Origin of the sequence: Actinomadura syzygii, from assembly GCF_008085905.1 — a bacterium.
In the GTDB taxonomy this organism is placed as follows: Bacteria; Actinomycetota; Actinomycetes; order Streptosporangiales; family Streptosporangiaceae; genus Spirillospora; species Spirillospora syzygii.
In genome coordinates this window covers 1-461373 of the sequence record NZ_VSFF01000009.1, presented here as the reverse complement: position 1 = coordinate 461373, position 461373 = coordinate 1, and the positions used below count along the sequence as shown (strand labels likewise).

The window sequence follows — 461373 nt, the reverse complement described above, 5'->3', positions numbered from 1 at the left end:
CGTGACCGGACCGGGCGGGACGCCGAGGTCCACCCGCCAGGCTGCGAGCTGAGCCGCCGACAGGACGTAGACGATGCGTCCGAGCCCGACCCAGCCGTGCGCGGCCGAGCACATCGGGCAGTGCTCACCGGAGGTGAACACGGTCGCCGCCGCGCGGTCTTCCACGGACATGTTGTTCGCCGCCCAGCGCGCGGCCTCGAACTCGGGGTGCCGGGTGTGGTCGCCGCCCGCCGTGCGGTTGCGGTCCTCGAACAGGGCCTTCCCGTCCGCCCCCGCGAGGACCGATCCAAAAGGCTCGTCGGACGCGTCCAGCGCCTCGGCGGCCAGCTCAACGCAGCGCTTCAGATGGACGAGCTCGCCGTCGGTCGGTTCGTATGCCATGCCCGGATCATGTCAGGCGGACTCGCGAAGGACCAGGTGAGGGCGCAGGATGACCACCGGGTCGGGGACCGTCTCGCCGCGGATCCGGGACACCAGCAGCCGCGCCATCTCCACGCCCATCTCCTCCGGCGACTGGTGGACGGTCGTCAGCGGCGGGTCGGCGAGCGGCGCGGCGGCCGAGTCGTCGAACCCGATCACCGCCACGTCGTCCGGGACGCCGCGGCCGTGCCGGTGCAGCGCCCGCAGCGCGCCGAGCGCCATCGGGTCGTCGGCGGCGAACACCGCGTCCAGGGCGGGCTCGGCGGCGAGCAGCCGCTCCGCCGCCGCGACCCCGCTGGCCTCGCCGAAGTCGCCGTACTCGACGCGCTCGGGCAGCCCGGCGGCGGCGAGCGCGTCCCGGTAGCCCGCCAGCCGGTCGATGCCGACGCCCATGTCCTGCGGCCCGGCGATGGTCGCGATCCGCCGCCGCCCGCGCGCGACGAGGTGCGCGACGGCCTCCCGGGCGCCGCTGCGGTTGTCGACGTCGACGTAGCTGACCGGGTGCAGGCCGGGCGGCCGCCCGCCGAGCACGGTCGGCACGCCGCCCGCCTCCAGCTTGGCGGGCAGCGGGTCCTCGGCGTGCAGGGACGTGAGGAGCACGCCGTCCACGTGCTGGGCGGTGAGGTAGTCCTCCAGCCGGTCGTACTCGGCGGGGGAGCGGGCGAGCGCGAGCAGCAGCTGCAGCCCGGTGTCGCCGAGCCCGTTGCTGATCCCGCGGATGATCCCGGCGAAGTACGGCTCGTGGAACAGCCGCTGGTCGGACTCGGCGACGACGAGCGCCACCGTGTCGGTGCGGCGGGTGACGAGCTGGCGCGCCGCGCGGTTCGGCACGTAGCCGAGCTCGTCGATCGCCTTCAGCACCGCCTCGCGCGCCTGCGGGCTGACCCGCGGCGAGCCGTTCACCACCCGGGACACCGTGCCGCGGCCGACCCCGGCCCGCGCCGCGACCTCCTCAAGGGTCGGCCGCCCGCCCCTACCCGTCATCTGGCCCCCTCCGTGTGTGCAGTCCGGGCGGTCAGGCCCGTCCGGGCAGCCCGCCGCGCCGGATCACCCCGGCGTACCAGCGAGCGCTCTCCTTGGGCGCGCGGCGCTGCGTCGCGTAGTCGACGTGGACCAGGCCGAAGCGCTTCGAGTAGCCCCAGGCCCACTCGAAATTATCCAGCAGGGACCACGTGAAGTAGCCGCGAAGCGGGACACCGCCGGCGATCGCGTCGTGGCACGCCCGGAGGTGCGCGTCGAGGTAGGCGATGCGCGCGGCGTCCTGGACCGTGCCATTCTCGTCCGGGGCCTCGTCGTAGCCCGCGCCGTTCTCCGTGATGTACAGCGCGACGGACGGGTACTCGCGGTGCACCCGGCTCAGCACCTCGTGCAGCCCGCCCGCGTCGATCTCCCAGCCCATCCCGGTGACCGGGCGCCCGCCCGGCACGAACCGGACGTGCTCGCTGCCCACCCACGGGGAGTGCGCGGCGAACGGCGACGACGCGGTCTGGCTCGCCTCGCCGGGCGTCCCGGCGACGGTGTGCCGCGAGTAGTAGTTGACGCCGAGGTGGTCGAGCGGGCGGCCGATGACGTCCAGGTCGGCGTCGAGGTCCGCGCCTCCCGGGACGAACCCGAGCCGCTCGGTGTCCTCCAGCACGTCCGCCGGGTAGCGGCCGAGGAGCAGCGGGTCGAGGAACAGCCGGTTCTGGAGCCCGTCGACGCGGCGCGCGGCGTCCACGTCGGCGGGATCGTCGGTCGCGGGCGACACGGCGTAGAGGTTCACGGCCGCGCCGACCAGGGTGTCGCCGTTCGCGGCCCGCATGGCGCCCGCGGCGAGGCCGTGGCCGAGCATCAGGTGGTGCGCGGCCGTCAGCGCGGCGGCCGGGTCGCGGCGTCCCGGCGCGTGCTCCCCGGAGGCGTAGCCGAGGAACGCCGCGCACCACGGCTCGTTCACCGTGGTCCAGTGCCGGACGCGGTCGCCGAGCGCGCCGTGGACCAGCGCCGCGTACTCGGCGAACCGGTGCGCGGTGTCCCGTTCCGGCCAGCCGCCCGCGTCCTCCAGCGGCTGCGGCAGGTCCCAGTGGTACAGCGTCGGCCACGGCTCGACGCCCGCCGCGAGCAGCGCGTCCACGAGCCGCCGGTAGAAGTCGAGGCCCTCCTCGTTGACGGCCCCGCTCCCGGACGGCAGCACCCGCGGCCAGGAGATCGAGAACCGGTAGGCGGTGAGGCCGAGGTCCGCCATCAGCGCCACGTCGCCCGCGAACCGGTGGTAGTGGTCGACCGCGACGTCGCCGGTGTCGCCGCCGAGGACCTTGCCCGGGGTGCGGCTGAAGGTGTCCCAGATGGACGGGCCGCGCCCGCCCTCCTTGGCGGCGCCCTCGATCTGGTAGGCGGCGGTGGCGGCGCCCCAACGGAACCCCGCCGGGAAAGCCGCGACGGAAGCCGCGCCGGTGTCGTCCTGTACGGAGTCGTCCTGAACGGAGGTCACGCCTTCACTGCACCTTCCATGATTCCGCCGATGATCTGGCGGCCGAAAACGATGAACACGACGAGCAGCGGCAGGATCGCCACGGACGTCCCGGCGAACATGAGCGTGTAGTCCTTGAAGTAGGCGTTCGCCAGGTTGTTGATCGAGAGCTGCACCGTGGGGTTGTCCGGGCTCAGCACGGCGAGCGGCCACATGAACTCGTTCCAGGTCTGCATGAACGTGAACAGGCCGAGCACGCCCGCGGCGGGACGCAGCGCGGGCAGCACCACGCGCCAGTAGACGCCGAACGTGCTGCACCCGTCGACGCGGGCCGCCTCGATCAGCTCGTCCGGGATGGCCTGGTCGGCGTACTGCCGCATCATGAACACGCCGAACCCGGTGACCAGGAACGGGACGATCACCGCCTGCAGATGGTTCTGCCAGCCCAGCTTCACCATGATCATGTAGAGCGGGATGATGCCCATCTGCACCGGGATCATCATCGTCGCGACGATCGTGAGCAGCAGCGCGTTGCGGCCGCGGAAGCGCAGCTTGGCGAACGCGAACCCGGCGAGCGAGGCGAAGAACACCGTCGAGACCGTCACCGCGGCGGACGCGATGGCCGAGTTCAGCAGGCCCTTCGCGAAGTACGCCTCCGGGTTGTCGAAGAGGCGTCCGACGTTGTCGGCGCCCTGCCCGCCGGGCAGCAGCGGCGGCGGGACGTCGGCGACGACGCTGTTCGTCCGCGTCGCCACGATGATCATCCAGTAGATCGGGAAGACCGACAGCGCCAGCGCGGCGACCAGTGTGAGGTAGGTGAGCGGGCTGGCGTTCCACAGGCCGCGGAACCGGCCAGGGTGCCGGGCGGGGTGCCGGGCGGTGCGCCCGGCGAGGAGCGTGGTCACCTCGTGCCTCCCGCGCGCCGCACGGCCAGGAAGTTGAGCAGCGAGAACACGATGATCATCAGGAACAGCGCCCACGCGACGGTGGCGCCGTAGCCGTACCGGTCGTGGCCGAACGCGTTGTCGTACATGTACATCGTGATCGTCTGGAACTGGTGCATCGGGCCGCCGTCCATCTTGTTGGGGGTGCCGACGCTGAACAGGACGGGCTCGGTGAAGAGCTGCAGCCCGCCGATCGTCGAGATGATCACCGTGAAGAGGATCGTCGGCCGCAGCATCGGCACGGTGATCTGCCAGAACTGCCGGATCCTGGACGCGCCGTCGATCGCCGCGGCCTCGTAGAGGTCCTTCGGGATCGCCTGCATGGCGGCCAGGTAGATGAGCGCGTTGTAGCCGGTCCAGCGCCAGTCGACCATGGTCGCGATGGCGACCCACGACCAGCCGCGGCTGGTCGTCCAGGCGATCGGGTCGATTCCGGCCAGGCCGAGCGCCCAGTTGACCATGCCCCAGTCCCTGTCGAACATCTGGGTGAACACGATCGCGACGGCGGCGGTCGAGGTGACGAGCGGCGCGACCATCCCGATCCGGAACAGCGTCGGCATCCGCATCCGCCGGTTCAGCGCGTTCGCCGCGAGCAGCGCGAGGAGGAGTTGCGGGACGGTCGCGACGACGAAGATCCCGAGCGTGTTGACGGTCGCGTGCCAGAAGTCGGCGTCGGTCAGCAGGTAGTCGTAGTTGTCGAGGCCGACGAACTTCCGCGTCCCGGACGCGAGCTCCCAGTCGTGCAGCGAGACCCAGAGGGTGTAGCCGAGCGGGAACGCGCCGAACACGAGGAAGACGAGGTAGAACGGCGAGATGAAGGCGTAGGGCGCGCCCCGCAGGTCGAGCCTGGCGAGCCGGGCCCGCCAGGCGCGGCGGGGCCCGGACCTGACCGGCGCGGGCGGCGGGCCCTTCCGGTCGGGGCGCAGCTCGATGGTCATCGCGGTGCGCCTCCTTTCCAAGGGACGGTTCGAAGACGGGGGACGGCGGCGGCGCCGGCGCGGCGTGTGCGCCGCCGCCGTCCCGGTTCGCGGACGGCCGCCGGGGTTACCGGGCCGCCTTCTTCGCCTCCTCGACCGACGTGGACCAGGCGTCGGCGGGCTTGCGCCGCCCCTGCCCGACGGAGATCAGGACGTTCTCCACCGCCGCCCGCACGTCCTCGTTCTTCGGCCCGAGGTGCACCGGCTTCACCGCGGACACGAGCCGCCCGAAGATCTGGCCGATCGGCGCGTCGTTGAAGTAGGCGCTCTTCGCCCCGGCGACCGCCGGGTCCTGCGCGGCCTGCGGCGAGGACGGGAAGACGTTCTTCTCCTTGAACGCGCCCACCTGCCCTTCGGGCGAGGTCAGGAACGCGGCCAGCGCGGCGGCGGCCTTGGCGTGCTTCGTCTGCTTCGGGACGGCGAGCCACGACCCGCCCCAGTACCCGGACCCGCCCGGCGTGGTCGCCACGTCCCACTTGCCCTTGCCGTAGGACCCGGAGAAGTCCTCGATGCCGCCGAGCATCCAGGACGGGCACGGCACGGTGGCGAACGAGTCCCGCTTGAGCGCGGTCTGCCACGGCGGCGTGAAGATCGACATGTCGGCGGTGAGCTTGTTCTGCTCGAACTTCAGCGCCGTGTCGAACGCCTGCCGCACGCCCGGGTTGGTGTCGTAGGCGAGGTCGTCGCTCTTGTCGAAGAAGCTGTAGCCGGGACCGTTCCCGGCGTTCTGCAGGACGGTCGCGCGGAACACGGCGGTGGGGCCGTCCAGCCACTTCGTGCCGGGCACCTTGCTCTCGAACTTCTGCCCGGTGGCGAGGAACTCGTCCCACGTCGGCCAGAGCTTGCCGACCTCGTCGCGGCCGGTCGGCAGGCCCGCCTTCTTGAACAGGTCGGTCCGGTAGCACATGGCGAGCGGGCCGACGTCGGTGCCGAGGCCGACGAGCTGCCCGCCGTCCGGGCTGACGCCCATCTGCCACTTCCACGGCAGGAAGTTCTTCTCCAGCGCCCTGCCGCCGTAGTCGAACAGGTTGAGGAACTTCGCGCGCTGCCGCATGTAGAGGGGGAGGATGCCCTCCTCCAGCATGACGACGTCGCCCGCGCCGCTGCCGGTGGCCATCCACTGCTGGATGCGGGGCTTGTACTCGTCCAGGCTGGACACCTTGCGCTGCTTGATCTTGACGTTGGGGTGGGACTGCTCGTACTGCTTGTAGAGCGCGTCGTAGCCGGGCTCGCCGAAGACGTCGACGGTGAGCTCGACCGGCCCGGACTCGGCGCCGCCCTCGTCCGCCTTGTCGTCGCCGCCGCAGCCGACGGCGAGGGCGCCGACGAGCACGGCCGCCATCGCCGTGCCCAGCCCGCGCCGCATGATGGCCCTCATCGCGGGACCCCTCTCAGGTTGTGACTCGGTTGTGGGAGCGCTCCCACGGATGAAAGACCGTGACCGGGTTCACTGTCAATGCGCCGAAATGAAACCGTTACCTGGCGGTCACCTGGTCAGCCGTCCTCGGGGACGTCCCACCACAGTGCGGTGTCGGGGGGAAGTTCGGCGGCGCCGCCGTCCGCTTGGTACGGCCCGCTCGCCAGCAGCGGCGTGCCCGGCAGGGGGACGCGGGCGGCGCGTTCGCCCAGGTTGACGGCGCATCCGAGCCGCCGTCCGCCGCCCGTGCCCGTGTCCGTGCCCGTCCGGACGAAGGACAGCGTGCCGGGCGGGCCGTCCAGCCAGCTCAGCCGCCCGCCGCCGAGCGCCGGATGGTCCCGCCGGACGCGCAGCGCCTCCCGGTAGAGGGCGAGCATCGAGCCGGGGTCGCCGCGCTGCGCCGCCACCGTGAGGTCGCGCCACGCGGTCGGCATCGGCAGCCACGACGCTGGGCCCGCGCCGAAGCCGAACGGCGGCTCCTCGCCGTCCCACGGCAGCGGGACGCGGCAGCCGTCGCGGCCGGTGCCGCCGCCGCGCCGCCGCTGCGGGTCCTGCTGGAACTCCTCCGGCAGGTCGAGCACCTCGGGAAGGCCGAGCTCCTCGCCCTGGTAGACGTAGGACGACCCGGGCAGCGCGAGCGTCAGCAGCGCCGCCGCGCGGGCCCGCCGCAGCCCGGCCTCGCCGCCGCCGTACCGGGTGACGTGCCGTTTCACGTCGTGGTTCGACAGCACCCAGGTGGCGGGCGCGCCGACCGCGTCCGCCGTGCGCAGCGACTCCGCGATCACCTCCCGCATCCGGGACGCGTCCCACGGCGCGGTCAGGTAGTGGAAGTTGAACGCCTGGTGCAGCTCGTCCGGACGGGTGTAGGCGGCGAGCCGCTCGGGCGTCGGCGCCCACGCCTCGGCGACCGCGATCCGCTCCCCGCCGTAGGCGTCGAGGAGGCGGCGCCACTCGCGGTGGATCTCGTGGACGGGGTCCTGGTCGAAGTACGGGAGGACGGCCGTGCCGAGCATCTCCGTCTGGTTCCCGTGCCCGACGTCGGGCAGGCCGGGGGCCTTGGCCATGCCGTGCGCGACGTCGACGCGGAAGCCGTCCGCGCCGAGGTCGAGCCAGAACCGCAGGATGCTCGCGAACTCGTCGTGGACCTCGGGGTTCTCCCAGTTCAGGTCCGGTTGCTCGGCGGCGAACAGGTGCAGGTACCACTGGCCGTCCGGGACGCGCGTCCAGGCGGGGCCGCCGAACACCGACGTCCAGTCGTTCGGCGGCTCGGCGCCGTCCGGGCCGCGGCCGTCCCGGAAGACGTAGCGGGCGCGCTCGGCGGAGCCGGGCGGCGCGGCGAGCGCCGCGCGGAACCAGGCGTGCCGGTCGGAGGTGTGGTTCGGGACGACGTCCACGATGATCCGCAGGCCGCGCGCGTGCGCGTCGGCGATCAGGGCGCGGGCGTCGTCGAGGGTGCCGAACAGGGGGTCGACGTCGCGGTAGTCGGCCACGTCGTAGCCGAAGTCGGCCATCGGGGAGACGTAGAACGGGGTCAGCCACAGCGCGTCCACGCCGAGGGCGGCGAGGTAGGGCAGCCGGGACCGGACGCCCGGCAGGTCGCCGACGCCGTCGCCGTCCGAGTCGGCGAAGCTGCGGACGTACACCTGGTAGATGACGGCGTCGCGCCACCAGCCGCCGGGCTCCGCCGCGCCGCCGGACGAGGGGACGGCCGGGGTGTCCTCGGTCATGAACGTCCTTCCGTGGAGGGCGGGGTCACTTGACGCCGCCCGCGGTGAGCCCGGCGACGATCCGGCGCTGGAACACGAGCACCACCGCGACGAGCGGGACGGTCACGACCGCGCCCGCCGCCATCTGGGTGCCGAACGGCTGGTCGAATCCCGAGACGCCGGTGAACGTGGAGATCGCGACGGTGGCCGTCCGCATGTCCTTGTCGTTGACCATGGAAAGCGCGATGAGGAACTCGTTCCACGTGGCGATGAACGTGACGATCGCCGTGGTGAACACGCCGGGCGCGGCGAGCGGGACGATGATCTTGCGGAATGCCTGGGCGCGGGTGCAGCCGTCCACCATGGCGGCCTGCTCCAGCTCTTCCGGCAATTGCCGGAAGAACGCGGTGAGCAGCCACACCGACAGCGGCAGCGCGAATCCGAGACTGGGCAGCACCATGGCCTGGTAGGTGTTGATCCATCCGATTTCCGTGAACAGTTTCAGCAACGGGACGAGCTGCGAGATTCCCGGGAACATCGTCGCCGCGACGATCAGCCCGAGCACCGCGTTCCTTCCCCGGAAACGGAGCCTGGCCAGCGCGTACGCGGCGCACGTGCCGATCAGGAGCGTCAGCGCGGTGGTGGCGCCCGCGACGACGAGGCTGTTCAGCAGGGCGCGTCCGAACCCCTCGCCGGAGAACACCGCCGAGAAGTTCTCCCACGACCACCGGGTGGGGACGATCGAATTGTCGAACTGGTCCTGCGGGCGGCGGAACGCGGAAATCGTCATCCAGTAGAAGGGCGCGAGGCAATAGGCCACGACGAGCACGCATCCGGAGCAGGAGAGGACGCGCCGGGCCCACGGCCTGCTCATTCCGCCGTCCCTTTCCCGCGCCTCGAATGGCGGTGGGCCTCGCCGATGATGTCGGCGCCGAGCAGTTTCACGAACAGGGACGCGATCAGCGCGACGTAGCCGAACAGGACGGTCGCGTACGCCGCCGCCGACCCGTACCGCAGGTCCGACGCCTCCGTCCACGCGACCATCGTGAGCGTCTGCACGGACCCCTGGTCGGCGCCGACGAGCACGGTGGGCAGGTCGAACATGCGCAGGACGTCCAGCATCCGGAACAGGACGGCGACCAGCAGCGCGGGCCTGACCAGCGGCAGCGTGATCCGCGCGAACCGCTGGAGCGGACCCGCGCCGTCGACCCGCGCCGCCTCGTGGACCTCCGCGGGGATCATCTGGAGCCCGGCGAGGACGAGCAGCCCGATGAACGGCGACGTCTTCCACACCTCGGCGGCGACGACGGCGACCTTGGCGGGGAACCCGTCCGCGGTCCACAGGATCTCCCGGCCGAGGACGGCGTTCGCGGCGCCGTCCGCCTGGAAGATCCACCGCCACAGCAGCCCGGAGATCGCGGTCGGCACCGCCCACGGGACGAGGACGCTCGCGCGCACCACGGCCCGTCCCCGGAACATCCGGTGCATGACCAGCGCCATCGCGACGCCGATCACCGTCTCCAGGGCGACGGTGGTGAACGTGAAGAACGTCGTGTTGCCGAAGGCGTTCCAGAACGCGCCCGCCCGGTCGCCGTGGAAGATCGCCGTGTAGTTGCGGGCCCCGGCGAACCGGTCGCCGCCGACGACGAAGCCGTCCGCGTCCAGGCCCTCGCCGCCCGCGTACAGCGACTCGCGGAACCCGGCGACCGCCGGGTAGCCGACGACCAGCGCGAGCACCAGCAGCGTGGGGGAGAGCAGCAGGGTGGGGGAGAGCGGCAGCGCCGGCCGGGCGATGCGCCGCATGGTTCCTCCGTCCGTCCGGAGAGCAGGGTCGAGCCCGGACGTTATCGAGTCGACACGCCCGGACGCGCTGCGCCAGGCTGCCCGCGTGACGATCTCCGACGGCGAGGGCGCGCTCGACCTCGTCCGCGACCACACGATCCTGGCGGTGGTGGCCGGGTCGCGCGCCTACGGCCTCGCGACGGACGCCAGCGACGTCGACCGGCGCGGCGTCTACGCCGCGCCCGCGCCGCTGTTCTGGCGGTTCGCCAAGCCGCCGACGCACGTGGACGGCCCGCTGCCCGAGCAGTTCTCCTGGGAACTGGAGCGGTTCTGCGAACTGGCGCTGGCGGCGAACCCGACCGTCCTGGAATGCCTGTGGTCGCCGCTGGTCGAGAAGGTCACGCCGGAGGGCGGGGAACTGCTGGCCGTCCGCGAGGCGTTCCTGTCACGCCGCGCGCACCAGAGCTTCCTCCGCTACGCCGACGCCCAGTTCCGCAAGCTCGAAGGCGACCTGCGCAACGGCGGCGCGCCGCGCTGGAAGCACGTCATGCACATGCTGCGGCTGCTGGAGAGCGGGCTGCACCTCGTCCGGCACGGCGAGCCGCGCGTGCACGTCGGCGACCGGCGCGAACGGCTGCTCGCCGTGCGGCGCGGCGAGGTCGGCTGGGACGAGATCGCCGCCTGGCGCGCCGCCCTCACCGCCGACGTGGACGCGGCCCTCGACCGCAGCCCGCTGCCCGCCGAGCCCGACCGCGCGGCGGTCGAGGACCTGCTGATCTCCGTCCGACGAAGGAGCCTTGACCGGTGAACGCGCCCGACCTCCCCGACGGCCTGCTCGACCGCCTCGCCGCCGACCATCCGTACCCGCGCGCGTTCGTCACGGTCAGCGGGGCGCACCTGTACGGCTTCCCGTCCGTGGACTCGGACGTCGATCTGCGCGGCGTCCACCTGCTGCCGCTGGAGGAGGTCGTCGGGCTGGAGACCGGCGAGGAGACCTTCACGCGCATGTGGGACCACGCGGGCGTGGAGGCCGACATCGTCACCCACGACCTGGCCAAGTTCTGCACGCTGCTGCTGCGGCGGAACGGGTATGTGCTGGAGCAGGTCATGTCCCCGCTGGTCGTCGCGACGTCTCCGCTGCACGAGGAGATGAAGGCGCTCGTGCCGGGCTTGGTGACGTCCAACCACGCGCATCACTACCTCGGTTTCGCGCGGACGCAGTGGAAGCAGTTCAGCCAGACGCACGGACTGAAACCGCTGCTCTACACGTTTAGGGTCCTGCTGACGGGGATCCATCTGATGCGGACGGGCCAGGTCGAGGCCGACCTGACGCGCCTCGCCGGGGACGGCCCGTCCTACCTGGCCGAGTTGATCGAGGCGAAGCGGGGCGCCGAGCACGGGGCGCTGCCCGCGGACGCGCCGGAGCCGTCCCGGATCGAGGCCGACGTCGCCGCGCTGACCGTCCGCCTCGATGCCGAGCGCGAACGCTCCGACCTGCCGGAACTCCCGTCGAACCGCCGAGCCGTCAACGATCTGGTGGTGACCGCCCGCCTGCGCTGAACCGAGCGGTGCCTCCCCTCCGTGCCACCGGACATACGAACCGTTCGAACGCAACCGCCCGGTGCGCCCGCCACGTACCAGGGACGACTGCGGAGCCGAGGAAGGGGAGCGATGCGCGATCAGGGCATCGACCGAAACGACATCGCGGAGGCGGATCTGCGGACCCGCCGGGGCGTGTTCCGCGCCGTCGCGTTCCGGGACCCGGTCGACGGGCACGAGCACATGGCGCTCGTGCGCGGCGACATCCGGGAGCGGGACGACGTGCTCGTCCGGACGCACTCCGAATGCATGACCGGCGACATCTTCGCCGCCACGCGCTGCGAGTGCGGGGACCAGCTCGGCGCGGCGCTGGACGCCATCGTCCGCGAGGGCGCCGGTGTCCTCGTCTACCTGCGCGGCCACGAGGGGCGGGGGATCGGCCTCGTCGCGAAGGTCCGCACCCACATCCTCCAGGACGACCAGGGACTCGACACCGTCGACTCGGCCACCGCGATCGGGCTGCCGGTGGACGTCCGCGACTACGGCCCGGCGGCCCGCGTGCTGCGGCACCTCGGCGTCCGGTCGGTGCGGCTGATGTCGAACAACCCGGACAAGGTCAGCGCGCTCGAGGCGTACGGGGTGCGGGTGTCGTCCCGCATGCCGCTGCTCGTGCAGGTCAGCGCCGACAACGTCCGCTACCTGACGGCGAAGCGCGACCGGCTCGGCCACGACCTGCCGCAGCTCGACGGCTCGGTGCGGCTCGGCGAGGCGCCGGTGAGCGAGGTGCGCGGATGACCCGGCCGGTGACCCTGTCGCTGCCGCTGGCGCCGCCGGTGCCGCGCCGCCTTCCCCGGCCGGGACGGGCGGGCGAGCTGGCCGCCGCGGCCGCGGCCCAGGTCGGGCTGGCGGCGGCGGTCCGTCCCGGCCTCGCGGGCCTGGTCGTCGGCGTCGTCTACGCGCTGGCGTCCTGGGCGGTCCTCAGCGCGGCGTTCCGCGCCCGCGCCGCGCTCGGCCCGGCCGACCACGTGACGCTGACCAGGGTCGTGCTCACCGGGGGTGTCACGGCGCTGGTCGCGGGGCATCTCCTCGGCGGCGGGCACACCTGGACGCTGGTCGCGGTCGCGTCCGTCGCGCTCGTCCTGGACGGGGTGGACGGCCGGGTCGCCCGCCGCACCGGGACGGCGTCGCGGCTCGGCGCGCGGTTCGACATGGAGACCGACGCGTTCCTCGTCCTGGTGCTGAGCGTCCAGGTCGCGTGGACCGTCGGGTGGTGGGTGCTCGCGATCGGCGCGATGCGGTACGCGTTCGGCGCGGCGGCCTGGGCGGCGCCGTGGGTGCGCGCCGACCTGCCGCCGAGCATCGCGCGCAAGGCCGTCGCGGTGGTGCAGGGAGTGGCGCTGGTCGCCGCGGCGGCGGGCGTCGTCCCGTACCCGGCGGCGCTGGTCGCGGCGGCGCTCGCGCTGCTGCTGTGGTCGTTCGGACGCGACGTCGTATGGCTGTTCGTCCGCCGGGAGCGGCGGGACGGAAGCGGGAACCGGGGGAGGAGCACGGATGGAGCGCGAGGCCCGCGCCTTCTGGATCCGATCGCCAGGTGAGGGCGAGGTCCGCTACGTCGCCCTGCCCGCGCCGGGACCGGACGACGTCCTGGTCAGGACGCTGTTCTCCGGCGTCAGCCGGGGCACGGAGGCACTCGTGTTCCGCGGCGGCGTCCCGCCGAGCCAGCACGCGATCATGCGCGCGCCCTTCCAGGACGGCGGGTTCCCCGGCCCGGTCAAGTACGGCTACCTGAACGTCGGCGAGGTCGAGCACGGCCCGCCCGACCTCCTCGGCCGCACGGTGTTCTGCCTCTACCCGCACCAGACCCGCTACGTCGTCCCGGCGGGCGCGGTCACGCCCGTCCCGGACGGGGTGCCGCCGGAGCGCGCCGTCCTCGCCGGGACGGTCGAGACCGCCGTCAACGCCCTCTGGGACGCCGCTCCGCTGGTCGGCGACCGGATCGCCGTCGTCGGCGGCGGGATGGTGGGCTGCTCGGTCGCCGGGGTCCTCGCCGGGTTCCCGGGGTGCCGGGTGCAGCTCGTCGACACCGATCCGTCGCGTGCGGACGTCGCCCGCGCGTTCGGCGTCGGCTTCGCCCGCCCCGAGGACGCCGACGACGGCTGCGACATCGTCGTCCACGCGAGCGCCACCGAGGCGGGGCTCGCGCGGTCGCTGGAACTGCTCGCCCCGGACGGCGAGGTCGTCGAGCTGAGCTGGTACGGCGACCGGCAGGTCAGCGTCCCGCTGGGGGAGTTCTTCCACTCGCGGCGGCTGACCGTCCGGAGCAGCCAGGTCGGCGCGGTGGCGCCGGCCCGGCGGTCCCGGCGGACCTTCGCCGACCGGCTGGCGGTCGCGCTGCGACTGCTCGCCGACCCGGCGTTCGACGCGCTGATCACGGGGGAGACCGGCTTCGCCGACCTGCCGCGGGTCATGCCGCGTCTGGCGTCCGGTGAACTTCCCGCGCTCTGCCACCGAATTACCTATTGAGACCCCGACCGACTGGAGCAGGCACGTTGTTCGCGATCACCGTCCGGGACCACATCATGATCGCCCACAGCTTCCGCGGCGAGGTGTTCGGGCCCGCGCAGCGGCTGCACGGCGCCACCTTCGTGGTGGACGCGACGTTCCGCCGCGCCGAACTCGACCCGGACGGCATCGTCGTCGACATCGGCCTCGCCACCCGCGAGCTGGGCGACGTGCTGGCCGCCCTCAACTACCGCAACCTCGACGACGAGCCGGAGTTCGCCGGGGTCAACACCTCGACCGAGTTCCTCGCCAAGGTCGTCGCCGACCGGCTCGCCGACCGGGTGCGCGCGGGCGCGCTGGGCGAGCACGCGCGGGGCCTGTCCGGCATCGCCGTGACCCTGCGCGAGTCCCACGTCGCGTGGGCGACCTACGAACGGGACCTGACGCCATGAGCCCGGTGATGGTCGACGAGGTGTGCGTCGTCGTCCCGGCCGGGATCGACGACGCGGGCACGCCGAGCGGCGGCAACCGGTACGACCGGCGGCTGTGCGAGGCGCTCGCCGCGTCCGGGCGGCCCGTCCGGGAGCTGGCCGCGCCCGGCGGGTGGCCGCGGCCGGACGGGCGGGCCCGCGCAGGGCTCGCCCGGATGCTCGGCTCGCTGCCGGACGGCGCGGTCGTCCTGCTGGACGGCCTCGTAGCGTGCGGCGTCCCGGAGATCGTCGTGCCGGAGGCGGCGCGGCTGCGGGTCGCGGTTCTGGTCCACCTGCCGCTTGCTGACGAGCCCGGCCAGGACGACCTCAACGCGGGCGAGCGCAAGGTGCTGGAGGCGGCCGGGGCCGTCGTCGCGACCAGCCCCTGGGCCCGCGACCACCTGCTCGCCCACCACGGGCTCGAACCGCCGCGCGTCCACGCCGTCCCGCCGGGGACGGACCCGGCGCCGCTCGCCACCGGCACCGACGGGGCGACCGGGCTGCTGTGCGTCGCGTCGGTGACGCCGCGCAAGGGCCACGACGTCCTCGTCGAGGCGCTCGCCGAGCTCGCGCACCTGCCGTGGCGGTGCGAGTGCGCCGGGCCGCTGGAGCGCGACCCGTCCCACGTGACGCGGCTGCGGCGGCAGATCGCCCGGCACCGGCTGGACGACCGCGTCGTGCTGGCCGGGCCGCTCACCGGCAAGCGGCTGGACGACGCCTACGCCGCCGCCGACCTGGTCGTCCTCGCGTCCCGGGCCGAGACGTACGGGATGGTCGTGAGCGAGGCGCTCGCGCGCGGGATCCCCGTCCTCGCCGCGTCGGCGGACGCCGTCCCCGACACGCTCGGCTTCGACGCGACCGGCGCCGTGCCGGGGCTGCTCGTCCCGCCGGACGACCCGGCCGCGCTCGCCGCCGCGCTGCGCCGCTGGCTCGTCGAGCCCGCCGCCCGGACCCGGCTCCGCGAGTCCGCGCGCCTCCGCCGCACCGCCCTGACCGGCTGGGACGATACCGCCCGCCGCATGTCCACCGTCCTTTCGAGACTCCGCCGGGAGACCCGATGATCGTTGATGAGGAGCAGTCCGGGTTCGATCCCGCGTGGCTGGCGCTGCGGGAGGGGGCCGACGCCGCCGCGCGGGCCGCCGAGCTGATCGGGCCGCTGCGCGCCGCGCTGCCGCCGGACGGCCCGCTCGTCATCTGGGACCTCGGCTGCGGCACCGGCGCCCTCGGCCGCTGGCTGTCCGGGCGGCTGCGCGGGCCGCAGCACTGGATCCTGCACGACAGCGACCCCGCGCTGCTCGACCGGGCCCGCGGCAACGCCTACACCTCCGTGGACGACCTGCCCGCGACCGTCGAGACCCGGCTCGGCCGCGTCGGCGCGCTGCGCGCGTCCGACCTCGTCGGGGCGTCGCTCGTCACCGCGTCCGCGCTGCTGGACGTGCTGACCGCCGCCGACGTCGAGGCCGTCGCGGCGGCGGTCGCCTGCCCGGCGCTGCTGACCCTGTCGGTCGTCGGCCGCGTGTGGCTGTCGCCGTCCGACCCGTTCGACGCGGAGATCGCGGCCGCGTTCGACGCCCACCAGCGCCGCGGCGGTCTCCTCGGTCCGGACGCCGGGACCGTCGCGGCTCGGGCCTTCGAACGGCGCGGCGCGTCCGTCCTGACCAGGCCGAGCACCTGGCGGCTCGGTCCCGGGCAGGCCGCGCTGACCCGCGTGTGGCTGCGCGGCTGGGTCGGTGCCGCCGTGGAGCAGCGGCCCGACCTGGCCCCCGCCGCGGACGCCTACCTCGACCGGCGGCTCGCCGACGTCGCGTCCGGGCGCCTCACCGCCGAGGTCCACCACATCGACCTGCTCGCACTCCCCGGAGGCACGTCGTGAAGAAGCTCTGGCCCTGGCTGCGCCTGCTCGCGGGCGTCGGCATCCTCGGCGGGCTGGTCTGGTGGCACAGCACCGGCGCCTTCCTGGACGCCCTCCACGCCATCGACGGACCCTCCCTGCTCATCGCCCTCGGCATAGGGCTGGCGACCACCGTCCTGAGCGCGGCGCGCTGGTGCCTGGTCGCCGGGCGGCTCGGCGTCCGCCTGCCCTTGGGGTGGGCCGTCGCGGACTACTACAAGGCCCAGTTCCTCAACGCTGTGCTGCCCGCCGGGGTCCTCGGGGACGTCCACCGCGCCGTGAACCAGGGGCAGCGGTCGGGCGCCAGCGGCGTGCGCGCGGTGTTCCTCGAACGGGTGATGGGGCAGGCCGTCCCGGTGCTGGTCGGGGTGGTCGTCCTGTTCACGCAGCCCGCCGTGCTGTCGGTGATGACGCCCGTGCTGATCGGGATCGGGGTCGTCCTGAGCCTGCTGCTCGCCCTCACCCGCTGGCGGCACCGCGCGCTCGCCGCGACGCTCGCCGACGCCCGGTCCGTCCTGGACGCCTGGCCCGCCGTCGCCGCGCTGTCGGTCGCGGCGCTGGCCGGGCACCTGACGCTGTTCGTCGTCGCCGCCCGCCTCGCCGGGGCGACCGCGCCGCTCCTCGACCTGCTGCCCCTGCTGCTGCTGGCGCTGCTCGTGATGATGCTGCCGGTGAACGTCGGCGGCTGGGGGCCGCGGGAGGCCGTCCTCGCCGTCGCGTTCGGCGCCGCCGGGCTCGGCTCAGCGCAGGGGCTGACCGTCGCCGTCGTCTACGGCGTGCTGACCTTCGTCGCGTGCCTGCCGGGCGCCGCCGCCCTGCCCTTGAAGCGCCGCCAGGCACCCCCCGAACGCAGCGACGAGACTGCCGAGCGCGTCCCGACCCTTGTCGGCGCTCGCCAGTGACGGACGTCCGATGACCCCGGAGGCGGTGTAGGCGGCCATTCCCAGGGTCAGCAGGGACCGCCGGTCATCGGCCAGGTGATCGGCGGTCTCGTAGCCGTCCCGCACCAACCCGGGATGGGCGTGCAGCAGGATCGACGTCTCCAGCTCACCGGCGTGCATGTCGGCGTCGCCGTCGGTCTCCATGCCCGCCGCCGCGCGGGCCGCCTCCCACTCGTCCAGGCCGGGGAACAGGGCCATGTCGCCGTGCGCCTCCTGCACCACGTTCCCGAGGACGTAGTTGCCGCCGTGCCCGTTCACCAGCACCAGCTTCGGGACCCCGGCCCGGCGCAGCGACTCGGCGACGTCCCGCACCAGCGCGTGCAGGGTCGCCGCCGAGATGCTCACCGTCCCGGGCCAGGCCGCGTGCTCATGCGAGCACGAGATCGTCACGGGCGGGAGCGTCCGCACCGGGTGCGTCTTCGCGATCTCCGCCGCGATCGTGCAGGCGATCACCGTGTCCGTCGCCAGCGGCAGGAACGGGCCGTGCTGCTCGTGGCTCCCGACCGGCAGCACCGCCACCAGGACGTCCGGAACCTCGGAGCTCGTGTGCGTCGGCAGCATGTCCACCACCCTGCCGTACCCGCTCCAGGAGCGCGACCAGCGCCATCGCCCCGGCCAGCAGGACGGCGGCGACGAGGCCGTCCGTCCAGTAGTGGTTCGCCGTCACCACGACCACGAACACCGTGACCGGCGCGTGCAGCGCGACCGCCCACCGCCACCGGCTCCGCGACACCCGCAGCACCGTCACCGCGACCAGGATCGCCCACCCGATGTGCAGCGACGGCATCGCCGCGTACTGGTTCGCGATCCCGTCCGCCGCCGCCGGATACGCCGACGGCCCCACCGTCAGCATCGTGTCCACCGCCCCGACTCCGGCGAGCCGCGGCGGCGCCAGCGGGAACAGCATGTGCACCACGAGCCCCGCCGCCGTCAGCACCACCAACTCGTTCCGCACCCGCCGGTAGGACGACCGGTGCCGCGCGTAGACCCAGATCAGCAGCAGCGCCGTCCCGGGAAAATGCACGCTCACGTAGTACACGTTCGCCAGGAACGCCGTGTGGTCCCACCCGAGCGCCCAGTGCTGGAAGCCGACCTCGTTCGGCAGCCATTCGCGCTCGAACCCCCACAGCCACTTAGCGTTCGACAACGCCTCACCCGGCCCGTGCTGGACGAGCGTCCGCCCCCACTTGTAGAACGAGAACAAGGCCAGCAGCAGCCCCACCTCGGTAAGCAGCGGCCGCGCCCTGCCCGCCCGCATCGCCACGCTCGCCATTCGTCCTCCCCGTACCGGTCGCGTCGTCGTCCATGACAACCTTCGCGTCCGACATTCTTGGAAGCACTGGCCTCAGCCACCCCATCCCCGAAGGGAAAGCCCCCGCTCCAAGGTGGAGCTAACCCCACCCCTAGCGCGTTGGCGCTTAGGGGAGTAGGAGGGTTTTGGCGAGGACGGTGCGGTTCTCGATCGCCGTGTGGGCGTCGGCGGCGCGGTCGAGGGGGAAGGTCTGGCCGATGACCGGGTTGAGGACGCCCTCGGCGGCCTTCACCAGGGCCTTGCTGAGGAGGCGCACTCGTTCGTCCGTGCTGAGTTGCACGTCCATGATGCCGCGGAGCGTGATGCCACGGCGTGCGGCCTCTTTCGGGTCGGTCGCGGTGAAGCCGCCCAAGGTCGCGCCGTGGGCGGAGAACGTGCCGCCTTCGGCGGTCGCCTCGAAAGCCGCGAGGCCGATTCGGTCGCCCACCCCGTCGAAGACGGCGTCGGCCTGCCCGCGGATCTCGTCCGCCCAGCCGGGCTCGGAGTAGTCGAGGACGATCTCCGCGCCCAGTTCGCGGGCCAGTTCCAGCTTGCGCGCGCCGCGCGCCGCTGCGGCGACCCGGGCGCCCTCCGCGTGCGCCAGCTGGACGAGCAGCACCCCCATCCCGCCGGTCGCGCCCACCACGAGGACGGTCTGCCCGGCCTTGACCTCGGCGGTCTCGAAGACGGACAGCGCGGTGACGGCGTCGTGCAGGAGCGCCGCCGCCTCGTTCCGGGCGACCCCGTCCGGGACGGGGACGACGGCGTCCAGCGGCGCCGCCACCTGCTCGGCATAGGCGCCGTTGCCGACGGACACCACGACGCGCCGTCCGACCCAGGCCGGGTCGACGTCCGGACCGGCGGCGGTCACGACCCCCGCCCCGCCGCCTCCCGGCACGTACGGCGGCCGCACGTCGAAGAACTCCTTGGCCAGGCCCGCGCGGATGCGCGTTTCCACCAGCAGGGTGTCCACGGCGTCCAGCCCGACCACGACCTGCCCCGGACCGGCCACCGGGTCCGGCGCGTCCCGGACCTCCAGGACCTCGGGCCCGCCGAACTCCCTGACCTCGATCACCCGCATGCCGGGTCCCCCCTCTCGTCGGACGCCCAGTCTTCTTCCTCAACCAAACTTGAGGTCAACCGCCACCGAACCCCCTGGTCAATGGCGTGAAATTGGCGCGAGACCTTGTTCAGGGCACCGGCGGCGTACGGCGGCTCAGCCCGTGGTGTCGACGGCAGCGGGGGAGAGCAGGTGGGTCAGGGCCATGGTGGCGCAGCCGGTCAGGCCCGCCTCTTCGCCCAGGCGGCTCGGCTCGATGCGGAGGCTGCGGGTGGCGAGGGCCGTGCAGCGCTGGTAGACGACCTCGCGCAGGCCCGCGATCAGCGGCTCGTCCGCGCCGACCAGGTCGCCGCCGAGGACGACGACGGCCGGGTTGAGCAGGTTCACGGCGGTGGCGACCACCTCGCCGATGCGGCGTCCCGCGTCGCGGAGGAGGGCGACCGTCGCCGGGTCGCCGGAGCGGGCCAGCGCGGCGAGGCCGGGCAGGTCGTCGGCGGGGGAGCGGGCGAGCAGCGCGGTGCCCCCGGCGATCGCCTCGACGCAGTTGACGTTGCCGCAGCGGCACGGCGCCGGGACGGGCGCGGAGATCGGCACGTGGCCGAGTTCGCCCGCCGCGCCGAGCGCGCCGCGCTGGATCCGGCCGCCCGCGATCAGCCCCGCGCCGATGCCCGTGGACACCTTGACGAACAGCAGGTCGTCGACGCCCGGGTGGGCGCGGTGCTCGCCGAGGGCGGCGGCGTTGACCTCGTTGTCCAGGTAGGCGGGGACGCCGAAGCGGGCGGCGATCGGGGGGCCGACCTCGACGCCGTCCCAGCGCCCGGGGGCGTGCTCGACGGCGTCGGGGACGCCGAGCCCGACGCCCCGCACGGTCGCCGCGCCGATCCCGGACGCGGCGAGCAGCGCCTCCCACTCGTCCAGCAGGCGGGGGAGCGTCTTGCCGGGGGAGGTGTCGGCCGGGGGCCCGTCGGCGCGGGCGAGGACCGTCCCGGCGAGGTCGCACACGGCGAGCTGGCCGCGCGACTGGCCGAGGTTCGCGACGAGGACGGTCCCGCCCGCCGCGTTGAACTCCAGCCGGGCCGGGGGCCGTCCGCCGGTGGACGGCCCGTCGGCGCGCTCCACCACGAGACCGCGCGCGATGAGCGCGGCGACGCGGGACGCGACCGCCGGGCGCGACAGCCCGGTGATCCGGCCGAGCTCGGCGCGGGTGGCGACGCCGTCCTCCCGGATCAGCCGGAGCAGGTCGCCTGCGGTGGACGGACGCGTGACGGGGCGCGGCATCCGGCCAGTCAAGCACGCCCTCGTTCGGTACGTCCAGACGCCTAACCAGCAGACTTTTGTAAGAGGAAGTTCAAAAGTCAGCTTGTGTCGGTTACGTATGTCTCGGTAGCTTGACCAGTCGGAGAAGGCGAACCCCCTGGTCTGGAGCGTTCCTATGGCTGTCCATCCCGTGGTGGCGGAAGTGACCCGGCGCGTCGCCGAGCGGAGCGCCGGGACGCGCGACGCCTACCTGGCCCGGATCCGGGACGCCCGGACGCACGGCCCGGCGCGCGGCGGCATGGGCTGCGCGAACCTCGCCCACGGCTTCGCGGCCTGCGGCGTCCAGGACAAGCTGTGGCTGCGCGGCGACGTCACGCCCAACATCGCGATCGTGTCTGCCTACAACGACATGCTGTCCGCGCACCAGCCGCTCAAGGACTACCCGGACGTCCTCAAGGGCGCGATCCGCGCGGCGGGCGGGACGGCGCAGTTCGCGGGCGGCGTCCCCGCGATGTGCGACGGGATCACGCAGGGCCGCGCGGGCATGGAGCTGTCGCTGTTCAGCCGGGACGTGGTGGCGATGGCGACGGCGGTGGCGCTGTCCCACGACATGTTCGACGGGGCGCTGCTGCTCGGCGTGTGCGACAAGATCGTCCCTGGGCTGGTGATCGGGGCGCTGTCGTTCGGGCACCTGCCGGTGATCCTGGTGCCCGCCGGGCCGATGGCGTCCGGGCTGCCGAATGGCGAGAAGGCGAAGGTCCGCAAGCGGTTCGCGGCGGGCGAGGTCGGACGCGAGCAGCTGCTCGCGGCGGAGGCGGCGTCCTACCACTCGCCCGGCACCTGCACCTTCTACGGGACGGCCAACTCCAACCAGCTCCTCATGGAGGTCATGGGCCTGCATCTGCCGGGGGCGAGCTTCGTCCCGCCGGACACGAAGCTGCGGGAGGCCCTGACCGAGGCGGCCGGACGGCGCGTCCTGAAGATCACGAACCTGGCCGACGAGTACACGCCGATCGGCGAGCTGCTGGACGAGCGCGCGTTCGTGAACGGCGTCGTCGCGCTGCTCGCCACGGGCGGGTCCACGAACCACACGCTGCACCTCGTCGCGATGGCCGCGGCCGCGGGCATCGAGCTGACCTGGGACGACTTCGACGAGCTGTCCGCCGTGACGCCGCTGCTGACCCGCCTCTACCCGAACGGCACCGCCGACGTGAACCACTTCCACGCGGCGGGCGGCACGGCGTTCCTCATCGGCGAGCTGATCGACGCCGGGCTCCTGCACGAGGACGCCCGCACGGTCGGCGGCGCCACCCTCGCCGCCTACCGCCGGGTGCCGGAGTTCGCGGGCGGCAAGGTCGAATGGCGGGAGGCGCCCGGGGAGTCGGGCGACCGGAACGTCCTGCGCCCGGTCGCGGAGCCGTTCGACACCCACGGCGGCCTGCACACCGTCCGCGGCAACCTCGGCCGGGCGGTCGTCAAGGTGTCGGCGGTGCGTCCCGAGCACCGGACGATCGAGGCCCCGGCCCGCGTGTTCGACTCGCAGGAACTGCTCCAGCGGGCGTTCGCCGCCGGTGAGCTGGACCGGGACGTCGTGGCGGTCGTCCGCAACCAGGGGCCGCGCGCCAACGGGATGCCCGAGCTGCATCGGCTGACGCCGCCGCTGTCCGTCCTGCAGGATCGCGGGCATCGGGTCGCGCTGGTGACGGACGGGCGGATGTCCGGCGCGTCCGGGGCGGTCCCGGCCGCGATCCACGTGTCGCCGGAGGCGGCGGCGGGCGGGCCGCTCGCCCGCGTCCGCGACGGGGACGTCGTCCGGCTCGACGCGGACGCGGGGGTGCTGGAGGTCCTCGTCCCGGACGAGGAGTTCGCCGCCCGCGAGCCCGACGTCGCCGACACAGCGTCCGGGACCTGGGGCACCGGGCGCGAGTTGTTCGGCGCCTTCCGCCACGCCGTCGGCCCGGCGGAGCGCGGCGCGGGAGTGTTCGCGTGACCGGGTCGTGGGGCACCTGGCTGATCGCGGACGTCGGCGGCACGAACGCCCGGTTCGCGCTGGTCGACGGCCCGGACGGCGCCCCCTGCCTGATCAGGTCGCTGCCGACCCGCGAGCACGCCGGGCTCGCCGAGGCGGCCGCCGCCTACCTCGCCCGGTACGCGCCCGACGTCCGGCCGTCCGCCGCGTGCCTCGCGGTCGCCGGACCGGTCACCGACGGGACGTTCCACCTCACCAACGCGGGCTGGCCCAAAGGCACGCCGGAAGAGGTGCGGGCCCGGCTCGGCGTCCCGTACCTGGACGTCCTCAACGACTTCGAGGCGCTCGCCCTCGCCCTGCCACGCCTGGGCGACGACGACCTGATCCCCATCGGCGGCGGGAGCCCGAACCCGGACGCGCCGAGGGCCGTCCTCGGGCCGGGCACCGGGCTGGGCGTCGCCGGGCTCGTCCCGACGCGGTCCGGGTGGGTGCCGCTGGCCGGTGAGGGCGGGCAGGTCGACGCCCCGGCCGCGACCGACCGGGAACTGGACGTCGCGCGGTTGCTCCGCGCGGAGAAGGGCACGGCGACCGCCGAATACCTCCTCTCCGGGGACGGCCTCGTCCGCATCCACCGCTACCTCGCCGCGCTCGACGGCGCGGACGCACCCGGCCTCACCGCCGAGCAGATCACCGAGCGCCGCGACGACCCGCGCTGCGCCGAGGCCCTCGGGATGTTCTGCGCGCTGCTCGGCTCCCTCGCCGGCAACGTCGCGCTCACGCTCGGCGCACGCGGCGGCGTCTACCTCGGCGGCGGGATCCTGCCGCGCATCGCCGACGTGCTCCGCGACAGCGCGTTCCGCGAGCGCTTCGAGGGGAAGCCACCCGTGGAGGAGTACATGCGCGGCATCCCGACCGCGCTGATCGTCCACCCGGGCCCGGCGCTCGCCGGGGCCGCCGTCCGGCTCGCGCAGAGCCTGCCCGAACCGCACCCCGCCGCCGCGAAACCGGCCGACGCGCAGCCGAACGAGCAGGGGCCGAACGAGCAGGGCCCGAACGATCCGCACCCGACCGACCTGGAGCCCGCATGATCGCCGATGAGCTGTTCGACCTCGCGCCCGTGATCCCGGTCGTGGTGCTGGACGACGCGGACGCCGCCGTCCCGCTCGCCCGCGCCCTGCTGGACGGCGGCCTGCCCGCCATCGAGGTGACGCTGCGCACCCCGGCGGCGCTGGAGGCGATCGCGCTGATCGCCGCCGAGGTCCCGGACGCGGTGGTCGGCGCGGGCACGGTCGTCCGGCCCGAGGACGCGGAGCGGTCCGCCGCCGCCGGGGCCCGGTTCCTCGTCAGCCCCGGCTGCACGGAGCGGCTCCGGGCCGCGATGCTCGCGACCCGCCTGCCGTTCCTGCCGGGCACCGCGACCGCGTCCGAGGTGATCGCCCTGCTGGAGGACGGCGTCACCGCGATGAAGTTCTTCCCCGCCGGACCCGCGGGCGGGCCCGCGTACCTGAAGGCGCTCGCCGGGCCGCTGCCGCGCGCGAGGTTCTGCCCGACCGGCGGCGTGACGCCGCGGAACGCCGCCGAGTACCTCGCCCTGGACAACGTCGGCTGCGTCGGCGGGACGTGGCTCACCCCGGCCGACGCGGTCCGCGCGGGCGACTGGGACCGCATCCGCGCCCTCGCCGCCGAGGCCGCCGCCCTGCGCCCGGCCTGATGTCACAAACCATGTCACAAACCGTGGCCCCGGCGGCGTCTCAGGGGCATGACCACCACATCGACGCTAGAGGACCTACGAAAGCGGCGCGCCGTCATGCTGACGTCCTACCGAAGGGACGGGACGCCGGTCGGCACGCCGGTCAGCATCGTCGTGCGCGGCGAGCACGCCTACTTCCGCACCTACGACAAGGCGTTCAAGGCGAAGCGGCTGGCGCGCAATCCCGAAGTGGAGATCGCGCCGAGCACCACCAGGGGAAAGGTGATCGGCCGGGCGACGCGGGGGCGCGTCCGGCTGCTCACCGAGGAGGAGGCGCGCCCGGTCCGGGGGATGCTGGCGCGCAAGCACCCCTTCCTGCAGGGTTTCGCGGTGCCGCTGTTCCACCGGATGAAGCGCTACCGGACGCTCCACTACGAGGTCACGCTCGATCGGGACTGACGGCGCAGTGCGGGCAGGGACCGGCGGTGAGGGGCCGCCCGCCCGCGTTGGGGACGAGGTCCATCCGGAGGCGCCCGCAGGCGCAGCGGATCCAGACGACGACGCCGTCGCTGGTCAGGTGCCGGGAGAGGATCGTGTTCTGCTCGCTCATATGACCAGTCTGCGACCGGCCGACCATTGCCGTCCATTTCAGATTTCCTCATGTGATCGTGCAAGATGGTTACATGATTGATCTGCGGCGGCTGCACATGCTCCGGCTCGTCCACCAGTACGGGACGGTCACGTCGGCGGCGGAGGCGATGCACCTCACCCCGTCGGCGGTCTCCCACCACCTGCGCGAGCTGGCGCGGGAACTGCGGGTGCCGCTGCTGGAGCCGCAGGGCCGCAAGGTGCGGCTGACCCCGGCGGCGCAGATGCTCATCGTCCACGCCGACGGGCTGCTCGCCAAGTGGGAGGAGACCCTCGCCGACCTGGAGTCGCACCGCGCCGGGGTCACCGGGCCGCTGCGCATGTGCGGGTTCACGACGGCCGTCGGCGGGCTGATCGCCCCGGCCGCGGGCGCGCTCCACCGCGCGGACCCCGACCTCGTCATCGAGGTCCGCGAGTGCGACACCGACGTGGCCATGGGCCTGCTCGCCGCCGGGGAGACCGACATCGCGGTCATCGAGCCGACCCCCGACGCGCCCCCGCCCGGCGACCCGCGCTTCGACCGGGAGCCGCTGCTGGAGGAGGCGCTCGACCTGATCGTCCCGGCCGGGCACCCGCTCGCGTCGCGGACCGGCGTCCGGCTGGAGGACGCGGCCGACGAGGCGTGGATCAGCGTCCAGCCGGAGGTCTGCGCCCACCACCAGCAGGTCATGACGTACTGCGCGGCCGCCGGGTTCACGCCGCGGATCGCGCACAACGCCACCACCTGGTCGGTGATCTGGGCGCTGGTCGCGAATGGGCTCGGCGTGTCGCTCGTGCCCCGGCTGGCCGGCGGGCCGTCCGACCAGCCGGTGGTGCGGGTGCCGCTGTCCGGGGACGGCGTCCCGAAGCGGCGGGTGCTGACCTGCGTGCGGCGCGGCAGCCGGGCCAACCCGCTGATCGCGCGCGGGCTGGTCGCGCTGCGCGCCGCCGTCCCGGACCGCTGCACGCTGGTGGCCGCCTGACCTCACTCGGTCCCGATCGCGCGCAGGACGTCCATCCGCGCGGCCCGGCGGGCGGGCCACACGGCGGCGGCGACGCCGAGCACGGCGGCCGCCGCGACGTAGGCGGCGAGCCGCGCGCAGGGGACGTCGAGCACCTCCATGCCGCCGTCGCCCCTGGTCAGCGCCCGCTGCAGGACGACACCCAGCACGATCCCCGTCCCGACGCCGAGGACCCCGCCGAACAGCGAGACGGCGACCGCCTCGTACCGGATCATCCGGCGGAGCTGCGCGCGCCCCATTCCGACGGCGCGGAGCATGCCGATCTCCCGCGTCCGCTCCGACACGGCGAGCGCGAGCGTGTTGACGATCCCGAGCGCGGCGACGAGCACCGACAGCACCAGCAGCCCGAGGACGAGGTCGAGGAACAGGTCGATCTGCCCGGCGGCGTCGGCCCTGACCTGGGCACGGTCCTTCACCTCCAGGTTCGGCCAGGGGGCGAGCGCCCGCTCCAGGGCGGCCCGGTCGGCGCCCGCCGCGTCGATCTCGATGCGGTCGATCGGAGCGTCGGGGTCGTGCGCGCGGTAGCCGTCCCAGTCGATGATCATGCTGGGCGCGGACGGCGTCACGGACGGACGGTCCGCGTACACGCCAGCGACGCGGAAGGTGCGCCCCGTCCCGTCCTGGTATCGGCCGGAGATCGTCGTTCCGACGCGCCAGCCCTGGGCTTTCGCGAGGCTGCGGCCGACGAGCAGTTCGTCTCCGCGCGGGGCGCGCGTGCCCTCCTGGAGAGGGAGGCGGAAGTGGCCGAGCAGTTCGCCGGGCGCGCCCGCCGCCGCCGTCCGCACGGAGCCGTCCAGGTCGAGCCGGGCCGTGCGGATCGGGATCGCCGCCCGTACGCCGCCGACCCGCGCCACCGCGCCGGTCGCCCCCGCGGGGATCGGCGTGATCTGGCTCCGCCCGGTGACCTGGTAGTCGGCGGTGAGCCCGGCGGCGAGCTGCCGGTCCGCCGACGCCGCCATCGACTGGAGGAGCACCGACACCGCCGCGATCAGCGCGAGCCCGATCGTCAGCGCGGACGCGGTCGCCGCCGTCCGGCGCGGGTCGCGCAGCGCGTTCCGCCCGCCGAGCCGGCCCGCGCTCCCGCCGAACCGCGCGGCCGGCCAGGCCAGCGCCCGGACGGCCGGACGGCTCAGCGCCGGCGAGACGACGACCGTCCCGGCGAACACGGCCAGTGACCCCGCCCCCGCGAGGGTCAGCGCGGCCTTGTCGTGCGCGCCCAGCCCCGCCGCGATGAGGCCGCCGCCCACCGCGAGCATGGCCGCGCCCGCGAGCGTCCGGGTGCGCAGCGGGCGGGGCGCGACCGTCCCCTCGCGGAGGGCGGCGACGGGCGGCACCCGCGCCGCGCGGCGCGCCGGGACGACGGCGGCGGCCAGCGTGACGAGCGTCCCCACCGCGTACGAGGCGACGACGGCGGACGGCGGCACGACCAGCGGCCCGAACGGCAGCGGCTCCCCGCCGGTGAGCAGGGACGTCAGCCGCGCCAGCCCGGCCGCGACGCCCGCGCCCGCCGCGAGGCCGAGCGTCGACCCGGCCAGCCCGACCCCGGCCGCCTCGCCGAGCACCGACCGCGTCACCTGCCCGCGCGACGCGCCGACCGCGCGCAGCAGCGCCAGCTCCCGCACCCGCCCGCCGACCAGCATCGCGAACGTGTTGAAGATGATGAACGACCCGACGAACACCGCGATCACCGCGAAGGCCAGCAGGAACGTCCGCAGCGCCTTCAGGATGTCCTTGAAGGAGTCGGACTGCTCGGTGATCGCCTCCCGGCCGGTGATCGCCTCGAACCCGGGCGGGAGCGTCGCGGCGACCGCGTCGCGGACCCGCTCCTGCGGGACGCCGCCGTCCGCGCGGACGACGATCCGCGCGTACGTCCCCGGGTGGTCGGACAGCAGGCGTCCCGCGGCGTCCGGCGCGAACGCGGTCATCGAGAGCTGGTCGCTCAGCGCCGAGTCGCCGACCTCGAACAGGCCGGTGAGCCGGAACGTCCGCGTCCCGGACGCCAGCGCCACCGCGACCCGGTCGCCGACGCGGTACCCGGCGGCGCGGGCGGTGGTGACGTCCACGGCGACCTCGTCGGGCGCGGCGGGCGGCGTCCCGGAGGTGAGGCGCGGCAGCGACAGGTCGGCGTCGCCGTCCCAGGCGACGCCGGTCTGCGGCTCCGCGCCCGCGATCCGCCCGCGCCGGTCGACGACGGCGGCGAACCCGGTGACGACCCCGTGCGCCTTGGCGACGCCGTCCGCCCGCCGGACGGCGTCCAGCACCGCCGCCGGGACGGGACGCTCCGCCGACCGCTCGCCGAGCCCCGGCTCGAACGCCCGGTGCGCCCGGACGACCACGTCCGTGCCGCGGCCGAGGTCGTCGAAGGCCCGGTCGAACGAGCGGTCCAGCGTGGCGGAGAAGATCAGCGTGCCGGCGACGAACGCGACCCCGGCGACCACCGCGACGCCGGACAGCAGCAGCCTGGCGCGGTGCGCGGCCAGGCCGCGCAGGACGAGCTTCAGCATCATGCCGCCGATTCCAGCCCGCGCGGGCCGTGCGGCGGCAGCGCGGAACGTCGCGTCCGCCCGCGACGAACGGCCCGCGGACGCGACTTTCGTAGGGGTGCCCGCGCGGGGACGGGTGCGTACGGTGTGCTCATGCGATCGCCGCGTCCCGTCCTAGCGTGGCTCCCCGTCTGGCTCCGCCCGGACGGCCGTCCCCGCGACCTGGTGGCCGACGCCGCCGTCGTGTTCGCCGGGACCTACCTGACCTGGTGGACGGTCACCGCGCCGGGCTCCGTCGTCCGCTGGCACGGCGGCGCGGCCCTCGCGCTGATGCTGGTCCCGGCGCTGGCGCTGGCGTTCCGCCGCCGCGCCCCGATGACGGTCGCGTGGCTCACCGCCGGACTCGCCGCGCTGTACTGGCTCACCGAACTGGCCGCACCCGGCACGCTGCTGCGCGTCCACGCCGACCATTCCCTCAACGCGGCCGTGTGGTGGCCGCCGACCGCGCCGCTCGCGGCCTACGCGGCGATGGCGTTCCCGCGCGAGGGCGGGCGACCGGTCTGGATGCGGGGACTGCCGATCGCGGCGCTGCTCGTCCCGATCGGCTGCCTGGACGACGTCCTCCCCGACGCGGCGATGCGGCGCTTCGCCGCCGCCGAGACCGGCAGCGTCAACGCCCTCGTCTTCCGCAGCGTCGCCGTCGTCATGGGCGCGGCCCTGCTCGGCATGTACGCGGCGGCGCGCCGCCGCGCCGTGCAGGGCCTCACCGAGCGGGCCGAGCGCGCCGAGCGGGAGCGGCACCTGCTCGCCGAGCGGGCCCGCGCGCAGGAGCGCGCCCGGCTCGCCGCCGAGATGCACGACGTCGTCGCGCACCGGGTGACGCTCATGGTGCTGCAGGCGGGCGCGCTGCGCGTCCACGCCCCGGACGAGACGACCCGCGCGGCGGCCGAGGAGCTCCGCGCCGCCGGGTGCCAGGCGCTGGACGAGCTGCGCGACGTCATCGGCCTGCTGCGGCGCGGCCCCGGCGCGCCGCCCGCCGCCGCACACGGCCCGCTGCCGGACCTGTCCCAGCTGGTCGCGGAGTCGGCGTCGGTCGGCGTCCCGGTCGAGCTGGCCGAGCACGGTGAGCCGCCGGCCGCGTCACCCGCCGTGGGACGCACGGCGTACCGGGTCGTGCAGGAGGCGCTCACCAACGCGCGCAAGCACGCGCCCGGCGCGGCCGTCCGGGTGGACGTCCGCTACCGCGTCGACGGGGTGACGCTGACCGTCCGGAACACGGCGCCCTCCGGCGAACCGGACGCCGACCTGGCCGCCAGCGGCTCCGGGACGGGCCTCGCCGGGCTCCGCGAGCGCGTCGAGCTCATCGGCGGGACGTTCGCGGCGGGCCCCGACAAGGAGGGCTTCCGCGTCGAGGCGTCCCTGCCCGCCTACCTGCCGGTGGGCGCGCCGTGACCCCAGCGAAGCGAGGATCACGGCGTCGTCCTCCCAGGGGTCAGAAAGGTGGGACGCCGTGATCACGGTCCTGCTGGTGGACGACGAGCCCATGGTCTGCGCGCACCTGCGCACGATCCTCGGCGCGGCCGACGACGTCGAGGTCGTCGGGGAGGCGCACGACGGGGCGGCGGGCGTCGAGGCGGTCGTCCGGTACCGCCCGCACGTGGTGCTCATGGACCTGCGCATGCCGGGCGTGGACGGCCTCGCCGCCATCGAGCGCGTCGCCGCGCTGCGCTCCCCGCCCGTCGTGGTCGCGCTGACCACGTTCGACGCGGACGAGTACGTCGTCCGGGCCCTGCGCGCGGGCGCGGCGGGGTTCCTGCTCAAGTCGACGCCGCCGGAGGACCTCGTGAAGCTCGTCCGGGTCGCCGCCGACGGGCACACGGTGCTGTCCGCCGCCGCGACGACGCGGCTGCTCGGCACGGCGGGCGCCCGTGCGGACGGCCGCGCCCGCACCCGCGACCTGCTCGGCGGCCTCACCGGACGCGAGACCGAGGTGCTCGGCTGCCTCGGCGAGGGGCTGTCCAACGCGCAGATCGCCGGACGGCTCCACCTCAGCGAGGCCACTGTGAAGGGCCACGTCTCCCGCCTCCTCGACAAGCTGGGCTGCGCCAACCGGACGCAGGCCGGCCTCCTCGCCCGGGACGCCGGCCTGCGCTGAGCCCGCCCGACGCGGCGGGCGCGGTCACGCGCGGTGCCGCCGCCGCGTCCCGAACGCCAGCACGACCGCCTTCACCACCCAGATCACCAGCGCGATCTGCAGGACGGCGAGGACCCCCGTCCCCGGCCCGACCGTGAGGGCGAGCACCAGGAACACCCCGAGCATCAGCGGGAACACCGGGAAGTGCGGCCCGTGCCGGTGGCGCCGGGACATGTGCCGGTGATGGCGCTTCCACGCGGGGTGCCCCGGCCCGCCGAACATCACCGCCGCGCCCTGCTCCCAGGACACGGCGGGCGCCGGTTCCGGTTCGGGCAGGCCGGTGGGGGACGGCAGATCGCGGACGAGCGCCCGCAGGTCGCCGCGCGTCCGCGCGGACAGCACGGCGTCGAGCCGCTCGTCGAGTTCGGCGCGGTCGAGGCGTCCCGCGGCGAAGTGGTCGTGCAGGGCGAGGGTGACCGCGTCGCGTTCGGCGTCCCCGATCCGGATCTCATCCTGGCGTGCCATGGTCACTCCCCGGTGGTCGGCCCTGCGGTGGTCGGCCCGCCGTCGTCGTCGGCGTCGCCGGGCGCGTCGTCGGCGAGGATGCGGTAGAGGTCGCGGCGCGCCCCCGACAGGACGACGCGCGCCTGCTCGACCTGCTCGGCGGAGCCGGAGTGGACGATCTGCATCACCGCGGCGCCCGTCTGCGCGGCCTGCTTGAACAGCTCGGGAACCCCCTCGCCGAACTCGGGCGTCATCTCCGCCCACGGCTCGGCCAGCCGGTCGGCGTTCTCCTCGACGTAGGCGCGGCCCTCGTCGGTGAGGCGGAACGAGCGGCGCCCGCCGGACTCCTCGCCCGCGATGAGGCCCTCGTCCGCGAGCTGCTGGAGCGCCGGGTAGACCGCGCCCGGACTGGGCTTCCAGGCCCCGTCGCTGCGCTCGTTGATCTCCTGGATGATCTGGTAGCCGTTGCGCGGCTCCTCGGCGAGCAGGACGAGGATCGCCGCCCGCACGTTGCCCTTGCGCGCCTTGGCGCCGCGCCCCCACGGGCCGCCGCGGCCCCGCGCCCACGGCGGGCGCGGCCCGAAGCCGAAGGACGACGGCCCCCACGGCCCGCCGGGGCCGGACCCGCCGGGACCGTGGGCGCCGGGTCCGCCGCCGAACAGGGCGCCGAACGGGAGGTCGCGCCAGGGGCCCCGGCCGTGCATGTGCCCCATGTTCTCCACCTGCCTTCTGAGATCTCTCTATGAGCTCTCGCGATACGACAACGATATATCGAAGACGTACTGTCGCGCCAGATGGTTCCCCGCGGCCCGTCCCTGCCGGATGCTTTGCTGGTAACGGGGTCCGGGGCCGCGCGCCGGATCCGGGCATGATCCGTAAATCCCGTCATCGCCGTCTGATCGCCAGCAATCCTGGGTAACAGCGGTAAAGGGAGGGCCATGGGCACACACGAAGCGGTGACCGCGCGCGACGCGGTGCCCGTCCCGGCGGACGCGGCGCGCCGCCCGCTCCGCGTCCGCCGGGAACTGCTCGCCGGACTGCTGCTGTTCTCGCTGTACGCGCTGGTCACGCGGCTCCCCGAGCAGGGCAGGACGGCGGCGGCCCGCGCCCACGGCGAGGCGATCTTCCACCTGGAGAAGTCGCTGCGCCTGGACGTCGAGCCCGCGCTCAACGGGTGGCTCGCCGACCGGTCGGTGCTCCGCGTCCTAGCGAACTACGAGTACGCGATCACCTACATCGCGAGCGCGCTGGCGCTGCTGGTGTGGCTGTTCCTCCGCCATCCCGAGCGGTACCGGACGGCCCGCAACGGATTCATCCTGCTCAACCTCGGCGGGCTGACCTGCTTCGCGCTGTACCCGGTCATGCCGCCGCGCCTGATGCCCGACCTCGGGTTCGTCGACACGGTCCTGCTGGGCAGGACGTGGGGGTCGTGGGGCTCGCCGATGGTCGAGCACGCCGACAAGTTCGCCGCCGTCCCGTCCCTGCACATGGGCTGGACGCTGTGGGTCGGCGTCGAGCTGGCCCGGGTGAACGCGCGCCGCTGGGTGCAGGTGGTGAACGCGGCGCACGTCCTCGTGACGCTGTACGTGATCCTCGCGACCGCGAACCACTACATCCTGGACGCGGCCGCCGCCGTCCCGTTCGTCGCCGCCGCCGTGTACGCGGCCGACCGCATCGGCCGCGCGCCGTCCGCCCGCGTCCAGGGCCCGGACGCGTTCTTCCTCGCCGTCGAGACGCCCGCCGCGCCGCAGCAGGCGGGCGGCGTGATCATGCTGGACACCGAACGCGGGCCCGTCCACCGCGAAGACCTGGTCCGCGTGATCCAGGAGCGGCTGGACGGCCTGCCCAGGTTCCGGCAGCGGCTCGTCCGGCGGGGGCGCTGGCGCCGTCCCGTCTGGGCCGACCACGACCCGGTCGACTGGGAGTGGCACGTGCCCGAGCGGGACGTCGACGGCATGGCCGGGCTGCGCGCGCTGGTCGCGGAGATCCAGTCCGAGGCGCTGCCGCTCGACCGCCCGCCCTGGCGGATGGTCGTCGTGCAGGGCGCCGAGCCCGGGCGCACGGCCGTCGTCTACCTGATGCACCACGTCGTCGCCGACGGCGTCGGGATCGTCGCGCAGGCGATGTACCTGATGGAGCCCCCGCCCGACAACCTCGGCGCGAAGTTCCCGCGCAGGCCGTTCCAGAAGGCGCTCGCGACCGTGGTCGGGCTCGGGCAGCTCGCCACCGCCGTCACGAAGCCGGAGCCGCTGCCAGCGAGCGGGACGTCCGACCGCCGCTTCGGCACCATGCAGCTCCCGCTCAAGACCGTGCGGGACGTGGGCCGCCGCTACGACGCCCGCGTCACCGACGTCGTGCTGTGCGCGGTCGCGGGCGCGCTGAACCGGGTCGTCAGCGAGGACGACGGCAGGCCGGGAACGTGCCGCGTCGCCGTCCCGCTGATGATGCGGCCGCCGGGCAGCGCGATGGTCGGCAACCACACCACCGCCGTCATGGTCGACCTGCCGATCGGGAAGATGGCCGAGCCCGACCGGCTCGCGCTGATCGCCGAGCGCGGCCGGGTGCTGCGCACCGGCACCCGCGCGCAGGCCGCCTGGTTCGTGATGTGGCAGGCCGGACGGATCATGCCCGCCCCGCTGCACGCCCGCTTCGCGCGCATGTCCTACAGCGGCCGGTTCCTCCAGGGGACGGTGTCGAGCCTCCCCGGACCGGACAGGCAGCTCTGGCTCGCGGGCGCGCCGCTCACCGCCGTGTTCCCGATCGTCCCGCTGGCGCCCGGCGCGCCGCTGGCCATCGCGGGCCTCGGCGTCGACCGCGACCTGTGCTTCGGCCTCTCGCTCGACCCGGGCCTCACCGACGACGCCGACGCGCTGATGGACGCCGTCCGCGACATCATCGAGGAACTGAGGGACGAACCCGAGTGACCCGCGCTGGTCAGAAGGCGGTCAGAGGCTGCGGACGGCGCGCAGCGACTCCTTGAGCGAGCCCATCGTCGCGAACACGGCGGTGGGCTCGTAGCCGCAGTGCGCCATGCAGTTGGCGCAGCGGTCGTCGCGCCCGCGTCCGTAGGAGTCCCAGTCGGTGGTGTCGAGAAGCTCCTGGTAGGTGGCGGTGTAGCCGTCCTCCATCAGGTAGCAGGGACGCTGCCAGCCCTTCAGCGAGTACGACGGGATCGCCCACGCCGTGCAGGGGAAGTCGACCTTCCCCTCCAGGAAGTCCAGGAACAGGGGCGAGTGGTTGAACCGCCACTTCTTGCGGCGGCCGTCGGCGAACGCCTTGCGGAACAGCTCCCGCGTCTCCTGGACGCCGAGGAAGTGCTCCTGGTCGGGCGCCTTCTCGTAGGCGTACGCGGGCGAGATCATCATCTGGTCGACGCGCAGGTCGTCATTGAGGAAGTCGAGCACGTCGATGACGGTCTTCGGGGTGTCGGTGTTGAACACGGTCGTGTTCGTCGTCACCCGGAAGCCGCGCTCGCGGCACGTCCTGATCGCCGCGACGGCCTGGTCGAACACGCCGTCCTTGCAGACGGACGCGTCGTGCCGCTCGCGCAGCCCGTCCAGGTGGACGGCCCACGCGAAGTACCGCGACGGCTCGAACATGTCGATCTTCTTCGGGATCAGCGCCGCGTTCGTGCAGAGGAACACGTACCGCTTCATCTTGACCAGCTCGGCGACCAGCTCCCCGATCCGCGGGTGCATGAGCGGCTCGCCGCCCGCGATCGACACCATCGGCGCGCCGCACTCGCGGATCGCGGCGACGGCCTGCTCCACCGGCATCCGCTGCTTGAGCACGTCCGCCGGGTGCTGGATCTTGCCGCAGCCCGCGCACGCCAGGTTGCAGGCGTACAGCGGCTCCAGCTCGACGAGCAGCGGGAACCGCTTGCGCCCGGCCAGCCGGTTGCGCAGCACGTACCCGCCGATGCGGAGGCTCTGGCGCAGTGGCATCGCCATCTCTCACGACCCCTTCAGGTAGCGGCCCAGCGCGCTGAGGGGGAACACCAGGCGGTACAGGTGGTAGTTGATGTAGAAGTAGCCGGGGAACCCGGTGCCGGTGAAGTGGTCCTCGTCCCAGGTTCCGTCCGGGCGCTGGTGGTCGACGAGCCAGCGGACGCCGCGCTCGGCGGCCTCCCCCCGCTCCCCGGCGGCGAGCAGCGCCAGCAGCGCCCACGCCGTCTGCGACGCCGTCGACGCGCCGTGCCCCACCCACGACCGGTCGCGGTAGGACCGCAGGTCCTCGCCCCAGCCGCCGTCGTCGCGCTGGTGGCGCTCCAGCCAGCCGACCGCGTCCTTGATCACCGGCTTGTCGGGGCGCACCCCGGCCGCGACCAGCGCGGGGACGACGCTGCCCGTCCCGTACACGTGGTTGGCGCCCCACCGGCCGAACCACGAGCCGTCCGGCTCCTGCGCCTTGAGCAGCCACACGACGGCCCGCTTGACGAGCAGCGAGTCGGCCATGCCGCGGTGCGCCATCGCCTCCACGACGTGCGCGGTGACGTCCGCGGACGGCGGGTCGATCACCTCGCCGAAGTCGCAGAACGGCAGCCTGCGGCACAGCGCGCGGGTGTTGTCGGCGTCGAACGCGGCGAACCCGCCGTCCTTCGACGCCATCCCGGCCATCCAGCGCACGCCCCGCTCGATCGCGGGCTCGGCCAGCGGATGCCGGACGCGGTCCAGCGCGATCACCACCTCGGCGGTGTCGTCGACGTCGGGGTACACGTCGTTGTCGAACTCGAACGCCCACCCGCCGGGCGGCAGGCCGGGACGCCGCACCGACCAGTCGCCGGGCCCCCTGACCTCCTCGCCGATCACCCAGTCCGCGGCCCGCTCCAGCGCCGGGTGCCCGGCGGGCAGGCCCGCGTCGGACAGCGCGGTCATCGCGAGGACGGTGTCCCACACGGGCGACTGGCACGCTTCGAGGCGGCGGCCCTCGTCGTCCCTGATCGTGAACCGTTCGAGGCCGTCCAGCCCGCGCTGGACGACGGGATGGTCGACGCCGTAGCCGAGCAGGTTCAGCGCGATCAGCGAGTACACCCACGGGGGCTGGATGCCGCCCCACGAGCCGTCCCGCTCCTGGCGCGCGACGATCCACTCGGCGGCACGGCGCAGCGCGGCCCGCCGCAGCCCCTTCACCGGACGCCGCTCGTACACGTGCAGCGCCCGGTCGAGCGTGCGGAACGCCATGTCCCAGCCGGGCCGGGCGCGGTCGCGCGGGCGCGGCACGTCGTAGCCGGGGTACAGCTCGTCCAGCGCGAACGGCAGCGGCCGGACGGGACGCAGCGCCGCCACCACCGTCAGCGGCACGATCGTCTGCCGCGCCCAGCACGCGAAGTCGTACACGTTCAGCGGGAACCACCGCGGCAGGAAGATCATCTCGGGTGGCACGACGGGCAGCTCGTCCCAGGGCCAGCGGCCGAACATCGCCAGCCAGAACCGGGTGAACACGCGGGTCGCCGGGACCCCGCCCGCGCTCCGGACGTGCGCGGCGGCGCGGAGCATGTGGTCGGCGTCCGGCGGGTCGCCCGCGAGCCGCAGCGCCACGTACGCCTCGACCGTCGTCGACAGGTCGGGCGGGCCGTCGTGGAAGTTGGCCCAGGAACCGTCCGCCGCCTGCTGCGACCTGATCCAGCGGGCCGCCTCGCGGGTGTCGTCGTCGGTGCGGATGCCGAGGAACTCGCGGAGCAGCATGTCCTCGGCGTCCATGGTGACGTTGGTCTGGAGCTCGCCCTTCCACCAGCCCTGCGGGGACTGGAGGAGCAGCAGGTGCTCGCGGGCGGCGTCCAGCGCGTCCGCCGCCGTGCGCGGCTCGATGGTGTCCGTCGATCGAGGTGTCTGCTGGGTGGCTGTCATTCAGTGGTCCCGGCGGGTGATGAAGTCGGCGATGTGCAGGAACTCGGCGCGGACGGCGTCCGGCAGCCGCGCGGTGACGAGGTGCTCGGCGGCCCGCTGGATCCGGCGCTCGGCCTCCAGCTCCGCCCACGCGCGCCCGCCCGCCGCCTCGACCAGCGGCGGGATCGCGGCCAGCTCGTCCTCGGTCCGCTCCGGCTGCGCGTACAGCTCGGCGAGCCGCTTCGCCTCCGGCCCGTCCGCGTTCAGCGCCGCGACGACCGGCAGCGACATCTTGCGGGACCGGACGTCCGACAGCGCGGGCTTGCCCGTCGCCTTCGGGTCGCCCCACAGGCCGAGCAGGTCGTCGACGAGCTGGAACGCGATGCCGAGGTCGGCGCCGAACGCCTCCAGCGCGTCCGACAGCGGCTCGGGCGCGCCGTCCAGGACGGCCCCGATCGAGCAGGAGCAGGCGATCAGCGCGGCCGTCTTGTCGGACGACATCGTGAGGCACTCGTCCACGCCGATCTGCCGGCGCGTCTCGAAGTCCATGTCGAGGGACTGGCCCGCGATGAGCCGCCGGGTCGTCACCGCCACCGACCGCGCCGCGCGCGAGGAGCCCTGGCCCGGTGCTTCGAGCAGCACCTCCAGGGCGAGCGCGAGCAGCGCGTCCCCGGCGAGGATCGCGGACGGCTCGCCAAACACCGTCCACGCGGCGGGCCGGTGCCGCCGCGTCCGGTCGCGGTCCATGATGTCGTCGTGCAGCAGCGAGAACGCGTGCACCAGCTCGACCGCGACCGCGCCGGGCAGCCCGCTCTCCGGCGGCGCCAGCGCGGCCCGCGCGGACAGCAGCGCCAGCGCGGGGCGCAGCGCCTTCCCGGCGGGCGCGTCGCGCGGGCGCCCCTCTTCGTCGGCCCAGCCGAGGTGGTAGGCGGCGACGCGGTAGGTGCGCGGGTCGAGCCGCCCGACGGCGGCGCGCAGCGCCCCGTCGACCAGCTCGCGGACATCGGTCATCGAGACCGGAACGGCTGTCATCGGTCCCTCACCCCTTCCAGGTGGCGACGGACCAGCCGCGCGGCGGTGAGGCCGCTGCGCACTGCTCCCTCCATCGTGTCTGGCCAGCCCGTGTCGGTCCACGCGCCGGCGAGGAACAGTCCGGGCGCCCGCGTCGCCGCGCCGGGGCGGGCCGCGGCCGAGCCGGGACGCTGCCGGAACGTCGCCCGCCGCTCCCGCGTCACGAACACCTCCCGGACGCCCGCGTCCCGCGCGGCGGGCAGCAGCCGCCGCAGCTCCGGCAGGAACCGGGCGCGCAGCTCGGCGGCGGGCATGTCGATCCAGCGGTCCGCCGCCGACAGCGACACCGCGAGGTACTGGCCGGAGCGCAGGCCGCTCACGGCCGTCCGGTCGAACACCCACTGCACGGGGGAGCCGACGGCGGCGGCGAACGGGGCGTGCCGGGGGACGCGGGCGCCGCCGAACGCCGGGCCGTGCAGCACCTTGCGGTCGTAGACGACGTGGACGTTCACGATCGGGCTGGCGTCCAGCTCGTCCCAGCGCAGCGGGTCGGGCAGCGCCTGCGCGGGCAGCAGCCGCGCCGCCGCCTCGTGCGGCACCGCCATCACCACCGCGTCGGCGGCCATCGGGACGCCGTCCACGACGACCTTCGGGTCGGTCGTGACGGCCTCGACCTTCGCCTTGAGGCGGACCGTCCCGCCCATCTCGGCGATGCGGCGCAGCGCGGGCCCGCCGTGCAGCTCGTCCAGCGGGACGAGCGGCACCCCGATGTCGGCGGCGTCCGGACGGCCGAACAGCGCCCGCCGGCACACCATCGCCGACAGGCCGAGCGCGGCGTCGTCCACCTCGGCGTTCAGCGCGGACGTGAGGAACAGCCCCCACAGCGCCTGCCGGGCCCAGGCCCGCTGGCCGCGCCCGGCGAGCCACGTCCCGGCCGCGACGCCGTCGAGGTCCGGGTCGTCCGGGTCGAGCCGCCGCAGCGCCGCCGCCGCGCGGACGGCCCGCGCCCGGTCGGCGACCGGCAGCGGCGCGTACCGGGCGAGGGCGGGCAGCAGGTGCAGCGGGCTCGGCAGGTTGGAGCGGCGCAGCCGTCCCGGCTCCGTCCCGGGGCGCAGCACCGGCACGTCGAACCGGTCCTGCACGTCCACCAGGTGCTCGGCGCGCAGCCTGCGCAGCAGCCCCTGGTAGGCGGTGCAGCACCGCAGGAACACGTGCTGCCCGTTGTCGACGCGCAGGTCGCCGCGCGCGAACGAGTGGGTGGCGCCGCCGAGCCACGGCCGCGACTCCACCAGCGTGACCGGCACGCCCGACTCCTGGAGCGCGACGGCCGCGCTGATCCCGGCGAGGCCGCCGCCGACGACCACGACGCTCACCGCTCCACCCCCGACATCGCCCGCGCCGCCACCACGGCCTTCTGCCACGTCGGCAGCGACAGCCGGGTGTTCAGCGCGGCCGACGGGCGGGCCGCGATGTTCTCCAGCAGCCGCCGGTAGATGCCCGCCATCGCCGCCGTGCAGGCGGCGCTGCGCCGGTCGAGCAGCGGCAGCAGCCGCAGCCCCTCGGCGTACCAGGCGCGCGCCCGGTCCGCCTGGTAGGCGACCAGCTCGTCCAGCCGCCGGGGCGGGTCGGCGAACCGGCCGGAGTCGTCCAGGGCGAGCGTGCAGCCGAACCGCTCCAGGTCCTCGGCGGGCAGGTAGATCCGCCCGGCGAGCCGGTCCTCGCGCAGGTCGCGCAGGATGTTGGTGAGCTGGAGCGCGACGCCGAGCGAGTCGGCGAGGCCCTCCGCGCGCTGCCTGCCGTCCGAGCCGAACACGCCGAGCGAGAGGCGGCCGACCGTCCCGGCGACGCGCTGGCAGTAGCGCAGAAGGTCGTCGAACGTCTTGTAGTCGGCGCCGCGGACGTCGTCCTCGCAGCCGTCGATCAGCTCGTCGAACGCCTCCAGCGGGATCGGGTAGCGGGCCGCCGCGTCCGCGAGCGCCGTCAGCACCGGGTGGCCCTCCAGCGCGCGGGCGTCCGCGCGGGAGCGCAGCACCTCCTGGACGGTCGCGAGCCGCCGCCGCGACCGGTCCAGCAGGTCGAGCCGGACGCACGCGGGCTCGGGGCCGTCCCCGATGTCGTCGACGCCGCGGGCGAACGCGTAGACCGCGCTCATCGCCCGCCGCTTCGGGCCCGGCATCAGCCGGATCCCGTAGGAGAAGTTGCGGGCCTCCTCGCGGACCACCCGCTCGCAGTGCCGATAGGCGTCCTGGACCCCGTCGGCGCCCGTGCGGACCTCCGAAACCGTCATCGCCATCCCCTTCCCAACCCGCGTGCCCATCCGGCGAGGAGTCCGGCCCGGCGGGGCCGGAGCCGGCGCGCGAGGACGTCGTAGCGGCCGCGCTCCAGCGCGTCCAGCGCGGCGTGCCCCCCGGCCACGTAGCCCGCGACGGCGACCCGGGCCCAGCCGGTCAGCCCCGCCGCCAGCGGCGCGGACCCGCCGTCCAGCAGGTCGCGGGCGCGGCGCGCCTCCAGCGCGAGGACGCCGCGCAGCCGCGTCGGCGTCACCGCGCGGGCGAGGTCGTCCTCCGCGCAGCCGAACCGGCGCAGGTCCTCGGCGGGCAGGTAGATCCGCCCGGCCCGGTGGTCCTCGCCGACGTCCTGGCAGTGCTCGATGATCTGTAACGCGGCGCACACGTCGTCGGACGCCGCCACGAGGCCCGGCCGGTCGGCGCCGAACAGCCGCAGCACGACGCGCCCGACCGGGGCGGCCGACAGCGCGCAGTACCCGATCAGGTCCTCGAACGTCTCGTACCGGTGGACGGTCTGGTCCTGCCGGTTGGCGCGGATCAGGTCGCGGAACGGGTCCGCCGGGATCCGGTGCGCCCGCACCACCGGCGCCAGCCGGCGGAGCTGCGGCAGGGCCGGCGTGCGGTCGGCGTACACCCGGTCGAGGTCGTCGTCCACGAGGCCGAGCAGTTTCGCGCGCTGCTCCGGCGGCGCCTCGTCGCCGATGTCGTCGACGAGCCGCGCGAACCCGTAGAGGGCGCGCAGCCCGGCCCGGTGCCGTGCGGGGAGCAGCCGCGCCGCGACCGGGAAGTTCTCCCGCGCCGCCAGCCGGTCGAGCGCGGCGTCGTGGTCGTCGAAGCTCCAGGGCGATTCAATGATCACCCCCAGAAGATCGTCCGGACCGGCACTAAAGAAACTCTGGCCCAGGTATGGAGTTCTTGAAACGCCGCTTGCCCGGGCCGGACCGTTCCAGAGTCCGCGCCGCCCCGGGGGTTGACCTTCGCCCGGTCGTCCCGGGGCGTTTCCTCAGGTCAGCCGGGGGAGAAGGTGGGACGCGACGGCGAGCGGACCGCCGTCCGGGGCGCCGCCGTCCTCGGTCGTCCACACCTCGGACAGGACGGACACGACGAACCCCCACGCCTCGACCCGCTCCCTCGGCATGCCGAGCCCGTCCGCGAGCTGCTCGATCCGGGCCGGGAGCAGCGTGAGCTTCTCCTCGCCGCGGTCGCCGGGCTCGGGGTTGTAGAGGAGCGCGCCGGTGTCGTAGCCGGGGTCGCCGACGTAGCCGTGCGGGTCGATGGCGAGCCACGGCTCGCGCTCGGCCCGCAGCACGTTGTCGTGGTGCAGGTCGCCGTGCAGGACGACCTGCTCGCCGTCCGCGCTCAGCTCGGCGAGGAGGCCCGCCGCCCGCTCGACCAGGCGCCGGGGGAGCGGGTCGTCGCCGGGGAAGCGGTCCAGGTGCCCGGCGAACGACGCGCCCTCCGTCTCCGCCAGGTCGGGGAGGGCGCAGTCAGCGGGCGGCTTCTGGTGCAGGCGGCGGATCACCTCGACGACGGCGGCGGTGGCCTCCTCGTCCCGGTGCGGGACGAGGTCGCGGGCGAGGGTCCCCGGCGTGGCGCGTTCCAGCAGCAGCGCGCCCCGCTCCGCGTCGTGGGCGAGCAGCCGGACCGCGCCGCGCCCGCCGAAGATCCCGAGCGCCGCCGCCTCGTGCGCGAGGTGGCCCGGCTGGGTCGGGCCCAGTTTGAGGACGGCGCTCGTGCCGTCGCTCGTGGTGGCCTCCGCGACCCAGTGGTAGCTCAGCGCGAAGGGCTCGCCGACGCGCAGGTCCCAGTCGCGGGCGACGGCGGCGGCGGTCCGGGGCAGGTCGTCCAGCCAGCGGCGGCCGTCCGCGCCCCAGGCGCCGAGCGCGTTCCGGACCAGGACGGGAGGGGGAACGATCATGGAGTCCACTCTGCCATCCGCCGGTTAGTCTCGGGTGATGCGCGAGACCGAGATCACCGCACCGGTCGACCTGTGCCTGCCGGACGGCCGCCTGAACCCCGGCGCGGTCGGCTGGACGCGCCGCCCGCTGCACCGCGCGAACCTGCGCGGCTGGGGCCGGACGAAGCGCTGGGAGTACTGGGGCGTCGTCACGCCCCGGCACATCGTCGGGCTGGTCGCGTCGTCGCTGGACTACGCGGCCGTCCAGAGCGTCTACGTGCTCGACCGCGCGACCGGCGAGGAGACCGGGAAGGACGCCGTCGTCCCGTTCGCCCGTGGTGCGGTGTTCCCCGACCGGAGCGGCGCGGGGGAGGCGTCCGTGCGGGGCCGGGAGATGGCGGTCGGGGTCAGGCAGGGGCGGTCCGGCTCGCGGGTGCGGGCCGTGGTGCCCGGCGTGCTGGACCTGGACGTCCGCGTCCCGCTGCCGGACGGTCACGAGTCGCTCGGCGTGGTCGTCCCGTGGAGTTCCCGGCGTTTCCAGTACACGGTGAAGGACGTGGGGCGTCCGGTCCACGGTCGGTTGCGGCTGCCGTCCGGTGAGCACGAGATAGGCGAGGGCGCATCCTGGACGATCACCGGTCCCCGCGTCGAAGCGGAATTCCACCCGTTCCACGTCCGGGCCGCGCGCACGGAACTCGGCGTCGTCGGAACCGACACCCACCAGTGCTTCGGCGAGTTCACCGGGCGCGCTCGGGCCGACGACGGGACCTGGATCGCGCTCGACGGCCTGACCGGCTGGGCCGAGGAGTCCCGCCAGCGCTGGTGATCAGGCTTCCCGGCGGCTGAGGATGTAGGCGGCGGTGAGCGCGACGGCCCGGTCGTCGTCGCGCGCCAGTTCCGCGAGGGCACGTGTCGTGGTGCTGCCCGGGACGTCCGCGAGCGCCTCCGTCAGCCGCCGCCGCGCGGACGGCCCGGCGGCGTCGAGCCGGTCGACGAGCCCGGCGGCGACCTGGTCGGTCAGCGCGGGATCACCGGCCAGGACGGCCAGCGCGTCCGCCGCCTCGACGTCGTTCACCTCCTCGACGATCATGTCGATGAGCGTCGTGACCGCGCCGGCGGCCCCGCGTCCGCCGAGCGCCCCGCGCGCCGCGAGGGCCAGGGCGGCGCGCCTGCGGACCGCGAGGTCGGGGCTCGCGAGGGCGTCCCGCAGCAGCGCCGCCGCCCCGTCGCCCGGGACCTCGGCGACGGCCCGGACGGCGCGCTCCCGCACCCCGGCGACCGGCGAGCCGAGCCCCTCCGCCAGCAGCGGCAGCCCGGCGTCGCCCGACCGCGCGAGCGCCCACCGGAGGGCCCCGGCGACGTTCGTGTCCGTCTCGCTCAGCACCGCCTCGACCAGGGCGTCCACCGGCATCGGGGTCTCGTCGGCGGAGGACAGCGCGGCGCGCTGGCGCGTCCCGGCGCTCTCCGAGCCCAGGGCGTGGAGGAGCGCGACGGTCTGCAGGACGTCCGCCCAGTCGGCGGGGTCGGCGGCGCCGATCCGCTGGAGCCGGGTGAGCAGCTCCGTCTCGCTCGCGATGCGCTCCCGCGTCCGGCGGACGAGGTCGTCGACGAGCCCCGAGGGAGTGAAGCCGGGATCGTCCAGCGCGGACCCGACCTCGCGCAGCGACAGCCCCAGCGAGCGCAGGCTCTCGATGTGGAAGATCCGCCGGATGTCCTCGCTGGAGTACTCCCGGTAGCCCGCCTCGGTGCGCCCGGTCGGCCGCACCAGCCCGAGCGACTCGTAGTGCCTGAGCATGCGGGCGCTCACCCCCGACCGCCGCGCCACCTCACCGATCAGCACCGCCTGTCAGCCCTCCCGCCCCGCCGTGCCGAGGGCCACGAAGCGCTTCGCCTCCTCGACCGCCGTCTCGAACCCGACATCGGGGTCATGCCACAGACGCTCCGTCGCAATCGCGTGCCGGCGCGCGGCCGGGTCGGAATGCGCCGCCGCCGCGCCCAGGACCGGCAGGATCGCCTCGCCGAGCGCGATCAGCGCCCGGCTGAGGCTGAGCCGCGTCTCGCGTCCGCCGCGGCCGAGCTGCGTCGCCAGAACCCCGGCCAGCTCGGGTTCCGCGCCCTCGGGCACGAGCGCGACCGCCGCCCGCCAGGCGCTCCGCGCCACCTCGTCGTCGGCGTCGGTCAGCAGCGCCCGGGTGATCGCGGGCCAGGCCCGCCGGTCCCCGATCTTGGACAGCGTGTGCAGCGCCTGGCTCCGCGCCTGCGCGCTCTCCGAGCCGAGCTCCTCGATCAGCCGCGGCACCGTCAGCTCGGACGGATGCCGGTTGAGCGCCCACGTGAGTATCTCGCGCACGAAGAACTCGGGCTCGACCTCGGACCTTTCGATCAGCTTGCCGACGAACCCCGCGTCCGGGTTCGTGCCGACCGCCATCGCCGCCTTCAGCCGCACCTGCGGGTCGTCGCTCTCCAGCGCCCGGAGTGCCCGCCCCACGTCCTGCCCGCTCATCGGACCACCTCCTCGGCACAGTGAAGTCCTTGCCACCGTGTCAAGGTCAAGCGGTGTCAAGGTCAAGCGGTCCTACCCCAGGCGTTCTGTCAGGTGAACGGTGATGTCGTCGCCCTCGTCCTTGCCGAGGACCCGGCGGAGCTCCGCCTTCACGGCCAGTTTGTGGTTGCCGTCGCCGAGCGCCATGAACGAACCCTGGAACGGATGGCCGTCGATCGTCCCCTTGACCTTGACGAGGCCCCGCGTCTGGAAGAACTCCGCCGACTCGGGCCAGATCACATAGGTCCAGCCGCCTTTGGCGGGGCTCTTCCGCAAGGTCGCTGTGAACTTCTTGTCGAGCGCGTGCTGCTTCGTCATTTCGCGTCCCTTCCTCGTGGCTCACGGGTGGAGACCGTCCGGGACGCCGGAACTCATCGGTGCATGGGTCGCCCCCGCGTGGGCGCGCGGGGGCGACCCCGGGTTCTACGGGATCTGGGACACCTTCAGCGCGAACACCTGCCGCGCGTCATTCGTCTCGGTGTGGCACCAGAGCCAGTCCTTGTTGACGTCGTAGGAGACGTCCTCCGGATAGGGAGGCAACGTGATCGGGTACTGGACGTAGCTCCCCGGCTTCCAGGTGAGCAGGTCCCCGGCCGCGTTGTTGGAATTGCTGCGCACCAGGTAGAACTTGCCCTTGATGCACGTCCCGCCCTGCATCCGATCGATGTCGACCACCGCCGCGAACGACGGCTCTGCCACGCCCGAGGTCTCCTTGAGCTTGCGGGTCGTGGCGTCGATGTCCCACTTGAACAGGCGGCTCGCCCTGTCCGCCGTCTCCATGAATTCGCCGATGACGATGCTGTCGGGGGTCGACGTCCGGTCGAGAGAGATCCAGGAGTACTGCACTTCCGGCTGGTTGTGCACGATCGAGTTGTACGAGGACGACTGCGGCAGGACGAAGGCGTAGTTGTGCGCTTGGTACGTTCCGTCGGGCTGCCGTCCGATCTTGTCCTGGTCGCCGTTGGACGTGACCGCCAGCAGATCCTTCATGTCGAACACCCGCAGGCCGTTGTAGGTGTCCGCGACGTACAGCAGGTCGCCGTACCACATGATGCCGCCGGCGTGGATCTTGATGGCCTTGAAGTCGGGCGTGAGCACACTGCCAGTCGGCTCTACCAGCAGGACGTGCCGGTAAGCGGGCTTGGACGGGTCCGTCATGTCGACGAAGCTGACCCGCACGCCCTTGTTCGTCGCGTGCTTGCTGTACCAGGACGCGAGCTGGACCTCCCGTCCGTTGTACTTGCCGTCCTGGTGGTAGTCGGCGCTGGTCGTCAGGCCCTGCGGGATCCAGTTGTCGTCGTTGCGGTCGCCGTCCTGCCAGAACCAGTGGTCGGCGCGGGGCGGGGTGTCCGGGAGCCCCCCGTCCGTGCCGTGCCGGTTGGCGGAGTCGAGGACCTGGTCGACGCTGCGGCTCGGGAGCGTCCGCTTGAGCGCCTTGACCAGGTCGGCCCACTTGATGTCGCGGTCCAAGGGCTTCTCCATGAAGACGAGCCCGAAGTTGTCCTTAGGCGGGTAGGTGACGTCGAGCAGGGACGTCCGGGGGGACGGCCCGGCGAGCGCCCCCGCCCCGTCCAACGCGCTCCCGAGCGCGAACACGGCCGGAGCCGCCGCCATGCCCTTGAGCAGAGTCCTCCTCTTGATCATCATGCCCGCACGGTAAGCATCCCGACATTTCATGATCAATACCCAAGATCACCTCAACTCCGACCAGGCCGGTCAGACCGCCTGTCCACAACCGGCCCCGCCTCCGCCGCGCGGACGCCGCGACGCCGCGACGCCGTGCGCTTTCACTGCCCTCGGCACCCCGAATTCGTCACTTTCCACGGTCGGGTCAGGCGCCTCGAAAATCAGTTTCCCGTGGAGGCGGGCGGCGCTAAATTTCTTGGAAAGCACTTCGCGGGAGGCGATGTGAAACTTCTCAGCAACGTGCGGTCGAATGGCGCCGACCTGGCTCATCTGGCCGCCGAACTCGACATTCCCACGATCGCCGGACTCCAGCACCAGGGCGACGTTTCCGTGATTCCCGCCGCGATGGCGGCGGACGGTCTCGGGCGTCCCACGGCGCAGGTCCCGGCGGCCGGTGTCGCCGTGGTCCGCGGCGAGGCGGGCGGGCACACGCACCTTCTGCTCGCCTCGGGCGACGTCCGGTACGACGTCCACGACGGCGCGGCGGACGACATCACCCTCGGGTCGCTGGAGGTCGGCGAAGGCGCGACCGCGTGGCTCGACCACCCGGAGCACGGAAACACCGGAATCGCTCCCGGCCTGTACGTGCTGCGCCGCAAGCGCGAGATGGCGCCGCGCGTGTTCACTCCCGAGACCCGGCGCAAGCGGGAGCAGGCGCGCAAGCTGGCCCGCAAGCAGGCCGTTCGCGACCAGGCGGCTCGTGAGCAGGAGGCGCGCGAGCAGGCGGAGCGTGAGCAGTTCGCGTCCGTCCGTTTCGTCGCGGACTGATCATGGTCGACCTGCGCCCCGCACACGGCCACGTCCCGCCGCCGACCGCGGAGCAGCAGGCCCTGCTGTCGGCGGTGCGGGACGAATGGGTCGCGCACGGCCTCGCCACGGGCCCGGCCGACCGGGCGGCGGCCGAGGCGGGCGTCCGGGACGTCTACCTCGGCGCCGGCCGGCGGCCGCCGGAGCACGTGATCTGGCTGGGCTCGCCGATGGCGGGCAGCATCGGCGCCGACATCCGCGCGGGCCGCCGCGCGCTCGTCACCCGGCGGGCGTGGCGGACGCTGCCGGAGGCGTCCGCCGACGCCGTCGTCGGCCGGGTGCCGGAGGACGACCCGGAAACCGACCTGATCATGCTGGACCCGCTGCCGTCCGACCTCGACGCCCTGGAACGCGACCCGCGCTGGAGCGGGCCGCTGTCCCGGCTCGGCCGAGAGGTGGCCGCCGCGGTCGAGCCGGGGCTCGACGAGCCAGTCGGCTCGGCTGTCGACCAGGTCGCCGCGACCTGGCAGGACGCGGAGCGGCTCCCCGAGGTGGGCGCCCTGCCCCGACTGGGCGCCCACCGCCCGCGGATGCTGCGGCAGCTCGCCCAGCTCGCCTACCTCGAACGGTGCGGCGTCTGGGAGCCGGACCGCCACGGCCGCGGCCTGCTCCAGGTCGGACGGTCGGCGGGGGAGTGGTGGCCGATGCGGAACAGCGTGATCCTCACCGAACGTCCGACCGAACTGCACCACGACACCGAAGGGAGGCTCCACCATCCGAGCGGACCGGCCGTGCGGTACCCGGACGGCTGGTGCCTGTGGGCCTGGCACGGCGTCCTCGTGCCGCGCGAGATCGTCGAGGACGACGTCCCGATCGCCCGCGCCGTGTCGCTGCGCAACTCCGAGCAGCGCCGCTGCGCCGTGGAGATCCTGGCGGGCCGCGCCGGGTGGCGCCGGGTCGTCACCGAGTCGGGCTGGCCGCGGGTCGGCCGCGAGGCCCCGGACCCGGGCAACCCCGGCCAGGTCCTCAGCCTCTGGTGCGTCGAGGAGCTGTACGACGACCACCTGCACCTGCTGCTGATGACCAACGGAACGCTGGAACGTGACGGCACTCGCCGCGAGTTCGGCGAACTGGTGCCCGGCTGGATCCGCGACCCGATCCAGGCCGCCGCCTGGCAGATCGGCCTGACGTCCGACCAGTACCACGAGACGACCCGCCGAACCTGATCCCGGCCAGTCGTTCGAGAGCGTTCTGGGCACCGTTCGTGACCTGCGCTGACCGGCCCCGTACGAACCCGTACGGGGCCGGGTCGTCCTTCTCGCCGACGGCTGGACGAGATTCGCTCCGTGCCTTCCGGCCGCGGGCCTTTCTCAACATAGAGCCGGGTTAACCTCATGAGCAGACGTGGGGGGCGGCGTCCTGGAGCCCGAAGACCAAGACCTGCTCACCCTGGATCGACAGCGACGGCGCCGATACCGCCGCGATCTTGGTCGCACTCCCGGTCTGCGGCGGCCGTCACCGTCAATGGCAGGGCACGATCGGGCTCTCGTATTCGCAGTTCTTCCAGCCGGCCTGGGCGCCATTCGTGCCGGGTCCGGAACCGGCGGACGGTGTAACCGGCGAATACGGCTCGGGAAGCTCCTGAGCGGGTGTCTCGCCCGGCGGGGGCTTGCGCGGCGCCGCGCCGGACCGGTCGACGGGACGGGAGGTGGGTTTCGGGTCGGAGGCATCGGTCGGCTTGGTCCCGGACGCCCTTCGGGTCGGCTCCGAGCGCGTGGCCGGAGGCGTCGAGCCGGACGGCGCCGAAACGCCCGGCGACGGGGACGTCTTGGGAGGCGCGGCGCTCTCGCCGTCCGGGCCCCCGGCGTTCATGAGAACGACCGCCGTGACCGCGGCCGACAAGGCCATCAGCAGCACGGTGACGGCGGAGTGCCGCCGAACACTCCCGCGCCGCGAAACCGTCCGACCAGCCGCGGGTACTGGCGGTATCCGGGGAGCCGGTGTGAAGATCGGCTCCGTGGGCTCGGTGAGCTCCGGCTCGGACGCGGTCAGGGCATCGTGGTCCTCCCGCGCCGCCCGCGTCAGCTCCGGCTCGACCGGGCCCTCCGACCGGCGAGCGGACTCGACCGCGAGCCGCCGCCGCTCCCCGACCCAGACGGCGACCCCTTCTCCGTCGCACCCGCACGCCTCGGCGAACACGGCGACGAAATCCTCGCGCGGCAGGCACGACTGGTTGAGCACCGTGGCGATCGTGCTGTGCGGAAGGCTTTTCCCCAGGTCACTCGCGCGTTTCGCGAGCGTGCGGTAGGACTGGCCGGACCATGCCTTCAACAACCGCATTTCCTCGACGAAATGCTCGGGCGTGGTCGCGCCCTCCGGGGTCGGCGACGCATGCTCCATGAGGCCCCCTGACAACGACGGAACACGAACCGAATTCGCCGTACCGCGAACGGTAACGACGAATGGCCCGATCGCTCCGATTATGTCGCACAGAGAGGCACCGCAGAAGCGTAAACGAAACACCACACGATGACGCGCCCGCCGGGGCGCCCATGACGTCGGGACGTGCCGCGCGCCGACGCCAGCCCTCAGAGCTGATCATCCACGTGCGGCGACTGCCGTGCCGTGGACGCTCCCTTCACGGCACCGAGCGCGGAGTAGGGCATTTGGGATCGCCCTTCCCCGCGCTCGGTTGACGCCCTTTCCAGTGATCAGGTGGCTTTGCCGCGGGCGACGTAGACGTTCATGTCGGTGAAGTCGAGGGTGATGTTGAACGGCTTGTAGAAGCTGTGCGCGAAGTGGGCCAGGACGTCGAACCCGTAGTCGCCGGGCGCGGCGTTCTGCGCGTCCGCGAGCCGGAAGCCGCCTGCCCCGCCGCCCTTGTCCGTGTAGCAGTAGGCGTGCCTCGCGACGGCGTCGCCGAGGCGGACCTCCTTCGGGTAGCACGGATAGCTGACCACCGGCTGGCCCCCGGCGAAAGCCTCCAGCGGACGGTCGTAGTCGGTGCGGATCCGCAGTCGTTCGGCCGTTTCCGCGGAGATGCCCGCGACCTGCTCACCGGTTCCACCGAGATCCAGAGCGATCACCCGGGACCCGGAGTCGGCGACACTGCCCCGGCTGTGGAGCAGATGCTCACGCGCCAACCACAGCGGCAGAGGCTTGGCCCCCGCCCGCGCGGCGTCGGCACGCGCCCTCCTGGCGGCTTCCGGCGTCCGGCGACGCAGGATCAGCGCCCGCCCCGCGTAGTCGACGGTGGTCAGGAAGTGGTACAGGATCCACGTGCCGATAAGGCCGTCGTTGCTCTGACCGGGTGCCTCCTCGTCCGACTCCGACCACTGCACAGGGAAGTTGCGCAGTTCGATGCCGCCCAGCTTGAAGGAGTCGAGCACCCCGAAGTACATCCAGAGGGTGTGGCCCGCGTACTCGATCTTCTGGCTGGCGACCGCGCTCAGCCCGGCCTCCTTGGCCACTTTCGCGGAGAGCCCCAGCCACGGGACGCGGGTGTAGAACGTGAACCGCTTCGGCGGCCCACCGTTGACCGATGCCTCCAGGATCGGAAAGGGATCCATTTCCGACCACGGCAGCCGCCCGACGTCGCCCTGGACCTGATACGGCTTCCCCTTCACCGCCGCGAACCATTTGGCGGTGACGTCCTCACCGCCCGCCTGCCAGTGCGGCGCGGCGAGGGAGAGCTTGTCCTGCCGGGTGTAGCAGTCGGCCAGAAGCAGGTGGGCGTCCTTGTCGTCGGGCGCCGATCCGAGGGCTATCGAGAGATATTTCTCAGCCTCGGGGAACCTATTGCTCAGCAGCCCCACGTAACCGCGCTGACGTGCCGCATGCACATTCTTGGGGTCTGTCTTCAATATCTCTTCGTAGGCGCGACCGGCCTGCTCGAACTCCCCGGCCCTGAACAGCGCGTCCGCGTCACCGCCTTCGGCTCGCGCGGTGCCCGTCCCGCCCAGCAGCGGCCCGGTCGCGGCGGCCCCGGCCACCACGGCGGCACCCCGGAGCACCGAACGCCGATCCCATCCTCGGTCACCAACCACGCTCTCGCCCTTCTCGCGATCACGTCCCGAAACCGAGGCACGCCCCGGCACGGACCCTGTGGCCCGTGCCAACACCGAAGACGAGAGCCCGTTACACCGGCGTATGCGTTTTCCAATACACCCGCGATACACCGAACCCGCCACCATGCATTCCTGTGCGGTCCCGCAACGAACGCCACTGCCGCTGATCACGACGGAGCCGGCGCCACGGTTCCATCGTGAGCAGCAGGGGAGCTGGGTTTTTGTTGGTGGGAGATCAGTGCGTGAGGGCTGCCAGCAAGGCTGCGAATTCGTCTCGACCCATGGTCAGCGTGGGGCCGTCCGGGTTCTTGCTGTCGCGGACGGCGACGACTCCGGGGGCCGATGCCAGTTCGCCACACTCGCCGCCGTTGGAGGCACTACGGGACGACTTGCGCCAGACAAGATCGTTAACGTCCACTTTTCCACCTATGAGGTCAGCCGAGCGGTTGACGGGTAACGCCAATCGGGAGGTTGAGCGGTCGGCCTCTTGACGGGCGTACTAGCGCTTGAGGGCCGTCATAAGGGCTGCGAATTCGGTGCGTGCTAGGAGTAGTTTGGGGCCGTCGGGGTTTTTGGAGTCCCTAATGGCGGTCAGTCCGTTGGAGAGTGCGGTCAGTTCTACGCACTCGCCTCCGGTCGAGGTCGAGCGGCTGGCCTTTCGCCAGACGATCTTGCCTGTTTCCACGTCGTCGCCTTTCCGCGGATTTCGTCCAACGACTGCGCCACCGGGAGCGCAAGCCCTTGAACCTGCCGTAGTGCTCTGCCGAAGGCTACTAGGTCGGTCGGCTCGGCCATCGTGAACCCGCGTGCCAGCGTCTCGACGTAGGCCACCTGCTGCATGTCTTCGAGTGTGGCGATCGTAAAAGGATGAGTGTTACCCAGATGCGTCCCCTCTGAGGAAACGATCTGGATCTGCATTCCCTCCTCGATCTTCATGGCGAGATGTTCGAGCTGCTCGACCATGACGTCTGGAGTTCCGACAGGGCGGTCGAGTGTCTGCGTATCCAGCAGGAACGTGGCATCCGGCGGAGGCGGGTCCGAGCGGGTGAAGATCGCCTGCCGGGACATTCGGGCCGTCACCGCGTCCTTGTCGCCATGGAGGATCGCTTCGGCATAGGCGGGCACCTGGAGCAGTCCATGGACCACGGACAGGCTGTAGGACGCGAGGACGACCGCATCCCCTTCTACCGCGACCCAGTCGAACCAGGCTGGGAACGTCGCGTCCATCGCCAGGTCGTGCCACAGGGCGAGCAACTCGCCCCCGGCCTCCAACACTTCGTCCATCTCGGCTGCGAACTTCTCAGTGCATCTGGCGCGGCCGTTCTCGATCGCTCCGATGTATTGGGGCTTCACGCCCGCGCCGCCGTGGGCGCGCAGGGCAAGGCCCTCCTGAGTCCAGCCCTTCGCGTCGCGGAAGCGCCGGAAGCGTCTCCCGAATGCGATCAGCGTTGGGCTCGTGCTGCTCCTCGTGCGGCGTGTGGACATGAGTCTCTCCCGGGGGTGTCTCACACAAGCGCGGCTCAACCGGACACAAACCGCAGCGAATTCCGCTGTGGGACTTGAGCCCAGGACGCGCCTGGTTTGTAACGCACGGTACATGACTGATGACTGAATGTCTCAGGTCACAGAGCACATTCAAAGGTCGTGGTCATGGCAGTAACAGCACTGGTCTCGGAGGCTCCGCCGCCGCTGGTTCTTGAGCCGAGTGAGAGGGCGCCGTGGATCGCGCGGCGGTTCTTGGTCGCTCGGTTCTCGGAGTGGGGGATCGCGGACGACTCTCTCGGGCGGGTCGTGGTCAGTGAGCTGGTCACCAACGCTTGGTTGCACGGGGAAGGGGTGATCGTCGTGCGGATCTTTCGGGACGAGCACGACGGCCGTCCGGTCGTGGAGGTGTGGGACGGCGGGGAAGGGCGACCGGTCGTCCAGGAGGAAGACCTCAGCGCTACCTCGGGACGGGGGCTGCGGCTGATGACGGAACTCGTCCACGAGTGGGGTGTTCGGACGCTCAACGAAGGAGGGAAGGTCACGTGGGCCAAGCTTCGCTGACCGGGGTGCGCGCGAAGCTTCGCGTCCGTTATCTGGACTGGCGGACGGCGTACGAGCGCGACACGGTGGTGCGTCATCTGGAGGCGCTCGCGCTCGAGTTGGAGCGGCGCGGGTGGCGGTGCGTGCGCACCTATCAGGAGGTCGTCCCGGTGCGGACGCCGTTGCTGCGGGTCTACGGCGGGAGGATGGCCGTGACGTTGTGCGTCCTCGCCGTGCCGGAGAGACGGTGGGGGATTCACGAGGCGGCGCGTGGGCGGGACGGGTTCGTCTGTCACTGCGGGGGAGACGCGGCGCTGGTCGTCGACCGGTTCCTCCGGCGCGGATGAAGGACGAGGCCGTCGCTTTGCTGCTGCTCGGGCACCTGTTTCCCGGCTGGACGATCGCCAAAGAGCGGGACGGCGGCTGGAGTGCGTCGCGGCGCGTCTCGTCTGGTGACCTGGACGGGCTGCTCGAACGGCTGACCGCCGCCGATCCACGTGCCGCGCGGCGGGCCGTCCGGCTGCTGAGTGCCTGTGAGGTGAGGCCCGACGGCGACAACGATCCTTAGACTCCGCCCCGTGTCGTGGCTTCCTGTGCTTTCGGATATCTGAACGCGCTGCACGGGCGGCCTTCCGGGGCGCCGGTGTGAATCAGGCGCAGGAACGCACCTGGTGCTCATCGCGGCGGAGCAGGCCGTGCGGGCCGCGGTCGAAGCCTCCGCCGCCTCCGCGACCGAATTCGCAAAGGCGAGGACCATTCCGTCGCCGACTATCAGGCCGAGTTCCAGTTGTTCAGGGACCGGCTTCACGAACTCCGGAACGCCATCCGCCAGGATCTCGGCGTGAGCGCCCTCCGCGGACACGTCCCGATCTGACCGGATCCGGGGATGCGGCCTTCGAACTGCCCGGCATTGGGATCGGGTGTGTCCAAAATTGTTCGAGCATGTACCGAACACCATTTTCGACCTGTGCTCTAAATGGTGGAAATGGATTTGATAGGGGTGTTCTTCGTCGCGATGGCCGGTGAGAATCGGCTCACGCCTCCGGCCGGGGCCTGTTCACCGATCAGTTCTCAACGCGAAGGAGTGGCCAGGAATGACGATCAGAGCGATGGGCAAGGCCGCGGTTCTCGTCGGGGCGGCCGCGGCGACGCTCGCCGGGGGCACCGCGCACGCCGCCCAGGCCGGGAGTGTGTCCGCGCCGAAGGCGGGCCCGGCGAAGGTCTTCGGGGGTTCGTCCGGTCCCTACCACCTCACGAAGAACCAGACCACGAAGTACGCGGTGGTGGATCGCAACGTGCAGATCTGTTTCAACATCCGCGGCAGCAGTCTGGGTAAGGGATATGCCGTCTACATCCTGCGTTACATGGGTCCGGGAATTCCCAACCAGGTGATGTGGGAGGCGGAGTACTGGGGCCCGAAGAACAGGACGTGCTCGCCCTGGGTCAGGAGCAACGGCCCGAACGCCGGGGGGATGTTCACCCAGAGCGGCGCGAACCCGACCGGTGATTTCTGGGTGTACTGGAACTAGCCGCCTCCCGCGCTCCGGGGCACGGTCCGATCGGGCCGTGCCCCGGGCGCGTGTCGGCCGGGGATGCAAGTAGCTTGATGTCGAGATAAATTCGAGGTAGCTTGACATCAAGAGAAAAGCTGCCGAAGTTGGGCGGCCCTGGTGCCGTGGCGCGTCCCCGACTAAGGCAGGATCAAGGTAGGCGAGGACCCGCTTCGCCGCGCGGTGAGCGCAGGCCGAAGGGGCGGGCATATCGAAGATCGAGATGAACGCCGCGCGCTCCCGTCAGCCGCGCGGTGCTGACGGAGGAGGAGTCCGTGTCCGCGAACAGCTTCGGCAGCCTTGACAAGCTGCAGGTTGGCGACAGGTCGTACGACATCTACCGGCTGGACGCCGTCGAGGGCTCGGCCCGTCTCCCGTACAGCCTCAAGGTGCTGCTGGAGAACCTGCTGCGCACCGAGGACGGCGCGAACGTCACCGCCGACCACATCCGCGCGCTCGGCCAGTGGGACTCGCAGGCCCAGCCGAGCAAGGAGATCCAGTTCACCCCGGCCCGCGTCATCATGCAGGACTTCACCGGCGTGCCCTGCGTGGTCGACCTCGCCACCATGCGCGAGGCGGTCCGCGACCTGGGCGGGGACGCCAGCAAGATCAACCCGCTGGCACCCGCCGAGATGGTGATCGACCACTCCGTCATCGTCGACTACTTCGGCTCGCCGGACGCGTTCGAGCGCAACGTCCAGCGCGAGTACGAGCGCAACCGGGAGCGCTACCAGTTCCTGCGCTGGGGCCAGACGGCGTTCGACGAGTTCAAGGTCGTCCCGCCCGGTACGGGGATCGTGCACCAGGTGAACATCGAGCACCTCGCCCGCGTGGTGTTCGACCGCGACGGCGTCGCCTACCCCGACACGTGCGTCGGCACCGACTCGCACACGACGATGGAGAACGGCATCGGCGTCCTCGGCTGGGGCGTCGGCGGCATCGAGGCCGAGGCCGCGATGCTCGGCCAGCCGATCTCGATGCTCATCCCGCGCGTGGTCGGCTTCAAGCTGACCGGCGAGCTCCCGGCCGGAACGACCGCGACCGACCTCGTCCTCACCATCACCGAGATGCTGCGGCAGCACGGTGTCGTCGGCAAGTTCGTCGAGTTCTACGGCGAGGGCGTGCACGCGCTGCCGCTGGCGAACCGCGCCACGATCGGCAACATGAGCCCCGAGTTCGGCTCCACCTGCGCCATCTTCCCGATCGACGACGAGACGCTCAGCTACCTCCGCCTGACCGGGCGCAGCGAGGAGCAGATCGCGCTCGTCGAGGCGTACGCGAAGGCACAGGGCCTCTGGCTCGACCCCTCCGTGGAGCCCGAGTTCTCCGAGTACCTGGAGCTCGACCTCGGGACCGTCGTTCCGTCGCTCGCCGGGCCGAAGCGCCCGCAGGACCGCATCTCCCTCGCCGACGCCAAGCAGACCTGGCGGCGGGACGTGCAGAACTACGTCGCCAGCGTCCAGGGCGCGGCGGACGAGGCGTCCAACGAGTCCTTCCCCGCCTCCGACTCCCCGGCGATCAGCCACGACACCAACGGCGACAAGCCCCGGCACGTCGACCTGAACGGCTCGTTCCGGCCGCACAACCGGGTCCCGGTCACGCTGGACGACGGGACGGCCTTCGAGCTCGACCACGGCCACGTCGCCGTCGCCGCCATCACGTCCTGCACGAACACGTCCAACCCGTACGTGATGATCGCCGCGGCGCTGCTGGCGAAGAACGCGGTGGAGCGGGGCCTGACCCGCAAGCCGTGGGTGAAGACGTCGCTCGCGCCCGGGTCCCAGGTTGTCACCGACTACTACGAGCGCTCCGGCCTCGCCCCGTACCTCGACAAGATCGGCTTCAACCTGGTCGGGTACGGCTGCACGACCTGCATCGGCAACACCGGCCCGCTCCAGCCGGAGATCTCCAAGGCCGTCAACGACAACGACCTCGCCGTCACGGCGGTCCTGTCCGGCAACCGCAACTTCGAGGGCCGGATCAGCCCGGACGTGAAGATGAACTACCTCGCGTCCCCGCCGCTGGTCATCGCCTACGCCCTGGCCGGGACGATGGACATCGACATCCTCAACGACCCCATCGCCGAGGGCACGGACGGCCCGGTCCACCTGCGCGACATCTGGCCCGCGCCGGAGGAGGTCGCCTCGATCGTCGAGTCGTCCATCGGGCAGGAGATGTTCGCGGAGAGCTACGCCGACGTCTTCAAGGGCGACCAGCGCTGGGCCGGCCTCGACATCCCGTCCGGCGACCTGTTCGAGTGGGACGCCGCGTCCACCTACGTGCGCAAGGCCCCCTACTTCGACGGCATGACCGCCGAGCCGGAGCCCGTCGCCGACATCCACGGCGCCCGCGTCCTCGCGAAGCTCGGCGACTCGGTCACCACCGACCACATCTCGCCCGCCGGGTCCATCAAGGTCGGGACGCCCGCCGCGCAGTACCTCCAGGACAACGGCGTCGCCGTCAAGGACTTCAACTCCTACGGCTCGCGGCGCGGCAACCACGAGGTCATGATCCGCGGGACGTTCGCCAACATCCGGCTCCGCAACCAGCTCCTGGACGACGTCGAGGGCGGCTACACCCGCGACTTCACCCAGGAGGGGTCGCCCCAGTCGTTCATCTACGACGCCGCGCAGAACTACGCCGCGCAGGGCACGCCGCTCGTCGTGATCGCGGGCAAGGAGTACGGGTCCGGGTCGTCCCGCGACTGGGCGGCCAAGGGCACGGCGCTGCTCGGCGTCCGCGCCGTCATCGCGCAGTCGTACGAGCGCATCCACCGGTCCAACCTGATCGGGCTCGGCGTGCTGCCGCTCCAGTTCAAGGACGGCGAGTCCGCCGAGTCGCTCGGCCTCACCGGCACCGAGACGTTCGACATCACGGGCGTCACCGCGCTGAACGAGGGCGGCGTCCCGGACGAGGTCACCGTCAAGGCCGACGGCAGGGAGTTCACGGCGACCGTCCGCATCGACACGCCGGGCGAGGCCGACTACTACCGCAACGGCGGCATCCTCCAGTACGTCCTGCGCAACCTGATCGGCAAGTAGCCGAAGGGAACGGGCCGCTCCGGACGGAGCGGCCCGTTCGCCATGGTGCGCGCGGCCCGGCGGGGCCACACTGGTGGACATGGTGACGGTCGGTGATCGACTCCATCGGAAGCTGCGCGAGGCGCTGCTCCCCGGCGCCGGGCTGGAGCGGATCGGGGCCGAGCTGTCCCGCGTGATCGCGCCGGTCGTGGCGCACGACGCGCTGCGGTGCGGGGTGATGAACCCGGCGACCGGCTGGGGCGTCACCTCGATGGCGTTCTGGCACGGGTACGACCCCGGCCTCGGCCGCGCGCTGCTCACCGTGGACGGCGTGACGGCCGACGTGCGGGAGCGGACGCGGCCCACGGTGGCCGTGGCCGGTCTCGGGTTACGCCCCCGCGCCCCGTTGCTCGGCCGCGAGCCGATCGGTACGGAACTGCGCCTCGCGCTGCGGGACGCGCGCGGCGTGCGCGGCGTGTGGGGCGTGCTCTGCCTGCTGCGGGCCGCCGACATCCGGCGTCCGTTCGACGACGCCGACGCGGCACGGCTCTCCGCGCTCGCACCCGCGCTCATCGCCGCGCTGCGCGGCTTTGTGACGGCGAGTCCCTGCACGCCCGCCGAACCCGGGCCGCCGCCCGGCATGCTCGTCATCGGCGCCGACGACCGGGTCCGCGCGACGACGCCGCAGGCGCGCCCCTGGCTGGACGCGATGACGGCGCGGCTCGCGGTGCCGGACTGGCTGTCGGAGTCCTCGTTCGCGTCCCTCGCGGTCGCGGCGCGCGAAAGCCCGCGGGCGCCGCGGCTGTGCGTCCCGTCCGTCGGAGTCGGCTGGTGGACGGCGATCGAGGCGCAGCCGCTCGGCGAGGAGGGCGACGTGGCGGTCGTGATCCAGCGCGCGACCGGGGCGCTGCTGCTCCCCTCGTACTGCGACTGGTACGGGATCACCGCCCGCGAACGCCAGGTCATCCAGCAACTCCAGCGGGGCGACGCGCCGAAGCAGATCGCCCGCGCGTTCGACCTGTCCGTCCACACGGTCAACGACCACCTGAAGGCGATCTTCCGCAAGACGGGCGCCGCCGGACGCGACGAGCTGATGGCGGCCGTCAACGCGTAAGACCTGTAGGGCGCTGCCTAGCGCTCGACCGCCAGGCGGATGCCGAAGCCGATGAACGCGAGGCCCGTGACCTGCTGGAGCCGCCGCTTGACGGCCGGACGCGACAGCGCTCGCCGCGCCGCCCGCGCGACGCCCACGATGACCGCGAGCCACAGCAGCGCCTCCGCCGCGTGGATGGCGACGAACAGCATGCTCGTCCAGAACACGGGGGAGCCGTGCGGGATGAACTGCGGTAGCAGGCTCAGGTAGAACACGCCGACCTTGGGGTTCAGCAGGTTCGTGGTGAGACCGGTGCGGAAGGCGGTGAGGCCGGACATGCGGGGCTCGTCCGCGTCGTCCTCCACGGCGGCGCGCCCGCGGCGGGCGGTCCACAGCGCCTGGCCGCCGAGCCACAGCAGGTAGCAGGCGCCCGCGACGCGCAGCACGTCGAACGCGATCCGGGACGCGGCCAGCACCGCCGTCAGCCCCGCCGCGCTCGCCATCGCCCAGCACACCAGCCCGCTGACCACGCCCGCGGCGGCGAGGTGGCCGGTGCGCCGCCCGCCGGTCACGGTCGTGCGGAGGACGAGCATCGTGTCCACGCCGGGGGTGACGGTCAGCAGCGCCGCCACCCCGGCGAACGCGAGACAGGCGGTGAGCATGCCGTCCATTTTGCCAGGAATGTTCCACGGGTCGACGGGAAAGGCGGACCCGAATCACGATTGGATGAAGGCATGACGGACCTGCAGAAGATCGGCGACCTGGACGTGTCCCCGCTGGCGCTCGGCGGCAACGTGTTCGGCTGGACCGCCGACCGGGACGCCTCGTTCCGCATCCTGGACGCCTACGCCGCGGCGGGCGGCAACCTCCTCGACACCGCCGACTCCTACTCGGCCTGGATCGAGGGCAACCGGGGCGGCGAGTCGGAGACGATCATCGGCGACTGGACGGCGGCCCGCGGCAACCGCGACGACATCGTCATCGCGACCAAGGGCGGACGCCACCCGGAGCACACGGGCCTGTCCGCACCGGTGATGCGCGCCGCCGTGGACGACTCGCTCCGCCGCCTCCGCACCGACCGCATCGACCTGTACTTCACGCACTTCGACGACCCGTCCGTCCCGGTCGAGGAGATCATGACGACGCTGGACGGGCTGGTCGCCGCCGGGAAGATCCGGCAGATCGCGGTGTCCAACATCGACCTGGACCGGCTGGCGGCGTCGCTGGAGTTCAGCGAGCGCGAGGGCACCGCGCGCTACGTGGCGATCCAGCCGCAGTACAACCTGGTGTCCCGCGACACCTACGAGGGGCCGCGCCGCGACATCGCCGAACGGCACGGGCTCGTCGCCATGCCGTACTACGGGCTGGCGTCCGGGTTCCTGACCGGCAAGTACCGTCCGGGGACGACCGTCGACAGCGCCCGGTCCGGCCGGGCCGCGCAGTACCTGGACGGCGAGCGCGGCCAGAAGGTGCTCGCCGCGCTCGACATCGTCGCCGAGGAGCAGGGCAAGGCGGTCGCGACCGTCGCGCTGGCCTGGATCGCCGCGCAGCCGACCGTCGTCGCGCCCATCGCGAGCGCCCGCACGCTCGACCAGCTCCCGCCGCTCGTCGACGTCTTCCGCACGACGCTGACCGCCGACCAGCTCGACCGCCTCACCGAGGCGTCCGCCTGATTCGGGCCGCCCGATATTGGGATGAGTCCGGAAAGCGCGACATGTAACGTCACACGGCGTGCCGGAAATCGACTTCCTCCTGTTCGGCGGCCTGGCCGCGCTGATCGGAGCGGTGGTCCAGGGCAGCGTCGGCCTCGGCGTCGGCCTGGTCGCCACCCCGATCGTCACGATGCTGTTCCCGTCGCTGATGCCGGGGTCGATCCTCGTGGTCGCACTGGCCCTGCCGGTCGCGACGCTCGCGCAGGAGGTCGGGCACGCCGACCTGCGCGGGCTCGGCTGGGCGTTCGGCGGACGCCTCGTCGGGACGCCGTTCGGCGTGCTGCTGGTCGCGGCCGTCCCGCAACGCGCGCTCGGGATCGTGATCGGCGGCGTCGTCCTCGCCGCGCTCGCCGTGACGGCCTGGTCCCGGGAGGTGCCGCGCAATCGCCGGACGCTCGCCGCCGCGGGCGTCGTGTCGGGCGCGACCGGCACCGCGTCCGGCATCGGCGGCCCGCCGCTCGCGCTGCTCTACCAGCGGGAGAGCGGCCCACGGGTGCGCGCGACGCTCGCCGTGTTCTTCATCGTCGGCGCGCTGCTGTCGCTCGCCACCCTCGCCGCGGCGGGACGGCTCCCCGTCCAGCAGATCACCGCGGGCGTGGCCCTGGTCCCGTTCGTCCTAGCGGGCTTCGCCGCCGCCGGCCCCCTACGCCGCTACCTGGACGACGGCCGCCTCCGCACCGCCCTCCTGGTCGTCGTAGGCACCTCCGCGATAGCCCTGATCGTGCGCAACCTGCTCTGAAGCGCCGCCCTCCGCGGGCGCCTCAGAACTCGACGAGCGCCCGCGGCTCGAACCGCACGGTGAACGGTTTGTCGGACTGCACTTCGACCTCCAAGGTGTCCGTGGCCTCCACCAAACGGTCGAGGCGGTAGGCGCCGGTCTTGTTGCCGATGGGGTCGGTCTCATAGTCGCTCAGGGAGAAGACTCGGACTCTCGGCCTGGGGGCGTAGTCGACGATCCAGTAATGGGGAATGTTCATCGCAGCGTACTCTCTGAGCTTGCGATGGCGGTCGGTGCGTTCGCTTCTACTGCCCGGCGAGACCACCTCGGCGACGAGTTGCAGGTCGCGGCCCGAGATCACGGCCGGGCCGTCGTCCCTGAACCACTCCTGAGCGACGCTTCTGGGCACCACGAACACGTCGGGTTTGCGAATGCCCGCGGACGTGGTGATCTCCCAGTCTCCACCTCTGTCCACGTAGACGGACGCGCCCGCTTCCACGGCTGCCGCCTCGATGAACTCGTGAAGCCTCCGGTAAGCGAAGTTGTGCACGGGGCTCCGCGCCGACTCGATCAACCAACCGTCTTCGAGTTCCAGACCTCGGCCTTCGTCCGCTTGGGCGTGCAGATCCTCGGCTGTGTAGGGGCCAAGACTGCCCTGGTCAAACGCGACGTCCACGGTCCTGCTCCCGTCGGATGGTGCGACAAATCGATGGAGGGGCAACGTATCCGCCCAACCTTCACCCAGAGTAGTGATGTGAATGCATTTTGGAGTCACTTCATCGAAATGCGACGGCGAGAAGGCGGTCGGGCTGATCGTTCGTAGTCTGGTTCGATGCGTCGTCCGACTAAGGCTGAGCTTGAGGCTGCTCGTGATCGTGTCATTCCGGACGTTCTGCCGTTGGACGGTGGGACGCTCCGTGTCCTGTTCAGCGGCATCAACCCCGGGCTGTACTCCGGTGCTACGGGGCGGCATTTCGCGCGGCCTGGGAACCGGTTCTGGCCCGCGTTGTACCAGTCCGGGTTCACTGACCGGCTGCTGGATCCGTCCGAGCAGGAGCTTCTGCCGTCCTACGGGTTGGGCATCACCAACCTTGCGCACCGGACCACGGCGCGTGCTGATGAGCTGACCGCCGACGAGCTTCGCGAGGGCGGGCGCCGACTTGCCGAGCTCGTGGAGCGGCTGCGGCCGTCGTACCTGGCGGTGGCCGGGGTCACCGCCTATCGGACGGCGTTCGGGCGTCCGCATACCCAGATCGGTCCGCAGGACGAGACGTTCGGCTCCGCCCGGGTGTGGGTGCTGCCGAATCCGAGCGGCCTCAACGCGAGCTGGCCGCTCGACCGGATCGCCGGTGAGTTCCGCCGCCTGCGCGAAGCGGCGGACGCCTAGTGTCAGTTGGCGGCGTCAGGTCGCGTTGTTGAGCGCGGCGGTCGCGGTGAACATGGCGGTCACCTCGGTGACCAGCGTGGCCTTCGGCTCCCAGAGGCCGGGGCGGCCGAGCGCCACGATCGGCCGGGGGAGGGCCCGGACGTCCGCCAGGTGCCAGTGGTGGAGGCCGGGCTCCGACCAGGGGCCGCACTCGCACGCGCGGCCGCCCGCCGAGCACACGTCGGTGAGGTCGGCGACCGCGATGATCGCGCCGATGGTGGCGAGCGGGTCGCGCGGGTCCCAGCCGGCGGCCTGGATGAGCGGCGAGTCGCACGCCTTCAGGTCGACCCGCATCGAGGCGTGGATCAGCAGCGGACCGCGGTAGGCGGTCGGCAGGCTCTGGTTCGAGACGGACTTCCCGCCACGCGCGATCGCGAACGCCCAGGGCTGCTGAACACTCATCGCCTGCACGCGGTCATCTCCCTGCCGTCGACGTCGGACTTTCGCGGCGGGACGATCGGTGACACGTTCGATTCCCACCGCGGAGCTCCCTTTGATCATCCATGTGACGCGCGAGGGACCGGCGGGGTTGACGCGCCCGAGCACCTTCCCCTGCAATTCTCTCGGCGGCCCCGAAAACGGCTTTTCGGCGGGCCTCAGCCCTTCAGCGCTCCCGCCATGAGGCCCCGCATGAAGAACCGTCCGAGCAGGAGGTAGACGAGGACGGTCGGCAGCGACGCCAGTAGCGCCTCGGCCATCTGCTGGTTGTACTGGACGGCCACCGCGCCCGATCCGGCGGTGTTGTTCAGCATAACCGTGACCGGCCAACTGTCGGGAGCGCCGAGGAACACGGCGAACAGGAAGTCGTTCCACATCGAGGTGAACTGCCAGATCAGCGTCACCGCGAACGCGGGTCCGGACACCGGCAGGACGATCGACCGATAGGCGCGCAGCATCCCGGCGCCGTCCACCCGGGACGCCTCGATCAGCTCGTCCGGAATGGTCGCGTAGTAGTTCCGGAAGATCAGCGTGCAGATCGGGATTCCGTACACGACGTGCGCGAGGATCAGCCCGCGGATCGTCCCGGACAGTTCCATGTCCGTCAGCAGCCCGGCCAGCGGGATCATCACCGCCTGGTACGGGATGAACATGCCGAACAGGAAGAGCGTGAACACGACGTCCGCGCCGGGGAACCGCCATTTCGACAGGACGTAGCCGTTCAGCGAGCCGAGCACGGCTGAGATCAGCGACCCGGTCACGGCGATCTTGACGCTGTTCTCCAGGCCGGGGCGCAGCGCGTGCCAAGCCGAGCCCCAGCCGGACGTGCTCCAGTGGTCCGGCAGGCTCCACGCGCTGCTCGGGTCGGCCTCGTCCAGCGGCTTGAAACTGGTGACGACCAGCACGTACACCGGGATCAGGAAAAGCAGGACGAACACCAGCAGCAGGGCGAGCCTCGCCGCCCGCGCCGGGCGCGTCATCGGGGCCGCTCCCTGCGCACCGTCCACACCAGGTACGGGACGACGAGCACCGCCACCGCGACGAGCAGGTAACTGGCGATGGTCGCGCCGTTCGCCGGGTCGTGCCGGTCGAAGATCTCGACGTAGGTCGCGACGGCCGGGACGTAGGCGATGATCTGCTTCCCCGCGATCGCCATGATCAGGTCGAACACCTTCAGCGAGATGTGCCCGAGGATGATCAGCGCGGCCAGCGTCACCGGTCTGAGCTGCGGGAACACCACGTACCGGTACACCTTCCACTCGGACGCGCCGTCCACCCGCGCCGCCTCGCGCAGTTCCTCCGGGACGCTCCGGAACCCGGCCAGGTACAGCGCCATCACGTACCCGGACATCTGCCAGATCGCGGGCAGCGCCATCGCCGCCATGCCCCAGTCCGGGTCCTGCCACCAGTCGTTCGCCAGCGCCCCGAGGTGGAGCTTGTCGAAGAGCTGGTTGAACCCGACCGCGCGCTCCGGCGGGGCGGGGTTCATCAGCCAGCGCCACACGACCCCGCTGGCGATGAACGACACCGCCATCGGGAACAGGTAGACGACGCGGAACGACGCCTCGCCGCGGACGCCCTTGTCCATCAGGAACGCGAGAAACGCGCCGAGTACGAGCGCGCCGACGACGAACACGGCGGTGAACAGAAGGGCGTGCTTGACGGCGCCGGGCCAGCTCGGCTGGTGCCACAGGTCGACGAAGTTCCTGCCTTTGTCGAACCCGTATCCGCTGACCTCGTCATGTTTGCCGCTCAGCGCGACCCGCGTGTTCCAGAAGATGAGCCCGTAGACGAACAGGCCGATCGCGACGATGGACGGCGAGAGGAGCAGCAGACCGGGCAGCCACTTCTTGGCGCGGCGGAGTCTCACCGGTTCACAGGCCGCTGTTCTTGGCGGCGCTCACCAGCCCCTGCTGGAGTTTGCCCGCGTCCTTGTTCTGGAGGAACAGGCCCACCGCCGTGTCGATGTCGGTGTGCCATTTGTTGTTCGCGTTGACGCCGTGCCAGAAGGAACCCGCGAGCTTAGTGCCGGGGTTGTTCCACTGCTCGAACGCGTACTGGAGGTAGCCGGTGTAGAGGCTCTTGTCGGCGTCCTTGCGGGCGGGGATGGAGCCCTTCTTCGGGTTGAAGAGGTCCTGCCCCTCTTTGCTGGACACCTCCTTCAGCCACGCCTGGGCACCCGCCTTGTGGGGCGCGCCCTTGGGAAGGGTGAAACTGTCCGACAGCCACAGGTAGGTGCCGTCCGTGCCGGGCGCCGCCGCGTACTTGAAGTCGGTGTCGAGCTTCTTGCCGAGCCCGTTGGGCGCGCTTCCGGTGAAATAGCCGTACGCCCAGTCGCCCATGATGTTGAACGCGGCCTCGCCGTCCACGACGGCCTTCGCGGCGCCCTGCCAGTCGGTGGACGCGGCCTCCAGCGTCGTGTACCTCATGATCTCGGCGAAGTCGTCGAGCGCCTTCGTGACGGCCGGGGCGCCCCAGTCGGCGCCCGGCTTCCACAGCGCGTTGTAGGCGTCCGTGCCGAGGTCGCCGAGCAGGACGTTCTCCAGTAGGTGGTCGGCCGTCCACTGCGCGCCGAGCGACAGCGGAACCTTCTTCGTCCTGTCCTTGACGGCCTTCAGCGCGGTGACGAACTCCGCGACCGACTTCGGCGCGCCGGACACTCCGGCCTCCTTGAGGACGCCGGGGTTGTACCAGAGGACGTTCGACCGGTGGATGTTCACCGGGACCGAGTACAGGTGTCCCTTGTAGGTGATCTGGTCGAGGAGTTGCTGCGGATACACCGACTTGAGGTTGTTCTGCTTGAAGAAGTCGTCGAGCGGCTCGATCTGACCGGCCTTGATGTAGTCGAGCAGTTCCGCGCCCGCGTGGCCCTGGAACGAATCCGGGGGCTTGCGGTTCTGCAGGCGGCTCGCGAGGACGGCCTTCGCCTGCGTGCCCGACCCGCCGGCGATGGCGGCGTTGACGAACTTCGTCCCGGGGTTCTTCTTCTCGAAGTCGGCCTGCATCGCGGCCAGCCCGTCCGCCTCGCCGGGGCCGGTCCACCAGGAGAACACCTCGACCTTGGACCTGTCGTCGCCGGAACCCGAGTCCTCGTTCGCGCCGCAGCCGGATAAGGCCAGCGCACCGGTCATCGCCACGGCCGCGAACACCGTCCAGCGGCGCCTGGGAGCACGTACTCGCATCGTCCGTCCCTTCGGTTGCCCCGGAAAAGCAAGCGTCCGTTCGGACGCGAGGACCGGTCAACACCGAGGGTCGAAAAGTGATCCAGCGGTGATGCGAGCGCCACGCTCCGTCGGCACGCGGCAAAAGGCGGCCTTCCGCGCGCGGCCGTGGCGAGGGCGCGGCGGCTACCAGGCGAGCGCGGGCGGCAGCTCGGCCGGGCCCGCGTCGGGCCAGTCCGGCGGCGCGCCGAGCGGGGCCAGCTCGGCGAGCTGGAGCCGGTACCAGGGCGACGCCTCGGGCCGCCCGGCCAGCTCCAGGCAGCGCTCCCACGTCCACCACTCGGCGTTCTCGACCTCGTCCGGGTTCGGGTGGACGGCCTCGTCCGCCGGGACGGTGGCCCGCACGACCGGGCAGCGCTCGTTCTCGACGGTGCCGTCGCCGGCGACCGCCCGGTACTGGAACCGCGGCAGGACGGACGTCAGCGCGGCGTCCGACATGCCGAGCTCGTCCTTCAGCCGCCGCAGGACCGCGTCGCGCAGGCCCTCGCCCGGGGCGGGGTGGCCGCAGCAGCTGCCCGTCCAGACTCCGGGGAAGGTCCGCTTGTCGAGGGCGCGCCGAGTGATCAGGACGCGACCCTCCGTGTCCACGACATAGCAGGAAAAGGCCAGGTGGTAGGGCGTGTCCCTATGGTGGCTCGTGTGTTTCGGCGCGGTTCCGACCGCCTCGTCATCCGCGTTGAGCAGCACGATCTCTTCGACGACCATGGACACTTCCTACCCCATCGGGCCCGGTCGGGACCGAATTTCCCGTGCGGGTCAGCCGTTTCGCACCCGTGCGCCAGGGTGCGCCTCTGCGCGGCGCGGGCGAACCGGGATTAAACTCGGAACGGCCCGAGCCAGGGGAACCGGTCCCCGACGGAGGAGTTGAAACGAGTGCGCTTGCTTGAGTCGATCAAGGGTCCCGACGACCTCAAACGACTGGACGCCGCTCAACTGTCCCACCTCGCCGAGGAGATCCGCGAGTTCCTCGTGCAGGCCTGCGCCAAGACCGGCGGGCACCTCGGGCCCAACCTCGGCGCGGTCGAGCTGACGATCGCGCTGCACCGGGTCTTCGACTCGCCGCACGACAAGCTCCTCTTCGACACCGGCCACCAGGCGTACGTGCACAAGCTCCTCACCGGGCGCCACGACTTCGAGCAGCTGAAGAAGCGCGGCGGCCTGTCCGGGTACCCGAGCCGCGCCGAGTCCGAGCACGACATCATCGAGAACTCGCACGCCTCGACCGCGCTGTCGTACGCCGACGGGTTCGCCAAGGCGTTCCAGCTCCGCGGCGAGAGCGACCGGGCCGTCGTCGCGGTCGTCGGCGACGGCGCGCTGACCGGCGGCATGTGCTGGGAGGCGCTCAACAACATCGCCGCGGGCGCCGACCGTCCGGTCATCATCGTCGTCAACGACAACGGCCGCTCCTACTCGCCGACGATCGGCGGGCTGGCCTCGCACCTCGCCCAGCTCCGCGTGACCCAGGGGTACGAGAACGCGCTCGACCTCATCAAGAAGACGGTTCCGCGGGCGCCCGTCGTGGGCAACTTCACCTACGAGGCGCTGCACGGCATCAAGAAGGGCATCAAGGACGTCTTCCAGCCGCAGGCCATGTTCGAGGACCTCGGCATCAAGTACGTGGGCCCGATCGACGGCCACGACGAGGACGCCGTCGAGCGCGCCCTGCGCCGGGCCCGCGGGTTCGGCCGTCCGGTCATCGTGCACTGCATCACCACCAAGGGCCGCGGCTACGCCCCCGCCGAGAACGACACCGAGGACCACATGCACGGTCCCGGCGCGTTCGACCCCGCCACCGGGGAGTTCGTCCGCAAGAAGGGCGTCGGCCCCTCCTGGACGAAGGTCTTCGGCGAGGAGATGGTCGCGATCGGCCGCGAGCGCCGCGACGTGGTGGGCATCACCGCCGCGATGCTCTACCCGGTCGGGCTCGCCCCGTTCGCCGAGGCGTTCCCCGACCGCATCTTCGACGTCGGCATCGCCGAGCAGCACGCCGTCACGTCGGCGACCGCGCTCGCGATGGGCGGGCTGCACCCGGTCGTCGCCCTGTACGCGACGTTCCTGAACCGCGCCTTCGACCAGGTGCTGATGGACGCGGCGCTGCACCGGCAGCCGGTCACCTTCGCCTTGGACCGCTCCGGCGTGACCGGCAACGACGGCCCGAGCCACAACGGCATGTGGGACATGTCGATCCTGCAGCTCGTGCCGGGGCTGCGCGTCGCCGCCCCGCGCGACGGCGCCCGGCTGCGCGAACTGCTGCGCGAGTGCGTGGCCGTGTCCGACGGGCCGACCGCGCTCCGCTACCCGAAGGGCCCCGCCGACGCCGACATCGAGGCGATCGACCGGGTCGGCGGCATGGACGTGCTCGCCCGGCACGACGGCTCCAACGGCACCCGCGTCCTGCTCGTCGCGGCCGGGTCGATGGCGACGCCCGCCGTCGAGGCGGCCGAGCTGGTCGCCGCGCAGGGGATCGGCGTCACCGTCGTCGACCCGCGCTGGGTGAAGCCGCTCGACCCGGCGCTGCTCGACCTCGCCCGCGAGCACGCGCTCGTCGCCGTCGCGGAGGACAACGGCCGCACCGGCGCCCTCGGCGACGCGGTCGCGCGGCTGCTGCGCGACGGCGAGGTCGACGCGCCGATCCGCACCTTCGGCATCCCGCAGGAGTTCCTCGACCACGCGTCCCGCGGCGAGATCCTCGCCGACGTCGGCCTCACCCCGCAGGCGCTCGCGCGCGACCTCACCGAGTACGTCTCCCGCATCACCTCGGTGGACAGCCCGGCGGCGCCGGACGGCGAGCCCTCCGACCACGAGACCTCCGACCGCGACTGACCGCGACCGGGCCCGCCGCGCTCGGTCCCGGGTCGCGGGGAGTCCGCGCCGGAGTCCTTCGTCGCGCTCGGGTCGCCGGGGCCGCGCCGGCGACCTTCGCCGCGTTCAGTCGCGGGTCGCCGGGTCGAGGCGGAGTACGGCGACCCGGCCGGTGTGGCGCTCGATCTCCTCGACCGGCGCGGACGGGTCGAAGGGCAGCTCCGGGTCCCGGTGGCCGGACGCGGCCAGGTAGACCGCCAGCGCCCGCGCCGCCTCGCGTCCCTCGACGAGGACGGCCCGGCGCTCGGTGTCGCGGCCGTCCGGCCCGTCGCGCTCGACGCGGCAGCGCCCGGCGGCGAGCAGGTTGCGCACCCAGTCGCGGGCGCGGGTCGACGAGCACACGTACAGCGCGCCGTCGAGCTCGGTGACGTTGACGCCGAACGGACGCGACACGCCGCTGCGCCGTCCGACGACGTCGATGACGCGGGGAACGGGCGCGCGGTCCCGGTAGGGTTCCGGGTCGCGTGCCCGCAACTGTTCGAGCATCGCCAGGGCGGCCTCCCGCCGACTCGGCGGACGCTCGGCGTCGGGAGTCGCGGTCACGCTCTCGTCCATGATGCCCACCTCAAACGGTCCGCTGGTCCATTTACACCTCGGGATAATATGGTCCGCTGGTCCGTTTCAGCAAGGAGGCGACGGTGGCCGAACGAGCCGACGTCGTGCGCAACCGCGCGGCCGTCCTGGAGGCGGCCGAGGCGCTGTTCGCCCGTGAGGACCTCGACCGCGTGACCCTCGCCCGCGTCGCCGAGGCGGCGGGCGTCGGGAAGGCGACCGTGCTGCGGCGCTTCGGCGACCTCGGCGGCCTGGTCGAGGCCGTGCTCGCGCCGCGGGTGGGCGCGCTGCGGGACGCCCTGCGCACCGGCCCGCCGCCGCTCGGCCCCGGCGCCCAGGAGGGAGAGGCCCTGCACGCCTACCTGGACGCGCTGCTCGACTTCGTCCTGGAGAACCGGACGCTGATCCGCGCGCTCGAACACCGCCGTCCGAACGCCTACTACGCCAACCCCGCGAGCCAGTTCTGGATCGGCGAGCTGGAAAGCCGGATCCACGCCGTCCACCCCGCCGCCGACGCACGCCACCTGGCGCACGTCGTGTTCACGTCCCTGCGCGCCGACGTGATCGACTACCTGCGGGCCGAGGAGGGCATGAGCGTCGAGCGGCTCCGCGCCGGACTCCACGCGCTGCTCCCGCCGCAGCCGCCCGCTTAGACGCCGCCGCTTAGACGCCGTCCGCCGAGACCAACTGCCAGAAGTGGGTGATGGACGCCGCCGCCGTGCCGAGTTCGCGGCCCGAGTACGTCCAGCGGCCGCGCAGCAGCCAGGGGCGTCCCGAGCCGTCGCGGACGAATACCTGGAGCGGGAAGCAGGCGTCGTGCGCGCGGATGACGCCCGCCGGGTCGACCGAGGGGTCGAGCCGCGGCTCGCCCTCGCACCGCACGCCCATCACGGACGTGCGCGGATCCTGGCGCAGGAGCCCCTGCGTCAGGTCGTACACCAGTACGGAAACGTAGTCGGGCCCGAGCCATCTGAGGTCTGGCACCGTCTCGGGTGGGGGGAACCCGTACAGTTCTGGACCGCCGGTCACACGCGGCACCGTAGCGCCAGAGTGACATACCCGTCACTACCTGACGGCCGGGAGATTGTCGGGAATGTGAGTCAGTCGCGGCCGCGGCACGCGGACGTCATGGCCTCCCAGCGGGCCAGTTTGACCCGGTCGCCCCGGTCGAGCGCGCGGGCGAGGGCGATCTCGGCGGCGTCCAGGTTCAGCCAGTCGTCGTAGGTGACGACGCGCAGGCCGCGCGACTCCAGCAGCTCCTCGATCGTGTGCTCGGGCGGCGTGCGCGACCCGTCGGCGAGGACGTCCTCCAGCAGGTTGCGGACGGTCTCCGCCGCGTCCGACTTGTTGGTGCCGACGACCCCGGTCGGCCCCCGCTTGATCCATCCGGCGACGTACTCGCCGGGCGCCGGGGCGCCGTCCGGGCCGACGATCCGCCCGCCCGCGTTCGGGACGGTCGATGACCGCTCGTCGAACGGGACGCCGTCCAGCGGCACGCTCTGGTAGCCGACCGAGCGCAGCACCAGCCCGACGGGCAGGGTCTCGAACTCGCCGGTCCCGGTGACGCGGCCGCTGTCGTCCAGCCGGGTCTTCTCCAGCCGCAGGCCCTCGACCCGGTCCGTGCCGAGGATCTCGACGGGCGCTCGCCAGAACCGGACGTCGATCTGGCGAGCGCGGTCGGCGGGCGGCTCCGCCGTCCAGGTGTTCAGCACCTTGACGTTGCCGCGGACGTGCCGGTCCTTCTCGGCGAGCTCGGCGCTGGCGGGGTCGAGGTCCATGTCCGCCGGGCTGACGTGGATGCCCGCGTTCGGAAGCTCGCCCAGCTCGCGGGCCTCCTTGGTGGTGAACTTGGCCTGCGCGGGGCCGCGCCGTCCGACCATGTGGACGCGCTTCACCCGGCTCTGCGACAGCGCCTCGATGACCTGCTCGGGGACGTCGGTGGCGCGCAGCTCGTCGGCCGACTTGGCGAGGATGCGGACGACGTCCACGGCGACGTTCCCGACGCCGATGACCGCGACCTCCTCGACCGAGAGGTCGAACGTGTGGTCGGCGGCGTCGGGGTGCCCGCAGTACCAGTTGACGAAGTCGGTGGCGGCGATGCTGCCCGGCAGCTCCTCGCCCGGGATCCGCATGTGCCGGTCGACCATCGCGCCGGTCGAGTAGATGACGGCGTCGTAGCAGCCGAGCAGGTCGGCGCGGGTGAGGTCGCGGCCGAGCTCGACGCAGCCGAAGAAGCGGACGGCCGGGTTCTCCAGCACCTTCTGCAGGTAACGGGCGATCGCCTTGATCGACGTGTGGTCGGGCGCGACGCCGTAGCGGACCAGGCCGTACGGCGACGGCAGCCGGTCGAACACGTCCACCCTGACGTCGCCGTCGGTCTGCTTGACGAGAGCCTCGGCCGCGTAGATCCCCGCGGGGCCGGACCCGATCACCGCGACGAGCACTGGAGAAGCCATGGCCGCCATTGTGCCCACCCGGCCGCCAAAAGGACACCGTGAGGCCCATCACGGCGGGCCTCCGATATTTCAGGGGTTTCGGGCGGCGCCCACCCTGCTCCTCCGGTACCCGTACGCGGCGTAGACGACCACCCCGACGACCAGCCACACGGCGAACCGCAGCCACGTCTCCACCGGCAGGTTGATCATGACGAACAGGCAGCCCAGCACGGACAGGGCCGGGACGACGGGCACCCACGGCGTGCGGAACGAGCGGGGCAGGTCCGGGCGCGTCCGGCGCAGGATCACCACGGCGACGGAGACGACGAGGAACGCGAACAGCGTGCCGATGTTGACCAGTTCGGCGAGCTTGGCCAGCGGGATGAACCCGGCGAGCACCGCGACGATCGTGCCCATGAGGATCGTCGACCGGTAGGGCGTGCCGAAGCGCGGGTGGACGACCGACAGCCAGGGCGGCATGAGGCCGTCGCGGCCCATCGCGAAGAAGATCCGGCTCTGCCCGAGCAGCAGGATCAGCACGACGGTGATCAGCCCGGCGACCGCGCCGACGTCGATGATGGTCGCGAACGCCGGATGCCCGACGGCCTTGAACGCGTCCGCGAGCGGCGCCTCCGTGCTGAGGTCCTTGTAGTTCTGCATGCCCGCGACGACCGTCGCCACCGCCGCGTACAGCACGGCCGTGATGACGAGGGAGCCGATCAGCCCGATCGGGACGTCGCGCTGCGGACGGCGGGCCTCCTCGGCGGCCGTGGCGACGACGTCGAAGCCGATGTAGGCGAAGAAGACGATGGCGATGGCGGCGAAGATGCCGAGCCAGCCGTAGCTGGCCGGGGTGAACCCGAACAGCACCTGCATCAGCGGCGCGCCGAGACCGCCCTCGGACGCCGTCGGCTTCGACGGCGGGATGAACGGGTGGTAGTTCGCGCCCTTGACGAAGAACAGCCCGGCGAAGATCACCAGCAGCACGACCACGATCTTGATGGTCACGACGACGGCGTTGACCCGCGACGACACCTTGATGCCGAGGACGAGCAGCGCGGTCACGGCGACGACGAGTCCGATGGCGGGGACGTTGACCGTCCCGCCGTCGCCCGGCGGCGCGGCGATCGCCGCCGGGACGGTGATCCCGACGTCGTCCAGCAGCGAGGCGAAGTAGCCGGACCAGCCGACCGCGACGACGGCCGCGCCGAGCGCCATCTCCAGGATCAGGTCCCAGCCGATGATCCACGCCGGGAACTCGCCGAGCGTCGCGTAGGAGAACGTGTAGGCGGACCCGGCGGCCGGGACCGTGGAGGCGAACTCGGCGTAGCAGAGCGCGGCGAGCCCGCACACCACGGCGGCGAAGATGAACGACAGCGCGACGGCGGGCCCGGCCTTGTCCCGGGCGACCTGGCCGGTCAGGACGAAGATGCCCGTCCCGACGATGACGCCGACGCCGAACACGGTGAGGTCCAACGCCGACAGGGCGCGTCGGAGCCGGTGACCTGGCTCCTCGGTGTCCCTGATCGACTGCTCGACCGTCTTCGTCCGGCGCAGGTCCATCGCGCTTCCTCCGGGTGTTGATCACAGGGGTTTGCCAGCCCTATGCCCGGCAGCGCGCGGCTTATGTGGCGGTGTCGGCCGATGAGCGGACGCCCGGGTCGACGGGTCTCGCGGCGGACTTCCCCCGACCGGGCGGACTATTGTCTGACCGTGGACACGTTGGCGGTCGGTGACAATCTCCGCGTCCAGCAGTGCGGAGGCGGGGGTGGTTCGCAGTGACCGACGTTTCTTCCCGGCTCCGCCTGGTGACCGACACGTCTCCCGCCGCCTGGCTGGAGACGGAGATGGACGACACCGACACCGACTCGGGTGTGCGGGCCTTGCTGCCCGGCGGGTTCGCGGCCTATGCGCGCATCCTTCATCCCGCCGACTCACCGAGCGGGGAGCCGGTCCGCTGGCATGAGGTGGCCGGGTGGACGGGGCGTTCGATTCATCCGCGCGTCCAGTTCAAGGCGCTGTCCCGTCCGGCGTCCGGGGCGGGGGACGGCCCGCCGCCGTGGGACGAGCCGCCCGAGCGCGGCGAACTCTCCCCGCCGCTGCTGAGCGCCCTGTGCGCGGTGCTGGCCCGCCACACCGCCGCCCCGGACCGGTGCTGGTTCTGCCTCTGGAGCGGCTGGGGCTGGATCACGGGCGCCACGTCCCTGATGGTCGCGTTCAAGGCGCCGCCTGACGCGCAGTCGGACGCGCCGCCGGAGCCGTCCCCGCCAGACCCGGAGCCGGGGCCCGCGTTCGACGATGCGCCGCGGGTGCGGCTGCCCTGGCGCGACTACGTGATGTTCGAGGGGCCGCTCGACGCCGCCACGGAGCTGGGTCACCGCGGGGCTGGGTTCTTCTTCCCGCAGTCGCCGAACCTGTTCTGGCCCGACGACCGCTCGTGGTGTGCGGCCACCGACATCGACCTCGACTCGACCTATGTCGGCGGCCCGGCCGGGCTGATCGACGACCTGCTCGGCGAGCCCGCCCTGGAAGTCGTCCGGGTGGAGCCGACCGACCCGATCGACGAGGACAGCGACCAGATCAATCGGTGACGCCGGTCGGCGTCGCCCCGGCCCGCCGACCCGTCCCACCGGTGGAGCACCGGCGGCACGGGTCGGCGAGACGGTCGTGCCCAGGCTGCGTCAGCGCTTCTTGCAACTGGGGATCTTCACGGAATCTCCGTAGATGTGGGTCTTGCCCGACGGCGGCTGGTGACCGGGCGGGGGCTTCACGTACACCCATGCCTCGCCCCTGTACGTCTGCTTCGCGACGCACGGGCCGGCGGCGTTCTGCCGGAGATATGCCTTGCCGGCCTTCGAGACCTGTGCGCTGGTCTTGTAGGCGCGGCCGTTCTTCCAGAGCCGGACCCTGATCGTCAGACGGGCCACCGGCTTGGTGCACGTGATGTCGGCGACCACGTTGACCACGCTCTGGTTCTTCGCGTGGGCGTGGTGCGAGTAGTGCGGGTCGTGCACTTTGAGCTCGCAGATGATGACATCACGGGCCGGGGTCTTCGCCCCCACCGCCGTGAGCTGGGACGCCGGTTCGGGGGAGGGGGCCGCGGAGGCGGCGGGCAGGGCGGTCAGCGTCATGGCGCCGGCGGCGGCCAGCCCGGAGGCCAGTAGCGCTCCGCGGCGCACGGGCGTGGGGATCATCGCGTCTCCTTCAGGTCGGGCCGATCCCCTTGAGGACCGGCCGGTCTGGATCCGCGATCGAGATTTCAGGTCCCGCCGCCCGTCCGGCAACACCTGCGCCGGTCGGGTTCGTTCGAGTTCGTACGTGCAGGTCAGACACCGTTCGAGACGGCCTGGAACGGCCGTCTCGAACGGTGTGCTCGGCTCCGGCGGCTACCCGGCGTCGAGGGAGGCGACGCCCGGCTCCAGGAAGCGGCGGCCGGTGACCCGTTCGGCGACGCCGGACCTGTCCAGGTACGGGGTGATGCCGCCGAGGTGGAACGGCCAGCCCGCGCCGAGGATCATGCAGAGGTCGATGTCCTCCGGGGCGGCGACGACGCCCTCGTCCAGCATCACGCGGATCTCGTCGGCGAGCGCGGCGAGCGCCCGGTCGAGGACCTGCTGCTCGGTGGACGGGCTCGTCCCGCCGCCGAAGATCTCGACGGCCTCCGGGTCGAGGGAGAAGTCCGGCAGGTAGACGCCGGACTTGCCGGACGCGACGAGCTTCGCGAGATTGTCCGACAGCGGGAACCGGTCGGGGAACACGGCGTGCAGGGTCTCGTTGACGTGCAGCGCGATCGCCGGGCCGACGAGTCCCATCAGCACGAACGGCGGCATCGGCAGGCCGAGCGGCTGCGCGGCGCGTTCGGCGACGTCGATGGGCGTGCCCTCGTCCACGGCCTGGACGATCTCCGCCAGCAGCCGCAGCAGCACGCGGTTCACCACGAACGCCGGGGCGTCCTTGACCAGCACGCACGACTTCTTCAGGGCCTTGCCGGTCGCGAACGCGGTGGCGAGCGCCGCGTCGTCGGTCCGCTCGCCCCGGACGATCTCCAGCAGCGGCAGCACCGCGACCGGGTTGAAGAAGTGGAACCCGACGACCCGCCCCGGCCGCCGCAGCCCGTCCGCCATCTCCGACACCGACAGCGACGAGGTGTTCGTCGCGAGGACGCACTCGTCCGAGACGTGCTCCTCCAACTCGGCGAACACCTTCCGCTTGACCGACATCTCCTCGAAGACCGCCTCGATGACGAAGTCGGCGTCGGCGAAGGCGTCCTTGGTCAGCGAGCCGCTGATCAGCGCCTTGAGGCGGCCCGCCTGGTCGGGGGAGAGGCGCCCCTTGCCGTGCAGCTTGTCGATCTCCGCGTGCGCGTGGCCGACGCCCTTGTCCAGGCGCTCCCGGTCGAGGTCGGTCAACACGACCGGGACTTCGAGGCGGCGCGCGAACAGCAGCGCGAGCTGCGACGCCATCAGGCCCGCGCCGACGACGCCGACCTTGGTGACCGGCCGGGCGAGGGCCTTGTCCGGTGCTCCGGCGGGACGCTTCGCGCGCTTCTGGGTCAGGTCGAAGGCGTATAGCCCGGCGCGCAGCTCGTCGCTCATGATGAGGTCGGCGAGTGCCTCGTCCTCAGCCGCGAAGCCCTCGTCGCGGGTGCGGTCCTTGGCGGCGGCGACCAGGTCGAGCGCCCGCGTGTAGGACGGCGCCGCCCCGTGCAGCCTGCCGTCGACGTTCCAGCGGGCCATCGCGACGGCGTCGTCCCACGCCTTGCCCGTGTCGACCTTCGGCCGGTGGACGGTGATCTCGCCGTTCAGGACGCGGGCCGTCCAGGTGAGGGACTCCTCCAGGAAGTCGGCCGAGTCGAAGACCGCGTCCGCGATGCCCAGCTCGTACGCCTGCCGGCCCTTCAGCATCCGGTTCTGCGCGAGCGGGTTCTCGATGACGACCTTGAGCGCCTTCTCCGCGCCGATCAGCCGGGGGAGCAGGTACGTCCCGCCCCAGCCCGGCACCAGGCCGAGGAACGCCTCGGGCAGCGCGAACGCGGGCACGCCGGACGAGATCGTCCGGTAGGCGCAGTGCAGGCCGATCTCGACGCCGCCGCCCATCGCCGCGCCGTTGTAGTAGGCGAACGACGGGACGTCCAGCTCACCGAGCCGCCGGAACACGTCGTGGCCGAGCTTGCCGATGGCGGCCGCGTCCTCCCGCCTGCTGATCAGCGGGACGCCCTTGAGGTCCGCGCCGACCGCGAAGATGAACGGCTTGCCGGTGACGCCGACCGCCGCGAGGTCGTCGCGCGCGGCGACGGCGTCGAGGGCGGCGTTCAGCTCGGCGAGGCCCTTCGGGCCGAACGTGTTGGGCTTGGTGTGGTCATGGCCGTTGTCGAGCGTGATCAGCGCGAGGGTGCCCGCGCCGTTCGGCAGCGTCACGTCCCGCACGTGGGCGTGGGTGACGACCTCGTCAGCGAAGAGTTCCCCAAGCCCGGTCATTTGGTGCCTTCCCAGTTGAGGTTCTCCCACAGAACCGTCCCGCCCATGCCCATTCCCACGCACATCGTCGTCAGTCCGTACCGGACGTCCTGACGCTCCTCGAACTGCCGGGCGAGCTGGTTCATCAGCCGGACCCCGGACGACGCCAGCGGATGCCCGACGGCGATCGCGCCGCCCCACGGGTTCACCCGCGCGTCGTCGTCGGCGATCTTGAAGTGCGCGAGGAACGCGAGCACCTGCACGGCGAACGCCTCGTTGATCTCGATGAGGCCGATGTCGTCCATGGTCAGCGCGTTGCGGGCGAGGAGCCGCTCGGTGGCCGGGACGGGCCCGACGCCCATCACCTCCGGCTCCACCCCGGCGAACGAGAAGTCGATCAGGCGCATCCGCGCGGTGAGGCCGAGCTCGGCGGCGACGTCCTCGGCGGCGAGCAGGCAGGCGGTCGCGCCGTCGTTGAGCCCGGCGGCGTTCCCGGGCGTGACCCTGCCGTGCGGGCGGAACGGCGTCCGCAGGCGGGCGAGGTCGTCCATCGTGGTGCCGGGACGGGGCGGCTCGTCCTCGGTGGCGAGTCCCCATCCCTTCTCGGCGGAGCGGACCGCGGTCGGCACCAGGTCCGGCTGGATCTTCCCGGCCGCGTACGCGGCGGCGACCTTCTGCTGGCTGCGCAGGGCGTAGGCGTCCGCGCGCTCCCTGGTGATCTCCGGGAACCGGTCGTGCAGGTTCTCCGCGGTCGACCCCATCACGAGGGCGGACGGGTCGACGAGCCTGTCGGCGAGGAACCTCGGGTTCGGGTCGACGCCCTCGCCCATCGGATGGCGTCCCATGTGCTCGACGCCGCCCGCGATGGCGACGTCGTAGGACCCGAACGAGATCCCCGCGCCGGATGTGGTCACGGCGGTCATCGCGCCCGCGCACATCCGGTCGATCGCGTAGCCGGGGACGGTCTTCGGCAGCCCGGCCAGCACGGCGGCGGACCGCCCGATGGTGAGGCCCTGGTCGCCGGTCTGGGTGGTGGCGGCGATCGCGACCTCGTCCACCCGCTCGGGCGGGAGGGACGGGTTGCGGCGCAGCAGCTCGCGGATGGCGCGGACGACCATGTCGTCTGCGCGGGTCTCCGCGTACAGGCCCTTCGGGCCCGCCTTGCCGAACGGCGTGCGGACGCCGTCGACGAACACGACGTCGCGTGCGGTGCGTGGCACGGTTCGTCCCTCCCTGCGGATGGGGTCCGGCGGCGCCGCCGGGCCTTTGCTACCAGTCGGTAACCATTCATACTACTCGTCAGTAACCACTGACGCCGGACCGCCCGTCCGGAGCGGCCCCGGCCGGTCTTGTTCCGCAGGTGGCGGCTGGGTAACGTGGCTCGGTACCACCGAGGAGGGCGCGGTGACGCACGCGAGGCCCGCGTACCGGCCGGGGATGCGCCGGCGGATCGGGCATATCCGCGATCTGACCGCCCTCCTGCTCCGCACCGGGCTGCTGTTCGCGGGCGGCCCGCGCCGCGCCGGGCGCCAACTCCGCACGCTGCGCCGCTGGGGAACCACGCTCGCCGGGCTCGTCGCGGGCGCCGCCGCGCGCTCCCCGTCCCGGACCGCGCTGATCGACGACGAGGGCGCCCTCACCTTCGCCGAGCTGGACGAGCGCGCCGCGCGGCTCGCCGCCGGGCTGCCGCTGCGCGGCCCGCGCCCGCGCGTCGGCGTCCTCTGCCGCAACCACCGGGGCATGGTGCTGACGCTCGTCGCGTGCAGCCGCCGCGGCGCGGAGGTCGTCCTGCTCAACACGGGCGCCGGGGCGAGCTGGACGCGGGCCGTCCTCGGCGAGCTGCGGCCCACGCTGATCGTCGCGGACGCCGAGTTCGCGCCGCTGCTCGCCGACATGCCGATCGCGCTCCGCCGGACGGTGCTGTGGGCCGACCGGCGTCCCGGCCCCGATCCCGCTCCGCTCGCGGCGCCCGTTCCGCTCGCCGCGCTGCCGCCGCTGGCGGCGCCCCGGCCGCGTCCCGCGCCGGAGCCGGGCCGTCCGGTGCGGGGCCGGAGCCTGGACGAGGTCATCCGCGCCGTCCCGGAGTCGGAGGCCGTGGCGTCGCCGCCGCAGATCCAGAGCCGGACGATCATGCTCAGCTCGGGCACCACCGGACGTCCGAAGGGCGCCCGCCGCCCGCCGCGTCCCGGGCTGTGGCCGCTCGCGTCGATGACGTCCCGGATCCCGCTGCGCGCCAAGCAAACGATGGTCATCGAGGCGCCGCTGTTCCACACCTGGGGCTACGCCGCCCTGCAGATGGCGTGGGCGCTGCGCGCCCCGGTCGTGCTGCACCGCCGCTTCGACGCCGAGCAGACGCTGCGGGCCGTCGCGTCCCACCGGGACGTGACCGTGTTCGCCGTCCCGGTCATGCTGCAGCGCGTCCTCGACCTCGACCCGGAGGTCCGCGCCCGGCACGACACGTCCTCGCTGCGGATCGCGGCGGTCAGCGGCGCCGCCCTTCCCGGCGACCTCGCCACCCGCTTCATGGACGAGTTCGGCGACCGCCTCTACAACGTCTACGGGTCCACCGAGGCGTCGTGGGTGTCCATCGCCATCCCGCGCGACCTGCGGCTCGACCCGCGCACCGCCGGCCGGCCGCCGCGCAACACCGCGCTCGCCATCCGCGACGCGGGCGGCCGCCGGGTCGGCCGCCCCACCATCGGGCAGATCCACGTCGCGAACGAGCTGCTGTTCGAGGGGTACACGGGCGGCGAGCCGATGGAGGTCCGCGACGGGATGCTCGCCACCGGCGACCTCGGCCACATCGACCACCGGGGCCTGCTGTTCGTGGACGGCCGCCGCGACGGCCTCGTCGTGTCGGGCGGCGAGAACATCGTCCCGCGCGACGTGGAGGACGCGCTGCTCCGCCTCCCCGAGGTCCACGAGGTCGCCGTCGTCGGGGTGCCGGACGACGACTGGGGGCAGCGGCTCGCCGCCTACGTCGTCCTGCGGCCCGGCGCCCGGCTGGACGCCGACGCCGTGCGCGCGTACGTGCACGCCCAGGTCGCCCGGTACGCGGCGCCGCGCGACGTCCACTTCATCGCCGAGCTGCCGCGCAACGCCACCGGCAAGGTCGTGCACCGCTGGCTCGCCGCCCGCCCCGGCCAGACCGTGCCGGAGGGCAGCGTCCGCTGGCCGTCGCCCCGGGACTCGGCCCACTCCCTCGACGCGGAGCAGGCGGGTTAGGTCGCGGCCACGGCGGCGGTCAGGGCGGGTTCCGCCGACAGCGGGAGCAGGACGGTGATCGCCAGCCCGCCCTCCGGGCGCGGGACGGTCTCGATCGTCCCGCCGTGCACGTCCACCACCGCCCGGACGATCGACAGGCCGAGCCCGGCCCCGTCCGCCGACCCCGTCCGCTCCCTCACCGCTGTTGCCCCGTCCGTTGCTCGGTCCGAGCGCGGAGAACGGTCGGGACGCAGGCGGCGGAACGGCTCGAAGATCGTCCCGATCTCGTAGCTCGGCACCGCCCGTCCGGTGTTCACGACCTGGAGGAACGCCGAGCCGTCCCGGACGCCGGTGCGCACCCAGACCTGTCCGTCCCGCACGTTGTGCTTCACCGCGTTCTCCAGCAGGTTCACCGCGCAGCGCTCCAGCAGGACGGGGTCGCCGCTGACCGTCGCGGGCGCGAGCCGGACCTCGACGTCGACGCCCGCCTCGTCCGCCTGCTCGTCGAGATGGTCCAGGGCGCTGCGGACCACGTCCGGCAGCGGCGTCGCGACCCGCGCGGCGAGGTCCCGCTCCGACCGGGCCAGCGTCAGCAGCCCCTCGATCAGCCGCTCGTGCCGGGCGGTGTTGCCGAGCAGGACGTCCGCGAGCGCCTTCGTCTCCGGCGGGTTCCGCCGGCTGGCGAGCGCGACCTCAAGGACGGTGCGGTTGATGGTGAGCGGCGTGCGCAACTCGTGCGATGCGTTCGCGACGAACCGGCGTTGCGCGTCGAACGCGCGGTTCAGCCGGTCCAGCATCCGGTTGAACGTGTCGGCGAGGTCCTTGATCTCGTCCTGCGGGCCGTCCAGGACGATCCGCTCGTGCAGGTTGCTCTCCGACAGCCGCCGCGCCGTCGCGGTGACCGTGTGCAGCGGGCGCAGCATCCGTCCCGCCACCACGTAACCGATCACCACGGCGAGGACGCCGAGGACCAGCATCGTCACCAGCGAGCTCTGCAGGAGCTGTTGGAGGACGTCGTGCTTCTGCTGGGTGAACTGCCGGTCGGCGTCCGCCTTCAGCGCCATGAGCTCGTCGACGTCGCCCTTCACGGCGAGGCCGCGCAGCCGCGTCACGGTCATCGGCGTGACCCTGTCGCTCATCGTGAACCGCTGGTCCATCGACCGGACGGTCAGCAGGTACGTCACCCCGACCAGCACGGCCGACGTGACGAGGAACAGCGACCCGTACACGAGCGTCAGCCGCGCCCGCACGCTCAGCCGCGGCCTGCCCGGCCGCCTCACCGCGCCTCCAGCCGGTACCCGGACCCGGTCACCGTCTCGATCACCGGCGGACCGCCGAGCTTGCGGCGCAGCGTCGCCATCGTGACGCGGACGATGTTGCTGAACGGGTCGATGTTCTCGTCCCACGCCCGCTCCAGCAGCCGTTCGGCGCTCACCACGCCGCCGTCCGCCCGCAGCAGCTCCTCCAGCACGGCGAACTCCTTCTTCGTCAGCCGCAGCTCCCGGCCGTCGCGCGCGGCCCGGCGCCGGTACGGGTCGAGCCGGATGCCGCGCAGCTCCAGGACGGGCGGCACCACCGGCCCCGACCGGCGCGCGAGCGCCCGCACCCGCGCGACCAGCTCGCTGAACACGAAGGGCTTCGGCAGGTAGTCGTCGGCGCCGAGGGACAGGCCGTCCACCCGGTCGTCGACGTCGGCGGCGGCGGTCAGCATGAGGACCCGCGCGGGGCTGCGCCGCGTCACGAGCTCCCGACACACGTCGTCGCCGTGGACGCCCGGCAGGTCCCGGTCGAGGACCACGACGTCGTAGTCGTTGTACGACGTCCGCTCCAGCGCGTCCTCGCCGTCGTACACCACGTCGACCGCCATGGCCTCTTCGCGGAACCCGTCGGCGATGGTGTCCGCGAGCACCCGCTCGTCCTCGACGATCAGCACACGCATGCAGAAGAGCATGACTTGCGAGGGGTTAAGCCCCGATAAAAAGCCTGCTCGCGGGGGTGCCCGGCCGCACGCACTCCCGGGCGGCCGGGCGTCCCCCTCGCTAGTACCGCGTCACGGGGTGACGGCGACCGCGGTGTACGGGGTGTCGGGAGTCGGCGTCGTGTTGAACCGGGCGTTCGGCAGGTACAGCCGGGAGCCGGAGCGCGCGACGCTCGTCGGGACGTCGAACCGCGGGTCGGTCAGCTTCTTGACGACCTTCCCCTCGGTGGCGCCGTCGTTCAGCTCGATCACGGACACGGTGTTGAGGCGGTTCTGCACGGCGTAGACGGTCCGTCCGACCAGCAGGATGCCGTCACCGGCCGTGAGGACCTCGCCGCCCAGGCCGATCGCCTTCGCGACCCCGGTCTCCGGGTCGACCTTGAACAGCTTGCCCGTGTTGGACTGGATGAGGACCAGCGACTTACCGCCGTCCAGCGCCTCGATCCCGTTGGAGTTGAACCCCTCGCCCCACACGATGTCGCCGGTGAGGGGCAGGGTCTTCACCTCTCCGTCCCCGCTCAGCGGGACCCGGTAGAGCTGCTGGTTGGTCGAGTCGCTGAACCACGCCGCGTCCTTGGTGAGGGCGACGTCGTTGATGAAGGCCGCCTTCGTCGTCAGCTTGTACGACTTGACGACCTCACCGTTCTCGGTGTTGACGACGCGCGCGTCCCCCGCCTTCCCGCCGGCCACGTACAGCCGGTCGCCGCGCGTCTCCAGGCCGAGCGACGGCGTGCCCGGCCCCTTGCTGATCAGCTCTCCCTTCCCGGTCCGCAGATCGGCCCGGTAGATCGCCCCGGTGGACCGCGACCCGAAGAACGCCACGGGCCCCGGCCCGGTGGCGATCCCCTCGGGCTGGAACCCGTTGGGCAGCGCGATCTGATCGGGCTCAGGCCCCGTGGCCCCCTGAGCGGAGCCCCCCACGGGAACGAGCAACCCGGCGGACAGGACGGCAATGACAATTCGAGACCACATGGCCCCAAACTCCCCCACCCAACCCCCCGACACCAGCCCCCCGAAATGGACCCGATACACGCTTTCCAAGTTCCCCCTGATCAGCAAGGATCCTCACCCCCAGCCGCCCCGAATTCCGGCAGGCACCGCAAACTCCGGCACTCTCTGCCAACCCACCCGGACGCCCACTAATACGGATTTAACCCTGGGGTCGGTGTCATGGCTCTTCGGTCCGGGGCGTGTGGTTCCGGGGGAGAGGGCGTAATGGGATTCAAGGTGTGGGTTGTCGTGGTGGCGGTGCTGGTCGGGAGTGCGGGGTGCGGTGGTGGTGATGACGGAGGCGGCGTGGCCAGTGCCGGTGGGGCCGCGGGCGGGGTTTCGGCGTCGGCCAGTCCTTCGGTTTCGGCGGAGGATGCTCGGCTCAAGTTCGCGCAGTGCATGCGGGAGAACGGTGTGGACGTCCCCGATCCGGGGTCGGGGGACGCGTCGGCGCTGCGGCTTGGGAAGGGCGCTGGGCGGGAGAAGTTGCAGGCCGCGCTGAAGCAGTGCCAGCAATGGCTTCAGGCGGGCGGGAAATTGCCCGACATGAAGGATCCGAAGAAGCGCGACCAGTACGTCAAGTTCGCGCAGTGCATGCGGGAGCACGGCGTGGACATGCCCGACCCCGGGCCGGACGGGCAGATCAGGCTTCCGTCGAAGGGGGTCGACAAGGCCGCGGTCGAGAAGGCGAGGAAGGCGTGCCAGGGGAGCCTTCCGGGGGCCGGGGAATGAGGCGGCGCGTGGTGGCCGGCGGCGTCGCCGTCGGGGTGGTCGTCGCGGGCGGGAGCGTTCTGGCGTGGACGTGGGACGGCGGGGAGGCGAAGGCCGGGTCTGCGGTGCCGTTGACGACCGCTGTGGTGAGTCGGGGCGATCTCGTTGATACCGAGAAGGTGGACGGGAAGTTGACGTATGCGGGCGTCAGGCAGGTGTGGACGGGGGCGTCGGGTGTGGTGACCTGGGCGCCGGAGGCGGGCGCGACGGTCAAGCGGGGCGGGACGCTGGTGAAGGTCGCGGGAAAGCCCGTGACGTTGATGTACGGCGGGAGCCCGATGTACCGGACCCTCAGACAGGGTGATTCGGGAAATGACGTTCGGGATCTAGAGCGGAATCTGCGGGCGCTTGGATACGGCGGCGTCACGGTTGACGATGAGTTCACGGATTCGACGGCGAGCGCAGTTCGGGAATGGCAGGACGACAAGGGGCTCGACGACACCGGAATGGTCGGTCCCGATCAGGTGGTATTTCTGGACGGCGCTGTCCGCGTCCGCGAGGTCACGGCGCCGGAAGGGAAGCGGACCACGCAGGGGCAGCCCGTCCTGACGGTGGCGGGGACTCGGCGGCTCGTCCACGTCGACCTGGACGCAGACAAGCAGGATCTCGCCAGGAAGGGCACGAAGGTCACGGTGGAACTGCCGGGCGGAAAGACCGTCGACGGGACGATCAGCAAGGTCAGCGGCGTCGCCGAGAGCACGGGAACCGGGCCGGACAAGAAGACCACGGTAGGCGTCGACATCTCGCTCAGCGGCACCGGAACGGGACGCCTCGACGAGGCCCCGGTCAGCGTGGAGCTGGAGAGCGAGCGGCGCGAGGACGTCCTGTCGGTGCCGGTGGAGGCGCTGCTCGCGCTCCGCGAGGGCGGCTTCGGCGTCGAGGTCGTGGCGGCGGACGGGGCGCGGCGGCTCGTGCCCGTCCGGACCGGGGCGTTCGGCGGCGGGCGCGTCGAGGTCACCGGCACCGGGATCGGCGCGGGCGTCAAGGTCGGGGTGCCGGCCAAGTGAACATCGTCGAGCTGGACGGGGTGGCCAAGGAGTACGCGGGCGGCGTGGCGGCGCTGCGCGGCGTCGACCTCGTGATCGCGCCGGGGGAGATGGCCGCGATCGTCGGGCCCTCGGGGTCGGGGAAGTCCACGCTGCTGCACATGATCGGGACGCTGGACCGTCCGACCAGGGGACGCGTGCGGGTCGCCGGACACGAGGTGTCGGAGCTCGGCGACCGGGAGCTGTCGGCGCTGCGGGCGCGGCACATCGGGTTCGTGTTCCAGCAGTTCCACCTGTCCGCCGGGGTGAGCGCGCTCGACAACGTCGCGGAGGGCCTCCTCTACGGCGGCGCCTCCCGCAAGGAGCGGCGGGAGCGGGCGCGGGACGCGCTGGAGCGCGTCGGGCTCGGCCACCGGACGGGGCACCGCCCGCACGAGCTGTCCGGCGGCGAGCAGCAGCGGGTCGCGGTGGCGCGGGCCGTCGTCGGGGAGCCCGACCTGCTGCTCGCCGACGAGCCGACCGGCAACCTCGACTCCGCCGCGGGCGCCGAGGTGCTCGCCCTGCTGGACGAGCTGAACGACGCCGGGACCACCGTCGCGATCATCACCCACGACCTGGACGTGGCCGCCGCGGCGCCGCGCCGGGTCCGGGTCCGGGACGGCCTGATCGTCGCCGACCAGCGGGCGGAGGTGGGCGCGGTATGAGCTCGGCACTGGCGCCCGCGCGGCTCGGCGCGGGGGACGTCCTGCGCGTCGGGCTCGGCGGGCTGCGGTCGCGTCCGACCAGGGTGGTGCTGTCGGCGCTCGGCATCGCGATCGGGATCGCGACGATGGTCGCGGTGATCGGGATCTCGTCGTCCAGCAAGGCGGACCTGCTGCGGCGGCTCGACCGGCTCGGCACGAACCTGCTGACGGCCGCGCCCGGCGACACGCTGTTCGGCGGGAAGGCGGCGCTGCCGGAGACGGCGCCGGAGATGGTCCGCCGGATCGGGCCGGTGACCGCGGTCGGCGCGACCGGCTCGGTGGACGCGACCGTCCGCCGCACCGACAGAATTCCGAAGGAGGTCACGCAGGGCATCGCCGTCCAGGCCGCGACGACGGACCTGCTCGGCACGCTCGACGTCGGCATGGCCGGCGGGCGCTGGCTGAACGCGGGCACCGAGCGCTACCCCGGCGTCGTCCTCGGCGCGGAGGCGGCGCGGCGGCTCGGCGTGGACCGGGCGGGCGGCCAGGTGTGGATCGGCGGGCGGTGGTTCGTCGTCCTCGGCGTGCTGCGGCCCGCCGAACTGGCGCCGGAGATCGACCGCTCCGCCCTGGTCGGCTGGGACGCGGCCCGCCGCCACCTCGGCTTCGACGGCCACCCGACGACGATCTACGAGCGGTCGGCGGACGGGGCGGTGGCGGACGTCCGGGCCGTCCTCGCGCGGACGGTCAACCCCGAGCACCCCGAGGAGGTCGAGGTCAGCCGCCCGTCCGACGCGCTGGAGGCGAAGGCCGCGGCGGCGGGCGCGTTCACCGGGCTGCTGCTCGGGCTCGGCGCGGTCGCGCTGCTGGTCGGCGGCGTCGGCGTCGCCAACACGATGGTGATCTCGGTGCTGGAGCGGCGCCGCGAGATCGGGCTGCGCCGCTCGCTGGGCGCGACGCGCGGCCAGGTCCGGACGCAGTTCCTCACCGAGTCGCTGCTGCTGTCGGCGTTCGGGGGCGCCGCCGGGGTCGTCCTCGGCGCGGTCGTGACCGCCGGGTTCGCGTTGTGGCGGGGATGGCCGCCGGTCATCCCGGTGTGGGCGCTCGGCGGAGCGCTCGCCGCGACCCTCGCGATCGGCACGGCCGCCGGGCTGTACCCGGCGATGCGCGCGGCGCGGCTCCCGCCGACGCTCGCGCTGGCCGCGGTCTGAGTCTGGCGACGTTCCGACGAACCGGTGCATGATTGGGACGGGCCCGCAGAAATTCACCCCGAGGCCCGCCGAAGTTCCACCTGGGGGAGGTGCCTCGTACGCCATGCCGGTGCCACGCCCGCTCCGGGAGCGCTGCCGGGAGTTCCTCGGGATCGACGGGGAGATCCGCTACATCTTCCCCGCGCTGGCCTTCGGCGGCGGCGCGGGTTTCATCTTCGTCGTCACCGACGACCAGGTCGCGGTGATCTCCACCGGCGCGGTGAGCCGCGGCACGCCGCGCAGCGTCTGGGGCAGCTACCCGCGCGGCACCCGGATCGGCCCGGTGGAGACCGGCGTCGGCGCCTCGTTCGAGTTCGGCGGCGCCGTCTTCGAACTGGACGACGAGTACGTCCCGGTCGTCAACGCCGCCGACGCCGAGATCTTCGCCCGCGACAGCCTCCCCCGAGACCCCCTCCCCGACCTTTGAAACACGGGTCGGGCGGCCGGAGGCCGTCCGACCCGCCGACGCGGACGACCGGAGCGACGCAGCAGACGCCCGTGACAGGCAGGACAGACCGCAACGGCGTCGTGAGGATCGTCCGCGTCGCAACGGGGGTTCCAGGGGGTCGCCCCCCTGGGAGTTACTGCGTGACGGGTTCGCTGGTCTTGGCCTTGGCGGGCTTGGAGGTGGACGGGCTGCGGAGGAACAGGGCCATGACCGAGATCAGGTAGGCCGCCCACATGATGAGCTGGAGCCAGGTGACCTGCGGGGTGACGTTCAGGACGCCCTGGAAGACCGTCTGCAACCAGTCGCCCGCGTCGCCGAACTTGGCGAAGAAGGCGTGCGGCTCGATGGCGACGGAGCCGAGGCCGGGGAAGACCTCGGCCTCCTGGAGGTCGTGGAAGCCGTAGCCGAACACGCCCGCGGCGACGACGATCAGGGCCGCGCCCGTCCAGGTGAAGAAGCGCTTGAGGTTGATCTTGAGGCCGCCGCGGTACAGCAGGTAGCCGAGCGCGACGGCGACGGCGAGGCCGAGGAACGCCCCGATGATCGGCTGCGTGGACCCCTCGGACGAGTTGGAGATGTTCGTCCAGAGGAACAGCGCGGTCTCCAGGCCCTCGCGTCCGACCGCGAGGAAGGCGACGGCGGCGAGCGCGATCGGGCCGACGTTCAGCGCGCCCTCCAGCTTGCCCTCCAGCTCGGCCTTCATGAAGCGGGCCGTCTTGCGCATCCAGAAGACCATCCAGGTGACGAGCCCGACCGCGATGATCGACAGGATGCCGCCGAACAGCTCCTGGGTCTTGAACTGCATCTCCGAGGACGCGGCGCTCAGCGCGATACCGAACCCGGTGGCGAGGACGACGGCGAGCGCGATGCCCGTCCAGACGGGCAGGAGGGCGGCGCGGTTGCCGGTCTTCACCAGGTACGCGATCAGGATGCTCACGACCAGGGCGGCCTCGAGCCCTTCTCGCAGCCCGATGAGGAAGTTGCCCAGTAGCATCGCGCGCTCCTCCTGATCACACACCCGTGTTTAGGCAAACCTAACCTAAGCCAGTGTGTTCCTCTCGCCCGCCCCTGACAAGATGTCCGGAACGCGAACCTCAGCCTTCCTTGTGCTCCAAGCGGTGGAAGGCGCGGGCGATCGGTTGAGCGGTCAGCTCTATCTGCCAGCGGCGGGCCCCGAGGTCGTGCAGCACGGCCGCGACGGCGGACGGGGACGCCTCGTCCGGCGGCGTCCAGGCGAGCCGCCGGACGGAGTCGGGCTGCATGAGGTTCTCCGACGGCATGGAGTGCTCCTCGGCGAGCCCGGCCACGACGGCGCGGGCGGCGGTGAGGCGCTTCGCGGCCTCCGGGTCGCGGTCGGCCCAGCGGTGCGCGGGCGGCGGCCCGTCGCCGGGCACGGTCGGCTCCGGCAGCTTGCGGTCCGACAGCGCGCGGGCGCGGGCGACGGCACGCAGCCACGCGGACTGGTGCCGCCGGGCGCCGCGCCCGCGCATGGTCGGCAGGGCCTGCAGCTCGGCGGGCGTGCCGGGGGTCTGCTGCGCCAGCTCGATGATCGCGGCGTCCTGGAGCACCCGGCCGGGGGACAGGTCCCGCTCGCGGGCGATCTTGTCGCGGGCCTCCCACAGCTCGCGGACGGTGGCGAGCGCCCGCCGGTTCCGCACCCGGTGGATGCCGGACGTCCGCCGCCACGGGTCCGGACGGGGCGGCTTCGGCGGCGTGGTGAGGATCGCGGCGAACTCCTCGAGCGCCCAGTCCAGCTTGCCCGCGTCCGCCAGCTCGACCTGGAGGGCGTCGCGCAGCTCGACGAGCAGCTCGACGTCGAGCGCGGCGTAGCGGAGCCAGTCCTCCGGGAGGGGGCGGGTCGACCAGTCGGCGGCCGAGTGCCCCTTCTCCAGCAGGAAGCCGAGGACGTTCTCGACCATGGACCCGAGGCCGACGCGAGGGTAGCCGAGCAGCCGCCCGGCCAGCTCGGTGTCGAACAGCCGGCGCGGCACGAGCCCGACCTCGGCGAGGCAGGGCAGGTCCTGGTTGGCGGCGTGCAGGACCATCTCGGCGTCGGCGAGCGCGGCGTCCAGCCCGGACAGGTCGGGCTGGGCGATCGGGTCGATCAGCGCGGTCCCGGCGCCCGCGCGGCGGAGCTGGATCAGGTAGGCGCGCTGCCCGTACCGGTAACCGGAGGCCCTTTCGGCGTCGACCGCGACGGGGCCGGATCCCGCGGCGAACGCGGCGATGACACGTTCCAGTTCCGCCGCATCGGTGACCACGGGCGGCACGCCCTCGCGCGGCTCCAGCAAGGGGACGGCCGGGGGGCCGTCGCCCGACTCGCCCTCGGGCGGCCGGACGGCCTGCTCTGGAACGGTCCCTGGCCGCGTCGCGGCCGTGTTCTCCGCGCCGGCGTCCCGCTCGGGCCCGGTCGCGCGCGTTTCGGACACTCCCACTGAACCTTTTTCATCCTCGGATCGACGAGCCGTTCGAGGCCCTGCGGAACACCGGCGGACGAAATCGGCAGCCTGCTCGCGTGTGCTCCCCCGCCTCGGTTCCGGACGCTGTGGTCACGCCCCCTACCGTACGTCGCTCAACCGCCCGCGCCGCCAGGGCGGTCCGGCAGGGCGGCGACGCCGGACGGCGGGAGACCCGCCGTGGTGCACATCACCTCGCACCACGCCGCCACGTGCGGGGCGAGGTCGTCGCCGGTCGGGGACCAGGAGGCGCGCAGTTCGAGCTCCGTCGTGGACGGCTCGCCCCGCTTGTCGCCGAAGCTCTCGGACACGGCGCGGGTGATCGTCCCGGAGACGCCGGCGAACCCGGCGGGCTCCAGCGCTTCGAGCAGCCAGTCCCACGCGACGGTGCCGATCAGCTCCTCGGCGGCGATGTCGGGCTCCAGGTCGGCGCGGATGTAGGCGACGACGCGGAAGCCGTTCGTCCAGCCGCCGCGGCCGTCGGGATCGTAGAGGACGATGAGGCGGCCCATGGCGATCTCGGTGTCGTCGTCGCGGTAGACGCTTCCCGACAGGGCCGCCGCGTACGGCGCGAGGCTCTGCGGGGCGGGCATGTCCTCCAGGTCGAGCTCCGGCCGGAGGCCGGGCCCGTCGAGGATCTCGCGCAGCGTGTCGAGCGCCCGCTGGAACGCAGGTGGGTTCATGGGTGGACCGGCCTGGGTGCGGGGGAGTGGTCGGGTGCGGGGGCGGGACTCGGGTCGGTGATGCCGGACATCGGAGCCGCCGCGGGCGACGGCCGGGGGACGCGGAGGGGAAGCAGGCACGGCACAGGTGGTTTCGTCTCGGGGGCCGGGCCGGTCAGGCCACGGCTCGCACGGTGGCGGCGCGGCGGTCGGCCGGGCCGGGCGCTCGGGGGAGGGCGGAGGCGGCGGGCGAGGACTCGGTGACCGGCGCGGTCACCACCGAGCCGACCAGGACGGCCGAACCGCATTCGACGCACGCCCGCTCGGGACATTCCTCGCCATGACCGTCCGGACACGGCGGTGGCTCGAACACACGTTCATCACCGCAGGTGGAACAGTACAAGGGGGACCTCCCTCGGCTATGACACGCATCACGTTCGCACGCGCCGGTGACAGAATGCGGGACTTCGCTCGGCGTGTCCGGAAGTTCGTGCCGCTCAGGGGGGCGACCGGGTGCTTTCCCACCGTCCGTCCATGGGACGATCGCACGGTGACCGCAGACGCATCCCGCACCGACGACGCGAACGCGAGCCCGCCCGAGGGCGGCGGCCTCGCCGAGAGCCCCTTCCTGCTGGCCTGCCGCCGCCGGCCCGTGCCGCACACGCCCGTGTGGTTCATGCGGCAGGCGGGCCGGTCGCTGCCGGAGTACCTGCGGGTCCGCGACGGCGTCCCGATGCTGGAGTCGTGCGCCCGGCCCGACCTGGTCGTCGAGATCACGATGCAGCCGGTGCGCCGCTACGGGGTGGACGCGGCGGTCTTCTACAGCGACATCATGGTGCCGCTCAAGGCCATCGGCGTCGACCTCGACATCAAGCCCGGCGTCGGGCCGGTGATCGCCGACCCGATCCGGGACGCGGCGGGCCTGGCCGGGCTGCGGCCGCTCGTCCCGGACGACGTCCCGTACGTGACTGAGGCCGTCCAGGGCCTGGTCGGGGAGCTGGGCGCGACCCCGCTGATCGGGTTCGCGGGCGGCCCGTTCACGCTCGCCTCGTACCTGATCGAGGGCGGGCCGTCCAAGAACCACGAGCGCACCAAGGCCATGATGTACGGCGAGCCCGAGCTGTGGGCCGACCTCATGTCCCGGCTCGCCGACCTCACGATCGCGTTCCTGAAGGTGCAGGTCGCGGCCGGGGCGAGCGCCGTGCAGGTCTTCGACTCGTGGGTCGGCGCGGTCGCCCCGCAGGACTACCGCGAGTCCGTGCTGCCGCACACCCGCCGGATCTTCGCCGAGATCGAGCCGCTCGGCGTGCCGCGCATCCACTTCGGCGTCGGGACGGGCGAGCTGCTCGGCCCGATGGGCGAGGCGGGCGCGGACGTCGTCGGCGTCGACTGGCGCGTCCCGCTGGACGAGGCCGTCGCCCGCGTCGACCCCGGCAAGGCGCTGCAGGGCAACCTCGACCCGGCGATCCTGTTCGCGCCGTGGGAGACCGTCGAGCGCCGCGCCCGCGACGTGCTCGCCCGCGGGCGCACCGCCGAGGGGCACATCTTCAACCTGGGGCACGGGGTGCTGCCGTCCACGAACCCGGACGTGCTGGCCCGCCTCACGGACCTCGTCCACGAGGCGAGCACAGAGGACGCGCCCTAGCCGGCCGGGCTCTCCGAGGACGAGGGGGCGGGCGGCGAAGGGCGGCGGCGTCCGAACCGGGCGCGCAGGCGGCGCCGGAAGACCAGCGCCGGGACGCCGAGCACCGCCGCCGCGACCAGAAACGGCAGCAGCCAGCCCAGCAGGACGGCGACGCCGCCCGCGAACGCGGTCAGCGCGTGCCAGCCGTCGCCGAGCGCGCCGACGAACCCGCCCCTCTCGTCCTTCTTGCCGGCCGGGACGGACTCGCCCACCAGCAGCACCGTCACGGTCGCGAACTGGGTGCGGTTCTTGAGGGCCTTCTGCCGCGCCTGGAGCGCCTCCAGGTCGGCCTCGCGCCCGGCGATCTCGTTCTCGATGTTCATGATCTCGGTGATCGAGCTCGCGCGTCCGAGCAGCTTGCGGTAGGTGTCCAGGGTCGCCCTGGCGGAGCGCACGCGGGCCTCGACGTCCGCGACCTCGCCCGTGACGTCCTCGGCCTCCTGGGTGAGGGACAGCTTCGAGCCGAGCTGCGTGCCGAGCTGGTCGAGCACCTCGCCGTACCGGGCGACGGGGATCTTCAGCGTGATCTCCGAGCGGGCCGGGTCGGTCGAGCTGGACTCCCGCTCGACGTAGCCTCCGACCGCGCCGACCAACTGCTTCGCCTTGGTCGCCGACGCGTCCACGTCCTTCGCCCGGACCTGGAGCCGCGCTGTGTGGACGACCTCGCGCCCGGCGTCCAGGGGCGCCTGCGGGCGGGGCGAGCCGCCGCGCTCGCCGGTCCGGCCCCCGGCCGTGCCGTTCCCCGTGCCGCCCGCCGTGCCGCCCGCCGGGGCGCGTTCGGCGCTCGGCGCGGCCGGGGCCCCCGCCACGCCGCGGTCGGCGGACTCCGAGCCTCCGCCGGAGTCGCCGCCGCCCCCGCACGCCGCCAGCGTCCCGGCGACCAGCAGGACGGCCACGACGTGGGGGACGCGCGCCCGTCTCATGGTTCCCGATCCGTTCCGCACAAGCCCGACGATCTCCATGGCGCTTGGACGAGGTGGCGCGAACCACCGTTCCCGTGCCCGAGTCGCGATACGGGCACGAACGAGGCGCGCCGCGATCACGGCGGCGAGCGCGCACGCCCTGGCACCCGCTCTGGCGCACGCCCGCCCCGGTGCGAGGTCCGGCGGGTCGTCTGGGAGGCTGGAGGACATGAGCAGCTCCCGCGCCGTCAAGACCGCTCCGGCCGCGCACGCGGTCGTCGTCGGGGGCGGCGTCGCGGGCCTCGCCGCCGCGCGCCTGCTCGCCCGCGACGGCGTCAGGGTCACGGTCCTGGAGGGCTCCCCGCGGATCGGCGGCAAGCTGCGGGTCAGCGAGATCGCCGGGATCCCGGTGGACGAGGGCGCCGAGTCGATGCTCGCCCGCCGTCCCGAGGGCCTCGACCTGGTCGGCGCGCTGGGCCGGGCCGACGACCTCGTGAACCCCGGCACCACGTCCTCGGGGATCTTCAGCCGGGGGGCGTTGCGGCCGATCCCGGCCGGGCAGGTCATGGGCGTCCCGTCCGATCTGCGGGCGCTCGCCGCCGCGCAGGTGCTGTCCCCGGCCGGGCTGGCGCGCGTGCCGCTCGACCTCGTGCTGCCGGAGACTCCGCGCGGCGAGGACGTGTCCGTCGCCGAATTCATCGGCGCTCGGGTGGGTCAGGAGGTCGTCGACCGGCTCGTCGAGCCGCTGCTCGGCGGCGTCTACGCGGGCCGCGCGGAGCTGCTGTCCTTCGACTCGACGCTGCCCGCCGTCGCCGCCGCCGCGCGCGCCCACCGGTCGCTGATCAACGCCGTGCAGGGCATCAGGGCCGCCGCGCCCGCGAACCAGGGCCCGGTGTTCGCGACCCTCCCGGACGGCCTCGGCACCCTCCCGCACCTCGTCGCGGACGACATCGCCGCCGCGGGCGGCACGGTCAGGACCGGCGCCATGGTCCGCGAGCTGCGCCGCCGCGACGGCGGCTGGCGGCTCACCGTCGGCCCCGCCCGCGACCCCGAGTACCTCGACGCCGACGCCGTGGTGATCGCCGTCCCGGCGGCCCCCGCGTCCCGGCTGCTGGAGGCGGACGTCCCCGCCGCGGCCCGCGAGCTGGCCGGTATCGACTACGCCAGCATGGCGATCGTCACGCTCGCCTACCGGGCGGAAGCGTTCCCGCGCCCGCTGGAGGGGAGCGGGTACCTCGTCCCGGCCTTGGAGAGCGATCCCGAGCACGGCGGACGGGGTGTCAAGGCCGTCACGTTCAGCTCGGTAAAATGGCCTCACTTGCGAGACCGCGACCCGGGCATCCTGGCGGTGCGGTGCTCCATCGGACGGTTCGGCGAGGAGCACGTCCTCCAGCGTCCGGACGAGGAGCTGGTCGCCGCCGCGACCGCCGAGCTCGCCGCGACCTGCGGCGTGTCCGGGGCGCCCGTCGAGAGCCGGGTGACCCGGTGGGGCGGCGGCCTCCCGCAGTACAACGTGGGCCACGCCGACCGCGTGGCCAAGGTCCGGGCGGCGGTCGCCGCGGCGCCGGGGCTCGCCGTCGCGGGCGCCGCCTACGACGGGCTCGGCATCCCCGCGTGCGTCGCCTCGGCACGCGCGGCGGCCGCCCGGATGGTCGAGCATGTGCGCAGCCGAGAAGGAGCAGACCATGACGCAGCCGGCGGGCAGGCCGAAGGCACGCGAACTCAATGACGTCATCCGCTACACCATGTGGTCGGTCTTCCGCGTGGCGAAGCCGGGGACGGTCGGCGAGCGCGACGCGGCCGAGGTCCAGGACCTCCTGGACCAGGCCGCCGAGAAGGACGTGACCACCCGCGGCGCCTACGACGTCGCCGGGCTGCGCGCCGACGCCGACTACATGTTCTGGTGGCACGCGCCCACGTCCGACGACCTCCAGGAGGTCTACACCCGGTTCCGCCGGACGGCCCTCGGCCGCGCGAGCGAGCCGGTGTGGTCGCAGATGGCGCTGCACCGCCCGGCGGAGTTCAACAAGAGCCACATCCCGGCGTTCCTCGCGGAGGAGGAGCCCCGCGCCTACGTGTGCGTGTACCCGTTCGTCCGGTCGTACGAGTGGTACCTGCTGCCGGACGAGGAGCGCCGCGCCATGCTCGCCGAGCACGGCAAGATGGCGCGCGAGTACCCGGACGTCCGGGCCAACACGGTCGCGTCGTTCGCGCTCGGCGACTACGAGTGGATGCTGGCGTTCGAGGCCGACGAGCTGCACCGCATCGTCGACCTGATGCGCCACCTGCGGGCCGCGCGGGCGCGCGTGCACACCCGCCTTGAGGTGCCGTTCTACACCGGGCGCCGCAAGCCGGTCGGCGAGCTGGTCGCGAACCTGGCCTAGCCGTCCCGGCGACTCGTTCGGCCGTCTCGGCGGGGACGGGCCGAACGGACGGCTGATCGGCAGTAGGGTGCGGTCCGTGACCGAGTCTCCCGCCCAGTCCTCCGCCAAGCAGCAGTCCCGCGGCCGGCACGCGAAGCCGCCGTCCGCGCTCGCCGTCCGCTGGAAGCGGCTGGTCGCGTCGCGGCGGCGCCGGCTGGTCCTCGCCGGGGCCGGGCTCACCGCGGCGGCGGCGCTCGCGGCGGGCGCCGCGCTGGCACTGCCCGGCGGTGGCGGCGGCCCGGGCTCCGCGTCCAGGACGGCCGCCGAGGCCCGCGCCGCGGCGTCGCCGTCCCCGCACGAGCAGGTGGACGCGGTCGGCGACCCCGACGAGGTCACCGACGCGGTCCCCTACTTCGAGACGAAGGACCCGGGCAAGAAGGTCGTCAAGCACGTCACGGACGTCCGGCGCAGCGGCAGCTTCGTCCGGGTCTACACCGACCTCAAGGAAGAGGACGAGAACTCCAAGCCCGCCCTCGACCTCTGCAAGTGGACGACGCAGTTCCTCAAGGACGGCGGCGACGACGAGCCCCGCGTGTTCGTGCACGGGGAGAGCGACGACAACGGCAGCGTCATCCTCGCCAACAAGCAGAGCGCGAAGGACTCCTGCGAGGTCAGCGAAACCCCGTAGCAGTACCCGCGGCTACTCGGCCGGCTCGAGGGTCAGCGAGATCGAGTTGATGCAGTACCGGTCGTCGGTCGGGGTGGCGTAGCCCTCGCCGTGGAACACGTGCCCGAGGTGCGAGTCGCACACCGCGCACCGGACCTCGGTCCGGACCATGCCGAGCGAGCGGTCCTCGATCAGGGTGACCGCGTCCGAGTCGGACGGCGCGTAGAACGACGGCCAGCCGCAGTGGCTCTCGAACTTGGTCTCCGAGCGGAACAGCTCCGTCCCGCAGGCGCGGCAGCGGTACACCCCGACCGTCTTCGTGTCGGTGTACTCGCCGGTGAACGGCTTCTCGGTGCCCGCCTCCCGCAGCACGCGGAACTCCTCGGGCTTCAGCTCGGCCCGCCACTCTTCCTCGCTCTTGCGGATCTTCTCCATACCTCGAACGTACCCGGCTCCCCGTCCGAGCCGCCTGTCCGACCTGTGGGTTAACGTGCTTGCATGGCCTCGCCCTACATCGAGATCCCGGTCGGGGATCGGCTCGTCAAGGTGTCCAACCCCGACAAGGTCTACTTTCCTGAGCACGGCTACACCAAGCGCCAGCTCGTGGAGTACTACATCGCCGTGGGGGAGGGCATCCTGCGCGCGACCCGGAACCGTCCGACGACGCTGGAGCGCTGGCCCGCCGGCGTCTTCGAGGGCGCCCGCATGGCCACCCGGGAGGACTACGCCCGCGGCCAGGCGGGCTACGGCGCGGGCAAGTCCGACGCGTTCTACCAGAAGCGCGTGCCGAAGGGCGCGCCCGACTGGGTCCGCACGTCGAAGATCGCGTTCCCGAGCGGCCGCTTCGCCGACGAGGTGCGCCCGACCGAGGTCGCCGTGATCGCCTGGGCGGCCAACCTCGGCACGCTGACGTTCCACCCGTGGCCCGTCCGGGACGGCGACGTCGACCACCCGGACGAGCTGCGCGTCGACCTCGACCCGCAGCCGGGCACCGACTTCTCCGACGCGGTGCGGGTGGCGCTCGGCCCGGCCCGCGAGCTGCTGTCCGAACTCGGGCTCACCGGGTTCGTCAAGACGTCCGGCAAGGGCGGCGTGCACATCTACGTGCGGATCGAGCCGCGCTGGACGTTCACCGAGGTCCGCCGGGCCGCGCTCGCGTTCGGCCGCGAGGTGGAGCGCCGCGCCCCCGCCGACGTCACCACCCGCTGGTGGAAGGAGGAGCGGGGCGAGCAGGTGTTCATCGACTACAACCAGAACGCCCGCGACCGGACGATCGCGTCCGCCTACAGCGTCCGCCCGGCCCCGCACGCGCCCGTCTCCGCGCCCGTGACCTGGGACGAGCTGGCCGACGTCGATCCGCACGACTTCACCATCGCGACCATGCCCGCCCGGTTCGCGAAGGTGGGCGACCTGCACGCCGCCATCGACGACGAGGCGTTCTCCCTGGAGGGCCTGCTCGACCTCGCCGACCGCGACGAGCGCGAGCACGGCCTCGGCGACATGCCGTATCCGCCGAACTATCCGAAGATGCCGGGCGAGCCGAAACGCGTCCAGCCGAGCAAGGACACCGACAACCGCTCCTGAGGGGAATTTCCGGCCGGATGCCCGGCTTGACCGGGGAGTACGCATTCGATCGATCAAGAAGAAGGCGGGCCCATGTCCGGCACGGAGTCACTGCTGAACGTCAGGTACCTCGGGGGGCCGAGCGCCGTCGTGCGCATCGGAGGGGTCCGGCTCGTCACCGACCCGACGTTCGACCCGGCGGGCGACTACCCGCTCGGACCGCGCACGCTGGTCAAGACCTCCGACGCCATCACCGGACCGGGCGACATCGGTCCCGTCGACGCCGTGCTGCTCTCCCACGACCAGCACCCCGACAACCTCGACAAGGGCGGCCGCGCGTTCCTCGCCGACGTCCCGCTGACGCTCACGACCGAGACCGCCGCCGGACGGCTCGGCGGCACCGCCCGCGCGCTCCCGAACTGGGAGGACGTCGAGATTCCGCGTCCCGACGGGGGGACTCTCCGCGTGACGGGCGTGCCGGCCCAGCACGGTCCGGACGGCACCGAGCACATCACCGGTCCGGTCACCGGGTTCGTCCTGTCCGGGGACGGGTTGCCCACCGTGTACGTGAGCGGCGACAACGCGTCCCTGGACGTCGTCCGCGCGATCGCCGACCGGTTCGCGCCGGTCGACGTCGCGGTGCTGTTCATGGGCGCCGCGCGGAACCCTGCCCTCGACGGCGACCTCACGCTCGGCAGCGTCGCCGCGGCCGAGGCCGCCGGGATCCTGCGGGCGGGGCAGGTCGTCCCGCTGCACTTCGAGGGCTGGGCGCACTTCACGGAGGGCCGCGACACGATCGCGCCCGCGTTCGCCGCCGCCGGCCTCGACGCCCGGCTCCACCTGCTCAAGCAGGGCGAGGAGATCGGCCTCTGACACCCCGCGGGCCCGCCGCCCCCGGAGGGGTGGGACGGCGGGCCCTTTCCCCTTGAAAAGCGGGGCTCCGGCAATGGCGTGTGTCGAATTTCACTGACCGGTCCTGGCCGGGACGGGTTTCGCTCGATGAGCTGTCGCTGTCGCATCAATTGATCAACTTGGGCATTTTTAGCGTCTGTTAGCGGGCGCTTTTGTCATTTACCGTGCTGTCCGTTCATGTGTCGCCCGTCGACGTCTCCCAGAAGGAGCATGATGGACCAGTCGCACAATGGCTCTTCGCGCCGCAGGTTCCTCGGCATGGCCGCGTCCGCGACTTTGCTGCAGGCCATGACCGGGGTCGCGCCGGCGCACGCGGCGCCCGCGCCCACCGGCGCGGCGGTGCCGCCGCGCAAGGGGGGCCGGCGGGGGACCGTCGCGATCCTCGGCGCCGGTGTCAGCGGGCTGACCGCCGCGCTCAGGTTCATCGAGGCGGGGTACGCGGTGACCGTCCTGGAGGCGCAGGGACGGGTCGGCGGCCGCAGCTTCACCGCCCGCCGCGGCGACCGGATCACCGAGGTGTGGGCGGACGGGTCGGTCCGCACCCAGACGTGCCGGCTGGACCGCGGCCTCTACGCCAACCTCGGTCCGGCCCGGCTCTCCTTCGACGACCAGCGGGTCTTCGGGATGTGCCGGCGCCTCGGCATCCAGCTCGAACCGTTCCTCATGCAGAGCGCCAGGAATCTGTACCAGACCGATTCGGCCTGGGGACGGGCGCCGGTGCCGCGCGCCCGGATCTCCAACGACGTCCGCGGATTCGTCGCCGAGCGCGCGGTGGCGGCCGTCCGAAAAGGGCTGCTCGACGGTGAGCTGAGCGGCCCGCAGCGCGAGAAGCTGCTCGGCCTGCTGGACGAGTTCGGCGACCTTGACGCGACCGACCACGCCTACAAAGGCTCGCTGCGCTCGGGAATCGCGAAACCGCTGAGCGTCACGCAACAACCCGAGAAGCTCGACCCGCTCTCTCTATCGGACGTGTTGGCCAGTGAATTCTGGGACCACTATTTCTACTGGGACCTCGGATTCGGCTACCAGGTCACCATGTTCCAGCCGGTCGGCGGAATGGACGCCATCGTCCGCGGAATAGCCGCGGCGCTGCCCGCCGGAACGGTCACGCTCAACGCGCCCGTCCATGCCGTCAGGGCCGCCGAGGACGGGGTGCGCGTCGCGTGGAAGGACGCCGGCGGCGAGCACGACACGAGGTTCGACTACTGCCTGAGCAGCATTCCCGTCCCGGTGCTGAGGACGTCCGTCGAACTCGGCGGGTTCTCCGCCGAGTTCGGTCGCGCCGTCGCGGGCGTCGAGTTCGCGCCCTCGTGCAAGATCGGCTGGCAGGCGAACCGGCGGTTCTGGGAGTCGGACGAGTACCGGATCTACGGCGGCATCAGCCTCATCGACAACGAGATCACGCAGATCTGGTACCCGTCCTCCGGCTACTTCTCCCGCGCGGACAAGGGCGTCCTGCTCGGCGCGTACGCGTCCTACGGCAACGGGCGCAAACTCGGCGACCGCCCGCACGCCGAGCGGCTGGAGACGGCCCGCGCCGCCGGGGCGCGGCTGCACCCCGAGTTCGCCGACCGGTCCGTGATCCCGGACGGGCCGGGCATCTCCGTCGCCTGGCACAAGGTGCCCTACCAGCTCGGCGCCTGGGCCGACTGGGACCACACCCTCCCCGAGCACCGGGAGCGGTACGAGACCCTGGTCAACGTCCACGGGCACGGCAACTTCATGGTGATCGGCGACCAGGTCAGCCCGCTGCCCGGCTGGCAGGAGGGCGCGATGATGTCCGCCGACTGGGCGTTCGAGTCGCTCACCGGCGGCCGGCCCGCGGACCGCGTGACCGTCCACCGGCCCCCCGACTCGCGGCTGCTGACGACCGGCCGCCAGCGATCCGGCCGCTGACGCGGCGAGGCCGCCGCCCGCGAGCGGGCGGCGGCCTCTTCACTTCTTCACGGGATCAGGAGAACCTGCGCTCCTGGACGGGCAGCGTGACCCCGGACGGGCCCTGCCACGGCGCCAGCGACTTGGGCGCGACCAGCGGGCCCAGGTGCCGGCCGCCCGCGACCACCGGGACGGTGATCGAGCTGCCGCGCAGGTCGACGGTCGCCTTCGCGCCCGTGGCCTTCTCCTGGTTGTAGTCGGCGTCCGTGCCGGCGAGGACGAGGGCCACCCGGTGCCCCTTCTTGAACACGTACTCCTGGCTGAGCGTCGTCCACTTGACGTCGTAGTAGCGGCCGGGCACGAACGGGCTCGGCTTGCTCAGCGAGGTGGCGTTCTGGGCGTCCAGCCAGCCGCGCGCGACCACGTTCACCGCGGATTTCACCGTGGTGACCTGCGTCTGCTTGTAGCAGCCGTCGTCGTCGGCCGTGCTCTCACCGTGGCAGTCCTCGGTGGTCAGCGTCTTGATGCCGGAGCCGGCGCCGAGGTAGTCGACGCGGGTGTCGTCGCCGTAGTCGACGAGCAGCGCGGTCAGGTTGGCGGTCGGCTTGTCCAGCTTGACGCGCAGCGTCGCCTCCGGAGTCCCGGACAGGCGGCCGGTCTGCGGCAGCGGTTCGGACACGAACGCGGTCCGGTACGGCTGCGCCGTCCCCGGGTCGCTGACCAGCGTGCCCTCCGGGTAGCCCGCCCCGGCCGCTCCCGGCGCGTCGGTGAACGTCGCCGTGGCACCCTCCGGGGCCTGCTCCGTGCCGAGCGTCCCGTTCGCCCCGGGACGCAGGGTGAGCGACTGCGCGTTGGGGGCCGGCCAGTCCGCCTGGGTGATCCACTGGTCGGGGCCGACCTCGATGTCGGCGCTCGGCGCCTTCATCACCTTGTTGCGGACGTTCAGCAACTCGTGGTCGAACCACTGGTGCAGGGTGTTGACCCAGTCGTCCCGGCGGATGTCGAACGGGTCGACGTGGCCGCGCTGGGACAGCCACACCTTCCGCTCGACGCCCTGCTTCTTGAGGCCCTCCCACCAGAGCGCGAAGTTGTTGTCCTTCACGTTGAGGTCGTTGACGCCGTGGTAGGCGAAGACGCTGGCGTGGACCTTGCTGAGGTCCGTGATCGTGCCGCTGCGGTAGTCGGTGGTCTTCCAGTAGTCGTTGTAGTTGCCGGTGGCGTCGTCCTCGCCCTGGTCCAGGGCCGCGCGGACGGCGGCGCACTTGGCGGGCGGGTCGGTGTCGACGTAGTCGGCGAGCCAGGGCTGCTCGTCGTCGGTGTACTTCACGCCGTTCATCCGGCTGTAGTCGTACCAGCCGCTGATCGCCGAGATCGGGACGATCGTCTCCAGCCCCTGCACGCCGGTGGCGGCGACGCCGTTCGCGAGCGTCCCGTCGTAGGACTTGCCGATCATGCCGGTGCGGCCGGTGGTCCAGGTGGCCTTCGCCTCGCTGCCGTCCGGCCGGAACGCCTTCGCGCGCCCGTTCAGCCAGTCGACCACGGCCTTGCCGCCGAGCACGTCGGACGGGCCGCCGCTGACCGGGCAGCCGTCGGACTTGGTCGTCCCGATCATGTCGGCGGCGAGGTAGGCGTAGCCGCGCGGGACGAAGTAGTTGTCGAAGAACAGCGGGAACTTGAGCGGGTTCCCGTTCGCGTCGTAGGTCTTGCGCTCGCTCTCGTTGCCGCGTCCCGCGTTGTCGTAGTACGGGCTCTCATCCATGATCACCGGGACCTTGAGACCGCTCTCGGTCTCCTTGGGCCGGATGATGTCGACGTTGACGCGGTCCTTCTTGCCGTCGCCGTCGCTGTCCACGCTCGACTCGACGTAGACGTGCTCGCGGATCGCGTCCTTGTAGGAGAAGACCGCCTGGGTCACGCCGTGCTTCACAACGATCTTGGGGGGCGGCTTGGCGAACGCCGTCGCGCCGCCCCCCGCTCCGGCGAGCGCCGCGCTGGTCAGCACGGCCACCGTCATCGTCCGCCGGGTCCGTCTCAGGGATCGCCTGGCCAAAACCCGCACCTCCCGACTCAGATAATGATCTCTACGGGGGCACAGGGTCCTCGCCCGCGGACGCCGGGTAAAGGGCGGCGCTCGCCTAACTCGGACCGGATTTGGTCATCTCCTGCCCTTGCCATCCGGGCGCCCGGCCCTTCGCGCGGTTGACCGCCGACAGCACGGCCCGCACCGACGCCGCGAGCACGGACGTGTCGCGTCCCGCGCCCCAGGACGTCACGCCGTCCACGCGGCACTCGGCGTAGGCGACGGCCGCCGCGTCGTGGCCCGACTCGGTCGAGTGCTCGACGAACCGGAGGACGTCCGCCTTCACCCCGGCGGCGCGCAGCGCGTCGGTGAGCGCGGCGATCGGGCCGTTGCCGACGCCGGTGTGCTCGCGCTCGTCGCCGTCCACGCGGATCACGCCGGTGAAGTCGTGCCGCGCGGGGCCGGTGTGCGCCGTCCGCCACTGGACGAGCGCCACCGGGCCGGTGCGGTCGAGGTACTCGGCGCGGAACAGGTCCCACAGCTCGGCGGCGGTGATCTCCGCCCCGCTGCCGTCCGCGGCCTTCTGCACGACCTGGGAGAACTCGATCTGCACGCGGCGCGGCAGCTCCAGCCCGTAGCCGGTGCGCAGCAGGTAGGCGATCCCGCCCTTGCCGGACTGGCTGTTCACCCGCACGACCGCCTCGTAGCCGCGCCCGACGTCGGCCGGGTCGATCGGCAGGTACGGGACGTCCCACGGCAGGCTCTCCGGCGGGACGCCCAGCTCCGCCGCCCGCGCGGCGTGCCGCGCCATGCCCTTGCCGATGGCGTCCTGGTGCGTCCCGGAGAACGCGGTGTAGACGAGGTCGCCGCCGTACGGGTGGCGCTCGTGGACGGGCAGCCGGTTGCAGTGCTCGACCGTCCGGCGGATCTCGTCGACGTCGGAGAAGTCCACCATCGGGTCGACGCCCTGCGCGTGCAGGTTCAGCGCCAGCGTGACGAGGTCGACGTTGCCCGTCCGCTCCCCGTTGCCGAACAGGCAGCCCTCGACGCGCTGCGCGCCCGCGAGCACCGCCAGCTCGGCGCACGCGACGCCCGTCCCGCGGTCGTTGTGCGGGTGGACGGACAGGATCACCGCGTCCCGCCGCGTCAGGTTCCGGTGCATGTACTCGATCTGGTCGGCGTAGACGTTCGGCGTGGCGATCTCGACGGTGGCGGGCAGGTTCAGGATCACCGGGCGGTCGGGGGAGGCGTCCCACAGCGCGGTGACGGCGTCGCACACCTCCAGCGCGTAGTCGGGCTCGGTGAGGTTGAACGTCTCGGGGGAGAACTCGAACCGGACGCCGGGGCGGGCGAGCCGGGCCACGTCGGCGGCGCCGTCCAGGATCAGCTTCCGGACGCCGTCGCGGTCGGAGCCGAGCACGACGTCCCGCCAGATCGGGCCCGTCGCCGTGTACAGGTGGACGACCGCCCTGGGCAGCCCCTCGATCGACGCGAACGTCCGCTCGATCAGCTCGGTCCGCGCCGGGGTGAACACGACGGGGGTGACGTCGTCCGGGATCCCGGTCTCCGCCAGGTGCCGGACGAAGCCGAAGTCGGTCTCGCTCGCCGACGGGTAGCCGACCTCGATCTCCTTGAAGCCCATCGCGACGAAGAGGTCGAACATGCGGCGCTTGCGGGCGGTGTCCATCGGCTCGGCCAGCGCCTGGTTGCCGTCGCGCAGGTCGACGGGCACCCACAGCGGCGCGGCGGTGAGCCGCCGGGACGGCCACGTCCGCTCGACGTCGGGCGCGGGCGACGGCACGCGGTCGTGGATCGAGCGGTAGCGGTGGAACGGCATCGAGCTGCCGCGCTGCGGGTTCCAGAAGGGCGTGCCCTCCGGCACGGGACCGGACGGGGTGCGCAGGGTCGGGAAGTTCATGGGGCTCTGTCCTCAAGATCGCCGGACGACCGGCGGCGCCGGACCCCGCGGCGGGGTGCCGGTCCGGATCAGGCCCCGCCGCGGCGGCCGAGAAGAAGGACGCGCCACGCCATGCCCGCCACCCTACTCACACCTCAGCTCCTCAGACAAGCTGAGCGGCGGCTAGACTCGGCGGACACTTACGAGGCACCACCGCACAGCACTCGGCGGAGGAGAAACCGCATGGCGCTCGGCCCGCTCCGTCCCAGCCCGCTCGTCGAGCAGGCCGCCGACCGGCTCCGCGACCAGATCGCCGCCGGAACCTGGCCGGTCGGGACGAAGCTCCCCGGCGAGACGACCCTCGCGAAGGAACTGGGCGTGGGCCGCTCGACCGTCCGCGAGGCGCTGCGGGCGCTGGCGGGGGCGGGGCTCGTCCAGGCCCGGCACGGCTCCGGCGTCTTCGTGACCGCCACCGAGCCGGACGAGGACTGGCCGACCCGGCTGCGCCGCGCGTCCGTCGCCGACGTCTACGAGATCCGCATGATGGTCGAGGTGCGCGCCGCCGGGCTGGCCGCGGACCGGCGGACGCCGTCCGACCTCGCCGCGCTCGACGCCGCCCTCGCCGCCCGCGACGCCGCCCTCGCCGGACCCGCCGTCGAGGCGTTCATCGACGCCGACATCGCGCTGCACACCGCCGTCGTCGCCGCCGCGGGAAACCCGGTGCTCGCCGACCTGTTCGCCGGGTTCGTGCCCGTCCTGCGCGAGGGACTCCTCGACCTCGCCGCCCTGGTGGACGTCCGCGCCGCCGACGCGGCGCACGGCCGCGCCGCCCACGCCGCCCTGGTCGAGGCCGTCCGCGATCGCGACGCCTCCGCCGCCGGGCGCATCATCGAGGCCGAGCTCCGGCAGACCCTCGCCGCCCTCCAGCACACCCCCTGACGCGACGGCCGGTGACCGTAGCACTACCGAAGCGGCCCTCGGGGTGATCCGGAGTGAACGTCCGAATGCGGTCAGTGTGGCGGATGACGCGGTGCCACCCGAAGCTGATCACTCACAATCCGTATGTTCACCGAGCAACAGGGGTGTGAGCGGAGACATCCGCTGAAGGTCGTACGAATACCGAAAACAGGGGCATTTGCGTGACGGTGACACAGGGCCGTGCGGTCGGCCCACCGGACCTTTTCGATCGCGGCGAGACGGTGGAACGGCTCCGGGCCCTGGCGGCGGAGGAACGCCTCGGCGGACGGTCCTCCCAGCTCGGCCGCTTGGCCGACGACATCGACGCCGACCGGGACCTCGAACGCTGGGCCGCCGTCGACCTGTACGCGGCGTTCCTGCGCGAGGACACCGTCGGCGACCGCGCCGAGCCCGCGTTCCGGCGGCGCGCCGGGGCCGTCCTCGACCTGCTGCCCGCCGTGCTGATCTTCCTGCCGATCATGCTGACCTGGATCGGCCTCTACAAGGCGACGAGCGCCTACCGGAAGAGCCGTGGGGACGCCTCCCTCGTGGGCAAGTCGTTCCTCGAACAGTGGCAGACCGGCTTCAACGGCAGGCTCGGCGGCGGGTTCTACTTCGACCGCATCGCGCTGTGGACGCTGCTCGCCATCGGCGTCCTGATCACCATCTCGCTGGCGCAGGCGCTGCTCCGCAGGGCGTCCGACCGGGCCGACGCGCGGGAGCGCGCCCGGCTCGGCCGCGACCTCGCGGGCGCGCTCACCGCCGCCGACTTCCACCTCGGCCGGTTCCGGCTGGACGACGCCTCCCGCGTCGACGGCGCGGCGCGGCGGCTCGAAGACGCGGCCGAGGAGGCGCGGAAGGCGGGCACGGCGGCCGGCGACCTGCAGCGCGAGGCGCAGCGGGCCATGGAGCGCGTCGAGACGCTCGCCGCCGCCCTGCTGAAGAGCGACGACGCCGTCCGGGCCGCCGCCGAGCGGATCGGGGACGCCACCGAGGGCGTCGGCCGCCGCCTGACCGAGGTCTCGGCGGCCAGCGCGTCCGTCGCCGAAGCGGCGGCGGAGCTCGGCCGCTCCGCGGCCGCCGACTCCGAACGGCTGCGCAAGGGCGTCGCGGCGGCCGCCGTCGAACTGCGCACCGCCGCCGACGCCGACCGCGAACGCCTCGGCGAACGCATCGCCGCCGCCCTCGACAGCAGCGGGGCGGCCCTGCGCGCCGCGCTCGACGACTGGCACACCGAGGGCGCCCTGTACTCGCACCGCCACGAGACCACCGCCGACCACCTCGGCCTGATCGTCGGCCGGGTCGAGGAGCTCATGGACCGCACGTCCCGCGCGCTCGGCGGGATGGAGCCCGCCCTTCAGGACTTCGAGGACGGCGTGTCCGCCGCCGTCAAAGGGATGCGGATGGAGCTGGACCGGCTGCTCGACGGCATGCCCCTCGCCGACAAGCGCGCCGACGCCGTCATCGCCGAGTTCGCCGAGCTGCGCCGGTCGATGGACGACCTCGGCGACCGGCTCGCCCGGACGGGCGGGCGAAGGCGCTGGCTCCGGTGAACCTGCGAGTGGCCGTCACCGCCATCGCGGGCTGGCTGTTCGCCGACCTGCTGCTCGCGTTCGCCATCGTCGTGCTCGGCACGCAGGACCCGCCGCCGCGTCCCGTCGCGCAGCCGTCCCCGCCGCCCCGGCAGGCGCTGGAACGCGGCTTCGTCAAGGTCACGCTCTCGGTCGACCCCGACGACGCCCGCGCCGGACGGCAGGGCGCGGTCGAGGCCCTGCGCCGCGCCATCCAGGCGAAGCCCCGCCTGCGCGGCCGCAAGGCGGGCATCGTGCTGACCTTCGGCGCCCAGAACAACGGCGGCGAGGCGTTCGCCCGCGACGTCAACCACCTCCTCGAACGCGCCGACGGCACCCTCTTCGCCAATGTCGCCACCCGCGACTTCCAGCTCCTCGGAGCCTCGGGCGGCGAGGTGATGCTCAACATCTACCTCTTCTACAAGAACTGACCCAGGGAGCCCACGGATGAGCGAACAGGTCCTGCCCTTCTACCTCGTCTGCGACGAATCGTGGTCGATGGAAGGACCGGACGGAGTCGACGCGATCAACGGCTGCCTACCGGATCTGCACAGGGAGATCGGCAGCAATCCCGTGGTCGCGGACAAGACCCGTTTCTGCATCATCAGCTTCAACCACGAAGCCCAAGTGCTGCTGCCGCTCGCGGATCTGAGCGAGCTGACGACGATGCCCGCGATGTCCGCCAACGGCGGGACCGAATACGGCACCGTGTTCAACCTTCTCCGCAGCACCATCGAGCAGGACGTGGCGCGGCTCAAGCAGGACGGACACCAGGTTCTGCGGCCCGCCGTCTTCTTCCTCAGCGACGGCCAGCCCAACGACTCCGCCGACTGGCATGTGGCCTATCAGCGGGTCATCGATCCGTCCTGGAGCGCTCGACCGAACATCCTGGCTTTCGCCTTCAATGAGGCTGACGAGGGAATCATCAAGCAGATCGCCACAGTTCGGGCCTTCTCCTATAACGGCACGCTCAAGCCCGCGCAGGCGTTGCAGGAATTCGCGCAGTCGTTGATTCGGTCGATCGTCAGGTCTGGGACGTCCGGTGGTGCGGATGGCGGAATGACCCTTGCCATGCCGGACACGGTTCCCGGCTTCACGACCATTCCCGCCGATGTCGTCTGAGCGGCTCGTGCCGGATCGTCCCGACGACGAATGGCGGCCGGTGCTCGGGACGGTCGCGCCCGCCCCGCCGCAACTGCCGGGCGAGGTGTTCGAGCACCCGCCGTCGTATCGCAATCCGCATCCGATGGGCGGGGTTCCGCGCGGGCTTCCGCGATCGGACGAGGCCGTCCCCGACACGGTCCTCGACGGCGCCGACTTCGAGCGCCTCGTCGTCCGGGCCGCGTCCCTGCGCGGTGACGAGCACCGCTACTACGGCGAGCCGCGCCAGGACTCGGTGGCCCTCTGGCCGGTGACGCTCGCGGGCGGCGACGCCTTGGTGGCGTGCGTCGCGGACGGCGTGGGCAGCCAGCCGAACTCGCACCGGGGTTCCGCGCTGGCCTGCGCCTACCTCCGCGAGGAGGTCGAAAAGCTGCCCAAGGACTGGACGTGGGATCACGTCGACGGGTTCGCCGCCACCGCCAGATGGATCGCCATGGCGATGGAGAACTGGGCGCACAGGCACGACCTGCCGCCCGCGTCGCTGTCCACCACGCTCGTGGCGGCGGTCGTGGAGGTCGCCCCCGCCGACGGACGCCACCGGTTCGAGGTGCTGCGCGTCGGCGACAGCCCGGCCTACCTCCTGCGCAACGGGGAGCTGACCGAGTTCGCCCCGCCGCGTTCGTCCGAAGGCGGGATCCTGGACACCGCCACCGACGCCCTCCCGAGTCATCCGTCCGCCGTGCGCACGGTGAAAGGTGATCTGGGCAAGGGCGAGGTGCTCATGCTCTGCAGCGACGGCCTGTCGAACCCGATGCGGAGCGACGAGGTGCGGGCTCAGCTCCAGGAGTGGTGGACCCGTTCCGACGAGCCGCCGGGCATCCTGGAATTCGGCTGGCAGCTCGGATTCAGGGCGAAGTCCTTCGGTGACGACCGCTCGGCCGTCTGTGTCTGGGCCAGGTAGCGCGATGTGGCCGAGCGGCGGCGACCTGCGGCTGGCCGACCTCTCGCTGGGCGCGGAGGTCGGCTCGGGCGGGCAGGGGAAGGTCCACGAGCTGCTCGGGGCGGGCGGCGGCCACGTGTTCAAGGAGTACCTGCACCCCGCGACGGTGAACGGCGCCGCCCTGAAACGCCTCGTCGAACTGCCCGCCGACCTGAACCAGACGCACCGTGAAGCGCTGCTGCGGCAGACCGCCTGGCCGCTCGCGCGCGTCCTCGACCGCGGGCACGTCAGGGGCTTCGTGATGCGGCTCGTCCCGGCGGAGTTCTGGGGGAGGGCGGCCCCCGGGCCGAAACTCCGCGAACTCCAGTACCTCCTCTACGAGCCGAAGGCGCTGTGGGGCGACATCGCGCCACCGGACGCGGCGGGACGGCTGGAGATCGCGCGCGGGACCGTGTCCCTGTTCCGGCTGCTGCACGCGAACCGGCTCGTGGTGGGCGACGTGTCGATGAGCAACCTGCTCTGGTCCCCGGCGGGGAACGTGTTCCTGCTCGACTGCGACGGGATCCGCGAGACGGGGGAGAAGCCCGTCATGGCGCAGCCGTCCACCCCGGACTGGGACGACCCGGAGCAGCCGTCCACCGGCCCCGACCTGGACACCGACCGGTACAAGCTGGCCCTGCTCGTGGCGCGCGTCCTCGCGAAGGCGTCGGCGCTGCGTCCGGGTCAGCCGGTGCCGTTCGCGGCGGGCGTCCCGGACCGGATCGCGGGCGAGGTGTCCGAGCGGTTCGCCGAGGCGGCGCGGCCGCGCGGGCTGCGGCCGGACGCGGCGCAGTGGGCCAGGGCGCTCGACGAGCGCGGCGTGATCGAGCTCGACCCGCTGCCGCCGGTCCGGAGGCCGCCGTCGCTGCCGCAGGCGCCGCTGGACGGCCGTCGGGGGCAGCGGCCGATGATCCAGTTGCCCCCGGCGTAGCGGCGCGCGGCAGTCAGCCCAGGCTCGACAGGAGCGCGGGAAGCTCGCCGTCGTGGACGACCGTCAGCCGCCGCGTGGCACGGGTCAGCGCGACGTACAGGTCCTGGCCGCCCTTCGGTGACTCGGCGAGGATCCCGGACGGGTCGGCCACGATGACCGAGTCGAACTCCAGGCCCTTCGCCTCCTCGGCGGTCAGCACCACGGCGGGGGAGTCGAGGGCCTCCGGGGTCGCGCCGACGGCGGCGTCCGGCAGCGCCGCGAGGACGCCGGGGCGCCACGCGGCCGAGGTGACCACGGCGAGCCGCCCCTCGGTGAACACGCCGTCCGAACCGCCCCCGGCGACGAGCGACAGCTCGGACCGCACGAGCGGGCCCAGCTCGTCGACCGGCAGAGCGAGCGCGGCGGGCGGCGGGCCGTCGTCCCGGACGGGCACCGGCGGCGTCTCGCCGGGCGCGACGGCGGCGAGCACGTCCGCGGCGACCCGCATGATGGCGGCGGGCGTCCGGTAGTTGACGAGGAGGCGCTGCTCCCGCCAGCGGCCGGGGACGTACCGGTCGAGCATCTGCCCCCAGGACGCGGCGCCCGCCGCGCTGCCGGTCTGCGCGATGTCGCCGACGACGGTGAGGGACCGGGTCGGGACGCGCTTCATGACCGTCCGCCAGGCCATCGCGGACAGCTCCTGCGCCTCGTCCACGATCACGTGCCCGTACGCCCATTCGCGGTCGGCCAGGGCGCGCTGGGCGGTGGTGAGCGGCGGCCCGCCGTCCTCGTGGCGCTCGGCCAGGTCGCCGCCGGAGATCAGGTCGCTCGCGGTGAGTTTCTCGGCGTCCGTCGAGTCGGTGGTCTCGATGACCTCCTGCGCGTACCGCGCCTCCTCCGCGCGCTTGGCCGCGGCGGCGCGCGCGCGGGCCTTCTCGGCGGAGTCGTCCTTTCCGAGGAGGTCGGCGGCCTCGTCCAGGAGGGGGACGTCGGACACCGTCCACGGGCTCCCGGCGGGACGCCGCAGGAGGTCGGCCTCGGCCTCGGTCAGACCGGCCCGCGCGGCGATCTCGCCGGGGTCGGCGAAGAGGCCGGTCAGGAGCCGTTCGGGGGTCAGCTCCGGCCACAGCGCGTTGATGGCTGTGCGGACGGCGGTGTCGTGCCAGAGGTCCGCCTTGGCGAGACGGAGGTCGGCTTCGTCCAGGAGGGGTTCGTCCTCGGCTTCGTCGATGAGTTCCTGGATCCAGTCGGGCAGCCCGCCGTTCTTGGCGATCTCCTCCAGGGGCTCGTCCATGATGCGGTCGTACTGCTCGGCCCGGTTGAAGGCGAGGGACTCCAGCAGGTCGTGGACGAACCGCCGCCGCTGCATGTTGTGGGGGAGGGGCAGAGAACGCGCGGTGTCCCTGATCCGCTCGCAGTTCTCGGCGTCCACGACCAGGGTGATGCCCTCGTACTCGACGCGCAGGCCCTCGGCGGGCGCGCGCTGCCGGTCGCGCACGGCCGCTTCCACGAGATCCGCCATCCGCAGGTCGCCCTTGACCACGGCGACGTCGGGCCGCTCCGCGGCGGTCGCCTTCAAGCCCGGGTGCAACTCGCCGACCGTGGCCAGCGCGACGTCGGTCTCGCCCAGCCCCGGGAGGACCTGCTCGATGTAGCGAAGGAACGTGGCGTTCGGCCCGACGACGAGCACGCCGCGCCGTTCGAGGACGTCCCGGTGCGTGTACAGCAGGTACGCGGCACGGTGCAGGGCCGCGACCGTCTTGCCGGTGCCCGGACCGCCCTGGACGACGAGCACCCCTTGCAGGCCCGACCGGATGACCTGGTCCTGCTCCTCCTGGATGGTGGCGACGACGTCGCTCATGCGTCCCGTCCGGCCGCGGCGGAGCGTGGCGAGCAGCGCGGCCTCCCCGACGATGCCGCGCCGCTCGGACTCGTCCAGGCCCTCCAGGTCGAAGACCTCGTCGTCGAGCCGCGCCACCTCCCGGCCGCGCAGGTGCAGGTGGCGGCGCCGCGCGAGGGTGCCGGGCGCGCCGGGAGTGGCGGTGTAGAACGGACGGGCGGCGGTGGCCCGCCAGTCGATCAGCAGCGGCTCGTGGTCCTCGTCGCGCAGCCCGATGCGGCCGACGTAGAACGTGTCGCCGGGCCCGCCCGCGTCCGCGCGGTGGTCGATGCGGCCGAAGCACAGGCCGTGCTCGACGCCGCCGAGCCGGGCCAGCCGCCGGGCCGCCTCCTCGGTCGCGACGGCGCTCTCCACCCGGGCCTGCAGCACGCTGCCGCCGCCCGCCGCCGGGCCCGCGCGCAGCGCCCGCTCGGCCCGCGCCCGCTCGACGTCGAGCCGCGCGTACACGCGGGAGACGTACTCCTGCTCGGCGCGCAGCGCGGCCCGGCGCGCGGTCTCCTCGCCGGAGGGGTTGACAGCGTCCGCTTGACGGAGTCCCATGTCTCAGGTACTCTCCTATACAGAGGATGGGTTAGGTCTGTGCGCGATGATGTAGGTCGCCACCTTACCACCCTTTCCGCGCGTCTCGCGCGATCTTTCCGGGCCGCCCAGAAGATCTTTTTTGTTGCGGCGGACGTCACCCGCGCGGTGCTCCGAGGTCACGGTCCTTGGTGAGGATTCCGGCGTTGCATGCCGGAAATCTCCGAAAGGTCGCGACACATGGCCGACTCTCTGGCCGCATCCCCCCGTCCGCTCGACCGGCGATCCTTCCTCGTCACCGGCGGTCTCGCCACCGCCGTCGCCATGGCCGGCGTCCCCGGCACCGCGCAGGCCGCCGCCCCCCGCTCCCGAGCCCTGGCCGGCGATCCGTTCACCCTCGGCGTCGCGTCCGGCGACCCCGACCCCGGCGGCTTCGTCCTCTGGACGAGGCTCGCGCTCGACCCGCTCGCCGACGACGGCCGCGGCGGCATGCCGTCCCGGACGATCCCCGTCGCCTGGGAGGTCGCGTCCGACGAGCGCTTCCGGCGCGTCGAGCGGCGCGGCACCGCCGCCGCGCGCCCCCAGTCCGCGCACTCCGTCCACGTCGAGCTGAACGGCCTGCGGCCGGGCGGCGACTACTGGTACCGCTTCCGCACCGGCGCGTACGTCTCCCCGGCCGGGCGGACCCGCACCGCTCCCCACCCCGCCACGTTCGGACCCGCGCTCGCCATGGCGTTCGTGTCGTGCTCGCAGTACGAGCACGGCTACTTCACCGCCTACCGGCGGCTCGCCGAGCAGCACCCCGACCTGGTCCTGCACCTGGGCGACTACCAGTACGAGTACAAGAAGGGCGTCTACACGATCCCGGGCGGCAACGTCCGCGACCACGAGGGCCCCGAGACCGTCACGCTGGCGGACTACCGGCTCCGCCACGCCCAGTACAAGACCGACCGCGACCTCCAGGCCGCGCACCAGGCCGCGCCGTGGCTCGTCGTCTTCGACGACCACGAGGTGGAGAACAACTGGGCCGACGACGTGCCCGAGGAGGGGTCCGACACCCCGTCCCCGGCGGCGTTCCGCGCCCGCCGCGCCGCCGCGTTCCAGGCGTACTACGAGAACATGCCGCTGCGCCGCGGCTCCATCCCGAACGGCCCCGACATCCAGGTGTACCGGCGCGTCCAGTGGGGCCGGCTCGCGACCTTCCACATGCTCGACACCCGCCAGTTCCGCGACGACCAGGCGTGCGGCGACGGCTACAAGGACTGCCCCGCCGCCCTCGACCCGAAGCGCTCCATCACCGGCGACAAGCAGGAGAAGTGGCTGCTGGACGGCTTCCGCCGCTCCACCGCCCGCTGGGACGTCCTCGGCCAGCAGGTGTTCTTCGCGCAGCGCGACAACACCGCCGGACCGGTCAAGAAGACCTCGATGGACTCCTGGGACGGGTACGCCGCGTCCCGCGACCGGATCACCAAGGGCTGGCTGGACGCGAAGGTCCGCAACCCCGTCGTGCTCACCGGCGACGTCCACGCCCACTGGGCGAGCGACCTCAAGGCCGACTACGACGACCCCGGCTCGAAGGCGGTCGGGTCCGAGCTGGTCGCCACGTCCATCACCAGCACCGGCGACGGCGCGGACTCCAACCCCGCCGACCACCCCTACCTCAAGATCAACCCGCATCTGCGGTTCTACAACAACCAGCGCGGCTACGTCCTGACGAAGATCGGCAAGGACGAGTTCAAGGCCGACTTCACGACGGTCCCGACCGTGCGGGCGCCGGGCGCGAAGGCGTCCGTCAAGGCGACGTACGTCATCGAGGACCGCGTGCCCGGCGTCAAGCAGACCTACCTCCGCCCCTACCAGTCGGCCAAGGCGTCGGCGCGATCGGAGCGGGATCTAATCCGCCAGACCGTGGAGAACGAGACCGAGCGGCCCTGACCGCCGCCTGACGGGGTCCGGCGCGCCGCCGGACCCCGTTCCGGGGCGCCGTCAGCGGTCGGCGCGGGCGTTCGTCGCCCCGCCGGAGAGGATGTCGCCCAGGTCGTAGGCGACCGGGACCTCGAGCTGCTCGTACGTGCACGACTCCGGCGTCCGGTCGGGCCGCCAGTTCCGGAAGCGGGCGGTGTGCCGGATGCGGTCGCCCTCCATCCCCTCGTAGGCCACCTCGACGACCAGCTCGGGACGCAGCGGCACCCAGCTCAGGTCCTTCTTGCCCGTCCAGCGGGAGACGGCGCCGGGCATGCGGTCGGCGGTCGCCTCGCTCTGCCTCGCCCACTCCGACCACGGGTGCTCGGCGAGGTTCTCCAGCCGGTACGGCTGCAGCTCGTCGACCAGCTCGGCGCGGCGCTTCATCGTGAAGGACGCCGCCACCCCGACGTGCTGGAGCTTGCCCTCCGAGTTGTAGAGGCCGAGCAGCAGCGACCCCACGATCGGCCCGGACTTGTGCCAGCGGAACCCCGCCACCACGCAGTCGGCCGTCCGCTCGTGCTTCACCTTGTACAGCACCCGCTTGTCGGGCTCGTAGACGGTGTCGCGCGGCTTGGCGATGACGCCGTCGAGCCCGGCGCCCTCGAACTCGTCGAACCAGCGCAGCGCCAGCTCGTAGGAGTCGGACGCGGGCGTCACGTGGATCGGCGCCTTCGCTCCGGCGAGCGTGTCGACGAGCCGCGCCCGCCGCTCCCCGAGCGGCACTTCGAGCAGCGACTCGTCGCCGAGGGCGAGCAGGTCGAACGCCACGAACGAGGCGGGCGTCTCCTCCGCCAGGAGCTTGACCCGGGACGCGGCCGGGTGGATGCGCTGCTGGAGGGCGTCGAAGTCGAGGCGCGTCCCCTTCGGCAGGACGATCTCGCCGTCCACCACGCACCGCTCCGGCAGCTCGCGCTTCGCCGCCTCGACCAGCTCGGGGAAGTACCGGGTGAGCGGCTTCTCGCCCCGGCTGGACAGCTCCACTTCGTCGCCGTCGCGGAACACGATGCAGCGGAAGCCGTCCCACTTCGGCTCGTAGAGCAGGTCGCCCTTGGGCATGGTCTTGACCGCCTTGGCCAGCATCGGCGGCAGCGGCGGGCTGATCGGCAGGTCCATCCCCCTATAGTGCGCCCTGCCACCGACAGTTCCGCACGTCGGGTCGCCGCGAATCCGTCCGATAACCTGCAGGTCATGCGCCGTCTCCTGCCCGAACCCGCAGCCGGCGGCGTCGACCCGTACGTCGCCTACGGCGACGCGCCGGGCCTGCGGCTCGGCATGGTGATGAGCGCGGACGGCTCCGCCACCGACGCCGACGGCTGGACGGACGGCCTCGGCGGCGCCGCCGACTTCCGCGTCTTCCGCACCCTGCGCGCCCTCGCCGACGCGATCCTCGTCGGAGCCGGGACGGTCCGGACGGGACGCCTCGGCCCCGCCCGCCTCCGCCCCGACCTGCGCGCGCGGCGCGGCGGCCCGCCCGCGCCGATCGCCGTGGTGAGCCGCGCCCCCGACTTCGACTGGACGCTCCCGCTGTTCACCGAGGCCGAGACGCCGACCATCGTCGTCACCTCGCGCGCCGCGCGGCGGAAGGTCCCCGGCGGCGTCCGGGTGGTCGTCGCGGGCGAGGACGACGTCGACCTGCCCGCCGCCGTCCGGACGCTCCGCGAGGACCTCGGGCTCGAACGGCTGCTCTGCGAGGGCGGCCCGGCGCTGGCGTCCGCGCTGATCAGGGCGTCCCTCGTCGACGAGCTGTGCCTCAACATCGCGCCGACCCTGCTGGGCACGGCACGCCACACCCGCCTCCTGGACGGCCTGGACGCCGAGGTCCCGCTCGACCCCGCCGCCCTCTACCTGGACGAGGGCGTGCTGTTCCTCCGCTACCGCCTGCGGGTGTAGCGGAGGAAGAGGAAGTCGTCGTCGCGGAGCGTGTCGGCGAGGGTCAGCTCCTCCGGGACGGGCACCGGCGGCCCGTTCAGGATCCGCGTCGGGGTCCCGCCGAGGAGTTGCGGGCTCAGCGTGAGGCACAGCTCGTCCAGCAGGCCGACCGCCACGAGTTGCGCGAGGATGCTCGGCCCGCCCTCGCACAGGAGCCGCCGGTGGCCCCGCTCGGCGAGCGCGCGGACGGCGCCCTGGAAGTCGAGCACCAGTTCCCCGGCGACGATCACGTCGGCGCGCTCCCGCGCCGCCTTCAGCCGCACCGGGTCGGCGGACGCGGCCGTCAGCACGATCGTCCGCGCGTCCGACCTCGCCTCGGTGAAGACGGGCGCGTCGAAGTCCAGGTCGAGGGACCGCGAGACGATCGCCAGCGGCGGGACGGGCGTGCGCCCGTCGCGGGCGACGCCCCAGTCGTCGTTCGGCCGCACCGGGCCGTAGCCCTCGGTGCGGACCGTCTCGGCGCCGACGACGACGACGTCGGCGAGGCCGCGCAGCAGCAGGAACAGGCGGCGGTCGGCGGGGCCGCCGAGGCCCGCGCTGCGCTCGTCGCGCTGCGCCGCGCCGTCGAGGCTCGCGACCATGTTGGCGCGCAGCCAGGTTCCGTCCGGCGGGTAGGCGTAGCGCTCGGCGAGGTCGACCTCGCCGTCCTCCGGGGTCAGGGCTCGCATGGGAATCCAAGTTACTGCACGGTCCGGCGCGCACCCCGGGTGGACCGACCCGCGTGGGCCGTCGCGGTGACCGTCCGTACGCCAATCTGTACGAATCCGTCATGGCGGAGCCGCCGCCGGGCGACACTGGGGGCGGGGGACGGGGATGAAAATTGCAGTGAAAGGAGCGGGGGGTTGAAATTCGCCGCTTTGGCCGCGTGGGTGGTCGCCGCAGTCGCGGGCGGCTACCTGCTGGTCGGCTGGCTGGCGCACGAGGGGAGGGCGACGAAGGTGACGCGATACCCGATCGCCGTCATGGCGGGCCATCCGCTGGCGGCGGTGGCCGGGCTCGGGGTCTGGATCGGCTACCTGGTCACCGGGCGCGCCGAGTACGCGTGGGTCGCGTTCGCGGCCCTGCTGGTCGTCTTCTTCCAGGGGTTCATGCTGTTCACCCGCTGGCTCGTCGGCGGCGGGGGCCGCCACGCGCGCGGGGCCGAGCGGTCCTTCCCGAGGGCCGCGGTCGTCGTCCACGGGGGTGTGGCCGTGACGACGTTCGTCCTGGTGTTCCTCACCGCGATGGAGGTGACGCGCGGGTAGGGGCGGCCCGCGGCTAGGGGGTCCTGCGGAGCACCGCGAGGGACCGTCCGGCGACGGCGACGACGTCGCGCGCCTTGACGCGCGGCCGGTCGCCGGTCGTCCCGGGCTCCGCCGTGTCGAGCGCGAACTCCCAGCGCTCGCCGTACTCGCCGCCGGGCAGCGTGTACTCGACCGGATCCGCGCCCGCGTTGACCAGCAGCAGGAACGAGTCGTCGCGGACGCGGCGGCCGCGCGGGTCGGGCTCGGTGATGGCGTCGCCGTTCAGGAACACGCCGAGCGACTTGGCGAAGCCGACGTTCCAGTCCTCGTCGGTCATGGCCTCGCCCGCAGGGGTGAGCCAGGCGATGTCGGCGGCGGCGCCGGTGCCCGTCCCGGTGAAGAAGCGGCGGCGGCGGAACACCGGGTGGTCGCGCCGCAGCCGCGACAGCGACCGGACGAACTCGACGTCGTCGGAGTCGTCCCAGTGCACCCAGGCGATCTCGTTGTCCTGGCAGTAGGCGTTGTTGTTGCCGCGCTGGGTGCGGCCCAGTTCGTCCCCGTGCGAGAGCATCGGGACGCCCTGCGACAGGAACAGCGTCGCCAGGAAGTTGCGGCGCTGCCGGGCGCGCAGGTCGAGGACGTCCGGATCGCGGGTGGGGCCCTCCACGCCGCAGTTCCAGGACCGGTTGTCGTCGGTGCCGTCGCGGTTGTCCTCGCCGTTGGCGTCGTTGTGCTTGTGGTCGTAGGAGACGAGGTCGGCCAGCGTGAACCCGTCGTGGCAGGTGACGAAGTTGATGGACGCGAACGGCCGCCGCGCGCTGTGCTCGTACAGGTCCGACGACCCGGTCAGCCGGGACGCGAACTCCGGCATCGTCGCGTACGAGCCGCGCCAGAAGTCGCGGACGGTGTCGCGGTACTTGCCGTTCCACTCCGTCCAGAGCGGGGGGAAGTTGCCGACCTGGTAGCCGCCCTCGCCGACGTCCCACGGCTCGGCGATCAGCTTGACCTGCGAGACGACCGGGTCCTGCTGGACGAGGTCGAAGAACGCCGCGAGCCGGTCGACGTCGTGCAGCTCGCGGGCCAGCGCGGACGCGAGGTCGAAGCGGAACCCGTCGACGTGCATCTCCAGGATCCAGTAGCGCAGCGAGTCCATGATGAGCTGCAGCGCGTGCGGGTTCCGGACGTTCAGCGAGTTGCCGCAGCCCGTGTAGTCGAGGTGGTAGCGCTTGTCGTCGTCGCGGAGCCGGTAGTAGGACGCGTTGTCGATGCCCCGGAACGACAGCGTCGGGCCGAGGTGGTCGCCCTCGGCGGTGTGGTTGTAGACGACGTCGAGGATGACCTCGATGCCCGCCTCGTGCAGCGCGCGGACCATCGCCTTGAACTCCAGCACCTGCTCCCCGAACTGCCCGGACGAGCTGTAGGAGTTGTGCGGGGCGAAGAACCCGATCGTGTTGTAGCCCCAGTAGTTGTCGAGGCCGCGCGCGACGAGGGCGTGCTCCGGGACCGACTGGTGCACCGGCATCAGCTCGACGGCCGTCACGCCGAGGTCGAGCAGGTGGTCGATCATCACCGGGTGGGCGAGGCCCGCGTACGTCCCGCGCTGCTCCTCCGGGATGGCGGGGTGCAGCTTCGTCAGGCCCTTGACGTGCGCCTCGTAGATGACGCTCTCGTGGTACGGGACGCGCGGCGGGCGGTCGTCGCCCCAGTCGAAGAACGGGTTCACGACGACGTTCTTCGGCATGTAGGGGGCGCTGTCGTCCTCGTTCAGCGCGTCGGGGTCGGCGAACCGGTAGGAGAACAGCGACTCGTGCCAGCGGACGCCGCCCTCCACCGCCTTCCCGTACGGGTCGAGCAGCAGCTTGGACGGGTTGCACCGGTGCCCCTCGCCCGGGTCGAACGGGCCGTGCACCCGGTACCCGTAGCGCTGGCCGGGGCCGACGCCGGGCAGGTAGCCGTGCCAGACGAAGCCGTCCACCTCGGGGAGGTCGTGGCGCGTCTCGCGTCCGGAGTCGTCGAACAGGCACAGCTCGACCCGCCGCGCCACCTCGGAGAACAGGGCGAAGTTGGTGCCCGTGCCGTCCCAGGTGGCGCCCAGCGGGTAGGGGTCCCCGGGCCAAACCTCCATGCTCTCCACTCCTCGGCCGGTACGTCCTGGCTTGACGATTCTGGCGTACCCGGCGTCCGTCCGCGCCGCACCGCCCGTCACGCGAGTGTCACGAGTGTCACGCTCCGTGGGGGAGGCGCCAGACGTCCTCGCCGTCGGCCGTGGTCCGGCCGGTGGCCCGCAGCCCGATCCGGGCCGCGACCGAGGCCGACGGGCGGTTGTCCGGGTGGACGGTCGCGACCACGTCCCGGACGCCGTGCGCGACCAGCCAGTCGAGCAGCGCTTGGGCGGCCTCGGTCGCGAACCCGAACCCCTGGTACGGCATCCCGATCACCCAGGCGACGGACGCGAGGGGGCGCGGCGGCCCCGGCGTGACGGTCGACCCGGCGGACGGCGGCGCCACCGTGAACCCGGGCGGCGCCGCGGCGACGGTGGCCTGCACGTAGCCGACCGCCTGCCCGTCCCGGACCCGGCGGACGGCCCAGTTCAGCCAGCCCTCCTGGTGGAAGGGCGCGGGGCCCGCGACGAGCCGCGCGTAGCGGGCGCGCAGTTCGGGCAGGGTCGGCGGCTCGCCGCCGGTGTAGCGGTGCAGCCGCCGGTCGGCGAGGACGGGCGCCAGCTCGTCGGCGTGCTGGACGGCCAGCGGCTCCAGGACGAGGCGCCGGGTCCGGATGGTCTCCGCGAGCGGCCCGTACACCCCGCCGATCGTATGTCCCGGGTGCGGGGCGAGCCCGCTGGAAGGGCCGATCAGAGCCGCTGCGTCCACGCTCCGGCGGGGTGCTGGCTGGGGCTGAGCCACAGCCACGGCTGGGAGTGGCGGAAGGTCAGCTCGGTGCCCGGCTGCCACGGGTACAGGCCCTCCGGGTTGGGCCAGACGACCTGGAGCATCGGCAGCGGCGGGCGGCGGTAGAACGCGACGGCCCCGCCGAACAGCCCGTCGTACCAGCGCGGGTCGACCTCCCGGAACGCGGCGGGCTGGCCGCGGACGACGCCGTCGCGGCGCTCCCCGTCCGCCGCGGCGCGGCCCTCGGCGGCGTGCCGGCCGAGCGCGTTGAGCGACTCCTCCATCTCGTACACGTCGCCGCCGCACATGGCGAGCTCGGGCGCGCGGTGGCTGTGCCACAGCCCGATCGTGTACGCCCAGCCGGGCCCCGCGTCGTCGGGCGGGACGAGGACGACGCTCCACCCGTACTCGGTGATGTGCACGATCGTGCGCAGCTGGAAGTTGTCCAGCTTGTCGCGGTCGCCGTAGTCGCGGCAGATCACGCACGTGCAGGGGGAACGGCCCTCGGACATGACCTTGAGTTTACGATCTATCGACCCTCGGTATCGCTGCGAGCCCGTCTCCGGAATGATTGGACCGCCGGGAGATCGGCCCGGCCCACCCCGCGCGAGGAAGGCCCGCCATGGCCGCAGTCGAGCCCGCCGCCGTCGACTCCGAGATCCCGCACGCGGCGCGGATCTGGAACTACTGGATGGGCGGCAAGGACAACTACGCGTCCGACCGGGCCGCGGGGGACTCCGTCGCCGCCGTGTACCCGGAGATCGTGACGATGGCGAGGGAGTCGCGGCGGTTCCTGATCCGCGCGGTGACGTTCCTCGCGCAGGAGCGCGGCGTCCGCCAGTTCGTCGACGTCGGCACGGGCCTGCCGACGATGGAGAACACCCACGAGGTCGCGCAGTACGTGGCGCCCGAGTCCCGCATCGTCTACGTCGACAACGATCCCACGGTGCTCGTGCACGCCCGCGCGCTGCTCGGCAACACGACGGCGGAGGGCGTGACCACCTACGTCCACGCCGACTACCACGACCCCGACCTGATCCTCGCGGGGGCGCGCGAGGTCCTCGACTTCGACGAGCCGGTGGCGGTCATGTTCATGGGGGTGCTCGGCTACGAGCCCGACCTGGCCGTCGCGCGCGCCATCGTCGGACGGCTGATGGACGCGGTCCCGTCCGGCAGCCACCTCGTCCTCTGGGACGGCACCGACACCGGCTCGGAGGTCGTCGACGGCGCCGAGAAGCTGGTGGAGAGCGGCGGCGTCCCGTACGTGCTGCGCACCCCCGCGCAGCTCGCGCGCTGTTTCGAGGGGCTGGAGCCGGCGGAGCCGGGGCTCGTCCCGATCACTCACTGGCGGCCGGAGGAGGCCGCCGAGCCGATCGACGCCTATGGCGCGGTGGGCCGAAAGGGCTGACCGAAACGCCGGGATATGTCGCGGTGAAATTGATATATTCCGGATGATCTTGCCAGTGTTCACATCCCGTGATCTTCCGGGTAATACGCTGCGCGTGATCGACCGCGTCGTCGGCGTGAAGGGGTAGCGATGGACGACGAAGAATTCACCCCGTACACCCCCGACGTGGACACTCCCAACGCGGCGCGGATGTACGACTACTACCTCGGCGGAAAGGACAACTACCCGGCCGACCGGGCCGCCGCCGAGAAGATCATGGCGCTCGGCCCGAGCCGCGACATCTGCATCGCCAACCGGCGGTTCCTCGGCCGCGCCGTCCGGCTCGCCGCGCGGCAGGGCATCACGCAGTTCCTCGACCTCGGCACCGGGCTGCCGACCCAGGACAACGTGCACGAGGTCGCGAAGCGGATGGCGCCGGGCGCGCGGGTCGTCTACGTCGACAACGACCCGGTGGTGCTCGCGCACGCCCGCGCGCTGCGGGCCATCGACGACACCACGTCGGTCGTGCGGCAGGACGTCCGCGAGCCGCGGCGGATCCTCGGGCACCGCGAGGTGGAGCGGCTGATCGACTTCTCCGAGCCGGTCGCGGTGCTGTTCGTCGCGGTCCTGCACTGCCTGACCGACGAGGAGGACCCGTGGGGCGTGGTCCGGACGTTCGCCGAGCGGATGGCGCCGGGCAGCCACCTGATCGTCTCCCATCTGACCGACGACGCGCATCCGGAGATCGGCGCGGCGGCCAGAGAGGTCTACGACGGCGCGAACGCGCCGCTCATCCATCGCTCCCACGCCGCGATATCCCGGTTCTTCGAGGGCTTCGAGCTGCTGGAACCGGGTGTCACGGCGGTCAACGAATGGCGTCCGGACGACGAGGACGATCGGACTCGTCCCGGCGGCGAATGGTTCTACGTGGGAGTGGGGCGGAAATCATGAAAAGGCAGTTAGCGGTCGCGGCGGCGGGTCTCCTCCTGCTGGCCGGGTGCGCAGACCCGGACGATGACGGCGGTTCCAAGCCGAGCAGCGGTGCCAAGGACGTCGCGTTCTTCGGCTTCGCCAAGGCCAACTCGTTCTCGCAGGCCACCTTCGATGGCGTGAAGGAGCAGGCGGGCAAGGCGGGCGTGAAGGCCGAGTTCTTCGACGCTAACTTTGACGCCCAGGCGCAGATCAGGCAGATGCAGGACGCGATCACGTCGAAGCGGTTCGGGGTGTTCGTCGTCCAGGCCAACGACGGGACGGCCTCCGTGCCCGCCGTGCGGAAGGCCGTCCAGAGCGGGATCGCGGTGGTCGTCCAGTTCACCCCGGTCGGGCCGCGCTACAGCACCGCCGACCCGCAGGTGCCGGGCGCGATCTCGCTGGTGGACGTGCCCGTCCGCAACGGCGAGCGGCTCGGCCGCCTCGGCGCGGGCGCCTGCCGGACGGTCAAGGCCAAGCCCTGCGAGGTCGCCTACCTGGAGGGCCTGAAGGCCCTGCCGCTCGACAACGCGCGCACCAAGGCCGTGGTGAAGACCTTGCGGAGCGCGCCGGACGTGAAGGTCGTCGCGCAGATCGAGGGCGGCTACACCCGCGACTCCGGACGCAAGGCCATGCAGGACCTCCTCCAGGCCCATCCCGGCGTCGACGTGGTCATCGGCTCGTCGCAGGCGCTCTTCGGCGCCGAGGGCGTCGCGAAGGGCAAGGACATCCGGTACGTGGGCAACGGCGCGTCCCGGCAGGCGGTGGCCGCCGTCCGCGAGGGCCGCTGGTACGGCATCCCCTACCTGCCGATCCGGACGGCCGGGGCGAAGGCCGCCGAACTCGGCCTCACCAAGGCGCGCGGCGGGACCGTGGCGGCGTCGACCGACATGTCGACGCTCGTCCCGAACGGCGGCGAGCTGACCAAGGACCTGGTCGCCTCGTCCGGGATCACCGGCGAGTACGACGAGTAGCCGCGGGCCGTAACGGTGGACGTCGCGCTCGACGGGATCGGGAAGGGCTACGGCGGGACCACCGTCCTGGACGGGGTGTCGGTCGCCCTGCGCGGCGGGCGGGTGCACGGCCTCGTCGGCGAGAACGGCGCGGGGAAGAGCACCCTCGCCCGCGTCCTGTGCGGGGCGGTGCGGGCCGACGCCGGGCGCGTCCTCGTCGACGGCGAGCCCGTCGCGCTCCGGTCCCCGCGCGACGCGCTCCGGCACGGGATCGCGCTCGTCACGCAGGAGGGCGCGATCGTCCCCGGCCTCAGCGTCGCCGACAACGTCCTCCTCGGGACGCGCGGCGCGCTGCGCGCCCGGTCGGCGGACCGGGACCGCATCGCCGCCCTCGCGGCGCGGGCGGGCTTCGCGCTCGACCCGTCCGCCCGCGCTGGCGACCTCCCGCTCGTGCACCGCCAGCAGGTCGAGATCCTGCGGGCGCTGGCGCGCGGCGCGCGGGTGATCGCGCTGGACGAGCCGACCGCCCTGCTGCCCGCGCCCGCCGCCCGCCGCCTCCTCCGGCTGGCCCGCGACCTCGCCGAGCGCGACGGGCTCGCGGTCGTCCTCATCTCGCACCGGCTGGAGGAGGTCCTGGACGCCTGCGACACGGTCACCGTCCTGCGGGACGGCCGGCACGTCACCACCGCGCCCGCCGCCGACCTCACGCCGCGGGACCTGCTGCGCGCGATGGTCGGACGTCCCGTCGACGTGCTGTACCCGGAGCCCGAGCCCGTCCCGGACGACGCGCCGGTCGTGCTGTCGGTCCGGGGCCTCGCGCGCGGCACGGCGGTGCGCGGCGTCGGCCTGGACGTGCGGGCGGGGGAGATCGTCGGACTCGCCGGGCTCGTCGGCAGCGGCCGGACCGAGACGCTCCGCCTGATCTTCGGCGCGGACCGGCGCGACGCCGGGGAGGTGACGATCGCGGGCCGCCGGGTCGCCGGACGGTCCCCGTCCCGGGCGATGGCGCTCGGCGCCGGGCTCGTCCCCGAGTCGCGGGCCGAGCAGGGGCTCGTGCTCGTCCGGTCGGCGGCCGAGAACCTGGCGCTGGCGAGCCTGCCGGAGCGGCGGCGGTTCGGCTTCGTCCGCCGCCGCGCCGAACGGTCAGCCATCACCGAGACGGCGGACACGCTCGGCGTCGGCGGCGTCGGCCGTCCCGCCTGGACGCTCTCCGGCGGAAACCAGCAGCGGACGGTCTTCGGCAAGTGGCTCGTCCGCTCGCCCCGCCTCCTCCTCGTGGACGAGCCCACGCGCGGCGTCGACGTGGCCGCCAAGGCGCACGTCCACCGGCTGATCGCCGGGCTGGCCGCGCGCGGCGTCGCGGTGCTCATGGCGTCGTCGGAGGTCGAGGAGGTGCTCGGCCTCGCGCACCGCGTCCTCGTGCTGCGCGACGGCCGCGTCGCGGGCGAGTTCCCGCGCGGCGCGAGCGCCGAGGACGTCCTCACGACGGCGGGCCTGCGATGAGGTACGCGGCGATGAGGTACACGGCGGTCCGCGATCACGGCATCGTCGTCGCGCTCGCCGGGCTGGCCGTCGCGCTGTCCTTGTCGACCAGCACGTTCCTCACCACGGGGAACCTGGTGAACGTCCTCGACCAGGCCGTCGTGGTCGGGCTCCTCGCCTGCGGCATGACGCTCTGCATCGTGTGCGGCGTGTTCGACCTGTCGGTCAGCGCCGTGCTGGCGGTCAGCGCGGTCGTCGCCGTCCTCGTCACACGGTCCGCCGGGGTCCCGGCCGGGTACGCGGCGGGCGTCGCGACCGGCACGCTGATGGGGACCGCGACCGGTTTCGTCGTCGCCCTGTCCCGCGTGCACTCGTTCATCGCGACGCTCGCGCTCAGCATCGTCTACCGGGGACTGGCGGTCGTGATCACGGGCGGCGCGATCGTCTACCCGCGCGCGGCGCAGCTCGACCCGTTCCAGTCGCTGAGCTACCCGACCGTCCTCGGGCGGGTCACCGTGCCGACGCTCGTCCTCGCGGGCGTCGCCGCCGTCTGCTGGCTGCTGCTCGCCGCGACGACGCTCGGCCGCGCCGTCTTCGCGGTCGGCGGGAACGCGGAGGCGGCGCGGCTGTCCGGCGTCCGGATCGCGCCCGTCCGGATCGCGGTGTTCGCGGTCAGCGGCGCCTGCGCCGGGACGGCCGGGCTCGTCCTCGCGTCCCGCGCCGGGTCCGCGCAGGCGGGCCTCGGCAGCCTGCTGGAGCTGACCGCGATCGCCGCCGTCGTCATCGGCGGGACGAGCATCCTCGGCGGCGAGGGCGCCGTCTGGCGGAGCCTCGTCGGCGTGCTGGTGCTGACGCTGATCTCCAACGGCTTCAACCTGCTCGGCTGGGACCCCACCTACAAGCAGGTCATCGAGGGCCTGCTGATCCTGGCGGCGGTCACGCTCGACCGGCTGCTGCGCCGCTCCGCGGGAGCTCCCTAGGCTTCTTCCGGGGCGGCCCGGTCGATGATCGCGCCGACGTCCAGGCCGTCGGGGAGGGTGCCGAACGCCGCGCCCGAGTCGCGGCCGAGGCGGGACGCGCAGAAGGCGTCCGCGACGGCCGGATGGCCGTGCCTGACCAGCAGCGACCCCTGGAGGACGAGCGCGAGCCGCTCCGCGACGCGGCGGGCGCGGTACTCGATCGCGGCCGGGTCGGCGAGGTCGTCCTTGGCCTCCTTCACGGCCGCGTCGAGGCGCGCGTCGGCGCCGCCCGCCCGGCCGACCTCGTCGAAGAAGGCGTCCACCGCCTGCGGCTCGCGGAGCATGGCGCGCAGCAGGTCCAGCGCGGCGACGTTGCCGGAGCCCTCCCAGATCGAGTTCAGCGGCGACTCGCGGAACAGGCGCGGCATGCCCGACTCCTCGACGTAGCCGTTGCCGCCCAGGCACTCCAGGGCCTCGGCCGCGTGCGCGGGCCACCGCTTGCAGATCCAGTACTTGCCCGCCGCGAGGGCGAGCCGCTTGAACGCGCCCTCGGCCTCGTCGCCGCGCACCGACCGGTCGGTGGCGCCCGCGAGCCGCAGCATCGTGATCGTCGCCGCCTCGGACTCGACCGCGAGGTCGGCGAGGACGTTCCGCATCAGCGGCTGCTCGACCAGCGGCCGCCCGAACGCGCTCCGGTGCGTCGCGTGGTGGACGGCCGTCGTCACGCCGAGCCGCATCCCGGACGCCGCGCCGATCACGCAGTCGAGCCGGGTCATGTTCACCATCTCGATGATCGTCCGGACGCCGCGGCCCTCGTCGCCGACCCGCCACGCGACCGCGTCCTCGTACTCCACCTCGGCGGACGCGTTGGACCTGTTGCCGAGCTTGTCCTTGAGGCGCATCAGCCGCAGCGGGTTGAGGGAGCCGTCCGGGAGGACGCGCGGCACGAGGAAGCAGGTGAGCCCGCCGGGCGCCTGCGCCAGCGTCAGGAACACGTCGCACATCGGCGCGCTGGTGAACCACTTGTGCCCGACGAGCCGGTACGTCCCGTCGGGGCTGGGCTCGGCCCGCGTGGTGTTGGCGCGGACGTCCGACCCGCCCTGCTTCTCGGTCATGGACATCCCGGCCAGCAGCCCGCGCTTCGCCGTCGGGGCGCGCAGCCCGAAGTCGTACTCCCGCGCGGCGAGCAGCGGCTCGTACTCCGCCGCCAGCTCCGGCGCCGCCCGCAGCGCCGGGACGGACGCGTACGTCATCGAGATCGGGCAGCCGTGGCCCGCGTCCACCCGCCAGACGTAGAACTTCGCGGCCCGCGCGACGTGGGCGCCGGGACGCTCGTCCGCCCAGGCCGAGCCGTGCAGGCCGTGCGTCACGGCGACGTCCATCAGCTCGTGCCACGCCGGGTGGAACTCGACCTCGTCGATCCGCCGCCCGTACCGGTCGTGCGTCCGCAGGACGGGCGGGTGCTCGTTGGCGAGCCGTCCCCACTCCTGCGCCCGCTCGGTGCCCGCGAGGCGTCCGAGCTCGCGCACCTCGGCCGCGGCCCAGCCCGCGCCCTCGCGCTCCAGCCCGTCCAGCAGGACGGCCTCGGCGGACACGTCGTGCCCGGCGAGCGGGGGGACCTGATTGAACACCTCGTGCGTCACCGCTCTGCTCCTGCCTGCCGCGCTCCCGGCGGGATCGCCGCCGCTGCCCGGCAGGATACAGAACCGCGTTCGGCCGGGGCCGGTCATGCCTGCGGAGGGTGACCGCGTCCATCCTCCTGAAGTGGTGGGACGATCTCGTCCGCGCGGCGGATTGTCCCAGGGCGCCGGGGGCATACCGTCGAACCATGAGTCAGTCCAGTCCGCAGCCGGAGCGGCAGTCCACGTGGCGCCCGCCGGACCTGCGGCCGGGCCCGCGCCCGGTCGAGGTCGCGGCGTCCGACGCCGGGCTCGATGCGGTTCCGGGGCAGGCCCCGGAACCGGGGCCGGAGGTCATCCGCGCCTCGGACGCCGAGCGCGAGGCGGCCGTCGAGCGGCTGCGGATCGCCTCCGTCGAGGGGCGGCTCACCTTCGAGGAGCTCACCGAGCGGACCGAGGCCGCCTACGCCGCCGTCACCCGCGGCGACCTCGACCGCATCACCGCCGACCTTCCCGGCATGGGCGCGCCCGGCGCGAACCCGGCGCCCGTCCAGGTCCAGCGCAAGTTCAGCGCCGTCATGGGCGACTGCAAGGAGCGCATCGTCGGCCGCATCGACGGCCCGCTGGAGGCCGTCTCGGTGATGGGCGACGTCGAGCTCGACCTGCGCGGCGCGCAGGTGCCGAGCGGCGTCGTCGACATCACCGCCACCGCCGTGATGGGCGACGTCAAGATCATCGTCCCGGACGGCGTCACCGTCGAGCTGACCGGCCGCGCCTTCCTCGGCGACCGCAAGGTCAACGTCCGCGACCCGCATCCGGGGGCGCGGGTGCCCGTCGTCCGCGTCACCGCGAACGCCGTGATGGGCGACATCAAGATCGTCGACGACCAGCACCACGCGCCGCTGCGCCGCGCGGTCGCCTCCTGGTGGCGCGACCGCGCCTGACGCCGTTACCCGGCCACGGCCGTTCGAGCCGTCTCCAACGCCTCGGTGTAGCGCCGGACGACCAGGTCCGCGACCTCCGGGGCGGCGCCCAGCGCGGGGGACACCGCCGCCGCACCCGCGGCCAGGGTCTCCGCCCGGACCTTGTCGGCGAAGTAGCCGGGGGCCAGGAAGTACGACGCCACCGCCACCCGCGGGACGCCCGCGTCGAGCAGCGCCGCCACCGCCTCCGCCGGACGGGGACGCGTCGCCGACGCGTAGGCCGGGACGACGCCCCGCCAGCCGCGCGCCCGCCACTCCCGGGCGAGCCGCGCGATGACGGCGTTCGCCGCCGGGTCGCTGGACCCGGCCGACACCAGCACGACGGCCGTGTCCGGGTCGCCGACCTCCACCCCGGCGCCGGACAGGCGGCGCTCCAGGGCGTCGATCAGCAGCGGGTCGGGGCCGAGCGTCCCGGCCGTCCGGAGGCGGAGCCGCGGGTGCAGGGCCCGGACCCGGTTCAGCACGCCCGGGATGTCGGTCTTGCTGTGGTAGGCGGCCGTGAGGAGGAGGGGCAGGACGACCGCCTCGTCCGCGCCGTCGCGGGCCAGGCCGTCCAGGACGCGGTCGGGCGCGGGCGGCGCGTGGTCGAGGAACGAGGCGTGCACGGGCACGTCCGGCCGCCGCGCCCGGACGGCGTCGAGCAGCGCGGCGACGGTCGCGGCGGCGCGCGGGTCGCGGCTGCCGTGCGCGACCGCCACCATCGGACGGCCCGCGCTGTACGGACCCGTGCCGTGTGGACCCGTGCCGTGTGAACCCGTGCCGTGTGAACCCGTGCGGTGCGGGGAACTCACAGGTGGATACCGCACTCGGTCTTGCCCATCCCGGCCCACCGGCCGCTGCGCGGGTCCTCTCCGGCCGCGACCGGACGGGTGCACGGCGCGCACCCGATCGACGGGTATCCGTCGTAGTGCAGCGGGTTGACGAGCACCCCGTTGTCCTCGATGTAGTTGTCGATGTCGTCCTGCGACCAGTCCAGGATCGGGTTGACCTTGACCATGCCGCGCTTGCGGTCCCACTCGACGACCCTGCGGTCGCGGCGGCTCGCCGTCTCGTCCCGGCGGATGCCGCTGAACCACGCCATGTACCCCTCAAGGGCCCGGCCGAGCGGCTCGACCTTGCGCAGGTGGCAGCACAGGTCGGGGTTGCGGCCGAACAGCCGAGGGCCGAGCGCGGCCTCCTGCTCCTCGACGGTCCGGGACGGCGTCACGTTGATCACGTTCACCGGGTACACGGCCTCGACGGCGTCGCGCGTCCCGATCGTCTCGGCGAAGTGGTAGCCGGTGTCGACGAACAGGACGTCGATGCCCGGCTTCACCTTCGACACGAGGTGGATCAGCGCGGCGTCCGACATGGACGAGGTGAGGCAGATGCGGTCGCCGAACGTCGCGGACGCCCAGCGGATGACCTCCAGCGTGGAGGCCCCCTCCAGCGCGGCGGCGGCGGACTCGACGATGTCTTCGAGATCGAGTGCGGGTCTGTCGGTCTCCAGAAGAGTCACCGAGGGACCTCCTTGCTCGCGGTGCGGGGAGCTCCGACACCGAGGAATTTCAACGTGAAGGAACGGACGCAGTCAGGGCAGAACCAGGACCCGTGCTCTTCACGGGGCTCCAGGCTCTCCTCACCGCAGTAGGGGCAGTAGAAGGGCGCCATGCGCTCGCCTCCACCGCCGTGCCGGGGGCCGCCCCCCGGCGCCCCCTGGTTCGCTTCGCTCGTCATTGGAGATCGGCTTCGTCGGCGCGCCGCACCCAGTCGGCGAAGGACTCGCCCTCGCCGCGCTGCTTGTCGTAGGCGCGGACGACCCGCTCGACGTAGTCGGTCAGCCCGGCCGACGTCGTCTTCAGCCCGCGGACCTTCTTGCCGAACGAGGCGCCGAGCTGGCCGCCGAGGTGGATCTGGAAGCCCTCGACCTGGTCGCCGTTCTCGTCCAGGACGAGCTGGCCCTTCAGCCCGATGTCGGCGACCTGGATGCGGGCGCACGCGTTCGGGCAGCCGTTGACGTTGATCGTCAGCGGCTGGTCGAAGTCGGGGAGCCGCTCCTCCAACTCGTCGATCAGGTCCATGGAGCGCTGCTTGGTGTCGGTGATCGCGAGCTTGCAGTACTCGATGCCCGTGCACGCCATCGTCTGCCGCCGGAACGTGGACGGCCGCACCTGGAGGTCGTGCCTGGCCAGCTCGTCGGCCAGCTCCTCGGTCTTCTCCTCCGGGACGTCCAGGATGACCATCTTCTGCTCGATGGTCGTCCGGACCCGGCCGGAGCCGTACCGCTCGGCGAGGTCGCCGATGACGCCGAGCAGCTCGCCGCTCACCCGGCCGACGCGCGGCGCGAACCCGACGTAGAAGTTGCCGTCCCGCTGCGGGTGGATGCCGACGTGGTCGCGGCGGGGGAGCGGCGCGGCGGGCTCGGGGCCGTCGGGCAGCGCGTACCCGAGGTACTCCTTCTCCAGCACCTCGCGGAACTTCTGCGCGCCCCAGTCCTTCATCAGGAACTTCAACCGGGCGCGGCTGCGCAGCCGCCGGTAACCGTAGTCACGGAAGATCGACGTGACGCCGTGCCACACCTCCGTGGCCTGCTCCGGCTTCACGAACACGCCGAGGCTCTGCGCGAACATCGGGTTGGTGGACAGGCCGCCGCCGACGAAGAGCTGGTAGCCGGTCTCGCCCGCCTCGTTCACGACGCCCACGAACGCGATGTCGTTGATCTCGTGGACAGTGCAGTGCGCGGTGCACCCCGACATGGCCGTCTTGAACTTGCGCGGCAGGTTGGAGAACTCGGGCGACCCGATGTAGCGGTCGTGGACGTCGCGGAGCTGCGGCGTCGCGTCGATCACCTCGTCGGCCGCGATCCCGGCGAGCGGGCAGCCGATGATGACGCGCGGGACGTCCCCGCACGCCTCCATGGTGTGCAGCCCGACCGCCTCGAGCGCCTCCCAGATCGCCGGGACGTCCTCGATCCGCACCCAGTGCAGCTGGACGTTCTGCCGGTCGGTGACGTCGGCGGTGCCGCGGGCGTACCGCGTGGAGACGTCGGCGACGGCGCGCAGCTGCGGCCCGCTGAGCTGGCCGCCGTCGATCCGCACCCGGAGCATGAAGTAGCGGTCTTCGAGCTCCTCGTCCTCCAGGGCGCCGGTGCGGCCGCCGTCGATGCCGGGCTTGCGCTGGGTGTAGAGGCCCATCCAGCGGAAGCGGCCGCGCAGGTCGGCGGGGTCGATCGAGTCGAAGCCGGCCTTGGAGTAGATCTCGATGATGCGGCGGCGGACGTTCAGCCCGTCGTCGTTCTTCTTGTTCTCCTCGTTCTTGTTGAGCGGTTCCCGGTAACCGAGGGCCCACTGGCCCTCGGCCTTCTTGCGCTTGATCGCGGGTGGCACGGCGCGCGTCCTCGTCTGAGAGTGGGACGCGTAGCGCACCGGCAGTCAAAGCGGCCGGCTCGACGCTGAGCAGGAGGGGATTCAACGATGACGCCGATGCGCCACGCGCCTGTTGAGCAGGGGCGTGGTCGGAGCGTCACCGACAGATCGCGCTGCGGACGCGGAGGAAGTCGACGTGCCGGCGCTTGGCCAGCAACGGGTCCGCGGCAGTCATACCTGAACTTTGACACGCCCTCTGTCGGGCTGTCCAGTCACGACCGGGAGCCGGGCGGGTGAGATGCGTCATCCCTGCCGCCTCCAGTTGACCGGGGGCTCGGCGTCGTCGCTGGTCGCCCCGGTGGGCGCGGCGCCGTCGGCGGCGCTCCGGGTCGCGCCGTCCGCACCCGGACGGCGCACGTGCTGGCAGTCACACCACGAACCGCCGCGGCACTCCTCGTGGCGGCGGTCACGGCAGGACGGGCAGATCACGCTTCCATTGTCGCCGATGGTGGCGGATGCTCGGAGCACCCGTCGGGCGCCCGCCGCGCCGGGTAAAAGACGATCATGGTCTGCTGGACGTTCCGTCCCGTCAAAGCGGGTATGGGCACAGGGACGTGCAGGGAACGGGCCGCCGACCGGCGAGACGATCGAGCGGGGGAGGCGGTCGGAACGGAACGTGCGAAGCGGATCACCAGGATGAGCGGAGGGGCCCGGGGGACGCGGGGGACGGGCCGGGCGCGGGAGACTCGCGAGGTCGATGCGGCATGTTCCGGACGCGGAACGCTCTACGGTGGGGCGGTGTGACCACCGTCTCCGACGCCGCGGGCGTCCCCCCGGCCGGGGACTCCGAACCCGGACCGGGCGAGGACGCCCAGGACGCCCCCGCCCCGCACGCCCCGGGCGCGGTGGCCGCGCACCCTCCCGGCCCGCGACTGCGCGACCGGCTGCGCGCCCGCGCCGTGGCGGGCGCCCACACGTCCGGGCAGGTGAGCTGGGCGCTCGTGAAGGGCACGGCGGCGGGCGCGTTCCGCTACCGGGTGACGGGCCTCGCGGCCGAGGCCGCGTTCTTCGCGCTGCTGTCCCTGCCGCCGCTCGTGATCGGGCTGATCGGCACGATGGGCCACCTGCGCGGCGCGATCGGCCCCGACGCCGTCGCCGACATCCGCACGTGGGTGATCGGGCACGCCCAGCAGGTGCTGACCGCGGAAGCGGTGAACACCACGGTCGTCCCGCTGCTCAACGACGTGATCAACGGCGGCCGGGTCGACATCGTCTCGGTCAGCTTCCTGATCTCGCTCTGGGCGGGCTCGCGCGCGACGAACGTGTACGTCGACACGATCACCATCGCCTACGGGCTGTCCGGCATCCGCGGCGTGATCCGGACCCGGCTGCGGGCCTTCTTCCTCTACCTCGTCGGGCTGCTGATCCTCGTGGTCGTCATCCCGCTGCTGGTGGCCGGGCCCGCGCTGGTCCGGCAGGCGCTGCCGGAGAGCGCCCAGGCCGTGCAGCTGCTGTACTGGCCGGTCGTGATCACCCTGTCGATCGTGTTCCTGGCGACGCTGTACCACGTGAGCGTCCCGGTCCGGACGGCGTGGTGGCGCGCGGTGCCCGGCGCGGCGCTCGCGCTGCTGATCTGGATCTTCGGGAGCATCACGCTCCGGATCTACCTCACCGGCTCGTTCAGCGGCGTGTCGGTGTACGGGTCGCTCGCCGCCGCCATCGCCGTGCTCGCCTGGCTGTACGTCGCCGCGCTCGCGGTGCTGATCGGGGCGACGCTGAACGCCGAGATCGACCGGCTGTGGCCGAGCGAGGTCACCGCCACGGCGCGGGCCGAACTGGCGGAGCGGCACGCGGCGGCCGCCGCCGAGGCCGACGCCGAGGCCGACGCGGAGGCGGATGCGGAGGCCGAGGCTGACGCGGCGGCCGACGCGGAGGCCGCCTCCGAAAACGGGGCCGAAGCCGCCCCGGAAGGTAAAAAGAGAACCCGTTAGGGGTTTGAAAAGGCCAAACATGTCGTAGCCTCGCGTGACATGACCCCCCGTGCGGAGGCCGGACGGCTGCGGACCGTGACCGGCACGATCCCGACGTCCGACATCACCGGACCCGTGCTGTCCCATGAGCACCTGCAGATGGACCTGCGCTGGCCGGCCCGTCCGAAGCTGGTCGAGTCCGACCCCGGGCGCTGGCTGGACGAGGAGAAGTCCGTCCAGCGGGAGCTGGCCGCGCTGCGCCGCGACCACGGGCTCGGCCTCGTCGTCGACCTGACCTGCTCCGGCATGGGCCGCAACGCGGCCGCGCTCGCCCGGATCAGCTCCGGCGCGCGGGTCGCGGTCGTCGCCGGGACGGGCGTGTTCACCGAGCCGTTCCACCCGTCGTACGTCCGCGAGGCGATCGCCGCGGGCGAGGTGCCGGACGGCCCGTCCGCCGCCGAGCGGCTCGCCGAGCGCTTCCTCGCCGAGGTCGGCTTCGGCATGGACGGCACCAACTCGCTGCCCGGCGTGATCGGCGAGATCGGGACCTGGGGCGAGGCGCCGACGGAGGCGGAGGAGCTGTGCCTGCGCGCCGCCGCCCGCGCGGCCGCGCTCTCCGGGCTGTCGGTGGCGACCTACGGCCGCGCCGGGCTCGCCCAGCTGGAGATCCTCACCGGCGCCGGGCTGGCCCCGCACCGGGTCGCGGTCGGCCAGCAGGACCGGGTGGACGACCCCGGCCAGCACCGCAAGATCGCCGAGACCGGCGGGTACGTCTCGTTCGGCACGCTCGGCCTTGCCGGGGACGAGCACGCCGCGCTCGGCGCCCGCGTCCGCTCCGTGATGGACCTGCTGGAGGCCGGGCACGCGGGCCGGGTGCTGCTGAGCACGGGCGTGTCCCGGATGAGGCAGATCACCCGGTACGGCGGGACGGGCTTCGGCTACCTGTTCGAGACGTTCCTGCCCGCGCTGCGCGCCGCGGGCGCCGACGACGCGACGCTCCAGGGCGTCCTGCGCGACAACCCGCTGCGCTGGCTCACAGGCGCCTGACGCCCCACCCGCCTGGTTCCCCGTTGCACGCGGCGGCGTACCCGCTGTGCTGGCTCAGGGGGCGTCTGACGCGCCGTCCGACTGTTTCCCCATAGGTCGGCCCTTCCGTGCCCTTATGGGACGCTCTGCGCGCCTGTAACGGCGCGGGGAGTGGGTAGGGGTGACCCCGGAAGGGGGTGCGCCGATGTCCTGGAACAGGCCCGCGAACAGATCGGCTCGCGACGACCTGGGGCAGACCGAGACCGTCCGGCTCCCCTACACCGACCGCTCCGAGGCGGGCCGGGTGCTCGCCGAGCGCCTCGTCCCGCTGGGCCTCGACGGCGCCGTCGTGCTGGCGCTGCCGCGCGGCGGGGTCCCCGTCGGCCACGAGGTGGCGCGGCGGCTGGAGTCGCCGCTCGACGTCCTCGTCACGCGCAAGATCGGGTATCCGCCGCAGCCCGAGCTCGGGGTCGGGGCGATCGCCGAGGGCGGCTCCCCGGTCTTCGACGACGGCCTGCTGCGCCGGCTCGGGCTCAGCGCGGACGACCTCGCCGGCACGGTCGCGGCCGAGCGCGCCGAGCTGTCCCGCCGGGTCGCCGCCTACCGGGGCGGGCGGCCGCTGCCGGAGACGGCCGGTCGCCCGGTGATCGTCGTGGACGACGGCCTCGCCACCGGCGGGACGGCCCGCGCCGCGGTGCGGGCGATGCGCGAGCGGGGGCCGTCGCGGCTCGTCCTCGCGGTCCCGGTGGGGGCGGCGGAGACCGTCCACGACCTGGAGCCCGAGGTGGACGACATGGTCGTGCCGGCGGCGCCGTGGGAGTTCAGCGCGGTCGGCCAGTGGTACCGCGACTTCGACCAGCTCAGCGACGCCGACGTGACCGCCTGGCTGGACCGGGCGGCGCGGGGGCGCGGCACGGGCTGAGCCGCGGTGCGGGCGTCCGCGGGATGCCGGAGATGCCCGCGGCGCCGGGAGACGCCGGAATTTAGCGTGGCGAATTTCCGGGAATTGGCCACGTGCGGGGGACGCCTGCGGTAAAAGCCCGACGGTTCCGCGGAAAGGCGTGACCGTTGTGACGCACATGTGACGCACATGTGACGAAGCGGCCCGGGCCCGGCCCCTCGGGAGGGCCGGGCCCGGGCAACGCAAACGGCCCCGCGGGGCGGGGCCGTGTCGTTTCTCGGTGGCGTGCCGGGGTACGCGACAGGGAGCGTTTCTGACGGTCCGCGTCTCGGCTAGGCGGCGTTGGCGCGGCGCATCCGGCGGCGGCGCTCGGACGCGCGCTCGTCTTCGTTCAGACCGCCCCACGTGCCGTACTTCTCGGGCCTGGACACGGCGTAGTCCAGGCAATCCGTGCGGACGGGGCAGCCCATGCAGATCTGCTTCGCCTTGCGTTCGCGGATCTCCCGCTCGGGCTGACGCTCACCGTCGGGACCGAAGAAGAGGACGAGGTCTTCCCCCCGGCACGCCGCGGCGTCCTGCCAGCCCCAGCTGGGACGAGGGAGGTTTGCCTGCCGACGTACCTGAGCCATGGAACACCCACCTTGATTGGTTTCGAACAATTTCTGGACATGGACGCTCGACATGCTTCAGGTGACGCGAAGTCAGAAGCGCCGAATGGTCCAACGTCTGGAGTTGCCGCTCTGTTCCCCGTCCGGTTACTCCGGAAACCTGGGGACGTGCGACAGGGAGACCCACTAATGGGGCCTCAGCGAGATTACACGAGGGCAGCCGCGTTGAGAAGGGTGAGTTCCCTAACAATGTAGGTTCTGAGGTTCTCGCCGCAGTCGGGTGCGCAGGGGGCCGACTGCTGGACGGCCTCGACCACGACCCGGTAACGGCTGTCCTGAACTGAAACAACGGCTTCGTACGGAGATGTTCCCGTTACGGAGTGAACGGTGACGTCGTCCAACCCGAGGTGTCCGGTGTGCGCGCGGACGAAATGCTCGGCGGCCTGCGCGGGTTCCGGCGTCCCGGCGCGTCCGCGCAGCCTGTCGAGCACGACCTCGCCCCGCAGGTAGGCGTGCGCGGCCCGCACCGCCTCGGGCTCGCCGAGGTCGCCGTAGGAGATCGCGTGCGGCAGGCAGACCAGGTTGGCCGCGAACCGGTCGCCGCCGACGTGCGTGGTCTCCCACACCATGCGTCCGAAACGCCTTGTGAGGGCGCGGGCGAGCGGGGCGCCGGTCCGAGCGCAGCAGGCGTTGTGCCGCCCGTGCGCGCAGACGAGGAGGAGCGGGGCCGTCCGCCGCTCGCCGAGGCCGGGGGAGCGCCCGGCGGCGAGCGCGGCGAGGTCGAGGCCGTCCAACTCGGCCGGGTCGGCGAGTTCGCGCGCCTCGATCCAGGCGTCGGGGCCGTTCGAGTAGGCGGCGTAGACCTGGACGGGCGGGGTGGCGCGGCGGCGTCCCGGACGGCGGATGAGCTGGGGCCGCACGCCCGCCCGCTTCGCCGCGCGGACGGCCGCGGCGACCGGTGCGGGATCCGCGAGGTCGGCGACGTGCTCGGGCCAGGGGCCGGGGTGCTCGACCAGCAGCCAGGAGCGCGCCTTCTCCGTCGCGCTCGCCAGGCACGGCCGCTCGCCGGTGTGGCTCCCCGGGCAATGCCCGCAGCCGTTGCCGCGCGTCACATGAACCCCCCGTGGAACAAACGATCAATTAGGTAAGGGTAACCTAAGAGACCGTCGGAGGGCCAGGTCGGGGGAGGTTCGCCGGACCTTTCCCCGCGGACTCGTCGAGCGTTCCCCTCGGACGCTCAGCGCAGGGCGGCGCGCGGCAGCAGCGCCTCCGCGGCGGGCAGCGCGGCGGCCCGGTCGGCGGCGACCAGCCCGATCCGGGTGCGGCGGTCGAGGAGGTCGTCCGCGTCGAGGGCGCCCTCGTGCCGCACCGCCCACGCCAGCTCGACGCCGAGCACCGGCAGCCCCGGGACGACCGGCTCCAGCAGCGCCGGGCCGCCTCCGTCGGCGTCCGCGGCGAGCGCGGTCAGCAGCGGCGCCTCGGTCCCGTACCGCTGGACGAGCCGCGCCGGGGCGTCCAGCGCGTCCAGCCGGTCGCGGGACGCCGCGCCGACGAGCGGCAGCCGGGCCGTCCCGCTCGGCCCGGCGGCGAGGCCGCGGGCGCGGACGGCGGCGTCGACGGCGTCCCGCGCCATCCGCCGGTAGGTGGTGAGCTTGCCGCCGACGATCGTGACGACGCCGTCCCGCGAGGTGAGGACGGCGTGCCGCCGGGAGATGTCGGCCGTGCTCGCCGAGCCGCCGGGACCGGCGTCGAGGAGGGGGCGCAGCCCGGCGAACGCGCCGATCACGTCCGCGCGCCGGACCGGGACGTCGAGCGCCGAGCCGAGGATGTCGAGCAGGAAGCCGATCTCGCCGTCGGTCGGCTCCGGGACGTCGGGGATCGGGCCGTCCGCGGGCTCGTCGGTCAGGCCGACGTAGACGCGGCCGTCGCCCTGCGGCATGACCAGCATGAACCGGCTGGCCGCGCCCGGCACCGGGATCTGGAGCCCGGCGGTCAGGCCGCGCAGCGTCTCGGCCCGCACCACGATGTGGGTGCCGCGCGACGGGCGCAGGCGCACGCCGTCCACGAGCCCGCCCGCCCAGACCCCGGCCGCGTTCACCACCGAGCGCGCCCGGACCGTGTGCTCGCGGCCGGTGAGCTCGTCCCGGACGAGGGCGCCGTCGCCCGCGAGCGCGACCGCGCGGACGCGGGTGAGGATCCGGGCGCCGTGCCCGGCGGCCGTCCGGGCGAGCGCGGTGACCAGCCGCGCGTCGTCGGCGAGCTGGCCGTCCCAGGACAGCAGGCCGCCGCGCAGCCCGTACGGGCGCAGCGCGGGCGCGAGCCGCAGCGTCTCCACCGCCGACAGGCGGCGCGGGCCGGGCAGCACCGAGCGCGGCGTGCGGGCGGCGAGGCGCAGCGCGTCCCCGGCGCGGTAGGCGGCCAGCGTGGCGGCGGCGCGGGTGCGCGGCACGAGCGGGGTCAGCGGCATCACGAACGGCAGCGCCCGGACCAGGTGCGGCGCCGTGAACCGCATCAGCACGCCGCGCTCGACGGCGCTCTCGTGCGCCACGTCCACCTGCCCGGACGCGAGGTAGCGCAGCCCGCCGTGGATCAGCTTGGAGCTCCACCTGGACGTCCCGAACGCCAGGTCGCGGGCGTCGATCGCGGCGACCGACAGGCCGCGGGACGCGGCGTCCAGCGCGGCGCCCGCGCCGGTCGCGCCGAGGCCGACGACGAGGACGTCCACGACCTCGTCGGGGAGGGCGGCGAGCTCGCGCTCCCGGCGCGCCGCGTTGAGCGATGTTCCCGGCGGTGGTGCGGTCATGGCGCGAGCGTCCTCTCCAGGATGTGGCGCAGTTCGGCGTCGAAGGCGTCCGGGCCCAGGTCGGGGTCGGCGTCGTCGATCATCGTCGGGCCCGACAGCACGTAGGACTGGACGATCAGCAGCACCGTCCGCGCCTGCCGGGACGGGTGGTCGCGGCGGATCGTCCCGTCGGCGTGCCCGGCGCGCAGGGCCTCCTCGAAGGCGTCCAGGAAGACGAGCTGGCTGGCGCCGGTCCGGTCCAGGACGTAGGGCAGCAGCAGCTCCGGGTCCACCTCGATGATCTTGCGGAGCAGCGGGTGGTCGCGGAACGCGCGCACCCCGGCGACCAGGCCGTCCACGAACCGGGGCCGGACGGGGCGGCCGTCCTCGGGGGGCTGGATCGAGTCGCCGAGCCCGACCCACTCGCGGGTCATGAGGTCGGCGACGATCGTGCGGACGTCCGGCCAGCGGCGGTACAGCGTCATCCGCGACACGCCCGCCCGCCGGGCGATGTCGGTGAGCGTCGTGCGGCGGACCCCGACGGCGAGCACGCAGGCGCGGGCCGCGTCGAGGACGGCGTCGTCCGCCGTCCGGCGGGGCTTCTTGTGACGATTCGACGTCATGTGTCACAGTGTAAGCACAGGAACGGTCCGGTGGGAGTCCGGTGACGGGGGAGGCGCTGGTGGCGACGCGGGACATGCTCTGGAGCGGCTGGGGCGACCCCGGCCGGGCGGCGGCGCTGCCGGAGCCGGTGGTGAGGCTGCTGCACGACCTGCTCGGAGTGCGTCCCGCCGAGGCGCCGCCGCCCGCGCTCGCCGACGTCGCCATCCCCGCGTCCCGGCTGGGCGCGGACGACCTGGCCGCGCTCGCCCGGATCGTCGGCGACCCGCACGTGGCGGACGACGCCGAGGCGCGCGTCCGGCACACGCGCGGCAAGTCGACGTCCGACCTGCTGCGCATCCGCGCCGGCGACGCCTCCGCCGCGCCCGACGCGATCGTCCTGCCCGCCGCGCACGACGAGGTCCTCGACGTGCTGCGCGCCTGCGCCGGACGGGGCATCGCGGTCGTCCCGTTCGGCGGCGGCACGTCGGTCGTCGGCGGGCTCGCGCCCGAGGGCGGGGGCGCGTTCGTCGCCCTCGACCTGCGCCGCATGGACGCGCTCGTCTCCCTCGACGAGGTGTCGCGGACGGCCGTCCTGCAGCCCGGCCTGCGCGCCCCCGAGGCCGAGGCGCTGCTCGGCGGGCGCGGCTACACCCTCGGCCACTTCCCGCAGTCCTACGAGTGGGCGTCGATCGGCGGGTTCGCGGCGGCGCGGTCCAGCGGGCAGGCGTCCGCCGGGTACGGACGGTTCGACGACCTGGTCGTCGCGCTGACCGTCGCGACGCCGGAGGGGACGCTCGACCTCGGCCGCGCGCCGAAGTCCGCGGCGGGGCCCGACCTGCGGCAGCTCGTCCTCGGCTCGGAGGGCGCGCTCGGCGTGATCACGTCGGTGACCGTCCGGGTGCGGCCGGTGCCGGAGGCGCGCGAGTACGAGGGCTGGCGGTTCGCCTCGTTCGACGCGGGCGCCGCCGCGCTGCGCGGGCTCGCCCAGGACGGCCCCATGCCCACCGTCCTGCGGCTCTCCGACGAGACCGAGACGATGGTCGGCCTGGCCGACCCGGCCGAGATCGGCAGCGGCTCCGCCGCCGGATGCCTGGCGGTGCTCGGCTTCGAGGGCGCGGCCGAGCGGGTCGCGGCGGATCGGGCCCGCGCCGCGGACGCGCTGCGCGCCGCGGGCGGCGAGCCGCTCGGCGCCGATCCCGGCGAGAAGTGGGAGCACGGCCGCTTCGACGCCCCCTACCTGCGCGACTCGCTCCTCGACGCGGGCGCGTTCGTGGAGACGCTGGAGACGGCCGCGTTCTGGTCGGACGTCCCGGCGCTGTACGAGGCCGTCCGGACGGCGCTGATCGGAACGCTGTCCGACCTGGGAACGTCGCCGCTGGTCATGTGCCATATCTCGCACGTGTACGCGACCGGGGCGTCGCTGTACTTCACGATCGTGTCGGCCCAGGGCGCGGACCCGGTCGCCCACTGGGCGCGGGCCAAGCGCGCCGCCTGCGACGCGATCATCGACGCGGGCGGCACGATCAGCCATCATCACGGGGTGGGCACCGACCACCGCGACTGGTACGCCCGGGAGATCGGGCCGCTGGGCGCGGCGGTGCTGCGCGCCGTCAAGGAGCGGGTCGACCCGTCCGGGATCCTCAACCCGGGCGTGCTCGTCCCGCCCGCCGTATAAGCCAGGCGTCTGAGCCTGCTGTGAGGAGCGACCGTATGGGCGAGGCACGTGCGTTCACCGCGATCGTCAACCCGGCGGCGGGCGGCTCCGCGTCCGCCTCGTCGCTGATCGAGCTCGCCCGGCTGCTGCGGGAGGCGGGCGCCGACGTCGCCGTGGAGTACAGCCGGGGCCTGGAGCACGCCGCGGACGTCGCCCGCGCCGCCGCCGGGACCGGGCGCGTCGTCCTCGGCGTCGGCGGCGACGGCATGGCGGGCTGCGTCGGCGGCGCCCTCGCCGGGACCGGCGCGCTGTTCGGCGTCGTCCCCGCGGGCCGGGGCAACGACTTCGCGCGGCAGCTCGGCGTCCCGTCCGACCCGGCGGAGCAGGCGAAGCTGCTGCTGGAGGGCGAGCCGCGCGCCGTGGACGCGATCGACGCGAACGGGACGGCCGTCCTCGGCAGCGTCTACACGGGCGTGGACGCGGTCGCCAACGACAACGCCAACAGGACGCGGCTGCTGCGCGGCTCGGCCGCCTACTACTTCGGCGCGCTGCGCGCGATCGCGACGTGGCGGGCCGCCGACTACCTGATCACCGTGGACGGCGAGGCGCACTCCCGGCAGGGCTACACGGTCGTCGCCGCCAACTCCGGCTACTACGGGTTCGGCAAGCACATCGCCCCGGACGCGCGGGTCGACGACGGCCTGCTCGACGTCGTCCTGATCAAGAAGGCCCCCAAGCGCCTGTTCTTCGCCGTCATGCGCGAGCTGGAGGACGGGACGCACGTGCGCCGCCCCGAGGTCGAGGTGATGCGGGGCAGGGAGGTGCGGATCGAGCTGGCCGGGACGTCCGGCCGGACGCTCCCGTACGGCGCGGACGGCGAGCTGCCGGGAACGCTCCCGGTCACCGCGCGGGTGCTGCCCGGCGCGCTGCGCGTGCTCGCGCCCTGAGCTGGGCGGTCTCCGGATCTTGGCCCGTTGTTTGGGTCGATTTACGTGTCCATTACGGCCCCTCGGGTAGCGTCAGTTACGTCCCGCTTAGGGACCTTGGGTTGTCTGCGGACGACATCATGGGAAGGCGACTGCTCGCCGTTCTGGGGGGACTCATGATGCTCGCGGACACCCGCGTCGTGGTGGCGTCGGCGTCTCTGGGGGTGGCGCCGGCGTCCACCACGGTCATACTCACCGGGAACCCTTCCGTCACCCTCGCGCGACCGCTTCCGGCGCCGTCCCGGCATGTCGCTTGACGCTCCGGAGCGCCTCCGGACAGGCTGTGAGCATCCCCCCTCACGCCCGGAGGCGTCTGTGTTCGCCGAGGTCCCACCCGATCCCGAGAACTCGCGCACGTCCGAGGCGGGTGCGGGCTGGGTGTGCGGCAGGCCGGGGACGTTCACCGAGCTGCTCCCGCCGCGCGTGACCGACTTCTCCTGGCGCCGCCCGAGGGTGCTGTGGCGGTCCCGCAACGACGTGATCGCGCGCTGGTTCGGCGACCCCTCGAACGCGATCCGCCGACGCTGCGTCGCCGCGCTCCGCGAGCGGGGGACGCCCGCCGCGTTCACCGTCCACCGGGCCGAGCCGGAGTTCTCGTTCGTGCTCCTCGGCGACACCGGCGAGGGCGACAAGTCGCAGTACGCGGTCGTGCCGCCGCTGCTGCACGCCGCGGGCGACACCGACTTCATGGTCGTGGCGAGCGACGTGATCTACCCGACCGGGGACGCGGGCCAGTACCCCGACAAGTTCTTCCGGCCCTACAAGGACTATCCGGGGCCGATCTTCGCCGTCCCCGGGAACCACGACTGGTACGACGGCCTGCGCGGGTTCCTGCACGTGTTCTGCGGCCTGGACGCCGACTGCGCGCCGCCGCCGTGGCGCGGGCCGCTGTCGTTCGTCCCGCGCCTGCTGTGGCGGCGCTCGGGCGAGGTCGACGGGCCCGTGCTGGAGGAGGCCAGGGAGCGGTTCCGGGGCGGGGCGGGGCAGCGGTCCCTCCAGCCGGGGCCGTACTGGGCGGTCGACACCCCGGCGCTGCGCGTCATCGGGATCGACACCGGGATCACCGGCGCCCTCGACCGTGACCAGGGCCGCTGGCTCCGGGAAGTGTCCGGGGGACCGAAACCCAAACTGCTCGTGACCGGAAAACCGCTGTACGTGGACGACGACCACCGTCCCGGCACGATCGAGGGCGGCGGGACGGTCGACGAGATCGTCCAGGACCCGGCGCACCACTACGTCGCGGCGATCGGCGGCGACATCCACAACTACCAGCGCTACCCGCGCAAGACCGCCGACGGCCGGACGATCCAGTACATCGTGTCCGGCGGCGGCGGCGCGTTCATGCACGCGACGCACACGATCCCGCGCACGCGCGTCGTCGACGAGGGCGACTTCCGCTGCTACCCGCTGCGCGGCGACTCCCTCTCCCGCTACAGCAAGCTGTACGGACGCTGGCTGCGGCTGCCGAAGCTCTTCGAGCTGACCCCGGAGGAGGCCACCGCCGCCGTCGAGCACCGGCTCGGCATCAAGCCGGGGCGCGGGTACAAGGACCCGGCACCGTCCCGGCGCGCCCGCTTCGTCGCCGCGCTGCTCGGCGTCCCGCGCGGGGAGCGGCGGCGGCCGCGCGCGCTGCGGTTCCCCGTCCACAAGCTGCCGCAGCGCTTCCGCTCCGAGTTCGCCGACTGGGACGACCCGCCGTTCTTCAAGAGCTTCCTGCGGCTGGACGTCACCGAGTCGGAGCTGCGCGTCCGCTGCTACGCGGCGACCGGCTGCGGCGACCACGAGACGGCGCCGCCCTGCGAGGACGACTTCGTCATCCCGCTGCGCTAGCCGACGCGGGGTGTTTCGCCCCGAACTGCCGAAGATTGCGATTAATGTCGGCGATCCTGCCGCGCGACGTGCGCGGATGCCGTTACAGTCTTGGGTCACCGAACGGGTGAACGGTACCGGGCGGTCGGCCGGAGAACGACCGCCTCCCAGGAGAGCGACTTAATGAGTTATCCCCAGCAGGGACAGGGCCAGCACCACCAGCAGCAGGCGGCCCACCAGGGCGGCTACGCGCCCGCCCCCCAGCAGCAGCAGGCTCCCGTCGCCGTCGGCGCGGGCATCAACATGAAGCGCCGCAACCCCGTCGGCGCCTGGCTCGGCCTGCCCATCATCACGCTCGGCATCTACGGCCTCGTGTGGTTCTTCAAGGTGCACAACGAGCTGAGCGAGTACGACCGCCGCATCGACAACGCGGCCGTCAACGCGCTCCTCTCGATGCTGTTCGGCGGCATCACCCTCGGCATCTGGCCGCTGGTCATGTGGGTGAAGCTCGGCGGCCGCATCGCCCAGGCGCAGCGCGCCGCCGGGCTCCAGCCGTCCTGCAGCGGCGGCATCGGCTTCCTGCTCGGCATCTTCGGCTTCGGCGTCCTCTACTACCAGATCCAGCTCAACAAGGTCGTCGACCGCTACGGCGACACCCCGGCCGGGCAGCAGGTCTCCCTGGTCGCCTGACCTTCAGGGGCTACGGCCCTGGCCCCCGCTGCAGGACCGTCCAGAACCCCTCCGCGCCCACCCGTCGCGGAGGGGTTCTGCCGTTTCCATGACCGAGTTCTGTCGGTGGCAGGGGCGAGAATCAGGGGGTGAGGGTCGCGGTCGGGGAGGACGGGCGGGGCGGGGGTGCGCTGCGGGTCCTCACCGAGGACGGCGTGGCGGACGGCCCCGTGCACCGCGTTCCCGATCTCGTCGCGGCCGTCGCGGAGCGGGAGCGGGACGGCGCGCCCCGTTGGGTGTGGCCGTCCACGGCGCGGCTGTACCCGCGGCTGCTGCGCGCGGGCGTGCGGGTCGCGCGCTGCCATGACCTGGAGCTGGTCGAGAGCCTCCTGCTCGGGCACGCCGGACGGTACGGGGAGCCCCGCTCGGTGCGCGCGGCGTGGGCGCGGCTGCGCGGGGAGCCGGTGCCGCCCGACCGTCCGCCCAGGGAGGAGGCGGCGCAGGCGTCGCTGTTCGACGACGACCGAGAGCGGGACGCGGCGGGCGACGACATCGAGCAGGTCGTCGCCGTGCACGCGGCGCAGCGCCGGGCGATCGCGGAACTGGACGGGTTCGCGCTGCTCGCGGCGGCGGAGTCGGCCGGGGCGCTGGTGGCGGCGGAGTTGACGCACGACGGGCTGCCCTGGTCGGCGGACGAGCACGACGCGCTGCTCACCGAGATGCTCGGGCCGCGTCCGTCCGGCGGGCTGCGGCCGCGCAGGCTGCAGGATCTCGCCGACCGCATCAACGCGGCGTTCGGCCCGCGCACGCACGTGAACCCGGATTCGCCGACGCAGATCCTCAAGGCGTTCGCGGCGGCGGGGCTGCCGGTGCCGTCGACGCGGGCGCACGTGCTGAAGCGGCTCGACCATCCGGCGGTGCCGCTGCTGCTGGAGTACAAGGAGCTGGCGCGCCTCCACACGGCGCACGGCTGGGCGTGGCTCGACACGTGGGTCGGCGGCGGCCGGTTCCGGCCGGAGTACGTGGTCGGCGGCGTGGTGTCCGGACGGTGGGCGACGAGCGGCGGCGGCGCGCTGCAGATCCCGCGCGTGCTGCGCCGGGCGGTCGTCGCCGACCCCGGCTGGTCGCTGGTCGTCGCGGACGCGGCCCAGCTCGAACCGCGGGTGCTGGCGGCGCTGGCGGGCGACCGCGCGTTCGCCGACGCGGCGGCGCACGGCGACCTCTACGCCGCGCTGTCGGACGCCTTCCGCGACTCCGGCGAGGTGAGCGCCCGCGACAAGGCGAAGATCGGCCTGCTGTCCGCGATGTACGGCGGGGGGACGGGCGAGGCGGTGCAGTTCCTCGCCGTCCTGAAGAGCCGGTTCCCCGCCGCGTTCGAGTACGTGGAGGCGGCGGCGCGGGCGGGGGAGAGCGGGCGGCTCGTCCGGTCCCGGCTCGGCCGGACGTGCCCGCCCCCGTCCGCGGGGTGGCGCGAGCTGACCTCGGCGGGCGACGACGACGGCCCCGCCGAGCCCGGCCGGGGGACCGCGGCCCAGGCGCTGCGCAGCCGGGGCCGCTTCACCCGCAACTTCGTCGTCCAGGCGACCGCCGCCGACTGGGCACTAGCCCTGCTCGGCTCCCTCCGCCGCCGCCTCACCGCACTCGACGAACCGCGCCTCGTGTTCTTCCAACACGACGAGGTCGTCGTCCACACCCCCGAGGCCCAAGCCGAGGACGTCGCCGACGCCATCCGCGCCGCAGCAGAAGAGGCGCGCCTCCTCCTGTTCGGCGACACCCCCGCAAGGTTCCCAATGGAGATAGCGATCGTCGACCGCTACTCCGACGCCAAGTAGCGCGGACGTTACGCCTATCAGCAGCAGGACCGGGAATCGCGGCGACCGCCGCACTGCGGTCAGGTGCCTTGAGGTAGCGCGGGCTTGGGCGCGGTGGCGGTGAGCACGTTGCGGAAGTCGCGCACGGCCGGGCGTTGCCGCTGGGCGTGGGGAATGGCCTGCAGGATCATGTGACCTGTCTCGGTGGTCAGATGAGTTCGGTAGTCGGCGGGGAGCGTGTCGAGGACGGTCGTGGCCTGCCTCACGCCCCGGTCGGTCCCGCCCTTCACGATGGTGCACAGCGCCTCGTGAAGCTGGACGTTGACGGCGTAGGGAGACGCGCCGCCCTGTCTGCGAGCGGCAGGGTGGCTGAGCACCAGGTCGCGGGCCGTGTCGGCGGCCGCCTCGTTGCCCGCCCCGGCGTGCACCCAGCTCTGGGCGAAGTACGCCTGGTCGTCAACCCACAGGGTCGGCAGGATGCTGGTCGGCGCGTCCGGCCCGCCGTACCCGACGAAACTGGTCAGCGCCCGGTTCGCCTCGTCGTGCTGGCCGAGCATGGTCAGAGCCTTGGCGCGGGTCCCCGCCAGGTCGGCCTTCCAGAACGACGGGCCGTCTCCAGCGATCCGCTGTGCCGTGTGAGTGAGGGCCAGCACCGTCCCCGCGTCGCGCTGCCCATACAGCCCCACCCCGGCCTCTTCACACCGGACCATCAGCCGTAGGTCGAGGTCGGTGGAGGCGTCGGCGGCGGTGCGGGCGGTCCGCCACCAGCGGAGAGCGGCCCCGTGGTCGCCGAGCCGGGACAGCAGGTGTGCGTGGAGCATCGCTAATGCAGCCTCGACCCTGCGTAGTTCGGTCCGGTCTACGGCGGGGGCGGTGCGGAGTTGACGGTTCAGGGCGAGCAGATCGACGAGTAGGTCTTCGCGGGCCTGTGCGGCAGGTCGGGTGCGAAGCGCGTGAAGGTGGTCGACGCACGCTAGGTGCCAGTCGTCCAACCTGCGGGGCTCGGCCGTGAGGGCGAGGTCCACGAGCTGGCGGAGCGGCACGGCGCCGAGGGTCCCCGCGCTGATCCCGAGAGCGGTCAGAAGTTGAAGTGCTGCGCGGCGTTTCACGTCATCGTCATCCCTTGCCTGCGAAGGTGCCGATGACCCCACGCTAACGCCCTGCATCGCGGACATGTCGCCCTCGGCGCCCCCTGTCCCCGCGACCGTTGCCTCATGGAGGGCAACGAGGCGGTCGCCGCTACCGAGGATCGCGTCGAGTCGTTTGGCCATTCCTTCCGATGTGCCCCGCTCGTCCCGGCAGAGCTTGGAGATGGTGCCGGGGTTGCACGGCACCTGCCTGGCCAGGGCGCGGACGCCGATGCCGTGCTCGGCCATGAGTTCGAGAAGTGCCTGACCGAATGACTCGCCGCTCATTGGCTTCCCACCGTTTCACCCCGGTTCCGGGTCGGTCAGATGTTGCCTACGCCGGGCGGCCAACAGGCAACGTCTTCCACGCTAACCCCGGACGCGGTGTCGTTGTGTGCGGAAGGCGTCACATGACGTGAAGACGGCCCCGGCTGGCGGGCGAACGCCAGGTGTTCCGGGGCCTGACCGGACAACGGAGGTCCGGCTGACGATGACGATATCTGAGAAGGTGACCCGTCTTCGCGACGAGAATCCGGGCTGGCGGATCGAGCACGTCGAGAGCAGGCCCGTCCCGTGGCTGGGCGTCCGCGAGCCGTCGGGGAAGTGGATCGGTGGGCACTCGGTCGTCGAGGCCAAGCTCCCCGGTTACCTGGGGCGGCTGATGTCCCAGGCCATTGACCTCGCGGCGTTGGCGTCCGGCAAGGAGGCGTTCCCGTACGCGGAGCGGATGGAGCACCTGACGTCCTTGCGCAGGTGGTTTCCCGAGTGGGCGTTCGAGGTGTGCGACACGCAACCGGTCTGGCACGGACAACGCAGCTACGTCGACTACGCCGAGCGCGCCGCCGCGTTCACCGAGGTACGCGGCAGCGACCCGAGGGAGTTGGCGTTGCTGCTGTTGCGGCTCCCGCGCGCCGAGGCCGGGGTCGGGGAGGACGAGGAGGACGCGCGGTGAGGGGCCCGCGCTACGCGCGTGAGGCTGAGCGGCAGATCCCCGGGTTCGCGGTGTACGAACTGCCGGACGGGTCGTGGCGCGCGGTCTCCGAGCAGGACGGCGTGCGGGTGGTGGAGCACGAGCGATGGTGCGAGTTGGCCTGGGCGTGCGTCTCGTCCCGGATCGCCGAGGACCTGCGCGTCGCGGGCGAGGAACTGGCCGCGCGGATGGCCGAGCCCGGACGCGCCTGGCGCACCGAGCCCGACGAGAAGATCGATGCCCAGCCGCCCGACGTCGCGCGGGAACCGCGCCGCTGAGCCAGGGCGGCGCCGCCGGGGGACCCGCCCCCGGTCCCGGCCGCGCCGCCCCTTCAGCCCTTCCGACGACGAACGAGAGAAGGAAGATCGATGACCCGGCCCTACGGGCGGTTGGACTTGTTGTACGACGCCCGCGTTTACAGCACCCCGGAGAAGCGGCCGGAGATGGAGGGCGAGGCGGAGTTGAGAAAGGAGGCGCGCTGACGTGCGGGTCGGGTGGGTGAAAGGGGCGGTCGACCACGCCGGTGGTGTGTCAATTGCCGGAACGGCGATAGGAGTAGGGCGGCCGAGTTTCTGTCACGCTCAGTGATGTCTGGTTAGCGTTGTGGCATGACGACACCGGCCAGGGCGCTTTCCCTACAGGGTCCCTCCAAGATGTGGGTTCAGACCGGTCCGCTCGACATCAACCAGGCCCTCACGACCTCTTACGCGCAGGTCTACCCGTCGGGTCTGACGATCACGATTCCCTTCCCCGGGGTGTGGGAGGTCGCCTACCAGGCCCGTTCTGTGATCAATTCGGGCGCCGCGAACACCAACTACTGGGCGAGCACCGTCCTGTACAAGGGGCAGAGCCCCATCGACGGCAGTCAGGCCCTCGCCGGGGGCGGCGGCCCCGCGAACCTGATCCTTCAGGCCACCGCCGGGCAGACCGTCCTGGTGGCCTTTGATGTCAACGACGTCGTGAGCCTTTATGCCAAGGGCATCGGCTCGCAGGGCAACAACGCCTCCATCCTCAGCAACGCCGACGGGCGCACCGCTATCGCGGCGCACTGGGTCAGCGCGGTCTGAGCGCGGGCGCGCGGCGTGATGCCCCCTGCCCCGGCGCTCGGGTCAGGGGGCTTCGGCGCAGACCCTCTACCCGCTGCCGGGTGCGGGCACCTACGCGCATGGCGCCACCCGGACTCCTCCAGCCGTTGAGTTTCTACTCCGACGCCAAGTAGCGGGTGGCCAGGGCGCGGACGGTGTTCGCGGCGGCGAACGCGTGGCCGCGGGCGTTGAGGTGCAGGCGGTCGGTGCTGTAGATGCCGGGGTCGGCGGCGGTCGGGTGGTCGTACGGGGTGGCGACGTGGCAGGCGTCGTGCGCGGCGGCGACCTCGGCGGCGATGTCGTTCAGCTGGCGTGTCCGGGCCGACATGACCTCGCGGTAGCGGACGGGGCCGAGCCCGGCGGCGGTGAGGTCGAACAGGCCGATCGTGACGACGTCGGCGCCGGTGGTGCGGAGCGCCGACACGATCGAGGTCAGCTCGCGCCGCACCTCGTCCGCGTTGAAGTGCGGGCGGAGCATGTCGTTCCCGCCCGCCGCGACGATCGCGAGGTCGGGCCCGAAATCGAGCGCGGGGCCGAGCTGCTCGGCCGCGACCTGCGCGGCGACGCGGTCGCGGCGGCCGAGGTTCAGCGCGGCGAGGCCCGGCGTCACGGCGCGCAGCGCCTCCTCGACGCGGTCGGCCCACGACAGGTCGCGGTAGCCGGGGACGGGTTCGCGGACGCCTTCGGCGACGCTGTCCCCGAGCGTCGCCAGCCGCGTCCAGGGCGCGCCCGCGAGCAGCGCGGCGGCCTCGGCGGCGGGCAGGACGTCCGGGTCCGTCCACTCGGAGAGGCTCGTACTGGACAGGCTCGTACCGGACAGGGGCATGTCGACTCCTTCAGGACGCGGTGCGCCGCAGGGTCAGCGGGAGCCCGGCGAGGGCGGCGCCGGCCGAGGCGAGGGTGCAGAACAGGTAGACGTCGGTGTAGTCGCCGCGCGCGGCCTGGGCCGGGAGCAGCGCGGCGAGCACGGCGATGCCGAGCGCGCCGCCGAGCTGGCGGGCCGTCGTGTTGAGGCCGGTGGCCCCGGCGAACCGCAGCGGGTCGACCGACAGCGCGGCGGCGGACGCGGTGCCGGTGGTGACCATCCCCATGCCGGTCCCGACGAGCAGGCCGACGGGCAGCCAGAACGCGGCGAAGTGCGGCTCGGACGGCAGCGCGGCGAGCGTCCAGACGCCGCCCGCGACCATGATCAGCGCGCCGCCGGTCACCGCCGGGCGGACGCCGATGCGGCCGGTCAGCCGTCCCATGATCACGGCGGCGGCGGTGGCGGTGAACGCGCCGGGCGTGGAGGCGAGGCCGGCCTTGAGCACCGAGTAGTCCCACTTGTCGGTCAGGTAGAGGACGCCGAGCAGGAGCCAGGAGTAGAGGGCCGTCCCGTAGAGGAACGAGGCGGCGTTCGCGAGGGCGAACTGGCGGCTGCGCCACAGCGAGATCTCCAGCGCGGGCACCGGGTGCCGCGCCGACCGCCACAGCGCGAGCCCGACGAGGAGGGCGCCGCCGAGCAGCAGGGCGAGGGTGCGGGCGTCCGTCCAGGACCAGTCCCGGGTCTGGGTGACGCCGAGCGCGGCGGCGCCGACGCCCCCGCCGAGCAGGACGGTGCCGATCAGGTCGGGCAGCCGTCCCGTGCCGGCCTCGGCGCGCGGCAGGCGGCGCGCGGCGGCGAGCAGCGCGAGGCCGACCGGCACGTTGATGACGAACAGCGACCGCCAGCCGAACTGGTCGACGAGCACGCCGCCGAGGCTCGGGCCGATCGCGGCGGCGAACGCGCCCGCCGCGCTCCACAGCCCGATGGCGCCCGCGCGGCGCTCGGGCGGGGTGTCGCGCAGCAGCAGCGCGAGCGACGCGGGGATCATCGCGGCCGCGGCGGCGCCCTGGACGGCGCGGGTGCCGAGCAGCACGGGCACGGTCGGCGCGAGCGCGCAGGCGAGCGAGGCCAGCGTGAACAGCCCGACCCCCCACTGGTAGAGGGACCGCCGTCCGACCAGGTCGGCGAGCCGCCCGGCGGGCGCGAGCAGCGCGGCGAACAGCACCGCGTAGAGCGTGATCATCCAGGTCAGCCCGGACAGCGAGGCGGCCGGGAAGTCGGCGTGCAGGTCGGGGACGGCCAGGTTCGCGACCGTGGCGTCGAGCATGGCCAGGAACGTCGCCCCGGCGGCGAGCCAGGGGACGTCGCGCCGTGCGCGGGCGGCGGCGGGCGCCGCGGCGGTCTGGACGGACGACATCGGAAGAGCCTCCAAGAAAAATAAACGAACGGTCGTACACTCTTCTGTCGGAGGCCCTTCCGTCAAGGGGTTTGCCGCGTTGACTTTGCACGAACGGTCGTGCAGATTATTGGGTGTGAGCACCGACGGACGGCTTCTCAAGGGCGCGCAGACGCGCTCCGCCATCCTGTCCCGCGCGGCCGACATCGCGTCCGCCGAGGGGCTGGAGGGCCTGTCGATCGGACGGCTCGCCACCGAGCTGCGGATCAGCAAGAGCGGCGTGTTCACGCACTTCGGCTCCAAGGAGGAGCTGCAGCTCGCGACCGTCCGCAAGGCGGTCGAGGTGTTCCGGGAGCACGTCGTCGAGCCCGCGCTCGCCGTGCCGGGCGGCCTCGGGCGCGTCCGCGCGCTGCTCGCGGCGTGGCGGCGCTACGAGAGCGAGCCGGTCTTCCCCGGCGGCTGCTTCTTCCACTCGACGATGGCCGAGTTCGACGCCCGGCCCGGCCGCGTCCGCGACGCGATCGCGGCCTCGCAGCGCGACTGGCGCGGCTTCCTGGAGCGCTGCCTGCGCGAGGCGCGGGAGCTCGGCGAGCTCGACGCGTCCGCCGACATCCCCCAACTCGCCTTCGAGATGGACGCCGTCTTCCGCGCCGGAGCGGCCTACGCGCTGCTGCTCGACGACCCGTCCGAGTTCGACCGGGGCGCCCGCGCGGCCGAGGCGCGCCTCGCCGCCGTCTCGGCTAGGGGTTGACGGAGTACGACGGGCGCGTGTTCAGCGCCTCCGCGTCGGAGAACGACGTCCGCTGGTACGCCCCGGTGATCGTGCTCAGCTCCTCCGGGGTCAGGACGTCCTCGATCCTGTCGAAGCCGTCCGGGGCGCGCTCGCCGACGGCGTGCAGGACGCGGTCCGCGGGCATGTCGCGGCAGGCCAGCACGATCGCGTTGACCGGTTCGCGGCGCGCCCGCTCGTAGCCGAGCAGCCCCTCCGCCGGATCGGCGGCCTTCACCAGCTCATGCGCCAGGAGGCGCGCGTCGAGCACGGCCTGCGACCCGCCGTTCGACCCGATCGGGTACATCGGGTGGGCGGCGTCGCCGAGGAGCGTGACGCGGCCGGACGTCCAGCGGTCGAGCGGGTCCCGGTCGACCATCGGGTACTCCAGGATCTCCGCCGTGCGGGACAGCATCGCCGGGACGTCGAGCCAGTCGAACGTCCAGTCCGCGTAGTGGGGGAGGACGTCCTCCAGGCGGCCCGTGCGGTTCCAGTCGGCGGTCTGGCCGAGCGGGGTGCCGGAGGGGAGCTTGACCTCGGCGACCCAGTTCAGCAGGGCGCGTCCCGCGCGCTCGGCCTGGATGGAGATCGGGTATACGACGATCTTGCTGGCGGCGTTGCTGCCCGCGACGGCGAGGGTCCGTCCGGACAGGAACGGCTCGCCCTCGGTGACGCCGCGCCACATCCGGATGCCGTTCCACAGCGGCGGCGGCTCGTCCGGGTTCAGTTGCGCGCGGACGGCCGAGTGCAGCCCGTCCGCCCCGACCAGCACGTCGGCGTCGACGGTCCCGGCGGTGCCGGACGCGCGGTCGAGCAGCCGCGCCCGCACCCGCGCCGCGTCCTGCTCGAAGCCCTCGAACAGCGTGCCCGCGCGGACGGCGCCCGCGCCGAGCCGCTCCCGCACCGCGTCGAGCAGCGCCATCTGCAGCTCGCCCCGGTGGATCGAGTACTGCGGCCAGTCGTAGCCGAGTGCGCGGCCGCGCGGCTCGCCCCAGATCCGCCCGCCGTGCCGGTCGAAGTGCACCATCTCGGCGGTCGGGACGCCGAGCTCCGCCAGCGCGCCGCCGAGCCCCAGCTCGGTCAGCTCCCGGACGGCGTGCGGCAGCAGGTTGATGCCGACGCCGAGCGGCCGTAACCGCGCCGACGACTCGACGACGAGCGTGTCCACGCCCGCCTCGTGCAGGCTCAGCGCGGCGGTGAGCCCGCCGATCCCCGCGCCGACGACCACAACGCGCATGAAACGCCCCCTTCGTTCCAGCCTGTCCTGGGCGCGGCCCGTCTAGCCGCGGCCGCCGCTCGCGGGCGCCGCGCCGGGGACCTTCGCGCCGCCCCGCACGAGCCGTCCGACCTCGGCCCTGAGCTGGACGAACTGCGGCAGCCCCCGCGTCTCGATCTGGTCCCGGCCGGACGGCAGCCCGACGGGCAGGTCGGCGTGCACGCGGGCGGGGGACCGGTTCAGCACGACGACCCGGTCGCCGACGTACACGCTCTCGTCGATGTCATGGGTGACGAGCAGGATCGTGATCTTCTGCGTCCGGTGCACCTGGAGGACGAGGTCCTCCAGGTCCTCGCGGGTCTGCGCGTCGACGGAGCCGAACGGCTCGTCCATCAGCAGGAGGGACGGGCGGTAGGCGAGCGCCCGCGCGATCGACACGCGCTGCTGCATGCCGCCCGAGAGCTGCCACGGGTACTTGCGCCCGGCGTCCGGCAGGCCCACCGACGCCAGCGCCTCCTGCGCGGCGGCGCGCCGCTCCTTCCGCGACATGCCGCGGCGGCGCAGCGGCAGCGCCACGTTGTCCCGGACGGTCAGCCACGGGAACAGGGACCTGCTGTAGTCCTGGAACACCACGGCGAGGTCGTCGGGCACCCCGTTGATCGGCGCGCCGTTCAGGGTGAGCGTCCCGGAGGTGGGGCGGAGCAGCCCGGCGATGCAGCGCAGCAGCGTGGACTTCCCGCAGCCGGACGGCCCGACGATGCTGAGGAGCTGCCCGTCCGGGACGGTGAGGTCGAGGCCGTCGATCGCGCGGTGGCCGTCCGCGTAGGAGTGCGTGAGGCCGGTTATCTGGAGCATTTCCTTCGCCTTCTCCGTCTGGGGTCGCTCCATGGGCGGGGGAGTCCGGCGACGGATGATCGTTCACCGCGCGGGGAGCGTAACGCACCACAGATCAACTATGAGTGGTATGGGAGGAATTTCCGATGATTATCGCTCGGTTGCGCTCCAGTACATGGCCTCCTCGTCGGCGGCGACGCTGACGTCCACGATGAAGGGTCCCTCGTGCGCGAACGCCTCGTCGAGCGCGGCGTCGAGGTCGGCGGCGGACGTGACGGTCCGCCCCGGGACGCCGAGCCCGCGCGCGACGGTCGCGTAGTCGATGCCCGCGATGTCCGCGCCGACGACGCCGTCCATGCCGATCCGGCGGCCGAGCGCCCGCACCGCCCCGTAGCCGCCGTTGTTCATGACGATCACCGTCATCGGCAGCCGGTGCCGCGCGGCCGTCCAGAGCGCCTGGACCGAGTACATGATCGCGCCGTCGCCGAGGACGCACACGATCCGCTCCCCGGACCCGGCGAGCGCGCGTCCGACGCCCATCGGCAGGCTCCAGCCGAGCACGCCGCTGCCCATGGTCAGGAACGTTCCAGGCCGTGTGATCGGGAACCGCGCGTGGAACATGTCCCGGTGGCTCGGGATCTCCTCCACCAGGACCGCGTCCGCGGGCATCCGCTCTCGCAGCGCCTCCACGACCAGGGCCGCGTCGATCGGGTCGGTCCGCTGCGGCCGCGCGAGCTCGGGCCGCGGCTCGGGCATCGGACGGTCGGCCTTGTCGACCAGGTCCAGCAGCCCGGACAGCCCCGCCTGGAGAGTGGTGAGAACGCTCGTCCCGACCGGCGCCCACGCGGTCAGCGTGGGATCGCAGTCGAACAGGAACAGCCGCGTGCCCTCGGGGATGAACGGCCCCTCCGTGTGCACGTGGTAGTTGAACACGGGCGCGCCCAGCACGAGCACGACGTCGTGCCCCTCCAGCGCCGCGACGAGCCGGTTCCGGACGGGCGGCAGGAACCCCTTGAACAGCGCGTGGTCCTCAGGGAAGCCGGACCGGCCGGACAGCGGGCTGATCCACACGGGCGCGCCCGTCCGCTCGGCGAGGTTCACCACCAGGTGGCTGACGTTCTCGTCCTCGACGCCGGAGCCGACGACGATGACGGGGTTCGCGGCGCCGTTCAGCGCGTCCGCCGTCTCGCGCAGCGCGGCGGGGTCGGCGGCGAACCCGGCCCGGATCTCGCGGTGCGGGACGGGCTCGGCCGGACGGTCCCAGTCGTCCTCCGGCACGGACAGGAACACCGGCCCGCGCGGCGGCGTCATCGCGACGCGGTACGCCTCGGCGAACGCGGCGGGCACGTCCTCCGCCCGCTCGGGCTGCCTGCTCCACTTCACGTACGGCCGCGGGAACTGGGCGGGCTCCTCCGCGCCGAGGAACGGCCGCGTCGGCAGCATCGCCCGCGTCTGCTGGCCCGCGACGATGACCAGCGGGATCCGGTCCCGGTAGGCGTTGAAGACGCCGCCGAGCGCGTGCCCGACGCCGCCCGCGGAGTGCAGGTTGACGAGGGCCGCGCCGCCGGTGCCGAGGGCGTGGCCCGCCGCCGCGCCCACCACGACGAGCTCCTGCAGCCCGAGCACGTACTCGAAGTCCGCGGGGAAGTCGCGGAGCATCCGCAGCTCGGTGGAGCCGGGGTTGCCGAAGACGGTGGTCATCCCGGCCCGCCGGCAGAAGTCGAACACCGCGTCCCGGACCGTGAACTCCGCCGTCATGAATCCGCCCCGGTCATGAATCCGCCCTGGTCATGAATTCGCCTCCGTCATGAGTTCGCCTTCCGTGCCCCGCGGTGCCAGGAGAGCACGCGCCGCTCCACCGCGAGGAGGATCGTGTTGAACAGGTAGCCGAGGACGCCGAGCAGCACGATCACCGCCCAGATCGTGAGCATGTCGGACTGGCTCTGCGCGTTCGTCAGCTCGAAGCCGAGCCCGTCGGCCGTGCCGGGCAGCAGCTCGGAGAAGACCATCAGGATCAGCGACAGCGACAGCGCGAGCCGCAGCCCCGCGAAGATCTTCGGCAGCGCGGACGGGATGATCAGGTACCGGATCCGCTGCGGCCCGGACAGCCGGAACGCCTCGGCCGTCTGCATCTGCGTCGCGTCCACGCTGCGCGCGCCGTCGGCGGTGTTGAGCAGGATCGGCCACACCGCGCCGAAGACGATCGACGTGATCTGCATCTGCGTGCCGAGGTGCATCAGGGCGACGAACACCGGTACCAGCGTCGGCGGCGGGATCACCCGCGCGAACTGCAGCACGGGCTCCAGGTAGGCGAGGGCGCGCTCCGAGCGCCCGAGCGCCAGCCCGAGGACGATCCCGACCACCGCGGACAGCACCAGCGCGACCGTCATCCGGGCGAGGCTCGGCGCCATCGAGTCGCGCGCGCCGCCGCTGAAGAACAGGTGGCTCGCGGGTCCGGCGAACCACATGTCCCGCATCCGCGGGACGATGTCCGACGGCGGCGGGAAGAACGGGCTCTCGGCGACGCGCGTCGCCACCTCCCAGGCCGCGATGAGGACGGCGAGGGGGAGCAGCCGGTGCGCGAGGCCGCGGACGAGGCGCCAGGCGAGGGCGCCGGGCCGCCACGCGGGACGCCGGGTGGTCACGGCGGCGGCCGTCATGACGCACCACTCCTCTGCGCCAGGTGCCACCGGAACGCGCGGTTCTCGGCCTGCACCAGCACGGTGTCGATGATCAGTCCGATGCAGCCCGCCCAGACGGTGCCGGCGAGCACGTCGCGGGTGCCCTCGGGGACCGTCCCGGCCTGGGCGATGAACATGCCGAGGCCGTCCCCGAAGCCGGACAGGATCTCCGTCCCGACGGCGAGGATCAGCGCGACGGACGCCGACAGCCGCACCCCGGTCGCGATGAAGGGGGCCGCGCTGCGCAGCGAGACCCGGATGAGGACCTGCATGCGGTTGAAGCCGAACGAGCGCAACGTCTCCTTGGCGAGGGGGTCGACGTCGTGCAGCCCGTACATCGTGTTGAACAGGATCGGCCAGCAGCACGCGTAGACGATGAGCGGCACCTCCATGTTCAGCCCGGAGCCGAGGATCAGCCCGGCGAGCGGGATCAGCGCGACCGACGGGATCGGCCGCAGGAACTCCACGATCGCCCGGACCGCGGTGTTGACCGCCGGGACGCTGCCGAGCAGCAGCCCGAGCGGCACCGCGATCGCGACGGCGATGGCGAGCCCGAGCGCCCACGCGGTGAGCGTGACGCGCACGTTGGACAGGAAGTCGGAGTCGCCGAACAGTTCGACGGCGCGGGCGGTGACGCTCGACGCGGGAGGCAGAAAGGAACGGTCCACTATCCCGGCTCTACCGAGCGCCTCGCTCGCCAGGAACAGGACCGCCACCCCTGCGGCCCCGCGCGCCCATTTTCCTGGACGAGAGAGGCCGCGGGGCGGCGTCGTCTTGTCGGACATGAATCGCCTGCGCCTCGCGTCAGGACGCCGGCTGGAACAGGATGGTCTTCAGGTCGGGCTTCTCCTTGAGCAGGCCCGCCGAGATCATGAGGTCCACGACCCGCTGCATCCTCGTGGTGTTGAGGGAGCTCGGGTAGCCGGGGAGCGTGATGACGCCCGCGACCTTCGCGTCGATCTTGGTGTAGGTGGGCAGCACCTGCTCGACGCGCTTGCGGTCGCTGCTGGCGATCTCCTGCGCCTTGAAGATCGCGCGCTGGAACGCGGCGGCGGTCTTCGGGTTGTCCTTCACGAAGTCCTGCGTGCTGAGGTAGCCGGCGATCGGGGTGTTGGTCACCGGCTCCGAGCCCGCGTCGACGGCCACCCGCGCGCCGAGGGACTTCTCGGCGCCGGAGGTGAACGGCTCGACCGCGTGGATGGCGTCGACGTCGCCCTTCTGGAGCGCGGTCGCCATCTGCGGGAACGGCACGGCGCGGTAGGAGACCTTCGAGGCGTCGACGTTGTTCGCCTTGAGGATCGCGTTCAGCGTCAGGGACTGGATGTTGTTCAGAAGGTTGACCGCGACCGTCTTGCCCTCAAGGTCCTTGAGGGTGCGGATCTTCGAGTTCGGCATGACGAGGACGTCCATCATGTGGGACGTCAGCGACGCGCCCTCGGCCAGCACGCTCAGCTTGAGCGTGCCCTTCGCGTCGGCCTGCAGGAAGGACACGTAGTTGCCGCCGGCGATCACGTTGACGTCGCCTTTGACCAGTGCGGGAATGGCCGCGATGCTCTGCTGGACGGGCTTGATCTCGACCTTCAGCCCCTCCTTCTCGAAGAGCTTCTCCTTCTGGGCGATGTAGACCGCCGCGTCGTCGGCGATGGGCAGCGCGGCCACCGTCACGGTGTCCTTCTCAAGGCCGCCGCTACCGGAGGAGTCGTCCGAGTCTCCGCAGCCGACGGCGGTGGACAGGAGGAGGGCGGCAGCGCTCACCAGCGCTGAGAGACGGAGGGATTGCCGCATGGGCACTCCTTAAACTCACGGGGGAAGTTGTATCGGCAGGGCTGTCGGCCGGGACATGCGAGCCAAGGGAACGACTGTAGCCACCACGCCGGACGCCTGAAGATCACGTGCGACCGGAGAGTATCGCGTACTGGGTGACTTGGGTGGTTTGGCTCCGAATTGTGTGACTGTCTTGTGTCCTGGGAGAGTGCCAGGACCGCGTGCGCGCGAAGCCGAGTGGCGCTCGATAAGACGCTCGCGCTGTTTTGTTTCATTGGCCTCTCGTTCGACTTCGGTGGGCTTCGCGGGCTTTCGTCGGCGCAGGTGACGGTGCAGCGCCGCGCTGCTCCGCAGAGTCACGGCCCTCGCGCCATCTGGCGCGGAACCGGTTTCCGCCGTTCGGGGGACGGGTCGGGTCGAGCAGCGCCTGTTACGTTGTGAGAGTTTCCGATCACCTTGGGTTCAACTGCGGAGCGTGATCGCCCGTACTCAGTAAATCGGACATACGGGCATGAAGTCACGATCATGGCATTGGTCAATATCGGCTGGCCTATGGTCCTTTGCGGCCTATCCGTGGATGTGCTGCAATGTCGTGCGCCGAGGGTGAAGAAGATGTCGCAATTACCCTTCGCGTCCGTGTAGCCACGGAGAGTGCGACATCGTGGAGAGGGTGTTAACGGCGGATGCAACCAAGCGACGAAGGTCGCGACGGTCCTCGACCCGGTAACGTCGGGACGCAGTCGGGACGACCGACACGGTCGGGCAGCAGGCTGAGCCTGCGGAACTGGCGGGTGCCCCAGCGGCTCATCGTCCTGATCCTGGTTCCGACGGTCGCCGCCGTCGCGCTGGCCGGGGTGCGCATCTCCAGCTCCCTCAGCGAGGCGGAGGCGTACGGCCGGGTCGAGCGCATGGCGGAGATGGGCGACGGGATCACCCGCTTCGTCCAGCAGTTCACGGCGGAGCGCGACCTCGCGGTCGAGTACAGCGCGACCAACCGCGCCGCCGCCCTCCTGCCCGAGCTGGAGGGCCAGCAGCGCAAGACCGACGCCCAGATCGAGCCGGTGCGCGCCGCCGCCGGCGTGATCAACGGGTCCTACGGAACGGAGGCCGTGCGCGACGCGCGCACCGTGCTGAACCGGCTCGACGGCGTGAAGGCGCTGCGCTCCCTCGTCACCGGCACCAAGGTGCCGGCCTTCACCGTCCTGCAGAAGTACACCGAGGCCACCGACGAGCTCGTCGCCATCCTGGACGGCCTCGCGCAGAACGTCGCCGACGACCGGCTCGCGGAGTCCAGCCGGGCGCTCGGCGCGCTCGCCCGCGCCAAGGAGGCGGTGTCCCGCGAGCGGGCGGTGCTGCTCATCGGCGCGCGCTCGCACCAACTGGCCGCCGACGAGCTGCAGGAGCTCACCGCGGCCCGCTCCCAGGAGGACAGCCAGCTCGCGGCCTTCCGCGACTCGGCGCGGCTCGACCAGATCCAGCTCTTCGAGGACACCGTCGTCGGCCCCAAGGTCGACCAGGCCCGCGAGGTGCGCCAGCGCGTGATCGCGGGCGTCGGCGCGTCCGGCGGGAACCTGCCCCCCTCGCTCGGCACCGCCCGCTCCGCCGCCGTGATCCGCGACTCCATGACCGACATGATCGGGAAGATGCGGCTGGTCGAGGAGCGGCTCGCGAGCGACATCAAGGTGCGCAGCGACGACCAGGGCGCCGCCGCCCGGACCTCCACCATCACCGACTCGATCATCGTCGCGGTGCTGCTCGCCGCCGTCCTGCTGGTCACGATCCTGATGGCCCGCTCGCTGGTGCGGCCGCTGCGCCGGCTGCAGTCCGGCGCGCTGGAGATCGCCGGCACCCGGCTGCCCGGACTGGTCGACCGGCTGCGAGACCCGGAGGCCGCCGCGGGCGGCATCGAGGTGCAGCCGATCGAGGTGGACTCCACCGACGAGATCGGCCAGGTCGCCCGCGCCTTCGACGAGGTTCACCGCGAGGCGGTGCGGCTCGCGGCCGACGAGGCCGTCCTGCGCGGCAACATCAACGCGATGTTCGTCAACCTCTCCCGCCGCAGCCAGTCCCTGATCGAGCGGCAGCTCCGCCTGATCGAGGAACTGGAGCAGAGCGAGCGGGACGAGGAGCAGCTCGGCAACCTGTTCCGCCTCGACCACCTCGCCACCCGCATGCGCCGCAACTGCGAGAACCTCCTCGTCCTCGGAGGGCAGGAGCAGGTGCGGCGCTGGAACCAGGCCGTCCCGCTCATCGACGTCGTCCGCGCGTCGCTGTCCGAGGTGGAGCAGTACGAGCGGGTGGCGCTCCGGGTTCAAGGCGACATGACGGTCGCCGGACCCGTCGTCAACGACCTCGTCCACCTGCTGGCCGAGCTGGTGGAGAACGCGACGGTGTTCTCGTCCGAGCACACCAAGGTGACCGTCTCCGGACAGACGCTCAGCGGCGGCGGCGCCATGCTGCAGATCACCGACAACGGCGTCGGGATGTCGACCGAGGACCTGGAGCAGGCGAACTGGCGGCTCGCGAACCCGCCCGTCATCGACTTCTCCGCGGCCCGCCGCATGGGCCTGTTCGTGGTCGGCCGCCTCGCCGTCCGGCACGGGATCCGGGTGGAGCTGCGCGCCGCGCAGGGCGGCGGGCTCACCGCGTTCGTGGTCCTGCCGGACGCCGTGATCACCCCCGGCGACACCGCCGGGATCGGCACCCGCGGCCTCGGCCCGCGCGAGGCGGGCGCGCACGGCCAGCTCGCCGCGCTCACCACCTCGCCCGAGCCGCCCGCGCTCGGCGCGAGCGGCGCGTTCCAGCAGCCCGGCGAGCGCGGCCCGGTCGGGCCGCCGACCGGTCCGCTGACCGGCGGGACCGGCTCGCACCCCATGGTCGGCGGCACCGGGCCGCTGCGCCCGATCCGGCGCGGCACCGGCCCCCAGCCCGCCCTGAACGAGACCGGCCCGATCCCGACCGGAACCGGCCCGATCCCGACCGGCCCCATTCCCACCGGGACCGGGGCGCATCCGACAGTGCCGGGCACCGGGCCGCAGCCCGCCGTCCCGCCCGCCGACGACCCCTACCAGCCGGGCGACCGGCGTCCGCCGCGGCGGCCGGGCGAGCTGCCCGTCCGGCGGCCGGGCGCGCACCTGCCCGGCGGCGGGGCGGCCGCGAACCCGCCCGACGACGGACCGAACGGACTGTTCCAGCCGCGCAGCGAGCGGCGGGACGACACCGGGTCCAACGGCGTCCACCGTCCCGGCGGCCACAGTCCCGGCGGCCACCGTCCCGACATGGGCCGGACCGGGCCGCAGTCGGTCGTCCCGGAGGCGCAGCCGATCGTGCCGGACCCCGGCTCCGGGCGGCAGATCCCCTGGGAGACCGGGCCGCTGGACCAGGTCGGCGCCGAGCAGAGCCCGTTCGGCGACACCCCGCAGACCGGTTCGCCGCCCGACCCGCGGGCCGGACGGCAGACCGGGGCGCACGGCACCCGGTGGACGGACGCCGCCGAGCGGACGGGGGAGCGCCCCGTCCCGGCCCCGCCCGCCCCGCCGGCGAGCGCCGCGCCGGAACCCCCGGCGCCCGCCCCGCCGCAGGCGCCGCCCGAGCCGAAGCAGCCGCACCGCCTCCCCGAACGCTCGCCGATCTTCGACGCGATGCAGTCGGAGTGGTTCCAGCGCCGGTCGGCCGACGCCGGGTCCGGCGAGGACCCGGTGCGCGGCTGGGAGTCCCCGGCGGACGCCGGGTTCCGGGCCGCCGAGGCCGCCCGCCGGCCGGTGGCGGCGAGCCGTACCAGCGTCGGGCTCCCGAAGCGGGTGCCCGGTAAGAACCGCATTCCCGGCGCGGTCGGGCACGCGGCGGCGCCGGCCGCCGTGCAGCCGCCGCCGGAACCGCCGCCGGGGGCGGCCGAGCGGGAGGCGCCCGCGCAGGGGCAGCCCGCCCAGGCCCGCCAGAGTCACGGCCAGACGGCCGACGTCGTACGCAACCGTTTCGCGAGTCTCCAGCGGGGCGTCCACCGCGGGCGCCACGAGATCCGCGATACAGGCACGTCAGGTGAGGCGCCGTCGCAGCGCGACGACGAGACAGGAGGCACCCGGTGAGCGGGCAGGATCTCAACTGGTTGGTGACGAACTTCGCCGACCGTGTCGCGAAGGTCGCGCACGCCGTCGTGGTCTCCTCGGACGGCCTGCCGATGGCCTACTCGTCGGGCTTCCCGCCCGAGCGGGCGGACCAGCTGTCGGCGATCGCCTCGGGGCTGATGAGCCTGACCCAGGGCGCGGCGAAGATCTTCGACGCGGGGGGCGTGAACCAGACCGTCGTCGAGATGGACCGCGGGCTGCTGTTCGTCATGTCCATCACGAACGGGTCGGTGTTCGCGGTGCTGGCCGCGCCGGACTGCGACCTCGGCCTCGTCGCCTACGAGATGACGCTCCTGGTGGAGCGCGTCGGCCGGGTGCTCACGCCCGCGCTGCGCGCCCAGGACCAGCAGCAGCCGCCGTTCTCGGGGCCTCCCGTGACCGAGCTGGGCGCCGGGCCCGCCCGCTACTGATCGTGACTGACTAGGCCGGAGGTCGGCGACATGGATCGAGGCAGTCCCTTCGGAGGCGGTCCCGGAGGGCCCGGACGCTGGCCGGGCGACCCCCAGGGGAGGACGCCGGCGCAGGGACGTCCGCCCGAGCGCGACGATGACCCGGGCGCGAGCTCGTCGCTGGTGCGCCCCTACGCGGTGACCGGCGGCCGGACCAAGCCGCGCTACGACCTGGCCATCGAGGCCCTGGTCACCGCCGCGCCGTACCCGCCGCGGGACGTGGCCGTGCTGACCCCGGAGTACCGGGCGATCATGGACCTGTGCCGGTCCGCCCGCTCGGTGGCCGAGGTCTCCGCCCTGCTGCGCCTGCCGCTCGGCGTCGCGCGGGTCCTCATCGCCGACATGGCCGTCGAGGGGCTGCTGCGGCTGCACCAGTCCCAGCCCGCCACCACCACCGGCGGACAGCCGGACCTTCGCTTGCTAGAAAGGGTGCTCAGTGGCCTTCGGAAGCTCTGACCAGATCCCGGGCCCGCCCGGCGGCGAGGCCGAGCTGACCTCGGTCAAGATCGTCGTCGGCGGCGGCTTCGGCGTCGGCAAGACCACGTTCGTCGGCTCCGTCTCGGAGATCATGCCGCTCACCACCGAGGCGGTGATGACCGCCGCGAGCGCCGACGTGGACGACCTGTCCGCCGTCCCGGACAAGACGACCACCACCGTCGCGATGGACTTCGGGCGCGTGTCGCTCGACAGCGAGCTGATCCTGTACCTGTTCGGCACGCCGGGCCAGCACCGCTTCTGGTTCATGTGGGACGACCTGGTCCGCGGCGCGATCGGCGCCGTCGTCCTCGTCGACACCCGCCGGCTGGAGGACTGCTTCGCCGCCGTGGACTACTTCGAGGAGCTCGGCCTGCCGTTCGTGGTCGGCGTCAACGGGTTCCACGGCGAGTTCCAGTACGCCGTCGAGGACATCCGCGACGCCCTGTCGATCAGCGCGCACGTGCCGATCGTGCAGTGCGACGCGCGGAGCCGCGAGTCCACGAAGCAGGTGCTGATCACGCTCGTCCAGCACGCGATGACGGTGCACGCCACGACCCCCGCCGCCGCGTCCGCGCCGCCCGCCGGACCCGGCGCGCAGCCGCCGGGCATCCAGCCGGGGACGACGTCGCCGAGCTGGACCTGACGCCCGGCGGCTGACGCCCAGCGCCCCCGACCCGGCCGGAATGCGGTCGCGTAAGTCGTGTGCACGATGCATGATCTACGTGATCTACCATGAACCGGTGTTGGGGGTTGCGATGCATGAAATGAGGCGGATCAGGACGTACGTGGCCATCGGCGACAGCTTCACCGAGGGCCTGGACGACCCCTACCCCGGCGGGCACGACCGCTTCCGCGGCTGGGCCGACCGCCTCGCCGAACACCTCTCCGCGCGCCACCCCGGCCTCCGCTACGCCAACCTCGCCGTGCGCGGGAAACTCGTCCGGCAGATCGTCGACGACCAGGTCCCCCTCGCCGTCGACCTCGCGCCCGACCTCGTCACGTTCTGCGCCGGCGGCAACGACATGATCCGCCCCGGCGCCGACCCCGACGCGCTCGCCGTCGTCTTCGACGACGCCGTCCGCAGACTCCGCGCCGCCGGCGCCGACGTTGTCGTCTTCACCGGCTTCGACACCCGCGGCCTCCGCACCGGCGGCCGCATCCGCGGCCGGGCCGCCACCTACAACATGCACCTGCGCGCCATCGCCGACCGGCGCGGCTGCACCGTCGTCGACCTGTGGCCCCTCCGCGTCTTCAACGACCCCCGCGCCTGGTCCGAGGACCGCCTCCACCTCTCACCCGAAGGCCACCGCCGCATGGCCCTCCTCGTCGCCGACGTCGTCGGCGCCCCCGGCGACGACGACTGGCGCGCCCCCTGGCCCCCCGCCGACCCCGCCGACTGGCTCACCCTCCGCCGCGAGGACGTCCGCTGGGCCCGCACCTACCTCCTCCCCTGGATCGGCCGCCGCGCCACCGGCCGCTCCACGGGTGACGGGCGGGCACCGAAGAGGCCGACGGCTACGCCCCTGTAGCCCAGGGGGGACGACCCCCCTGGAACCCCCCGTTGCGAGCCGGTCGATCCTCACGCCACCGTGCCGGTTGTTGTGACCGTGCGGGTTTGTGCGTGGCGCTGCGGTCGACCGGCTCGGCGGGTCGGGCGGCCTCCGGCGCTGGGGCGCCTCCGGCCGCCCGACCCGTGGCACGGGGCTGGGGCTGGCTGCGGAGGGTTCTTGCCGGGTGTCCTCCGGTCGTCCGACCTGCGACGCCGGTTTGAGGCTGGTCTGCGGAGGGTTCTTGCTGGCCGCCTTCGGTCGCTTGGAGTGTGGGGGCGGGTTGGGGCTTGTTCGGGGGGTTTTCGCGGGATCTTGGGTGGGGTGTGAATTGTCTTGGATGTGTTGATTTGGGGTGGTTGGGGGGTTGGCGAGTTGGTTATGGGGTGGTCGCGGGGTGGGGAGCGGAAATGTGCGGGGCGCATGGGGCGGGGCTAGATTGGCCGTCGGTTCCGCGCGAATGTTCGTGCGCGGGCTCGAATGACGCGGAAAGGAATCTCAGGTGGGTTCTCCTCGGTTGCCTGATCATCTTGAAGTGCTGCTCACCGAGGAGCCCGTGCTGGATGTGTACGCGTTCGGGCCCTGGCGGGTGCCGGACGGGTTGTACGACGAGATGCGCGAGCGCGCGCTGGAGTACAACCGGGACCAGCGGGCCGTGGTGCTGACGCGGCATCTCAGCGACTTCTACGGGGGCGACACCAGCGCGGCCGGGGCGGAGCAGTGGTCGCTGCTGACGTTCCTGCTCGGCGCGTCCGCCGTGCGCGGCGGGTCGCGGGGGGACGTCGACTACGAGCTGCTGTCGGCGTTCCTCGCGACGCCGGAGTCGGCCGTCCGGGAGCCGACCGCGTGGTTCACGCAGGGCGGGCGGTGGCGGCCGCCGGGACTGTGGCTGCCCGAGCCCGCCGGGAACGACCGCGAGCGGCGCGCGGTGATGTTCGAGCTGGCGCGCGCGGGGCTGGACGTGTTCGACGGACTCGAACCCGTCCAGCGTCGGCGGCAGGCGCTGATCGATCTGTTCGATCGGCGGGCCGCTGATGCTGAGCTGCGGGAGCTCGACATGAGCGTCCCGAACGGGCGGCTTGAGGATGTGTGGGTGTCCGGGCTGACCGAGGAGGAGTTGTCGATCCTTCCTGAGTTGGCGGGGCCGGTCGCGTATCTGGGGTGGGCCTGCTCTGGGCTGGACGCGGCGCATGGGCGTCTGGCCGGGGCCGTCGCTGACGGTGACGAGCCCGACGTCTCGCTCGCGCGGCTGCTGCTCGCCGCCGAGGCGAAGGTCGTCCCGGCGGAGCTCGCGGTGGTGCTCGGGACGACCCGCTACGAGAACGTCGAGGAGCGGCTCCGCGCGGCGCGCGAGGGATTCTCGGCCGACGCCTGGCAGCAGGACGTGCGGGCGTGGCTGGCGCGCGGTCTGGTCGCGGGCGAGGCGGACGCCGCTCGGGCTTGGCTCGACATGGCGGTGCGGATCACCGGGTCCGTGCAGGGGCTGCCCGAGGCGCCGGTGAGCCCGCGCTGCCGGGTGCCGGTGCGGATGTTCCAGGCGGACCTGCGGCGGCTGTTCAGCGTGCGGCGCGTCCTCAACACGTTGACGTTCGGCGGGCGGGACGTCGCCGAGGAGGAGGTCGTTGAGGAGGCGTCGAGTGTCGTCGTTGGTGGCGCCCTCGTCGGGCAGCCTGAGTTGGCGGGGGCGGTCGGGGAGGCGGTGGTCGCGCGGCTCGCGGGGGAGCGGCCCGTCCGGCTGCTGGTCGCGGGGCCCGAGGGCACCGGGAAGGGGACGGCGGCGGAGCTCGTCGAGGCCCGGCTCGCCGCGGGCGGCGCGGTGCGCGAGGCGATGTGGATATCCGACCAGGTGTTCGCGTCGCTCGGCGTGAGCGACGCCGTCCTGTGGCTGCAGACCCGGGTCCGCGAGTGCCTGGACGCGCGGATGCTCCTCGTCGTCGACGACCTGGAGAAGCTCGCCGCGCACGAGCGGTGCGGCGCGGCGGCGGCCGAGGAACTGCGGCGGCTGATGGCGCGGTCGCCCTCGCTGAACGTCGTGGCGCTGTGCCGCCCCGGCGGCGACCGGCGGCTGTTCGACGCCAACCCGGCCCTGGTTCGGGCGTTCGACGTGGCGCGGACGCGCGACTTCGGCGAGGACGACTTCGCCGAGCTGTTCGCGCTCGCCGCCGCCCGGCGCGGGGCGCGCGTCGCCCCGGAGGTCGCCGCGACCGCGGGCGGCATGCTCCGCCGCACCCCGCCGCTGCGGAACCTGCGCGGCGCGCGGCTGGTCGAGCACATGGCCGCCGAGGCGGTCGCCGCCGCCTACCGGCGTGACGGAGAGGGCGCGCTCGAGGTGACTGCGGCGGACCTGCCGCAGCGGCTCGTGCCGGGGCGTCCGGCGGAGGCCGACCCGCTCGCCGAGCTGGCCGCCTGCGCGGGCATCGAGCCCGTCAAGCGGGAGGTGGACGCGCTGGTCGCCGAGGCGAAGGCGGCACGGCTGCGGCGGGAGGCGGGCATGACCGCGCGGACCCGGCCCCGGCACCTCGTCTTCACCGGCAACCCGGGCACCGGCAAGAGCAAGGTCGCCGGGATCCTCGGCCGGATCTACGCCGATCTCGGCGTGCTGACGTCCGGGCACCTCGTCCAGGTGGAGCGGGCCGACCTGCTGGGGGAGTACGCGAGCGAGAGCGTGCTGCGGGTCCGGCGGGCGGTCGAGCAGGCGCACGGCGGCGTGCTCCTCGTCCGCGACGCGCACGCGCTGGTGTCCGCCGCGTCGGACGCGGCGCGCGGCCGCGAAGTACTGGACGTGCTCCTCACCGGCGTCCAGGCGTACACCGAGGACCTCCTCGTCGTGCTGACCGGTCCCGAGGCCGAGCTGAACGGGCTGCTCAAGTCGCATCCCGACCTCGCCGCGCTGTTCCCGCGCACCGTCCGGTTCCCCGACCTCACCGTGGCCGAGCTGGTCGAGGTGTTCGCGGCCAAGACCGCCGACTCCGGCTTCGCGCTCGCCCCCGGCGTCCTCGACCGGGTGCGGGAGCTCGCCGAGTCCGCGCCGCGCGACCGCGGGTTCGGCAACGCCCGCGCGATGATCAACCTGCTGGACCGGGCGGTCGCGCTGCAGGGCCGCCGCGTCCTCGCCGACGGCATCGTCGACGAGACCGAGTCGCTCGACGAGATCCTCCTCGACGACGTCCCCGGCACGCTCAGCCGGGGCCGCGACGACGTCCCCGGCGACCCGCTCGCCGAGATCGAGCGGCTGATCGGGCTCGCCGACATCAAGCGCGAGGTGGCCGCGCTGGTCGCCGAGGTCCGCGCCGAGCAGATGCGGCGGGACGCCAAGCTGTCCCCGGCGTCGCCGTCCCGGCACATGGTGTTCATGGGCAACCCGGGCACCGCGAAGACGACGATCGCCCGGCTGATCGCCGCCGTGTACGCGCGGCTCGGCCTGCTGTCGTCCGGCCACCTGGTGGAGGTCGCCCGCGCCGACCTCGTCGGCGAGTTCATCGGGCAGACCGCGCCCCGGGTGCGCGGCGCGGTCGAGCGGGCGCTCGGCGGAGTCCTGTTCGTGGACGAGGCGTACTCCCTGTCGTCCGCCGCGGGCGACAGCCGCGACTTCGGCCACGAGGCGATCGCCGAGCTGCTCCGGCTGATGGAAGAGCACCGCGGCGACCTCGTCGTCATCGTCGCCGGGTACGACGCGGAGATGGAGCAGTTCCTGAACGTCAACCCGGGCCTGAAGTCCCGGTTCCCGAAGGTGCTGCGGTTCCCCGACTACACCGACGACGAGCTCGTCGCGATATTCGAGTTCATGGCGGCGGAGGCCGGGTTCGCGCTCGCCCCCGGCGTGCTGGACGCGCTGCGCGTCCTCGTCGGCGCCCAGCCGCGCGGCGCGTCGTTCGGCAACGCGCGGCTCGTCCGGAACCTGCTGGAGGAGTCCATCTCCCGGCAGGCGCGCCGGATCACCGCCGCCGACGACGCCGCCCCCGGCGGCATCGCGCACGACGAGATCGTGACGCTCCGCCCGGACGACCTCCCCGACGTCCCGGCCCGCGAGCGGAGCATCGGCTTCGGCCCCTACATCTAGCCCGCGTGCGCCTGCGGGTCGGCGACCTGCGGGGCGGCGGCACCGTAGGCGGCGGCCTGGAGGGAGTACAGCTCGGCGTAGAGGCCGGCGCGCGCCATCAGCGCGGCGTGGTCGCCCTCCTCGACGACCAGGCCCCGCTCCAGGACGTAGATCCGGTCGGCGTACCGGACGCTGGCCAGCCGGTGCGTGATCAGCAGCACCGTCCGGCCGTCGGCGTGCGTGCGGATCCGCTCGAACAGCAGGTGCTCGGCCCGCGCGTCCAGCGCGGCGGTCGGCTCGTCGCAGATCAGCAGCGGCGCGTCCCGGTAGAAGCCGCGGCCGACCGCGAGCCGCTGCCACTGCCCGCCGGACAGCTCCGCGCCGCCCTTGAACCGGCGGTCGAGGAGCGTGTCGTAGCCCGCCGCCAGACCGTCCACGACCTCGTCCGCCCCGGACGCGCGGGCGGCGGCGAGCAGCGCCGGGTCCTCGTCCTCGCCGCGGACGTGCTCGCTTCCCCGCCCCATCGTGATGTTGTGCCGGGCGCTCATCGGCCAGTGCGTGTACTCCTGCGCGATGACGGCGACGCGCTGCCAGACGTCCTGCGGGGCGACCCGCGTCAGCGGGACGTCGTCCCAGCGGACCTCGCCGTCGTCCGGGTCGTACAGGCCCGCCATGATCTTCGCGAGCGTCGTCTTGCCGGACCCGTTCTCGCCGACGAGCGCGACCACCTCGCCCTGGCGCAGGTCGACCGAGACGCCGCGCAGGGACGGCTCGTCCGCGCCCGGGTAGGTGAACGCGACGTCCTCGACGCGGATGCGCGCGAAGTCGTCGGGGAGGCGCGAGGTCCGCTCCGCCGCGGCGGCGGGCAGGGCGCGGCGCGGGATGCGCTCCTCGGCGGCGTCGCAGAAGGCCACGTAGTCGCCGAAGTACAGGCCCTCCTCGTAGCACCGGTTGACCGCGTAGACGAGGTTGGCCAGGGACGTCTGGCCCGTCCTGATCGCCAGCACGGCCGTGCCCGCGACGGCCAGCGGCACGGCCCCCTTCCACAGCATGACGCCGAGCGCGATGTACACGGCGGCCGTCGCGACGCCCTTCAGCATGTCGCCGGTGATCTTCACGACGGTCTGCTTGCGCGCCACGTCCAACTCGACGTGCCGCTGGTAGGACGCCGCCCGGTCGTACTGGCCGAGCAGGAACGCCCGCATCGTGAACGACCGCACCTCGGGGGCATGGCGCCGCTCCACCATCAGGTCGGACAGGATCCACTTGCGCCGCGTCACGCCGACCAGGGAGAGCAGCATCAGGTACCGCATCCGCGCGCTGCGGACCGACGCCCACCCCTCCGGCACGGCCGTCAGCAGGAGCAGCGGCAGCAGCAGCGGGTGCAGGACGCCGAGCGTGCCCGCCGCGGCGACCATGCCGACGGCGCCGGTCAGCACGTCCACCGCGTACTGGACGACCATGGGCGCCGACACCATGCCGCGGCCCTGGGCGCGTTTCAGCTCGTCCAGGAAGTCGGAGTCGTCCAGCGCGGTGAGGTCGACGGCGGTCGTGGCCTCGAAAAGCCGCAGCTCCACGAGTCGCTCGACCTGCGGCTGCAGCCGGGCCTGCGACCAGCCCGCGCCCGCCTGCAGCGCGGCCCGCAGCCCGACCGCGCCCGCGACCAGTGCCAGCGAGGGCAGCGCGTCCCGGACCCGGGACGGCGTCGGCGCCTCGCTGAACAGCGCGGTGAGCACCCCGGTCGTGGCCAGCAGCCAGAACGCGGTGAAGAACCCGGCGGCGAGGTTCAGGCCGACGGTGACGAGCGTGTCCTTCCTGCTCGCCCGCCAGGCGAGGCCCGCCGCCTGCGCGATCACGGCCGGCAGCCGCTGCGCCATCGTGCGCATGCCCGTCTCGGTGAGTTCCTTGTCCCGCGCGTGCCAGTTGAGAATCACCTCGGGAAGGCCGGGGTCGGGGGGCGGTTCCCGGCGGCGACGGCTGCGCCGATTCGTCCCATTCTGGTGGTTACCTCGGGAGAAACGCCGTCCTGTTCCCATACGCCGCCCTTCGTGCATCCTGACCGGCCCAGGGCAGTGTGCACCTTGAGGAGGACGGTGTCCGCTTCATGTGTCACATAGAGAGGTGATTCGCCTTATTGGACAATCATGCGCCGGATGGACGCGCCGAGTGCTCCCGGTTGTCTATGGTCTACGGGACGACAGACGGCCGGCCCAGTGCCGGACAGGCTGAGGAGGGCGACCGGGTGGCGCGCAGCAGGGACCGTTCCGTACGCGCGGAGCACCACCACGCGGCCTACGGGCGGGAGGCGTACGACGACCCGTACGCCGACCCCCACGCGGGCGACCAGCTCGCCGGGCACCGCGCCGGGAAGGGCGGCGGCCCCTACGACGGGTACGACGCGCCGCCGCGGCGGCGGCGCCGCAAGCGGTGGCCGAGGGTGCTCGGAGCCCTCGTCGTCGTGCTGCTGCTGATCATCGTCGGCGGCTACTTCTACCTCGACTCGCGGCTCAAGCGGGAGTCCGTGCTCGTCGACTACCCGGGCCGGGTCGGCGACACCCCGGGGACGAACTGGCTGATCGTCGGCTCCGACAGCCGCGAGGGCCTGTCCAAGGCCGACCAGCGGCGGCTCCGCACCGGGTTCGCCTCGGGCCGCCGCACCGACTCGATGATGCTGCTGCACTACGGCTCGGGCGGGACGTCCCTGATCAGCCTCCCGCGCGACTCCTACGTCCCGATCCAGGGGCACGGGTCGAACAAGCTGAACGCGGCGTTCGCCTACGGCGGGCCGAAGCTGCTCGCCCAGACCGTGGAGAAGGCGACCGGCATCCACATCGACCACTACGCCGAGATCGGCTTCAACGGCTTCGTCGGCGTGGTCGACGCGGTCGGCGGCGTGGACATCTGCGTCAAGGACGACATCAACGACCCGAAGGCCGGGTTGAACCTCAAGGCGGGCTGCCAGACGCTGAACGGCGGGCAGGCGCTCGGCTACGTCCGGACCCGCAAGTTCGCCCGCGCCGACCTGGAGCGGGTCGAGCACCAGCGGCAGTTCTTCGCCGCGCTGATGAAGAAGGCGACGAGCCCGGGGACGCTGTTCAACCCGTTCCGCGGCGTCCCGCTCGCCCTGAACTCCACCAGCAACTTCCTCGTGGACGACGGCGACCACCTGTACGACCTCGTCCGGATGATGTGGGCGATGAAGGGCGTCAGCGGGGGCGGCGGCGTGACGACGACCGTCCCGATCGGCGGCACCGGCAGCTCGGTCGCGGCGGGCTCGTACATCACCTGGGATCGGACCAAGGCGGCCCGCCTGTTCGACGCGCTCAAGCAGGACCAGAAGATCCCCGAGGACGTCATCACGAAGTGACCCCTTTTCGGGTGCGCGGTCCGTCCGGTTAGAGTCGGGGCATGTCGGATGTGACGCCGGACGGGGCAGCCGAGCTTGAGGCGCTGCCGTCCAAGGAGCTGCACGACCGCGCGCTGGGCCTCGCCAGGGAGCGGCGCGACGTCGGCTTCCTGTGGGACCTGCTGCGCGCCATCCCCGCCGCCGCGGCGGCCACCGGGGAGGTCGGCCGCGCGAAGTTCGACCTGCTCCACGGGCTCTCGCTGCTCGAGGAGTTCACGCACGCGGGCGAGGGGGAGATGGCGGACGCGCTCCGTCCCCTCTACATCGACTACCTCACCGAGCACGCCAAAGGGACCTGACGCTCTCTTTCCGCTCTCTTGATCTCCGTCGCGCGGCCCGGGGGAATCACTCTGCGTAGTCTGTAGACCGCAGAGGGTGGTTGAATTGAATAAGAAGCACTTCAAGATCGCCGCGATCGCCTTCGTGGCGTGGTACGTCATCAGCAGGCCGGAGGGAGCGGCGCATCTCGTCAACAACGCCCTGAGCGGACTCGGCACCGCAGCCGAGTCGTTGTCGCAGTTCATGAGCGCCATCCCGAGCTGACGGACGGCTCGAGGGCCCCGTACCGCCGGCGGTACGGGGCTTCTTAGCGTCCGACACCAAGCGGTTGCCCCCGCGTCACAGTAAAATCGCGCTTTGCGGGCAGACGCGCGTGGGCACAATTGAATCGGGTCAGTTGTTGTCGTTGCGCTACAACCAGGGACGGCGTACGGATGAAGAAGAACCTCCGCTATGTGGCGATCGCCTTCGTCATCTTCTACTTGCTGAGCTCACCGACCGACGCGGCTGGGGTGGTCAACAACGCCTTCAGCCAGCTCGGCAAGGCGGGCAACCAGCTTGCCTCCTTCGTGAACGCGTTGGGGACGTAAGGGCGCGCCGGCGGCGCGGGCCCGCCGTCCCCGGGGGCGTACGGGGGTTCTCCTCCACACGGGGCGGGCGCGGCCCGGCGGTGCCGGTGAACGAGACGAACGACACGGCCGATCGGGGGGACGATCTCCTAGGATCGGCCTCATGTCTGTCTTCGACGTAGAGATCGAGGGTCTGCGGGGCGGTTCCGCCGACCTCGACCAGTACCGGGGCAAGGCCGTGCTCGTCGTCAACGTCGCGTCCCGGTGCGGCCTCACCCCTCAGTACTCCGGTCTGGAGCGGCTGCAGGAGAGGTTCGCCGGGCGCGGCTTCACCGTCCTCGGCGTCCCCTGCAACCAGTTCATGGGCCAGGAGCCCGGCACCGCCGACGAGATCGCCGAGTTCTGCTCGACGACCTACGGCGTCACGTTCCCGCTGACCGAGAAGATCGAGGTCAACGGCGACGGGCGGCATCCGCTGTACCAGGGCCTCGTCGGCTCGCCGGACGCCGAGGGGCACACCGGCGACATCCGCTGGAACTTCGAGAAGTTCCTCATCGCCCCGGACGGCGCGGTCGCGGCACGGTTCGCGCCGCAGACCGAGCCCGAGGCGGACGAGGTCGTCGCCGCCATCGAGAAGAGCCTTCCGTCCTGACCGCGGACGCGCCCTCCGGGTCCCTCGGAGGGCGCGCCCCTGTGAGCCGCGCTGTGAACCCGCCGTGTGAAGCGCGGCACATCGCACCCCGGTTGCCCTCTATTCGAGTCGGCGTCTAACTTGGGAACCGCGATGTGACCTGCGTGGAGGTGCGGCATGGGCGGTTGGACGGTGCGCGACATCGGCGGCCTGCGCGGCCGCCGGGCCGTCGTCACCGGGGCGAACAGCGGCATCGGCTACCACACGGCGCTCCAGCTCGCCCGGCACGGCGCGGCCGTCGTGCTCGCCTGCCGCAGCGCCGAGCGCGGGCAGGCCGCGTTCGACCGGATGCGGGCCGCCGCGCCGGACGCCGACCTCGTCCTCGGCTCGCTCGACCTCGCCGACCTCGCATCCGTCCGGACGTTCGCGGACCGGCACGGCGGCGAGCCCCTCGACATCCTCGTCAACAACGCGGGCGTGATGGCGCTGCCCCGGCGCTCCACCGCCGACGGGTTCGAGATGCAGTTCGGCACCAACCATCTCGGCCACTTCGCGCTCACGGGGCTGCTGCTGGACGCGCTGCGGTCCGCGGCGTCCCTTCGCGGGCCGGCCCGCGTGGTGACCGTGACGTCCGCCTTCGCCTGGACGGGGCGGCTGAGCTTCGACGACCTCCAGGGCGAGCGCCGCTACCGCAAGTGGTCCGCCTACAGCCAGGCCAAGCTCGCCAACCTGATCTTCGCGAAGGAGCTCGACCGGCGCGTCGGCGAGCTGACCAGCGTCGCCGCCCATCCCGGTTATGCGGCCACGAACCTCCAGCAGGCCGGGCCCAGGATGCAGGGCAGCTCCCTCATGGAGAAGGCGACCGGGCTGGGCAACGCGCTGATGGCCCAGTCCGCGGCTGAGGGGGCGCTGCCGTCGCTGTACGCGGCGACGTCCCCGGACGTGGAAGGCGGTGCCTGCTACGGGCCTCGCCTGCTCCAGTACCGCGGCTCGCCGGTCAAGGTCGTCACGCCGCCGCAGGCCGACCGTCCGGGCCTCGGCGAGCGGCTGTGGGACGTCTCCGAGGCGCTCACCGGCGTCGCCTACGCGCCCGCGTCCGCCTGACGTCCGAGCCCGTGGACGGCCTGGGCCACCGTCGCCGCGATGACGTTCTCCGCCTCGGACGGCGTGCGCTGCGCGAGCCTCGCGGCCGCGTCGACCAGCCCTTGGATCAGCTCCGCGCGCAGCGCGGGCTCCGGGACGCCGCCGTCGTCGAGCGCCGCGACCAGGGGGCGGAGCAGCTGCGCGTGCCCGTCGCGGATGCGGTCGAGGGCCGGTTCGGCGAGGGCGTGCTCGACGAGCGCGACGGCGGCGGCGTGCCGCCCGTCCGTCATGACCTCGAGTTGCGCCCGGACGTAGGACTCGATCTTCGCGTTCAGCCCGGCCGCTCCGGCGAGCGCCGCCTCCACGACGGACGCCCACCGGGGCAGCTCGTCCTCGACGATCGCGGCGACCAGGTCGTCCTTCGACCGGAAGTACTCGTACAGGCTCGGCCGGGACAGCCCGACCCGCCGTGCCAGCGCGGCGAGCGACAGCGCCTCGATGCCCTCCTCGGCGACGAGCGTCCGCGCGGCGTCGAGGAGGGTGCGCAGCTGCCGCGCCCGGTGCTCGGCGACGGTCGCCTCGCTGATCTTCGGCACCCACCCATCCTAGGTCGCCCCCGACCCCGGGCCCGGCGGGGTCAGGGAGCGCGGGTGATGTCCCAGTCGAGGGTGGCGGGGATCGCGCCCTCCAGGGTGAGCAGCCAGCGCTTGACCTCGACGCCGGTGCCGCCGCTGTAGCCGCCGAGCCCGTTCGAGGCGACGACCCGGTGGCACGGGACGATCAGCGGGATCGGGTTGCTGCCCATCACCTGCCCGATCACCTGGGCGGGCACCTCCGTGCCGCTGCGGTCTCCGAGCCCGCCGTACGTGACGACCTCCCCGTACGGGACGGTCTCGTACAGCGTCGTCAGCACCTGCCGCTGCAGGTCGGACGTGAGCCGCCAGTCGATCGGCGTCTCGAAGCTCTTCAGATCCCCCGCGAAGAAGTCGCGGAGGGCGGACAGGGCCGGGGCGAGCCGGTCGGGCGCGTCCACCACCGGCAGCCCGACCGCCTTCGCCGTGCGGGCGCGGTTGGCGGGCGTGTCGCGGAAGTGCAGGGCGGCGACGCCCGTCTCGGTCTCCGCGACGAGCAGGCGGCCGAGCACGGTGTCGACCGTGCCGAACGCGAGTGTCTCGGTCATCGTTCAGCGCTCCTTCCCGGGCGGGGGTCCAGCGTGTCACGCCGGACCGACATTCCGTAGAACACCGCGGGACGCCGTCACGTTGCGAGGGTCCGGTGCAGCCGCGCGGACTCCTTGACCAGGCGGGACGAGCCGCCGCGTCCGGCGACCTCCGCCACCTCGGCGATGGCGCCCCTCGCCCCGGTGGACTCGGCCGTCCGGGTGGCGAGGGCCAGCAGGTCGGGGACGCCCGACGCCGCGCGCTCGCCCGGTGCGGGGAGCACGTCCGGGAGGGCGGCGGCGAGGACCGTCCAGACGCCGGTCTCCGCGCCCGCGTCGGCGGCGGCCGTGAGCGCCTTCACGGCGCGCGGGAGGGTGACGCGGCCGAGGGCGGTGAGACGGCCGAGCGCCGTGCCCGTCTCGGCGGCGGGGAGGGCGCCGCGGGCGGCGAGGGCGAGGAGCGCCTCGGTGGCGTCCGCGCGCCCGCGCTCGTGCCGGTTGGCGAGGCCGCAGGCCAGGAGCGTCCCGGTGGCGGCGCCCGCCGGGCCGTCGGCCTCCGCCAGGTCGAGCAGGACGGAGCCCTGGCCCCAGTCCTCGTCCTCGCCGCCCGCCAGTTCGGGGACGAGGTGCGCCGCCGCGATCTCGCGGTGCGACGGCAGCACGGACGGCCAGTAGGCGGCGGACTCGATGTACCGGCCCCGTACCGGCGCGCTCCGGCCCTTCTCGGGGAAGCGGCACAGCCGCGCGATGTCGGTGTCGCCGGGGACGTCCACCGTGGTCACCATCCGGATCGGCTGCCGGACGTTCCGGTCGGACGTCTTCTCGGCGGGCCTGCCGAGCACCCGGCATTCGACGGCCGGGTCGGCGAGCCCGCCGGTGGCCAGCCACGACGCGACCGTCCGCCCGGCCTCGGACGCCAGGCCCTTCGCCCGCGCCGCCGCGGCCTCGTCGACGTCGCGGGGGACGCGGAGCAGCGCCTGCGTGAGGTCGGCCCGGCCGGGCTCGGCGCCCGCCTCCTCCAGCCGCTCCAGGCGCCGGACGAGCACGCCGGGGTCGACGTGTCCGCTGCCCTCGGTCGGCGTCGCGAGCAGCACCGGGACCTTCCCGACCGCGGCCGCCGCCTCGTGCCGCCGCCACCAGAGGAACCGCTCGAACTGACCGTCGGGCGTCGTCGGGTCCGGCTCGGGCGCGTGCTCGGTCGGGCGGGGCTGTCTCCTCAAGAACTCGGCGAACGCCCTCATCTGCCGCGACGGCGTCCGCGGCGCGATCAGCCTCTGCACCGGGAGGAACACCCAGCTCTTGTCGATGTAGCGCCGCAGGTACTGGTCCGGCTCGATCATCCATCGCGCGTGCGCGGAGACGGCGTCCCGCATCGCCTCCCGCGTCGCGTCGGGGTCGAGGTAGGCGAACTCGACGAGCGCGCCGAGGAAGCGCTCGGCCGCCGCCCACGGCGTCCGGGACCGCGCGAGCACCGCGAACTCCTCGGTCAGCTCGGCGAGCGAGCCGATCGGGACGGGCGCCGGACGCGGGACGAACGGCGGCGGCCCCGCGGGCGGCTCCGGCGCGGCGAGCGGCCCGGCCCCGGCGTCCGCGGGCTCGACCTCGCCGAACGCAGCCGCGATCGTCTCGCGGAGGTCGGCGGGCAACCCGGCGGCGGCGTCCCGGACCGCGGCGCGGACCGCGTCGTCCGCCCGCGCCGCGTGCTTCGTCGCACTCTTTACAGCGCGTTCGCGCAGGTCGAGGGCGTCCGAGGCGAAGACCGGGAGGAGGGCGCGCAGGGTGGCGTCGACGCGGTCGCGCTTGCGGGCCGTGCGGTCGAGCCAGGTCAGCCCCGCGCGGACGAGCTTCTTCTCCGGACGGAACAGCAGCGCGCCCGCCGCGTCCTCGAACAGCGCCGCGTCGAGCCGCCCTCCGTCGTCGGCGCGCCGCACCTCCCGCAGGGCCAGGTCGGTGACGGTCGACGGCGCGGCCGGGAGGAGGTGGACGTAGTCGCGCACGCGGTCGGCGGCCTCGGCGTCGGTCGGCTCCAGCGCGTCGTGCAGCCGGCCGAACCAGCGCAGCTCGCGGGCCGTCCCGCCGCGCAGGAAGCGGCTGACGCAGCCGTCCAGGAGGGCCGCGCGGTCGAGCCGTCCGGCGCGGGCCAGGGCGGCGAGGGCGTGGGCCCAGGGGCTCGCCACGGACGGGTCGGGCCGCACCTCTTCGGCGAGGGCCGCGCCGACGCCGTTCGCCTCGAACAGCGCGGGGACGAGCGTGTCCAGGAACGGGTCGCCGGCGAGGGCCTCCGGGTCGGGGGACCGGCCGACCACCCACCCGACGACGAAGCCGTCCGACACCGGCGGGGTCGCCCCGGCCGACGTGATCAGGGCGGCCGCCATGTCCCAGCGCGCCCGGTCGCCGTCGGCCGGGCGGATGCGGGCGGCGAGGCGCCGCCCGACGTCCGCGCGCCACTCGTCCGAACGCCCGGCCGTGACCGCGCGCAGCGCCGCGCGGAGCTCTGGGAAGTCGTCCCAGGCCCACCACCAGATTCGCAGGTCGCGGCGGCCCAGCCAGGCGGCGGCCGCGGCCGGTCCGGCGATCGTGCCCGCGCCCGCGACCAGCAGCGCGCCGGTCACCTGCTGCCCGCGGACTCCGATCCCCGCCTGGCCCCGCGCGGACGTCAGCAGCTCCGGAAGCTCCTTGGCGACGGCGCGGCGGGCGTCGCCGTCGAGCGCGCCGACGAGGGCGACCGTCCGGGACACGTCACCGGCGGAGATCGCCTTCTGGATGTCGTCCCGCTCGCTCATCGCGCGACCTCCACGGCGGCCTCGCGGCGGACCATCCGGGCGGCGAGGACGTGCTTGCACGGCCCGCGCTCGCCTCTATGGTCGAACCACCACGGGCAGGTGCAGGTGGCGCGGTCTCCGTCGAAGCGGACCTGGCGGTCGCCGCCGTCCGTTCGGACGATCGCGGTGTCGTCGGACGTGAACCGCACGGCCTCCCCTTCGACGAGCGCCTGCGCCGACCGCAGGCGAGGGTTGAGCGCCGCCACCCGCGCGGGGTCGTAGGGCAGCTCGCGGTGGAAGAACCCCGCCTCGGCGGCGTCGAACCCCACGCGGCCGGACGTCCCGAGCTGGGTCAGCGCGGCCTTCGTCCGCGCCAGGGTGAGGCCGGACCGCTCGGACAGCAGATCGGGGTCGACGCGGGGCTCGAACGACAGCAGCGCGCCGATCAGGTCGGCGTCGCCCGCGACCTCGTCCGTCGCGAGGGCGTCGAGCACGGCGCCCTCACCGGAGAACCCGCGCGAGTTCTGCGGGGACAGGGTCAGGACGTAGCGCATGCCCGGCAGTTCCAGTTCCCACACGCTCGACACGGGCCCGCTGCCGTTCGCGACGGACGGCCCGTACACGCGAAGAGCACTCGCGAAGCGCAGCAGCGGCAGCATCGTCCGCAACCGGTCGGGACCCGCCAGGCACACCGCACCAGGCACCGGACGGGACGAGACCCGCAGCGTCCGTCCGGCGGGCACCACCCAGAGGACGTCCCGCGCGCGCTTGGGCAGCGACCGCAGGAAACGGACCGCGTCCAACCCGGTCAGTTCGGCGCGCGGGTCGAACCCGGCCGTGATGACCTGGACCTCGGCGAAGCCCCGCAGCCACCGGTCCGGGAGCGGGACCTTCTTCTCCACGACGGCGCCGTCCATCGTCGTCACGGCCATTTCCTCGGCGCCGACCGCCAGGTGCAGCGGGTCGGAGCCGCCCACCCTGGCCAGGGCCTCGCGCAGCGGTCCGTTCACGTCGACGTTGGTCGTGCCGCGCTCGTGGACGTCGCCGTCCATCCCGGGCTCCAGCACGTCCAGCCGGGCGTAGACGCCGCCGCACGCCGAGAACGACTCCATCCGCAGCCGGTCGCCGTTGCACGTGACGACCGGGTCGCGGAACGACGTGGGACGCGGCTGGTAGTAGCGGGTCTGCGCGACGTCCGCCAGCGCGATCAGCCCCGCCGCGGCGGGCGCCGCCTGGGTGAGGACGCCGCTGAAGAAGTGCGGGTGCGGGCGAGGCCCGGCGCTGGTCGTCCCGCCCGAGGTGGACAGGCCGAGGAGCCCGCCGTCGAGGCCGGACGGCCGCGTGTACGTGTATGCCTGGGCGGCTCCTGCCGCCACGGTGCTGCTCGCCATGCCGAGAACGTACGGCCACGCACCGACAAAGCGCGGCGCATTGGAAGATCAGCCGAGTTGACCGGGGAAGAGAAGGGCGAGTTCACGCGGATGGGTGCCGATCAGACGCAGTTCGTCGTCGGTGAGCGGACGCCCCGTCTGCGCGTTGCAGAGCTGGACGAGCTTGAACGCGAGGTCCTCGTCGACGGAGTCGATGCCCAGTCCGTCCATGACGTGCCGGAACCCGGCCTTGCCGCCGTACTCGCCGGTGAGGACGACCCGTCCCGGACGGGTGTGCCAGTCCTCCGGGAACGGGCCGAGCGTCTCCTCGTCGTAGAGCTCGTAGTTGCCGTGGTCTTTCAGCGCGCCGTCCGCGTGGATGCCGGACTCGTGCGCGAACGCGTTCCGTCCGACACCGACCTGGTTGTAGGGGAGCGGTTGGCCGAAGGCGTAGCTCGCCCACAGCGCGAAGCGCCGCGCCCAGGACAGGTCGATCGGGTCCCCGATCCCGGCGCCGTGCTTCTCCAGCCCGAACCCGTGCCGGAAGGCGAGGATGGTCGAAAGGAGGTCGGCGTTGCCCGACCGTTCGCCGATCCCGTTGACGCACGTGTTGATCCAGGCGTCCTGCCCGGCCTCCAGGTCGCCGAGCGCGCCGCTGATGGAGTTCGCCACGGCCAGGCCGAGGTCGTTGTGGCAGTGGGTCTCGACCGGCATCCCCACGGCGGACGCCAGCCTGGCGAAGCGCTCCCTGACGCGCTCCGGCGTGTCGCCGCCGATCGTGTCGCAGTACCGGACGCGGTCGGCCCCGGCCTCCTTCGCGGCGAGCGCGAACTCGGTGAGGAAGCCGTCGTCGGTGCGGGAGCCGTCCTCGGCGTTGACCCCGACCGTCAGCGCCCCGGCCGCCTTCGCCGTCCGGACGGCCGCGACCATCTCGCGGACGATCGCGTCCCGGTCCAGCCGGCCGCGGAACTTGTTCGCGATCATGTAGTCGGACGTGGAGATCGACAGGTTGTAGTGCGCGAGCCCGGTGCCGCCCGCCCGCACCTCGGCGGCCTTCTCCACGTCCCGCGCGACGCCCCGGCACCAGCCGGACAGCCGCAGCCCGCCGAACGCGCCCGCCTCCGCCAGCGCGAGCTGCGCCCGGACGTAGGGGACCTCGTGGAACAGGAACGGGAAGCCGATCTCCGACTGCGCCGCGCCCAGCCGTCCCAGGTAGAAGTTCACCATCGTCTTGCCGAACTTCGAGAGCCCGGTCCGGGCCGTCTGAACGCCGTCGCGGTTGGTGACGTCAAGGAAGTGAATCTGTGGCATGCCTTCAGATTGACACTGGAATCCATGTGTATCAATATTGACGAAAATCAATACTGGGACGTTGACATGAGCGAGAACGACCAGCTCGACGGCTGGATCGACGCGCGGGCGGCGGCCGAGCGGCTCGGTGTGAAGCCCGCCACGCTGTACGCCTACGTGAGCCGGGGCGTGCTGCGCCGCCGGCACGCCGCCGACGGCCGCCGCAGCCTCTTCGACGCCGCCCAGGTCGAGGAGCTGGCCCGGCGCGGCAGGCCGCGCCGTCCGCCCGGCCCCGGCGAGCTGGCGATCGAGTCGGCGATCACCGCGCTCGGCCCCGACCGCCCGTACTACCGGGGACGCGACGTCCTGGCCCTGACCGAAGACGCCACTTTCGAGGACGTCGCGACCTGGCTCTGGACGTCCAGCGAAACCAATGAACACGTCTGGCAGGCGCAGGCGGACGGCGTCGATAGGGCCGTCGCCGCCCAGTCCGGCCTCCCCGCGGACCTTCTCCCGCTCGACCGGCTCCAGCTCATCGCCACCGCCCTCGCCACCGCCGACCCGCTGCGCCACCACCTCGACCCCGAGGGCGTCGTCGTCACCGGACGAGCCCTCGTCGCGGGCCTGGTCGAAGCCCTCCCGCCGTCGCGCCCGTCCGCCCGCGAGGGCCGCCTGGCCGAGCGCCTCTGGGACCGGCTGTGCCCGCACGCCCCCGAGCCGGGCCTGCTGCGCGCGTTCGAGTCCGCCATGATCCTGCTGGCCGACCACGAGCTGGCCGCGTCCACGGTCGCCGCGCGGGTGGCGGCCTCGGTGCGCGCCGACCCGTACGCCGTCGTCGCGTCCGGCCTCGGCGTCGCGAGCGGCCCGCTGCACGGCGGCGCGTCGTACGGCGCGGAACGCCTGCTGGCCGAGGTCGCCGATCCCACGTCCGCCGGACGGGCGCTGGGGGAGCGGCTGCGCGGCGGCGAGCGCGTCCCCGGGTTCGGACACGCGGTCTACAAGGCGGGCGACGGCCGCGCGACGGCGCTGCTGGACCTCGTCCGAGCCGCCGCCCCGGGGAACGACCGCGTCGCCGCCGCGGACGCCGTCCTCGCCGAGGCCGCGCGCCGCCGGCTGCCCGCGCCCAACGTCGACTTCGCGCTGGCCACGCTGGGCGCGGTGGCCGGGCTCGTCCCCGGCGCGGGCGAGGCGATCTTCGCGGTGGCGCGCACCGCCGGGTGGCTGGCGCACGCGCTGGAGGAGTACGGACGGGGCGGTCCGCTGCGTCCGCGCGCCGTCTACACGGGCCCGCCGCTGCCGTCGGCCTGACGATCACCGGGGTCGGGGCGGCTCTCCGCGGGACCGGGGGTACGCTCGTTGACGTGCGACGGTTTCTCACCCCTGGCTGGATAGGGCTGCACGCGATCGCGATCACGCTGTGCGGCGCCTTCCTCGGCTTCGGCTGGTGGCAGTACGACCGCGCCCAGAGCGGCAACGACCGGAGCTGGGCCTACACCTTCGAATGGCCGATCTTCGCGATCTTCGTGATCGTGATGTGGGTCAAGATGATCCGCGACGAGCGGTCCGGCACGGCTCCCGCGCCCGCCGTCCTGGAGGAGCCCGCCGAGGACGAGGTCAAGCGCGAGATCATCCGTCGCCAGGAGGAAGAGGACCCGGCCCTCGCGGCCTACAACCGCTACCTGGCCCGCCTGAACTCCGAAACCAACGGCACCCCCCGCTGACGAAGCGGCCAGCCGGGCGCGGGCGCACCCACCCCAAGGGACAATCCCAAGGGCAACCGAACCAACAACCTCAACCGATAACCCCAACAGCAAACCCGGAGCGGCAAACCCGGACCCGACGAGCCCAGCGCGGCAGAAGCGGAAGCGGCAAGCCCGGAACGGCAAGCGCGGAGGCGGCGAGCTTGGAAGCGGCAAGCCCAATGCGGCAAGCCTGAACCGGCGAACCTGCCTTAACCGGGAACCTCAACCGGGGCCACGGGTCGGGCGGCCGCAGGCCGCCAAGGCCGGAGGCCGCCCGACCCGCCGAGCGAGGGGCCGTTTTCCCGAGCCGCGAACGCGGACTCGGGGAAACGGCCCCTCGCGAGCAACGGGGGTTCCAGGGGGTCGCCCCCCTGGGTAAAGAGAGAGAAGGCTTTAGTGGAAGGCGCGGTAACCAGGTACCGGATCCTGGCTCTGGTGGTCGGCACGTTGCTCGTGCTGCTGGCGATCGGGATGGTCTTGAAGTACGGGCCGACCGACATGCCCGCGATGGCGGGCATCGTGGCGCAGATCCACGGTGTGGTCTACATGGTCTACCTGGTGGCGGCGTACGACATGTGGCGGCGGACGGGGTGGCCGCTGAGCCGGATGGCGCTGATCGTGGTGGGCGGTTTCGTTCCGCTGATGACGTTCTATGTCGAGCGCAAGGTCGTGCGCGAGGCGCGTGGGCTGCGGCAGGACGCGAAGGCCGAGGTGAACGCCTGATCCGTCGGCCGGAAGGGCTGGCGAATCGGGTGCCCCGTCGACTAACGTTTGACTGAGTCAAACGTTTGGAGGGGTGCGGATGGAGGCCACCGAGGGGGACGTCGGAACGGTCCGCGCGTTCAACCGGTTCTACACCGGCGTCATCGGAGTGCTCGGCGAAGGGCTCGTCAAGACCCCGTACTCCCTGACCGAGGCGAGGGTGATCTTCGAGCTGGCCCAGCGCGAGGACACCGAGGTCCTCGCGCTGCGCCGCGTCCTCGACCTGGACGCGGGCTACCTCAGCCGGATGCTCGCGCGGTTCGAGACCGACGGGCTGGTCGCCCGCGAGCGCGCGGCGGGCGACGCGCGCCGCCAGATCGTCCGGCTCACGCCGCGCGGCAGGGAGGTGTTCGCGATGCTGGACGAGCGGTCCGTGGCCGAGATCCGCGACCTGCTGGACGGGCTGCCCGCCGCCGACCGACGCCGCCTCGTCGCCGCGATGAGCACCATCCACGGCATCCTCGGGGACCGCCCGCGCCCGGACGACTTCGTGCTGCGCCCGCTCCGTCCCGGCGACCTCGGCTGGGTGGTCGAGCGCAACGGCGCCCTCTACGACCAGGAGGTCGGCTGGGACCGCACCTACGAGGCCCTCGTCGCGAAGGTCGTCGCGGAGTACGTCCAGGACCACGACCCGGAGCGGGAGAACGCCTGGATCGCCGAGAGCGGCGGGGAGCGGGTCGGCGGCGTGTTCTGCGTCCGCCGGACCGACGACGTCGCCCAGCTCCGGCTGCTGCACGTCGAGCCGGGCGCCCGCGGGACGGGCGTCGGCGCCGCGCTGGTCGGCGAGTGCGTCCGCTTCGCGGCCGAGACCGGATACAAGGAGATCATGCTCTGGACCACGGCGCTCCAACGCGCGGCGCACCGCGTCTACGAGCGGGAGGGTTTCGTCCTGGACGAGGAGGAGCCGCCCGTCGAGCGCTTCGGAGACGTGGTCCACGGCCAAATCTGGCGCAAACGCCTGTGATCCCAGCCCTCGAATCCGGTCGCCCGTGAGCCAAGCGGCCATGAACCGGGCCGACATGAACCGGGCCGACATGAACCGGGCCGACATGAACCGGGCCGACATGAACCAAGCGGCCACGAGCCAAGCGGCCATGAACCGGGCGACATGAAGCAGGGCGCTATGAACCCGCTGCCAAGGACCCGGCGGCCATGAACCGTGGCCCGTGGGGCTTCGTTGGCTCCACGGGCCCGGCTCCGCAGCGATCCCTTACTGCGCGGGCGGCCGGGACGGGGGTCGGACGGAGTTCCGGCCGCCTGTGTTCACCGGCGTAGCGCCGGTTCTGCTGGGGACTGGCTCCCACCTCCTCTCCGCTCCGGGCCGGCCGGACGGGCCGGTCGGCGTGTCGGAGCGGGCGCCGCCGCGGCGCCCGGATGCCTGCGGCCGGGTCGGCGGCACGGCTGGAGGATGCCGCCGGCCCGGCCGGTGGGGGACGCCGGCGCCGCGGGGGCATGCGGTACCGGGGTCCGGGGATGGTCGATCGCGCGAGCCGCGCCGCCGGGGAGGTGCGCCGGTCCGGTACGGCCGAGGACCCGAGGTGTGCCGCCGCGCGTTCGCGCGGCGGCACCCGTCCGGGTACGGTGCCTGCCGCGGGGAACCAGGCCGCGGACGCCCTCGGCCGTACGGACCGGGCCCTGCGGGAAGGCGCGCGGCGTGACACGCGCGCCCGTACGCCGAGCACCGCGCGGGCGGGGCCGTTCCGGGAAATACCGCATGCCGACCCCTCCCGCCGCTGGACCTGGGACTTTGCCGTCCCGATGATCTTTCGTTCACCCAGTGTCACGATCTCGTTGCGGTAGGTACCCGCGCGTCATGGGCGCGTAAACCGGCACCGGCGCAAAGAATCGCCGCCGAGGGCCGGACTTTGCCATCGCATTGCCTTGCCGTCCCGAACTGCCAAGACGGGCAGATTTCGCGATTTTCGGGGAAGAGGCCACCGTGTGCGACCCGAAAACGGGTCCGGACCATCGACGACGCTTTGGGGGAGGCAACGATGGGCTTCGTCAAGACGCGTGACGGCAACGAGATCCACTACAAGGACTGGGGCAGGGGGCAGCCCGTCCTGTTCATCCACGGCTGGCCGCTGAACGCGGACGCCTGGGACGACCAGATGATGGCGGTCGCCGACGCCGGGTACCGGGGCATCGCCCACGACCGGCGCGGGCACGGGCGGTCCAGCCAGCCCTGGGAGGGCTACGACTTCGACACGTTCGCCGACGACCTCAACGACCTGATCGACGCGCTCGGCCTGTGGGACGTCGTGCTCGTCGCCCACTCGATGGGCGGCGGCGAACTGGCCCGCTACATCGGCCGCCACGGGACGAGCCGCGTGTCCAAGGCCGTCCTGCTGTCGGCGATCCCGCCGCTGATGATGCGGACGCCCGACAATCCCGAGGGCGTGCCGCCGGAGGTGTTCGACGACATCAAGGACGGCATCCTGGCGGAGCGGTCCCAGTACTGGAGGGACGCCTCGGCGCCGTTCTTCGGCGCGAACCGTCCGGGGACGAAGGCGACCCAGGGGAACCAGGACGCGTTCTGGTTCATGGCGATGCAGGAGAGCGTCAAGGCGGGCGTGGACTGCGTGACGGCCTTCGCCGAGACCGACTTCCACGAGGATCTGCGGGCGTTCGACGTCCCGACCCTGATCGTGCACGGCGACGACGACCAGATCGTGCCGATCGACGCCACCGGCCGCAAGGCCGCGCAGATCATTCCGAACGCGACGTTCAAGGTGTACGAGGGCTCGTCGCACGGAATCGCGCTCGTCCCCGGCGACAAGGAGCGCTTCATCGCCGACCTGCTGGAGTTCATGGCGATCTGAGAGCTCCCGGGCGCCAGGGGCGCCTGGCGGGCGGGCGGCGACGGGGCCCGCCGCCCGCCCGGGTCTCGGGCCCCGGCCGCCGGCCGTCAGCGGAAGTGGTTCTCCTTCAGTTCGATCACCCACGCGCGCCGCTCGGCGATCTTGCCGTCCCGCATGACGAACACCTCGGCCATGGACATGCGCATCTCGCCGCCCTCGGCGCGCCGGGCCACGCCGTTGATCTCCGCCATGACGACGTCGTCCTGCTCAACCATGCGCACGACCTCCAGCTCGGGCGGGTCGATGAAGTGGGGCGCGCCGTCGATCGCCTTGTCGTAGGCGTCCTTGCCGGTCAGGTGGAAGCCGCCGAAGACCGTCCACTCGATGTCGTCGGTCAGGCAGGACAGGATCTGCGCGTGGTCGTTCTTCCGGAAGCCGTCGAGGTAGGCGTTGACGGTGTCGGTGTTCCGCGACATGGCCGCTCGTCCTCCAGGTGGGATGTGAAGAGTGCTTGCTAAGTGCAAGCGCCCAGCGTAGCAGGGTGCGTGATCGCTGAGAGCGAACGTTGCTGCGGAAACAAATTGCTGCTCCGTTTTCTTGAGTGTGTATGACTCAACTTGACGGGTTGGGTCCTCTAGACGGACTTGGAGCTGAGCATGAGCGAGACCCTGACGCTGCCGGTGCTGCCCCTGGACGACGGGGTCGTTCTGCCCGGCATGGTGGTTCCCCTCGACCTGTCGGAGAGCGAGGTCCGCGCGGCCATCGAGGCGGCGCGGGCGGTGGCGCAGGCCAAGGGGCCGGGCATCCGGTCGGCGGGCAAGCCGCGCGTGCTGCTCGTCCCCAGGCTGGACGGGCGGTACGCCGGAGTCGGCACCCTCGGCGTGATCGAGCAGGAGGGACGGCTGCCCGGCGGCGAGCCGGGCGCGGTCGTCCGCGGCGTGTCGCGGGTGCGGATCGGCACCGGGACGACCGGTCCCGGCGCGGCGCTGTGGGTCGAGGGCACGGTGCTCGACGCGCCGCCCGCCTCCGGCCGGGAGCAGGAGCTGGCGAAGGAGTACAAGGGCCTGGTCAGCGCGATCCTGCAGAAGCGGGGCGCCTGGCAGGTCGTGGACGTCGTCCAGCAGATCGACGACCCGTCCACCCTGGCGGACAACGCCGGGTACGCGCCCTACCTGTCCGACGAGCAGAAGATCGAGCTGCTGGAGACCCCGGACGTGGTCGAGCGGCTCACGCTGGTGATCGGCTGGGCGCGCGACCACCTCGCCGAGCTGGACGTGGCGGAGACGATCCGCAAGGACGTCCAGGAGGGGATGGAGAAGACGCAGCGCGAGTTCCTGCTGCGCCAGCAGCAGGAGGCCATCCGCAAGGAGCTGGCCGAGCTGAACGGCGACCCCGCCGACGAGGAGGACGACTACCGCGCCCGGATCGAGGCCGCGAACCTCCCCGAGAAGGTGCGCGAGGCGGCGCTGAAGGAGGTCGACAAGCTGGAGCGGTCGTCCGACGCCTCGCCCGAGGGCGGCTGGATCCGCACGTGGCTGGACACCGTCCTCGACATCCCGTGGAACGAGCGCACCGAGGACGCCTACGACATCGCGGGCGCCCGCGAGATCCTCGACGCCGACCACGCGGGGCTGGACGACGTCAAGGAGCGCATCGTCGAGTACCTGGCCGTGCGCAAGCGCCGCGAGGAGCGGGGCCTGGGCGTCGTCGGCGGACGCAGGAGCGGCGCCGTCCTCGCCCTGACCGGCCCTCCCGGCGTGGGCAAGACCTCGCTGGGCGAGTCCGTCGCGCGGGCCATGGGACGTGAGTTCGTCCGGGTCGCGCTGGGCGGGGTGCGCGACGAGGCCGAGATCCGCGGACACCGCCGCACGTACGTCGGCGCGCTTCCGGGACGGATCGTCCGCGCCATCCGCGAGGCGGGCTCGATGAACCCGGTCGTCCTGCTGGACGAGGTCGACAAGGTCGGCGCCGACTACCGCGGCGACCCGACCGCGGCGCTGCTGGAGGTCCTCGACCCCGAGCAGAACCACACCTTCCGCGACCACTACCTGGAGGTCGAGCTTGACCTGAGCGACGTGCTGTTCCTCGCCACCGCGAACGTGGTGGAGGCGATCCCCGGCCCGCTGCTCGACCGGATGGAGCTCGTGGAGCTGGACGGCTACACCGAGCACGAGAAGGTCACCATCGCCCGCGACCACCTGCTGCCGCGCCAGCTCGACAAGGCGGGCCTGGAGGCGGCCGAGGTGGGCTTCGGCGACGACGCGCTGCGGCTGCTCGCGGCCGAGTACACCCGGGAGGCCGGCGTCCGGTCCCTGGACCGCTCGATCGCGCGGGTGCTGCGGAAGGTCGCGGCGAACGTGGCCCTCGGCAAGGCGTCGCTGCCGGTCTCGATCGGCGCGGACGACCTGAAGGGCTACCTCGGACGCCCGAGGTTCACCCCGGAGGTCGAGCTGAGCCGGAACGAGCGGCGGACCGGCGTGCCGGGCGTCGCGACCGGGCTCGCGGTCACCGGCGCGGGCGGCGACGTCCTCTACATCGAGGCGTCGCTGGCCGACAGGGAGACCGGCGACACGGGCGTGACGCTGACGGGGCAGCTCGGCGACGTCATGAAGGAGTCGGCCCGGATCGCGCTCAGCTACCTGCGCTCGCGCGGCGCGGAGCTGGAGCTGCCGGTCGGCGACCTGAAGGACCGCGGCGTCCACGTCCACGTTCCGGCGGGCGCGATCCCGAAGGACGGCCCGAGTGCGGGCATCACGATGACGACGGCCCTGGCGTCGCTGCTGTCGGGCCGTCCGGTCCGCGCGGACGTGGCGATGACCGGCGAGGTGTCGCTGACCGGGCGGGTGCTGCCGATCGGCGGGCTCAAGCAGAAGCTGCTGGCCGCGTCCCGGCTCGGCATCACGACCGCGATCGTGCCGAAGCGCAACGAGCCGGACCTGGAGGACGTCCCGGACGAGGTGCTCGACAACCTGACGGTCTTCACCGTCAGCGACGTGCGCGAGGTGCTGGACCTCGCGCTCGAACCGGCCACCACCACCGCTGTGGCGGCCTGACCAGCGAGGACGCCCGCGCCGGGTTCGCGCCCGGCGCGGGCGTCGCGTCGTCTATGGGGGATTCGGTCGTCCCTTATTCCGGTGCCTCGCATGAGCGACGCCACGGCGGGGATCGAACGTCGGGTGTTGGTGGAAATGTGGCAGCGTGCGGTACCTGGCGAAAAGGCGGCCTGGTACGTGGTGGTCCTGCGCGTGGTCGTGGTGGCGATCGCGCTCGGCTTTCTCGGCGTCTTCTTCTATTTCGCGTTCAGGCTGACCCTGACGCCCGTCCATGACCGGGGGCAGGCGGGCGGGAACACCGATCCGGGACGTTCACTGCGGTTCTATCTGGACCGTCCTACCAAGGAGGCCGTTCTCCAGTTGGGCGGCAATCTCGTCCTGCTGGCGCCCTTGGGCGTGCTTCTCCCGGTGATCTGGAAGTCCCTTCGCGGGCCGGTGCGGCTGGCCCTCGTCACGGGGGTCATGTCGCTGGCGATCGAGACGATCCAGGGGGCCTTCGTGGTCGGCCGGGCCTTCGACGTCGACGACGTCATCCTCAACGTCGCGGGGGTGGTGGTCGCTTATGTTCTGTTCGGGCGGCGACTTTCCCGAACTCTGCGCGGCGCTTGAGGGGGTCAGCGCGGGGTCAGGTGGAAGACCCTTAGCTGGCGTGGGTTCGTTCCACGTAGCGGTCGTAGACGGGCCAGACGGCGGTGAGGCGGGGCCAGACCTCCGTGCGTTCGCCGTCGTCCAGGAGGTGGGCCGTGACCGGGGTTGTGCGGCCCTGGAAACTGACCTCGGCCTCCGGGTTCTTGAGGAGGTTGCCCGTCCAGGCGGGGTGTTTCTCGCGTCCGAAGTTGGAGCCGACTACGTACCAGCCGCCCTTGGGGTCGGTGTCCGGCAGGCAGGCGAGCGGCGTCTGGCGGGACAGGCCGCTGACGGCTCCGGTCGTCGTCAGGACTAGGGATGGGACGAGGAGCTGCCCTAGGAGAAAGCGGCCTCCGGTGACCCTGTGAAGCGCCCGGTCGATCGGAGGCACGACCTTGGGGCCGACCTTGGCGAACCACGCCGCACCGGAGATCCGCTGGAACAGTGGACCGAACGCGCGCTGGACGAGGGTCGGCATCGGTTTCCCTCCGGGTGTGTTCGGGCGGGGCGCGAGGCGTCCCGCCCGGCGCGGGTTCAGATGGCCGCTGTCGGCCAGCCACCGCACCGAGTCGGTGACCGTTTCCTCGACGGGACGCAGGATCAGGCCGAGCGCGTCCAGGGCGGGACGGTCGTCGGTCGGCACCAGCGTCACCATGAACTCGGCGGCGTCGCGGGTGAGCGGGTAGTCGAAGGTGCGGACGCGTTTGGCCGCGTCCAGGGCGGAGCCGAGTCCGAGCATGACGGCGCTGGGGACGCGTATGCGGCGGCACCTCACGCCGGTGAGGCGGTCGCACAGGTCCGCGTACTGCGGCCATGTCAGGTAGTGGCCGCCAAGGAGCCATCGGCTGGGCCCCTGCCTCGCTTCGACGGAACGTGCCAAAGCCTCACCCACGTCGCGGACGTCGACGACCGACACACCGCCTCCGGGTAGGGGCCACACCTTTCCGAGCGCGGCGGCGAGACCCTCCATCAGGGCGTCCAGTGAAGGTTGATGGGGGCCGCAAATACCGCCCGGGTACAGGATCGTGACCGGTGCGCCTTCGTCCTGGAGACTGCGCACGTAGTGTTCGGCCTCCAACTTGGAGCGTCCGTAGGCGGTGCGAGGATTCGCCAGAGCACCCTGAGCGGTGATGACCCGGGCGGACGGCGGGACGAACACGGCGACGGTCGACACATGGATGACCGGGCTCAGCCCCTTGGCGACGGCGCCGCCGACCACGTTTCGCGTACCGCGCACGTTGATGTCGACCAGGTCGCCCGAAGCGCCGGTCACGCCGATCGCGGCGGCTGTGTGGATGGCGGCGTCGCAACCGTCGAGCGCCTCGGTCACGGCATCCGCGTCGAGCATGTCTCCTGGGACGAGTTCCACGTCCTCGGCGGCGACACCGATGGTCTGTAGCACTTTCGTCGTCTTCCCCGGGTCGCGGACAAGCGCGCGCGGGCGATGTCCCGCCGCCAGGAGGGCGCGGACGGTATGGGACCCGACGAACCCGGAGGCGCCGGTGACGAAAACCCGCATGACGGACAAACCTAGCGCTTGGTTCGAACTGGCTGACAGCCACCGCGCTGCGCCTTTCAGACTAGCCGCCGGTTTTTCGGACATCTTCCGGCCGATAAGACCGCCTCCGCTCGTTGACGGAGCCGGAGAGCGCCAGCCACACTCGTGGCCCACCTGACCGCCGACCGGGAGGGAATCGATGAGGATCGGACTGGCCGGCGCGGGGCGCATCGGTGCGCGCCACGCCGCCGCCCTCTGCGCACTGCCCGAGGTGGACGCCCTGGTCATCGCGGACGTTGACGCGGTCCGCGCGCGCGACCTCGTCGCCCGCCTGCCTTCGGAGCCGCGCGCCTTCGTGCCGGACACCGTCGAGGGCCTGTTCTCCGCCGGGCTCGACGGGCTCGTCGTCGCGGCCGCCACGGACGCGCACGCGGACCTCGTCGCGCGCGCGATGGCCGCCCGGATGCCGGTGTTCTGCGAGAAGCCGCTCGCCCCAGATCTTGATGGAACGTTCCAGGCCGTGGCCGCGTCCGCCGCCGCCGGGGTGCCGGTGCAGGTGGGGTTCCAGCGCCGGTTCGACGCCGGGAACGCGGCCGCGCGCGAGGCCGTGGCGTCGGGACGGCTCGGCTGGCTGCACACCGTCCGGTCGTGCAGCTTCGACCCCGCGCCGCCGCCCGCCGGGTACGTCCGGGCGTCCGGCGGGCTGTTCCGCGACTGCGTCATCCACGACCTGGACCTGATCCGGTTCGTGACCGGGCGCGAGGTCGTCCGGGTGATGGCCGCCGGAGCGAACCGCGGGGACGAGTTCTTCCGCGAGTGCGGCGACGTCGACACCGGCTCGGCCCTGCTCTTCCTGGACGACGGGACGCTCGGGGTCGTCTCCGCCACCCGCTACAACGCGGCGGGGTACGACTCGCGCCTCGAACTTTTCGGATCCAAGGACAGTGTCGTCACGGGACAGGACGCGCGTACGCCCGTGACCGCGCTACCGGAGCGAGGCAACGGGGCGAGGCATGTCTACAGCGGTTTCATGGAGCGGTTCGCCGACGCCTACGACGCGGAACTCCGTGCCTTCGTGGATGTGATTGCCGGTCGGCGAGGCAACCCATGTCCACCGGAAGAGGCACTTGAAGCGTTCTATCTCGCTGAGGCATGCGAGCTGTCCTTGAAGGAGGGACGGGTCGTCGGCACCGAGGAGGTGCGGCGATGACGGTCGCCGGAGTACCTCGCTGAGCCTCGACAGGACGGGCTGGGGCGCGATGGCCGCGGTCTGAATGGCTTGATCATGCGCCGTGTAACCACAGGTCGAAGGGCCTCTTCCGGAGCGCGCGATGATCATGTTTTGGTGTGTCACGGCGCGCAGGGAGCGCCGCTCGGCGGGGTTATCCACATTCTCGCGGACCCCTTGGAGACGCCCCCGGCGGTGGGGCATCGTGTGGGACGTCCCGGTCACGGAGGCGTCGGCGTCCAGCGGGGCGGTCGCCCACGAGCGGCTGCCGCGCCGAAGTCGGAACACCGGTGCCTGCCGCCGCCTTCTGTGATCAACTCCTCTGACCGATCATTCGGGGAGAAACGGAGAGCAGCCGATGAGAGGCGTTTTCGCGGGTGGAGCGTCCAGGGTCCTCGCGGTCCTGGCGGTGGCGGGGCTGCTGGCACTGGCCGCCTGCAGCAGCGAGGGCGGCAAGAAGGCGGAGAAGAGCACCGGGGGCGCCGGGCCCCGGCTGAAGATCGCCATGGTCACCCACTCCGGCCCCGGCGACACTTTTTGGGACATCATCCAAAAGGGCGCTCGGGCCGCCGCCGCGAAGGACAACACCGAGTTCCTCTACTCCGCCGACCCGGACGGCGGCAGACAGGCGCAGCTCGTCCAGGCCGCGATCGACAAGAAGGTCGACGGCATCATCGTCACCCTCGCCAAGCCCGACGCGATGAAGGACGCGCTGGCGCGCGCCGCCGCCGCGAAGATCCCGGTCGTGTCGATCAACTCCGGCGCGGGGGAGTCGGCGAAGCTCGGCGCGGTCGCCCACTTCGGGCAGGACGAGGCGATCGCCGGTGAGGCCGCTGGCGCCGAGATGGCGCGGATCGGCGCGAAGAAGGCGCTGTGCGTCGTCCACGAGCAGGGCAACGTCGGCCTCGAAGACCGCTGCGCCGGGGCGAAGAAGACGTTCGGCGGCGATCTGCAGAACCTGTTCGTGCCGGGCACGAACATGCCGGAGGTCAAGTCGTCCATCACGGCCAAGCTGCAGGCCGACAAGAGCATCGACGGCATCCTGACGCTGGGCGCGCCGTTCGCCGCGACGGCCGTCGACTCGGTCGAGGAGACCAACGCCAAGGCCAAGATCGGCACGTTCGACATGAACAAGGACCTCATCGCCTCGATCAAGTCGGGCGACATCCAGTTCGCCGTCGACCAGCAGCCCTACCTCCAGGGATACGAGGCGGTCGACCAGCTCTGGCTGCTGAAGAACAACGGCAACGTCCTCGGCGGCGGCCGCCCGGTGCTGACCGGCCCGGCCATCGTCACGAAGGCGAACGCCGCCGCGCTGGAGGCGTTCGCCACCCGGGGGACCCGATGACCCACGCGGTGGCGGAGCCGCCCGCGACCCGGCCCCCCGGCCCCGACGAGCGCCTGGCCCGGCAGTCGCCGCTGCGGCGGCTGCTCGGCCGCCCCGAACTCGGCGCGCTCCTCGGCGCGATCGCGTTGTTCGCGTTCTTCTCGCTCGTCGCCGACTCGTTCCTCCAGACCGACTCGTTCTCGACCGTGCTGTACGCGAGCTCCACGTTCGGGATCATGGCGGTCGGGGTTTCGCTGCTGATGATCGGCGGCGAGTTCGACCTGTCCGCCGGGGTGATGGTGACGTCCGCGGCGCTGATCGCCGCGCTCACCGCCTACCAGTTCACGCTGAACGTGTGGGCGGGCGTCGTGATCTCCCTCGTCCTGACGCTCGGTCTCGGCATGGTGAACGGCCTGCTCTACGTCCGGACGCGGCTGCCGAGCTTCATCATCACGCTCGCCACGTTCTTCATGCTGGCGGGCCTGAACCTCGGTGTGACGAAGGCGCTGACCGGCAACGTCGCGAGCGACTCCGTCCGCGACATGGACGGCTTCGACAGCGCTCGCACCGTGTTCGCGTCCGACGTCGACGTCCTCGGCGTCAACGTCAAGGTCACGGTGTTCTGGTGGCTGCTGTTCGTCGCGGTCGCGACCTGGATCCTGCTGCGCGCCCGCGTCGGCAACTGGATCTTCGCGGCGGGCGGCGCGGCGGGCAGCGCCCGCGCGGTCGGCGTCCCGGTCGACCGCGTCAAGATCGGCCTGTTCATGGGCGTCGCGTTCTGCGCCTGGTTCTCCGGGATGCACCTGGTGTTCGCGTTCGCGACCGTCCAGTCGGGTGAGGGCGTCGGCAACGAGTTCCTCTACATCATCTGCGCCGTCATCGGCGGCTGCCTGCTGACCGGCGGCTACGGGTCGGCGATCGGCGCGGCGATCGGCGCGTTCATCTTCGGCATGACGAACAAGGGCATCGTCTACGCCGAATGGAACCCCGACTGGTTCCGCTTCTTCCTCGGCGCGATGCTCCTCATCGCCACCGTGGTGAACCTGATCGTGCGGCGCAGAGTGGAGCGGTCGTCATGACGGAGAAGACGTCCGGGGCGGCGGCGCCGCTCCTCAGGCTGACCGGCGTCGGCAAGAACTACGGCAACGTCATCGCGCTGCGGGACGTCAGCTTGGAGGCGTCCGAGGGCGAGGTCACCTGCGTGCTCGGCGACAACGGCGCGGGCAAGTCGACGCTCATCAAGGTCGTCGCCGGACTGCACCGCCACGACACCGGCACCTACGAGGTCCAGGGCGAGAAGGTCGCGTTCGGGTCGCCCCGCGACGCGCTCGACCGTGGCATCGCCACGGTCTACCAAGACCTCGCCGTCGTCCCGCTGATGCCGGTGTGGCGCAACTTCTTCCTAGGCTCAGAGAAGCGCAAGCGCTTCGCTGTCATGGACGTCGAGTTCATGCGCGAGACCACCCACCGCGAAATGGCCGCGATGGGCATCGACCTGCGGGACGTCAACCAGCCCATCGGCACCCTCTCCGGAGGCGAACGGCAGTGCGTGGCGATCGCCCGCGCGGTCTACTTCGGCGCCAAGGCCCTCGTCCTGGACGAACCCACCGCCGCGCTCGGCGTCAAGCAGGCCGGGGTGGTGCTCCGGTACGTCGTCCAGGCGCGCGAACGCGGCCTCGCGGTCATCTTCATCACGCACAACCCGCACCACGCCTACCCGGTCGGCGACCGCTTCCTGATCCTCAACCGCGGACAGAGCATCGGCTACCACGCCAAGAACGACATCACCCGCGACGAACTGACCGCTCTCATGGCGGGAGGCAGCGAACTGGAGGAACTCGCACACGAACTGGACACCACCGCCGCAGGCACGGCAGCCGCCAAAGAACTGAGAAAGGAGACCCTCAACCCCTAATCCTCCGGGCGGTCGCGCGGGTTCAGGTCCACTCGGCGCTGCGACACCTCCTGCTAGCCCAGCGCCGAGAACGCAGGTCCCGCAGGGTCAGGCCCACTCGGCGTGTTGGAGCATGCGGGCCAGGTTCGGCGTGTTCCAGATGTCCACGATGAGGACCTTGGAGACCGGGAGGTACCAGAGGCGCTCGGTGTAGGTGAACCGGGTCCTGCGGTTGGGGCCGTACCCGCTGGGGTCGTCGCGCGTGTAGCAGGGGACGACCCATTCCCGGTACTCGGCCTTCTTGGAACCGACGTCCGCGAGGCGGTTCACCGTCAGCCGGGCCCCGTCCTGGACGCCGACCGCGCGCAGATCCTCGTGCTCGGGGCAGCTCATGCCCTCGTCCTGGCTGAACATCGAGGCATAGGTGTCGGACGCCGAGTACCTGTTCGCGACGTAGGCGTAACTGTCATCGAGGAAGGAGCGTCCGAGGACATGGACACCGGGGCACCACGCCTGGCCGGGAGAGAGCGACGCCCTTACCGGTTCGCCCTTGGAGCATGTTCTCCAGGTGCTCACGTAGAAGCTGTCGCTCGGCGGCCTTTCCTCTTCCCCGTTGGGCTTCGTCCAGGTGAACGGGATCCCGTAGGTCTTCCAGAACGCCGGGGTCTTGAGCGTGATCTGGCCGATCCGCAGCGGGACGCCCGGCAGGGGCTGATCGGCCCGCACCGCGGCGGGCGGCCGGTCCTCCTTGGTCGCCTCGTAGACGCCGATCCCGCCCGCGGTCGCGCCGACGACGGCCGTGCCCGCGACCGCGACCGCGGCCTTGGCGCCGACGGCGGCGAGGATCCCGGACGACCCGGCGGCCGCGCCGGCTCCCGCTCCCGCACCGGCGGCCGGGGCGAGCCCGGCGGCGAGCGGGAACAGCGCGGCCAGGGCGACGGCCGTCCCGGCGAGGGCGCGCACGCCGCGGGCCTCCCAGTCCGGCCCGTAGGCGGTCCGGGCGAGCTCGTCCAGTTCGGCGACGAACGCCGCCGCGCTCGCGGGCCGGTCCGCCGGGTCCTTCGCCATGCCCTGCGCCACGAGCGGTCGCAGCGGCTCGGGCGCGTCCTCCGCCGGGACGTCCCCGGACAGGTGCCCCGCCATGATCGACGCGCGGTCCCCGGCCCCGTACGGGCGGCGCCCCGTCAGCGCCTCGAAGAACACGCAGGTGGCCGCGTAGACGTCGGCGGCGGGCGTGGCCGGTTCGCCGCGCCACTGCTCGGGCGCCATGTAGAGCGGAGTGCCGCCGCCCGGCGCGGCGCCCTCGGGCGCGGCGATGCCGAAGTCGATGAGCTTGCTGCGCCCGTCCGCGGGGACGATCACGTTCGCGGGCTTGTAGTCCCGGTGCACGACGCCGACCGCGTGTGCGGCGGCGAGGCCGAGCAGCGACCCTCTGAGCACGGTCAGCGCCGCCTCCGGCTCCAGCCGCCCGTACCGGCCGAGGATCTCCTTGAACGAGACGCCGTCCACGGCCTCCATCACGATGGCGAGGTCGTCGTCGTGCTCGACGAGCCGGAAGAGCCGCGCCACATGCGGGTCGTCGACCTGCCCGAGCATCCGCGCCTCGTCCCGGAACCGCGCCCGCGCGTCCGGGTCGGCGTCCGCGGGCAGGTACTTGATCGCGACGGGTGTGCCGCTCCCGGCATGCCGCGCGAGCACGACCCGCCCCTGGCCGCCGCGTCCCAGCTCGCGGACCTCATCGAACCCCGCCACCCGCCATTCCGCCACGGGCCCGCTCCTCAAGCTAGGTCTGCGATCTCCCCCATTCTGACGCCGCCCCGGCACGACGGGTTGGCCCCACGACCGCTACTCCGGTTCAACCGCCGCGGTGGCAGGGTACGTGCTCGGCGAGCGGGCGATCTGGTCGGCGAGTTTGCGGACGCGGGGCTCGTGGTCGTCGTAGCCGACGACGACCGGGGGCTCGTTGTAGGGCATCGTGTCGGACGAACGGCGCAGCTTCACGTACTGTCCGCAGGCGTCGATCGCGTACGGCTCCATGTCGTCCTGGAGCGCGCCGATCACCGTGATGCCGTGCGTCTCGCCGATCTTGCGGAACAGCGCGACGGCCTCCTTGCGGTGCTCCTTGCCGAGGTTCCGGCCGAGCTCGTCGAGGACGAGGCAGAGGCGTCCGCCGCCGGAGCTCGCGAGCGCCGCCGCGCACACCAGCTTGACGGCCTTCTCGTCCATGAGCGCCGTGTTGGCGCGCCGGTTGTAGGGGACGTAGCGCTGCCCTTCCGAGCGCCGCCATTTCGGCGTGACCCGCCAGCGCCATTCCTGCTCCGGGTCGCCGGGCTGCTCGGGCGTGGGGAACTCCAGCGTCGCGCCATAGCCGCCGTACGCGACGTCGAGCTTCTCGAACTCGTCCGACACCCGCTGGAGACGCGCCCGGATCGCGGCCGTCAGCGCGGTGCGGTGCGCTTCCGCCGCGCCTGCCGCCTCCGCCGCGCCCTTCTGCGCCTTCTCCAAGTCGGTGCGACGTGCGGACAACTGCACTTCGATCTGGCGCCGTTGGTGCTTCTCGTAGTCGTCCTGCTGGCGCAGATACGCCTCAAGGGATTTCGCCAGGCGTGGGAACGTCGCCTGTTCGCGGTCGGTGCGCCGCCCCTCGCCCTCGGCGCGTTCGCGCAGGAGGAAGCGCGTCTCCTCGGGCATGTCCTCGTCGGACGGCCCGTCCGGGAAGACTCGGCGGAGCGCCTCCGAAAGGTGTTTCTCAGCGGTGTGCCACCATTCGGCGGGCGTCCATGTCGCCTCGTCGTCGTCCAGCCCGGACAGCCATTCGGCCGCACCCTCGCGGGTGCCGCCCCACTCCTTCTCCAGGGCGTCGAGGCCGAGCACGGCCCGCTTGTCGGCCAGCTCGGCCGACGCCCGCCGGACCTTGTCCCGCTCGCGTTCGTGCGCCTCCCGGCGGCCGCGGAGCCGGTCGATCTCCAGCGCGCGCGTGTCGGCCTTCGCCTGCAGCCGCCGCAGCGTCTGCTCCGCCGCGCCGAGCCGCGGGCCCAGCCGGGACTCGCCCGCCGCCAGCTCCTCCAGGCGTTCGCGCAGCTCCGTCATCGTGTCGCGGACGGCGTCCAGCTCGTCGGCCGCGCCGGCGCCCGCGAGTCGCCGCCCGGCGAGGGCCACGTCGGCGGCGGCGTCGGACGTGGCCCGCCGCGCCCGTTCCAGGGTCTCCCGCGCGGTCTCAAGCGCGGCGTGCGCCGCCCGCACGCGCGCCACGCGCCCGGTGACCGGCTCCGCGAATCCGCCCACGACGACGACTCCGGCACCGCCCTCCGCCATGCCGCCGGAGTGGACGGGATCGCCCGCAAGAGCGGCGAAGAACCGTCCAAGCGACGGCTCGCAACGCACCCCGTCCGGCAGCCCTCCGCCCCCGGAACGGCTGCTGCTCTCGGAAATGCCGCAGCCCTCGGAGACGGGGGTGCCGTCAGGCTCGGCGGCGTCGTTGGGTTGGGCAGCGCTCTCAGGTGGGGCGGCGCTGTCGGGTTGGGCGGCGCTCTCGGGATGCGGTGGTTCGGTGGGCTGGGTCCTGCTGGCGGGGTGGGAGTCTGCGGGGACGATCATGGAGCCGGGCATGTTCCTGAGGGCGGTGACGGCGGCGGGGAGGTCGTCCGCGCTGACGACGACGGCCTCCCGGTACGGCCACAGCGCGGCCTCCCAGCGTTCCCGGACGTCGTCCGCCAGCTCCACCGCGTCCAGCAGGCCGACCGCGGTGATCCCCTCGGCGGCGAGCGCGCGGATCTGCGCGGGCGCGCTGCCCTCGCCCGCCTCCGCCTCGGCGAGGGACCGCTCCGCGCGGGCGACCGCGCCCTTCGCCATGCCCAGTTCCTGCTGCGCCTCGTCCCGGCGCGCCTCCGCGGCGGCCAGCTCGGCGCGGGCGGCGGCGCCGTCGCGGCCGTCCGCCTCGCGCCGCCGCTCCTCCAGCGCGGACACCTGGCGGCGCAGCTCGTCCAGCCGGTCGCGGGCGACGGCCTTGTCCGCGGCGAGCTTGCCCGCCTGGCCCTTCAGCTCGGCGAGGGCCGCCCCGGCCTCCTGCGACTGCGCGTCCAGGGCCCCGCCGGTGAGCTGCTCGATCTCGCGTTCGGCGGCCTTCGCGGCGGCGGCCAGCTCCGCGCCCTCCGCGCGCAGCCGCTCCTGCTCGGCGGCGTGCGCGGCGTCGGCGGCGGACGCGTCCGCGAGCAGCCGCGCCTGCCGCGTCCGCCAGTGCCGCAGCGCCGCCGCGACCTCGTCCCGCGCTCGGTCGCGGCGGTCGAACGTCTTCAGCAGGGACGCCGCGTCGCGCTCCCAGTCGGCGAGCCGCTCGGAGGCCTCCGCCGCCTTGGCGCGCTCGCGGTGCTCCTCCGCCCGCGACTTGCGCTCCGCCTCGAGCTCCCGGTCGAGCCCGGTCAGCGCGGCGATCGCGCTGAAGATCCGCTCCGGGCTGATCTCGTTCAGCGGCTGCGACAGCAGGTTCGTCGCGACCTTCGACCTCACCGACGTGGACAGGAACGACACGCAACGCACCTGGCCCCCGTACAGGACGCGGGACAGGTCCTTCGCGACGAGGTCGCGCCGCCCGGCGCTGCGCGGCAGCCCGGCCCACAGCCGGTCCGCCAGCGAGACCCGCTCGGCCTCCGACGGCGCCGCCGCCAGGTGGACGCCGTCCCGCCAGCGGATCTCCAGGTGCGGCGCGTCCACGTTCACGCGCAGCCAGACGGTGACGGCGGTCTCCCCGTCGTCCTCCACGCGGTCGGCGTGGTCGAAGACGCCGACGATGTAACCGTGGTCCGCGCTCGCCCACTGGCTGTCGCCCTGCGCGGCGAGTTCCGCGTTGAAAAGCAGCTCCGCCACCGCGCGCGCTCCGGACGCGAACCGCCACTGCTCGTCCCCGAGCAGTGCGGTGATGGCGGCGATGAAGGACGACTTGCCCGCGCCGTTGGAGTCCTTCGGGCCCTGCCCGGCGACCACGATCAGCGTCCCCGGGACGGTCGGGACAGGGTGCGTGGACAGCCGCGAGATGTTCACCGCCTGCACGGCGACCAGCGTCCGGTCGCCTACCACGTTCTCCGCGTCGCCGCGCGCCGGGACCGGCACCAGCGGTTCGAGGACGGCCGTCATGCGCTCTCCCCCTGCTCGCGTTCCCGGCCCCTGCGGCGCGCCCGGATCGCCGCGGCGAGCGGCGAGTCGGGGCCCGCGGCCAGGATCAGCTCTTCTTGCAGCCGCCGCCGCGCGGCGACGGTCAGCCGGTGGAACTGCGGGCCGGGGACGAAGCCGCCGGCGTCGTCCGCGCCCGCCTTGACCTGCGAGACCAGTCCGGCGAGGCGGAGCCTGCGCAGCGCCGAGTCCAGCTCCCCGACGGGCAGTTGGGTGCGTCGGCGCAGCTCGTCCAGCGGGGTCGGATGGGGCGACAGCCACGTGTCGTCGGCGAGCTGTCCCGCCGCCCGCGGGATCGCCACCGAGTGGATCAGGACGAGCGTCAGCACGGCCCGCTCCCGCACCGGTGGGACGCACTCGGGGTCTTTCGCCAGTTCGGCGGCGACGTCGTCCCGGTATCCGGACGTCCAGCTCGTCTGCTCGTGGCGCACGAGCGTGCGGCCGCCGAGCGCGAGCATCTCCTCGACCGTCCGGCGGAGCGCGGGCTCCCGCAACGCTGCGAACCGGACCTCCGGGACGGGCTCGGCCGCGTGCTCGACCGCCATGTACGCGGCGACGAGCTCGGCCCGGCGCCGCTCGTCGTACGACCGCAGCAGGCCATCGAACGGGTCACTCATCGCCGTCCTGCCCGAATTTCCCTGGGGTCCCCGGGAGTTCGCCGGACGAGCCGACCGGCGGCGCGGCTGGCCGCGCGGCGGGCGAGTTATCCACAGGCGCAAGTTTTTCGTCGGTAGAGGCGGACGGTGCGTAAGGATCTGATGACAGAGGGGAATCAAGGTCGTTCGGAGGTGCTGATGAGCCGCTCGGTTCGGTGGCGGGCCGGGGCTCCGTCTGCGCGGGTTCCGGCTGTGCGGGCTCTGCCTGCGGGGGTTCGGGCAGGCGGTGGAGGAGGTCCCGGAGGGAGGCGAGGGAGCCCTCCGACCAGAGCGCGACCCGGGGGCCCAGGCGGACGCTCCCGGAGGGCTCGTCGAGCAGCAGCCAGCCGGTGTCCGACAGGCGGCGCAGCTCGCCGGTGGCCCAGCGCCGGGCCAGGTCGGTGTCGCTGCGCGTCATGTTCGCGTACACGTCCAGGACGTCCGCGACCGTGGCGGCCGTGCCCGGCCAGGGCGCGTCGTCGAGCCGCCGCCAGCAGCAGCGGAGCGCCGCGGCGAGGACGCGGCGGGCCAGTCCCGCGCGGTCCAGCGGCATGGGCGCGGTGTCGTACTCCTCCAGCAGCGCGGGCGTGGCGCCGTCCGGCCAGACGGGGAGGAGCCAGACGCGGGCGCCGTCCGTCGCCGCGGCCGTGCCCGGCGGGACGGGGTCGGCCGCCGGGATCGACGGCGCGCCCAGCGCGCGGGCGCGTGCGCGGGCCAGTACGTGCGGGTCCACGGCCGGAGCGGCGGCCGGAGCGACACGCGAGCCAGCACGCGGGGCGGCGGAGGAGGCGACATGCCGCGCGCCGGACGGGACGCCGGAGACGTCCCGTGGTGGGGGAGCGGTCACGTGCCCGTCCTCTCGAACCAGCCCGGGGACACCCAGGTCGGGGTGCCCGCGGGCCGCACGGTCAGATCGTCCGACCAGACGAGCCGGTAGGGGAGTTCGGGATGCAGATGTACGGACGACAGGTCGGCGAGGATGCGGCGCGCCGTCGGCCAGTCCTGGGCGAGGACGTCCTCGACGGCGACCCGGTCGCGCCCCCGGAGGACCTGCTCGGCGATGTCGCGGAGCCGGTCGGCCGCGGCCGTGTCGGAGCCCGTGTCGCCCGACAGGCCAGTGTCCGGGACGGCCGGGCGCGGCGGTGCGGGACGCGGCGGCGTCGCGCGCGGGCCGTCCTCCACGGCGGTCACCACCGCCGACGGCTCGTGCCACGGCGCGGCGGCGTCGAAGACGAATCCGTCCAGGACGGCGGCGAGGTCCTCGCGGGACGCGGTGCGCGTGAACGTCCGCCACGTCTCGGGCGGCAGGAGGGTCAGGTTCCGGGTCGTGCCCGCGGAGTCCGACAGGCGGGCGGCGGCGCGGCGCGACGCGTCGCCGTAGGCGTAGATCGCGGCGCGCAGGTCGGTGCACGTCCGGTCGAGCTGCGGCCACCGGCGCAGGATCGCGCCGTGCAGCCGCTCCGCGCGCACCAGGATCTCCTCGGTGCCCCACAGCTTCGGCGCCTGCTCGCGAAGCTCCTCGATCGTCCCGTTCGTCAGCGTGACCAGCTCGACGCTCCACAGCCGGAACGCGCGCGCCAGGCCGTCCGCGCCGTCGCGCGCCTGCTCCGGCGTCATCCGCGGGTCGGCGACGTTGAGCTGCTCGAGGGCGAGCAGGCGGTGCATCTCGCTCTGGCCGCCGTCCAGCATCATCCGCCGGACGAACATCAGCCCGACCACGCTCGTGAACGACGCCCGGTAGCGGAGCTGGTTCGGCTTCGGGAACACCTCCCGGACGGCGCCGAGCCCCTTCAGCACCCGCAGCCGGTTCTCGAACACCTCCGGCGGGTAGCGGCGGCACACGTACCGCATCTGCTCGCGGCTCAGCCCGTCCTCGCCCGCGTCGGCGAACGCGGCGAGCAGCGTCTCGGCGACGTCCACGAGCTCCGGGTCGTCCACGACGGCGCCGCTGTCGCGGGCCAGCGCGGCGAACATCTGCCGGTAGACGCCCAGCACCGCCTCGCCGACCAGCACGTCGTCGAGGCTGGCGGCCGCGTTCTCGGAGGCGGTGGACACGGCGCACTACGGTACGGCCCGCACGCCGCCAGGGTGGAATCGGCGGCCTCCTCCGGGGACAATCGAGAACGCGAAAGCGTGGCGGTGCACGGAGAGCGATGCCACACTCACGCCATGACGGATGTCCCGGCCGCGGGGCGCACCGGGCACGGAACGGCAGGGAACATGGCCACGCCGCACACCCCCGTGAAGACGAACCTCCCCGCCGAGCCCAACGCCTTCGTCGGCCGCGAGCGCGACGTCGCCGACCTCGGCCGCCTGCTGGAGGGCATGCGCGCCGTGACGCTGTGCGGCGCGGGCGGCATCGGCAAGACCAGGCTCGCGCTGCACGTCGCGCACACCCTGCTCGCCGCGCACCCCGACGGCGTGTGGTTCGTGGAACTGGCCGACGTCCGCCCGGACGGCGCGCCGGAGCCGGTCGCGCGCCGCGTCGCCGCGGTCCTCGACGTCGCCGAGGAGGACGGTCGCCCCCTCACCGAGACGCTCGCCGACGCCTTACGTGCCCCCGCCGCGCTGATCGTCCTCGACAACTGCGAGCACGTCGTCGAGGAGTGCGCCAAGCTCACCGGCATGCTGCTCGCCCGCTGCCCGCGGCTGCGGGTGCTCGCCACCAGCCGGGAGCCGCTGCGCATGGCGGGCGAGAACGTCTGGCGGGTGCCGCCGCTGGAGCCGGACGAGGCCGAGCGGCTGTTCGTCGAGCGCGCGAGGGCCGCCCGGCCCGGTTTCGCCGGGACGGACGCCGTCCACGAGGTCATCCGCGCCCTCGACGGGATGCCGCTCGCGCTGGAGCTCGCCGCCGCCCGCGTCCGAGTCCTGTCGGTGGACCAGATCGCCCGCCGCCTCGCCGACCGGTTCCGGCTGCTCAGCGCCGGGGAGCGCACCGCCCCCGCCCGGCAGCGCACGCTGCGCGCCGCGATCGACTGGAGTCACGGCCTGCTCGACGAGCCCGAACGCACCCTCCTGCGCCGCCTCTCCGTCTTCGCGGGCTGGACGCTGGAGCAGGCCGAGCTCGTCTGCGCCGACGCCGCGCTGCCCGCCGACGACGTCCTCGACCTGCTCACCGCGCTGGTCGACAAGTCCCTCGTCGCGGTGGCCGGCGAGCTGGCGGGCGAGGTGCGGTTCCGGCAGCTCGACAGCATCCGCGAGTACGCCGCCGAGCGGCTCGCCGACGCCGGGGAGGAGCCGTTCCGCGCGCGGCACCGCGACGCCGTCCTCGACGCGGCCGAACGGGACGGCCGCATGGCCGTCGCCTACGACCCCGCTCCCTGGGCCGCGCGGGTCGCGCTGTTCAACCGGTACGACGTCGAGCTCGGCAACGTCGTCGCCGCGCTGACCTGGTCGTTCGACCACGGCGACATCGCCGAGGGCCTGCGGATCTGCACCGCGCTCCGCACCTTCTGGATCGTGCGCGGCCGGGTCGCCGAATGGGCCGACTGGACCGACCGCTTCCTCTCCGCCGCGCACGGTCTCGACCCGGACGTCCTCGGCCCGGCCCTCGCCGGACGCGCCCAGCTCGCCGTCGGCGGCCGCGACTTCGCCCAGGCGGCCCGCTACGCGGAGGAGGCGCTCGCGCCCTGCCGCCGCTGCGGGGACGACTTCATGACCGCGACCGCGCTGATCACGAGCGCCGAATGCCTGGTCCGCGCCGGACGGTTCGCGGAGGCCGCCGAACGCCTCGACGAGGCCGACGCGATCGCCGCCGGACCGCGCCAGGAGTGGAACCGCGGCTACGCCTCCGCCGCCCGCGGCTACCTGCTGATCCGCGGCTCCCGGCTGCGCGAGGCCCGCGAGCACCTGGACGCCGCCGCGTCCGTCATGCGCGACATCGGCCAGCTCTGGGGCGCCTCGCACGCGATGATCGGCCTCGGCCGCCTCGCCGAGCTGCGCGGCGACGCGGCGTCCGCGCGCGGCCACTACGCCGAGGTCCTGCCGATCCTGGCGGAGATCGGAGCCCGTCCCGAGATGGCCCGCGCGCTCGCCGGGCTCGGCCGCGTGGCGCTGGAACAAGGGGACCCGTACTCGGCCCGCGACTCGCTCTCGCAGAGCCTCACGCTGAGCCGGTCGTCCGGCATCCGGCTCGACATCGCCCGCGCCCTGGACGCCTTCGCGGAACTGGTCGCCGTCGAGGGCGACGCCCGTGGCGCCGTGATGCTGGCGGGCTCCGCGTCCGCCCTGCGCGAGGCGACCGGCCGCGAGCCGGGCTCGGGCGCCCGCCGCGAACGCACCCTGGAGCCCATCCGCCGCAAGCTGGGTGAGCCCTTGGTGGCCCAGTTCTGGGGCGAGGGCCGCGCAATGCCCGCCGACGACGCCGTTGCCTACGCCCTCCGTGCTCCGGACGAAGCCTCCAACGGTGCGACCTCGCCCGCTGACGTCCTTCCCAACGGAGTGGCGCGGGTGTCCGTCCCGTTGCCGCGCGCCGCCGGAGTCGCGGAGCCGTCGACGCCACCGAGCACGCTCACCCCGCGGGAACGCGAGATCGCCCGGCTCATCGCCCGCGGCCTCAGCAATCGCGGCGTCGCCGACGAACTCGTCATCAGCCCCGCTACCGTGGCGCGCCACGTCACGAACATTCTGACGAAGCTCGGCTTCTCGTCCCGCGCCCAGATAGCCGCCTGGGCCGTGGACAACATCCGCGCGGAAGGCCCGTCCCCGCCGTCTCCCTGACCACGATGCGAGGGCGAGCGGAGCGGGCTCTGCCACCGCTGCCACTCCCAATGGTCCTGAGGATGTGTACACAGAGCGGCTCACCATCGCCGGCGCGAATACGACGGTGGTTGCACATTTCGGAGCATGTGCGGCCGCGACCACCGATCTAGCTTCGGCGACATGCTTTCCAGAGGTGTAGACCCGGCGCCCGCCTACCCCGCGGTGACGGTGACGCGGGCCGTACTGGGCGCGGCGGGCGCCGGCTCTGCACGGCCTGCGGTCATTGATGCCGTGTCCGGGAACGCGATCTCGTACGCAGAACTGACCATCAAGGTCGAGGCCGCTGCGGCGGGCCTCGTCCGCGAGGGGCTCGGACCGGGCGATGTCGTAGCGCTGCACCTGCTGGACGGTCCGGAGTTCGCCATCGCCCTCCACGCTGTCATCGCGATGGGCGCGGCACCATTCCCGACCGACGCCGCCGAACCCGTCGATGCCGGGCTCGTGCACGCAGTCATCACACAACCCGGTCGGGGCACGGATGCGGGAGAGGGGGCGCGCCTACTTCATCTCGATGACCTCTTGCTCAGTGATGCCCTCTTGGTAAGTGACGACGGGCTAGACGACGCCCAACCGGCATCCGCCCAGTCCGCAACACCCCCGCCTTCCTCATCGCGTAGAGACCCCACGCCCCCCGACGATCGTCCGATACCCGCCGACCCCGGAGCACCCGAGGATCCCGCGTGGGCTGCCGGCCGTGCACCGTCTACCGATCCTGGAGCATTCGGGGGTTCCGCGTCGCCTGGTGGTCGTTCGGTGCTCGGCGGTCCCGAAGCAGCCGAGAGCCCCGCGTCGCCTGGTGGTCGTCTGGTGCCTGGCGATCCTGGATCCGCCCTGGGTTCTGCCTCGTCTGGTGGTCGTTCGGTGCCCGTCGATCTCGGAGGACTCCGGGGTTCTACGGCGGCCAGCGTCGTTCCGAGTAGTCGGCCTCCGGGGCCTGGTGAACAGGCGATTGCTGGTGGGCTTGCTGAGGGTGGTCGTCCTGCGGGGGCTCGTGAGGATGACGTTGTTGGTGGCTCTGGTGTCGGTGGGGGCTCGGGTTCGGGTGTAGGTCTATCGCCTACTGGTGAGCGTTCGGGAGTTGCTCGGTTCGAGGTGGGCGAAGGGGCGGTTGGAGGGGGTGAGCGTCCCTCGGCGGAGGATGGCGATGCGTCGCATAGAGGGGGTGTCGGGGGTGACTCGGAGAAAGCTCGCGGGGATTCTTGGGTGCTTGGTGGGAGTGAAGGGTTCTCGGGGCGCGATCGTCTTGCGGTAGGCGGGCCGTCTGGGGGTGCGGCGGGAGTCGGTCAAGGGACGAGCGGGGATCCTGATCGGGATGTCGCGTTGGTCGTTTGGGGGCGGGGGGAGCAGGGACGGGCTGGCGACGTCGTTCGGTTGACGCATGCCGAGGTCGTCGCTGGGCTGGTGCGGGTCGCGGATTCCGGGCTGCTCGGTGGGTCCGATGTCGTGCTGAGCGCGCTGCCGTTCAGCGATGTGCTCGGCGTCAACGGGGTGCTCAATCCGGTATTGCGGCTCGGGGCCACGGTCGTCGCGTGCGCGGGGACGAGACGGCCTGATCTCCTGCGTGCCCTGCGCGACCACCGGGTGACCGTCGCGGTGCTGCCGCCCCGGCTCGTGGAGGCGCTCGCCTACGACCGTGCGGTGTCGCGGTACGAGCTCGGGGCGCTGCGGGCGGTCGTCGCCGCGGGCGGCCCGCTCGCGGCGGAGGACGCGCGGGCCGCCGCCGCGCGGCTCGGGTGCCCCGTCCGGCAGGCGTACGGCCTGGCCGAGGCCGCCGGGCTCACGCACCTCAACCTGCGGGCCGTCGAGGAGGGCACGCTCGACTCCGTCGGACGGGGACTGCCCGGCGTGACGTGGCGGATCGTCCATCCGCGGAGGGGGACGGCGCAGCCGTCCTACCAGCCGGGGGAGCTGTGCGTGCGGCTGCCGGTCGCGCGGACCGCGGCGGTGCCCGTCCGGTGGCTGCCCACGGGCGACTCGGCGTTCGCCGACGACCACGAGCGCGTGTTCATCCTCGGGCGGCTCCCGGCCGTCCGGTCCGAGCCGCCCGGCGAACCGGAGCCGGTGCTGGCGGCGCATCCCGCCGTCGAGGACGCCGTCGTCGCCCCCGCCCCGGACGACGACCTCGGGCTCGCGCCGCACGCCTTCGTCGTCCTGGCGGAGCGGGCGTCCGAGGGCGATCTGCTCGCGTACGTCAACAAGCACGTCCACCGGACGCGGATGGTGTCCGCCGTGCACGTCGTCGACGAGATCCCGCGCGCGCCGGACGGGCAGGTGCGGCGGCGGGCGCTGCTCGAACGCGCCGGGCTCGCCCCGTGATCTACACACCCGCCTACACAGTTCTTCGGATGTGGCGCGGGGTGCGCGCGGCATACGTTCGGCGCATGCCCGAGGGAACCAGCGCCCCGGTCACGCTCGCCGGGACGACGATCACCGAGGCCGTCCTGGACGCGGCCGGGGCCGACGCGGTCCGGCGCGGCGACCGGGTCGCCCTCGTCGACCCCGGGAAGCGGCTCGGTCACGCGGAGTTCGCCGAGACGGTCGCGGCCGCGGCGCACGGCCTGCGGCAGCACGGCGTCCGGCGCGGCGACGTGGGCGCGATCCATGTCTCGGGCGTCTGCGACCTCGCGCTCGCCGTCCACGCGGTGGGCGCGGCGGGGGCGGTCCCGGCGCCGCTGCCGCCGGACGCGGAGCCCGCCGAGGTCGCCCACCTGATGAACGCCTCGGGCGCCCGGTTCCTGCTGACCGGCGAGGGCACGGCGGCGCGGGCCCTCGCGGGGGCGGAGCGGTCGTATGTCCGGCAGGTCTTCGCGTTCGGGGACGTCCCGGGCACGACGCCCTTCGCCCGCCTCCTGGAGAAGGGGCCCGGCGCCGCCCCGCCGCCGCCCGACCCGCTCCGCGACCCGGCGCTGCGGCTGTGCGTCCCGCCGGAGGAGATCACGCACGCCGACCGGCTCGCCGACCTGTACCGGCTCGGCGGCGCGCTGGGCCTGGGCGACGGCGACGTGCTGGTCCTCCCCGGCCAGGACGTCACCGTTCCCACCTGGGTCGGTCTCGTCGACCTGTGCCTCAGCCAAGGCGTCACCCTGGTCGGCGTCCCCGGCCCAGAACCTCGCGACGTGCTGGAGGCGATCCGCGAACACGAGGCGACCGCGGCCGTCGTCACGCCCGCCAAGCTCCGCGCCATCGCGTTCGACCACGCCCGCGCCCTCGTGCCGGACGTCCGCCTGCTCGTCACCGCCGCACCCGCCGCCGAGGCCGTCCGCGCCTGCCGGACCCGCCACGGCTGGACGGTCGCCCCCCTGCCCTGACCGGGGGCCCAAGAGCCCGCCCCAGCGCATCCGCCGCCCCGCGGCGGATGCTCTGGGGCGCGCGGCGGACCCTCGAAATGCCGCGACCTGGGGTGGTGGTGGGTTCAGGCGGATGCTCCGGGACGCCGGGGCGGGCCCGCGGCTTCGCAATGCCGTAACGCGGGGCGGGATTAGCGGGTTGGGCGGGGGATCGACTTGTGTTCCAGGTAGGCGTGGAGGCCCTCGGGGCCCAGTTCGCGGCCCAGGCCGCTGTTCTTGTAGCCGCCGAACGGGGTGTTCGGGTCGAGCGTGTAGAGGTTCACGCCGCAGCTTCCCGTGCGGATGCGGCGGGCTACGTCTACGCCGTGGTCGACGTCGGACGTCCAGACGGAGCCGCCTAGGCCGTAGTCGCTGTCGTTGGCGATCCTCACCGCGTCGTCCTCGTCCTCGTAGGGGATGAGGACGAGGACCGGGCCGAAGATCTCCTCGCGGGCGATGCGCATGTCGTTGCCGACGCCGCCGAACACGGTCGGCGCGACGTACCAGCCGCGGTCGTGCGGACGGTCCAGCCCGCCCGTGATCAGCTTGGCGCCCTCGTCCTGCCCGATCCGGACGTAGTTCTCCACCCGCTCCTGCTGCCGCTGGGCGACCAGCGGGCCGATCTCGGTGCCGTAGTCGGACGGGTCGCCGACCGCGAGGCCGCCGACCATGGCCGCGAGCGCGTCCGCGACCTCGTCGTAGCGGCGGCGGGACGCGAGGATCCGGGTCTGCGCGGCGCACGCCTCCCCGTTGTTCATCAGAGACGCCAGCTTGAACCCCTCGACCGTGCTCGCGAGGTCGGCGTCGTCCAGGACGATCGCGGCGGACTTGCCGCCAAGCTCCAGCGTGACGCGCTTGAGCTGCTCCCCGCAGACCGCGCCGATCTTGCGTCCGGCGGCGGTGGAGCCGGTGAAGGAGACCTTGTCCACGTCCGGGTGCGCGACGAGGTAGGCGCCGACCTCGCGGCCCGCCGGGACGATGTTGACGACGCCGTCCGGGATCCCCGCCTCCTGGATCCACTCGGCGAGCAGGTAGCTGTCGAGCGGCGTCTCCGGGGACGGCTTCGCCACCACCGTGCAGCCCGCGATCAGCGCGGGGGCGAGCTTCAGCATGAGCGTGAACTGCGGCACGTTCCACGGGACGATCGCGGCCACCACCCCCACCGGCTCCTGCGTCACGGTCACCGGGCCGAGCATGCCGGGACGCTCGTCCTCCCAGGTATAGGTGGAGGCGAGGTCGACGTAGTACTGGAGCACCATCTGCGGGATCGCGGCCTGCCCGAACACCGAGAACATGATCGGCGAGCCCATCTCGGCGGTGACGAGGTCGGCCATCTCCTGCTGCCGCTCGGCGTAGATCGCGGACAGCCGTCCGACGATCTCGGCGCGCTCGGCGGGCGCCATCCGCGGCCAGGGGCCGTGGTCGAACGCGCGCCGGGCGGCCGCGACCGCCGCGTCCATGTCGGCCTGCGTGCCCTCGGGGACGCGTCCGATGACCTCCTCGGTGTGCGGGGAGACGACGTCGATCGTCGCGGTGCCTGCCGGGGCGGTCCACCCGCCGCCGATGAACAGCCGATCGTGCTCGCGCATGCTGCCGTGCCTCCCTGCCCGACGGGGCCGAACCCGGGTAACCGAATGCTTGCTTGGGCACAGCATCGCACGGCGTCCCCAGGCGTTGGCAAGGGGAATGAGACTCGCGTCTCATCCGCCGGGCGTCAGAGCAGGTGCGCGTTCGGCTCGCGGGCGCGTCCGGCCAGCTCGGGCAGCTCGACGAGCTCGACGCCCGCTGCGGTGAGGACGTCCGCGCCCGTCCCGGCGACGAACAGGGACGGCTCGCGCCAGGCGAACACCACCCGCCGGACGCCCGCCGCGACGATCAGCTCGGCGCACGTCCGCGGCCGCGACGCCCGCTTCCCGCACGGTTCGAGCGAGCTGTACACCGTCGCCCCCGCGAGGTCTCCGGCCGGGAGGGACGCGGTCTTAGCGAGGGCGGCCTCTTCGGCATGGTCGTGCGGATCGGACTCGCGGGAGTGGGCGCGGGCGATCTCGCGCCCGTCCGCGCCGACGATCACCGAGCCGACCGAGAACGCGGTGCGGGACGGCGGGCACAGCGCCGCGAGGTCGCAGGCCAGGGACAGCCAGCCCAGGTCATCCACGCCCGGCCCCGACGAGGTAGCGCAGCAGCGCGAGGTCGCCGATGCGGGTGACCTCCGCGAGCCGCATCGGACGCTCCGTCGACTGCGGGAACACCCCGGACTGGACGAACCGCGGCGCGGACGGGTCGCCGACGAAGAACGGCGCGACGACGAGCTGCAGCTCGTCCACGAGCCCGCTCGTCAGGAACAGCGTGTGGACGGCGCCGCCGCCCTCCACCATCAGCCGCCGGACGCCGCGTCCCGCGAGGTCGGCGAGCAGCGCGTCGAGGGAGAGCGGGTCTCCGGCGTCGACGACCTCGGCCACGCCGTCGAGCCTCGGCGCCAGGTCGGCGGCCGTCCCGGACGGCGCGTACACCAGCTTCGGCGACTCGCCCGTCGTGAAGAACCGCGCGCCCGGGTCGAGGTCGCCGCTCCAGGTCAGCGTCACCTTCGTCAGGTCGGCGGGGAGCCCGCGCGCGACCCGCTTGTCGCGCCGCGCGGCCGACCTGACCAGCAGCCGCGGGTCGTCGGCGCGGATCGTCCCGGCGCCCACGAGGATGGCGTCGCAGCTCGCGCGCACGCCGTCCACCCGGTCCCAGTCGGCGGCGCTGGACAGCCGCAGCCGCTCCGGGGTCGCGTCGTCGATGTAGCCGTCCGCGGACATCGCGCAGCTCAGCAGGACGTAGGGTCGCGCGCTCATGCGTCCGTCCCGCGCGGGACGAGCCCGCCGCGCCGGACCCCCGGGCTCACTCCGCTCACGCCGTCACCCTACGCGAGCCCCACCCGCGTCCCTCACGCGAGCGCCCGCCCCCGCGCCGCGCGCGGGAGCTCGCCCGCGCAGTGCCGTCGGGCGGGATCGAAGATTCGTTCGGGGCTGCGCGGCGTTTCTGCGCGGGATGTGTCGGACGGGGTGCCTATGGTTGCTGCGACATGCGAATCCTGCACACCTCCGACTGGCATCTCGGCAGATCGTTCCACCGTGAGGATCTGCTGGCCGCGCAGGCGGCGTTCGTCGATCACCTGGTCGAGACCGTGAAGGCGGAGCGGGTCGAGTGCGTGCTGGTGTCCGGGGACGTGTACGACCGGGCGCTGCCCGCCGTCGACGCCGTCCGGCTGTGCGACGAGACGCTGAGGCGGATCGCCGAGCACGCCCGGGTCGTGCTCATCGCGGGCAACCACGACTCCGCCCGCCGCCTGGGGTTCGGGTCGGCGCTGATGGACGCCTCGGGAGTGCACGTCCGCACCGACTTCGCGACGGTGGGGGAGCCCGTCGTGGTCGGGGACTCGGCGATCTACGGCGTCCCGTATATGGAGCCCGAGCTGGTCCGGCACGAGTGGGAGCTGGACGACCGCAGCCACGCCGCCGCGCTCCAGGAGGCGATGCGCCGCGTCCGCGCCGACGCCGTCCGGCGCCCTGAAATGCGCACGGTCGTGCTGGCGCACGCGTTCGTCACCGGCGGGGAGGCCAGCGAGAGCGAGCGCGACATCTCCGTCGGCGGTTCCGCGCACGTGCCCGCGTCGGTGTTCGACGGCGTCGACTACGCGGCGCTCGGCCATCTGCACGGCAGATGGCAGATCACCGACCGCGTCCGCTACTCGGGATCGCCGCTCGCCTACTCGTTCTCGGAAGAGAAGCACGTCAAGGGGTCCTGGCTGGTCGACCTTCGCGCGGACGGCATCGCGTCGGAGTTCGTGGAGGCGCCCGTCCCGCGCCGTCTCGCCCGCGTCCGCGGACGGCTCGACGACCTGCTCGCCGACCCGGCGCTCGACCGCTGCGAGGACCGCTGGCTCCAGGTGACGCTGACCGACGCGCGCCGTCCGTCCGCGGCGATGGAGCGGCTGCGCCGCCGGTTCCCGCACACGCTCGTCCTCGGGTTCGAGCCGGAGGGCGGCGCGGCGGACGCCGTCCGCACCTGGTCCGGCCGCGTCCGCGAGCGCTCCCCGCAGGACATCGCGGGCGACTTCGTCGCCGAGGTCGCCGACGGGCCCGCGACCGGCGCCGAGCGCGCCCTGCTCGACGAGGCGTTCCAGGCGTGCCGCCGCAAGGAGGCGATGGCGTGAGGCTCCACCGGCTGGAGATCACCGCGTTCGGTCCCTTCCCCGGCACCGAGGAGATCGACTTCGACGCGCTGTCGGACGCCGGGCTGTTCCTCATCCAGGGCCGGACGGGCGCCGGGAAGACGAGCGTCCTCGACGCGGTGTGCTTCGCGCTGTACGGGCAGGTGCCGGGCGTCCGCAACGCGGTGAAGGGCCTGCGCAGCGACCACGCCGCGCCCGGCGCCGTGCCGCGCGTGGTGCTGGAGACGACGATCCGGGGCCGCCGCCTGCGCGTGTCCCGCTCGCCCGCGTGGGAGCGGCCGAAGCTGCGCGGCTCGGGCACGACCGTCGAGCACGCGAAGGTCGTCGTGGAGGAGTTCGAGCACGGCGGCTGGACGGGCCTCACCACGCGGCTGGACGAGGCGGGCGACCTCGTGTCCCGGATGCTCGGGATGACGGCCGTCCAGTTCTGCCAGGTCGCGCTGCTGCCGCAGGGCGAGTTCGCGGGGTTCCTGCGGTCCGGGGCGGACGAGCGCCGCCGCGTGCTGGAGCGCCTGTTCGCCACCGAGGTGTTCACCCAGGTCGAGAAGTGGCTCGCGGAGCGGCGCGCCGGCACCGGGCGGGAGGCCGCCGACCTCGCCGCGCGGGCCGCCGCGCTCGCCGACCGTGTCGCCGAGGCGACCGGGGCGCCGGCGCCGCGCGGGGACGGGCCGCTCGTCCCGCGCCCCCGCCCGGCCGACCGCGGGGCGTCCTCGCGGGACGCCGCGGAGACCGGGCCGCTGGACGAGGTCGAGACGCTGCCCGCCTGGGCGGCCGAGCTTGCGCGTGGCCACGAGGACATCCGCGCGGCCGTCGAGACGCTGCGCGACGAGGCCGCCGCGACGCTGGCCGGGGCCCGCGCCGCCTTAGACGAAGGCCGCGCGCTCGCCGAACGGCGGGACCGCCACGCGCGGGCCGCCGCGCGGCGCGACGCGCTGGCGGAGCGCGCGGAGGAGAAGTCGGCGCTGGCGTCCCGGCTCGACGCCGCCGCGCGTGCCGACCGGGTCGTCCCGCTGGTCAGGGACGTGAGAGCCCGGCACGACGAGGCCGTGCGGGCGCGCCGCTGGGCCGACGAGACCCGGGCCGGGGCGTCCGCGCTGGTGCCGCCGAAGGCGCCGGAGGACGTCCTCGCCAAGGCCGAGCGCGACCGCCGCGACGAGGTCGCCGCGCTGGAGGGCCGCCGTGCCAGCGCCGCCCGGCTCCGCCGGGTCGAGAGCGAACGCGCCGGGCTGGAGAAGGAGCTGCGCCGGTTGGAGCCCGCCGACGCGCGCGTCGCGGCTGCCCTGAACGACCTGCCCGTCGTCGTCGCGGCCCGCCGCGCCGAGCGGGACGAGACCGTGCTCGCCGCCGCCGCGCGTCCCGGGGCGGCGGCCGCCGTCCAGGACGCGGGCCGCCGCCTCGACGCCGCGCAGCGCCGCGACCAGGTCGAACAGGCCCTCACCGAGGCGGAGGCGGCGTACCGGACGGCGGTCGACGCGGCGCAGGACACCCGGCAGCGCGTCCTCGACCTCCGCCAGGCGCGGCTGGACGGGATGGCCGCCGTCCTCGCCGGTGAGCTGGCAGCCGGGGAGCCCTGCCGCGTCTGCGGATCGTCCGACCACCCGGACCCGGCCGTCGCGCCGGGCCCCGTCCCGTCCGAGGACGAGGTGGACGCCGCCCAGGACACCGCCGACGAGGCGCAGCACGTCCGCGAGCAGGCCGGGACGGCGCTCGGCGAGCTGCGCACCGAACGCGACAAGCTGATGGAGATCGCGGGGGAGACGCCTGCGTCCGCCCTCGCCGCCGAACTGGCCGAGGCGCACCGCGCGCTCGACGCGGCCGACGCGCGGGCGGCCGACGCCGAACGCCTGGAGGAGATCCTGCACCGGCACGAGCAGGAGCTCGAGCGCGTCCGCGTCGAACGCGACGAGGTCTCCCGCGCCCTCACCGAGCACCGCACCGAGGACGCGAAGCTCGCCGACGAGCAGGCGAGGCTGTCCGCCGAGCTGGCGGAGGCGCGCGGCGGCGACGCGACGCTGGAGGCGCGGATCGCCCGGCTCGGCCGCGAGGCGGGCGCGCTGGCCGAGGCGGTCGAGGCGCTGCGCGCGTCCGGCCGCGCCGAGGCCGAGCTCACCGCCGCCCGCGCGCGGGCCGGGCAGGAGGCGGCCGCGCAGGGGTTCCGCACCCCGGACGAGGTCCTCGCGGCGGAGCTGGCCGACGAGGATCAGGGCGTCCTCCGCGACCGGATCCGGCGGCTCGACGACGCCGAGGCCGAGGTCCGCGCCCAGCTCACGGACCCGGCGCTCGTCGCGGCGGCGGCCGAGCCCGCACCCGACCTGCCCGCGCTTGAGGCCATGCTGCACGCGGCCGACAGCGTGCACGCCCACGCCGTCAGCGCCGCCGACCGCGCCGCGCACCGCTGCGACCGGCTCGCCGAGCTGCGGGAACGGCTCGGCACGGCCGTCCGCGACTGGCGCCCGGCGGCGGAACGGCACGCGGTGGCCGAGCGGCTCGCGGGGCTCACGTCCGGGAAGCACCCGGCGAACCGGCACGCGATGTCGCTGTCCGCCTACGTGCTCGCGGCACGCCTCGAACAGGTCGTCGACGCGGCGAACGAGCGGCTGCGCCGCATGTCCGGCGGACGGTACGCGCTCGTCCACACGACGGAGAAGGCGGCGGGCGACCGCACGAAGGGCGCGGGCGGGCTCGGCCTCCGCGTCGCCGACGCATGGACGGGCCTCGACCGCGACCCCGTGACACTGTCCGGCGGCGAGTCGTTCATCACGTCGCTGTCGCTCGCGCTGGGCCTCGCCGACGTCGTCACCGCCGAGGCGGGCGGCGCCGAGATCGGCACCCTGTTCGTCGACGAGGGCTTCGGCACCCTCGACGAGGACACGCTCGACGAGGTGATGGACGTCCTCGACGGGCTCCGCGACGGCGGCCGCGCGGTCGGCGTGGTCAGCCACGTCGCGGAACTGCGCGCCCGCATCCCCGCGCAGCTCCGCGTAACCAAGGACCGCACCGGCTCCACCGTCTCCATCACCGTCTGACCACACCACTCGGCCCGCCGCCCGTTACCGCGTCCACTACGAGCGCAGTGCCGTCGGCTGCGCGGGTGCCGTGTCGGTGCGGGCGGCGGCAGGGGAGGGGACGCGGCGGCCGGATGTGCCGAGGCCGGCCAGGGCGGCGGTCGCCGCCAGTGCGGCCATCACCCAGGTCGCGGGGACGAAGCCGGCCGCGAAGTCGTCCGGCGAGCCGTAGCCGCCGGACGCGGCGAACACGGCGGCGGTCACCGCGATCCCGAACGCGCCGCCGAACTGGCGCAGCGTGTTGAACGTCCCGGACGCGACGCCGATTGCGGGCACCGCGCCGATCACCGCGTTCTGCGCGGCGGGCATCGCCAGGGACACCCCGACCCCGGCCAGCATCAGCGGCGCGACCATCTCCGCGTACGCCATGTCAGGCGACGCGACGACCGCGATCCAGGCGAACCCGGCCGCCTCCAGCAGCAGCCCGCCGGTGATCAGCGGACGCTCCCCGACCCGCGCTACGAGCCGTCCGGCGAGCGGCGCGACGAGGAACAGCGTGACCGTCCAGGGGGCGAGCCGCAGCCCCGTGCCGAGCGGCCCGTACCCGAGCCCGTTCTGCAGGAACTGCGCGAGGAAGAACGCCGCCCCGAAGATCGCGGCGTACAGCAGGAACCCGGCCGCGTTCCCGGCCGCGAAGGCGCGGACGCGGAAGAACCCCATCGGCAGCATCGGCTCGGCGGCGCGCCGCTCCCACGCGGCGAACGCCGCGAGCAGCACGGCGCCCGCCACCAGGGCTCCGGCGACCTCCGGCGAGTCCCAGCCCGCCGTGTTCCCGCGGACGAGCCCCCACACGAGCCCGACCGCCGCCAGCGTGACGAGGACGACGCCGCCCGGATCCATCCGCCGCGCCGCGCCCCTGCTCTCCGGGACGCCCGCCCGGACGAGCGGGATCAGCGCGAGCCCCAGCGGCACGTTCAGCCAGAAGATCCACTGCCAGGCGAGCCCCTGCACGACCGCGCCGCCGACGAGCGGTCCGCCGAGCGTGGCGAGCCCGGTCACCCCGCTGAAGACGCCGAGCGCGCGGGCCCGCCGCGCGGCCGGGTACGCGGCGGCGAGCAGCGCCATGGCGTGCGGCATGACCAGCGCGGACCCGGCGCCCTGCACGGCCCGCGCGGCGATCAGCGCGCCGACGCTCGGCGCGAGCGCGCACGCCGCGGACGCGAGCGTGAACACCGCGAGCCCGGCGACGAGCATCCGGCGGCGGCCGTACCGCTCGCCGAGCGCGGACGCCGTCATCAGCAGCGCCGCGAACGGCAGCGCGAAGGCGGCGACCGTCCATTCGAGGGTCTCGACGGACGCGCCGAGATCGGTTCTGATCGTGCTCAGCGCGGTGGTCACGACCAGCGCGTCCAGCAGGATCATCAAAGCGGACACCGAGGTCAGGGCGAGTACCCGGCCCTCGGGGGACATCCTGCGCATGTGGCCTCCCGGCCGTCCGGTGACGGTGAGGGCGGTGCGCCCTCGCCGTTGGTACCGGGCGGACGGCCGGAACTCATCGGCCGCGCGGGAATCGGCGCGAGAATCCGCGCGAAGATCAGCGCGAGATGAAGTCCAGGATCACGTTGTGGACGTGGTGGCTCTTGTCGCTGCCCCGGAACTCGATCTCGTAGGTCTGCGCGCCGACGTTGATCGCGATCGACCCGGTGGAGAAGTAGGACCCGGCCCACGACTTGTTGCTGACCACGCTCACCGAGGTGATCTTCGAGTAGGGCACGCTCGTGATGGCGTACTTCTTGCCCGCGAAGCTCTTGTCCTGGATGATCACGCGCCGGTCGGTGAGGCCGATGAACCCGGTGCCGGTGCCGACCGCGTCGTAGACGGCGACGATCTGCTCGCCGGGCAGCAGTCCGCTCTCGATCTGCTTGAGCTGTCCCGACCTGTCGTGCTGGATGTCCTCGCCCATGCGTCCTCCCTCGGTCCCGTGCGTCCGTCTTGGACGGTCTGGCCGGTCATGCCGGTTCCGTACCGGCCGTCCGCAGGGAGTGTCTCAGGTGCCGCGCGCGGACCGCGACGCTTCGAGGAACCCGACGCAGCGGCCGAGCAGCTCGACCAGCGTCGCGCGCTCGTCCTCGGTGAACTCGGCGGCGAGGCCGCGCTCGACCCGCACGGCGCCGACGTCGGCGACGGTCAGCACCCGTTCGCCCTCGGCGGTGAGCCGCGTCTCCAGGATGTTGCGGTGCCACTCGTGCGGGGTCCGCTCGATCAGGCCGCGCTCCGCGAGGTTCTTCAGGACGGTGTTCATCGTCGGCGGGGTGACCGCGCAGGCGCGGGCGAGCGCGGCGGCCGACATGCCGGGGTTGTCGGCGAGGTGGAGCAGCGCGGCGTACTGCGGCACGGTGAGCCCGCTCGGCTTGACCGCCGCGTGCTTCGCCCCGCTGAGCGCCTGCTCGGCGCGCTTGAGGTGCGAGCCGAGCCGCTCATGGAGGGGCATCTCAGTCATCTCCGCATGTTATCGCCGGTCATCGGAAAAGGCGTTGACGTCTATTAGGACTCTAACTAGCGTATGTGTGCGTTCTAAGCATTCACCTCGAACGGAGATGTGATGTCTCGCTTTGTGATCTCGGCGCGGCTGCGCCGTCCCGCCGCCGTCGCCGCCGCCGTCGCCGTCGCGGTGGCCTTACTGCCCGCGTCGGTCGCCACGGCTCCGGCGGCGAGCGCGGCCGTCCACGCGACGGCGGCGTCCGAGGCGCGGATCTCCCCGGCCTTCGTGCTGCCGGGCGACCGCGTCTACCCGGAGGGCATCGCCGCCGATCCGCGCCGCGGGGACCTGTACGCCGGGTCGTTCCAGGACGGCACCGTCTACCGCATGCACCCCGGCCACCGCGTGGCCGAGGTGTTCCTCCCCGCGGGCGCGGACGGACGGAACACGGCCAACGGGCTGAAGGTCGACCGCGCCGGACGGCTGTGGGTGACCAGCTCCGCGTCCGGGGTCGCCGTGTACGACACGCGCACGCGGCGGCTCCTGGCCCGTTTCGACGTCCCCGGCACGGAAGCCCGGTTCGTCAACGACCTGGCCATGACTCCCGACGGGACCGCCTACCTGACCGACAGCTTCCGGTCGGTCGTGTACCGCGTCACGCCCCGCGACCTCGCGCGGGCACAGGGCGGACGCGGCACGCTGTCCGTCGCCTTCGACCTGGACGACGTCCTCGACCCGCACAGGACCGGCGACTTCACCCTGAACGGCATCGTCGCCGACCCCGGCGGGCGCTTCCTGCTGGCGGCGGACGCGCACGGCGGCGACCTGTACCGGCTCGACCTCGCCACCGGCGGGAACGGCAGGACCGTCCTGCAAGGGGCCGACATGCTCAACGCCGACGGCCTCGAACTCCAGCACGGACGCCTGTGGACGGTCCACAACGTGGACAACCGCATCGTCCGCTGGAGGGTCGCGCCGGACGGCCGCACCGCCCGCCGGGAGGCGAGCCTGACCGACACGTCCCTCCAGCTCCCGACGACCCTCGCCCGCCTGCGCGGGACGCTCTACGTCGTGCGCTCGCAGTTCGACAAGGGCGGTCCGCTCGGCGACGGGACGCCGGAGCTGCCGTTCACCGTCGCCGCCGTCCGGGGCCTCTGATCCCGGCGGCTCACTCCACGGTGTAGCGGAACGCCGCGGCCGCCCGGCCCTGCGCCGCGCGCAGGGCCGGGAGGTCGGGGGCGCTGAGCGGCACCTCCGCGTAGAAGTTCTCCCGGTTCAGGCTCGTGACCTCGAAAGAACGGGTTGAGCAGTGGGCCCGTGAGAGGTAGCGGCCCCGTCAGAGGTAGAGGCCGGTGCCGTGCTCGGGACGTTCGCTCGCGACGGCGTGCAGGTCCCGCTCGCGCATGACGAGGTAGTTCTCGCCCTGGATCTCGACCTCGTACTGGTCGCCCGGATGGAACAGCACGCGGTCGCCCGGCTTCACGGCGCGGACGTGGTGGCCGACGCCGCAGACCTCGCCCCAGACGAGGCGGTTGGCCTGTTCGACCGTCGCGGGTATCACGATCCCGCCGGTGCTGCGGCGCTCGCCGCTGTCCTTCTCGACCTTGATCATGACGCGGTCGGTGAGCATCTGGACTTCGAACTTCGGCTGGGACACGGTGGGGAGTTTATCCGTCTTCGCGGGTCAGGGCGTTCCAGGCGGCGGCGATGATCTCCGGCAGCGCGGACCGCTCCGGCCGCCAGCCGAGTTCGGCGCGGATCGCGCCCGCGTCGCAGACCAGGACCGGCGCCTCCGGCGCGGCCGGGCGGCGCAGCGCCGGGACGCGGCGCCCGGTCACCGCCTCCACGGCCGCGACCACCTCGCGGACGGCGACGCCCGCGCCGCTGCCGACGTTGTAGACGCGGTCCTCGCCGGGCCGGACGTCGGCCAGGGCCAGGACGTAGGCGGCGGCGAGGTCGTCCACGTGCAGGTACTCGCGGACGGCCCGCCCGTCCCCGTTGATCTCCAGGTGCGGGGCGTGCCCGGCGGCGACGGCGAGCGCCTTCGGGATCAGCCGGGTCCCGTCCGGGTCGGGCCTGCCGTCCACCGACCCGGCGACGTTGAACGTGCGCAGCACGACGGCGCCGGCCGCGCCCGTCCGCGCGTGGTACCGGACGGCCTGCTCGGCGGCGAGCTTGGACGCCCCGTACGGGCTGCCGGGCGCGGTGTGCTCGGTCTCCGGGATCGGCTGGAGCTCCGGCGTCCCGTAGACGGCGGCCGTGGAGCCGAACACGACCCGGGGCGCGTCCACCGCCTCCAGGAGGTTCACGGTGCCCTGCACGTTGGCGGTGAAGTAGCGCAGCGGCGCGTCGAACGACTCGCGGACCCGCGTCAGCGCCGCGAGGTGGCACACCCCGTCGTAGGGGCCGCGCGGCAGCCCGCCGGGATCGAGGAGGTCGCCGCGGACGGGACGGACCCCGTCCGGTAGCGCCGCGTCCCGCCGCACCAGCCCGTCCACGTCGTGCCCGGCCGCCGCGAGGCGCCGTCCGACCGCGTATCCGATGTAACCCGCCGCACCCGTCACCAAGACCCGCACCGTCCAAGCATCGCGGCAGGGGGAGCGGCGCGGCAACGCCGCCTAGGGCAGCGACCCGAGCCGCGCGTAGACGCCGGGGTAGCCCGGACGCGCGCAGCCGTACCCCCAGGAGGTCAGCGCGACGACCCGGCCGCGCACGAGCAGCGGCCCGCCGCTGTCGAACTCGCACGAGTCGAACGTGGCCGATCCCGCGCACAGCATGTCCGCCCCGTCGAACGAGTCGCCGTACGCGCGCTCGCACACCGCGTTCCCGTGGACGGGCACGTTCGCGGCCCGCAACCGCGTGTTGAACAGGTCGTTCGCGGACGTCCCGCCCCATCCGGCGATCTCCCCGGTGCGCGCGGAGCCGGGCCGGTCGAGGACGGCGACGCCCCGCCGCACCGGACGCGCCAGCGTCAGCACGGCGAGGTCGTGGTGGCCGACCGTCTCGCCCTTGAACGAGGTCTCCCGGTAGCCGGGATGGACCCGCACGGCCTTCACCTGGACGGTCTCGCCGCCCGTCCCGCCGAGGTCGTCGCGGCCGAAGGTGGCCGTCAGCAGCCACGGCACGGCCCGGAACAGGTCGACGCAGTGCGCGGCGGTGAGCAGCCGGTCGGGCGCGGTCAGGACCCCGCCGCAGAACTGCCCGGACGCCCGGACGAGGAACACCGGCGATCCGACGGCGGCGAGCCACGGATACCGCGCCGCGGGCACGGGAGTCCCGCCGACGACGGCGGACGCGGGCGTGGGAAGCGCCCCGACCAGGGAGAACAGGAGGGTGAGAAGCAGGGAGAGGAGCATGGCGGCGGCGAGCGGGGCCGAGCCGAGGGCCCGGCGGACGGGGAGGGCCATCACGGCAATGTACGTGATCATGACGTGGCGCGCACGCCCTTCCCGGGCGGCATTTCCGGGACCCCGCGCCGGGCTCCCCGGCCGCCCCCCCCGCCGGGCCGTGCCCCTTGACAGTCCGCCTACTCGTACTTACGGCCGGTGCTGGACGACATCCGGGAGACCAGCGCGCGCGGCAGCACCCGGGTGAGCCCGACGATCGCCTTGTACTGCGGGCCCGGAATGCTGACCTGCACCCCGCGCCGCAGGTCGCGCAGGGCGGCGTCGACGACGTCGTCCTTGTCGAGCCACATGAAGCCGGGGACGTCCGACATGTCCATCCCGGCGCGGTCGTGGAACTCGGTGTGCACGAAGCCGGGGCACAGCGCCATCACCCGGACGCGGCCGCCGGACCGCCGCGCGATGTCGGCCGCGACGCCCTGGCTGAAGTTCACCACCCACGCCTTCGACGCCCCGTACGTGCCGCGCGTCGCGAACGCCGCCGCCGACGACACGTTCACGACGCCGCCCCGGCCGCGCTCCAGCATGCCGGGCAGGGCGGCGTGGGTGAGCCGCAGGACGGCCTCGCAGTGCACCCTCAGCATGGTCAGCTCGTCCGACACGGGCACGTCGAGGAACACGCCCTTGTTGCCGAACCCGGCGTTGTTGACCAGCAGGTCGACGCCCGTGCGGACGCGGTCCTCGGCCGCCGCGAGCCCGTCCTCGGCGGACAGGTCGGCGGGCAGCGGCTCGGCGCGGACGGCGTACCGGTCGCGCAGCTCGGCGGCGGCGCGCTCCAGCCGCGGGGCGTCGCGGGCCAGCAGGACGAGGTCGAACCCGTCGGAGGCGAGGCGGCGGGCGAACGCGGCGCCGATCCCCGCGGTCGCGCCGGTGATGAAGGCGGTCGGCATGGGACCGAGCCTAGATCGCGCGGGCTACCCGGCGGTAGCACGCCGCGCGCGGAAATGCCGCGGGTCGGGGCGGCGGGTCGCGCGCCGGTAGGCGAACGTGAACCCCGGCCAGTTGTTCACGACCTTGCCGTCCGCCGTCATGTACCAGCTCCGGCAGCCCTTCTCCCACACCGTGGAGCGGAGCCGCTCGCGCATGTCGCGGGTGAAGGCGTCCTGCACGTCGGGGCGGACGTCGATCCAGGCGAGCCCGGCGCGGCGCAGCGCGTCCACGCAGCCGAGGACGTACCGGAACTGCGACTCCAGCATGTAGATGATCGAGTTGTGCCCGAGGTTGGTGTACGGGCCGTAGAGCAGGAACAGGTTCGGGAACCCGCTGACCGTGATGCCGAGGTGGGCGTGCGCGCCGTCCCGCCACGCCTCGTTCAGCTCCCGGCCGTCCCGCCCGACGATCTTCATGGGGGAGAGGAACTCGGTGCTGCGGAACCCGGTCGCGTAGACGATCACGTCCACGTCGTAGTCGCGGCGCGCCGTCCGGACGCCGGTCGGCGTGACGCCGGTGATCGGGTCGGTGACCAGGTCGACGTTCGGCCGGGCGAGCGCCGGATAGTAGTCGCTGGAGATCAGGATCCGCTTGCAGCCCATCGGGTAGCCGGGGATCAGCGCGTCCCGCAGGCGCGGGTCGTCGACGCCGTCCCGAAGCGTGTTCTTGAACCGCTTCTCCAGCAGCGCCAGGAGCCGCGGGTACTTGATGAAGCCGAGCGCCCGCGCCTCGTACAGCGCGTAGATCCGCGCGCGGCTCAGCCCGTACAGCCCCGGCACGTGCCGCAGGACGGCGCCCTCCCACCGCCGGTACGCCCGGTCCGGCTTGTCGATCACGTACGGCGCGGACCGCTGGAACAGCCGCAGCTCCGCCGCCTCCGCCGCGACCTCCGGGACGAACTGGACCGCGCTCGCGCCCGTCCCGACCACCGCGACCCGGCGGCCGCGCAAGTCGACGCCGTGGTCCCAGCGGGCGGAGTGGAAGCTCGGCCCGGCGAACGCCTCCCGGCCCTCGATCGGCGGGAGGGCCGGGCGGTTGAGCTGCCCGCACGCCGACACGAGCACCCGCGCCTCCAGCCCGCCGGACGTCGTGGAGATCCGCCAGAGCGCGGCGTCCTCGTCGAAGCGGGCCTCGGTCACCTCCGTCCCGAACCGGACGCACTCCAGCACGCCGTACTCGCGGGCGCAGTGCCGCAGGTAGTCGAGGATCTCCGGCTGCGGCGGGAAGCGGCGCGACCAGTCGGTCTTGGGCTCGAACGAGAACGAGTACAGGTGGGACGGGACGTCGCAGGCCGCGCCGGGGTAGGTGTTGTCCCGCCAGGTGCCGCCGAGGCCGTCCGCCTTCTCCAGCACGACGACGTCGCGGATTCCCGCCTGACGGAGCCGGATCGCCATCCCGATCCCGCCGAACCCGCTTCCGATGATCACCACGCTGTGCGCCATGGCCGCCCCGAACCTCGTTCTGCCGCGGTACGTCCGAGCGTAGGCGGCCGGGCGCGCGCTGACCAGGACGCCCCCGGTTCTGTCGGCGACGCCTGCCACCATCCGGACATGCTGCACGACACCCTCGCCGCCGAGGCCCGCGCGGACGACGGCCTGGACGACATCCGCCTCGCCGCCCTCGACCGGTCGCGCCCGCTCCTGTCCGTCCTCGAACGACAGTGGGCGAACGTCTGGACCACCGAAGCCGCCGCCCGCGCCGGAGGGTACGAGGAGTACCTGCGCGTGAAGGAGGCGCTCCAGGACGAGTTCGACCGGCTGCTGGCGGCCTGCGCGGAGGCCGACGCGCGCGCCGCCGTCCTCGCCCTCACACTGGCGGCCCGGCACAACGAGGCCGTCTTCTGGACGCACGGCGACGCCATGCGCGACACGGCGGCCAAGGCCGTGGGATGGACGCCGGGCGAGAGCGCCGTCCTGCTGGACTGCGTCACCGAGGGCTCCTGGCACGCGGGCTCCCTCGGCATCGCCCTGTCCGCCGCCGAGCGGCTCGACGGCGACGGCCTGCTCGAGGTCGCGGACAGGGTGCGCGCCGCCGAACGTGCGCTGGAGGGGGCCTCCGTCCCGATCGCGGAGCGCACCGGCGTCGAGGGGCGCCTGCGGGCGCTGGCCGCACGCCTGGACGAGGCGCGCATCCCGGACGGGTTGATCCCGCCGTACGACCCGTGGGGCGCTGCGCTGCGCGACCTCGCGGAGCGCGGACCGGAGGTCGAGGTCGCGCGCCTCCTGCGCCATCTGGCGAGCCTGTCGTCGCCGCGCCCGTCGCAGAAGTGGCGGAGGGCGTGCGTCGCGCTGACCGACGCGGCGGACGCCCGGGACGCCGTGGCCGAGACCCTGCGCGCCCTGGCCGAGGACCCGCCCCTGTCCTACCAAGAGCACGGCAGCCACGCCGACTACTACTACCTCGTGCATCAGCGGCACGGGAACCTCGCGCGGGGCCTCCTGTGGGCGGCGGCGCTGACCGGCGGGCCGGAGGCGGTGCGGCGGCTCGGCGCGCTCGCCCTGCGCGCCGGGGCGCCCGGCGGCGACGTCGACGACGGCCTCAAGGTCGCGGGCGCCGCGATCAACGCGCTCGCCGCGTGCGGCGACGGCGCGCTGGAGGCGCTGTGGCCGCTCCAGACGAAGATCAAGAACAGGGCGCTGCGCAAACAGGTCGAGACCGCGCTCCAGGCGGCGGCCGAACGGCAGGGGATCACCAAGGCGCAGCTCGTGGAGCGCAGCGTGCCGTCCCACGGCCTCGGCGTCCACGGCGCGGTTGAGCGGACGCTCGGCGAGCACACCGCGCGGATCGCGGTACAGGACGCGGCGACCGTCCGGCTCACCTTCACCGCTGCGAGCGGCCGCACGTCGCGCACCGCTCCCGCCGCCGTCAAGGCCGGGTTTCCGGACGAGCTGAAGGAGTTGAAGGCCCTCGCGAAGGAGGTGCGGGCGACGCTCTCCACCGAGCGGGCCCGCGTCGAGTCCCTGATGTCCGAAGACCGCGCCTGGCCCTACGGCGAATGGCGCAAGCACTACCGCGACCACCCGGTCACCGGCGTCCTCGTCCGCGGCCTCATCTGGGAGTTCGAGGACGCCCGAGGCGATTGGCACGCCGTGCTGGGCGCCCCCGAGGGTGATTTCGCGCGGGTGCGGCTCTGGCATCCCATCCGCGCCGCCGTGGACGAGGTACGCGCCTGGCGGGAGCGAGTCGCCGAGGAGCAGGTCCGGCAGCCGTTCAAGCAGGCGTTCCGCGAGATATACCTGCTCACCCCCGCCGAGGAGGAGACCGCGACGTACTCCAACCGGTTCGCCGCGCACGTCGTCCGGTACCGGCGCCTGTACGCGCTGTTCAAGGAGCGCGGCTGGCAGTCCAACTTCCTCGGCGGGTACGAGGGCGGGTACGACGGCGAGGCGCGCGGCGAGTTCGGCGGCGGCGGATGGCGGGCGTGCTTCCACCACGAACCGGTCGAGAACGCCGACTGGGGCCCGGAGCACGCCACCACCGACCAGGTCAGGTTCGAGCGCCGCACCGGCCGCACCGCCCGCTCCTGGCGCGAGGTCCCCCTCGCCGATGTGCCGCCCCTGGTGTTCAGCGAGGCGATGCGCGACGTCGACCTGTTCGTCGGCGTCACCTCGATCGCCGCCGACCCCGAGTGGGTCGACCGCGGGGAGGACCGCTTCGCCGCGTACTGGCGCGAGACGACGTTCGGCGAGCTGACCGCGAGCGCCGAGGTCCGCCGGGAGGCGCTGGAGCGCGTCCTGCCGCGGACGAGGATCGCCGCCCGCTGCGCGCTCGACGGCCGCTACCTGGTGGTCAGGGGCGAGCTGCGCACCTACAGGATCCACCTGGGTTCGGCGAACGTGCTCATGGAGCCGGACGACGCCTACCTCTGCATCGTCCAGGGGCGGGGCGGCCAGGGCAAGGTCTTCCTGCCGTTCGAGGACGAGCGGCTCTCCCTCATCCTCAGCAAGGCGTTCCTCCTCGCGGCCGACGACCGCATCGAGGACGAGTCCATCCTCCGCCAGATCAAGCGAGGCGCCTGATGCCTGCGGTGACGTTCCGGGACGAGACCGCCACCGGAAAGCCGGTCGCGGAGGTCACGGTGGCGGGCCTGCCGGACCGGATGACCGTGCGGGAGCTGATCAGGCTCCGCGTCCGCGAGGAGGTGGCGCGGCACAACGTCCGGCCGTCCGAGCGGTTCCACGGCCTGGTCCGCCCGGACGGCGCCGAGGCCGAGCTGAACGGCTACCGGCTCCCGGAGCCGCGCCGCCTCGACTGGGAGCGACAGGCGGAGATCGCCGAACGCGCGTTCCTCGGCAACGGGTTCTTCGTCCTCGCGGGCGACCGCCAGGTCGACGACCTTGACGAGGAGGTCGACCTCACCGCCGACCCCGACCTCGTGTTCATCAAGCTCGTCCCGCTTGTCGGCGGGTGACGGGCGGCGTCAGGTGAGGAGGCCGAACTCGTGGGCGCGGAGCCCGGCCTGGAAGCGGGAGTCGGCGTCCAGCAGGACGAGGATCTCCGCGACGCGGCGCCGGTAGGTGCGCAGCGACATGCCGAGCCGCCGCGCCGCCGCCTCGTCCTTCAGCCCGCCGCCGAGCAGCGCCAGGATGCGGCGGCTCTCCTCCGACAGCGCGGGCGGGCGGTCGCGCCGGTGGTCGGCCAGTTCGGTGGACGTCTCCCAGGTCGCGCGGAACAGCGACACGACGCCCCGCACGACGCCCGGCGACCGGACGACCGTGTACTCGCGGGCGTCGCCGGGGACGGCCGGTCCGGCGAGGATCGCGACCCGCCCGTCCACGATGATCGTCTCGTGCGGCAGCGGCGTCGGGCAGATCCGCACCCGCGCCCCGGCGTTGGCGAGTTCCACGAGGTGCCGCTCGGACTCCTCGTCCGCGAGCGCCGCCGGGCCGTACAGCTTGCGGACGGCGGGCCCCGGCCGCGTCCGGCGCCGCTCGGCGACGATGCGCTCCCGCGCCCCGGGCAGCGCCCAGGTGCGCGTGTCGGCCGCCGCGCAGGCGAACTCCTCGCTCGCGAGGAACAGCGGCCCGGCGCGCTCGACCAGCTCCGCCTCGCCGCGGAGCACGACGTTCCGGTCCAGGTCGACGCTCATCGCACCCCAGTCTGCCACCTGGCAGCAAGCTGCCAGCCGGTCGTCCCGGACGTCCCGCAGCAGCACAGTGGGGCCCATGACACAGGATTTCGGCGCAAGCGGTGCGGAACACGCCCCGGGACGGTTCGACCTCGGCGGCGGCCGGTCGGTCTCCCGGCTCGGCTTCGGCGCGATGCGGCTGCCCGCGAGCCGCCGCGGCGTCCCGCCGAACGACCGGGAGACCGGCCTGAAGGTCCTGCGCCGGGCGGTCGAGCTCGGCGTGGACCACATCGACACCGCCGCGTTCTACTACCACCAGGACGGCCCGGCGGCGAACGAGATGATCCGCGCGGCGCTCGCCCCCTACCCGGACGACCTGGTGATCGCCACGAAGGTCGGCCCGTACCGGGGGCCGGGCGACCCGTTCCCGTCCGGCCAGCTCGACGCATCGGGGCTGCGCGCCGAGGTGGAGCGGAACCTGACCGAGCTCGGGCTCGACCGGCTCGACCTCGTCTACCTGCGTCCCGGCGGGCTGGAGACGCCGCGGGACGAGCCGGTCGGGGAGCGGTTCGCCGTCCTCGCCGGGCTCCAGGAGGAGGGCCTGATCCGGCATCTCGGGCTCAGCCACGTGAGCCCGGCCCAGCTCGAAGAGGCGCGGCGGATCGCGCCGGTCGCGGCGATCCAGAACCGGTTCGACATCACCCGGCCGCAGGACGCGGAGCTGCTCGCGATCTGCGAGCGCGACCGCATCGCCTACGCGCCCTACTTCCCGCTCGGCGGGTTCGGCATCCCGGACGACGCGCGGGTGAGCGCGGTCGCGGCCCGGCACGGGGCGACCGTCCCGCAGGTGCTGCTCGCCGGGCTGCTGGCCCTCTCGCCGGTGATGCTCGCCATCCCCGGCACCGGCTCCCCGGACCACCTGGCCGAGAACATGGCCGCCGGGCGCCTCGCGCTCACCGGGGCCGACCTCGCCGAGCTGCGACAATAGCCGTACTTCGCCGCTTGTCCCCGGCACGGCCTACGCTGAGGCGCACGTTGCGATCAGGGGGAGCGGTCAGGGGGAGTGAGATGTCGGCTACGCGGCTGCTGGTGCTCGGCGGCGTGCGGCGGGCCGGGCGGGCCCACGGGTACGAGGTCCGCCGCGATCTGATCTCGTGGGGATCGGACGAGTGGGCCCACGTCAACCCGGGTTCGATCTACCACGCGCTCAGGCAGCTCGCCAAGGAGGGCATGCTGCTGGCACACGACGTGGAGGAGAGCGACGCCGGGCCGCCGCACACCGACTACGAGATCACGGAGGAGGGCCGGGAGGAGTTCCTCCGGCTGCTGCGCTGCGCCCTCGCTACCGTCGACATCCGGCACCCGGAGATGCTGACCGCCGGGCTCGGCTTCCTCACCGAGCTGCCGCGCGCCGAGGCGATCGCGCTGCTGTGCAGGCGGCTGGACGGCCTCGCGGGCTGGCGCTCGTCCGTCGCCCCCCACCTCGCCGAGCAGGACACGGACGACCATCACCGTGAACTGCTCGGCTGGTGGGTGCACTCGGCCGACGCGGCCACGGCGTGGACGCTCCGGCTGATCGAGCGGTTGGAGTCCGGCGCCTACGTGATGGCCGACGACCGCGGCTCCTCGCCGTCCGGCTCGCCGCCGGAGTCGACCGGGTCGGCGGCCGGGTCGGCGGCCGGGTCGGCGGCCGGGTCGGCGGGGTCGCCGGTGAGCTTCCAGCCGCCGCGGCGGCGCAGGACGAGCATGAAGTAGGCCGCCGCCACGACCACCACCGAGATGGTGACGTAGAGGCTCGGCCGCCCGATCTCCGGGTCCTTCGCGTTCTGGTAGATCACGTAGACGAGCGCGAGGAGCGCGGCGACCGGCGCGATCGGGAACCACGGCATCCGGTACCCGGCGTGGGCGGTGGTGCCGTTCCGGCGGCCGGCGATCACCGCGACGCACAACGCGCCGTACACGACGACGAGGGACGTCCCGGTGACGACGAGCAGGAACTTCTCGTCCAGGAAGCAGGCCGCGGCGCTGAGCACGCCGGTCAGCAGCGTCGCGATCCACGGCGTGCCGAAGCGCGGGTGGATCGAGGTGAGCGCCCGGTCGACCTTCGGGAGCCAGGTGCCGTCCCGGCCCGAGCTGAAGATCAGCCGCGCGGTGAGCAGCATGATCGCGATGACCGCGTTCAGGATGGCGAGCGCGATGGCGAGGCTCAGCACGGTGTTGAGGGTGTCGCCGCCGCGCTCGGTGACGAAGTACTCCAGCATGTTCTCCGAGTGGAACAGCTTGTCGAGGTCGGGCGCGCCGAGCAGGACGGCGGTGACCGGGATCAGCTCGGCGGCGACCGTGATGCCGAGCGCCCACAGGACCGTCCGCGCGACGGCCTTGTGCGCGTCGTGCGTCTCCTCGCCGAAGTACACGGCGGAGCCGTAGCCGTTGTAGGCGAAGATCGCGACCGCGGTGGCGGCCGCGATCAGCCCGGCGGACGCCGCGGTGACGCCGCCGCCGTCCATCCCGACGACCGGATTGCCGATCAGGTCGGTGATCGGGCGCTCGACGTGCAGGAAGCCGAGCGCGGAAAGCACCACCAGCGCGATCATCTCGATCGCGAGGAAGACGCCGGTGACCACCGCGTTGACCTTGATGTCGAGGATCGCGATGACGGTGGCGACGGCGACCGTGACGGCGGCGATCACCGGCCCGTTCAGGCCGTCGATGATCACCCCGAGGTAGGTGCCGACGCCGAGCGCGATCACCGCGAGGATCAGCAGCTGGGTGATGAGGATCAGGCCGAGCACCACGAAGCCGGGCAGCCGGCCGAGGGTGCGGCCGACGATCGCGTACTCGCCGCCGGTCAGCGGGTACGCCGACGCCAGCTCGGCGTAGACGAAGGCCATGAACACCCCGACGACGCCCGCCGCGGCGAAGCTCAGGAAGGCGCCGGTGCCCGCCTGCGAGATCACCCCCGGCGCGATGATGAAGACCGACGACGCGGGCGTGATCGCGGACAGCACGATGAGCAGCGCGCCGATCGTGCGGAGCCCGCGGTGCAGTGCGGGCGGACGGCCTGCGGCGGCCGGTTCGCGGACCTCTGGAGCGGCCATGACGGGCACCTCCTGGGCTGGAAATTCCTTGAATGAGTATCAAAGAACGCCCCGATGCCAGGTCAAGGACCAGGTGTGTTACAAGTTGGTTTCGAGTTTTCCTGCGAAGACTCTGACTTGCATTGTCTGAACGATCTTCGGAGAATGTCGGCATGGCACGACCCAGCAGGGCCCACGAGCGGCGCGCCGACCTCGTCGCGGCCGCGCGCCGCGCGGTCCTCGACCGCGGCATGCTCGACCTGCGGCTGCGGGACGTCGCCGCGGCGGCCGAGATGTCGCCGGGATCCGTCCTGTACTACTACCCGACGCTCACCGACCTGCTGCGGGACGTGCAGCGCGAGGCCGTCGACCGGTTCTGCGCCGCGCGGGAGGAGGCCGTCCGCGACGAGCCCGACCCGCGCCGCCGGCTGGTCGCGATGGTCCGCAGCGGGCTGCCGTCCGGGCCGGGGGACGAACTGTGCGTGCTGCTGTACGAGCTCGGCACGATCGCCAGGCGGGACGCCTCCTACGCCGCCGAGCACATCCGGCTGTACGAGCGGCAGGTCGGCATCTACTCCGGGATCCTGGAGGTCGGCGCCGCCACGGGCGCGTTCTCCCTCACCCGCGACGCGGGCGGCATCGCCCGCAACCTCGTCGCGCTGGAGGACGGCTACGGCCTGCACATCGTCATGGCCGTGCCCACCGTCGACACCGCGCGGGCCGAGGCGCTGCTGCTCGCCGCCGCGTCCGACGCGACCGGCTGCGACCTCACCGCGCCCGAGGCCCCCGAAGCCTTGTCACAGCCCGAAGACCCGTTGGACGAACTCGCCTAGCCGGAGGGAAGCGATGACCCGTGCCCGCTCGTTCGGACTGCCGCTGCCAGGCACGCCCGGACCGCACAACGCGATCACCGACGTCCCCGGCGTCGAGGTCGGCTACACCACGCTGATCAGCGGCGACGGTCCGCTCCGGCCCGGCGCCGGGCCCGTCCGCACGGGCGTGACCGCGCTGCTGCCGCGCGGCCGGGACGGCGTCCTCGACCCGTGCGCCGCCGGGATCCACGCGCTCAACGGCAACGGCGAGATGACCGGCTCGCACTGGATCGCCGAGACCGGCGCGCTGAGCCTGCCCGTCCTCGTCACCAACACGCACGCGGTCGGCGCCTGCCACCGCGGCGCGATCGACTGGACGCGCCGCGAGCACCCCGAGCACCGCGAGTGGATGCTGCCCGTCGTCGCCGAGACCTGGGACGGCTACCTCAACGACGTCGGCGGCGACCACGTCCGGCCCGAGCACGCCGTCGCCGCGATCGACGCGGCACGCCCGGGTCCCGTCGAGGAGGGCTCCGTCGGCGGCGGGACGGGCATGAACTGCTACTCGTACAAGGGCGGCAGCGGGACGTCCTCGCGCGTCGTCGCCTACGGCTCGGACGCCTACACGGTCGGGGCGTTCGTCCAGGCCAACTTCGGGTCGCGCGGCCAGCTCGCGGTGTGCGGCGTCCCGCTCGGCACCGACCTGGCGGACGACAACCCGATCGAGGACACCGACTGGCTCGCCCCCGCCGGAGCGGGCTCGGTCATCGTCGTCATCGGGACGGACGCGCCGCTGCTCCCCGGCCAGTGCGCCGCCCTCGCCCGCCGCGTCCCGCTGGGCCTCGCCCGGACGGGCACCTACGGGCAGCACTCGTCCGGCGACGTCTTCCTCGCCTTCTCCAACGCCAACCCGGGCGCGATCAGCGGCGGCTTCCCCGACCCCGAGCCGGGCTACGACACGATGACGTTCGTCCAGTGGAACCAGATCGACCCGTTCTTCGAGGCCGTCGTGCAGACCGTCGAGGAGGCCGTACTGAACGCGCTGCTCGTCGCCCGCGCCATGACCGGGCGGGACGGCCACCGCTCCCCGGCCCTCCCGCACGACCGGCTCCGCGACCTGCTGACCGCCCGCGGCGTCCTGAAGTAGGGCTCGAAGCGGGGCTCAGGTGTCGACGAACGTACGCGGGACGATCACGCGCAGCGCGTTGCCGCGGATCTTGATCGACACCGGGGTCCGGCCGCGGACCTCGCCGTCCACGTCCACCCGCATCGGCGGGTCGGTCTCGATCTCCACGTGGTCGGTGGTGAGGAACGCGTCCTCCTCGAGCGACCGCCACGGGCCGGTGAGGACGTGCCGCGCCGTCGCCGACGCCAGCCGCAGCCGCCGCTCGTCGCCCAGCCGGTAGACGGCGAGGAGCCGGTCGTCGGGGCTCGCGTCGCGGGCGATGCGCTGCCCGCTGTGGTGCGCGCCGTTCGCGACGTTGAGCTGGTGCGTGACGAGCTCGTGGGTCTCGCCGTCGATCGTGATCCGGGCGGTGAACGCGCTGTGCCGGGGCAGGATGCGGGCCGCCGTCAGCGCGTACGCGGGACGTCCGACGATCCGCTTCAGCGCGTGCGGGACGTGCTCGGCGACCTGCACCGACACGCCCAGGCTCACCATGTTGGCGAAGATGTGCTCGCGGTCGGCGCCCGGCCCCTCGCCCTGCGGGTCGCCGGTGCTCTCGAACCAGCCGACGTCGACGTCCGCGACCTTGCCGCCGTCGGGCGTGCCGACCGCGAGGGTGCGGATCGCGCCGGGCAGGTCGAGCGGCAGCTCCAGGCTCCGCGCGAAGTTGTTGGTGGTGCCGAGCGGCAGCACGCCGAGCGCGATGTCGCGGTGCGCGAGGTGCCCGACCGCCTCGGCGACCGTGCCGTCCCCGCCGCCGACGACGACGAGGTCGGGCTCCAGGGCGAGGACGTCAGCGAACAGCTCGCGCAGCCGGGACGGGTCGGTCACCGGGAACACGTGCACGAAGTCGATCCCCGACTCGCGCAGCAGGCGGCGCGCCCGGCCGTACAGCTTGCGCCCCCGCCGGGACCGCGAGTTGATCACCAGCGCGGCGCGCCCGCCGGCCGCGATCGCCGACTCCAGTTCCGGCTTGCTCCGCATCTCACCGCTCCGTGTTCCGGGCCGCACTGCCCTCCCCGTCCAGCCGTCTCGCCCGGCCACCTCGTCCGCGTCACCCTACAAGGGAGGTGAACGAGGATCTCCAGACCGATATTTCATAAACCCGATACGCGCCGTTGAAACACGGCCCTAAGCGGGGAGCATTACCGGTGACGCACTTTCCATGAGCCACCGGGACGGGACGATGCGGCTGCGCGCCTTGGCGGAAGCGGGACTCATGATGGGGGTGGCCGGGCTCACCGCCTGCGTGGCCGCGTCCCTGACCACCTCGATGGCCACCTCGATCGCACCGGGCGGCGCGCCGCTGTGGCCCGCGCCCGCCGACGACGGCGCGGCCGTGGTCGGCGAGCGGCGGCCGCGGCGCCGCGTCCTCGACCTGGCGGTGCGCTCGCCCGCGCTGGGCAGGGTCGCGCACGTCCGGCTGCTGCTGCCCCGGCACTGGTCGCGGGACGCGGCCCGCACCTGGCCGGTCCTCTGGCTGCTGCACGGCGCCCTCGCCGGGCCGGACCGCCACACCGCCTGGAGCGACCACACCGACATCGAGGAGCTGACCGAGGACGCCGACGTGATCGTCGTCATGCCGGACGGCGGCCCGTCCGGCACCTACACCGACTGGTGGAACGGCGGCGACGGCGGCGGCCCGCGCTGGGAGACGTTCCACCTCGCCGAGCTCAGGCAGATCCTGGAGCGCGGCTACCGCGCCGGGCCCGACCGCGCCGTCGCCGGGAACGCGATGGGCGGGCTCGGCGCCCTCGCCTACGCGGCCCGGCACCGCGGCCTGTTCCGAGCGGCGGCCTCGTTCAGCGGGCCCCTCCACACGCTGTACCGCGACCCGTCCGGGCTCGACGTCGCCGACCTCGTCGAGCTGGGCGTCGCGACCGGCGCGCCGTCCCTCGACTGGACGGACGTCTGGGGCGACCCCGGCGAGCAGCGCGTCGTCTGGCGGCAGCACAACCCGTACGACCTGGCCGACCGGCTGACGGGCGTCCGCGTCCACGTGAGCGCGGGCGACGGCGTGCCCGGCGCGTACGATCGCGCGCGCGGGCGCTCGGGCGGCGATCCGGTGGAGCGGCTCGTCCACACCGTGTCGCAGGAGTTCGCGGGCAAGCTGCGGAAGATCGGCCTCCCGGTCTCGACGCACTTCTACCGCGGCACCCACACGTGGCCGTACTGGCGGCGCGAGCTGCGCGCCGCGCTGCCCGCCCTGCTGGCGGAGATCGTCTGACTTGTCCGCTCGGCGGCTAGGGTCGGGGGCGTGGTAGAACCTCGTTCTGATTCGGCCGTCCCGGCATTCTGGCAGGGGCTCGGGCTGCCGGGCCTCATCGACGCGCACGTCCACTTCATGCCGCAGCGGCTGATGAGCGCGGTGTGGGGCTACTTCGACGAGGCCGGTCCGCTGATCGGCACCGAGTGGCCCATCCGCTACCGCGACTCGGAGGAGGAGCGGCTCGCGTTGCTGCGCGGCCTCGGCGTCCGCGCGTTCCCGTCGCTGCTGTACCCGCACCGGCCGGGGATGGCGGAGTCGCTGAACGAGTGGGCGGCCGGGTTCGCCGCCCGCGTCCCGGAGTGCGTCCAGACGGCGACGTTCTTCCCCGAGCCCGGCGTCGAGGACTACGCCGCGCGGGCCGTCGACGCGGGCGCCCGCGTCTTCAAGGTCCACCTCCAGGTCGGCGGGTTCGACCCGCGCGCCAAGGAACTGGACCCGGTGTGGGGGACGCTCGCCGACGCCGGGGTGCCCGCCCTCGTCCACGCCGGGTCGGGGCCGGTCGCCAACGGGTACACCGGGCCAGGGCCGTTCGGCGAGGTCCTCGCCCGGCATCCGCGGCTCACCGCGATCGTCGCGCACCTCGGCGCGCCCGAGTTCGAGGGGTTCTTCGCGCTCGCCGACCGGTACGAGCGCGTCTGTCTCGACACGACGATGATCTTCACGAGGTTCGCCGCGCTGGCGCCGTTCCCGGACGCGCTGATGCCCCGGCTCCGCGACCTCGGCCTGGCCGGGCGCGTCCTGCTCGGCACCGACTTCCCGAACATCCCGTACGAGTACGCGCACCAACTGGAGTCGCTGGCCGCGCTCGGCCTCGGCGACGACTGGCTCCGCGCCGTCTGCTGGCACGGCCCCGCCCGCCTGTTCGGCCTGGCCTGACCACCCGGCCGCTCAGTGGCCGCTCAGTGGTCGCGGGGCATGTCGGCGGGGTGGGTCAGTGGTCGCAGGGCGCGCCGCCCGCGTGCTCGTGCGGGTCGTCGCCGTCCGCCACGTGGCGCGGGCCGTGCGCGTCGTCGCAGTGGACGTGCCCGCCGCCCGCCGCCGCGCCGACGTGGTCGACCTCCAGCGTGGTGTGGGTGATCCCGTACGAGGCGCGCAGCAGCTCCTGGAGGTCGCGCCGGACGGCGTGGCAGTCGCCCCCGGCGTCGACGAGCACGTGCGCCGACAGCGCCGGATAGCCGGAGCTGACCTCCCACACGTGCAGGTCGTGCACCTCCTCGACGCAGGGCCGTCCGGCGAGCCTGCCGCCGAGCTCGGACGGGTCGATCCCGGCGGGCGCGGCCTCCATCAGGACGCGGCCCGCGTCCCGGAGCAGCCCGTACCCGGCCTTGAGCATCAGCGCCGCCACCACCAACGAGGCGATCGCGTCGGCGCGGGCGAAGCCGGTCGTCCACACGACGAGCCCGGCCACCGCCGTGGAGATGAACGCGAACAGGTCGTTCAGGATGTGCTGGAACGCGCCCTCGACGTTCAGGCTGCGCCGGTCGGCCCGGCTGATCAGCATGGTCGCAGCGACGTTGACGGCGATGCCGGCGAGGGCCGTCCAGAACACGAACTGGCCGTGCACCTCGGGCGGCTCGATCAGCCGCCGGACGCCCTCGTACAGGAAGTAGACGGTGAGCAGGATCAGCGTCAGCCCGTTGAGCTGCGCGGACAGGATCTCGGCGCGGCGCAGGCCGTAGGTGTAGCCGCCCTTCGGCGGGCGCGCCGCGATGCGCATCGCGACCAGCGCCAGCGCGATCGCGAACGCGTCGGTCATCATGTGCGCCGAGTCGGTGATCAGCGCCAGCGACCCGGCGACGACGCCGATCACGACCTCGCCCGCCATGTAGACGACGATCAGCGCGAGCGCGCCGCCGAGCAGCCGCCGGTCGGCGGTCGGCGAGACGGCATGCCCATGGCCGTGACCATGCCCGTGGCCATGGCCCTGGCCGTGCTGCCCGGCTTCGGCCTGCCGCGCCCCGGTCACGAGGCCCCGCCCTTCCGGGGGACGGCCCTCGTGAAGGCCGCCGGTGACCGCCGCCTCGCTCCGGTCATCGGGAGTCCTCCCCGTGGCCGACGTGGGTGAGGGCGAGGTCGAGCAGCATCCGGACGTGCGAGTCGTCCAGCCGGTAGTAGGCCATCCGGCCGGACCGGCGGACCCGCACGACCCGGTTGGCGCGCAGCAGCCGCAGCGCGTGCGAGACCGCCGACTCCGAGTGCCCGCAGGACGCGGCGATGTCGCACACGCACATCTCGCCGCCTTCGAGCAGCGCGATGATCACCCGGAGCCGCCCGGGGTCGGACAGCAGCCCGAACACCTGCGCCAGCTCGTTGATCGTCTCCCCGGCCGGGAGCGCGGCCGTGACCAGGGCGACCTTCGCGGGGTCGACGACGCGGACCGCGCACGCGTCCGCCGCGACGGCCTCCGGCGCCGCCGCGGCGGTGACGCCCGAGGCGTCGGGGGCGATATCTGAAGCACTGCTCATACGAGCAAATATACTCCAGGCTCGCTCAGGAGACCGTCGGGGCGGGCTCCTCGGACGGCGGCAGCGACATCGGGCCCTGCGTGGTGCCGCCGGGCTGCTCGATCCCGCCGCCCGTGCCCGGGTCCCCGCCGCCCGTACCCGGATTCTCGGACGGGACGCCCGGCGAGCCCGACGACACCTCGGGGCTCGGCGTCTCCGTGCCCGGCGACTCGGTCCCGGGCGACTCCGGACCCGGCGAATCGACGGTCGGCGAGTCCAGTCCGGAGTCGGTCGGCGCGGGCGAGTCGCTCGTCGGGACCTCGGTCTCCGTGGCCGGCAGCTCGGTGGGCGGCCCGTCCGACTCGCCCTCGGTGGCGCGCGGCCGCTCGAACCCCATCGTCGCCTCCGGGTCGACGAGGACGAAGCTCTCGATCGTGCCCTTCCGCGAATCCCGGGGCTGGATCTCCGTCACATTCCGCTTCGTGAATCCCGACCAGGATCGGCCAGTATAGGACACCTTGCCGGAAGAGATCTTTTCCTTCGGACGGGTCAGCGGATTTCCGCAATTGCACTTGACCGTGGGCACTCCGTAACCATTGATCAAAACGCCCATTCCGGCCTGGAGGACGGCGGGCGCGGCCGTCGCCCTCCCGTCGTGGTACCCGTGGTTCGTGACCAGCGTGTCGGTGCGCAGCAGGACCGGCGTCAGCCGCGACACGTACCGCGGGATGTCGCTCACCGGGATGCCCTGCACGGCCGCCCACGCTTTCGCCTTGTCCGGGTTGGCCTGCAGGAACGCGACCAGCTTCTGCTGGTCGCAGGTGGACGTCTGGCGCGTCCCGCCGTAGAGGCCGGGGGAGTCGCCGGTCTTCGTCCCGCCCGCCTGGGGCCGGTGCTTGACGTCCGTCTTGTCGGTGTTGGCCACCAGCGTGTACGGGTCGGGGCCCGGCGTTCCCACGGTCAGCCTGGTGATGGTGGCGCCCGCGTCCCCGCACGCGGACAGCGCGGTCGCCACCAGCGCCAGGGCCGTCGCGGCCACCGCCGCCGACCGGACCCGGCTCCGGCGCCGCGCAATTCTCGAATGGATCTCAGGCATGCGTCATGTCTCCCGCTGTCTCCCGCCTCGGGCCAGCCGAACCTATACTCTTTGATGCCGGGCGGAGCGGATTTGTGCTCGGCGGAATGCTCGAATTTCCACGGCCGGCCGCGGAGCCGGTGTCGGGGACCCGACGGGGGTGCGAATGGCGGGTCCGATTCCCCTCTCCGCCGCCGATCCCGTCCGGCTCGGCGGCTGGGAGCTGCTCGGCAAGATCGGCACCGGCGGGCAGGGCGCGGTCTACCTCGGCCGCCCCGTCGAGCCGGGGACGGGGCCGTCCCGCGTCGCGGTCAAGCTGCTGCACGCGCAGCTGCTCGCCGACGCGGGCGCGCGGGAGCGGTTCGTCCGCGAGCTGGCGCTGCTCCAGCGCGTCGCCGGGTTCTGCACGGCGCAGATGCTCGCCGCCGACATGGCGGGCGACCGGCCCTACATCGTCAGCGAGTACGTCCCCGGGCTGTCGCTGCGGGCGCTCGTCCACGAGGAGGGGCCGCGCACCGGCGCCGACCTCGACCGGCTCGCGATCAGCTCGGTCACGGCGCTCACCGCGATCCACCGCGCGAACGTCGTGCACCGCGACTTCAAGCCGCAGAACGTCCTGATGGGCCCGGACGGCCCGCGCGTGATCGACTTCGGCATCGCCCGCGCGTTCGACGCGGGCGCCACCATGACCAGCCAGGTCGTCGGCACCCCCGCCTACATGGCGCCCGAGCAGTTCGCCGGGCGCGTCGGGCCCGGCACCGACCTGTTCGCCTGGGCGAGCACCCTGCTGTTCGCCGCCACCGGCCGCGACCCGTTCGCCGGGGGCGCGCTGCCCGCCGTGATGTACCGGATCATGCACGAGACGCCCGACCTGAGCGTCCTGCCCGCTCCGCTCGCCGACGTCGCGGCCGCCTGCCTCGCCAAGGACCCGAAGGCCCGCCCGACCTCGGAGGACGTCCTCCTCTGGCTCCTGGGCGAACGCGAACGCCACGCCCGCCTCGACACCGCCACCCTGGACGGCGCCCGCCCCGGCACCGCCCGCCTGGACACGGCGACCGAGCACATGCCCGCCCCGTCCCAGCACCCCACCGCCCGCCTCCCCCAAGACACCCCTGGCACCCGCCCATGGGAACACCCCGGCACCACCCCGCCCCAGCCCCACCCCGGCGCGCCCGGCAGCGCGGCCCCCGGACAGAACTCCCTGCAACTCCAACCGAACTCGCGCCCAAGCCACCCAGCCCCTCCCACCGGCGCGCCCGGTAACGCGGCACCCGGGCAAGACGCCTGGTCGACCCACCCGGAACCGCACCCCATCCGCCCAGCCCCTTCGCCCGAACCACCGAGCGCCGCAGGCTCGGGGCAGGCGGGAGCCTGGGGTGGGACCGGGCAGGTGCCGGTGGCGGTCAGGAGGGTGCGGCGGGGGCCCGCGCTGCTGGTCGGGCTGCTGCTCGCCGCGCTGCTGGCCGCGGTGGACGTCCTCACACTCGCCATGCTCATCGCCCGGCCGTCGCTGACCTACGGGCACCGGGGCGGTCTGCTGCTGGTGGTGGCCTCCTCGTTCGTCCTGGTGGCGATCGTCACGCTGGTCGCGGCCATCCTGGCCTGGCGGGGCAGCCGCGCCGCCGTCTTGACGGTCATGGCCGCGCGCGTCGCCCGGGTCGCGATGTTCGCGGCGTGGGGCACGGTGGTCAGGGTCGAGGCGCCCGTGCTGACCGGGCACGCCGTGCTGACCGCCGTGGTCGTCCTCCTGCTGGCCATGGGGCTGACGCGGTCACCTCGCTGACTCGTGGCGCTCCGTCCACCGCTTGAGGTCTCGGCGCTCGATCGCGGCGGCCATCAGGTCGGGGAACGCGTCCGGGGTGCAGGCGAAGGCGGGCACGCCCATCGCCGCCAGCGCCGCCGCGTTCTCGTGGTCGTAGGCGGGGGTGCCCTCGTCCGACAGGGCGAGCAGCACCACGACCTGGACGCCCGCACCCGTCAGCGTCGCCACGCGGCTCAGCAGCTCCTCGCGCACCCCGCCCTCGTACAGGTCGCTGATCAGCACGAGGACCGTGTCGTTCGGACGTGTCACGAGACCCTGGCAGTAGGCGACGGCGCGGTTGATGTCGGTGCCGCCGCCGAGTTGCGTGCCGAACAGCACCTCCACCGGGTCGTGGAGCTGGTCGGTCAGGTCGACGACGCTGGTGTCGAAGACCACGAGCGACGTGCGCAGGGACCGCATCGAGGCGAGCACCGCGCCGAACACGCTCGCGTACACCACCGACGCCGCCATCGAGCCGCTCTGGTCGATGGCGAGGACGACGTCCCGCTTGACGGCCTGCTGCCGCCGCCCGTACCCGATCAGCCGCTCCGGGACGAGCGTGCCGTGCTCGGGCAGGTAGTGCCGCAGGTTCGCGCGGATCGTCCGGTTCCAGTCGACGTCGGCGAGGCGGCGCGGCCGGGACGTGCGGGCGGCGCGGTCGAGGGCGCCGCCGACCGCCGAACGGGTCCGCTGGGCGAGCCTGCGCTCCAGGTCGCGGACGACGCCGCGCACCACCGCCCGCGCCGACTCGCGGGCCCGGTCGGGCAGCACCTTGTTCAGCGAGAGCAGGGTGCCGACGAGGTGGACGTCCGGTTCGACGGCGTCGAGCATCTCCGGCTCCAGCAGCAGCCGGGTGAGGTCGAGGCGCTCGATCGCGTCCTTCTGCATGACCTGGACGACGCTCGACGGGAAGTAGTCGCGGATGTCGCCGAGCCACCGCGCGACCGAGGGCGCGGAGTCGCCGAGCCCGGCGCTGCGCCGCCCCGGCCGGGGACGTCCCTCCTCGCCCGCGCCGTAGAGCTTCTCCAGGGCGCCGTCCATGCGGACGTCGTCGCCGGTCAGCGTCACGCCGGTGCCGTCGGCGTGCTCCCCGCCGAGCACCAGCCGCCAGCGCCGCAACCGCTCGTCGGTCATCGGGTCTCCGTCCAGCCGAGGATGTGCAGGGTCGTGGCGACGGCTGCGGCCGCGCGGGCGTCGTCGACGTCGTCCGCCGGGCGGGACGGCCCGGACGGCGACCGGCCCCGGCGGCGGAGCCGCTCGCCGATGGCGCGCCGCTCGGCGGCGGCGTAGGCGCCGAAGGTGCGCCGCAGCAGCGGCAGGACGTCGGTGAACGAGTCGGCGGGCAGCCCCGAGACCCACTGGTCGACGAGGCGGAGCAGGTCGTCGTCATGGACGAGCAGCAGCGCCCCGCCCGACAGGAAGCCCTCCACCCACGCGGCCGCCCGCGCGGGCGCGGCCCCGACCGACACCGCCCGCGCCATCCGGTCGGGGACGTCGTCGAGGCGGCCCGCGTCCAGCAGCAGGCGGGTGAGGCGGCCCTCGATCAGGCCGTGCAGGATGTCGGGACGCGCGAGCAGGCCCTCCAGCGTCCGCCGCCAGCCCTCGGTGTGCCCGTCGTCGCCGAGGAGGGCCAGCGCGCCGTGCACGGCGTCGATGTGGGACAGGAATTCGCGGGCCGCGTCGTCGTCGAGGTTCGCCACGGCAGGGGGCAGGCCCACGCAGACGCGGACGATCAGCCCGTCGACCACCGTGCGGAGCGGTCCCGTCGACGTGCCGCGGACGTCGCCGTAGCGCAGCGCCCGCACGAGTGCGGGCAGCGCGGACATCAGCCGCGCGACGTCGGTGTCGACGGCCGCCCGGTCGGCGAGGGCGCGCATCACGTCGGGCAGCGCGTCGCCGAGGTCGGCGAGCAGGCACCGCTCCGCCACGGACGTGAGGTCGGCGAGCGCGGTGGCGTGCGCGGCGACCGCCTTCGCGCGCGCCGTCGACGCGCCGCGCACGGTCGTGCCCCACGCGCCCGCCTCGATCAGCTCGACGTCGAACTCGGGACGCCACATCAGCGTCCACGTCTCGCGGAACGTGCCCTTCGACCGGCCCGTGTCGGACGGGACGCCCCAGTTCACGTCCAGCAGGCGCAGGCGGTGCAGCAGGCGGCTGCGCTCCAGGTCGGTGGGCTTGCGGAGGTCGAGGTCCTGCTCCTTGTCGAGCGCGGACGGCTTGAGCCGCAGCCGCCGCTGCTCGGCCTGGAGGTCGCGCTGGAGCGGCACCATCGGCGTCCGCTCCGGGACGGCGCCGAGCCGCTCCCCGACGACCATCCGCCGCTGGATCAGCTCGACCGGCAGGTCGGCGCCCTCGCACAGCACCGCCCGGGTCGCCTCGGTGACCTCGTCCAGCCCGGCGAGCGGGCGGCCGCGCAGCGCGGCGAGCGCCTCCGCCAGCCGGACGGCCTCGATCACGTGCGCGGACGAGACGTGCAGGTCCTCCTCGCGGAGCACCCGCGCGGCGGCGGTCAGCCAGCGCTCGATCGGCCGGTCGGCGGCCGCGAACAGGTGGCTGTACCAGCCGGGGGAGCGGACGCCCGCGCCGTATCCGGAGCGCCCGGCGAGGCGGCCGTGCGTCCACGGGACCCAGGTCATCGCGACCTTGGCCTTGGGCAGGCCGCGCAGCGTCCGGTCGTCGTGGGCGGCGGGGACCTTCGCCGTCAGCGCCGGGACGTGCCACGCCCCGCACACGACCGCGACCCGCTCGTGGCCCTCCTTGAGGGTGCGGCGGAGCGTCCGGCGCATGTGCGCCTCGCGCTGATCCTCGCGCCGCGGGTGGCGGGACCCGTCCATTCGTTCGCGCAGCTCGGCCATCGCCTCCGCGATGGCGGGGAACGGCGACGGGCCCGCGCCGCGGTGCTCGACGACGTCGTCCCACCAGCGCTCGGCGTCGTCGTACCCGGCGGCCTCCGCGAGGCGGCCGAGCGGGTCGAGCCGGACGTCCGCCTCGTCCGGCGGGGGCTCCGCCTCCTCGGACGGGACGAGCTGCTGCGCCGCCGGCAGGTCGCAGAACCGGACCGGGACGCCCGCCCCCAGCCCGTACTTGATCGCCTGCCATTCGGGGCTGAACTCGGCGAACGGCCAGAACGCGGCCTTGCGGCCGTCCTCGCCCTCCTCCGAGCCCTGCCCCGACGCGCCGGACGGGCCGGACGCGGACGAGGCGGGGGCGTAGGCGAGCAGCGCGACCGGCGGCGCCATCCCCGGGTCGCCCGCGAGCTCCACGATCGGGTCGGCCTCGGGCGGGCCCTCGATCAGCACCGCGTCCGGCTTGAACTCCTCCAGGGCGCCGCGCAGCGCCCGCGCCGAGCCGGGACCGTGGTGCCGGATCCCGTAGACCTCGACTCGGCTCAAGACACCTCCCGGCACGCGCGGTAGAAGTCGCGCCACTCGGGCCGGTCGCGGACGACGGCCTCCAGGTACTCCTGCCACACGACGCCGTCGGAGACCGGGTCCTGGACGACGGCGCCGACGATCCCGCCCGCGACGTCGGCGGCGCGCAGCACCCCGTCGCCGAAGTGCGCGGCGAGCGCGAGCCCGCTGGTCACGACCGAGATCGCCTCGGCGGTGCTGAGCGTCCCGCTCGGGGACTTGAGCTTGGTGCGCCCGTCGCCCGTCACGCCCGACCGCAGCTCGCGGAACACGGTCACGACGCGGCGGATCTCCTCCAGCCCGGCCGGGGACTCGGGCAGCTCCAGGCCCGCGCCGATCTGGTCGACGCGGCGGGAGACGATGTCGACCTCGTCCTCGACGGTCTCCGGCAGCGGCAGCACGACCGTGTTGAACCGGCGGCGCAGCGCGCTGGACAGCTCGTTCACGCCCCGGTCGCGGTCGTTCGCGGTGGCGATCACGGTGAAGCCCTTGCGCGCCTGGACCTCGGTGTTCAGCTCCGGGACGGGCAGCGTCTTCTCCGACAGGACGGTGATCAGGCTGTCCTGCACGTCGGACGGCATCCGGGTCAGCTCCTCGACCCGGACGACCGCGCCGCTCCGCATCGCCCGCATCACCGGGCTCTCGACCAGGGCCTTCTCCGACGGCCCCTCGGCGAGCAGCCGCGCGTAGTTCCACCCGTAGCGGATCGCCTCCTCGGCGGTGCCCGCCGTTCCCTGGACGAGGAGCGTCGAGTCGCCGCTGACGGCCGCCGCGAGGTGCTCCGACACCCACGTCTTCGCCGTGCCGGGCACGCCGAGCAGCAGCAGCGCCCGGTCGGTGGCGAGCGTCGCGACCGCCACCTCCATCAGCCGTCGCGGCCCCACGTACTTCGGGCTGATCGCGGTGCCGTCCGGCAGTTCGCCGCCGAGCAGGTACGTCGTGACGGCCCACGGCGACAGCCGCCAGCCGGGCGGGCGGGGTCGGTCGTCGTGCTCGGCCAGCCGCGCCAGTTCACCGGCGTGCTCCTGCTCGGCGTGCGGCCGCAGGACGGCGTCTTCGGTCACGTGCTCAGCTCCTTCAGCATCTCGTCGCGAAAGCGCAGGGTGGCGATCAGTTCGGGGACGGCGCGCGGCACCGCCGCGTCGGGCTCGGCGGCGAGGCCGTCGAGCCGGGGCGCGGCGGACGGGTCGAGCCGCAGGTCGGCGAGGCGGCAGAGTTGGGTGACGAGGTGCTCGTCGCGCCGCGTCGGCCGCTCGGCCGACGCGGCGAGCGCCGCCAGCACCGCCGCCGCGAGCGGGCCCGTCCAGGGGCCCGGCACGTGTTCGAGGACGCGCAGCAGGTCGGGCTGCCCCTCCACCCAGCGGATCAGGTCGGCCGCCGCCGCGTCGCGCTCGCTTTCCGGCAGGACGGACAGCAGGTCGGCGAGGGCCTCCGGCTCGTCCACCATCACGCCGCCCTTGAGCAGCGCGCGGGCCCAGTCGGCGTCGCGCTGGGCGAGGGCGGCGCGGGCCCACCCGATGTGGACGTCCCGCGCGTCCGACGCCCACTCGTTCTGCGCGGACGACCCGCCGGACCCTCCGGGACCGCCGCCGAGGGGCAGGCAGACGATCTCCATGGGCGGGAGGCCGAACAGGTCCGTCCAGGTGGAGAGCGGGGTGCGGGCGAGGATCTCGCGCAGCCACGCCGCCCGCGTGCCCACCGGACGCCCGCCGCCGCGCGGCGCGAACGACCCGCTCGGATGGAACGGGACGCCGTCGCGCGCCATGTCCTCGTCGTGGGCCCGCGGCGGCTCGACCCGGATCCACGTCTGCCGCCGCCCGCGCGCCGAGCGCCGCTCCGGGACGAGGCAGGCGCGCGCCCGCGCGGCCATCCGCTCCCCGTAGGCGGAGGCGGGCACGCGGGCGAGCAGGTCGGACGCGATCTGCCTGACGTCCTTGCCGCGGTCCTCCAGCGCGGCTTCGAGGAACTCCTCGTCGTCGAGCGACAGGCCGTGCGCGAACGTCGCGAGGAACGCGGCCCGGTCGGGCGCGGGCTCGGCGGTCCACGTGCCGCGCAGCAGGTCGCGCGCCCGCGCCGGGTCGGACCCGCGGAGCATGGTCAGGTAGGCGACGCGCCTGTTCCGCGTCCCCGTCTCCCACACCTCGGCGCCGCCGCCGGGGTCGTCGCCCGCGCCGACCAGGTAGGCCCAGTCGGTGTTCTGCAGCGCGAGCCAGACGCCCCGCCGTCCCGCCGCGCGCGCGATCGGCGGCCGCAGCATCCGGTCGGTGCGGCCGCGTTCGAGCAGGTCGGGCAGCGACTGCGCGGGAACCCGGAAGCCGCGGGAGGCGGCGGCGTCGAGCCATTCGGGCAGGACGCGGATCTGCTCGCCCGCGAGGATCCGCCGCAGCCGCGCCGCCGCCGGGCCCGGCACGACGGGGACGTCCTCCTCCGGAGCGAGCGCGATCGGCTCCGGCACCGCGCCGGACGGAACGAGCCCGGCCCGCCGCCGCACCGCCAGCACCGCCGCCGCGTCGAGCAACCGCCCCGCCTTGTCGGGCACCCCGCCCCCCGTCGCGCCGGTCGCCCCGCCGGACGTCCGACCGCCGGTCTCGTCGGCAGCCTCGGCGGACGTCCGAGCAGCCGCCTCGCCGGGGGCCTGGGGGAGGGGCGGCGGGTCGCGGCGTTCGGTGCCCAGCAGGGCGGCGGTGACGAGTTCGTTCCACGTGCTCTCGTTCAGCGCGGTCACAGGACCACCGTCCCCTCGTCGTCGTGCCAGGCGGCGAGTGGGCGCAGGCCGCGCGGGCCCCATTCCCCGGCGAGCGTGACCGGTCCGCCGCCGGACAGCGCGAGCAGCCGCCACGGGTCGCCCAGCCGGAGCGGCAGCGCGTCGCCGGACGGGTCGGACGCGAACAGCTCGCCCCGCTCACCCCGCGCCAGCCGGACGCCCGCCAGCACGGCGGGCCAGCGGTCGAGCCACGGGTCGTCGGCGATGGCGGCGGCGTGCTCGTCCAGGAAGCCCCGCACGGACGTCCCGGCGGGACGGCCCGGAGCGGCGGCCCCGTGCCGCTCGGCGACCAGCGCCCGCAGCGGCGGCGACCCCGGATAGAAGGCCAGCTCGGCGTCGACCTCCGTGCCCACCACGAGGGACGCGTCGAGCGACGTGCCCGGCGCGGCGAACGACAGCACCAGCGCGGGACGCCCCGTCCGCCGACCGAGAAGCCAGACCCGGCGCGTCGTCAGCAGGTCCTGCGCGGTGTCGCGGGCGCCCGTGACGCACCACAGGTCGCGGACGTGCTCGCCGCCGGCGAGCACCTCCTCCTGCGGCACCGTGAACCCGACCCGGGAGCGGACGGTGCCGCGCAGCCCCGCTGGCAGCTCGTCGCGCCGCCGGTAGGCTCGGACGAGCAGCCGCAGCAGCGCGTACTCCTCCAGCAGCAGGCCGGGCCAGCCCGGCTGCCGGGTGATCGCCGCGCAGCCCCGCACCTGGCCCGCGAGCGCGCCCGCCTGCGCGTCGACGAGCCGCCTGGCCGCGTCGTCCCACATCCGGTAGGGGGCCTTCTCGGCCTGCGCGAGCCCGTGCGCGACCTGGTCGCGGAGCCACTGGTCGAGCTCGGCGAGCCCGTCGTCGACGCGCCGCTCGCGGCGCTCGACCGTGCGCGGGTCGCGGGCCTTGGCGGCGGACGCGACGCGCCGCTCGGCCGCCTTGTCGGCGCGGGCGCGGCGCTCCTCCAGCCACTCGGCGGCCCATCCGGGACGCGGCCCTTCATCGATGGTGCCGTCGCTCCACAGCAACAGCAGGCCGAGGGCGTGCTTGCAGGGGAACTTGCGGCTCGGGCAGGAGCACCGGAAGGCGGGCTCGGTCCGGTCGGCGCACGTCCGGTAGACGGACGAGCCGCTGCCCCGGCACTCGCCCCACACCGCCTCGCCGTCACAGCCCGTCGCGCTCCACTTGGCGGGCCTGGCGACGCCGCCCGCCGCCTTCGCGGACGCGGCGTCGGACGCGAGGCCGAGCACGTGCTCCCGCTCCCATCGATCGCTCACACGTCCGAAACTATCCGCCCCCTCGGACATTCCCCGCGTGACGATCCACCACGGCGCCGGCCAGGCGGGATCAGGGGGTGGGAAGCCCGGGGAGGTCGGGGAGCGAGACGTCCGGGACGAGCAGCGCCCCGCCGGTCACCAGCGCGACCAGCGCGACCGCCCCGAACAGGCTCACCCAGGCCAGGCCGGGGACGCCGGTGAGGTGCGCGAGCTGGTCGGCGTCGGAGCTCGGCGCCATGTGCCGGGCGCGCATCCGCTGCAGCTCGACCACCGGCCGGACCGCGGCGAGCAGCAGGAACGACGCGGCGAGGTAGGCGAACCCGGCCTGCACCTCGGCGCTGCCCAGCCACGACACGGCGAAGATGACCGCGCCGGTGGCGATCACCGACAGCGCGCCGTAGGCGTTGCGGATCATGACGAGCATCCCGCCGAGCAGCGCGAGCGAGAACCACAGCATCAGCGTGATCCGCCCGCCCGCGAGCAGCAGCGCGAAGAACAGGCCGAGCAGCGGCGGGGTGAGGTACCCGGCCAGCGCCGTGAAGATCATGCCGGGGCCGTGCGGCTTGCCGCGCGACACGGTCACGCCCGAGGTGTCGGAGTGCAGCTTGATGCCGTCCAGCTTGCGGCCGGTGAGCAGGGCGACGAGCGCGTGCCCGCCCTCGTGCGCGATCGTCACCGTGTTGCGCGCGACCCGCCAGGTGGGGCCGTGCGCCACCGCGCCGAGCGCCACGACGCCGACGAGCAGGACGAGCCACCACGGCGGGTCCGGCTGCGTCCCCGTCACGCGGTCCCACAGGTCGGCGATGCTCACGTTTTCCACGTCCACCTCGGAGGTCGTCCTCGCGCTGCCCGATTCGCGCTGCCCAACCTTAGGACGCCGGGGATAACGTTCGCGTTCGGTTCACCACGGTCGTAACGCATACGGGACCGGAGACCGGACGCGCGGGGCGGTGTCCGGAGATGTGATCAATGTCATTCCGGTCCGCCCGTAACCGGCGGTGTCACAGTGGATCACCAGGTGGGATCTTCGCGGATCTCGATACGGCGCGCCCCGCACACCCGTTATGGTGCCCTTCGCACCGGGGATCGCGGCTCCCGATCCCGGCGCGATCGAGAGGGTGTGACGGGGATTGAACGGGGATCGATCCTCCGCGCGGGCCAGGGGGCGGCGCGGAGTCATGGGGTGTTTCCGGCGTGACCGGCTGACGGGGCAGGTCGCGGCGGGGCTCGTCGGCGTGCTCTGCGTGGGCGCGCTCGTCTACGGGGTGGGCACGGCGAGCGCCAGGTACAAGTTGTCGGACGTCGGCGCCTGGCTCAGCGCGGGTGCGAAGGGCCTGGTCGTCCACGCGAACGGGCTGGCGGGCAAGGTCGACGGCAAGGCGGCCGTCCCGGCGCAGCTGCGCGGTCACCATATCAAGATCGTTCAGGACGGCACGACCGTCCTGCTCGTGGACGAGGACACCGGCGTCGTCAGCCGGATCGACCCGTCCCAGCTCACGATCACGGGCAGCCGCCCGGTCGGCGGGCCGGGCCTCCAGGTGCTCGCCGGGGCGGGGGCCGCGTACACGGTCGACCTGGTCAAGGGACTCGTCCAGCAGATCGACCCGCTGCGGCTCACGCCGCTCGGCGCGGCCACGACGCTGACCGCGCCGCTCGGCCAGGCGGGCATCGACGCCGACGGGATCCTGTGGGTGCCCGAGCCGCGGACGGGGAAGGTCGTCCCGTTCCGCGGCTCCGGGCAGGGCGCGCCGGTCGGCGTGGGCGAGCCCGGCGACCGGCTGGCGCTCACCATCGCGGCCGGACGTCCCGTGATCGTCGACGGCACGTCCGCGACCGCGCTGGTCGTCCGGCCGGAGGGCACGCAGCGGATCAACCTGCCCGCGCCGGTCGCGCGGGCGCGCGACGGGGTCAAGGTCCCGGCGGTGGCGGACGGGCAGATCGTCCCGATGCTCGGCGACGGCGGCGCCCTGTACCTGCTGAACACCGGCGTCGGGCGCGTCGACTCGGTCGCGCTGCGCATGCCCGCCCACGCGTTCGAGCCGCCGCACGTCCTCGGCTCGCGCGTGTACCTGCCCGACCGCACGTCCGGACGCCTGCTGGTCTTCAACGTCGACGGCAACACCTGGGAGCGGCCGATCGCCGCGACCCGGCCCGGCGGGACGATCGAGATCCTCGTCCGCGACCACATGCTCTGGGTGAACGACCCGAACGGCGCGATCGCCCTCGCGTTCGACCCGAGCGGCGGCGTCAAGCGCATCAAGAAGTACGACGACCGGATCCCGGGCGGCGCGCGGCGGCCGCTGCCCGTCCAGGCGGAGCCGGGCGGCGGGCGCGGCAACCGCAACGGCGCGGGCGGCGGGCCCGGCGGGTCCAACGGCGTCCCACCGCAGGGCAGGCCGCCGAAGGCGCCGGTGAAGAAGGACCCGACCGCGCCCGATCCGCCGACGCCCGCCGCGTCCGGCGACGGCGGGTCGGTCAAGGTGCGGTTCACGCCCGCCGCCCAGCCGCCCGGCGTGTACCCGGTGACGCGGTTCGTCCTGCTCGACCAGGCGGGCGCGCCGGTCGCCGGGGCGAGCCCGGCGCGGTTCCCCGCGAACACCCGCGGCGGGACGTTCACGGTCGGCGGCCTCACCTGCGACACGACGACCCACATCTACAAGGTCGCCGCCCAGTACCGGGGCAAGGACGGCAAGGCCGCCTACAGCGAGTCCGGCGACGTCGGCGCGACCGCGTGCACGGCCCCCGGCCCGGCGACGGCGCTCGCCGCGACCGGCGTCAACCACGGCGCGAACCTCACCTGGGGCGCGTCGTCCGGCTACGACGTCACCTACGACATCGCCTGGGACGGCGGCACGGCCACGGCCGCGGGCACCTCGAAGTCGGTCACGGGCCTGGCCAACGGACGCACCCACACGTTCACCGTGACCGCCCGCAACGGCGCCGGGTCGTCCACGCCGGTGAGCGTCTCGGAGACTCTCGACCCCGCCGCCCACGCCCGGACCTACAACGGGCACCACAACGAGACCACGAACACCTACCTGCACACCGGCCCGGCCACCACGACGCCGCGCGACGGCTCGTTCCCCAAGGGCTTCACGGGAGCGGTGAAGGTGATCTGCCAGGAGACCGGCGACCGGGTCCAGGACCAGCAGGACGGCAGCCTCGTCAGCACCGTCTGGGACAAGATCGAGTACGGGGGCCGGGTGCGCTGGGTCAGCGACATCTACGTGACCACCCCCGGCTCGGACTCGGGGACCTTCTCCTCGACGCTCTGGGGGTGCGGCTGATGACCGAGAACGGGTCGATGGACGCGGAGGCCCTGGTAGCGCGGTTCGCGCAGATGTTCGCGGCGCTCGCGGGCAACGTCGAGCGGGTGGTGCGCGGCAAGCGGGAGAAGGTGGAGCTGGCGCTCGTCTGCCTGCTCGCCGAGGGGCACCTGCTCGTGGAGGACGTCCCCGGCGTCGGCAAGACGACGCTCGCCCGCGCGATGTCGGCGTCCGTGGACGCCAAGTGGACCCGCATCCAGTTCACCCCCGACCTCCTGCCGAGCGACATCACCGGCGTGTCGATCTTCAACCAGGGGACGAGCGCGTTCGAGTTCCACCCCGGTCCGATCTTCGCGAACATCGCCGTCGCGGACGAGATCAACCGCGGCTCCCCGAAGACGCAGTCGGCGCTGCTGGAGGTCATGGAGGAGCGCCGGGTCAGCGTGGAGGGCGCGCCGCACCCGGTGCCGCGCCCGTTCATGGTGATCGCGACGCAGAACCCGGTCGACATGGACGGCACCTACCCGCTGCCGGAGGCGCAGCTCGACCGGTTCCTGATGCGGATCTCGATGGGCTACCCCGACCACCAGGCCGAGGTGGCGCTGCTCGCGGGCGCGCCGACCGGCGCGACGCTCGACCAGATGCCGCCGGTGATGGCCCGCGAGGACCTCGCCCGCATGATCGACTTCGCGCAGCGGCTGCACGTCGCGCCGCCGCTGTTCGACTACCTGGTGCGGGTCGTCGCGGCCACCCGCGAGCATCCCGACCTGCGGCTCGGCGCGTCGCCGCGGGCGAGCATCGCGCTGCTGCGCGCGGCGCGGGTGCGGGCGGCGGCGGCCGGGCGGTCCTACATCGTCCCGGAGGACGTGAAGGCGCTCGCCGTCCCGGTGATCGCGCACCGGCTGATCGTCACGCCGGAGGCGGAGCTGCGCGGCCGCACCGGCGCGGACGTCGTCGGCGAGGCGCTGCGGAACGTGCCGACGCCGCAGGCCGCCGGTGTCTAGCGGCGGAGTCTGAGGTGCTGACGCCGCTCGGATGGGGGACGGCGGCCGGGTCGGTCCTGCTCTACGCGGCGGGCTGGTGGCTCGGGTACCCGGAGCCCGCGATGCTCGCGGTCGCCGGGCTGGCCGCGGTGGGGGCCGCCGCGCTGTGGACGCTGCCGCGCCCGAAGCTGGACGTCCGCCGGGACATCGCGCCCGCGAAGGTGGAGCGCGGCGAACCGGCGGTCGGCGTCGTGCACGTCACTAACAGGGGGCGTGCTGCGCGCGGAGTGAGCGCGCATGACGCGGCCGGGGCGGAGTCGGTGGCGGTGGACGTTCCGCGCCTGCGCCCAGGCGGCACCCGCTCGGTGACCTACCGGCTCCCGACCGACCGGCGCGGCGAGATCCCGGTCGGCCCGCTGCGGCTGGTGCGCGCCGACCCGCTGCGGCTGGCGCGGCGCGTCCGCGAGTACGGGGAGCCGAGGGTGCTGCTCGTCCGGCCGAAGACGGTGCGGCTGCCGCTGCTGCCGTCCGGCCGCGCGCACCACCTGGAAGGGCCGACGAGCGACCGGTCCCCGGCGGGGACGGCGACGTTCCACGCGCTCCGCGAGTACGTGATCGGGGACGAGCTGCGCCACATCCACTGGAAGTCCTCGGCGCGGACGGGCACGCTCATGGTCCGCCAGCTCGTCGACGCGAGCCTGCCGACGACCACGGTCGTGCTGGAGGCGCGTCCCGACGCCTGGGCGGAGCCGGACGACTTCGAGCTGGCCGTCGACGCCGCCGCGTCGGTCGCGGTGGGCGCGGCTGCGGCGAACTTCCCGGTCCGCGTCCTGACCGGCGACGGGCCGCTCGCCGACACGCGCGGCGGGCCCGACGACGTGGAGGCGCTCCTCGACCGGCTCACGGCCGTCGCGCCGAAGGAGGGGCCCCGGTCGGCGGTGGACGCGCTGCGCCGCGTCCGCGCGGGCGGGTCGCTCGTCGTGGTCGCGTCGGGCACGGCGGAGCTGGGGCGGATCGCGTCCGTCCGGAGCCGGTTCGACCGGGTCGTGGTGCTGCGGGTGCGGCCGTCCGGGCCCGCGTCCGCGCCGCCCGGCGTGCACGTGATCGACCTCGCCGACCTGGACGGGCTGGCCGAGTCGTGGCGGCGCCTCGGGAGCGTCCGGTGACCCGCTACGCCTCCCTCGCCGTGACCGCCTGCCTGGCGGCGGTCGCCGGGCTCGCGTTCCAGCGGGTGTTCGGGTTCGGCCCGGTGGCGCCGGTCGCGGCCGTGGCGGCGGTCGTGCCGACGGTGCTGTGCGCGCTGCTGTCCGGCCCTCGCGGGAAGCCGTGGCCGCTGTGGATCTCGGTGGTGCTGACGGTCGTGGCGTGGGCGGCGACGGTCACCCTCACGGTGCTGCGTCCCGCGCTCGGCGACGGAACGCTCCCGCGGACGCTGCGCGAAGGCGTCCTCGGCTCGTGGAAGACGATCCTGACCACGCTGCTGCCCGCCCCGGCCGAGCCGGAACTGCTCGTCCTGGTCAGCCTGGTGGTGTGGCTGGCGGCGTTCGCGTCCGCCGAGCTGGCGCTGCGGACGGCGCTGCGCGCCGTGCCGTGCGTGCCGTCCCTCGCGGCGTGGGCGGTCGCGCTGCTGCTCGGCGTGGACGGCCCCGGCTCCAACGTCCCCCTCGCAGCCGCGACCGTCGTTCTCATCGCGATGCTCGTCATGCTGCGCGCGGACGTGTCCGCCTCGGGGATGGCGTGGCGTCCGCTGGTCGTCGGCGTCCCGGCCGCCGCCGTGCTCGGCGGGCTGGCGTTCGCGTCCGGGCCGGTCGTCCCGGTCGGCGCCGAGCCGTACAACCCGCGCGAGCAGGTGCGGGCGCCGCCGCCGCAGCAGCGCGACAGCGTCAGCCCGCTCGACCGGGTCGGCGGGTGGCTGCTGAGCCCCGACCAGGTGATGTTCACCGTCCAGTCCAGGCGGAGCGAGATCGAGCGGCTCGCCGTGCTCGACCGCTTCGACGGGGTGACGTGGTCGTCGACGGCGCGGTTCGTCCCGACCGGGCGGCGCGTGCCGGAGGGGCCGAAGCCGGAGCGCGAGCACCAGGTCGGGCAGCGGATCACGATCCGCGACCTGCCCGGCGTGTGGGTTCCGGCGGCGGACCGTCCGCGCCAGGTGGACGGGCTGCCCGTCGTCGTCGACCCAGCCAGCGGGGCCCTCGCGGCGGCGCAGCCGCTGCGTCCGGGCCAGGCGTACCGGGTCGACTCGGTCGTCCCCGAGTGGACGGCCGACGACCTCGCGGACGCCGCCGTCGCGACCGACGCCGAGGCGCGGGCGGCGCGGGAACTGCCGTGGGGGCCGGGCGCGAAGGAGCCGCCCGTCCAGATCGCGGAGTTCCGGCGGTTCGCGCAGGCGGCGACGCGGGGTGCGGTGTCGCCGATCCAGAAGGCCGCGATGCTCGCCCAGTACCTCAAGCGGTACGCCAGGTACGACGTGACGGCCCCGCCCGGCCACAGCTATCGGCAGCTCGACTATTTCCTCGGCGAGGGCAGGCGCGGGACGCCGGAGCACTTCGCGACCGCCTACGCGCTGCTCGCCCGGACGGCCGGCCTGCCGTCCCGCGTCGTGGTGGGCTTCGACGGCGGGAACCGGGTGGGCGACACCGTCCAGGTCCGCTCCGGGGACGTGATGGTCTGGCCCGAGGTCAAGTTCGACGGTCTCGGCTGGATCCGCTTCAACCCGATGCCCGACAGCGCACGCCGTTCCAAGAACAACGACTCGGTCGCGGCGGGGGAGACGGAGCAGAAGCTGGAGGAGGCGCAGAAGAACGCGGCGTCCCAGCAGCGCGGGCAGGGGCCGGGGAACACGCCCCAAAAGAAGGCTCAGAAGACGGCCCTGTCCGAAGAGGGCTCGCCGATGCCGTGGTGGGTGTTCGCGTCGATCGGGGTCGCCGTCCTGCTGATCGGCTATGTGCTCGCCGTCCTGCTCGCCCCGGCCCTGCGCAGGCGGCGGCGCCGGACGGGCACGCCCGCCGCGCGCGTCACCGGCGCCTGGCACCAGGCCCTCGACGACCTCGCGGACGTCGGCCTGTCCTCCGTCCGGACGCTGACCGCGCACGAGGTCGCGCAGTTCGGCGCGTCCAGCGTCGGCACGGACGCCCACGGCCACCTGCGCCCGCTCGCCGACCTCGTCAACCGCAGCCGGTTCGCCGCGTCCGGTCCCGCCCCGGACGCCGCCGACCTCGCCTGGCGGCACACCGACGAACTCGGACGCCTCGTCACCGCGAAGGCCGGGCGGCTGCGCCGACTCCGCCGCCGCCTCCACCCGCGCTCTTTGAGGGACCGGCGGGACGTCACTTCGCGGGGAGGCTGACGGCGATCTCGCCGCCGAGCGCCGCGCCCGCCTCCAGCTCCAGGTCGTCGCCGCTCCAGAACCGCCCCGGGTCGAACCAGTTCGGGCGGCGGCCCTTCCGCAGCAGCCCCATCGCCTGGTACGTCACGGCGACGATCTCCGCGCAGAACGCCGTCTCCAGGGCCTGCTCCCGCTCGGCCGGACGCCGGATCGGCACGCGCCCGCGCACCCACCGCGTCGCCAGCCGGGACGTGGAGGGGAACGGCGTGCCGTCCAGCCGGGCCACCGCGCGGAGCGCCGCGTCCTCCATCTCCCGGGTCGGCGGCGGGTCGAGCTGCCGCAGCCACGCCCGCTGCCCGTACCGGTTCCCCCAGACCAGGACGGCGTCGCGCAGGTCGTGGAGCTGCGCGCCGCGGTGCCGCCCGCCCGACCACATGTCGGGGAGGGAGCGGCCCAGCTCGGCGTGCCACATGAGCGGCGGCAGGTCGTCGATGACCACCGCCATCCCGACGTGGTTGACCGGGCTGTTCGTTGAGAACTGGATGGCGCGGTCGGCGACCGTCCGGCCGCGGAAGAGCCACACGTCACCGGTGCGGGTCAGCTCGGCGGCCTCGTCGAGTGGGATGCTCGTACCAGGCATGATCGATACGGTATCCGTATGCGTCTGCTCAAATCCCCTGGTCTGTGGAAGGCACTGGGCGTCGCCGGGTTCCTCGGCGTCGCGGCGACCGGCGCCGTGGTGGTGCGGGCCGAGCGGCGGCGCCGCTCCTACACGCCCGACGAGATCCGGTCGCGCCTGCACGAGCGGCTGGGGGAGGAGCTCGACGAGACGTCCGCCGGAGGGCGCGGGTGAACGTCCGCGACGTCCGCCCACCCGACCTGGACGACCTCGACCGCGCCTGGCGCACCGTGTCCGCCGCGCTCGCGCCGACGCCCGTGGCGCCGACCGCCCTCGCCCCGGACGCGCTGCTCAAGCTGGAGACGTTCCAGCCCATGGGCGCGTTCAAGGTGCGCGGCGCGCTCGCCGCCGTCGCCGCCCTGCCGGACGGCGTGCCCGCCGTGACGGCGAGCGCGGGCAACCACGGGCTCGGCATGGGCCACGCGGCGGCCCGGTCCGGCGCGGACGTCACCGTCGTCGTGTCGACCCGCGCGTCGCGGGCGAAGGTCGAGAAGATCGGCGCGTTCCCGGTGCGGCTCGTCCGGCACGGGACGACCTACGACGAGGCCGAGGCGTACGCGCGGACGCTGCCCGGCCACTACGTCTCGCCCTACAACGACCCGGCGGTCATCGCGGGCCAGGGCACCATCGGACGCGAACTGGACGAGCAGGCCGGCGACGGTCCGCTCACCGTCGTCGCGCCGGTCGGCGGCGGCGGGCTGCTCGCCGGGCTGGCCCTGTGGGCGCGCGAACGCGACGGCGTGCGCCTCGTCGGCGTGGAGTCGGCCGTGTCGCGCGGCGTGTCCGCCTCGGTCGAGGCCGGACGGGTCGTCGCGGTCGAGGTCGGCGACACGTTCGCCGACGGCCTGCCCGGCAACCTCGAACCGGGCTGCGTCACCCCGTCCGTGATCGGCCGGGACGCCGTGCTGACCGCCGTCGACGACGACCGGATCCGCGCGGCGATGCGCTGGCTGTTCCGCGAGCACGGCCTCGTCGCGGAGGGCGCGGGCGCGGCCGGGATCGCCGCCGTCCTCGCCGGGGCGGTCGAGGTCACGGGCCGTCTCGTGGTCGTCGTCTCGGGGCGGAACATCACCGTCCCGACGTTCACCGCGGCGATCGCCGAAGACTGATCCGCGCCCTATCTCCCCAAATACCGGTTATTTCGGAACGGTTGCCGCTACGGTATCCCGTCATACGGGGACGGTGATCAAGGACAGTGCGGGCGGGCCTTCGGCGGCTGCTCCGGCGCGACCGGCTGACGGGCCAGGTCGCCGCCGGCCTCGTCGGCGCGCTCGCGATCGCCGCCGCCGCGTACGGGGTGGGCGCGGCGAGCGCCAGGTACCGCCTCGCCGACGTCGGCGCCTGGCTGAGCGCGGGGAGCCGCGGCCTCGTCGTCCACGCCAACGGCCCGGCGGCCAAGGTGGACGGCAAGACGAGCGTGATCCCGCAGATGCGCGGCCACGAGATCCAGGTCGTCCAGGACGGCGCCACCGTGCTGATCGTCGACCTCATCACCGGGGTGGTCAGCAGGCTGGACCCGGCGCAGCTCGACATCGGGCAGAGCCGCCCGCTCGGCCAGGGCATCCAGGTGCTCGCCGGGGCGGGCAGGGCGTACACGGTCGACTCGATCAAGGGCGTCGTGCAGCAGATCGACCCGGTCGCGCTGTCCCCGGTCGGACCGGCGGCGACGCTGCCGCCGCTGCTCGGCCAGGCCGGGATCGACGCCCGGGGCGCGCTGTGGGTGCCGGTGTCGCGGAACGGCGAGGTGTCGGCGTTCGCGGACGGCCGCCTCCAGCCGCCCGTCAAGGTCGGCGGCGCGGGCGACAGCCTGGCCCTGACCATCGCGGGCGGGGACCCCGTCGTGACCGACTCGACCGCCGCGACCGCGACCGTGCTGAAATCGTCCGGGGCGCGGCTGACCGTCAGCCTGCCGACGACCGTCCGGCGGTCCGGGCGCGGCGGCGTGCTCGCCCCCGCCCGCACCGAGGGGACGACCGTCCCGCTGCTCGTGCCCGGGACCGGCTCGCTGGTCACCGTCGACACCGGCACCGGACGGTACTCCAGCACCCGCCTCACGATGCCGAGGCACCGTTACCGGCCGCCGCAGATGCTCGGCCCGAAGGTCTACATCCCGGACGAGACCGCGGGCGCGCTCGTCGTGTACGACGCGGCCGCCAACCGGTTCGAGGCGCCGGTCCCGGTGTCGGGACGCCCGTCCCGGCTGGACGTCTTCGTCCGGGACGGCCTGCTCTGGGCCAACGACCCGGGCGGCCCGCACGCCGTCGTGATCGACCGGGGCGGCGCGTCCAAGGGGATCGACAAGTACCGGGACCGGGTCGCGGGCGGCCCGAGGCGCACCGAGATCCCGCTGCCCGGCGGGGTCGGCGACCCGACGCCGCCGCAGCGGCCGTCTACGCCGCCGCGCCCGCCGCGACCCGGGCAGCCGCCCGCCGCGCCGACGAACGTGACGGTCACACCGGGCGCCGGGACGATGCGCGTCGACTACCAGCCCTCGCGTGGCGACGGTGTGCTCGGGTTCGTGCTCAAGGACGTCCCGTCCGGGCTCAGGGCCGCTCCGGCCGCCGCCGGGCCGGGCGGCGGGCCGTTCACGGTGACCGGCGGCGACTGCGCGCGCGAGTACCGGTTCCGCGTCGCCGTCCGCTACCGGGACGCCCGCGGCCGGACGCGCGAGACGGCGTCCGCGCCGAGCGACCCCGTCCGGCCGTGCGTGACGCCGGGCGCGCCGACCGGCCTCACCGCGCAGGCGACGTCGTCCGGGACGAAGGTCGCCTGGACGCCCCCGCCGGGCGCGGACGCGCCCGCCGCCTACAAGCTGAGCTGGGACGGCCCCGTCAAGGGCAGCCGGACGGTCTCCGCCGCGTCCGCGTCCCTCGGCGACGTGTGGACGAACGGCCTCTACACCTTCACCGTGTCCGCCGTGAACGGCGCGGGCAGCAGCTCCGCCGCGAAGCTGAACACGAGGCTCACCGGCCCCATCGGCCGATACCCGATCGAGCGCAACGGGAAGTCCACCTCCTACGTCAGGGACATTCCCGACGTCGAGAACGGCAAGACCATCGTCACCATGAACGACAACAACGGCGAGATGGTCGACGTGCACTGCCAGGTGAAAGGCGCGTACTTCGACCGCAACGCCACGCTCAAGGGCGACAAGTACGCCTACATCACGTATCAAGGCAAACTCGGCTACGTGATCGGCTACCTGGTCGACACTCCGGGCGACTGGAACAGTTTCGCCGGGCCCGCGGTGTGGACGTGCGAGCCGTAGGGCCGTCCCGCTCAGACCTTCTGCTTCTTCTGCTTGCCCTTCGGGACGCACGCGGGCGCCGACCACGCTACGTCCGGCGCCCGGCCCTGGTTGAGGCGCAGCACCGCGCCGACCTTGAAGCAGTAGACGGTGTTCGGGCGCAGTCCCGGCATCGTCGCCGAGCGGGACCCGGCCTTCACCGTCACGATCGGGGTCGTCCCGGCGGGCTGCTGCTGGATGAGCAGGGGAAGGTCGTGCGCGGCGGGCGGGAGCGTCCAGATCAGGGCGGCGGCCCGGCCGACCGGCCTGGCGACGACCTTGCGCGGGCGCGCCGCGGCGAGCTGCGCGGGCGTGACCGGCTGGGCCGGGACGTCCGTGGCCTGCCCCTGCGGGGCGGGTTCGGAGGCCGCCGGGGTGCCCCCGTTCGGCGACGTCCCCTGCGGGTCTCCGTTCCCGGTCAGCGCGAGCGCCCCGACGCCGAGCCCGAGGCCGCCGACGAGCGCGACGCCCGCCGCGATGATGAGGCCCCGGCGCGGACCGTCGTCCGGACGGTGGTCCTGGCCGAGCCGCCGCGGGTCGGCGTGCGGCGTCGTATGGGGATTCGTGTGCGGGTCGGTGTGCGGCGCGGTGTGCGGGGTCGTGTACGAGCCGCTCGCGCGCGGGTCGCCCAGGGCGGGCGGCGCCTGCCGGAGCGCGGCCGCGTGCCGCATCGGGGCGTCTTGGGGGAGGAGGGCGTCCGGCGAGCGCGGCGGGGCGGCGTCCGGATGCCACGGGGACGGCGGCGCGGGCGCGGACGGCCCCTGCGCGGTCGGCGCCCACTCCGGGACGCGCGGCGGCCCCGTCCCGGCCGACGACGGCGGCGACGGCGACGGCTGAGAGGTGTCGGGGAACGTCAGCCGGGGCGTGCGCGCCCCCGACGAGGAGAACCCGCCGGACGGGAACCCGCCGGACGAGGAGCCCGGCCCGCCGTCCACCGGCGCGACCGGCAGGACGGCGCCGCTGCTGTGCGCGACGTCCGTGACCGGGAGCCCGAGCTCGGCCTGCACCCGCTGGAGGTCCCGCGCGAACTCCACGGCGGTCGCGAACCGCTGCTCGGGGGTCTTCGCCATGGCGCGTCCGATGACGTCCGCGACCTGCGGCGGGACGTCCCCGCGCGGGATCGGCGGCGGCGCGTCGTGCAGGATCCGCAGCATCAGCAGGGCGATGCCCTCGCCCGGCGGGCCCTTGAACGCGGGCCGCCCGGCGAGGAGCTGGTACAGCGTCGAGCCGAGCGAGTAGATGTCGCCGCCGACCCCGGGCTGCCTGCCCTCCAGGATCTCGGGCGCCGCGTGGTGCGGGGTGAACGCCTGCGTGTGGGTGGCGTCGAAGCTGTCGACCAGGCGGGCGATGCCGAAGTCGGCGAGCGCGGGCTCCCCGTACCGGGACAGCAGCACGTTCTGCGGCTTGACGTCGCGGTGCAGGACGTCGGTCTCGTGCGTGGCGGCGAGCGCGCCCGCCATCTTCACGCCGATGCGCAGGACGTCCGCGACGGGCAGCGGCCCCTCCCGCGCGAGCCGGTCGGTGAGCGCGCCGTGCTCGAAGTACTCCATCGCGATGTAGGGGCGCCCGGACCGGGTGGTGCCGGTGTCCAGCACGGTCACGATGTTCGGGTGGCCGGACAACCGCCCGGTGATCTTGCTCTCCCGCTGGAAGCGCCGCATCGCCGCGTCGTCCACCGAGCCGATGGACAGCACCTTCAGCGCGACCATCCGGTCGAGGCGCTCCTGGTGCGCCCGGTAGACGACGCTGAAGCCGCCCTCGCCGACCTGCTCCAGCACCCGGTAGCCGGGGACGTCCTCGGTCATGGGCAGGAAGATCCCTCTCGGTGGCTCGGTCCGGGTCGCGGCGGGGGGCGCGATCTTTCGATGTCCTGCGGCCCGGGGAGGTTCCCCGGCGCTCGACAGCGTAGTACGGGGACGAAACGGGCGCGGCTGATCCGGGCGCGCCATCAGCCGCCGGGCCGCCCGTCCGCGTCCGCTTCGTCCAAGGGAAATGGGCGGCAATTCCAAGGGCTGATTAATCAGTGTCCCAATTCCGTTCCGGGCGCCGCCGGGCGCGGCCTAGCCTCTGGTTTCGCGACGAAGGAACGGCCCGGAGGGAGCGGCCCGCCGTGACGGAGGACGTCCTGACGCATTCGGCGACGGAAACGCCGGCGGCGAAATCGGCTTATGGAGATCTTGTCCGGATGGCCTATTTCGTGCTGCCGGGACGGGGAAAGCGCGTCTACCGCCTCGCGGTCGCGCGCCGGATCGTGGACGGCACCGCGCGCGGCGCCCGCGACCGCTCGCCCGCCGGGTACGCGCGCCGCCGCACCCGGGTGCTGCGCCGGGCGATGCGGCCGTCCCGGCGGCTGCGCGTCGGGCTCGGCCCGTGGCTGCGGGCGCTGCCCCCGCGGCTGCCCGACCCGGCGCTGACCGCCGCGCTGGCGCGGCTCGACCCCGAGGTCCGGGTCGCCTACGTCCTGCGGCACGTGGAGGGGCTGCCGCGGTACGCCGTCCGGGACCAGCTCATCGAGCTGCGGGTGCGCGACCCGTGGGCGGCGATCCGGGCGGCCGACGCGACCCGGCCGCCGGGCGGACGGCGCCCCGAGCGGTTCGAGCCGGTGCTCCGCCCGGTCCGGACCCGCTCGGCGCTGCCGCTCGTGACCGCCGTCCTCCTCACCGCGGGCCTGGTCGCCGTGCTGGTCTCGACCGAGCACCACGCGCCCCGGCCGCGCGGCCCGCGCGTCGTGGCGGCCGCGCCGGACGCCTGGCGGCACGTCCGCGCGCTCGACGCCTGGCCCGCGCGCGGCGACCTCGTCCGCGACCGGGCGTTCACCGCCCGCGCCGCCCGCGCGTGGGCGGCCCCCGGCGACCGGCGCGACGTCCGGCTCCTCTACGCGGGACACGTGGACGGGGTGCCCCTCGCCGTGCTGCGGCGCGGCGACCGGCTGGCCCGGTACGCGCGCGACGACCTGGACGCCGTCGCCGCGCCCGCCGACCCGTCCGCGCCGATCCCGCTCGGCGGCGGACGCTACCTCCTCGCGCCCTGGGACCCGCGTCCCGAGGCCCTGACCGGCGGCCCGCTCCCGGTCGCCGACGGCGTGACCGCCGCCGCCCGCGCCGCCACCGGCTGCGGGCGCGGCCCGCTCTTCCATCTCGGCGCGCGGACGGTCGGCGACCTCGGCGGCCCGGACCCCGCCGTCCTCGCCTACCACGGGCCCGATCACCGGCCGGGCGGCGCGGAGCGCCCCGCCCGGCTGGGCGCGAACGGCCGCCGGGTCTGGAACCGCCTCGCCTGCCTCGTCCGTCCGGACGCGCGGGCGGTCACCGAGGCGACGGCCTGGAACTTCTGGACGGGCCAGCTCCCCGACGGCGGGAAGCGGGCCGACTGGGTGTGCACCCGCCTGGCCTACTCCGGCGGGGCCGCCACCGCCCGCGCGACGCTGCTCGGCGCGGGCGACCGGGACACCGGGCCCTGCGACGCGCGGCGCCCGGTGAGCGGGACGCGGTGGCGGTCCCCGGCCGGCCGCTGGTACTACCTGGCCGCGGCGGGGCGTGGCCTGGTCCCGCACGCGAAGGGCGTCGTCCGCCCGGACACGCGGAACCGGCTGCTCGTCGCGCCGGGCCCGCGCGGCGTCCGCGTCACCCTGACCGCCCGCTGACGGGACCCCCTTTCCGGCGCGGCCCCGGATCAGGGCGCGCTTACCGGGATCGGGCACACTAGGGGGAACCGAACGAGATTCAGGGAGTCGCAGATGGGCAACGGGCCCCTCGCCGGAGTACGGGTGATCGAGCTGGCCGGGATCGGGCCGGGCCCGTTCGCCGCGATGCTGCTGGCCGACCTCGGCGCCGACGTGATCCGCGTGGACCGGGCGTCCGCCGTCCGGGACGGGGCGGCGTCCGGCGGCACCGACTTCACCAACCGCGGCAAGCGGTCGATCGCGGTCGACCTGAAGAACGACCTCGGCCGGGACGTCGTGCTCCGCCTCGTCGAGAAGTCCGACGTCCTGCTGGAGGGGTTCCGGCCCGGCGTCACCGAGCGGCTCGGCGTCGGCCCGGACGCCTGCCTCGCCCGCAACCCCCGCCTCGTCTACGGCCGGATGACCGGCTGGGGGCAGGACGGCCCCCTCGCCTCCACCGCGGGCCACGACGTCGCCTACATCGCGATCAGCGGCGCCCTGCACGCGATCGGCCGCGCCGGGGGACCGCCGCAGATCCCGATCAACCTGCTCGGCGACTTCGCCGGGGGCAGCATGTACCTGGTCGTCGGCGTGCTCTCCGCCCTGCTCGAGGCGAAGCTCAGCGGGCGCGGCCAGGTCGTGGACGCCGCCATCGTCGACGGCGCGGCGCACCTGTCGACCTTCGTCCACGGCTTCCTCGCGGGCGGCCTCTGGGAGGACCGGCGCGGCGTGAACATGCTCGACACCGGCGCCCCCTGGTACGACGTCTACGAGACGGCGGACGGCGGGCACATGGCGGTCGGCGCCATCGAGCCCCAGTTCTACGCCGAGTTCCTCCGCCTCGTCGGCCTCGCCGGCGAGGACCTCCCCGCCCAGCACGACCGCGACGGATGGCCCGTCCTGCGCGACCGGTTCGCCGCCGAGTTCCGGACGAGGACCCGCGACGAGTGGACGGAGGTCTTCGTCCCGAGCGACGCCTGCGTGGCGCCCGTCCTGTCGATGACCGAGGCGGCGGAGCACCCGTACAACACGTCCCGGGACGTCTTCCCCGAGCTCGCCGGGCACCGCCAGCCCGCCCCGGCCCCGCGCTTCTCCCGCACGCCCGCCGGTACGGACGGGGTCCCCGTCCTGCCCGGCGGGCAGACCCGCGCCGTCTTGGAGGACCTGGGCTTCGAGGACGCCGAGACCCTCCTCAAGGAAGGCGCCGTGGCCCAAGCCTGATCCGCGTCAGGCCGCTCAGCGTGTTCTTTCCAGTCGAGGTTCCGCGACCGCGGCGGACGAGCCCCCGGCGGCGCGCCGGGGGAGCGCCACGGCGACGAGCGCGGCCGGCACGAACAGGCCCGCGCCGACCGCGAGGCTCAGGGCGAAGCCGTCGTTGAGCGCCGCCGGGGACGTGCCCGTCCCGGTGCGGTGCGCGGCGACGGTGGCGAGCGCGGCGACGCCGACGCACCCGCCGAGCTGCCGGGAGCTGTTCAGCAGGCCGGACGCCATGCCCCCCTCGCGCGCCGCGACGCCGGTCGTCGCGGCGGCGGCGACCGTCCCGAGCACGACCCCGGCGGAGAACGGGAGGAAGGCGGCGCCGGTCGCGGCGGCGCCCATCCCGAGCACCTCCTGCATGTACAGCGACACGAAGTAGAACCCGGCGAACTGGCCCGCCGCCGCGAGGAAGACGATCACGTTCGCGCCGCCCACCCAGCGGCTCCGCAGCAGGCCGAGCCGGACGAGCGGCGACCGCACGCGCGCCTCGACCGCGACGAACGCGGCCAGCAGGGCGAACGCGGCGGCGAGCGTCCCGAGGGTCGCGGCGGACGTCCACCCCCGGACGTCGGTGCGGACGACCCCGAACACCAGCAGCCCGATCCCGGACGTCGCGAGCACCGCGCCGAGGACGTCCATCCGCTCCCGGGGCCCGGGGTTCCGCGACTCGCGCACGCCCGCCGGGACGAGCGCCAGCGCGACCGCCACGATCGGCAGGTTGACGAACATCACCCACCGCCAGCCCGCGTACTCGGTGAGCACGCCGCCCGCGAGGACGCCGAGCGCCCCGCCCGCCGCGTTCACCCCGGACGGCGGGCAGCGCGACGTTGACCACGGCCATGTCCAGCGCGACGACGAACTGGGCGGCGGACGCGGCCGCCAGCACCGCCGCGGGCCGTTCTCCATTATTTTTGTACATGCAAGAAAAGTAGCCCGGCCCACCGCCGGATTTCGAGCGGGAATGATGGACCGCATGCCGCAGCCGCCCGCCCAGCCGCCGTCCGCCCCGCGCGGCAGGCCGCCGCGCATCTCCCGCGCGGAGATCGTCGAGGCCGCCCGCCGGATCGTGGACGAGGAGGGCGTGGACCGCCTGACCATGCGCCGGCTGGCCCGGGACGTCGGCAGCACGCCCATGGCCATCTACCACCACGTCCGCGACAAGGAGGAGCTGCTCGTCCTGCTGCTGGACGACTACGCCGCCCGGTCGCTGCGCAGGCCCGAGCTGCCCGCCGACCCGCGCGAGCGCGTCGTCGTCCTCGCCGCCGCGATCCGCGACGTCCTCGCCGCGTACCCGTGGGTCGTGGAGCTGCTCTCCGCCGACGACCTGATGGCGGAGTCGGCGCTCTGGTACGTCGAGCGGATCATCGACGGGCTGGTGGAGTGCGGGCTCGGCGTCGAGCGGGCCGTCTACGCCTACCGGGCGATCTGGTACCACATGGCGGGGGAGCTGATGATCCGCGCGTCGTCCGGCCGCAGGCGCGACCGCGACGGCCGGCCCACCTACCGCGACCGCCTGTTCGCCGACCTCGACCCGGACGAACTGCCCAGGCTGGCCTCGCTCGGCGAGCGCTGGGCGTCCCTCACCGCCGAGGACACCTACCTCGACGGCCTGCGCGCCCTCGTCGACGGGCTGGTCCGGGCGGGCTAGAGCCCGGTTCCACGCCGGAAAAGGCGGACGCCGCCTCCCCGGCCCGTGCTCACAGTCGTGACACGGAGTCCAAAGGAGGCGGCGTCGCGCCCTCGGGCGGTGTCAGCCGACCGCGTCGGCGACCGCCGCGGACCACAGCCCGAGAGCCTCGTCGACCTGCTCCGCCGTGACGATCAGCGGCGGGATCATCCGCACGACGTTCCCGTACGCGCCGCAGGTCAGGAGCAGGAGGCCGCGCTCGGTGGCGGCCTTGTGCGCGCGCTGCGCGGCGGCCGCGTCGGGCTCGCCGTCCGCGCCGGTGAACTCGCTCGCCTGCATCAGCCCGAGCCCGCGCACGTCGCCGATCACGGGGTGGTCGGCGGCGACCTTGCGGAGCCCGTCGCCCAACCGCGCGCCCTGGCGCTCGGAGTTGCCGACGAGGTCCTCGTCCTGGACGACCCGCAGCGTCGCGAGCGCGGCGGCGCAGGACACCGCGTTGCCGCCGTAGGTGCCGCCCTGCGAGCCGGGCCACGCCTGCTCCATCAGCGCCGCCGGGGCCGCGATCGCCGACAGCGGGAACCCGCTGGCCAGCCCCTTCGCGGTGATCAGGACGTCGGGACGCGCGGCCGAGTGCTCGTGGCCCCAGAAGCGCCCGGTGCGGCCGAAGCCGGTCTGGACCTCGTCCACGATCAGGAGGATCCCGTGCCGGTCGGCACGCTCGCGCAGCCCCTCAAGGAACGCGGGAGGCGCCGGGATGTAGCCGCCCTCCCCGAGCACCGGCTCGACCATGAACGCGGCCGTGTCGGACGCGGGGCTCACCGTCGCGAGCAGGTAGTCGAGTTCGCGGAGGGCGAACCGGACGGCCTCGTCCTCGGACCAGCCGTACCGGTACGCCTGCGGGAACGGCGCGACGGCGACGCCCGGCATCAGCGGGCCGATCCCGGCGCGGAACTTGGTGCCCGCCGTGGTGAGCGCGGCGGCGCCCATCGTCCGGCCGTGGAAGGAGCCGTGGAAGACGACGATGTTCTGCCGTCCGGTGGCGTGCCGGGCGAGCCGGATGGACGCCTCGACCGCCTCGCTGCCGCTGTTGAGGAAGAACAGCGAGTCGAGGCCGTCCGGGAGCACCTCGCCGAGCGCGTCGACGAGCCGCAGCAGCGGCTCGTGCATGACCGTCGTGTACTGGCCGTGGATCAGCGTCGCGACCTGCTTCTGCGCCGCCTCGACCACGCGCGGGTGGCAGTGCCCGGTGTTGGTGACTCCGATGCCCGCCGTGAAGTCCAGGTGGCGGTTGCCGGCGGTGTCGTAGAGGTACACGCCCTCGCCGCGCTCGGCCAGGACGGGGGTCGCCTGCTTGAGCAGGGGTGAGAGCGTCGCCATGCGTCCCTCCGATGATCAGGTCTGGCGGTAGATTGTCGACAATCTGCAATGTAGGTGGTCGGTCGGCCGACTGTCCAGTGGCCCGCGCGCTAGGTGACGCGGAGCCGGTCGATGGAGTCGGTCATGTGCTCCTCGATGAGCTTCAGCAGCCGCTCCTCCTCGCCGTCGCCGATCGCGTCGACCAGCCTGCGGTGCTCCTCGACCAGCTCGGACGGCTCGGGGTAGGTGTTCTGCAGCGCGTTCAGGCACATCCGCGTCTCGACCAGCAGCGTGTGCGCCATCCGCTCCAGCCGCGGGCTCCCGGACGAGCTGACCAGCACCTCGTGGAACGCCTGGTCGGCGTCGCTCATCGCGACGCGGTCGCGCTGGCTCGCCGCGTCGACGAGGGCGTCGAGGGCGTCGGTGAGCCGGGCCACCGCCTCGCCCCGGTTCCGCTCCATGATCAGGCGGCACGCCTCCCGCTCGATCGCGAGCCGGGCGAGGTAGACGTCCTCGACGTCGCCCTCGTCCAGCGTGATCACGAACAGGCCGCGGTGCGGTTCGCTGACCAGCAGCCCCTCCTGGACGAGCCGCTGCATCGCCTCGCGCAGCGGGCCCCGGCTGATGCCGAGCCGGCCGGCGAGCTCGGCCTCGCCGAGCTGGGCGCCGGGCGCGAGCGAGCCGTACATGATCGCCGAGCGCAGCTCGTCCGAGACGATCTCGACGGTGGACTTCCGGGGGACAGGTTCCAGCTCACCCAACTGGCCCATTGCGGGCCCCTTTCGTTTTATCGCTGCGGGGTACTGCTTCCCCGCTCGTCATCAGGCGCGGTGCCGGGGACGGGGGCGGGCACCGCGAACAGCTTGCCGAGCCCGGTGCGCGGCGCGAGGCCCGCCGGGCCCGCCGCGAGGCGCAGCCCCTCCCACACGCTCACCTGGTTCGCGGTCAGCACGGGCTTGCCGACCCGCGCCTCCAACTCGTCGAGCCAGGACACGGTGTGCAGCGCGGTGTCGGGCACCAGCACCGCCTCGGCGTCCGGGTGGTCGTTGGCCGCGACGAACGCGAGGACCTCGTCCCGGCCGAGGGTGCCGACCTCGGCGGCGGTGACGATGCCGCGGCAGGACAGCGCCACGACCTCGATCCCGGCGTGGCCGAGGAAGGCGACGAACCGCTCCGCGACGTCGGCCGGGTAGGTCGCGGCGACCGCGACCCTCGTCAGGCCGAGCGCCCGCGCGGCGTGCACGAACGCGAACGACGTGCTGGACGCGGGCACCCCCGCGGCCTCCGCGACGCCCGCGACCTGCTGGGCCGCGCCGTCCCAGCCGAAGACGAAGCTCCCGCTGGTGCACGCCCACACGGCGGCCTGGACGCCGGTGCCGCGCAGCGTCCGCGCCCCGTCGCCGAGGACGTCGGCGCCGCCGATGTCGAGCAGCGCGTCGACGCGGTGGGCGTCCTCGCGCATCAGCGTGTGGACGACCGGCAGGCTCACCCCGCCGAGGGCGCGCTCGATGGCCGGATAGTCGTCCTCGGCGCTGAAGCCGGGGTAGAGGAAACCGGCGCTCAAGGAGTTCTGACGCATGGGATCGCTCATCCTAACGCTCGTGTCGATCATGCCGCGGTGGACGGGGCGAGCCGCACCAGCGACTGCCCGGGACCGGCCGCCGAGCGGCCCATCGCGCGCAGCGCGGTGCACATCGTCACCTGGTTGGCGGTGAGGACCGGCTTCCCGATCATCTGCTCCAGCGGCGCGATGATGTCGTAGGTCGGGACGTTCGTGCAGCTGATGTAGACCGCGTCGGCCTCCGGCCGGTCGACCGACGACACCGCCGAGACGATCTCGCCGTAGCCGACCTTCCAGATGTGGCTGAGCAGCCCCATCCCGACGGACGACACCACCTCGATGCCGTACTCGCCGAGGAACGTCACCAGCCGCTCGGTGACGGCGTCGATGTAGGGGGTGACGACCGCGATCCGCCGGACGTCGAGCAGCCGCAGCGACTCGACGAGCGCGCCGGACGTGGTCGTCGACACGGGCGCGCCCGCGGACATCATGGCCTGGTTGAGCTGCAGCTCGCCCGCCTTGCCGCGGATGAAGCTGCCGGACGCGCAGGCGTAGGCGACGGCGAGCGGCTCGGGGGCGAGCACGTCCCGGGTCGCCTGCCGGACGATGGACTGGTCCGACAGCGCGGACGCCATCTCCACCGTGACCGGCACCGGCACGTACGGGAGCCGGGTCATGAACAGGGACACGTCGTCGGGGGTCCACCGCCACAGCTCGCGGTCGAGGGCGAAGTCGAAGGGCGCGACCACGCCGATGCCGTGCTGGGCGAGCAGCTCGGGGCCGACGACCAGCGTGGGGTCGAATGCCATCTGCGAGGCCACCGCTCTAGGACTCGGCGCGGCTGTAGACCAGCCGCTCGCCGACGCCGCCGGACCGCCACACGTCGTTGCACGCCTCGGCCATCCGGTCGAGACCGTCCACGATCGTCGCGTAGACGTTGCCGGGAACCCAGCCGACGTCCCCGTTGAGCAGCAGGTTGTTGCGCCCGTAGAAGATCGCGAGATCGATGACGCCGGGCAGCCCGTGGATGCCCTTCTCCTCCTTGAACCGCCGGTCGAGCATGCCGCCGGCGAACGAGAAGAAGACGACGTCGCCGGGGATCGGCGTGACGGTGGGGTTCTCGAGGCCGACTTCGTCCTCGGTGAACCGTTCGACCATCGTGTAGACCTCGTTGCGGGCGTACTTGGCGTGGTAGGCGTCGCCGCCGAGGGGCAGGGAGCGCCATACGGCCTCACACGTCCGCGGCGCGTCCTTCTCCAGCAGTTCCGCGACGCATGAGACGCCGCGGTGCTCCAGAGTGATGGTCATGAGCTTGGGCATGCTGGGACCTCCCCGTGCACAGGGGTGGGCGAGAGCGTCGCCACCCGAAGGACTCTCCGTGTTTCGGTGGGGGAGACCCCCCACGGCAGTTAGAGCGCTCTGGGATCCGTCCTGGCCTCATGGCAGCGGTTGCGACGGTCTTACAGCACACGATCTCTTTGCGGTGACCGGGGCTGGCGGGGCACCGCGCTGATTGTTGACAATCCTACGAACGCTTCCTAGCGTGTCAATGCCTCCCCGAGTTGCCTTCACGTAAATTCACCACTCCCTGAAAGTGGCGCCGATGGAGCATGTCCTGCCCACACCCGCCGCGCCGCCCCGCGTGGTGGTGCTCACGGGGGACGTTCAGCCCCGCGAGATGGCCGAGGCCGAGCGGCTCGGCCGCGTCCGGTACGTCCACGAACCGCAGCTCGCGGACGCCCTCCCGGACGCCGACGTGTTCTTCATGTGGGATTTCCTGTCCGACGCGGTGGCCGGTTCCTGGCCGTCCGCGGGCGGCCCGTCCTGGGTCCACATCGCGAGCGCGGGGGTCGACCGGCTGGCCTTCCCCGCCCTCGCGGAAAGCGATGTGGTCGTCACCAACTCGCGAGGCGTGTTCGACGAGCCGATCGCAGAATACGTCCTCGGGCTGGTGCTCGCGTTCGCCAAGGACTTCGGCACGACCGTCCGGCTCCAGGGCGAGCGGCGCTGGCGGCACCGCGAGACCGAGCGGATCACCGGCGCCCGCGCGCTCGTCGTCGGCACCGGGCCGATCGGCCGCGCGATCGCCCGCCGACTGTCGGCGGCGGGCCTCGCCGTCTGCGGCGCGGGCCGGACCGCCCGCGACGGCGACCCCGACTTCGGGGTCGTGAAGTCGGTGGCGGCGCTCGGCGAGGCGCTCGCCGAGGCCGACTACGTCGTGCTGGCGGCGCCCCTCACCGCGCAGACCCGCGGCATGATCGACGCCGCCGCGCTGGACCGGATGCGGCCGTCCGCCCGGCTGATCAACGTCGGGCGCGGCGGGCTGGTCGCCGAGCCCGACCTCGTCAAGGCCCTGTCCGCGGGGCGCATCGCGGGCGCGGCGCTCGACGTGTTCGAGGACGAGCCGCTCCCGCCGTCCTCGCCGCTGTGGGACATGCCGAACGTGATCGTCTCCCCGCACATGTCCGGCGACGTCGTCGGCTGGCGGGACGAGCTGGTCCACCTGTTCACCGAGAACCTCGGCCGCTACGTGTCCGGCCGTCCGCTGCGCAACGTCGTCGACAAGCGGCTCGGCTACGTCGGCTCGGACGCCGGACAGAACCAGAGGGGGTAGCCATGACCGACGCGGCCGACCTGACCGCGACCGAACTGCTGGCGGCGTACGAGGCGGGGACGCTGTCCCCGGTCGAGGCGGCCGCGGCCGTCCTCGCCAGGATCGAGCGCGACGATCCGGAGCTCAACGCGTTCTGCCTGGTCGACCCGGACACCACCCTCGACATGGCCCGCGCGGCGGCCGACCGGAGGCGGCGCGGCGCGCCGCTCGGCGCGCTGGACGGCGTGCCCGTCTCGATCAAGGACGTCTTCCTCACCCGCGGCTGGCCGACGCTGCGCGGCTCCACGACGATCGACCCGGCGGGCCCCTGGGACGAGGACTCGCCCGCCGTCGCCCGCCTCCGCGAGCAGGGCGCGGTGTTCGTCGGCAAGACCACCACGCCCGAGTTCGCGTGGAAGGGCGTCACCGACGGCCCGCTGACCGGCGTCACCCGCAACCCGTGGGACGCCTCGCGCACGCCCGGCGGGTCGAGCGGCGGCGCGGCGGCGGCCGTCGCGGCGGGCATGGCGCCGCTCGCGCTCGGCACGGACGGCGGCGGCTCGGTCCGCATCCCGGCCGCGTTCACCGGCACGTTCACGATCAAGCCGACGTACGGGCGCGTCCCGCACTACCCGGCGAGCCCGTTCGGCACCCTCGCGCACACCGGCCCGATGACCAACACCGTCGCGGACGCGGCGCTGTTCCTCGACGCGATCTGCGGCGCGGACGGCCGGGACTGGTCGGCGCTGCCGCCGCCGGACGTCCTGTTCGCCGAGGGCGGACCCGACGACCTGACCGGCCTGCGCGTCGCGTTCAGCCCCGACCTCGGGTTCGCGCGGGTCGATCCCGAGGTCGCGGCGTCCATCGCGGCGGCGGCCGAGGCGTTCGCGGCGCTGGGCGCGAAGGTCGAGCAGGCCGATCCGGGCTTCGCCGACCCGGTCGAGGCGTTCGAGGTGCTCTGGTTCGCGGGCGCGGCGAAGGTCGTCGAGCACCTGTCCGCGGCCGAGCGCGGGCGGCTCGACCCGGGGCTGCGGGAGATCTGCGAGCAGGGCGCGCGGTACTCGGCCGTCGACTACCTGACGGCGACGGCCCGCCGGATGGACCTCGGCCGCCTGATGGGCCTGTTCCACGAGCGCTACGACCTGCTGCTCACCCCGACGATGCCGATCGCCGCGTTCGAGGCGGGCGCGGAGGTCCCGGCGGGCTCGCCGTCCCCGCGCTGGACGAGCTGGACCCCGTTCACCTACCCGTTCAACATGACGCAGCAGCCCGCCGCGAGCGTGCCCTGCGGCCTCACCTCCGGGGGCCTGCCGATCGGCCTCCAGGTCGTCGGCGCCCGGCACGCCGACGCCCTGGTCATGGCCGCCTGCGCGGCCTACGAGCGGGCCTGCCCGTGGAAGCGGTTCAGCCGAACGTGAGCACGGCGCGGCCGCCGCGGTGGGTGCCCTCGTCCATCGCGGCGAGGACGCGCGGCGCGTCGTCCAGCGTGACCGGGACGACCTCGGGCACGATCCCGTGCGCCACCGCGAACGCGAGCGCGTCCCGCAGGTCGTGCGGCGAGCCGGACGGGACGCCCATGACCCGCTGCCGGTTCATCACCAGCGCGACCGGCGGGACGCTGATGTTCTCGGCGCCCACGCCCAGGTAGAGCAACGTGCCGCCGGGGCGCAGGCCGCCGAACGCGGCGAGCCCGGCGGCGGTGTCGGGCGTGGTGTTGACCACCACGTCGGCGCCGCCGCCCCAGCCGTTCAGCGCGTCGGCCGGGTCCCGCTCGGCGGTCGCGACGAACAGCTCGGCGCCCGCGTCCAGCGCGGCCTTCTCGGCGCGGTCGGAGCGCGACACGACCGCGACCCGCGCGCCCATCGCGGCGGCGAAGCGGAGGGCCATCGTCCCGACGCCGCCGGTGCCGACGACGGCGACCTTCGATCCGGCCGTGACGCCCGCCTGCCGCAGGCCGTTGAAACCGGTGATCCCCGCGCACATCAAAGGCGCGCCCGCGACCGGGTCGAGGCCCTCCGGGAGCGGGGTGACGAAACCGGCGCGGCCGACGAAGTACTCGGCGTAGCCGCCGTCCGTGGTGACGCCGGTGATCTGCTTCGGCGCGCCCGTGCACAGGATCTGGTCGCCGCGGACGCACTGGTCGCAATGCCCGCAGGACCCGTGGATCCAGGCGGCGCCCACGGGGGTGCCGACCTCGGGCCACTCGACGCCCGCGCCGAGCGCGGCGACGACGCCGCTGATCTCGTGCCCGGGGACGGCGGGGAAGGCCGCGAACGGGTAGTGGCCCTGGAACTGGCTCACCTCGGAGTAGCACATCCCGCAGGCGATGACCTCGACCAGGATCTCGCCGGGGCCGGGCTCTGGGACGTCCCGCTCGACGATCTCAAGCGGCTTGCCGGGGGCGGAAAGCACGGCGCTGCGCATGGCGCATCCCTCTCAGTCGTCAGGTGTGGCGCCGCCGTCTGTAACGGCGGTATAGTGATGACTATAACCTTGCTACTCAAGATTGCAAACGGCGCTCGACAGAACTCTGTAACATTGATTTCGTGACCGCTCCGAAGGACCCCGACACGCGCGCCCGGATCGTCCGCGCCGCCGCGCGGCTGCTCGCCGAGGCGGGCGGCGGGGACGTCTCGACCCGCGCCGTGTGCGCCGCCGCGGGCGTCGGCGCGCCGACCCTCTACCACCACTTCGGCGACAAGGCCGGGCTGCTCGACGCGGTCGCCGCCCACGGGTTCGAGCGGTACCTGGCGAGCAAGCGCGCCCAGGCCCCGACCGGCGACCCGGTCGACGACCTGCGCCAGGGCTGGGACGTCCACGTCGAGTTCGGCCGGACGCACCCCGAGCTCTACACGCTGATGTACGGGACGCCCCGCCACCCGCCCATCGCGAAGGAGGCGCACGCCATCCTGCTCGGCCTGGTCGAGGCCGTCGCCCGCGCCGGGCGGCTGCGCGTGCCGGTCGGCGCCGCCGCCGGGATGATCGGCGCGGCCGGGGCCGGGGTCACGCTCCTGATCATCTCCGGCGAGGGCGGCGCGGACCTCTCCGAGCGGACCCGCGAGGCGGTCCTCGCGGCGATCACCGTCCCGGCGGGGGAGGCCGGGGAGGAGGCGGTCTCGTCGGCGGCCCAGCGCGCCGTCGCGCTGCGGGCCGCGCTGCGGGCCGACCCGCCGGCGCGGCTCAGCGGCCCCGAGGCGGCGCTGCTCGGCGAATGGCTCGACCGGATCGCCGCGGGCGGGCGCTAGCGGACGTCCGGGGCGCTACTCCTCGTCGGAGTCGCGCCCCAGCTCCTTCTGCCGCTTCGCCAGCTCCTTCTGCTGCCTCGTCCGGCGGCGCTTCACCCCGACGCCGCCCCAGAACGCGAAGCCCCGGACGACGACCGTGGGCGCGCCGGGCACGCCGGGGCCGCTCGCCCGCTGGTCGAAGCCGCCCATGATGCCGATGCCGTTGACGTGCACGGTCACGTCGTCCGGCACGATGATCTCGAACCCGCCCATCAGCGCGAGCGCGGTGATCGTGGTCACCGGCTCGGTGAACCGCGCCTCCCGCAGGTCGATCTTGCCGCCGCCCCAGAACGCGAACGCGCGGAACCGCCGGGGCACGTTCCACACGCCCGACCTGCGGAAACCGCTCATGACCCCGATCCCGGTCGACCAGGACGGGGCGCCCTCGACCGGCCGCCGGTCCGGGGCGCCGGACACCGGGGCGGACGGCGGCGGGGCCGCGTCGCCCGGCGACGGCAGGTCGCGGGTGATCGGCGCCAGGTCCGCGTAGGTCTTGGCCGCGTACACCGCGTCCAGCCGCTCGTCGAGCTCGGCGAGGGTCAGCCGCCCGTCGCCCGCCGCGTCCCGCAGCACCTGGGCGACCCGCTCGCGGTCGGCGTCACCGGCCCGCATCTCCGGCGTCCCGGACGCGCCGGACGGCTCGGGGAGGTTCGTCATGCGCCGAGCCTAGACCGCCCCCGCACCCCCCGGCGAGCCGCTCTCCAGGCGGACGACGACCGACTTCGACGTCGGCGTGTTGCTGACGTCGGCGGTGCTGTCGAGCGGGACGAGGACGTTCGTCTCCGGGAAGTACGCCGCCGCGCAGCCCCGCGCGGTCGGGTACGACACGACGCGGAAGGACGGCGCCCGCCGCTCCACGCCGTCCGACCACTCGGAGACGAGGTCGACCACGGCGCCGTCGTCCACGCCGAGGGCGGACAGGTCGTCCGGGTTGACGAACACGACGCGGCGCCCTGCCTTGATGCCGCGGTACCGGTCGTCCAGGCCGTAGATCGTGGTGTTGTACTGGTCGTGGCTCCGGACGGTCTGGAGCAGCAGCCGCCCCTCCGGGACGCGCAGCACCTCCAGCTCGTTCACCGTCATGTTCGCCTTGCCGGTCGCGGTCGGGAAGCGGCGCTCGTCGCGCGGCGCGTGCGGCAGCGTGAACCCGGCCTTCCCGCGGACGCGGGCGTTGAAGCGCTCGAAGCCCGGCACCACCCGGGAGACGTGGTCGCGGATCACGTCGTAGTCGCGTTCCATCGCGTCCCAGTCGATGCCCGAGTCCGGCAGCGCGGCCCTCGCCAGGCGGCAGACGATCGACACCTCCGACAGCAGGTCGGCGGACGCGGGCGCGAGCCGTCCCCTGGACGCGTGCACCATGCCCATCGAGTCCTCGACGGAGACGAACTGCGTCCCGGACCCCTGCTCGTCGCGCTCGGTCCGGCCGAGCGTCGGCAGGATCAGCGCCGTGTCCCCGGTGACGGCGTGCGACCGGTTGAGCTTCGTCGACACCTGCGCGGTCAGCTGGCAGGAGCGCAGCGCCGCCTCGGTCACGGCCGAGTCGGGGGTCGCGCGGACGAAGTTGCCGCCCATCCCGAGGAACACCGTCGCCCGGCCGTCGCGCATGGCGCGGATCGCGTCCACGGTGTCGAGGCCGTGCTCGCGCGGCGGCTCGAACCCGAACTCGGCGGCGAGCGCGTCCAGGAACTCGGGCCTGGGCTTCTCCCAGATGCCCATCGTCCGGTCGCCCTGGACGTTGGAGTGCCCGCGCACCGGGCAGACGCCCGCGCCGGGGCGCCCGATGTTGCCGCGCAGCAGCAGGAAGTTGACGATCTCCCGGATCGTCGGGACGGAGTTGCGGTGCTGGGTGAGGCCCATCGCCCAGCACACGATGATCCGCTTCGCGCCGAGCACGTCGCCGAGCGCCGCCGCGATCTCGCCGCGGGTGAGTCCGGTCGCCTCCAGCACGTCGTCCCAGTCCAGGCCGAGGACGTGCTCCCGGAACGCCTCGAACCCGTGGGAGTGCTCGTCGAGGAACTCGCGGTCGACCGCGTCCGGCGCGTCCGACTCCAGGAGCAGCCGGTTGAGGGCCTGGAACAGCGCGAGGTCGCCGTTCAGCCGGATCTGCAGGAACCGGTCGGCGAGCGACGTGCCGCGCCCGGTCACCCCGGACGGGCGCTGCGGGTTCTTGAACCGCATCAGCCCGGCCTCGGGCAGCGGGTTCACGGCGATGATCCGCGTCCCGGCCTTCTTCGCCTGCTCCAGCGCCGACAGCATGCGCGGGTGGTTCGTCCCCGGGTTCTGGCCCACGACGAAGATCAGGTCGGCCTTGTCCAGGTCTTCGAGCAGGACCGAGCCTTTGCCGATGCCGATCGTCTCGCTGAGCGCCGACCCGGACGACTCGTGGCACATGTTGCTGCAGTCCGGGAGGTTGTTCGTGCCGAACGCCCGGACGAAGAGCTGGTAGGCGAACGCGGCCTCGTTGCTCGTCCGGCCGGAGGTGTAGAAGACGGCCTCGTCGGGCGAGTCGAGCGCCGTCAGCTCGGACGCCAGCAGGCGGAACGCCTCGTCCCACGGCACCGGCTCGTAGTGCTCGGACCCGGCCCGCTTGAGCATCGGCTCGGTCAACCGGCCCTGCTGCCCGAGCCAGTGGTCGGACCGCTCCGCCAGCTCCGCGACGGTGTGCCGGGCGAAGAACTCGGGGGTGATCCGCCGGGTCGTCGCCTCCTCCGCGACGGCCTTCGCGCCGTTCTCGCAGAACTCGGCGACGTGCCGGCGCTCGCCCTCCGGCCACGCGCAGCCGGGGCAGTCGAAACCCTGCTTCTGGTTGACGCGCAGCAGCGCGAGCGCGGTGCGCCTCACGCCCATCTGGTCGTAGGACTGGCGCAGCGCGGCCGTGACGCCGGGCACGCCCGCGGCCCACTCCTTCGGCCGGGAGACCCGGAGACCGGTGTCGTCGAAGTCGTCGTCGGGCGCCTTGCGGCTCATCGCACACATCCTCGCGGTCGGCTGGGCATGCCCTACTTTCGCATGCCGCCGCACGTCACTGCGGGGGGCCTTCCGTCAGACGGACGGGGGCGACCGCCCGGACGCCCTGCCGGTCGGCCCATTCCAGTTGGACGACGTCCCCCGGATGGCGCGCGAGCATCAGCCCGGTGAGCGTGCCGGGCGAGTCGACGACCTGCCCGCCGAGCCCGAGGATGACCCCGCCGACCGGCACGCCCGCGGCGTACGCGGGCGTGCCCGGGACCACCTCGGCGACCAGCGCGCCGGACGACCGCCCGTTGGAGCGGACCTTCACGCCGAGCAGCGCCGTCGGCCCGATGTGCACGGTCGCCGACGCCTCCCCGCGCTCGATCCGCCGCGCGATGGCCAGGGCCCGGTCGGACGGGATGGCGTAGCCGCGGTGGTCCTTCCTGCGCTCGCCGCCGTCCATCGTGAACCCGGACGACGCGGCGGTGTTGATCCCGATGACCTTCCCGGACGTGTCCAGCAGCGGCCCGCCCGAGTCGCCCGGCTTGATCGGCGCGTTCGTCTCGATCAGGCCGGTGAGCCGCTCGGACGTCCCGGTGCTGTCGTCGCGCGCGGTGACGGACTGCTCCAGCGCCGTCACCAGCCCGGTGACGACGGTGGGCGTCCCGCCCTTGCCGCCCGCGTTGCCCACCGCGGTGACCGGGTCGCCGACCGCCACGTCCGCCGCCGAGGTGAACGCGGCGGGCTTCAACCGGACCGCGCCGGTCAGCCGGATCACCGCGATGTCCCCGGCGCGGTCGTAGCCGACGACCTTCGCGGCGTAGCCCCGGCGGTTGTCGGTGTCGGTGCCCTTGATCTGGGTGGCGCCCTGGATGACGTGGTTGTTGGTCAGCACGAGGCCGTCCGCGCTGAGGACGAGGCCCGTCCCGGCGGCGCGGGTGCCGTCCAGGGACTGCTCGGTCTCGATGTTCACGACGCCCGGACGGCGGCCGCTGGGCTTGCCGTGCTTGGTGGCGGACGCGGTGCCGGGCGGCGGCGCGTCCGCCGGGCCGGCGCCCTCGGTCAGCCGGCAGCCCGGGACGAGCAGGGCCAGCAGCGCGAGCAGGAGCATCGGGATCGCGGCCCGGGCCGCGCGGCGCACGGGGTCCTCGCTCACCTCGACCTCCTCCTGGTTTCCCCCAATGATTCCCGATTCCCCGGGATTAGTCCGGACGACGGCGCGTCCCGGTTCGATGGCCGAACCGGCAGGCCGCGATCCTCCCCGGCCGAAGCCCATACCGACCGGTCGGTTCCTGGCAAGCTAGGGAGGACAAACGGGTATGAGGAGGCGGCGATGAGCGAGCGGGCGGTTCCGGAGTCCGTGGCGCCCGTCCGGCGGAGCGCGGTGGAGCGGCGGATCCTCGCCGCCGCGCTGCGGCTGTTCGCCGAACGGGGCTTCGACGGGACGTCCGTGCAGGGCATCGTGGACGCCGCCGAGGTCACCAAGGGCGCGCTCTACCACTACTTCGACTCCAAGCACGACCTCCTGTACGAGATCCACCACTCGCTGATCGCCCGGCAGCTCGCCGACCTCGGCACCGTCCTCGACCGGGGGCTGCCGCCGCGCGAGGCGCTCCGCGCCGCGCTGACCGGGCTGATCGTCAGCACCGCCGAGCACATCGACGAGGCGAAGGTGTTCACCCGCGAGATGCACCGGCTGGACGACGCCCGCATGCGCTCCGTCCGCGAGGACCGCCGCCGCTACCACCTGACGTTCCGGACGCTCGTCGAGCGGGGCCGGCGCGAAGGCGCGTTCGGCCGCGGCACGCCCGCCGACACCGTCACGATCGTCGCGCTCGGCATGGTGAACCAGATGCCCGCCTGGTACCGGGCGGACGGCCCGAAGTCCGCCGAGCGGCTCGCGGAGGAGGTCGCCGACTTCGTCCTCGCCGGGCTGGGCTAGGCGCGCGCCGTTTTCGGCCGCCGGGGCGCGCGTCCGGCGGACACGGTGGCGACGCCCGCGAGCAGCGCCACGACGGCGATCGTCAGGGCCATCGGGACGGCGGTGTCCGGCCCCGCGATCCCGGCGAGCGGCGCGGCGGCCCCGCCGAGCGCGAACGTCGCGACGCCGAGCAGCGCGGAGGCGCTCCCGGCGACGCGCGGCGGACGTCCGGACAGCGCCAGCGCCGTCGCGTTCGGCCCGATGAGCCCCTCCCCGAACGCGACGAGGAACAGCGCGGGCAGCACCCCGCGAAGGCCGATGTCCGCGAGCACCGCGACGAGCAGCGCGGCCCCGCCGAGCGCCACGACGACGAGCCCGGCGGCGAGCAGCTTGCGCAGCGCCACCCGTCCGGCGAGCGTGCCGCTGAGCTGCCCGGCCGCGACGATCCCGAGGGAGTTGACGCCGAAGACGACGCTGAACTGCTGCGGGGACAGCCCGTAGATGTCCTGCAGCACGAACGGCGACCCGGAGATGTAGGTGAACAGCGCGGCGAACGCCATGCCGAGCGTGAGCGCGTACCCGACGAACGCGCGGTCGGCGGCCAGTTCGCGGAACGTCCGCGCGGTCGCGCGCAGCCCGCCCGTCTCGCGCTCCCCGGGCGGCAGCGTCTCGCGCAGCCCGAGCAGCGCGCCGAGGAACAGCGCCACGCCGATCCCGGCGAGGACGGCGAACACGCCCGGCCACGGCATCAGCCGCAGCAGCTGCCCGCCGATGACCGGCGCGAGGATCGGCGCCAGCCCGTTCACCAGCATCAGCGCGGCGAAGAACTTGGCCGCCGCGACGCCGTCGTAGAGGTCCTGGACGATCGCCCGCGCGATCACGATCCCGGCCGCGCCCGCGAAGCCCTGCACCAGCCGGAGCGCGATCAGCGTCTCCACGGTCGGCGCGGCGGCGCACAGCAGCGACGCGGCGGCGTAGGCGGCGAGCCCGATCAGCAGCGGGCGGCGGCGGCCGAACGTGTCGCTCAGCGGCCCCGCGACGGCCTGCCCGGCGGCCAGCCCGACGATGCACGCCGTCAGCGTGAGCTGCGTCTGCGCCGCGCCGGTCGACAGGTCCGAGGTCAGCCGGGGCAGCGCGGGCAGGTACATGTCGATCGACAGCGGCGCGAGCGCGGTCAGCGCCCCGAGCACGCCGATCAGCACCAGCCGCCGATCCGCCGGACGGCCCTGCGAGGTCTCGGACACCGATCCGGCGGTCTGCGTCATGGGGGATCTCCAGATGTGGGCGAGCGCGCTACAAACCAGTAATCCAATGACACACCGTTATCTTCCACGTCAGGAAGTGAACTACATCACATCGACCATCAGCACGGGTCGTGGGGCCGGAGGCGCCCCAGCGCCGGAGGCCGCACGACCCGCCGAGCGAGGGGCCGTTTCCCGAGCCGCGAACGCGGACTCGGGAAACGGCCCCTCGCGAGCAACGGGGGTTCCAGGGGGTCGCCCCCCTGGGAAAACACAGCCCCCCTGGGTCAGAAGGGGAATCGCTGGGCCGCCGCGACGACCGCGCCCGTCAGGGTGGCTGCTGTCAGTACTGACAGGCCGGAGAGGACGGCCCAGCGGCCTACCGTGTAGCCGACCGGGACTCGGGACGAGTCTCGGCCGCGTACCGGCCAGGGGGCGCGCAGGGGGGCCGTTCCCGGTGGGTCGGGCGGGACTTCGGCGACCGTTCCGGCGCCGTTCGCGGTCAGGCCGGTCACCCAGCCGAGCAGCTCGGCGACGTCGGCGGGCTCGGAGCCGAGGCCGGACGCGAAGTACCGGACCTGCCCGGCGACCTGGTCGAGCGTCCGGACGGTGTTGCCGAGCCCGACGCGGCCGAGCCATTCGCGCAGGTCGGCGTCGCCCGCGAGGCCGCGGCCGATCTCGGTGCGGGCGAGCAGGTCGGTCTTGGTGACGATGACCGCGACGCGCTTCTGCCGTCCCTGGTCGGGACGCGACCGCAGCTCGTTCAGCACCCGCTGCAGGGTGTCGGCCGGGTCCTCCTCCGACGACCCGGCGGACCGCTCGACGAACCGCCGCTCGTCGCCGGTCAGCGCCCGGCGGAGCTGGGGGAGCGCGAACGGGTCGACGACGAACAGCAGCGCCTCGCCGTGGTCGAGGTAGCGCAGCGACTCGACCTCCGTCGCGCCCGTGTAGTGCTCCCCGGCCGGGTCGAACAGGTAGAGGATGCGGCGGGCGCGGCCGGGCAGCTCGACGTCCACCATGGTGGCGAGCGGCAGCTCGGGGCCGGTCTTGGCGAGCCGCCCGCCGCGCTGGAACTCGCGGATCGCGCCCGCGTAGGCCTGCGCGTGCCGCCGCTCGACGAACGCGAGCCGCCCCTCGACGGCGCGGACCCGCGCGTGCAGGGCCCGGATGCCGAGGACCATGAACGTGGTCTTCCCGGCGGCCGGGCCGCCGACGAACGGCAGCGGCTCCACGCGGACCCGCCCGATCCGGTCGGGGAGGCGCCCGCCGCAGTGCGGGCAGTAGGCGGCGAGGCGGAACCGTCCGAGCGGGACGGTCGTCGGCAGCCGCGCCCCGCACCGGCACACGTGCCGGAACGCGCCGCCGGAACCGGGCGTGAGGCGCGGATGCCGCGCGCCGCAGCCGGGGCACTCGTACTCGGGCAGCCCGATCCGCTCGTAGCAGAACGGGTGCGGGCAGGTCTGCAGGATGCGGCCGTACATCATGAACAGGCGCTCCACGGCGGCGAGGACGAGCACGCACGCCAGCCACACGGCGAGCCCGATCGCGGCGGCCACCCCGTACAGGACGGTCAGCGCCAGCACGAACACCGTGGCGGGGACGGCGGCCGCGACGATCCCCGCGCACAGGCCGAGCCAGACGGGGAAGAGGAAGAACCCCCAGAAACCGCCGAGCAGGACCCGCGTCAGCTTGACGACGACGCCCCGCGCCGTCCGGTACACCTGCGGGACGACGGTGCGGCTGATCGTCCACCAGTCGCGCCACACCTGGCCGAGCAGGTAGTGCCGGTAGGAGATCGTCGGCTCCGCGACCGGCGACGGGCCGTCGAGCGTGGACGGCGCGAGCGTCCGGCAGGCGTGCAGGTAGTACAGGCCGAGGGCGGCGGCTCCGGCGGCGACGATCGTCCCGGCGAACAGCACCGGGAACACGTACATGAACCCGAGCCACATGGCGGCGGCCCACACGACGATCAGCAGGACGACGATGACGGGGTTCACCGGCTCACCCCCCGCCTTCGGCGAGGAGGTCGCGGAGTTCGGCGCGCAGTTCGGGGCTGCGCGCGAGGTGCGCGTCGAGCTGCTTCGCGGCGAGCCAGCGTCCGGCGGCGGCGCGCGTCCACGCCTCCAGGCCGGGGTCGCGCGCGCCGCGCGCCCGCAGCCGCAGGACGACCTCGACCAGCTCGTTGCGCCGCTCGACGTCGGCGGAGCGCAGCGGGGCGCGGCCCGCGCGGGCGCGGCCGGGCAGGTCGGCGGTCCACCGCGCGCCGAGCCGGGCGCGGACGGGCGCGGGCAGGGCGGCGAGCAGCTCCGCCCGGAACGCCGGGGGCCGCTCCGCCAGCCGCCGCGCGGCGCCGATGAACGCCTCCCCGGCGAGCTGGGGGGTGGCGCCCGCGTCCGCGATCTCCGCCAGGGCGCGCGCGGCGCGTCCCGGGCCCGCGGTGATCGCCGCCGCGTACGCCTGGACGGCGGCGGCGTCGCGTCCGGCCCGGCCGTCCGGCAGCAGCTCGCGGACGCGTCCGGCGAGCCGCAGCGCGGCGGGCTCGGCGAGCCGGTCGCCGCCGGGGAAGGCGAGCCTGGTCAGCGCCCGGGACGGCAGCCCGGCGAGCGCGGGATGCGCGGCGAGGGCGGCGCCGTGCGCGTCCAGCAGCGCGGCGCACTCGTCGGCGGTCGGCGGCGACGCCCACACCTCGCGGAGGGGACGGTCGAGGTCGGCGCCGTCCAGCCGGAGCAGCTCGCCGGTGACGGGGACGCGGCGTGCCGGGTCGCGGCGTCCGACGGACGCGAGCACGGCGCACGCCACGCCGGGCGCGGCGCGGGCGAGCCCGGCGCGCTCGTACAGCAGGTCGCAGTTCGCGGGGGTGAGCACCGCCGCCCGCTCGCGCTCCCCGGCGCCCGCGAGGCCGGCGAGCACGCCGCCGAGGAGGGCGCCGCGCAGCCCGTCCGGGCAGCCGGACAGCGCCGCGCCGACGTCGGCCGCGCCGCGCCGCGCGCAGTGCGCCGCCCCGGCCGCGACCCGCGCGGCGTCCAGCGGCAGCCCGGCCCGGTCCGCGACACGTGCGGCGGCGGCCACCGCCGCGAGGTCGCAGGCCGTGGACAGCGCGTCCGAGAGCCGGTCGGCGACGCGCACCGCGCACTGCCGCGCGACCTCCGCCGCGCCCGCCTCCCGCGCCCGCTCGTGCACGGCGAGCGCCAGGTCGAGCCCCATGGACGGGACGCCCGGCACGAGGTCGCGCCACACCCACTCCGGGATGCCGGACCCGCGCCGCGACAGCAGCTCCGCCGCCGCGCCCTCCTCGCCCGGCGTGACGGTCGCGTCGCCCCGGCACAGCGCGAGCAGCGCGCCCGCGCCCTCCCGCGCCGGATCGCTCGGCGGGGCCAGCTCGCCGAGAGCGTCCAGGCCGCCGAAGTCGGCGTCGCGCCAGCACCCGGCGACGGTGCGGGCGAAGCGGCTCGGCGCCCCGTCCGGGACGCGCCCGCCGAGCCGGAACGCGCGGGCGTGCGACGCGCGGTGCCGCACCGCCGCCCAGATCGCCGGGGTGGTGCCGACGAGGCGCTGCGCGGCGCCGTCCGGGTCGCCGGTGTAGGTGACGAACGACAGCCGCGCCGCCGCCGCGACCGGCAGCGAGTACGACACGACCGCGATCCACCGGGCGATCAGCTCGACGTCGTCGGCGACCAGCACGACCCGGCCGTGGCCCCGGCCGAGGACGTCCGCGACCGCGTCCACCAGGTGCGCGAGCAGCGCGTACGGGTCACCCGGACCCGACGAGGAGAGCCACGCCGCGAGGGCCTCCGGGTCGAGCGCCGCGCCGGGCGTCAGCTCGTCCAGGGCGTCGAGGACGCTCTCCGGCGCGGGACGCTGCGTCCAGTGCGGGGCGTGCCACAGCTCCGCGGGCCGCAGTCCCTCCAGTTCGTCGGGCTCGGCGACGACCGCGTGGGCGAAGAAGTTGCCGAACCGGCCCGAGTAGTCGCGGCCGAGGTAGCGGCAGCGCAGCAGCAGCGGACGGCCGTCCACCCGGTCGTAGAGCAGCGACACCGGGAACTCGCCCAGCTCCGCGTCGCCCGGCGACGACGGCGCGTCCGGCGGCGGACGGTACGACAGGTACGGCGTCACCCCGGCCCGGACGCCGTCCGGCAGCCCCGGCGTCTCGGCGACGAACTGGAACCCGGCCCGCCCGGTCGGGCCGCGCCGCGCCGACGTGTAGTGCAGCTGCCAGGCCATCGCTAGGCGTCCCCAGAGCGGACGCCGTCGAGCATCCCGAACCGGTGCAGCAGCCACAGCAGCGGGTCTTCGGCCCGGTAGGGGCGGACGCCGCCCGCGCCGACGCGGTCGCCGTCCGGGACGCCGCCGAGCGCCGACAGCCCGAACAGCGCGTGGTCGGCGTACTGCTGCCCGAGGTAGGTGTCGAGCTGCCCGGCCTGCCAGTCGTGCAGCAGCGCGCGGACCTGCTCGTTCACCGCGTCCCTGTCGTCCAGGTCGAGGACTCCCCGCCCGGCGCGGGACCGGTGCAGCGCCGACTGCTTGAGCAGCCCCGGACGCAGCACGTCGATCTTGGTGAGCGCGACCGCGACCGGGACGGGCAGCGGCTCGCCGGGCCGCGTCCCGTGCCGCTGCCGCAGCGCGTCCGTCACGCGCGCGATGACGTTGAGCGGCTCGCTGTCGGGGTCCTCCCCGGCGCCGCGCGGCGCGGGCACGGCCTCGCGGACGCCCGCCCGCGCGCCGGGCAGCTCCAGCGGGTCGACGAGGAACACGACGGCGTCGGCCGCCTCCAGATACCGCAGGTGCAGGTCGGTGACCTCGCGGCTGCGCAGGTCCTCGCCCGCGGTATCGAACAGGACGAGCGCGAGCGAGTCGTTGCGGGCCCGCGCGAAGCGCCCCCGGCGGGTGCGGGTCAGCAGGTAGACGAGGGGCTCGCGGGGCCCGGTGGCCGCGCTCGCCGTCGTCGGCAGCAGCCGCCGCTCCTCCAGCAGCGGCCGCGCGAAGTCGCGCTTGTACCGCTCGATGGTGCGGTCGTCGCAGGCGACGAGGGAGGCGTCCAGCTCCGTCCCGACCCGGTTCATCAGCTCGTGCAGCAGGACGGCGATGTAGGTGCTCTTGCCCGCGTTCTTCGCGCCGACGAGCGCGACGATCCGGCCCGGCGAGTCGCAGTACGCGGACGGCAGCGGGTTGTGGCACTCCGGGCAGGCCCGGTTGCCGGTCGGCACCCCGCAGCCGGGGCAGTCCGCACGGCCCCGCCGGCCGGACGAGCGTCCGGGCGCGGCGAACACCGGCGGCAGCGACGCGCCCGCCGTCGAGCCCGTGTAGTCGGCGAGGGCCTCGTCCAGGACGGACGCGCAGCCCTTCCGCCGCCCGGCCTGCCCCCGGCAGCGGAACAGGATCCGCGAAGGCGCGACCGACGCGAAGCAGTACGGGCACGTCACGCCCTGCCGGGACGCTCCCCGTCCGGACGCGCGCTGTCCGGACGCGATGCGCGGGATCGCCACGCGGGCGAGCGGCCTCGTCATCACGGCACCCGCAGTCGGCGGACGGGCGGGTCGCTCAGCTCGACGACGTCGTCGTCGGCGAAGCAGCGCAGCCAGTAGGGGCCGGACGCGTCCGGAGCCGCGAGGGACAGCTCGCCCGGCACGGGCACCTGCTCCCACGCGCCGAGCGTCTCCCCGTCGGCGGCGCGGTGCGGCATGACCCGCCCGGCGCGCAGCACCAACGACAGCCGCGCCACCCGCAGCGGGCGGGACGAGGTGAGCCGCACCGTCAGCGACCGCCGCCACGGCGGGCCCGCCCGCAGCACGTCGTACCGGACGATCGCGCGGGCCGCGACCGCGGCGCTCACCGGCGGCCCGGTCACCCGGGCACCGCCGACGGTCCCGGCCGCGGCGACGGTCAGCTCGACCGGCGCGTCCTCCGGGGCGGGCACCCGGATGCCGCCCTGCGTGTCGTAGGCGGCGCGGGTCACCACCGCCTCCGCCGGCGGCTCGCCCATCCGGATCGCCTCCCCGCCGACCCGGTAGGCGAGCGCGACCTCGGCGACGTCCGGCGGCCAGTCGAACCCGACGTGCACGTGGTCGCCGCGCCGCTCCGCGACGAGGCGGCGCGGCGGCGGCAGGTTCACGTGGTGGTGGTAGCCGCCGATGGCGGCCGTGTCCTCGGCGACCGACACCGCGAGCAGCCAGCCGCTCGCCCCCGGCCGGACGTCCAGCCCGCCCGGGACCGGCGCGCACGCCAGCCGCCGCGTCTCGCGCCGCACCTCCGCCAGCGGGACGAGCGCGCTGCGCGGCCACGGCGGCGGCGTCTCGGACAGCACCAGCTCGGCCGTCCCGTTCCCCGGCGGCACGAACCGGACCCGGACGAGGCCCGGGTCGTCCGGCGCGGTCTCGGCGGTCAGCTCGAACACCGGCTCGGGCGGCGCGGTCGGCGTCACCGAGGCGGGCACGCCGTCCGTCACGGTCTCGGCTCCCGCGCCGTCGGCGTAGACGGCGGAGATCCGGTAGTGCAGGGTGCGGCCGTTCGGGACGCGCTCGCGGAACCCGTCGCGCCCGCCGGGCACGGCCGTCCCGTCCCGGACGACGACGACCCTGGCGGCCTCGGGCGGGCACCGCCACCGGCCGGTGACCTGGCCGTCCCCGGCGACGAGCACGACCTCGGCGGGCTCGGGCCGCACGACCACCGGCTCCGCGACGGTGGGCGCGGCGGCGGCGTCGCCGCGCGCCGCCACGACCGCGTAGTACAGCGGGACGTTCACCGGCGGCCGCCCGTCGCGCGTCCCGGCGACGGGCGCGCCGTCCCGCGCGTCGCGCGGCGGCCGCCCCTCCCGCCGCACCGCGTGGTAGGCCACCTCGCCCTCGGCGGACGGCGACGGCTCCCACGACAGCCGCACGGCGGGCCCGTCCGCGTCCGCGTCGACGTCGGCGCGCACCGCCGGGACGGGGCGCGGCGGCAGCCGCCGCTGGTGCGCCCGCGCCCCCGGCAGGTCGCGGACGAGCCGCAGCGCGTCGTCGAGCAGCCGGTACGCGCGGTCGGGGTCGGGCTCGGCGGCGGCGGACTCGCGCAGCCGCAGCGCCGTGTCGAGGCGGTGCCGCGCCTCGGCGGCGAGCACCTCCTCCTCGGGCGGGCCGGCGTCCCCGGCGGGCCGGGGCGCGGCCGGGCGGGGGACGCTCGCCGCGTCGGCCAGCTCCGCCGCCGCGTACACCTCGCCCGCGTCGAGCAGGGCGCGCAGGCGCCCGGCGAGGCCGCCGCCGCCCGCGGGCCCCGTCTCGCGGACGACCGCGAACACCATGCGCCGCGCGTCGCCCTCGTCGACGCCGAGGTCCTCGGTCGCGAACCGGAGCAGCGCCCGCTCCGACGCGCGCTGTCGGAGCCGCTCGCGGAGCCGGTCGACCACGTCGAACAGCGCCAGCGCCGACAGGTCGGCCCCGGACCGCAGCGCGGCGAGGACCGTGTCGGCGTGCGTGGTGCTCGTGTCGCGTCCCCGCCGCGCCCACTCGGCGCCGACGGCGGCGACCGCGTCCGCGTCGAGCCGGGGCCCGCCGCCGGGCGCGGCGAAGCCGTCCAGCAGCCGGACCGGGCCGGCGAGCCGGCCGCCGAACACGAACGCCGCGAGGTGCCGGTCGCCGAGGACGTCCAGCGACTCCCGCACCTTCCGGTACGCCGGGTAGGGCGCGGCGGCGGGCAGCGGGTCGGGCTCGCGGACCTCGACGCCGTCGGCGGCGGCGACCCGCTCCAGCTCGGCGCGCGTCACCCCGCAGGTGCGGGCGATGCCCTCGATCTCGGCGGGCGTCGCCATCCGCGGCGCGCCCGCGGCGTCGGCGAGCCGCGCGCGGGCCTCCGCCGCCCGCTTCTCGGCGCGCTCCCGGCCGCCGCGCAGCCGCGCGGACAGCGGCCGCAGGTCGCCGCGCTCGGCGGCGGCGAACAGCGCCGCCAGCTCGCGGTGCTCGGCCTCCAGCCGGTCGATCAGCTTGCGGTACTTCAACTGGCCGCGGGCCCGCCGCCAGCACTGCCGCACCTGCCTGACCCGCGCGGCGACCGACTCCGCGGTGAGCGGGTCGGCCAGCGCGTACCGGGCGCGCAGGTCCTCGGGAGGCTGGTCGCCCGCGGCCCGCGCGGGCTCCAGTACCTCCCGCCGGTAGTCGTCGTCGAACGCCACGGGCGCCTCCCGGCTCAGCTCACCTGGACCCGGGAGAGGGTCTTCCGGGAGCGCTCGACCTCCTCCTCGGACATGCCGCCGACGTCCACCTTCAGTTCGAGCCGCTCGCCGGTCTCCTTCTCCACGGCCGTGACGTTCAGCAGCCCGGACGAGTCGAGCTCGAACGTCACCCGGATCGGCCAGCCCGCCTTCTTGCCGTGCGGGACGCGGATCTCCCCGGTCGCGATCTCGGTGTTGTCGGGCAGCTCGGCGGACTCCACCACCCCGGCCTGCTCCATGACCCGGATGTCGGCGGACGCCTGGTCGTCGTAGACGGTGAAGAAGTCCTCGGTCCGCGCGGCGGGCAGCGCGTCGTTGGTGTGGACGAGGTGCGCGACGCCCTCCGCGCCGCTCTCCCGGTCGACCACCACGATCCCGAACGCGTGCGACGCGACCGTCTTGATCTGCCGCGCGGCGATCTGCTTCTGCTGCTCGGCCGACAGCCCCGCCCGGTTCGCCATCTCCACGGCCCGCTCGGCCGCGCCCTCCCGGACGAACCGCCGGTACGTCTCCTCGAACGCGTACAGCGCCGCGCCCTTCGCGACCGCGAGGTCGGGGTCCTGGAGGCGGGGCGCGAGGCCGAGCTCGGTCTCCAGCCGCGCCGCGACCACCGGCATCTTCGTGGACCCGCCGACGAGGACGAGGTCGTCGTAGTCGACCACGCCCTTCTCCGCGGCGGTGGACAGCGTCCGGCCGGTGATCTCCACCGTCCGGTCGAGGAGGTCCTTGGTCAGCTCCTCCAGCTTCTCGCGCGTCACCTCGACGGCCGCGACCCGCCCGGCGTGCATGACCCGGACGGTGTGCGAGGTCCGCGTGGTGAGGGCCTTCTTCGCGTCCTCGGCGTCGCGGCGGAGCTGCTGCTCGGTCTGCTTGTCGTCCAGCGGGTCGCCCGCGTCCGGGTGCTCGGCGCGGAACCGCTCGGCGAGGTGCTCGACGAGCCGCGCGTCCCAGTCGGCGCCGCCGAGCTCGTGGTCGCCGTCGGTGCACACCACCTCGATGTGGCCGCCGCGCAGCGAGATGACGGTGGTGTCGAACGTCCCGCCGCCGAGGTCGTAGACGAGGATCGTCCGGTCGGCGTCGGGGTTCAGCACGCCGTAGGTGATCGCGGCGGCGATCGGCTCGGACACGATGTCGATGACGTTCAGCCCCGCGATCCGCCCGGCCTTGCGGGTGGCGTCGCGCTCGGCCGCGCCGAAGTACGCCGGGACGGTGATCACCACGTCCCTGGCCTCCTCGCCGGTCGTGGTGCGGGCGTCGGTCGCGAGCTTCAGCAGGATGAACGCCGACAGCTCCTCGGGCGTGAAGTCGATCCCGTGGATGGGACGGGTCACGTCCCGGCCCATGTCGCGTTTGACGAGGCTGACGACGTTGTCGGGCTCCAGGACCGCGGTGTCCTTCGCGGTGGCGCCGACGACGACGTTCTCACCGCTCTCGAAGTACACGACGGACGGGGTGGTGTCGGTGCCCTCCATGTTGCGCAGGACCGCCGGGCGCCCCACGTCGTCGATGGAGGCAATGCAGGAGTACGTGGTTCCCAGGTCGATCCCGTAGACAGCCATGTCCCTCTCACCCATCGGTGTTCGTCGTCGTCTCGCCGCCGCCCGTCCGGCGGCGGGCGTGACCCGAGCCGTTCGCGGCGTGCTCCGCCGCCGCGTCCTCCTCCGCGTTCCCGCCGGTGCGCCGCGCCCCGCCCGCGGGGAGCCGCCCGACGCCGACCTCCGCCTTGCGGAGCACCTTCCCGCCCTGCTCGAACCCGTCCGACTCGACGGCCGTGACCGTGTCGGCCCGCAGCGGGTCGTCGACGGGCGTGACCGCGACCGGACGGTGCCGGGACGCGTCGTACGGCTGCCCCGGCTCCACGGTGAAGCGCTCGACGCCGAGCCGAGCCAGCGCGTCCGCGACGTCGTCGGCGACCGCCGCGAGCAGCAGCGCCGTCCGGTGCCGATCGGGCGGATCCGGCGGGTCGGCGGGCTCGGGCGCGGCGAGCCGGCGGGACTCGCGGCGCGTCCGGTCGTGCAGCCGGTACAGCGCGGCGCGGACCGGCTCCAGCATCGCGTCCAGCTCGCCGCGCCGCAGCCGCTGGTTCTCCGCGTGCAGCCGATCGATGACGGCCTCGCGGTGCGCGGCCCGCTCGTGCTCGCGGTCCAGGCGCGCGGCGAGCCCGGCGAGGGCGTCCAGCACCCCCTGCCGGGAGGCGCGGGCGGGCTGCGCGGACGTCTCCGGCACGGACTCCGGCTCGGCCGCGGAGTCCTCGCTGACTCGGGGTTCCCCGTCCCTCGACACGTGCAGTCACCTTAATGCTGGGCGGCAAGAGGCGATAGGTCGGCTGATGACCTTCACTGGACTCTAGTTTGACTCCCGCCCCCCGTTCCAGCACCGACGCAGGCAGCGTTTTCTCCGTCCGACACCATTGCGTAACACGACGGAAACGGTTTTCGCCGACCCTGGGGGAAACGTGGGGGAACCGGAGGTGGCGATGTTGTTGCGGATTCGCGTCCGGCTGGCGGACCGTCCCGGCTCGCTGGGACGGGTGGCGCGGACGATGGGCGCGGCCGGCGCGGACGTCGTGCAGATGGCGGTGCTGGAGCGCGGCCACGGCCGGGCGCTGGACGACTTCACCGTCGAGTGGCCCGCGGGCGCGGCCGTGGACCGGCTGGCGGACGGCCTCGGCTCGGTGCCCGGCGTGGAGCTCGTCGGGGTCTGGCCGACCGCCGAACCGCTCGGCGCCCACCCGGACGCCGCCGTGATCGGGCAGGTCGCGGCCGTGCCGGAGCGCGGCGCGGAGACCCTCGCGGACGCCGTCCCGGCGATCCTCAGCGCCGACTGGGCGTGCCTCGCCCAGCCGGGCCCCGCCGGGGAGGCGGTGGTCGTCCACGCGAGCGCGTCCGCCGCGCGGGCCGTCCCGCCGGAGCTGCTGCCGCTGCGCCCGCGCGCCTTCACCGGCCCGGACGGCGCGCACTACGCGATCTGCCCGCTGGCGAAGGGCGCGCTCGCGCTCGTGGTGGCGCGGACGTCCGCGCCGCCGTTCCACCGGTCGGAGGTGTCGCGGCTGGAGCAGCTCGCGGGCGCGGCCGACGCCGTCCTCGCCGGGAGGGCGCGCGTGCCGACCGGGGACCGGGCGGTCTGACGCGCCGGGTCAGTTGAGGAGGGCGAGCACGGCGTCCAGGTCGGTGAGGCAGGCGTCGGAGCCGAGGCCCTGCGCGACGGTCGCGGCGGCGGCCGTGCCCCAGCGCGCCGCCTCCAGGACGTCGCGCCCGTGCGCGAGGCCCGTGATGAACCCGGCGCAGTAGGCGTCGCCGCAGCCGGTGGTGTCGACGACCTCGACGGGCAGGGCGGGCAGCCGGTGCACGCCCGCGGCGGTCGCGACGATGCTGCCGTCCCCGCCGAGCGTCACGACGACGGTGGACGGGCCGCGCGCGAGGAGGGCGCGGGCGGCCTTCTCGGGGTCGTCCTCGCCGGTCATCGCCGCCGCCTGCTCCTCGTTCGGCAGGAAGTGGTCGACGTGCGGCAGGAACGAGGCGGCGCTCTGGAGCAGGTCGGGGAGGTTGGACAGGAGGTCCAGGGTGACCACGGTGCCGGTCTCGCGGGCCGCCGCGAGCATCGCGAAGAACGCGGGGTCGTTGAGCCCGGCCGTGACGTCCGGCCCGCCGACGTGGACGACGCGCGCCGCGCCGAGCAGGCCGGACCCGACCGAGCCCGCGGTGAGCGTGAGGTTCGCGCCGGGCAGGTGGAGGCTCGGCCGCCCGCCGTCCGGCCGGATCGGCAGCACGGAGGCGCTCGTCGGGTCGGCGGTGCGGCGGACGAGCCCGCGCACGTCCACCCCGTTCCGGGTCATGATGGCGACGAGCAGGTCGCCGAGGTCGTCGTCGCCGATCGCGCCGACCGAGATCACGTCGTTGCCGAGCCGGGCGAGCGCCACGGCGGTCCCGGCGGCGGCGCCCGCCGCGGTGACCCTGATCTCGTCCACCACGACGGCGTCCTGCCCGTCCGGGATGCCCCGCACGGGGCGGGCGAGCACGTCGAGGATGTGCGCGCCCACTGTCACGACCGTCATGACCAGACCTCTCGAAGATCGTCAGGGCCGTAGCCTAACCGGCGGGTAAGTTGAACGTGAAAGGCATTCGTATGCTCTTGGCGCAGGAAAGGGACGAAATAGTCGCGACCGGGAGGCGGCTGGCCGAAACCGGTCTGGTCGCGGGGACGTCCGGCAACGTCAGCGTCCGCGTCGGCGACCTCGTCGCGGTCACGCCGGGCGGGATGATGCTCGACCGGATGGAGCCCGCCGACTGCCCCGTCGTGTCGATGTCCGGACGCCGGGTCGAGGGGGAGCGGGCGCCGTCGTCCGAGACGCCCATGCACCTCGCCCTGTACGAGGCGACCCCGGCGGCGGCCGTCGTCCACACCCACTCGACCTACGGGGCGGTCGTCGCGACGACGATGACCGAGCTGCCGCCGATCCACTACAACACGCTCCTGCTGGGCGGCGTGGTGAAGGTCGCCGAGTACGCCACCTACGGGACGCCGGAGCTGGCGGAGAACGTCCGCGCGGCCATGGCCGGGGGCAGGCGGGCCGCGCTGATGGCCAACCACGGCGGCGTCGCGATCGGCCGCGACCTGGAGGAGGCGTTCGAGAACGCGCGCCTCCTGGAGTGGTTGTGCGGCGTGTACGTGCGGGCGAAGGCGATCGGGGAGCCGCGCGTCCTGACGGACGAGGAGCTGGCGAAGGTGGTGGAGCGCGGCCTGACCCCGCCCGAACCGTGGTGATCGCCCGTGCTGATCATCAGGGCCGGGCGTGGGACGCTGGGGACGTGCCGAAGCTGTCGTCCGGCGAGGCGCGCCGGCTGCTGACGACGGTCCCGGTCGCGCGCCTCGCGACCGTGGCGGAGGACGGGCGGCCGCACCTCGTCCCGGTGACGTTCGCCGTCCACCGCGGGGCCGTCTACACGGCGGTCGACCACAAGCCGAAGGGCACGCGGGACCTGCGGAGGCTCGCCAACGTCCGCGCCAACCCGCGCGTCGCGCTGCTCGCCGACCACTACGAGGACGACTGGGACCGCCTCTGGTGGGTCCGCGTCGACGGGCACGCCGCCGTCGTCGACGACCCCGCGCGGACGGCCGAGCCCGTCCGCCTGCTGGCCGACCGCTACGCGCAGTACCGGGAGCGCCCGCCGGAGGGCCCGGTCATCGCCATCACGATCGACGCCTGGACGGGCTGGACGGCGTCCCTGTGACCGTCAGTCCCAGGCCGCGCCGATCCTCGCGAGGTCGTCGGCGTACTCGATGCGGGACGCCCACTCGTCCGGCCAGGCGGCGAGGCCGAGGCGCGCGCCCGCGAACGCGCCCGCCAGGCACGCGATCGAGTCGGAGTCGCCGGAGCTCGCCGCGCCGCGCCGGATCGCCTCGACCGGCTCGTCCGGGAAGAGGAGGAAGCAGAGCAGGCCGGTGGCGAGGGCCTCGTCCGCCGTCCAGCCCGCCCCGGTGATCTCGCATGGGTCGGACGACCGGTCGGCGCGGGCGAGGGCCGCGTCCAGGGCGTCGAGGCGGCCGAGGCACTCGTCCCAGCCGCGCGCGACGAACGCCTCGGGGGAGCCCGCGCCGGATCGCCGCCACAGGCCGCCGAGCCACCGCTCGTGGTAGACCGCGCGCTGGTCGTGGCAGCGTTCGCGGAGCGCGCCCGGCAGGTCGGACGGGTCCATGCCGTCCGCCAGCCACCGCACGGCGAACGCGGTCAGCTCGCTGGCGGCGAGCCCGGTCGGATGCCCGTGGGTCAGCGCCGCCTGGAGCTGGGACGCGCCCGCCCGCGTCTCGTCCGAAAGCCCGGGGGCGAGGCCGACCGGCGCGACCCGCATGTTCGCGCCGCAGCCCTTCGACCCCGCCACGGTGGCGTCCACCCACGGCTTCCCGGCGGCCAGCCCGCGGCACGCGCGCAGGCAGGTGTTGCCGGGGGCGCGGTCGTTGTCCGGGCTGTTCAGCCAGTCGACGAACCGCCGCCGCCACATCGGCGTGATCAGGTCCGGGGTGAACGGCGGGTTCTCCAGGGCGTCGAGGAGCGCGAGGCCCACCGCGATCGTCATCTGCGTGTCGTCGGTGACGAGCGCCGGGTCGCCGTTGAGCTGGGTCGGGCCGTGCTCGCCGAAACGCCTCCGGATCTGCTTCATGTCGAGGAATTCCGTCGGCGCGCCCAGGGAGTCGCCGTACGCCAGCCCGAAGATCGCCCCGCTCGCCCGTCTCATGGGCGGCATTCTTCCCTAATCGCCCACTCGCCTAGTCGGTGCGAGCGCCCCGGAACCCGCCGGGCGTCATGCCGTAGCAGCGGACGAACCACCGCGTCAGATGGGCCTGGTCGGCGAACCCCGTCGCGGCGGCCACGTCCCCGATCGCGTCGCCGCGCGCCAGCCGCCGCCGCGCCGCGCGGAGGCGGAGCTGGCGCCGATAGTCGCTCGGCGCCATCCCGTACGCGCGGCGGAAGCCCCGGTACAGCGCGAACCGGCTGCATCCCGCCGCCCGCGCGAGGTCGTCGGCGCCGACGTCGTCCAGGTAGGAGTCCTCCAGGCGCCGCCGCGCCCGCTCCACCGCGCCGGTCGCGGTGGACGCGCGCAGCCGCCGCGTCGATGCCCGCGTCGACGCCCGCGCCGCCATCGCGCCGACCGCCGCGGTGAGCAGTTCGTCCCTGCGCAGGGCGGACGCGCCGTCCAGCAGCGCCGCGTGCAGCCCGCGCAGGTTCCGCGCCAGGACGGGATCGGCCACGACGGGCGAGTCGAACAGCGGCAGCCCGGTCGGACGGTCGGCGATGTCGGCCAGCACGTCGGCCACCAGCTCAGGGCCGATGTGCACGATCCGGTAGGTGAAGCCCAGCTCGTCTGCGGGATGGCCGTCGTGCGGGTCGTCCGGGTTGAACGCGATGACCATCCCGGCCGCGCTGGTGTGCGCGCCGCCCCGGCAGCGGAACGCCTGGTAGCCGTCCTCGGTGACGCCGAACGAGTACGTCTCGTGGCTGTGCCGGTGGTAGGCGTGCCGCTCGAAGCGCGCGTGCATCGCCTCAAGCGGACGGTCGGCCGACCGCCAGTACCTGCTCCACTCCACTACCTGCTCCACTCCACGCCGTCCAGTCTGGCGCACGAGTCGCGCGCACGAGCGTTCAAGACGGCCCGGCGGGCGCGGCGCGATCCTGGACGGCATGCGTTTCGACACCAAGATCGGGATCGTCGTCCGGGACGACCTGGCCGCCTGGCAGCGCCTCAACGTGACGGCGTTCCTGGCGAGCGCGGTCGCCGGGGGCGTTCCCGGGATCATCGGCGAGCCGTACAAGGACGCCTCCGGCAACGCCTATCTCGCGATGTTCCGGCAGCCCGTCCTGGTCTACGAGGGGGCCGCCGACGCGATCGCGGCGGCCCACGCGCGGGCCCGCGCCCGCGAGCTGCCGACCGCCGTCTACATCGAGGACATGTTCAAGACCGGGCACGACGCGGCGAACCGGGAGACCGTCCGCGCCGTCCCGGGGGACGCGCTGCCGCTCGTCGGGTTCGCCGTGCACGGCCCGAAGAACGGCGTGGACAAGGTGCTCAAGGGGCTGCGGCTGCACCCGTGAGCCCGGCCAGCGCGGCGAGGCGCTCCCGGTGCTTCGCGGGCGCGCCGAACAGCTGCCGGGACGCCTGCGCCCGCTTGAAGTACAGGTGCGCGTCGTGCTCCCAGGTGAAGCCGATGCCGCCGTGCAGCTGGATCGCCTCGCCCGCCGTGTGGAAGAAGGCGTCCGAGCAGTACGCCTTGGCGAGCGCGGCGGCGGCGGGCAGGCCGTCCGGGTTCTCGTCGGCCACGGTCGCCGCGTTCAGCACCGCCGAGCGGGCTGACTCGACCTGCACGAACATGTCCGCGCAGCGGTGCTTCACCGCCTGGAACGACCCGATGGGACGTCCGAACTGATGCCGCACCTTTACGTACTCGACGGTCATGTCGAGGGTCTTCTGCGCGCCGCCGAGCTGCTCGGCGGCGAGCGCCACGGCCGCGACGTCCAGGGCCCGCCGGACGGCGTCGCGCGTCCCGACCTTGCGGGCCGGGACGCCGTCGAACGCGACCTGGGCGAGCTTGCGCGTCTGGTCGACGGTCGGCAGCAGGCTCCGCGTCACCCCGGCCGTCTCGCCGTGGACGGCGTAGAGCCCGACGCTGTCCCCGTCGCCGTCGCCGTCCCCGTCGCCGTCTTCGTCACGGGCCGCGACGAGGAGCAGGTCGGCGGTGTGGCCGTCGAGGACGAAGTCCTTGGCGCCGCGCAGGCGGCCGTCCTCGACCCTCGTCGCGAGACCGTCCAGGTCCCAGGAGCCGTTCTCGGCGACGGCGAGGGTGGCGATCGTCGTCCCGTCCGCGATGCCGGGGAGCAGGTCGCGGCCGCCGTCCCCGGCCTCCAGCGCCGCCGCCGCCGTGACCGCCGCGAGGAACGGGGCGCACACGACGGCCCGCCCCATCTCCTCGAACACGACCGCCAGCTCCCGCATCCCGTACCCGGCGCCGCCGTGCGCCTCGGAGATCGCGAGCCCCTGGAGCCCGAGCTGGTCGGCCATCAGCGACCACAGCGCGGGGTCGTACCCGGCGCGCGTACCCATGAGCCGCCGCACCTCGGCGGACGGCGACCGCTCCGCGAACAGGCGCCGCAGCGCGTCCCGCAGCTCTCGCTGCTCCTCGGTGGGCTTCATACCGGGACATCCTGCCGCACGCCCGTGGCCCCACCGGGGGACTCCCACCCAGCGGGACGGCTCAGGGCGCCCAGTCGTGCGGCCCCAGCACGTACCCGTCGCCGGTCGAATGGACGTGGTTGATCGACACGAGGTGCCCGAGCGCGGCCCACAGGTCCTCTTCGGGCCCGCCTACCAGCCGTCCGATCGTCTCGAAGTCCGCGGCCCCGCCCTCCTTGTCGATCTCGGCCACGGTCTCGTACACGACCAGCTCGAAGTCCGACAGCTCCTGGACGTCCCCGCGCCGTTCCTCTCGCTCCTCCATACAGCGAACGTGCCCGCTCCAGAACGTCTCTATCTGCCTGAGCCGGACACGTCGAGGCTCGGCCGAGGTGTCACGCGGAGTGAATGGTGCATCGTCTTCCTAGAGGCTGTGCACCTACGTATGAACGGATACTCCATGAGAGCTGTACGGATTCATGAGCGCGGCGGAAGCGACGGCCTCGTGCTGGAGGACGCGCCGACGCCCTTCGTCGCGACCGGTGAGGTGCTCGTGCGGGTGCGGGCGGCGGGGTTCGTCCCGGACGAGCTCGACTGGCCCGGCACGTGGGTCGACCGGGCGGGACGCGACCGGACGCCGTCGATCCCCGCCCACGACGTGGCCGGGGAGGTCGCCGAGGTCGCGTACGGCACGACCGGGTTCGCCGTGGGCGACCGCGTCTTCGGGCTGACCGACTGGCACCGGGACGGGGCGGCGGCCGAGTACGCGGCGATCGAGGCGCGCGACCTCGCGCCGATTCCCTCGTCCCTGTCGTTCACGGCGGCGGCCGCGCTGCCGCTCGCCGGGCTGACCGCCTGGCAGGCGCTGTTCACGCACGGCGGCCTGACCGCCGGGCAGACCGTCGTCGTGCACGGCGCGGGCGGCGGGGTGGGCGTCCTCGCCGTCCAGTTGGCGCGGGAGGCCGGGGCGCACGTCATCGGCACCGGACGGGGCCGCGCCGCCGACGTCGCGCGGGAGATGGGCGCGCACGCCTTCGTCGACCTCGAACGGGAGGCGTTCGAGGACGTCGAGCCCGTCGACCTCGTCTTCGACACCATCGGCGGCGAGCTGCTCGCCCGGTCGGCGGGCCGGGTCAAGCCGGGCGGCGCGCTCGTGTCCGTCACCGCGCCGCCCCCGGTCGAGCCCGAGGGCGGACGCGCCGTCTTCTTCATCGTCGAGCCCGACCGGGCCCAGCTCGCCGAACTCGCGGAGCGCGCCGAGTCGGGCGCCCTCCGCGCCCACGTCGGCGCGGTCTACCCCCTGGCCGAGACGCGCGAGGCGTTTCAGGCCAAGCACAAGGGCATCCCCGGCAAGGTCATCCTGGAGACCTGAATGTGAACTCGTTTAGGAGATGGGGATGCACACGGCATAGACCGTGTAGGAACCCGTCGTGCCCGCTGAATTGTTGAAGGACACGGTCCACGTGCTCTCAGTGGACGGGAAGGACTCGTACTGCTGCGCGGTGAGGTTGTTGCCTCCGAGGGGCGTCACCACGCCACCGCCCGTGATGACGGTTCTGGCCGGGCAGGTCGCGGTTCCCGTGTTGAGCCCGGACGTCAACGTGTAGGTCTGCCGGACGATCTCGGTCGGCTGGGTCGGTCCCGCAGGACCCGTCGCCCCTGTAGCCCCTGTCAGCCCTTGCGGACCGGTGGCTCCCGTTGCCCCTGTCAGCCCTTCCGGACCCGTGGGGCCTGTCGCGCCTGTCAGCCCTTCCGGGCCGGTGGGGCCCGTTGCACCCGCCTGCCCTTCCGGACCGGTGGGGCCCGTTGCACCCGCGGGGCCCGTCGGTCCGGGCTTTCCCGGCGGGCAGGCGTGCTTGCAGGGGTGCTCTCCGTCGCCGCCCCCGACCACCGCCGCGTGGGCCGTCGACGCGGCTCCCGCCAGCAGCGCCGCGGTCACCGCCGGTACGGCGACACGTCTCAGAAGGGCTGTGGGCTTCCGTCTCATTTCCGTCCCCCGTGAATTGTTCGGCTGAATACGGACGAACCCCCTCGTCCGCATGCGGGCGAGGGGGTGCGTCGTTGATCGACACGGTACGGATCCAGCCGACCTATGTCACGGACGGTGACGACGGATTGACGTATTGAGCGAAGAGATGACCAAAGATTCGGCGCGTGTTGGCCCGTCGGGGGCGCGGCCCGGTGGTCATTGGGCCGTCCAGCCGCCGTCCACCGCCAGCAGGGCGCCGGTGATGAAACTGGACGCGTCCGAGGCCAGGAAGGCGACCGTCTCGGCGACCTCGTCCGGGCGGCCGATGCGGCCGATCGGGTGGGCGGGGCCGAAGGAGGCGAGCATCTCGCGGCCGTTCTCCACGACGCCCTCCATGATGTCGGTGTCGATCACGCCGGGCAGGACGGCGTTGGAGCGGATGCCCTTCGGGCCGCCCTCGATCGCGAGGACGCGGGTCATCTGGACGAGCGCCCCCTTCGACGCGGCGTAGGCGGTCTGCGTCTCGAAGGCGACGACCGACGAGACGGACGCGATCGAGACGATCGAGCCGCCGCCGCCCTCCGCCATGACGCGGAACGCCTCGCGGGCCTGGACGAAGTTGCCGCCCGCATTGACGCGCAGGATGCCCTCGAAGTCGTCGACGCTCGTCTCGGTGATCGGCTTGTTCAGGGTGCGCCCGGCGTTGTTGACCAGGATGTCGAGGCGTCCGAAGCGGTCGCGGGCGAGGCGCATGGTGGCGCGGGCGAGGTCCTCGTCGGCGACGTCGCCGACGAGGACGGCCACGTCGTCCGCGGCGAGGTCCTCGACGGCGGGGGAGCGGTCGGTGACGACGAGGCGGGCGCCGCGGGCGCGCAGCAGTTCGGCGGTGGCGCGGCCGATGCCGCGGGCGGCGCCGGTGACGACCGCGACGCGGCCGGTGAGGTCCCAGGCGGCGGGCGGGTTCATGGCGGGCGGGTTCATGGCTTCTCCGGTGAGTCGGCGTCCTGCCCTCGACGGTGGCCGACCCGGCGCGGACATGGCAGGCCGCCCTCGTCCTGGGAGCGCCGCACCCACCCTGCGCGGAGCGCCGCGACCTACGATGGCGGCATGACGCGCACCGATCTCGGCGGCTACCTCAGGGCGCGGCGCGGGCAGATCGCACCCGGCGACGTCGGCCTTCCCTCGGTGGGGCACCGGCGGGTCCCCGGCCTGCGGCGCGAGGAGGTCGCGATGCTCGCCGGGGTCAGCGCCGACTACTACGTCCGCCTCGAACAGGGCCGGGAGCGGAACCCGTCCGCGCAGGTCGTCGAGGCCCTCGCCGTCGCGCTGCGGCTCGGCGACGACGCCCGCGGCCACCTGTTCCGGCTGGCCGGGCTCAGCCCCCGCGTCCGCACCGCCGCCGCGGACGACCGCGTCGACCCGAGCCTCCTCCAGCTCATGGACGCCTGGCCCGACAACCCGGCGATCGTCTACAACCGGGCCTACGACGTGCTGGCGTCCAACGCGATCGCCGACGCGCTCTTCCACGACTGGGCGCACTCCCGCAACCTGATGCACGTCGTGTTCACCGACCCGGCGGCCCGGACGTTCTACCGCGACTGGCACGAGGTCGCCCGCAACAGCGTCGCCGGGTTCCGGCTCGGGCACGGCGAGGCGCCCGGCGATCCGCGGATCCGGCGGGTGCTGGCCGGCCTGCTGGAGGAGAGCCCCGAGTTCGCGGAGCTGTGGGCGCGGCACGACGCGCGCGGCAAGGCGCTCGAACACAAGCGGTTCCGGCACCGCGAGGCCGGTGACGTCACGCTGACGATGCAGACGTTCGACGTCCGGTCGAGCCCGGGGCAGGAACTGGTCGTCTACCACGCGGAACCGGGCTCCGCGAGCGCCGAGGCCCTCGCCCTCCTCGGCGCCCTCGCCGCGACCGCGCGTCAGCCGTAGCGGGTCATGTCGTGGAAGAAGCCGGGGACGGTCTGGAGTTCGCCCGAGGCCGAGACCTCGTCGTAGACGTGGCGGGCCACGGCCAGGTCCAGAACGCCCAGGCCGAACGGTGAGAACACGACCGGGCGGTCAGCGGGCGGGGACGTCTTTCCGGTGAGGACGTCGTAGAGCGTCCCGGCGACGAAGCCGCGGTGTCCGACCCGCTGCTCGGCCAGGTGCGGGGACGTGTTCGCCTTCAGGCAGTGCTCGACGTCGTCCACGATGTTGTACGCGGACAGGATGACCTCGGGGGACAGGTCGCGCAGGGACACGTGCAGCACCAGCGGGGCGTGCGCGAACCAGCCCGGGTCGGTGACGTGCGGCTCCCCGGCGACCGTCGCGAACACGACCAGGTCGGACGACCGGATCAGCGACTCCGCCGACCCGTGCACGGTGACCGGCCCGTTCTCCGTGCGCTCCAGGTATCCCTTGAAGCCGCCGGCGTGCTCGGCGGACAGGTCGTGCACGCCCAGCTCGTCGAACGCGAACCCGTTCGCCGCCAGGTAGGTGTGGACGTAGCGGGCGATCAGCCCGGCGCCGACGAACCCGACCCGGCGCGGACGGTCCCCGCGCCGGTCGGCGAGGGCGGCGGCGGCGAGCGACGCGGACGCGGCCGTCCGGGCGGCGGAGATGATCGAGCTCTCCAGGCACGCGAACGGGTACCCGGTCCCGGCGTCGTTGAGGATCAGCACGGCGGACGCGCGCGGGATCCCGGCCGCGACGTTGCCCGGGAAGCTGGAGATCCACTTGACGCCGTGCACGCCGACGCCCCCCTTGCCGCCGCCTTCGACCGAGGCGGGCAGCGCGATGATCCGGTCGGCCGGACGGTCCGGGAACCGCAGGAAGTAGGAGTCCGGGTTGACGGTCAGCCCCTCGCCGTGGAGCCGGTAGGCCGCCTCGACGATCCGGACGACGCGCGCCTCCCGTCCGGCGAGCGCCGCGTGGACCTGGGCTCCGGGGATCACGGCGAATGCGGGGGCCTGGCTCATGACGGGACGCTCCGGATGATCAGTGGCGGTGGATTTCGGCGAGGCCGGGCAGCAGTTCGGGGAACATCTCGCGGAGCCAGCCGTCCTCGTAGATGGAGTCCAGATAGCGCTCGCCGAGGTCGGGCGCGATCGCCACGGCGACCGGGTCCTCGCCGGGGTACTTCGCCTCCAGCCAGCGGGACGCGCCCGACACGACGGTGCCGGTGGAGCCGCCGAACAGGAACCCGCGCGCGGACAGCGCGTGCGCGGCGCGGATCGTGTCGGGCTCGGTGACGTGGACGACGTCGTCGACGAGCGACTCGTCCACCATGTCGGGCCTGCTGCTCGTGCCGAGGCCGGGCACCATCCGGCGCTCCGGGAGGCCGCCGAACGTGACCGACCCGACCGCGTCGACCGCCACGATCGTCACCGGGCGGCGCCGCTCCCGGAAGTACCGCGCGCAGCCCATCAGCGTGCCGGTCGTGCCCGCCCCGACGAAGAGGACCTCCAGGTCGGGGAAGGCGCGGTCGATCGCGGGGGCCGTCTCCCGGTAGTGGGCGAGCCAGTTGTTCCGGTTGGCGTACTGGTTCAGCCACACGTACCCGGGGTCCGACGCGCACAGTTCCCGGACGTACCGGACGCGGGCGCCGAGGTGGCCGCCGTTCGCGTCCGTCTCCGCCACGACGCGGACGTCCGCGCCGAGCGCCCGCATCACCCGCGCCGACGCCGGGTTGCAGCGCGGGTCGGTGACGCACACGAACCGCAGCCCGCGGCTCGCCGCGATCAGGCTGAGCGCGATCCCGAGGTTGCCGGACGACGACTCGACGAGGGTCGAGCCGGGGGTGAGGACGCCGTCCGCGGCGGCCGCCTCGACCATCGCGGCGGCCGCCTTCAGCTTCACCGAGCCGGCGAAGTTGAAGCCCTCGCATTTCAGGTAGAGCGGCCGGTCGACAACCTGCCTGAGATCGACGTAAAGGTCGTCGACATTGAATTCCTGCGGCGAGGTGATTATCGGCACGCTGGCATCCTGAAAGGAAGAATCAATTCCCTCAACGTCTCCCGGGCATCGTCCCACGAGTTGTCCGCGGGCTGCGCGCCGGAGCCGTGGCGGAGCCTCACCGTACCCGCGGGCATCTGCGAGCCGCAACCCCCCGACTTACCGTCTGGTAGCGAAGAATGCGAGAAGGCTCGGCAAGGCGCTGTATAAGCTATGCGGTCCGCTTGTTTCGGTGATGACAGCGGATAAGTCTCACCTCACGGAGAGTAATGATGGACGCTCGCGGCCCCGCCGCCGACCGGCTGCTCCCGCCCGCCGGACTGCCCGCCCTGGACGTGCCGCCGGAGCAGGCGGCGCGGGCCCGGGAGCTGGCCGCCCGGCACGGGATGCTCCGCGAGCACCCCGTCGACCTGGACGATCCGGTCATCGCGCGGGTGGAGCGGTTCGCCGCCGAGCGGGACCGTCCGGCCGTCACGGACGCGGACCGGACGCTCAGCTACGCCGGGCTGGCGGCGGAGGCCCGGCGGATCGCCGCGCTGCTGGACGTCGAGGGCGTCGAGCCGGGCGAGGTCGTCGGCGTCGGCGGCAGGCGGAGCGCGTCGGTGATCGCCGCGTTCCTCGCGATCGAGCTGGTCGGGGCGCTGTACGTGCCCGCCGACGAGGGCTGGCCGGCGGGGCGCGTCCGGGACGTGCTCGCGCAGGCGGGGGCGTCGGTCCTGCTCACGGCGGGCGCGCCGGGTCCGGCGCTGGCGGCGGGCGCCGCCGAGGCCGGGTGCCGCGTCGTCGACGCCGCGCGGGCCGGCGACCTCGCGCCCCGGACCGGCGCGCCCCGCCTCGACTCCCTCGACCAGCCCCGGTACGTGCTGTTCACGTCGGGCTCGACGGGACGTCCGAAGGGCGCGGTCGTCGAGCACCGGGGCATGCTCAACCACCTCTGGGCCAAGATCGTCGACCTGGGCCTGACCGGCGGCGACGTCCTCGCGTTCACCGCCCCGCTCGGCTTCGACATCTCCATCTGGCAGATGCTGTGCCCGCTGCTGGTCGGCGGCCGGGTGGACGTCGTCGGCGACGACGCGGCGCACGACCCGGCGGCCTTCGCGCGGCGCTGCGACGCGACCGGGACCACGGTCGTGGAGCTCGTCCCGGCCATGGTCGCGCACCTGCTGGACGGCCTGCCGCCCGGCGCGCTGCCCCGGCTCCGCTGGATGATCGCGACCGGCGAGGAGCTGCCCGCCGAACTCGCCCGCCGCTGGCTGGACGCGATGCCGCACGCCCGCCTCCTCAACGCCTACGGCCCGACCGAATGCTCCGACGACGTCACGCACCACGTCGTCACCTCGGGCGACCTGCGGCTCACGCGGCTGCCGATCGGGACGCCGGTCGTCAACGCGTGCCTGTACGTGCTCCGCGAGGAGGACGACGGGACGTGGTCCGCGTGCGAGGCGGGCGAGGCGGGCGAGCTGTTCGTCGGCGGCGTGGCCGTCGGCCGCGGCTACCTCGGCGACGCCGAGCGCACCCGCCTGGCCTTCTACCGCGACCCGTTCGCCGCGTCCCCGACCGGGCGCCTCTACCGGACGGGCGACGCGGTGCGCCTGCTGCCCGGCGACGCGGGCGGCGAGGACCGCCCGGTGCTCCAGTACCTCGGACGGGTCGACCGGCAGGTCAAGATCTCCGGGGTGCGGATGGAGCCGGGCGAGGTCGAGGCCGTCCTGCGGCGGCACCCGGGGGTGCGGGCGGCGGCGGTCGTGGTGCACGAGTACCCGGCCCGCTAGACGGTCACCCTGCGTAATTGCACGAACAGAATGCGTCGCCGTTTTTTGTCGTGCGGCGCGCGTCCCGCCCTGCGAACGGCTGAGGACCGACCGATGGTTTTGTCACTTCCGTGAGCAATGCCGCGGTCCAAGTTCTGCTTTTGAGGGGATTGCGGGCCCCTGGGCGGGCTGGTTGACTGTGGCTTCGCTACTCCCGAGTAGAACATGGTGAGTCCCGGGTGCGCGCGGGCCGATCGCGGTCCCGGTCGGAACTGAGGGCGAAAGGGGACGGGGAACGGCCCGATTCGCTGTGGCGGTCCGTTTTTCGGACGTCGTGGCCGGGCGTGCAGGAGACCATCTTCGACCGGGAAAGTGCCGTTTGATGTCCACCGAGTTCGTTCCTCTTTCGGCCGCGCAGCGGAGCGTCTGGTACGCGCAGCAGCTCGCCCCGGAAACGCCGATCCACATGGCGCAGTTCATCGAGATCGAGGGCCCGGTCGACCACGGGCTGCTCGACCGGGTGGCGCGGATCGCCGCGCACGAGGCGCTCGGCATGAACGCCCGGCTGGCCGAGCGGGACGGCGTCCCCGGCCAGCTCCTCGACCCGGCCGCGACCGCGACGATCCCGCTGGTCGACCTGTCCGGCGCGGCCGACCCGGACGCCGCGTCCCGCGCGTGGATGCGGGAGCGGACGGCGGCGCCGCTGCCCCTGGACGCCGACCCGCTGTACGTCACGGCCCTGCTGCGGCTGTCGCCCGTCCTGCACCGCTGGTTCATCCGCGCGCACCACGTGATCCAGGACGCCTACAGCGGCTCGCTGATCAGCCGCCGCGCCGCCGAGGTCTACACCCTGCTGGCGGGCGGCGGCGAGTACGAGCCCACTGAGCTGGGCGACTACCGCGCGGTCCTCGCCGACGAGGAGGCGTACCGCGCGTCGGAGCGGTTCGAGCGCGACCGCGCCTACTGGACGGAGCGGTTCGCCGACCGCCCCCTCGCCGTGTCCCTTTCCGACGGGATGGCGGAGCCGACCGCCGACTACCTGAGCCTCGGCACGGTCGTCCCGCCCGGGGAGGCCGCCGCGCTCGCGACCGGCGCCCGCCGCCTGCGCACCGCCACGCCGGGCCTCGCGATCGCCGCGACCGCCGCCTACGTCGCGCGGATGACCGGGAACGGCGACGTGATCCTCGGCCTCGCCGTCTCCGGCCGGACGACGCAGGTCGCGCTCGGCACCCCGGCGATGCTCGCGACGGTCCTGCCGCTGCGCGTCCAGATCAGCCCGGACATGACGGTGCACGACCTCGTCCGCGCCGCGACCCGGGCGAGCGCGCGGGCGCTGCGCCACCAGCGCTACCGGCGCGACGACCTGGTGCGCGACCTGCGCCTGCTCGGCGAGCCGCGCCGCCTGTACGGGCCGGTCATCAACATCATGGCGTTCGACTACCGGCTCGACTTCGCGGGCCTGCCCGCGCGGATGCACCCCCTCACGACCGGTCCCATCGACGACCTGTCGATCAACATCTACGACAACTTCGACGGCGCCGGGATGCGGGTCGACTTCGACGCGCACCCCGACCTCTACACCGAAGGCCGGGTGGGCGCGCATCTCGACCGGTACGTCCGCTTCCTGCGGGCGCTCGGGGACGCCGACCCGTCCACGCCGCTCCGCGACGTGGAGTTGCTGGACGACGCCGAACGCGCCCTCGTCTTGGAGAGGTGGAACGACACGGCGTCGCCGGTCGACCCGGCCGCCGTCGTTCCTGAACTGGTCGAGGCCCAGGTCGCGCGCACTCCGGACGCGCCCGCCGTCACGCACGACGGTTCGACGCTCACCTACCGGGAGTTGAACGAGCGGGCCAACCGGCTCGCGCGCCACCTCGTCGGGCTCGGCGTCGGCGCGGAGGACTTCGTCGCGCTCGCCCTGCCGCGCGACGCCGGGTTGGTCGTCGCCGCGCTGGCCGTGCTGAAGGCGGGCGCGGGATACCTGCCGCTCGACCTGGCGTATCCGTCCGACCGCGTCGCCTACATGCTGGAGGACGCGGCTCCAGCCTGCGTCATCACCACTCGGGCCGCCGTCCTGCCCGGCGAGACGCCCCGCGTCGAACTCGACGGGTCGTCGCTGGACGGGTTGAGCGGCGCGGACGTCACCGACGCGGAGCGCGTCCGGCCGCTGCGTCCCGGCAACCCGGCGTACGTGATCTACACGTCCGGGTCGACGGGACGGCCCAAGGGCGTCGTGGTCTCGCACGCGAACGTCGTCGACTTCTGCGCCCAGTCGATGGCGGACTACGGGCCCGCGCGGCTCGCCCGCGTGCTGTTCTCCACGTCGCTGAACTTCGACGTGTCGCTGTTCGAATGGCTGGCGCCGCTGACGGCGGGCGGCGAGATCGAGATCGTCCGCGACCTGCTGGAGGTCGCCGAACGGGGCGGCTGGTCCGGGACGCTGGTCAGCGGCGTCCCGTCCGCCGTGTCGGCGCTGCTCGCGCGGGGCGGGCCGCGCCTCGACGTCGGGGACGTGGCGCTCGGCGGGGAGGCGCTGCCGCCGCAGCTCGTCCGGGACGTCCGCGCGCTGCTCCCGGACGCGCGGATCTCCAACATCTACGGCCCCACCGAGGCGACGGTCTTCGTCACCGGCTGGTACGACGACGGCAACGCCGAAGGGCACGCGCCGATCGGCCGCCCGATGGCCAACACGCGCGCCTACGTGCTCGACGGCGCGCTCAAGCCCGTCCCTGTCGGCGTGCCCGGCGAGTTGTACCTCGCGGGGGACGGCCTCGCGCGCGGCTACCTGAACCGCCCGTCGCTGACCGCCGAACGGTTCGCGGCCTGCCCGTACGGCGGTCCGGGTGAGCGCATGTACCGGACGGGCGACCTCGTCCGCTGGAACCAGGACGGGCACATCGAGTACCTCGGCCGCCTCGACCACCAGGTCAAGGTGCGCGGCTTCCGGATCGAGCTAGGCGAGATCGAGGCGGCCCTGGCCGAGCACCCGGACGTGGCGCAGAGCGTCGTCGTCGCCCGCCGCGACGCCGCCGGGGACACCGTCCTCGCCGGGTACGTCGTCGGGTCCGCCTCCGCTTCCGCCGACCCGGCCGCGTTGCGCGCGTTCGCGGCGCGGACGCTGCCCGCCCACATGGTGCCGTCCGCGATCGTCGTGCTGGACGCGATGCCGCTCACCCCCAACGGAAAGCTCGACCGGGACGCGCTGCCCGAGCCGGAGTTCACCGCGCCGCCCGCCGCCCGCGCCCCGCGCGACGCCCGCGAGGAGATCCTCTGCGGGATCGTCGCGGACGTCCTCGGCCTGGACCGGGTCGGCGTCGACGACGGCTTCTTCGACCTCGGCGGCGACTCCCTCAAGGCGACCCGCGTCGCCGCCCGCGCCCGCGCCGCGCTGGGCGTGGAGCTGCCCGTCCGCGCGCTGTTCGAGACGCCGACCGTCGCGGGGCTCGCCGGGTTCGCCGCGTCGGCGGGCGGCGCCGCGCGTCCCGCGCTGCGGGCGGGGAAGCGGCCGTCGCCGCTGCCGGTGTCGTCGGCGCAGGAGCGGCTCTGGTTCCTGAACCGGCTCGAAGGGCCCACCGCGACCTACAACATGCCCATCCCGCTTCGCCTCACCGGCGCGCTCGACCTGGACGCGATGCGTTCCGCCTTGCGGGACGTCGTCGTCCGGCACGAGTCGCTGCGGACGCTGTTCGCCGACGCCGACGGGGAGGCGCGCCAGGTCGTCCTCCCGCCGGACGAGGCCGACCCGGTCCTCACCGTCGGCGAGACCGACGACGTGCGGGGCGCGCTGTTCGCCGACGCGACGCGCGGCTTCGACCTGGCGCGCGAACTGCCCGTCCGCGCGCACCTCTACCGGCTCGGGCCGGACGAGCACCTGCTGCTGATCGTCCTGCACCACATCGCCGGGGACGGCTGGTCGATGGCGCCGCTCGCCCGCGACGTCATCAGCGCCTACCTCGCGCGCCGCGACGGGCGGGAGCCGGAGTGGGCGCCGCTGCCCGTCCAGTACGCCGACTACGCGCTCTGGCAGCGGGAACTGCTCGGCTCCGAGGACGACCACGGCAGCCTCACCGCCCGCCAGCTCGCCCACTGGACGGACGCCCTCGCCGGGCTGCCCGACGAGATCCGGCTGCCGTCCGACCGGCCGCGCCCGGACCGCGCGTCCTACCGGGGCGGCCAGGTCGCGTTCGACGTCCCGGCCGGGGTCGCGGCCGGGCTGCGGGCCCTGGCCCGCGACCACCAGGTCAGCGTGTTCATGGTGCTCCAGGCCGCGCTGGCCGCGCTGCTGACCAGGCTCGGCGGCGGCACGGACGTGCCGATCGGGTCGCCCGTCGCGGGCCGCACGGACGCGGCGCTCGACGACCTCGTCGGCGTGTTCGTCAACACGCTGGTGCTGCGCACGGACACGTCCGGCGACCCGGCGTTCGCCGAGCTGCTCGCCCGCGTCCGGGAGGCCGACCTCGCCGCCTACGCGCACCAGGACGTGCCGTTCGAGCGGGTCGTGGAGGCGCTCAACCCGGCGCGGTCCCTCGCGCGGCACCCGCTGTTCCAGGTCATGCTGACTTTGCAGAACAACCCGGAGGCGTCCGTCGAGCTGCCGGGGCTGGACGTCGCCGTCGAGCCGGTGGACGCGGGCGTCGCCAAGTTCGACCTGGAATTCCTGCTGGAGGACGCCCGCGACGGCGGGTTCCCGGGGACGCTCGAATACGCCCTCGACCTGTTCGACCGGGAGACCGCCGAGCGGCTCGCCGGGTGGTACCGGGGGACGCTTGAGGCGGTCGTCGCGTCCGGCGGGTCCGTCAGTGTCGAGGGACTCGACCTGCCCGGCCTGCCCGAGGTCGTGGACGGGCCGGCGGAGAAGCGGCTCATCGCGTACGTCGTCGCCGCGCCCGGCGAGACCCTTGATCCGGAGGAGTTGCGCGCCCACGTCCGGGACAGCCTGCCCGAGGCGATGGTGCCCGCCGCCGTCGTCGTCCTGGACGCGCTGCCGCTCACCCCGAACGGGAAGGTCGACGTCAACGCCCTGCCGAAGCCGGACCTGGCGGCCGTCCCGGCCGCCGCGTACCGGGCGCCGTCCGGGGCGGCGGAGGAGGCCGTCGCCGCCGTCTTCGCCGACCTGCTCGGCGCGGACCGGGTCGGCGCCGACGACGACTTCTTCGCCCTCGGCGGCAACTCGCTGATCGCGATGCGGGTGGTCAGCCGCGTCCGGCGGGTGCTGGACGCGGAACTGCCCGTCCGCGCGCTGTTCGAGGCGCCGACCGTGGCGGGCCTCGCCGCGCTGGTCGGCGGCGCGCGGCCGGGGCGTCCCGCGCTGGCGCGGCGGGAGCGGCCCGGCGCGGTCCCGCCGTCGCATGCGCAGCAGCGGCTGTGGTTCCTCAACCGGTTCGAGGGGCCGTCCGCCACGTACAACATGCCCGCGGCGCTGCGCATCCGAGGCGCGCTGGACGTCGCCGCCGTGCGAGCCGCCGTCGGGGACGTCGTCGCCCGGCACGAGTCGCTCCGCACGATCCTGCCGGACGACGGGGGAGTCCCGAAGCAGGTCGTGCTGGACCCGGCCGCCGCCCGTCCGGAACTGGAGGTCACGGAGACGACGGAGGCGGAGCTTCCGGCGCGGCTCGCCACGGCCGCCGGGTACGCGTTCGACATCTCCGTTGAGCCGCCGCTGCGCGCCCACCTGTTCCGCATCGCGCCGGACGAGCACGTCGCGCTGCTGCTCATGCACCACGTCGGCGGCGACGGCTGGTCGATGGCGCCGCTCGCCCGCGACTTCATCACCGCCTACACGGCGCGTGCTGTGGGGCGGGCTCCTGGGTGGGCGCAGCTGCCTGTGCAGTACGCCGATTACACGCTTTGGCAGCGGGAGTTGCTGGGGTCGGAGGGTGATCCGGAGAGTGTGATCTCGCGGCAGATCGCGTATTGGCGGGGCGCTTTGGACGGGGTGCCGGAGGAGCTTCGGCTTCCGGCGGACCGGCCGCGTCCGGCGCAGGCGTCCTACCGGGGCGGGACCGCGCGGTTCCAGCTCGGCCCGGACACCCGCACGGCCCTGAACGACCTCGCGCGCGCTACAGGGGCGAGCCCGTTCATGGTCGCTCAGGCCGCGTTCGCCGCCTTGCTTTCCCGTTTGGGTGCCGGGACGGATGTGCCCATTGGTTCCCCGATCGCCGGTCGGACGGACGAGGCGCTCGACGATCTGGTCGGCATGTTCGTGAACATGCTCGTCTTCCGCACGGACACTTCCGGGGACCCGTCGTTCCGGGAACTGGTGGGGCGGGTGAAGGAGACCGACCTCGCTGCTTATGCCCACCAGGATGTTCCGTTCGAGAGGCTCGTGGAGGTTCTGAATCCGCCGCGTCATCTGGGACGGCATCCGCTCTTCCAGGTCGGCCTGACGTTCCAGAACAATCCGGAAGCGCGACTGGACATGCCTGGGTTCAGTGCGGAATTGGAGCCGCTGAGCGTCGGGGTTTCGCGTTTCGATCTGCTGATGGTCCTCACCGAGCGGGAGGACGGGCTCGACGGCGAACTGGAATACGCGCTCGACCTTTACGACTCGTCCACGGCCCGGCAGTTGGTCGGACGCTTTGAGCGATTCCTCGCTGCACTCCTCGCCGCCCCGGACGCACCCATCGGCAGCACTGAGATTCTTTCTCTCGACGAGCGCTCGAAGGTTCTCGAAGAATGGGCTGGAGGGCGTGCGGCTCCGGTGGGGCGGGCGACGATTCCAGCGTTGTTCGAGGCGCAGGTGGCGGCGTGTCCGGGTGCGTTGGCGGTGACGTTTGAGGGTGTGTCGTGGACGTATGCGGAGGTGAACGCTAGGGCGAATCGGTTGGCGCGGCGGTTGGTGTTTGAGGGGGTTGGTCCGGAGCGGTTTGTGGCGTTGGCGTTGCCGCGTTCGGTTGATCTTGTGGTGGCGGTGCTGGCGGTGTTGAAGGCGGGCGCGGCGTATGTGCCGGTCGATCCGGATTATCCGGTGGACCGGGTGGCGCAAATGGTGGAGGACGCCAAGCCCGTCTTGACGGTGGGCCCGGATGATCTGGATGCCTGCGGCTACGACGATTCCAATCTGGGTGTTGAGGTGTCGCCCGATAATCCGGCGTATGTGATCTACACGTCTGGGTCGACGGGGCGGCCGAAGGGTGTGGTGGTGCCGCATCAGAACGTGGTGCGGTTGCTGCGCTCGACGGAAGGCTGGTTCGGTTTCGGCCCGGATGATGTCTGGACGCTGTTCCACTCCTATGCCTTCGACTTCTCCGTCTGGGAGTTGTGGGGATCGCTGCTTTATGGCGGTCGCCTCGTCGTCGTGCCTTACTTGACGTCTCGGTCGCCTGCCGAATTCCTCCGGCTGCTGGAGGCGGAACGGGTCACGGTCCTGAACCAGACGCCATCGGCCTTCTATCAATTGATGGCCGCGGACAAGGACAATCCGGGGTCTGATCTGGCGCTGCGGTATGTCGTGTTCGGTGGCGAGGCGCTCGACCTTGGGCGGCTTGAGGATTGGTATTCGCGGCATCCTGAGAACGCGCCGACGCTTGTCAACATGTACGGCATCACTGAAACCACGGTGCACGTCTCCCATCTGGCGCTGGATCGCGCGTATGCCGCGAGTGCATCTGGCAGCGTCATCGGTGCCGGAATTCCGGATCTGCGCGTGTACGTGTTGGATTCGCGTTTGCAGCCTGTCCCGCCAGGTGTGGTGGGTGAGTTGTTCGTGGCGGGTGCGGGGTTGGCGCGCGGGTATTTGAACCGTCCGGCCTTGTCGGCTGAGCGGTTCGTCGCCGATCCGTTCGGCGCGCCTGGAACGCGCATGTACCGGACCGGGGACCTTGGGCGCTGGCTGAACGACGACACGCTCGAATACCTCGGACGCGCTGACCAGCAGGTCCAGTTGCGCGGGTTCCGGATCGAGTTGGGTGAGGTCGAAGCGGCCTTGGCCAGGAACGACACCGTCCAGGACGCCGCCGTCATCGTCCGCGACGAGCGCCTGATCGCCTACGTCACGGGTTCCGAGATCGACCCGGCGGAACTGCGCCGCAGCGCTGCCAATGTCCTCCCCGATTACATGGTCCCGGCAGCCGTCGTGGAACTGGACGCCCTCCCGCTGACCGTCAACGGCAAGCTCGACCGCAACGCCCTACCCGACCCCCGCAAGACCGCGAAAGTGTCGTCCCGCGAGCCTCGCACCACCGAAGAAGAAATACTGGCAAACCTGTTCGCTGAGGTTCTCGGTCTGGAACGAGTCGGCGTCGACGACGGATTCTTCGACCTCGGTGGCGACTCCATCATCGCGATCCAACTCGTCTCCCGCGCCCGCCAATCGGGCTTGGTCATCACCCCACGCGACGTCTTCCAACACCAAACAGTCGAAGAACTCGCCGCAACAGCCAAACCCATCGGCGAAGCGAACACGATCGAAACGGAATCGCCGGGCACGGGGATCGGGCCCGTGCCGGTGACGCCGATCGTCGCGTGGCTGCGCGACCGGACGGGCGGCGACGCCTCGCTGATCCGCGGCTTCCACCAGGCGATGCTTCTCCGCACCCCGCCCGACCTCGGCTTGGAGAAACTGACGGCGGCGCTCCAGACCGTCCTGGACCACCACGACATGCTCCGCCTCCGCCTGGACGTGGATGCGAACGACTGGCGTCCCGTCGTCCGGCCGCGCGGGTCGTGCGACGCCGCCGCCCTGGTCACCAGGGTGGACGTCGCCGGGCTCGACACCGACAAGCTCCGCGCTGTGATCGCCGAGCAGGCCGCGAACGCCCGCGACCGGCTCGACCCGTCCGCCGGGACGACGGCGCAGCTCGTCTGGTTCGACGCGGGCCGCGAGCAGGGGCGCGTCCTCGTCGTCCTGCACCACCTCGTCGTGGACGGCGTCTCGTGGCGGATCCTCCTGCCCGACCTGGTGACGGCCTGGGCCGGGGGAGACCTCGACCCCGTCCCGACGTCGTTCCGGCGCTGGGCACAGAAACTCACCGCCACCGCCATGGACGACACCGAGCTGGACGAATGGCTCGACATCGTCGAAGGCCCCGCCCCCGACCTCGGAAGCCGCCCGCTCGACCCGCGCATGGACATCGCGGCCCGCGCCCGCTCCGTCACCCTCGAACTCCCGGCCGACGTCACGAAACCGCTGCTCGCCGACGTTCCTGCCGCGTTCCACGGGCGCTTCAACGACGTCCTCCTCACCGGCCTGGCGCTCGCGGTCGCGGCGTGGCGGCGCAGGCGCGGCGGACGCGGCACCGGCGTCCTGATCGACCTGGAGGGCCACGGCCGGGACGCAGGGGTCGCGGGCGCCGACACCTCCCGGACGGTCGGCTGGTTCACCTCGATCCACCCCGTCCGGCTGGACGCGGGCAACGCGACCGGAGGCGCGGCCATCAAGAAGGTGAAGGAGCAGCTCAGAGCGGTGCCCGGCACCGGCATCGGCTACGGCCTGCTCCGCTGCGGCGGCGACGGCGCGGCGGCCGCCGAACTGGCCGAGCCGTCACCACCGCAGATCGCGTTCAACTACCTCGGCCGGATCGACCCGGGCGGAGAAGGCGGCGACTGGACGGTCGCCCCCGAGGAACTCCCCGCGGGCGAGGACCCGCGGATGCCGATGGCACACGTCCTGGAGATCAACGCGGTGACCCGCGACCTGCCGCACGGGCCCGTCCTCTCCGCGACCTGGACATGGCCGGGCGACGTCCTCGACCCGGACGACGTCCGGGAGCTGGCCGAGGGCTGGTTCACGGCGCTGCGCGGACTCGCCGCGACGGGCGCCGCCGGGACGGACGCCGGGTTCACCCCGTCCGACCTGCTCGTCGACCTGGACCAGAGCGAGATCGACGGGTTGCAGGACGCCTGGAGGCGGCGGTGAATCGGGGGGACATCGACGACATCCTCCCGCTGTCCCCGCTCCAGCAGGGGTTCTTCTTCCACGCGGTCGTCGACGCCGGGGACTCCGACGTGTACACGGCGCAGCTCGTCCTCGACCTGGACGGGCCGCTGGACGCCGCCGCGCTGCGCGCCGCCGCTGAGACGCTGCTGCGCCGCCACGCCAACCTGCGTGCCGCGTTCTGGCACGAGGACCTGTCGCGTCCCGTGCAGGTCGTCCCGCGCACGGTCGAACTGCCGTGGGAGGAGATCGACGCGGACGAGGCGGACGCGGACGCGATCGTCGAGCGGGAGCGGGCGCGCGGGTTCGACCTCACCTCTCCGCCGCTGCTGCGGTTCGTGCTCGTCCGGACGGCCCCCGGCCGCCACCGGCTGATCTTCACGAACCACCACATCCTGCTGGACGGCTGGTCCACGCCGCTCCTCGCGACCGAACTGTTCCTGCTGTACGTGCAGGGCGGCCACGACACGGGGATGCCGCGCGTCACCCCGTACAAGACCTACCTGGCCTGGCTCGCAAAGCAGGACCGCGGCGCCGCCGAGGACGCCTGGCACCGCGCCCTCCACGACCTGGACGGGCCGAGCCTCGTCGCCCCGCAGGCGGCCGGACGTCCCCCGTGCCCACCGGAACGCACCGCCGCCGAGCTGGACGAACGCGCTACCCGGCGCGTCACACGCGCGGCACGCCGCCACGGCGTCACGCTGAGCACCGTCCTGCAAGGCGCGTGGGGCCTGGTCGTCGGACGGCTGCTCGGCTCGGACGACGTCGTGTTCGGCGCGACCGTGTCCGGACGCCCGCCGGAGCTGCCCGGCATCGAAGAGATGATCGGGCTGTTCATCAACACGCTGCCGGTCCGCGTCCGGTACCGGCTGGACGAGCCGCTCGCCGCGCTGATGGAACGGCTCCAGGACGAGCAGACCGAACTCCTCGCCCACCACCATCTGGGCCTCACCGACATCCAGCGAGTGGCGGGCCATGGCGGCGGGCTGTTCGACACGATGACCGTTCTGGAGAACTACCCGTTCGACCCGTCGTCAATGGACGGCTCCCTTAACGGTGTCCGCATCGCCGCGGCCGACTCTTACGACGCGACCCACTTCCCTTTGTCCTTCGTGGCCGTGCCTGGGGAGAGGTTGTCGCTGCGTCTGCATTACCGGCCGGACTTGTATGAGCGTCCTGTCGTGGAGGCCCTGCTCGGGCGTCTCCGCCGTTTCCTGGAGGCGTTCGCCGACGACTCCGAAAGCCTGATCGGCGCCGTCGACCTCGCTAGCGACGCCGAACGGACCGCCCTCGCCGCCTGGAACGACACCGGCAGGGGCGAACCGTCCGGCACCATTCCCGAGCTGTTCGAGGCGCAGGCCGCCCGCACCCCGGACGACGTCGCGCTCGTCTGCGGCGACGCCCGCCTCACCTACGCCGATCTGGACGAACGTGCCGACCGGCTCGCGCGCGAGTTGACCGCGCGGGGGATCGGCCCGGAGGACCGTGTAGCGCTCGTCCTGCCGCGCACGCCGGAGATCGTCGTCGCGATCCTCGGCGTGCTGAAGGCGGGCGCCGCGTACGTGCCGATCGACCCGGAGCATCCGGCCGAGCGCGTCCAATTCATGCTGGACGACTGCCGGCCCGCACTGACCATCACGGAGGGCGGCTTCCCGGCCGGCGTCGGAGGGTACGCACACGGCCCGTCCGGCGCCGACCGGGTTCCCCCGTCCCGCCCGCCCCATTCGGGGAATGCCGCCTACGTCATTTACACGTCCGGTTCCACCGGGCGACCGAAGGGCGTGACCATTCCGCACGGCGGCGTCCTGAACTATTTCGAGGCGCACCGAGAACGGTTCTTCGATCCCGTGATCGAAGCCGCCGGTGGACGCCGCCTGCGCTTCGCGCACCTCGCGTCGTTCTCGTTCGACACGTCCTGGATGGGCCTGCTCTGGATGATGTACGGCCACGAGCTGCACCTCATCGACGACGAGACCCGCCGCGACGCCGCCGCGTACACCGCGTACGTCGCGCGGGCCCGGATCGACCTGGTCAACACCACGCCGTCGCATTTCGCGTCCCTTCTCGAAGCCGGTCTCCTGGACGACGACGGACGGCACCACCCGGCACAACTGCTCCTCGGCGGCGAGGCGATTCCCGACGCACTGTGGGACAAGCTCCGCGCCTTTCCCGGTGTCACCGCACGCAATTTCTACGGCCCCACCGAATCCACGATCGACACCATGAACCAGGTGGTCGCGCACCGCGATCGGCCGTCCGTCGGCGGGCCGTACCGGAACGTCCGCGCCCACGTGCTGGACGCCGCGCTCCAGCCCGTCCCGGTCGGCGTCCCCGGCGAGCTGTACCTCGCGGGCGCACAGCTCGCCCGCGGCTACCACGACCGGCCGGGGCTCACCGCCGAGCGGTTCGTCGCCGACCCGTCCGGCGCGCCCGGCGACCGCATGTACCGCACCGGCGACCTCGCCCGACGGCTCCCGGACGGGACGATCGAGCACCTCGGCCGCGCCGACGACCAGGTCAAGATCCGCGGCTTCCGGGTCGAACCCGGCGAGATCGAGCACGTGCTCGCCGGATGCCCGGACGTCGCGCGGGCCGCCGTGGTCGTCCGCGAGGACCGTCCCGGCGACCGGCGCCTCGCCGCCTACGTCGTCGGCGGCCCCGGACTCGACGCGGCGGCGGTCCGGCGGTTCGCGGCCGAGCGGCTGCCCGGCCACATGGTCCCGGCGGTCACCGTCCTGGACGCGCTGCCGCTCACCGTCAACGGCAAGCTCGACCGGGCCGCGCTGCCCACCCCCGGCGGCACCGCATCGGAGGCTTCGCGGTCGGCGCGGTCGCCCCGGGAGGAGATCCTCTGCGGGCTGTTCGCGGAGGTGCTGGGCGTGCCGCGGGTCGGCGTCGACGACGGGTTCTTCGCACTCGGCGGCGACTCGCTCACCGCCACCCGCCTCGCCGCCCGCGTCCGGTCCGCGCTGGGCGTCGAGATGACCGTCCGCACGCTGTTCGAGGCACCGACCGTCGCGGGACTCGCCGCACGGCTCGCGGACGCGTCCGGGGACGTGCGGCCGCCGCTCGTCCGCGCCGAGCGACGTCCCGCCGTGGTCCCGCCGTCGTACGCGCAGCGGCGGCTGTGGTTCCTCAACCGGTTCGAGCGCGCGGCGCCGACGTTCAACATGCCGGTCGCGCTGCGGCTCACCGGCGCGCTCGACCTGGACGCGCTGCGCGACGCCCTCGGCGACGTCGCCGCCCGGCACGAGTCGCTCCGCACGATCTTCCCGGACGCGTCGGGGAACCCGCGGCAGCTCGTCCTCGGACCGGGCGACGCGCGTCCCCGCCTCGACGTCGCCGAGATCGGCGAGGCGGAGCTGCCGATGGCGCTGGCCGCGATGGCGGGGGAGGGCTTCGACCTGTCCGTCGAACCGCCGGTCCGGGCGCGGCTGTTCGCGCTCGGCGGCGGCGTTCACGTGCTGATGCTCGTCCTGCACCACATCGCGGCGGACGGCTGGTCGATGGCGCCGCTCGCCCGCGACGTGATCGCCGCCTATGCGGCGCGTTCCGAGGGGCGGGAGCCGGGGTGGGCGGAGCTGCCTGTGCAGTACGCCGATTACACGCTTTGGCAGCGGGAGTTGCTGGGTTCGGAGGGCGATCCGGGGAGTGTGATCTCGCGGCAGATCGCGTATTGGCGGGACGCGTTGGAGGGGTTGCCGGAGGAGCTTCGGCTTCCGGCGGACCGGCCGCGTCCTGTCGAGGCGTCCTACCGGGGGCGCACCCAGGTCTTCGAGTTGGACGCCGACCTGCACGCCGGACTGCTCGCCGTCGCCCGGCAGAGCGGCGCGACCCTCTTCATGGTCATGCAGGCCGCGTTCGCCGCGCTGTTGTCGCGCTTGGGTGCCGGGACGGACGTGCCGATCGGTTCCCCGATCGCCGGTCGGACGGACGAGGCGCTCGACGATCTGGTCGGCATGTTCGTGAACATGCTCGTCCTGCGCACGGACACGTCCGGGGACCCGTCGTTCCGGGAACTGGTGGGGCGGGTGAAGGAGACCGACCTCGCTGTCTATGCGCATCAGGATGTTCCGTTCGAGCGGCTTGTCGACGTTCTCAACCCGGCCCGATCCATGGCACGGCATCCGCTGTTCCAGGTCGTCCTTTCGTTCCAGAACAATCCAGAGGCGCGGCTGGAACTTGCCGGGCTCAGCGGTGGTGCCGAGCCACTTGGATCCGGGGTCGCGAAATACGACCTTTCTCTTTATCTAGAAGAACGGCACGGCGGCGACGGAACGCCGGACGGGATACAGGCGGGGCTCGAATACGCCCTCGACCTGTTCGATCCCGGCACGGCGGAATCGATCGCGAAGCGGTTCGAGCATCTCGTCCGCGAACTCGTCACTGATCCGGATGCGCCCATCGGCGCTGTCGACATCCTCGACCGTCGAGAACGCCGCACCATCCTGCGCCAATGGGCTGGAGGGCGTGCGGCTCCGGTGGGGCGGGCGACGATTCCGGCGTTGTTCGAGGCGCAGGTGGCGGCGCGTCCTGGTGCGTTGGCGGTGACGTTTGAGGGTGTGTCGTGGACGTATGCGGAGGTGAACGCTAGGGCGAATCGGTTGGCGCGGCGGTTGGTGGCTGAGGGGGTTGGTCCGGAGCGGTTTGTGGCGTTGGCGTTGCCGCGTTCGGTTGATCTGGTGGTGGCGGTGCTGGCGGTGTTGAAGGCGGGCGCGGCGTATGTGCCGGTCGATCCGGACTATCCGGTGGATCGGGTGGCGTACATGGTGGAGGACGCCAAGCCCGTCTTGACGTTGGGCCCGGATGATCTGGACGCCTGCGGCTACGACGATTCCAATCTGGGTGTGGCGGTCTCTCCGGATAATCCGGCGTATGTGATCTACACGTCCGGGTCGACGGGGCGGCCGAAGGGTGTGGTGGTGCCGCATCAGAACGTGGTGCGGTTGCTGCGCTCGACCGAAGGCTGGTTCGGTTTCGGCCCGGACGATGTCTGGACGCTGTTCCACTCCTATGCCTTCGACTTCACCGTCTGGGAGTTGTGGGGATCGCTGCTGTATGGCGGTCGCCTCGTCGTCGTGCCCTATCTGACGTCCCGGTCGCCCACCGACTTCCTTCAACTCTTGGCGGCCGAGCGGGTCACAGTCCTGAACCAGACGCCCTCGGCGTTCTACCAATTGATGGCTGCGGACAAGGACAGTCCCGAAGCAGAGCTGGCACTGCGGTACATCATCTTTGGTGGCGAAGCGCTCGACCTTGGGCGGCTTGAGGATTGGTATTCGCGGCATCCCGAGAACGCGCCGACGCTTGTCAACATGTACGGCATCACCGAAACCACCGTGCACGTCTCCTATCAGATGCTGGATCGCGCTTATGCGGCAACTGCGGCCGGAAGTGTCATCGGTGTCGGCATTCCCGACCTGCGGGTTTATGTTGTGGATTCACGGCTTCAGCCCGTTCCGCCCGGTGTGGTCGGTGAGCTGTTCGTGGCGCGTGCGGGGTTGGCGCGCGGGTATTTGAACCGTCCGGCCTTGTCGGCTGAGCGGTTCGTCGCCGATCCGTTCGGCGCGCCCGGCACCCGCATGTACCGGACCGGCGACCTGGGACGTTGGCTGAACGACGGCACGCTCGAATACCTCGGACGGGCTGACCAGCAGGTCCAGTTGCGCGGCTTCCGGATCGAACTGGGCGAAGTCCAAGCCGCCCTGACCAAGCACGAATCCGTCCGGGACGCCGCCGTCATCGTCCGCGACGAGCGCCTGATCGCCTACGTCACGGGTTCCGATATGGACCCGGCGGAACTGCGCCGCAGCGCTGCCAAAGTCCTCCCCGATTACATGGTCCCGGCAGCCGTCGTGGAACTGGACGCCCTCCCGCTGACCGTCAACGGCAAGCTCGACCGAAACGCCCTACCCGACCCCCGCAAGACCGCGAAAGTGTCGTCCCGCGAGCCTCGCACCACCGAAGAAGAAATACTGGCAAACCTGTTCGCTGAGGTTCTCGGTCTGGAAGGAGTCGGCGTCGATGACGGATTCTTCGACCTCGGCGGCGACTCCATCATCGCGATTCAACTCGTCTCCCGCGCCCGCCAATCCGGCTTGGTCATCACCCCACGCGACGTCTTCCAACACCAAACAGTCGAAGAACTCGCCGCAACAGCCAAACCCATCGGCGAAGCGAACGCGATCGAACCAGAGCCGCCAGGCGCGGGCATAGGCAGGATCCCGGCCACGCCCATCATGCGCTGGTTCCAGAACCTGAACGGCCCGACGTCGGGCTACAGCCAGCGGATGCTCCTCCAAGTCCCGCCCGACCTCGGCTTGGAGAAGCTGACGGCGGCGTTCCAGACCGTCCTGGACCACCACGACATGCTCCGCCTCCGCGCCACCGACGACGCCGAATTCGAGGTACTGGAACCCGGCGCGATCGACGCCGCCCCACTCGTCCGCCGCGTCGACGTGACAGCGCTCGACACCACGGCACTCCGCGACGTCCTCGCCGAAGGGGCGGAGCAGGCCCGCCGCCGACTTGACCCGTCCGCCGGGACAATGGCGCAGCTCGTCTGGTTCGACGCGGGCCCGCACCGCTCGGGACGCCTCCTCCTCACCGTCCACCACCTCGCCGTGGACGCCGTGACCTGGCGCGTCATCGTCCCGGACCTCGTCACGGCGTGGGCCGGGGGAGGGCTCGACCCCGTCCCGACCTCGTACCGGCGGTGGGCGCAGCGCCTCGCCGCCGCGGCCTCAGACCCGGCCCGGACGGCCGAACTGCCGTTCTGGGAGGACGTCCTCGCCACCTCCGACCCGCTCCTCGGCGCACGCCCCCTGAACCCAGCCGCCGACACGTTCGGGACGGCCCGCCACCTCACCCTCGACCTGCCCGCCGACGTCACGGAACCGCTGCTCACCGACGTCCCGGCCGCGTTCCACGGGCGCGTCAACGACGTGCTCCTCACCGGCTTGGCCCTCGCCGTCGCCGAATGGCGCCGTGACCGCGGGATCACCGACGACACGGCCGTCCTCATCGACCTCGAAGGGCACGGCCGGGAGGAGATCGTCCCGGGCGTCGACCTCTCCCGCACGGCGGGCTGGTTCACGTCGATCTTCCCGGTGCGGCTGGACGCCGGACGGGTCGAGCCCGCCGACGTCCGCGACGGCGGGCAGGCCGTCGGCACCGCGCTCAAGCGGGTCAAGGAGCAGCTCCGCGAGATCCCGGACAACGGCATCGGCCACGGCGTCCTCCGCCACCTCGCCCATGCGACGTCCCTCGACGCCCAGCACCCGCAGATCGCGTTCAACTACCTCGGCCGCGCCGCCGCGCCCGAGGCCGCCGACTGGGCGCCCGCCGACCGGGCCGACGCCGCCGCACTCGGCCCCGGCCAGGACGGCGCGCTCGCGCTCGTCCACGTGATCGAGGTCAACGCGCACACCCGCGACCTCCCGGACGGGCCCGAACTGTCCGCGACCTGGACGTGGGCGGGCACCCTGTTCGACGACGCGGCGGTCGACGACCTCGCCGGACGCTGGTTCGCCGCCCTCCGCGGCCTTGGCGCGCACGTCGCCGGTGGCGCGTCCGGCGGCCCGGTGGGCGGGTTCACACCGTCCGACCTGCCCCTCGTGGACGTCGGCCAGGACGAGATCGACGAGCTCGCCGCCGAGCTCGACGGCGAATGGGAGCCGGAGTGAGCGCGTCGCAGCTTGAGGACATCCTGCCCTTGTCCCCGTTGCAGCAGGGCCTGTTCTTCCACGCGCTGTACGACTCGGGCCGCGACGCCTACACCGCGCAGATCGTGTTCGACCTGCGCGGTCCCCTCGACGCGGACGCGCTGCGCGCCGCCGCCGCGACGCTCCTGCGACGGCACGCCAACCTGCGCGCCGGGTTCCGGCAGCGGAAGGAGGGCTCGCCGGTCCAGGTCGTCCACCGGAGGGTCGGGCTGCCATGGCAGGACGCCGACCTCTCCGACCTCCCGTCGGACGAGCGCGAGGCCAAGGCCCGCGAAATGGCGGACGCCGAACGCGCCCGCCCGTTCGACATGGCGAAACCGCCGCTCCTCCGCTTCCTGCTCCTCAAACTGGCGGACGACCTGCACCGCATGGTCTTCACCAACCACCACATCCTCCTGGACGGCTGGTCCACGCCCGTCCTCCAGACCGAGCTGTTCGCCCTGTACCTGGCCAAGGGCGACGACACCGGGATGCCGCGTGTCACCCCGTACAAGACCTACCTGGCATGGCTCGCCCAACAGGACCGCGCCGCCGCCGAGGACGCCTGGCGTCGCGCTCTCGACGGCGTCCACGAACCCACCCTCGTGGCCCCGGCCGCACCCGAGCCCGGCAAGGAACCTCCCGGACGGGTCAGGACCCGCCTCACGGAAGAACTCACCTCCGCGCTCAGCACGCGCGCCCGCGCCCATGGCGTCACCCTCAACACGGTGTTGCAGCTCGCCTGGGGCGTCATGGTCGGCGGCCTCACCGGTTCGGCGGACGTGGTGTTCGGCGCGGCCGTGTCCGGGCGCCCGCCGGAGCTGCCCGGCGTGGAGCAGATGATCGGGCTGTTCATCAACACGCTGCCGGTCCGGGTGCGGGTCCGTCCGGCCGACACCGTCGCCGCCGCGCTGACCCGGCTCCAGGGCGAGCAGGCCGCGCTGCTGCCGCACCACCACCTCGGCCTGTCCGACATCCAGCGCCTCATCGGCGGCGGGACGCTGTTCGACACCATGACCGTCCTGGAGAACTACCCGTTCGACCAAGGGACGGCGGGCGTCGACCTCGGCGGCCTCACCCTCCACGCCGTGGACGGCTACGACGCCTCGCACTACCCGCTGACGCTCGCCGCCGTCCCCGGCCCGCGCCTCTCCCTCCGCATCGACCACCGCATCGACCACCGCGCCGACCACCGCGCCGACCACCGCGCCGACCACCGCGCCGACCACCGCGCCGACCACCGCGCCGACCTCCGCACCGAGCACGACGCGCACCGCCTGACGCGCCGCCTCGTCCGCGTCCTGGCGGCGATCGCCCACCACCCCGACCTGCCGCTCGGCCGCATCGACACCCTGGACGACGACGAGCGCGCCCTCGTCCTCGACGCCTGGCAGGGACCGGCCGACCACCGCCGTCCCGGTACCCTCACGGGGCGCTTCGCCGAGCAGGCCGCGAGGACCCCGCACGCCACCGCCGTCCGCGCCGCCGGGGAGTCGACGACCTACGCCGAACTCGACGCGCGGGCCAACCGCATCGCGCACCGCCTCATCGGGCTCGGCGTCGGACGCGAGACCCCGGTCGCCGTCCTCCTCGAAAGATCTGCCGACACGGTGGCGGTATCGCTGGCAATTCTTAAGTCAGGCGGGGCCTACGCGCCAATTCATCACGGCCACCCGCCCGAAAGAATGGCGTGGGCGGTCGCGGAGATCGGCGCGCCCGTCCTCGTCACCGACACGACGATGCGCGACCGCCTGCCCGGCGGCCTGAACACCCACGTCCTAATGGTGGACGACGACCCGGAGACCGCCGCCCAGCCCAACACGGCGCCAGACGTCCCCTGTCATCCCGAGCAGCTCGCCTGCGTGCTGTTCACGTCCGGTTCTACGGGCGTGCCGAAGGGCGTCATGCTCCGGCACCGCGACGCCGTCGACCTCGCCACCGACGGGCGGCTCACGGGCGGCGCGCACGACCGGGTCCTCGTCCACTCCCCGCACGCCTTCGACGCCTCCCTCTACGAGCTGTGGACGCCTCTCCTGCGCGGCGGCACCGCCGTCGTCGCGCCGCCCGGCCCGCTCGACGGCGCGGCCCTCGAAAAGATCATCGCGGCCGAGGAGCTCACCGGCCTGTTCCTCACGACCACCCTGTTCAACCTCGTCGCGGACGAGCGCCCGCACGCCTTCGGGCGGCTCCGCGAGGTGCTGACCGGCGGGGAGACGGGCTCGCCCGCCGCGATCCGCAAGGTCCTCGCCGCGTGCCCGGACACCGAGGTCGGCAACGCCTACGGCCCCACCGAGGCCGCCACGTACACGACCGTCGCCGCGCAGCGGGCGAGGCTCGCCGACCCGGACGAGACGTCCGCCGTCCTCGGCCGCCCCCTCGACGGCATGCGCGTCTACGTGCTGGACGGCGCCCTGCGTCCCGTCCCGCCGGGCACGGTCGGCGAGGCGTACCTCGCTGGCGCCGGGGTCGGGCGCGGCTACCTGGGCCGCCCCGGCACGACCGGGGAGCGCTACGTCGCCGACCCGTTCGGCGCGCCCGGCGCCCGCATGTACCGGACGGGCGACCTCGTCCGGTGGCGCCCGGACGGCGTCCTCGACTACGTCGACCGCGCCGACTCCCAGGTCAAGGTCCGCGGGTTCCGGATCGAGCCGGACGAGGTCGAGGCCGCCGTCGCCGCCTGTCCAACCGTCGCGAACGTCGCCGTCGTCGCCCGCGACGATGCCCCCGGCGGCAAGGCCCTCGTCGCCTACGTCATCGCCCCGTCGCTGGACGGCCTTCGCGACTTCGTCAGGGAACGGCTGCCCGAGTACATGGTCCCGGCCGCGTTCGTCCGGCTCGACACGTTCCCGGTCGGCCCGAACGGGAAGCTCGACCGGCGCGCCCTGCCCGCGCCCGACTACGGCGGCGCCGCCGGGCGCGCCCCCCGCACCCCCGACGAGGAGCGGCTCTGCGCGATCGTCGCGGACGTCCTCGGGCTCGACCGCGTCGGCGCCGACGCCGGGTTCTTCGACATCGGCGGCGACAGCATCGCCGCGCTGAGGCTCGCCGCCCGCGCGCGGCGGGAGGGCTTCGACCTCACCCCCCGGGACGTGTTCACCCGCCAGACCGTCGAGGCGCTGGCCGGGACGACGGAGCCTGATGGCGACCGGCCCGGGTTCGAGGTGCTGCTCCCGATCCGGACGTCCGGGACGCGGCCGCCCCTGTTCTTCGTCCACCCGGCGGGCGGGCTGGCGTGGAGCTACCTCCAGTTCCAGCGCCACCTAGGCCCGGACCAGCCGATCTACGGGCTCCAGGCCCGCGCGTTCACCCGGTCCGAGCTGCCGGGGTCGGTGGAGGAGATGGCCGCCGACTACCTGGAGCAGATCCGGAGCGTCCGGCCGTCCGGGCCCTACCACCTCGCGGGATGGTCGCTCGGCGGGCTCATCGCCTACGAGATGGCCGTCCGGCTCCAGGACGCGGGCGAGTGCGTCGGCCTGCTCGCCCTCATCGACGCCTACCACGGCCAGGACCTCGGCTCCGAGCGCCGCGACGTCCTCCCTGAGCTGCTGGAGTCGATCGGCATCGACGCGACCATGCTCGACCCGGACGGCCACCCCGACCTCCCGAAGATCATGGCGGTCCTCGCCGAACGCGACGACGCCCTCGCCACCCTGGGCGAGGACGACCTCGTCAACGTCTACCGCAACTACGAGAACGGCGTCCGCCACGCCGAGCGGTACCGGCCGGGACGCTTCCGCGGCGACGTCGACTTCTTCACCGCGCTGCGGGGACGCGCCCCCGGCTCGCCCAGCGGGCCGTCCAACTGGGGATCGCTCGTCGACGGCGCGGTCTCCGACCATCCGGTCGACGCCGACCACCACCTGCTCATGGAGCCCGCCCCGGCGGCCGTGCTCGGCGCCGTCCTCGCCTCCCGCCTCGACGCACTGCACCGCGACCACCACAGCAACCGCGACGACGGAAAGGGACGCTGATGACCAACCCGTTCGAGGACCCCGACGGCACGTACCTCGTCCTCGTCAACGCCGAGGGCCAGTACTCGCTGTGGCCGTCGTTCGCCGACGTCCCCGCCGGATGGACGGTCGCCAAGGACGCCGCCCCACGCCAGGACTGCCTCGACCACATCGAGGAGAACTGGACGGACATGCGGCCGAACAGCCTCATCGAGGCAATGGGCGGCTGAAGGTGGCCGACCCCGCCGGGGCGGCCGACCCCGCCGGGGCGGCCGACCTCGTCGTCCCGGCGGTCACCGAGTGGACGATGGAGATGACGGACGCGGCCGACCTGCGTCCCGCGCCGCTGCCCGGCGTCGAGATGACGTTCACGCTCGCCCGGCGCCCCTCGGCGGACGTGAACCGCGCCCTGTACGCGGCGGTCGGCGCCCGCGTCTGCTGGACCGACCGCTTCCCCTGGACGCACGCCGACTGGCGCGCCTGGGTCGAGCGTCCCGAACTGAGCACGTGGCTCGCGCTGGCCGAGGGGACGGTCGCCGGGTTCTTCGAGATCGAGGCGCAGCCCGGCGGGGACACCGAGGTCTGCCTCGTCGGCCTCACGCCCCCGTTCGTCGGCCGCGGCTGCGGCGGGTACCTCGTCGAGCAGTGCGCCCGGCGGGCTTGGCGGCGCGGCACGCTGTGGGCGGCGGGGGCCGGGCCCGCGTCGCGGGTGTGGCTGCGGACGAGCAGCCTCGACCACCCGAACGCGCTCGCCAACTACCGGCGCCGGGGCTTTAGGGTGGCGGCGGAGAGCACAGCGCCGAAGCCCGTCCCGGACCCGCGGATCGCGCCGTGGCCGCTGCCGCACGATCCGCGCGGCCCGGCCGCCCGGCGCGCGGAGGAGGAGTTGATCCCGTGACCTGGTTCCGCTGCCCCGAGAGCCGTCCGTGGGCCCCGCTGCGGCTGTTCTGCCTGCCGCACGCGGGCGGGTCCGCGGTGTTCTACCGGCCGTGGGCGGAGGCGGTCGGCCCGGCCGTCGAGGTGCAGGCCGTCCAGTATCCGGGGCGCGCCGACCGGCTGGCGGACGCGCTCGTCTCCGACGCGCATCAGCTCGCGCGCATGGTCGCCGGGGCGATGGCCCCGCTGGCGGACCGTCCGGCCGCGCTGTTCGGGCACAGCATGGGCGCGATCCTGGCGTACGAGGTGGCGCGGCTGCTCCAGGAGCGGGGCGTCCCGCCGGTGCACCTGTTCGTGTCGGGCGCCCGTCCGCCGCACGACCGCCCCGACGACCGGGTCGCGGCGCGGGACGACGACGGCGTGGTCGCGGAGATGGTGCGGCTCGGCGGCACCGACGCCGAGGCGCTGCGGGACCCGGAGCTGCGCGAGATCGTGCTGCCCTACGTCCGTAACGACTTCGGGCTCATCGAGGGCTACGCCGAGCGGCCGGGGCCGCGGCTCGGCGTCCCGGTCACCGCGATCATCGGGGACGCCGACCCGCACGTGACCGAGCGGCAGGCCGCCGGATGGGCGCGGGCCACGGACGGCCCGTTCGCGCTCCGCGTCCTGCCCGGCGGCCACTTCTACCTGACGGACCGGCGGCCGGAGGTCGTCGCCGAGGTGCTCCGCACGCTCGGGGTCCCCACCGCGCCCTGACCGGGCGCGGACGGAGACGAAGCCTGCGAAGAGAACGCGGCGGGCCGCCCCGAGGGAGTCCACGAAAGGGGCGGCCCGCCTTGTCCCGGTGTCACCGGGTCAGTAGATCGACACTCCGTACACCTGCATGGCCTCGGTGACGGGCTGGAAGTACGTCGTCCCGCCCGAGCTGCAGTTGCCGCTGCCGCCCGAGGTCATGCCGAGCGCGACCGCCCCGGCGAACAGCGAGCCGCCGCTGTCGCCCGGCTCGGCGCACACGTTGGTGCGGATCAGGCCGGTGACGCTGCCCTCCTGGTAGTTCACCGTCGCGTTCAGCTGGTTGACCGAACCGCCGTGCACCTGGGTGGTGCTGCCGCTGCGCTGCACCTGCTGGCCGACGGTGGCGTTGCCGGCGGAGGTGATGTCACGGCTGCCCTGGCCGTACAGGCTGACGGCGCCCTGCGTGTCGGCGGGCGTCGAGGTGTACTTGACGAGCCCGTAGTCGTTGCCGGGGAAGCTGCTCCCGGCGGTGGTGCCGAGCGTCCGACCCGAGGTGTCGGTCCAGGTCGAGCCGATGTTCGTGCAGTGCCCGGCGGTGATGAAGTAGTACTCGTTTCCCTTCTTGACGTTGAAGCCCAGCGAGCAGCGCGACCCGCCGGTCTTGATGGCCTCGCCGCCGAGCGTGAACTTGCGGAACGATCCCGCGACGTGCTCGGTGCGGATCGCGGAGCCCTGCTTGGCCGCGGCGGCCTTGACCTTGGCGAGCTTGGCGCCGGTGACCGTGTCGTCCACGGACAGGACCACCTGGTTGCTCGCCGGGTCGACGGCCCACGCCGTGCCGGGGACGGTCGCGTCGCGCTTCAGCCCGTCCATGACCTTGGTCAGGTAGGAGCCGCTGCGGCCGACGACGGCGGGGACGGCGCCCGCCGCGCGGACGGTCCGCGCGGCCTCGGCGTCGGTGACCGTGACGACCAGCTTGCCGCCCTTCAGGTAGGAGCCCGCGGTGCGGGCGCCGAGCTGGTGGGCGAGCGCCGTCGAGACCTCGCCGGGAGCTGGCGGGGCGACGGACGCCGTGCGGGTCGCGGACGCGCTGGGAGCGGTGGCGAGGGTCGCGGCCACCAGCCCGGCGGACGCCGTGGTGACGGCGGCGACGAGCACGCGCCTTTGACGTTTCTTCACTTGTGCCTCCACGGGGGGTTGGGCGCACCCGTCTGGTGCACCGGAGGTGCTCGACATGGTGTGTGAACGGTCAAGGAACACGTAAGACGCAGAAAGTGACCAATTCAGGACGGAGGGCTTGGCACCCTGGTATTGGATCCGTGGTCAGCGTGCGGACACGCGCCGTCACCGGCCCAATGGAACGGGCCTTCGCCCGGCGCGGACCGGCCCGCGTCCAGGCCAGGGATTGGGACCCTCCAGCCGTGTCGCGGCGGGCGGTTCCGGTGGACCAATCGCCTCACCAGGCGCGATCACATCACCGGTTTCGGTCACGGGATGGTGACGGCGGCGCTCTGATGACGTGAGAATGGTCCGGTGACGCTCCTTTTGACCCGTTCTGACCTAGAGACGCTCCTCGATCCGTCCGAGTGTCTCGACGCCCTCCGCCGCGGCTTCGGCGCGGCGGAGGGCGCGCCCACCGCCCGCCGGGTGATCGGCCGGCTGCCCGGCCAGGGCACCGCGACCGCGCTGCTGCCCGGCCTGGTGGCGGGCCTCCCCGCCTACACGGTGAAGGTGAACGCCAAGTTCCCGGGCAGCCGCCCGGCGCTGCGCGGCGTCGTCTGCCTGCACGACCTCGGCACCGGCGAGCTGCTCGCCCAGCTCGACTCGGCCACGGTGACCGCGTGGCGCACCGGCCTCGCCGCCGCGCTCGGCACGCACGCGCTGGCCCGCCGCGACGCCCGCTCCGTCGCGGTCATCGGCGCGGGCGCGCAGGCCGAGCTGGTCATGCTCGGCCTGTCCGAGCTGCGCGAGGTGGCCGCCCTCACCGTCTGCGACCTGGACGCGGGCCGCGCCGCCGCGTTCGCCGACCGGCACGGCGCCCGGCTCGGGATCGCCGCCGAGGTGGCGGCCGACCCGCGGGACGCCGTCCGGGACGCGGGCATCGTCGTCATGGCGACGTGGGCGCGCCGTCCGATCCTGCACGCCGCGGACGTGCCGCGCGGGACGCACCTCACCTCGCTCGGCGCCGACGAGCCCGGCAAGGCTGAACTCGGCGCCGACCTGCTGGAGGGCGCCCGGGTGGTGGTCGACGACGTGCCGCTCGCGGTCGAGATGGGCGTCCTCGCCGAGGCCGGGCTGGACGTGAAGCACGCCGCCGGAACGCTCCGCGACGTGCTCTGCGGCCAGGTGCCCGGCCGGGTCAGGGGCGACGAGATCACCGTGTACGCGCCGGTCGGCCTGCCCTGGCAGGACCTCGCGGTGAGCTGGGCCGCCTACCGGGCGGCGCGCGCCGCGGGAACCGGAACCGAGTTCGATTTCCTTGCCTGACGTGCTCGAACACGCCATTCCCGAAATATGTATGGGACCGGATACCGGGTTTCGTCCTGCCTTTGCAATGACGCCATGAATAGTGTTGACTCCACGCGGTAGGGAATCCCCCTGACTCGACGTCAAGGTGGTTCTATGAGTGATCATTTTCGTTCGGTGCGAAGTTCGGGGCGACCGCCTCGGTACACCGCCTTACTTTCATCTTCAGAATGGCGTTCGGTAATTACTCCGGCCGGTCACGCCGCCGTGCCGGAGTCGCCGGGTCCCATTGTCAAGGAGACGAAGATGATTCGTATTCTCCTCGCGGAGCGGGCTCCCCTGCTCCGCAGCGGACTCGTCGCCTTGTTCGAGCGGGTGACCGACCTCGACGTCGTCGGCGCGGTCGGATCGGGGGAGCAGGTGCTGCGGGCCGCGCGCCGGCACCGTCCCGACGTCGCGCTGATCGACGTGAGCCTGCCCGGCCTGGACGGCTTCGCCGCGACGTGCGCGCTGGGCGAGGCCGTGCCGGAATGCCGGACCGTGCTAATGGCGGGCCGCTCCCGGGCCGGCGACCTGCGCCGCGCCGTGGCCGCCCGCGCGGCCGGACTCGTGTTGAAGGACACCTCGCCGGGCGACCTCTTCGAGGCGATCCGGCGCGCCGCGGACGGCGCGCGCGTCATCGACCCCGACATGGCTTTCACCGAGCTGGGCTCCACCGAGAGCCCGCTGACCGAACGCGAGATGGAGGTGCTCGCGCTCGCGTCACGAGGAGCGACCGCGGCGCAGATCGCCGAGGATCTCGTCCTCACGATCGGCACCGTCCGCAACCACCTCTCCCGCATCAACCGGAAGATCGGCGCGCAGAACCGGGTCCAGGCCATCCGGATGGCCGAGGACGCCGGATGGCTCTGAGCCCGAGCCGCCGGACGGCTCCGCCGGCCCCGCGCCGGAGCCGTCCGACCAGCGCCCGCTGAGGTCGCGGTAGAGGGGCGACACGGCGGGCAGGTCCGCGTGCCGCCCGAGGTGCGCGGACGTCCCGTCCAGCACGAGCACCCGGCGGGCCCGCGCGGCGGAGCTGATCCGGTGCGCGATGACGATCAGCGTGCCGGGACGGCGCGCGAACGCCGCCTCGGCCCGCGCCTCGGCGGCGGCGTCGAGCCGGTGCGCCGCCTCGTCCAGGATGACGACGGGCTGCGGCGCGAGGTAGGCGCGGCAGAGCGCGACGCGCTGCCGGTCCGCCTCGGTGAGCTCCGCCGGGTCGAGGTCCGCGTCGAGCCCGCCGAGGCCGCGGACGAACCCCGCCAGCCCCAGCTCGGCCACCGCCCGCGACACCCGCTCGGGCGGCGCGTCCGGCGCGTAGTAGGTCAGGTTGTCGCGCAGCGTGCCGCCGAAGACGTACGCCTCCTGCGGGATGAGGACGCGCCGCGCCGGGTCGCCCGCCGGGCGACCCTCCACCCGCACCTCGCCGGCGTCCGGCTCGGCGAGCCCCGCGATCAGCGCGGCGAGCGTCGACTTCCCGATCCCGCTCGGCCCGACGACGGCGAGGTGGTCGCCGCGCGGGACGACGAGGTCCAGGTCCTTGATCACCGGCCGCGCGCCGGTGCCGTAGGCGAACGACACCCCGCGCAGCTCGACCGCCGGGGCGTCTTCGACGTCCCCGTCCGGCTCCGCGCGGACGGGCTCGTCCGGCGCGCTCGTCTCCAGGATGCGGCCGAGCGTCACCGCCAGCCGCAGCCCGCTGCCGCCCATGCCGTGCACGAGCGTCCGCAGCGCCGGCTGCAGCCCGTGCAGCACGTAGGCGAGCGCGCCGATCAGCGTCCCCGGCGTCGCGCCGCGCTCCATCAGCCACGGCGCCGCCGCGAGGACGAGCAGCAGCGGCGTCCAGCCGCCGACCGCGAGCGCCAGCGCGCGGACCGCGGCGAACCGGGCGACCGCGCGGCCCGCCGCCGCCTGCGCCTCGACCGCCGCGCCCAGCTCCGCGCGCAGCGCGTCCTCGCCCCCGCAGGCGACCGCGTCGCGCAGGCCGGACGCGAGCGCCGTCGTGCGCGCGGCGACGTCCTCCTCGCCGACGACGAGGTCCCGCTGCCGGACGGCCGCCGCGCCGAACACCGCGCCGAACAGCAGCAGCCCGAGCACGAGCGGCGGCACCACCAGCAGCGCGACCTCGGGCATCAGCGTCAGCAGCCCGAGCAGCGCGGCCCCGGCGGTGAACAGGAAGCCGCGGGCGATGACGAGCAGCCCGCCGAACGTGTCCCGGACGATCTCCACCTGGTGCGTGAGCCGGGCGACCGCGCCGGTGTCGGGACGCCCGCGCGTCGACCGGTACAGCGCGCCCCGCACCACCCGCCGGACGAGGTCGTCGCGGAACGGCTCCACGATCGCCGCGAGCGCCGGGTAGAGGCGGCGGCTCCCGAACGCGCCCGCGAACGCCGCGACCGTCAGGACGCCGAGCCAGACGACGGCCGTCGGCGTCCGGCCGGTGCGGAACGCGTCGGTCGCCTCGGCGACGGCCCGCCCGAACAGGGCGGTGGGCACGGCCTCGACGACCGACCACGCGGCGGCCCTCGCCACGGCGCGCGGCCGGGCGCGGATCGCGTCGGCCGCCGTGCGGCGCAGCAGCCGCGCGGCGTCCCGCCTGCTCCTCATTCCATACCTCTCATCCCGCACCTCTCATCCGGTGCCTCCGAAGAGCGCGCGGTAGTCCGGGTCCGCCCAGAGCGCGCGGTGGGGGGCGAGGGCGCGGAGCCGTCCGTCCTCCAGCCAGGCGACGAGGTCGGCGCGGGCGGCGGTCGACGCCCGGTTCGTGACGATCAGCCGGGTGCGGTCCGCGAACCGCTCCAGCAGCGCGTCGGTGATCTGCAGTTCGGTGACGGTGTCGAGGCTTGACGTCGCGTCGTCCAGCACGAGCACCCGCCCCACGTGCGCGAACGCCCGCGCGAGGCCGAGCCGCTGGAGTTCGCCGCCGGACATCGGCGCGTCCGCGAGCGGCGTCTCGTACCCGCGCGGCAGCCGCCGGACGAAGTCGTCGGCGCGCGCCGCCCGCGCCGCCTCCCGCAGCCAGCCCTCCGGCGGACGGGTCGGGCCGAACGCGAGTGCGTCCAGCACCGTGCCGCCGAACAGCGCGGGCCGGGCGAAGGCGTAGCCGACCTCGCGGCGCAGCGCGTCCCGGGCGAGGCGGGGGAGGGGGACGCCGTCCAGGACGACCTCCCCCCGGTCCGGGTCGGTGAGCCGGCCGGCGAGCGCGGCCAGCTCCGACGCGCCGGAGCGCCCGGCGACCGCCACGGCCGCGCCGCCGGGGACCGTCAGCGTCAGCCCGGCGAGCGCCGCGCCGGACGCGACGTCGCGGAACTCCAGCTCGCCGGGGCCGGGCGGGAGCGCGTCCGCGCCGTGCGCCGGGGCGGGCAGGACGAGGATCTCGTCGGCGCGGGCCGCCCCCGCGCGGGCCCGGCCGAGTCGCAGCAGTTCCGTCAGCACCGGCCCGAACCCGGCGGCGAGCCCCGCGTACTGGACGGCCGCGACCAGCTCGCCGGGCGTGACGCGGCCCGCCGCGAGCTCGACCCCGGCGACCGCGACGGCCGCGATCTGGAGCAGCAGCAGGGCGAGCAGGCCGCGCGCCGCGACGCCGCCCTGCACCCGCCACATCGTCTCGCCCTCGGCGCGCAGCCCGGGCAGCGGTTCCAGGACGCGGCCGCACTCGCGGTCGGCGGTGCCCGCGGCGGCGATCGTCCGGGACCCGCCGAGCGCCTCGGCGAGGCGGCCCGCGATCGTCCCCTGGACGGTGAGGTAGCGGTGCGCGGTCTGGCCGATGTCCCGGACGAACGCGCGCAGCAGCAGCGCGACCGCCGGGAACGCGACCGCGATCGCCGCCGCGATCCGCCAGTCGAGCAGGCAGAGCGCGACGAGCGCCCCGGCGGCGGGCAGCAGCCCGGCCGCGGCCTGCGGCGCGGCGGCGGGCGCGACCCCGGCCTCGGCGGCGCCGCCGACGACCCGCCCGGCCACGTCGCCCGGCGGGACGCGCAGCGCCGGGCCGACCGCGAGCAGGTGCCGCACGAGCGCGTGCCGCAGCCAGGCCGTCGCGCGCGCGGCGGCGCAGCCGGTCGCGAGCTCCGTCAGCACCTCCGCGGTCGCGGACAGGGCGACGAGCGCGACGCACGGCCACACCGCGGCGGCGGCCGGGGCCCCGCCCGGCGGGGCCGCGTCGATCGCGCGGGCCACCGCGTACGGGAGCAGGACGGTCGCGGCCGCGTCCGCGAGGGCGGCCGCGCCGACCAGCGAGGTCCAGCCGCGGGCGCGGGCCGTGGCGCGCAGCAGGAGGCGGTCGGGGCCGGAGACGGCGGGAACGATGTTCATGCGGAAACCGCGTTCATCCGGGAACGGTGTTCATGGGGTCTCCAAAAGGGGGCGGCCGTGGCCCCACGTGGGGACCACGGCCGCTAGCACGATCGTCACAGGCAGATCGTGACACTGTGGGAGCTGTGGCAGAGCAGGCTCAGGCTGCTGTTGCCGCCGCCGCCGCCGTTCTCGCTCACCATCCCCTGAAGGTCGAGAAGCGCCATGTTCGTCACCTCCTTTCGGGCTGGATAGAGGTGGCCGCCGTGGGGGTTCCCACGGGGAGCTCGGTATCCGCGGCGGGCTCGGCCCGCGCGGGTGCCTCGGACGCCGTCCGGAAGAACGGCAGGCCGGGCGGGGGCTTGTGCGGCGCCGTGCCGCGCAGGGCCGTGCCGAGCGCGAGCAGCACCCCGGCCGTGCCCGTCGCGAGGTCCATGGAGAGCCGGTACATGTGCTCGCCCGGCATCCCGAGGCCGCCGCCGTACGGGAGCGCGTGCCACGCCAGGTCGCGGACGTGGCCCGCCGCCCTGGGATCGTCGCGGTCGTGCCGCGCGAGGTAGAGGAGCATCCCGGCGCGCCCGCCGAACAGGCTCGGCTGCGCGTAGTACCGGGACATCGCCGCGGTCCGGACCTTCTCGCGGGCCAGCTCGAACTCCTCGTCCGCGCGGTGCCAGAGGTACTCGTCCAGGACCAGGCCGATCCCGACGCTGCCGCGGGCGAGGTAGGGCAGCACCCGGCTGCCCTGGTCGACGTGCAGCGCGCCGTTGTGGTCGGTGACGCAGCTCGCGAGGTCGCGGCGCAGCGCGGCGGCGGCGAGGTCGAGCAGGACGGAGTTGCCGGTCCGCTCGTACAGCCGGACGAACATCAGCGCGGCTCCGGCGCCGCCGTGCATCAGGCCGGGACGCGGGGTCGGCCCGTCCGCGGCGCGGTTCGCCACGATCGTGGCGGCGCGGCCCGCGGCCTCGCGCAGCTCCACCTTGCCGGTCACGGCGGCGAGGTCGTCCAGGGCGAGGGCGATGCCGGGCAACCCGCCGTACAGGTCGTCGCCGAGGCGTTCCCACCGTTCGTTCAGGACGTGTCCTGCGGCGGCGAGCGCGGCGTCGCCGCGGCCGAGCCTGGCGAGCACATAGGCCGCGCCCATCAGCCCGTCGTACAGGCCGATCCCGGTGCCGCGCCGGGGGTCGGCGACGCGGGCGGCGAGCCACTCCTCGTGCGCGGGGAAGCGTCCCGCGCCGGTCACGTCGAGCGCGTACAGGACGCCCGCGGCGCCGTGCGCGAGCCCGAGGGAGGCGCCGTTGAACTGCTCGACGTCGCCGGGGAACAGCCGGTCGGCGCGCTCCGGGGTGGCGCTCGCGAGGATCGCGCGGGACAGTTCGTCCCTGGCGCGGGTCCAGCCGGGCGGATCAGGGTCGAAGGCGGGCGCGGGCATCGCCGGGGCGCCTCGCGCGATCACCTCGACGGCCTCGTCCAGGAACTCGCGGGGGACGGGGAAGTTCGCGGCGACGAGGTCGGCGAGCTGCCGCGCCTTGCCGCGGTCGATGACGAACAGCGTGGTCAGCGGGACGAACAGGGCGATCCGCAGACAGGCGAGGCTGTACTCGTCGACCTCGACGCCGCGCCGGTCGGGCGGGGCGAGGAACGCCGGGTTCGCGAGCGTCTGCCGGCCCCCGGCGGACGCCGGCGCCGCCGTCTCGAAGTCGATCAGCGCGGCGGTGTCGTCCGGGCGGACCATGATGTTGAACATGTGCAGGTCGTTGAAGACGACGCCGCGCTCGTGGATGGCGGCGACCACCCGCTCGACGCCCGCGTGAACCCGCAGCGCCCATTCGGTGTATTCCGCCGCTTTCTGGGGATCAGGGTCCGGATCGAGCATCGGATGGCGCTCGGCGAAGAACGTGTTGAGCGTGCGCCCCTCGATGAACTCCTGGACGAGGAAACTGTGCTCGCCGAGCGTGAACCAGTCGAGCGCTGCCGGGACGCCGTCGATTCCGTCGAGCTTGCGCAGAACGTCGCGTTCGCGTTCGATGCGCTTTACCGCGTCCGCACCGTCGGCGGCGAGGCCGGCAAAGGGGCGACCTTCTTTAAGGACGACCTTCCGGCCCGTCCTCGTGTCGATCGCCTGGTAAACGCCGCCGCCGTTGGAGAAGTGGAGCGCCTTCTCGATGTGGTACGGAAGGTCCGTCGTGGTCGTCGCCCCGCGCGCTTTGAAATGCGGTTCGAGGCAGTCCGGAAGGGTCACCCATTCGGGGACGGTGAAGACCGGCTCGCGGCGGTCGGGGACCAGTTCGCCAGCGCCGTTCGCCAGCGCGGCGACGAGCTTGCCCTGCTCGTCCAGACATCGCCGCTCCGCGAACCCGCCGTACCGCACGTGCAGCGGGCCGTCGCCGATCCGCAGGTCACTGAGGATGTAGGGGCCGGGGAGGCCGTCCAGGCGGGTGCCGAGCTCGGTCAGCACGCGCTCCAGCTCGGCCTCGTCGGCGGGGTAGACGGTGACGAGCTTCCCGCTCGCTCCGCGCGGGGCGTACTTGGCGTTCCGCATGCGGAGGGTGCCGGGGCCGCGCAGGTGCTTGAACTCGATGCCGTTGCCGACGCAGTAGTCGAAGCTCGCTTCCAGCGCCTTCTCGGCGTTCTCCGGGCAGCCCGCGATGTGCACTTTCCAGCCCTGCAAAGGGGTACGGCTCTGCGGCGGGTTGTAGACAACCCACTCGTCCCCGAAAATCCGCTCCCAGCCTTCCGGCAGATCACGTTGCGTGATTTCGAAGTCGGTTTGACGAGTGCGGGGAGGTGTGTCGTAGAACACCTTATCCGCGAGGCAGTAAAGCTCGTACCCCTTGTCCACGGTCCTTTTCCCTTCCGTGTGCGCCGTTGTCGGCGCCGCACGGAGAAAAGATTCGCAGGAAAGGACGAAATGGGCCAGTCCCGGAAATAACGAATGGCCCGTGAAGATATAACGGCTGCTGCCGTGCACCGATCACGCACCGGGTACGCTCCGTGACCCCGGCGGCCTCCGCCCCAGCTAGAGGCCCATCTCGTCGAGCAGTGGAACGAGCCGCTCCTCCTCGCGGTCCAGGTGTCCGAGCAGCGCGGCGGTCAGCCGGTCGACCTCGGCGAGCAGTGAGGCGGGGTCGCCGCCGTCGAGGACGCCGCGCAGCTCGTCCAGGAGTTCGGCGATGGCGGCGTGGTCGTCCCGCAGCCCGTCCAGCACCGGAGCCAGCCCGGGACGGCGGCCCTCCAGCGACGGGAACATGAGCTGGTCCTCACCCGCGTGATGGTTGCCGAGGCCCTGGCACAGCGTGAGGCAGTTGATCCGGAGCTGCGCGCCCAGGCCCGCGCCCGTCGCGGCCACCTCGCGGCGGATCAGCTCCAGCTCATGGCGGAACGCGTCGTGCACCGCGACGAGCATCGCGCTCGGCGACGCGGGCCCGCCGGGCGGGCCCGCGGCCGCCTGGACCAGCGCGACCACGGGGAGCCGCCGTCCGGCCGCGGCCTCGTAGCGGGCCCATCCCGGGTCGGCTTCTGCGGCTCGGGCGAAGGCGCGGTCACGTTCGGCGCCGGTCAGCACGACGGCGTCCGCCTCGTACGTGAACGCGTCGCTCTCGACCGTGACGCGCGGGTTCGCGACCAGGTTGTGGAACCAGGCCGGGTGCTTCGGCGCGCCCCCGGCCGACGCGATGACGAGGACGCGCCCGACGCCGTCCGGCAGGTAACCGAGCGGGGTGGTGTGCGGCGCGCCGGACCGCGCGCCGACGGTCGTCAGCAGGAGCAGCCGCCCGCCCTCGAACGGGCCGCCGACCCGTCCGCCGCCGGCGCGGAACTCCTCGATGATCTCCGTGTTGAAATCCATGTTTCTCCAATGGCTGTTTTCGGGCATGGCGAATCGACCCGCGAAAAGGGCATGCGGCAGCCGCCCGGGAAAGGTGGTGTGAAGGCGCGCGAAAGGCGTCGGTCATGCCGATGACGTCGCATGACGCGCGTAAGGAGGTGCGTGTGAAAGAAGAGGAAACGGAGCGGAGAAGGGCGGGGCTCGCGCCCGCCTCGGGCTCACGTGGAGGCCGGGTGCCTCACTCGCTCTTGGCCCATGGCCGACCCGGCAGTCACGAAAGAAAGGATATATGCGCCACTGATTCGCCGCAAGATCGTCAGAGGCCCGCGCGGTGCGCGACGGCCGCGGCCTGGGTGCGGCTCGTCACGTCCAGCTTCGCGAGGATGTTGGAGACGTGGACGCTCGCCGTCTTCGGGGAGATGAACAGCTTCGCCGCGATCTCCCGGTTGCCGAGACCCTCCGCGACCAGCTTCAGCACCTCGCGCTCGCGCCCGGTCAGGGCCGCCAGCGGCCCGGACCCGGCGGGCTCCCGCCCGCGTTCCGGACCGAGCCGCGCCCGCGTCCCGAGGTCGCGCAGCGCGCCGAGCAGCGGCCCCGCGCCGAGCCGCGTCGCGCTCCGCAGGGCGCCCCGCCACTCGGCGGCGGCCGCGTCCCGGTCGCCGTGCTCGGCGAGCGCCTCGGCGAGCCGCCAGCGCGACCGCGCCACCTCGTACACGAAGCCGCCGTCCGGGTCGCCGTAGGTGAACCGCTCGGTGGCCTCGCGCCACAGGTCGACGTCGTGGACGCCGTCCACCCGGCGGCGCTCGGCCTCGGCCCGCGCCAGCCACGCCTGCCCCTCCAGCCCGACCCAGGCGCGCGGCAGTCCCGCCTCGGTGAACGCGACCGCGCGCCGCGCCAGCCGGAGCAGCTCGTCCCCGGCCTCGGCCGCCCGCCGCGCCGCCGCGTCGTCGCCCGCCGCGCGGGCGCGGGCGGCGAGCTCGGCATGCGCCCACAGTCCCGTCGCGGCGATCCGGATGACGCCGACGTCCGGGCCGGTCATCGCCCCGACGACGCGCCCGACGTGCTCGATCGCCGTCTCCGGGTCGCCGCGCCACATGGCCTGCTCGGCGGCGAGGCCCCGCGCGATGTAGGTGACGAGGAGGTCCTCGTGCCACAGCGGGGCGATCCAGCGCAGCCGCTCGTCCGCGCCGGGCTCGCCCTTCGCGACCTCGACGAACAGCGCGTACGCCGACACCTGCGCCTCGTAGGGCCGGACGACCTGCACCGCGAACTCGTCGGCGAGCCGGTCCGCCTCCGCCCAGTCGCCGGTCGTGTAGTGGATCAGGTAGCGCAGGCACCGCATGACGATGCCGTACGCGCTCCAGCCGAGCCCGTTGTCGAGCGCGAACCGCACGCCCTCGTCGGCGGCTTGGGCCGCGCCCGCGAGGTCGCCGCGGTCGAACTTCGTCCGGGCGTGGTGGAACCGGGCGCGCATCGCCGCGTCCGGGCTGTCCCCGGCCGCGTCGGCGAGGTCGCGGGCCCGCGCGAACACCTCCGCCACCTCCGAGTCGGCCTCCCGCGACTCCCGGTACAGCCCGAGCGTGACGAGCAGGCCCGCCTCCGCGCCCGGCGCCCGCGCCGCGCGGGCCTCGGCGGCGGCCCGCTCGGCGAACTCCGGCAGCTCCCCGGCCGGGTCGAGGTAGAGCAGGGACCGGGCGTAGGTGGCGAGGGCCCAGGCGCGCTCGCGGGTGGGCGGGTCGGCGTCGAGCATCGTCACCGCCTCCCGCGCGGTGTCCCGCGCCACCTTCAGCTCGTCGATCTCGCCGAGGTAGGTCGCGAGGTGCTCGCGGATCGCAGAGCGGAGCGCCCGGTCCGCGGGGACGGCGGCGTCGGCCACCTCCATCAGCCGGCGCAGCCGGTGCACGGCGCGGCGCGGCCGCCCGGCCCGCGCCGACTCCTGCGCGGCCGTCAGCGACAGCCGGAACCGGTCGGTGCCCGCGGCCTCCGCCGCGTCCGGGACGGCGTCCCACAGCTCCAGCGCCCGCTCGTAGTGCTCGAGGGCCTCCGCGGGCGCGCCGAGCCGCGCGGCCTCCCGGCCCGCCCGGACGGACGCGGCGAACGCCGCCGGCAGGTCGTGCGCGGCGAGGCTGTGGTGCGCGAGCTCGGCGGCGGAGCCGCGCGTCCCGGCGGGCAGCTCGGCGAGGCGGCGGGCGAAGTCGGCGTGCAGCCGGGTCCGCTCGCCGGGCAGCAGGTCGGCGTAGACGGCCTCGCGCAGCAGCGCGTGCCGGAACGTGTAGCCCGTCCCGGACGGGACGAGCAGCTGGTGCGACACGACCTCGCGCAGCGCCTCGCCGACCGCCGTCTCGTCCAGCCCGGACACGCGGCGGACCAGCTCGTCGTCGACGCGGCGCCCGGCGACCGCCGCGACCCGCACCACCCGCTGCCCGGCGTCCGACAGCCGCTCGACGCGGGACAGCAGCAGGTCGGCGAGCCCGGACGGCAGCTCGGTCGGCCCCTCCTCGGCGGGGGATTCGAGCCCGGCCGAGTACAGCTCGCCCGCGTAGAACGGGTTGCCCTCCGAACGGACGTGGACGCGCTCGACGATGTCCGCCGTCACGGGCGCGGACCCGCGCGACAGCTCCGCCAGGTACTCGGCGGTCTCGCCGGGCCCGAACGGGCTGACCTCGACGCCGGTCACGTTCGGCAGCCGCAGCAGCTCAGCCACGACTGGCCGCAGCGGATGCCGCCGGTGCAGGTCGTCCGACCGGTAGGTGCCGACCAGGCAGACCCGCTCGCGCTGCAGGACGCGGCACAGGAACGTCAGCAGATGCCGGGTCGAACGGTCGGCCCAGTGCAGGTCCTCCAGGATGAGTAGGACGGTCCGCTCCCGCCCCAGCTCCCCGAGGAGCCCGAGCACGGCCCCGAACAACTGCTGCTGGCCGAGCTCGGCGACCGCGCCGGGGTCGCCGCCGCTGTCGGGCAGCAGGCGGCCGAGGATCGGGCGGGCGTCGAGCGCGGCCTGGACGGCGTCGGCCTCCGCCCCGCCCGCGTGCGCGGCGGTCCACAGCGCGTCCGCGAGCGGCAGGTACGGCATGCTCTCGCCGAGCTCGGCGCACTGCCCGACGAGGACGGCGCCGCCCCGCGCGCGGGCCTCGCGGCACAGCGCGGACACGAGGTGGGTCTTGCCGACGCCGGCGTCCCCGCTGACCAGCACGGCCCCGGCGCCGCCCGCGGCGGCCCGGTCCAGCGCGGCGGTCAGCTCCGCGAGCTCGGCCGTCCTGCCGATCAGCACCAAGGGTCCCTTCCGGTCATCTCCGAAAGTATCCCACCTGGGCCGACATGCCGGATACGGGAACGTGCGCGGGCCCCGGATCCAGGGGATGGGGAGGGATCCGGGGCCCGCGGGCCGGGGTCAGCCGTGTTCAGACCCGCCGTGTTCAGACCGGTCGGGCTCAGCCGACGAGCGCGGGGGTGCGGTCGCGCTCGGTCTCTGCCTCGTCCTCGACGACCGGCTCCGGCTCGGGCTCCTCGAACGGCAGGACGCGCTCGTACGCGCGGAGCGTCTCGGCGGCGACCCGCTCCAGCGAGTACCGGGAGCGGGCGCGGTCGGCGGCGGCGATCGAGTAGCCGTGCAGCGTCGTCTCCTCGGCGAGGAGTTGCCGGATCGCGCGGCCGATCACGACCGGCCGCCCGGCCGGGACGTGCAGCCCGGTGATGTGGTCGAGCACCTCGTCGGTGTTGCCGCCCGCGGTGGCCGCGACGACGGGCACGCCGCACGCCATGGCCTCCAGCGGGGTCGCCGGGGACGGCTGGTGCGGGGTGAGGCAGAGCGCGAGGCTCGCCGTCCGCAGCAGCTTCGGCAGCGACTTGCGCGGCAGCCGGCCGAGGAAGATCACCCGGTCGTTGACGTGCAGTTCCTTCGCGAGCAGGATCAGCCGGTGCACGTCCGGGTCGGCTTCGAGGTCCTCGCGGGCCGGGCCGCCCGCGACGGCCAGCTCGGCGTTCGGGACGTGCACGAGCGCGCGCAGCGCCGTGTCGACGCCGCCGGTCGCGAGGTCGTCGCAGACCAGCACGAGCCGCCGCCGGTCGCCGCGCGGCATCGCCGGTCCGGCCTGGGCGAACTGGTCGCCGTCCACGCCGTAGGGGACGACGGCCACGCTCGGCCGCGGCACGCCCATCCGGACGAGCGCCCCGGCCTCCTCGGCGTGCCCGGCGAGGACGAGGTCGGCGTCCCGCCCGATGGCCTTCTCCAGCCGGTCGCGGTGCGGGTGGACGCGGCGTCCGGCGCGCCGCTCGGCGACGCCGACGCCGTGGTAGCTCTGCGCGAACGGGATGCCCAGCTCGCGGGCGACGGCGCAGGCGGCGAGCCCGCCGATCCAGCCGTGCGCGTGGACGATGTCGGGGCGCCCCGACCCGGACCAGCGGCGCCGCAGCCCGTCCGCGAAGTCGCGGACGTGCTCCAGCATCTCGTCGTCGGTGAGGGGGCGGGCGGGGCCGGCGTCGAGGTTGACCAGCGCCGCGCCGGGCGCGAGCCGGACTCGGCCGCGGGCGTCCGCGGACTGTCGCCGGGAGTACACGGTCACCTGGTTCGGCTTCCCGTCGGCGGTGAGCGGACGGGTGAGCGAACGGGCCAGATCCCGGACGTGAAAAGCCTGCAGGTGTTCGCCGTCGAGGTCGGAGGCGGACACAAGTGCGATGTTAAGCGAGCGACGCATGACGGATCCTCCGGGACAACACAGGGGAAGCTCGGAGGTATCTGCGTCGTAGACACCTGCTCGGCCAGTTTCATATCCGGTGGCGCCTTCCGTCAAACCTCGCGAATCGGAACTCTGTCCCCCGCGCCCCACGGATCGGCGTCCCACCAGGGGTGATACTGGTTCTGATGGACGCCGAAAGAGTCTGGTACGTCGCGTACGGATCGAACCTCTACCGGGAGAGGTTCCGCTGCTACCTGTCCGGGGGACGTCCGGCGGGCGGGGCCCGGCACTACACCGGCTGCCGCGATCCGCGCCCGGCCCTGGACGAGCGGCCGGTGACGGTTCCCGGCGGGATCTACTTCGGTTACACGTCCCTGGTCTGGGGCGGCGGGATGGCGTTCTACGACCCGGCCCTGCCCGGACGCGCCGCCGCCCGCGCCTACCTGCTGACCCGCCGCCAGTTCTGCGACGTCCTGTCCCAGGAGATGCGCCGCGACGTCGGGACCGACCACGACCTGGCGGAGGCGGTCGAGCGCGGGCGGCAGCGGCTCGGGCCGGGGCGGTACGAGACCGTCCTGCGGGTGGGGGAGCGCGGCGGGCACCCGATGCTGACCTTCACCGCGCCCGCTCCGATCGAGCCGAACGCGCCGACCGCCCCGTACCTGACGATGCTCGGCAACGGGCTGCGCGAGGCGCACGGCTGGTCCGCCGGGCGCGCCGCCGCCTACCTGGCCGGACGCCCCGGCGCCGCGGGCGCCTGGACGGCCCCGGACGTCGCCGCCCTGCTCAGCCCTCCGGACCGGGGACGACCGGCAGGTTGACCGTCGACGGGTGCGCCGGGTCGTGCAGGATCTCCTGGTCCGCGGTCACCATCTCGGTGGCGGTGCCGATCGGCTCGCCGGTGCCCGTGTTGCGCGCCACCCGCGGGTAGGCGCCGCTCGCGACCTGGACGCGGACCCGGTGCCCCCGCCGGAACCGGTGCCCGGCGGGCCACAGCTCGATCGCGACGTGCCGGACGCCGTCCTCGCCGGGCTCCGGGGTGCCGGGCACGAGCCGCCGCATCCCCTCGCACAGGTTCAGCGACTCGCCCTCCGGCGTGACGTCGCACAGCCGGACGACGAAGTCGGTGTGCTCCCGGTTCGACCGGACGTACAGGTCGGCGGTGACCGGGCCGATGATCTCCAGGTCGTCGTCGAGGACGTCGGAGGTGTAGGTCAGCACGTCCCGCCGCCGCTCCAGCCGCCGCTGGTCCGTGGACGGGTGCGTCTCGCCGAGCAGCGTCGGCCCGCCGAGGAACGGGGTCGGATGCTCCGGGTCGTAGCGGTAGGTGTCCGGCTCGGACTCGGGCGGCGCGCCGGGGGAGAGGGCCCCGTCCGGCTGGAGGTGCCAGCGCTCCTCCCGCATCCCGGGGACGGGCCAGTCGGGGAACTCGCGCCACTCGTCCGCCCCGGTGATGAACAGCCGCACGGCGAGTTCGCGCAGCTCGGACGGGTCGTCCAGCAGGTGGGCGCGGAACCACTTGACCGACTCGCCGACCGATCCGCGCATCATCCGCTGGTCGGCGTGGAACCACGGCCCGATCGTCAGGTACGGCCGCCGCCCGGCGGCGCGCAGGGCCGCGTAGTCCTTGATCTGCCAGGGCAGGAAGATGTCGTACCAGCCGCCCGTCATGTTCACCGGGGCCGTGACCTGCGAGACCGTCGGGCTGAAGTCGCGCTTGTCCCAGAACGGGGTGTCGGGGCCGTTGACGAGCAGCTCCTGGAAGAAGCGCTGCTGCTCGCCGGTCGCGAGCCGGTCCAGCTCGGCGAGCGGGCGGCCGGACAGCGTCGCCCGGCGGGCCCGGCGCGGCGACATCACCGCCGTCGTGATGCCGGACAGGGAGTTCTTCATCCGCGCGGTCAGATCGACCCAGATCAGCGCCGACTCCAGCGCGAACGTCCCGCCGACGTGCACCGCGTCGCGGAACGTCGAGGCCGTGACCTGCATCGACAGGGCCCGCAGTTCGGGCCCGGCCTCCGCCGCGACCGCCCACTGGACGTACCCGAGGTAGCTCGGGCCGTGCATCGCGAACGTTCCACCGAACCACGGCTGTGATTTCAGCCACGCGACGGTGGCGAGGCCGTCCTCGCGTTCGTCCAGCGCCTCGAACACGCCGCCCGACCCGAACCCGCCGCGCACGCTCTGCACGACCACCTGGAACCCGTACGACGCGAACCCCTGCCCGCACATCAGCCCGAACGGGCCGCGCCGCCCGTAGGGCGACCGGACGAGGACCGTCGGCGCCCGCTCGACGTCGGCCGGGGCGTAATGGTCGGCGAGGAGCGTGACGCCGTCGCCGGCGGGCACCTCCAGGTCTCGCTCGACCATGACCCGGTGGGGGCCGTTCCGCAGTCCCAGCGCCGTGGCCCCGAGCCGGCGCATCATTCCCACGCCTACCACTTGATCGATCGTAACCGCCCCGCCCGTCGACCCACGTCACCGGTGTCCGCGATGTGTCTCGCGGGGGCGGCGGCTTCACTACGATCGGGACGCGCAACACCGCAAACCAGGATTTCACGGACAGGCCGCGGGCCGTCCGGCGGAAGGGGAGACGCACGCGTCATGGACCATGTCCAGTTGACCTGGGGGCGGGTCGCCAGCGCGGCGATCGTGCTGGCGGCCGCCCTGCTGATCGCGATCGTGCTGCGCTGGCTGACCGCACGGCTGTTCCGCCGGGCCGGGGACACCCGCTGGACCTGGGACGACCTCCTCGCCCGGCTGATCCGCGACCTCGCGGTGCCCGTCTCGCTCATCCTCGGGGTGTGGATCGCGGCCTGGGTGCTGGAACTGCCGTCCCGCACGCTGGACGTGACCGCGAAGGTGCTCACCGCCGTGGCGATCCTCGCGGTGTCGCTGGCGTCGGCGCGGCTGCTCGCGGGCGGCGTGACCGCGTACGCGAAGGCCCGGCAGGGCGTCGCCGCCAACGTGACGATCTTCGCCAACATCTCGCGGGTGATCGTGCTCGGCATCGGCGTGCTCGTGATGCTGCAGAGCCTCGGGATCTCGATCTCGCCGCTGCTCGGCGCCCTCGGCGTCGGCGGCCTCGCCGTCGCGCTCGCCCTCCAGGACACGCTCGCCAACCTGTTCGCGGGGGTGCACGTCCTCGCGTCCAAGACGATCGAGCCGGGCGACTACATCAGGCTGTCGACGGGCCAGGAGGGGTACGTCGTCGACATCAACTGGCGAAACACCTCCATCCGGACGCTGTCGGACAACATCGAGGTCATCCCGAACCAGCGGTTCTCGGACACGATCCTGACCAACTTCCACCGCCCCGCCCAGGACATGTCGATCATGGTCTACGCGAAGGTCGCGTACGAGGTCGACCTGGACCGGGTGGAGGAGCTGCTCACCGCGGTCGGGCACCAGGTCATGAAGGACGTGCAGGGCGGCGTGGAGGACGCGAGCGTCCTCGTCCGGTTCGACGACTTCAACGACGCGACGGTCGGCTTCCACGTGATCCTGCGGTCCACGGAGTTCGGCGACCAGTTCCTGATCAAGCACGAGTTCCTGAAGCGGCTGCACCGGACGCTGCGCGAGGAGGGCATCGCGCCGCCCTACTGGCACCACCGCGTCGTCGTCGACGAGGTCGCCCGCAGGGACGAGGCAGCCCGCAAGGACGGGCTCGCCCTCTGAACCCGGACCCTCCGCCCCTGGCGAGAACCGTCAGGGGCGGAGGATCGGCATCATCACCTCGTCGACGACCGACTCCAGGAAGGCGTCGTCGATCGGGCCGCCCTCGGTGAGGCTGTGGTGCACGATCACGGCCTGCCCGACGGCCGCGATCTGCCGGGTCGCCGCCTCCGGGCGGATCTCGCCGCGCTCGGCGGCCTGCCGCAGCGCCTCGAACGCCGCCTCCCGGACGGGCTGGGACAGCCGCTGCCGGACGACGTCGTGCATCAGCCCCTTGCCCTGCTCCGACTCCTCCTTCAGGACCTTGAACGCGGCGCCGCGGCAGGTCAGCAGCGTGTCGCGCAGGACGGTGAGGGTGGCGAGCAGGTCCTCGCGGACCCGGCCGGTGCAGGGCGGGTGCGGCGGTTCGGGCAGCGCGTGCCGCAGCGCGTCGGCGATGAGCGCGTCCTTGGACGGCCAGCGCCGGTAGAGCGCGGCCTTGCCGGTGCGGGCGGCGGTCGCGACGCCCTCCATGGTCAGCCGCCGGTACCCGACCTCCTCCAGCTGCGCGAACACGGCGTCGAAGATCGCCGTCTCCAGGGCTCCGCCGCGCCGGCGGGTGGCCGGGGTCACGATCCGCTCCTCAAAATAGTGAACGCTAGCGTTCTCTTTCGCGCCGATCGGTGATACGTTCCGCACATAGTGTACTTCGCCGTTCCTTAAAAACTCGTTCCCCGTATCTCGAAAGGTACGCCGTGCCCGCACCTGACGGGCGAACGGTCGCGACCGAGGACTCCACTCCTTCGGCCGCGCCGTCGTCCCATCATCGTCCAGGCGTCGTCCTCGCCGTCCTGGTCGGCTGCCAGCTCATGATCGGGCTGGACACGTCCGTCGTCACCATCGCGCTGCCCCAGGTCCGGGACGGGCTCGGGATGACGACCGGGGGCCTCGCCTGGGTCCAGAACTCCTACATGCTCGCATTCGGCGGGCTGCTGCTCCTCGGCGGCCGGGCCGGGGACGTCTTCGGCCGCCGCCGCGCGTTCACCGCCGGGGTCGTCCTGTTCACCGCCGCGTCGCTGCTCGGCGGGTTCGCCACGGCCGGCTGGTGGCTGCTGGCCGCCCGCACCGCGCAGGGCGCCGCCGCCGCGATCGCCGCGCCGAGCGCGCTGGCCCTGATCGCCGCCAGCTTCCAGGGCGCCGAGCGCGTCCGCGCGCTGAGCGTCTTCTCCGCGGTCACCGGCGCGGGCGCCGCCATCGGCATGCTCGCCGGGGGAGCGCTCACCGAGGCCGGGTCCTGGCGGTGGGTGTTCTTCGTGAACGTCCCGGCGGGCGTCGTGCTGGCGCTCGCCGCGCGGCGGGTCCTCACCGAGACCGGGCGCCGTCCCGGCCGGTTCGACGCGGGCGGCGCCGTCGCGTCCACGGCCGGGATGACCGCGCTCGTCTACGCGCTGATCCGGGCCGGGTCGGACGGCTGGGGCGACGCCCGCGCCCTCGCCGCGTTCGGCGCCGCGGGCGTCCTGCTCGCCGCGTTCACGGCGATCGAATGGCGGGCGCGCCAGCCGGTCATGCCGCTCTGGCTGCTCACCGGACGCGACCGCGCCGCGTCCTACCTGATCCTGCTGCTGATGGCCGGGGCGATGTTCGGGGCGTTCTTCTTCCTGACCCAGTACCTCCAGCAGGCGCTCGGCTACGGGCCGCTGCGCGCGGGCGCGGCGTTCCTGCCGATGGTCGGCACGCAGTTCGCGACGGTCCGGACCGTCCCGCGGATCCTGCCGCGGGTCGGCGCCCGGCGGCTCGTCACGGCCGGGACCCTGTCCATCGCGCTCGCGATGCTGTGGCTGACCCGGCTCTCCCCGGGGGACGGCTACGCCGCGGGGCTGCTCGGGCCGTTCGTGCTGGTGGGCCTCGGCGGCGGGATGGCGGCCCTGCCGCTGAACGTGACGATCCTCGGCAGCGTCGGACCCGAGCACTCGGGCGCCGCGTCCGGCGTCGCGCAGGCGATGCTCTGGACCGGCGGGTCGCTCGGGGCGGCCGCCATGGTCACCGCGTACGGCTCGGCGCACTCCGGGCACGGCGTCGTGCCCGGCATGGACGCGGCCTACGCGACCGGCGCGGTCTTCGCGGGCGCCGCGCTGCTGGTCACGCTGTTGGTGCTGCGGGTCAGGCGCTGACCGTCCCGTCGGCCGGGCGGTCAGCCGGTCGGGCGGGGCGCGTAGTCGTCCACGTACTCCTGGCCGGACAGCTGCTGGATCGCCTCCATGATCTCGTCGGTGACGTCCCGCGCGGCCTTGCCGCGCGGGACGCCCGCGTCCCGGCCGCGGAAGGTCAGCGGCGCGCCGATGCGCAGCCCGATCCGGCCCGGCCGCGGGACGGCCTGGCCGAGCGGCTGCACCCGGTCGGTGCCCTCGATCGCCACCGGGACGACGGGCGCCCCGGTCCGCAGCGCGAGCCGCGCGACGCCCGTCCGGCCCCGGTAGAGCCGCCCGTCCGGGGAGCGGGTGCCCTCCGGGTGGATCGCGAACACGCCGCCGCGCTCCAGCACCGCCGCCGACGTGTCGAGCGCGTCGAGCGCGGCGCGCCCGCCCGACCGGTCGACCGCGATCGCGCCGACGCCGCGGAACAGCGCCGCGATCGCCCGGCCCCGCACGCCCGGCCCCGTGAAGTACTCGTGCTTGCCGAGGAAGTGCACCCGGCGCGGCACCATCAGCGGCAGGACGAAGGAGTCCAGGAACGCGAGGTGGTTCGCGGCGAGGATCACCGGCCCGATCCGCGGGACGTGCGCGAGCCCGCTCACCCGGGGCAGGAACGCGACCCGCATCGCGGGCCCCATCACGACGTGCTTCAGCAGGGGGTAGACCAGGCGCTCGGGTTCCATGTCCGAAAGTTATGTTCCGGTGTTCCGCCGCCGCCCGTCGCGCCCGATACAAGATCGCACCCGTGGACCTTGTAGGGGGCCGCACTTGCCACCCGCCCGGGAGCCGGGCTATCCGCCCGCGGCGGCGTTCTGCTGCCGGATGACCTTGCGGACCGCCGGGGCCGCGGGCCCCGACCGCGCCGTCAGCTCCGCGATCCGCCGCTTGTGCCGCCGCCGGTCCGCGCCCGGCAGGACGGTCTTCAGCTCGCCCGCCGCCGCGAGCGCCACCGCCGCCGCGTCGTAGCTGTTCACGTGCGCCACCGGGCGCCCGCGCAGCGCCGACGACGCCCCGCCCCACAGCGACTTCACGACCCGGTGGTCGCGCACGGTGACCTCGTGCCGGGGGAACAGCCCGAGCACCCGGCGGCTGCGCACCCGGACGAACCCGTCGCGGGCCAGCTCGTCGCGGACGGCGCCGACGATCGCCCGCGCGTCCCTGCGCACCCAGTGCTGCCACGACCGCGGACGGGACGCCGCGATCTGCGCCAGCACCCCGTACGGGTCGTCGCCCGGCGTCCCCGGGACGGGCCGCCGCCGCTCCTCGCCGAGCCTGCCGTCCAGGTACAGCTCGGTCAGCGCGGCGGCGCGCAGCACGTAGCCGAGCCGCGCGCCGCCCCTGCTCATCCGCTGTCTGCGCACGTCGTAGGCCAGCAGGAACATCCGCGCCGGCAGCGTCTCCGGAACCTTGACCATCGTCAGTCCTCGCCCCCGCCGCGCGGCGGGTCATGCTCGTCGTACTCGTCCTCGGTTTGTCTGTCGGTGTCGGTGTCGGTGTTGGCGTCGGGGTCGGGCCCGGCCTTGCGGGGGCGGCCGCGGCCGCGCATCCGGCCCGCCGTGCCGGGCATCCGGCCCGCGTCGGCGAGCGCCCGCCGCAGCAGGAACTCGATCTGCGCGTTGGTGCTGCGCAGCTCGTCCCCGGCCCAGCGGACCAGCGCGTCGTGGACCGCCGGGTCGAGCCGCAGCAGGATCTTCTTCCGCTCAGCCACGGGTCACTGGTAGAGGCTGCCGGCGTTGACCACCGGCTGGGCGTCCCGGTCGGCGCACAGGACGACCAGCAGGTTGCTGACCATGGCCGCCTTGCGCTCCTCGTCCAGCTCGACCACGTTCTCCTCGTCCAGCCGTTCGAGGGCGAGCTGCACCATGCCGACCGCGCCCTCGACGATCCGCTGCCGCGCCGCGACCACCGCGCCCGCCTGCTGGCGGCGCAGCATCGCCTGCGCGATCTCCGGCGCGTAGGCCAGCCGGGTGATCCGCGACTCGATGATGTCCACCCCGGCGGACGCGACCCGCTGCGCCAGCTCCTCGGAGAGCTGCGCGGTGATCTCGTCGGCGTTGTCGCGCAGGGACGTGCGGTCGTGCGCGTCGTAGGGGAAGCTGCCCGCGATGTGCCGGACGGCCGCCTCCGTCTGGAACGCGACGAACTCGACGAAGTCGTCCACCTCGAACACGGCGCGGGCGGTGTCGGCGACCTGCCACACGACCACGGCCGAGATCTCGATCGGGTTGCCGTCCAGGTCGTTGACCTTGGCGAGGCCCGTCTCGTGGTTGCGGATCCGCGTGGACACCTTGCTCCGCTCGGTCAGCGGGTTCACCCACCGCAGGCCGTCGGTGCGGACCGTCCCCCTGTACCGGCCGAGCAGTTGCAGCACCCGCGCCTCGTTCGGCGCGACCGGCGTGAGCCCGGCGAACAGCACGAACCCGGCCAGCCCGAGCAGCGACCCGACCACGATGCCCGTCGCGAGCGCGGCGGGCCCGCCGACCGCGACGCCCGCGAGCACCGCGGCGGCGGCCAGCGCGAGCAGCACGAGCGCGAGCACGAGCATCGTCCAGCCGCCGCGGTCCCCGGCGGGCCGCTCGCCGATCTTGGGTCGGGGCATGTCCACCGTCGTCGTCACGTCCATCATGTCCCCCCTCGTCTTGAGTTATCGTGAATCTAGCAAAGTGATATCACTTTTTGCAATCGGAGGGGGTCGCCCGCCCGGCCCGGAGCGGGCCGGGACGGGTCGCGGCGGTCGCGGCGGTCACGGTGCCGGTACGAGGCCGGGCTCCTCCGGCTCCTGCGCCTCCGGGATGACCTTCGGCACGTTCCGCAGCGTGACCAGCGCGAACACGGCCACCAGGGCGGCGAGCCCGGCGCTGCACGCGAGGGCGGCGTGCATCCCGTCCACGAAGGCGTTCCGGGCGGCGTCCGCGAGTTGGCCGCCGAGCGTTCCGGGCAGCCGCGCCGCGGTCTGGAGCGCCGCGCCGAGCGAGTCGCGGGCGGCGGACGCGGCGGGCGCGGGCGTCCCGGCGGGCAGGTCGAGCACGTTCCGGTACACCGCGTTCAGGACGCTGCCGAGCACCGCCATCCCGAGCGCGCCGCCGAGCTCGGTCGCGGTCTCGGAGATCGCCGACGCGGCGCCGGAGCGGGCCTTCGGCACGGACGCGAGCACGGTGTCCGCGGTGACGGTCATCGCGAGGCCCATCCCGATCCCGGCGAGGACCATCGCGGGGAGCATCACCGTCCAGTAGGAGGGGTGGAGCCCGATGGTCAGGTAGATCGCGAACCCGGTCGCAGAGATCAGCATCCCGGCCGCGACGACCCGGGCCCGGCCCAGCGCGGAGATCAGCGGCGGGGCCAGCAGCGCACCGCCGACCATCGCCCCGGCCGCGCCGGGCAGCCCCGCGAGCCCCGCCTTCAGCGGCGACCAGCCGAGCGCGAGCTGGAAGTACAGCGAGAAGATCAGCGACTGGGCGACCAGCGTGAACATCGCGAACATGTTGGTGCCGATCGAGCCGCTGAACGCCGCGTTGCGGAACAGCCGCACGTCGATCAGCGGCTCGTCCAGCCGGGTCTGCCGGACGAAAAACGCCGCCAGCGCCACCGCGCCCGCCACCGCCGACACGTAGATCTGGACGTGGCCCGGCCCGTGCGCCGCGGCCTCCTTGATCGCGTACACCAGGCCGAGGACGCCCACCGCCGACAGCGGCACGCTCACGAGGTCCAGCCGTCCCGGCACCGGGTTGCGCGACTCGACCAGCACGAGCGCGCCCGCGACCAGCGCCACCGCCATGATCGGCACGTTGATCAGGAAGACCGAGCCCCACCAGAAGTGGTCCAGCAGCGCGCCGCCGATGACCGGCCCGAGCCCGACCGCGAGCCCGGCGACGCCGGAGAACGCGCCGACCGCCATCGTCCGCTCCTTGCCGTCGGTGAACGCCCGGCGGATCAGCGACAGGCACGACGGCATCAGCGTCGCGCCCGCGACGCCGAGCACCGCGCGGGCCGCGATCAGCAGCTCCGCGCTCGGCGCGTACGCGGTCACGGCGGACGCGGCGGCGAACAGCGCCGTCCCCATCAGCAGCAGCTTCTTGTGCCCGATCCGGTCGCCGATGCCGCCCATGGTGATCAGCAGCCCGGCGAGCGCGAAGCCGTAGGCGTCCGCGATCCACAGGATCTGGGTGGACGACGGGTCCAGGTCGGCGCTCAGGTGCGGCACGGCCTGGTTGAGCGCGGTGAGGTCGATGTTCGGCACCAGCGCGATCAGGAGGCAGATCGCGAAGGTGCCCCACTTGCGGGCTGAGGTGTTCATGCGGCAAATGTCGCGGGCCGCGCTGACCGTCCACGCACCGTCCGCTGACCGTCCGCCCGTCAGCGCCCCGCCCGCCGGTCAGGCGGTTCAGGCGGTTCAGGTGGTCAGGCGGGGAGGCCGTCGGCGCGGGCCAGGGCGAGCGCGTCGCCGAGCGGGAGCGCTGCGCCGCGGCCGAACTCCGTGTCCCAGGCGTCATCCGTGAGGGCGTCCCTGACCTGCGACGACACGGGCGCGACGGCGGGGTCGGCGGGGAGGCGCCCGCCGTTCCCGGCGGCCGCGGTGCCGAGCAGCAGAGCGGCCCGGCGCGCGTCGCCCTCGGCGAGCGCCACGGCCGCCAGCCCGGCCGCCGCGAACGCGCGGTGCCGGAAGACCGGATGGTCGAACGCCGTGTCCAGCGACTCGTGCAGCAGTTCGCGCGCCCGCTCCACGTCGCCCTCGGCGAGCGCGACCCAGCCGAGCCCGGTCAGCGCCGTCCCGCGGACCGCGACCGCGATGAACCGCTCGGACGCGTACCCGGTCAGCGCCGTCTCGTACAGCCGTCGCGCGCCGGGCAGGTCGCCGCCGAGCCGCGCGACGTCGCCGAGCCCCTGGTACCCGCCCGCGACCTTGTCCGGCGTCCCGGCCCGCCGGGCCAGCTCGACGCCCCGCTCGAACGCGGCCCGCGCCTCGTCCAGCTCACCGCCGTGCAGGTGGACGTAGGCGCGCTGGTAGAGCAGGTCGGCGGTGTCCTCCAGCGCGCCGAGCAGCTCCATCTGCGCCAGCGCCTCGTCCAGCAGGGCGAGCGCCCGCTCCCGGTCGCCGCGCCAGTCGGCGATCTGGGCGAGCGTGTCGAGCGAGTTCGCCGCGCCCCACCGGTCGCCGCACGCGCGGAACCCGCGCGCCGCCTCCGCGCAGGCGCGTTCCGCCCCGGCCATGTCCCCGGCGAACTGGGCGACGAAGCCGTCGCTCATCTTCACGAGGGCCCGCGACCACGGGTCGTCCCCGATCTGCTGGGCGAACACCGCGTTGTCGGTGCGCTCGGGCCCGGCCGCGAGCGCCCACATGACGATCGCCACCGGGTAACGGAGATGGCGCCGGATGCCGAGCACGACCGTCTCGGCCCGGTCCAGCCACGCCACCGCCTGCTCGCCGGACACGCCGCCCGACACGGCGTTCGTGACGCAGAGGACGTACTCCTCCTCCAGCCCGTCCGGGGGGTCGGCGCCGACCGCGTCCAGCAGCGCGGCCGCCAGTGGCGCCCCCTCCACCCGGCCGCGCAGCCACCAGTACCACGACAGCGCCGCGTTCAGCCGCAGCGCGAGCACCGGGTCCGACCGGATCGAACGGCGCAGCGCCGCGTGGAGGTTCCCGTGGTCGGCCGCGAGCAGCGTCAGCCACTCCAGCTGCTCGCCGCTCCGCAGCAGCGGATCGGCGCGCCCGGCCAGTGCGAGGAAGTACTCCGCGTGCGCCCGCTCGAACCGCTCCTTCTCCCCGGCCTCGGCGAGCCGCTCCGCGCAGAACGCGCGGACCGTGTCCAGCATCCGGTACCGGACGCCGTCGCTCTGCAGCAGCGACTTGTCGGCGAGGCTCGCGACCGCGTCGGCCGCGTCGTCGTCCCGGCACACCCCGGCCGCCGCCGCCAGCGTGAACCCGCCGGAGAACACGGTCAGGCGGCGGGCGAGGGTCTGCTCGGCCGCGTCCAGCAGGTCCCAGCTCCACTCGACGACGGCGCGCAGCGTCTGGTGCCGGGGCGCGGCGGTCCGGTCGCCGCGCGACAGCAGCCGGAACCGGTCGTCCAGCCTGGTCGCGACGTCCCGCACCGGCAGCGACCGCAGCCGCGCCGCGGCCAGCTCGATCGCGAGCGGCAGGCCGTCCAGGGCCCGGCAGATCCGCAGGACGTCGCGCACGTTGCCCTCGTCCACCGCGAACCCGGGGCGCACCGCCTCCGCCCGGTCGAGGAACAGCCGCACCGCCGGGTACGCCGCGACCTCCCGAGCGGGCGCGCCCTCCGGCGGCAGCTCCAGCGGCGGCAGCGGGCGCAGCGCCTCGCCGGTGATCCCGAGCGCCTCCCGGCTGGTCGCGAGGACCCGCAGGTCCGGGCAGGCGCTCAGCAGCCGGTGCGCGAGGCCCGCGACGGACGCGACGACGTGCTCGCAGTTGTCCAGGACGAGCAGGACCCGCCGCCCGTCCAGCGCCGTCCGGACCCGCTCCACCGCGTCCGGCGCCCGCCCGCCCGGCGCCGGGCGCATCCCGCCCTCGCGCAGCCCGAGCGCGCCGAGCAGCGCCTTCGGCACCTCGTCCGGCGCGACCGGGGCCAGGTCGACGAAGCACACGTCGCCGCGCTCCCGCCCGGCCGCCTCGACCGCGAGCCGCGTCTTGCCCGCGCCGCCCGGGCCGAGCAGCGTGACGAGCCGCCCGTCCGCGAGCATCTTGCCGACCCGGCGGAGCTCCTCGTCGCGCCCGACGAAGCTGGTGAGCTGCGCCGGAAGGTGGGCCCGCGGCATCCCGCCCTGGTCGTCCCTGTCACCCCGGAGGATCGCGAGGTGCACGTCCGCGAGCTCCTTGGACGGGTCGGCGCCCAGCTCTTCCGCGAGGATCCGCCGCCCGTCCTCGAACACCGCGAGCGCCTCCGCCTGCCGCCCGCAGCCGTGCAGCGCCCGCATCAGCAGCGCCCGCGCCCGCTCCCGCAGCGGCTGCGCGTCCACCAGGTCGCGCAGCGGCGTGACCACCGCCTCGGCGTCCCCGGTCGCGAGCCGCGCCGCGCCGTACTCCTCGACGACCGACGCCCGCTCCTCCTCCAGCCGCGCCGCCTGCGCCTCCGCGAACGGCGCGCTCACGTCCGCCAGCGCGGCCCCCCGCCACAGCCCGAGCGCCTCCGCGAACAGCTCGGCCGCCACGTCATGCCGCCCGGCCGCCAGCTCCCGCCGCCCGTCCCGCGCCAGCCGCTCGAACCGGAGGGCGTCGACGTCGTCCTCCCCGGCCACGATCCGGTACCCGGCCGGACGCCCCTCGACCAGCGCCGCGTCCCCGAGCCCCCGCCGCAGCCGCGACACCTGCGACTGGAGCGCGTTCGCCGCCCCGCTCGGCGGCTCCGCCCCGTACAGCCCGTCGATCAGCCGCTCGACCGGCACGACCCGCCCCGCGTCCAGCAGCAGCATGGCGAGCAACGCCCGCACCGTAGGCCCGCCCACACCGGCGACCACCCCGCCGACCCGAGCCTCAACAGGCCCCAAGACCCCGAACCGCATCCCCCAATCCTCCCGCACGATCCCGGTATGTGCGGCTTCCACTCTCGCGTCGACGCGACATGGGCGTCACCGAAGGAGGATGCGATCCGGCACACCCTCGATCAGACCTTCGTCCTGGAGTCTCAGCAGGTCGTCCACAAAAGCGAGTGAGATGTCGGAGCCGCGACGGTTCCACCCGAGGAAGCGAGCCGTATGCGTGGCCAGCTCAGCCTCCGCCATCCCCGGAGACTCCCCAATATCCCCGACCAGAGCAGCCCGCCGCTCCCAGGGGCTGCCGTGCAACCGCCGGACGCTGCTGCGGCTGATCGCGCGCTCCGCGGGGCTGTTCGGCGACCTTTGCGAGGACTCCGCAGCCGGGCTCTCGGGGGATGACAGGACGTCCGCGCATCGCGCCTCATTCTGCCCACCTCCCACTTCAACGCCCGTTCCACGACGGACGGTCGTAGCGAGACCTTCTCCCTCGCTCAGGTCCCTTCTCGCTCAGGTCCCTTCGTGTCCGGGTTCTCCCTCGTCCGTGTCAGCTCCTACGGCACGCCCAGGAGCTACGTGCTGCAGTTGTGGTGCGACGATTCGCGCCTGCGTCGCGAGGCGGTCAACTCTGCTCCGCGGTGCTGGAACGAGTCCTGTGCTATTGGAGGGACGTTCAAGCCGGTCAGCCCGTTGACCAGATTGATCAGCCGCCCTTGGTCGGCGGGACCTCCGGGCCGAACGGTGTGGACTGTCAAGCGCAGCCAACCATACAGCTAGCTGTGAATACAATCAACCTGGATTTTCACTACAGTACTGTGATCGTATACTCGGCAGTATGAACGGCGTGAACTGAGTCAACCGGAGGATCGAGGCTGGTGGGCGCTAGGGTGAGATCGTTCGGTCGGCGGAGGGAGTGCTGTGTCGAGCGATGCGACGGTGACCGCGGCCGATATCGCCCGGCTGGCCGCGGTGGGGCGGGCCGCGGTGAGCAACTGGCGCCGCCGCCATGACGACTTTCCCCAGCCCGTGGGCGGGACGGCGGCCAGCCCGACGTTCTCCCTCGCCGAGGTCGAGGACTGGCTTCGCGGTCAGGGCAAGCTGGCCGACTCGCCCGTCCGGGAGCGCGTCTGGCAGACGCTCCGGCAGGCGGCGGCCGGGGACGTCGAACTCGCCGACGTGCTCACTTTCGCGGGTGCGTTCCTGCTCCATCTCCGCGCGCACCCCGAATTCGAGGTGGCGGACGTTCCAGACCAGCAGGTAGAGCGCTCCCTACGCGAACACCTTGACGAGGTGCCGCCGTCTGCGGTCCCCATTGCGCGCGCCCTTTCGCCGCTTGTGGACGAACTGGGTGTCGCCGACACGTTCGACTTCCTCCGCACCCGTTATCTGGAGCACCACAGTCGCCGCGTCTATCTCACCCCTGAGCCGGTCATACGGCTGATGCTCGAACTCGGGGGACCGGCCAGGACCGTCCTGGATCCGGCGTGCGGCACCGGTGCGTACCTCAACCTGGCGAACGATCTGTTCAAGGACGTGGAACTGCTCCTCGGTCAGGAGATCGACGAGACGACCGCGCGTATGTCCGCCATCCAGTTGGCGTTGCGCGGTGCCCCGGCCGAGGTTCGCCCAGGCGACTCGCTCCTGGACGACGCGTTCCCTGGGCAGACGGTCGATCTGGTCGCGACCAACCCGCCCTTCAACGATCGGGGTTGGGGCTACGAGCGGTTGACCGGGGACCCGCGCTGGGAGTACGGGCTGCCTCCGCGTATGGAATCGGAGTTGGCGTGGCTTCAACACGGGCTCGCTCATACGCGCCCTGGCGGGACGGTCGTCATCCTCATGCCCCCGGCCGTCGCGAACCGCCGTTCGGGACGTCGTGTCCGCGCAAAACTGCTTCGCCGTGGCGCGTTGCGTGCCGTCATAGGGCTACCCTCCGGCGCGGTGCCGAATATGGCCGTCGCACTGACCGTGTGGGTTCTTCGCCGTCCGTCCTCTGGAGACCAGCCCGCGGACGACGTTCTGATGGTCGACACTTCGTCCGACCCGGAGAACTTCGGGAAAATCGCGCTCGACGCCTACCGCCGCTACCTCAAGGGCAAGGACGAGCGGACGGGTTCCAGTGTCGTCGTCCGCATCATCGACCTACTGGACGACGAGGTCGATCTCACACCCGCCCGCTACCTTCCCCAACGGACAACGCCCGCGACGGAGGGCTCGTTCGACGCCGCCCGCGAACTCCTCCAGAAGAAGGCCACGGAACTGCCCCAGACCATCGCCGAACTGTCCTCGCTCAAGCGCGCCCCAATGCGCGCTGACATTCCCATGACGACTTTCGGTGAACTCGCCAAGGCTGGTGTGCTGCAGATACTGCGCCCCCCACCCCGGATACGGATGGGCAGGACGGGCACGGTGCCCATGCTGACCATCGACGACCTCGCGCAGCGTAGGGACGCCACCGGGAGGGCCGCGCCCGACGACGGCCACGTTTGGATCGCCCCGGGGGACATCGTCGTTTCCCTGGCCGCGCGCCGTCCGGCCGCGCGCGTGATGACGGCGGAGGGGCCGATCCTCGGCCCCGGACTGGCGCTCGTCCGGGTCGACCCCTCCCGGACGGATCCCGACTTCGTCGCCGGCTGGCTGCTCCTCGGTGCACAGGGCGCGCGGCTCCGCAGCTCCACCTCGTCCGCCCGGTTCGATCTCCGCCGAGCCCGCCTGCCCCGCCTCACCCTCGTCGAGCAGACCGTGCTGGGGTCGGCGTTCCGCGCGCTCACCGAACTGGAAGCAGCCCTCCGCGAGACCCACGAACTGGGTGTGGACGTGCTGCGCCTCGGCCTCGAAGGACTGGGCGCCGGAGCCCTCCGCCCGCCCGGCTGACGCGGGTACGCTGCGTCCACGGGCCGGAGGAGGTGCGAGTTGCAGCGGGGCGATCTCCTCGGGGAGCGCGAGCGCTACGAGCTAGACCAGGCGATCGGGCGCGGCGGCATGGGTGAGGTGTGGCGCGCCTACGACCGGTTCCTCGACCGGCGCCTCGCGGTCAAGTTCACCCGCGTCATGGACGACGCCCTTGTCGGGCGCTTTGAGCAAGAGGCCCGCAGCACGGCCTGGTTCGAGCATCCCGGTGTCCCCACCGTGTACGACTTCGGGAGCCATGACGGCTGCTTCTACCTGGTGATGCAGTACGTCGAGGGCATGACGGTCGACCATGTCCTGGACGCGCAAGAACGACTCTCCGTTTCGTGGGCCGCGCTCATAGCGGCCCAAGTGTGCGCGGTGCTGAACGTGGCGCATCGCCGTCCGCTCGTGCACCGCGACCTCAAACCGAGCAATCTGATGCTCTGCCCTGACGGCTCGGTGAAAGTCCTCGATTTCGGTGCCGCTGTGGGGCTCGGGCCAGGCGACGTGCGGCGAACGACCACCGGATTGGGTGCGCCCTACACGCCGGGCTACACGGCGATAGAGCAGGTGTACGGAAGCCCAGGCCCGCAGAGCGATCTGTACTCCCTCGGCTGCGTCTTGTACGAGATGCTCACCGGCCGCAAGGTCTTCCTTGGAACGACGCCTTACGAGGTGATGCGCCGCCACGAGGACGAGGACCCGACCCCAGTGCGCGATCTGCGTCCCGACGTTCCGCGTGGGCTGGACACGCTCGTCCTGCACCTCCTGGCCAAGCAACCGGGCGACCGGCCGGGGAACGCCGACGAGGTATACACCCGACTCTTGAAATTCGTCTCGGCACTGGATCCCTTGCCGGGAATCATCGACACGATCGCCCTGCAACACCATTACGCCCATGCGATCAGCCGGATCAAGGTAACCGGTACGGCCCCCTTGGCTCGCCCTAAAGAACCTGCCGGATTGCCCACCATTGACGAGGTCGTCCGAGCGCGCGCGGAAGCGGCCCACCTGGCCGGTGAGGGCCGCTACACGCAGGCCGCGGAACTCCTCTCCGACCTGACCGGACCGGCGGGCCTGGCATTGGGCGACGAAGACCCCGAATACATGGGGATGTGCCTTGACCTGGCCGAGGTCCTGTTCCAGGGCGGTGACTACCGCCGGGCCGTCCACGCCTACCGCGCCGCCGCCGTGACCCTGGCCGAGTGGTACGGCCCGGACGACCCGCACGTCTTGATCTGCCGGGAGCAAGAAGCCGTCTGCCAAGCCCACCTGGGAGCCACAGCCGTCGCCCTCAGCCATTTGCAGGAACTTCTGGACGACCTTTCAGGCGGCAGCCCGCATGACGCACTGACTCTCCGCGTCCGCGAACGGGTAGGACGTCTCAAACTCGCGGCGGGCCGGACGGGCGAGGCACGCAAGGAACTCGCCGAACTCCTGGCCGACCTGACCGCCAGCTTCGGCGACGGCCACGTCCAGATCCCCGGCCTTCGCGCACTGCTCGACGACCTGGCCCAGGACTAGGGCACCCCGGGCAAGAATGGGCTCGGCGAACCCGCGAACGACACGTACAAATTGTCGCGCGCCCGTGTCGAAGCCACGAAGAGCAGGCACCGCTCCTTCTGGACGTCCTGCGCGTGCGCCTTGGCGTCCTCGTCCTCCGGTGTGATCGCATGGGACGACGGCATCGCGTTCTCGTCCGCCCCGATTACCGCGATGCACCGGAACTCAAGACCTTTCATCTTGTGCATCGTTCCGACCTGAACACCCGGTGACTTACTGGGCACCTGATAGGCGGTGACGCCGTCTTCCTTCAACCGCTTGACGGCTTTCCGAACCATCCACACGTACCGGGTGGCGACGCCGATCGAACCGATCTCCACACCGTCATCGACCCAGGCGCGCACTTGCTCGACGAGACCGTCCAATTCGGCGTCCAGGTCCGGATACCCCCTCACCGCGGGGCGTCGCCCGTGCATCGGTGACCGATAGCCGTCCAGTGTGTCCGCTGAATCATCGAGACCCTGTGCGGGAGAGTGCCCCAGCAAAGGCACCGACCAGGCCAGGATCTCCTGCGTGGTCCGATAATTGAGTCTCAGTTTGGTGCTGCGCCCGCGCACATTGATGCCGAGGCTGGTCAGCGACACGTGACTTTCGTAGATGCGCTGATGCGGGTCCCCGACGACGAACAGGTCATCGGGCCCCTCCGGGACGAGACGCCTCAGCAGTCGCCATTGCGTCGTGTGGATGTCCTGCGCCTCATCGATGATCACATGGTCGTATTCGGGTCCCGACACCAGATCAGCGGCCTCATTGGCGAGCTGGTGGAAGGTCGACCTGCCTTCGGCCGCCAGCCCGTCCGCCACGTGCTGGAGGGCCCGCCACACCACCGCACGCTGCGCCTTTCCGAGCGGGACACCGCGTCCGGCACGGGTACACGCCAGGTAATCGTCCTCGGTCTGCAGGCCCTGCGCGAGGATGATCTGCTCCCATTCCCGTTCCAGGAACGTCCGCGAGAAAGGCGTGCCTTCCGCCGCTTCGTCCCAGAGCGGATCGAGAACGTCCGGCCCGGCGATTCCCGGCTTGTGATGTCGTCCGACGATCCCGTAGGACACGGCATCGACGTTCTTCACCTGAATCCGCGCCCTGATCTCGGCATTCTCCACGAGCAGGGCGAGTTGCCTCTCCAACGCCTCCGCGAGGTTCCGCGTGAACGTCGTCAGCAGGACGCGCCCGCCCTTGGACGCAAGAAACTTCGCCCGATGAAGCGCGGTGACCGTCTTCCCCGTCCCGGCCCCGCCCGTCACCTGCGCGGGCCCCGAATAGGACGGACGGAGCGCGACCCGCCGCTGTACCGGATGCAGGAATACCCGCCACATGTCGAACGGGTGGGCGAGGATGTCCCGAAGTTCCTCCGGCCCGTTGACGAAGACGACCTTTCCCGGCGTCCGCCGCATCGCCGTCACCAGGTCGTCGGGGTCGACCGCGGCCGGCTTCTCCTCGACCGTCAGGTATTTCGCGACCTCTTCCCACGTCTGCTGGACGTTCATTCCCTGCGCCAGCGCGAGCAGCGCCATGTACTGCGGCTCCGGCAGGAACTTCTCCAAGGCCAGCAGATGCGAATCCTCGGTCAGCAGCCGGACGATCGGAATCAGCTCCCGGTCGATCCCCAGCCGCAGCAGATCCTTCTCGAAGACGTGCCCGAGCAGCCGGAAGACGGTCCCTTCCGCTGCCTTCGCCAACGCCGGGGACATCTCCTCCAGTGCCTGCTGGTCCCGAACCTCCAGTACGCCGATCGCCTGGTTCACTGAGAACTTCCTGCTTCTGGCCCACGCGATCGCGTCATCATGCGGCATCACCGCGAGCAGGCAGTAAACGTCCCCTTTATCCGGTGCCAGCACCACACCGCGCCAGAACTGGTCGATCCTTATCGTGCGGATCCGCGGATCCTTGGCATTGTTGAGTTTCTCCAGATGCAGCCCGGCGTGCGTGTGCTCGGCGAACTTGGCGATGGCCGCGTCCACGCCCTTCCGCACCTTCGGCTCCAACTTCGCGTACTGCGGCATGAACGAATCCGCAATAGCAAGCTGAGCCACCCCACACCACCCCTTTAACCACCGCCAAGCCCAATCATCTTAGGAGCGCCTCGTCCCGCCGATGCCGGAATACCGCCCGACGACCCCGGCCACCTCCGGACACAGCCCTCCGCCAGAGCGCAGCTCCGCGCCCCAGGTCGCCGCGCCGGTCCCTCAGATCCTCGCGGCGGACGCGAAGACCTCGGCATAAAGCACGGCCCGCACATCCTGCGTCGAATAATCCATCATTCCAGGAGTTGTCGGCGAGCGCGCGGGCATCGCGCAGGAAGTCGTCGAGTTCCGCGCCGGTGGGTCAGGCCCAGGTGGAGGATTCGGCGTGGCGGGCGGCGAGCCATTCTTTCGCGCAGATGGCGGCGTCCTGGATGAAGTCGTCCAGGTCCGCGTCGTCGAAGTTCGCTTCGCTCACCAGGTAGAGCAGGATGAAGACCTCGGCGTACAGGACGGATTCCACGTCGTCCAGGGCCGTGTCTTCGGGCGGTGGGGTGCCGACGACGCGGCGGATCATGTCCTCGGCCGCAAGGGTGTTGATCAGCCGTGCGTCTGGTCCGGCAGTGATGCGCAGGTCGGCCACGAAACGGATGATCTCTCCGTCTGTGTAGAACGGTGTGAACCTTCGGCGCACCGCGACGCAGAACGCTCCGTAAAGCAGCGACATGTAGCCGGCGGCCGCTTCGTCCGTGTGCATCTCGCTTCGCAGCGGTTCCCAGGCGGGCGGTCCTTCCAGGAGGAATGACCGCAGCGCCGAGATGTTCTCCGCGCCGATCTCAACGGCCGAGTAGTCCATTGGTCAAGAGTTCCCTCTGCGTCGACTGGACGATCTGATGGCGGAGGGCGGCACCGTCGTCGATCCCCGCGGTCGAGCCCTCTTCCGGGGCGTGGAGGACGATTCGTTGGGCAGCTTTGGAGTTCACGGTGTCTCGGGCACCGTTCTGGTCCGCTGCGTGCGTTGGAGGGGCGAGCCGCCCCGAGGGACGGTCGTCTGTTCCTCTACTGGTGGCATGTTCTCTTTCCGGGAATCGTCTCTCGGCGGTTCGATCGGCTGCCGAACCAGTTGTGGGGCCGCGCCGAACGCCGGGAGCCTCGCCCGGTCGGCTGATGTGCCGGGGGCGGTTTCCGTCCCGCTGGTGTGCTGCACGCCCACGCTCAAGCCCTTTCGCCGGGAACACGGATCCGTCCCGCCAAGGGCGCTGCGCGGACGGACCCGCCGGACGCGGCCCCGTGCCATCGGTGCCGAGTCACGTCGGGCCCTATGTAATCGCGCAAGTGAAGGATTCGCACGTTCGGATTCTGAATGCCAGAGCGCCCTGCGTGCGGATCGGTGGCCAGTTCATGATCGATCCGTTATATCGGGTGTCGCGGACGAAGTCATGGGACGATCACGAGCTGAACTGAATGGTAATCAATCGATACGCCGTTCCTCTATTCGAGTGAATTGAGAGACGTGTGTGTGACGCAGGTGGCTGGACGGGTGCTGCCGGCGGCGAGGCGGGCGCGTGAATCCCGCGAAAAACTTCGTCCGGGCGGGGTGGCGGCGTGAGCATTTCCCCTGGAACGGTCTCGGTCGCTCGTACTTGTCGTGGCGGCGCAGACTTGGATCGTTCTCCGGCCGCAATGAGGCGCCGATACCCGTGCGTCGACCGCCCTTCGTGAATGCTCGGGTCACCTGACTGATCTGTCTCGCGGGCTAGGGGACGGTCCGCTTGGTCATGCCGTCGGCGGCCGGATCGATGCCCCAACTGAAGATTGTGCGCGGGTGAATGCGGATGAGGTCGGCTCCGAAGTGGGAGCCTTCCGGGACGTCCTCGACCAGGGTCTCCGCCTGGCCGCGCACCTCGATGCCGCGCACGCGCCAGGGCTGCACCGAGGCGAGGTCGTCGATGACGAGCGCGACCTGGCCGTTCCGCTGGACGTTCCGGTATTTCCGCGATTGGGCGAGGTTGAAGCCGCGGATGTCGAAAGTCCCGGTCTCGGCGTCGTAGCGGAATCCGACGGGGTTGTTCTGCGGGTCGCCGTTCGGGCCGACCGTGGCCAGACGGCCCAGGCGCTGCGTGGCGATGTATTCGCGTTCGATGTCGGTGAGGCTCATCGTTCCAGTATGGGACCTCGAGTTGGCTTGAGGTCAAGCACCTTGATCATTTGCGGTCGCTGCGGCGGAAGAGTGTTTACGGACGGGACTAGGGCGCGGTCAGTTAGCCCGGCGAAGTGGTGAGTGGCCGCGCCGTCGTCGTCGCCGAGCTCGACGGTGCCGGGTGGCTCAGCCTGTCGCGGGGACGAGGGTGCGGATAAGGGCTCTGAGGCGAGGAGACATCTCGTCCGGCAATGCGTCCAGCGCGTACCAGCGCGCCTCAAGGATCTCCGTCGGGTCGATTTCGAGGCGTCCGCCCACCATCAGGGCCTCGTAATACGCCTCGATCCGGTGCTGGAAACCGCTGTCGAGCCGTAGCGGAGGTCCCGTGACCGCGACTACGAGGGACGTCTCCTCCCGCACTTCACGCACGACCCCGTCTTCGAGGCGCTCCCCGGCGTTCATGTATCCGCCAGGGAGGCCCCAGGCGCGATATGCGGGCCACATGCGGTGCCGGAGCAGCAGAATGCGGCCCTTCTCGTCCCGGACGATTCCACCCGCGTAAACCAGGAAGGTCTGGTGCCGGAACCGGGCGAGACGCCATTGCGCCCGCCCGCCGAGCCGCAGCCAGATCCGCGCGGCCAGCGATCCGTAGCGCCCGCGCACGTTCTGCGGCACGCCGAACGGGATCTTCATATTGGAATGCTAGTCCGTTGTGGGGCGGCGGCCGTCAGGTGGCGTGGTGTGCCTGTGGCGCTGACCACATCGGCGGCGGATCGGGATCTTCACGTGCGCTTTGGTTCGTCCCTACCTGCAAGGGGAGCCGACGGGGAGGCGACGTGACCTTGATGGACCGATCCGAGACACAAGCCGGGACGGCGCTGGAAAAGCGGCGCCGGGCGCCCGTCCGGCTGCTGCGCAAGGTGGCCGTCGCGGCCGCCGGCTCCGCGCTGATCGTGGCGGGTGTCGCGATGCTCGTGCTGCCCGGGCCCGGAGTCGTCGCGATCCTCGCCGGTCTGGGGCTCCTCGGCACCGAGTTCCCCACGGCTCGTCGCATCAGCCACCGCGTGAACGGCTACATCCGGGCGGCTTGGCAGGTGGTCAGAAAGAGGCTCGGACGCGCCGGCTGACTCGCGCGCGGGGCGACGGCGCCAGGTCGCGGCCCGCGATCGTCCGCTGAACCCCGGTGAGGGGCGTCGCCGTACCGGTCAGCGCGGGCCTGTCCGTCGACGAGGTGCGTGTCGCTACCGCATGCCGTGGTGGTGTGAACTCGATCAACATCAACTTTGCCGTTTGATGGACCGAGCAATGACTCTGCGTTATGCTCGCGTCACGGGCGTCCCCGCGACGGGGCGCGTGCGGCGCGGCGGCGGACGTGGAGGGCGGGTCGGAGACGGATGAGTCAGGGTTCTCGGTGTGAAGGGTGCCATGACGGACGCGCGCCTTTCGGGTCTCTGCGCGAATGGGTCGGTGAGCCCACGGATGCGGCGGAGCTGGAGGAAAGGGCACTGGCGGGAGTGTCCGCCGCGGACGTGCGGGAATTCCTGCGGCTGAGCCCGCCCGAGATGCTGCGGGCCGTGCTGGAGACCGTTCGTCTGCGCGACGCGAAGCGGCTCCCGCCCGGCGCGGACAGGCTCATCCTGCGCACGATGCGGCAGGGGGAGTCGAAGCGGCGGGCCCCGCTGCGATTCCTGATGGGCGGCCTCTGGCTCCACGGCCTCCGCAACTCCGACGAGCTCGACGCGGCCGACTGCGCCGCGCTGCTGGACGCTGGAGCGGCCGCGGATGTGCTCGCGCGGGCGCCCGGCGTCCGGATGCTGGTGGAGTTCGAGGCACCCGAGGCGCTCATGCGCTGGGGGCTCGTCCGGGCCGTGCTGGAGGACCGTCCGCTCGCCGTGGTCGCGCTCGGGCTGCTCGCGGCCGAGCCCGACGACCGGGCGCTGCCCGCGGTGCGCGACATGTGGACGGCCTTTCGGGACGCGCACCCGGAGCTGCCCGCCCGTCCGGCCGGGCTCGGGGAGCTGCGGGAGGCGATCCGGCGGGGGCCGTCGCCGCGTCCCGAGGACCTGGTCACCGAGCTGGACGGCCTGCGCGACCGGTTCACCGCGGGGGCGGACGCGGCCGACCGCGCCGCCGGACGACTGCGCGAAGGCCGCCGCCCGGACGACGCCGACCTGACATTGATCAAGGGCGCGGTCGCGGACTACGACGGCGTCCGCAGGAAGATCGGGGCCCTCCTCCCGGGGGAGCACCCGGCGGACCTGCCCGCCCTCGCGTCCTCCGTGCAGGACGCGCTGAGCGCCCTCCGCGCCGGGGACCGGTTACGCGCGCTCCGCGGCGTCCAGGGCCCGGAGTTCGTGGCGGAGTTGCTGGAGGAGGTCCGCCATGCCGCCGCCGACGGCGACGCGGACGACGGCGCGGGGCTGGCCGTCCTCGCCGAGCTGATCGAGGCGATGGGCGTCGAGGAGGACCGGTCCGAAGTCCCCGCCCTGGCCGGACGGGCCCGCGCCGAACTGCCCGACCGCTGGCACCCCCTCGTCGACGTCGCGCTGATGGGCGGCCTCACGGTCGGGGACGTCCCCGCCGACGCCACACCCCCGCCCGTCGCGCCACCATCCTCTGAGCAGTCGCCTGCAGCACCGCCGCTTCCTGAGTCGTCACCAGCCGAGCAGCCGTCCGCTGCGCCGCCGCCCGCCGAGCCGTCGTCCTCCAAACCGTCCGCCTCCGGGCAGACGGCTGCCGCGCCGTCTGAGGAGGCCGTGGACGTTCCCGCGCCACGGAAGGCGCCCGATGACGAGCCGCCCGGCGAGGACGTCGAGGAGATGTCCGCGCTGGACGCATTCATAGAACAGACGATCCCCGTCGCCCGGGCGCGGCCTGAAAAGCCGAAAGCAACCCGTCCCGAGTCCGAGGCTAGTCAGGCTGAACTAACTGAGCGGCAACCCTCCGAGCCCATTCATGACGATTCGCGCGAGCTAGTCAGGCCAGGCTCGGTTGAAGGTGCCGAAGACGAATCGCCGCGCCGCCAAGCCCGCATCCCCGCACAGGACGACGTCCTACAGGAGGCAGACCCGCTCGCGGCAGAGGGAGCCGCTCTGCTGGCGGGACGATTCGGGCTCGCCGGGTGGATCCGCAAAGCCGCCGGGCGTCCCGATGCCGAGGTGCACGCGCGCTGGTGCGCGGCGCTTGCCTCCCGGATGGCGGTGTTCGCCGGGCCGCTGACCGCCGAGTTCTCCGCGCTGGCGGCGGGGCTGGACGCGAAGGCGCTTGCTGACGACCCGGCGGGCGGTGTGCTGGCGTGGGCCGCCGCGATCCGGGCCGGGTTGGTGTATCCGGATGCGACGCGGCTGGTGGAGGGCCTGAACGTGGTGGTGTCCGCGCACCCCGTCCTGAAGGAGTGCGGGGAGGCGTTCGCGCTGGCGGCGAGGGCCGGGGTGTACCTGAGTCCGGGTATGGACGGCTGGATCCGCGGCGCGGTGGGGCTGGCGGAGGCCCGCCGCACTGCCTCCCAGGACGCGGCCCGGTTGCTGGAGGAGGCCCCGCACCGCACCGTCAAGCTCGCCCGTGCCACCGAGGTATGGAAGGCGCTGGTCCTCAAGGACGGGGAGATCGGTCGGCTGCTGACGCTCGCGGCAGGCGACGACCCGGCGGGTGCGGACGCGGCGGCCGCCGAGGTGGTCCGGTTGCGCGCGGGGGCGGGCGTCGACCGGCTGATCGACGAGACCGACGCCCGGGTGAACGGCCGCAAGAAGAGCAAACCGATCATCGCGGGAGCGCGGGCCACGCTGCACAAATGGATCGACGGCGCCCTCGGCGCCGCCGGGGCGTGGGCCGCCGCGGTGAAGGAGCACGGCGACGGCGGTCCGGACGACTCCGACTGGCGGACCGGCCCGCTGCGGCAGCTCCGCGAGACGATCGAGGGCCACCGCGCCGCCGTTGACGACGCCCTTGCCGCCATGGCGGACGCATACCGTCCATCAACCGACGCGGACCGTCTCCCGTCCGACGCCCAGCGCCAACCAACCGACGCGCATCGTTCATCCGCTGAAGCGAACCGTCCACCGTCCGACGCGCATCGGATACCAGCCGATGCGCGCGCGAGGTGGCAGCCCGCCGCGGCCGCGGTGGAGGCCGCGCGCGAGCTCCTCGCCGAGTCGTTCGCGCTGCTGGACGGTCGGCCGCTGCCGACCGTCGAACCGCCCGCCGCCCGCCTGCTGAACCTCGACTTGCTGGCCGTCGTCGACGTCCCCCTTGACCCGCGCACCCTGCTCCCCCTGGGCGAGGTGTCCGCCGAAAGGCTGGCGGAGGTCGCGATTGCCGGGCCGCCCGACTGGGCCGCCGTGTTCGAGGCGCGGGCCGCGCGACTCGACCACGAGGGCACCGAGGCCGTCGTCGCCGCCTTGGAGTCCGCCGATCCGGAGGCGGCGGCGCGGCTGCGGGCGCGGCGGGAGGAGCTGGTCCGGGAGGCGCGGGCCGTCCGGGACGGGCGCGTAGAGCGGGTCCGCGACCGGATCGCGACGTCCCGGCGGGACGGCCTGCTCACCGAGGGCGAGGAACCCGCGGCCGAGGAGACGCTGAACCGGCTCACCGACGCCCGCCACGACTTCGACCGCGTCCAGGACGTGTCAAACGACCTCCTCACCCAGCTGTTTGAGGAGCCTGACCACCACGACGCCCACTCCTACCGCATGGCGTACCGGGACGGTCCCGACCGCGCCCCGCTCAGCATCGGCCAGATCACCGGACTGCTGCGTGCTGAGCGGCTCGTCCACGTGGTGACCGGGTCTGCCGCCATGCACGCCGAACGGGTGGTCAGGTCGCTGGAGGACATGCCCGCCGGGCTGCCGGGGCTGGCGCTTTGGTCCGTCCGACCGGAGGACGGGACGCTGGAGGCCGCGCTGCGCCGCGCCCGCGGGCGCGGCGGTCACGACGTGATCCTCCTCGACCTGCCCGCCCCGCACCACGCCGACCAGTTCGAGCGGCGACTCGCGGAGGCGCGGGCGGCGGTCGCCGACGAGTCGGGGGAGGGGACGCTCTCGGTGGTGCTCGTCGCGGGGCCCGCGTCCGCTCCGGCCTGGCTGCGCTGCGCGTCCGCCGACGACGTCGAGCTGGTGCCGCTGCGGCGGTTCGACCCGCCCGCCGTCCGGCAGTGGATGCTGGAGGACTCCCTCGGCTTCCCCGACGACGCCGGGCAACGCGAGCTCGTCCGCCGCACCGGCGGCTGGCCAGCGCTGGTTGGACGCGTCGTCACCGGCATCGCCGAACGTGGCGGCGACCGCGACCACGCGCTCGATGCCGTCCTGCGGCAGGTGCGCGCCAGACCTGCCGCCCTGCTGGACGACACCGGCGTCCACGCCGACGAATGCCTCGCCGCAGCCTGGCGGGAACTCGTCAACTGGGACGGCCGCGAAACACCCGAGGACTTCGCCGCCCTCCTCGCCCTGTCCGAAGAACAGGGCGCCTCCGCGCTGGCCCCCGACGCGCTACACGCCCGCGGCTACACCGGCACCCGCGACCTCGTGGACGCGCTCCGAACACTCGGCGCGCTCGACAGCGCGGGCGGCCTCCTCGCCTGCGAACCGGTCCTGGCCGAGGCGACCCGATGGGCGGACCAGGGATGACGTCCGCCCCAGGACCCGCCGCCCGGGTCGCCCCAGACGGCGCGGCGCTCGCCGCGGTGCTGCGCGCGGTGGCGGTCGCGGTGCTGGAGCGGCCGCCGGCGTCCCGCCTGCCGCCCGACCCGGACATGCTGGTCGCGGGGCGGACGCCGATGCTGCTGGCGGCGCTCGTTCGCTTCCCGGTCCTGCGCCGCCGCGCCGCCGTCCTGCTGGCGGAGGCAGCCCCCGCCGCCGACGTTCGTGCGCTGGCCGCAGTGCTCCTGCACCCCGACGACGCCGTGGCACGCGCCGCCCAAGCCTGGCTCGCGCCCGTCCCCGCCCCGGCCGTCGAGCGGGCCGCGGACCGGGCGGACCGACGCGCCGACCGGGCCATCCGGCGCGCCGACGAATTACGGAAACGGCTCCGGGAGGCACGCGGGCGTCTGGAATACGCGAAGCGCGACGCCGTCACCGCCACCCGCCGCCTTACGGAAACCCGCGACGCCCTCACCGAAGCCCGTGCCGCGCTCGCCGAACAGAAGGAGCGGGCGGACGGCCTGGACCGACGCCTCGCCGCCGAACGCCGCCGCTGGACGTCCCCGCGCGCCCTAGCCGCCGCCCTCCTAACCGCACTCGAACACCCCACACCTGAAAACGCCCCCGCTACCGCGCAAAACGCATCCACTGCGCCGAAGATCGCCCCCGTGGCCCCGAAGGGCGCACCTCCGACGAAAGGCGCGCCCACCGCGTCGAAGGACATACCCACGGCGTTGAAGGAAGCGTCCGCCAGGTCGGAGAGGGTGCCCGCCGCGTTGAAGGGCGCGCCCGCCCGGGCAGGGAACGCACCCAGGGCGGAGGGGGCGCTCGCCACGCTGGACGGTGTGTCCGCAGCGTCGAAAGGCGTGCCCGCGGCGTTGGAGGACGTGCCCGCGGCGTCGAAGAGGGTGCCCGCCGGGGCAGGGGACATGCCTGCCGTATCGGGGGACGGGGATGGCGCGTGTGTCGCTTCGGAGTGGGCCGCGGCTGGGGTGGAGGGCGGGGTGCTGGGCGTTGTGGCGCGTGCTGTGGGGGTGAGGCCAGGGGAGGTGCTCGGTGTTCTTCGGGCGCTTGCCGAGCCGGTGCCGCCGCAGGTCGTCGTTAACGCCGAGCTTGGGCTGCGGGTCGTGCCGCTTGGCGGGGACGACCACATTGGCGGGTCGTGCTTGCTTGTTGAGGCGGGCGGCACCCGGATTCTGATCGATGCGGGGCTGCGGCCGGGCGACCGCGCCGCCCCGCCCCGCGACATCGACCGCGCCCTCGAAGGCCCCCTGGACGCGGTCGTCGTCACGCACGCCCATAACGACCACTGCGGGCATATCCCGGCGCTGGTGGCGCGGCGGCCGGGGCTGCGCGTCCTCGCCACCCCGGAGACCGCGGCGCTGATGCCGGTGATGTGGGCCGACACCGCGAAGGTGATGGCGGCGCGGGAGCGCGGCCGGGCTCGGTGGGGTGCGGAGGCGGCCGTCCTCTACGGTCCGCGCGAGGTCGACGCCGCGACCCGGCGGCGCGAGGCACTGTCGCTTGGCGTGCCGCGCCGGATCGGGGCGCTGACCGTCGAGCTGTTCCCGGCCGGGCACGTCCTCGGCGCAGCCGGGGTCGTGGTCCGCGCCGGGGACCGCCGCGTCGTCGTCACCGGCGACATCTCCGGCTTCCGGCAGGAGACCGTCGGCGGGTACGCGCTTCCGGAGTCGGCGCGCGGCGCGGACCTGCTGGTCATGGAGTCCACCTGCTGTGCCGAGGAGCACGATGCCCGCGATCTGCGGGTGGACCAGTTGGTGCGGGCTGTCGCCGAGGTGCACGGGCGCGGAGGTCGGGTGCTCATTCCCGCGTTCGCGCTCGGCCGCGCGCAGGAGATCGCGCTGATCATGCGGCGGCGGCTGCCGGACGTGCCCGTCCGGGTGGATGGCATGGCTGCCGACCTCGCGACCGTGTTCGAGTCCCTCGACCCGGGAATCCGGATCTTCACGGGCGGCACGGCGGCGGCAGACCGTCCAGCCGAGTTGGACGGGTTCCGGACGGGCGTCGTCATCTCCACGTCCGGCATGCTGACCGGCGGTCCCGTCGTGGAATGGGCGCGGCGGGTTCTGCCGGAGCCGGGCAGCGCGCTGTTCATTTCCGGCTATCAGGACGAGGAGTCGCCGGGGCGGGCGCTGCTGGACCTCGCCTCGTCCGGCGGCGCGGTCACGCTCCCGGACCGGGACGGAGAGATCACCATCCCGGTCCGGGCCCGGGTGGAGACGATGCGGCTGTCCGCGCACGCCGACCGCCGGGGGCTGCTCGACATCGCGGGCGAGGTCGCTGCGGACGAGACGATGCTCGTGCACGGCGTCCCGAAGCGGCAGCGCACGTTCGCCACGACCCTCGGCGTCCGCGGCCACCGTGTGGCGGAGACCGCTGCATGGCAACCCGCCGGAACGACATGACCCCCCAAGCCGCCGCCCTCGTGATCCGCCGCCCTCGTGATCCGCCGCCCTCGTGATCCGCCGCCCTCGTGATCCGCCGCCCTCGTGATCCGCCGCCCTCGTGATCCGCCGCCCTCGTGATCCGCCGCCCTCGTGATCCGCCGCCCTCGTGATCCGTCGGCGTCGTGATCCGTCGGCGTCGTGATCCGCCGGTCCTCGGAGCCGCTGCCCACCGATCCACCGGAGTGCCGGTCCGCGGAGCAACCGATCCCCTTGGGTGCCGAGCCGCCGGGATAGCCGGGGCGCCGAGCTGCCGGGGTAGCGGGGGCGGGGGTGATCGTTGAATTGGTTGGCATGGGTTGTGGGGTGGGGGTCCGTTTTTGGGTGGGTTTCCCGTTTTCAAGGTCTAACTCTGACGAACTTTGTTGATCAGATCGTGAGCTTGGGAGAATGGCGTCACGGGTATAAGGCGGGCGACACAATTCGATACCTCGCTCCGGAGTGCAGATGCGTTTCTCCCGCCCCCTTCTGGTCGCTTTCGGTGCGGTGTCCGTAGCCGCCGGTTCAGTCGCACTTCCCGGCTCGGCCTCGGCGGCCGGCCCGAACTACGTCGCCCTCGGCGACTCCTACTCGTCCGGTACCGGGGCCGGGAGCTACGACCCCGCCAGCGGGTCGTGCAACCGCAGCGCCAACGCCTACCCGAACCTGTGGGCCGCCGCGCACGCCACCTCGTCCTACAAGTTCGTCGCGTGCTCGGGCGCGACGACCGCGACCGTCGCGAGCGGGCAGCTCGGCGCGCTCAGCTCGTCGACGAACCTCGTCAGCATCTCGATCGGCGGCAACGACGCCGGGTTCGCCGACGTCATGCAGACCTGCGTGCTCCAGTCGACGGCGAACTGCCAGAGCCGGGTCAAGCAGGCCGAGACGTTCATGCACAACACCCTGCCCGGACGCCTCGACTCGATCTACGGGCAGATCCGCGCGAAGGCGCCGTCCGCCCGCGTCGTCGTGCTCGGCTACCCCCGCCTCTACAAGATCGTCGACGTGTGCGTGGGGCTGAGCAACACCAAGCGCACCGCGCTGAACCACGCCGCCGACACCCTCGACGGCGTGATCTCCAGCGCGGTCGGGCGGGCCGGGTTCACCTGGTCGGACGTCCGGGACGAGTTCGGCGGCCACGAGCTGTGCTCCGGCGACGACTGGCTCAACGCGGTCACGATCCCGTTCGACTCGTCCTACCACCCCACCGCGCGCGGCCATAAGCTCGGCTACCTGCCCGCGCTGAACGGGTCCGCCAAGGTGGCGTCCCTGCAGAAGTCGCTGCAAGGGTGACGGCGAGCGCCATGAGCACCGCGCTCGCCCACACCGGCGAGCGGTAGCCGAGGCCCGCGCCGATCGCGGCGCCGCCGAGCCAGGGGCCGACCGCGCCGCCGACGTTGAACGCGGCGGTCGCGTACCCGCCGGCCAGCGTCGGCGCGGCGGCGCCCCGCGCGAGGACGCGCGCGATCAGCGCGGGCCCGGTGCCGAACGCCAGCATGCCCTGCGCGAACACGAGCGCGACGGTCGCCGCGACGTTCCCGGCGGCCAGCGCGAGGACGGCCCAGCCGATCGCCGACGACGTCATCCCGGCGGCGATGAGCGCGCCGGGACGGCGGTCGGCGACCCGTCCGGCGATCACGACGCCCGCGAACGAGCCGGCGCCGAACAGGGCGAGCATGCCCGGCACCCACCCCGGGGCGAGCCCGGTGACCTCGGTGACGAGCGTCGCGAGGTAGGTGAAGGAGCAGAACGTCGCGCCCTGGAACAGCGCGTTGACGGCGAGGATGCGCAGCAGGCCGCGGTCGGCGAGCGCGCGGAGCTCGCCGCGGGCGCTCGGCGCGGCCGGCCGGTCGTCCGGGATCGTCCGCGCGACGGCGACGACGGCGGGCACCGAGACGACGGCGACCGCCCAGAACGCGGCCCGCCAGCCGAACTGCCCGCCGAGCAGCGCGCCCGCGGGCACCCCGGCGACGCAGGCGACGGTGACGCCGCCGACCACCACGGACGTGGCGCGGGCGCGCGACTCCGGCGGCACAAGCGCGGTCGCGGCGGCGAGCGCCACGGCCCAGAACCCGGCGTTGGCGAGCGCGGCGGCGACGCGGGTGGCGAGCAGCACCGCATAGCTGCCGGTGAGCGCGCCCGCGACATGGACGGCGACGAACGCGCACAGGAAGACGAGCAGGGTACGGCGGCGGGGCCAGCGCCGGGCGGCGAGCGTCATCGACGGCGCGCCGACCACCATCCCGACGGCGAACGCGGACGTGAGCAGCCCGGCGGCGGGCACGGACACGCCGAGGTCGGCGGCGATGCCGGGGACGAGCCCGGACAGCATGAACTCCGAAGTCCCCTGGGCGAACACGGCGAGCCCGAGGACGTAGACGGCGAATGGCAAAAGAGACTCCCGAGGCGGCGAACGGACGACCGATCGTCAAGAAATGGGGGCTGCCGCCGGGACTGCCGTCCGGCATCGGCGCGGACGGCGCTGGCGATAAACGAAGAACCCTCGTAAAAGCACGGCGCGGAAAACGTGAATGCGCGATGAACGATCAAGGGTGGGAAAACAGCCCCGCATCGGGCGGCCCGCGCGAAGGGCGGCCGCCCGGGAGTCAGCGTCTGTCGGCTTCGGGACTCGTCACGACGACGAGAGTAGCACCTCTACGTGATCTACAATGTAAAGACGCTCACCGGCGGAGCGTCCGGCAGGTCAGCAGCCCGATCGGCACCGGCGCCCAGAAGGTGATCGCCCGGAACACCAGCACGGCGTGCAGGGCGGGCGCGGTGGCGACGCCGAGCGCGGCGAGCCCGGCGACCAGCGCGGCCTCCGTCGAGCCGACCCCGCCCGGCGCCGGCACCGCCGCGCCCGCGGTGGCGCCCACCAGGTAGGCGGCCAGCAGCGCGAGGACGTCCCCCGGTCCGGCGCCGGTGTCCGGCACGGCGAGCACGCTGAGCGCGAACGCCAGCCCGAGCGCGAGCGTGGTCGACGCGGACGCGGCGAACGCGACCGCCACGTCGCGCGGCCTGCGGCGCAGCTCGGCCAGCCCAGCGGCAGCGCGGTCGGCGGCGCTGCGGACGGCGCGGCGGGTGGTGGGGGAGCGCAGCGCATGGAGTCCGTAAAGCAACGCCGCGGGCAGCAGCAGCCCGGCGGCGACGAGCAGCGGCACGGCCGGGACGAGCCCGGCGGCCCGCGCGACGTGCCGTCCGAGGGCGTCGAGGACGCGGTCGTCGCCGCCGCTCGCGCCGAACACCGCGGCCATCAGCGTCAGGTCCGCGGGGAGGCCCGTGAGCTGCAGCAGCGTGACGGCGAGCGCCGCCCGCGACAGCGGCAGCCCCCTGCAGACGAGGTAGCGGGTGTTGACGGCGACCGCGCCGAGCCCGCTCGGCGTCACGCGGTTGGCCGCCGCCGCGGTGAACTGCGCCAGCGTCGTCTCGAAAAGGGGGAGGGGCCGTCCGGCCGCGCCGCGCAGCGCGACCGCGGAGAGCACGAAGTGCAGCACCGACAGCAGGACGAGCGGCGGCAGGTAGGTCCAGCGCGTGCGGGTGAGTGTGGACACGGCCGCGCCCGGCGCCCCGGTCGTGAGCGCCACCGCGGCGGCGAGTGCGACGGCCAGGGCCCAGAGGACGGCCCAGCGGCCCCGGCGGGCCCTTGCAGGGGTCGCGGCGGGCCCGCCGGAGTTCGTCGGGAGCCCGGCGGGGGCCGCGGGATCGGCCCCGGCGGTGATGGTCTCCACACCCTAGTGATCGGCCGTTTGTCTGAAGGGCGTGCGACGCCCAGGCCGGTTCGACGCGAACGGCGCCTGACGATTACCGCCGCCCCCCGGACGCCCGCCGTCGGGGCAGCTCACCGGGCGGCTGAATTTCTGGACCGGTCCGCGGCTTTTGGTCCACCCCATGGATTCATTTCACCCTATGATTAGGGACCGTTACGAGCCGTGACGATTGCATGACGGGGGAGAGTGACGAGCATGACCAGCGCGCACCAGCGACTGGGCGAACGCATCAGGCACTTCCGGGGCACCAGGGGCGGCCGCCGGGCGGCCTCGCCCACCGTGCCGCCCGGCACCCGGACGATCGTCCTGACCTGCAGCGACTACCTCGCCATCGCCGAGCACCCGGCGATCGCCGACGCCATGATCGCGAGTCTGCGCGCGGCGGACGGCGCGGCCTCGGCGCCGGTCCCCGGCCCGTGCCTGCCCGACGACCACCCGCAGATCGCCCTCGGCGCGGAGTTCGCGCGGCACCTCGGCGCGCGGGCCGCGGTGCTGTGCCCGTCCGGCTGGGTGGCGAACACGGGGCTGCTCCAGGTGGTCGCCGGTCCGGACGTGCCCGTCTACCTGGACGTCCTGGCCCACATGTCGCTGTGGGAGGGGGCGCGCGGCGCGGGGGCCGAGCTGTCCTACTTCCGCCACAACGACCTCGACCACCTGCGCCGCCGGATCGAGGTGGGCGGCTCCGGGGTGATCGCGGTGGACGCCGTCTACAGCACCGACGGGACGGTGTGCCCGCTGCCCGGCCTGGTGGAGATCGCCGAGGAGCACGACTGCCTCCTCGTGGTGGACGAGTCGCACTCCCTCGGCACGCACGGCGAGCGCGGCGAGGGCCTGGTCGCGGAGCTCGGGCTGACCGGCCGCGTCGACTTCCGCACCGCGAGCCTGGCGAAGGCCCTGCCGGGGCGGGCCGGGCTGATCGCCTGCGACCGTCCCGGATTCGCGGACTACTTCACCCACACCGCGCTCCCTGCCGTGTTCAGCTCGACGCTGCTGCCGCACGACATCGCGGGGATCGCGGCGGCGCTGCGGGTCGTCCGGGACGAGGGGCCCCGCCGCGACCGGCTGCGCGCCGTCACCCGGCGGCTGCGCGACGGCCTGGCCGAGCTCGGCTACCGCCTCGTCGACTCCGACACGCCGATCATCGCGGTGGAGACGGGGTCGGAGGCCGACGCGACGACGCTGCGGGACGCGCTGGTCACCCGGGACATCCTCAGCGCCGCCCTGTTCCCGCCGACCGCGTCGGTGGGGCGGACGCTGGTGCGGTTGTCGGCGCACGCGGCCCTGTCGGACGACGACGTCCAGCGGATCCTGGCGGCGTGCCGCGACCTCCGGCCGCGCCTGGCGGTGTCCGCGCGCGCCGGGTCCGCGGTCCCGCGGCCCGGCCGCCGCTCGTCGCGGCTCGGCGCCCGGCTCTCGTGACCGTTCACGCGACGGCTCGATAGCGGTCCCGGACGAGCCGCGACGGTGCACCGGACGCTTGCCGCCGTCCGCGCTCGTCCGGGCCCGAGGTTCGGTCGAGGCCCCGGCGCGCGGGTCAGGCGGTCGCGGGCTTGTAGACGGCGACGGCGCAGGCGCTGCCCAGGCCGATGTTGTGCTGGAGGGCGACGCGGGCGCCGTCGACCTGGCGGGCTCCGGCCTCGCCGCGGAGTTGCCAGGTCAGCTCGGCGCACTGGGCGAGGCCGGTGGCGCCGAGCGGGTGGCCCTTGGAGATCAGGCCGCCGGACGGGTTGACGACCCACGTCCCGCCGTAGGTGGTGGCCGCGTCGTCGACGAGCTTGTGGCCCTCGCCGATCTCGGCCATGCCGAGCGCCTCGTAGGTGATGAGCTCGTTGGCGCTGAAGCAGTCGTGCAGTTCGATGACGTCGACGTCGCCGATGGAGACCTGCGCCTCGTCCATGGCGGCGCGGGCGGCGCGCTGCGAGCAGCCGAACCCGACGACCTGGATGGACGAGTGGTCGGCGAAGCTCTCGGGGGTGTCGGTGGCGATGTGGTGCCCGGCGATCTCGACGGCGCGGTCCCAGAGGTCGTGCTCGTCCACGAAGCGCTCGCTGGCGACGATGGCGGCGCCCGCCCCGTCGGACGTGGGGGAGCACTGGAGCTTGGTCAGCGGGTCGAAGATCATCGTGGCGTTCTTGACGTCGTCGAGCGAGTACTCGGTCTGGAACTGGGCGTAGGGGTTGTTGACCGAGTGCTTGTGGTTCTTCCAGCCGATCCAGGCGTAGTGGTCGGCGGTGGAGCCGTACTTCTCCATGTGCTCGCGTCCGGCGTTGCCGAACATCTGCGGCATGGGCGCCTTGTCGAGCTCCCATTCGCGTCCGGCGGCCATGGACGTGAGGTGGTGGTCGATGATGGTGACCTTCGACTCGCCGACGCCCGCGCCGAGCGAGCCCTTCTTCATCTTCTCCATGCCGAGCGCGAGCGCGCAGTCGGCGAGGCCGCCGCGGATCGCCTGCCGGGCGAGGAACAGCGCGCTGGACCCGGTCGCGCACGCGTTCATGACGGTCATCACCGGGATGCCGGTCATGCCGGTCTCGTAGAGGGCGCGCTGGCCCATCGACCCGTACATGGACCCGGCGTAGGCCATCTCGACCTTGCCGTACTCGACGCCGGCGTCGGCGAGGGCGTTGCCGACGGCCTCCTTGGCCATGTCGGGGTACTCCCAGTCGCGGGAGCCGGGCTTCTCGAACTTGGTCATGCCCACGCCGACGACGAAGGTGCGGATGGCCATCGGTTCGCCTCCTGTACCGAATGCTGTTCGGGACACGATAGCCCGGCGGGCCTGGAGCGTTCCGGGCGCGGCCCGATGTCCGGTATGCCCGCTGGTCAGGACGGCGTCTCGGCGGCGAGCGCGGCGGCGAAGGCGTCGACGTCGGCGGCGGTGGTGTCGAAGGAGCAGACCCAGCGGACCTCGCCGGTCCGCTCGTCCCAGGTGTAGAAGGGGAACCGCTTGCGCAGCCGGTCCGCCGCGTCCTTCGGGACGATCGCGAACACGGTGTTCGCCTGCACCGCCTGCGTGATCCGGACGCCGGGGACGGCCCGTGCCGCCGCCTCCAGCCGCGCCGCCATCGCGTTGGCGTGCGTCGCGTTGCGCAGCCACAGGTTCCCGTCGAGCAGCGCGACGAGCTGCGCGGACACGTACCGCATCTTCGACGCGAGCTGCATGCTCGACTTGCGCAGGTAGACGAGGCCGCGCACGGCGTCCGGGTTCAGGACGACGATCGCCTCGCCGAGCAGCAGCCCGTTCTTGGTGCCGCCGAACGACAGGACGTCCACGCCCGCGTCGGTGGTGAGGGCGCGCAGCGGGACGCCGAGGGACGCGGCGGCGTTGGCGATGCGCGCGCCGTCCATGTGCACCGCGAGGCCGCGCTCGTGCGCCGCGACCGCGACGGCCGCCGTCTCCTCCGGCGTGTAGACGGTGCCGAGCTCGGTGCTCTGCGTGATCGACACGACGGCGGGCTCGCGCCGCTGGATGTTCCCGAACCCCGTCGCGTACTCCGCGACGAGCTCGGGCGTCAGCTTGCCGTCCGGCGTCGGGACGGTGACGAGCTTCAACCCGGCGATCTTCTCGGACGCGCCGCACTCGTCGGTGTTGACGTGCGCCGACTCCGGGCAGACCACCGAGCTCCACCGCTCCGACATCGCCTGCAGCGACACGACGTTCGCGCCCGTCCCGTTGAACACGGGGAACACCTCGGCGCGCGGCCCGAAGTGCTGCCGGACGACCTCGCGGAGCCGCGCGGTGACGGCGTCGTCGCCGTAGGCGGGCTGGTGCCCGTCGTTGACGGCGGCGAGCGCGGCGAGCACGTCCGGGTGGACGCTCGCCTGGTTGTCGCTGGCGAAGCCCCGCGCGGCGGGCAGCGGTCCGACGGCGGCGGCGCCGGTGTCGTCGGTGCCGGTGTTCTCGGTGGGCGGCTGCGTCATGCGTCCATTCTCATGGACGGAGCGAACCGCCCCGCACGAACCGCCCCGCACGGTGCGTACCGCCGAGAACAGCGTCAGGCCGGGCGGTCGGTGATGTTCTGCACCGCCGCGGCGTCGGCCGGGGGCTCGGCGGCGCGCAGCGCCATCCGGGCGCGCATCGCGTCGAGGTCGTCGCCGAGGCGGGCCACGTTGGCCTGGAGGTCGCGCCACAGCCCGGTCCGCTGCTCCAGTTGCGCGATCTTGGTGCGCAGGTCGCCGAGGCGGTGCTCGGCGGTCTCCAGCCGGGCGCCGTTGCCCGCGGTGTCGCGGCCGGTGCGGATCAGGCTGGTCGCGACGGCGGCGAGGTCGCGTTCGGTGTCGTCCATCCGCTCGTCGATGCGCGGCAGCAGCCGGTCGTTGAGCTGCCCGACCAGCGAGTCGAGCTCGGTGCGCAGGGTGCGCAGCTCGGCGTCCTGGTCCCGGACGGTCTGCTCCAGTATCGTCAGGCGCTGGACGAGGGCGGGCAGGAGCCGTCCGAGTTCCGCCGACCGTTCCAGGTCCCGTCCGAGTCTGACGAGAAGGCCGACGCCCTCCCGCAACCGGTGCTCCGCCTCGGCGGTGGCACGGCGGACGAGACCCAGGATCACGGTCATGGCGCTCCCTCCAGGGGCCGTGATGGACGCTCCCTAAACTCTAGGCGAACCGGCCGTGAACCCCGCCTTCACTCAGATCATTATTTCGGTGAACCGGCCGGTTTTCGGACGGGCGCCAGATGGGCGGGTCGCGGCGCCGCCGGGTTCGGCGTGCCGCACGTGCACAGCCCGCGACGGACGATGAGCCAGGCGCGTTCGGCGGTGTAGTCCGCGCGGTCGAGCGCCGGCCGGACGCGGTGGCAGGTCAAGCAGAGCATGGTGTCCAGTCCTCCCCGTTGCGCCGGGAGGCGGTGCACGTCAGATGCGCTTCACCTGCGTGTCAACCGCCGGACCGGGCGGCCGCGGCCCGTCGTCCCGCACGCGTTCCCCCCGGACGCGCAACGGGACGACGGGACTCCTGGACGGCCTTCCGGCTCCCAGCGGTCGTAACGGTAAGCGGCCCGAGGTTGCATGCACGTTGCGACCGGGAGATCACTCACCGTGCCGGATCCGGCCGCGCTCGAATCCCGGGAAACGGTTGCGCCGCTCCGCCGATGGGCCGATCCTCGGACGAGCCAGGTTCTCTCCGGGGGAAAGGACTGCTGGTGGTGCGCAAACCGGTGGCGGTCCGGCCGCCGATCTCCGAGTCGTGGCGCCGCTCCCGGGACGCGGGAGTCGACGTGGACGTGCGGGCCGCGCCCCTGGTCTACGACCGCGACGTGATCGCCGACGCGCGCGGCGCCCACCCCCTCGACCGGCACGTCCCCATGCTGGAGGAGCTGCTGCGTGGGGTCGCCGACGAGACCGAGCACCTCATGGTGATCACCGACGACGCCGGGCACGTGCTGTGGACGCAGGGCCCGCCCGCGGCCCGCCGCGCCGCCGACGCGATCGGGCTGACCGACGGGTTCCGCTGGTCCGAGGACGCCGTCGGGACGAACGGCATCGGCACCGCGCTCGCGTCCGGGCGGGCCGAGTTCGTGTACGCCGCCGAGCACGTCGCGCACATCCTGCACGGCTGGTCGTGCGCGGGCGCGCCGATCACCGACCCCGACTCGGGGCGGGTGATCGGCTGCATCGACGTCAGCGCGACCGTCGACGCGCTGCACCCGGCGACCGTCGCGCTCGTCGCCGCCGCGGCCAGGCTCGCCGAGGCGCGGTTGGAGAACGAGATGCGGCAGCGCGACGAGCGGCTCCGCGACCGGCTGCTCCCGCACCTGCGGGGGCTCGGCGGGTCCGGCGTCCTCATCACCGCCACCGGCCGGGTGCTCGCCGCCGGGCCGGACGCGGCCGTGCCGGGCCCGGCGGGGTGGCGGGGGCTGCGGCTCGCCGTCCCCGAGGCGGGCGGCACGGTGAAGCTGCCCGACGGCCGCACCGCCGTCGCCGAGCCGCTCGGCGAGGCGTTCCTGCTGCGGCCGGCCGCCGTCCCCGGCCGCGCCGCCGGGGGCGAGCCGCTCCGCTCGGCGCTGCGGCCCGGCGGGCGGCGGGCCGCGGCCGCGGCGCCCGCGCGGCGGCTGCTGACGCTGTCGTTCCTCGGCGACGGCCGCCCGCAGGCCCGGCTGGACGGCCGGCCCGTCCCGCTGACGCTGCGGCACGCCGAGATCCTCGCGCTGCTCGCGCTGCACCCGCGCGGGCTGAGCGGCGACCGGCTCGCGCTGTACCTGTACGGCGACGACGGCAGCCCGGCGACCGTCCGGCCGGAGATCCACCGGCTGCGGGAGCGGCTCGACGGCGTCGTCCGCGCCCGGCCCTACCGGCTCGGCTGCGCGGTGGAGGCCGACTTCCTCACCGTCCGGCGGCTGCTGGACGACGGCGACGTCGCGGGCGTCGTCCGGCTCTACACCGGCGAGCTGCTGCCGGGCTCGGACGCGCCCGCGATCCGCGACGAGCGCGACGAGCTGGCCGTGCTGGTCCGGCGGCAGGCGCTCGACCGGGGCGGCGCCGACGCGCTGTGGACCTACGCGCAGACCGAGCCGGGCCGCGACGACCTGGAGGCGCTGGAACGGCTGCGGGCCGTGCTGCCGCCGGACGATCCGCGGCTGCCCGCCGTCGCGTCCCGCAGCGACCGCCTGCTGCACGGTCGGCTCTAGGGCGGCCGTTCTCTAGGGGCGCGGGCCCTGCGGCTCGGGCCGCCACGGCGCGACGCCCGCCTCGATGAGGTGCGCGCATTCGTTGTAGCAGACGGCGCGCAGGCCGGTGCCGTCCCGCCGCCAGCGGGTGAGGGACGCGTTGGCGACCGGCTCCTTCTCGATCTCCAGGATCTCCCGCTCGGACAGGCCCTCCACCACGTAGCGGGTCATCACCACGATCGCGTCGTGCGTGACGACGAGGATCCGCCCTCCTGGGGCGTCGGCCTCCAGGTCGCGGTAGAAGCTGCGCAGCCGCAGCGCGAGGTCGGCCCACGACTCCCCGCCCGGCGGCCGGTAGTAGAACTTGCCGAGGCGGTCGAGCTGCGCGGCCTCGGCGGGGAACCGGCGGCGGACGCCGAGCGCGGTCAGCCCCTGCAGCACGCCCTGCTCGCGGTCGCGGAGCCGCTCGTCCACGCGCAGCGGCGGGACGTCCGGGTCGTCCGGCCGGTCGCCGAACGCGGCCGCGAGCGCGATCTTGGCGGTGTCCAGGGCGCGCAGGTACGGAGACGCGACGACCAGCGTCGGGCGCTCGTCCGGGGGCAGCGCGGCGAGCCTGCGGCCGAGCGCCGCCGCCTGGGCGCGACCGGTGTCCGACAGGGGGACGTCGGCGTCCCGCTCGGGGATGCCCGCCTCCTCCGCGTCGGTGCCGAGCACCGCCTCGTAGGCGACGTTGCCGGTGCTCTCACCGTGCCGGGTCAGGATCAGCCACTGCAGCGCGTCCACGCCCGCCATGCTGCCATGACCGGCGCGGCGGCGTCCTCTACACGGCGTAGTAGTAGCCTGGTGCGCGTGTCGAACGTCCTGGCCACAGTGATCATCGTGGTGGCGCTGCTGGCCGCCGCGTACGCCCTGGTGACGGCGCTGCGCGACCGTCCGATGGGCACCGGGCACCTCGTCGCGCTCGGCGTGCTGGAGGCGCTGCTCGTGGCGCAGGCCGTCGTCGGGTTCGTGAAGCTGTCCGGCGACGGCGGCCCCGACAGCCCGGCGACGTTCGTCGGCTACCTGCTCGGCGTGCTGCTCATCCCGGCCGCGGGCGCGGGGTGGGGGCTGCTGGAGCGCACCCGGTGGGGGCCCGGCGTGATCGTCGTCGCCGCCCTCGCCGTCGCTGTCATGATCGTCCGGCTCGACCAGTTGTGGAGCGGCACCGTTGCCTGAACCCGAGGGAATCCGGACCGGCGGCCCGACCGGCGCCGAGGTCGGCGCTGAGGCCGCCGCCGAGGTCGGCGGCGAGGCCCGCGCGGGCGGCGACGCCCGCGCCGGCGCCGTGGACGCCCGCGCGGGCGGCACGTCCCGTCCCGGGACCGGCAGCGGTCCGGGACGGCTGCTCGTCGCCGTCTACGCGATCTTCGCGCTGGCGGCGGGCGCGCGGGCGGGCGTGCAGATCGCCACGAAGTTCTCCGAGGCGCCCGTCGCCTACGCGCTGTCGGCGTTCGCCGCGGCCGTCTACGTCCTCGCGACGGTCGCGCTCGCGCGGGGCGGGCGGACGTCGCTGCGGGTCGCCGTCGCCGCCTGCGGCACCGAGCTCGCCGGGGTGCTCGTGGTGGGGACGCTCAGCGTCGCCGACTCCGCGGCGTTCCCCGACGAGACCGTCTGGTCCGGGTACGGGCGCGGCTACGGGTTCGTCCCGCTGGTGCTCCCGGTCGTGGGTCTGCTCTGGTTGCGCCGCACCGCCCGCCAGGGTGGCGGGCCCGAAGCGGGCGGTGGGCGCCCTGTGGGCGGCGGCGTGTGAGCCCTCCGGCCACAGGTGTCGGGTGATCATCGGGGTGGTCAGCTCGCGTGCGGGGTGAGGCGGCCGCCGATCGGCAGCGCGTGGACCGCGGCCCTGGCGATCGCCTCGACCTCCTCCTGCGACCGGTCGGCGGACGGGTTGCGGAGCATCCAGCGGACGAGCCTGAGCGGCGGGGCGAACACGATCCCGTCCGCCCGGAAGGGCGGGCGGACGATCCTGCCGCCGTGCACGGCCAGCACCGGCGTGACCTTCACGGGCACCTCCGCGACCCGTGAGATCAGCTCGGCGGCGGCGTCCGCCCGCGCGGTCAGGCCGCGCACGAGCTTGGTCTGGGTCCGCCCGTCGACGAACAGCCGCTCGCCGTGGCGGGAGATCTCCGCGTCGGGGTGCCATGCCTCGTTGTGCACGAGCCAGATCCCGCCCGGTCCCACCACGAGCTCGTCGGCCGTCCCGTGACCGGGGACCGTCCGCTCGTACAACACCCGGTGCCCGCGCCTCTCCAGCGTGTGGCGCAGCACCCGGTTCATCCGCTCCTCGCCCCGCAGCCCGCGCCGCCACACGCTGGAGGCGTGGTAGACGCGCCAATGGACCAGCGCGTCCGCCGCCGCCACCAGCACGGCCATCACGAAACCGAATATGGCGTTGACCAGCAGTCCGCACAGGATGAGCGTCGCGCCCGCCAGAATTGCGCGGGTCCGCAATCTGGCTTTTCGGCCGCGCTGCCACAGCTCCGCGTAAACCGCCTGCGGTGAACCGCCGGTGAACGCGGCGCGGTCTCTCAGGTAGATGGAGCTGCCGATCACAACGAACCTCCCAACAGCCTGCTACAACGCTTATATTATGCAGAAGCGCGGGATTTCAAAGCTACGGTTCGCAAGGTGACGTAAATCAAACTGAAAGGCAACTCTCCGGCTCGAAAAGCGTCGCCTACCTGGTCTTTCGATGGTTGGGACGCGGAATCCGGGGAAAAACTCCCGATGCGGGAGGCGCTGTTAATGAAAGGCGCGGTGCAACTATCACCGTAAGCTTCACGGCCTTTTTCATTTCGGGTCACATTCCTTGTCGGATCGGCCCTCGCCCGATCGGGCGGTGGTCGTTGTCCGGCCAGGTCGCGGCACCCGGCAGACTGGGCGGGTGGACCCGAGCGCCGTGGAGAACCTGCCCGTCCGGCACGTCGTGCCCGCGCTGCGCGCCGCCCTGGCCGACCGCGGCGCGGCCGTCCTCGCGGCGCCGCCCGGCACCGGTAAGACGACGCTCGTCCCGCTCGCGCTCGCCGGGCTCGCCCTCGGCGGGCCGCCCGCCGCCGAGGGGAAGGTGCTGGTGCTGGAGCCGCGGCGGCTCGCCGCCCGCGCCGCCGCCCGCCGGATGGCGCGCACGCTCGGCGGCCGCGTCGGCGGCCAGGTCGGGGTCACGGTGCGCGGCGAGTCGCGCCCGGGTGAGCGCGTCGAGGTCGTCACCACGGGCGTCGTCCTGCAACGCGTCCAGGACGACCCGGAGCTGTCCGGCGTCGGCACCGTGATCCTGGACGAGTGCCACGAGCGGCACCTCGACGCCGACACCGCGCTGGCGTTCCTGCTCGACGTCCGCGACACGCTGCGTCCCGACCTGCGGCTCGTCGCCGCGTCCGCGACCGCCGACACCGGGCCCTGGGCGCGGCTCCTCGGCGGCGCCGCCGGGCCCGCCCCCGTCGTGGAGACCGAGGCCGCGCTGCACCCCGTCGAGACGGTCTGGTGCCCGCCGCCGCGCCCGGTCGCGCCGCCGCACGGGATGCGCGTCGACCCGGCGTTCCTCGCGCACGTCGCCGCCACCGTCCGCCGCGCGCTGGCCGAACGCGACGGCGACGTCCTGTGCTTCCTGCCGGGCGTCGGGGAGATCGCGCGGGTCGCCGGGCAGCTCGGCGACGTGGCCGCCGACGTCCTCCAGGTGCACGGGCAGGCGCCGCAGGCCGTGCAGGACGCGGTGCTCGCACCGGCGTCCCGCCGCCGGGTCGTGCTCGCCACGTCGGTAGCCGAGTCGAGCCTGACCGTCCCCGGCGTCCGCGTCGTCGTCGACTCCGGGCTGGCCCGCGAGCCGCGCACCGACCACGCGCGCGGGCTGGGCGCGCTGACGACCGTCCGCGCATCCCGCGCCACCGCCGACCAGCGCGCCGGCCGCGCCGGACGCGAGGCCCCCGGCGCCGTCCACCGCTGCTGGACGGAGGCCGAGCACGCCCGGCTGCCCGCGCGTCCCCGCCCGGAGATCGAGCTGGCCGACCTGACCGGCTTCGCGCTGCAGGCCGCGTGCTGGGGCGACCCGGACGCGACCGGCCTCGCCCTGCCCGACCCGCCCCCGCCCGCCGCGCTGGACGCCGCCCGCGCCACCCTCCGCGCCCTCGGCGCCGTGGACGACGGGCGGGTCACCGACCGGGGACGCGCGCTCGCGCGGGTCGGGCTGCATCCCCGGCTCGCCCGCGCCCTGCTCGACGGCGCGCCCCGGGTCGGCGGGCGGCGCGCCGCCGAGATCGTCGCGCTGCTGTCCGAGCCGCCGCCGCGCTCCGCCGGGGACGACCTGACCGCCGCGTGGCGCGCGGTGCGGCGTCCCGGCCGTCCCGCCGACGCGCACGCCGCCCGCTGGCGCGACGAGGCCGCCCGCCTCAACCGCGCCCTCCCCGCAGGCGAAGGCCGCGCGACGCCAGGGGACGACCTCGCGGCGGGCACCGTGGTGGCGCTGGCGTTCCCGGAGCGGGTCGCGCGGGCGCGGCGGGGGAGCGGGTACCTGATGGCGTCCGGGACGGGCGCGGTCCTCGCGGACGGGTCGCCCCTCGCCGCCGCCTCGGCGGAATGGCTGGCCGTCGCGGCGGCGGACCGTCCCGCCGGGTCGGCGTCGGCCCGGATCCGGCAGGCCGTGGTGATCGACGAGGACGTCGCGCGGCTCGCCGCCGCCCCGCTGCTCGCCACCGCCGACGAGGTCGCCTGGCTCGACGCAGACGGGCGGGGCGGCGACGTCGTGGCCCGCCGCGTCGAGCGCCTCGGCGCGATCGAGCTGGGCGAGCGGCCGCTCCGCGACCCCGAACCCGGCGCGGTGCGGGCCGCGCTGCTCGACGGCGTCCGCGCCGAAGGTCTCGGCCTCCTGACCTGGACGCCCGGAGCCGTCGCCCTCCGCGAGCGGCTCGCGTTCCTGCGCGCCGCGCTCGGCGACCCGTGGCCCGCCGTCAACGACGCGGCACTGCTGGAACACCTTCCCGACCGGCTGGCGGGCGCGCGGCGGCGCGCAGACCTGGCCCGGCTCGACGTCGCGTCGCTGCTGCGCGGCCTGCTGCCGTGGGAGCAGGCCGCGCAGCTCGACGAGTACGCCCCCGAGCGGGTTGAGGTGCCGTCCGGGTCCCGGATCCGCGTCGACTACGCGCAGGAGCGGCCCGTCCTCGCGGTGAAGCTGCAGGAGCTGTTCGGCTGGGACGCCGCGCCGCGGCTCGCGGGCGGGCGGGTGCCGCTGGTCGTGCACCTGCTGTCCCCGGCCGGACGTCCCGCCGCGGTCACCGCCGACCTCGCCTCGTTCTGGCGCGAGGGGTACCGGGCCGTGCGGGCGGAGCTGCGCGGACGCTACCCCAAGCACCCCTGGCCGGAGGACCCGGCGACCGCCGTCCCCACGCGACGCACGAAGCGGGCTAGCGGGAGCCGATGAGGACGGCGACGCCGTCCAGGATGCGGGCGAGGCCGAACTCGAACGCGCGCGCCGGGGCGACCGCCGCGTTGTACTCCTGCCCCGCGGCGGTGCCGACGCGGGTGCCGAGCGGGTAGTCGGTCTCGTCCACGAGCGTTTCGAGGAGCGGCGCGGTCGCCGCCCACCACTGCTCGTCGCTGATCCCGCTGCGCCGCTCGGCCTCGGCGGCGTTGACCGAGACGCGGGCGGCGCTCTCGGCGAAGCCGGTGACGAGCGCGACGACCGAGTCCATCTCCAGGTCGGTGAGGCCGAGGCCGTCCACGGCGCGCAGCTCGTACTCGTACTTGCCGAGCATGTTCGGGCCCATCGGCGGGCGCACGAGCGTGACCTGCAACAGCCACGGATGGCGGTGGAACAGGTCCCAGGTGCCGCGCGCGATGTGCTCCAGCCGTTCGCGCCAGGCGTCCTGGACGGGCGGCGTCAGCTCGGCGACGGCGCGGTCGACCATGACGTCGATCAGCTCGGCCTTGCCGGGCACGTAGGTGTAGATCGACATGGGGGAGACGTCCAGCTCGTCGGCGATCCGGCGCATGGACAGGGCGTCCAGGCCGGCGGCGTCGGCCACCTTCACCGCGGTCCGGACGATCTGCTCGGGCGTCAGCCGCGGCTTCGGCCCGCGCCTGGGCTTGCCCCGCACCCCCCACAGCAGCTCCAGGCTGCGCCTCGGGTCGCCGCCCCCGCTGTACTCGGTCGTCACACCGCCGATCCTCTCAGGGATGAAACTCTGTACGTCGTACGTTATATTGGCCGCGATGGAAAATCCGTACTGCGTACATAGTTTGGAGGACGGGGTGACGGAACCACGGCTCGCGGTCCTCGCCGAGGGACTGCGCAAGCGCTACGGCGGCACCGCCGCGCTCGACGGGCTCGACCTGCGCGTCCCCGCCGGGACCGTGCACGGGCTGCTCGGCCCGAACGGCGCGGGCAAGACCACCGCCGTCCGCGTCCTCGCGACCCTCACCGCGCCGGACGCCGGGACGGCCCGCGTCGCCGGGCACGACGTCGTCCGGGACGCGGCGCGGGTGCGGCGGCGGATCGGCCTCGTCGGGCAGCACGCCGCCGTCGACGAGGTGCTCGGCGGACGGCAGAACCTCGTCATGTTCGGCCGCCTCTACCACCTCGGCGCGACGGAGGCGCGCCGCCGGGCCGACGAGCTGCTCGACCGGTTCCGGCTCGCGGACGCCGCCGACCGGCCCGCCGGGACGTACTCCGGCGGCATGCGCCGCCGCCTCGACCTGGCCGCGTCCATGATCCTCGCGCCGCCGGTCCTGTTCCTGGACGAGCCGACCACCGGCCTCGACCCGCGCGGCCGGAGCGAGGTGTGGGACGCGATCCGCGCCCTGGTGGACGGCGGCACGACCGTCCTGCTGACCACCCAGTACCTGGAGGAGGCCGACCGGCTCGCGGCCGGGATCTCGGTGATCGACCACGGCCGCGTCATCGCCGGGGGCACCCCGGAGGAACTGAAGTCGAGGCTCGGCGGCGACCGGATCGAGGTCGTCCTGGACGACCCCGGACGCCTCACCGCCGCGGCGGAGATCGTCGGGCGTGTCGCGTCCGGCGAGGTCGACGTCGACGCCGAGGCCCTGCGCGTCGGGGCGGCGGTGACCGGACGGGCCGCCGCGCTCACCGAGGCGGTCCGCGCGCTCGACGACGCGGGCGTCCGGGTGGCCGACATCGGGCTTCGCCGCCCCACCCTCGACGAGGTGTTCCTGCACCTCACCGACAAGGAAACGGAGGTGGCGTCGTGACCGCAGCGAAGCGAGGATCATGGCGCCGCCCCCCTGGGGATCTGGGGGTCGCTCCCCAGAAAGGCAGGGCGCGGTGAGCGTGCAGGATCTGCGCTGGGCCGTCGCCGACGGCCGGACCCTGACCGTGCGGGCCCTCGCGCACTGGGCGCGGCGGCCCGGCGACGTCGCCGTCGCGCTGCTGTTCCCGGTCATGGTCGTGCTGATGATGGGCTACCTGTTCGGCGGCCAGATGGACGTCCCCGGCGGCGGGAGCTACCGGGAGTTCATCGTCCCCGGCATGTTCGCGCTGACGATGGCGTTCGGCGTCGAGACGACGTTCGCCGCCGTCGCGAGCGACGCCGCCAAGGGCGTGACGGACCGGTTCCGCGCCATGCCGATGTCGCCGTCCGCCGTCGTCACCGGACGCGCCGCCGCCGACATGCTCCACTCGGCCGTCGGGCTCGCCGTGATGGCGGTGTGCGGCGTGCTGATCGGGTGGCGCGTCCACGACGGCGCGGCGCGGGCGCTCGCCGGGCTCGGCCTCCTGCTGCTCCTGCGGTTCGCGCTGGTCTGGCTCGGCGTCTACCTCGGGTTGCTCGCGAAGGGACCGGAGTCGGTGGCGGTCGTCCAGATCCTGGTGTGGCCGATCGGGTTCCTGTCCAGCGCGCTGGTCGCGCCGAGCACGATGCCCGGCTGGCTCGGCGCGATCGCCGAATGGAACCCGATGTCGGCGACCGTGACCGCGTGCCGCGAGCTGTTCGGCGCGCCGGTGACGGACGGGTCGTGGGCGGCGGAGCACAGCGTCCTCATGGCGGTGGTGTGGCCGCTGGCGATCGCGGCGGTGTTCGCGCCGCTGTCGGTCCGCCGGTACCGCTCCCTCGGCCGCTAGGGCAGCAGCTCGGCGCGGTGCCGGGCCAGCGCCATCACCGGGTAGCAGTCCTGGGGCAGGGGCTCCGTGCCGCCTCCCCCGAGGGGGGACGACCCCCCGCGCCCCCCGGGAACCGCGGGGGAGAGCGCGGCGCGGAGCCGCCGCCCGGCCGTCGCCGCGTCGTAGGGCTGGACGACGCACAGCTCGGCCTGCATCGCCTGCCGCGCCGCCGCCATCAGCGCCGGGACGTCCCCGACCAGCACCACCTCGGACGGCACGTCGCCGTGCGAGAGCCGGACGGCCAGCGCGTGCAGGCCCCGCGTCCCCTCGTCGGCGTAGCGGAACTCGCAGATCAGGCGGTCGCCGTCGAGCGGGCCCTCCTGGATCAGCCACGCCTGGCCGGGGACGACCCGGCCGAGCGACCCCTCCCAGGGCGCCGCCGGGACGGCGTCCAGATCGTCGGCGGCCCGGCCCGCGCCCCTGCGCGCCTCGGCCGGGCCGATCGCGGCGAGCGCGCGCAGGAACCCGCGCGCGCCCGGCGTCGCGGCGGCCCGCAGGCTGGTGATCAGGTCGGCGAGCGCGGCGCGCCGGGTCCGGGAGTCCGGGGCCGCGGCCTCCAGCGCCCCGAGCCGCGCGAACGTCCACGCCTCCGCCTCCAGCGGGCCGGGCAGCGCGGGCAGGGCGTCCGCCTCCCGGACGTAGGCCGCGTACACCTCGCGCAGACCCGGCAGCATCAGCGCGGGTCCGGCGGACGATCGGGGCGCGTTCACACCTCTCAGCCTAGGAGATGGGCCAGCCGGGGGACGGGGCGGGCGGCGCGTCCCGCCGCCGGTGCGGCCGGACGGCGGGACGCGCCGCGCGCCCCTACGCGGGGACGGCGAGCAGTGTGCGCCCCTCGCGGATCGTGCGGACCTCGAACCGGGTGATCTGCTCCGGCCGCAGCGCGGTCGCGCCCTGCAGCGTGAGCCGCGGCTGCGCCGACCCGGGCAGCCCGTACCCGGCGGCGGGCACCGTCCAGCCGATGACGGTGTGCCGGCGGCCCGCCCGGTCCACCGCGACCAGCTCGCATTCCTCGGGCCCGTCGACCTTGGTGAGCCGCAGGCCGAGCCGGCTGCCCCACGGCTTGCGCTGCATGACGACCGTCCCGGCGACGCCGGTCGCGGGGTCGGCGGCCGAGAACGCGGTGCCGTCCCGCATGAGCGCGGCCGTGCCGTCGTCCTGCCGGGACGCGGAGTCGCCGCGGTCGGCGCCGAGCGTGAACCCGGCGCCGAGCGCCCCGCCGATCAGCACGACCCCGGCGGCGGCCGCGGCGACGGCCCGCGCCGCGCGCCGCCGCCGCTCCCGGCGGATCCGCCGCCGCAGCAGGTCGGAGACCACCGCGGGCTCCGGCGGCGCGGCCGCGGCGTCCACCGGCTCGGCGATCGGGCCGATGCCGTCGAGCTGCTCGGCGATGCCGCGCAGCTCGTCGAGCTCGGCGCGGCAGGCGACGCAGCTCGCGAGGTGCGCCTCGAACGCCCGCCGGTCGGGCTCCTCCAGCAGGCCGAGGGCGTAGGCGCCGACGTCCACGTGCAGCATGTCCGCGCTCATGGCGTCACGCCCCTCTCCTCCAGGGCGACGCGAAGCGCCCTGAGCGCGTAGTAGACCCGGGACTTCACGGTGCCCACGGGGATGCCGAGCCGCCGGGCCGCCTCGTTCACCGAGCTGTCCCGGAAGAAGGTCTCGTTGAGGATCTCGCGGTGGGCGGGGGACAGCGCGAGGAGGGCTTCGGACACGACGACGGAGCGCAGCAGATCCTCCAACCCGTCGGGGACGCGCATGTTCTCCAGCGGGCCCTCGCCCGCCTCCTGCGGCCTGGCGTTCTTGCGGCGCTGGTCGTCGATGACGATCCGGCGGGCGACCGTCGCGAGCCACGGCAGCAGCGACGTCGCGTTCTCGTCGAGCTGGTGGGCGCTGCGCCACGCGCGGATCATCGTCTCCTGGACGACGTCCTCCGCCCAGTGCCGGTCGCCGCCGGTGAGCCGCAGCACGAACGACAGCAGCGGGCGGCCGTACACGCGGTACAGCTCGGTCACGATCACCTGGTCGTCCACGCCGCCCGCGGGCCGGGGGCCGCGGAACCAGCTCCACGGGCCCGCGGGGCGTTCTCGCGGGGCGGGCACTGCGGTCGACGATCGATGGGCCATCGGGGGTCTCCGGCTGGTGCGAGGGCGGGGCGACGCGGTGGCCGTGAGCCTGGTGTCACGTCGGGAGGCAGTACGGGCGCCGCCGACCCCCGGGTTCAACCGGCCCCGGGCGGTTTTCCGCCCCGTTCCTTACTAGTTCGACACCTTTCCCTTACCGTGGGCGCGGGGTCCGGCCCCGCCGCGTCGTAGTTGCCGGACACGCCCCGGACCGGCCGCGACGGCGCGGTGCACCGGCCCCGGGGGACCCGCCGACACGATCCTCAGCCGGGCACGCTCACTCCACGCATTGGAGCGAATGCGGGCACCGGGCCCATTCGCCCAGAAGAGGACCGAGGGGCGGGATCGGCACAGTGAAAGGGCACGGCGAAACACAACTCAGCTACCGCCTGCTGCTGGCGGTGGACATCCAGGGGTACAGCAAGCGCGACACGCGCGAGCAGCTGGCCGCGCAGCAGTCCCTGTCGGACGCGCTCGACCGCGCCGCCACCGGCGCCGGTCTCGACCGCGCCCGCTGGGACAAGCAGGTCGGCGGCGACGGCGAACTCGCCACGCTGCCGGACGGCACCGACCCCGCGACCGTGGCCGGAGACTTCGTCATCGGCCTCGCCGCGGAGCTGCGCGACCTCAACGCCGCGGTGGACGCCGGGAGCGCGGACGCCGGAAGCGGGAACGTCGCAGGCGCGGGCGCCGGGGGCGCGGGCGGGCGGCGGTTGCGGGTGCGGCTCTCGCTGCACCACGGCACGCTGACCGCCGGGCCGTTCGGGCCCGCGGGCGACGCGCCGATCGTCGTCCAGCGGCTGCTGGACGCCGCGCCGCTGCGCCGCCTCCTGGTGGACGACCCGGACCGCGACCTGGCCTACGCCGTCTCGGACTCCCTGTTCGAGGACGTCGTGCGCACCGGCTTCTGCGCGCTGCCGCCCGAGGCGTTCCAGCCGATCAAGGTCACCGCGAAGGGCGCGGCGTTCCGCGGCCACATCCTCACCGGCCGCGCGGCCCGCCGGGGCCGCCGCACCGGCGGCACGGCCGGGGACCCCGGCGGGCCGGGCGACCGGCCCGCCGCGGGCGCCCGCGTCCTCGACTTCCCGGCGCTCGCCGCCCGCTGACCGCGCCGCGCCGCCGCCGTCCGGTGCACGCCCCGCCACCGGACGGCGGCCGCGCCCCCGCCGCCCCAGGGCGCGGGCCAAGGGCGGTGCGCGCCGACCGGGAAGCGATCGGCGTCCCGCGCGGTTGTCGCCTGCATCACAGGACCCTTAGGGAGGCGGAACATGGCGGACGACGCCGCGCTCGCGAAACTGGTGGCCGGGCAGGACCTCGGGGTGCTCGTCACCCTCAAACGGGACGGGCGGCCCCAGCTCTCCAACGTCAACTACCACTTCGACGAGGGACGCCGGCTCATCCGGATCTCCATCACCGCGAACCGGGCCAAGGCCCGCAACCTCGCCCGCGACCCGCGCGCGTCCCTGCACGTCAGCACCCCGGACGGCAGCTCGTACGCGGTCGCCGAGGGCACCGCCGAGCTGTCCGCCGTCGCCGCCGACCCCGGCGACGCCGCCGTCGAGGAGCTCGTCGAGGTGTACCGGGACATCCGCGGCGACCACCCCGACTGGGACGAGTACCGCCGCGTCATGGTCGAGGACGGGCGGCTCGTCGTCCGCCTCCACGTCGAACGCCTCTACGGCATGGCCCGCGCCTGAGCCCGCGCCGCCCGCCCGCGCAGGGCCGTCGTACACGATTCTTCTACCGCGTCGAACGTTCCGCCTCCCGGGGCGGACGTTCGTCCTCCTGGGGCTAAGGTGCCGCACCCCGCCGGCCGGGTGTCCGCTGGGCGGCGTGCGGGTTCCGTGTCACCCTGGCGGCGGTCCGTGCCGACCCGGCCCCGGGAGGGACGCATGCGCGAGTCCGGCGAGCCGCTCCCGCCCGCCGTGGCGCGGGCGCTGGAGGAGTACGGGGAGCTGCTCCGCGAGCACGGCCCCACCTGGGGCGAGGACCCGGTCGGATACGTGCGGCAGATCGAGGCCAGCGCGTTCCTCCCGGACGAGCGCGACTACCGGGCCGCGTGCCTGCGCCTGGTCGCCGCGGAGCACCCCGGGGCGACGGACGAGGAGATCGAGGCCCTGATCCCGGCCCTCGACCTGCACGAGGTCGTCCGGGACGCGCTCAGGGGCCGCGTCCTGGACAACCTCGCGGCGCTGCGCGTCCTGCCGGACGGCGCGACGCTGGAGGCCGTGCCGCGCGCCGTGCTGGACGGGCGGCCCGTCCCCACCACCCTGCTGGTCGACTCGTCCCGGGACGTCCCGGTCGTCGTCCGCGTGGACGGCACGGCGCACGACGTCCCGGCCGGGGGCGCGCGGCTCCTCCCGGTCACGTCGTGGAGCAGCGTGTTCGTCGACCAGATCCTCGTCCCGCTCGGCTCGCTCACCCGGCGGGCCGCCGCCGCGCGGCTCCGGCTGCGCGCCGGGTCCCCCTGCCGCTGGACGGTCGTCGGCGCCGACGGGCGCGGCTGGTACCCGCCGGACGCGCCGCAGCGGATCGACGCGCACCGCGTCCCCTACTTCCACGGCGACGACGTCGTCCTGGACGTGCCCGCCGAGCCGCTCACCGTCCGCGTCACCCGCGGCATGGAGCACGGCTCCGCCGAGACCCGCGCCGTCCCGTGCGCCGGGGCGGAGACGCTCGTCGAGTTGGCCCCGCCGCGCCTCTACGACGCCGCCGCGAAGGGCTGGTACGGCGGCGACATGCATGTCCACATGAACTGGGCGGGCGACACCGTCGGCACGCCCGCGCACGCCGCCGCCGCGCAGCACGGCGAGGACCTGCACGTCCTCAACCTCGTCGCGGGGAACGTCGCGTCCCGGCGCGTCTACGACCGGGAGGCCCTCGAACACTGGGCCGGGCGCGACCTGCCCTGGTCCGACGCCTCCCACGTCGCCCGCCTCGGCGTCGAATACCGCAACGACCTGCTCGGACACCTCTACGCCTTCGGCGTGACCGGCCCGCCCGCACGGTTCCACACCGGCTTCGCCGGCGACCCGGACTGGCCGCCGAACGCCGAAGGGTGCCGCGAACTGCGCGGCCTCGGCGCCGTCCTCGGGTACAGCCACCCGTTCCACCTGCCCGCCGCCGAGGACGCCCCGCCCGCCGCGCTGCTCGCGGGCGGCCGGAACTGCTCGTCCCGCGAGATCGTCGCGGACGCCGCGCTCGGCCTCGTCGACTCGCTCGACGTCCTGAACCACTCCTCGATCCACGCCACCGCGGTCATGTACCGGCGGCTGCTCGGCGCGGGCAACGCCCTCGCCGCCACCGCCGGGACGGACGCGATGCTGTCGTTCCAGCGGCGCGGCAGCCAGTCCGGCCCGCCCGGCTGGGCCCGCGTCTACGCCCGGGTGGACGGCCCGCTCACCGCCGTGTCGTTCGGCGACGCGATCCGCCGCGGCCGCACGTTCGCCACCACCGGCCCCTGGCTCGAACTGGACGTCGACGGCCACGGCCCGGGGGACGTCCTCGACGCCGCCCCCGGCGACCGCGTCACCGTCACCGCCCGGACGATCGGCCCCGAGGTCGGCCGCGTCGAACTGCGCACCGCCGACGGCGTCCTCGCCGCTGGCCCGCCGGGGGAGGTCGGCGCGGAGTTCACCGTCACCGGGCCGACCTACGTCGTCGCCGTCGCGACCGGGCCGCCGCACGAGCGGTCCATGCACCACTCCGGCGCGTTCGCGCACACCAGCCCCGTCCGGCTGCGCGTGGCCGGACGGCACGTCGCCCGCGAGGCGGACCTGCGCTGGTGCCTGGACTACCTCGACCGCCTCGGCGACCTGCTCCGCCGCGCCGCCCGGCTGGAGACGCCCGAGCAGCTCGCCGCGCACCTCGACCTGCTGGGCGCGGCCCGCGCCGTCTACACCGGCCGCCTCGCCGGGGCCTGACCGCACCCGGAACGTGCCGTCAAGGCGCTTGTGCCCGCCGCCCGCGGCTGGCTAGCGTTCGGGGATGCTCCAGGCCACCGCCACGACCACCGCCACGCCCGAAGACCTGTTCCGGCACCTCGTCGTCCCCGAGGCGTGGGGCGCGTGGTGCAAGCTGCCCATCCCGGCGAAGCAGGGCCGCAAGGGCGACACCAGCGCCTACGGCGTCGGCACGGTCAGGAAGCTCTGGCCCGCCGTCGAGCAGACCGTCGTCTACGAGCCGTACGGGCACTACGCCTACATCGCCCTTTCCGGGCTGCCCGTCCGCCGCTACCGGTGCGACGTGTACCTGGAGGCCCGCGACAACGGCACGCACCTTCGCTGGAAGGCCGAGTTCGAGCCGCTCGTCCCCGGCACCGGGCCGCTGCTGCGGGTCTGGTTCCGGCTGGTGGTGTCGTCGCTGACCCGCTGGCTGCCCGCGCACACCGAGCACTGCCCGCCCGACTGCCCCGCCCGCAGCGCGGGCGACATCTGACCCCCGCCAAAAGGGCCGGAGGCCGCGCGACCCCCCGCGCGACCCCCGGCGAAAAGGGTGCAGGCCGAGAGCACCCCGCAGTTCCCTCGGCCTGCACGTTCGCGGCCCCCCGCGACGCCGCGGCCCCGGATCACCCGGAGCCGGGCCCGTACACCTCCCACAGCTCCCCGGCGAAGAACCTCCCGAAGCCGAGCAGCTTCTCCGCCCCGTCCGGACCGGACGTCCGGAACGTGGTGAGCTGGCGCGCGAAGTCCGTCAGCTTGATCTGCAGCACCCCCGCCGCGACCACCCGCGCGCCGTCCTCCTCGTCCGCGCCGACGTGGCCGTCCAGCACCCGCACGTACAGCGTGGACGTGTCCGGCCAGATCCGCGTCGGCGGCCCGTGCAGGACGTTCTTCACCCCGCTGAGCGTCCGCGCGTTCCCGTCGCCGTCGGTGTAGAAGAGGCGGTACTTCATCAACCGCCGGTCCTCAGCCCCGCCGGTCGGATCGACGAAGAGGTTGAACGTTCCCACCTCGACCGCGCGGCGGCCCCCGTGGCCGGTCGCGTCGACCCACCCCTCGGCCCGCGCCTCGTGGTCCGAGTCGGCCAGGAAGAGGTCGGTGTCGTCCGTCGTGATCGTCAGCCGGAAGGACAGCGGCAGCCGCCCGTCAGCCAGCTCGCCGACCCGCGAGTCGGACTCGCCGTAGGTGACGTACCCCTTCATCTCCTCGGTGAAGGACAGCGACGTACGGCCCGGCGCCGCGACGAGTCCCCGCGACTCACTGCGACCCCCCGACGCCAGAACGGGCTCCCCGTGGGGGGACGACCCCCCAAGCCCTCCGGCAACCGGGACGGGCTCCTTGTGGGGGGACGACCCCCCACGCCCCCCGGCAACCGGGCCGTACGCCTCGCCATTCACCCCGTCCAGCGGGCCGGTTCCCCCGACCGGCCCGGCCCCCGTGGCAGACGGGGCGGTGGCGGTGGATCCGCCCGTGCCCCCCGACACGCCCCCCGACACGCCCCCTGACACGCCCCCTGACACGGACGCCCCGTTCAGCAGCCGCGTCGCCAACCGGTCGGCGTGCGCGGCGATGGTCAGCGAAGGATTCGGGCCCACCGGCCCCGGCATCGCCGCCCCGTCGGCGATGTAAAGGCCCGGGAACCCGAACACCTCGCCGAAGGCGTCGCAGACGCCCTCGCCCTCATGCGCGCCCATGGGAGCCCCGCCAAGCGGATGGACGGTGACGATGCGCTTGCGGAACCACATCGGATTGTCGGCGTAGTCGGCGCCGAGCACGTCCGCGATGCCCTGCATCGTCTTGCGGACGCGGGAGAACAGCTCCTTGCTGGTCTCGCTCGTCCAGTCGGCGGAGAGCCGCCCGTCGCGCAGCCGCAGCCGCCCGTCCGGGGTGTCGCGGCCCATGCCGAGCAGCGGCAGCGAGCTGACCGTGAGCGCGCCGTCCCCGATCAGCTCGGAGATCTCCTTGGACAGGTTCGTGTCCGGCGCGTCGCGGAACAGGTCGGTGAACCGGTCCCACATGAACTTCACCGCGCGCTCGAAGTCGTTGCGGATGTCGAACCCGTCGACGATCCAGTCGGTGAACCCGGGGTAGCCGCCGTCCTCGATGTAGGCGCCGCGACCCGCGCCGGGGACGCCGTCCAGCTCGTCCGGCAGCCGGATCGCCGTCGTGATCACCGGCCCGCGGCTCGCGTTCAGCGGCCGGACCCGGTTGCGGTCGGTGGCCCGCAGCAGGAACGTCAGCAGGTCGCCGTTGCCGCTGAACCGCGTGCCGAGCGCGTCGCTCAGCCCCGGGAACGCCTTCGCCGACTTCAGCAGCAGGAACGTCGTGCCGAACGTGCCCGCGCCGAGGATCAGCCGGTCGCAGGAGATCGTCTGGACGGGCAGCCGGCGCCGCTTGCGCAGCGACAGCGCGGGCGGCGGCTCGTGCTGGACGTAGTCGATCTCGTACCCGCCGCCCGGCCGCGGCCGCAGCGCCTTCACCTCGTGGGACGTGCGGATGTCCGCGCCGTGGTGCGCCGCCGCCGACAGGTAGGTGTGGTCGAGGCTGTTCTTCGAGCCCTCGTTGCAGCCGATGTCGCACTCGCCGCACAGCCGGCACGTCCGCCGCGGGGCGCCGTGTATGTTCCCGTACCCGGCGTCCACGATCGGCAGGCTCAGCCCCGGAGTGCCGCCCGGCCGGGGCGCGAAGCTCACCGCGAGCGGCGGCAGCGTGCAGTCCAGGCCGAGCTCGGCCGCCGCGTCCTGCATCGCGTGCGTCTTCGGGGTGTCGTCGAACGGGACGCGGTCCAGCGGGTACGGCGCGACGCCGATCATCTTCTCGACCGCGTCGTAGTGCGGGTCGAGGTCGGCGCGCGAGACCGGCCACCGCCGCTTCGTCCCGTCCGGGCCGTCGTCGACGAACCAGTGCTCGTCCTTGCGGAGCAGCACGTTCGCGTAGATCAGCGAGCCGCCGCCGAGCCCGGACGACACGACAGAGTCGCAGCCCTTGAAGCTCCAGACGTCGAACATCCCGTACAGCCCGGCGTTCGGGTCCCAGAAGGCGCGCCCCATCTCGGACGGCGACCGCGGGAAGCTCCCCGGCGGGTACCGCTGCCCGCGCTCCAGCAGGACGACCGACTTCCCGGCCTCCGCCAACCGGTAGGCGGCGACGGATCCGCCGAACCCGGACCCGACCACGACTGCGTCGACGTGCTCCATGGCGCTAGCCCGCCTTCCTCTTCAAGAAGTCGAGTACCTGCGGGAACACCTCGGTGTCGACGTACGCGCCCATGAAGGCGTCCTGGTGGCCGTACCCGGGCAGGACCGCCAGCTCGTGCAGGCCCGGCGTGACCCTTTCGAGCCGTCGGTAGCAGACGATGTTGGAGTCGGTGAACACGTGGTTGCGGTCTCCGGTGAGGAACAGGATCGGCGTCGTGACGTCCGCGGCGTTCGCGAGGTAGTCGTCCGGCAGGTCCTTGTGCCGCGGGTCGCGGCGGTCGTACTTCACCGCGCGTCCGGCCCGCACCATCTTGAGGATGTGCCGGTAGTAGTTGACGTTGCATGCCCCGAACAGGTCGGGCAGCCGGCCGTGGGTGACCGGCGACATCTTCTCGTGGGAGAAGATCGGTTTTCCGCCGCCCCACATGAAGCTCAGCATGTGGCACGCGGGCTCGTCGCACGTGCGGTGGAACGGCCCGACGGACTTGGCGAGCAGCCAGCCGCGGGTCAGCAGCGGCGCCATCCCGTAGCGCGGGTCGAGGTGGCACGGTCCGACGAGGTACTCCATCAGCGGCGGCCCGTAGCCGAGCTTCATCTTCGACCAGAGCGGCGTGCGCGGCACCAGCGAGACGCTGTTGCACGTCAGGCTGGCGATGCCGGTGACCGTCCCGGCGAACACCGCCATCGAGAACGACACCGCGCCGAGGCAGTGCGTGATCACGTGGATCCGCCGGTCGCCGACGTGGCGGCGCAGCTCCGCGAGCGCCGCCGGATGGTCGTAGAGGGCGATGTCGTCGAGGGTGTGGCGCTGCGTCTCGGCGTTGTAGGGGTACCGGCCGCTCATCCGGTAGTCGAGCGTCCACACGTCGCCGAACCCGGCGTCGTGCAGGACGTTCACCAGGTTGGCGTGCTCCGGCATGATGTACATGTCGCTGGACGTCGTCAGGCCGTGCACCAGCAGGACCACGTCGTCGCAGTCGGCGCGGCGGTAGCGGGTCAGGTTCAGGCCGAGCCCGTCCTCGGTCGCGAAGGGGTGCGAGGACATGTCGGCGTCGGTGACGCCCGCGTGTGTGAAACGCGCGATCCCCCGTTGCTGTCCCATGGTCATCCCCTCCGGCCCTCTCTGACGCCCTAACCTTGCCAAACGCGGATATCAGCGCGGCATCGTGGAGAACCCGTACTTACGAGAACATCAGGACGGCACGTAAGTACGGGACCTACGTGAGATGAGAGTCGGAATCAGCCCAGGTGGTTCACGGTGTCCGGTTCATCGCCGTCGCGACGCCCACCCGGGACGTGACGCCGATCTTCGCGAACACCCGTGAGAGGTGGGTTTCGACGGTGCGGACGCTGAGGTAGAGCCGCTCGGCGATCTGCTGGTTGCTGCACCCTTCGGCGACGAGCTGAGCGATCTCGTGCTCGCGCGGGGACAGCCCGTACGGCGTCTCCTGCCGGATCGTTTTCGCACGTGAGCCGCCCGGTGGCGCGACGCGGACGCCGAGCCGGCGCTGCTCCCGGACGGTCTGGGCGAGCAGCCCGCGCATCCCGCAGGCCTCGAAGACCTCGGCGGCGGCGCGGACGCGTTCGCGTGCGGCGGTGCGGTCGCCGGTCGCGGCGTGCGCGAGCCCGGCGGCGAGTTCGGCGCGTCCGGCGTCCGGGCGGCGGCCGGTTTTGGCCAGCAGTTCGGCGGCCTCGGCGGCTGCCGCGGCGGACGCGGCCGGGTCGGCGGCGCGCAGCGCGTGCGCGTGGGCGAGCCGCGCGAGGCCGACGTCGCCGGGCAGGGCGGGGTTGGCGATGGCGTCGGCGATGCCGGCCCAGTAGGCGGCGTCGCGGCCGTCTGCGGGCGGGTCGTCCTCGGCGGCGCGGACCGACGCGAGGGTCTCGGCGCAGATGACCAGGGTGCCGAAGTCGAGCCCGAGGGTGCCGTCGCCGCACGCGGCGATCAGCGCCTCCGCGCCCTCCGCGGACCGGCCCGCGTTGATCATCGCCATGGCGCGGGCGACGTGGGCCATGTGGGTCCACCACTCGCCCGAGCCGGTGTCGTTGGCGACGGCCTCCTCGCCCGCGCGCAGCGCGCGGTCGTGGTCGCCGGTCCAGCTCGCGGTCAGGCACTGCTGGATCAGCCCGTAGGCCAGGACCTCCTGCGAGCGCAGCTCGCGGCCCACGGCGGCGGCCTCGTCGGCGACGGCGGCGGCCTCGGCCATCCGCCCCACCGAGGCCAGGATCCGGGACTGCCCGGCCAGCATGTAGCCGAGCGTGTAGGTCTGGCCGGTCTTGCGGGTGATCGACACCAGCCGCTCGGCGTGCCGCAGCGCGCTGTCGTACATGCCGAGGAACGACTCGGCGAAGATCAGCCACGCGAAGCTGTCGAGGCAGTCGGCGAAGTCGGTGTCGGCGGCGGCGGAGAACAGCTGGTCGGCCTTGGTCGCGTGGCCGATCGCCTCCTCCACCTCGCCGCGCCCGTAGGACACCATCGGGCGCATCGCCACGACCGCCGCCGTCAGACCCGGGCCCCAGCCGGGGGCGCTGTCGGGGATGGTGTCGAGGACGGCCTGCGAGCCCCGGGTGTCGATCCGCTGCATCCGGTCGTTGACCAGCCGGATGCGCAGCAGCACGGCTTCGGGGGTCTGGCGGTCGGTGATGCGGCGCAGCTCGTCCAGGACGAGGGCGCGGGCCTCGTGGATGCGGCCGACCTGGCGTTCGACGATGGCGCAGAGCACGACGGCGCGGGCGCGGCGGACGGTGTCGTCCAGCGGCAGCAGCCCGAGCAGCGTGCGGGCGGTCTCGCGGCCCGCCTCGGCGTGCCCAGAGACGGTCTGCACGTGCGCCAGTTCGAGAAGCAGCTCGACCCGGTCGGGATGCGAGCCGTTGGCGGCGGGGTCGGCGCCGTCGGGCATCAGGTCGAGCGCGGCCTCCAGCCAGTACGCGGCGGTGCCCGGCGCCTGGTAGGCGACGACCCGCGCCGCCTCCACCAGCGTGCGGATCGCCTCCCGGTCGCCGAACCGCGCAGACCGCACCACGTGGTGGGCGCGGACGGCCGCGGGCGCGCCCAGCTCGGCCAGCCGCGACGACACCCGCGAGTGCGCGGCGATCCGCCAGCCCGCCGCCGTGGAGGCGTAGGCGACGTGCCGCACCAGCGGATGTCGGAACCTGAACCGTCCGCCCGGCGCCGGACGTACCACGTCATGACCGGTCAGCACGTCCAGGGCGGTGAGCGCGGCGCCCTGCTCCATCTCGGCGGCGACGGCGGCGAGCGCGGGCTCGAACACGTCGGCGGCGACGGCGGCGCCGCGCGCCATCCGCAGCGCCTCGGCCGGGAGTGCGCTCAGTTCCACCTGCAGCGCGGCGCGCACGGCGGGCGGCAGCTCGGTCAGGTTCGCCACGCCCCGGCCCCAGCCCTGCCGGTCGGGGCCCGCGCCCGCGGGCATGCCCCCGTCGCCCATCTTCGACAGGGCCTCCAGGTAGAACGGGTTGCCGCCGCTGGCCTTGAACAGCGCCTCGCAGCGGGCCGGGGTCACCTCCGGGCCGAGGAACTCCTCCACCTCGCTCTGCGTGAGCGGGTCGACCGTCACCCGCACGCCCTGCGGCCCGGCCGCATCCACCAGCGCCGCCAGCCGCGGCGACGCCTGCGCGGGCCGGTAGGCCACCGAGATCAGCACGCGGGCGCGCGGCGGGTGCCGGACGAGGTGGTCCAGCAGCTCGATCGTCGCGTCGTCTGCCCAGTGCAGGTCGTCCAGGATCAACACGAGGCCGTGCGGGTCGGCCAGTTCCTCCAGCGCGTGCCGGACGGTCCGGTGCAACTGGTAGCGGGCCACCCCCGAGTCGGGCGACGCGGCGGCCGGGGGATGGTCGGTGAGGTCGGCGAGCGCGGGGAACACGGTGCCGAGCAGCCGCAGCGCGGCGGGCGACAACTCGGGCGTGTGCTCTTCGAGGTGGTCGTCCAGCGCGTCGACCACGGCGCCGAACGGCATCTCCTGCTCGAACTCGGCGGCCCGGCCCGCGACGTAGGTCAGCTTGCGCGCGGTCGCGGCGTCCGCCAGCTCGTTCAGCAGCCGCGTCTTGCCCGCGCCCGGCTCACCGACGACCGCGAGGAAGCCGTAGCCGTCCTCGGCGGCGTCCAGGACGCGGCCGATCTCCTCCAGCGCGTCCCGTCGCCCGACGAGCGGAGCGTTGCCGGGACGGGTCCCGGCGTCGCGGGCCGCACGACCCTCCATGTCCACACCCCAACAGTGACAGGCGGCCGATACGCCGTGATCATGCTTCTGTGTAGATGTTCATGAGACTTTTGGCGAAATTCACCCTATCGGGTCGAACGTCAATAGGGCGGGGGCAACACGCCCCGCGCCGTGCGTCACTCCGACGGGCGGTCTCTCCGGCACCGTGCTGACTCACCGTGTTGTTCCCTGTTATCAAGCGTCGTCGCACGCCCCATGTCAACCTCAAGAAGGTAAACCGTCCCCGAGCCGTAACATGCGTCCGCTGACCTGCGGACGCGCCTTCTCCCTCGCCAGCGCGGGGGCCGCCGGGCCCCGCCGCCGACCTCGGAGCGCGCCGATACGGCCACAGGTGGACACATGGCCGAGTGGTCGCCCCCGGTCCGCTTCACCGCGCCGGGGAGGCGAGGAGGGCGGCGGCCCCGTCCCAGCGGTCCGCGTCGCCGGACGGGACGAAGCGGCGCAGCGGCTGCGTCGCGGCGACCAGCGCCCGCGACTCCGCGAGGCCGCCCGCCGCGCCGTGCGCGCGGGCCTGGGCCAGCACGTTTCCGAGCGCGGTCGCCTCGACCGGCCCGGCCACGACGGGGAGGCCGCACGCGTCGGCGGTGAGCCGGCAGAGCAGGTCGTTGCGGCTGCCGCCGCCCACCAGGTGGACGACGTCGACGTCCCGTCCGGACAGCGCCGACGCCTGCCGGATCGCGGCGCGGTGCGCGAGGGCGAGGCTGTCCAGGACGCACCGGACGGTCGCGGCGCGTCCCTCCGGCGCGGGGAGGCCGCGGCGGCGGCAGTGCGCGGCGATGCGGGCGGGCGAACCGGTCGGTGGCGGCGGGGACGGCGGCGACCGCCGACGCCGTGTCGTGCGACCCGACGGCGACGACCGGCAGGCCGGGGCGGCCGGTCTCGGCGGCGACGTCCGGGCGCAGGACGCCGACCGGGGAGCCCGGCTCGCGCAGCGGCGGCAGGATCCCGGCGGGGAGGCCGAGGCGGGACAGGAGGTCGCTCGACCACGTGCCGGTGCGGACGTCGAGGAGCCCCGTCGTGGACGCGTTCGTCCGCTCGGCGCCGATCTCCCCGGTGAGCCAGTCCGCGATCAGGTCGGGGATGAGGAGAAGGGTGCGCGCTCGCGACAGGTCGTCCGCGGCGAGCTGGTAGATCGTGTTGAACGGGAGGAACTGCATGCCCGACGCCTGGTAGAGGAGGTCGTCGCCCACCTCCGCGCGGATCCGCTCCAGCACGCCGTCGGTGCGCGGGTCGCGGTAGTGGACGGGGTTGCCGAGCAGCGCGCCGTCCCCGTCCAGCAGCCCGTAGTCGACGGCCCACGAGTCGACGCCGACCGAGGCGAGGCCGGACGGCGCGGAGCGCAGCCCGTCCAGCACGTTCCCGTACAGGCCGAGGACGTCCCAGTACAGGGTGCCGTTCACCCGCACCGGACGGTTCGGGAAGCGGCGGACCTCCGCCAGCTCCAGCGTGCCGGGCCCGACGCGCGCCGTCATCACCCGCCCGCTGGACGCGCCGAGGTCGACGGCCGCGAAACTCGCCTCGCTCACGCGACGACCAGCACTTCGAGCGTGCGCGGGCCGTGCACGCCCTCCACCCGCGACAGTTCGATGTCGCTCGTCGCGGACGGCCCGGACACGAACGTCAGCGGCCGGACCGGGGCGAGCCGCGCCAGCGCGTCCGGCACGTCCGGGGCGATCTGCTCCGCCCGCACCACGATCAGGTGGTAGTCGGGGACGAGCGACAGCGCGCGCGGGCCCTGCGCGGCGCCGTGGTCCAGGACGATCGTCCCCGTCTCGGCGATCGCGACCGCGCAGCCGGTGACCGCGCCCGCGAGGCCGTCCAGAGCGGCGACCGAAGGGTCGCGGACGAGCGGCGCGCTCACCTCGGACACCCACTCCGGCGGCAGGTCGGACGGGACCCCGTACGAACCGGGCCGCGCGGCGAGCCGCTCCGCGACCGCCCCCGGCAAGCCGGACGGCGCGACGCGCAGCACGGTCGCGCGGTAGTCGGCGACCCGCTCCGCGAACAGGCCGATGACGTCGCCCTCGTGGTGCCGCCGCCGGTACGCGCGGTCGATCCGCTCGTAGGCCGCGGCGACCTCGGCGGCCGGACGTGTCGGCGTCACCCGCTCGATCCGGCGGAGGATCTCGTCGCGCGCGCTCACCGGGCCCTGCCTTTCTGGGAGGCGCCCCCTTGGTCCCCGGGGTGGCGGCCGCCGTCGGTTCGGGCCCACCAGGCGCGGAACGACTCGGGCGGCGGGGCGGGCGCGTCCCGCGTCTCGGTCCACGCGGACAGCGGGCCGGGCAGCCGCCGGATCCGTCCGCCGCGCGCCACCACGCGCCGCGACGCCGACGCCCCGCGCTGCGCGAGCGCGAGGCGGGTGGGGGAGCGCAGCGTCCATCCGGCCGCCGCCATCGCGACCCTTTCGAGGGGATGGCGCGGCCCCTTCTCCACCGCCCGCGCCCGCAGGTGGACGAGCACCTCCGGGATGTCGATCGCGACCGGGCAGGCGTCGAAGCACGCCCCGCACAGCGACGACGCGTACGGGAGGGAGGCGTCTACGTCCGACCCGATGCCCCTGATCTGCGGGGACAGGATCGCGCCGATCGGCCCCGGATACGGCGACCCGTAGGCGTGGCCGCCCGCGCGCCGGTAGACCGGGCACACGTTCAGGCACGCGGAGCAGCGGATGCAGCGCAGCGCCTGCCGCCCCACCTCGTCGGCCAGGGTGGCGGTCCTGCCGTTGTCCAGCAGGACGAGGTGGAAGTCGCGGGGGCCGTCGCCGGGGTGCACGCCCGTCCAGGCGGAGGTGTAGGGGTTCATCCGCTCAGCCGTGGACGAGCGCGGCAGCAGTTGCAGAAACACCTCGAGGTCGCGCCACGACGGGACGACCTTCTCCACGCCCATCACCGAGATGAGCGTCTCGGGGAGCGTGAGGCACATCCGGCCGTTGCCCTCCGACTCCAGGACGACGAGCGTCCCGGTGTCGGCGACGGCGAAGTTCACCCCCGACACCGCGACCTTCGCCGACAGGAACTTCGCGCGCAGATGCCGCCGCGCCGCCTCCGCGAGCGCGGCGGGGGAGTCGGTCAGTCCCTCCGGCACGTCGTCCATCGCGCGCAGGAAGATGTCGCGGATGTCGGACCGGTTGCGGTGGATCGCCGGGACGAGGATGTGCGACGGGCGGTCGTCCCCGAGCTGGACGATCAGCTCCGCCAGGTCGGTCTCGTGGGCGGTGATCCCCTCCCCGGCGAGGAACTCGTTCAGCCCGATCTCCTGCGTCGCCATCGACTTGACCTTGACGACCTCGGTCTCGCCGGTCGCCTTCACCAGGCCCGCGACGATCCGGTTCGCCTCGGCGGCGTCGCGCGCCCAGTGCACCCTTCCACCCGCGTCCGTGACCTTCTCCTCCAGGACGCGCAGGTAGTGGCCGAGGTTCTCCAGGACGTGGTCCTTGATCTGTTTGCCCGCCTCGCGGAGCGCGGGCCAGTCGTCCAGCTCGGCGACCGCGTCCGCGCGCCGCGCCCGGATCGTGGTGGTCGCGTGCGCCAGGTTGGCGCGCAGCCGCGGGTCGGCCACCGCGCGGCGCGCCGCGTCCGGGAACGACGGCATCCCGACGTAGGTCGGCATCGTCACAGCGGGTCCTCCTCCGTCGACGCGAGGATCTCGGCCAGGTGGACGGTGCGGACACCGGCGCGTGTGCGGGTGAGCGCGCCGCCGATGTGCATCAGGCACGAGTTGTCGGCCGCGCACAGCGCCTCGGCCCGCGTCTCCCGGACGGCGGTGACCTTGTCCGCGCACATCGCCGCCGAGACCTCGGGGTTCTTCAGCGCGAACGTCCCGCCGAACCCGCAGCACTCGGCCGCGTCCGGCAGCTCGGCCAGGTCGATGCCGCGGACCTCGCGCAGCAGCCGCAGCGGACGGTCCCCGACCCGCAGCATCCGCAGCGAGTGGCACGTCGGGTGGTAGGTGACGCGGTGCGGGAAGTACGCGCCGACGTCGGTGACGCCGAGCACGTCCACCAGGAACTCCGACAGTTCGTACACGCGGGAGGCGACCCCGGCGGCGCGCGGCGCGAGGCGCGGATGCCAGTCGCGGACCATCGCCCCGCACGACGCGGACGGCGTCACGACCGCGTCATAGGGCCCGAACGTCTCCGCGAACCCCTTCACCAGGGGCAGGGCCTGCCGCCGGTAGCCGGTGTTGAGGTGCATCTGCCCGCAGCACGTCTGCCCGGACGGGAACTCCACGTCGTGGCCGAGCCGCCGCAGCAGCCGGACGACCGCCTTCCCCGTCCCCGGATAGAGGGTGTCGTTCACGCAGGTCAGGAACAACGCGACTCTCACGGCGCCACCCTCACGACGCGCCTCCCGCCTCGGACCGGCTCGACTCGCGGACGATCAGCTCGGGCTGGAACATCACCTGCTGGTGGGCGTGCCCCGCCGGGTCGTCGCACTCCTCCAGCAGGAGTTCGGTCGCGATCCGGCCGAGCTGGTAGGTGGGCTGCCGCACCGAGCTCAGCGGGACGGCGGCCGCCGCCGAGAACTCGATGTCGTCGTACCCGATCAGCGCGATGTCAGCCGGGACGCGGATCCCGGCCTGCAGCAGCACCCGCAGGACGCCGAGCGCGAGCAGGTCGTTCGCGCAGAAGACCGCGTCCGGCAGCGGCGGCCCGGCGTCCAGCAGCCGCCGCGCCGCCGAGGGCGCGTGCGTCGTCGTCGCCGACCGGGACGCCGGGGCCGCGCAGAAGGTCGCGGCGGTGATCGGCGCGTCCGCCGCGCGGCCCGCCGACGCGGCCGTGGCCGCCGCCGCCGACGTGACGTCCGAGGACGAGGTCGCCGCCGCCGTCCGGGCCGCCGTCCTCGCGTTCGGCGGCGTCGACCTCGTCGTCAACAACGCCGGGCTGTCGATCTCCCGGCCGCTGCTGGAGACCAGCGCGCGGGACTGGGACGTCCAGCACGACGTCATGGCGCGCGGCTCGTTCCTCGTCTCCCGCGAGACCGCCCGCGTCATGGTCGAGCAGGCGACGGGCGGCGACATCGTCTACATCGCGTCGAAGAACGGCGTCTTCGCGGGGCCGAACAACATCGCCTACGGCGCGGCCAAGGCAGACCAGGCGCACCAGGTGCGGCTGCTGGCCGCCGAGCCGGGCGAGCACGGGATCCGCGTCAACGGCGTCAACCCGGACGGCGTCGTGCGCGGCTCCGGGATCTTCGCGCTCACCGGCGGGGACCTGACCCGCACGACCGGCCTGCACGTCCCCGTCGACGCGGGCGTCGCCGCCGCGTTCCTGCGCTGACCGCGTTGGAGGGAGGCCGGTCGCCGCGGGAAGACCGGTCGGCGGCCCGGACCGCGAGGCCGCGGCGCTCACATCGCCGCGTCCGCACCGTCCCCACCCGGGCCGCCGGCCGTCCCTGAAGGGCCCGCTCGACCAAAAGGAACCCGACCCGACAACGAAGGGCCGGGTCCAGAAGTTTCCCCGATTCGACGATCTCGTCCACGTGAACCCCTGACGGACGGCCCCGCTCCCGTCCCCGCACCGCTCCCACCTCCCGACCTTCGTGCCAACCAGCGCTGAGGAGCACGTTCATGAGCGAGTTGTCCAGGAGAAGGTTCGTCCAGGCGGGCGGGGTCGCCGCCGCGGCGGTCACGGCGGGCGGCGTGGTCGCCGCGCCCGCGTCCGCCGCTCCCGGCGGCCCGGACGCCGCGTCCGGTCGACCTGCGCGTCGACCACCTGCGGTCGCCGCTCGGCATCGACGCGGCGCGGCCGACGCTGAGTTGGCGGTTCGCCGCCGGACCGCGGAACGCGCTGCAGACCGCGTACCAGGTGCGGGTGGCGAGCGCGGACGACCGGCTCGCCCGTCCCGACCTGTGGGACTCGGGCAAGGTCGCGGGCGGCGCCGTGTCCGCCGGCTACGCCGGAGGGGCACTGCGGTCGCGCGAGCGGGCGTCCTGGCAGGTGAGGGTGTGGGACGGGCAGGGCCGCGCGTCCGCGTGGAGCGAGCCGTCCCACTTCGAGATGGGCCTGCTGGCCGCCGCGGACTGGACGGCCCGCTGGGTCGGCCATCCGGCGTGGTCGGGCGAGCCGCGGCCGCGGTCCGCGACGGTCGCGTTCCCGGCCCGGACGGCGCGGTACGTACGGCTGAACGTGACCCGGCTCGGCCTGCCGATCAAGGAGGGCTGGCCGTACGAGGTGTCGCGGCTCCAGCTCGCCGAGGTGGAGGTCCGGGACGGCGCGTCCGGCGCGAACGTGGCCCTCAAGGCCGCGGTGGTCGCGTCAGAGAGCTACACCGTCGGCGGCCAGTGGGAGCCGAAGGCCGTCAGGGACAGCTCGCTGACCAGCGACGACGCCCCGTTCGGCTACACGAGCATGGAGCGCCGGGACCAGGATCTCGCGAGCCCGATCTGGCTCAGGATCGACCTGGGGGAGGAGCGGCGGTTCGACCGCGTGGTGCTGTATCCGCGCACCGACGCCATGACCGCCGACGAGAGGACGCCGAACTTTTCCGAGGACTTCACCGTCGAGACGTCCAACGACGGCACGGCCTTCGACACGGCCGCCGCGGTCAGGGGGCAGGAGGCGCCGCCGCCGCTGCACCGCCTCCCCGAGGCGCTGCCCGTCTTCGAGCGCGGCTTCAAGCTGGGGAAGCGGGTGCGGGCGGCCCGCCTCTACGCGACCGCGCTCGGCGTCCTGGACGTCACCGTGAACGGGCGCCCCGTCAGCGACGCCGTCCTGGAACCGCCGTACAGCACGTACAAGAAGCGGCTCGTCTACTCCACCTACGATGTCACCGAGCTGCTGCGCCGCGGCGGCAACACGGTGCGGGTCGAGCTGGGCATGGGGATGGCGCACGTCCCGCCGACCCCCGGACGCTACGAGAAGCTGACCCGCTCGGACGGCAAGCCCGCCTGGGCTCGTCCCCGACATCGCGCCCGAGTTCACCGTCTTCGGCGGCGGCTTCAGGGACGACCCGAACTGGGGCAACGTCATCGTGTTCGCGCCCTGGCAGATGTACCGCGCCTACGGCGACACCGCGACGCTGCGCGCCTACTACCCGAACATGGTCCGCTACGTGGACCACCTGTCGCGCAAGGCGAGCGGGCACCTGCTCGACTACGGCCTCGGCGACTGGATCGCGTTCGACACCAGCACACCGACCGGCATCACCGCGACCTTCGGCTACCACCGGGCGGTCTCCGCGCTCGCCCGCATCGCGAAGGTCGTCGGCCAGGACGCGGACGCCGCGAAGTACGAGGCGCTCGCCAAGGACATCGGCGAGGCGTTCAACGTCAAGTACGCCACCGGCGACACCTACGGGTCGGGCAGCCAGGCGTGCGACGCGTTCGCGCTGGACATGGGCGTCGTCCCGGCGGCGAAGCGGGACGCCGTCCTCGGCCACCTCGTCGACTCGATCAAGGCGAAGGGCTACCACCTCACCGTCGGCGAGATCGCGCTGCCGTCGGTGTTCCACGTGCTGTCCGCGGCGGGACGCGACGACGTCGTGCACGCCTTCGCCACGCAGACCGGCAACCCCAGCTACGGGTACCAGGTCGTCCACGGCGCGACGTCGCTGACCGAGAACTGGGACGGGCCCACGTCCGGCCTCTCGCAGAACCACTTCATGCTCGGCGCGATCGACGAGTGGTTCCACGCCGGGCTCGCGGGCCTCGGGCAGACCGACGACTCGATCGGGTTCGGGACGCTGCTCGTCCGGCCCGCCGTCGTCGGCGACGTCACCCGCGCCGCCGCGACCTACGAGACGCCGCGCGGCCGGGCCGCGTCCTCGTGGCGGCGCACCGGCCGGAGGCTGAGGCTGGACGTGACCGTCCCGCCCGGCGCGAAGGCCCGCGTGGAGTTCCCGCTCCTCGGCGGGAACTCCAGGCCGGGCGCGCCCGCGGACGCCCGCCTGCTCGGCGTCCAGGACGGCCGCGCCCTCTTCGAGATCGGCTCCGGCGACTGGAGGTTCGAGAACACCGCGTCCTGACGGGGCGGGCCCGGGTCACCACGCGGCTCGTCCGTCATGAGAGGTGGGACAGGGCGAGATGGGCGGAGACGATCCAGTTCGGGACGTCCACGACCTCGGAGATCTTCAGGTCGGCGGCGACGCTGGCGAGCAGGTAGGCGTCCGCGGGCGCGATCCCGGTGCGGACGGCGACCTCGGTCACGAGGGCGCGCGTCGCGTCCTTCGCCGCCTCCATCAGGTCGGGGCCGATGCCGGTGGTGGCGAGCGCCGCGCCGGTGCGCTGGGCGGCCGCGGCCGTCTCGATGATCGGCGTGACCGGGGCGCCGCCGCGCCGGACGTCCACCCGGAGCCGGACGGTCGCCTCGGTCTCGATGCCGGTGCCGCACACCTCGCCGTCGCCCATCGCGGCGTGCGCGTCGCCGAGGGAGAGGAGCGCGCCGTCCACGCCGACCGGCAGGATGAGCCGCGCGCCGGGCCCGATGTGCCGGACGTCCATGTTCCCGCCCCAGCGCCGCGGCGGGACGATCGAGTGCTCGCCCGGCTCGGGGGGCGCCACCCCGATCGTCCCGATCATCGGCAGCACCGGCACGGCGAGCCCGGGCAGCAGCTCCGCCGTCCCGCCGGAGATCTTTGAGATCCGCAGGTGCGGCTCGGGGAAGTCGTCGGCGAGCAGCCCGAAGCCGGGGATGCTGGCCGTCCAGCCCCACTCGCCGGTCTCCATGCCGAGGACGTCGATGACGAGCGCGTCGCCGGGCTCGGCGCCGTCCACCAGGAACGGGCCGGTCACCGGGTTGACGCGGCCGAAGTCGAGGGCGGCGACCGCGGCCGTGCCGGAGTCCGGGCCGAGCTGCCCGCCGCTCGCGTCGGCGGTCTCCACGGTGAGCTCGTCGCCGGGCGCGATGGTCGCGATGGGCGGGATCGCGTTGTCCCAGGTGTTGTGCACACTGGTGCGGCGGATGTGCATCGCTCCTCCAACGGGGGTCGGGAATCCGAGACGAGCCTATGATCAACGCCGCCTCCGCGGCGCCCCGCGCCGCCCGTGATGTTCCGGCGGCGGTTTCCCGGGCACGATCGCCCGAATGGAGCGACCGGAAGGGGGACACGTGAGCGTACCGAACGTTGATCTCATCGACGGGACCGCGATGCCGCAGCTCGGCTTCGGGGTCTTCCAGGCGTCGGACGCGGAGGCGGAGCGGGCGGTGCGGACCGCGCTGGAGCAGGGGTACCGCAGCGTCGACACCGCGTCCGCCTACGGCAACGAGGAGGGCGTCGGACGCGCCCTGCGAGCCTCCGGCGTCCCGCGCGAGGACCTGTTCATCACGACCAAGCTGTGGAACGACGAGCAGGGCCGCGACAACGCGCTGCGGGCGTGCGACGCGAGCCTGTCCCGCCTCGGCCTGGACTACCTGGACCTGTACCTGATCCACTGGCCGATGCCGAGCCGCGGCACCTACCTCGACACGTGGCGGGCGCTCGAAGAGCTCAAGCGGGACGGCCGCGTCCGCGCGATCGGCGTCTCCAACTTCACCGTGGAGACGCTGGGCCGGATCATCGAGGAGGCGGACGCCGTCCCGGCCGTCAACCAGATCGAGCTGCACCCCTACTTCCAGCAGGACGGCCTGCGCGCCTTCCACGGGGACCACGGCATCCGCACCGAGGCGTGGGCGCCGCTCGGCCAGGGCCACGGGCTGCTGGACGACCCGGCGCTCGCCGGCATCGGCCGCAAGCACGGCCGCACCCCGGCGCAGGTCGTGCTGCGGTGGCACCTCCAGATCGGGAACGTCGTCATCCCGAAGTCGGTGACGCCGTCCAGGATCGCCGAGAACATCGACGTGTTCGGCTTCGAGCTGTCCCCGGACGACATGAAGACGATCGGGGAGCTCGACCAGAACACCCGCTTCGGCCCCGACCCGGCGACCTTCGAGACGGCCTGACCGCGGACCCCGCCTCCATGCACGGAGAGTAACTGAGCGTAACGTTCCGTGCGTGGGGGATGATCAAGAGAGCTGGAGCGGGCCGGACGGCCTGCGCGTCACGGCCGTGCGCCTCAGCGGGGCGCACCGAGTGTGGGCCGAGTACGCCGGGGTGCGCGGCGAGAGCGCCTTCCTGGTGACGCGGAACGGGGCGTTCGTCGGCCGCGGCTACTACCTCTCCGTGGCCGACCTGTCCGACGTGGTCGACCTGGCCGAGCTGCGCGCCCGCTGACCGGGCATACGGCGGGGCTTGCGACGAGGCTTGCGCGGACGGCCCGCCGCATGTAGTCGGTTGAAGCGTGCAGACCTGCAGCGGACGGCCGGACGGCCACGACGTGGTCGTCGTCGGATCGGTCAACGCCGACCTGGTGGTCGGCGTCGAGCGGCGGCCAGGGCCGGGGGAGACCGTCCTCGGCGCGGACCTCGCCACGCATCCCGGCGGGAAGGGCGCCAACCAGGCGGTCGCGGCGGCCCGGCTCGGCGCCCGCGCCGCGCTCGTCGGGCGCGTCGGCGACGACGGCCACGGCCGGCTGCTCCGCGCCGCCCTCGGCGCCGCCGGCGTCGACCTCGCCCACCTCGCCACCACGCCCGGCGCGCCGACCGGCGTCGCCCTCATCACCGTCGGGCCGGACGGCGACAACAGCATCATCGTCTCGCCCGGCGCGAACGCCCGCGTCGGCCCGGCCGACGTCGCCGCCGCCCGCGCCGCGATCGCCGCCGCGTCCGTGGTGTCGTGCCAGCTCGAGGTGCCGCTGCCCGCCGTGGCGGCCGCGGCCCGGATCGGCGCGGAGGAGGGGACGCGGGTCGTGCTGAACCTGTCGCCGCCCGCGCCCGTCCCGGACGACCTGCTCGCCCGCTGCGACCCGCTCGTCGTCAACGAGCACGAGGCCGCGTTCCTGCTGGGCCGGGACGGCCCGGGCGACCCGGCGGCCATGGCCGAGGCCCTCCGGCGGCGCGGCCCCCGCTCGGTCGTCGTCACGCTCGGCGCGGACGGGGCCCTCGTCGCCGCCGGGCCGGAGCCGGTGCGGGTGCCGTCGCCGCGGGTGGCGGCCGTGGACACCACGGGCGCGGGCGACGCCTTCACCGCCGCGCTCTGCCTGCGCCTCGCCCGCGGCGACGCGCTCCCGGACGCCGCCCGCTACGCGGCCCGCGCGGGCGCCGCCGCCGTCCGCGCGCCGGGCGCGCAGGGCTCGTTCTCCGCGCCGGGCGACCTGCCCGGCCCCTAGCCGCGGGTGCGGGAGCGGATCCGGTACAGCTCGTCGGCCACGTCGTGGACGTCCTCGCCCAGGTCGAACGCGCTGAGCAGGTGCAGGTCGTCGGTCGTCTCGATCTCCAGCATCCGGGTGTGCAGCAGGAGGCGGCGGCGCTCGTCCACCCGGATGACCGACACCTCGTCCCAGGGGACGCGGCGGCGCCCCGCGTAGCCGGTCACGACCGTGAGGCCGGCGCCGTCGGCGGCGAGCCGCACCGGCGCGACCAGGTCGCGCAGCGCGAGCGCGTTCAGCCCGACCGCCGCGGCGATCGCGAGGAACATGAACTGCGGGTCGTGGCTGTACAGGACGACGAGCGCCGTCACGGCAGCGGCCCCGGCGCACTTCACCGCGACCTGGCCCGGCGGCACCCGCCAGCGCCGCCCCCGCTCCGCGTCCATGCCCTGCTCTCCCCTCATGCCCGACACCGTAGCCGCAGCGGTGACTGCCCAGGCCGGTGGTACGTCCGATAGCGTCATATATATGCGACTCGGCGTTCTGGACGTGGGATCGAACACCGTTCACCTTCTGGTCGTGGACGCCCACGAGGGGGCCAGGCCGCTTCCCGCGTTCTCCCACAAGGCCGACATGCGGCTCGCCGCCCATCTGGAGGACGGCGACCGGCTGTCGGAGGAGGGCGAGGGGCTGCTCCGCGACTTCGTCGACGACGCGCTCCAGATCGCCGAGGACAAGGGCGTCGAGGACCTCGTCGCGTTCGCCACGTCCGCCGTCCGGGACGCCGCCAACGGCGAGGCGATCCTGGCCCGGATCCGCAGCGACAAGGCGATCGACATCCGCGCGCTGTCCGGCGAGGAGGAGGCGCGGCTGACGTTCCTCGCGGTGCGGCGCTGGTTCGGCTGGTCGTCCGGGCGGCTGCTCGTGGTGGACATCGGCGGCGGCTCGCTGGAGATCGCGTCCGGGCTGGACGAGGAGCCGGACGCGGCGTTCTCGCTGCCGCTCGGCGCGGGCCGCCTCACCCGCGACTGGTTCAGCGCCGACCCGCCGCCGCCGGACGAGGTCCGCCGGCTGCGCCGGCACGTCCGGGCGGAGATCGCCCGCCGGGTCGGGGACGTCGCCCGCTACGGGCCGCCCGACCACGCGGTCGCCACGTCCAAGACGTTCAAGCAGCTCGCCCGCATCGGCGGCGCGGCGCCCACGACGGATGGACCGTACCAACGGCGGATCCTGGCGAGCGACGCGCTGACCGAGTGGGCCGACAAGCTCGCCGCGATGCCGTCCGCCGGACGGGCCGAGCTGCCCGGCGTGTCGGAGCGGCGCGCCCCCCAGCTGCTCGCGGGCGCGATCGTCGCGGACGCCGCCATGGACCTGTTCGAGCTGACCGAGCTGGAAGTGTGCCCCTGGGCGCTGCGCGAGGGCGTCATCCTGCGCCGCCTCGACATGATCACCGACCGGCGGGCGCCGGACTTCGCTCGATGACAACTGTCACGCACTGACCAGATCTGGCCCGCAAGACGCGATATGTCTTGCCGAGCCGGATTCGGCGGCGTAAAAGCGAACATCGGGCGGTCTCATCACTGGGGGTCTGATGTCGCGCGCGTACAGATTCGCGTCCCTGCCCTGCGGACGCTGGGGCAAATGGATCGTGCTGGTGCTGTGGATCGTCATCCTCGGCATCTCCATGCCGCTCGCCGGGAAGCTCACCGGCGCGCAGACCAACGAGGCGTCGGCGTGGCTGCCGAAGGACGCCGAGTCGACCCGGGTCGTCGACGCGTCCGAGCGGTTCGTGCCGTCCGACACGTTCCCGGCCGTGGTCGTCTACCACCGGAACGGCGGCGCGCTCACCGCCGCCGACCGGGCCAAGGCCGCCGCCGACGTGCCGCGACTCCAGGCCGTCATGGGCGACCCGAAGGGCTCGGCGCCGCCGCGGAAGCTCGCCGTCAGCGTGCAGGGGCCGATCCCGGCGAAGGACGGCACCGCGCTGGAGACGATCGTCAACATCCGCGTGGGCAACGACGGCTGGGACCTGCTCGGACCCGCCGTCGACGACTACCGCGACATCGTCCAGAAGGGCGCTCCGGGCCTGGACGCGCACGTCACCGGGCCCGCCGGGTACGGCGGCGACTTCAGCAACGTGTTCTCCGGGTTCGACGCGACGCTGCTGTACGTCACCGCCGCCATCGTCATCGGGATCCTGCTGCTCACCTACCGCAGCCCGATCCTGTGGCTCGCGCCGCTGCTCTGCGTCGGGTTCGCGCTGATGGCGGCCGAGGCGGTGATCTACCTGCTGGCCGAGCACGCCGGGCTGACCGTGAACGGGCAGGCCGCCTTCATCCTCACGGTGCTCGTGTTCGGCGCGGGCACCGACTACGCGCTGCTGCTCATCGCCCGGTACCGGGAGGAACTGCGGCGGCACGAGGACCGGCACGAGGCGATGGCGGTCGCGCTGCACCGCGCGGGCCCCGCGATCGTCGCCAGCGGCTCGACGGTGGCGCTGAGCATGCTGTGCCTGCTCGTCGCCACCCTCAACTCGACCAAGAGCATGGGCCCGGTCATGGCCATCGGCGTCGCGGTCGCGCTGCTCGCGATGGTGACGCTGCTGCCCGCGCTGCTGGTGATCTGCGGCCGCTGGGTGTTCTGGCCGCGCCGCCCGAGGTTCGGGACGGACGAGCCGACCGAGCGCGGCGTGTGGGCGCGGGTCGGCGGCGTCGTCGCCGTGCGCCCCCGGGTGACCTGGCTGGTCACGGCCGTGGTGCTCGGCGCGCTCGCCGCCGGGCTGTTCGGCCTGAAGACCGGTTCGCTGCCCAACAAGGACGCGTTCAGCACCGGCAAGCCCGACTCGGTCACCGGCGAGGAGGTGCTCGGGAAGCACTTCCCGGCGGGCAGCGGGTCGCCCGTCCAGGTCGTCGCGAAGGCGGGGACGCAGGACGCCGTCGCCGCCGCGCTCGCCCGCGTCCCGGACATCTCCGACGTCAAGCTCGCCGGGCGGAACCCGGGGCAGCCGTCCGGCGGGCTCGTCTACCTGGAGGGGACGCTCACCGCGCCGCCCGACAGCGCCCGCGGGTTCACCGCCGTCCAGCGGGCCCGCGACGCCGTGCACGCCGTCCCCGGCGCGGACGCGGAGGTCGGCGGCGGGACGGCGGTCACGCTCGACATCAACCACGCGTCCCACCGCGACCAGAACGTCGTGATCCCGATCGTGCTGGTCGTCGTGCTCGTCATCCTCGCGCTGCTGCTGCGCGCCGTCGTCGCGCCGGTGCTCCTCGTCGCGACCGTCGTGCTGTCGTACGCGGCGGCGCTCGGCGTCAGCGCGCTGATGTTCCACCACGTGTTCGGGTTCGCGGCGGCCGACCCGTCGTTCCCGCTGTGGTCGTTCGTGTTCCTCGTGGCGCTCGGCACCGACTACAACATCTTCCTCATGACCCGCGTGCACGAGGAGTCGAAGCGCGTCGGGATGCGGCGCGGCGCGCTGGTCGGGCTCGCCGCGACCGGCGGGGTGATCACCTCGGCGGGCGCGGTGCTCGCCGGGACGTTCGCCGCGCTCGGCTCGCTGCCGCTCGTGTTCGTCGCCGAACTCGGCTTCACGGTCGCGTTCGGGGTGCTGCTGGACACGTTCGTCGTCCGGTCGGTGCTGGTCACCGCCCTGAACCTGGACGTCGGACGGCACATGTGGTGGCCGAGCGCGCTGAGCCGCGCCGAGCCCGCGCCCGCCGCCGCCGCGCCGGAGGCGCCCGAGCCGGCGGGCAGCCGCGACTAGCCCCAGCTCGGGTGCCCGAACGTGCTGCCGGTCGGGGTGACGACCTGGTCGCCGGTGCCGTCCGCGCGGACCGCGCGGACCACCGGCGACCCGACCGCGCCGCGCACGTAGCAGATCCAGCGGCCGTCGGCGGACCACCCCGGGTCCATGTCGTCACCGCCGCTGGTCACGCGCACGGGCGCATACCCCCCGTCGGAGTCCACCGTCCAGATCTCGCTGCCGTCGGGGCCGCCCCGCGTGTAGGCGACCCTGCGCCCGCCGGGCGACCACTCCGGGTCGACCGAGCGGACGCCGTCCTTGGTCAGCCTCTTCCAGGTGCCGGGATCGCCCGGGTCGAGGCTGTAGATCTGCTCGGGGCCGTTCCGCTTGCTCCAGAACACGATCCGCTTCGAGGGCGCCCACATCGGGTCGTCCTTGTCCGAGCCGTCGTCGGTGAGCTGCTCGACCCCGCTCCCGTCCAGGGTGACCGTGAAGATCTGCCGGACGCCGTCCTTGCGGCCCATGTAGGCGAGGCGCGTGCCGTTCGGCGACCAGGCGACCCGTCCGCCCGCGATGTCGGTGACCTTCCTGGCGCCGGTTCCGTCGGCGTTCATCACCCATGCCTCGTTCCTCCCGTCCTCCAGCCGCCGCGTGAACGCGATGCGGCGGTGGTCGGGGGACGGCTCGGGCAGGATGGCGCACGGCTGCCCGCGGTAGAGGGTCGTCAGCTTCCGGTCCGCCAGCTCGTACCGGCCGATGTCGGCGTGGCACGACTTCGGCCAGCCGGACGCGGTGTCGACCCGGACGAGCATCGACCCCGCCGGGAACCCCGCCACCGCGCCGCCGCCGGTGTTGGCGCGGTTCTGCGGCTCGGACGCGTGGTCGAGGTAGTAGTAGACACCCGCCGCGACGAGCGCGGCGACGAGGAGGCCCGCCGCCGACGACAGGATGAGCGTCTTTCGGCGGGACGGCCCGTCCGGCGCCATGGTCGGCGCCTGCCCGATCTGCTCGCGCTGCCACTCCGCCGCCATCTGGGTGACCGGGCCGGGCGCGGGCGGAGCGGGCGCGGGCATCGGCATGGGGGCGGGCGCGGTCACGTCGCGGTGCGTGACGCTCGGATCCCCGCCGGGCGGCACCGTCGGCGTCTCGACGGGCGGCGCGACGGGCGGTGCGGTGGATGGCGTGACGGGCGGCGCGACCGGAGGTACGACGGGGGCGGCGACGCGGGTCTCGGCGGGCGGGGACGTCCACATCTCGCCGAGCTCGGAGGTGACCGCCGCCTCCCCGGCCCCGCCGACCAGGGAGAGCAGCAGGTCGCGGGCGCTCGGCCGCTGCAGCGGGTCCTTGCGCAGCGCCGCCTGGACGATCCCCGCCAGCGAGGGCGGCAGGTCCCCGATCTCGGGCTCGGCGTGCACCGCCCGCGCCGCCATGACCTGGAACGAGCCCTGCCCGAACGGGTTGCGGCCGCTCGCCGCGTACGCCACGAGGCAGCCCCAGGCGAACACGTCCACGGCCGGGGTGACCTGCTGCGTCATGATCTGCTCGGGCGCGATCCAGCCGGGGGTGCCGACGACCACGCCGGTCCGGGTGTGCGCGGACGCCATGTCCAGCGCGCGGGCGATGCCGAAGTCGATCACGCGGGGCCCGGAGATGGACAGCAGCACGTTGCTCGGCTTCAGGTCGCGGTGCACCAGGCCCGCGCTGTGGATCGCGACGAGCGCGGCCGCCACTCCCACCGCGACGCCGTGCAGCATCCCCGGCGACAGCGCGCCGTTCTCGCCGACGTGGTCGAGCAGGGACGGCCCGTCGATGTACTCGGTGACCATGTAGGCGAGGCCCTGGTCCTCGCCGTGCTCCAGCACCTGCGCCGTGCAGAACGACGCGACGCGCTGCGCGTTGGCCGCCTCGTCGTGGAACCGGGCGAGGAACGTCTGGTCGCCCGCGAGCACGGACCGCACGACCTTCACCGCGACGGCCCGGCCGTCCGGGTCGCGGCCGAGGTACACCGCGCCCATCCCGCCCTCGCCGACCTTGGCCTCGATCCGGTACCGGCCGATCCGCGTGGGCTCGTCCGGGCGCAGTTCGCTCAGCGAGGCTCGCGGCCCGTCCATGGAGTTCACCTCTCCGCCCGCGAGCCGCGTCTTGGCGGCCGCCCACACGAGCGGCACGCGGCCCCGTTTCGTCCCCCATACGATGGCAGAGGAGGCGATCAGGTTCTAGCGAGTCCCTGACGTCCCGCGATCAGTGGAAGTTGCGGGCCCGCACCCGGCCGGGGACGGGCAGCCGCCGCAGCCGCGTCGCGCGGACGTTCGCGACCCCGTCGGCGCGCTCCAGCCGCCCGCTCACCAGCAGCGCCTGCGCGTCGACGGCGAGGCCGCGGTGCCGCTCGAACACCTGCGGCGGGCACACCACGTTGACGATGCCGGTCTCGTCCTCCAGGGTCATGAACACGATGCCGCCCGCGGTCGGCGGCCGCTGCCGGTGCGTGACCAGGCCCGCGACGACGACGTTCGTCTCGCCGGGCGTCGCGGCCAGCCGGGTGGACGAGAGCGCGCCGAGCTCGTCGAGCGCGTCCCGGACGTGCGTGACGGGATGCGTGCTCGACACCCCGGTCGCCCACAGGTCGGCGAGCGTCTCCTCGATCGGCGTCATCGCGGGCAGCGCCGGTGCGGACGCGCCGGGCGTCACACCCTCCAGGCGTCCCGGACCGGAACCGGCCAGCGCGCCAGCCGCCCACAGCGCTTCGCGGCGGGTCAGCCCGAACCCGTCGAACGCGCCCGCCGTGGCGAGCGCCTCCAGCGCCCCGGCCGACAGCGGGACGCGCCGGGCCAGGTCCTCCATGCTCCCGTAGGGGCGTCCGGCGGCGATCGCCTCCGCCGCGTCGCCGCCCAGGTTGCGGATGCCGGACAGCCCGAGCCTGATCGCGGGCTGCGGCTCGGCGGGCGCGTGCGGGTGGTCGGACTCGACCTCGACCGCCTCCTCCAGCGTCGGGTGGACGCCGCTGGCGTTGACGTCCACGCCCCGGACGACCACGCCGTGCCGCCGCGCGTCGTTGAGGAGGCTCTGCGGGCTGTAGAAGCCCATCGGCTGGTTCCGCACCAGCGCGGCCGTGAACGCGGCCGGGAAGTGCCGTTTCAGCCAGGCGCTCGCGTACACCAGGTGCGCGAAGCTCTGCGCGTGCGACTCGGGGAACCCGAACCCGGTGAAGCCGAGGATCTTCTCGTACACGCTCTCGGCGACGTCGGGCGGGATGTCGCGCTCGGCCATCCCGTCCAGCAGGCGGCGGCGCAGCCGCTCCACCCGCTCGGGCGCCCGCTTCGCGCCCATCGCCTGCCGGAGCGCGTCGGACTCGGCGGGCGTGAACCCGGCGCAGTCGACGGCGAGCTGCATCATCTGCTCCTGGAACAGCGGGACGCCGAGCGTCCGCGACAGCGCGGGCTCCATCAGCGGGTGCGGGCAGTCGGCCGGTTCGAGCCCCTTGCGGCGCCGCAGGTACGGGTGCACGGACCCGCCCTGGATCGGCCCGGGACGGATCAGCGCCACCTCCACCACCAGGTCGTAGAACTCGCGGGGCCGCAGCCGGGGCAGCGTCGCCATCTGCGCCCGCGACTCGACCTGGAACACCCCGACCGTGTCGGCGTCGCACAGCATGTCGTAGACGAGCGGGTCGTCCGGCGGGATCGACTGGAGGTCGTGGCGGCGGCCGTGGTGCTCGTCCACCAGGTCGAAGCAGTCGTGCAGGGCGGCGAGCATGCCGAGGCCGAGCAGGTCGAACTTCACGAGCCCGGCCGCCGCGCAGTCGTCCTTGTCCCATTGCAGGACGCTGCGCTTCGGCATCGTCGCCCACTCGATCGGGCAGATCTCGCCGACCGGACGGTCCGCGATGACCATGCCGCCGGAGTGGATGCCGAGGTGCCGGGGGAGCCGCAGCATCCGGTTCGCCAGCTCCATGACCGGGCCGGGGACGTCGGCCTCCGAGCCGACCGGGTCGCGCGGGTCGATGCCCTTGGACCAGGCGTCCTGCTGGCCGGGGGAGAAGCCGAGCGCGCGGGCCGCGTCCCGGACGGCCATCCGCGGCCGGTAGCTGATCACGTTCGCGACCTGCGCGGTGCACTCGCGCCCGTACTTGTCGTAGACGTACTGGATGGCCTCCTCGCGGCGGCGGTGCTCGATGTCGAGGTCGATGTCGGGCGGGCCGTCGCGGCCGGGGGACAGGAACCGCTCGAACAGCAGGCCGTGGTGGACGGCGTCCACGCCGGTGATGCCGAGCGCGTAGCAGACCGCCGAGTTGGCCGCCGAGCCGCGCCCCTGGCACAGGATCTTCTTCTCGCGGCAGAACTCCACGATGTCGTGGACGATCAGGAAGTAGCCGGGGAAGCGGAGCTGCTCGATGACGTCCAGTTCCCTCGCGATCTGCTCGTACGCGCCGGACATCCGCTCCCGCTCCGGCGGCCCGTACCGTTTCAGTGCGCCCTCCGCGACCAGGCGACGCAGCCAGGTCGCCTCGGTGTACCCGTCCGGGACGGGCCAGTCGGGCAGGCGGGGCGCGACGACGTCGAAGTCGAACAGGCACTCCCGCGCCAGCGCGACCGTCCGCTCCAGGACGCCGGGGAACCGGGCGAGCCGCCGCGCCATCTCCGCGCCGCTGCGGACGTGCGCGGTGCCGCCCGCCGGGAGCCAGCCGACCATGTCGTCCAGGCCGCGGCGGGCGCGGACGGCCGCCATCGCCTGCGCCAGCCGCGCGTCCGGGCCGGGGGCGGCGAAGTGCACGTTGTTGGACGCCACGGCGTCCACGCCGACCCTGCGTGCCAACTCGAACAGGACGTCGTTGCGGTGGTCGTCGCCCGGCTGGTCGTGGTCGACCAGCTCGACGAACACGTCGTCGCGGCCGAACATGGCGACCAGGTTCCGCAGCTCGCGTTCGGCGGCGCCCGGCCCGCCCGCCTCCAGTGCGGCGGGGACGGGGCCCTTCCGGCAGCCGGTCAGCACCGCCCAGTGCCCGCCGTGCGCGCCCGCCAGCGCGTCGAGGTCGTAGACGGGACGGCCCTTCCGCCCGCCCGCGAGCTGCGCCGCCGTGATCGCCGAGCACAGCCGCGCGTAGCCGGGCGCGCCGCGCGCGAGGACGAGCAGGTGCCGTCCGGCCGGGTCGGGCTCGCCGGTCTGCGGGCCCGGCAGGCCGAGGCTCAGCTCCGCGCCGAACACCGTCCCGATGCCCGCGTCGCCCGCCGCCTGCGCGAACTGGACCGCGCCGTACATGCCGTCGTGGTCGGTGATCGCCATCGTCCGGACGCCGAGCCGCGCGGCCTCGGTGACGAGCGACGCCGGGTCGCTGGCGCCGTCCAGGAAGCTGAACGAGGAGTGGACGTGCAGCTCCGCCCACGGCACGTCCTCGTCGGGCGGCTCGGGGCGGGGCGGGACGGCGGGCGCCTCCGGCCCGTCCGGCGCCGGGCCGGACGGGCGCCACGACAGCCGCTCCTCGAACTCCCGCCACGGGATCGGCGGGTTGTGCCAGCCGGTCATGGACGGCCCCCAGCCCTGGTCATGGCCCTAGTCATAGACGGCCTCGATGTGCCAGCGCCCGCCCTCGACGGCGAGCAGGTAGGCGGCGCCGTCGTCGGTGGTGACCTGGAAGCGGGCGCGGCGGCGCGCGCGGTCGGCGTCCCACCAGCGCTCGTCGGCGGGCCACGGCCCCGTCCACCCGGTGACCGCGGCCGGGCGGCCGCGGAACGCCAGCGTCGCGGGCGGCGCGGACACCTCGCACCGCGCCGACACCACCACCGCCGCGCCGGAGGCGTCGGCCAGCTCCACGTCCGGCGGCACCGGCGGGACGACGGCGGGCGCGGGGCCGGTGATCCGTCCCGGCCAGGGCCCCTCCGGCAGGCCGCCGGGGGCGAGGTCGCCGACCGGCACCCGGACGACCCGCTCGCCCGGCCCGCGCCCGCCGACCAGCACCGGGCGGGTGACCCCGTGGTGGCCGAGCAGCGCCTGGATCCGGTCGGCGGCCCGCGCGATCCGGTCGGTGACGGACGTGCGGCCCCACAGCCCCTCCTGCCGCCCCTCGTCCGGGACGAGCTGGTCGGGCGCCAGCTCCAGCCACGTCACGCCGCCCCACACGGCCTCGGCGTCGGCGGGCTGATGGGCCGAGAGCTGCCAGCGCACCCGCTCCGCCACCGCCAGCGCGGACAGCCCGTCGTGACGCCACAGCCGCCGCAGGACGCGGCCGTCCGCGAAGCCCACCGCCGCCTCCAGCCGGACGCACGCCAGCCCGCCCGCCGCCAGCCCCTCGTGCAGCTCGCCCGCCAGCCGCTTCGCGGCGAACACGACCTGCTCGGCCCGCTCGGCGGGCGGCTCGAACCCGGAGCGGACCGACAGGTCGGCGGCCGCGCGGGCGGGCGCGAGCGGGCGCGGCTCCTCGCCGCGCGCCAGCCGGTGGGCGAGCGCGCCGTCCGCCCCGAACCGGCCCGCGACGTGCCCGGACGGCAGCGCCGCGAAGTCGCCGAGCGTCTTGATCCCGAGCCTGCGCAGCAGGTCGGCGAGCTCCGGGCGGTCCAGCACCGACAGCGGGTACCGGGCGAGGAACGCCGCCGCGCCGCCCGCCGGGACGACGCCGCCGCCGTCCCCGGCCCGCGCCGCCAGCTCGGCGGCGAACAGGCCGTCCGCGACGCCGGTGCCGCAGTCGTGCCCGGCCTCGACCACCGTGTCCTGGACGAGGACGCGCAGCGCCTCCTCGCCGCCGTAGAACCGGGCCGGGCCGCGCGCCGCGAGCGCGCACAGCCCCGGCCGCACCACCTCGACCCGGGGCGTCAGCGCCGCGACGGCCTCGGCGACGGGCTCGAACAGCCGTCCCTCCGCGTCGGCGTCGCGCTCGCGCACCACCAGCCCGGGGCAGCGGCGCTGCGCGTCGCGGAGCCGCTGCCCGCGCCGCACGCCCGCCGCCCGCGCCGCCGCCGTGCACGCCGCGACCTGCCCTTGTACGACCGCCGCGCCGGGCGTCGCGGCGTCGATCCCGACCGCCGTCGCGGGCCAGTCGGGGCACCACGCCACGAGGACGCGCGTCACGCGATCCCCTCCTCGATCCGGTCGCCGATCCGTTCGCCGACCGCCGCCCGCACGGGACGCGGCCCTCTCGGCGGGTGGACGGGCGCGCCGTCCGCGACCGCGCCGGGCACCAGCTCCAGCGGCGGCCGGACGGCCTCGTCCGGCCGGACCGTGCCGTCGGGCGCGGGCAGCCACAGCGCGGCGCGCCGCCCGGCGCCCGGCGCGTCCCGGCCCTCGGCGACGACCTGGACGCGGCGGCCGGTGAGCCGCCCGTGCCCGGCGGCGAGGCCGTCCCAGGCGGCGTCCGCCACGTGCAGGCGGAGCCGGACGCCGGGCCACTCGCGGGCGAACGCGCCGGTCAGCGTGAGGACGCAGCCGTGCCTGCGGGCGAGCGCCGACAGCCGCCGCACGGCCGCCGCCCCCGGCCGCTCCGGCGGGCACAGCAGGACCAGCTCGACGGCCTCGCAGAGCGCGGCGACCACGTCGGGCCAGCGGTCGCCCGGCTCGTCGACGAGCAGGAGCCGCTCGGGCTCCGCGCCCATCCCGGCGGCGGCGGCGACGCCGAACCCGGGGACGCCGACCACCCCGCACCAGCCGCCCTCGCCGTCCTCGCCGCCGTGCCGGGACACGCCCGCGACGAGCGCCAGGCCGAGCGACGCCGCGCCCGGCCCGCCGAGCCCGACGACCGAGCCGGGCCGCAGCCCGCCGCCGGGGACGACGGTCCGCAGCGCGGGCAGCACCGGCACCGTCGCGGTGCTCGGGGCCGCGACGAGCGCGGCCGCCAGGTCCCGCGGCGCGGCCTCCGGCACGGTCGTCCCTCCCCTCTCACGCCCCACCGCACAATCTCGAACACAGGTTCGACTGTTGTCAAGTTCTCGCAGGTCACGCAGCGGAGTGTGAGCCGCCGGAAAGCCCGATGGCATCGGGCTTTCCGGACTTGCCAGGCATTCCGCCGGGCATCATGGGAGGTATGACGACCGATGTGCGGACCATCGAGTGGACCGGCGACGGGCTCCGCCTGCTCGACCAGACCGTCCTGCCGGGCCGGGTGGAGTACCTGACCGTCCGGGACGTGGACGCGCTCGTCGACGCGATCCGCCGGCTGGCCGTCCGCGGCGCGCCCGCGCTCGGCGTGGCGGGCGCGTTCGGCGTCGCGCTCGCCGTCCGGCAGGCCGCCCGGGAGGGCTGGGACGACGCCCGCCGCGACGCCGCGATCGCCCGCGTCCGGACGGCCCGCCCGACGGCGGTGAACCTCGCCGCCGGGGTCGACCGCGTCCTGCCGTTCGCCGCGAAGGGCGCGGACGCGGTCGCGGTGGAGGCCCAGGCCGTCCTGGACGAGGACGTGCGCGGCAACCGGGCCATCGGCGTCCTCGGCGCCGACTGGATCCTCGGCCGGACCGGCGGCGACCGGCCGCTGCGCGTCCTCACGCACTGCAACGCCGGGGCCCTCGCCACGGCCGGATGGGGGACGGCGCTCGGCGTCGTCCGGGAGCTGCACGGGCGGGGCCGCGTCGAGACCGTCTACGCCGACGAGACGCGCCCCCTGCTCCAGGGCTCCCGGCTCACCGCGTGGGAGCTGCGCCAGGCCGGGATCCCGTGCGTCGTCCAGGCGGACGCGGCGGCCCCGAGCACGATCCTGCGCGGCCTCGTCGACGTCGCGGTCATCGGCGCGGACCGCGTCGCCGCCAACGGCGACACCGCCAACAAGATCGGCTCACTCGGGGTGGCGCTCGCCTGCCGGGCCGCCGGGATCCCGTTCGTCGTCGCCGCGCCGTGGAGCACCGTCGACCTGGCCCTCCCGGACGGGACGGGCGTGCCGATCGAGCAGCGCCCCGCCGAGGAGATCCTCGCCTGGAACGGAGCGCCGACCGTCCCGGACGGGGTGGAGGCCTTCAACCCCGCGTTCGACGTGACGCCCGCCCGCCTCGTGACCGCGCTGGTCACCGAGACGGGCGTGCTGGAGGTGTCGTCGGGTGACACCCCCGGTCACGTCAGGAGCGGAGCCTAGGAGCCGAGCGTGCGGGTGGCCGCGCGCAGGCTCTCGTAGAGCAGCCCCTCGTACTTCTTCGCGGTCGGGACGTCCTTGTCGACGAACAGCGCGTCGTACAGGGCGGGCAGCCGCTGGGTCGCGTAGCCGGTGTCGATGCCGGGCGCGTAGATCTGGTGCTTGTACCAGGGGCGTCCTGGCAGGCCCGCTTCGGTCAGCAGGTCACGCTCGGCCTGCATCAGCTTGGCGTTCAACGTGCGGAACGCGGCCGTGTCGCCCTTGCGGAGCGCCTCGTCCGCGCGTGCCTGGAGCGCCTGCGCTGCGTCCTCCCACTTCTTCGCCTGCGCGACGCTGCGGGACACGTCCACGACGACCGAGCCGAGCCGCTTGCGCTGCTCGTCGGTGAAGTCGGCGAGGTACTTCGCCGTCTCCTCCGCGTAGGGCCGGTACCCGAGCTGGACCACGTCGGCGTTGGCCAGCCGCAGCGTCGTGATGCCGACCAGCCGCGACATCGCCGCGTGGTACTCCCAGGTCGGGTCGCCGAAGTGCGACATCCAGTAGAAGTCGTCGCAGGAGCAGTGGTACTGGCCGGAGCTTCCCGTCGAGGACGCGCTCAGGTCGAGGGCGGGCACGCCGTACCGCTGGAAGAACGCCTGGAAGTCGGAGCCGCCGCCGATGCGCCCGATCGGCGTCTTGCCGTTGTTCTGCGCCTTCCACGCGTCGTAGAGGGTGCCGTCCGTGCCGGGCCAGCGCACCTCCTTGGTCGCGTCGATGACGGACTGGTCGAGCGCGGGCGTCGTCGCCGGGCCGAAGTTCCAGCCCCCGGCGCCGTCCATGTTCACGTAGGCGACCGCGTTGCGGAGCCGTCCGGCCTGCTGCTCGGCGTACTCGGTGGAGCCGAACAGGCCGTACTCCTCACCGTCCCAGGTCGCGAGGACGATGGTGCGCTTCGGCCGCCACCCCTTCTTGAGGAGCGCGCCCAGGCCGCGTCCGATCTGGAGCACGTTCTCCGCGCCGGACAGGTTGTCGCTGCTGCCGTACGCCCACGAGTCGTGGTGCCCGCCGAGGACGACCTCCTGCTCGGGGTGCTCGCTGCCGGGAATGCGGACGGTCACGTCCCACAGCGGACGCACCTCGAACTTGTTCTCCAGATTCACGTGGACCTTCGTCCCGCCCGGCCCGAACCGGTACGCGAACGGCAGGCCGCCCTGCCATTCCTTCGGCACTTCCGCGCCTTTCAGCGCGCGCAGCAGCGGTTCGGCCGCGCCGTAGGAGATCGGCGTCGTCGGAATGAGGCCCTTCGTCATCGGGGCCTTCGACGCCGGAATGCGGCGCGCGCCCTTCACCGACGGCCAGCCGGGCGTCTGCGGGTCGCCCGCCGCGAGCTGGATCTGCGCGATGCTGCCGCGCTGGATGCCGTCCGAGGCGCGCCACGGACCTTCCGGATACACCTTTCCCTTGGTGAATCCGTCGTCGGCGGGGTCGGAGTAGATGAGCACGCCCTTCGCGCCGTGCCGTGCCGCCTCGCGCGGCTTGATGCCGCGGAACGTCGCGCCGTACCGGATCAGCGCGATCTTCCCCTTGACGGAGATTCCCTTCTCCTCAAGGAGCGCGAAATCCTGCGGGCGGCCGTAGTTGGCGTACACGACCTCGCCCCGGACGTCCCCGGACGGCGACATGCCGTTGTGCCCGGGAATGACGTCCTCGAAATGCTTCTGCCAGGGCCGCTTCTTCTCCTTGACCGGCAGTGCAAGCCGTTCCGGCGCGGTCATCTCGACCTGCACGCGCTTCGGCATCGACAGGTAGACGTAATAGGTCTTGATCTCGGGCTTGAGGCCGTACGACCGGAAATGCCGGACGATGCGCTGGACGCGCCGCCAGTCACCGGTCGTCGTCGTGAGCCCCGGCTCGGCCGACAGTTCGGCGTCGAGACCGCGGGCCACCTCGGGCGACGGGACGGAGCTGAACGCCTTCTCGTACTGCCGCTGCCATTTCGCTCCGGCGTCGGTGAAGCCGGGGATTGGATCGTTCCCGTCCGATGGGCCGGACGGGGACGCGGCGGCGGGCAGCGCGGACAGGGCGAGGGCGAGGGACACGGCCGAGGCGGACAGCGCCGCCAGGGCCGGGGTGCGGGAGCGGAGCACCAGGGATACCTCCGGGTACGCTCGGTACGGGTGCGCCCGGAACGTACGTCGCGCCCGGCCCAAGATCTAGATCACCTGCCGGATCCGGCCATCCTGTCGGCCCGATCGGACATCATGGTGATCGTGCCGACCTCCCCGCCGCCCGCCGCCACGCCGCGTCCGGCGGAGCTTGACGCGGTCTTGGAGCGGATCACGTACGCCAACGAGGACACCGGCTACACCGTGGCGCGCGTCGCGACCGCCAAGACCGGGAGCGACCTGCTGACCGTCGTCGGCGCGCTGCTCGGCGCGCAGGTCGGGGAGAGCCTGCGGCTCGTCGGCCGGTGGCGCTCGCACCCGAAGTACGGGCGGCAGTTCGAGGTCGACTCGTACACGACCGTCCTGCCGGCGACGATCCAGGGCATCCGCCGCTACCTCGGCTCCGGCATGATCAAGGGCATCGGCCCGGTGATGGCCGACCGGATGGTCGGCCATTTCGGCACCGACATCCTGCGGGTCATCGAGGAGGAGCCGGAGCGGCTCGTCGAGGTCCCCGGCCTCGGCCCCAAGCGGACGAGGCGCATCGGCGAGGCGTGGGAGGAGCAGAAGGCCATCAAGGAGGTGATGGTCTTCCTCCAGGGCGTCGGGGTGTCGACGTCCCTGGCCGTCCGCATCTACAAGAAGTACGGGGACGCGTCCATCGACACCGTCCGCAAGGAGCCGTACCGGCTCGCGTCGGACGTGTGGGGCATCGGGTTCAAGACCGCCGACACCATCGCGCAGGCCGTCGGCATCCCGCACGACAGCCCGGAGCGGATCAAGGCGGGCCTCCAGTACACGCTGTCCGAGGCGGCCGACGACGGGCACTGCTTCCTGCCGGAGCCGAACCTCGTCACGGCGGCGGAGAAGATCCTCGGCGTCGCCCGCGAGCTGATCGTCCCGGCGCTGGACGAGCTGGCCCGCGACGAGGGCGTCGTCCGCGAGCCCATCCCCGGCGAAGGGGACGACGCCGCCACGATCCCGGCCGTGTACCTCGTCCCGTTCCACCGCGCGGAGCGGTCCCTCGCGCGCGGCCTGCTCGACCTCCTCAACGCGAAGGACGACCGGCTCAAGGCGTTCGCCGACGTCGACTGGGGCCGCGCGCTGCCGTGGCTCAAGAAGCGCACCGGGCAGGAGCTCGCGCCCGAGCAGGAGGAGGCCGTCAAGCTGGCGCTGACGTCCAAGGTCGCGGTGCTGACCGGCGGGCCGGGCTGCGGCAAGAGCTTCACCGTCCGGTCGGTGGTCGAGCTGGCCGCCGCGAAGCACGCGAAGATCGTCCTGGTGGCGCCGACCGGGCGGGCCGCCAAGCGGCTCGCCGAGCTGACCGGGCACGAGGCGGCGACCGTCCACCGGCTGCTCCAGCTCCAGCCGGGCGGCGACCCGAAGTTCGACCAGGACCACCCGCTCGACGCCGACCTCGTCGTGGTGGACGAGAGCTCCATGGTCGACCTGATCCTCGCGAACAAGCTGGTGAAGGCGATCCCGCGCGGCGCGCACCTGCTGCTCGTCGGGGACGTCGACCAGCTCCCGTCCGTCGGCGCGGGCGAGGTGCTCGCCGACCTGCTCGGCGCGGAGCCGATCCCGCGCGTCCGGCTGACGAGGATCTTCCGGCAGGCGCAGCGGTCCGGGATCGTCGTGAACGCGCACCGCGTCAACTCCGGCGAGCATCCGCGGACCCACGGCTTCCCCGACTTCTTCCTGTTCCCGTGCGAGGAGCAGGACGAGGCCGCCGAGCTGACCGTGGACGTCGTCGCGAACCGCATCCCGCGCAAGTTCGGCCTCGACCCGCGCCGCGACGTCCAGGTCCTCGCGCCCATGCACCGGGGCACGGCCGGGGCGGGCGCGCTGAACGCGCTGCTCCAGGAGGCTCTGACCCCGCACGACGAGGCGCGTCCCGAGCGCCGCTACGGCGGCCGGGTCTTCCGCGTCGGCGACAAGGTCACCCAGCTCCGCAACAACTACGACAAGGGCGAGGCGGGCGTGTTCAACGGGACGGTCGGCGTCGTGTCGTCGGTGTCCCTGGAGGAGCAGTCGCTGACCGTCGTGACCGACGAGGACGAGAGCATCGACTACGCCTTCGACGAACTGGACGAGCTGGCCCACGCCTACGCCATCACCATCCACCGGTCGCAGGGCAGCGAGTACCCGGCGGTCGTCGTCCCGCTGACGACCGGGGCCTGGATGATGCTGCGCCGCAACCTCCTCTACACGGGGATCACGCGGGCGAAGAAGCTGGTCGTGCTGGTGGGGTCGCGGCGGGCGCTCGCCGCCGCCGTCCGCACGGCCGGCGCGGGCCGCCGCCACACCGCCCTCGCCCACCGCCTGACGCGGCCCGCGTAGCGTTCGGCGCGAAAGTCGAATTCGCGGTATTGACAGTTCATCGATCATTTTCAGAATGGGGAGAATGATCATTGAAGCTCCCTCCCGCCGGGTCCGGCTGGCCGCCGCCGCGCTCGGGACCGTCCTCGCCGCGTCCGGCACGACCGGGTTCGCCGCCGCCCCCGCCTCCCCGTCCGCCTCCGCCGCCTCCGGCGCCCGTGACTGCCAGGGGTACGTGGGCCTGACCTACGACGACGGGCCCACGACGGGGTTCACCGCGACCCTGCTGTCGGCGCTGCGGAAGAACCGCCTCCAGGCGACGCTGTTCAACATCGGGCAGAACGCGCAGAACAATCCGGCGCTGGTCACGGCGGAGAGGAATGCCGGAATGTGGATCGGCAACCACAGTTGGACGCATCCGCACCTGACCCAGATGACGCAGGACCAAATGCTGTCGGAACTGCAACGCACACAGGACGCCGTCAAGCAGATCACCGGGAGGGCGCCGAAACTCTTCCGGCCCCCGTACGGCGAGACCAACGAGACGTTGAAGGCGGTCGAGAAGCAGCTCGGCCTCACCGAGGTCATCTGGGACGTCGACACGCAGGACTGGAACGGAGCGACCGCCGAGCAGATCGTCGAGCGGGCGAGCACGCTCAAGGACGGCCAGACCGTGCTCATGCACGACGGCTATCCGGCGACGATCGAGGCCGTTCCGGGGATCGCCGCGAACCTCAGGAGCCGCGGCATGTGCGCCGTCATGCTCTCGCCGAGGACCGGACGGCCCGGCCCCCCGGAGCCGCCGGTCAGTCCTTGACGCGGAGGGCGGCGAGGCGGAGGCCGGTGAACGCGTCGGCGGTGACGCCGCGGACGCGCTCGCCCCACACCAGGTGGTCGTGCCGCGACCACAGCGGCACCGCGGGCAGGTCGCGCAGCATCGCGCTCTCCGCGAGCCGCGCGGAGATCACGCCGTCCGCGGGGACGGCGGCCCGCTCCGCGTCGCGGACGAGATCGGCGGTGTAGTCGTCGTCGAAGCCCGTCCCGGCGTCCAGCAGCGGGGCCAGCGCGGCGACGGGAGCCGGGTAGGCGGCGGTGGTGTGGACGGCGAACGGCCCGTCCACCCGCCCGTCGTCCAGAGCCTCGCGCAGGTCGGGGACGGGATGCGGGCGCGCGTCGAGTTTGAGCTCGGCGCGGAGCTGGTCCGCGACCGCCCTCACCCACGCGTCGTCGCCCCGGCCCGCCTCGTACCAGAGGTTCAGCGGCCCGGTCAGCCCGCCCGCGTCGGCGAGCGCGGACACGGCGGCCTTCGAGTCGTGGACGCAGACCCGGCACTGCCCGTCGCGGTGCCCGGGACGGATGCCCGGCGCGACGAGCGCGTCGGCGGGGGAGTACTGGCGGCCGAGCGGCCCGTCCGTCACGGCGGCCCGGTCGATCGCCATCGACAGCGCGTGCCGGACGGTCGGCGACGCGAGCCGCGTCACCCGCTCCGGGAACGCCAGGTAGGCGACGTCGCGCCCGGGGACGACGCGGTGCCGGTCGCCGAAGTCGGCCTCCATCGACTGGTGGCGCCGCGACGGCACCTGCGTCGCGACGTCCAGGTCGCCGGACTCGGCGGCGGCGTACTGCGCGGCCGCGTCCGGCATCGCCTTCACGACGACGGAGCGCCCGCCCGCACGCGGCGCGAGGACGACCTCCCGCGCCGTCCGCGCCGTGACGCGCAACGGGCCGTTGCCGACCGGGGCGCGCCCGTACGACGCCCAGTCCCGCGAGGCGAGGACGCGCTCCGGCAGCGGGAAGAACGCCGGGTCGCCGAGCAGCGCAGGGAACCCGCCGAGCGGACTGTCGAGCGTGACGCGGAACGTCCGGTCGTCCTCGACCTTCAGGCCGGGCACCGACGCCTCTCCCTTGCGCGCGCCCTCGACGCGCGCGACGTCGGTGAACAGCCGGGACCCGGCCCAGCCCTCGCGCAGGACGGCCGTCCACGCGCCGGTGAACGAGCGGGACGTGACGGGCGTCCCGTCCTGGAACGTCGCGCCGGGGCGCAGCCGCACCGTCCAGACCTTCCGGTCCGGCGTGGTGACGGACTCGGCGGCGGCGTTCACGGGCGCGCCGGTCGCCGGGTCGTAGCCGACGAGGCCCGTCCACACCGCGTTCGCGATCATCCGGCCGGTGTCGTCGCGGACGTCGCCGGGCAGCAGCGTCGCCGGGGCGGGCGCGCCGACCGAGATGCGCGGGTCGGCGTCCCCGCTCCACGCCTGGAACGCGGCGACCGGCGCGAGCAGGACCACTACGGCGCCGGTGACCAGGGCCGCGGTGCGCGTGGAGCTCTTCAACTGCCTCTCCCGGGAGCCGAGCGGTCGACCTTCGGGGAGAGTAGATCAGCTCGACAGGTCCCACCAGTCCTTACGCTCCTGAGTCCATTTCGTGACCCGGCGTCCTGTTGATCAGTCCCGGCGGCGCGGTCACACTGGCGCACGAAGATCCTTTTCCGTGGAGGGTGCGATGTTCCCCCGCACATCCGGTCCGGCCAGACGGCTGCTCCAAGGGGGCGGCGCGGTCGCGGCGTCCCTGTCCCTGATGGCGGGCGCCGCCTGGGCCTGCCCGCCCGAGCCAGAGAACGCCCAGTCCAAGCAGGCGTCCCCCCAGGCGGACGGCGGCGAGGGCACGAGCGGCGGCCCGCACTCCGGGCACTACCGCAAGGCGGCCCCGGCGAGCACCGAGTCGGAGGCGATCAAGGGCGTCCGGCGGGTCGGCGGCGTGTCCGACGCCAAGGGCGCCATCTCGCTGATGTTCATCGACTACGGGCACGGCCGGCACAAGCGGACGATCATGTACGCGACCGGGACGTTCGGCCTGAAGGCGTACGACGTCAGCGCCGACCCCCGCGTCCCGAAGCTGGTCGGTCAGCTCAACATGCCGGGCATGTGGGAGACCGAGGACACCGACTTCGACCCCGAACGCAAGATCATCTATCTGTCCCGGGACCCGCGCGCGTTCGGCGGCAACACCCGGACCGGCGAGTCCGGCATCTACGTCGTGGACGCGGCCAAGCCGGAGAGCCTCAAGCAGATCACCTACGTCAAGGTCCCGGCCGGGCACACCACCACCTGCGTCAACGACTGCCGGTACCTGTGGACGGGCGGCCCCGCCAAGGCCGACTGGATGCCCGCCGACTGGGGCGGCCGCCCCGTCTGGGTCACCGACGTCCGCAACCCGGCCAAGCCGAAGGTGTTCGCGGACCCGATCGACACCGGCCGCAACGACGGCAAGACCGACTACACGCACGACATCCAGGTCGACTCCGAGGGCGTCGCGTGGGCGTCCGGACGCGGCGGCGTGCGCGGCTACTACACCGAGGGCCGGCACTACGACCCGCTGGCGAAGCGGTGGCGCACGGCGTCGGCGCACGACCCCGTCCCGTACGCGGGCGGCGGACTGGACGAGGCCACCACCAACTCCACGTTCATGCACAACAGCTACCGCGCGGCCGGGCGCACCCGGAACCAGGCCGCCGACCCGCGCAGGTGGGGCAACGGCAAGCTGCTGTACGTCACCGAGGAGACGTTCAACGACGGCTGCGCCAACGACGGGCTGCTCGTCATCGCGTCGCTGAAGGGCTCCTACGGCGGTGAGGGCTGGCGGTCCACGCCGCAGGACCCGTTCCGCCTGCACACCGTCGCCACGTGGGGCGTCGCGGGCAAGGAGGGCAGCGACCCGGCGAGCGACGACTGCTCGGCGCACTACTTCGACGTCCGCGACGGGATCATCGCCCAGTCGTTCTACTCGCAGGGCACCCGCTTCCTGGACGTCCGGGATCCGACCAACCCCCGGCAGGTCGCCTACTACCGGCCCGCGGACGCCGCTTCCTGGCAGCCGTACTGGCACGGCCGGTACGTCTACGTCGCCGACAACACGCGCGGCGTGGACGTCCTGGAGCCGACCTTCCGCTGACCAACCGCCCCACCCGCAGAGGCCCGTCTTCCCCCCAGGACGGGCCTCTGCCCCTGTTCTGACGCTGCCCCTGTTCTGACGCTGCCCCTGTTCTTGCGCTGCCCCTGGCTACGGCCGGTGGTAGGGGTCGCCGGACTCGCGGGCGTGGCGCTCGGCCGCGTCCACGGCGGACTCGGCGGCCGACCGGGCGGCCCGCCGCAGCTGGTGCCCGGCCCGCTGCACCGCGCGGACCGGACGCGCGGGCAGGTGCCGCGTCGCGCCCCGGCTGCGCCGCCAGTGCTCGCGGGCGCGGGCCCGGTGCTCGACGCGCAGGTTCTCGATGAGCCGGTCGATGTCCATGGACACCTCGCCGTACAGCGGCCACAGGTCCCCGGACGCGGCCCGGTCGTGCAGCCGCCGGGCGAGCCGGGCGCGGCGCTCGCGCGCCACGTCCACGCGGACCTCCAGGTCGTGCTCGGCGCGGAACGGGCGGGCGTCGCGGGCGAGGTCGGCGCGGGCCAGCCGCCCGTAGGCCGAGATGCTCGCGGCGATCCCGGCGAGCGCGTCGCCGAGCTCGGCGCGCAGCGTCGGGTCGGTCATCAGCCGGCCGCGCGGGCCGAGCCGCTCGTCGTCGGCGAGCGACCGGGTGAGGCCGCGCAGCGACAGCGTGAAGTGCTCCATCGTCTCCATCGCGTTGCGCAGCGCGACCCCGGCGTCGATGAGCCGCCGCGCCCGCGTCCGCGGGTTCAGCCGGACGCTCTCCTCCGCCGCGCCGAGCTCCCGGTCGGTGCGGCCGATCTCCCGGGACAGCCGCTCGGCCTTCTCCTGCCAGCCCGCCGCCTCCCGCTCGCGCGGCTCGCCGCGCAGGCCGTCCGCGATCTCGGCGATCAGCTCGCGGAGCCGTTCGGCGACGTCCTGCACGGCCTCCTCGGCGGGACGGACCCGCACCGACGGCACGAGCAACGTCGCCGCCAGCCCGGTCGCCGCGCCGAGCAGCGTCTCCAGGACGCGCTCGGCCGCGCCGCTCTCGCTCGCCGCGCCCAGCGCGAAGATCAGCATCGCGGAGATCGGCACCTCCAGCACGTGCTCGCCGAGGCGCAGCACGTGCCCGATGACGAGCGCGGCGAGGATGGTGAGGCCGAGCGTCCACCAGGAGAACCCGATCGTGCTCGCCGCCATGACGGCGACCAGCACGCCCGAGGTGACGGCGGCCACCCGCAGGATGCCCGCCTTGATCGTCTGGTACACGGAGAACTGGACGACGAGCAGCGCGGTCAGCGGCGCGAGCAGCGGCCGCGGCACGCCCCCGGGCAGCACGGCGAGGGCCAGCACGTACGCGAGGACGGCGGTGACCGTCAGCCGCGCGATGCGGTACCCGGCGGACCGCACCTCCGTCGCCACCCGCAGCGGCGACCGTCCCGGCCGGTCGGAACGGTCGGCGCTGTCGCGGAGGAAGGGCATGTACGGCATGCCTGTGTCCTTCCCCCGTGGCGGCAATATCCCGGCAAAGCCGTGGATCAGGTGCGGCGGCGCGCCCGGAAGGCGGCGACGTTCGTCCGGTTCGCGCAGGACTCGGAGCAGAAGCGGCGCCGTCCGGCCCGGGACGTGTCGGCGTACACCCGGTCGCAGCCGTCCGCCGCGCACACCCCGGTCCGGCCGAGGCCGTGCTCGACGATCAGCTCGGCGAGGTTCATCAGCGTCGTCGCGCGGAACCGGTGCGGGAGCGCCGACGACGGCGGCGCGTAGTGCATGTGCAGCCCGTGCGGCTCGTGGTCGGCGAGGTGCGGGTGCATGGGGATCTCCAGCATGAGCCGGTTCAGCATGGTCATCGCGTCCTCGACCCGGGCGCACTCGAAGAACGCGCGCAGGGTGCGCCCCCAGTCGCGGAACTCGGCGGCGTCGGCGTCCTCGAACTCGTGCCAGAAGAACTCGTTGTCACGCAGGATGCGGCGCAGCGCGTCGGCCGAGTCGTCCCCGCCGGTGCTGGTGACGGCGTTGACCAGCGCGGCCGCGGCGGCGACCCCGTGGCTCTTGTATCCGGTGATCCGCATTGCCCCCGCCTCCGATGCCATGACATGCTGTAAATGACGTACTAGATATAACCATTACACGACACACTGCCCGGGGGATGCGCGGTGGACGAATGCCCACGCTGTGGCTGGCCCGAGTCCGAGGTGTACGACGTGCTGTCGCGGCACCTGACGTCCGAGGGCGTGGTGACCTACACCCGCTGCGCCTGCGGCGAGGTGCAGGTCCGCGTCCGGCCGTTCGCGCCGGACGCCGTCGTCTCGTCCGGGCCCGTCGTCTCGTCCGGTCCGGCCGAGCCGGACCCGTCGTAACGCCATCGGCTAATGCCGCCACCGCGTCACCGCGGCGACCTCCTCGGGGGTCGCGCCGTCCAGCAGGTCGATCTCGCCGCGCCGGACGGCGGACACGGTGTCCGTCACGGCCTCGCCGAGCGCGTCCCGCAGCACGTCGTCGGCCTCGAACGCGGCGACCGCCTCCTTCAGCGACGCGGGCAGCGGCCGGATGCCGCGGTCCGCGCGCTCGGCCTCCGACAGTCCGGCCGGATCGACCCCGACCGGCTCCGGCAGCCGCAGCTCGGCGCCGATGCCGTCGCGTCCGGCGGCGAGCAGCGCGGCCAGCAGCAGGTACGGGTTGGCGGCCGCGTCCACGCACTTGACCTCCAGGTTCGCCGCGTCCGCCTGCTCGCCCTCCGCGCCGGTGACGAACCGCAGCGCCGCCTCCCGGTTCTCCGGCCCCCAGCACGCGAACGCGCCCGCCCAGTGCGACGGGACGAGCCGCAGGTAGCTCGCCACCGACGGCGCCCCGACCGCGAGCAGCGCGGGCAGCCGGGCGAGGATCCCCGCCGCGAACGCCTCCCCGGCGGCCGCCATCCCGCACGGGCCGTCCCCGCCCGCCATCGCGTTCTCGGACGTGTCCTCCCGCCACAGGCTCAGGTGGACGTGCGCGCCGTTCCCGACCGAGTCGGCCTCCACCTTCGGGGAGAACGTGGCGGCGAGCCCGTGGCTCATCGACACCGCGCGGATCGTCTCGCGCACGAGGACGGCGGTGTCGGCCGCGGCGACCGGCCCCTCGGCGGCCACCGACACCTCGTACTGCCCGGCCGCGTACTCCGGGTGCAGCTGGACGACCTTCACGCCGGTCGCCTTCAGCGCGACGAGGAGGTCGCGCAGGTACCCGGCCAGCTCGGTGACCCGCGTCATCCCGTACGCCGGGCCGCGGCAGGCGGGCGTGAAGTCGTCGCCGTCGCCCTTGGACACGGCCCACTCGATCTCGAAGGCGGCCTTGACCGTCCAGCCGGCGGAGGCGAGGCGCTCGGTCTCGCGGCGCAGCAGCGCCCGCGCGTCGAGCGGGTGGACGGACCCGTCCTGCGCGTACCGGAGCGCGGGCGCGTGCGCCCAGCCGGGCAGCGCCGCCAGCGTGACGAGCCGGTCCAGGTCCGGGTGGAGCCGCAGGTCGCCGGACGGGCCGCCGATGTGCCGCCCGGACGTGATCGAGTCGTCCAGCAGGAACACGTCGAACACCGGGGACATCCCGACGCCCCACGTCGCCGCGTGTTCGAGCCGCTCCACCGGGACGGTCTTCGTGCGCGTGATCCCGCTGACGTCCACCCAGGTGAGGGCGACGGCCACGATGTCCTCGCCGGCCAGCCGGCGCGCCGTCTCGGCGGCGCGGGCGCCGAGCCGCGCGCGGGCGCGCGCGTCGAGCCGGTGCCCGACGGGGACGGTGTCAGGGATCTGTTCCACGTTGTTCGCTCCCGATCAGTGCTGGCTCCGGTAGGAGTGGGTGAGGACGCGGGCGCGGCCCGTAAGGGCATCGTAGGGAGCGGCCGCTCGTTTCAGGGAGGAGGCGGGCCGTGCTCGGGTACCTGGAGTCGCTGCCGCTGCTCGACCACCACTGCCACGGCGTGCTCGGCCGGGACGTCGGCCGTGGCGAGTTCGAGGCGCTGCTGACGGAGGCGGACACCGTTCCGCCGGGCGTGAGCCTGTTCGACACGCAGGTGGGCTTCGCGCTGCGGCGCTGGTGCCCGCCCGTCCTCGGGCTGGACGCGCACGCCGCGCCGGACGACTACCTGGCCCGCCGCGCCGAGCTCGGCGCGGCGGAGGTGAACCGCCGCTTCCTGGAGGCCGCCGGGCTGGCCGCGCTGTGCGTGGACACCGGCTTCGCCCCCGAGGCGATCCTCGACCCGCCGGAGCTCGGCCGGCTCGCCGGGGCGCCCGCGCACGAGATCCTCCGGCTGGAGGCGGTGGCGGAGGAGGTCGCGGCGGGCGGCGGGGACGCCGCGCGGTTCGCCGCCGACGTGCGCGCCCGGATCGACGCGCGGCACGCGGGCGTCGTCGGCGCGAAGTCGATCGCGGCGTACCGGGTCGGGCTGGAGCTGGAGGGGGCGCGGCCGTCCGCCGCGGAGCTCGCCTCGGCGGCCGGGCGGCTGATGCGGCAGAAGGAGCCGCGCGTCTGCGACGAGGTCCTGCACCGCTACCTCGTGTGGTGCGCGGTGGACGCGGGGCTGCCCGTCCAGTTCCACGTCGGGTACGGGGACGCGGACGCCGACCTGCGCCGCGGCGACCCGCTGCTGCTCGCCGGGCTGCTGCGCGCCATGGACCCCGTCCCCGCGCTGCTGCTGCACAACTACCCGTTCCACCGGAACGCCGGGTACCTCGCGCAGGTGCTCCCGAACGTGTACGTCGACGTGGGCCTCGCCACCCACAACCTCGGGCACCGCGCGCCCGCGCTCGTCGCCGAACTCCTGGAGCTGGCCCCGTTCGGGAAGGTGCTTTACTCGTCTGACGCGTTCGGGCTGGCCGAGCTGTACTACCTGGGCGCGGTGCTGTTCCGGCGCGGCCTCGCCGCGTTCCTGGGCGGCGGCGCGGCGGACGGCGCGTGGACGTCCGCGGACGCCGAGCGCGTCGCGCGCCTTGTCGCGTCCGCGAACGCGCGCCGCGTCTACGGGATCTGAGAACGATGGGGGGACCGCGTGGCGGGACGTGAACGGCTGCTGGTCATCGGGGGCGACGCGGCGGGGATGAGCGCCGCGTCGCAGGCCCGCAGGCGGCGCGGCCCGGACGAGTTGGAGATCCTCGTCCTGGAGCGCGGCAACTACGCGTCCTACTCCGCCTGCGGCATCCCCTACTACGTCGGCGGCGACGTCGAGGAACTCGACAAGCTCATCGCCCGCACCCCGGCCGAGTTCCAGGACCGCGACATCGACCTGCGGATCCGCGCGGAGGCCGTCGAGATCGACCTGGACGGCGGCCGGGTCCGCGTCCGCGACGCCGACGGGGGCGGCGAGCGCTGGGAGCACTACGACGACCTGATGGTCGCGACCGGCGCGGTGCCGAAGCGGCCGAGGCTGCCCGGCGCGGACGCGAAGGGCGTCCACGGCGTGCAGATCCTGGACGACGGCGTCGCCGTCCGGCGCGCCCTCGAACGCGACGAGCCGCGCCGCGCGGTCGTCGTGGGCGGCGGCTACATCGGCCTGGAGATGGCCGAGGCGATGGTGAAGCGCGGCCTGGAGGTGTCCATCGTGGACGCCGCCGACCAGCCGATGAGCACCCTCGACCCCGACATGGGCGCGCTCATCGCCGACGCGATCCGCGGCATCGGCGTCGACCTGCACCTGGGCGAGGGCGTCGAGGGGTTCGACACGGCGGCGGACGGGAGCGTCACCGCCGTCCGCACCGCGGGCCGGACGCTGCCCGCCGACCTCGTCGTCCTCGGGCTGGGCGTGCGTCCGAACACCGAGCTGGCACGGGCGGCCGGGATCGAGACCGGGCCGACCGGCGGGATCGTGACCGACCGGCGGATGCGCACCCGCGCCGACCGGGTCTGGGCGGCTGGCGACTGCGTGGAGACGCGGCACCTCGTGTCCGGCGGGCCGGTCGCGATCGCGCTCGGCACGCACGCGAACAAGCAGGGCCGGGTCGCCGGGGTCAACCTCGGCGGCGGCTACGCGACGTTCCCCGGCGTGGTCGGCACCGCCGTGTCCAAGATCTGCCGGGTGGAGGTCGCGCGGACCGGGCTGAACGAGCGGGAGGCCGCGGCGGCCGGGTTCGACGCGCTGAGCGTGGCGGTCGAGTCGACGACCCGCGCCGGATACCACCCGGGCGCGACCGTGATGACGACCAAGCTGATCGCCGAGCGCCGGTCCGGGCGGCTGCTCGGCGCGCAGATCGTCGGCGAGGAGAACGCGGCCAAGCGCGTGGACGGCCTCGCCATCGCGCTGTGGAACGGCATGACGGTCGAGGAGATGACCGGGCTCGACCTCGGCTACGCCCCGCCGTTCGCGCCCGTCTGGGACCCCGTCCTGATCGCCGCCCGCAAGGCCGCCGACGCCGTCGAGGCCGACATGCGACGAGAGAATTAGGCGAAGCGGTTGCTCGGGACCGGGCCGGGGGAGCGGAGGGCGTCCCTGGGCCCGGTCGGCCACCGGTCCGCGACCGCGCGGACGAACCCCGCGAGCGCGTCGTCGGGGTCGGGCGGGGCGCCGTCGGATGCGTCCTCGTCCGGCTCCGGGACGGCGCGGACGATCTCCTCGGCCAGCTCCTCGGCGGGCCGCCCGTCCGGCGGGACGGTCTCCGGCCCGCCGCCCGGCGACACCTGGAGCCGCTCGCCCCACGGCGACTTCGCGACCTGGTGCAGCAGGCCGCTGACGTCGGCGGTCACGGCCGGGGGATCGGTCCAGCAGGTGGCGCGCTCGAACAGGACCTGCCCCTCGGCGCGCTCCCACAGCCCGTCGGGATCGGCGGCCTCGTTCAGGTCGTAGGCGACGACGAGCGCGTCCGGGCGGGCCGGGTCGAACGGCTCGGCGGGCAGCCCGAACAGCCGCGCGGCCGCCAGCCCGAGGACGCGGCTCGACCGGTCGGGCAGCAGGCCCACGGACGCGGGCCGCCGTCCCGCCGCGTCCAGGACGAGCCGCAGCCGGTCCAGCGTCCGACGGCACGTCTCGAAGGTGTCGGAGGTGTAGGCGAACCGTCCCGTCATGCCGTCGTCGAATCCGTACGGGGAGATCGTGAGGAGGACGCCGCCGCCCAGCGTGAACTGCCAGCCGCGCAGGTCCCTGCGGTCGAGCGGTCCGGCGGCCCGTGCCGCGCGGGCCCGGTCGAGCATCAGGGCGAGCCGGTCGAGGGCGGGCGCCCAGTCGGCGTCGTCCGGCGGCGGGACGCGCGCGGCCTCCCGCTCGGCGCGGTCGACGTCCCCGGCGAGCAGCGCGTTGTGGGCCAGCAGGTACCGCGCGGGCCACGGGTCGAGCGCGTCCATCCGGGGCTCCAGCGCCTGGACGGCCTCCGCGTGCCGGTTCTCCCGTTCCAGTGCGGCGACCAGCTCCATCAGCAGGGCGGGCTCGTCCGGGAGGAGGGCGATCGCCGCGCGCAACGCCGGGATCGCGAGGAACGCGACACCGCGCTCGATGCACGCGTAGCCGAAGTCGTACAGCTCCTGCGGGCCCTGCCGGGCCGCCATCGCCTCGGCGGCCGCGCGCAGGTCGTCGAACCCGGACCGCTCGGCCGCGCCCGCCATCAGCCGGGCGACCTCGGCCAGGTCCATCGTCTCCGCGTTGAACCGCAGATGCCGGATCAGCCCGGCGATGTCGCCGTTCTCCAGAAGTGCCCGAGCGTCGGTCATGGGCGGCCACGTTACCGCCGGCGCCGCCCGCGGATCATGGCGTTCTCCCCAGTGCCGCGTCGGCGGCGTGAAGGACGTCGGCGACCAGATCCTCGGTGTTCTCGATTCCGGCGGAGAAACGGACGAAACCCGGTGGGACGGCGTCGCCGCCCCACCGTTCCCGCCGTTCCGCGGAACTGTGCACGCCGCCGAAACTGGTGGCCTGCATGACGAGGCGCAGCGAACCGAGGAACGTCTCGGCGGCCGTTTCGTCCGGCAGCGCGAACGACAGGACGCCGCCGAACCGCCGCATCTGCCGGACGGCGGTCCCGTGCGACGGGTCGCCGGGAAGCCCGGGATAGCGGAGCCCCGAGATCCCGGGGCGCTCGCGCAGCGCCTCGGCGAGCGCGAGCGCGTTCGCGGCCTGCCGTTCCAGCCGCAGTTCCAGGGTCGCGAGGGACCGGTGCGCGAGCCACGCCTCCATCGGCCCCGGAATGGCGCCCACGGTCTTGCGCCACACCCGGATCCGCTCGGCGAATTCGGGGTTCCGCGTGGCGACGTGGCCGAGCAGCAGGTCGCCGTGCCCGGTCATCGCCTTCGTGTCGCTCGCGACGGAGAAGTCGGCGCCGAGGTTGAGCGGACGCTGCCCGAGCGGCGTCGCGAACGTGTTGTCGACCGCGACGAGCGCGCCCGCGGCGTGCGCGGCCTCGGCGATCCGCGCGATGTCGCACACGTCGAGGTTCGGGTTGGACGGCGTCTCCAGCCACACCAGGCGGGCCCCCGCCAGCAGGCGGAGCTGCGCCTCGCCCGCCGTGGGCGCCGTCCGGACGGTGACCCCGTACGACTCCAGCCGCTCTTTCAGCGCCCGCGTCGTGTGGTAGCAGTCGTCGGGCATGACGACGACGTCCCCGGTCCGCGCCTGCGACAGCAGCACGCTCGCGACGGCCGCCATCCCGGACGAGAACGCCACGGCCTCGGCGCCGCCTTCGAGCTCGCCGATGGCGCGTTCCAGGAGCGTCCAGGTCGGATTGCCGTCGCGGCCGTAGGTGTACGGGCCGCTCGCCTCCCCGGCCAGGTGGTAGTGCGCGGCGAACACCGGGCCCGGCAGCCCCGGTGCGTGGTTCTCCGGCGCGGGCCGCCCCGCGCCGACGGCCAGCGTCCCGTCCCCGACCCTCACCCGGCGTCCCTTCCTCGAACCAGCAGGTCACCCCCAGTTTCGCAGGTCAGGCTTCGCGGAGTGAATCGGAGATGCCCCGGGCGAGGTCCGCCTCCTCGGTGCGGCCGAGGCGGTCCAGCGCGTACGCCTTGTTGTAATAGTCGTTCCACGAGTCGAGGCCGTTGTCGATGGCGTAGTCGATGAAGGGGAGCGCCTCGGCGAAACGGCCGAGTTTCACGAGCGCCGCGCCTTTGATGCTGTGCGCGCTCGCGGCGTCGTAGGTGCTGCCGCCCCGGGTTCGGCCGGCGGTGAGAAGGGCGAGGACGTGGTCGGCGGCGGCCAGCGCCTCCGCGTCGCGGTCCTGGTCGAGAACGAGCACGGCCCGGTTGAGGTGCGCGGCCGGAAATCCGGGCTGGAGCGCGATCGTCCGGTCATAGGCGTCGATCGCGTCTTCGATGCGTTCCATGCGCGCGAATGCCCCGGCCTTTTCGTAGAGCGCGTCCACGTTCGACGGGTTGTGCCGGAGCGCGTTCTCGAACGCGTCGACAGCTTCGGCGCCCCGGTCGAGTTGGACGAGCGCGCCGCCCCGCCAGTAATGCGCCGCCGCGTATTCGGGACGCAGCCGGATCGCCTCGCCGAGTTCGGCCAGCGCGTCCTCCGGCCGCTCGGACTCGACGAGTTCGACGCCGCGCCGGAGATGCTCCACCGCGGGCGGGCGCGGCCGTCCGCTGAGCTGTTCCAGCCGTTTCCCCGGCGCGAGCCTCCCGCCGCAGGACGCGCAACGAGGCGCGCGGAACCGTGTGCCCGGCGCGTGGCAGAGGTCGCAGAAATTGTCGCCGCAGTCCTCGCAGATCATGAACTCGATCGCGAAGTGCTCAGGGTCGTTCACCGCGACGGGATTGCCGCCGCGCGCCTTCGACACCGAGATGAGCCGCATGCACGCCCAGCCCGAGCATTTGAGGAGCATGGTCGCCGTCCTTTCCCGCTTACGTGTGATCCGCGAATTCGTAGTCCCAGTCGATGTCCCAGGCGCGCATCGTGCCGTCCTTGGCCTGCGACACCGCGACGGTGGCGTCGGCGCTCAGCCGCACCCGCTGGACGGGCGCGGTGTGCGCGTCGACGGTGAGCAGGCGGCGGCCGGTCGGGACGTCCCACATCCGGAGCGTCCCGTCGTCCTCGCCCGACAGCGCGAACCGGTCGTCGTCCGCGCACCGCGCCAGGCAGGCGGACGACCCGGACAGCGTGTGCAGCAGGCGCCCGCCCGGCACGTCCCAGACGCGGAGTTCGCCGCGCGGCCCGAGCGTGGTGGCGAGCCCGCCGTCGCCGGTCACCTCGATCGCGGCCATCTCCTCGGACGGTCCCGGCACGTAGCCGTCCGCCTCGCCGGTCGCGCCGTCGGCCGTCCACAGCGTCCCGACCGTGTGGCCGCAGGTGACGATCCGCCGGCCGTCCGCGCTCGGCGCGGCGGGCGGACAGCCGGGCAGCACGTGCCGCCGCTTGCGGTCCAGGTCCCACATCGTCGCGACCCGCTGGAAGTCGCCGACGAGGAGGGTCCGCCCGCCGGGCCCGAACCGCACCGACAGGACGAACCCGCCGTGCCCCTTCAGGACGTGCCTGCACCTGCCCTTGCGGAGGTCCCACACCCGGACGGTGCCGCGCTGGTCGCCGGTCGCGGCGAGGAGGCCGTCCGGGCTGACCGCGATCGTCCGCACCTCGGCCCGGTGCCCGGCGAGCACGCGGACGCATTCGCCGGACGCCGCGTCCCACACCCTGACCTTCTCGTCGCTGGCCCCGGTGAGCAGGCGGCGGCCGTCCGGCGTGAAGGCGGCGCACCCCACGGACACGCCGCCGACCCGCAACGTGTGCCGGACGTCGCCGGACGCCACGTCCACCAGCCGCACGATCGGCCACCCGCCGAACGTGACCGCGAGGAGGTCGCCGCCGGGCGCGAGGTCGCAGTCCTGCACGGACATGCCGTCCGGGCCCGGCAGCTCCCGCGCCTGCCAGGCCGCGGCGGGCGCCGTCCGGCGGCCGTGCCGCCCGGTCCGCCGCCACAGGTCGAGCAGGTCGCGGTTGCGGGCGTGGCCGGGGACGTTCCGCGCGGCGCGCAGCTCGGCCGCCGCCCGCGCCCACCGTCCGGCGTCGGCGAGCCCGCGCGCCCGCGCGAGGGCGAGGTCCACGGTTCCCGCGTCGCGGGTCAGCTCGGCGGCGGCGCGCGGCCTGGCGTGGCTCCACGGCGAGCGCGGGCCCGCGTGCGCGAGCCGCCACGCCCGGACCTCCGGCCCGCCGGACGCGGTGAGCGCGAGCCGTCCGTCCGCACTGAGGACGGCCGTCCCGGCGGCGGTCCCCTCGCCCGGCAGCGTGCGGAGGCAGCGGCCTTCCCGCAGGTCCCAGAGCTGGGGGCCGTCCGGTCCGGTGGCGAGCGCCCAGGCTCCGTCGCCGCTGACGGCGAACCCCGTGCCGCGCGCGGCCGGGACCTCGGCGGTGCGGAGGACGCGGCCCGCGACCGCGTCCCACACGCGCAGCTCCGTCTCGACCGCGGCCAGCGCGGCGCGCCCGTCCGCGCTGAACGTGACGCGGGCGCGGGGGAGCGGCGTCGAGCGGACGAGCGCGCCCGTCCCGAGGTCCCAGGCGCGCAGGCGCATGGTCGTCGGCTCCCACCGCACGACGTGCCGCCCGTCGCCCGTCACCGCGACGGCCCCGCCGATCCGCGACGGGAGATCCTGCTCCCGTTGCAGGGTGCGGACGCAGTGCCCGGTCGCGACGTCCCATACCCGGACGGCGCCGCCCTCGGTGGCCGACACGAGCAGGGCGCCGTCCGGCGTGAAGGCCAGCGCGTCGACCCGGCTCGCGTGGTCGTCGATGCGGTGCAGAAGGCGGCCGTCGCGGACGTCCCAGACGAGCATGACGCGGTCGCCGCCGCCCGAGGCGACGTGCCGCGCGCTCGCCGCGACCGCCCGCACGCCGCCGTCCGGACCGGCGGCGTGCGCGGGGAGGAGGGTGTGCCGGCAGCGGCCGGTGGCGAGGTCCCAGACGCGGACGGCGCCGCCCTCCGATCCCGGCTCGGGCGGCGACGAGGCGTCCGCGCTCCCGCTCACCGCGAACGCGCCGCCGGGGTCGAGCGCGATCGCCCGCACCGCGTTCGCGTGCCCCGCGAGGACCAGCGGGGGCGGCGGGACGTCCGCGCGCCCGGCACGTTCCAGCGCGGCGGCGGGCTCCGGCGCGTCCGGCGCGCGCCCGGCGGCGGACCGCAGCAGCGGCACCGCCTCGGCCGGGTCGCCGCGCTCCAGCAGGACGAGCCCGAGCAGGTGGTCGCAGGCCCACACGTCCGGATGCGTCTCCCGGACCCGCCGCAGCTCCGCGACGAGCTGCGCGTCCGTCAGCCGGGCCGCGCGCCAGCGGTGCAGGCCCCGGTTGTAGACGGCGTGCGGGTTGTGCGGGTCGGCCGCCAGCGCCCGCTCCCACAGCGCCTCCGCGCGCTCGGCGTGGCCGAGGTCGAGCATGGACAGCGCCTGGTTCGACAGGCCGTCCGCGAGCAGCGTCGCCCGCGCCGGACGGTCCCGCGGATACGGCTCGCCGGCCGCCTCCGCGTAGACGGTGACCAGCGCGTCGGCGATCTCGCCCATCCCGCCGGGACGCGCCGCCGGATCCGGCCGGAAGCAAGCCCGCAGCAGGTCGACGAGGCCGGGCGGCGGCACGGGCAGCTCGTCCCGCGTCGCGCGGGAGAGGAACTCCTCGAACGCCTCGCGCGCCGTCTCCCCGGACCGGGTCGGCGCGCCGCCGGCGAACATCGACAGGACGCTCAGCGCCCACGACCACATGTCCGTCGCGCGGGTCAGCGCGACGTGCTCGCCCGCCGCCGCCCGCGCCTGCTCCGGCGAGCAGTACGCGGGCGTCAGGCCCGCGAAGCTGACCAGCGGATCGGGGTCGGGGCGCGGCTCGCCGCCCTCGCCCGCCCGGATCCGCGCCTTCGCCAGCCCGAAGTCGGTGACCTTGACCGTGCCGTCCGCGGCGAGCATCACGTTGGCGGGCTTCACGTCCTGGTGGACGAGCCCGGCGCCGTGCGCGTGCTCCAGCCCCCACGCGAACTGGATCGCGACGTCCAGGAACCGGGCGACCGCGCGCCGCTCGTCGGGCCCGCGTAACCGTCCCTCGCGGACCGCGTCGGCGAGGCTGCCGCCGTCCACCCACTCGGCGAACACGCCCGGCACCTGCCCGATCCGGCGCACGTACGCGCATTCCACGGTGTTCGGATGCGGCCCGAGCCCGACCCACGTCTCCGCCTCGGTCGCGAACTCGCGGACGCCCCACTCGGTGCCGACCAGTTCGGGTCGCGGCACCTTCACGGCGAGCTCGGCGTCCCAGCCGCGGTGCCGCACCCGGTACACGAGACCCATCCCGCCGGTCACGATGACGTCGAGCACGTCGTAGAGGTCGAGGAGGACGTCGCCGCGCCGCCACGTCCGGGAGGCGTTCGCGTCGATCACCCAGCCGATCCTACGGGCGACGCGGCCCGGCGGGGATCACGCGCGGCAGGTCAGCGGTCGCCCTCCGTTGAACTCGATCATGTCGTTGAGCGCCGCGACCAGGTCGATCCGCCCGCCGGGTTCGAGGCCGTCCAGCTCGGCGTAGGCGCGGTGCAGGTTGCCGACGAGCCGCTCGGCGTCGGTCAGCTCGGCGAACGGCCCGAGGTCGGCCTCCCGCGCCGCCTCCAGCGGGGTCAGCCCGGCCGGTTTCGCGGCGGCGGCCGTCGTCTGCACGAACCGCGCGTACTCGACGACGCGGTCGATCAGCTCGGGGCCGCCGACCGGGCCGTGCCCGGGGACGATCGTCTCCGCGTCCAGCGGCGCGACGACCTCCTCCAGGACCTTGAGCGCGCCCGCGACCGACCCCATCATGAGGAACGGCGTGCCGCCGTTGAACAGCAGGTCGCCGCAGAACAGCACCCGCCGCTCCGGGATCCACACGATGGAGTCGTTGGTGGTGTGCGCGGGCGTCCCGACGTGCCGGACGTCGCAGCGCAGGTCGTCCACCCAGAGGGTCACGCCCTCGGTGTAGGTGAGGAACGGCGGTTCGATCTCGACGTCGCCCCAGTCGACCTTCGTCCAGAACGGCTCGTCGAACGGCTTGCCCCAGGCGAGCGCGCCCTCGCGCGTCCCCTCGTGGCCGACGACGGTCGCGCCGGGGAACAGGTAGTTGCCGAACGTGTGGTCGCCGTGGTGGTGCGTGTTGACCAGCGTCCGGACGGGACGGCTCGTCACCGACCCGATCGCGTCCAGGTAGGCGCGCGTCCTGCGCTCGGTGGAGCAGGAGTCGACGCTCGTCACGCCGCGCGAGCCGACGAGGAACCCGGTGTTGTTGATCCACCAGGTGCCGTCCGGCTGGACGTAGGCGAACACCCCGTCCGAGACCTCTTCCAGGTGTGGGCTGCCGGGCCCCTCGCGGCCGGGTGCGTCGCTCATGAAACCCGGATCCTAGTCCGCTCCGGCGGCCGGGTCAGTGCTCGAACTCCGGGATCGTCGTCAGCACCTGCGGGCGCGGCGAGGTCTGCCGCGCGGGCGGCTCCTGCGAGCGCGCCGACCGAAGCACCTCGCCGGCGCCGAGGACGGCGGCGTCGCCGGTGTCGTCCCCGATCCGCGCGGCGAGGCCCGTCCGCTCCCGGATCAGCCGCTCAAGGCCGGGCAGCCTGGCGCACCCGCCGGTAAGGGTGACGCCGACGCCGAGCAGGTCTCCGGAGATCTCCGGGGAGCAGCCCGCGAGCCCGGCCTGCACCGCGTCGACGATCTCCGCGACCGGCCCGGCGATCGCCCGGCCGACGTCCACGGTGGTGAGGACGATCTCGCGCGGCATCCCGGTCGCGACGTCCCGGCCGTGCACCACGGTCTGCCGGACCGGCCGCCGCCCGAGCGGCGGCACCGCCCCGACCTCCAGCTTCGCCTGCTCCGCCGTGGACACCGACAGCGTCACGTTGTGCTCCCGGCGCACCATCGCGACGATCGCCCGGTCCAGCGCCGACCCGCCGACGTGCGCGGTGTGGGACGTGACGAGCCCGCCGAACGAGATCACCCCGACGTCGGTGACGTCCGCGCCGATGTCGGCGACGACCGCGACCTCGGGCCGCGCGGACGAGGTCAGCCCCATCCCGATCGCGGCGGCGATCGGCGTCGGCACGAGCGTGAGCCGCCGCGCGCCCGCCTGGTACGCGGAGAACTGCAGCGCCCGGTAGTGGACGGACGTCAGCCCGCTCGGCACCGTCACGACCAGCCGGGGGCGCGCCGTGTAGTGCCTCCTGTGGTGCTTGCGGACGAGGTAGCGCATCAGGTACTCGGCCTCGTCGGTCTCGGTGGGCGCGCCCTCTCTGATCGGGCGGACGAGCGTGACGTCGGGGTTGCGGCCCGCCATGTCCCGGGCGGGGGAGCCGAGGGCGAGGATGCGCCCGGTGCGGCGGCACCGGGCGAGCACGGACGGTTCGCGGCAGACGACGCCGCGGTCCCGCACGTGCATGCGGACGGTGGCGCTGCCCAGGTCGATTGCGGTGTCACGGCCCGCGAAGTCCCACATCGCGTCCCTCCCAGATCGCCCCGAAAGTCGCAAGAGCCCTCTTGATGCCCTCCCGTCCCGGGGCCGATGCCCATGGCCCGGTAAGCGAATAGCAAGGTCATGGCGATCACCGATCCGGCATGTCCGGAAGGTGAACGGGGACTCGGCGCCCGCCCGGGGCCCAGGGCCGGGCGGGCGTCAAGAGATCATGTGAAAACGGTGTGGGGCGGCGGCTCGTGGTGTCGGGGCGCCGTGTCGGGGCTTCGTGCGGGGGCTTCGTGCGGGGGCTTCGTGCGGGGGCTTCGTGTCGGGGGCGGCGCGGACCCGCTGGAGCTCGCCGCCCGACAGAGCTCCAGCGGGACGTCCGCGAACGGCGCGGCCGCCGGCGTCGGCGCGGCACCGCGTGCCCCGGCCGCGCGGGCGCCGCGCGGCGTGCGGGACGTTTCACCTCAGAACAATGAAAACGGTTATCGTCGCAAGATAGCACGACTCGTCCGGAACGTCCCTGGCACGATCCGGCCACGGCCGTCAGCGCGGGAGCGCGGCGACTACCAGGCGAACGCCTCCGGCGACTCGCCGGGGCCGGGGAAGATCTCGTCCAGCCCGGCGAGGAACTCCTCGGACAGGTCGAGCTCCGCCGCGCGCAGCGCCGAGTCGAGCTGCTCGCGGGTGCGGGGGCCGACGATCGGGCCGGTCACGCCGGGACGGGTGAGCAGCCAGGCGAGGCCGACCTCGCCGGGCTCCGCGCCGTGCTCGGCGCACAGGTCCTCGTACGCCTGGATGCGGGCGCGCGTCGCCGGGTCGGCGAGCATCTGCTGCGCGTGCCCCGACCGGGACCGCGCCGCGCCGCCCTCGCGCTCCTTGCGCAGCGCGCCGCCGAGCGCCCCGCCGTGCAGCGGCGACCACGGGACCACGCCGAGCCCGTACTCGCGCGCGGCCGGGATCACCTCCATCTCGGCGCGCCGCTCGGCCAGGTTGTACAGGCACTGTTCGCTGACCAGCCCGAGCGAGCCGCGCCGCGCGGCCGTCTCGTTGGCCCGCGCGATGCCCCAGCCGGGGAAGTTCGACGACCCCGCGTACAGCACCTTGCCCTGCTGGACGAGCACGTCGATCGCCTGCCAGATCTCGTCCCAGGGCGTCGTCCGGTCGATGTGGTGGAACTGGTAGAGGTCGATGTGGTCGGTGCCGAGCCGCCGCAGGGACGCCTCGGCCGCCCGCCGGATGTTCAGCGCGGACAGCCGGCCCTGGTTCGGCCAGGGGTCGCCCTCCGTCCCCATGTCGCCGTACACCTTCGTGGCGAGGACGGTCTTGTCGCGGCGCCCGCCGCCCTTGGCGAACCAGCTCCCGATGATCTCCTCGGTGCGGCCCTTGTCGGCGCCCCAGCCGTAGACGTTCGCGGTGTCGAAGAGGTTGACGCCGGCGTCGAGCGCGGCGTCCATGATGGCGTGGGCGTCGGGCTCTTCGGTGTGGGGGCCGAAGTTCATCGTGCCGAGCACCACGCGGCCGACCTTGAGGCCGGTCCGGCCGAGACGGATGTAGTCCATGGAGCACCAGTCGAGCATCTGGACCGCGCTCCAGGTCAAGCGCGCCGCCCGTGGCGCGGGCGGCGCGCGCCGCCCGGATCAGTTCGGGACGTGGCCGGGCGCCGTCAGGTCGCCCGCCGGGCCGACGTACTTCGCCCAGGTGCGCCGGCCCGGGTCGGCCTTGTACCTGGGCCTCGGCGCCGGGTTGGTGTCCTCCGGCGGCGTGTCCGGGTCGGCCGCCGTGGCGGCCGCCTTCACACCGGTGTGGCCGGGAGCGGGATCGGGGGCGTGTTCCGATGGTTTATCGGGTGATTTGGGCAATGTATCGGTAGGTGGCGGAATATGGGGGCTCCGCTGATTATCTGGCGGTTTTTGATCGGCATCCTCCTCTTGGGCGCTCATCCGGTCGATCTTCCGGACGAGCTCCTTCACCGAAGCCGACCATTCCCTGTACGCGGGGGCCCCCGGACGTACGGCGCCCGCGAACTGCCTTTTACGGGTGCCGCCGAGCTTGTCGATCCGGACCCGCGCGCCCGCGTGCGGGGCGTGCAGGAAACGTCCGTTCCCGACGTACATTCCGACATGGCTGCGGCCGTGGAAGAAGATGAGGTCGCCCGGCTTGAGGTCGCTCAGGCCCACCTTCCGCTTCACTCCCCGGTACTGCGCGTACGTGACGCGGGGCAGGTGGACGCCCCCCTTCCGCCACGCGGCCATCGCGAGCCCCGAGCAGTCGTAGCCGTTGGGACCGTCGGCCCCCCACCGGTACGGCTTGCCGATCTGCTTGCGCGCGAACGAGATCGCCCGCTTCGCCCGATGCCGCTGGCCCGCCTCGCGCGTCCGGTAGGCGTCGTAGGCCCTGACCTTCCTCAACGTGGCCGAGTCCAGATGCAGGCTTCTCAGCACGGTGGGGTTGAGCTCCGCCAGCGCGTGCGAACTCAGCGGCGCGGCGAGCGCGAACCCGGTCGCCGCCGCGGTGACGGCGGCGCGGACCGCCCTCCGTTTTCGGACGGCCGCCCGGGCTTGGCCGGTATCGCCTTCGGACACCGTGTCCGCGGCCGTGTCCGCGGCCGTGTCCCGGGTGCCTGTCCCGTTGCTGCGAGGTGCGATGGACATTCGCGTGCTCTCCGTTCCGGATCGTTCGGGTTTCCGGCGGCAGGTGATCTCCCGCCGTGGATTCGGATACCCGTTGAACGCTCCGGAATTTTGCGACCGCGCCGATTTTGCATGATCATGACGTCGAATTAAGGTCGGCCTTTCGTGTCTTTGGTCAAGCGGTCAGATGGGCGAGCGATGTCAGCGGAACGGGCAGCCACGCGGGCCGGTTCCGCGCCTCGTACCGGACCTCGTAAACGGCCTTCTCGAATTCGAAGGCGCGGATGAGCACCGAGTGCGCCGCCGGGTCGGCGCCGCCCGCGGCCGCGTAGCCGCGGCAGAACGCCGCCCGGTTCCGCGCCGCCCAGGCGTGCGCCCTGGTCTCCGGCCGGCCGCCCGGCTCGGGCGGTTTCGTCCCCGGCTTGGCGATGAGGAAGCGGGCCGCGTACTCGAAGGAGCGGAGCATTCCGGCGACGTCGCGGAGCGGGTGGGCGAGGGCGCGGCGCTCGGCGGGCGGCCGGGCGGGCTCGCCCTCGAAGTCGAGCAGCGTCCAGCCGCCCTCGGTGCGCAGCACCTGGCCGAGGTGGTAGTCGCCGTGCACGCGCTGCACCGGCAGCGGCTCCGCCCGCGCCGCCAGGTCCAGGAACGCGCCGGTCAGCGCCTTCGCGTGCGGGGCGAGGCCGGGCACGTCCCGGCAGGTGCCGGTCAGCTCGGCGTTCATCCGCGCCGCCATCGCGCCCACCTCGGCGGCGGGCAGGACGGTCACGCCGAACGCGTCCGCGAGCGCCCGGTGCACCTCGGCGGTCGCCGCGCCGAGCCGCTCCGCCTCGGCCGCGAAGTCGCCGCCCGCGGCGCTCGCGTCCAGCTCGGCCCACTCGCCGTCGCCGGGCCGCGGCGTGTGCGCGAACCAGTCGCGGACGCTCGCGATCGCGAGGCTCCAGCCGTTCGCGCCGGTGTGCAGGTAGTCGGAGAGCAGCCCAAGGGTGACGGGCCCCGCGTCGGGACCGCCCGCCCGCGCGTCCGGGCCGGGCTCCAGCTCGATCCAGCCGTGGACGGACGGGACGTGCGCGCACCCGCGGCGGGACAGCGCGAGGTTCACCTCCAGATCGAGGTTGACGCCCCGGCTGAGCCGCCGGAACAGCTTGCAGATGTAGACGTCGCCGAACAGCAGCGAGGTGTTGCTCTGCTCGGCGGTGATGGGCAGGCTCGCGAGGTCGGTCCGGATGGCGGCGCCCGGCGCGTGGTGGAACCGCAGCGGGCCGCTGGACGACCCGGCGGCCAGCTCGGCGAGCAGGACCCGCGTCAGGTCGGGGTCGTGCGCCGCGTCGTACAGGCGCACGTCTCGGCGGGCGGTGCGCCCGCCGATCTCGACGTGCCGCAACCGGTCCGGCAGGTCGCTCCGGACGCCGAGCAGCAGTTGGTAATGGTCGGTGACGCCGTTCTGGTGGACGTCCAGGACGAGGTGGTGAAGCGCGGGATCGCCGGAGCGGAGTTGGGTGGCGGTGCCGATGGAGAGGTCGTCGATGGGGCCGTCCTTGCCGCCGAACCACCGCTGCCTCGGCAGCCATTCCGCGAGGTCCCGCGTGAGAGCGGGGCGCGAGGGCAGCACGGTCACAGGGCCTTGGCCGAGGCCGCCGGGGCGGGCTCCAATTCGTCGTCCGGCGGGATGAGCTGGAACCAGTAGAAGCCGTGCCCGGGAAGCGTCAGCAGATACGGCAGTTCACCGATGGCCGGGAATTGGACGCCGCCCATGCATTCCACGGGGGAGTACCCCTCGAAGCGGCGTAGGTCGAGTTCGACCGGTTGCGGGAACCGGGAAAGGTTGCTGACGCACAGGACCGCGTCCATCTCGCCCCAGGGGCTTTCGTCCTCGGTGATCTCTCGTGTGAAGGCGAGGACGGAGGGGTTGGAGGCGGAGAGTTCGACGTAGGAGCCGACGCCGAAGACGGGGTGGCGTTGGCGGATTTCGATCATTTTGCGGGTCCAGTGGAGCAGGGATCCGGGGTTGTTGG

Annotated in this window: 376 protein-coding genes and 10 pseudogenes (1 of these 386 only partly in view); 178 read left to right on the top strand and 208 right to left on the bottom strand. The window is 73.7% G+C overall.

Going from position 1 to position 461373, the window contains the following annotated elements:
• From FXF65_RS24915 to FXF65_RS24875, 9 genes are all read right to left on the bottom strand, one after another.
• Positions 1 to 381 carry the 5' portion of a nucleoside deaminase gene (locus tag FXF65_RS24915; RefSeq protein ID WP_148352426.1) on the bottom strand. 108 nt of this gene lie to the left of the window's left edge, so the window shows 381 of its 489 coding nt (coding positions 1–381); the start codon lies at positions 379 to 381; the stop codon falls past the left edge of the window.
• Positions 382 to 393: 12 nt separating this feature from the next.
• Positions 394 to 1404, bottom strand: coding sequence for a LacI family DNA-binding transcriptional regulator (locus FXF65_RS24910; RefSeq protein WP_148352425.1), 1011 nt, complete (start codon positions 1402 to 1404; stop codon positions 394 to 396).
• Between the two features lie 31 nt (positions 1405 to 1435).
• Positions 1436 to 2887, bottom strand: coding sequence for a GH1 family beta-glucosidase (locus FXF65_RS24905; protein ID WP_148352424.1), 1452 nt, complete (start codon positions 2885 to 2887; stop codon positions 1436 to 1438).
• Positions 2884 to 3456 (bottom strand): carbohydrate ABC transporter permease, encoded by a 573-nt coding sequence (locus FXF65_RS46285; RefSeq protein ID WP_425458753.1) that lies wholly within the window; start codon positions 3454 to 3456, stop codon positions 2884 to 2886. The genes FXF65_RS24905 and FXF65_RS46285 overlap by 4 nt, the downstream gene beginning before the upstream one ends.
• 311 nt (positions 3457 to 3767) lie before the next feature.
• Complete coding sequence (locus FXF65_RS24895) at positions 3768 to 4748, bottom strand: carbohydrate ABC transporter permease (protein ID WP_148352423.1); 981 nt, start codon at positions 4746 to 4748, stop codon at positions 3768 to 3770.
• A 106-nt stretch (positions 4749 to 4854) separates the two neighbouring features.
• Positions 4855 to 6165, bottom strand: coding sequence for an ABC transporter substrate-binding protein (locus tag FXF65_RS24890; RefSeq protein ID WP_148352422.1), 1311 nt, complete (start codon positions 6163 to 6165; stop codon positions 4855 to 4857).
• Between the two features lie 116 nt (positions 6166 to 6281).
• Positions 6282 to 7931, bottom strand: a complete 1650-nt coding sequence (locus FXF65_RS24885) for a glycoside hydrolase family 13 protein (RefSeq protein ID WP_148352421.1) — start codon at positions 7929 to 7931, stop codon at positions 6282 to 6284.
• 25 nt (positions 7932 to 7956) lie between these two features.
• Positions 7957 to 8784 carry a carbohydrate ABC transporter permease gene (locus FXF65_RS24880; RefSeq protein WP_148352420.1) on the bottom strand — a complete coding sequence of 276 codons (828 nt, stop codon included), beginning with the start codon at positions 8782 to 8784 and terminating at the stop codon, positions 7957 to 7959.
• Positions 8781 to 9713 (bottom strand): carbohydrate ABC transporter permease, encoded by a 933-nt coding sequence (locus FXF65_RS24875; RefSeq protein WP_148352419.1) that lies wholly within the window; start codon positions 9711 to 9713, stop codon positions 8781 to 8783. Before FXF65_RS24875 ends, FXF65_RS24880 begins: the two co-directional genes overlap by 4 nt.
• A gap of 85 nt (positions 9714 to 9798) precedes the next feature.
• Here FXF65_RS24875 and FXF65_RS24870 point away from each other — a divergent pair, with 85 nt between their 5' ends.
• From FXF65_RS24870 to FXF65_RS24830, 9 genes and pseudogenes are all read left to right on the top strand, one after another.
• Positions 9799 to 10500, top strand: coding sequence for a nucleotidyltransferase domain-containing protein (locus tag FXF65_RS24870; RefSeq protein WP_246199067.1), 702 nt, complete (start codon positions 9799 to 9801; stop codon positions 10498 to 10500).
• Complete coding sequence (locus FXF65_RS24865) at positions 10497 to 11252, top strand: nucleotidyltransferase domain-containing protein (RefSeq protein WP_187412486.1); 756 nt, start codon at positions 10497 to 10499, stop codon at positions 11250 to 11252. The genes FXF65_RS24870 and FXF65_RS24865 overlap by 4 nt, the downstream gene beginning before the upstream one ends.
• A 111-nt stretch (positions 11253 to 11363) precedes the next feature.
• Complete coding sequence (locus tag FXF65_RS24860) at positions 11364 to 12026, top strand: GTP cyclohydrolase II (RefSeq protein ID WP_148352417.1); 663 nt, start codon at positions 11364 to 11366, stop codon at positions 12024 to 12026.
• Positions 12023 to 12826 carry a CDP-alcohol phosphatidyltransferase family protein gene (locus tag FXF65_RS24855; protein WP_148352416.1) on the top strand — a complete coding sequence of 268 codons (804 nt, stop codon included), beginning with the start codon at positions 12023 to 12025 and terminating at the stop codon, positions 12824 to 12826. Before FXF65_RS24860 ends, FXF65_RS24855 begins: the two co-directional genes overlap by 4 nt.
• Positions 12783 to 13754, top strand: coding sequence for a zinc-dependent alcohol dehydrogenase (locus FXF65_RS24850; RefSeq protein ID WP_148352415.1), 972 nt, complete (start codon positions 12783 to 12785; stop codon positions 13752 to 13754). The genes FXF65_RS24855 and FXF65_RS24850 overlap by 44 nt, the downstream gene beginning before the upstream one ends.
• Before the next feature lie 26 nt (positions 13755 to 13780).
• Positions 13781 to 14185 carry a 6-pyruvoyl trahydropterin synthase family protein gene (locus FXF65_RS24845; RefSeq protein WP_148352414.1) on the top strand — a complete coding sequence of 135 codons (405 nt, stop codon included), beginning with the start codon at positions 13781 to 13783 and terminating at the stop codon, positions 14183 to 14185.
• Positions 14182 to 15264 carry a glycosyltransferase family 4 protein gene (locus FXF65_RS24840; RefSeq protein WP_148352413.1) on the top strand — a complete coding sequence of 361 codons (1083 nt, stop codon included), beginning with the start codon at positions 14182 to 14184 and terminating at the stop codon, positions 15262 to 15264. Before FXF65_RS24845 ends, FXF65_RS24840 begins: the two co-directional genes overlap by 4 nt.
• Positions 15261 to 16076 carry a class I SAM-dependent methyltransferase gene (locus FXF65_RS24835; protein WP_148352412.1) on the top strand — a complete coding sequence of 272 codons (816 nt, stop codon included), beginning with the start codon at positions 15261 to 15263 and terminating at the stop codon, positions 16074 to 16076. Before FXF65_RS24840 ends, FXF65_RS24835 begins: the two co-directional genes overlap by 4 nt.
• Positions 16073 to 16831, top strand: a pseudogene (locus FXF65_RS24830) (lysylphosphatidylglycerol synthase transmembrane domain-containing protein); the annotation flags it as partial. The gene FXF65_RS24835 and the pseudogene FXF65_RS24830, both read left to right, overlap by 4 nt.
• Before the next feature lie 3 nt (positions 16832 to 16834).
• Here the strand turns inward: FXF65_RS24830 and FXF65_RS24825 are convergent.
• From FXF65_RS24825 to FXF65_RS24810, 4 genes and pseudogenes are all read right to left on the bottom strand, one after another.
• Positions 16835 to 17596: a creatininase family protein gene (locus FXF65_RS24825; RefSeq protein ID WP_148352411.1), complete on the bottom strand. Its 762-nt coding sequence runs from the start codon at positions 17594 to 17596 to the stop codon at positions 16835 to 16837.
• Positions 17597 to 17648: 52 nt separating this feature from the next.
• Positions 17649 to 18293, bottom strand: a pseudogene (locus FXF65_RS45415) (phosphatase PAP2 family protein); the annotation flags it as partial.
• 160 nt (positions 18294 to 18453) lie between these two features.
• Positions 18454 to 19407: a zinc-binding dehydrogenase gene (locus FXF65_RS24815; RefSeq protein ID WP_148352409.1), complete on the bottom strand. Its 954-nt coding sequence runs from the start codon at positions 19405 to 19407 to the stop codon at positions 18454 to 18456.
• 135 nt (positions 19408 to 19542) lie between these two features.
• A complete protein-coding gene (locus FXF65_RS24810) occupies positions 19543 to 20664 on the bottom strand; it encodes an ROK family transcriptional regulator (protein WP_148352408.1) in 1122 nt (373 codons plus the stop codon).
• A 154-nt stretch (positions 20665 to 20818) separates the two neighbouring features.
• Here FXF65_RS24810 and edd point away from each other — a divergent pair, with 154 nt between their 5' ends.
• Genes edd through FXF65_RS24790 form a run of 4 tightly spaced genes read left to right on the top strand, consistent with a single transcriptional unit; the run spans position 20819 to position 24761 of the window.
• On the top strand, positions 20819 to 22633 hold the full coding sequence (gene edd, locus FXF65_RS24805) for a phosphogluconate dehydratase (RefSeq protein ID WP_148352407.1): 1815 nt from the start codon (positions 20819 to 20821) through the stop codon (positions 22631 to 22633).
• Positions 22630 to 23700, top strand: coding sequence for a glucokinase (gene glk, locus FXF65_RS24800; RefSeq protein ID WP_148352406.1), 1071 nt, complete (start codon positions 22630 to 22632; stop codon positions 23698 to 23700). Before edd ends, glk begins: the two co-directional genes overlap by 4 nt.
• Complete coding sequence (gene eda / locus FXF65_RS24795) at positions 23697 to 24323, top strand: bifunctional 4-hydroxy-2-oxoglutarate aldolase/2-dehydro-3-deoxy-phosphogluconate aldolase (protein ID WP_148352405.1); 627 nt, start codon at positions 23697 to 23699, stop codon at positions 24321 to 24323. The genes glk and eda overlap by 4 nt, the downstream gene beginning before the upstream one ends.
• Positions 24324 to 24371: 48 nt before the next feature.
• Positions 24372 to 24761 carry a PPOX class F420-dependent oxidoreductase gene (locus tag FXF65_RS24790; protein WP_148352404.1) on the top strand — a complete coding sequence of 130 codons (390 nt, stop codon included), beginning with the start codon at positions 24372 to 24374 and terminating at the stop codon, positions 24759 to 24761.
• Here FXF65_RS24790 and FXF65_RS43920 read toward each other — a convergent pair.
• A complete protein-coding gene (locus FXF65_RS43920; protein WP_187412485.1) occupies positions 24742 to 24912 on the bottom strand; it encodes a hypothetical protein in 171 nt (56 codons plus the stop codon). The two genes, FXF65_RS24790 and FXF65_RS43920, sit on opposite strands and share 20 nt — an antisense overlap.
• 73 nt (positions 24913 to 24985) lie before the next feature.
• Here FXF65_RS43920 and FXF65_RS24785 point away from each other — a divergent pair, with 73 nt between their 5' ends.
• Positions 24986 to 25912 carry a LysR family transcriptional regulator gene (locus FXF65_RS24785; RefSeq protein WP_246199066.1) on the top strand — a complete coding sequence of 309 codons (927 nt, stop codon included), beginning with the start codon at positions 24986 to 24988 and terminating at the stop codon, positions 25910 to 25912.
• A 2-nt stretch (positions 25913 to 25914) separates the two neighbouring features.
• On the opposite strand, the gene FXF65_RS24780 is transcribed toward FXF65_RS24785, so the two are convergent.
• Complete coding sequence (locus tag FXF65_RS24780) at positions 25915 to 28458, bottom strand: ABC transporter permease (protein WP_148352403.1); 2544 nt, start codon at positions 28456 to 28458, stop codon at positions 25915 to 25917.
• A 129-nt stretch (positions 28459 to 28587) separates the two neighbouring features.
• Between FXF65_RS24780 and FXF65_RS24775 the strand changes: the two genes are divergently transcribed.
• Together FXF65_RS24775 and FXF65_RS24770 are read left to right on the top strand one after the other, a co-directional pair.
• On the top strand, positions 28588 to 29886 hold the full coding sequence (locus FXF65_RS24775) for a sensor histidine kinase (protein ID WP_222868721.1): 1299 nt from the start codon (positions 28588 to 28590) through the stop codon (positions 29884 to 29886).
• 58 nt (positions 29887 to 29944) lie between these two features.
• Positions 29945 to 30589: a response regulator gene (locus FXF65_RS24770; RefSeq protein ID WP_148352402.1), complete on the top strand. Its 645-nt coding sequence runs from the start codon at positions 29945 to 29947 to the stop codon at positions 30587 to 30589.
• A 24-nt stretch (positions 30590 to 30613) separates the two neighbouring features.
• On the opposite strand, the gene FXF65_RS45955 is transcribed toward FXF65_RS24770, so the two are convergent.
• On the bottom strand, positions 30614 to 31093 hold the full coding sequence (locus FXF65_RS45955; RefSeq protein WP_148352401.1) for a DUF1707 SHOCT-like domain-containing protein: 480 nt from the start codon (positions 31091 to 31093) through the stop codon (positions 30614 to 30616).
• Between the two features lie 2 nt (positions 31094 to 31095).
• Positions 31096 to 31785, bottom strand: coding sequence for a PadR family transcriptional regulator (locus FXF65_RS24760; RefSeq protein ID WP_148352400.1), 690 nt, complete (start codon positions 31783 to 31785; stop codon positions 31096 to 31098).
• Positions 31786 to 32010: 225 nt separating this feature from the next.
• Between FXF65_RS24760 and FXF65_RS24755 the strand changes: the two genes are divergently transcribed.
• The gene (locus tag FXF65_RS24755; protein ID WP_148352399.1) at positions 32011 to 33996 is read left to right on the top strand and encodes a bifunctional phosphatase PAP2/O-acyltransferase family protein; all 1986 of its coding nucleotides are present in this window, start codon (positions 32011 to 32013) and stop codon (positions 33994 to 33996) included.
• 21 nt (positions 33997 to 34017) lie between these two features.
• Here the strand turns inward: FXF65_RS24755 and hpnH are convergent, their stop codons facing one another.
• The 7 genes from hpnH to FXF65_RS24720 form a co-directional block, all read right to left on the bottom strand.
• Positions 34018 to 35022 (bottom strand): adenosyl-hopene transferase HpnH, encoded by a 1005-nt coding sequence (gene hpnH / locus FXF65_RS24750; protein WP_148352398.1) that lies wholly within the window; start codon positions 35020 to 35022, stop codon positions 34018 to 34020.
• Positions 35023 to 35025: 3 nt separating this feature from the next.
• Complete coding sequence (shc, locus tag FXF65_RS24745; protein WP_148352397.1) at positions 35026 to 36918, bottom strand: squalene--hopene cyclase; 1893 nt, start codon at positions 36916 to 36918, stop codon at positions 35026 to 35028.
• On the bottom strand, positions 36919 to 37929 hold the full coding sequence (locus FXF65_RS24740; RefSeq protein WP_148352396.1) for a polyprenyl synthetase family protein: 1011 nt from the start codon (positions 37927 to 37929) through the stop codon (positions 36919 to 36921).
• A complete protein-coding gene (hpnE, locus tag FXF65_RS24735; protein WP_246199065.1) occupies positions 37926 to 39281 on the bottom strand; it encodes a hydroxysqualene dehydroxylase HpnE in 1356 nt (451 codons plus the stop codon). The genes FXF65_RS24740 and hpnE overlap by 4 nt, the downstream gene beginning before the upstream one ends.
• Complete coding sequence (hpnD, locus tag FXF65_RS24730; RefSeq protein WP_148352395.1) at positions 39278 to 40195, bottom strand: presqualene diphosphate synthase HpnD; 918 nt, start codon at positions 40193 to 40195, stop codon at positions 39278 to 39280. The genes hpnE and hpnD overlap by 4 nt, the downstream gene beginning before the upstream one ends.
• Positions 40192 to 41055 (bottom strand): squalene synthase HpnC, encoded by an 864-nt coding sequence (hpnC, locus tag FXF65_RS24725; protein WP_148352394.1) that lies wholly within the window; start codon positions 41053 to 41055, stop codon positions 40192 to 40194. Before hpnC ends, hpnD begins: the two co-directional genes overlap by 4 nt.
• 144 nt (positions 41056 to 41199) lie before the next feature.
• Entirely contained in the window at positions 41200 to 42114 is a 915-nt protein-coding gene (locus FXF65_RS24720) for an aminoglycoside phosphotransferase family protein (RefSeq protein WP_148352393.1), read from the bottom strand.
• Positions 42115 to 42151: 37 nt separating this feature from the next.
• On the opposite strand from FXF65_RS24720, the gene FXF65_RS24715 reads away from it, so the two are divergent.
• Positions 42152 to 42919, top strand: a complete 768-nt coding sequence (locus FXF65_RS24715; RefSeq protein ID WP_148352392.1) for a DUF2804 domain-containing protein — start codon at positions 42152 to 42154, stop codon at positions 42917 to 42919.
• Here the strand turns inward: FXF65_RS24715 and FXF65_RS24710 are convergent, their stop codons facing one another.
• The 4 genes from FXF65_RS24710 to FXF65_RS24695 form a co-directional block, all read right to left on the bottom strand.
• Positions 42920 to 43933 (bottom strand): MerR family transcriptional regulator, encoded by a 1014-nt coding sequence (locus tag FXF65_RS24710; RefSeq protein ID WP_148352391.1) that lies wholly within the window; start codon positions 43931 to 43933, stop codon positions 42920 to 42922.
• Positions 43934 to 43939: 6 nt separating this feature from the next.
• On the bottom strand, positions 43940 to 44596 hold the full coding sequence (locus tag FXF65_RS24705; protein WP_148352390.1) for a HEAT repeat domain-containing protein: 657 nt from the start codon (positions 44594 to 44596) through the stop codon (positions 43940 to 43942).
• Positions 44597 to 44668: 72 nt separating this feature from the next.
• A complete protein-coding gene (locus FXF65_RS24700) occupies positions 44669 to 44953 on the bottom strand; it encodes a DUF1905 domain-containing protein (RefSeq protein WP_148352389.1) in 285 nt (94 codons plus the stop codon).
• 105 nt (positions 44954 to 45058) lie between these two features.
• Positions 45059 to 46282, bottom strand: a complete 1224-nt coding sequence (locus FXF65_RS24695; protein WP_148352388.1) for an LVIVD repeat-containing protein — start codon at positions 46280 to 46282, stop codon at positions 45059 to 45061.
• 261 nt (positions 46283 to 46543) lie between these two features.
• On the opposite strand from FXF65_RS24695, the gene FXF65_RS24690 reads away from it, so the two are divergent.
• Both FXF65_RS24690 and FXF65_RS24685 read left to right on the top strand, forming a co-directional pair.
• Positions 46544 to 47089 (top strand): hypothetical protein, encoded by a 546-nt coding sequence (locus FXF65_RS24690; protein ID WP_187412484.1) that lies wholly within the window; start codon positions 46544 to 46546, stop codon positions 47087 to 47089.
• 2 nt (positions 47090 to 47091) lie between these two features.
• Positions 47092 to 48294 carry a DUF6745 domain-containing protein gene (locus FXF65_RS24685; protein WP_148352387.1) on the top strand — a complete coding sequence of 401 codons (1203 nt, stop codon included), beginning with the start codon at positions 47092 to 47094 and terminating at the stop codon, positions 48292 to 48294.
• A gap of 295 nt (positions 48295 to 48589) precedes the next feature.
• Here the strand turns inward: FXF65_RS24685 and FXF65_RS24680 are convergent, their stop codons facing one another.
• From FXF65_RS24680 to FXF65_RS24660, 5 genes are all read right to left on the bottom strand, one after another.
• Positions 48590 to 49468, bottom strand: coding sequence for a helix-turn-helix domain-containing protein (locus tag FXF65_RS24680; protein ID WP_148352386.1), 879 nt, complete (start codon positions 49466 to 49468; stop codon positions 48590 to 48592).
• Between the two features lie 311 nt (positions 49469 to 49779).
• Positions 49780 to 51081: a tetratricopeptide repeat protein gene (locus FXF65_RS24675; protein WP_187412483.1), complete on the bottom strand. Its 1302-nt coding sequence runs from the start codon at positions 51079 to 51081 to the stop codon at positions 49780 to 49782.
• 289 nt (positions 51082 to 51370) lie between these two features.
• Positions 51371 to 51553, bottom strand: coding sequence for a DUF397 domain-containing protein (locus FXF65_RS24670; protein ID WP_148352384.1), 183 nt, complete (start codon positions 51551 to 51553; stop codon positions 51371 to 51373).
• An 81-nt stretch (positions 51554 to 51634) separates the two neighbouring features.
• Entirely contained in the window at positions 51635 to 51820 is a 186-nt protein-coding gene (locus FXF65_RS24665; protein ID WP_148352383.1) for a DUF397 domain-containing protein, read from the bottom strand.
• Positions 51754 to 52620, bottom strand: a complete 867-nt coding sequence (locus FXF65_RS24660; RefSeq protein ID WP_148352382.1) for a helix-turn-helix domain-containing protein — start codon at positions 52618 to 52620, stop codon at positions 51754 to 51756. The genes FXF65_RS24665 and FXF65_RS24660 overlap by 67 nt, the downstream gene beginning before the upstream one ends.
• Before the next feature lie 165 nt (positions 52621 to 52785).
• Between FXF65_RS24660 and FXF65_RS24655 the strand changes: the two genes are divergently transcribed.
• The 6 genes from FXF65_RS24655 (at position 52786) to FXF65_RS24630 (ending at position 58844) form a co-directional block, all read left to right on the top strand.
• Entirely contained in the window at positions 52786 to 53181 is a 396-nt protein-coding gene (locus tag FXF65_RS24655; protein WP_148352381.1) for an ATP-binding protein, read from the top strand.
• Positions 53163 to 53507, top strand: coding sequence for a hypothetical protein (locus FXF65_RS24650; RefSeq protein WP_148352380.1), 345 nt, complete (start codon positions 53163 to 53165; stop codon positions 53505 to 53507). Before FXF65_RS24655 ends, FXF65_RS24650 begins: the two co-directional genes overlap by 19 nt.
• Positions 53504 to 53728: a hypothetical protein gene (locus FXF65_RS24645; protein ID WP_148352379.1), complete on the top strand. Its 225-nt coding sequence runs from the start codon at positions 53504 to 53506 to the stop codon at positions 53726 to 53728. The genes FXF65_RS24650 and FXF65_RS24645 overlap by 4 nt, the downstream gene beginning before the upstream one ends.
• 526 nt (positions 53729 to 54254) lie before the next feature.
• Positions 54255 to 54689: a hypothetical protein gene (locus FXF65_RS24640; RefSeq protein ID WP_148352378.1), complete on the top strand. Its 435-nt coding sequence runs from the start codon at positions 54255 to 54257 to the stop codon at positions 54687 to 54689.
• 296 nt (positions 54690 to 54985) lie between these two features.
• Positions 54986 to 57751: an aconitate hydratase AcnA gene (acnA, locus tag FXF65_RS24635; RefSeq protein ID WP_148352377.1), complete on the top strand. Its 2766-nt coding sequence runs from the start codon at positions 54986 to 54988 to the stop codon at positions 57749 to 57751.
• A 79-nt stretch (positions 57752 to 57830) separates the two neighbouring features.
• On the top strand, positions 57831 to 58844 hold the full coding sequence (locus FXF65_RS24630; protein ID WP_148352376.1) for a helix-turn-helix transcriptional regulator: 1014 nt from the start codon (positions 57831 to 57833) through the stop codon (positions 58842 to 58844).
• Between the two features lie 17 nt (positions 58845 to 58861).
• On the opposite strand, the gene FXF65_RS24625 is transcribed toward FXF65_RS24630, so the two are convergent.
• Positions 58862 to 59485 (bottom strand): LysE family translocator, encoded by a 624-nt coding sequence (locus FXF65_RS24625; protein WP_148352375.1) that lies wholly within the window; start codon positions 59483 to 59485, stop codon positions 58862 to 58864.
• Between the two features lie 72 nt (positions 59486 to 59557).
• Here FXF65_RS24625 and FXF65_RS24620 point away from each other — a divergent pair, with 72 nt between their 5' ends.
• Positions 59558 to 60496 carry an aldo/keto reductase gene (locus FXF65_RS24620; protein ID WP_148352374.1) on the top strand — a complete coding sequence of 313 codons (939 nt, stop codon included), beginning with the start codon at positions 59558 to 59560 and terminating at the stop codon, positions 60494 to 60496.
• Positions 60497 to 60554: 58 nt separating this feature from the next.
• Positions 60555 to 61274, top strand: coding sequence for a sulfite exporter TauE/SafE family protein (locus FXF65_RS24615; RefSeq protein WP_148352373.1), 720 nt, complete (start codon positions 60555 to 60557; stop codon positions 61272 to 61274).
• A gap of 22 nt (positions 61275 to 61296) precedes the next feature.
• On the opposite strand, the gene FXF65_RS24610 is transcribed toward FXF65_RS24615, so the two are convergent.
• On the bottom strand, positions 61297 to 61929 hold the full coding sequence (locus FXF65_RS24610; RefSeq protein ID WP_187412482.1) for a Uma2 family endonuclease: 633 nt from the start codon (positions 61927 to 61929) through the stop codon (positions 61297 to 61299).
• Positions 61930 to 62085: 156 nt separating this feature from the next.
• On the opposite strand from FXF65_RS24610, the gene mug reads away from it, so the two are divergent.
• Positions 62086 to 62640: a G/U mismatch-specific DNA glycosylase gene (gene mug / locus FXF65_RS24605; protein ID WP_148352371.1), complete on the top strand. Its 555-nt coding sequence runs from the start codon at positions 62086 to 62088 to the stop codon at positions 62638 to 62640.
• Between the two features lie 15 nt (positions 62641 to 62655).
• Here the strand turns inward: mug and FXF65_RS24600 are convergent, their stop codons facing one another.
• From FXF65_RS24600 to idi, 5 genes are all read right to left on the bottom strand, one after another.
• Positions 62656 to 63081 carry an ASCH domain-containing protein gene (locus FXF65_RS24600; RefSeq protein WP_246199086.1) on the bottom strand — a complete coding sequence of 142 codons (426 nt, stop codon included), beginning with the start codon at positions 63079 to 63081 and terminating at the stop codon, positions 62656 to 62658.
• Positions 63082 to 63275: 194 nt separating this feature from the next.
• On the bottom strand, positions 63276 to 64097 hold the full coding sequence (locus FXF65_RS24595; protein WP_148352369.1) for a carbohydrate ABC transporter permease: 822 nt from the start codon (positions 64095 to 64097) through the stop codon (positions 63276 to 63278).
• Positions 64094 to 64987 carry a carbohydrate ABC transporter permease gene (locus FXF65_RS24590; RefSeq protein WP_246199064.1) on the bottom strand — a complete coding sequence of 298 codons (894 nt, stop codon included), beginning with the start codon at positions 64985 to 64987 and terminating at the stop codon, positions 64094 to 64096. Before FXF65_RS24590 ends, FXF65_RS24595 begins: the two co-directional genes overlap by 4 nt.
• A gap of 4 nt (positions 64988 to 64991) precedes the next feature.
• Positions 64992 to 66299, bottom strand: a complete 1308-nt coding sequence (locus tag FXF65_RS24585; RefSeq protein ID WP_246199063.1) for an ABC transporter substrate-binding protein — start codon at positions 66297 to 66299, stop codon at positions 64992 to 64994.
• Between the two features lie 165 nt (positions 66300 to 66464).
• Positions 66465 to 67043 carry an isopentenyl-diphosphate Delta-isomerase gene (idi, locus tag FXF65_RS24580; RefSeq protein ID WP_148352368.1) on the bottom strand — a complete coding sequence of 193 codons (579 nt, stop codon included), beginning with the start codon at positions 67041 to 67043 and terminating at the stop codon, positions 66465 to 66467.
• A 168-nt stretch (positions 67044 to 67211) separates the two neighbouring features.
• Between idi and dxs the strand changes: the two genes are divergently transcribed.
• Entirely contained in the window at positions 67212 to 69161 is a 1950-nt protein-coding gene (dxs, locus tag FXF65_RS24575; protein WP_148352367.1) for a 1-deoxy-D-xylulose-5-phosphate synthase, read from the top strand.
• 105 nt (positions 69162 to 69266) lie between these two features.
• Here dxs and FXF65_RS24570 read toward each other — a convergent pair whose 3' ends face one another.
• The gene (locus tag FXF65_RS24570) at positions 69267 to 69755 is read right to left on the bottom strand and encodes a PNPOx family protein (RefSeq protein ID WP_148352366.1); all 489 of its coding nucleotides are present in this window, start codon (positions 69753 to 69755) and stop codon (positions 69267 to 69269) included.
• An 83-nt stretch (positions 69756 to 69838) separates the two neighbouring features.
• Between FXF65_RS24570 and FXF65_RS24565 the strand changes: the two genes are divergently transcribed.
• The gene (locus tag FXF65_RS24565) at positions 69839 to 70405 is read left to right on the top strand and encodes a TetR/AcrR family transcriptional regulator (protein WP_222868720.1); all 567 of its coding nucleotides are present in this window, start codon (positions 69839 to 69841) and stop codon (positions 70403 to 70405) included.
• A gap of 10 nt (positions 70406 to 70415) precedes the next feature.
• On the opposite strand, the gene FXF65_RS24560 is transcribed toward FXF65_RS24565, so the two are convergent.
• The 3 genes from FXF65_RS24560 to FXF65_RS24550 all read right to left on the bottom strand — a co-directional run bounded on the left by FXF65_RS24560 (position 70416) and on the right by FXF65_RS24550 (position 73750).
• The gene (locus FXF65_RS24560) at positions 70416 to 70781 is read right to left on the bottom strand and encodes a hypothetical protein (RefSeq protein WP_148352364.1); all 366 of its coding nucleotides are present in this window, start codon (positions 70779 to 70781) and stop codon (positions 70416 to 70418) included.
• Between the two features lie 71 nt (positions 70782 to 70852).
• Positions 70853 to 72208, bottom strand: a complete 1356-nt coding sequence (locus tag FXF65_RS24555; protein ID WP_148352363.1) for an FAD-dependent oxidoreductase — start codon at positions 72206 to 72208, stop codon at positions 70853 to 70855.
• 69 nt (positions 72209 to 72277) lie between these two features.
• Positions 72278 to 73750 carry an amino acid permease gene (locus FXF65_RS24550; protein WP_148352362.1) on the bottom strand — a complete coding sequence of 491 codons (1473 nt, stop codon included), beginning with the start codon at positions 73748 to 73750 and terminating at the stop codon, positions 72278 to 72280.
• Positions 73751 to 73965: 215 nt separating this feature from the next.
• Here FXF65_RS24550 and FXF65_RS24545 point away from each other — a divergent pair, with 215 nt between their 5' ends.
• Entirely contained in the window at positions 73966 to 74778 is an 813-nt protein-coding gene (locus FXF65_RS24545) for a hypothetical protein (protein ID WP_148352361.1), read from the top strand.
• Between the two features lie 90 nt (positions 74779 to 74868).
• On the opposite strand, the gene FXF65_RS43915 is transcribed toward FXF65_RS24545, so the two are convergent.
• From FXF65_RS43915 to FXF65_RS24530, 3 genes are all read right to left on the bottom strand, one after another.
• The gene (locus FXF65_RS43915) at positions 74869 to 75381 is read right to left on the bottom strand and encodes a hypothetical protein (protein ID WP_187412481.1); all 513 of its coding nucleotides are present in this window, start codon (positions 75379 to 75381) and stop codon (positions 74869 to 74871) included.
• Positions 75382 to 75573: 192 nt separating this feature from the next.
• Positions 75574 to 77664 (bottom strand): 3-hydroxyacyl-CoA dehydrogenase NAD-binding domain-containing protein, encoded by a 2091-nt coding sequence (locus FXF65_RS24535; protein WP_148352359.1) that lies wholly within the window; start codon positions 77662 to 77664, stop codon positions 75574 to 75576.
• Positions 77661 to 78863 carry a thiolase family protein gene (locus FXF65_RS24530; protein ID WP_148352358.1) on the bottom strand — a complete coding sequence of 401 codons (1203 nt, stop codon included), beginning with the start codon at positions 78861 to 78863 and terminating at the stop codon, positions 77661 to 77663. Before FXF65_RS24530 ends, FXF65_RS24535 begins: the two co-directional genes overlap by 4 nt.
• 184 nt (positions 78864 to 79047) lie before the next feature.
• On the opposite strand from FXF65_RS24530, the gene FXF65_RS24525 reads away from it, so the two are divergent.
• On the top strand, positions 79048 to 80868 hold the full coding sequence (locus FXF65_RS24525; protein WP_246199061.1) for an AMP-binding protein: 1821 nt from the start codon (positions 79048 to 79050) through the stop codon (positions 80866 to 80868).
• Here the strand turns inward: FXF65_RS24525 and FXF65_RS24520 are convergent.
• The 3 genes from FXF65_RS24520 to FXF65_RS24510 all read right to left on the bottom strand — a co-directional run bounded on the left by FXF65_RS24520 (position 80865) and on the right by FXF65_RS24510 (position 83746).
• The gene (locus FXF65_RS24520) at positions 80865 to 82127 is read right to left on the bottom strand and encodes a sensor histidine kinase (RefSeq protein ID WP_246199059.1); all 1263 of its coding nucleotides are present in this window, start codon (positions 82125 to 82127) and stop codon (positions 80865 to 80867) included. The genes FXF65_RS24525 and FXF65_RS24520 overlap by 4 nt on opposite strands.
• Complete coding sequence (locus FXF65_RS24515; RefSeq protein WP_148352357.1) at positions 82124 to 82786, bottom strand: response regulator transcription factor; 663 nt, start codon at positions 82784 to 82786, stop codon at positions 82124 to 82126. The genes FXF65_RS24520 and FXF65_RS24515 overlap by 4 nt, the downstream gene beginning before the upstream one ends.
• 111 nt (positions 82787 to 82897) lie before the next feature.
• The gene (locus tag FXF65_RS24510) at positions 82898 to 83746 is read right to left on the bottom strand and encodes an NHL repeat-containing protein (RefSeq protein WP_222868719.1); all 849 of its coding nucleotides are present in this window, start codon (positions 83744 to 83746) and stop codon (positions 82898 to 82900) included.
• A gap of 294 nt (positions 83747 to 84040) precedes the next feature.
• Here FXF65_RS24510 and FXF65_RS24505 point away from each other — a divergent pair, with 294 nt between their 5' ends.
• The 5 genes from FXF65_RS24505 to FXF65_RS24485 all read left to right on the top strand — a co-directional run bounded on the left by FXF65_RS24505 (position 84041) and on the right by FXF65_RS24485 (position 87932).
• Positions 84041 to 84547: a hypothetical protein gene (locus FXF65_RS24505; RefSeq protein WP_148352355.1), complete on the top strand. Its 507-nt coding sequence runs from the start codon at positions 84041 to 84043 to the stop codon at positions 84545 to 84547.
• Positions 84548 to 84555: 8 nt separating this feature from the next.
• Positions 84556 to 85593: a peptidoglycan-binding protein gene (locus FXF65_RS24500; protein ID WP_246199058.1), complete on the top strand. Its 1038-nt coding sequence runs from the start codon at positions 84556 to 84558 to the stop codon at positions 85591 to 85593.
• Positions 85590 to 86276, top strand: coding sequence for an ABC transporter ATP-binding protein (locus FXF65_RS24495; protein ID WP_148352353.1), 687 nt, complete (start codon positions 85590 to 85592; stop codon positions 86274 to 86276). The genes FXF65_RS24500 and FXF65_RS24495 overlap by 4 nt, the downstream gene beginning before the upstream one ends.
• Positions 86273 to 87466: an ABC transporter permease gene (locus tag FXF65_RS24490; protein ID WP_148352352.1), complete on the top strand. Its 1194-nt coding sequence runs from the start codon at positions 86273 to 86275 to the stop codon at positions 87464 to 87466. Before FXF65_RS24495 ends, FXF65_RS24490 begins: the two co-directional genes overlap by 4 nt.
• Positions 87467 to 87569: 103 nt before the next feature.
• Positions 87570 to 87932 carry a hypothetical protein gene (locus FXF65_RS24485; RefSeq protein WP_148352351.1) on the top strand — a complete coding sequence of 121 codons (363 nt, stop codon included), beginning with the start codon at positions 87570 to 87572 and terminating at the stop codon, positions 87930 to 87932.
• 154 nt (positions 87933 to 88086) lie between these two features.
• Here FXF65_RS24485 and efeU read toward each other — a convergent pair whose 3' ends face one another.
• From efeU to FXF65_RS24465, 4 genes are all read right to left on the bottom strand, one after another.
• A complete protein-coding gene (gene efeU / locus FXF65_RS24480; RefSeq protein WP_148352350.1) occupies positions 88087 to 88947 on the bottom strand; it encodes an iron uptake transporter permease EfeU in 861 nt (286 codons plus the stop codon).
• Between the two features lie 100 nt (positions 88948 to 89047).
• Positions 89048 to 90244, bottom strand: coding sequence for a ribonuclease D (locus FXF65_RS24475; RefSeq protein ID WP_222868741.1), 1197 nt, complete (start codon positions 90242 to 90244; stop codon positions 89048 to 89050).
• A 281-nt stretch (positions 90245 to 90525) separates the two neighbouring features.
• Complete coding sequence (locus FXF65_RS24470; RefSeq protein ID WP_148352348.1) at positions 90526 to 91092, bottom strand: DUF3000 domain-containing protein; 567 nt, start codon at positions 91090 to 91092, stop codon at positions 90526 to 90528.
• Positions 91093 to 91246: 154 nt separating this feature from the next.
• Complete coding sequence (locus FXF65_RS24465; protein WP_148352347.1) at positions 91247 to 91444, bottom strand: hypothetical protein; 198 nt, start codon at positions 91442 to 91444, stop codon at positions 91247 to 91249.
• Between the two features lie 255 nt (positions 91445 to 91699).
• On the opposite strand from FXF65_RS24465, the gene hemE reads away from it, so the two are divergent.
• Complete coding sequence (hemE, locus tag FXF65_RS24460) at positions 91700 to 92716, top strand: uroporphyrinogen decarboxylase (protein ID WP_378232779.1); 1017 nt, start codon at positions 91700 to 91702, stop codon at positions 92714 to 92716.
• Here the strand turns inward: hemE and FXF65_RS24455 are convergent.
• The gene (locus FXF65_RS24455) at positions 92713 to 93678 is read right to left on the bottom strand and encodes a DUF4349 domain-containing protein (protein WP_187412480.1); all 966 of its coding nucleotides are present in this window, start codon (positions 93676 to 93678) and stop codon (positions 92713 to 92715) included. The two genes, hemE and FXF65_RS24455, sit on opposite strands and share 4 nt — an antisense overlap.
• Positions 93679 to 93886: 208 nt before the next feature.
• On the opposite strand from FXF65_RS24455, the gene hemG reads away from it, so the two are divergent.
• The 3 genes from hemG (at position 93887) to FXF65_RS24440 (ending at position 96708) form a co-directional block, all read left to right on the top strand.
• Positions 93887 to 95386: a protoporphyrinogen oxidase gene (gene hemG, locus FXF65_RS24450; protein WP_148352344.1), complete on the top strand. Its 1500-nt coding sequence runs from the start codon at positions 93887 to 93889 to the stop codon at positions 95384 to 95386.
• Entirely contained in the window at positions 95343 to 96041 is a 699-nt protein-coding gene (gene hemQ / locus FXF65_RS24445) for a hydrogen peroxide-dependent heme synthase (RefSeq protein WP_222868718.1), read from the top strand. The genes hemG and hemQ overlap by 44 nt, the downstream gene beginning before the upstream one ends.
• Before the next feature lie 76 nt (positions 96042 to 96117).
• A complete protein-coding gene (locus FXF65_RS24440; protein ID WP_148352342.1) occupies positions 96118 to 96708 on the top strand; it encodes a hypothetical protein in 591 nt (196 codons plus the stop codon).
• A 12-nt stretch (positions 96709 to 96720) separates the two neighbouring features.
• Here FXF65_RS24440 and msrB read toward each other — a convergent pair whose 3' ends face one another.
• Positions 96721 to 97122, bottom strand: coding sequence for a peptide-methionine (R)-S-oxide reductase MsrB (gene msrB, locus FXF65_RS24435; RefSeq protein ID WP_148352341.1), 402 nt, complete (start codon positions 97120 to 97122; stop codon positions 96721 to 96723).
• A gap of 63 nt (positions 97123 to 97185) precedes the next feature.
• On the opposite strand from msrB, the gene FXF65_RS24430 reads away from it, so the two are divergent.
• The 3 genes from FXF65_RS24430 (at position 97186) to FXF65_RS24420 (ending at position 101058) form a co-directional block, all read left to right on the top strand.
• Entirely contained in the window at positions 97186 to 98271 is a 1086-nt protein-coding gene (locus FXF65_RS24430; protein WP_148352340.1) for a DNA polymerase domain-containing protein, read from the top strand.
• Between the two features lie 72 nt (positions 98272 to 98343).
• A complete protein-coding gene (locus FXF65_RS24425) occupies positions 98344 to 99123 on the top strand; it encodes an MBL fold metallo-hydrolase (protein ID WP_148352339.1) in 780 nt (259 codons plus the stop codon).
• A 327-nt stretch (positions 99124 to 99450) separates the two neighbouring features.
• Positions 99451 to 101058 carry a flavin monoamine oxidase family protein gene (locus FXF65_RS24420; RefSeq protein WP_187412479.1) on the top strand — a complete coding sequence of 536 codons (1608 nt, stop codon included), beginning with the start codon at positions 99451 to 99453 and terminating at the stop codon, positions 101056 to 101058.
• 55 nt (positions 101059 to 101113) lie between these two features.
• Here the strand turns inward: FXF65_RS24420 and FXF65_RS24415 are convergent, their stop codons facing one another.
• Positions 101114 to 103051, bottom strand: coding sequence for a Xaa-Pro dipeptidyl-peptidase (locus tag FXF65_RS24415; protein ID WP_148352337.1), 1938 nt, complete (start codon positions 103049 to 103051; stop codon positions 101114 to 101116).
• A gap of 121 nt (positions 103052 to 103172) precedes the next feature.
• Positions 103173 to 104894 (bottom strand): 2-isopropylmalate synthase, encoded by a 1722-nt coding sequence (gene leuA / locus FXF65_RS24410; RefSeq protein WP_148352529.1) that lies wholly within the window; start codon positions 104892 to 104894, stop codon positions 103173 to 103175.
• Between the two features lie 303 nt (positions 104895 to 105197).
• On the opposite strand from leuA, the gene FXF65_RS24405 reads away from it, so the two are divergent.
• From FXF65_RS24405 to FXF65_RS24380, 6 genes are all read left to right on the top strand, one after another.
• Positions 105198 to 105893 (top strand): FadR/GntR family transcriptional regulator, encoded by a 696-nt coding sequence (locus FXF65_RS24405; protein ID WP_148352336.1) that lies wholly within the window; start codon positions 105198 to 105200, stop codon positions 105891 to 105893.
• A 200-nt stretch (positions 105894 to 106093) separates the two neighbouring features.
• Positions 106094 to 107464 carry a coiled-coil domain-containing protein gene (locus tag FXF65_RS24400; RefSeq protein WP_148352335.1) on the top strand — a complete coding sequence of 457 codons (1371 nt, stop codon included), beginning with the start codon at positions 106094 to 106096 and terminating at the stop codon, positions 107462 to 107464.
• On the top strand, positions 107461 to 107913 hold the full coding sequence (locus tag FXF65_RS24395) for a hypothetical protein (RefSeq protein ID WP_148352334.1): 453 nt from the start codon (positions 107461 to 107463) through the stop codon (positions 107911 to 107913). The genes FXF65_RS24400 and FXF65_RS24395 overlap by 4 nt, the downstream gene beginning before the upstream one ends.
• A gap of 16 nt (positions 107914 to 107929) precedes the next feature.
• The gene (locus FXF65_RS24390) at positions 107930 to 108604 is read left to right on the top strand and encodes a vWA domain-containing protein (RefSeq protein WP_148352333.1); all 675 of its coding nucleotides are present in this window, start codon (positions 107930 to 107932) and stop codon (positions 108602 to 108604) included.
• Positions 108594 to 109544 (top strand): protein phosphatase 2C domain-containing protein, encoded by a 951-nt coding sequence (locus tag FXF65_RS24385; RefSeq protein WP_148352332.1) that lies wholly within the window; start codon positions 108594 to 108596, stop codon positions 109542 to 109544. The genes FXF65_RS24390 and FXF65_RS24385 overlap by 11 nt, the downstream gene beginning before the upstream one ends.
• Positions 109545 to 109548: 4 nt before the next feature.
• Complete coding sequence (locus FXF65_RS24380) at positions 109549 to 110493, top strand: hypothetical protein (RefSeq protein WP_148352331.1); 945 nt, start codon at positions 109549 to 109551, stop codon at positions 110491 to 110493.
• Positions 110494 to 110506: 13 nt separating this feature from the next.
• Here the strand turns inward: FXF65_RS24380 and FXF65_RS24375 are convergent, their stop codons facing one another.
• Positions 110507 to 112912: a HelD family protein gene (locus tag FXF65_RS24375; protein WP_148352330.1), complete on the bottom strand. Its 2406-nt coding sequence runs from the start codon at positions 112910 to 112912 to the stop codon at positions 110507 to 110509.
• Between the two features lie 219 nt (positions 112913 to 113131).
• Between FXF65_RS24375 and FXF65_RS24370 the strand changes: the two genes are divergently transcribed.
• Entirely contained in the window at positions 113132 to 114826 is a 1695-nt protein-coding gene (locus FXF65_RS24370; RefSeq protein WP_148352329.1) for an alkaline phosphatase D family protein, read from the top strand.
• A 51-nt stretch (positions 114827 to 114877) separates the two neighbouring features.
• Here FXF65_RS24370 and FXF65_RS24365 read toward each other — a convergent pair whose 3' ends face one another.
• Positions 114878 to 115969: an ATP-dependent DNA ligase gene (locus tag FXF65_RS24365; protein WP_148352328.1), complete on the bottom strand. Its 1092-nt coding sequence runs from the start codon at positions 115967 to 115969 to the stop codon at positions 114878 to 114880.
• A 75-nt stretch (positions 115970 to 116044) separates the two neighbouring features.
• Between FXF65_RS24365 and FXF65_RS24360 the strand changes: the two genes are divergently transcribed.
• Positions 116045 to 116746, top strand: coding sequence for a dihydrofolate reductase family protein (locus tag FXF65_RS24360; protein ID WP_148352327.1), 702 nt, complete (start codon positions 116045 to 116047; stop codon positions 116744 to 116746).
• Here FXF65_RS24360 and FXF65_RS24355 read toward each other — a convergent pair.
• Positions 116728 to 117453, bottom strand: a complete 726-nt coding sequence (locus tag FXF65_RS24355) for a pyrimidine reductase family protein (protein ID WP_148352326.1) — start codon at positions 117451 to 117453, stop codon at positions 116728 to 116730. The two genes, FXF65_RS24360 and FXF65_RS24355, sit on opposite strands and share 19 nt — an antisense overlap.
• 174 nt (positions 117454 to 117627) lie before the next feature.
• Between FXF65_RS24355 and FXF65_RS24350 the strand changes: the two genes are divergently transcribed.
• On the top strand, positions 117628 to 118029 hold the full coding sequence (locus FXF65_RS24350; protein WP_148352325.1) for a hypothetical protein: 402 nt from the start codon (positions 117628 to 117630) through the stop codon (positions 118027 to 118029).
• A gap of 13 nt (positions 118030 to 118042) precedes the next feature.
• On the opposite strand, the gene glgX is transcribed toward FXF65_RS24350, so the two are convergent.
• The 3 genes from glgX to FXF65_RS24335 all read right to left on the bottom strand — a co-directional run bounded on the left by glgX (position 118043) and on the right by FXF65_RS24335 (position 121408).
• Positions 118043 to 120133 carry a glycogen debranching protein GlgX gene (glgX, locus tag FXF65_RS24345; RefSeq protein ID WP_148352324.1) on the bottom strand — a complete coding sequence of 697 codons (2091 nt, stop codon included), beginning with the start codon at positions 120131 to 120133 and terminating at the stop codon, positions 118043 to 118045.
• A 97-nt stretch (positions 120134 to 120230) separates the two neighbouring features.
• Positions 120231 to 120809 (bottom strand): GNAT family N-acetyltransferase, encoded by a 579-nt coding sequence (locus FXF65_RS24340; RefSeq protein WP_148352323.1) that lies wholly within the window; start codon positions 120807 to 120809, stop codon positions 120231 to 120233.
• Between the two features lie 50 nt (positions 120810 to 120859).
• The gene (locus tag FXF65_RS24335; protein WP_148352322.1) at positions 120860 to 121408 is read right to left on the bottom strand and encodes a DUF4262 domain-containing protein; all 549 of its coding nucleotides are present in this window, start codon (positions 121406 to 121408) and stop codon (positions 120860 to 120862) included.
• Between the two features lie 110 nt (positions 121409 to 121518).
• Between FXF65_RS24335 and FXF65_RS24330 the strand changes: the two genes are divergently transcribed.
• The 5 genes from FXF65_RS24330 to FXF65_RS24310 all read left to right on the top strand — a co-directional run bounded on the left by FXF65_RS24330 (position 121519) and on the right by FXF65_RS24310 (position 126667).
• Complete coding sequence (locus FXF65_RS24330; RefSeq protein WP_148352321.1) at positions 121519 to 122304, top strand: SAM-dependent methyltransferase; 786 nt, start codon at positions 121519 to 121521, stop codon at positions 122302 to 122304.
• A 129-nt stretch (positions 122305 to 122433) separates the two neighbouring features.
• Positions 122434 to 123234, top strand: coding sequence for an SAM-dependent methyltransferase (locus FXF65_RS24325; RefSeq protein WP_148352320.1), 801 nt, complete (start codon positions 122434 to 122436; stop codon positions 123232 to 123234).
• Complete coding sequence (locus FXF65_RS24320) at positions 123231 to 124226, top strand: sugar ABC transporter substrate-binding protein (RefSeq protein WP_222868716.1); 996 nt, start codon at positions 123231 to 123233, stop codon at positions 124224 to 124226. The genes FXF65_RS24325 and FXF65_RS24320 overlap by 4 nt, the downstream gene beginning before the upstream one ends.
• A gap of 15 nt (positions 124227 to 124241) precedes the next feature.
• Positions 124242 to 125708 carry a sugar ABC transporter ATP-binding protein gene (locus tag FXF65_RS24315; protein WP_148352319.1) on the top strand — a complete coding sequence of 489 codons (1467 nt, stop codon included), beginning with the start codon at positions 124242 to 124244 and terminating at the stop codon, positions 125706 to 125708.
• An 11-nt stretch (positions 125709 to 125719) separates the two neighbouring features.
• A complete protein-coding gene (locus tag FXF65_RS24310; RefSeq protein WP_246199057.1) occupies positions 125720 to 126667 on the top strand; it encodes an ABC transporter permease in 948 nt (315 codons plus the stop codon).
• Here the strand turns inward: FXF65_RS24310 and FXF65_RS24305 are convergent.
• Positions 126664 to 128289, bottom strand: a complete 1626-nt coding sequence (locus FXF65_RS24305; RefSeq protein ID WP_246199056.1) for an isovaleryl-CoA dehydrogenase — start codon at positions 128287 to 128289, stop codon at positions 126664 to 126666. The genes FXF65_RS24310 and FXF65_RS24305 overlap by 4 nt on opposite strands.
• 185 nt (positions 128290 to 128474) lie before the next feature.
• Between FXF65_RS24305 and FXF65_RS24300 the strand changes: the two genes are divergently transcribed.
• Complete coding sequence (locus FXF65_RS24300; RefSeq protein ID WP_246199055.1) at positions 128475 to 129209, top strand: DUF1707 SHOCT-like domain-containing protein; 735 nt, start codon at positions 128475 to 128477, stop codon at positions 129207 to 129209.
• Positions 129210 to 129214: 5 nt separating this feature from the next.
• Here the strand turns inward: FXF65_RS24300 and FXF65_RS24295 are convergent, their stop codons facing one another.
• The 4 genes from FXF65_RS24295 to FXF65_RS24275 form a co-directional block, all read right to left on the bottom strand.
• Complete coding sequence (locus tag FXF65_RS24295; RefSeq protein ID WP_148352316.1) at positions 129215 to 129949, bottom strand: sirohydrochlorin chelatase; 735 nt, start codon at positions 129947 to 129949, stop codon at positions 129215 to 129217.
• Between the two features lie 86 nt (positions 129950 to 130035).
• Positions 130036 to 130746 (bottom strand): phosphoadenylyl-sulfate reductase, encoded by a 711-nt coding sequence (locus FXF65_RS24290; protein WP_148352315.1) that lies wholly within the window; start codon positions 130744 to 130746, stop codon positions 130036 to 130038.
• 214 nt (positions 130747 to 130960) lie between these two features.
• Entirely contained in the window at positions 130961 to 132613 is a 1653-nt protein-coding gene (locus FXF65_RS24280) for a nitrite/sulfite reductase (protein WP_148352313.1), read from the bottom strand.
• Between the two features lie 282 nt (positions 132614 to 132895).
• On the bottom strand, positions 132896 to 133081 hold the full coding sequence (locus tag FXF65_RS24275; RefSeq protein WP_148352312.1) for a hypothetical protein: 186 nt from the start codon (positions 133079 to 133081) through the stop codon (positions 132896 to 132898).
• A gap of 311 nt (positions 133082 to 133392) precedes the next feature.
• Between FXF65_RS24275 and FXF65_RS24270 the strand changes: the two genes are divergently transcribed.
• From FXF65_RS24270 to FXF65_RS24260, 3 genes are all read left to right on the top strand, one after another.
• On the top strand, positions 133393 to 134583 hold the full coding sequence (locus FXF65_RS24270; RefSeq protein WP_148352311.1) for a YihY/virulence factor BrkB family protein: 1191 nt from the start codon (positions 133393 to 133395) through the stop codon (positions 134581 to 134583).
• 39 nt (positions 134584 to 134622) lie between these two features.
• Entirely contained in the window at positions 134623 to 135609 is a 987-nt protein-coding gene (locus FXF65_RS24265; RefSeq protein ID WP_148352310.1) for a phosphotriesterase family protein, read from the top strand.
• A 184-nt stretch (positions 135610 to 135793) separates the two neighbouring features.
• Complete coding sequence (locus FXF65_RS24260; RefSeq protein WP_148352309.1) at positions 135794 to 136510, top strand: phosphoribosyltransferase; 717 nt, start codon at positions 135794 to 135796, stop codon at positions 136508 to 136510.
• Positions 136511 to 136821: 311 nt separating this feature from the next.
• Here the strand turns inward: FXF65_RS24260 and FXF65_RS24255 are convergent, their stop codons facing one another.
• From FXF65_RS24255 to FXF65_RS24240, 4 genes are all read right to left on the bottom strand, one after another.
• A complete protein-coding gene (locus FXF65_RS24255; protein WP_075901375.1) occupies positions 136822 to 137118 on the bottom strand; it encodes a WhiB family transcriptional regulator in 297 nt (98 codons plus the stop codon).
• Between the two features lie 185 nt (positions 137119 to 137303).
• Positions 137304 to 138209, bottom strand: a complete 906-nt coding sequence (locus FXF65_RS24250) for a ferredoxin family protein (RefSeq protein WP_148352308.1) — start codon at positions 138207 to 138209, stop codon at positions 137304 to 137306.
• A 125-nt stretch (positions 138210 to 138334) separates the two neighbouring features.
• Positions 138335 to 139900 carry a glycerol-3-phosphate dehydrogenase/oxidase gene (locus tag FXF65_RS24245; protein WP_148352307.1) on the bottom strand — a complete coding sequence of 522 codons (1566 nt, stop codon included), beginning with the start codon at positions 139898 to 139900 and terminating at the stop codon, positions 138335 to 138337.
• Positions 139897 to 140502, bottom strand: a complete 606-nt coding sequence (locus FXF65_RS24240) for a TetR/AcrR family transcriptional regulator (RefSeq protein ID WP_148352306.1) — start codon at positions 140500 to 140502, stop codon at positions 139897 to 139899. The genes FXF65_RS24245 and FXF65_RS24240 overlap by 4 nt, the downstream gene beginning before the upstream one ends.
• Positions 140503 to 140576: 74 nt before the next feature.
• On the opposite strand from FXF65_RS24240, the gene FXF65_RS24235 reads away from it, so the two are divergent.
• The 5 genes from FXF65_RS24235 to FXF65_RS24215 all read left to right on the top strand — a co-directional run bounded on the left by FXF65_RS24235 (position 140577) and on the right by FXF65_RS24215 (position 147432).
• Positions 140577 to 142157, top strand: a complete 1581-nt coding sequence (locus FXF65_RS24235) for an FAD-binding oxidoreductase (RefSeq protein WP_148352526.1) — start codon at positions 140577 to 140579, stop codon at positions 142155 to 142157.
• Between the two features lie 35 nt (positions 142158 to 142192).
• Complete coding sequence (locus FXF65_RS24230; protein WP_148352305.1) at positions 142193 to 143083, top strand: diacylglycerol/lipid kinase family protein; 891 nt, start codon at positions 142193 to 142195, stop codon at positions 143081 to 143083.
• A gap of 354 nt (positions 143084 to 143437) precedes the next feature.
• Positions 143438 to 144952 carry a metallophosphoesterase family protein gene (locus FXF65_RS24225; RefSeq protein ID WP_246199054.1) on the top strand — a complete coding sequence of 505 codons (1515 nt, stop codon included), beginning with the start codon at positions 143438 to 143440 and terminating at the stop codon, positions 144950 to 144952.
• A gap of 162 nt (positions 144953 to 145114) precedes the next feature.
• A complete protein-coding gene (locus FXF65_RS24220; protein WP_148352303.1) occupies positions 145115 to 145621 on the top strand; it encodes a DUF4234 domain-containing protein in 507 nt (168 codons plus the stop codon).
• 128 nt (positions 145622 to 145749) lie between these two features.
• Entirely contained in the window at positions 145750 to 147432 is a 1683-nt protein-coding gene (locus FXF65_RS24215) for a bifunctional 3'-5' exonuclease/DNA polymerase (RefSeq protein ID WP_148352302.1), read from the top strand.
• Positions 147433 to 147491: 59 nt separating this feature from the next.
• On the opposite strand, the gene FXF65_RS24210 is transcribed toward FXF65_RS24215, so the two are convergent.
• The gene (locus tag FXF65_RS24210) at positions 147492 to 148520 is read right to left on the bottom strand and encodes a hypothetical protein (RefSeq protein ID WP_148352301.1); all 1029 of its coding nucleotides are present in this window, start codon (positions 148518 to 148520) and stop codon (positions 147492 to 147494) included.
• Positions 148521 to 148625: 105 nt separating this feature from the next.
• Here FXF65_RS24210 and FXF65_RS24205 point away from each other — a divergent pair, with 105 nt between their 5' ends.
• From FXF65_RS24205 to FXF65_RS24190, 4 genes are all read left to right on the top strand, one after another.
• Complete coding sequence (locus FXF65_RS24205; protein ID WP_148352300.1) at positions 148626 to 148814, top strand: hypothetical protein; 189 nt, start codon at positions 148626 to 148628, stop codon at positions 148812 to 148814.
• A 214-nt stretch (positions 148815 to 149028) separates the two neighbouring features.
• On the top strand, positions 149029 to 149490 hold the full coding sequence (locus tag FXF65_RS24200; RefSeq protein WP_148352299.1) for a hypothetical protein: 462 nt from the start codon (positions 149029 to 149031) through the stop codon (positions 149488 to 149490).
• Positions 149487 to 149786, top strand: coding sequence for a hypothetical protein (locus FXF65_RS24195; protein ID WP_148352298.1), 300 nt, complete (start codon positions 149487 to 149489; stop codon positions 149784 to 149786). The genes FXF65_RS24200 and FXF65_RS24195 overlap by 4 nt, the downstream gene beginning before the upstream one ends.
• 330 nt (positions 149787 to 150116) lie before the next feature.
• A complete protein-coding gene (locus FXF65_RS24190; RefSeq protein ID WP_148352297.1) occupies positions 150117 to 150575 on the top strand; it encodes a hypothetical protein in 459 nt (152 codons plus the stop codon).
• A 133-nt stretch (positions 150576 to 150708) separates the two neighbouring features.
• On the opposite strand, the gene FXF65_RS24185 is transcribed toward FXF65_RS24190, so the two are convergent.
• Complete coding sequence (locus FXF65_RS24185) at positions 150709 to 151419, bottom strand: SGNH/GDSL hydrolase family protein (protein ID WP_148352296.1); 711 nt, start codon at positions 151417 to 151419, stop codon at positions 150709 to 150711.
• 10 nt (positions 151420 to 151429) lie between these two features.
• Positions 151430 to 152815, bottom strand: coding sequence for an MFS transporter (locus FXF65_RS24180; RefSeq protein WP_222868714.1), 1386 nt, complete (start codon positions 152813 to 152815; stop codon positions 151430 to 151432).
• Between the two features lie 115 nt (positions 152816 to 152930).
• Between FXF65_RS24180 and FXF65_RS24175 the strand changes: the two genes are divergently transcribed.
• On the top strand, positions 152931 to 153545 hold the full coding sequence (locus FXF65_RS24175; RefSeq protein ID WP_246199053.1) for a TetR/AcrR family transcriptional regulator: 615 nt from the start codon (positions 152931 to 152933) through the stop codon (positions 153543 to 153545).
• Here FXF65_RS24175 and FXF65_RS24170 read toward each other — a convergent pair.
• From FXF65_RS24170 to FXF65_RS24145, 6 genes are all read right to left on the bottom strand, one after another.
• A complete protein-coding gene (locus FXF65_RS24170; protein WP_148352293.1) occupies positions 153535 to 154800 on the bottom strand; it encodes a flavin-dependent oxidoreductase in 1266 nt (421 codons plus the stop codon). The genes FXF65_RS24175 and FXF65_RS24170 overlap by 11 nt on opposite strands.
• 42 nt (positions 154801 to 154842) lie before the next feature.
• A complete protein-coding gene (locus tag FXF65_RS24165) occupies positions 154843 to 155667 on the bottom strand; it encodes an ABC transporter ATP-binding protein (RefSeq protein ID WP_246199051.1) in 825 nt (274 codons plus the stop codon).
• 96 nt (positions 155668 to 155763) lie between these two features.
• Positions 155764 to 157371, bottom strand: a complete 1608-nt coding sequence (gene mdlC / locus FXF65_RS24160) for a benzoylformate decarboxylase (RefSeq protein WP_148352292.1) — start codon at positions 157369 to 157371, stop codon at positions 155764 to 155766.
• A gap of 47 nt (positions 157372 to 157418) precedes the next feature.
• The gene (locus FXF65_RS24155; protein ID WP_148352291.1) at positions 157419 to 158273 is read right to left on the bottom strand and encodes an ABC transporter permease; all 855 of its coding nucleotides are present in this window, start codon (positions 158271 to 158273) and stop codon (positions 157419 to 157421) included.
• Entirely contained in the window at positions 158270 to 158962 is a 693-nt protein-coding gene (locus FXF65_RS24150; RefSeq protein ID WP_246199050.1) for an ABC transporter permease, read from the bottom strand. Before FXF65_RS24150 ends, FXF65_RS24155 begins: the two co-directional genes overlap by 4 nt.
• 136 nt (positions 158963 to 159098) lie before the next feature.
• Complete coding sequence (locus FXF65_RS24145; RefSeq protein ID WP_148352289.1) at positions 159099 to 160079, bottom strand: ABC transporter substrate-binding protein; 981 nt, start codon at positions 160077 to 160079, stop codon at positions 159099 to 159101.
• 770 nt (positions 160080 to 160849) lie between these two features.
• On the opposite strand from FXF65_RS24145, the gene FXF65_RS45950 reads away from it, so the two are divergent.
• The 6 genes from FXF65_RS45950 (at position 160850) to FXF65_RS24115 (ending at position 170715) form a co-directional block, all read left to right on the top strand.
• A complete protein-coding gene (locus FXF65_RS45950) occupies positions 160850 to 164143 on the top strand; it encodes a nitrate- and nitrite sensing domain-containing protein (RefSeq protein ID WP_187412477.1) in 3294 nt (1097 codons plus the stop codon).
• Positions 164140 to 164592, top strand: coding sequence for a roadblock/LC7 domain-containing protein (locus tag FXF65_RS24135; protein WP_148352287.1), 453 nt, complete (start codon positions 164140 to 164142; stop codon positions 164590 to 164592). Before FXF65_RS45950 ends, FXF65_RS24135 begins: the two co-directional genes overlap by 4 nt.
• 30 nt (positions 164593 to 164622) lie before the next feature.
• Positions 164623 to 165087 carry a DUF742 domain-containing protein gene (locus FXF65_RS24130; RefSeq protein ID WP_148352286.1) on the top strand — a complete coding sequence of 155 codons (465 nt, stop codon included), beginning with the start codon at positions 164623 to 164625 and terminating at the stop codon, positions 165085 to 165087.
• A 34-nt stretch (positions 165088 to 165121) separates the two neighbouring features.
• On the top strand, positions 165122 to 165751 hold the full coding sequence (locus FXF65_RS24125; RefSeq protein ID WP_246199084.1) for a GTP-binding protein: 630 nt from the start codon (positions 165122 to 165124) through the stop codon (positions 165749 to 165751).
• Positions 165752 to 165863: 112 nt separating this feature from the next.
• Positions 165864 to 166637 carry an SGNH/GDSL hydrolase family protein gene (locus FXF65_RS24120; RefSeq protein WP_148352285.1) on the top strand — a complete coding sequence of 258 codons (774 nt, stop codon included), beginning with the start codon at positions 165864 to 165866 and terminating at the stop codon, positions 166635 to 166637.
• A gap of 553 nt (positions 166638 to 167190) precedes the next feature.
• Positions 167191 to 170715, top strand: a complete 3525-nt coding sequence (locus FXF65_RS24115) for an AAA family ATPase (RefSeq protein ID WP_148352284.1) — start codon at positions 167191 to 167193, stop codon at positions 170713 to 170715.
• Here the strand turns inward: FXF65_RS24115 and FXF65_RS24110 are convergent.
• Complete coding sequence (locus tag FXF65_RS24110; protein ID WP_342787498.1) at positions 170712 to 172628, bottom strand: ABC transporter ATP-binding protein; 1917 nt, start codon at positions 172626 to 172628, stop codon at positions 170712 to 170714. The two genes, FXF65_RS24115 and FXF65_RS24110, sit on opposite strands and share 4 nt — an antisense overlap.
• Before the next feature lie 308 nt (positions 172629 to 172936).
• Here FXF65_RS24110 and FXF65_RS24105 point away from each other — a divergent pair, with 308 nt between their 5' ends.
• The 6 genes from FXF65_RS24105 (at position 172937) to FXF65_RS24090 (ending at position 176683) form a co-directional block, all read left to right on the top strand.
• Entirely contained in the window at positions 172937 to 174061 is a 1125-nt protein-coding gene (locus FXF65_RS24105; RefSeq protein WP_246199049.1) for an LCP family protein, read from the top strand.
• A gap of 41 nt (positions 174062 to 174102) precedes the next feature.
• Entirely contained in the window at positions 174103 to 174399 is a 297-nt protein-coding gene (locus tag FXF65_RS24100; protein ID WP_148352281.1) for a hypothetical protein, read from the top strand.
• Between the two features lie 85 nt (positions 174400 to 174484).
• Positions 174485 to 174643, top strand: a complete 159-nt coding sequence (locus tag FXF65_RS43910) for a hypothetical protein (RefSeq protein WP_187412476.1) — start codon at positions 174485 to 174487, stop codon at positions 174641 to 174643.
• A 170-nt stretch (positions 174644 to 174813) separates the two neighbouring features.
• Positions 174814 to 174969 carry a hypothetical protein gene (locus tag FXF65_RS43905; protein WP_169809316.1) on the top strand — a complete coding sequence of 52 codons (156 nt, stop codon included), beginning with the start codon at positions 174814 to 174816 and terminating at the stop codon, positions 174967 to 174969.
• A 142-nt stretch (positions 174970 to 175111) separates the two neighbouring features.
• Positions 175112 to 175600 carry a glutathione peroxidase gene (locus FXF65_RS24095; protein WP_148352280.1) on the top strand — a complete coding sequence of 163 codons (489 nt, stop codon included), beginning with the start codon at positions 175112 to 175114 and terminating at the stop codon, positions 175598 to 175600.
• A 156-nt stretch (positions 175601 to 175756) separates the two neighbouring features.
• Positions 175757 to 176683, top strand: coding sequence for an oxidoreductase (locus FXF65_RS24090; RefSeq protein WP_148352279.1), 927 nt, complete (start codon positions 175757 to 175759; stop codon positions 176681 to 176683).
• On the opposite strand, the gene FXF65_RS24085 is transcribed toward FXF65_RS24090, so the two are convergent.
• From FXF65_RS24085 to FXF65_RS24065, 5 genes are all read right to left on the bottom strand, one after another.
• Complete coding sequence (locus FXF65_RS24085) at positions 176662 to 177258, bottom strand: TetR/AcrR family transcriptional regulator (RefSeq protein ID WP_148352278.1); 597 nt, start codon at positions 177256 to 177258, stop codon at positions 176662 to 176664. The genes FXF65_RS24090 and FXF65_RS24085 overlap by 22 nt on opposite strands.
• A gap of 41 nt (positions 177259 to 177299) precedes the next feature.
• The gene (locus tag FXF65_RS24080; RefSeq protein ID WP_148352277.1) at positions 177300 to 177842 is read right to left on the bottom strand and encodes a methylated-DNA--[protein]-cysteine S-methyltransferase; all 543 of its coding nucleotides are present in this window, start codon (positions 177840 to 177842) and stop codon (positions 177300 to 177302) included.
• A 77-nt stretch (positions 177843 to 177919) separates the two neighbouring features.
• Positions 177920 to 180604 (bottom strand): DUF7824 domain-containing protein, encoded by a 2685-nt coding sequence (locus FXF65_RS43900; protein WP_187412475.1) that lies wholly within the window; start codon positions 180602 to 180604, stop codon positions 177920 to 177922.
• Positions 180601 to 181974, bottom strand: coding sequence for an SWIM zinc finger family protein (locus FXF65_RS24070; RefSeq protein WP_148352276.1), 1374 nt, complete (start codon positions 181972 to 181974; stop codon positions 180601 to 180603). The genes FXF65_RS43900 and FXF65_RS24070 overlap by 4 nt, the downstream gene beginning before the upstream one ends.
• Positions 181975 to 182022: 48 nt before the next feature.
• A complete protein-coding gene (locus FXF65_RS24065; protein WP_148352275.1) occupies positions 182023 to 183264 on the bottom strand; it encodes a LeuA family protein in 1242 nt (413 codons plus the stop codon).
• A gap of 66 nt (positions 183265 to 183330) precedes the next feature.
• Here FXF65_RS24065 and FXF65_RS24060 point away from each other — a divergent pair, with 66 nt between their 5' ends.
• The 6 genes from FXF65_RS24060 to FXF65_RS24035 all read left to right on the top strand — a co-directional run bounded on the left by FXF65_RS24060 (position 183331) and on the right by FXF65_RS24035 (position 188569).
• Positions 183331 to 184551 (top strand): citrate synthase, encoded by a 1221-nt coding sequence (locus FXF65_RS24060; RefSeq protein ID WP_148352274.1) that lies wholly within the window; start codon positions 183331 to 183333, stop codon positions 184549 to 184551.
• Positions 184552 to 184604: 53 nt separating this feature from the next.
• Positions 184605 to 184964, top strand: coding sequence for a hypothetical protein (locus FXF65_RS24055; protein WP_148352273.1), 360 nt, complete (start codon positions 184605 to 184607; stop codon positions 184962 to 184964).
• Positions 184965 to 185381: 417 nt separating this feature from the next.
• Positions 185382 to 185708, top strand: a complete 327-nt coding sequence (locus FXF65_RS24050; protein ID WP_148352272.1) for a DUF3817 domain-containing protein — start codon at positions 185382 to 185384, stop codon at positions 185706 to 185708.
• Positions 185709 to 185787: 79 nt separating this feature from the next.
• Positions 185788 to 186711 carry a bifunctional helix-turn-helix transcriptional regulator/GNAT family N-acetyltransferase gene (locus tag FXF65_RS24045; protein WP_148352271.1) on the top strand — a complete coding sequence of 308 codons (924 nt, stop codon included), beginning with the start codon at positions 185788 to 185790 and terminating at the stop codon, positions 186709 to 186711.
• 40 nt (positions 186712 to 186751) lie between these two features.
• Positions 186752 to 186859 (top strand): pentapeptide repeat-containing protein, encoded by a 108-nt coding sequence (locus tag FXF65_RS46280; RefSeq protein WP_148352270.1) that lies wholly within the window; start codon positions 186752 to 186754, stop codon positions 186857 to 186859.
• A gap of 882 nt (positions 186860 to 187741) precedes the next feature.
• Positions 187742 to 188569: an alpha/beta fold hydrolase gene (locus FXF65_RS24035; protein WP_148352269.1), complete on the top strand. Its 828-nt coding sequence runs from the start codon at positions 187742 to 187744 to the stop codon at positions 188567 to 188569.
• Between the two features lie 86 nt (positions 188570 to 188655).
• Here the strand turns inward: FXF65_RS24035 and FXF65_RS24030 are convergent, their stop codons facing one another.
• Entirely contained in the window at positions 188656 to 189024 is a 369-nt protein-coding gene (locus tag FXF65_RS24030) for a nuclear transport factor 2 family protein (RefSeq protein ID WP_148352268.1), read from the bottom strand.
• A gap of 180 nt (positions 189025 to 189204) precedes the next feature.
• On the opposite strand from FXF65_RS24030, the gene lon reads away from it, so the two are divergent.
• Positions 189205 to 191601 carry an endopeptidase La gene (gene lon, locus FXF65_RS24025; protein ID WP_148352267.1) on the top strand — a complete coding sequence of 799 codons (2397 nt, stop codon included), beginning with the start codon at positions 189205 to 189207 and terminating at the stop codon, positions 191599 to 191601.
• A gap of 90 nt (positions 191602 to 191691) precedes the next feature.
• The gene (locus tag FXF65_RS24020) at positions 191692 to 192210 is read left to right on the top strand and encodes a VanZ family protein (protein WP_148352266.1); all 519 of its coding nucleotides are present in this window, start codon (positions 191692 to 191694) and stop codon (positions 192208 to 192210) included.
• Positions 192211 to 192241: 31 nt separating this feature from the next.
• On the opposite strand, the gene FXF65_RS24015 is transcribed toward FXF65_RS24020, so the two are convergent.
• Entirely contained in the window at positions 192242 to 193747 is a 1506-nt protein-coding gene (locus FXF65_RS24015; protein ID WP_246199047.1) for a nitroreductase family deazaflavin-dependent oxidoreductase, read from the bottom strand.
• Positions 193748 to 193925: 178 nt separating this feature from the next.
• Here FXF65_RS24015 and FXF65_RS24010 point away from each other — a divergent pair, with 178 nt between their 5' ends.
• From FXF65_RS24010 to FXF65_RS23995, 4 genes are all read left to right on the top strand, one after another.
• On the top strand, positions 193926 to 194936 hold the full coding sequence (locus tag FXF65_RS24010; protein ID WP_148352265.1) for a Gfo/Idh/MocA family protein: 1011 nt from the start codon (positions 193926 to 193928) through the stop codon (positions 194934 to 194936).
• A gap of 376 nt (positions 194937 to 195312) precedes the next feature.
• Complete coding sequence (locus FXF65_RS24005) at positions 195313 to 196302, top strand: substrate-binding domain-containing protein (protein WP_148352264.1); 990 nt, start codon at positions 195313 to 195315, stop codon at positions 196300 to 196302.
• On the top strand, positions 196299 to 197360 hold the full coding sequence (locus tag FXF65_RS24000) for an ABC transporter permease (RefSeq protein ID WP_148352263.1): 1062 nt from the start codon (positions 196299 to 196301) through the stop codon (positions 197358 to 197360). The genes FXF65_RS24005 and FXF65_RS24000 overlap by 4 nt, the downstream gene beginning before the upstream one ends.
• Positions 197357 to 198196 (top strand): ATP-binding cassette domain-containing protein, encoded by an 840-nt coding sequence (locus FXF65_RS23995; protein WP_148352262.1) that lies wholly within the window; start codon positions 197357 to 197359, stop codon positions 198194 to 198196. Before FXF65_RS24000 ends, FXF65_RS23995 begins: the two co-directional genes overlap by 4 nt.
• A gap of 87 nt (positions 198197 to 198283) precedes the next feature.
• Here the strand turns inward: FXF65_RS23995 and FXF65_RS23990 are convergent, their stop codons facing one another.
• The 5 genes from FXF65_RS23990 to FXF65_RS23970 form a co-directional block, all read right to left on the bottom strand.
• Positions 198284 to 199942: a serine/threonine-protein kinase gene (locus tag FXF65_RS23990; protein WP_148352261.1), complete on the bottom strand. Its 1659-nt coding sequence runs from the start codon at positions 199940 to 199942 to the stop codon at positions 198284 to 198286.
• A gap of 78 nt (positions 199943 to 200020) precedes the next feature.
• Complete coding sequence (locus FXF65_RS23985) at positions 200021 to 203305, bottom strand: coiled-coil domain-containing protein (RefSeq protein ID WP_148352260.1); 3285 nt, start codon at positions 203303 to 203305, stop codon at positions 200021 to 200023.
• On the bottom strand, positions 203302 to 203958 hold the full coding sequence (locus FXF65_RS23980; RefSeq protein ID WP_148352259.1) for a DprA-like winged helix domain-containing protein: 657 nt from the start codon (positions 203956 to 203958) through the stop codon (positions 203302 to 203304). The genes FXF65_RS23985 and FXF65_RS23980 overlap by 4 nt, the downstream gene beginning before the upstream one ends.
• Positions 203951 to 204823 (bottom strand): hypothetical protein, encoded by an 873-nt coding sequence (locus FXF65_RS45395; RefSeq protein WP_246199046.1) that lies wholly within the window; start codon positions 204821 to 204823, stop codon positions 203951 to 203953. Before FXF65_RS45395 ends, FXF65_RS23980 begins: the two co-directional genes overlap by 8 nt.
• Complete coding sequence (locus FXF65_RS23970) at positions 204820 to 206031, bottom strand: hypothetical protein (protein ID WP_148352258.1); 1212 nt, start codon at positions 206029 to 206031, stop codon at positions 204820 to 204822. The genes FXF65_RS45395 and FXF65_RS23970 overlap by 4 nt, the downstream gene beginning before the upstream one ends.
• Before the next feature lie 114 nt (positions 206032 to 206145).
• Here FXF65_RS23970 and FXF65_RS23965 point away from each other — a divergent pair, with 114 nt between their 5' ends.
• The 4 genes and pseudogenes from FXF65_RS23965 to FXF65_RS23955 all read left to right on the top strand — a co-directional run bounded on the left by FXF65_RS23965 (position 206146) and on the right by FXF65_RS23955 (position 212045).
• The gene (locus tag FXF65_RS23965) at positions 206146 to 208695 is read left to right on the top strand and encodes a helix-turn-helix transcriptional regulator (RefSeq protein WP_246199045.1); all 2550 of its coding nucleotides are present in this window, start codon (positions 206146 to 206148) and stop codon (positions 208693 to 208695) included.
• A gap of 126 nt (positions 208696 to 208821) precedes the next feature.
• Positions 208822 to 209145: pseudogene (locus FXF65_RS46275) on the top strand (AMP-binding protein); the annotation flags it as partial.
• 963 nt (positions 209146 to 210108) lie between these two features.
• Entirely contained in the window at positions 210109 to 211053 is a 945-nt protein-coding gene (locus FXF65_RS45390; protein ID WP_246199044.1) for a class I adenylate-forming enzyme family protein, read from the top strand.
• A 65-nt stretch (positions 211054 to 211118) separates the two neighbouring features.
• On the top strand, positions 211119 to 212045 hold the full coding sequence (locus FXF65_RS23955; RefSeq protein WP_246199043.1) for an AMP-binding protein: 927 nt from the start codon (positions 211119 to 211121) through the stop codon (positions 212043 to 212045).
• A 170-nt stretch (positions 212046 to 212215) separates the two neighbouring features.
• Here FXF65_RS23955 and FXF65_RS23950 read toward each other — a convergent pair whose 3' ends face one another.
• From FXF65_RS23950 to FXF65_RS44770, 3 genes are all read right to left on the bottom strand, one after another.
• Complete coding sequence (locus FXF65_RS23950; protein WP_148352255.1) at positions 212216 to 213652, bottom strand: aldehyde dehydrogenase; 1437 nt, start codon at positions 213650 to 213652, stop codon at positions 212216 to 212218.
• Positions 213653 to 213777: 125 nt separating this feature from the next.
• A complete protein-coding gene (locus tag FXF65_RS44775; protein ID WP_222868712.1) occupies positions 213778 to 214218 on the bottom strand; it encodes a deaminase in 441 nt (146 codons plus the stop codon).
• Positions 214211 to 214897 carry a RibD family protein gene (locus FXF65_RS44770; RefSeq protein ID WP_222868711.1) on the bottom strand — a complete coding sequence of 229 codons (687 nt, stop codon included), beginning with the start codon at positions 214895 to 214897 and terminating at the stop codon, positions 214211 to 214213. The genes FXF65_RS44775 and FXF65_RS44770 overlap by 8 nt, the downstream gene beginning before the upstream one ends.
• A 230-nt stretch (positions 214898 to 215127) precedes the next feature.
• On the opposite strand from FXF65_RS44770, the gene FXF65_RS23940 reads away from it, so the two are divergent.
• Together FXF65_RS23940 and FXF65_RS23935 are read left to right on the top strand one after the other, a co-directional pair.
• On the top strand, positions 215128 to 216258 hold the full coding sequence (locus FXF65_RS23940; RefSeq protein ID WP_148352254.1) for an exonuclease SbcCD subunit D: 1131 nt from the start codon (positions 215128 to 215130) through the stop codon (positions 216256 to 216258).
• Positions 216255 to 219302, top strand: a complete 3048-nt coding sequence (locus FXF65_RS23935; RefSeq protein ID WP_148352253.1) for an AAA family ATPase — start codon at positions 216255 to 216257, stop codon at positions 219300 to 219302. Before FXF65_RS23940 ends, FXF65_RS23935 begins: the two co-directional genes overlap by 4 nt.
• A 36-nt stretch (positions 219303 to 219338) precedes the next feature.
• On the opposite strand, the gene FXF65_RS23930 is transcribed toward FXF65_RS23935, so the two are convergent.
• The 3 genes from FXF65_RS23930 to FXF65_RS23920 form a co-directional block, all read right to left on the bottom strand.
• On the bottom strand, positions 219339 to 220760 hold the full coding sequence (locus FXF65_RS23930; RefSeq protein ID WP_222868710.1) for a DHA2 family efflux MFS transporter permease subunit: 1422 nt from the start codon (positions 220758 to 220760) through the stop codon (positions 219339 to 219341).
• 115 nt (positions 220761 to 220875) lie between these two features.
• Entirely contained in the window at positions 220876 to 221244 is a 369-nt protein-coding gene (locus FXF65_RS23925; protein WP_067889934.1) for a PH domain-containing protein, read from the bottom strand.
• A gap of 84 nt (positions 221245 to 221328) precedes the next feature.
• Positions 221329 to 221781 carry a MarR family winged helix-turn-helix transcriptional regulator gene (locus FXF65_RS23920; RefSeq protein WP_222868709.1) on the bottom strand — a complete coding sequence of 151 codons (453 nt, stop codon included), beginning with the start codon at positions 221779 to 221781 and terminating at the stop codon, positions 221329 to 221331.
• Between the two features lie 102 nt (positions 221782 to 221883).
• Between FXF65_RS23920 and FXF65_RS23915 the strand changes: the two genes are divergently transcribed.
• On the top strand, positions 221884 to 222918 hold the full coding sequence (locus tag FXF65_RS23915; protein ID WP_148352252.1) for an SMP-30/gluconolactonase/LRE family protein: 1035 nt from the start codon (positions 221884 to 221886) through the stop codon (positions 222916 to 222918).
• A 178-nt stretch (positions 222919 to 223096) separates the two neighbouring features.
• Here FXF65_RS23915 and FXF65_RS23910 read toward each other — a convergent pair whose 3' ends face one another.
• The 5 genes from FXF65_RS23910 to FXF65_RS23890 form a co-directional block, all read right to left on the bottom strand.
• Positions 223097 to 223417 carry a GroES family chaperonin gene (locus tag FXF65_RS23910; RefSeq protein ID WP_148352251.1) on the bottom strand — a complete coding sequence of 107 codons (321 nt, stop codon included), beginning with the start codon at positions 223415 to 223417 and terminating at the stop codon, positions 223097 to 223099.
• A gap of 10 nt (positions 223418 to 223427) precedes the next feature.
• Positions 223428 to 224336: an NAD-dependent epimerase/dehydratase family protein gene (locus FXF65_RS23905; RefSeq protein WP_148352250.1), complete on the bottom strand. Its 909-nt coding sequence runs from the start codon at positions 224334 to 224336 to the stop codon at positions 223428 to 223430.
• 42 nt (positions 224337 to 224378) lie between these two features.
• Entirely contained in the window at positions 224379 to 225167 is a 789-nt protein-coding gene (locus FXF65_RS23900) for a serine protease (RefSeq protein WP_246199042.1), read from the bottom strand.
• 119 nt (positions 225168 to 225286) lie between these two features.
• Positions 225287 to 226054: an SDR family NAD(P)-dependent oxidoreductase gene (locus FXF65_RS23895; protein ID WP_148352249.1), complete on the bottom strand. Its 768-nt coding sequence runs from the start codon at positions 226052 to 226054 to the stop codon at positions 225287 to 225289.
• Positions 226055 to 226078: 24 nt separating this feature from the next.
• A complete protein-coding gene (locus FXF65_RS23890; protein WP_342787493.1) occupies positions 226079 to 227638 on the bottom strand; it encodes a flavin-containing monooxygenase in 1560 nt (519 codons plus the stop codon).
• A 6-nt stretch (positions 227639 to 227644) separates the two neighbouring features.
• Between FXF65_RS23890 and FXF65_RS23885 the strand changes: the two genes are divergently transcribed.
• Positions 227645 to 230113 (top strand): DUF4132 domain-containing protein, encoded by a 2469-nt coding sequence (locus FXF65_RS23885; protein ID WP_148352248.1) that lies wholly within the window; start codon positions 227645 to 227647, stop codon positions 230111 to 230113.
• Entirely contained in the window at positions 230113 to 230505 is a 393-nt protein-coding gene (locus FXF65_RS23880) for a hypothetical protein (protein ID WP_148352247.1), read from the top strand. The genes FXF65_RS23885 and FXF65_RS23880 overlap by 1 nt, the downstream gene beginning before the upstream one ends.
• Before the next feature lie 9 nt (positions 230506 to 230514).
• Here the strand turns inward: FXF65_RS23880 and FXF65_RS23875 are convergent, their stop codons facing one another.
• Positions 230515 to 231261: a helix-turn-helix domain-containing protein gene (locus FXF65_RS23875; protein WP_246199041.1), complete on the bottom strand. Its 747-nt coding sequence runs from the start codon at positions 231259 to 231261 to the stop codon at positions 230515 to 230517.
• Here FXF65_RS23875 and FXF65_RS23870 point away from each other — a divergent pair.
• Positions 231260 to 232150 carry an aldo/keto reductase gene (locus tag FXF65_RS23870; protein ID WP_148352246.1) on the top strand — a complete coding sequence of 297 codons (891 nt, stop codon included), beginning with the start codon at positions 231260 to 231262 and terminating at the stop codon, positions 232148 to 232150. The two genes, FXF65_RS23875 and FXF65_RS23870, sit on opposite strands and share 2 nt — an antisense overlap.
• Before the next feature lie 80 nt (positions 232151 to 232230).
• The gene (locus FXF65_RS23865) at positions 232231 to 232917 is read left to right on the top strand and encodes a PadR family transcriptional regulator (RefSeq protein ID WP_222868708.1); all 687 of its coding nucleotides are present in this window, start codon (positions 232231 to 232233) and stop codon (positions 232915 to 232917) included.
• Positions 232918 to 232940: 23 nt separating this feature from the next.
• On the opposite strand, the pseudogene FXF65_RS45385 reads toward FXF65_RS23865, so the two are convergent.
• Positions 232941 to 234260 (bottom strand): annotated as a pseudogene (locus tag FXF65_RS45385) (APC family permease); the annotation flags it as partial.
• A 152-nt stretch (positions 234261 to 234412) separates the two neighbouring features.
• On the opposite strand from FXF65_RS45385, the gene FXF65_RS23855 reads away from it, so the two are divergent.
• Together FXF65_RS23855 and FXF65_RS23850 are read left to right on the top strand one after the other, a co-directional pair.
• Positions 234413 to 235072 carry a TetR/AcrR family transcriptional regulator gene (locus FXF65_RS23855; protein WP_148352244.1) on the top strand — a complete coding sequence of 220 codons (660 nt, stop codon included), beginning with the start codon at positions 234413 to 234415 and terminating at the stop codon, positions 235070 to 235072.
• A 13-nt stretch (positions 235073 to 235085) separates the two neighbouring features.
• On the top strand, positions 235086 to 236198 hold the full coding sequence (locus FXF65_RS23850) for a DmpA family aminopeptidase (protein WP_148352243.1): 1113 nt from the start codon (positions 235086 to 235088) through the stop codon (positions 236196 to 236198).
• Positions 236199 to 236213: 15 nt separating this feature from the next.
• Here FXF65_RS23850 and FXF65_RS23845 read toward each other — a convergent pair whose 3' ends face one another.
• Entirely contained in the window at positions 236214 to 237200 is a 987-nt protein-coding gene (locus tag FXF65_RS23845) for a diacylglycerol/lipid kinase family protein (protein WP_148352242.1), read from the bottom strand.
• Positions 237201 to 237381: 181 nt separating this feature from the next.
• On the opposite strand from FXF65_RS23845, the gene FXF65_RS23840 reads away from it, so the two are divergent.
• Both FXF65_RS23840 and FXF65_RS23835 read left to right on the top strand, forming a co-directional pair.
• Positions 237382 to 238443 carry an alpha/beta hydrolase gene (locus FXF65_RS23840; RefSeq protein ID WP_222868707.1) on the top strand — a complete coding sequence of 354 codons (1062 nt, stop codon included), beginning with the start codon at positions 237382 to 237384 and terminating at the stop codon, positions 238441 to 238443.
• A gap of 30 nt (positions 238444 to 238473) precedes the next feature.
• Complete coding sequence (locus FXF65_RS23835; protein WP_148352241.1) at positions 238474 to 239361, top strand: amidohydrolase family protein; 888 nt, start codon at positions 238474 to 238476, stop codon at positions 239359 to 239361.
• Positions 239362 to 239416: 55 nt separating this feature from the next.
• On the opposite strand, the gene FXF65_RS23830 is transcribed toward FXF65_RS23835, so the two are convergent.
• From FXF65_RS23830 to FXF65_RS23820, 3 genes are all read right to left on the bottom strand, one after another.
• Complete coding sequence (locus FXF65_RS23830; RefSeq protein ID WP_148352240.1) at positions 239417 to 240451, bottom strand: cation diffusion facilitator family transporter; 1035 nt, start codon at positions 240449 to 240451, stop codon at positions 239417 to 239419.
• Between the two features lie 64 nt (positions 240452 to 240515).
• Positions 240516 to 240950, bottom strand: a complete 435-nt coding sequence (locus FXF65_RS23825) for an ArsR/SmtB family transcription factor (protein WP_148352239.1) — start codon at positions 240948 to 240950, stop codon at positions 240516 to 240518.
• 25 nt (positions 240951 to 240975) lie between these two features.
• Positions 240976 to 242025 carry a DUF6777 domain-containing protein gene (locus tag FXF65_RS23820; protein ID WP_148352238.1) on the bottom strand — a complete coding sequence of 350 codons (1050 nt, stop codon included), beginning with the start codon at positions 242023 to 242025 and terminating at the stop codon, positions 240976 to 240978.
• Positions 242026 to 242170: 145 nt separating this feature from the next.
• Here FXF65_RS23820 and FXF65_RS23815 point away from each other — a divergent pair, with 145 nt between their 5' ends.
• The gene (locus tag FXF65_RS23815; RefSeq protein WP_148352237.1) at positions 242171 to 243787 is read left to right on the top strand and encodes a serine/threonine-protein kinase; all 1617 of its coding nucleotides are present in this window, start codon (positions 242171 to 242173) and stop codon (positions 243785 to 243787) included.
• Here FXF65_RS23815 and FXF65_RS23810 read toward each other — a convergent pair.
• From FXF65_RS23810 to FXF65_RS23785, 6 genes are all read right to left on the bottom strand, one after another.
• Positions 243776 to 244939 carry a VWA domain-containing protein gene (locus FXF65_RS23810; RefSeq protein WP_148352236.1) on the bottom strand — a complete coding sequence of 388 codons (1164 nt, stop codon included), beginning with the start codon at positions 244937 to 244939 and terminating at the stop codon, positions 243776 to 243778. The two genes, FXF65_RS23815 and FXF65_RS23810, sit on opposite strands and share 12 nt — an antisense overlap.
• Positions 244936 to 247197 (bottom strand): DUF5682 family protein, encoded by a 2262-nt coding sequence (locus FXF65_RS23805; RefSeq protein WP_148352235.1) that lies wholly within the window; start codon positions 247195 to 247197, stop codon positions 244936 to 244938. The genes FXF65_RS23810 and FXF65_RS23805 overlap by 4 nt, the downstream gene beginning before the upstream one ends.
• On the bottom strand, positions 247194 to 248279 hold the full coding sequence (locus FXF65_RS23800) for an ATP-binding protein (protein WP_148352234.1): 1086 nt from the start codon (positions 248277 to 248279) through the stop codon (positions 247194 to 247196). The genes FXF65_RS23805 and FXF65_RS23800 overlap by 4 nt, the downstream gene beginning before the upstream one ends.
• Positions 248276 to 249940, bottom strand: a complete 1665-nt coding sequence (locus FXF65_RS23795; protein ID WP_246199040.1) for a DUF5691 domain-containing protein — start codon at positions 249938 to 249940, stop codon at positions 248276 to 248278. The genes FXF65_RS23800 and FXF65_RS23795 overlap by 4 nt, the downstream gene beginning before the upstream one ends.
• Positions 249937 to 251235: an SWIM zinc finger family protein gene (locus FXF65_RS23790; RefSeq protein WP_246199039.1), complete on the bottom strand. Its 1299-nt coding sequence runs from the start codon at positions 251233 to 251235 to the stop codon at positions 249937 to 249939. The genes FXF65_RS23795 and FXF65_RS23790 overlap by 4 nt, the downstream gene beginning before the upstream one ends.
• Before the next feature lie 70 nt (positions 251236 to 251305).
• Entirely contained in the window at positions 251306 to 252055 is a 750-nt protein-coding gene (locus tag FXF65_RS23785) for a M50 family metallopeptidase (RefSeq protein ID WP_148352516.1), read from the bottom strand.
• A gap of 358 nt (positions 252056 to 252413) precedes the next feature.
• On the opposite strand from FXF65_RS23785, the gene FXF65_RS23780 reads away from it, so the two are divergent.
• The 4 genes from FXF65_RS23780 to FXF65_RS23765 are packed head-to-tail and all read left to right on the top strand — an operon-like array spanning position 252414 to position 258830.
• Positions 252414 to 254522 (top strand): fibronectin type III domain-containing protein, encoded by a 2109-nt coding sequence (locus FXF65_RS23780; protein WP_148352232.1) that lies wholly within the window; start codon positions 252414 to 252416, stop codon positions 254520 to 254522.
• A complete protein-coding gene (locus tag FXF65_RS23775) occupies positions 254522 to 255505 on the top strand; it encodes an AAA family ATPase (RefSeq protein ID WP_148352231.1) in 984 nt (327 codons plus the stop codon). The genes FXF65_RS23780 and FXF65_RS23775 overlap by 1 nt, the downstream gene beginning before the upstream one ends.
• Before the next feature lie 14 nt (positions 255506 to 255519).
• Complete coding sequence (locus FXF65_RS23770) at positions 255520 to 256650, top strand: DUF58 domain-containing protein (protein ID WP_148352230.1); 1131 nt, start codon at positions 255520 to 255522, stop codon at positions 256648 to 256650.
• Positions 256647 to 258830 carry a transglutaminase TgpA family protein gene (locus FXF65_RS23765; RefSeq protein ID WP_148352229.1) on the top strand — a complete coding sequence of 728 codons (2184 nt, stop codon included), beginning with the start codon at positions 256647 to 256649 and terminating at the stop codon, positions 258828 to 258830. The genes FXF65_RS23770 and FXF65_RS23765 overlap by 4 nt, the downstream gene beginning before the upstream one ends.
• Here the strand turns inward: FXF65_RS23765 and FXF65_RS23760 are convergent.
• A complete protein-coding gene (locus FXF65_RS23760) occupies positions 258811 to 259449 on the bottom strand; it encodes a hypothetical protein (protein ID WP_148352228.1) in 639 nt (212 codons plus the stop codon). The two genes, FXF65_RS23765 and FXF65_RS23760, sit on opposite strands and share 20 nt — an antisense overlap.
• An 18-nt stretch (positions 259450 to 259467) precedes the next feature.
• Between FXF65_RS23760 and FXF65_RS23755 the strand changes: the two genes are divergently transcribed.
• The 3 genes from FXF65_RS23755 to FXF65_RS23745 all read left to right on the top strand — a co-directional run bounded on the left by FXF65_RS23755 (position 259468) and on the right by FXF65_RS23745 (position 262756).
• A complete protein-coding gene (locus tag FXF65_RS23755; protein ID WP_148352227.1) occupies positions 259468 to 259662 on the top strand; it encodes a hypothetical protein in 195 nt (64 codons plus the stop codon).
• Positions 259659 to 260597, top strand: coding sequence for a threonine ammonia-lyase (locus FXF65_RS23750; protein ID WP_148352226.1), 939 nt, complete (start codon positions 259659 to 259661; stop codon positions 260595 to 260597). Before FXF65_RS23755 ends, FXF65_RS23750 begins: the two co-directional genes overlap by 4 nt.
• A gap of 86 nt (positions 260598 to 260683) precedes the next feature.
• On the top strand, positions 260684 to 262756 hold the full coding sequence (locus tag FXF65_RS23745; protein WP_148352225.1) for a fibronectin type III domain-containing protein: 2073 nt from the start codon (positions 260684 to 260686) through the stop codon (positions 262754 to 262756).
• A gap of 11 nt (positions 262757 to 262767) precedes the next feature.
• Here FXF65_RS23745 and FXF65_RS23740 read toward each other — a convergent pair whose 3' ends face one another.
• On the bottom strand, positions 262768 to 264579 hold the full coding sequence (locus FXF65_RS23740; protein ID WP_187412473.1) for a serine/threonine-protein kinase: 1812 nt from the start codon (positions 264577 to 264579) through the stop codon (positions 262768 to 262770).
• A gap of 380 nt (positions 264580 to 264959) precedes the next feature.
• On the opposite strand from FXF65_RS23740, the gene FXF65_RS43890 reads away from it, so the two are divergent.
• Both FXF65_RS43890 and FXF65_RS23730 read left to right on the top strand, forming a co-directional pair.
• Entirely contained in the window at positions 264960 to 266417 is a 1458-nt protein-coding gene (locus FXF65_RS43890; protein ID WP_187412472.1) for a hypothetical protein, read from the top strand.
• Positions 266418 to 266510: 93 nt separating this feature from the next.
• Positions 266511 to 267656, top strand: a complete 1146-nt coding sequence (locus tag FXF65_RS23730) for a CaiB/BaiF CoA transferase family protein (RefSeq protein WP_148352223.1) — start codon at positions 266511 to 266513, stop codon at positions 267654 to 267656.
• A gap of 15 nt (positions 267657 to 267671) precedes the next feature.
• On the opposite strand, the gene FXF65_RS23725 is transcribed toward FXF65_RS23730, so the two are convergent.
• Entirely contained in the window at positions 267672 to 268598 is a 927-nt protein-coding gene (locus FXF65_RS23725; RefSeq protein WP_246199038.1) for an MFS transporter, read from the bottom strand.
• A gap of 67 nt (positions 268599 to 268665) precedes the next feature.
• Here FXF65_RS23725 and FXF65_RS23720 point away from each other — a divergent pair, with 67 nt between their 5' ends.
• Positions 268666 to 269340 carry a TetR/AcrR family transcriptional regulator gene (locus tag FXF65_RS23720; RefSeq protein ID WP_148352221.1) on the top strand — a complete coding sequence of 225 codons (675 nt, stop codon included), beginning with the start codon at positions 268666 to 268668 and terminating at the stop codon, positions 269338 to 269340.
• A 102-nt stretch (positions 269341 to 269442) separates the two neighbouring features.
• On the opposite strand, the gene FXF65_RS23715 is transcribed toward FXF65_RS23720, so the two are convergent.
• The 5 genes from FXF65_RS23715 to FXF65_RS23695 form a co-directional block, all read right to left on the bottom strand.
• Positions 269443 to 270696 carry an aspartate aminotransferase family protein gene (locus FXF65_RS23715; RefSeq protein WP_148352220.1) on the bottom strand — a complete coding sequence of 418 codons (1254 nt, stop codon included), beginning with the start codon at positions 270694 to 270696 and terminating at the stop codon, positions 269443 to 269445.
• Positions 270697 to 270785: 89 nt separating this feature from the next.
• The gene (locus FXF65_RS23710; protein ID WP_148352219.1) at positions 270786 to 271445 is read right to left on the bottom strand and encodes a GntR family transcriptional regulator; all 660 of its coding nucleotides are present in this window, start codon (positions 271443 to 271445) and stop codon (positions 270786 to 270788) included.
• A gap of 17 nt (positions 271446 to 271462) precedes the next feature.
• Positions 271463 to 272254, bottom strand: a complete 792-nt coding sequence (locus FXF65_RS23705; RefSeq protein WP_148352218.1) for a maleate cis-trans isomerase family protein — start codon at positions 272252 to 272254, stop codon at positions 271463 to 271465.
• 29 nt (positions 272255 to 272283) lie between these two features.
• Entirely contained in the window at positions 272284 to 273045 is a 762-nt protein-coding gene (locus FXF65_RS23700; protein ID WP_148352217.1) for a maleate cis-trans isomerase family protein, read from the bottom strand.
• Between the two features lie 16 nt (positions 273046 to 273061).
• Positions 273062 to 273544 (bottom strand): DUF3830 family protein, encoded by a 483-nt coding sequence (locus FXF65_RS23695; RefSeq protein WP_222868738.1) that lies wholly within the window; start codon positions 273542 to 273544, stop codon positions 273062 to 273064.
• A 295-nt stretch (positions 273545 to 273839) separates the two neighbouring features.
• Between FXF65_RS23695 and FXF65_RS23690 the strand changes: the two genes are divergently transcribed.
• On the top strand, positions 273840 to 274850 hold the full coding sequence (locus FXF65_RS23690; RefSeq protein WP_148352215.1) for a D-2-hydroxyacid dehydrogenase: 1011 nt from the start codon (positions 273840 to 273842) through the stop codon (positions 274848 to 274850).
• Positions 274851 to 274852: 2 nt separating this feature from the next.
• Positions 274853 to 276247: an amidase gene (locus FXF65_RS23685; protein WP_148352214.1), complete on the top strand. Its 1395-nt coding sequence runs from the start codon at positions 274853 to 274855 to the stop codon at positions 276245 to 276247.
• On the opposite strand, the gene FXF65_RS23680 is transcribed toward FXF65_RS23685, so the two are convergent.
• A complete protein-coding gene (locus FXF65_RS23680; RefSeq protein WP_148352213.1) occupies positions 276234 to 277253 on the bottom strand; it encodes an alcohol dehydrogenase catalytic domain-containing protein in 1020 nt (339 codons plus the stop codon). The two genes, FXF65_RS23685 and FXF65_RS23680, sit on opposite strands and share 14 nt — an antisense overlap.
• A gap of 122 nt (positions 277254 to 277375) precedes the next feature.
• Between FXF65_RS23680 and FXF65_RS23675 the strand changes: the two genes are divergently transcribed.
• Positions 277376 to 278074, top strand: coding sequence for a TetR/AcrR family transcriptional regulator (locus tag FXF65_RS23675; protein ID WP_148352212.1), 699 nt, complete (start codon positions 277376 to 277378; stop codon positions 278072 to 278074).
• A 15-nt stretch (positions 278075 to 278089) separates the two neighbouring features.
• Here FXF65_RS23675 and FXF65_RS23670 read toward each other — a convergent pair whose 3' ends face one another.
• The 3 genes from FXF65_RS23670 to FXF65_RS23660 are packed head-to-tail and all read right to left on the bottom strand — an operon-like array spanning position 278090 to position 282221.
• Positions 278090 to 278770: a DUF1707 SHOCT-like domain-containing protein gene (locus FXF65_RS23670; RefSeq protein WP_246199037.1), complete on the bottom strand. Its 681-nt coding sequence runs from the start codon at positions 278768 to 278770 to the stop codon at positions 278090 to 278092.
• A 9-nt stretch (positions 278771 to 278779) separates the two neighbouring features.
• Positions 278780 to 281080: an FdhF/YdeP family oxidoreductase gene (locus FXF65_RS23665; protein ID WP_148352211.1), complete on the bottom strand. Its 2301-nt coding sequence runs from the start codon at positions 281078 to 281080 to the stop codon at positions 278780 to 278782.
• Positions 281081 to 281135: 55 nt separating this feature from the next.
• Positions 281136 to 282221, bottom strand: a complete 1086-nt coding sequence (locus FXF65_RS23660; protein ID WP_246199036.1) for a S1C family serine protease — start codon at positions 282219 to 282221, stop codon at positions 281136 to 281138.
• Positions 282222 to 282398: 177 nt separating this feature from the next.
• Between FXF65_RS23660 and FXF65_RS23655 the strand changes: the two genes are divergently transcribed.
• On the top strand, positions 282399 to 283007 hold the full coding sequence (locus FXF65_RS23655) for a TetR/AcrR family transcriptional regulator (protein WP_148352210.1): 609 nt from the start codon (positions 282399 to 282401) through the stop codon (positions 283005 to 283007).
• Here FXF65_RS23655 and FXF65_RS23650 read toward each other — a convergent pair.
• The 7 genes from FXF65_RS23650 to grpE all read right to left on the bottom strand — a co-directional run bounded on the left by FXF65_RS23650 (position 283004) and on the right by grpE (position 294689).
• Positions 283004 to 284251 (bottom strand): multidrug effflux MFS transporter, encoded by a 1248-nt coding sequence (locus tag FXF65_RS23650; RefSeq protein WP_148352209.1) that lies wholly within the window; start codon positions 284249 to 284251, stop codon positions 283004 to 283006. The two genes, FXF65_RS23655 and FXF65_RS23650, sit on opposite strands and share 4 nt — an antisense overlap.
• Positions 284252 to 284514: 263 nt before the next feature.
• Entirely contained in the window at positions 284515 to 286224 is a 1710-nt protein-coding gene (locus FXF65_RS23645; RefSeq protein ID WP_148352208.1) for a TRAFAC clade GTPase domain-containing protein, read from the bottom strand.
• Positions 286225 to 286228: 4 nt separating this feature from the next.
• On the bottom strand, positions 286229 to 288448 hold the full coding sequence (locus FXF65_RS23640) for a GAP1-N2 domain-containing protein (protein ID WP_148352207.1): 2220 nt from the start codon (positions 288446 to 288448) through the stop codon (positions 286229 to 286231).
• 2 nt (positions 288449 to 288450) lie between these two features.
• Positions 288451 to 289731, bottom strand: coding sequence for a TRAFAC clade GTPase domain-containing protein (locus FXF65_RS23635; protein WP_222868704.1), 1281 nt, complete (start codon positions 289729 to 289731; stop codon positions 288451 to 288453).
• The gene (locus FXF65_RS23630; RefSeq protein ID WP_148352206.1) at positions 289731 to 292367 is read right to left on the bottom strand and encodes a SaeA-related protein; all 2637 of its coding nucleotides are present in this window, start codon (positions 292365 to 292367) and stop codon (positions 289731 to 289733) included. Before FXF65_RS23630 ends, FXF65_RS23635 begins: the two co-directional genes overlap by 1 nt.
• A 14-nt stretch (positions 292368 to 292381) precedes the next feature.
• Positions 292382 to 293965 carry an Hsp70 family protein gene (locus FXF65_RS23625; protein ID WP_148352205.1) on the bottom strand — a complete coding sequence of 528 codons (1584 nt, stop codon included), beginning with the start codon at positions 293963 to 293965 and terminating at the stop codon, positions 292382 to 292384.
• A gap of 7 nt (positions 293966 to 293972) precedes the next feature.
• Complete coding sequence (gene grpE / locus FXF65_RS23620) at positions 293973 to 294689, bottom strand: nucleotide exchange factor GrpE (RefSeq protein ID WP_148352204.1); 717 nt, start codon at positions 294687 to 294689, stop codon at positions 293973 to 293975.
• A 193-nt stretch (positions 294690 to 294882) separates the two neighbouring features.
• On the opposite strand from grpE, the gene FXF65_RS23615 reads away from it, so the two are divergent.
• The gene (locus tag FXF65_RS23615) at positions 294883 to 295533 is read left to right on the top strand and encodes an ACT domain-containing protein (RefSeq protein WP_148352203.1); all 651 of its coding nucleotides are present in this window, start codon (positions 294883 to 294885) and stop codon (positions 295531 to 295533) included.
• A gap of 9 nt (positions 295534 to 295542) precedes the next feature.
• Here FXF65_RS23615 and FXF65_RS23610 read toward each other — a convergent pair whose 3' ends face one another.
• Positions 295543 to 296460, bottom strand: coding sequence for a carbohydrate kinase family protein (locus FXF65_RS23610; protein ID WP_148352202.1), 918 nt, complete (start codon positions 296458 to 296460; stop codon positions 295543 to 295545).
• A gap of 71 nt (positions 296461 to 296531) precedes the next feature.
• Between FXF65_RS23610 and FXF65_RS23605 the strand changes: the two genes are divergently transcribed.
• Complete coding sequence (locus tag FXF65_RS23605) at positions 296532 to 297170, top strand: class II aldolase/adducin family protein (RefSeq protein ID WP_148352201.1); 639 nt, start codon at positions 296532 to 296534, stop codon at positions 297168 to 297170.
• A 44-nt stretch (positions 297171 to 297214) separates the two neighbouring features.
• Positions 297215 to 297637: a TIGR03668 family PPOX class F420-dependent oxidoreductase gene (locus FXF65_RS23600; protein ID WP_148352200.1), complete on the top strand. Its 423-nt coding sequence runs from the start codon at positions 297215 to 297217 to the stop codon at positions 297635 to 297637.
• Positions 297638 to 297640: 3 nt separating this feature from the next.
• Here FXF65_RS23600 and FXF65_RS23595 read toward each other — a convergent pair whose 3' ends face one another.
• Both FXF65_RS23595 and FXF65_RS23590 read right to left on the bottom strand, forming a co-directional pair.
• Positions 297641 to 298639, bottom strand: coding sequence for an ADP-ribosylglycohydrolase family protein (locus FXF65_RS23595; RefSeq protein ID WP_148352199.1), 999 nt, complete (start codon positions 298637 to 298639; stop codon positions 297641 to 297643).
• 31 nt (positions 298640 to 298670) lie between these two features.
• On the bottom strand, positions 298671 to 299489 hold the full coding sequence (locus FXF65_RS23590; RefSeq protein ID WP_246199035.1) for an AraC family transcriptional regulator: 819 nt from the start codon (positions 299487 to 299489) through the stop codon (positions 298671 to 298673).
• Positions 299490 to 299583: 94 nt separating this feature from the next.
• Here FXF65_RS23590 and FXF65_RS23585 point away from each other — a divergent pair, with 94 nt between their 5' ends.
• Positions 299584 to 299994 (top strand): DUF2000 family protein, encoded by a 411-nt coding sequence (locus tag FXF65_RS23585; RefSeq protein ID WP_148352197.1) that lies wholly within the window; start codon positions 299584 to 299586, stop codon positions 299992 to 299994.
• Here the strand turns inward: FXF65_RS23585 and FXF65_RS23580 are convergent.
• Both FXF65_RS23580 and FXF65_RS23575 read right to left on the bottom strand, forming a co-directional pair.
• Positions 299969 to 301090, bottom strand: coding sequence for an acyl-CoA dehydrogenase family protein (locus FXF65_RS23580; RefSeq protein WP_148352196.1), 1122 nt, complete (start codon positions 301088 to 301090; stop codon positions 299969 to 299971). The two genes, FXF65_RS23585 and FXF65_RS23580, sit on opposite strands and share 26 nt — an antisense overlap.
• Positions 301091 to 301151: 61 nt before the next feature.
• Entirely contained in the window at positions 301152 to 301394 is a 243-nt protein-coding gene (locus tag FXF65_RS23575) for a hypothetical protein (RefSeq protein ID WP_148352195.1), read from the bottom strand.
• Positions 301395 to 301529: 135 nt separating this feature from the next.
• Between FXF65_RS23575 and FXF65_RS23570 the strand changes: the two genes are divergently transcribed.
• Entirely contained in the window at positions 301530 to 302441 is a 912-nt protein-coding gene (locus FXF65_RS23570; protein ID WP_148352194.1) for an NADP-dependent oxidoreductase, read from the top strand.
• Between the two features lie 12 nt (positions 302442 to 302453).
• Here the strand turns inward: FXF65_RS23570 and FXF65_RS44765 are convergent, their stop codons facing one another.
• On the bottom strand, positions 302454 to 302600 hold the full coding sequence (locus tag FXF65_RS44765; RefSeq protein ID WP_222868746.1) for a hypothetical protein: 147 nt from the start codon (positions 302598 to 302600) through the stop codon (positions 302454 to 302456).
• Between the two features lie 654 nt (positions 302601 to 303254).
• Positions 303255 to 304019, bottom strand: coding sequence for an SDR family NAD(P)-dependent oxidoreductase (locus tag FXF65_RS23560; RefSeq protein ID WP_222868702.1), 765 nt, complete (start codon positions 304017 to 304019; stop codon positions 303255 to 303257).
• 126 nt (positions 304020 to 304145) lie between these two features.
• Between FXF65_RS23560 and FXF65_RS23555 the strand changes: the two genes are divergently transcribed.
• Entirely contained in the window at positions 304146 to 304973 is an 828-nt protein-coding gene (locus FXF65_RS23555) for a helix-turn-helix transcriptional regulator (protein WP_148352192.1), read from the top strand.
• On the opposite strand, the gene sbnB is transcribed toward FXF65_RS23555, so the two are convergent.
• Both sbnB and sbnA read right to left on the bottom strand, forming a co-directional pair.
• Positions 304964 to 306001, bottom strand: coding sequence for a 2,3-diaminopropionate biosynthesis protein SbnB (gene sbnB / locus FXF65_RS23550; protein ID WP_148352191.1), 1038 nt, complete (start codon positions 305999 to 306001; stop codon positions 304964 to 304966). The genes FXF65_RS23555 and sbnB overlap by 10 nt on opposite strands.
• A gap of 19 nt (positions 306002 to 306020) precedes the next feature.
• On the bottom strand, positions 306021 to 306998 hold the full coding sequence (gene sbnA, locus FXF65_RS23545) for a 2,3-diaminopropionate biosynthesis protein SbnA (RefSeq protein WP_148352190.1): 978 nt from the start codon (positions 306996 to 306998) through the stop codon (positions 306021 to 306023).
• 251 nt (positions 306999 to 307249) lie between these two features.
• On the opposite strand from sbnA, the gene FXF65_RS23540 reads away from it, so the two are divergent.
• From FXF65_RS23540 to FXF65_RS23510, 7 genes are all read left to right on the top strand, one after another.
• Positions 307250 to 308749: an amino acid adenylation domain-containing protein gene (locus tag FXF65_RS23540; protein WP_148352189.1), complete on the top strand. Its 1500-nt coding sequence runs from the start codon at positions 307250 to 307252 to the stop codon at positions 308747 to 308749.
• A gap of 361 nt (positions 308750 to 309110) precedes the next feature.
• Positions 309111 to 318584, top strand: a complete 9474-nt coding sequence (locus FXF65_RS23535; RefSeq protein ID WP_148352188.1) for a non-ribosomal peptide synthetase — start codon at positions 309111 to 309113, stop codon at positions 318582 to 318584.
• Positions 318581 to 326287 carry a non-ribosomal peptide synthetase gene (locus FXF65_RS23530; RefSeq protein ID WP_148352187.1) on the top strand — a complete coding sequence of 2569 codons (7707 nt, stop codon included), beginning with the start codon at positions 318581 to 318583 and terminating at the stop codon, positions 326285 to 326287. Before FXF65_RS23535 ends, FXF65_RS23530 begins: the two co-directional genes overlap by 4 nt.
• Complete coding sequence (locus FXF65_RS23525) at positions 326272 to 330276, top strand: amino acid adenylation domain-containing protein (protein ID WP_148352186.1); 4005 nt, start codon at positions 326272 to 326274, stop codon at positions 330274 to 330276. The genes FXF65_RS23530 and FXF65_RS23525 overlap by 16 nt, the downstream gene beginning before the upstream one ends.
• Complete coding sequence (locus tag FXF65_RS23520) at positions 330276 to 330485, top strand: MbtH family protein (protein WP_148352185.1); 210 nt, start codon at positions 330276 to 330278, stop codon at positions 330483 to 330485. Before FXF65_RS23525 ends, FXF65_RS23520 begins: the two co-directional genes overlap by 1 nt.
• 2 nt (positions 330486 to 330487) lie before the next feature.
• A complete protein-coding gene (locus FXF65_RS23515) occupies positions 330488 to 331153 on the top strand; it encodes a GNAT family N-acetyltransferase (RefSeq protein WP_187412497.1) in 666 nt (221 codons plus the stop codon).
• Positions 331150 to 331887: a thioesterase II family protein gene (locus tag FXF65_RS23510; RefSeq protein WP_148352183.1), complete on the top strand. Its 738-nt coding sequence runs from the start codon at positions 331150 to 331152 to the stop codon at positions 331885 to 331887. Before FXF65_RS23515 ends, FXF65_RS23510 begins: the two co-directional genes overlap by 4 nt.
• 99 nt (positions 331888 to 331986) lie before the next feature.
• Here the strand turns inward: FXF65_RS23510 and FXF65_RS23505 are convergent, their stop codons facing one another.
• The gene (locus FXF65_RS23505) at positions 331987 to 333045 is read right to left on the bottom strand and encodes a S1 family peptidase (protein WP_246199033.1); all 1059 of its coding nucleotides are present in this window, start codon (positions 333043 to 333045) and stop codon (positions 331987 to 331989) included.
• Between the two features lie 354 nt (positions 333046 to 333399).
• On the opposite strand from FXF65_RS23505, the gene FXF65_RS23500 reads away from it, so the two are divergent.
• Together FXF65_RS23500 and FXF65_RS23495 are read left to right on the top strand one after the other, a co-directional pair.
• A complete protein-coding gene (locus tag FXF65_RS23500) occupies positions 333400 to 334353 on the top strand; it encodes an ornithine cyclodeaminase family protein (RefSeq protein WP_148352181.1) in 954 nt (317 codons plus the stop codon).
• A gap of 135 nt (positions 334354 to 334488) precedes the next feature.
• Positions 334489 to 335163, top strand: a pseudogene (locus FXF65_RS23495) (response regulator); the annotation flags it as partial.
• Here FXF65_RS23495 and FXF65_RS23490 read toward each other — a convergent pair.
• The 7 genes from FXF65_RS23490 to FXF65_RS23460 all read right to left on the bottom strand — a co-directional run bounded on the left by FXF65_RS23490 (position 335095) and on the right by FXF65_RS23460 (position 347151).
• Positions 335095 to 336978 (bottom strand): ATP-binding cassette domain-containing protein, encoded by a 1884-nt coding sequence (locus tag FXF65_RS23490; RefSeq protein WP_148352179.1) that lies wholly within the window; start codon positions 336976 to 336978, stop codon positions 335095 to 335097. The pseudogene FXF65_RS23495 and the gene FXF65_RS23490 sit on opposite strands and share 69 nt — an antisense overlap.
• Positions 336979 to 337002: 24 nt before the next feature.
• On the bottom strand, positions 337003 to 338682 hold the full coding sequence (locus tag FXF65_RS23485; protein ID WP_148352178.1) for an ATP-binding cassette domain-containing protein: 1680 nt from the start codon (positions 338680 to 338682) through the stop codon (positions 337003 to 337005).
• A 95-nt stretch (positions 338683 to 338777) separates the two neighbouring features.
• Positions 338778 to 338888 (bottom strand): SapB/AmfS family lanthipeptide, encoded by a 111-nt coding sequence (locus FXF65_RS23480; RefSeq protein ID WP_131732834.1) that lies wholly within the window; start codon positions 338886 to 338888, stop codon positions 338778 to 338780.
• A 5-nt stretch (positions 338889 to 338893) separates the two neighbouring features.
• Positions 338894 to 341500, bottom strand: coding sequence for a class III lanthionine synthetase LanKC (gene lanKC, locus FXF65_RS23475; RefSeq protein WP_148352177.1), 2607 nt, complete (start codon positions 341498 to 341500; stop codon positions 338894 to 338896).
• Between the two features lie 177 nt (positions 341501 to 341677).
• Positions 341678 to 342505: a nitroreductase/quinone reductase family protein gene (locus FXF65_RS23470; protein WP_148352176.1), complete on the bottom strand. Its 828-nt coding sequence runs from the start codon at positions 342503 to 342505 to the stop codon at positions 341678 to 341680.
• Between the two features lie 295 nt (positions 342506 to 342800).
• Positions 342801 to 345755: a helix-turn-helix transcriptional regulator gene (locus tag FXF65_RS45945; protein ID WP_281288936.1), complete on the bottom strand. Its 2955-nt coding sequence runs from the start codon at positions 345753 to 345755 to the stop codon at positions 342801 to 342803.
• 160 nt (positions 345756 to 345915) lie between these two features.
• Positions 345916 to 347151, bottom strand: coding sequence for a glycosyltransferase (locus FXF65_RS23460; protein ID WP_246199032.1), 1236 nt, complete (start codon positions 347149 to 347151; stop codon positions 345916 to 345918).
• 194 nt (positions 347152 to 347345) lie between these two features.
• Between FXF65_RS23460 and FXF65_RS23455 the strand changes: the two genes are divergently transcribed.
• A complete protein-coding gene (locus FXF65_RS23455; protein ID WP_148352173.1) occupies positions 347346 to 347981 on the top strand; it encodes a histone deacetylase in 636 nt (211 codons plus the stop codon).
• Here FXF65_RS23455 and FXF65_RS23450 read toward each other — a convergent pair.
• Positions 347947 to 349584 carry a CocE/NonD family hydrolase gene (locus FXF65_RS23450; RefSeq protein ID WP_148352511.1) on the bottom strand — a complete coding sequence of 546 codons (1638 nt, stop codon included), beginning with the start codon at positions 349582 to 349584 and terminating at the stop codon, positions 347947 to 347949. The two genes, FXF65_RS23455 and FXF65_RS23450, sit on opposite strands and share 35 nt — an antisense overlap.
• 177 nt (positions 349585 to 349761) lie before the next feature.
• On the opposite strand from FXF65_RS23450, the gene FXF65_RS23445 reads away from it, so the two are divergent.
• Positions 349762 to 350835 (top strand): mechanosensitive ion channel family protein, encoded by a 1074-nt coding sequence (locus FXF65_RS23445; RefSeq protein ID WP_148352172.1) that lies wholly within the window; start codon positions 349762 to 349764, stop codon positions 350833 to 350835.
• Positions 350836 to 350865: 30 nt separating this feature from the next.
• Here FXF65_RS23445 and FXF65_RS23440 read toward each other — a convergent pair whose 3' ends face one another.
• Positions 350866 to 351444: a TetR/AcrR family transcriptional regulator gene (locus tag FXF65_RS23440; RefSeq protein WP_222868701.1), complete on the bottom strand. Its 579-nt coding sequence runs from the start codon at positions 351442 to 351444 to the stop codon at positions 350866 to 350868.
• A gap of 122 nt (positions 351445 to 351566) precedes the next feature.
• Between FXF65_RS23440 and FXF65_RS23435 the strand changes: the two genes are divergently transcribed.
• Positions 351567 to 352982 (top strand): MFS transporter, encoded by a 1416-nt coding sequence (locus FXF65_RS23435; protein WP_246199031.1) that lies wholly within the window; start codon positions 351567 to 351569, stop codon positions 352980 to 352982.
• A gap of 20 nt (positions 352983 to 353002) precedes the next feature.
• Here the strand turns inward: FXF65_RS23435 and FXF65_RS23430 are convergent, their stop codons facing one another.
• The 7 genes from FXF65_RS23430 to FXF65_RS43885 all read right to left on the bottom strand — a co-directional run bounded on the left by FXF65_RS23430 (position 353003) and on the right by FXF65_RS43885 (position 360743).
• Positions 353003 to 353686, bottom strand: a complete 684-nt coding sequence (locus FXF65_RS23430) for a lysophospholipid acyltransferase family protein (RefSeq protein WP_148352171.1) — start codon at positions 353684 to 353686, stop codon at positions 353003 to 353005.
• A 108-nt stretch (positions 353687 to 353794) separates the two neighbouring features.
• Complete coding sequence (locus FXF65_RS23425) at positions 353795 to 354418, bottom strand: GOLPH3/VPS74 family protein (protein WP_148352170.1); 624 nt, start codon at positions 354416 to 354418, stop codon at positions 353795 to 353797.
• Positions 354419 to 354420: 2 nt separating this feature from the next.
• Positions 354421 to 354711: a type II toxin-antitoxin system antitoxin gene (locus FXF65_RS45370; RefSeq protein ID WP_246199030.1), complete on the bottom strand. Its 291-nt coding sequence runs from the start codon at positions 354709 to 354711 to the stop codon at positions 354421 to 354423.
• Positions 354712 to 354714: 3 nt separating this feature from the next.
• Positions 354715 to 355626, bottom strand: coding sequence for an SPFH domain-containing protein (locus tag FXF65_RS23415; RefSeq protein WP_222868736.1), 912 nt, complete (start codon positions 355624 to 355626; stop codon positions 354715 to 354717).
• Positions 355627 to 355746: 120 nt separating this feature from the next.
• Entirely contained in the window at positions 355747 to 357297 is a 1551-nt protein-coding gene (locus FXF65_RS23410) for an MFS transporter (RefSeq protein ID WP_148352168.1), read from the bottom strand.
• Between the two features lie 104 nt (positions 357298 to 357401).
• Positions 357402 to 360524 (bottom strand): AfsR/SARP family transcriptional regulator, encoded by a 3123-nt coding sequence (locus tag FXF65_RS23405; protein WP_187412470.1) that lies wholly within the window; start codon positions 360522 to 360524, stop codon positions 357402 to 357404.
• Between the two features lie 66 nt (positions 360525 to 360590).
• Positions 360591 to 360743: a hypothetical protein gene (locus FXF65_RS43885; protein WP_187412469.1), complete on the bottom strand. Its 153-nt coding sequence runs from the start codon at positions 360741 to 360743 to the stop codon at positions 360591 to 360593.
• A gap of 669 nt (positions 360744 to 361412) precedes the next feature.
• Between FXF65_RS43885 and FXF65_RS23400 the strand changes: the two genes are divergently transcribed.
• On the top strand, positions 361413 to 363368 hold the full coding sequence (locus FXF65_RS23400; protein WP_148352166.1) for an N-6 DNA methylase: 1956 nt from the start codon (positions 361413 to 361415) through the stop codon (positions 363366 to 363368).
• A gap of 39 nt (positions 363369 to 363407) precedes the next feature.
• The gene (locus tag FXF65_RS23395) at positions 363408 to 364910 is read left to right on the top strand and encodes a serine/threonine-protein kinase (RefSeq protein WP_222868700.1); all 1503 of its coding nucleotides are present in this window, start codon (positions 363408 to 363410) and stop codon (positions 364908 to 364910) included.
• Here the strand turns inward: FXF65_RS23395 and FXF65_RS23390 are convergent.
• The 4 genes from FXF65_RS23390 to FXF65_RS23375 all read right to left on the bottom strand — a co-directional run bounded on the left by FXF65_RS23390 (position 364907) and on the right by FXF65_RS23375 (position 369743).
• Positions 364907 to 366982, bottom strand: coding sequence for a UvrD-helicase domain-containing protein (locus FXF65_RS23390; protein ID WP_148352165.1), 2076 nt, complete (start codon positions 366980 to 366982; stop codon positions 364907 to 364909). The two genes, FXF65_RS23395 and FXF65_RS23390, sit on opposite strands and share 4 nt — an antisense overlap.
• A gap of 292 nt (positions 366983 to 367274) precedes the next feature.
• On the bottom strand, positions 367275 to 367766 hold the full coding sequence (locus FXF65_RS23385) for a hypothetical protein (protein ID WP_148352164.1): 492 nt from the start codon (positions 367764 to 367766) through the stop codon (positions 367275 to 367277).
• Positions 367767 to 368666: 900 nt separating this feature from the next.
• On the bottom strand, positions 368667 to 369068 hold the full coding sequence (locus FXF65_RS23380) for a PPOX class F420-dependent oxidoreductase (RefSeq protein WP_148352163.1): 402 nt from the start codon (positions 369066 to 369068) through the stop codon (positions 368667 to 368669).
• A 168-nt stretch (positions 369069 to 369236) separates the two neighbouring features.
• Positions 369237 to 369743, bottom strand: a complete 507-nt coding sequence (locus tag FXF65_RS23375; protein ID WP_148352162.1) for an NUDIX domain-containing protein — start codon at positions 369741 to 369743, stop codon at positions 369237 to 369239.
• 152 nt (positions 369744 to 369895) lie between these two features.
• On the opposite strand from FXF65_RS23375, the gene FXF65_RS23370 reads away from it, so the two are divergent.
• The 4 genes from FXF65_RS23370 to FXF65_RS23355 all read left to right on the top strand — a co-directional run bounded on the left by FXF65_RS23370 (position 369896) and on the right by FXF65_RS23355 (position 378417).
• Complete coding sequence (locus FXF65_RS23370; RefSeq protein ID WP_148352507.1) at positions 369896 to 370177, top strand: PGPGW domain-containing protein; 282 nt, start codon at positions 369896 to 369898, stop codon at positions 370175 to 370177.
• A 387-nt stretch (positions 370178 to 370564) separates the two neighbouring features.
• Positions 370565 to 374668: a hypothetical protein gene (locus FXF65_RS23365; RefSeq protein ID WP_148352161.1), complete on the top strand. Its 4104-nt coding sequence runs from the start codon at positions 370565 to 370567 to the stop codon at positions 374666 to 374668.
• The gene (locus tag FXF65_RS23360) at positions 374665 to 377106 is read left to right on the top strand and encodes an MBL fold metallo-hydrolase (RefSeq protein WP_148352160.1); all 2442 of its coding nucleotides are present in this window, start codon (positions 374665 to 374667) and stop codon (positions 377104 to 377106) included. The genes FXF65_RS23365 and FXF65_RS23360 overlap by 4 nt, the downstream gene beginning before the upstream one ends.
• A 486-nt stretch (positions 377107 to 377592) precedes the next feature.
• Positions 377593 to 378417, top strand: coding sequence for an SGNH/GDSL hydrolase family protein (locus FXF65_RS23355; RefSeq protein WP_148352159.1), 825 nt, complete (start codon positions 377593 to 377595; stop codon positions 378415 to 378417).
• On the opposite strand, the gene FXF65_RS23350 is transcribed toward FXF65_RS23355, so the two are convergent.
• Complete coding sequence (locus FXF65_RS23350) at positions 378299 to 379516, bottom strand: Cmx/CmrA family chloramphenicol efflux MFS transporter (protein ID WP_148352158.1); 1218 nt, start codon at positions 379514 to 379516, stop codon at positions 378299 to 378301. The genes FXF65_RS23355 and FXF65_RS23350 overlap by 119 nt on opposite strands.
• Positions 379517 to 379805: 289 nt before the next feature.
• Positions 379806 to 380852, bottom strand: coding sequence for a lysylphosphatidylglycerol synthase transmembrane domain-containing protein (locus tag FXF65_RS23345; protein ID WP_148352157.1), 1047 nt, complete (start codon positions 380850 to 380852; stop codon positions 379806 to 379808).
• A gap of 234 nt (positions 380853 to 381086) precedes the next feature.
• On the opposite strand from FXF65_RS23345, the gene FXF65_RS23340 reads away from it, so the two are divergent.
• A complete protein-coding gene (locus FXF65_RS23340; RefSeq protein WP_148352156.1) occupies positions 381087 to 382310 on the top strand; it encodes an aminotransferase class I/II-fold pyridoxal phosphate-dependent enzyme in 1224 nt (407 codons plus the stop codon).
• Positions 382311 to 382425: 115 nt separating this feature from the next.
• Here the strand turns inward: FXF65_RS23340 and FXF65_RS23335 are convergent, their stop codons facing one another.
• The 3 genes from FXF65_RS23335 to FXF65_RS23325 all read right to left on the bottom strand — a co-directional run bounded on the left by FXF65_RS23335 (position 382426) and on the right by FXF65_RS23325 (position 385444).
• Entirely contained in the window at positions 382426 to 383619 is a 1194-nt protein-coding gene (locus FXF65_RS23335) for a thiolase C-terminal domain-containing protein (protein WP_148352155.1), read from the bottom strand.
• A 95-nt stretch (positions 383620 to 383714) separates the two neighbouring features.
• Positions 383715 to 384812 (bottom strand): threonine aldolase family protein, encoded by a 1098-nt coding sequence (locus FXF65_RS23330; protein ID WP_148352154.1) that lies wholly within the window; start codon positions 384810 to 384812, stop codon positions 383715 to 383717.
• 74 nt (positions 384813 to 384886) lie between these two features.
• Positions 384887 to 385444 (bottom strand): hypothetical protein, encoded by a 558-nt coding sequence (locus FXF65_RS23325; RefSeq protein ID WP_148352153.1) that lies wholly within the window; start codon positions 385442 to 385444, stop codon positions 384887 to 384889.
• Positions 385445 to 386028: 584 nt separating this feature from the next.
• On the opposite strand from FXF65_RS23325, the gene FXF65_RS23320 reads away from it, so the two are divergent.
• Positions 386029 to 387513 (top strand): GAF domain-containing protein, encoded by a 1485-nt coding sequence (locus FXF65_RS23320; RefSeq protein ID WP_246199028.1) that lies wholly within the window; start codon positions 386029 to 386031, stop codon positions 387511 to 387513.
• 12 nt (positions 387514 to 387525) lie between these two features.
• Here FXF65_RS23320 and FXF65_RS23315 read toward each other — a convergent pair whose 3' ends face one another.
• Entirely contained in the window at positions 387526 to 388284 is a 759-nt protein-coding gene (locus tag FXF65_RS23315) for a histidine phosphatase family protein (RefSeq protein WP_148352151.1), read from the bottom strand.
• A 57-nt stretch (positions 388285 to 388341) separates the two neighbouring features.
• Here FXF65_RS23315 and FXF65_RS23310 point away from each other — a divergent pair, with 57 nt between their 5' ends.
• On the top strand, positions 388342 to 388707 hold the full coding sequence (locus FXF65_RS23310; RefSeq protein ID WP_067890281.1) for a hypothetical protein: 366 nt from the start codon (positions 388342 to 388344) through the stop codon (positions 388705 to 388707).
• 109 nt (positions 388708 to 388816) lie between these two features.
• On the top strand, positions 388817 to 389281 hold the full coding sequence (locus tag FXF65_RS23305) for a hypothetical protein (RefSeq protein ID WP_148352506.1): 465 nt from the start codon (positions 388817 to 388819) through the stop codon (positions 389279 to 389281).
• A gap of 38 nt (positions 389282 to 389319) precedes the next feature.
• Here FXF65_RS23305 and FXF65_RS23300 read toward each other — a convergent pair whose 3' ends face one another.
• Entirely contained in the window at positions 389320 to 390084 is a 765-nt protein-coding gene (locus FXF65_RS23300; RefSeq protein ID WP_246199027.1) for an NERD domain-containing protein, read from the bottom strand.
• Between the two features lie 331 nt (positions 390085 to 390415).
• Between FXF65_RS23300 and hrpB the strand changes: the two genes are divergently transcribed.
• Positions 390416 to 392941: an ATP-dependent helicase HrpB gene (gene hrpB, locus FXF65_RS23295; protein ID WP_148352150.1), complete on the top strand. Its 2526-nt coding sequence runs from the start codon at positions 390416 to 390418 to the stop codon at positions 392939 to 392941.
• Here the strand turns inward: hrpB and FXF65_RS23290 are convergent.
• On the bottom strand, positions 392925 to 393677 hold the full coding sequence (locus FXF65_RS23290; RefSeq protein WP_148352149.1) for a TetR/AcrR family transcriptional regulator: 753 nt from the start codon (positions 393675 to 393677) through the stop codon (positions 392925 to 392927). The genes hrpB and FXF65_RS23290 overlap by 17 nt on opposite strands.
• A 94-nt stretch (positions 393678 to 393771) precedes the next feature.
• Between FXF65_RS23290 and FXF65_RS23285 the strand changes: the two genes are divergently transcribed.
• Together FXF65_RS23285 and FXF65_RS23280 are read left to right on the top strand one after the other, a co-directional pair.
• Positions 393772 to 394731: an ATP-binding cassette domain-containing protein gene (locus FXF65_RS23285; RefSeq protein ID WP_148352148.1), complete on the top strand. Its 960-nt coding sequence runs from the start codon at positions 393772 to 393774 to the stop codon at positions 394729 to 394731.
• 19 nt (positions 394732 to 394750) lie between these two features.
• On the top strand, positions 394751 to 395599 hold the full coding sequence (locus tag FXF65_RS23280; protein WP_148352147.1) for an ABC transporter permease: 849 nt from the start codon (positions 394751 to 394753) through the stop codon (positions 395597 to 395599).
• Here FXF65_RS23280 and FXF65_RS23275 read toward each other — a convergent pair.
• The 3 genes from FXF65_RS23275 to FXF65_RS23265 all read right to left on the bottom strand — a co-directional run bounded on the left by FXF65_RS23275 (position 395596) and on the right by FXF65_RS23265 (position 397737).
• The gene (locus FXF65_RS23275) at positions 395596 to 396348 is read right to left on the bottom strand and encodes a hypothetical protein (protein WP_148352146.1); all 753 of its coding nucleotides are present in this window, start codon (positions 396346 to 396348) and stop codon (positions 395596 to 395598) included. The two genes, FXF65_RS23280 and FXF65_RS23275, sit on opposite strands and share 4 nt — an antisense overlap.
• 94 nt (positions 396349 to 396442) lie before the next feature.
• Complete coding sequence (locus FXF65_RS23270; RefSeq protein WP_148352145.1) at positions 396443 to 397165, bottom strand: zf-HC2 domain-containing protein; 723 nt, start codon at positions 397163 to 397165, stop codon at positions 396443 to 396445.
• A complete protein-coding gene (locus FXF65_RS23265) occupies positions 397162 to 397737 on the bottom strand; it encodes a sigma-70 family RNA polymerase sigma factor (RefSeq protein WP_246199026.1) in 576 nt (191 codons plus the stop codon). The genes FXF65_RS23270 and FXF65_RS23265 overlap by 4 nt, the downstream gene beginning before the upstream one ends.
• A gap of 374 nt (positions 397738 to 398111) precedes the next feature.
• On the opposite strand from FXF65_RS23265, the gene FXF65_RS23260 reads away from it, so the two are divergent.
• From FXF65_RS23260 to FXF65_RS23245, 4 genes are all read left to right on the top strand, one after another.
• Entirely contained in the window at positions 398112 to 398864 is a 753-nt protein-coding gene (locus FXF65_RS23260) for a hypothetical protein (protein ID WP_246199025.1), read from the top strand.
• A 162-nt stretch (positions 398865 to 399026) separates the two neighbouring features.
• Entirely contained in the window at positions 399027 to 399455 is a 429-nt protein-coding gene (locus FXF65_RS23255) for a PPOX class F420-dependent oxidoreductase (protein ID WP_148352143.1), read from the top strand.
• A gap of 195 nt (positions 399456 to 399650) precedes the next feature.
• On the top strand, positions 399651 to 401681 hold the full coding sequence (locus FXF65_RS23250) for a CehA/McbA family metallohydrolase (protein WP_148352142.1): 2031 nt from the start codon (positions 399651 to 399653) through the stop codon (positions 401679 to 401681).
• A 64-nt stretch (positions 401682 to 401745) separates the two neighbouring features.
• Positions 401746 to 402195: an SRPBCC family protein gene (locus FXF65_RS23245; RefSeq protein ID WP_148352141.1), complete on the top strand. Its 450-nt coding sequence runs from the start codon at positions 401746 to 401748 to the stop codon at positions 402193 to 402195.
• A 130-nt stretch (positions 402196 to 402325) separates the two neighbouring features.
• Here FXF65_RS23245 and FXF65_RS23240 read toward each other — a convergent pair whose 3' ends face one another.
• From FXF65_RS23240 to FXF65_RS23205, 9 genes and pseudogenes are all read right to left on the bottom strand, one after another.
• On the bottom strand, positions 402326 to 404896 hold the full coding sequence (locus tag FXF65_RS23240; protein WP_148352140.1) for a GMC oxidoreductase: 2571 nt from the start codon (positions 404894 to 404896) through the stop codon (positions 402326 to 402328).
• 4 nt (positions 404897 to 404900) lie between these two features.
• Entirely contained in the window at positions 404901 to 405998 is a 1098-nt protein-coding gene (locus tag FXF65_RS23235) for an alpha/beta hydrolase (RefSeq protein WP_148352139.1), read from the bottom strand.
• Between the two features lie 151 nt (positions 405999 to 406149).
• On the bottom strand, positions 406150 to 409110 hold the full coding sequence (locus FXF65_RS23230; RefSeq protein ID WP_148352138.1) for a helix-turn-helix transcriptional regulator: 2961 nt from the start codon (positions 409108 to 409110) through the stop codon (positions 406150 to 406152).
• 388 nt (positions 409111 to 409498) lie between these two features.
• Complete coding sequence (locus tag FXF65_RS46140) at positions 409499 to 409909, bottom strand: FGGY-family carbohydrate kinase (RefSeq protein WP_342787519.1); 411 nt, start codon at positions 409907 to 409909, stop codon at positions 409499 to 409501.
• A 100-nt stretch (positions 409910 to 410009) separates the two neighbouring features.
• A pseudogene (locus FXF65_RS46135) lies at positions 410010 to 410603 on the bottom strand (FGGY family carbohydrate kinase); the annotation flags it as partial.
• A gap of 50 nt (positions 410604 to 410653) precedes the next feature.
• A complete protein-coding gene (locus FXF65_RS23220; RefSeq protein WP_148352137.1) occupies positions 410654 to 411274 on the bottom strand; it encodes a LutC/YkgG family protein in 621 nt (206 codons plus the stop codon).
• Positions 411271 to 412722: a LutB/LldF family L-lactate oxidation iron-sulfur protein gene (locus FXF65_RS23215; RefSeq protein WP_222868734.1), complete on the bottom strand. Its 1452-nt coding sequence runs from the start codon at positions 412720 to 412722 to the stop codon at positions 411271 to 411273. The genes FXF65_RS23220 and FXF65_RS23215 overlap by 4 nt, the downstream gene beginning before the upstream one ends.
• 20 nt (positions 412723 to 412742) lie before the next feature.
• Positions 412743 to 413456, bottom strand: coding sequence for a (Fe-S)-binding protein (locus FXF65_RS23210; protein WP_148352136.1), 714 nt, complete (start codon positions 413454 to 413456; stop codon positions 412743 to 412745).
• A gap of 10 nt (positions 413457 to 413466) precedes the next feature.
• Positions 413467 to 413883 (bottom strand): annotated as a pseudogene (locus tag FXF65_RS23205) (substrate-binding domain-containing protein); the annotation flags it as partial.
• On the opposite strand from FXF65_RS23205, the pseudogene FXF65_RS23200 reads away from it, so the two are divergent.
• The 4 genes and pseudogenes from FXF65_RS23200 to FXF65_RS45935 form a co-directional block, all read left to right on the top strand.
• Positions 413840 to 414409, top strand: a pseudogene (locus FXF65_RS23200) (SDR family NAD(P)-dependent oxidoreductase); the annotation flags it as partial. The pseudogenes FXF65_RS23205 and FXF65_RS23200 overlap by 44 nt on opposite strands.
• 420 nt (positions 414410 to 414829) lie before the next feature.
• Positions 414830 to 415960: pseudogene (locus FXF65_RS46405) on the top strand (glycoside hydrolase family 78 protein); the annotation flags it as partial.
• Positions 415961 to 416027: 67 nt separating this feature from the next.
• Positions 416028 to 416753: pseudogene (locus FXF65_RS45940) on the top strand (alpha-L-rhamnosidase-related protein); the annotation flags it as partial.
• Positions 416733 to 417095, top strand: a complete 363-nt coding sequence (locus FXF65_RS45935) for an alpha-L-rhamnosidase C-terminal domain-containing protein (RefSeq protein WP_281288943.1) — start codon at positions 416733 to 416735, stop codon at positions 417093 to 417095. The pseudogene FXF65_RS45940 and the gene FXF65_RS45935, both read left to right, overlap by 21 nt.
• A gap of 34 nt (positions 417096 to 417129) precedes the next feature.
• Here the strand turns inward: FXF65_RS45935 and FXF65_RS23180 are convergent, their stop codons facing one another.
• Positions 417130 to 418038, bottom strand: coding sequence for an acetamidase/formamidase family protein (locus tag FXF65_RS23180; RefSeq protein WP_148352133.1), 909 nt, complete (start codon positions 418036 to 418038; stop codon positions 417130 to 417132).
• Positions 418039 to 418216: 178 nt separating this feature from the next.
• Between FXF65_RS23180 and FXF65_RS23175 the strand changes: the two genes are divergently transcribed.
• From FXF65_RS23175 to FXF65_RS23165, 3 genes are all read left to right on the top strand, one after another.
• Complete coding sequence (locus tag FXF65_RS23175; protein ID WP_246199081.1) at positions 418217 to 419008, top strand: aldo/keto reductase; 792 nt, start codon at positions 418217 to 418219, stop codon at positions 419006 to 419008.
• Between the two features lie 52 nt (positions 419009 to 419060).
• A complete protein-coding gene (locus FXF65_RS23170; RefSeq protein WP_148352131.1) occupies positions 419061 to 419279 on the top strand; it encodes a hypothetical protein in 219 nt (72 codons plus the stop codon).
• Between the two features lie 67 nt (positions 419280 to 419346).
• Complete coding sequence (locus FXF65_RS23165; RefSeq protein WP_148352130.1) at positions 419347 to 420273, top strand: ribokinase; 927 nt, start codon at positions 419347 to 419349, stop codon at positions 420271 to 420273.
• On the opposite strand, the gene FXF65_RS23160 is transcribed toward FXF65_RS23165, so the two are convergent.
• Positions 420270 to 420716, bottom strand: coding sequence for a PH domain-containing protein (locus FXF65_RS23160; protein WP_148352129.1), 447 nt, complete (start codon positions 420714 to 420716; stop codon positions 420270 to 420272). The genes FXF65_RS23165 and FXF65_RS23160 overlap by 4 nt on opposite strands.
• Before the next feature lie 64 nt (positions 420717 to 420780).
• Between FXF65_RS23160 and FXF65_RS23155 the strand changes: the two genes are divergently transcribed.
• Positions 420781 to 421734, top strand: a complete 954-nt coding sequence (locus FXF65_RS23155) for a Ppx/GppA family phosphatase (protein WP_148352128.1) — start codon at positions 420781 to 420783, stop codon at positions 421732 to 421734.
• A 109-nt stretch (positions 421735 to 421843) separates the two neighbouring features.
• Positions 421844 to 424012 carry an MMPL family transporter gene (locus tag FXF65_RS23150; RefSeq protein WP_148352127.1) on the top strand — a complete coding sequence of 723 codons (2169 nt, stop codon included), beginning with the start codon at positions 421844 to 421846 and terminating at the stop codon, positions 424010 to 424012.
• On the opposite strand, the gene FXF65_RS23145 is transcribed toward FXF65_RS23150, so the two are convergent.
• The 4 genes from FXF65_RS23145 to FXF65_RS23130 all read right to left on the bottom strand — a co-directional run bounded on the left by FXF65_RS23145 (position 424009) and on the right by FXF65_RS23130 (position 431838).
• Complete coding sequence (locus FXF65_RS23145) at positions 424009 to 426159, bottom strand: protein kinase domain-containing protein (RefSeq protein WP_246199023.1); 2151 nt, start codon at positions 426157 to 426159, stop codon at positions 424009 to 424011. The two genes, FXF65_RS23150 and FXF65_RS23145, sit on opposite strands and share 4 nt — an antisense overlap.
• A gap of 73 nt (positions 426160 to 426232) precedes the next feature.
• On the bottom strand, positions 426233 to 429511 hold the full coding sequence (locus tag FXF65_RS23140) for an error-prone DNA polymerase (RefSeq protein WP_148352126.1): 3279 nt from the start codon (positions 429509 to 429511) through the stop codon (positions 426233 to 426235).
• A 27-nt stretch (positions 429512 to 429538) separates the two neighbouring features.
• Entirely contained in the window at positions 429539 to 431050 is a 1512-nt protein-coding gene (locus FXF65_RS23135) for a DNA polymerase Y family protein (protein WP_148352125.1), read from the bottom strand.
• Positions 431047 to 431838, bottom strand: a complete 792-nt coding sequence (locus tag FXF65_RS23130; RefSeq protein ID WP_246199021.1) for a hypothetical protein — start codon at positions 431836 to 431838, stop codon at positions 431047 to 431049. Before FXF65_RS23130 ends, FXF65_RS23135 begins: the two co-directional genes overlap by 4 nt.
• A gap of 161 nt (positions 431839 to 431999) precedes the next feature.
• Here FXF65_RS23130 and mtnA point away from each other — a divergent pair, with 161 nt between their 5' ends.
• The gene (gene mtnA, locus FXF65_RS23125; RefSeq protein ID WP_148352124.1) at positions 432000 to 433037 is read left to right on the top strand and encodes an S-methyl-5-thioribose-1-phosphate isomerase; all 1038 of its coding nucleotides are present in this window, start codon (positions 432000 to 432002) and stop codon (positions 433035 to 433037) included.
• On the opposite strand, the gene FXF65_RS23120 is transcribed toward mtnA, so the two are convergent.
• Positions 433034 to 435160, bottom strand: a complete 2127-nt coding sequence (locus tag FXF65_RS23120) for a M28 family peptidase (protein ID WP_148352123.1) — start codon at positions 435158 to 435160, stop codon at positions 433034 to 433036. The two genes, mtnA and FXF65_RS23120, sit on opposite strands and share 4 nt — an antisense overlap.
• Before the next feature lie 123 nt (positions 435161 to 435283).
• On the opposite strand from FXF65_RS23120, the gene recD2 reads away from it, so the two are divergent.
• A complete protein-coding gene (recD2, locus tag FXF65_RS23115) occupies positions 435284 to 437518 on the top strand; it encodes an SF1B family DNA helicase RecD2 (protein ID WP_246199020.1) in 2235 nt (744 codons plus the stop codon).
• A 64-nt stretch (positions 437519 to 437582) separates the two neighbouring features.
• On the top strand, positions 437583 to 438314 hold the full coding sequence (locus tag FXF65_RS23110; RefSeq protein WP_148352122.1) for a polysaccharide deacetylase family protein: 732 nt from the start codon (positions 437583 to 437585) through the stop codon (positions 438312 to 438314).
• On the opposite strand, the gene FXF65_RS23105 is transcribed toward FXF65_RS23110, so the two are convergent.
• Positions 438304 to 439830, bottom strand: coding sequence for a peptide ABC transporter substrate-binding protein (locus tag FXF65_RS23105; protein WP_148352121.1), 1527 nt, complete (start codon positions 439828 to 439830; stop codon positions 438304 to 438306). The genes FXF65_RS23110 and FXF65_RS23105 overlap by 11 nt on opposite strands.
• A 169-nt stretch (positions 439831 to 439999) precedes the next feature.
• Here FXF65_RS23105 and FXF65_RS23100 point away from each other — a divergent pair, with 169 nt between their 5' ends.
• Positions 440000 to 441448, top strand: a complete 1449-nt coding sequence (locus FXF65_RS23100; protein ID WP_148352120.1) for an LVIVD repeat-containing protein — start codon at positions 440000 to 440002, stop codon at positions 441446 to 441448.
• Between the two features lie 108 nt (positions 441449 to 441556).
• On the opposite strand, the gene FXF65_RS23095 is transcribed toward FXF65_RS23100, so the two are convergent.
• Together FXF65_RS23095 and FXF65_RS45365 are read right to left on the bottom strand one after the other, a co-directional pair.
• Entirely contained in the window at positions 441557 to 442897 is a 1341-nt protein-coding gene (locus FXF65_RS23095) for an FUSC family protein (protein WP_148352119.1), read from the bottom strand.
• A gap of 47 nt (positions 442898 to 442944) precedes the next feature.
• On the bottom strand, positions 442945 to 443478 hold the full coding sequence (locus tag FXF65_RS45365; RefSeq protein ID WP_187412466.1) for a CGNR zinc finger domain-containing protein: 534 nt from the start codon (positions 443476 to 443478) through the stop codon (positions 442945 to 442947).
• An 84-nt stretch (positions 443479 to 443562) separates the two neighbouring features.
• Between FXF65_RS45365 and FXF65_RS23085 the strand changes: the two genes are divergently transcribed.
• Entirely contained in the window at positions 443563 to 443766 is a 204-nt protein-coding gene (locus tag FXF65_RS23085) for a hypothetical protein (protein ID WP_148352117.1), read from the top strand.
• Positions 443767 to 443775: 9 nt separating this feature from the next.
• Here the strand turns inward: FXF65_RS23085 and FXF65_RS23080 are convergent, their stop codons facing one another.
• Positions 443776 to 445197 (bottom strand): type I glutamate--ammonia ligase, encoded by a 1422-nt coding sequence (locus FXF65_RS23080; protein WP_222868699.1) that lies wholly within the window; start codon positions 445195 to 445197, stop codon positions 443776 to 443778.
• A gap of 110 nt (positions 445198 to 445307) precedes the next feature.
• On the opposite strand from FXF65_RS23080, the gene FXF65_RS23075 reads away from it, so the two are divergent.
• Both FXF65_RS23075 and FXF65_RS23070 read left to right on the top strand, forming a co-directional pair.
• On the top strand, positions 445308 to 446408 hold the full coding sequence (locus FXF65_RS23075; protein WP_148352116.1) for an amidohydrolase family protein: 1101 nt from the start codon (positions 445308 to 445310) through the stop codon (positions 446406 to 446408).
• 18 nt (positions 446409 to 446426) lie between these two features.
• Positions 446427 to 447815 (top strand): FAD-dependent oxidoreductase, encoded by a 1389-nt coding sequence (locus FXF65_RS23070; RefSeq protein WP_222868698.1) that lies wholly within the window; start codon positions 446427 to 446429, stop codon positions 447813 to 447815.
• Here FXF65_RS23070 and FXF65_RS23065 read toward each other — a convergent pair.
• The 10 genes from FXF65_RS23065 to FXF65_RS23020 form a co-directional block, all read right to left on the bottom strand.
• On the bottom strand, positions 447812 to 449071 hold the full coding sequence (locus tag FXF65_RS23065) for a tetratricopeptide repeat protein (protein ID WP_148352115.1): 1260 nt from the start codon (positions 449069 to 449071) through the stop codon (positions 447812 to 447814). The genes FXF65_RS23070 and FXF65_RS23065 overlap by 4 nt on opposite strands.
• Positions 449072 to 449105: 34 nt before the next feature.
• A complete protein-coding gene (locus tag FXF65_RS23060) occupies positions 449106 to 450227 on the bottom strand; it encodes a cystathionine gamma-lyase (protein WP_148352114.1) in 1122 nt (373 codons plus the stop codon).
• Between the two features lie 46 nt (positions 450228 to 450273).
• Positions 450274 to 451173, bottom strand: coding sequence for a tetratricopeptide repeat protein (locus FXF65_RS23055; protein WP_148352113.1), 900 nt, complete (start codon positions 451171 to 451173; stop codon positions 450274 to 450276).
• 19 nt (positions 451174 to 451192) lie between these two features.
• Positions 451193 to 454693, bottom strand: coding sequence for a protein kinase domain-containing protein (locus tag FXF65_RS23050; protein ID WP_148352112.1), 3501 nt, complete (start codon positions 454691 to 454693; stop codon positions 451193 to 451195).
• Positions 454694 to 454729: 36 nt separating this feature from the next.
• The gene (locus tag FXF65_RS23045; protein WP_148352111.1) at positions 454730 to 455668 is read right to left on the bottom strand and encodes an MBL fold metallo-hydrolase; all 939 of its coding nucleotides are present in this window, start codon (positions 455666 to 455668) and stop codon (positions 454730 to 454732) included.
• Positions 455669 to 455702: 34 nt separating this feature from the next.
• Positions 455703 to 456767 (bottom strand): rod shape-determining protein, encoded by a 1065-nt coding sequence (locus tag FXF65_RS23040; protein ID WP_148352110.1) that lies wholly within the window; start codon positions 456765 to 456767, stop codon positions 455703 to 455705.
• A gap of 527 nt (positions 456768 to 457294) precedes the next feature.
• Positions 457295 to 458290 (bottom strand): aldo/keto reductase, encoded by a 996-nt coding sequence (locus FXF65_RS23035; RefSeq protein WP_148352109.1) that lies wholly within the window; start codon positions 458288 to 458290, stop codon positions 457295 to 457297.
• Between the two features lie 78 nt (positions 458291 to 458368).
• On the bottom strand, positions 458369 to 459382 hold the full coding sequence (locus FXF65_RS23030; protein WP_148352108.1) for a C40 family peptidase: 1014 nt from the start codon (positions 459380 to 459382) through the stop codon (positions 458369 to 458371).
• A gap of 154 nt (positions 459383 to 459536) precedes the next feature.
• On the bottom strand, positions 459537 to 460976 hold the full coding sequence (locus tag FXF65_RS23025) for a maltokinase N-terminal cap-like domain-containing protein (RefSeq protein ID WP_246199019.1): 1440 nt from the start codon (positions 460974 to 460976) through the stop codon (positions 459537 to 459539).
• On the bottom strand, positions 460973 to 461373 hold a 401-nt coding region (locus tag FXF65_RS23020; RefSeq protein ID WP_187412465.1), incomplete at its 5' end, for an alpha-glucosidase C-terminal domain-containing protein. The genes FXF65_RS23025 and FXF65_RS23020, both read right to left, overlap by 4 nt.

Coding starts and splice junctions, on each gene's coding strand:
- FXF65_RS24335 (WP_148352322.1), bottom strand. CDS start 121,408: ATGTCCGAGGGCCGTTCCCCCTGCACGTGCGTGATCTGCCGCGACTAC.
- FXF65_RS23980 (WP_148352259.1), bottom strand. CDS start 203,958: ATGAGTGACCCGTTCGATGGCCTGCTGCGGTCGTACGACGAGCGGCGC.
- FXF65_RS23065 (WP_148352115.1), bottom strand. CDS start 449,071: ATGACCGACGCTCGGGCACTTCTGGAGAACGGCGACATCGCCGGGCTG.
- FXF65_RS24015 (WP_246199047.1), bottom strand. CDS start 193,747: ATGCGGGTTTTCGTCACCGGCGCCTCCGGGTTCGTCGGGTCCCATACC.
- FXF65_RS23110 (WP_148352122.1), top strand. CDS start 437,583: ATGATCATTGAAGCTCCCTCCCGCCGGGTCCGGCTGGCCGCCGCCGCG.
- FXF65_RS23335 (WP_148352155.1), bottom strand. CDS start 383,619: ATGGCCATCCGCACCTTCGTCGTCGGCGTGGGCATGACCAAGTTCGAG.
- FXF65_RS23825 (WP_148352239.1), bottom strand. CDS start 240,950: ATGAGCAGTGCTTCAGATATCGCCCCCGACGCCTCGGGCGTCACCGCC.
- FXF65_RS23035 (WP_148352109.1), bottom strand. CDS start 458,290: ATGGACTACATCCGTCTCGGCCGGACCGGCCTCAAGGTCGGCCGCGTG.
- FXF65_RS23215 (WP_222868734.1), bottom strand. CDS start 412,722: ATGCCGTCGTTCCCGGACGCGGCGCGCCGCGCGGTGGCCGACCCGCGG.
- FXF65_RS24515 (WP_148352357.1), bottom strand. CDS start 82,786: ATGCGTGTGCTGATCGTCGAGGACGAGCGGGTGCTCGCGGACACCATC.
- FXF65_RS23040 (WP_148352110.1), bottom strand. CDS start 456,767: ATGTGGGACTTCGCGGGCCGTGACACCGCAATCGACCTGGGCAGCGCC.
- FXF65_RS24535 (WP_148352359.1), bottom strand. CDS start 77,664: ATGACCGGGCTTGGGGAACTCTTCGCTGACGAGGTCGTCACCCACGCC.
- FXF65_RS23685 (WP_148352214.1), top strand. CDS start 274,853: ATGACCGACGCGGCCGACCTGACCGCGACCGAACTGCTGGCGGCGTAC.
- FXF65_RS23270 (WP_148352145.1), bottom strand. CDS start 397,165: ATGAGCGCGGACATGCTGCACGTGGACGTCGGCGCCTACGCCCTCGGC.
- FXF65_RS23280 (WP_148352147.1), top strand. CDS start 394,751: ATGGCGCCGCCCCCCTGGGGATCTGGGGGTCGCTCCCCAGAAAGGCAG.
- efeU (WP_148352350.1), bottom strand. CDS start 88,947: ATGCTACTGGGCAACTTCCTCATCGGGCTGCGAGAAGGGCTCGAGGCC.
- FXF65_RS24155 (WP_148352291.1), bottom strand. CDS start 158,273: ATGACGGCCGCCGCCGTGACCACCCGGCGTCCCGCGTGGCGGCCCGGC.
- FXF65_RS24265 (WP_148352310.1), top strand. CDS start 134,623: ATGACCCCCCGTGCGGAGGCCGGACGGCTGCGGACCGTGACCGGCACG.
- FXF65_RS23410 (WP_148352168.1), bottom strand. CDS start 357,297: ATGAACACCTCAGCCCGCAAGTGGGGCACCTTCGCGATCTGCCTCCTG.
- FXF65_RS23875 (WP_246199041.1), bottom strand. CDS start 231,261: ATGGGCCCCACTGTGCTGCTGCGGGACGTCCGGGACGACCGGCTGGCA.
- FXF65_RS24255 (WP_075901375.1), bottom strand. CDS start 137,118: ATGGCTCAGGTACGTCGGCAGGCAAACCTCCCTCGTCCCAGCTGGGGC.
- FXF65_RS24145 (WP_148352289.1), bottom strand. CDS start 160,079: ATGCGGCAATCCCTCCGTCTCTCAGCGCTGGTGAGCGCTGCCGCCCTC.
- eda (WP_148352405.1), top strand. CDS start 23,697: ATGATCGCCGATGAGCTGTTCGACCTCGCGCCCGTGATCCCGGTCGTG.
- FXF65_RS24360 (WP_148352327.1), top strand. CDS start 116,045: ATGCGCCGTCTCCTGCCCGAACCCGCAGCCGGCGGCGTCGACCCGTAC.
- FXF65_RS24640 (WP_148352378.1), top strand. CDS start 54,255: ATGACGATCAGAGCGATGGGCAAGGCCGCGGTTCTCGTCGGGGCGGCC.
- FXF65_RS24385 (WP_148352332.1), top strand. CDS start 108,594: ATGTCGTCTGAGCGGCTCGTGCCGGATCGTCCCGACGACGAATGGCGG.
- FXF65_RS24035 (WP_148352269.1), top strand. CDS start 187,742: ATGGGCTTCGTCAAGACGCGTGACGGCAACGAGATCCACTACAAGGAC.
- FXF65_RS23570 (WP_148352194.1), top strand. CDS start 301,530: ATGAGAGCTGTACGGATTCATGAGCGCGGCGGAAGCGACGGCCTCGTG.
- FXF65_RS23330 (WP_148352154.1), bottom strand. CDS start 384,812: ATGACGCAGCCGCCCACCGAGAACACCGGCACCGACGACACCGGCGCC.
- FXF65_RS23520 (WP_148352185.1), top strand. CDS start 330,276: ATGACCAACCCGTTCGAGGACCCCGACGGCACGTACCTCGTCCTCGTC.
- FXF65_RS23700 (WP_148352217.1), bottom strand. CDS start 273,045: ATGGCATTCGACCCCACGCTGGTCGTCGGCCCCGAGCTGCTCGCCCAG.
- FXF65_RS24715 (WP_148352392.1), top strand. CDS start 42,152: ATGCGCGAGACCGAGATCACCGCACCGGTCGACCTGTGCCTGCCGGAC.
- FXF65_RS23850 (WP_148352243.1), top strand. CDS start 235,086: ATGACCCGTGCCCGCTCGTTCGGACTGCCGCTGCCAGGCACGCCCGGA.
- FXF65_RS24130 (WP_148352286.1), top strand. CDS start 164,623: ATGGATCGAGGCAGTCCCTTCGGAGGCGGTCCCGGAGGGCCCGGACGC.
- FXF65_RS24775 (WP_222868721.1), top strand. CDS start 28,588: ATGCGATCGCCGCGTCCCGTCCTAGCGTGGCTCCCCGTCTGGCTCCGC.
- FXF65_RS24840 (WP_148352413.1), top strand. CDS start 14,182: ATGAGCCCGGTGATGGTCGACGAGGTGTGCGTCGTCGTCCCGGCCGGG.
- FXF65_RS23820 (WP_148352238.1), bottom strand. CDS start 242,025: ATGCCTGAGATCCATTCGAGAATTGCGCGGCGCCGGAGCCGGGTCCGG.
- FXF65_RS23235 (WP_148352139.1), bottom strand. CDS start 405,998: ATGGGACAGCAACGGGGGATCGCGCGTTTCACACACGCGGGCGTCACC.
- FXF65_RS24030 (WP_148352268.1), bottom strand. CDS start 189,024: ATGTCGCGGAACACCGACACCGTCAACGCCTACCTCGACGGCTTCCGG.
- FXF65_RS24095 (WP_148352280.1), top strand. CDS start 175,112: ATGTCTGTCTTCGACGTAGAGATCGAGGGTCTGCGGGGCGGTTCCGCC.
- FXF65_RS23940 (WP_148352254.1), top strand. CDS start 215,128: ATGCGAATCCTGCACACCTCCGACTGGCATCTCGGCAGATCGTTCCAC.
- FXF65_RS23430 (WP_148352171.1), bottom strand. CDS start 353,686: ATGGAACCCGAGCGCCTGGTCTACCCCCTGCTGAAGCACGTCGTGATG.
- FXF65_RS23775 (WP_148352231.1), top strand. CDS start 254,522: ATGACCGAGAACGGGTCGATGGACGCGGAGGCCCTGGTAGCGCGGTTC.
- FXF65_RS23865 (WP_222868708.1), top strand. CDS start 232,231: ATGTCGGCTACGCGGCTGCTGGTGCTCGGCGGCGTGCGGCGGGCCGGG.
- FXF65_RS23710 (WP_148352219.1), bottom strand. CDS start 271,445: ATGGGCCAGTTGGGTGAGCTGGAACCTGTCCCCCGGAAGTCCACCGTC.
- FXF65_RS24390 (WP_148352333.1), top strand. CDS start 107,930: ATGAGCGAACAGGTCCTGCCCTTCTACCTCGTCTGCGACGAATCGTGG.
- FXF65_RS23915 (WP_148352252.1), top strand. CDS start 221,884: ATGTCTCGCTTTGTGATCTCGGCGCGGCTGCGCCGTCCCGCCGCCGTC.
- hemG (WP_148352344.1), top strand. CDS start 93,887: ATGAGCAGCTCCCGCGCCGTCAAGACCGCTCCGGCCGCGCACGCGGTC.
- FXF65_RS23095 (WP_148352119.1), bottom strand. CDS start 442,897: ATGCCGTACATGCCCTTCCTCCGCGACAGCGCCGACCGTTCCGACCGG.
- FXF65_RS23705 (WP_148352218.1), bottom strand. CDS start 272,254: ATGCGTCAGAACTCCTTGAGCGCCGGTTTCCTCTACCCCGGCTTCAGC.
- FXF65_RS23925 (WP_067889934.1), bottom strand. CDS start 221,244: ATGGGCGAGGACATCCAGCACGACAGGTCGGGACAGCTCAAGCAGATC.
- FXF65_RS24790 (WP_148352404.1), top strand. CDS start 24,372: ATGACCACCACATCGACGCTAGAGGACCTACGAAAGCGGCGCGCCGTC.
- FXF65_RS24760 (WP_148352400.1), bottom strand. CDS start 31,785: ATGGGGCACATGCACGGCCGGGGCCCCTGGCGCGACCTCCCGTTCGGC.
- FXF65_RS23445 (WP_148352172.1), top strand. CDS start 349,762: ATGGACCATGTCCAGTTGACCTGGGGGCGGGTCGCCAGCGCGGCGATC.
- FXF65_RS23845 (WP_148352242.1), bottom strand. CDS start 237,200: ATGCGGAGCAAGCCGGAACTGGAGTCGGCGATCGCGGCCGGCGGGCGC.
- FXF65_RS23415 (WP_222868736.1), bottom strand. CDS start 355,626: ATGGACGTGACGACGACGGTGGACATGCCCCGACCCAAGATCGGCGAG.
- FXF65_RS23375 (WP_148352162.1), bottom strand. CDS start 369,743: ATGAAGATCCCGTTCGGCGTGCCGCAGAACGTGCGCGGGCGCTACGGA.
- FXF65_RS24550 (WP_148352362.1), bottom strand. CDS start 73,750: ATGGACCTGCGCCGGACGAAGACGGTCGAGCAGTCGATCAGGGACACC.
- FXF65_RS24895 (WP_148352423.1), bottom strand. CDS start 4,748: ATGACCATCGAGCTGCGCCCCGACCGGAAGGGCCCGCCGCCCGCGCCG.
- FXF65_RS24355 (WP_148352326.1), bottom strand. CDS start 117,453: ATGCGAGCCCTGACCCCGGAGGACGGCGAGGTCGACCTCGCCGAGCGC.
- FXF65_RS23150 (WP_148352127.1), top strand. CDS start 421,844: ATGTCGCGCGCGTACAGATTCGCGTCCCTGCCCTGCGGACGCTGGGGC.
- FXF65_RS24415 (WP_148352337.1), bottom strand. CDS start 103,051: ATGACGGTGGCCGTGCTGACCAGCGCGGCGCTCGCCGGAGCGGGGGGC.
- FXF65_RS24090 (WP_148352279.1), top strand. CDS start 175,757: ATGGGCGGTTGGACGGTGCGCGACATCGGCGGCCTGCGCGGCCGCCGG.
- FXF65_RS24120 (WP_148352285.1), top strand. CDS start 165,864: ATGCATGAAATGAGGCGGATCAGGACGTACGTGGCCATCGGCGACAGC.
- FXF65_RS23140 (WP_148352126.1), bottom strand. CDS start 429,511: ATGACCGGCTGGCACAACCCGCCGATCCCGTGGCGGGAGTTCGAGGAG.
- shc (WP_148352397.1), bottom strand. CDS start 36,918: ATGACAGCCACCCAGCAGACACCTCGATCGACGGACACCATCGAGCCG.
- FXF65_RS43905 (WP_169809316.1), top strand. CDS start 174,814: ATGAAGAAGAACCTCCGCTATGTGGCGATCGCCTTCGTCATCTTCTAC.
- FXF65_RS24170 (WP_148352293.1), bottom strand. CDS start 154,800: ATGCGCGTTGTGGTCGTCGGCGCGGGGATCGGCGGGCTCACCGCCGCG.
- FXF65_RS45955 (WP_148352401.1), bottom strand. CDS start 31,093: ATGGCACGCCAGGATGAGATCCGGATCGGGGACGCCGAACGCGACGCG.
- FXF65_RS24200 (WP_148352299.1), top strand. CDS start 149,029: ATGACGATATCTGAGAAGGTGACCCGTCTTCGCGACGAGAATCCGGGC.
- FXF65_RS24890 (WP_148352422.1), bottom strand. CDS start 6,165: ATGAGGGCCATCATGCGGCGCGGGCTGGGCACGGCGATGGCGGCCGTG.
- FXF65_RS23340 (WP_148352156.1), top strand. CDS start 381,087: ATGACCAGCGCGCACCAGCGACTGGGCGAACGCATCAGGCACTTCCGG.
- FXF65_RS24875 (WP_148352419.1), bottom strand. CDS start 9,713: ATGCGGCGCATCGCCCGGCCGGCGCTGCCGCTCTCCCCCACCCTGCTG.
- FXF65_RS24470 (WP_148352348.1), bottom strand. CDS start 91,092: ATGAACCCACCTGCGTTCCAGCGGGCGCTCGACACGCTGCGCGAGATC.
- FXF65_RS23885 (WP_148352248.1), top strand. CDS start 227,645: ATGCTGCACGACACCCTCGCCGCCGAGGCCCGCGCGGACGACGGCCTG.
- FXF65_RS24425 (WP_148352339.1), top strand. CDS start 98,344: ATGTCCGGCACGGAGTCACTGCTGAACGTCAGGTACCTCGGGGGGCCG.
- FXF65_RS23490 (WP_148352179.1), bottom strand. CDS start 336,978: ATGAGGAGCAGGCGGGACGCCGCGCGGCTGCTGCGCCGCACGGCGGCC.
- FXF65_RS24220 (WP_148352303.1), top strand. CDS start 145,115: ATGAGTTATCCCCAGCAGGGACAGGGCCAGCACCACCAGCAGCAGGCG.
- FXF65_RS23240 (WP_148352140.1), bottom strand. CDS start 404,896: ATGGAGCACGTCGACGCAGTCGTGGTCGGGTCCGGGTTCGGCGGATCC.
- FXF65_RS24655 (WP_148352381.1), top strand. CDS start 52,786: ATGGCAGTAACAGCACTGGTCTCGGAGGCTCCGCCGCCGCTGGTTCTT.
- FXF65_RS24375 (WP_148352330.1), bottom strand. CDS start 112,912: ATGGGACTCCGTCAAGCGGACGCTGTCAACCCCTCCGGCGAGGAGACC.
- FXF65_RS23605 (WP_148352201.1), top strand. CDS start 296,532: ATGCTCTTGGCGCAGGAAAGGGACGAAATAGTCGCGACCGGGAGGCGG.
- FXF65_RS23615 (WP_148352203.1), top strand. CDS start 294,883: ATGTTGTTGCGGATTCGCGTCCGGCTGGCGGACCGTCCCGGCTCGCTG.
- hpnH (WP_148352398.1), bottom strand. CDS start 35,022: ATGGCGATGCCACTGCGCCAGAGCCTCCGCATCGGCGGGTACGTGCTG.
- FXF65_RS24785 (WP_246199066.1), top strand. CDS start 24,986: ATGATTGATCTGCGGCGGCTGCACATGCTCCGGCTCGTCCACCAGTAC.
- FXF65_RS24585 (WP_246199063.1), bottom strand. CDS start 66,299: ATGCGAGTACGTGCTCCCAGGCGCCGCTGGACGGTGTTCGCGGCCGTG.
- FXF65_RS23985 (WP_148352260.1), bottom strand. CDS start 203,305: ATGACGGCCGTCCTCGAACCGCTGGTGCCGGTCCCGGCGCGCGGCGAC.
- FXF65_RS24325 (WP_148352320.1), top strand. CDS start 122,434: ATGGACGACGAAGAATTCACCCCGTACACCCCCGACGTGGACACTCCC.
- FXF65_RS24720 (WP_148352393.1), bottom strand. CDS start 42,114: ATGATCGTTCCCCCTCCCGTCCTGGTCCGGAACGCGCTCGGCGCCTGG.
- FXF65_RS24860 (WP_148352417.1), top strand. CDS start 11,364: ATGCGCGATCAGGGCATCGACCGAAACGACATCGCGGAGGCGGATCTG.
- FXF65_RS23780 (WP_148352232.1), top strand. CDS start 252,414: ATGGGGTGTTTCCGGCGTGACCGGCTGACGGGGCAGGTCGCGGCGGGG.
- FXF65_RS24205 (WP_148352300.1), top strand. CDS start 148,626: ATGGAGGGCAACGAGGCGGTCGCCGCTACCGAGGATCGCGTCGAGTCG.
- FXF65_RS23855 (WP_148352244.1), top strand. CDS start 234,413: ATGGCACGACCCAGCAGGGCCCACGAGCGGCGCGCCGACCTCGTCGCG.
- FXF65_RS24755 (WP_148352399.1), top strand. CDS start 32,011: ATGGGCACACACGAAGCGGTGACCGCGCGCGACGCGGTGCCCGTCCCG.
- FXF65_RS24825 (WP_148352411.1), bottom strand. CDS start 17,596: ATGCTGCCGACGCACACGAGCTCCGAGGTTCCGGACGTCCTGGTGGCG.
- FXF65_RS43915 (WP_187412481.1), bottom strand. CDS start 75,381: ATGATCCCCACGCCCGTGCGCCGCGGAGCGCTACTGGCCTCCGGGCTG.
- mug (WP_148352371.1), top strand. CDS start 62,086: ATGCGTCGTCCGACTAAGGCTGAGCTTGAGGCTGCTCGTGATCGTGTC.
- FXF65_RS23230 (WP_148352138.1), bottom strand. CDS start 409,110: ATGGAGGGTCGTGCGGCCCGCGACGCCGGGACCCGTCCCGGCAACGCT.
- FXF65_RS23920 (WP_222868709.1), bottom strand. CDS start 221,781: ATGACTGAGATGCCCCTCCATGAGCGGCTCGGCTCGCACCTCAAGCGC.
- FXF65_RS24885 (WP_148352421.1), bottom strand. CDS start 7,931: ATGACCGAGGACACCCCGGCCGTCCCCTCGTCCGGCGGCGCGGCGGAG.
- FXF65_RS23725 (WP_246199038.1), bottom strand. CDS start 268,598: ATGGAGAACGGCCCGCGGCGGTGCTGGCGGCCGCGTCCGCCGCCCAGT.
- FXF65_RS24570 (WP_148352366.1), bottom strand. CDS start 69,755: ATGGACGAGAGCGTGACCGCGACTCCCGACGCCGAGCGTCCGCCGAGT.
- FXF65_RS23560 (WP_222868702.1), bottom strand. CDS start 304,019: ATGAACCCGCCCGCCATGAACCCGCCCGCCGCCTGGGACCTCACCGGC.
- FXF65_RS24630 (WP_148352376.1), top strand. CDS start 57,831: ATGGTGACGGTCGGTGATCGACTCCATCGGAAGCTGCGCGAGGCGCTG.
- FXF65_RS24485 (WP_148352351.1), top strand. CDS start 87,570: ATGCCGGTGCCACGCCCGCTCCGGGAGCGCTGCCGGGAGTTCCTCGGG.
- mtnA (WP_148352124.1), top strand. CDS start 432,000: ATGACGACCGATGTGCGGACCATCGAGTGGACCGGCGACGGGCTCCGC.
- FXF65_RS24240 (WP_148352306.1), bottom strand. CDS start 140,502: ATGACGTCGAATCGTCACAAGAAGCCCCGCCGGACGGCGGACGACGCC.
- mdlC (WP_148352292.1), bottom strand. CDS start 157,371: ATGACGGCGGAGTTCACGGTCCGGGACGCGGTGTTCGACTTCTGCCGG.
- FXF65_RS23255 (WP_148352143.1), top strand. CDS start 399,027: ATGGCGGACGACGCCGCGCTCGCGAAACTGGTGGCCGGGCAGGACCTC.
- FXF65_RS23485 (WP_148352178.1), bottom strand. CDS start 338,682: ATGAACATCGTTCCCGCCGTCTCCGGCCCCGACCGCCTCCTGCTGCGC.
- msrB (WP_148352341.1), bottom strand. CDS start 97,122: ATGGAGAAGATCCGCAAGAGCGAGGAAGAGTGGCGGGCCGAGCTGAAG.
- FXF65_RS23840 (WP_222868707.1), top strand. CDS start 237,382: ATGAGCCACCGGGACGGGACGATGCGGCTGCGCGCCTTGGCGGAAGCG.
- FXF65_RS23950 (WP_148352255.1), bottom strand. CDS start 213,652: ATGCGCGAGCACGATCGGCTGTTCATCGGCGGCGGGTGGACCGCCCCG.
- FXF65_RS24000 (WP_148352263.1), top strand. CDS start 196,299: ATGACCCACGCGGTGGCGGAGCCGCCCGCGACCCGGCCCCCCGGCCCC.
- FXF65_RS24780 (WP_148352403.1), bottom strand. CDS start 28,458: ATGATGCTGAAGCTCGTCCTGCGCGGCCTGGCCGCGCACCGCGCCAGG.
- FXF65_RS23810 (WP_148352236.1), bottom strand. CDS start 244,939: ATGACCGACGAGCGGTTGCGGCGCTGGCGGCTGGTGCTCGGCGGGGAG.
- FXF65_RS24165 (WP_246199051.1), bottom strand. CDS start 155,667: ATGGAGCGACCCCAGACGGAGAAGGCGAAGGAAATGCTCCAGATAACC.
- FXF65_RS23650 (WP_148352209.1), bottom strand. CDS start 284,251: ATGACGCAGACCGCCGGATCGGTGTCCGAGACCTCGCAGGGCCGTCCG.
- FXF65_RS45935 (WP_281288943.1), top strand. CDS start 416,733: ATGCTCGGCGCGATCGACGAGTGGTTCCACGCCGGGCTCGCGGGCCTC.
- FXF65_RS23815 (WP_148352237.1), top strand. CDS start 242,171: ATGGCGGGTCCGATTCCCCTCTCCGCCGCCGATCCCGTCCGGCTCGGC.
- FXF65_RS24295 (WP_148352316.1), bottom strand. CDS start 129,949: ATGGTGGCGGTCGCGCACGGCAGCCGCGACCCGCGCGCCGCCGCGACC.
- FXF65_RS23450 (WP_148352511.1), bottom strand. CDS start 349,584: ATGATGCGCCGGCTCGGGGCCACGGCGCTGGGACTGCGGAACGGCCCC.
- FXF65_RS24625 (WP_148352375.1), bottom strand. CDS start 59,485: ATGCTCACCGCCTGTCTCGCGTTCGCCGGGGTGGCGGCGCTGCTGACC.
- FXF65_RS24505 (WP_148352355.1), top strand. CDS start 84,041: ATGGGATTCAAGGTGTGGGTTGTCGTGGTGGCGGTGCTGGTCGGGAGT.
- FXF65_RS23955 (WP_246199043.1), top strand. CDS start 211,119: ATGCCCGAGGGAACCAGCGCCCCGGTCACGCTCGCCGGGACGACGATC.
- FXF65_RS24490 (WP_148352352.1), top strand. CDS start 86,273: ATGAGCTCGGCACTGGCGCCCGCGCGGCTCGGCGCGGGGGACGTCCTG.
- FXF65_RS23100 (WP_148352120.1), top strand. CDS start 440,000: ATGTTCCCCCGCACATCCGGTCCGGCCAGACGGCTGCTCCAAGGGGGC.
- FXF65_RS23895 (WP_148352249.1), bottom strand. CDS start 226,054: ATGCCGACCGCCTTCATCACCGGCGCGACCGCGGGGATCGGCGCCGCG.
- FXF65_RS24235 (WP_148352526.1), top strand. CDS start 140,577: ATGCTCTGGAGCGGCTGGGGCGACCCCGGCCGGGCGGCGGCGCTGCCG.
- FXF65_RS23180 (WP_148352133.1), bottom strand. CDS start 418,038: ATGCACATCCGCCGCACCAGTGTGCACAACACCTGGGACAACGCGATC.
- FXF65_RS24600 (WP_246199086.1), bottom strand. CDS start 63,081: ATGAGTGTTCAGCAGCCCTGGGCGTTCGCGATCGCGCGTGGCGGGAAG.
- FXF65_RS24260 (WP_148352309.1), top strand. CDS start 135,794: ATGTCCTGGAACAGGCCCGCGAACAGATCGGCTCGCGACGACCTGGGG.
- FXF65_RS24700 (WP_148352389.1), bottom strand. CDS start 44,953: ATGACGAAGCAGCACGCGCTCGACAAGAAGTTCACAGCGACCTTGCGG.
- FXF65_RS23965 (WP_246199045.1), top strand. CDS start 206,146: ATGACGGATGTCCCGGCCGCGGGGCGCACCGGGCACGGAACGGCAGGG.
- FXF65_RS23405 (WP_187412470.1), bottom strand. CDS start 360,524: ATGCGGTTCGGGGTCTTGGGGCCTGTTGAGGCTCGGGTCGGCGGGGTG.
- FXF65_RS24740 (WP_148352396.1), bottom strand. CDS start 37,929: ATGACAGCCGTTCCGGTCTCGATGACCGATGTCCGCGAGCTGGTCGAC.
- FXF65_RS23755 (WP_148352227.1), top strand. CDS start 259,468: ATGCGTCTGCTCAAATCCCCTGGTCTGTGGAAGGCACTGGGCGTCGCC.
- FXF65_RS23540 (WP_148352189.1), top strand. CDS start 307,250: ATGGACGCTCGCGGCCCCGCCGCCGACCGGCTGCTCCCGCCCGCCGGA.
- FXF65_RS24810 (WP_148352408.1), bottom strand. CDS start 20,664: ATGCCGCGCCCCGTCACGCGTCCGTCCACCGCAGGCGACCTGCTCCGG.
- FXF65_RS24005 (WP_148352264.1), top strand. CDS start 195,313: ATGAGAGGCGTTTTCGCGGGTGGAGCGTCCAGGGTCCTCGCGGTCCTG.
- FXF65_RS23245 (WP_148352141.1), top strand. CDS start 401,746: ATGCTCCAGGCCACCGCCACGACCACCGCCACGCCCGAAGACCTGTTC.
- FXF65_RS24245 (WP_148352307.1), bottom strand. CDS start 139,900: ATGACCGCACCACCGCCGGGAACATCGCTCAACGCGGCGCGCCGGGAG.
- FXF65_RS24620 (WP_148352374.1), top strand. CDS start 59,558: ATGACGGACCTGCAGAAGATCGGCGACCTGGACGTGTCCCCGCTGGCG.
- FXF65_RS23160 (WP_148352129.1), bottom strand. CDS start 420,716: ATGAGGGGAGAGCAGGGCATGGACGCGGAGCGGGGGCGGCGCTGGCGG.
- FXF65_RS23640 (WP_148352207.1), bottom strand. CDS start 288,448: ATGGCCTGGCAGCTGCACTACACGTCGGCGCGGCGCGGCCCGACCGGG.
- FXF65_RS24080 (WP_148352277.1), bottom strand. CDS start 177,842: ATGACCGAGACACTCGCGTTCGGCACGGTCGACACCGTGCTCGGCCGC.
- FXF65_RS23880 (WP_148352247.1), top strand. CDS start 230,113: ATGCCTGCGGTGACGTTCCGGGACGAGACCGCCACCGGAAAGCCGGTC.
- FXF65_RS23455 (WP_148352173.1), top strand. CDS start 347,346: ATGGACGCCGAAAGAGTCTGGTACGTCGCGTACGGATCGAACCTCTAC.
- FXF65_RS24190 (WP_148352297.1), top strand. CDS start 150,117: ATGACGACACCGGCCAGGGCGCTTTCCCTACAGGGTCCCTCCAAGATG.
- FXF65_RS24070 (WP_148352276.1), bottom strand. CDS start 181,974: ATGGCGAGCAGCACCGTGGCGGCAGGAGCCGCCCAGGCATACACGTAC.
- FXF65_RS24660 (WP_148352382.1), bottom strand. CDS start 52,620: ATGTCCACACGCCGCACGAGGAGCAGCACGAGCCCAACGCTGATCGCA.
- FXF65_RS23355 (WP_148352159.1), top strand. CDS start 377,593: ATGCGTTTCTCCCGCCCCCTTCTGGTCGCTTTCGGTGCGGTGTCCGTA.
- FXF65_RS23360 (WP_148352160.1), top strand. CDS start 374,665: ATGACGTCCGCCCCAGGACCCGCCGCCCGGGTCGCCCCAGACGGCGCG.
- FXF65_RS23890 (WP_342787493.1), bottom strand. CDS start 227,638: ATGGTGGCAGGCGTCGCCGACAGAACCGGGGGCGTCCTGGTCAGCGCG.
- FXF65_RS23900 (WP_246199042.1), bottom strand. CDS start 225,167: ATGGCCCTCCCCGTCCGCCGGGCCCTCGGCTCGGCCCCGCTCGCCGCC.
- FXF65_RS24320 (WP_222868716.1), top strand. CDS start 123,231: ATGAAAAGGCAGTTAGCGGTCGCGGCGGCGGGTCTCCTCCTGCTGGCC.
- FXF65_RS24370 (WP_148352329.1), top strand. CDS start 113,132: ATGGCCGACTCTCTGGCCGCATCCCCCCGTCCGCTCGACCGGCGATCC.
- sbnB (WP_148352191.1), bottom strand. CDS start 306,001: ATGAGCCAGGCCCCCGCATTCGCCGTGATCCCCGGAGCCCAGGTCCAC.
- FXF65_RS23325 (WP_148352153.1), bottom strand. CDS start 385,444: ATGACCGTGATCCTGGGTCTCGTCCGCCGTGCCACCGCCGAGGCGGAG.
- FXF65_RS23625 (WP_148352205.1), bottom strand. CDS start 293,965: ATGGCTGTCTACGGGATCGACCTGGGAACCACGTACTCCTGCATTGCC.
- FXF65_RS23760 (WP_148352228.1), bottom strand. CDS start 259,449: ATGCCTGGTACGAGCATCCCACTCGACGAGGCCGCCGAGCTGACCCGC.
- FXF65_RS23730 (WP_148352223.1), top strand. CDS start 266,511: ATGGGCAACGGGCCCCTCGCCGGAGTACGGGTGATCGAGCTGGCCGGG.
- FXF65_RS23175 (WP_246199081.1), top strand. CDS start 418,217: ATGCCGCAGCTCGGCTTCGGGGTCTTCCAGGCGTCGGACGCGGAGGCG.
- FXF65_RS24100 (WP_148352281.1), top strand. CDS start 174,103: ATGTCGGATGTGACGCCGGACGGGGCAGCCGAGCTTGAGGCGCTGCCG.
- FXF65_RS24680 (WP_148352386.1), bottom strand. CDS start 49,468: ATGGAGCATGCGTCGCCGACCCCGGAGGGCGCGACCACGCCCGAGCAT.
- FXF65_RS24420 (WP_187412479.1), top strand. CDS start 99,451: ATGACCGGGGTCGCGCCGGCGCACGCGGCGCCCGCGCCCACCGGCGCG.
- FXF65_RS24850 (WP_148352415.1), top strand. CDS start 12,783: ATGGAGCGCGAGGCCCGCGCCTTCTGGATCCGATCGCCAGGTGAGGGC.
- FXF65_RS24020 (WP_148352266.1), top strand. CDS start 191,692: ATGAGCGACGCCACGGCGGGGATCGAACGTCGGGTGTTGGTGGAAATG.
- FXF65_RS23155 (WP_148352128.1), top strand. CDS start 420,781: ATGCGACTCGGCGTTCTGGACGTGGGATCGAACACCGTTCACCTTCTG.
- FXF65_RS43885 (WP_187412469.1), bottom strand. CDS start 360,743: ATGGCGGAGGCTGAGCTGGCCACGCATACGGCTCGCTTCCTCGGGTGG.
- FXF65_RS24185 (WP_148352296.1), bottom strand. CDS start 151,419: ATGCCCCTGTCCGGTACGAGCCTGTCCAGTACGAGCCTCTCCGAGTGG.
- FXF65_RS23480 (WP_131732834.1), bottom strand. CDS start 338,888: ATGGCGCTTCTCGACCTTCAGGGGATGGTGAGCGAGAACGGCGGCGGC.
- FXF65_RS24045 (WP_148352271.1), top strand. CDS start 185,788: ATGGAGGCCACCGAGGGGGACGTCGGAACGGTCCGCGCGTTCAACCGG.
- FXF65_RS45365 (WP_187412466.1), bottom strand. CDS start 443,478: ATGCGGATCACCGGATACAAGAGCCACGGGGTCGCCGCCGCGGCCGCG.
- FXF65_RS46280 (WP_148352270.1), top strand. CDS start 186,752: ATGAACCGGGCCGACATGAACCGGGCCGACATGAACCGGGCCGACATG.
- hpnD (WP_148352395.1), bottom strand. CDS start 40,195: ATGACGGTTTCGGAGGTCCGCACGGGCGCCGACGGGGTCCAGGACGCC.
- FXF65_RS23610 (WP_148352202.1), bottom strand. CDS start 296,460: ATGACGGTCGTGACAGTGGGCGCGCACATCCTCGACGTGCTCGCCCGC.
- edd (WP_148352407.1), top strand. CDS start 20,819: ATGGCTGTCCATCCCGTGGTGGCGGAAGTGACCCGGCGCGTCGCCGAG.
- FXF65_RS23720 (WP_148352221.1), top strand. CDS start 268,666: ATGCCGCAGCCGCCCGCCCAGCCGCCGTCCGCCCCGCGCGGCAGGCCG.
- FXF65_RS24430 (WP_148352340.1), top strand. CDS start 97,186: ATGGCCTCGCCCTACATCGAGATCCCGGTCGGGGATCGGCTCGTCAAG.
- leuA (WP_148352529.1), bottom strand. CDS start 104,894: ATGCCGTTCCACCGCTACCGCTCGATCCACGACCGCGTGCCGTCGCCC.
- FXF65_RS23470 (WP_148352176.1), bottom strand. CDS start 342,505: ATGGATTTCAACACGGAGATCATCGAGGAGTTCCGCGCCGGCGGCGGA.
- FXF65_RS23535 (WP_148352188.1), top strand. CDS start 309,111: ATGTCCACCGAGTTCGTTCCTCTTTCGGCCGCGCAGCGGAGCGTCTGG.
- FXF65_RS23315 (WP_148352151.1), bottom strand. CDS start 388,284: ATGGCGGGCGTGGACGCGCTGCAGTGGCTGATCCTGACCCGGCACGGT.
- FXF65_RS23250 (WP_148352142.1), top strand. CDS start 399,651: ATGCGCGAGTCCGGCGAGCCGCTCCCGCCCGCCGTGGCGCGGGCGCTG.
- FXF65_RS23655 (WP_148352210.1), top strand. CDS start 282,399: ATGAGCGAGCGGGCGGTTCCGGAGTCCGTGGCGCCCGTCCGGCGGAGC.
- FXF65_RS23585 (WP_148352197.1), top strand. CDS start 299,584: ATGCGTTTCGACACCAAGATCGGGATCGTCGTCCGGGACGACCTGGCC.
- FXF65_RS23380 (WP_148352163.1), bottom strand. CDS start 369,068: ATGAGCCTCACCGACATCGAACGCGAATACATCGCCACGCAGCGCCTG.
- FXF65_RS24835 (WP_148352412.1), top strand. CDS start 15,261: ATGATCGTTGATGAGGAGCAGTCCGGGTTCGATCCCGCGTGGCTGGCG.
- glgX (WP_148352324.1), bottom strand. CDS start 120,133: ATGGAGGTTTGGCCCGGGGACCCCTACCCGCTGGGCGCCACCTGGGAC.
- FXF65_RS23385 (WP_148352164.1), bottom strand. CDS start 367,766: ATGGACTACTCGGCCGTTGAGATCGGCGCGGAGAACATCTCGGCGCTG.
- FXF65_RS24855 (WP_148352416.1), top strand. CDS start 12,023: ATGACCCGGCCGGTGACCCTGTCGCTGCCGCTGGCGCCGCCGGTGCCG.
- FXF65_RS23690 (WP_148352215.1), top strand. CDS start 273,840: ATGGAGCATGTCCTGCCCACACCCGCCGCGCCGCCCCGCGTGGTGGTG.
- FXF65_RS24815 (WP_148352409.1), bottom strand. CDS start 19,407: ATGCGGGTGATCGAGGTCAGGGAGTTCGGCGGGCCCGAGGTCCTGGAG.
- FXF65_RS24380 (WP_148352331.1), top strand. CDS start 109,549: ATGTGGCCGAGCGGCGGCGACCTGCGGCTGGCCGACCTCTCGCTGGGC.
- FXF65_RS24910 (WP_148352425.1), bottom strand. CDS start 1,404: ATGACGGGTAGGGGCGGGCGGCCGACCCTTGAGGAGGTCGCGGCGCGG.
- FXF65_RS24330 (WP_148352321.1), top strand. CDS start 121,519: ATGGCCGCAGTCGAGCCCGCCGCCGTCGACTCCGAGATCCCGCACGCG.
- FXF65_RS24880 (WP_148352420.1), bottom strand. CDS start 8,784: ATGAGCAGGCCGTGGGCCCGGCGCGTCCTCTCCTGCTCCGGATGCGTG.
- FXF65_RS44770 (WP_222868711.1), bottom strand. CDS start 214,897: ATGAGCGCGCGACCCTACGTCCTGCTGAGCTGCGCGATGTCCGCGGAC.
- FXF65_RS23425 (WP_148352170.1), bottom strand. CDS start 354,418: ATGGTCAAGGTTCCGGAGACGCTGCCGGCGCGGATGTTCCTGCTGGCC.
- hemQ (WP_222868718.1), top strand. CDS start 95,343: ATGACGCAGCCGGCGGGCAGGCCGAAGGCACGCGAACTCAATGACGTC.
- FXF65_RS24705 (WP_148352390.1), bottom strand. CDS start 44,596: ATGAGCGGGCAGGACGTGGGGCGGGCACTCCGGGCGCTGGAGAGCGAC.
- FXF65_RS23665 (WP_148352211.1), bottom strand. CDS start 281,080: ATGAGCCGCAAGGCGCCCGACGACGACTTCGACGACACCGGTCTCCGG.
- FXF65_RS23740 (WP_187412473.1), bottom strand. CDS start 264,579: ATGACCGAGGACGTCCCCGGCTACCGGGTGCTGGAGCAGGTCGGCGAG.
- FXF65_RS23635 (WP_222868704.1), bottom strand. CDS start 289,731: ATGACGAGGCCGCTCGCCCGCGTGGCGATCCCGCGCATCGCGTCCGGA.
- FXF65_RS24695 (WP_148352388.1), bottom strand. CDS start 46,282: ATGATGATCAAGAGGAGGACTCTGCTCAAGGGCATGGCGGCGGCTCCG.
- FXF65_RS43920 (WP_187412485.1), bottom strand. CDS start 24,912: ATGAGCGAGCAGAACACGATCCTCTCCCGGCACCTGACCAGCGACGGC.
- FXF65_RS24310 (WP_246199057.1), top strand. CDS start 125,720: ATGAGGTACACGGCGGTCCGCGATCACGGCATCGTCGTCGCGCTCGCC.
- FXF65_RS23715 (WP_148352220.1), bottom strand. CDS start 270,696: ATGGCGACGCTCTCACCCCTGCTCAAGCAGGCGACCCCCGTCCTGGCC.
- FXF65_RS23580 (WP_148352196.1), bottom strand. CDS start 301,090: ATGAAGCCCACCGAGGAGCAGCGAGAGCTGCGGGACGCGCTGCGGCGC.
- lon (WP_148352267.1), top strand. CDS start 189,205: ATGAGCGAGACCCTGACGCTGCCGGTGCTGCCCCTGGACGACGGGGTC.
- FXF65_RS24010 (WP_148352265.1), top strand. CDS start 193,926: ATGAGGATCGGACTGGCCGGCGCGGGGCGCATCGGTGCGCGCCACGCC.
- FXF65_RS24405 (WP_148352336.1), top strand. CDS start 105,198: ATGGCGCTCGGCCCGCTCCGTCCCAGCCCGCTCGTCGAGCAGGCCGCC.
- FXF65_RS24180 (WP_222868714.1), bottom strand. CDS start 152,815: ATGTCGTCCGTCCAGACCGCCGCGGCGCCCGCCGCCGCCCGCGCACGG.
- FXF65_RS24365 (WP_148352328.1), bottom strand. CDS start 115,969: ATGGACCTGCCGATCAGCCCGCCGCTGCCGCCGATGCTGGCCAAGGCG.
- FXF65_RS23575 (WP_148352195.1), bottom strand. CDS start 301,394: ATGGAGGAGCGAGAGGAACGGCGCGGGGACGTCCAGGAGCTGTCGGAC.
- FXF65_RS23930 (WP_222868710.1), bottom strand. CDS start 220,760: ATGCGCAGGATGTCCCCCGAGGGCCGGGTACTCGCCCTGACCTCGGTG.
- FXF65_RS24300 (WP_246199055.1), top strand. CDS start 128,475: ATGAGTCAGTCCAGTCCGCAGCCGGAGCGGCAGTCCACGTGGCGCCCG.
- FXF65_RS24065 (WP_148352275.1), bottom strand. CDS start 183,264: ATGCCACAGATTCACTTCCTTGACGTCACCAACCGCGACGGCGTTCAG.
- FXF65_RS24230 (WP_148352305.1), top strand. CDS start 142,193: ATGGGCGAGGCACGTGCGTTCACCGCGATCGTCAACCCGGCGGCGGGC.
- FXF65_RS24060 (WP_148352274.1), top strand. CDS start 183,331: ATGAGCGAGAACGACCAGCTCGACGGCTGGATCGACGCGCGGGCGGCG.
- FXF65_RS23870 (WP_148352246.1), top strand. CDS start 231,260: ATGACACAGGATTTCGGCGCAAGCGGTGCGGAACACGCCCCGGGACGG.
- FXF65_RS24555 (WP_148352363.1), bottom strand. CDS start 72,208: ATGGCTTCTCCAGTGCTCGTCGCGGTGATCGGGTCCGGCCCCGCGGGG.
- FXF65_RS23595 (WP_148352199.1), bottom strand. CDS start 298,639: ATGAGACGGGCGAGCGGGGCGATCTTCGGGCTGGCGTACGGCGACTCC.
- idi (WP_148352368.1), bottom strand. CDS start 67,043: ATGGTCGTCGAAGAGATCGTGCTGCTCAACGCGGATGACGAGGCGGTC.
- FXF65_RS23670 (WP_246199037.1), bottom strand. CDS start 278,770: ATGACGAACCTCCCCGAGCCGTCCGGCGCGTCCGGGACGCCGGAGATG.
- FXF65_RS43890 (WP_187412472.1), top strand. CDS start 264,960: ATGGCCTATTTCGTGCTGCCGGGACGGGGAAAGCGCGTCTACCGCCTC.
- FXF65_RS23045 (WP_148352111.1), bottom strand. CDS start 455,668: ATGAGCGACGCACCCGGCCGCGAGGGGCCCGGCAGCCCACACCTGGAA.
- FXF65_RS23995 (WP_148352262.1), top strand. CDS start 197,357: ATGACGGAGAAGACGTCCGGGGCGGCGGCGCCGCTCCTCAGGCTGACC.
- FXF65_RS24595 (WP_148352369.1), bottom strand. CDS start 64,097: ATGACGCGCCCGGCGCGGGCGGCGAGGCTCGCCCTGCTGCTGGTGTTC.
- FXF65_RS23370 (WP_148352507.1), top strand. CDS start 369,896: ATGGACCGATCCGAGACACAAGCCGGGACGGCGCTGGAAAAGCGGCGC.
- FXF65_RS23680 (WP_148352213.1), bottom strand. CDS start 277,253: ATGCGCAGCGCCGTGCTTTCCGCCCCCGGCAAGCCGCTTGAGATCGTC.
- FXF65_RS23030 (WP_148352108.1), bottom strand. CDS start 459,382: ATGTCCATCGCACCTCGCAGCAACGGGACAGGCACCCGGGACACGGCC.
- FXF65_RS24455 (WP_187412480.1), bottom strand. CDS start 93,678: ATGAGACGGGCGCGCGTCCCCCACGTCGTGGCCGTCCTGCTGGTCGCC.
- FXF65_RS43900 (WP_187412475.1), bottom strand. CDS start 180,604: ATGAGCGAGCGGGACGACATCCAGAAGGCGATCTCCGCCGGTGACGTG.
- FXF65_RS23555 (WP_148352192.1), top strand. CDS start 304,146: ATGACGCGCACCGATCTCGGCGGCTACCTCAGGGCGCGGCGCGGGCAG.
- FXF65_RS23055 (WP_148352113.1), bottom strand. CDS start 451,173: ATGCTCCTCAAATGCTCGGGCTGGGCGTGCATGCGGCTCATCTCGGTG.
- FXF65_RS24685 (WP_148352387.1), top strand. CDS start 47,092: ATGGTCGACCTGCGCCCCGCACACGGCCACGTCCCGCCGCCGACCGCG.
- FXF65_RS23695 (WP_222868738.1), bottom strand. CDS start 273,544: ATGACCATCACTCTGGAGCACCGCGGCGTCTCATGCGTCGCGGAACTG.
- FXF65_RS24645 (WP_148352379.1), top strand. CDS start 53,504: ATGAAGGACGAGGCCGTCGCTTTGCTGCTGCTCGGGCACCTGTTTCCC.
- FXF65_RS23525 (WP_148352186.1), top strand. CDS start 326,272: ATGGGAGCCGGAGTGAGCGCGTCGCAGCTTGAGGACATCCTGCCCTTG.